This window comes from Pontibacter anaerobius (assembly GCF_026241195.1).
Taxonomy (GTDB): Bacteria; Bacteroidota; Bacteroidia; order Cytophagales; family Hymenobacteraceae; genus Pontibacter; species Pontibacter anaerobius.
This window is the reverse complement of sequence record NZ_JAPFQO010000001.1, coordinates 115,344-576,716: the sequence shown is the minus strand read 5'-3', so window position 1 is coordinate 576,716 and position 461,373 is coordinate 115,344. Positions and strand designations below refer to the sequence as shown.

Genomic DNA, 461,373 nt, shown 5'->3' with positions numbered 1-461,373 from the left:
TGGTTTACGGCGGCATCGTAAAGCCCCGCAAAGGCATCAACCTGCCAAACTCAAGAGTGTCAGCCCCATCTCTAACAGAGAAAGACGTAGAGGACCTGCACTTCGGCCTGGACAATGACGTGGAGTGGGTGGCACTCTCTTTTGTGCGCAAGGTGGAGGACATCCACGAGATCAAGCGCATTATAAGGGAGCGCGGCAAGGATACCCGTGTTATCGCAAAGATTGAGAAGCCAGAAGCCATCGAGAACATCGACGAGATCATAGAGGCAACAGACGCCATTATGGTAGCCCGCGGTGACCTGGGCGTGGAAGTGGGCATGGAAAGAGTGCCGATGATCCAAAAAATGCTGATCGACAAGTGTAACATGGCAGCCAAACCTGTGATTGTTGCCACGCAGATGATGGAAAGTATGATCGTAAACCCTCGCCCGACCCGCGCCGAGACAAACGACGTTGCCAACGCTGTGATTGACGGGGCGCACTGCCTGATGCTGAGCGCAGAGACCGCCGTGGGCGCCTACCCTATCGAGACTATCCAAAGCATGACCCTGACCATCCGTAAGGTGGAGGAGCACCCGGAGGTGTTCAACAAGGTGTACAGGCCCAACCCGAACTCAGAAACATTCCTGAGCGACAGCCTGGTGGCTAATGCCTGCAACCTGGCCCGCGACACAAACGCCAAAGCGATCATCGGCATGACCAAGTCTGGTTACACGGCGTTCCAGCTGGCTAAGTACCGCCCACAGGCGCATATCTTTATTTTCACAGAGAACCACCGCCTCCTGAACACTCTAAACCTGGTGTGGGGCGTACGCGGCTTCTACTATAATAAGTTTGAATCTACCGACAACACGATTGCAGACATCAAACAGACGCTGCTTAACCAAGGCTATCTGCAGAAGGGAGATGTGTTCATCAACACGGCCAGCATGCCAATAAACGAGCAGAAGCGCACCAACATGATCAAGTTAAGTATAGCTTAGGTTTATACTTAGTAAATATACTTCAGCGCCTGGGGCTTCGGCTTCAGGCGTTTTTTTTGTGCCTGATTTATACTTGCCCGGACAGGCTGCAAAGTGCGTGTTGCAGATTCTTTTCAGCCGTGGCTGTGTATACCTGCACGCACAGCCTGCCACTTACTTGCGAAGCCAACCAGTCAGCGCAGCAAGTATAAACTACGGCAGGCCCTCAGCGCTTATTCAGGCCACCTTTAATCCTGGCGCAGTTAGAGCAGGTACAAACACAAAAGCCCTGCACGGCGAGTGCAGGGCTTTTGTAACGTATGGTTCCGTCAAAAATTAAGCAGCGATGCTGTTAACAAACTTAGCCAGTTTCGACTTGTTGTTAGCTGCTTTGTTTTTGTGGATGATGTTTTTCTTAGCCAGACGGTCAAGCATAGAAGAAACTGTCTTGTACAGCTCCTGCGCCTCGGCCTTGTCAGTTGTGGTTCTCAGCTTCTTGATGAAAGTACGAGTAGTTTTCGCCTGGTATCTGTTACGAAGACGTTTAGCGTTGTTCGCTCTGATTCTCTTTAATGCCGACTTATGGTTAGCCATGTTATTCTATAATATTAATTCTTTCTGATGCTTTTCTGAATGAGTCTGCAAAGGTAAACCCTTTAGCATTAATTTCCAAAACACCTCACTCAAAAAAAATTCGGTGCTGGTATAAGTCACAAAGATAACAAATTCAGCGACTTTAAGCTATTTCTCCCCCTAAACATCAGAACTTGCCTTCACACCACCACTAAGCAACAGAGGCTGTACAGTCCTGCAGTAAAACAAAAGCCGCTGTAGCTTTCCCACAGCGGCTTTCATACTTTGATATCGGTATTAGCACTTAGTTGTTGTCTCCGTTCACGTCTACATCAACATCTATGTCCTCAATCTCACCGAGGCGCTCCTGCACTTTATTTTCGAATTCGTTCCACTCGGCTTTGGTTTCTTCCCACTCACGGCGGGTTTCCTCATCCCAGGTGGCAGCCTCTGTTTCCAATTCTGCCTCACGGCGGTTATACTCCGTGCGCATCTCCCGGAACTCATCCTCCGTTACCGCCTCGGCACGCGCTGTATTGGTGCTTACCCAGGCGTCGAAGTCTTCATAAGAGGATCTGGCCTCCATATTGGCCTCGTTCATTTCGGCCTGCGCCTCATTCACTTCCTCATTGGTTTCGGTCTGGGTTTCCTGGCTACAGGCAAACATAAACGCCCCTAAGGCGAACGCAACTCCTATCGTTTTAAACTTTGATGTAATTTCCATAGTTCTAATCTTATTAATAGTTTAGCCAGTTATACGGTTAAAAACTAAATATTGATATATAAGCCGCTACCCGTAGACAATTTTCACGGTTTTATCGTATATAAAAATATACAAAGTATAAGTTCTTCAGCAGCATGCCACTCTTACCATCCAAGCATCGGGCACCTTTTTACCTTTTCAACGGGCATTTACAAACCATAATTCCGGGCTTGTTCAGACAGGTGGAGGGCGTTCAGTACGAGCGTGAGCGCCTGATAACCCCAGACGATGATTTTATTGATGTGGATTGGTCCAGAGTGGGCTCAGATTCTTTGCTGGTGCTCTCTCACGGGCTGGAGGGCGACTCCGGCAGGCCATACATTACCGGCATGGTGAAAGCGTTTAACGCGAACGGCATAGACGCGCTGGCCTGGAACTACCGCAGCTGCAGCGGCGAGCCCAACAAGCTACTCCGCTCCTACCACCTTGGCGCCTCCGACGATCTGGACTTCGTAATACAGCATGCACTGGCCACCGGCAAGTATAAAAGTGTTTCCCTGGTGGGGTTTAGTGCTGGCGGCAATATCACCCTGAAGTACCTGGGCGAGACTCCGGAACAAGTGCCGGAGCAGGTAAAACGGGCCACCGTATTCTCGACGCCGGTAGACCTGAAAGGATCTGCACAAAAAATATCCAAAATATACACTCAGCGCTTTTTGAGAACCCTCGGCGAAAAGCTCGAACAGAAGCGCCAGATGTACCCCGACGAGCTGGACTTGAGCGACTATAGCCTGTTCTGGTCCTTCCCGGAGTTCGATGACCGCTACACCGCCCCGCTACATGGCTTCAAGGATGCGGAGGAATACTACGCCCGCGTCAGCTCCAGGCAGTTTCTACATAACATTCGCATCCCGACGCTGCTCGTGAACGCCAAGAACGACCCGTTTTTATCCATAGAATGCTACCCGCTGCAAGAGGCGCAGGCAAACCCATACTTTTTCCTGGAGATGCCCGAGGAGGGGGGCCACGTGGGCTTTGCAGAGGACTTCCGGAAAGACAGGTATTACTCTGAGGAGCGGGCCCTGCGGTTTATACTGGAGGGGGCGTAAAAATAAAAAGAGACGCTATGTATGCGTCTCTAATTTTAATATACTTTAAGGGCTCCTTACTTCTTCAGCGGCACGTAAACCACCTTTTTCGTCTCGAAGAACTCCTCATTAAAGTAATCTTTCAGGTCGTGGGTATGGGTAATAAGGCCTGATTCTGCAATCTCCTCCTGCAGGTCGCCGCCTTTCAGGTAGTACAAGCCCTCATTTTTGAGGCCGGTCTTCTTAAAGCTGTTCATTACCCACGGCCAGAAATTGGCAAGGCGGGTAACGGCGCGGCTTACCACGAAATCATACTTGTCGCGGACTTGCTCAGCGCGGGTGTGGCTGGCCGTAACGTTGTGCAGGTGCAGCTCGCGGGCAATCTCATTTACTACGTGTATCTTCTTGCCAATGGAGTCTACCAAATGAAACTTCACCTCCGGGAACATCACCGCCAACGGCAGGCCCGGCAAACCGCCCCCTGTGCCCACATCCATCACCGACGTATGCTCCGGGAACTGAACCACCTTGGCAATGCCCAGCGAGTGCAGGATATGGTGCACGCCAATCTGGTCCATGTCCTTGCGCGAGATCACGTTGATCTTCTGGTTCCACTCGCGGTACAGTTCGCCCATGAGCTCATACTTCTGCAACTGGTCTTCGGTAAGCTCCGGAAAGTAGCCGGAAAGCAGGGTACGGATGGCGGTAGAATGCGGCATATATTGCGTTAGAGAGTTAAAAGTTAAAGAGTTATACTTCTAGGCCACCACAAAGTATAAAACTGTGGCGGCTATGGCTACAATGAAAATTACGGCGAGGGCCATCAGCAGGTCGAAGAGCAGCACCAGGCCGGCGTTGCGGTAGCGCCCCTCATACTTTACCCGTAGCTCACGCTGCACCTTTTCGGGGCTGCGCAGGCGCCAGTGCAAGTATAGCCTGCCGGCTTTCTCCAGTATCCGGTCTCCTGACATTGCTTTCATCTGAAGTATAAAGTATACGGCTGCAAAAGTATAAAATAAGTATGGGATGTGGCGCAAAAGTATAAAGCCCCTGCTGCACTCAGGCAACAGGGGCTTTTAACGTAATCAACATATTAACCTTAATTTAATGCTTGTTAGATCAGGTGCTTCTTGTTCTTCACCATGTCATAGAGCAACTCGCGGGCGCGGTGCAGCTGTGCTTTTACCGTACCAAGCGGTGCGTTCAGCTCCGTGGCGATCTCCTCGTAGCTCAGCTCGTTAAAGTAGCGCAGCGTAACCAGGCGCTGGTACTTCTCGGGCAGCTTGGCCACCACGTACTGCATGATCTCGATCTTCTGGTTCTTGATGGCCTCCTCCTGCGGGTTCAGGTTCTTGTCCTTAAAGTCGATCGTGATCTCGTCGCCATTATCGATCTTAATGGCCGAGTCGATGCTCATGGTCTTGATCCTGTTCTTGCGGATGAAGTCGATACAGTTGTTCGTGGCAATACGGAAAAGCCAGGTACTGAAAGCGTACTCCGGGTTAAATTTGTGCAGGTTCTTAAAAGCTTTGGCAAAAGCCTCTATGGTCAGGTCCTCTGCATCGTCGGCGTTACGCACCATTTTCAGCACCACGTGGTACACAGGCTTTTTGTAGATGCTCATGAGTTCGGCGTACGCCTTCTCATCGTTCTCTTCTACCGCTGCCTGTATTAGCTTAAAATCGTGCTTTGCTTTCGCAGAGAATTGTTTGTTTACTTCCATCTGATTTTTTTATACAGTACCACAGATATCCCAAGGAACAGGTAGTTTACAAAGTAAACCAGATCCAGCACGGGCATCAGCAACAAGGATATCTTATCGTCGAGTCTACGGGCGGCTGCCAGATACACCGGGAAAACCGCGAGGTATCGAACGCCTACTAGCGCTCCTAATATAGCTAAATGGCTATTTACAACAAGAAGAATTAAGAAAAGTATGTAAAAAAGTATATTCGATCCTACAAACGCCCCTATCCTTCTTCTGTCTGCTGCTTTATAGCGCCCTCCAACCGACAAATGCCTTCTTTTCTGAACGACCCACTCCCGAAACGTCTTTTTGGGAATGCTGGTAGTCTGCGCCTCCTTGTCGATAACAATACTAACTTTACTATTGTTGGCGGCATCGCGGACAAAAAGATCATCGTCGCCGCCTGTTAACTTGATATGAGATGCAAACCCCTTGTTTTTAAAGAAACAAGACTTAGTGTAAGATAAGTTTCGGCCCACGCCCATATATGCGCGACCCGCGTTTGCTTGAGACAAATACTGGATTCCGGTCAGTAAGGTTTCAAAGCGGATAAGCTGATTCAAAAATCCTTTTAATTGTACATACGGAGAATAGCCAAGTACCACTTCTGCCCCGGTAGCGTAACCTGCCTGCATTTTCCTTATCCAGTTTTGGCTGCAGGGACGGCAGTCGGCGTCGGTAAAAAGCAGTTGCTCGTACCGGGCGGCGCGTATGCCCAGGGCCAGCGCATACTTCTTCGGGTTCAGGTAATCAGGCGTTTTCTTGATGGTCACCACCCGGAAATTCGGGTACTGGCGCTCCAACTCGTAGGTATAGAACTCCGTGTCGTCGTCGGAGCGGTCGTTTACCAGCAGCACCTCAAACTCGGGGTAGTCCTGGTCGAGCAGTTGCGGCAGCAGTTCAAACAGGTTATCCTGCTCGTTATGGGCCGCCACGATCACCGAGACTGGCCGTAGCGTGTCAGGCTCCGGGTCCTGGTGCTTGGTAAGGGGTAAAAACCTGAAAAAAGCAAAGTATAGCTGCACCAGCACGCAAAACGCCAGCACACCAAGAAGTATAAATGTTACCAAATTAAATTATTGATTGTTGGATTGTTTAATAGTTGTGCAGCAGTCCTGCACCCGGTTTCCTTTTCAAAATTAGGCAAACTACAGCCATTTATGAAGCAAGTACTGCGATTAAAGTATAACAATATTCCGCTTTTTATGGCAAAACCGGCCCGATGCGCTTGAGCACCCATAAACTGCACCACAAAGTATGATTTTTAGCCTTACGCGTGCAGATAACTATGGTTTGTGCAGGCGTAGTTCGTATCTTTGCCGGTTAATTAGTTTTTATCAGAACTTAAAGAAATAGAAGCCCTTGCGGGCGGGCCGGGTTTTGGTGTTGTTTTTGTAAGATGATGCGCCGGCAACCATACAACCATGCAGTTTAACCTAGTAGCGACAGACGCTCAATCCAAAGCACGCGCCGGTGTGGTGCACACCGACCACGGATCCATCGAAACACCTATTTTTATGCCCGTTGGCACGGCCGGCACGGTAAAAGCGGTACACCAGCGCGAGCTGAAAGAAGACGTAAAGGCTGAGATCATACTTGGCAACACCTACCACTTGTTCCTGCGCCCGGGCCTGGATGTACTGGAGCAGGCGGGTGGCCTGCACAAGTTCAACGGCTGGGACCGCCCCATACTGACCGACAGCGGTGGCTACCAGGTTTTCTCGCTTGCTGGCACACGCAAGATCAAGGAGGAGGGCGTAAAGTTTAAGTCGCACATCGACGGCTCTACGTTAGACTTTACGCCGGAGAACGTGATGGACACACAGCGCACCATCGGAGCCGACATCATCATGGCCTTCGACGAGTGCACCCCCTACCCTTGCGACCATACTTATGCCAAGCACTCCATGGAGCGCACGCACCGCTGGCTGCAGCGCTGCGTAGACAGGTTTGACGGCACCGAGCCAAAGTATGGCTACTCCCAGACGCTTTTCCCGATCGTGCAGGGCAGCACTTACAAAGACCTGCGCATACAGTCGGCGGAGACCATTGCCAGCTTCGGCCGCGAAGGCAACGCCATCGGGGGCCTTTCGGTGGGTGAGCCTGCCGAGATGATGTATGAGATGACGGAGGTGGTGTGCGATATACTGCCCAAAGACAAGCCGCGTTACCTGATGGGCGTGGGCACTCCGGCCAACATCCTGGAGAACATCGCCCTGGGTGTGGATATGTTTGACTGCGTGCTGCCGACACGCAACGCCCGCAACGGCATGTTGTTCACTACGCAGGGCATCATCAATATCAAGAATAAAAAATGGGCCGAGGACTTCAGCCCGATAGATGCGGAATTGGGCGGCTACGTGAGCTCATTTTACACCAAGGCATACCTGCGCCACCTCATCCACAGCGGTGAGTACCTGGCCGGACAGATTGCCAGTGTGCACAACCTCACGTTCTTCCTGTGGCTGGTAAAGCAGGCTCGCCAACACATACTTAACGGAACTTTCCGCGACTGGAAAGATGTGATGGTAAAGAAACTGATGACAAGATTGTAGTTAGAGCGTTGCGGAGTATGGGAGTTAATCTTTCATATTCTCTTCCCAAACTCCGCAACGCTCTAACTTTGTAACTCTCTAACTCTCAAACTCAAGTTGAAGCTCCTAGACAAGTACATACTAAAGAAGTTCCTCACCACCTACGTGTTCACGGTGCTGATCATGGTGGCCGTTATTCTGGTGATCGATTTCACGGAGAAAAACGACGACTTTATCAAGACCAACCCGAGCGTGAGCGAGATCCTGTTCGACTATTACCTCAACCTGATCCCGTTTTACGCCAACATGCTCAGCCCGATCACGGTGTTTATTGCCACGGTGTTCGTTACAGCCAAGCTAGCCTCACACACCGAGATTGTAGCCATCCTGAGCAGCGGTATCAGCTTCAGGCGCTTTCTGGTGCCTTACCTGATGGGGGCTACGCTGATTGGCGCCACTATCTTCGTGCTGATCGGTTGGGTGATTCCTAATGCGAACAAGGAGAGCGTGGCCTTCCAGGTGAAGTATATCAAGAGCCCCTTTACCTACGACAGCCGCAACATCCACATAAAGATCGGCCCGGAGACTTATGTGTACATGGAGAGTTACAACAACTCGGCCCACATCGGTTACAATTTTGCCATGGAAACCATAAACGACACTGACCTGAGCCAGAAACTCAGCGCCAGCAGCATTTCCTGGAATGCCGAGAAGGAGAAGTGGCACATTAACCAGTACACACTGCGCACTTTTGATGGCGAGAAGGAAACCATTTACAAGGGCTCCAACCTGGATACCACGCTCAACATGTGGCCCAAGGACTTTGAGAGCACCTACAAACTGGAGCAGACCCTGACGCTTACCCAGCTTAACAGGCACATAGACGAGAAAATAGCCCGCGGCGCCGACGATATTGAAACCTACCTGATCGAGAAGTATGAGCGCTTCAGCTACCCCTTCGCCATCATCATACTTACTGTGATCGGGGTGATTGTGAGCGCCCGCAAGGCACGTGGCGGCGTGGGATTCCAGATCGCGCTTGGTTTCCTGCTTGCCTTCATCTTTATTATTTTCGTGATCACGAGCAGAAGCTTGGCGCAGGTTGGCGATATTGCCCCGCAGATTGCCGCGTGGATCCCTACTATCGTATTTACAGGCATAGGTTTTTTATTGTACCGCTACATTCCGCGCTAAATGCCACGTTTTAAAGATTTTGCAGAGCTCCACTTTGTTATTTTCCTGTGGGGTTTCACGGCCATACTTGGCAAGCTAATCACGATACCTGCTGTGGAGTTGGTTTCGCTGCGAACGCTTATTACCGCCCTGGCACTTGGCGCCATCATCTACCGCCGTGGTGCCCCCTTATGGATGGGAAGTAAATTGGCCCTTAAGCTCATGGGGATCGGGGTGATAATTGCCGCGCACTGGATCTTATTCTTTGCGGCGGCACGCGTGGCGTCGGTATCTATCAGCCTGGTTGGCCTGGCCACCTGCAGCCTCTGGACGGCCTTCCTGGAGCCGCTCTTTAACAAGGGCAAGATCAAGCCCCACGAGATTTTCCTGGCCCTGCTCGTGATCATGGGGCTCTATATCATCTTTCAGCACGAAACCAGCTTTGATAGTGTGCTGGGCATCAGTATGGCCATCGGGGCGGCGCTGCTAGGCTCCATCTTTACCATCATCAATGCCAACCTGGTAAAGAAAGTACCCTCCACTACCATCACCATGTATGAGATGGCAGGCGCCTGCCTGGGCACCGTGCTGTTTTTCCCGCTTTATACTTCTTATTTTACGGAGAGCGGCAGCCTGAACTTCGGCCTCACTACCATGGATTGGGTGTACCTGCTCATCCTGGCGCTGGCCTGCACAGTGTATGCCTACACCGCCTCGGTGCGCCTGATGCAGCGCATTTCGGCCTATACAGTTAACCTCACCGTGAACCTGGAGCCGGTGTATGGCATCATCCTGGCCTGGTTTATCTTTAACGAGGGCGAGCAGATGTCGAGAGGGTTTTACATTGGCGCCGCGGTTATCCTACTCAGCGTGTTTATTTACCCTGTGCTGGAGATGTTTGAGAAGCGCCGACAAAAGAGACTACAACTGCCCTTGCCAGACGGCGTAGCGAGCAGGAAAGAGTAGGTTGTCCGGCGCATCGCCTTTAAACAGTCCGTACACCGCTGAGCCCGAGCCCGTCATGGAGGCATAGGTTGCACCAGCTTCGTACAGCTTTTCCTTTAGCTGCAGCAGTTCCGGATACTTCGGGAAAAGAGCTTCCTCAAAATCATTCTTCAGCACATCCTGCCATACTTCCACATCCTGCTTCAGCAGCATCTGCATATCGCAAGTAGGCTGTTTGGGCTTTATACTTCCGTAAGCCTCCGCCGTGGTGATATGGATGCCCGGGTACACCACCACACAAGTATAGCTGCTCAGGTCCAGGGTAACGGGGGTAAACACATCCCCACGCTCTGTAGCGATAACCGGTTCATTGCGCACAAAAAAGGCGCAGTCGGAACCCAGCTGCCGGGCGTAATTTTCAAGTGCATCGTCATACAGCTTCAGCTCAAACAGTTGGTTGAGGATGCGCAGGGTATAAGCCGCATCCGCAGAGCCCCCTCCCAGCCCGGCGCCCATTGGTATAACCTTGTGCAGGTGCATATGCACAGGCGGCAGGTTGTAATCTTGCTGCAACAGCTTGTAGGCTTTCAGGCACAGGTTCGTCTCCGCGTTACCCGGCACTGGCAGGCCCGTCATATCAAACGCCTCCCGCTCCGACGGCAGTATCTCCAAAGCATCGCACCAGCGCACTGGGTAAAAGCACGACTGCAGGTTATGGAAGCCATCAGCACGCTTTTCGGTAATGTAAAGGCCTAGGTTAATTTTGGCGTTCGGGAAATCGAGCATCTTCTGAAATGTAAGGTTTAGCGGTTGCAATCTATGAATTTACGCTGAAAAGGTGGCAGTGAGGCACGCCTTTCTAAAAATGTATAGGACAAAACTGTTATACTTTACAGGAAACTTGTATATTAAAGCACAGGAATACAGCACCTTTGCCGGACAGGGGCAGCCAAATAGGCGGCTGTGCCGTATGATAGCATCTGAATCCGAGGTTTCGTAGCCACTGAAGCCCCCACCTCTCACATAATAAAGTATGATTTACAGGCCAGGACGTATTTTCCTTTCGGTGCCGCACATGGGCGGGCATGAGAAAAACTATGCTTTAAAAGCGATAGAGGATAACTGGGTGACCACTGCCGGGCCTAACCTGCCTGGCTTTGAGCATGACATCTGCCAGCACACCAACGCCCGACACGCCGTGGCCCTCAGCTCCGGCACCGCTGCCCTGCACCTGGCCCTGCACCTGGTGGGCGTACGCCCCGGCGACGAGGTGCTCTGCTCTACCTTTACTTTTGTGGCATCGGCCAACCCTGTTTTATATTTAGGCGCACACCCCGTTTTTGTGGAGAGTGAGCCCGACACGTGGAACATGAGCCCCGAAGCCCTGCACGAAGCCATTGCCGACCGCCTGCGCCTGGGCAAGCGCCCCGCCGCCATCATGCTGGTGCACCTCTACGGCATGCCCGCCAAGATGAAGGAGATCATGAACATTGCGAACGAGTTTGGGATTCCGGTGGTGGAGGATGCGGCCGAAGCGCTTGGCTCCCGCTACAGCGGCCACCAAGTGGGCACCTTTGGGCGTGTAGGCGTTTTCTCTTTCAACGGTAACAAGATTATCACCACATCCGGGGGCGGGGCACTTATTTCGGAGGATGAGCAATTGGTGGAGCAGGCCCGATTCCTGTCCACGCAGGCTAAAGACCCGGCACCATACTATGAGCACTCGCAGATGGGCTACAATTACCGCATGAGCAACATCAGCGCGGGTATTGGCCGTGGCCAGATGGAGGTACTGGAGAAGCGTGTGAAGCAGCGCCGCGAGATTTTCCATTTCTACAGACAACAATTGGGGCATGTAGAGGGGCTGGAGTTTGTAGTGGAGCCCAAAGCCTGCTTCTCTAACAGGTGGCTTACTACCGTGCTGCTGCCCGAGCCGCACACGCCGGAGAGTATACGTCTGGCCCTGGAGGAGGAGAATATCGAAACGCGTGCCCTCTGGAAGCCCATGCACCTGCAGCCACTCTTCCAACATCACCCTTATGTGGGCAACAACCTTAGTGGAAAACTCTTCGGGCACGGCCTCTGCCTGCCCAGCAGCAGCAGCCTGACGGAGGAGGAACTTGATAAGGTAGTGAAGCACCTGAAGCGCTTGCTGGAGGTGGTGTAGCAGCATCCGGGTAAAAGCTCCCCTCCTTGGACAAGGAGGGGCAGGGGTGGTTGGAACATGCCTACATTAATACGTTAGCCTACACAGCCGCCAGCGCCGTCTCCAGTTCTGCAATCAGCTCTTCCGGCTCCTCTATGCCTACCGAGAAACGAATCACACCAATCGTAATACCCACTTTCTGCTGCTGTTCTGCAGTAAGGGCCCGATGCGATGTGCCCAGCGGGTAAGAGATGGAAGTATTAACTCCGGCCAGCGACGGAGCGAAAGGTATACTTGGAAGCGCCTGCATAAAACGGTTTACAGCTTCTGTGTCATCTTTTATTCTGAAGCTGAGCATGCCCCCGAACAAACCCTGCCCCTGCTCTTTTGCCAGTTCGTGTTGCGGATGCTCCTCCAGGCCCGGATACCACACTTTCTCCACCTTGGGGTGCTGCTGCAGGTGTTGGGCTATCTGCAAGGCGTTGCTGCTGTGCTGCTTCATGCGCAGGCGCAGTGTCTTCAGCCCACGGGAGGCCAGCCAGCCTTCAAAGGGGCTAAGGTTCAGGCCATACACCATCATTACGCGCTGCACCCGCTGCAGATCCTCCTGCTCTTTGCAGATCACCACGCCCGCCGTTACATCGCTGTGCCCGGAGAGGTACTTGGTCACACTATGGATCACCATATCGGCCCCCAGAGCAAGCGGCTTGGTAAGTATGGGCGTGGCAAAGGTATTGTCGATAACCAGTTTTATACTTTGGCGCTTTGTTTCCTGGGCAAGTCTGGCTATGTCAAACACCTGCAACAGAGGGTTGCTCATGGTTTCGGCCAGTAGCAGGCGTGTGGTTGGCTGCACGTAATTGTCCAACGTATACATCTCCGCCGAAGGCACAAACGTTACCTCTATCCCCACCCGCGTCAGTTCCTGCGCCAGCAAGGTAGACGAGCCGCCGTAAATCTCCTCAGCGCACAGCACATGGTCTCCGGCCTTACAACCAGCCAGCACCGCCGCTAGTATCGCCGACATGCCCGATGAGGTAACTACTGCCCCTACTCCACTTTCCAGTTTATTCACCTCCTGCGCCAGTTCATCGGTGTTGGGGTTGCCGTAGCGGGTGTACATGTAGCTTTGCCCCGGCTGCCCAAAGTATAGCTCCAGCTCGTTCAGGTCATCAAAAGTAAATACAGAAGTCTGGTAGATCGGGGTGGTTTTCGGGTGGATGTGCGGCATATGTGGTAAGTATAAGTATGGCTAAAAGTAAGGAGGAATTCTTATATTGTAATGATAATTTCTCCTACTTAGATATGAAGACAGCTGTAGTCCTAGGAATTGTTGCTTTAGCCTTGCCTATTGCATTCATACTTATCGGGTATTACTTAGACTATAGAAGCAATAAAACTGGCTTTCTGAAAGATGCTAAGAGTATCGCAGCCGGTTTACTTTTAATAATTGCAGTATACTTTTTCCTAAATTTTGCTGGAAAAGGCATAAGTTCAATATTTCCTATCAACAGCAATCATGGCAAAACCTATAATGATTTTCGTGCAGCAAAAGGAATTCCTGTTATAGAAAGCAGTTGGAAAGTATGGCCTTTTGCCGGCAATAAATATGAAGTTTGGTGGGCTGACTCTTTAAACACGGATGCCAACATCCATACTTTTAAAATCATAAAGTATAATCTATGGGGGCCGGTTTCAGAGATTGATTATTTTGAACTGGAGAATAAAGGCTCCAGGCTGGAAACAATCTATGACTACAGCCATGACACCCTTGTTTACACGAAAATCACTCCTAAAAGTGCCTCGTTAGTGCCGCTCACTGGAAGAACCTTACCTGATACTTTGTATGAAACTACGGCACCTATTTCTCCGGAAGATTTCAAGTACATACTTTCTGAAGTCGCTGTGAACTAACTCATTCTAAAACAACAAGGCCTCCTGCTCACAAAGAACAGGAGGCCTTGGTTTATACTTTATACTTGGCTATGGTTACTCGGTAACAGACTCGGCCAGTACAATAATCTTGTTGTTGAGCACTTCTACCACACCACCGTCCACGGTAAAGAACTCCTGTCCTTTGTTGGTAGTGATACGGATGCTTCCTTTGTCAAGGGTGCTGATGAGCGGGGCATGCAGGTCCAGTACCTCGAAAGAACCATTGGCTCCCGGAAACTGAGCGGCCTCTACCTCACCGGCATAAACCTTCTTGTCAGGTGTGATTATCTCTAAATACATGATCTTCAGTTAACAATTAACAGTTAACAGTTACCAAGAAATGTTACTTGATAACTGTTAACTGATAAATGAATTTATTTCGCTTCGGCCATCATCTTCTCACCTTTGGCAACAGCATCTTCAATGGTACCTACCAGGTTGAAGGCTGACTCCGGAAGGTGGTCATACTTACCGTCCATGATTTCGTTGAAGCCTTTGATGGTGTCTTTGATGTCAACAAGTACACCTTTCAGGCCTGTAAACTGCTCTGCCACGTGGAACGGCTGAGACAGGAAACGCTGCACACGGCGTGCTCTGTGTACAACCAGTTTATCCTCGTCAGAAAGTTCGTCCATACCAAGGATGGCGATGATATCCTGAAGTTCTTTGTAGCGCTGCAGGATCTCCTTCACGCGCTGAGCGGTGTTGTAGTGCTCGTCGCCCACAACGTCCGGCGTCAGGATACGGGAAGTAGAATCCAGAGGGTCTACCGCAGGGTAGATACCAAGTTCGGAGATCTTACGGGAAAGTACAGTAGTTGCGTCCAGGTGGGCAAATGTTGTTGCCGGAGCCGGGTCAGTTAAGTCGTCGGCAGGTACGTAAACGGCCTGTACCGATGTAATGGAACCACGCTTGGTAGACGTGATACGCTCCTGCATAGCACCCATTTCCGTTGCCAGCGTTGGCTGGTAACCTACCGCAGATGGCATACGACCAAGAAGGGCCGATACCTCAGAGCCCGCCTGTGTAAAGCGGAAGATGTTATCCACGAAGAACAGGATGTCACGACCAGCATCGCTAGAACCTGGCTCACCATCGCGGTAGTACTCCGCCATTGTAAGACCAGAAAGGGCCACACGTGCACGCGCCCCAGGAGGCTCGTTCATCTGACCGAACACGAAGGTCGCCTTAGACTCCTTCAGCTCATCCATGTCTACTTTAGAAAGATCCCAGCCGCCGTGCTCCAGCGACTCAAGGAACTCAGCACCGTAGCGCACGATGCCAGCCTCGATCATTTCGCGAAGAAGGTCGTTACCCTCACGCGTACGCTCACCTACACCGGCAAACACAGAAAGACCACCGTGTGCTTTCGCGATGTTGTTGATCAGTTCCTGGATCAATACAGTTTTACCTACACCGGCACCACCGAAAAGACCAATTTTACCACCTTTTGCATAAGGCTCGATCAGGTCGATTACTTTGATACCTGTATAAAGAACTTCAGAAGAAGTAGCAAGGTCCTCGAAACGAGGGGCAGCTCTGTGAATAGGCAGACCACCTGTGCTCACTGGCTGTGGAATACCGTCAATGGCTTCGCCGATCACGTTGAAAAGACGACCTTTAATGCCTTCGCCTGTCGGCATTTTGATTGGGCCACCCAAGTCAACTACTTCAGCGCCACGAGTAAGGCCTTCTGTAGAGTCCATCGCGATGGTACGTACACGGTCCTCGCCAAGGTGATTCTGAACTTCCAGCACTACTACCTGGCCATTGTCTTTCGTCACCTGAAGGGCATCCAGAATATTTGGTAGCTTAGAGTTTTCACCCGCAAAGCTAACGTCCACAACCGGACCGATAACCTGGGTAATTCTGCCAATATTTGCCATTTGACTTTTTATATTGATTAACTAGTATAACGGAGTTATTTCAGGGTGCAAAACTAATGGATAAATCTCTTATATCCATGCAAGGATATAAAAAGTTTTGCCCCGCTGACCCAGGTGTAAGCGATGTAGTTATACAATATAAGGTGTGTAAGCGTCAGGCAGGCTGTTATGGCAAGCAATTAAACATAGCCTGCTTTGTTTAAAGTTGCCTGAAATTTCATACTTGCCTCCGGGGCTTCAGACTAAAGCTAAGCTATATACACGCACAAACAGCATGTGGCTCTAGGCAGGCAAACCCGACTTGCATAAAAGGCACTTCTCCCCTGCCGCTAGCATAAGGAGGAAGCACGTAAAGGCAAAACCAGACTCAGCCTTTTATACTTATAGGTGTTTCAGAAGCTCTATCTGCTCGTCGTTTAGCAGAATGTAGCGATTGTTAAATGGGTTGGCGAAGAATTTCTCTGCAATGATGTACTCCCCCGTCTTCAGCTTATGAATGTTATAGCTAAACAGACTGTTAGACCGCTCGATCACTAACTCAGTGTTACTTAGGTCTAATTCACGTCCGCAGGTGGTGGTAATCATGTCAGGGTTAATGGTGGTCATAAGCTGGGGCATAGATAGAAAATTAAGCAGTTGCGGAATTCTTTACGCATAAAAACCCTACGGGTGACAGTTTGTACCTGGAAAAAAGCAGATATTTTAATAAGCCAGGTACGATGCAAACCACCTGCCTTTTAGTACAAAAAAAGCTAAAACTCCGTAAGGTTCAGCCTTAGTAAAAACAAAAAGCATTCGCTTATACTTGTGCGCTATAAGTATAAGCTTCTACGTTTGCGAATCCGTTACAGAAGCCGCACAAGCAGTGTGACAGCGACTACTGCCATAGAAACCGCCCGGAAATTTAGCCTTCTGCAAGAGCAATTAGTTGCATCACACGAATCTCAGGCGGCAGGCCAAACTTCACAGAACGGAGCAACTGCTCGGTAATGTGGACTTAAGGCCGGCACGAGACATGTGGCTAGTGAACCCGGACTGTTATGTGTCGATCTGGCCTGCTCCTCCCATTGCTGCAGTCTAGTATGTCAAAGAAACTGGGCACCGGCGTAGCAACGAGTAAAATTTCAGAAAAAAACGTGTACCTGTTTGGCGAGACGGGGTACCATGTAGTGGTTTCCGGAACTACGGAGCAGCAGGCGGCCTTTGGCAGGCACCGCAAAATAAGGCCGTGAATTTCACCAAATTAGATAAGACCACAACCCTCATATGGCACACAAACGGCGACCTTTTCGGCGGCATCAAGGGAGCCAAAAAGCACTAGGACACGGCCCTGAAGCAGATTTTAGACTAATATTTTTCGAAAAATTTTAGAGCAATTGTTTGCAGTTTAAAATCGTCTCTCTATCTTTGCATCACCAAACGACAAAGGAACGGAAGTTCTGAAGTTTAGTAGGAAGATTGTCCGATGGTGTAACTGGCAACACGTCTGATTTTGGTTCAGAAGAGTCCAGGTTCGAGCCCTGGTCGGACAACTTTAAAAAGAACAACACTCACTGGGTGTTGTTCTTTTTTTGCTTATACAGCAGGTGTAAGTATTTAAAAATCAGAAATATTTGGTGACTGCCATCAGGAATTTTGGTAGCTTTGCGGGCATAATCAACTAAACCCAAAACAACCGTTATTTAGTTTTAGCACCGTTATGCCACAAGTTAAAATCTTCTCTGGTTCAGAATCCCGTTACCTGGCTGAGAAAATAGCCGCCGCCTATGGCACTAAACTCGGCGATCTTACCATCTCCCGTTTCAGCGACGGCGAGATAGGCGTACACTATAACGAGTCAGTTCGTGGCGCAGAGGTGTTTATCGTACTATCTACGTTTCCGCCGGCTGACAACCTGATGGAGCTGATGCTGCTGGTGGACGCCGCCAAGCGCGCCTCGGCCCATAAAGTAATCGTGGTGATGCCATACTATGGCTACGCCCGCCAGGACCGTAAAGACAAGCCGCGCGTGGCCATAGGCTCTAAGGTAGTAGCCAATGCCATACAATCGGTAGGTGCGGACCGCCTGATGACCTGCGACCTGCATGCAGGCCAGATCCAGGGATTCTTTGACATCCCGGTGGACCACCTGGACGGCTCGGCCATTTTTGTGCCTTACCTGCGCAGCCTGAACCTGGGTGCCGATCTTATCTTCGCATCGCCAGACGTAGGAGGTGTGGTGAGAACAAGATCGTTTGCCAAGAACTTTGGCGCCGAAATGGTTGTTTGCGACAAACACCGCAAACGAGCCAACGAGATCGCCTCGATGCAGGTGATCGGTGATGTGGAAGGTATGGATGTGGTGCTGGTTGACGACATGGTAGACACTGCCGGTACGATCACCAAAGCCGCGGAGCTGCTGAAAGACAAAGGGGCGAAAACAGTTCGCGCCATCGCAACGCACCCGGTACTGTCTGGCCCGGCGTATGAGCGCATCGAGAAATCCGTGCTGGAGGAACTGGTCGTTTCGGACACTATTCCGCTCAAGCACCAGAGCCCAAAGATCAAGGTACTGTCTTTTGCAGACCTGTTCGCCCGGGCGATCAACAACGTGGTTACCCACGAGTCGATCAGCTCGCTGTTTATTTAATTAGGCTATACTTTTGTAGCAATATATTTTAACAAAACACTTTTATGAAAACGTTAGAGATTATAGGGTTTAAAAGAGCAAATCTCGGCAAGCAGCAGTCGAAAGAACTGCGTAATGAGTCTTATGTACCAGGCGTACTGTACGGCGGTGGAGAGCAAGTGCACTTCTACGCTCCAGTTATCCTGTTCCGTGACCTGATTTACACGCCGGAAGTACACGAGGTAGACCTGAACATCGAAGGCACGCACTACCGCGCTATCCTTCAGGATGCTCAGTACCACCCGGTAAACGAAATGCTGCTGCACGTTGACTTCCTGGAGCTGCAGGATGACAAGCCAGTAAAAATTGATGTGCCTGTTAAGTTTGTTGGCAACTCTCCTGGTGTAATGGCCGGTGGTAAACTGGTTACCAAGCTGCGCGCGATCAAGATCAAAGCGCTTCCTGCTAACCTGCCAGACTTCGTAGAGGTAAACATCTCTGAACTGGAACTTGGTAAGTCTATCAAGGTTTCCAGAATTAAGCCAGAGAACTACGAGATCCTGACAAACCCAAGCGCTCCAATCGCTACAGTAACTATTCCGCGTGCCCTTAAGAGTGCACAGGCTGAAGAAGCTCGTGGTGGTAAAAAGTAATTTTTTGAGCCACAGCTCAGAATATTCTCAAAAGTCCTGTCCTGCTCTGAGCGGGGCAGGATTTTTTGTTTGTCAATTAACTGGATGAAGGGCTTAATTGTTAAACTGTTATATTGTAGCAACACTGCCAAAACCTATCCATCCTTTTAACAATTTAGCAATTGGCCGATTTAACATTTCAAAGTATAAAAAAGTGGCTGGGCATCTCCTCTACCGAAGCCGCCGCTACCGAAGATACAAGTATGAAATACCTGATTGTGGGCCTTGGCAACATTGGCCCTGAATACGCTGAAACGCGACACAACATTGGTTTTATGGTGCTGGATTACCTGGCCAAAAAGTATGAGGGCAATTTTGATTCCGGTCGACACGCCTTTGTAACCGAGATAAAAACCAAAGGGCGCACCTTTGTGCTGGTGAAGCCAACCACTTACATGAACCTGAGCGGCAAGGCTGTTCAACATTGGCTAACTTCCTTAAAACTGCCTGCAGAGCAGATGCTGGTGATTACCGATGACTTGGCTTTGCCTTTCGGTAAGCTGCGCATCCGTGCCAAGGGCAGCGCCGGCGGGCACAATGGCCTGAAACATATTGAGCAAATACTGGGCAACAACAACTACCCCCGCCTGCGCTTTGGGGTGGGCGACAATTTCCATAAAGGCAAGCAGGTAGATTATGTGTTAAACAAGTTTAGCGACGACGAGCAGCCGGAGCTGCAAACACTCATCGAGAAAGCCGCTGACGCCGTGATCGCCTTCGGCACCATTGGCCTGGAGCGTACCATGAACCAGTTTAATACGAAGTAGCTTCTAAAATCGGCACCCATACATTTTTAAAAGCCCCTCTCAGTTTCTACTTGTGAGGGGCTTTTACTTTTCTGCAGGCGACAGCTGAAATTTCCTGCTAAAAGTATACTTTTGCCTTTACGCCAGCTGCTTACCACCTGCTATGAAAAAGATTCTCCTGCTCTACCGCAACGCCTTCGGGGGCCTCTCCCGCCCTGCCTGGATGATGTCTCTGGTAATGCTGATTAACCGCAGCGGCGCCATGGTAACACCGTTCCTGAGCGTGTACCTGACGGAGGTACTGAACTATACTTTGAAAGAGGCGGGCATCATCCTGAGCATGTATGGCCTTGGCTCCGTGTGCGGCTCTTTTCTGGGAGGTTGGCTAACGGATAAGGTTGGGCATTTTAAGGTGCAGTTCCTGAGTCTGACGGTGGGGGGCGGTTTATACTTTGTGCTGTTGAGCCTGCGCCAGTTTGAGGCACTGATGGCTGGCGTGTTTATACTTAGCCTTGTAAACGACACCCTACGCCCCGCCAACTCCTCCTCCATTGCATCCTATGCACGCCCTGAGAACGTAACGCGCGCTTTCTCGCTCAACCGAATGGCCATAAACCTGGGCTTTTCCATCGGCCCTGCGCTGGGCGGCTTGCTGGCGGCTGTTTCGTACCGTTGGCTGTTTATAGCGGATGGCTTTACCTGCATTATGGCTGGCTTGTTCTTCTTTTTTTACTTCCGCAACCAGCAGGGGCACCAGCCAAAACAGCAGACCGGCAGCAGCAGCGAACCGATTGCCAAAGTACGCTCCCCTTACCGCGACGGTTATTTCATACTTTTCGCCATACTTTGCTGCAGCTTTGCGGTCATATTCTTCCAGTTGTTCTCTACCATGCCGCTCTACTACAGGCAGGTTTATGCTTTGCCGGAGGGCAAGATAGGGCTCCTGCTCGGCCTAAATGGCCTCATCGTGTTTCTGCTGGAGATGATCGTGGTTTACCTGATCGGCGAGCGGGTGCGTAAGTCTTGGTTGATCGCGGGCGGTGTGCTGGTGCTGGGGCTATCCTACATACTCCTGAACCTGACGCAGCACCTGAGCATACTTTTTATGGCCATGTTGCTGCTAAGTATAGCCGAGATCTTCGCGATGCCTTTTATGGCCACCATTACGGTGGAACGCTCCGGACCTGCCAACCGCGGTGCCTACATGGGGCTTTACACCATATCCTATGCCGCCGCACATGTAGTGGCCCCATACCTGGGCACAACCCTGGCTGCCAAGTACGGTTTTGCTACGCTGTGGTGGGTTATGGGAGCTTTGTCCATCGTTACGGCTGCGGGTATATACTTAGTAGTGCAGCACATGGAGCGGGAGCGGGTAAGCAAAGTAACCTTGGCTGCAACCGGGCCAAAGGGGATGGCGATTGGATAACCCCTACACAGAAAGATCATACTAAACAAAAAACCTCACCAGCCTTAACGACAGGTGAGGTTTTATACTTTACGTAAGCGATACTTCTAGCTTACCGTACCACCATTTTTGATCGCTTTATTCGGCTGCACAAAGGCCAGCGAGCCATCCGCGTTCTCCGCCATCAGGATCATACCCTGGCTGGTGATGCCTTTAATATCGCGCGGTGCCAGGTTAACCAGTATGCTTACCTGCTGCCCGATGATCTCCTCCGGGTTAAAGAACTCCGCAATGCCGCTTACCACGGTGCGCTGGTCAATACCGGTATCAATCTTCAGCTTCAGGAGTTTTTTAGTTTTAGCCACTTTCTCGGCTTCTATAATGGTACCGATGCGGATATCCATTTTGGTGAAATCCTCAAAGGTAATGTTCTCCTTGGCCGGCTCCACTACCGCGTTTGCCGCTTCGTTGGCCTTTTTCGTGTCCAGCAGTTTCTGCACCTGTGCCTCCACAGCAGCGTCTTCCACTTTCTCAAACAGCAACTCCGGCTTCCCGATGACGTGGCCTGCAGGCAACAGGTCTGCCGCTCCGGCTTCAGCCCAGGTTGCCGACTCCATACTTAGCATGTTGCGCAGCTTAGCGGCTGAATCCGGCAGGAACGGCTCCATAAGTATGGCCAGGCTACCGGATATCTGCAGCGCAATGTTCATGATGGTCTTCACGCGCTCGGCGTCCGTCTTGATCAGCTTCCAAGGCTCCGTGTCGGCCAGGTACTTGTTGCCAAGGCGCGCCAGGTTCATCAGTTCCGCCAGCGCATCTCTGAAGCGGTAGCGCTCAATGTAGGTCGAGATCACCATCGGCATTCCCTGCAGGTCCTCCAGCACCGTCTTGTCATAATCGGTTAGCTCGCCACGGCTTGGCACGGCACCTTCGTAGTACTTCTGCGTAAGCACCACTGCCCGGTTGATGAAGTTACCAAGTATGGCCAGCAGTTCGTTGTTGTTGCGGGCCTGGTAATCTTTCCAGGTAAAGTCGTTGTCTTTTGTTTCTGGGGCATTGGCAGCCAGCACGTAGCGCAGCACATCACCTTTGCCTTTAAAGTCCTGCAGGTACTCGTGCAGCCACACGGCCCAGTTGCGGGAGGTAGAGATCTTGTCGCCCTCCAGGTTCAGGAACTCATTGGCCGGCACATTGTCCGGAAGTATGTAATCGCCATGGGCCTTCAGCATACTCGGGAAGATGATGCAATGGAACACGATGTTGTCCTTGCCGATAAAGTGCACCAGTTTGGAGTCCTTGTCTTTCCAGTACTTCTCCCAGTCATCCGTCAAGGCTTTGGTGGCTGATATGTACCCGATCGGCGCATCGAACCACACGTACAGCACCTTGCCTTCTGCACCTTCCACCGGCACCGGCACGCCCCAATCCAGGTCGCGGGTTACGGCGCGCGGCTGCAGGCCCTGGTCTATCCAGGATTTACACTGCCCGTACACGTTCGGTTTCCAGTCGCCTTTGTGGCCTTCCACGATCCACTCGCGCAGCCATGGTTCATACTCGTTCAGGGGCAGGTACCAGTGCTTTGTCTCGCGCATTACCGGCACAGCGCCGCTCAGGGTGCTTTTAGGGTTTATAAGGTCGGTGGCATTGAGCGAGGTTCCGCATGCCTCACACTGGTCGCCGTAGGCATTCTCGTTGCCACACTTCGGGCAGGTGCCCACAATGTAACGGTCGGCCAGGAACTGCTGTGCTTTCTCGTCGTAGTACTGCTGCGTGGTCTGCTCTATGAATTTGCCGTCTTCGTAAAGTTTCTTGAAGAATCCGGCAGCCGTCTCAGCGTGTATTTTGGAAGAGGTGCGGTCGTAGATATCAAAAGAGATGTTGAAGTCCGCGAAAGATTGCTTGATCAGTTCATGGTACTTGTCCACGGCCTGCTGCGGCGTTATACCTTCTTTTTTAGCGCGGATCGTGATGGGAACACCGTGTTCGTCGGAGCCGCAAATAAATTTTACGTCGCGGTTTTGCAGGCGCAGGTAACGCACATAAATATCAGCAGGCAGGTACACACCTGCCAGGTGGCCAATGTGCACCGGGCCATTGGCATACGGCAAGGCAGCCGTTACAGTATATCTTTTGGGGTTGTTCGTCATGTCGTCTGTTAAAAAAACAAATATACAAATACAGCGCGGAATGAACCGCTAAGTATGGCTAATCCCGTAAAAGGAAATACGGCGGCACACGCCTGTTTTACGTAAAGCGGTGCAGGCACTGCGCTACAGGTACTACCTGTAGCGGTTAACCAACAGAAGCAGAAATTATAATCATCCTTACTCATGAAGAACAAAGATAACTTTAGAACCACTAAAAAAGACGGTGATAACCTGGGTGAACGTGATAGCACAGAGAAGGTGACGAAAAAACCCGCACCCCGTAAGGCAGACCGCGAATCGGAGAACACCCCGCCGGAAAACGAAGTATACGTTGACCTGGAGCCGGATGAACTGCACCTAAGCGATGAGGAGAAGCCGGAGCAAGTAAAAGAGAAAAAAAAGAAAAAGTAAAGCGATGCCTTTACTCCCCTAACGGCCGCAGGTATACTTTACCCACGGCCGTTTTTTATTGCTGGTTCGTTTCCCGGATGGTTGGCGGCAATGGACGTACCACCGGCCGCAGTGGCCAGTAGATAAAGTGCCTGGACGAATCGATGGGCGCGTATGGCAGCGTGCGCGGGCGCAGTGCATTGGGTGTCATGGCGGGTTTGTTGCTGTCGAACTGCTCTATGTTGCGCTTCCGGTTTATCTCGCTGGCGTTGTTATCCATGCGCTGCCGCAGTGTTTGGGTGGGGTCGCTGCGGAGCGTTACCCGCTCGTTTACAGGTGCCGGCGGAAGCTCCTGCTGTCCCTCACTCAGGGAGGTACAGGCGCCCATCGGGAGCAGCGCTAAGGCTGTAAGGTATAGTTTATAGGTCTGCATGTTTTCGTAGCTCTGGTTTATACTTTGCCCGTTTGCACAGGCTCTCTTTTGTAAGTATACGGGGCAATGCGAAAACGGCGGCATGTACGAACCTGCCTGCTGTGCCTGCACAAGTATAAAGTATAAATTCCTGCCATCGGGCACAAACAAAAAAGAGACGCAACACATTGCGTCTCTTCAGCTTTTTATCAGGCTAACTTACCAGTCAGTGGTAAACCAAGGGCTACTTCTCACCCCACACATGCTCGTGGCCCACCTGGGTTAGCATCAGGCCATCGGGAGCAGGGTTTACGTAACCTTCTTTAGCCAGGTGGTGCTCTGCCTCCTTTTGCACATCTTTATAATGTGGGTATTTTTCCTGCAGGAATGGGTACAGTTGCTGGTAATGCAGCACGTTGCCTTCCCGCACCTCAAACTTCTTGAAGGCTTCTACAATGCACTGTGCGGCGTTCTCTATATTATCAGCTTCTGAATGTAGCTTTTCCATAGTTTCGTTTTGTTTGGTTTAGAGTTTAGAGTACGGCAGAGGGTAGCTGTTAGTTAATGGTGATGGCTGTTGGTTTATACTTTACAAGAGAGTCGCTCCCCGGTTCAGAAGTACAAGCAGCACCTACCTCGCTTATTCCGTTGAGAGGCCAATAACTAACAACTCGCAACTAAAATCACTTTACCTCTTTAAAGTTTAGCGCCGCAGAATTAAGGCAGTACCGCAGGCCCGTTGGCTCCGGCCCATCCGGGAAAACATGGCCGATGTGGGAGCCGCAGCGGGCGCATTCTACCTCGGTGCGCACCTCACCCGGATAGGACCTGTCCTCTACTTCTTTTATCCGTTTTTCGGAGATTGGTGCGTAGAAACTAGGCCAGCCAGTACGTGAGTCAAACTTGGTGCTGGAGCTGAACATGGGGTTGTCGCAAGCCGCGCAGTAGTAAATGCCCCTTTTCTTGTTCCGGTCATACTTGTTTTTGAAGGGAGGCTCTGTGCCCTCCTGCCGCAGCACGTAGTACTGCTCCGGCGTCAGCTGCTTTTTCCACTCTGCCTCAGTTTTAACCACGGTATCCTTCAGGGTTTCATCGTTCAGGGCTGCTATTACCGCCTGTTCCAAGGGCTCATCGCCTGCCGAGGCGGTGGTGGCGGTGTACTCGGCTGTTGTGTCTTCTTGTGCGCATGCTGTAAAACTCAGCAGCGCCATCATGCAAACTATCTGTAATACTCTCATACTTATACTTACGAGCTCAAAGCCTGGCCGGCTTTCTTAATTTAAAATACCTAACACCTTAGGAAACAAACTTTAACAATGTAATGTTTGCTCCATAACTGTACCAAATACAGCTGTAGAAATAAATTAATACAACCATAACCTGTTTATTTCGAGCTACCTAGTAAAAGTCTGAAGCCTTTTTAGTACTTTTGCGGCTCGAAAAACCAATTCAATGCAAAATATTCGAAATATTGCGATCATCGCACACGTAGACCACGGCAAGACAACGCTCGTGGACAAGATCATCCATGCTTCCAAGCTATTCGCAGAGCACCAGCAGTTTGACGACCTTATTCTGGACAACAACGACCTGGAGCGTGAGCGTGGCATCACGATCGTTTCTAAGAACGTGTCGGTTCGTTATAAAGACGTTAAGATCAACATTATCGACACCCCTGGTCACGCCGACTTTGGAGGTGAGGTAGAGCGCGTACTGAAAATGGCAGACGGTGTACTACTGCTCGTAGACGCCTTTGAAGGAGCCATGCCTCAGACACGTTTCGTACTGAGCAAAGCCATCCAGCTTGGCCTGAAGCCGATTGTGGTGGTAAACAAAGTTGACAAAGAAAACTGCCGCCCTGACGAGGTGCACGAGCAGGTGTTCGACCTGATGTTTAACCTGGAGGCGACAGAAGACCAGCTGGACTTCACCACGCTGTACGGTTCTTCTAAGCAGGGCTGGATGAGCACCGACTGGACACAGCCAACCGACAACATCACGCCTCTTCTGGATGCCATCATTGATGTGATTCCTGCTGCCCCTTACCGCGAGGGTACACCGCAGATGCAGATCACTTCCCTTGACTACTCTTCTTTCGTGGGCCGTATCGCGATTGGCCGTGTGCACCGCGGAACGTTGAAAGAGGGTATGCCGATCTCGCTTTGCAAAGCAGACGGTTCTATCAAGAAAGGTCGTATCAAGGAGCTCCAGATTTTTGAAGGCCTTGGCAGAAAAACGGTACAGGAAGTATCAGCCGGTGAGATCTGCGCTGTAACCGGTATCGAAGGCTTTGACATTGGCGATACGATTGCTGATGCTGAGAATCCGGAGCCATTGGCACGTATCTCTATCGACGAGCCTACCATGAACATGCTGTTCACGATCAACAACTCTCCTTTCTTCGGCAAAGAGGGCAAGTTCGTAACATCACGCCACCTGCGTGACCGCCTGATGAAGGAAACAGAGAAGAACCTGGCCCTGCGCGTACAGGAAACCGACCGTGAAGACTCTTTCTTAGTGTTCGGCCGCGGTATCCTGCACTTGTCTGTACTGATCGAAACCATGCGCCGCGAAGGCTATGAGCTTCAGGTTGGCCAGCCACAGGTAATCTATAAAGAAATTGACGGCCAGCGCCACGAGCCAATCGAGCACCTGGTAGTGGATGTTCCGGAGGAGACTGCCGGTAAAGTTATTGAGTTGGTATCAATGCGTAAAGGCGAACTCACCATTATGGAGCCGAAGGGAGACCTGCAGCACCTGGAGTTCAACATCCCGGCGCGCGGTTTGATCGGCCTGCGTAACAACGTGCTTACCGCTACGGCAGGTGAGGCCATCATGAACCACCGTTTCCAGAGCTACGAGCCGTACAAAGGCGCAATTCCTGGACGTAACAACGGTTCCATCATCTCTATGGAGACTGGCCCAGGCACTGCTTACTCTATCGATAAGCTGCAGGACAGAGGCGTGTTCTTCGTTGACCCGGGTGTAGATGTTTACATGGGCCAGGTAATTGGTGAGCACAGCCGCCAGAATGATATCACGGTAAACATCCAGAAAGGCAAAAAGCTCACAAACATGCGTGCTTCCGGTTCTGATGACAACGTGAAGATCGCCCCTGCCAAAAACTTCTCGCTGGAAGAAGCCATGGAATACATCCAGAAGGATGAGTACCTGGAGGTAACGCCAAAGAGCATCCGCATGCGTAAGATTTACCTCGACGAGAACGAGCGTAACCGTATGTCCAGAGCTGAAGCTAACGCGTAAGGCTTTATACTTACACGTATAAATTAAACATAGAAGCCCCGGTTGGTTAACTCCAGCCGGGGCTTTTGCTTTTCCTGCCTCATACTTTACCCCCTTTAAGCACTGCAATTTTCTTGCAGTAAACACCTTTACCTTTGCCATTTACCCTACTCCTCCTGCTATACACTAAGGTATGGCTCACCAGAAACAAATAAAATAATACAATTTTATAATTTAAAAAGCATATTTTATACTTTTATATTTCAAAGGTATAAAACTATGAAGAGAGAAGTTTCAATAATTGCCAGTGCCTTTCTGCTGGCTCTGTTTACATTGCCGGCCCAAGCGCAGTTTAACGTGGCCAATAAACTAAAGAACAAGATCAACCAGAAAGTAGACCAGAAAATCGACAAAACCATTGACGACACTCTGGACGGCAATACCAAGGTTGCTGGCGAAAAGGGCGCCACAGCAGAAGCCTCCGGCGACAGTAACAACGGCAGCAGTGCAACCGGCGCCAAAGAAGGTAGAATGAAAGCCTGGACCAAGTATGATTTTGTGCCGGGCGATAAGGTCATGTTCGCAGATAACCTGGCCGGCGAGGAAATAGGTGAGTTCCCGTCGCGCTGGGACCTGAACCAAGGCAATGCAGAGGTTGCTGTACTTGGAGAGGAGAAAGTGATTAACCTGGTGCAGACAGGCACAAGTATACACCCGCTGATGAAAGGCCAAAATTGGCTACCAGAAACTTTCACGATCGAAATGGACCTGTTCTTCGAGAGCGATAATGGTAACGTGGCTTACGATATATTCCTGGTGGATGACCTGGATACCTATAAGCGAGAAGTAAACGGCGACTACTGGGACCCCATTGATGTAAGAGCGAACCAAGTAAGATTCAAAACTTTCGGCTCGGCATCAGAAGAACTTGCTTCCACAGGTGTTAAAAACCAATGGCGACACCTGGCTATCTCGTTTAACAAACGGAGCATGAAAGTATACCTGGATGAGCACCGCCTGATCAACATCCCAAATGTGGACGGTAAGCCAACCGGACTGCGCATAGAGATAGACAAACGCATTGACGCCACCACGATGGTGAAAAACGTGATGATTGCCGAGGGCGGTAAAAAGCTGTACGACCAGGTAATGGCGGATGGCAAAATCGTGACCTACGGCATTAAGTTCGACGTGAACCAGGCCACCATCCGTCCGGAGTCGGTGGGCACGCTGGCAAGTATAGCCAAGCTGATGCAGGAGCAGCCAACACTTAAGTTTACGGTAGAGGGCCACACCGACAGCGACGGCGACGACAACTTGAACATGAAACTGAGCCAGCAGCGCGCCGAAGCCGTGAAAGCTTACCTCGTGGAGCAGGGCATCACCGAAGACCGACTGGCAGCCAAAGGCCTTGGCGAGTCTAAACCTATAGACAAGAACAGCACGCCAGAGGCGAAGTCTAACAACCGGCGGGTGGAGTTTGTAAAACTGTAATCACACCGGCAGATCCTGACCAGGGGCTGCCATCCTTTTGATCTATACTTAAAACAAAGTGCCTGCTACAGTCCTGTGGCAGGCACTTTGGCTTTCATACAGCTGCTTTTAAACATCTCCTGAATTTATTTAGAATTATTTTAAATAACACTTGCCCGGCTCGACTACAGGTTATAATTTTGCCTTATCTATAATCAGTCTAAATAAAGCACCTATATACATGCAAAAGTATCTACTCCTGGTTCTAACGCTTTTTGCTTGGTCCGTTGGGCAGGCGCAAAGCCAGAATGCAAGCATCAGCGGCAAAGTAACCTCCCAAGAAGGGCAGGCATTGGAACTTCTGACAGTGGCCCTGGAAGGAACAGTTCTGGGCACTAACACCAATGCAGCCGGAGAATTCACCCTCAGCAATATCAAACCCGGCAGCTATACTTTACGCGTGGGTGGCATGGGCTATAAATCGGTGCGCCAACCCATCACGCTAAACGCTGGAGATAATCTAAACCTGAACTTCGCCCTGCAGCCAAGTGCCAGCACGCTGGATGAGGTAGTAGTGTCGGCTAGCCGCACAGTGGAAACGCTGGATGAGACGCCGGCTTCGGTGCATGTGCTCGACTCCCGCACGCTGCAGATACAGTCTCAGATCAGCACCGACCTGGGTAACATCATGGCCAACACCGTTCCGGGACTGGCAATGAACAGCAACACCACCAGTAATGTGGGCCAGACCCTGCGCGGCCGCAACGCCCTGATCATGGTGGACGGCATCCCGCAGTCTACGCCCCTTCGCAACGGCAGCCGCGATGTCCGCACCATCGACCCAAGCGCCATTGAGCGCGTGGAGATTGTAAAAGGCGCCACTGCCGTGTATGGCAACGGTGCCGACGGCGGCCTGATCAACTACATCACCAAGCAGCCAAACACCAGCAAGCCTTTCAGCGCCGCTACTTCGTTAACGGGCACAGGCATGTTGTTTCACTCGGATGAGACTTTCGGGGGCCGCATTTCGCAACAGTTTAGCGGCAAGGTAGATGATTTCGACTATGTAGCCAGCGGCACCTACGAGAAGACAGGTGTGATGCGCGACGGCGAGGGAGAGGTGATCTCCCCAGTGTATGGCCTCGGCGACACGAAGATGTACAACGGCTTTGCCAAGGCAGGCTATAACTTCAGCTCCGACCATCGTGTGGAGGCCATGTACAATTACTTCGGCAGCCGCCAGAACTCCGACTATGTGCTGCAGGAGGGCGTTTATGGCGTAACGCCTTCTATCGGCGTGAAAGGCGAGGTAAAAGGCGAGCCGGAGGGAACCAAATATAACCACAACGCGCAGCTGCGCTACATCGGCAAAAAACTGTTCCTGAACACCAACCTGGAGCTGAGCACGTACTTTCAGAACTTTTACACGGTGTACGGCTACACGCCCTACTTTGAGAACGGAGGCCAGTCTACTATTAAGTCAGCCAAGAAAGGCGTGCGCCTTAATCTAAACACGCCTTTCAGAATCAGCCAGGGTGTAGAAGGCAGCGTGGTGTATGGCGCCGATTACCTGAATGACGTAACTTCGCAGCCGCTGGTAGATGGCCGCACCTGGGTTCCGGAAATGGACCTGAAAAACCTGGCCCCTTACGCCCAGTTGCAACTGAATATTCTGCAGGACCTGAACTTTAAGGCGGGCTACCGCTTCGACAACGTTTCCATCAACGTAGATGATTTTCAGCAGCTGGTGCTGGCAAGTGGTGCCGGCGGTGATTATGTGCAGGGCGGAGAGCTGAAGTTCAATGCCAACACGTTTAACGCCGGCCTGCGCTACTCTGGCCTGGAATATTTCAAACCGTTCGTGAGCTACTCGCAGGGCTTCTCGATGATAGACGTGGGCCGCTATGTGCGCAGCGCCAAAGAGGATTTCCTGTCGCAGATGGACCTGGAGCCAGTGATCGTGAACAACTATGAGGCTGGATTCCACAGCCAGATTGGTATCGCCTCCTTTAGCGGAGCTTACTTTGTGAGCACCTCCAGGCTGGGCGCCAACCTGATTGCTAACGACGCCGGGGTATACGAGATTGAGCGTGCACCGGAGCGCGTGGAGGGTTTTGAGGCACTAGTGGACCTGTTCATCTCTGATAAGATCACCCTTGGGGCTAATGCCTCCTACAGCGAAGGTAAGGCCGATATTGACAAGGACGGAGATTACAACGGCAGCGAGGACAAATACCTGACCAGCCTGCGCATCCCGCCATTTAAGTTTACCTCTTACCTGAACCTGAAGCCGGTGCAAAACCTGAACGTGAACCTGCAGTGGGTCTACTCAGGCGAGCGCGACAGGTTTGAGCCGAACGCGAAAGGTGCTTATAGCTCTGGTCAGGGTCCGGTGAAGGCTTTTGATGTATTTAATCTGGCTGCCTCTTACCAGGCCACCGAAAAACTGAGCCTGAACCTGGGCGTGGAAAACCTGCTGGACAAAGCTTACTACCTGCCACAGGCCTACTGGTATGGCCGCAACGATAACTTTACAAGGGCAAATGGTGCCAGATTCCAGTTTGGTGCCGCCTACAAGTGGTAATACTTTGAAGAAACGCGTTAAAAAAACCTTTTCCATTCACCATTGGTGCGGGCTGATAGCCGGGATGTTTATCCTGGTTATCAGCCTTTCTGGCGTTATACTTGTTTTTGATGATGACATCGACGAGGCAGCCTTCGCCAGCCATGCCCAACTTCAGACTCCGGCCAAAGCACTGCACGTAGATAAGTCTATTAATTGGGTGAGGGCCGAGAACCCGGGCTGGGACATTCGGGTACCGTCTTTGCCTGCCTCGCCGGACGAGGCGCTACATTACGAGCTACGGCAGGGGCAGCTGCGCAGGTGGCTGTTCGTGCACCCCGAAACCGGTGAAAAGCTGTCTACTGTGGGGCAGGCGCACAACCGTTTCTCGTACGTGGTGCTCAACATCCATTACAACCTGCTCTCGGGTACGCCGGGTAAAATCGTGGTGCTGTTGGTGGGGCTGGCGCTGCTGCTGCTCACCATCACCGGGTTTATACTTTACCGCAGGTCCTTGGTTAAGGTGCTCACCTTCCGGCAGAAGATAAGCTTTAAGAGCCGTAGAAGCATGTTCTCCAGCCTGCACCGCATCATAGGCGTATGGGCGCTAGCCTTTAACCTGCTGATGTGCGTTACGGGCCTTTCGCTGGCCATTACGGTCGTGAATGCTGCGCTTAAAGGTGGCCCGAAAGAAGTGGCTGTGCCGGAGATAACCACCTCCGTGGATGCCGCCATGGCTGCGGCAAAAGCCGCTTACCCAGACTTCGAGATCACTTATCTGCGCTTCCCGGTGAACGCGGAAGGAAAGATACAACTGATGGGCCGCTTGGCGTCAGACCCCTCCTACTACGGCAGGCTGTACAGCAAAATACAGGCAGACTATTCTACCGGTGCGTTGAGCGATCCATATTTTGTACGCGACCAGCCCTGGCTCGACCGTTTCCTTACTTCGCTGCACCCCATCCACTTCGGCGACTATGCCGGCCTGTTTGTGAAGCTGCTGTACGCCTTTTTCGGTTTGATGCCCGGTATACTTTCCGTCTCAGGCTTCGTAATCTGGTACTACCGCCAGCAGCCGCAGCAAGAACCAAAGCCGGTGCAAAGAAAAATGGCGAAGGTGGTGCGGTAGAAATTTCATTTAACGCACCATTTGTCTATTTCCTGCCGCAAGATTGTATCTTGTGGCTTTTATGAGGCCAGTTTTCAACTGGCGATCCTATACAAAGCGGCTCATGCCAGTTGAAAACTGGCCTCAAGCAAAGCTCCAAGTTGGAAACTTGAAGCAGGTAAAATAATATGTCCAGCTTCTAGCTCCCAACCAGGAGCGGCAACAAAAAGCGCCGGAGCTGCAGGTATAAACCTGCGGCTCCGGCGCTTTTATAATTCAACGTTATACTTCCTACAGCTTAAACTGCACCGAGAACTTCAGGCCGAACTTTCTGGCTCCCTCATCCAGGTGCGTCAGGCGATGGAAAGCATCTACACGGAGAATCTTAAAGATGTTCTCGATGCCATAACCCAGCTCCACATAAGGAGTATTCCCTAAGCCTTTAAATGATTCCTGCACATTACCGGCAGGTGTCAGCGCAGGCATCAGATCAAGGTTGCTTTGGCTGAGGCTGCCGTACAAGATGTTTGCCGAGCCCAGTACACGCCATTTCAGTTTTTTGATGAGCGGCAGGCGGTTCAACAGCAATCCCTCAAAGTACTGCTCGTAGTGCAGTGAGGCGTAGGTGTCGCTGGCGAACTCGAAGTAGTCCATCAGGTTATAGGTGGCGTCGTAGTAGAAAGGGGTCTCGTTGCCGGTGTGCACCTCCAGTAGCGGGTAGGGCACCGGCGAGAAGATCTTGCCGGCCTCCAACCTGTAGAGTGCATTGCCAAGGCGGCCCATCACGAACTCCTGCTCCAGCCCCAGGTCCACGCGCTGGTAATCCACTGTAGAGCCGAGGGCGTTGTTCAGGCCCAAGGTATACTTCAGGCTGAGTATAGGCCGACTGCCGCTGCCGAGGCTGATGCGCTCATTGTCGTTCTCCACATACACCTCATCTTTGGCATAGCGCGTCAGGAAGCTCACCTCTGTGGAGGTAAAGCTGCTGGCTGTTTCATCCGGGTTCTCAGGACCGTTCTTGTAATAGGCAAAATCATACTGCGGGTTAAAGTGCCGCTTGCGCATGCTGATGCGCTCGGTTACGCCGCGCAGCACATCGCGCTGTAGGTATAAGCTTGTTTCGCGCACCAGCACAGGCCGGCGCAGTTCCCCGAACCGTGAGAAGCCCAGGAAAAACGGGCTCGCCTCCAGCTTATCCGACATCAGGCCTACCTGCTCCAGATCCTCTGAATGCGTAAAGCCAAACTCACTCCAGCGCTTGCGGCTCAGGATGTAGCGCCCGCCCACGCTATACTTGTACTTGTCGTCTTCGGTGCCGTAGGCTGCATAGCCGCGCAGTTCCAATTTGTTGCTGAAATTGATGTTGGTTTTGCCGCCCAACTGAAAGCGGTGCCCCTCCACATCATTATAGGCAAAAGTATAAGGCCATGGTCCCCAGCTTACCTTTCCGAAGCTCTTATAGCCGGTACCCAGCACCGTGGCTATGTTCGTAAAACGCTTTATTTTCGGTGTTTCGCGGAGGGCGTTGATGGTGGCGTACACCTGCTGGTCGGCCAGGCTGAGGGTATCGTGGCGCCGCTCCTCCCAAAAAGTTTCCGCCTGCTTTCCGGCCCCTGCCAGTAGCTCCACCGGCTTATCAAAGAAATCGGTATCTTTTGGCTGGTTCACCACCACATTCCTGTAAGAAGTATACACCTTTGCCAGAATACCTGGGCGTTTTGGCGTAAGGCCCACGATCTTTATCTTCACCTCTATACCTGAGGGCATCCAGGCCTTCTCCCCCACCTGCTGCAGTTCCTGCTTCAGGGCGATACGCTCTACGAAGTTGATGTTGGCCGATTTGCTCACCGTCGCATCCAGCTTGCGTAGCGCGTAGCCATCCGCCGTGATCCACATGCGGCCGTTAAAGGCCAGGTCCTGCGGGCGTTTCTGCTTAAAGCTCAGCTCATAGCACCAGTCATCGCCAATAAAGGTGCTATCCTCCAACTCATAAGTATAATAGCCTTTCCAGCCGTCGGCAATAGGGCTGATGAAGTTTTTCTGCAGCACGCTCACCCAGTTCTGGTAAAAGTTATAATCCTGATAGTTGCTGCCGATCACCTGCGATACCAGCGTGCCGTCCTGCAGGCCGATACCTGTTACCTTGGTCGCTTTTATGGTTTCCTTGCTGCGCTTCGGGTCGCGGGTATAATGGTAGTCAGAGAGCGACTCCGAGATAAAGAACGGCAACAACTTTTTACCGTCTTCTCCGGCAAGGTACATTTGGGAATCTACCAATGAGGTAATGGCCTTGCCCACCACGCCTTTGCCTTTCTGCTGCCCCACGTTGTCCACATCGAACTGCATCTTGGTATAGGCCTCGTACTGGTAAGCCGTAAGCTTGCGCTTGTCGTTTGTGTTTTTATTGTCCATAACGCGCCGCATAATAGGCCAGGCAGGGTTCTCGCCGGGGCGAATCACAACCTCCTGCAGCTGCTGCGCATTGGTGCTTAGTTTAAAGTCCAGGGTCTGCACCGCTACCCCTTTCTGTACTGGCAGCGTCAGCGGTAGGTAGCCCACAAAGGCAGCCGTCAGGGAGTCGGGGGTGGTGGTCAGGCGAATGTTATACTTCCCTTCCACATCAGTGGAGGTTCCGATAGCTGTATTCTTAACATAGATGCCAACGAAAGGAAGGGCCTCGCCCGTTGCGGCATCCGTTACCTGCCCCGAAATACGGGTTTGCGCGTGGCTAGCCAGCGTGGCAAGTATAAACAGGGATAATACAATATATCTTTGCAAAGCTATATTTTTAGAAGCGTGCAAAGGTAGAAGGATTTCTCTTATTTATCACAATATTTGTTTAGACAACAGTCAATAAAAATGCGCCTCATACCTTTGGTTTCCTGCGCATAAGGGCACTGCTGTTTCTTTGACCATAGTTCCTGTAGCATTAGGCTATTCCTCTATAGTACAGCCAACCCTAATCTGCCCTTTACTTGCTCTCCCTTTCCCTTGCCTAATATTTAAGGGTGGTTCACCTGAAAACATTATACCTGAATTACGTTAAATATGCTTATTAACCGGATTCACATCTGTATGAAGCTATATTGCAGGCAGGTTATACTTGCCCTTCTTATCATTACTTCAGCTGGCTGTGCCAGAAAAAACTTCTACTCCGACACACCCGTGGTAGACGCTGAAGTATACCGGCAACTGAAAACTGCCCCCCAGTCCGTGGACAGCGTTACCATAAAAGCGGGTGCGCATTATAAGCGCGGTTTCCTGCACCGCTTGCTCTGGGGACGGCACCACCGGCCGATCTGGCTGGCGCCCGTAACCGTTCCGGTCTTTGAGATGGACACCACTTGGGGCGGTTTGGAGATAGAGAAGATCGGGGGTGGTTTCCAGACCACCAGCTTCACCCTGGTTGGCCCCGACGATTTCACCTATGCCCTCCGCTCCCTGGATAAGGAGCCCTCTGAAGTGCTGCCCAAAGTATGGCGCAAAACTTTTGTGGCCAACATTCTCCGCGACCAGATCTCAGCGGCAAACCCTTACGGTGCGCTTATACTTCCGCCTATGGCAGAAGCCGCAGGCATTCCGCACGCCACGCCGCGGCTGGTGTATGTGCGCCCTAATGATGCTGACTTCGGGGAATACGAGGAGGTGGCCAGCGACAAAGTATACATGCTGGAGGAAAAGTATAACGACAAGCGCACCGTGGAGGACATGCCCGGGAACGCCTCCGACATTATTGGAAGCCTGGATGTGCTGAACAAGCGGTATGAAGAAGATGACCATTTTATAGACCAACTGGCCTTTGCCCAGGCCCGCCTCTTCGACCTGCTGATAAACGACTGGGACCGCCATGAGGGGCAATGGGAGTGGGCAGAATACAAGCGCCATGGCAACCAGTATTATCGCCCCATCCCCAAAGACCGCGACAATGCTTTCTACCGTTTTCAGGATGGCCTCATCCCCTGGATCTTCAGCCGCAACTGGGCCATCCGTAAGTTTGAGTCTTTTGACGAGGACTTTAACGATGTGTATGCCCTTACCATTAACTCTGAGTTTATCGATAGCCGCGCCCTCTCACAGGTTACACGGCAGCAGTTCGACTCACTGGCTGTAGAGTTGCAGCAAAGTATAACAGATGAGGTAATTGAACGCGCAGTGCGGCAGTTTCCGGAGGAGGTGTACAAGTTGGAGGGCGAAACCACCAAACGCAAGCTTATCAGCCGCCGCAACCAATTGCGCAAGGCTGCCGAAGAGTTTTATAGTATACTGGCAGAGGAAGTACTTGTGGCCGGCACCGACGAAAAAGACAAGTTTGAGGTAAAACGCCTGAACGATGAGGAGACGGAGGTTACCGTGCGCCGCGAGTCAGATGATAAGATAACGTACCACCGCATTTTTAAACGCGACGAAACAAAGCTGATCACGCTGCACGGGCTAGCCGAGGAGGATGAGTTTGAAGTGAGCGGCGAAGTTAAGAAGGGCATCAGAATAAAGATAGTGGGAGGCCGTGGCGAGGATGAGATAAAAGACACCTCTAAAGTGAATGGCTGGGGAAAGAAAACCTGGGTATACGACACAACGCGCGGTACGGAACTGGAAGGCAGCTCAGAAACCAAAGACAAGCGCACCAGCGACGTGCGTGTTCATGCTTTCGACCGGGAAGGATTTTAGCCAAAGCCACTATACTATACTTTCACAACCCGTAATGGTTCTAGTACCCAAAAGCACCTACATGACACACCCTAGCACACTATATATTTTCCTGTTGATACTGGCAAGCAGCCTGGCATCCTGCAGTGAGCGCTTTACCCACAGCGTACACCAGGTTCGGCAGCCTGACCACATCCCATCCCAAGTACCCGATTATGCTGACAGCACCGTTACCCTGGCAGCCGGAGAGCACTATGGTCGCAGCCGCCTGCATACTTTTTTCTACGGAAAGCACTACCGCCCTGCCTGGACCACCCCGGTAGAGGTTCCGGTTCTGGACATCGGCACCGCCTATGGCGGGCTAAAACCACTACAGATGGGCGGCAGCCGCCAGACCATCAACATGCGCATGGAGGATAGTACCGGCACCGAGTATGTTATCCGCTCCCTGGACAAAGAGCCTGCCAGCGCCCTGCCACAAAAACTTCAGAAAAGTTACCTGGCCGACTTAATTCGCGATGCCACCTCAGCCACTAACCCTTATGCACCGCTGGCGCTGCCCCACATGGCCAAAGCCATCGGCATACATTACCTGGAGCCCGAACTGGTATACGTGCCCCACGACCCGCGCCTGGGTGAGTTTATGGATAAGATGGGGGGCACCGTCGCTCTGATGGAGCGCCGCCCTACGGATAATCAATCCGATTACAGCCCTATGGGTAATTCCGAGCAGGTGAAGAGCTCCCGCTCCGCCATTACAGAACGCCTCACCGACAACGACTCATACTTTGACGCCCGGCTGTTCCTGCGTTCTCGCCTGTTTGATATGCTGCTCGGCGACTGGAGCCGCCACGAAGATAACTGGCGCTGGGCCGAGACAGAGTATGACGAGAATGCGTACGTATACGAGGCCATCCCCCGCGACCGCGACAACATCTTTTACAAGATGGATGATGGCCCTGTGCCCTGGCTGCTGCAGCGCTTCGGGGTAAAACCGAACTTCCAGAGCTTTAAGAAAAGTATAAACGCCAGCCGACTGGAAAAACTGAACCGCAGTGGCCGCGACCTGGACGAGCTTATACTTGTGCAGTTGGAGTGGCAGGACTGGCAGGAAATTGCCGACAGCGTGCAGCATGCCCTGACGGATGAGGTGATTGAGCAAGCCTTCAGTGCCCTTCCCGATACTATCGCCGCCCTCACAGCTGAATCAATCATTAGCAAACTTAAATCCCGACGCGATGCCCTGCCGCAAATGGCCCGCAACTACTATACTACGCTGGCCAGACAGGTGCAGGTGGTAGGCTCCGATAAGCACGAGCATTTTGAGGTCGAAGTAATGCAGAACGGAAATGTGCTGGTGCAGGTGTACAAAACGCTGAAGGACGGTGAAATACAGAAGCTGATCTACGAGCGGGTCTTTCTCCCTTCCGAAACCCGCCTGCTGGAGCTTTACGGCCTAAGCGGCGACGATGAGTTTATCTTTAAAAGTGATAGTGCGCCAAAGCTGAAGATAAAGGTATGGGGCGGAGCCGGCGAGGACAAGTATGAAACCAACAGCCCTAAAATCGCACCCCGCCTCCACATCTACGACTCCAGGTACCGCAATACAGTGGAGGTACCCAACAAAACCAAAATCCACCTCAACAATGACCAAAGGGCTCAGACCTTTAATGCAGAAGGCTGGCTGTTGCGGTATTATCTGGACTAGATAAATTGGTGAGGTGCGCTCTGCTTACCCTTAAATCCCTCGCTTCAATATCATATTAGAAAGTACAAATCCCCGCCCCTTGAAGCTTACACTTCACAGGGCGGGGATTTGTACTTTCTTCTTGGGTTTAGGGCTATTACTGCTCTTTCACCACAATGGTAGCCGAAGCCTGCGCTGTGGGCAATACCAGCACTTCGGCCAGATTTACGTGGGCAGGGCGTGTCACGATAAAGGCTATCAGTTCGGCGATATCCTGGGCCTGCAACGGCTCATAACCTTGGTAAACAGTGGCAGCACGTTCCGTATCCCCCTTGAATCGCACTTCGGAAAACTCCGTTTCCACTAGGCCCGGATTCACCTCGGATACTTTAATGCCCTGTTGCACCAGATCCATGCGCATGGCCTTGGAGAGGGCATCTACAGCGTGCTTGGAGGCGCAGTAAACGTTTCCGTTAGGGTAGGCTTCTTTACCGGCTATGGAGCCGATGTTTACGATATGCCCTTTACCGCGCTCCAGCATCAACGGCAGAACGGCTTTGGTTACATACAGCAGGCCCTTCACGTTGATGTCAATCATGGCGTCCCAATCATCCACCGATCCATCTTGTATGGGTGCCAGGCCATGGGCGTTACCGGCGTTGTTCACCAGCACATCCACCTTACGCCAGGCATCAGGCAGCGCTGCCACTGCCTCCACTACCGCCACCTTGTCGCGCACGTCAAAAACCAGCGGGTATACGTTGTCTTCGCCTAATTTCTCTTGTAATTCCTGCAGGCGCTCCCGGCGGCGGCCAGTGGCTATAATGAGGTATCCTTTGTGGGCTAGCTCTAAGGCAGTGGCAAGGCCAATGCCAGAGGTGGCACCGGTAACAAAAGCAATCTTGGTCATCTTTATTCGAAGAACAGTATGAGTGAAACGTTGTGGTGGGTCAGCTTCTGGATATAGTCACTATAGGTACTACCTGCTACAGGCTTGTGCTGGTTTAGCAGGCCATGCGAGAAGCGCAACTCAGGGGCAAACTTAAAGTATGGGTAGAAAATATCAATGCCGATGCCATACTCCAGCGCCAGGTCAAAGATCTCTACCTCCAGCATATTTTCATTTTTCGCCCCATTATTGGCCTTGCCCAGGTCTATACTAGGCTTTATACCAGCCACCATATAAGGTCTGTAGTTAGAGCGGCGCTTGGATTTATACTTTAACAGCACTGGCATCTCAACCATTGTGTTGCTGATGGTCTCAAACATCACCTCAGCCGTCTCTACAGTAGGGAGGGCAACATTCTTGAACTCAATGGTGCGGCCATAAAAGCCAACACCGGGCACAAAGCGGGCATCCAGGTATTCGGCCAGACGCACGTTCAGCACCAGGCCTGTGTAAAAACCAAGATCGTTTTTAGCGTTTACCGCATCTTCACCGCCCGATGCTACGCGATCCGCATATACCTGGGAGTGCGTGATGTTATACTTGGTGAGCGGCAAGGCGAGGTAAAAACCGTAATGCACGGGTTTATCGTCATAGCCTTGCTTGTTCAGGCCTTTTACTTTTTGCTGTGCCTCTGCCGTGCCGCCAAGCAGCAGGAGAAGTATAAACAGGCTGCCAAGGGCTACTTTTTGCCTGTGTAGATGGAGCTTATGCCAAATGTGAGTGAATGCCATTTCGTGCTTCTGAATCCGACTTTATGGTATATGTTAAGGAAACTCTGCCCGTCCGGGAACGCCTGCACTGATTCCGGCAGGTACGTATAGGCAGCATTGTCCTTAGAAACGAGTTTACCTACCACTGGTAGTATATTCTTGAAATAAAATTGATAAAGCTGCTTCATCGGGAAGCTGCGCGGCTTGGAGAACTCCAGCACCACAGCCATGCCCCCTGGCTTCAGCACACGGTACATCTCTGACAGGCCTTTCTCCAGGTTCTCAAAGTTACGCACACCAAAGGCCACTGTAATCGCGTCAAACGTGTTGTCGGCAAAGGGCAGGTTCTCCGAGTCGCCGTACTGCAGCTCTATCTTGTTGGTGAGGCTGCGTTTGGCCAGCTTTTCCCGCCCTACAGCTAACATACCCTCCGAGATGTCAACCCCCGTAATTTTATCCGGGTTCAGGCGCAGCGTCTCAATGGCAAAGTCAGCGGTGCCGGTGGCAATATCCAGTACTTGTTTCGGTTTTTCGGGAGCCAGCAGGCTAACGGCCTTTTTTCTCCAGATGATGTCAATGCCAGCACTCAAAAAGTGGTTCAGGAAATCGTACTTGCCGGCAATGTTGTTAAACATTGTGGCCACCTGCGACTTCTTGTTCTCGTTCTGGTCTTTGTATGGTACTACCGCCATGGGTTGGGATAAAATGATTGTAACAGGGCAAAAATACTCTACCTAAAACTATAATCCGCAGATTATGTTCCAAAATATAAAAAAAGCAGGCCGGACATGTGCCCGGCCTGCTTCTGGAGTATAGTTCTTTTGGCGCTCAGGCCATACTTTCTGTTTTACTGAACTTCTTCGCCTTGCTGGATCTCGTCGCGCTGCAGCACTCTGAAGATCGTTCTGCGGTTCAGCTGCATGTTGTCAGCAGAAGTGTTTGGCACAGCTGGTCTGCTCTCGCCATAGCTTACAGTAACCATGCGCTTAGCAGAGATGCCTTTGCCCACCAGGTAATCGAAGGCGGCGTCCGCACGGTTCTGGCCCAGTGTCATGTTGTAAGAGTCGCTGGCGCGAGAGTCAGTGTGGCCTTCAATGCTGATGTTTAGGTTAGGGTTAGCCTTCATGATCTCAGCAATTCTGTCCAGCTCCTCCATAGACTCAGGGCGCAGGTCATACTTGTCTGTAGCGAAGTAGATGTTCTCCATCTTGAACTCTCCGGTAGCTGCATCCGGTGCACGGCGTGCAATGCGGGCAGCAGTAGAGTCTTCCAGCGTTACAAAGAAATCTTTTCTGATGGTGGTAGTGTCGTCCAGTACCACTGGCACTTCGAACTCCTGCGTCTCCAGCACTTCACCGTCAAGCGACAGCTGTACCTGGTAGTTACGTCCTGAAAGTACGTTTACGCTATAGGTAGCGGAATCTGGCTTGCTCACATCACGGTAAGAGATTGGGCGGTTATCCGCCTGTACACCATTAAAGGTAAGCTCAACGCCTGGCAGTGTCAGGGTGCTATCGCCCTGTACCAGTACACGGCCTTTTACATCTGCGTTCTTGATGTAGTTGATAGTGTAAATATCCTTCTCGCCGTAGCCACCAATGCGATAAGACGACAGGTAAGCATAGCTTCCGTCCGGAGCTAAACGGTAGTACGTGTCATCATCAGGCGTGTTGATCGGAGAGCCCAGGTTTTCCGGACGGCCCCAACGGCGCGCCACAGAGTCATACTTGGCAGCAAATATATCGTATCCGCCCATGCTGTTGTGGCCACGTGATGCGAAGTACAGCGTACCGTCAGCTGACAGGTATGGGCTGTCTTCGTCGAAACGGGAATTGATGGTTCTGCCAAGGCTCTTAGGGTTGCCCCAGGTGCCGTTGTTGTTACGCTGCACCATGTAGATGTCCAGGTCGCCGTTCTCAGAGTAGTGGCTGGTAGAGAAGAACATGGTTGTTCCGTCTTTCGTGATGTAAGCGTCTGACTCAAAGTCGCGGGTGTTTACCTTATCGCTGATGCTCTTAGGGGCGCCCCAGCTTCCATCAGCCTGGCGCTCAGAAAACATGATGTCGCCGTTGTTGGTTGATTGGTAGAGCAGCAGTTTCGTGTCGTTGTCGAATAACTGGATAGAGGCATCGTGGCCGGCGCTGTTCAGGGCACCCGGTACAATACGCGGCTTCTCCCAGGAGTCCTCCCCGGTACGGGTTGTCTCAAAAATATCCTCGTAGTACTCACCGTCCTCAGCGGCCTTCCCGCCTGTGGCTTCCTCAGAGCGGGAAGTGAACAGCAGGTAGTTGTAGTCAGAAGAGATAACCGGGCTATGCTCCGAGAAGGCAGTGTTCACATCGCCACCCAGGTTCTTCACGAACACGTCTTTCGGGTTGGCAACCTCACGCTTCGCGTTCTTGGCATACTGGATCAGCTGTGCCACTTCCTCCTTACGCTCAACGTTACGCTCTTTGATTGTTTTCTGATAGTTCTGGAAGTGATCAATAGCGCTATCGAAGCGGTAGTTGATATGGTCGGCACGTCCCAGCCAGTACTCCATTTCTCTGTCCAGGTTTGGCTTCAGCTCATAGGCACGGTACAGGTAATCCGCCGACTTCTCCTTATCGAAGGTCAGGTAGCTGATACCTGCGAAATACAGCGCTTTGGCGTTGTTCGGATCAGCCGTAAGCACCTGGTCATAATAAGGCAGGGCAGCACGGTAATTCTCTTTTTTAAAGAACTTGTTGGCAGTTCGCATTTGTTTCCTGGTGCTTTGCGCCGATGCAGAGGCTGCCAGAAGGCATACCAGGGCAAGCAGCAGAGAAACCCGCGAGAACGATTTGGCTAAATTATTCATGTGATAAAGGGTTTGTTATACTTTCCTAAATGTTTGTGGTGATTGTAAAAATTTCGGAAAACCATGCAGCCCACACGGACGGGCACAGCAGTTCCTGCATCTATACGAGATATATAAATTTTAGTATATGTAAAATTCACATCTCCCCCATAAAACTTTTGACCTGTGTACGTTAGGTCAGCCGAAAAGAGTAAGCGGGCTTTTCGGTGTGCCTGCCAGCAAAGGAGGCTTAGGTATAAAGTTACTCACACGAAATTGAATCGACAGCAAATATATACAATATATTATATTAACAAACGATATTTATCCACAAATCAGACAACTTTTAGCCTGACAGGTGCTATATAAGTATGAGTCAGGGAGGTGCAGCGGTGTTTAAAACTTTATAAAATGTTCTGCCTGTTTCTGCGTTACTCAAACGTACGGCCGCAGCATACGCCGGCGGTGGAGAATTAATTTGTTACCTTTGGGGTTTATACTTATGCCCTCTTCCAAAAAGAGAGGCGCCAACAGGTACTTTCCCGCTCCCTGTACACAGCGGAATTAATTTTACCACAACCACAAAAAGCTATAGCATGGTTATCAAGGAAGCCAAATTCTTAATGAGTAACACCAAGGTGGAGGCTTGCCCAGCCCCCGATAAGCCGGAGTATGCTTTTATAGGCCGCTCAAACGTTGGCAAGTCGTCGCTCATTAACATGCTTACCGAGCAGAAGAAGCTAGCCAAAACTTCGGCGCAGCCAGGCAAAACGCAGCTAATCAACCATTTTCTTATTAATAACGAGTGGTACCTGGTGGACCTTCCGGGCTACGGTTACGCCAAGGTGAGCAAAAGCTCCCGCGATGAGTGGCGCCGCATGATCAATTTCTACCTGCAGAAACGGGAGAACCTGACATGCGTGTTTGTGCTCATAGACAGCCGCCACGAGCCTATGGCACAGGACCTGGACTTTATAAACCACCTCGGAACTATGGGTGTGCCGTTTGTGATGGTGTTCACGAAGCTCGACAAGCAGTCGGCTACCAAGACAGACTCAACCATAGCCGCGTGGCAGCGTAAACTGCGTGAAACATGGGACGAGCTACCCCAGATGTTCCGCACATCCGCCGAAAAGCAGGTTGGCCGCGACGAGATCCTCAACTTTATAGAAGAGGTGAACGCGCAGATGCAAAACCAAAGCTGAGCAAAACGGACAATGGTTAACATTTAACTTGTGTGGCAGCTGTAACCGTGATGTAGAAAATTTTAAATGTTTACCCTTATGAGAACCAAAATTTCATTTTTGTTTATTTTATTTGCCTTTCTGGCAGTAACGGCAAACGCCCAGAGCGGCGGCAAAGCAACCGCGCAGGCATCGGCAGAAGACAATACCTGGGTGCCTGACAAGGCCATACCTGTGGCCGACTTCTACGAAGGTGGCCAGGAAGCCATGTATAAGGCTATTTATAAGGAGTTGCAGTACCCGATGCTGGCCAAACGCAACCGTGTGCAGGGCGACTGCATCATCAGCTTCACCGTGAACCCTGACGGGTCTACGACCAACTTTAAGGTGTTGCGCAATGCAGGTGCAGGCACCGGCGAGGAAGCCTTACGTGTGGCCAAGCTGCTTAAGTTTAAGGCGCCGGGCTTTGGCGTGGATGCCAGCATCCCGATCGTATTTAAATTATAAAACAAAACAGACATATTACCTATGCCTATTGATTTAAGACAAGTTGCAGCAGTTTCTGGCCAGAGCGGCCTTTACCGTGTAGTAAAGCCTACGCGCACCGGTGTGATTTTAGAGAGCCTGGAGGAGAACCCAAAGACGATGGTAGCGCAGGCGCGCCACCGCATGTCGCTGCTCGACGAGATTTCCATTTATACTACTGATGGGGAGGGCACCGTGCCGCTGGCAGAAGTATTTGACCGTGTAAACGAGAAGTACGGCGATAAACTGCCGCTTAGCGATAAGCCGGGTAACGAGGACTACAAAGAGTTTATGGCCAGCGTGCTGCCAAACTACGATGATGACCGTGTGTATGTGTCAGACATGAAAAAGCTGGCCACCTGGTACACCATCGTTAAAAAGTATGTTGGCTTTACAGCGCCAGCCAAGTCTGAATCAGAGGCAGAAGAAAAACCTAAGGCTGAAAAGAAGGCTCCTGCTGAGAAAAAAGCAGCTTCAGAAAAGAAAGCCCCGGCCGAGAAAAAGGCTACCAAGAAAAAAGAATAACAGAAAGGCCCTCTCACACAGAGGGCCTTTTTCGTATACAGCAATTCCATACTTTTGCAGAAGTATACCTGCAGGCAAGCTTCACCACAAACGGCCATCCCCTGCAGCAAACCGAGTCTGAGTTTTTAAGTTACCTTTGCCGCATGCCATACTCTCCTGCCATACTTACGGGTACCATCAATCACCTGCAGCGCATTTTTGAGGTAGACAACCTGCCTTCTTCCAACCTGGAGGCGCTGGAGTTTAAGATTGCACATATCGTACAGCAGCTCCTCCGCAACGATTTCAGCCGTCTGCTGCACATCCTCTACCGCATTGATGTGGACGAGCAAAAGGTGAAACAAGCCATGGTAGATGCTGACGAGGAGATTATTGCAACCCGCATTGCCCGCCTTATACTTAAGCGAGAGATACAGAAAGCCGAGATACGGCTGCGGTACAGCGGCCGCTAAAAGCTCCTGCAACAAAAAAGGCAGAAAGCTTTTACGCCTTCTGCCTTTGTGATGCTGTTGTTAGATTACTAATTCCAGATGTTTGGGTTGGGTTAGTTTACTTCTACTTCTGCCTTCAGGAACTCCTCTGCCTTGTCTACCATCTCCGGGGAGCCGATAAACAGCGGGCAGCGTTGGTGCAGCTCTGTTGGCACCAGTTCCATAATACGCTCAGAGCCGTTCGTAGCCTTTCCGCCTGCCTGCTCCACAATAAACGCCAGCGCATTGCACTCGTACATAAGGCGCAGCTTGCCTTTTGGCGCCTTGGAGGTGGATGGGTAAATGTAGATGCCACCCTTCAGCAGGTTACGGTGGAAATCTCCAACCAGCGAGCCAATGTAGCGGGCCGAGTACTCGTTATCCTTGCAATAGGTAACATACTGCTTCACGCCTTCAGGAAAGAAGTTGTAAGTACCCTCGTTAATAGAGTAGATCTTACCTGATTTTGGGGTGCAGATGTTAGGGTGCGAAAGGAAGAACTCGCCCAGTGTAGGGTCGTAGGTAAAGCCGTTTACGCCGTTGCCTGTGGTGTACACCAGCATGGTAGACGAGCCATAGATGATATAGCCCGCGCCTACCTGGTTTATACCTGGCTGCAGGCAGTCGTCCATGGTGCCATCGCAGCCTTGCTCAGAAGTGCGCCGGTAGATCGAGAAGATGGTACCGATAGACACGTTCACGTCGATGTTGGAAGAACCGTCCAGCGGGTCGATGGCAACGATGTACTTGCCCTTGGTGTTGCCCGTTTGGATCGCATCATCTTCCTCTTCCGAAATGATGGTGCATACTTCGCCGCCGTTGCGCAAGGCACGTATAAAGCGGATGTTTGCGATCACGTCCAGCTTCTGCTGGTCCTCGCCCTGCACGTTTTGCTGGCCATAGGCGCCGGTAACATCCAGCAGGCCTGCACGGTTAATTTCGCGGTTAACGATTTTAGCCGCCAGGGCAATGTCGCGAAGCAATTGAGACAGCTCCCCCGTTGCGTACGGGAAGTCCTCTTGCTTTCTCATGATAAACCTGTCCAGCGTTGTGCCTACAGGCAGTCCGAGTTTGTCATTCATAATGATGATTTTAACCTATAGCTTATAATTTACAAAAATATCATTTTTAGGCTATATTCCGAATAAGGCCTAAATTTACCGTATATGAGTACAGAAAGGATTAAAGTATACAAGTTTGGCGGCGCCTCCGTTAAAAGCGCCGGATCGTTTCGAAACCTGGCCCACATCATAAAAACGCAGGGCGGCGAGCGTCAGCTGCTGGTGGTGGTGTCAGCCATGGGTAAAACCACCAATGCCCTGGAGGCACTGCTTCATCTGGCTTACCAGCAGCAGGACTTTGCTGCCGAATTTGAACAACTGAAAGATTACCACCTGCAGGTGCTGCACGAGCTGTTTGCAGAACAGGAGCACCGTGCCTTTGAGCGGCTGGAGCAACTATTTGATTTACTGCATATTCAGCTGAGGGGAATCACCCCAAACGACAATTACGATAAGGTATACGATCAAACCGTCAGTTTTGGCGAACTTTTTTCGTCTGCCATACTGCATTATTTTCTGGAGGATCAGGATTTAGCTAATACCCTGATAGATAGCCGGAAGTATATACAAACCGACAGTAACTGGCGCGAGGGCAAAGTAGACTGGGCCTGGACCGAGCGCTTGATCCGCCGCGACGTGCCTGCTTTGCTGCAGCAGGGGCTGGTGGTGACACAGGGTTTCCTGGGGGGTACCAACATCGGCCTGACCACCACACTGGGCCGCGAGGGCTCCGACTTCAGCGCCGCCATTTTTGCCTACTGCCTCGGCGCCACGGGCATGTACATCTGGAAAGACGTAGAAGGGCTGCTCAACGCCGACCCGAAGCATTTTTCAGACACGGTGCGCTACCCGGAGATATCGTACCAGGAAACAATAGAGATGGCCTACTATGGGGCCTCGGTTATCCACCCCAAGACCATAAAACCACTGGCCACCAAGAAGATACCGCTTTATGTAAAGTCGTTCCTGAACCCAGAAGGCGAGGGCACCAGGATCTGCGACTGCCGCTTTGAGGTGATCGCGCCGGCTTATATCATAAAAGAAAACCAGTGCCTAGTTTCGTTTGGGGTGAAGGATTTCACGTTTATCTCGGAGAAGAACCTGGGCACCATCTTCAACGCGCTTTCGGAACTGCGGATAAAGATCAACCTGATGCAGAACTCGGCCATCTCCTTCTCCATCTGCACCGACTACAACCCAGAGCGCCTGCACCGCCTCATCCAGACGCTGCAAGACCAGTTTGTGATCCACTACAACACCGATCTGCGGCTCTACACCATCAAGAACTACGACACCGCAAGTATAAACCGCACGATGGAGGGCAAGGAGGTGTTGCTGGAGCAGCGAACACGTACCACTTTCCAGATCGTGAGCCGGTAGTTTATACTTTGGCTGCCTTTTTTATACTTGCCTGAAAAGCTAACTTTAAACATCATCAACAGAAACCTAACAATACTATGGAATTTATACTTGTAACACCCCTAGCGCAGCCGCACGTGGCACTTATCCAACTGAACAGACCGAAAGAGCTGAATGCCCTGAACCTGCAGCTAATGGGCGAGCTGCGCGATGCGCTGAAGGAGCTGGACGAGAACGACGATGTACGCGCCATCATCATCACGGGTAATGAGCGCGCCTTTGCCGCCGGTGCCGACATTAAGCAAATGGCTGGCAAAACCGCTATCGACATGCTTAACATCGACCAGTTCTCTACCTGGGACCAGATCCGCAAGACCAAAAAGCCAATCATTGCTGCTGTATCCGGCTTTGCCTTGGGTGGCGGCTGCGAGCTGGCCATGACCTGCGACATGATTGTAGCCTCAGAGACAGCGCAGTTTGGTCAGCCGGAGATTAAGATCGGGGTGATGCCGGGGGCCGGCGGTACGCAGCGCCTCACCAAAGCCATCGGAAAAGCCAAAGCCATGGAAATGGTGCTGACCGGTAAGTTTATGAGCGCCGATGAGGCCGAGAAGCATGGACTGGTAAACCGCGTGGTGCCGGTTGAGTTATACTTAGAGGAAGCCTTCAAACTAGCTATGAACGTAGCGCAGATGTCGCCGGTGGCGGCTAAGCTGGCCAAAGAGGCTGTAAACCGCTCTTTCGAAACCAACCTGGATGAAGGCTTATACTTTGAGCGCAAGAACTTCTACCTCTGCTTCGCCTCCGAAGACCAAACCGAGGGCATGAACGCTTTTGTGGAGAAGCGCAAGCCGGAGTTTAAGGGGAGGTAAGTAGTTAGAGGATTCGGAAGTTTAATACACCGGGTCCAACCACCCCTGCCCCTCCTTGTCTAAGGAGGGGAGCTTTTCTTACTATTTCGGCTGCCATCACACTTCATTAAGCCTTTCCTCACCGCAACTTTTTCTTTTTTGTCATCCTGAAAAGATCTTGATGGAATAGAATTGTAGCAAAAGCTAAAGAGCATTTTAAATGGGTGAAGTAGTTACAGAGCTCCCCTCCTTAGACAAGGAGGGGTAGGGGTGGTTGGATTACCTCCATTATAAAATCAACGGCAATTATAATTGCAAAGCGCCATCTTAAATAACTAATAGTCAAATAGATTCACCCTAAAAGTTCCCCTACTCGCTCACAACTTTTATCACTTCGCTTTTAACTTTCTAATCTTCCTCCTACATTTGCAGGAACTTTTCCTAGTTAAGAAACATTCTTATCTGGTATGCAACAAAACCTGACACGAGATGACCTGCGACAGCGCCTGACGGAGGGTGGCCTAAAAGCCACGCACCAGCGTATTGTCGTGTTCGAGTCGGTGATGGAGTTGCATGGGCACCACCCTACAGCCGAGGATGTGTACCAGCGCCTGAAACCGGCTAACCCAAGTATATCCTTGGGCACTGTGTACAAAACCCTGGACACCTTTGTAGAGACAGGTTTGATAAAGCGTGCACTCTCGGAAGGCGGCAAGCGCTACGATGCCAACACCCACACGCACAACCACATCTTCTGCAGCAAAACCAAAGAGATCGTGGATTTTGAGGATGCCGAGCTGGAGCAGCTTTTAAAGGAGTTTTTCAGCAAAAGAAAGCTTGATAACTTCGAGATAAAAGGCGTTTCGGTGCAGCTGACGGGAAGTAAGGTGGAGCCCGATAAACAAATAAGCATTACACGAGTTTCAAAATAGATTTTTCAAAAACCCTAAAAACAGAATAACACATGGCAGTATTAGTAGGTAAAAAAGCACCTTCTTTTAAAGCAACAGCCGTAGAGAACGGAGAATTTGTAGAAAACTTCTCATTAGAGCAGTATTTAGGTAAGAAGCACGTACTTTTCTACTTCTATCCAATGGACTTTACTTTTGTATGTCCGACTGAGATCATCGCCTTCCAGGACAGAATGGAAGAGTTTGAGCGCAAAGGTGTAGCCGTAGTAGGTTGCTCTACTGACACACACTTCTCTCACTTCGCATGGCTGAACACTCCGCGCGAGCAGGGTGGCATCGAGGGTGTAAACTACCCACTTGTAGCTGATGCAGCTAAGACAATCGCACAGAACTACGACGTGCTGGCTGGTCACTATGACTACAACGAAGAAGGCGAAGTTACTTTCGTAGGCGAACCGGTTGCATACCGCGGCCTGTTCCTGATCGACAAAGAAGGTGTGGTTCGTCACCAGGTTGTAAACGACCTTCCGCTTGGCCGCTCTATCGACGAGGCCCTACGTATGGTAGACGCGCTGCAGTATTTCGAGCAGAAAGGCGAAGTTTGCCCAGCCAACTGGTCTGAAGGCAAAGAGGCGATGCAGGCTACGAAAGAAGGTGTATCTAACTACCTTGCAAAGCACTAAGCTTTAAATCAGCTTTATAAAAACAAAAAGCCCCGGCAGAAGTCGGGGCTTTTTGTTTTTATACTTGTGCCGATGATTTGTTTACTTATTTCCTATTGCTGGCGCGGGTTTGTAACCCGTGTCCTTTTTATAGTATCGAGTTTGTAACGCGATTGGGCAGCAGGGCCATACTTTGTACTTATGTTTTACTTGCAGGCCGGTGCTTTACACTTGGGCTATTCTTTCTGCTGCTAATCCTCAGTCTTACGAGCGGCTCGTTTCATCGCATACTTTGGCTCCCTCCAGCCCGGGAGGGCTCGTCTTCCCGCATCGCGCTGGGAGCTTTCCCTGCCCTCGTGCCTCGGGCTGCCTTCGCTCCCACTCGGCACTAGAAAAACTCCAAAGGCGCTCTTTATACGAGGGCCCCTACCCCCACGGAAAGACTGGGATCAAGTTCGATAGCTACCGCTGACGGAGCATGATCCTAGTCCCCCTTTTGAAGGGGTAGGGGGATGAAATCGTTCCCCGAAAATCGTCTTCTCCTATTATTAGAAGCGGCACAGAAAGAGGTAAAGTCACCTTTGAAGCCGCGCAGATCCCAGACTTGATTCGGGAGGAGCAGGGGGATGATGCATCCCCGTTTACAATTTCTCTTATACCTTCTGCAAAAGTATAGTCAGGATGCGCGGTATACTTGTCCGGTCGTTTTCGTCGAAGTACTCGTTCAGGTCTGTTACTTTCAGGCGATGCTGTTTCGCTGTCTGCACGAATTCGGAAACATGATGGGTGTAGCACTCCACCTCCTGTCTCCCTTCTTCCGTATCGAAGCAGGCTTTGGTGCCGGCGTACTGTTTAAAAGGATGCAGCTCCCCAATGTAAACATGCCCACCCGACTTGAGTGCTTTGGCCGCCTCCTTAAAAATATGATCTAGGTCGGCGATGTGCTCCAGCACCAGGCTGAAGCACACCAGGTCGTAGGGCTGCTTTACAAATCTCCAGGCCTGCGTGGTATCGGCAAGTATAAACTCAGCCTTGTTAGAGCTTACCTTCTTCCTGGCCCGCTCCAGCATCTCCTCCGACAGGTCTACGGCGGTTACGTGCAGCGCCTTACGCACCAGCCACTCCGTATTTTTGCCCGTGCCGCAGCCGATCTCCAGACCAGCCTCGAAGTCTATATTTGCCAGCGTGCTGCGCAGGGCCACGGCCTCCAGGTCGCGGGTGCGGTTCTTGTTGGTGTCGTACTGCAGGGCCCAGCTGTTGTAGGCTTGTTTTGTATTCATAGTTCTTTTATCATCCAGATGGTGCAGGCGTAATGGCCGGAGTTGCCGAGCGCATGCGGCAAAGGCTCAAACCCTGCTTTCTCATACATAGATACGGCTCTGGCCAGTTCCGGGAACGACTCCAGGTACAACTGCTTATACCCAAGCTGTCGGGCCGCTTCTATGCTTTGCTGCATCAGTTGGTTTCCAACGCCTTTTCCTCTTGCCTCGGCAGTGAGGTAAAACTTCACCAGCTCGGCGCATCCCTCCGGCAAACCTTCGGTTGGGTATACGCCGCAGCCGCCTACTATCACGCTATCCTCTTCGGCAACAAAGTATGCGCTGGCCGGGTTTTGGAACAGCTGGTACAAAGCATCGGTGGTCGGGTCGGTATACACCGTGCCCGGCTTGTCGATCTTGAATTCCCGGAATACCTGGCGGATCAGCGTGGCCAGGGGCTGGTTATCTGTTGGTTGGATGGGGTGGATGGTGAGCGGCATGGGTTGTTTGGGGTAACGTATTAAAATTAGCAGAGGCTCCTTAAAGAGCAGGATGTAGTCCCCAGAAGAGGAAGAAATTAAATGGTGACTTAGCCTGTGTGGCCCAATTTGCAGCCTATGCTATTTTTTGTTGTAGGTAAGTGTTCTTTTTTCTAAAAGCCTTTTAAATTCCTCAAAATTCTGTCTGTCTTCAAAGGCTCTTTCAGGTATAATAAGTGCGTCTTGTTCGCCCAAATAAAGTAGGAAATACTCTTTTGCGCTCCCTATTTTTCTGAAGGAACTATATGGATATTCAGTCTTTGAGTTTTCTGTATTATAAATAACAGAATCCTCACTTAGCTCAATCTCTCTATCTCCAACAGTCCCGGGATTCTCTGTTACAAATCTTTGGATTGCTTTTTTTCTATTCTTTCTTTTCTTAAATCCAAGGAAGTACAAAATGGCACCTACGAAGAGAAAAATCACCCAATTCCCCCAATCTAAAATCTCCTCATATACAGGCCTTTTGAAGGTTGAAACCATGTATATCAGAAAAATTCCTAAGAGTATCCAAATTAAGTTTTTCTGAATGAAAGATGTGTTTTTATTGTAGTTATACTCATTAAAAGCTACAATATCCTCCTGTCCAAGTACGTATTGTATTTTCATTTTTATAATAATTAACCAACTGGTGGCTAAACGCATTAACTTATATTAACCCCACCAAATATAGCAGATAATGGTAACTCAGCAAGTAATCAAAGCCTCCCCTCCCACAAAGTATACCTCCCTTACCAACTATCCCTCCGCAAAGCACTATATTTGCAGCAGAACCAGACCTCACAGCGTCTTGAAGACCTGTGAGTGTCTCAACCAAGTGTAAATTTTGAAGCTACTCTACGATATCGGGCTGAAGGCTTACCGCACGGCCATTGCACTGGCTGCTCCTTTTAACCAGAAGGCGAAGCTGATGCGGCAGGGGCGTGAGCGGCAGTTCGAAAAGCTGCAGGAGGCCCTGCAACCGAACCAGGCGCCGCTGGTTTGGTTCCACTGCGCCTCGCTGGGCGAGTTTGAGCAGGGGCGGCCGGTGATGGAAGCATTCAGAGAAGCTTTCCCCAAGTATAAAATCCTGCTCACCTTCTTCTCCCCCTCCGGCTACGATGTGCGCAAAAACTATGCGGGGGCCGATTATATCTTCTACCTGCCGCTAGACAGTGCCAGCAACGCCAAACGTTTCCTGGACATCACTAAGCCAGAGTTGGCCGTGTTCGTGAAGTATGAATTCTGGCATTATTACCTGCAGGAGCTGCAGCGCAGAAGTATACCAGTGCTTTCGGTTTCGGCCATTTTCCGGCAGGAGCAGGTGTTTTTTAAGCCCTACGGCGATTTTTATCGCGACATCCTTCGCCGCTTCACGCACATCTATACCCAGAACAAAAGCTCGCTGGAGCTGCTGCAAGGTATAAACATCGGCAACGCCAGCATCGCCGGCGACACGCGTTTTGATCGGGTGCTGCAGACGGCGGCAAGTATAAAAACCATCCCGTTAGTAGAGTCTTTTACCGCTGGTAAAGAGGTGTTTATGGTGGGCAGCAGCTGGCCCGTCGACATCGAGGTGCTGCTGCCACTGATCCGAAAGTATAGCCCAAGTATAAAATTCATCATCGCGCCGCACGAGGTGAACGAGGCAAGTATAAACGCGGTAATGCAAAGTCTGGGCGAGGGGGCCGTGCGCTTCTCCAAAACCACAGAGGCGGATGCAGCAAAGTATAAAGTGCTCGTGATTGACAACATTGGCATGCTCTCCTCGCTCTACAGCTACGGCACCTACGCTTACATTGGCGGAGCCTTTGGCAAGGGGCTGCACAATACCCTGGAGGCCGCTGTGTTCGGGTTGCCGCTGTTCTTCGGGCCAACGTATGGCAAGTTTCAGGAGGCGAAGGACCTGGTGGCGCTGGGCTGCGCCTTCCCGGTGCAGAACGCGGAGGAGCTGCTGCAGGCTTTCGGGCGGGTACACACAACTCCGGGGCTGCGCCAAAGTATAACAAACAAGGAAAAAGAATACGTACAAGAGCAAGCTGGAGCCACGGCCAAAATCATGGCCGACGTGCAGCAGCTGCTGAAATAAACCGGATGAAAGGAGTAGTAGTAAAATCGACGGGATCGTGGTATTTGGTGCGCGACGCGGAAGGAAAGTTGCACCGGGCACGCCTGCGCGGCAAGTTCAAGATAAAGGGCCTGAAGGTAAGCAACCCGCTGGCCGTGGGCGACCGCGTGGAATTTGACATCGAAGACACGGAAGAAGAAACCGCCGTAATCCACAAGATAGAGGACCGCGAGAACTACATCATCCGCCAGAGCACCCACAAAAGCGCCCACTCCCACATCATCGCCGCCAACGTAGACCTGGCCCTGCTGATCGTGACGCTGGTATCGCCGCGTACCTCCTTCGGTTTCATGGATCGCTTCCTGGTAACAGCCGAGGCCTACGACATACCGGCCATGCTCATCTTCAACAAAACCGACCTGTATGATGAGGATGTGATGGAGTACCAGCGCCAGATCAGCCACATGTATGAAAAAATCGGTTACCCGAGCCTGGCTGTGTCAGCACATAAAAATGAAGGTATAGACGAGATAAAGGCGCTGCTGCACGACAAAACCACGCTCCTCTCCGGCCACTCGGGTGTGGGCAAATCCTCGCTCATCAACCTCATCGTACCCGACCTGGAACTGAAAACCTCTGAAATCTCCGACTTCTCCGACAAGGGCGTGCACACCACCACCTTCGCCGAGATGTTCGAGATCGACCCCGAGACTTTTGTCATCGATACGCCTGGTATTAAAGAGCTGGGTATTGTAGATATTCCGCCGGCAGAGTTGAGTCACTTTTTCCCGGAGATGCGCGAGCGCCTGAACCAGTGCCGCTTCAACAACTGCACCCACTTTAACGAGCCGGGCTGCGCCGTGATAGAAGCTGTGCGCCACAACGAGATTTCCCTGACCCGCTACGAAAGCTACCTGAGTATGCTGCACGGGCAGGACAATAGGAAATAGGTAGAAGGTTTGGGAGTTTGAGAGTTTAGGAGTTAGAAAGTTATACTTGTAGAGGCGCAATATTTTGCGCCTTTTACTTTTGCTACAGATCTATAGCGTAAGCGTCCGCTTGTGCCTGTAATGGTCTACCGGGTCCAACCACCCCTGCCCCTCCTTGGCTAAGGAGGGGAATTTCACCCCACCCCGGCCCTCCCCTAAAAACAGGAGAGGGAGTTCAGCAGACGATTACATCCCCCTGCCCCCTTCGAAGGGGGACTTGGTTGAAGCTCCGTTAGCGGTGGCTATCGAACTGATCCCAGTCTTTCCGTTGAGCGCCTTTGGAGTTTTTCCGGTGCCGAGCGACAGCGAGGCATTGCGACGCAGGAGCAAAGGAAAAGGTCCCAGCGCGATGCGGTTATCGAGGGCCCCTACCCCCCAGACAAGTCCTCCCGGGCTGAGGGAGCCAAAGTATGAAATGAAACAAGCCGCTTGTAAGACTGAGGGTCTGCAGTAGACAGAAAGGATAGCTTGCGTCCAACTAAGGAGAGCAGCGGCTAAAGTATAGCTGAAGTATAAATATGGCTCTTAGAGCCAGTTGAGTTACAAACTCAACATCATTATAAGACACAAGTATAAATACTTGCGCCAGAAGACCCCACTAACCAACCACAGCACCACTAACCAAACCCCACCCGCTCCGTTACAGGAATCTATACTTCTGAAACTCAAATAACTCATACTATGAAACTTGAAAACGCGAATATCCTGATAACGGGCGGCACTTTAGGAATCGGCCATTCCACAGCAAAACTACTGATTGAAAAAGGAGCCAACGTGGCTATTACGGGCCGCGATGAGAAGCGCACCCACAAAGCCGCCCGCGATATAGGGGCTATGCCCATCACCGCCGATGTAGCCAACCCGGATGATGTGAAGCGCACCTTCAAAACGTTTATGAACGAGTACGGCAAGCTGGATGCACTGATCAACAACGCGGGTATCGGGGTTTCGAAACCGGTTGAGGAACTCACGGTAGAGGACTTCCAGCGGATATACAGCGTGAATGTGTTTGGTGCGGCCATGATGGCGGGCCGGGCTGCGGAGATCTTCAAGAAACAGAACTTTGGCAACATCATCAACATCGGCTCCACGGCAGCGCTGAAGGGCTATGAAGGCGGCTCAGTGTACGCTTCCTCCAAGGCGGCGCTCCGCAGCATGACGCAGAGCTGGCAAACCGAGTTACGTAAGTATAACGTGCGCGTGATGCTGGTCAACCCAAGCGAGGTGACCACTGCCTTTGGTCAGCCGGACCGCCAGGAGCGCGAAGATCAGCCGAACAAGTTACGCAGCGAGGAAATTGCCTGGGCCATCAAGAGCGCCCTGCAGATGGATAACCGTGGTTTTATACCTGAGTTAAGTGTGTGGGCCACTAACCCCTTCTAGCCAGTTCTCCAACATACAAAAAGGCAGGCACTGTAACAGCGCCTGCCTTTTCTGTTATAGGTTGCGGATACTTATTTCTCCGTTACCAGCACCTTCTCTATAATATGGATTACACCGTTTTGGCTCGCAGCGTCGGCCTGTACTACCTTCGCGCCGTTTACCATTACATCGTTTCCTTTTTTGGTTACAGTCAGCTGTACGCCCCCCAGGGTTTTCAGCATGGCGCCATCTGTTAGCTCTGCAGCGGCCAGTTTTCCGGCTACCACGTGGTTATTCAGAATCTCCGTCAGGCGTTTTTTATTCTTGTCCTGCATCAGGTCTTCCAGCACACCTTCCGGCAAGGCTTCAAATGCCTCGTTCTGCGGCGCAAACAAAGTATAAGGGCCGGTGGCGTTCAGGGCATCTACCAATCCCGCCTGGCGCAGGGCACCAGACAGCACACTCAGGTCGTTGTTAGAGAACACGTTCTCCACTATCTTTTGGGTTGGCATCATCTCACTGCCTCCTATGCGGGAATCTGTCATGGTGGCATCTACACCCTCACCCCCCATTTCGCCTTCGCCGGCCTGTTTGCCAGGGGTGTTTGGGTTCGTCATTCCTGCAGCATCCTCTGCACCAGGGTTAGGTCTTGTTTCCTCCTGCATCTCGTTTGCAGCGTTCTCATCGCCGGTGCCGCAGCTTACCAATGCAGCGCTGCAGCAAATCGCCAGCGTGTATGCTATTTTTCTCATTGCTTTCATAGCCTTCATGTATACTTGTGCGTGTTTTAGATTTATCCATGGCGCCTGATCTCTAAAGTCAGGCTTGTTGCTCTCTTAAACTATAATTTGCGTACTTTTGTTATCTGTACCAATGTTTAAACTAAACCGAGACTATACATGAAAACCGCAGAAATCCATACTGGAAAAGGTGTAATGAAAGTTGAGTTTTATGAGAAAGACGCTCCTAAAACCGTAGATAATTTTGTAAAACTGGCTAAGGAAGGTTTTTACGACGGCCTTACTTTCCACCGCGTTATTCCGGATTTCGTGATTCAGGGCGGCTGCCCTAACTCACGCGAGGGCGCCAAGGGCGTGCCAGGCACAGGCGGACCGGGCTATAAGATCGACTGCGAGCTGACAGGCGAAAACCAGTACCACGACCGCGGCGTACTGAGCATGGCGCATGCCGGCCGCAACACCGGTGGCTCTCAGTTCTTCATCTGCCACAGCCGCAACAACACGGCTCACCTAGACCGCAACCATACCTGCTTCGGCAAAGTGGTAGAAGGCCAGGACGTGATCGACCAGATCAAAGCCAACGACCGCATCGAGAAGATCGTGGTGAACGAGGAATAGTCCTCGACACTACAGCTACATGTAAGAAGCCGGCCCCTGTTTTGTCAGGGTCCGGCTTTTTTGGGCACTTACCTGGCTGAAAAGTATAAACACCGCCATAAAGTATAGAACAGAACAAACTATAAATTGAAGTTTTTATACTTTAACCCAATAACCTGCATAAATATGCTTATTTTTACCTAACACCTGTTCGGCGCCTAAAAGGGGAATTTACCCTTTGCAGCGCTGGTTTTAAGGCGTTTCACTAGCTAAATGTCACAAATACCACATTGAAATAAGAGCGCAGGAAGGGTTTATACCTGCTTCTGCCTGCTAACTACGTATGAAGAAACTTGCTCTACACTGGCAAATCCTGATCGGTATGGCCCTTGGGGTAGCCTGGGGAATGATGGCCAGCTCCTTTGGCCTCAACAGCTTCACCACCGACTGGATCAGCCCTTTTGGTACCATCTTTATCAACCTGCTTAAACTTATTGCCGTGCCACTGGTACTGGTGTCGCTTATCACGGGTGTTTCCAGCCTAAGCGATATCAGCCGCCTGTCCCGTATCGGCTCCAAAACCATTGGCATATACCTGGTTACCACGGTATTGGCCGTAACACTGGGTCTGATACTTGTGAATGTGTTTGAGCCGGGCAAGGCCTTCTCTCCGGAGAAACGCGATGAGTTTAAAGAGCAGTTTGCCGGCGCCACCACCGAGAAATCCTCAAACGCGGAAACCGTAAAACAGCAGGGCCCGCTGCAGCCGCTCGTGGATATTGTGCCAAGCAACATTTTCAGGTCCATGACTGATAACGGCAGCATGCTGCAGGTGATTTTCTTCGCCCTGCTCTTCGGCATTGCCCTTATATTAATACCGCCCGACAAAGCACAGCCCGTCAACGATTTCTTTGAAGGGGTGAACATGGCCATCCTAAAGATCGTGGATATCATTATGATGACCGCCCCATACGGTGTATTTGCGCTGCTGGCCGGCCTGGTGGTGGATTTTGCCGGCAACGACCCGAGCGCCGCCATGGAGTTGCTGCTGGTGCTGGGCTACTACTGCATTGTGGTGGCGATTGGCCTGGCACTGATGATCTTTGTCGTGTATCCGGCACTGGTCCTGACGGTGGGCAAAACAAAGTATGGGCACTTCCTGAGAGGAATTTTCCCGGCGCAAATGCTGGCTTTCTCCACCTCCTCCAGCGCCGCCACGCTGCCTGTAACCATGGAGTGCTCCGAGAAGAACCTGGGCATTAACAAGGAGATCACCAGCTTTGTGTTGCCGCTGGGCGCTACTATAAACATGGATGGCACCAGCCTGTACCAGGCCGTGGCAGCCGTATTTATTGCGCAGGCCTACGGCATCGACCTGGATATTATGGCGCAGCTGGGCATTGTGATGACAGCCACGCTGGCCTCTATCGGGGCGGCGGCTGTACCTGGAGCCGGCACTGTGATGCTTGTGATCGTGCTGCAGCAGGCTGGTATTCCGGTAGAGGGTATCGCCCTTATACTTGCCCCAGACCGTATCCTGGACATGCTGCGTACCACGGTAAACGTAACCGGCGATACAACTGTGGCGATGATGGTGGCCCGAACCGAGGGCCAGCTGCACCCACCTACAGAGATAACAGTAAGATAGCATACAAACCTGCCCCGAGCATGAAGGCCCAATAGCGGCTTTCACGCTCCTCGGGCAGTTCCTCCTTTAGCACGTTCAGGATCACGCCGCCGCCCACAAAGGCCATTACCAGCACGACCAGGGTATGGGATAGCTCCACCACGTAGCCAACGCCCCAGCCCGCCACCAGGGCAGCCACCAACACCCAGCGGCCAAAGCGCCTGTAACTGTCCTTGTGGTGCTCCTGCAGCCCGAAATCGTTCACAACGAAGTGCAGGGCCATGGCCACCGAGAAAAGCAGCAGGTTTTGCACCGATCCTTCTTCCCGCTCAAAAAGGATGTACCCGATCAGCGCATTGTAAATACAGAAAGAACCGATGTGCAGCCAGAAAACCCCTTTCTGGTGACGCGGCTCTTTGCGCACCTCCCTCTTCTCCTTGTACTTCTCTTCTACCACCACCCGCTCCAGCCCATAAAAAACGGCCAGCCCGATCAGCGCCATCAGGTACACATGGTGATTTAAAAACTGCTCTGCCCAGTTCAGCTGCGATACATGCTCCTGGCCTTCGCTGAGCTCCGGGAAAAGGTGCAGAAACACATACGCCACCGATACCCCGCCCGCCGACGAGAGCCACACACTGCGCGGCACACCTGCCAGAAACCGCAGCCGCGTACCAAAGAAATGTATGAAAGCCAGCGCCAGTACCGGCCAAATAGATACATGATGCTCCATAGCCATAAGCTACTTTGTTTGGCAAGGTTAGGTTTTAAGCCACGGCTATACTTTGGTTAGCGAACAAGTATGTATATTTTACTATATTGTATGCTGTTCTCTTTGTCAATTAGGATGATCGTTCCGTTCACGCTAAAGTAAAGTAGGGGGCAGCTGCTTCCTATACAGAAACCAACCATAACAATGGAAAAACCAACGATACAACACACTTTACCTTCCGGCATCTGGGGCTTTTTTGCACTCAGCTTTATTTTCTCGTGGATCGTTTGGGGTGCTATGCTGGCGCTACCCCTGCCCGACGACCTGATGTTTCCGCTGCTTATACTTGGTGCCTTCGGGCCAACGGTGGCCGCTATTTACCTGGTGTACCGCTATGGTAACGCCGCCGCGAAAAAGGATTTCTGGAGCAGGGTGATCAGCGTTAAGCGCATCGGTTGGCTTTGGTACCCGGCTATCCTGCTGATCTTTCCGGCCATTTACCTGCTGGGCTACTTCATTTATACTTTCTTCGGAGGAGAGCAGCCGCCTGTAGCCAGTTTGTTCAGCGGCCTCGATTCAGCGTCGGCTATACTTATGTTTACGTTCGTGATGCTCGTGGCCGGTCCTGTATCGGAAGAGTTGGGTTGGCGCGGCTATGTGCTGGACCCGCTGCAGCAGAAGTATGGCAAGGATCTGGGCAGCTTTATACTTGGCATGTTCTGGATACTGTGGCACCTGCCGCTGTTCTTTATTGAGGGCACCTCGCAGCACGCCAAGGGCTTCGGGTTTCAGTTCTGGTCCTGGTCGTTTCAGCTGATCACGCTTTCCTTTATTTTCACGTGGGTGTACAACCATACCAACCGAAGTATACTTGGCGCTATACTTTTGCACCTGATGGCCAACCTGGCCTACCCCACTAACCTGGAGCCAACCGGCGAGCTGGTCTTTACTGCTGTGCGCGCACTCATCGTGCTGGTCATCGTACTGGCCTGGAGGCAGAAGGAAAGTGTGAAGGAGGAATTGGTGATGGTGTAGAGAAAAGCATTAGATCCGCATATAAGGCAGATAAACGGCATATTGACGTATACACATTAGTTGTGTGCAAGCTGGAATAACGAAGAACAAAAACATCCCCATAAAATAGTCTAAGCTGAACGACCAGTGAAAAGAAACCTTCTATTCTTAGCCATCTTCATAGCAATGATTTCCTGTAACAATCAAAACGGACCAACAATGGACACAGAAAATGTGAATCTAGTAAATCGGTACTTCGAGCACTTCAACAACCACGAGTGGGAGAAGATGGCAGAAATGTACACAGAAACGGCAGAGTTTAAAGACCCATCGCTCGGTCAAGGAATTGTGACACAGACACGTGAACAGACTGTCCAAAAGTATAGTGAGTTAAATGAAGTATTTCCTGACTTAAACGACGAAGTCATTCAGATATACCCTTCAGGAGAAAAGCACGTCATTGTGGAATTTGTATCGAGCGGAACAGCACCAGATGGGTCTGAATTTGTACTTCCAATCTGCACCATCTTCACAATCGAAAATGGTAAAATCATTCAAGACTTTACCTACTACGACAACTTTGAAGAATAAAAAAAGCCAGCACACAACACAGTTCATAGTTTAGGCGGCGGCTTTGCCTTGCCCACCCTATGCACAAGTAACGTTTTAACAATACACTATAAACACATGAGAACAATTTACTTAACAGCTTTAATGAGTTTTGTCCTGCTCTTCACTTCATGTAAAGACAACTCTGTAGAACCAGTTGATTTGACTGGCGATTGGCAGTCGGAGGAAATCTATGTAAATGGGAAACTACAAGAAAACAGTAACTCAACTTGGTTATCTCTGAGAAAAGACAATTCATTTTACAGAAACTACACGCTGGGAACATGGTCCCTTCAGGATGGCAAGCTTGAGATAATTTTTAGCGCGGATACGGGACTTCAGCCGTTGCAATACAAAGTGGTCAATTCTTCTGGTAACAACTTGACTTTGGAAACAACAGTAACTGAAAAGGAACACTTCTGGCTCTGGGGCAACTTAGATGGTGATCAAACCATAATTATTGAAAAGTATGTAAAAAGATAACCAGCGGCCAGAATAAGTACTGAACAAGCGTTGCGACAGCACTTGTTGCCACAACAAACTCACAAACCCCATGAACCTCACCGCCTTCAAAACCAGCCTCTCCGCTCCCGCGCCTCCCCCGGAGGCCAACGTGTACCTGCAGGCGCTGTGGCACGAGGCGAAGGGAGAATGGGAAAAGGCGCATGAGTTAACTCAGGACTTGCCGGACCAGAATGCCGCCTGGATACACGCTTACCTGCACCGCCAGGAGGGTGACACGTGGAACGCGGATTACTGGTACCGCAGGGCGGGCAGAAAAAGACCGGATACTACCTTGGAGCAGGAATGGGAAAGTATAGCCGCCGCGCTTCTGGAGGAAGTATAAACGATGCAGGCAGGAGCTGTTAACTCCTGCCTGCATCGTTTTATGTGGTTTTATACTTTAAAACTGATCGTCTTCGTCGTCTTCCTCCCCGAAACTTGGCATCGAGAACATACCGCTGAGCAGGTCTTTGAACTGCAGGCCGGTGCTGAGGCGGTTTTTGCTAAGCTGGCTGTGTTCGGCCAGGCCGTGCAGGGCAAACTCCATCATAAACAGCTTCTCGTCTCCTTTGGACTTGTCTTGCTGCTTTTCCACCAACTCAGAGAGGCCGGGTATACTTTGCAGCACCTTTTTATATTCGTCTGCGGAGGCGTCGTTCAGGATATCCACGGTGTTTCCATCGCCGAACCAGTCGGTGATCTTCTTGTAAGGATTCCCTTCTTTTGATTTCTTGGCCTTGTCCGGGTCGGGGAAGTAGTTCAGGAACTGCGTGCGGATGGCCTTGCCCATCAGCACCTGCGCCACATGGCCGGCCCCCTCCTGTTCGCCTTCATACACCAGCTCCACTTTACCTGTTACCGACGGAATCGTGTTCAGGAAATCAGACACGCGTATGTAGGTTTTGCTTTCGCCATTCAGCAGGGCACGGCGCTCGGCGGCGCTCATCAGGTTCTCGAATGCCGAGATTGTCAGTCGGGCCGACACGCCGCTTTTGGCATCCACATACTCACTCTCACGGGCCTCGAAAGCCACCTGCTCAATTAGGTCACCTATGAGGTCGTTCGTCTGCACCAACTCACTCTGCCCCGCTTTCACCCTGGCTTCCTGTTGCGTGATCTTCTTGCCGGTTTCAATGGTTTTCGGGTAGTGGGTGATGATCTGCGAGTCGATGCGGTCTTTGAGCGGCGTCACGATGGAGCCACGGTTGGTGTAGTCCTCGGGATTTGCGGTGAACACAAACTGGATATCCAGCGGCATGCGCACCTTAAACCCACGGATCTGGATATCGCCTTCCTGCAGAATGTTGAACAGCGCCACCTGGATGCGGGCCTGCAGATCGGGCAGCTCGTTGATCACAAAAATGCCCCGGTGCGAACGCGGAATCAACCCGAAGTGAATCACCCGCTCATCAGAATAAGGCAGTTTCATGGTGGCTGCCTTAATCGGGTCAGCGTCGCCAATCAGGTCGGCAACCGACACGTCGGGCGTGGCCAGTTTCTCGGTGTAGCGCTCGGAGCGGTGCAGCCAGGTTATAGGCGTATCGTCGCCGTGCTCGTGCACCATGTCCTTGGCGTAGCGGGAAAGCGGGTGCAGTGGGTCGTCGTTCAGCTCAGAACCCTGCACCACCGGAATGTACTCGTCCAGCAGGTCGATCATCTGGCGCGCGATGCGGGTCTTGGCCTGCCCACGCAAACCCAACAGGTTTATGTGGTGCATCGAAAGTATGGCCCGCTGCATGTCTGGAATCACGGTTTCCTCGTAGCCCCAAATGCCCGGGAAAACCTCCTCCTTCTGCTGCAACTTCTTAATCAGGTTACGGCGCAGCTCCTGCTTCACCGACTCCGGTTCGTAGCCGGCTGCCTTCAGCTGGCCCAGTGTTTTTATCTTCAGTAAGTTTTCGGCTGGTATGTCTCGGTAGTTCATTCTTTTATCGTTGAATGTCACTTGGATTGTAAAATGGATTAATTGTTAAATTGTTTGGTAGCCTTATATATGTAAACCCACCCCTGCCCCTCCAAGGAGGGGAATTTTCATGCAAGAGAATTCCCCTCCTTGGAGGGGCAGGGGTGGGTTTCGCGCGCTTTTACTTCGTAGCTGGTAAGACGCTCACAGGTCTCAAAGACGCTGTGAGGTCTGGATACATTAAAAACTTTTCTTCCGGTTGCGGCCGTAGTCTTTGAACACGAGGTGCCCCAAACCTTTCAAGGAGCTATAGTAGGCCTGCCCGTTGTTTACCTTCGTGAACTCATCTACGAATTGCTGCAGGTATGGGTCGGATGCGATCATGAACGTGGTAATCGGGATCCTGAGGCGGCGGCACTGGGCTGCCAGGTTAAGCGTCTTATTCACCACCTTCCTGTCCAGTCCGAAACTGTTTTTGTAGTAACGCAGCCCCTCTTTCAAGCAGGTAGGCTTCCCGTCGGTGATCATAAAGATCTGCTTGTTCGGGGTTTTTCGCTTGCGCAGCAGATCCATGGCCAATTCCAGTCCCGCCACGGTGTTGGTATGGTATGGGCCTACCTCTAAGTAGGGCAAGTCCTTCACCTCTATCTGCCAGGCATCGTTACCGAAAACCAGTATATCCAGCGTGTCTTTGGGATATTTTTGCTTGATGAGCTCGGCCAGGGCCATGGCTACTTTCTTTGCAGGGGTGATGCGGTCTTCGCCGTACAGGATCATGGAGTGGGAGATGTCTATCATCAGCACCGTGGAAGCCTGCGTTTTGTGCTCGGTTTCGGTTACCTCCAGGTCCTGCTCGGTCAGCCACAGATCGCCGATGCCGTGGTTGATCTGGGCGTTGCGCAGCGAGTCGGTCATGGAGATCTGCTCCAGCGCATCGCCAAACTGGTACTCGCGGCGGTCGGTACTGGCTTCTTCGCCGATGCCGGTGTGCGGTGTGGCGTGGCTGCCCTTGCCGCCTTTCTTCAATTTCCCAAAAATCTCCTCCAGCGCACTTCTTCTTATACCTTGCTCGCTTTTAGCTGTGAGTTGGAAAGCGCCCCGCTCCTGCGGGTTCTCATCCAGATAGCCTTTCTTTTTTAGGTCCTCAATAAAATCGCCGATACCGTACTCATCGCCGGTCAGGTTGTACTGCTTATCCAGCGAGCTGAGCCAGTTCAGCGCCTCCCCCACGTCGCCGGAGGTAATGGTCACCAACTGCATAAAGATCTTCAGCAGCGACTCAAAACCCGGCTTATCATCTTGCGGAGGTACGTAATCCGTAAATCTATATCCTAAAGCCATAATCTTCTTATTTATACTTCAACAACGCAGCGCCATCTAATGTTCTTGCATTAAGAGTTATACGGAGGAGGAGGGATTTATACTTGTAAAAGATGCTCACGCCCTAAGAACAGGAAGCACACTTCTTTAAGAGTACTTTTGGGAAAGAAAAGACGCAACATATTGCGTCTCTACATCTCTGCAGCTGCAAGTATAAAAAGACGTTTGCTCTTCGGGATTTGTAATCCCGAAGCACTTATTACTAGGATTTGCAACCCGACTATTAGCTAATTGCGCAGCTTGTAAAGTATAATGCCGGATTAGAAATCCTAATATAAGTATGCTTTCGGATTGCAAATCCGAAAGAGCAAAAGACTATAGGGATGTATAAACGGCAGCAGTGGCATCAAGGGCATATTCTTCAGGTGTAAACACCCCTACGGTCCCCTCAAGGGGACAATTTCACTAAGTTGAGGCCAGATCCAAAAGATATGGGACAAGATAAGGTGGATGCTAATGCCAAATCTTTTAACTCCCCTTCCTGTTTTTAGGAAGGGGCCGGGGGAAGGTAACAAAAAAGGGCAGGCTGCTATTGCAACCTGCCCTTCATTTATACATTATTCCCTGCTGCTTACGCGATCCAGCGGAATTTATACTCTAGCTCTGGTATCTTCATGCGATCTGCCACACGCTTCAAACGATTTGGCAGGGCCATCACATAGTCGCGGGCGCGCTCACCGGCTTCGTCCAGACCAGTCAGGGTTTCGATCTTCCATTCTTTGATCAGTCCTTCCAGAATATCGGTATAGTCTGCGGAAGTGTACACACCGATACGCTGCGCGGCATCTGTAAAGTGGCCGAAGGTTTTACCCAGGTCCACACCTAACTCACGCATGTAGTGGGCCGGCATTACGATCTTCTTACGCATCATGTCCTCGAAAGCCAGCATCATTTCGTTGGTGTCGGCTTCAAATATCTTACCCACAAAGGCCTTGTATGCTTTGGCGTGGCGGGCCTCATCGGCGGCAACGTGTCCGCAAAGCTTAGCCAGTTGGTTATCGCCCTGCTTTTTAGCGATTTGTGCTACACGGCGGTGCGATATATTAGTGGCAGTCTCCTGAAACGAAGTATAAACAAACGAGCGATACGGATCATCATCGGTCTGCAGATCGAAACCATCGGCGATCAGGTACTGCGTTGAGGCCTCCATCTCACGCATGTTGATACGGCCACTCAGGTACAGGTAACGGTTCAGGGCATCACCATGGCGGTTTTCCTCTGCGGTCCAGGCACGGTTCCACTTCATCCAGGGGCCCTGCGGATCCTTCGGTAAGCCTTCGATGGTCATCAGCCAGCTTTCGTACGTAGGCAGCGCCTCCTCCGTAATCGTGTCGCCTACCAGCACGGCCAGCAGGTCGTAGCTCAAGTCGCGGGCACGCTCACGCAGTTCCTTCACTTCATCAAAGAAATTGTCAACGGTAGCATCCGGTAATAGGTCTGCGGGTTGCCAGCTATCTTCTACTGTTTTAAGAAACTCGGAGATCTTTTCTCCCACAAAGTCTTCCATCCATTTTATAACTTCTGCACGGGAGGCGAGTGCTGATGTAATCATGTTGCTGTTGTTTAATTGAATGCCAAATATAGCCATTAAAATATTGATAGTACCCCTGATGTGTAACAAATTAGCTACAAAAACACCTTATTCAAATGATTTTAGGGGTTCTACTATCGTTAAACCTAAAAAAGCTGGTGTATTTTTTAGCTTACGGATAAAAAGAGAGTAGGTAAACAAAACAGTACTATTTACTGCCGGTACCGGAGCCAGTTATTAAGCGTCCGCAGGAAACCCAAGTTAATTTCATGCCTGTTTAACTCCCGGATAAATCGGTACAAAAAAGGTGTGCCTGTTGTCTGTTCCAGTAGCTCCAGCAACTGCTCCGCCTCCGTAAAATTACCGGTGAGGTAAGCTTGCCGCGCTTCATACTTCAGCCGCCTGGCCAGTGCGTTGCGTTCCTGCTCCGTGCGTACCATTTTGGCGGCCCTCTTGCATACTACAACAGTAGAGGCTAACAATTGGTTGCCTTTCGTATACCAGGTACTTGAAAGAGAGCGGCTGTGCAGCCTACGTTTGGTCGTTACCTCAGGTAAATAAGCGTATTTATACTTGCGTGCTGACCGTATCCAGAAATCGAAATCCTCATAGGCCAATCCCTCATCATAACCGTGCAACTCCTCAAACACCTCGCGGCGGATAAGCATGGTAGGCGGACAGATAAAATAACGCCCCAGCACTTCGGCAAAAACGTCGCCATCCGGTGCAGCTTTATACTTCTGGCTGTGCAAGTATAAATGTTCCGAATCGTCTGAGATATACTCGGCATCAGAATACACCACACCATAGTCTGGAGGGAGCTTTTCAAACTGCTGTACCTGCTGTGCCACCCGCTCGGGCAGCAGCACATCGTCGGTGGCGAAGTCAAGTATAAACCGGCCGTGGCTGGCGCGCCAGCCTATGTTAAAGGCTTTGGTGTTGCCCAGGTTTCTGCCCGTGCTGATGAATTTCAGCTGCGGGTGCCGCTGCACATACTCCCGGATGATGCCAACGCTGTTATCGGTGCTGCAGTCGTCTACAATGATAACCTCCAGGTTGGGGTATGTCTGCGCCAGCACCGAATCCAGCGCCGGTCGCAGGCAGCGCTCGTGGTTATAGCACAGGCAAATGATGGAGACGAGTGGTTGGGGCATGGGCGAAGATAAGGAATTATGCAGGCAAATGTTTTATACTGGTTCCTGCTACTGAAGCGGTTGTTTATCCTCGGTTTATACTTTTATGGCAGCGATTCTTCTTCAGTTTATACTTTTATTGCCAGTTTATACTTTCATCGCCGCTGCTTTCCGCTACCTGATACAAGCTATACTTACTAGCTTCCGCTGACCCTCAGTCTTACATACCTACAGTTTCATAGCTTACTTTGGCTCCCTCAGGCCCGGGAGGGCTCGTCCTGGGGGTAGGGGCCCTCAATAAGGGCATCGCGCTGTGTTCCCTTCCTTTGCTACCCTTCGGTCGCAATGCCCTTACGGGCACCGGATCTCACAAGGCACTCAACCCAAGGACTGGAATCAGTTCTCGATAGCCATTGCTACACCACTTGAACCGGACTCCCTCTCCTGTTCTTAGGAGAGGGTTGGGGAGAGGTGGCCATTCCCCTCCTCGGAGGGGAATGGGGTGGGTTAATCGTTCTAAACTCTTAACTTCCAGCAAGGGGGCAAGGGTGATTGGACCCGGCACTGCAGATCAGCAATCAAACCTTGCTGAAAAACGCCTTTACTTTCTCCACTACCCGCTGCTGCTCTGGCTCTGTTAATCCAGGATAAAGCGGCAGGCTGAGGCTGGTGCTGGCCAGTTCTTCTGCTACTGGGAAATCTCCGGCTTTGTAGCCCAGGAAAGTATAGGCTGGCTGCAGGTGTACCGGCACCGGGTAATGAATAGCCGTGCCTATCCCCTGCTCCTGCAGGTAAGCCTGCAGCTCGTTTCTATACTTTGTGCGAATATTGAAGATGTGGTAGACATGTTCGCAGTCAGGTGCTGTTTGCGGAAGTATAAGGTCACCGGTGTTTTGCAGCGCTTGCAGGTACACCTGCGCCAGACGCTGGCGTTCGGCGTTCATGGCATCCAGGAGCTGAAGCTTCACCCGAAGCACAGCTGCATGCAACTCATCTAACCGCGAGTTTATACCTACCTGCTCCGATGTGTACTTCTGAGATTCCCCATAATTCCTGTACTTTCTGGCAAAGGCTTTTACGTCAGCATCAGAAGTAACCACAGCCCCGGCATCACCTAAAGCACCCAGGTTTTTGGTGGGGTAAAAGCTGAAGGCTGCGGCATCGCCAAAGCTTCCGGCTTGCTGGCCCTTATACTTTGCCCCGTGTGCCTGGGCGGCATCCTCCAGTAATTTTATACTTTGTGATTGCGCCAACCCCTGCAACCCTTCCATCTGGCATACCTGCCCGTAGAGGTGCACGGCAAGTATGGCTTTGGTTTTTGGGTTGATGTGACGGGCAGCGGTTTCGGCGGTGAGGTTGTAGGTATGCTTATCCGGCTCGGCCAACACGGGCTTTGCCCCCACCTGCAGCACCGCGTTTACCGTGGCGATAAAGGTATGCACCGGCAGCACTACCTCATCCCCGGCTCCAACGCCCAACGCTTTTAGGGCTATAACCAAGGCATCGTAACCGTTACCTACACCTACCGCTGCGCCTGCCCCCAGGTAAGTGGCAAACTCCTGCTCAAAGGCCTGCACCTGTGGTCCCAGCACATATTGCTTGCCGGCCACTGCTTCTAGCAGCGCCTGCTGCACCTGCGCCTCCAGGCCTGCCGGAAAATCTCTGAACTGGAAGTATGGAAGTGGCTGCATAAAGTTAGAGAGTTTTGGCGTTAGAAAGTTAGAAATCTTACTTTAGGGACCGGCTTGCCATACTTCATTCAATCCGTAAATCCTGATTCAGGCAATCGTCAATTAACCATCAACAAGTATACTTTTACAGCTCTATGTGCGCGGCCAGCTGCAGGAACCGTTTGTAATCGCGAATATAGTCAGCCTCGCTAAAGTTGGTGGAGGTAAGGCAGAGGGCGGTGGCACCCTCCGAGAAGCGCAGCTCGGTCCAGCACATGGCCGGTATGTAGAGCCCCTGCTGCGGGTGCGTCAGGTCAAACTCCTGCTTCTCGCGGCCGGTATCGGTCATCACTTTTATACTTCCGTTCAGGGCAACCAGCACCTCCTCCGTAGCCAGATTGGCATGATGGCCGCGCTCAACCTCCGGCGGTGTGGCTTGGGTCCAGAACACCCGCTTTATATCAAAGGGGATATTCTCGGCAAACTGCGTGCTGGTGATGTAGCCAATTTCAGGGCTACCTGCGCGGTGCAACGGAATGAGGTATGGTGTGGCTGGCAAAAGTATAAACTTTAGTACGCTTACAAAGGTACGTGTTTTAGGAGAGACCGCTATAATTTTTACCCTTGGCTGCCTTTGGTTATCTTGCAGCTTTTGCGGCATTTAAACTTCGCCCATGCTATATTTACTTTTAAGCATTCTTTGCACAGCATCGCTCATCTTTATTTTTAAGCTGTACGAGCGCTATGGTGTCCATACCTTCCAGGCCATTGTGGTAAACTATGTGGTGTGCGTATTGGTGGGGCTCATGTTTCCGGGCGGCAACGACGTACTGCAGCCGGAGATCTTTACCCGCACCTGGGCTTACTTTGCCATGGCGCTGGGCATCATCTTTATCGTTAACTTTTACCTGATCGCCATCACGGCGCAGAAAGTGGGTGTAACGGTGGCCTCAGTGGCCGCCAAAATCTCGCTGGTGATCCCGGTGCTGTTCAGCCTGCTGGTGCTCAAGACCACCGTGAAGGACTATACCTGGCTTAACTATGCCGGTATGGCGGCGGCGCTGGTGGCTATCATACTTTCCTCCATCAGGCCACAGGCAAAAGAGGGCGGGGCTAAGGTATCAGTGGTGCTGGCGGTGGTGCTGCCGCTCATCATTTTCCTCAACAGCGGCATTGCCGATTCGCTCATCAACTATACCAACCAATACCACCTGCAGCCGCACGAGGCCAGCCAGTTTACCATGCTCACCTTTGCCACCTCTGCCGTGGTGGGCCTGCTGGCGTACGTTTACCAATCCATTCGTACCAAAGCCAGTTTCCGGCGCCGTAGCATTTTGGCCGGTGTTATACTTGGTATACCCAATTATTTGTCTATCTTTTTCCTGATTCTAGCCCTGGCATACTTCAATAACGATGGGGCCTTCTTCTACCCGATCAACAACATAGGTATTATACTGGCCGGGGCGGGCGGAGCGGTAATCTTATTTAAGGAGAAACTCACACCGCTGAACATACTGGGTCTGGTGCTGGCCGTGCTGGCGCTGGTGCTGGTGTCGTACCAGGAGATTATCGCCAACCTGTTTTAAGCCATGGAGGATACCTACAGAACCATCGCCGAGCCCGCCGAGGGCCTGTACAAGGAGAAAGGCAGCAAGTTTATAGCGCTGGCTTACCCGGTATACACCGAGGAGGAGGTGAAGGAGGTGCTGGCCGAGCTGCGCAAGAAGTATTACGATGCCCGCCACCACTGCTACGCCTACATGCTGGGTGCCGACCAAAGCCGCTACCGCGCCAACGACGACGGGGAGCCCAACCACTCCGCCGGTGATCCTATACTTGGCCAGATCCGCTCTGCCGAACTAAGCAATGTGCTGGTGGTGGTGGTGCGCTACTTCGGGGGTACCAAACTTGGTGTGAGCGGCCTGATAAACGCCTATAAAGTAGCCACCGCCGATGCGCTAGCGCAGGCAACCATTGTAGAAAAACATGAAACTGTACTGCTGCAGGCGCACTATGCCTACCCGCAGATGAACGATGTGATGAGCCTGGTGAAGGAGTACGACCTGCAGGTGCGGGACCAGCAGTTCGAACTGGACTGCCGCCTCACCTTGGAGGTGCGCCGCAAACTGCAGGAGGAGATCACTACTAAACTGGAGGACATGGAAGGCGTTGAAGTATCTGTTCTTTCAGAAGCAATTCTTTAACTTCCCAACCTCTTAACTCTCTAACGCCTAATCTCATCTTATGTCGAAACGCAACAAGCTTAACCGCCGCCGAAACAAAATTCTGGAGCGTAAGGCAGGAAACAAGCCGGGCTCGCTGGTCATCCCCCCCGAAGCCTTTGCTCCACGGTTTTTCCTGATGTCGTTTAACGAGGAGATGTTTGAGGAGCTGGAGCTGGCGAACTACCAAGAGCTGCTGCAGAAGGTAAAGGAACGGCCCGACGCGCGGCACTGGATCGACATCCGGGGCTATGCAGACCAAACCGTGCTGGAGATGGCAATGCAGGATTTCGGGCTGCACGCGCTGCAGATGGAGGACGTGATAAATGATTACCAGCGGCCTAAGGTAGAGGAGTTCGGCGGCAACCGCTTGTTTATCATCACGCGCATGCTGCGCTGGTCACCGGAGTTCAGGACCCTGGACGATGTGCAGCTATCGCTGTTTACCGGCCCCAACTACGTGCTTACCCTGCAAAGCGACTACGGCGATTGCCTGAACCCACTCCGGGAGCGCATCCGGGCAGGCAAAGGCGTTATCCGGCAGCGGCCCGCCATGTACATCGCCTACGCTATCCTCGACGTGGTACTGGATTATTACTTCCCCGTAATGGCTGACATCGGGATCTATATTGAAGAGCTAGAGCAACAGGTGCTGCGAGAGCCCAACAAGTCTACCCTTAGCCAGATTCTGGACCTGAAGAGCGAACTGGTGAAGCTGCGCCGCATTACCTGGCCTGCCCGCGACCTGATGAACGAATTGCTGCGCATGGATGAGACCACCATCCCCGAAAATCTCAAAGTATACTTCCGCGACGCCTACGACCACGCCGTGCAGCTGATAGACCTGGTAGACAGCCACCGCGACATGGCCTCGAGCCTGGTGGAGCTGTACATGTCCACGGTGAGCAACCGCATGAACGAGATCATGAAAGTGCTCACCATCATCTCCAGTATCTTTATTCCGCTCAGTTTTATAGTAGGCTTGTACGGGATGAATTTCGCGCACGAGGACCCGGAAACAGGCCAGGTTTTCCCGCACAGTATGCCCGAACTGTACCAGCCTCACTCCTACCCTATCTTACTGGGTCTCATGGCTATACTTATACTTTTGCAGCTATACTTCTTCTACAAGAAAGGGTGGTTCAGGAGTTTTTGATTTTTTCGCGTACCACGTAGCAAGCATCACGACTACTTTTGGACAGTTAGACAGGAGGCTCCTCCAAAAGAGCGGAATTACTGAAGGGCATCTTCCTCTTTGTCAAAATATCCTTTGTCGTGATACATGATACGTGCTACGAGATACGCCATTATATTACTCCCCCACACTAAACCTGAACTTCTTAAGCTGGTTGCCGGAGGTAAAGTATAAAGTATAATCGTTGGCGATTTCGTTGTAATAGATGGTAACGGGGTGGCTGTTCTCCAGCGACCGGTTGCCGATGAGCCTGCCCCCGGAGTCGTAGAGGTACGTTTTGCGCGGCCCTGTTTCGGTGATGGCGTACACAATGTTATCGCCGCCAAAGCGGAAGAACTGCACTATTTTAGGCGCTGAGGTTACATAGTTCTTCTCAAACACCTCTTTTAAATCCTGGTCCAGCACCGCCACCTTGCCCTGCTCCTGCCGCACAATAACATAGGATCGCCCGTTGCTGCTCTCCGGCACCAGGTCGAACAACGCGCGTTTGCTAGGCCGCATAAGCTGCTCGCTGCGCAGCACAGTACCCTGCAGGTTCATGGTAACCACGTTGCCATACCTGGTTACAGCTGTTACCTCTGTGCGCCGCAGGTTGGCACCAACCTTAGCCACCACTCCGGATGTAAGCGGCACTTTCAGGTTAATCGGGAAGCCAGGATACGTATCGCCGTTGCGGTTAAGGGCATAGATGTAGCCATTCTCCAGCGCCACCAGTATCACATCGCGGCCGCCTACGCGCAGGTGCTGCGGCTCGGCTGCCAGGCGGTAGTCCATGCGGCGTGGTTGCCAGCCCTGCACCCCCGCACCACGCAGGTTATACATGTACAGGTTACCCAGTTTGTCATCCACCAGCAAACGGTAGTTGCCGTCTTTCTCGTAATCAAATACCGCCAGGTGCTGCAGGTCCAGCGTATCGGGCAAGTTAAACGGAAAATTGTCCAGGGGCTGGCCCTGGTTGTTAATGGCATGAATGCGGTTAGAAGTGATAAACAGGTAGCGTAGTTTCTTATCCGGCCCATACTCTATCTGTTTGATATCGCTGCGCAGCGAGGTGCCCAGGCTATCTGTCCAGCCGCGCTTGCCCAGGGCCGATATGTTGAGCAGCACATTGGCGGAATCCTGCACCACCAGTTCGCGGCTCCGGTCCACAGCGTTCTGCACCGGGAAAGGCCGTGTGTCCAGTCGGTTGCCAAAAGTTATACTTTCCTCTTCCTCAAAACCATCCTGCCCGCTGCCCTTGCCCTGGTCTGGCCTGCGGATCACCAGGCTGGTGTAGTAGCGCCCCTCCACTATAGAAAACTGCAGGCTAACCTGTGCAAACCGCTTAATGAGGGTGGCGTTCTGCAGCAGGTTTTCCCGCTCCTCCTCCGAAGTATAGCGGTTAAGCACATACCAGGCATTTACCGTGTTCAGGTACAGGCTAAAGTTTGCCTCCTGCAGCGTCTCCTCCAAAAAAGCCTTCTGCGCCACCGATTTGCCCCACACGTTTTCTTCTGCAATGTCGTCGATGAGGTGGTGCAGCGTAGCCACTTCCTCGGAGGCCAGTAAATAATCATTTACCTGCACCACGTAGCTTTGCTCAAATCCCTTAAACACACGGCCCAGCAACTGCTCCGGAAGCTCGGGCACGTCCAGCAGGTGTATAGTATGGTTTCCATACTTCTCGGAGTAGGGCTTTTCCTTGCGGGCATCAGCGAGTTGCTTTGCCAGGCTGTTTAACAGCCGCTGCGTTTGGGCGGGGCTGGCCGTGTGGGCAAAGGCTATTTTCTCGGGGCTCTGGCTGATACTGTTCGACTCCAGGTACACCAGCGCAGCCTCCCTGCTGAAGCTTCTGGCAAGGCTATCCACCGTAGCTGCGAAGACTGATCTGTTCCCTTCCTGCGGTTGCCGTAAGCGGGCTATCTCCTGCAGGCCAAAGTGCAGCATCATGGCGGTGCGGTTAGGCAGGTATGCCTTTACACCCAATAGCTGTGGCTTTTGCGGCTGCATGTTGCTGTGCAGCGATTTGTTCAGCTTTTCGGGGCTTGAGAAGCCGTTCAGGAATAGTTTGTTTTGCTCTAGCTTCAGCTCCAGCATGCCGTTCTGGCAAAGCGTGGCAAGGTAGCGCACGTGCGGCATCACCTCCTCCTCTAAAAAAAGGCCCAGCAGCTCTGGTAGCACGCGGTAATTCACAAACACATTGGCGTATACTTCGGGCTGGTTCAGGTAATCTACGTTGCTGAACTGCGCCGCGACAGAAGTTGGCTTGCCCCTGGTGATGCGCCGCACAATTTCCTCTACCAGTACAGGCGAGGCACTCAGAATGATATTGTTGTGGTAAGTGAAGTAGGTAAAGCTGCTGCCGTTGCGGGTGTTAGTGATATCGGTGAGCAGGTGCCCTTGGTAACTGCGGGAGCTTTGCTCAAATATCTCGCTCTTGTTGATGTTCTCGGTGAGGGTGCGCAGAAAACGGTGTTCGCCTACGGAGTTAACGGGCACATAAAACACAAACGACACATCCAGCTTTGCCTCCACATGCAAAGAGGTAAGTATCCTCTTTTCGTTCAGGAAGCGGTCGAGGCGCTGGTTACCGGGGGCGACACTATCCAGGTAAGTCATGTTCTCCTGGAAACGGTTAGCCACGGGCAGTACCGAAAAGCTCTGCCACAGCTCGGTTTCACGCAGGTGCTCCATCAGTGCCTGATGGTTGCTGGTTTCCACCACCAGGGCCGCATTATCGGGTACCAGGGCCCACAGGTCTACCTTCTCCCGGGAGTCTTTCCAACGGTTAAAGCCGTAGTAGACAAGGGAGGCAAGTATAACAAACCCAAAAAAGAAAAACACAATGCGTTTTGGCATGTCAAGTGCTGTCTGGCTACAAAAATAGGGGAATTTTTGGAACTGTACTGAGAGGCCGGTTTTAAGTACACATGCGGCGCAGAACAGGCACAACTCCTTTTCCGGCTTGTCACGTATACATCATCCAACCTAGATAACAAATAAGAGCATGTTTAAAATACTTATACCCGTAGACTTCACAGATAGCTCCACCAACGCCTGCCGCTATGCCCTGCACATGGGGGCGGCCTTGCCGCAGGCAGAGATACTTTTGCTACACTGCTTCAGCGATTACCTGCTACAGCCCGAACTGGACGACCCGGTTGATGAGACTGGCCGCAACCCGTTAAGCCCCGGCTCGGAGATTATTACTGACCGTGTGCTGCACCGCAACCAAATGGATGAGCAGGAGAAGCTGGAGAGCTTGTACAAGGAAATGCAGGCAGAGGCCCGCATACACGGCCAGCACATCCACCTGAAGCACGCCTTCATCAACGGCCTGCCGGAGGAGATTATACCGGACGAGATCAGCCGCTTTAGGCCTAACCTGCTGCTGATGGGCACGAAGGGGGAAGATAACGTGTCCCGCTCGCTGTTTGGCACCATCACCACCAAAATGGTAGAAAATGCCAAGGTGCCGCTGCTAACCGTGCCGGAGCCTTACAAACAGCATAGCCTGAGCCATGTGCTCTACGCCACCGATTTCGACAAGACAGATGCGGAGGCGCTTACGGCGCTGATGCAGTTGCTGCAGCCCTTTAACTCCGAAATTCTCTGCGCCCACATCGGCACAGAAGACTCGGAGCGGGACGATAGCTACAAAATGGAGCAGCTACAGGCCCGGCTGTACACTTCAATACCCGACCACAAACTGCAGTTCGCCATACTTCCCAGCGATGATGACGTGGCCGATGCCCTTCAGGAATTTGTGAAGCGGGAGCAGGTAGGCCTTGTTGCAGTTAATAACCACCAGCGCTCCCTGTTCAGCAGCATCTTTAAGCCGAGCCTCAGCAAAAAGCTGGTGCTGGAGGCGCAGGTGCCCATGCTGATCTTCCACAGTTCTGAGAAAGCTTAGGCTATACTTTGGGCCGGCTGTTGCAGCTGTTCCACAAGAGCCTCGTAGTAACGCTCTATGGCGCCCTCACTGGTAGCCATAAACAGGAAAGGCTCAATCAGTTCCAGCTCCATCAGCACCAGTGCACCGTTTAGCTCCACGCCATCCACGCGGGCATACAGGCAGCCTTGGGCATACTTGTCCACGAGGTTATGGGCGTACTCCAGTAGCTGTGCCGGTGGCTCCGGTGTGTGCACGGTCCCTCCAAAGAAATGCTGCACCCTGAAGTCGCCGGCTTTGGCGGTTTTGAGCACTGTGTGGCTGTAGGTGCCGTTAAAAAACAGGAACGACCACTCGCCTTTGGTCTGGATCTCAGGGATGAAGGGCTGCGCCAGGAAGCTCTCCTGCTGCAGCAGCGTGTTTATACTTTCTGCCTGGGCCTCTGCTTGCTGTTGGGTAAGGGCAAAGGTGTTTTTAGCGCCACCACTCACGGCCGGCTTTACGATAATCTTCTCTGACTGCAGTTGCGCAAACACATCAGCAACGTTTAGCTGCGTGCCCTGATCCAACCACACCGACGGCACCACTTTCTCGCCCTTCTCCTGCAGCTCCACCAGGTAGCGCTTGTCCGCGTTCCAGCGCACAGTATGCAGCGGGTTCAGTACGCGCACCTGCAGCTCTTCCAGCTTACTCAGCCAGGCATAAAAAAGCTCTATCTTGTCAAAGTAATCCCACGGCGACTTCAGCAGCACCAGGTCATACTTGCTCCAGTCCACGGCTGGGTCATCCCAGATTTCAAGCGTAACCGGCAGCCCTTTTTGCGTTAAAAATTCGTGCAGACGGGCATTTTCCTCTTCAGAAACGCCTGTATATTTTCCTGCGTCTTTATAAGTGATCAGCGCTATTTGCTGTGTATTCATTTTTTATCATCTTTGCCGCCAAATTATACTTTATCCCGGGCCTAAACAAACCCACGGCAGCTGTTTTAGCTATAACTTTTGGGCGGTAGATTCTCGTATGCAAGTATAGTTTACCCGCACCTCATACTTATATACATCGTTCACTATGTTCGTCCGCCCTTACAGCATCTGCTATAAGTGCAGCCTGAAAGCCCGGCTGCTCCTGTTGCTGCTGCTTGTCCATACCATTGCCACCGCCTGCACCGACAAATCATCGGAAGAAGAGGCAGACGTGCCGTTTGAGCGCCGCGCCGCTACGGAGCCTGACACCACTGCCGTGCACAGCACCCGCCCCCCCGGCACCCTCGATCTCCTAGGCAACCCCTTCGTGGCCAACCGCCAGCAAAGCAATGACCTGACGACCTACTTCGACCGAATTGACGCCGATTTTACCGTGGATGCCGATGCCATCGAGAACCGCCACGCAGCGGAAGTTACCGATACCATCTACACCATCCGGTTCGGGAAATCATCCATGGAGTTTTATGCCCCCTCCCATTCCGGCGACCTGCACCTGCAGATGGCTGATATTCGCAGCGCAGACATAAAACTGCGCAATAACCTACGGGTGGGCATGACACAAGCCGAGTTGGTGAGCCGCCTCAAATCGCAGGGCAAAGACATCAAAATAACCCATACCCCAAGTGAGATCATCGCCTCTGCCAGAGAGGGTGCACCCGTTACCCTGCGCTTTTACATGCAGAAAGGCAAGGTAAGCAGAATCCTGTATGAGGGGTATGTGGATTAAGCCCGGTGGCTAGATTGTGGTACTTGCCCCACTCCCATACTTTCAGTTTTCCCATTCCTCAAATGCTTATCTTTGCCCCGAACCAAAGTATGGCAAACTATGCGAATTGTGATTCAGCGGGTGACACAGGCTGCTGTGGAGATTGAGGGTAGCACCAAAGGGCAAATCGGGCCGGGGCTGCTGCTGCTAGCCGGCTTCACCTCCGACGATACCGAGGAAGACCTGAAGTGGATGGCCGGCAAAGTAGCCGCGCTGCGCATCTTCTCAGACGATGAGGGCAAGATGAATTTAAGCGTAAAAGATGTGGACGGCGATGTACTGGTCATCAGCCAGTTTACGCTCTACGCCAACACCAAAAAAGGCAACCGCCCCTCCTACATCAACGCGGCCCCGCCTGCTGTGTCCATACCCTTGTATGAGCGCTTTGTGCAGCTGATGGAGGAGGCGATGGGCAAGCCTGTGCAGACGGGAGAGTTTGGGGCAGACATGAAAGTATCGCTGCTGAACGATGGTCCGGTTACGATTACCATCGATACAAAAAATAAAGAGTAGGCGCAGTAGCAGAGGTTTATCAAAAGATACGTATAATTATATTGAAGTATAGTTATACTTTTAGATAAATCTTTCAGCTGCCCAAATGAGACGCAAAACACACCTTTTATACCTAGGCATCGGGCTATGCTTCTGCTTCTTGCTGGGCGTGGCCTCCTCTGCACAAGCCCAAACCGACACTACTAGCACCCAGCAGCCTGCTCCGCAGCGGTGGCTGGTTGAGACAAAGGATGGCTCTGTATTTCAGGGGGTATTCTTGGGCCAGAATGAGGCAGGCATACGCCTGATGACAGAAAGTGCCGGCGAAGTAACCATACCGATGAGTAAGGTGAAAAGCTTCAGGATACTGGATGAGCGCAACTTTAAAGACGGGGAATACTGGTTTGAGAACCCCAACGCCACCCGCTACCTTTTCTCCCCATCAGCCTTTAGCCTGCGCAAAGGGGAAGCCTACTACCAGAATACATACCTCGTGCTTAACTCGTTTAACTACGGCATTACCGACAGGTTTACCATTGGTGCGGGTTTCGAGCTGATTTCCACTTTCTCCGGGGAGCCTATATTTTTCATCACGCCCAAGTATACTTTCCCGATAACTGAAAAAGTCCGTGCCGGAGCAGGCATTCTATACTTAAGGTCAACCGGCTTCGATGACTTTGGCGGATTGGGCATAGGGTATGGCATTGTAACCTATGGCAACACGGATAACAACGCCACGCTTGGGTTAGGCTTTGGTTATGTGGATGGTTCTTTTTCGGAAAGGCCCATTATTACGATCAGCGGCATGAAGCGTGTAAGTCGCAAAATTGGGCTGGTAACGGAAAACTGGCTGGTGCCTGACAATGAGTTGTATGGCATCTACTCCTATGGCTTACGATTTATGGGTGAGAAGATAACCGTAGACCTGGCTTTCCTGAACAACGCGGATATTGCAGAAAGCATTATTATCGGTATCCCTTATGTGGATTTTGTAGTTAAATTTGGCAAATAACCGACAACCCCATCATGACCATAGCCGAAGCACAAGCCATAGTAGACAAGTGGATACAGGAGAACGGAGTGCGTTATTTTAACGAGCTCACCAACATGGCCATACTTACCGAGGAGGTAGGCGAAGTGGCCCGCATCATCTCACGCCAATACGGGGAGCAGTCATTTAAGAAGAGCGACGAAGGCAAGCAGTTGGGCGATGAGCTGGCCGATGTGCTGTTCGTGCTGATCTGCCTGGCTAACCAAACCGGCGTAAACCTGACCGAGGCGCTACAGAAAAACCTAGAAAAGAAAACCAACCGCGACAGTAACCGCCATAAGCAGAACGAGAAACTGAAGTAAGTTAGAGTTTATACTTGGAGCGGATGCTTCTGCCGCAAGTTTTCAACTTGTGGCTATACTTGATGCAAGTTTGCAACTTGCTTTCTGCGGAGCAGAAAAATATGCTTTAAAGAGTTTAAACTGAAGACGCTCTATACTTATAATTTGATCTCTTCGAGCCCAGTTAACGTTATGCAAAGTCACAAGTTAAAAACCTGCAAAAGGAAGCTGTAAAGTATAAAACGGGAGCGGCTGGCATTTATATAGTGCCAGCCGCTCCCGTTTTATACTTCAGAAAAGTTAACTCTCTAACCCCTCAACTCTCTACCTCTTTCACTTTCAGATCCACCAGCCTGTCGTGGCGCCACACGGGCAGCACGTTGTAAACATCGTGGCGGAGACAGAACTCAATGTCTTTGTGAATCTCAAGGTGCTCCAGCCTGCGCACATGCGATGACTGCCGCAGAAATGTAACCAGATCAGCTTTGGCGGTTTGGTACAAGTATACAGCAGCCAGGGCGCTGTCGTTTTCAGAGGAGAATGAATCCTGCAGGCGCTCCACCAGAGCTCCGGCAAACAGCGTGTCCTCCAGGTTAAACTGTCCTTTCCAGCCGGCGCATACTACCAGCACATCCAGCCCCAGTTCTGCCAGGTGCTCGGCTACGGCTTGCAGGTTCAGGAAGGCACCAACCACCACTTCCTCAGCCGTCTCCGACATGCGGATAGCACGAGTGCCGTTGGTGGTGGTAATGGCGATGTCACGGCCCAGTACGTTACCGTCCATGTAACCGAACGGTGAGTTGCCCAGGTCGAAGCCCTCTGCTTTTATGCCGTTGCGCTCCGCCGCCGTCAGGCAACCCTGCGCAGCAAAACCCCGGCACTCCTCCAGCTCCATCACCGGGAAAATCTGTGCAGCCCCCTCGGCAAATGCCGTTACCATGGTAGAGGTAGCACGCAGAATATCCACTGCCACCACTGCCTTTCCCTTCAAATCATACAAATGCAACAGCTCCGGGCTGAAGCATACATCTATACTTGGCATAAAACTTTGTTATTTGTTATGGACTGATGGTTACCCCTAAAAAGCTTGACATCGAATAACCATCAGCCAACAACCAATGATTTACTTTTTAACGAAAGGCAGCTTTACCACTTGCGCTTTCATGTCTTTGTTACGGATGCGGATAGCGACCTCAGAGCCAACCTTGCTATAGTCTTTTGCCACATAGCCCATACCAATGCCTTTGCCCAGCGATGGTGACATGGTTCCGGACGTTACCTCTCCTATCTTCTCGCCCTCTGCGTTCACGATCTCGTAGTCCGAGCGCGGAATGGCTTTCTCCAGCATCTCGAAGGCAACCAGTTTGCGGCTCACGCCCTGCTCTTTCTGTGCCTTCAGGTTCCCGGAGTTGGTAAAGTCTTTATCGAACTTCGTGATCCAGCCAAGGCCAGCCTCCAGTGGAGAAGTTGTGTCGTCGATATCGTTGCCGTAGAGGCAGAAGCCCATTTCCAGGCGCAGCGTGTCGCGGGCACCCAAACCGATTGGCTTAATGCCATACTCCTTACCGGCCTCCATAATGGCATCAAACACTTTTTTGGCATCCTGGTTTTTCACGTAGATCTCGAAACCGCCCGCGCCGGTATAACCTGTAGCTGAAACGATCACATCCTGCGCACCGGCAAACGCACCTTTTTCAAAAGTATAGTATACCATGCTGGCCAGGTCAATCTGCGTTAGCGACTGCAGCGCCTCGGCAGCTTTCGGGCCCTGCACCGCGAAAAGCGAGACCTCATCAGAGATGTTCTCCATCTCCACTCCCTCGGTGTTATACTTGCTGATCCAGTTCCAGTCCTTCTCGATGTTGGAGGCATTTACCACCAGCATGTACTCCTCCTCAGCGAAGCGGTACACCAGCAGGTCGTCTATAATACCGCCATCCTCGTTTGGCAGGCAGGAATACTGTATCTTGCCGTCGGTCAGCTTAGCGGCGTCGTTGGAGGTAACGCGCTGGATCAGGTCCAGGGCCTTTGGGCCGCGCAGCATAAACTCGCCCATGTGCGACACGTCGAAAACACCAACGGCCTCGCGCACGGTCTTATGTTCCTCTATATCTGAAGTGTAGCGCACAGGCATGTTGTAGCCGGCAAAAGGCACCATCTTGGCGCCCAGCGCCTCGTGCACATCGTTGAGAGCGATCTTCTTAAGTTCCATGTCAGTTTTAACTGTTCTTAGATTTAAAGCAAAATTAAGTAAATTTCGGGCGCATCCTAAATTAATAGCCGGCAGCTGCCTCCGCTTTTTCCCGATTTTTCAGGTGCAGCTGCAACAAACACATTTTGCCTGCGTAAGAGCAAAAACCATAATAATAGCCAAAGGAAATATATGATTACCCCTATACTTTATTTTCGCACCGCTGCTGCGGCCCTGCGATATCACAACACATACCTGCTTTTACAAAACTCAGCAACCACTACGCCAAATAGGTAGCCTTACCAGCCGTTGCGCCTGCTTGGCCACGGTTTAAAGTATAGCCTCAGCCCTTATACATGAAACTTTCTGTAAAACTATTTGCCGGATTCTTACTGATCTCGGTGCTCTTTACTGCCGTGGCCATCGTTAACTTCCGCCTGTCGGAGGCCGTTATCGAGAACACGCAGTGGGTGTCCCGCTCTCAGGTTGTGGTGCGTAACTCAGCTTCCCTGCAGCGAAACATCATTGATATGGAAACTGGTTTGCGCGGGTTCCTGCTAAACGGTAACGAGAAATTCCTGAAACCATACTTCCAGGCACGCGACCAGATGCCTGCCCTGATGCAGGAAATGCGAAACTTTGTTACCTCTCCTAACCAGAAACGCAAACTCGATGACATTGCCAGGTACCAGCAGCGGCTGGAGAAGACCTTTGCCGAGCCACTCATACAGATGAAGCGCGGGCAGGACACCCTGATGACCGAAAGGCAGTTCGACGCCCAGCTGGAAACACTGGTGCTGGGCGAGCAGATCATGATGGACTCCATCCGGGGCGCCTTCAAAGACTTTAACGCTTACGAGTATAAAGTGCGGGGCGAACGCAGCGCGCGCCTGAACGAAAGTATAAGCAACACCCGCTACCTCTCCACCATCCTCACCATACTTTCAGTGGTTATCGGCCTTAGCTGGGCATATTACATCACCCGCCTCATTACAAACAGGATCATGAAGATGGTGACGCTGGCCGAGCAGATATCCAGGGGCGACTACAAAACGCAGATCGTGGATACGAGCAATGATGAGCTAAGCCGACTCTCGCACTCGCTTAACCGTATGTCGGCCACTATTGACGAGACCTTTACCGAGCTGGACCTGAAGAACAAGGAACTGGACCAGTTTGCCTACGTGGTATCGCATGACCTGAAAGCGCCGCTGCGCGGCATTGAGGTGGCCTCGCGCTGGGTAGAGGAAGACATGGGCACGCAGCTGCCCGCAAACGTGCAGGAGTACCTGGTTATGATGCGTGTGCGTGTACACCGCATGGAGAACCTGATTAACGGCATACTTGCCCTGGCACGCATTGGCCGCACCAGCCAGGTGGAGGAAGAGGTAGACGTGAACGAACTGCTGTCGGAGGTGGTAGACCTGCTCTCGCCGCCAAGTGGTTTTTATATTGATGTACAAGACAATTTACCCATCTTACACACCGTTCGTATACAGCTACAGCAGGTGTTCAGCAACCTGATCAGCAATGCCATTAAGTACCATGACAAAGACAAGGGCCATATAAGCATTCGCCACCATGAGACGGATGAATTCCATGTTTTCTCTGTAGCAGATGATGGCCCCGGTATTGACCCTGAGTACCATTCGCGCATTTTTGTCATTTTCCAGACCTTGCAGGAACGTGACGCCATGGAGAGTACGGGCGTTGGCCTTAGCATCGTGAAAAAGATTGTAGAGCTGCAGGGCGGCACCATCTGGGTGAACTCTGAACCGGGCCTAGGTTCAACTTTTACCTTTACTTGGCCTAAACAGTCAGGTAAAGACCAAAAATTTTTATAGCTTTGTTTAATTCGATCAGAAGCACCTAAGTATAATGAGCGAGCAAGAAGTAGTAAATATCCTACTGGTAGAGGATGATTATCTGGATACCATGAATGTAGAGCGGGAGCTTAAGAAGATCGGCATTACCCACCCGATTTTTGAAGCTCGCAACGGGAAGGAGGCTTTAAACATGCTTCGTGGTAGCGATGCACCTAAGATCACCCCCGCCCCGAGCGTTATACTTTTGGACATCAACATGCCCAAAATGAATGGCTTAGAGTTTTTAACGGAGCTGCGCCGCGACCCGGAGTTCAGCCATATACCGGTGTTCATCATGACCACCTCCAATGAGGAGTCTGACCGCATGGCTGCCCAGCGCCTCAACGTTTCCGGCTATATTGTTAAGCCCCTGTCCTTCGACAGCTTTGAGCGGAGTGACTCCTCCCTCGATAGTTTCAGCCTTTTCCTGGATCTTATCAAGCTAAAGTAAGGAGACAGACACCAATCATAACGTATAAAAGCCGCTGTACAACAAGTGTACAGCGGCTTTTATACGTTATGGCCAGATTTATCTGAATCTTATACTTTGCCTTATCCACACACGCTCCTGCACTATACTTATACTTTTAGAAAGCCTGAATAACGCAAGATATACTTTAAAGTAGGCTACAGCAGCTCCAGCTGCTTTGGCAGCAGCGCAAAAGATTGTCGGTGATACGGTGTAACTCCATACTTCGAAATACCGGCGCGATGCGCCTTAGTCGGGTAGCCAGCGTTCTGCTCCCACCCAAAGTATGGATGTTCCTCCGCCAGCCGGCACATTAATTCGTCGCGGTAGGTTTTGGCCAGCACCGAGGCCGCCGCTATCGACAGGAATCTTGCATCGCCCTTTACCATGCAACTGTAAGGCAGCTGCCCGTAAGGCTTAAACCGGTTACCATCCACCAGCAGATACTCTGGCTGCTGGCGCAGTGCCTCCAGTGCCCGGTGCATAGCCAGGTAAGTAGCATTAAGTATGTTGACCTTGTCGATCTCCTCCGGCGAGGCCTCCCCTATGGCCCAGGCCACAGCATCGCGGGTTATCTCACCGCGCAGTTGCTCACGTAACCTTTTTGTAAGTTTTTTGGAGTCGTTGAGGAGCGGATGCTGGTAGTCGTGCGGAAGTATAACGGCCGCAGCCACCACAGGCCCGGCCAGGCAACCGCGCCCTACTTCGTCTACGCCAGCCTCTAAAGTATAGCCGCTGTGGTTTGGTAATAGCATAAGTTAAGGTATAACCGCAAGTATAAAAAGAAAAGCCCGCCAGTCAAACGACGGCAGGCTTTTAAAATTTAGCTCAAATTAAAATTAGTATCCAGGGTTTTGCTGGGCAGCTAGCACTGGGTTAGCGTTAATCTCAGAGATTGGAAGTGGCCAGATAAAGCGGAAGTCATCGTAAGGGATGAACGGAATTGCAATTGCCGCATCTCTAACAGAGCCGCTGGCAGCAACAAAATCGTCACGCTTCAGGTTAGCAGATGCAACTTTGGCAGGTATACCGGCAGGGCCATACTTACCTTCTTTAGCCAGACGGTGGATATCTTTCCAACGCAGACCTTCTCCCAGGAACTCAATACGGCGCTCGTTCACAATCGCCTGAATTAAAGCATCTCCTGCAAGGTCAGCATACACCTCATCTGTGGATCTGCCACGTACAGCATTAAGAAGCTCAAGCGCTCTGGCGCTATCTCCGGCTCTTGCCTCAGCCTCTGCCACGTTCAGCAGTACTTCGGCATAGCGCATGATCGGAGACCAGTCTGACTGCGTCTGGGCATCTCTGTACTTGTAAGTATAGATTGCTCGGGCAGTACTTTTCGTAATATCGCGACGGGCATCATCTTCTGGCCAAAATTCCGCGTTCCAGATAATCGGGCTGATAGAAACAAGGCCACGACCACCTGCCACGTTATACATCTGACCAAGAGAGCCGTTCACGCTGGCGTTGTCATTTGCACTATTCTCAAAAGAGAAGACAGACTCTGAGTTCGCACCGTTGTTAGCAAATGGCTCATCAGGCGAAGCAGTTAGCTCGTAACCGCCTACTGCGCTTTCGAATGGACCAGAAGCAGGCACCAGTTTGTTTCCTTCTTCAATCACACCGGCCCAGTCACGCATGTGCAGCTTCACTCTTGTCTTCAAGGCGATGGCAGCACCCTTCGTAGCTCTTGATATTTGCTTAGAACGCGTCTCAGGCAGGTTAGCCTCAGCGTAGTTAAGGTCCTCCAACAGCTTGGCATAACCATCTCTTACAGAGTCTCTACCCTGCTGAGCAGCTTCTTCTACGCGAGCAGGTGTGTTAACTGGAAGTGTTCTGTAAGGCACGCCCAGGTGCGAGGCATCCGGCGTGTGGTTATAAGGGCGTGCGAAGTGCACCAGAAGCTCGTGATGAGACAGGGCACGCAGAAAACGGGCCTCGCCGATGTAAGCATTACCTACCTCAGCCGTGATCAGGCCATCCGCAACCGCCTTCTCAACGCCTTCAATCACGATGTTTGCCTTGTTAATTACAGCATACAGTGTTTCGAAGTGATACACGTTGTTAGCAGAAGCAGCATTGTACGTTGATCCGTAAGTAATGGCATAGAAAGCCTCCAGGTTCAGCATATCCTCACCACGGTTATCGCCCTGCTCCACGTGCGCGGCACCAAACGGATAGCCACGTACAGCACCACCGGCATAGAAACCGCTTTGAGCAGCATCGTATACACCAGCCACAGCAAGCTCTACACGCTCAGGCGTTGTAAAAGCACTTTCTTCGGTAAGGCGGTCATAAGGGGCAAGCTCTGTTACCTCTTTATCACAGGAAGTCAGCATCAGCGAAAAGCAAACCGCCGGGGCAAGAAGAGCTAACTTCAGTTTATTTTTTATGAATGATCTATTTTTCATTGTAGGAAAATTAAAAAATTAGAAACCAAGGTTTAAACCAACAGTGAACACACGCTGCTGAGGCTGTCCGTTCCAGTCAACACCCAGGTTGCCGTTGTTAAGGTTAGTATAAGTTTCAGGGTCAAGGCCAGAGTAATCAGTGAATACAAAGGCATTCTGCAGCTGTGCATAGATTCTCAGACGCTCAATGCTGGCACGCTCAGTAATAGACTTTGGAAGGGTATAACCAAGAGCCAGGTTACTTACTTTCAGGAAGTCGCCGCTCTCCACGAAACGAGAAGATGCTTCGCCGTTAGTGTTGATGAAGTTGCTGTAACCTGCACCGGCAGCCAGCTTAGGCGTTTGGCCATCACCTGGCTTCTCTGGGCTCTGCCATCTGTTCAGGATCTCAGTACCGTTGTTCTCGAAGGCCATTGTTAACAGGTCCTGACGCGTACGGTTCATGATCTTGTTGCCACCAGAGAAGCGCACAAAGATGTTCGCATCGAAGTTGCCATACTTAAAGTTGTTGTCGAAACCACCGAACCACTTAGGCAGTGTGGTGCCCAGGATAGCTTTGTCAGCAGCAGACAGTGATGAGCGCGCACCAAGTACAGTTGGGTTAGCAGGGTCATACACATAGTATACACCAGCAGAGCCTCCGTTACCAGAGATGTTACCTTGTACAAAGGTACCATCAGCCTTGCGATAGATCGGGTTACCGTTAACCTGGTTCACACCTTCGTACTGGTAGCCATAGATAGAGTTGATAGACTCACCCTCGCGGTGGATAGTGTAGTCGTACACAATGTCGTTGCCAGCCACCAGTTCCTTCACTTCGTTATTCTGAGTAGAGAAGTTGAAGTTAGAGTTCCAGGTAAAGTTAGACTTGTCGATCACATTGCCAGAGATAGCGAACTCGATACCATTGTTAACTACACGACCAATGTTTCTGATAATAGAGTTACCAGGTACACCCAGTGATGGAGGGGTTGGTGCTGCAAGAACGATGTCAGAGTTGTCTTTAACCCAGTAAGCAAGCTCCAGGTTCAGACGGCCATCAAACAGGCCCAAGTCCATACCTACGTCAGTGATTTTCTGAGCTTCCCATCTCAGGTCTGGGTTACCAGTGTTGCTGAAGGCAATACCGTTCATAGAGCCATACTGTGCAGCACTGAATGAGCCCAGGTAAGGATAGTTACCACCAGGGATATTGATGTTACCTACCTCAGCGTAGCTACCACGCAGCCTCAGGTCAGAGATGAAGCTAAGTGCAGAAGAGTTCTTGAAGAATTCTTCCTCAGAGATTCTATAGGCAGCGGAAACGCCAGGGAAGTAACCCCATTTGTTGTCAGGAGAAAGCTTGGAAAGACCGTCAGCACGCATAGACACACCGAAGTAGTACTTGCTCGCAAAGTTATAGTTAAAGCGAGCCAGATAAGAAGAAAGGCCATTCTCACCAATACCACCTGAAGCAAACTGGTTAGCAAATGCACCGCTCACCAGGTTCTCGTTGAAGAAACGGTCAGACAGGCCGGTGCCTTGTGCCTGGAAGAAGCTGCTTCTGTATTTGTTGTATTCCTGTACCAAAGTTCCGTCGAAGTTGTGCACATCGCCCAAAGTCTTGTTGTAGCTCAGAATGTTCTGCCAGTTCCAGGCTTTAACCGGTGAGTAAGCCTGAGAAACTACACCACCTGAACCCTGTCCGTCACCATGACGTGGGTCGTTGAACAGGAAGTCGTCCACCATTGACAGGTCAGCACCCAACAAAGTCTTAAAGCGCAGGTTGTCAACCAGTTTAAAATCTAAGTACACGTTTCCAAGACCACGGTAAGAAGTAGCCTTACGTACGTTGTTGTCTAGTACAAAACGGATGTTCGGAATACCGTTGGCAACTACAGCAGAGTTCGGTCCACGGCCAAGGGCTCTTGGCTCAGTAAAGTCAATGTTGTAGCCGGTTGGGTGCTCAGGGTTGTAAACCGGAACGTTAGGGTGCATACGGATAACACCAAAAATGTTACCAGACAGGTTGTTAGAGCCAGTAAGCGGGCCTTGGTTGATCTGGTTTGTTAAACCAGCCTGCAAGCCAAAGTCCAAGAACTTGGTTACTTTAGTAGTCAGGTTAGTACGTACAGAGTAACGCTCCAGGCTGTTAGCACGGCCGATACCCTCCTGATTTGAGTAGCCTAAAGAGAAGTAGTAGGTGTTCTTTTCAGAACCACCGCTGGCAGAGAAAGCATGGCTGTGCTGGAAAGCTGTACGGAATACTTCGTCGTTCCAGTCAGTGTCCCACTCGCCCATAGCGGCAGGAGAAGTCTGGCCAATGTTGCTGTATTTCTCATTTGTGATGTCAACGAACTGCTGTGCATTCAGCAGGTCATGCAGTTCGATAGCCTTGGCAGTACCAGCCCAACCATCGTAAGTAAATTTGGCTTGGCCAGACTTACCTTTCTTTGTAGTGATCAGGATTACACCGTTAGCAGCACGAGAACCGTAAACCGCCGTGGCAGCACCATCCTTCAGGATTTCGAAAGACTCGATGTCGTTCGGGTTGATGTCGGCCAATGCGTTGGCAGGCGTAAAGCCACCCACGTTTCCGGAAGCAGCAGCAGGCACACCGTCGATTACGATAAGTGGCTGTGTGCTAGAAGAGATGGAGTTAACACCACGGATGTTAATCTTTGGAGGAGCACCCAGGATACCTGAAGGCTGCGTGATCTGTACACCAGAAGCACGGCCAGCCAGCTGCTGATCGAAAGATGGAGTAGCTAGGTTAGCCAGATCCGATCCCTTTACAGAAGCAATAGAGCTGGTAACGTCTTTTTTCTGCTGCGTACCGTATCCTACCACCACTACCTCATCCAGAAGTTTCTGGTCAGTAGCCATAGAAGCATTAATGGTAGTAGCGTTACCAATTGCTTTTTCTAAAGTCTGGTAGCCAATAAAACGGAATACCAACGTGTTGCCGTCTGCCGGCACGTTAATGGAGTAAGTTCCGTCAGCACCAGTGGTTGTGCCCACTGTAGTACCCTTCACAATTACTGCAACCCCCGGCAGCCCTTGTGATGTGCCTTGGTCGGTAACCGTACCAGACACAGTTCTGTTCTGGGCATAGGCCTGCTGTAGCAGGGCCAGCACCATTACAAAACTCATCAGTAATAGTTTTCTCATTTGTTGTTTGAATTAAGGTGATTAGAATTGGTTGGTTTTAAAATTTAGCATTTACTTAAAATATGGACATAGCTACGCCATGCTCATATCACTATGAAATTTAAAATAGTAGTACCTGTATCAGGGCTGTTTTTGCAAAACAGCCTTGGGGCACTTTACCAGAAAAGGTTTAGAGTTTGGCGAAGTATGCAGCCTTTTGTAAAAAGCTATCAATACCTATGAAATGAATACTGCTTATGCTACCCCAGTTGCTGGCCTAAAACAACTGAATATAGGGATAGGCATCTATTCAGGCCCAATGATATGCAGTAAAAACTTTAAAAACAATAGACATAAAATATTCTTTATTCAATGTTAAAACACTATAAATAAGACTCTTCCGGATTTAACACCGATCCACAGCTCAAGTATTTCCGATTGCAAAGCCCTAAAAGTGCGTTTTTAGCTTATTAATAAGGTTTTTCTACAATCAATTTTATATCAGTGTTCTAACAACCATTTACATCAACCACCTTTCTTTAATAGTTTAAAGCTGGTGTATCAAAAATAAAGGCGCCCTGTCAGGACGCCTTTAAAAGGTATTTTCAAGTTTATACTTACGCCTGCATCAAAAATGCTTTAATGTACTCATCCAGATCCCCGTCGAGCACGTTTTGCACGTCGGTGCGCTCTACACCTGTGCGTACGTCTTTCACGAGTTTGTAGGGATGAAGCACGTAGTTCCGGATCTGTGAACCGAAGTCGATCCGCTTCTTGGTACTCTCGATGCGGTCCCGTTCTGCGTTACGCTTCTCCATCTCTATCTGGTATAGCCTGGACTTGAGCATGCGAATGGCGTGCTCCTTGTTCATAAGCTGCGAGCGCTCGATCTGGCACTCGATGACTATGCCGGTAGGCTTGTGCTTCAGGCGTACGGCTGTCTCTACTTTGTTCACGTTCTGCCCGCCGGCACCACCTGACCGGAAGGTATCCCAATCAATGTCGGCCATGTTCACCTCGATGTTGATGGTATCATCGACTACCGGATAGGCAAATACAGAGGCAAACGAAGTATGGCGACGACCGCCGGAATCGAAAGGTGAGATACGCACTAGGCGGTGCACCCCTATCTCAGACTTTAGGTAGCCGTAGGCAAAGTCCCCGGTAATCTCCAGCGTGGCCGATTTTATACCCGCCCCATCGCCTGCGTTGTAGTTTATCTGCTTCACGCCAAACCCATGCGACTCGGCCCACATGATGTACATTCGCATGAGCATCTCGGCCCAGTCCTGGCTTTCGGTACCGCCTGCGCCCGGGTTTATCTCCAGGATGGCGCTCAACTGGTCTTCCTCGCCGCTCAGCATGCGCTTGAACTCCAGCCCTTCGACGGCCTCGCCAGCTTTTTTATACTCTTGCTGAATGTCTTCCTCAGATACCTCACCCTCTTTGTAAAACTCAAACAGCACCTCAAAGTCTGACACCGCCTTCTCTACTTCATCGTAGTGGTCAGTCCATACTTTTACGGATTTAATTTCTTTCAGCACCTTCTCCGCCTCTTTGGGGTCATCCCAGAAGTTGGGCGCGGTGGTTTGTATCTCGGTCTCCTTTACCTGCTCTTTCTTGGCATCGTAGTCAAAGGTACCTCCTCAAGGCCTCTACTCTGGCCTTCAACTCTTTTACTTGCTCAGTTGTCATTAGCGTGTTGTGGTTATACTTTCTTTTAAACAAGAAAATGCTGAAGTATAAACCATTGCTATACTTCAGCATTTTGTACTTTATACGTTATATGTTACAGGCTGATTCTGTGAACCCAGTTGTAGAGGTCCGGTGCTTCTCCTGTTTTGATCTTATCCAGCTCGGTGGAGATACGGTTCGAAATCTCCCGGCCTTCCACTGCTGGCAGGTCCATGTCCAGTCCATCGTAATGGATGGTGGCGATCTGAGCAATGGTGGCCGCCGTGCCTGTTCCGAAGGCCTCCTGCAGCATGCCTGCCTTGTATGCTTCTACCAGTTCATCTACCGATACTTTGCGTTCCTCCACAGTATACCCAAGGCCTTGAGCCAACTGCAATACACTGTCTCTGGTGATGCCGGCAAGTATGGTGGTACTTACAGGCGGTGTTATGAGTTTGCCATCCAGCACAAACATCAGGTTCATGGTGCCAGATTCTTCGATATACTTATGTTCCCTGGCATCAGTCCAGATCAGCTGGTGATAGCCGCGCTCCTGCATCGCTTTTGCGGGCAGCAGTGCTGCGCCATAGTTTCCGGCTGCCTTGGCAAAACCGGCGCCGCCTTCGGCAGATCGTACATAATGTGGCTCAATAGCCACTTTCAGCGCTTGCCCATAATAAGCACCCACCGGGCAGGTGAAAACAGCGAAACGGTAGTTAGATGAAGGCCGCACGCCAATAAACTCATCGGTAGCGAACATGAACGGGCGGATGTACAGAGCGCAACCGGGGGTAGGTGGCACCCAGGCAGCATCCAGGCGCAGCAATTGCTCCAGCCCCTGCATAAAAATATCCTCCGTGATGGCTGGCATGCACATGCGCTCGGCAGACTTGTTCAGGCGCCTGAAGTTATCCAGTGGGCGGAACAGCAGAATGTCTCCGTTGGCATCTTTGTAGGCTTTCATACCCTCGAAAATGGACTGCCCGTAATGTATAGCCGAGGTTGCCGGGCTCAACGACATGTTGCCATAAGGCAGAATCTGCGGGATTTGCCAGGCGCTGTCTTTGTAATCTGCCACCAGCATGTGGTCTGCAAAGATCTTCCCGAACTCAATGTTGTTGTAGTCCAGCTCAGCAATGCGCGACTCTGCCACGCACTGTGCCGGTATGGTTAGCATATCTAAGGACATAGTTAAGTATGTTTTTAAAATTCCTTTAAGGTTGTATGGTATGGGTTGCTACATTCTAGGTTTCCAGGTTACTTCCTCTACCCCCAGCTCTTGTGTCATTACGCGGCACAAGGCAAAGAGGTAATCGGAGAGCCGGTTTAAGTACTTAATTACCAGATCATCCACCACCGACACCTCCTGCAGCCGGATAGCCAGGCGCTCTGCGCGGCGGCATACGCAGCGGGCCACGTGGCAGAAAGAAACGGACTGATGCCCGCCTGGCAGTATAAACGCACGCAGCGGCGGCACTTCAGAAGTATACTTATCAATCTCCTGCTCCAGCAGCGTGATGTCCTCTTCGTGCAGGTCCGGGGTGGCCATTTTTGAGTTCTTGTCCGGATCGGTGGCCAGCGTGGAACCGATTGTAAACAGCCGGTCCTGTACTTCTTTCAGGATATCGAGCCGGTTTTTATTCACTTCCTGGTCGCGCACCAGCCCGATATAGGAGTTAAGCTCGTCTACGGTGCCGTAAACTTCAATGCGTAAATCTGATTTGGATACTCTGGTGCCACCAATCAGTGCGGTGGTTCCTTTATCGCCTGTTTTGGTGTATATTTTCATTTAGTGCTGTGCTGCCTGCATTCCGGCAGCTGTGGTTATATCTGGGTTTAAGGTATCCGATTCCACCAGCCCGTCGCGGAGACGCACGATGCGGTGCGCATACTTGGCAATGTCCTCCTCGTGGGTTACCATTATGATGGTGTTACCCTTGGAGTGCAGGTTCTCAAACAACTCCATAATTTCATAAGAAGTCTTTGAGTCCAGGTTACCCGTAGGTTCGTCGGCAAGTATGATGCTGGGATCGTTGATGAGGGCGCGTGCAATGGCCACACGCTGCCGCTGCCCGCCTGACAGCTCGTTTGGCTTATGCTTGCCACGCGTACCCAGGCCTACGCTCTCCAGCGCCCGCTGCGCTTTCTCCTCCCGCTGGCTTTTGTTGTAGCCCGCATAGATCAGCGGCAGGGCCACGTTCTCCAACGAGGTCTGGCGCGGCAGCAGGTTAAAGGTCTGGAAAACGAAACCGATCTCTTTGTTACGCACCTCTGCCAGCTCGTTATCCGACATGTTGCTCACGTCCTGCCCGTTCAGGATGTAGGTGCCTCCGGTTGGCGTATCGAGGCAGCCAATGATGTTCATGAACGTGGATTTGCCTGAGCCGGACGGCCCCATAAAGGCCACGTACTCTCCTTTATTTATGTTGATTGACACTGACTTAAGGGCATTGATAGTCTCAGTACCCATGCGGTATACTTTAGAGATGTCGTGGGTTTCGATGATGGTGCTCATACGGCTTTTATCATAGTTGCCAGTTTTCGGCACGGGCCTCCACTTCCTGGCGCTTTTGTTCTAATTTCTCTATAAATGTAGCATATTCTGAGGGAGGAAGCAAATCCTGCAGCGTTTCGGAAGCCTGATTAGCATAAGAGTATAAACCCTGCTCCAGGCTTTCCAGCGCATAGGCTTTATACAACCTGGCGGAGAATGGATTATAGGTAATACCGCTCAGCAGAATATTGTAAGCTTTCTCATCGCCTGGTTTATACTTTCTGAAGAAATCAGCGGCAGCCAGCAGGGTCTCCTCATCGTAAGTCAGCATTTTAACGGCCTGCTCGTAACGGGCCGCAGCCTCCTCGGAACGTCCCCTTGCTTCGGCCACACGCGCCTTAAAGTAGAGGGCCATGCGTTTGTCGCGCTCCGTCAGGTAGAGGCGGTCCATCTTGTTCAGCAGCACGTCATACTTCTCGGTATAGAGCCACAGCTTCAGTTGTAGCAGGTTCAGGGCAGAGCGCAGCTCTCCTTCCGGGCGTTGTATGGCGCTGGCTTCCTGCATGGCGTCGTAGGCTGCTTTCCAGCGCTGCCTGCCCAGCAGGTACTCCACACGGGTTACCATGGCGTGGCGCTTCAGTTCTTTTTCCTGAATTGCGTTTACCAACGCGTTTACCTGTTCCTGTGTCAGGGTAGGTTGGAAGGCGAGCAGGTACTGTAGCTTTTGTTTGTCGGAGCCTTCTGCCAGCACCGTTTGCACATCCTGCCGTAGCAAGGTGGCCAGCTCCTGCGCCACAGATATGGCTGCCTCGTTTTCAGTATAAGCTACCTCTTCCAGGGCTGCCACAGCCGCCTCCGGCTGGTGGGCCATGGCCAGTGCATAACCGTGCGAGAGGTATGCCTGTGCATAGCCCCGGTCTTTTGCCTGTTTAAAGTAGGAGGCGGCAGCACGGTTATTCTTTTCCTCCAGCATCCAAAGCCCCAGTGTATTGTAGAAGTACCCACTCTGGTTTTCCATTTGCAGGGCCAGGTTCTCCACTAAACGCCTCCCCTCGCGTGGTAGGCCGTTATAGTGGTGCACCAGCCCTTTCAGATAGAGCAGATCACTAAAGAAGATCTGGTTACCTTGTGCATTCAGGTAGCTGTTGATGGATTTCAGGCGGGATGTATCGCCTTTGCTCAGGCTGCTGATCGTTTGGTTGTAGAACAGGGTAAAGTCCTCCACCTGCTCCAGGGAGTCCGGCATAAAGGCTTCTTTATCCTGTGGGTCCATACCTAGCAACTGGCGCAGCACAGCCTGGTTGCTGCGCAGGGTTTTATACTTGCCCCGCTGAGATTCCCTTAACTCAATTTTGGCAGGCTCCAGCATAGCCTGACGGGTATAGTATGCCAGACGGTTGCTGCGCACAACCTCGTTGTTGCGGTCAAACTCCTGCGCCAGGTTAAAGTAATACTCAGTACTATCCTGCACGCTGGTCTGGGTATAGAGCAGGGCCAGGTTGTTGTAAATCTCGGCGCTCTCCGGAAACTGCTCGGCCCCCTGCTGCAGCGCGTACTGTTTCTCAAAGAAGTACTGCTTCTCGTCGTAGAGGTTAGCCAGGCGCACATACAGTTTTGGGTTCGGCTTTCGGTCCAGCGCCTCTTTTATCCTCAAAATCTCCAGGTTGCGCTCATCCTCCAAACGGTACATGGCCGCCAGGCTGTAGTTGGCTTTCATGTTGCCGTTATCATACACGTGGCTTTCTTCATAAAAGCGCTTTGCCAGAATATCGTTGCCGGAAGCGCGGTACAGATCGCCGATGTAGCTGTAGTAGCCGGCCTGCGCCTGGAAATAAGAGCGGTAATGCGTCCGCATCACCAGTATCACGCAAAGCACCAGGCTCATGACAAAGAAAGAGAAAAGCGAGAAGGTCTTTGGCTCATACACCACCTTGTACACCGGCAGGCGCTGCTCCAGCAACCGCCCGAAATTGATCATCACGTACACCAGGAACCCGAAACCAAAGGCCAGGTGTGTGTACAGGATCAGGTTCTGGTAAAGCAGCGTGAGGGAGTCGTTGGCGGTGGCAAAGGCATAGCCCATGCTCAGGAAAGCCATGGTGGCAAATACCAAATACAGCACAGCACCCGTAGGCCGGAACGGGAAAAGCTTACCGTAGTAGGCCTGGCGCTGGCGCATGCCCCAGAAACCGGCTACCGTGGATAGTAACAGGATCAGGTAAGCGTTAAGAGGGAGGATTTCGGCGCTGATATAGCCCACATGGCGCAGGTACATCAGCAGCAGGCTGAGCAAGTATAAAATACTGATGAGCAGGAAATGCCACATGCTGAAGCGGCGCTCCGGTGTCTTGGCCTGCGTGTTTATCCAAAGCAGGGCATTTACGTTCTCGTAACTCACCCACAGCATAAACAGCACGGCTGCTGCCATCAGCCCCAGCGAGCTATAGCTGACCAGGTGCAGGGTTATCAGTTCCGGGGTAAAATCTGCCTCCGTATAAATTAGTAGGCCCAGTACCGCCACCACGCCCAGCATGGCCACCACCCGCAGGCCAAAGCCGGTATTCGGGGAAAAGGCCTGAAAAGCGTAGCTGCCGAGTGCAAACATCACGATACTGACCAGCAACATCGTTTGCCCCGCCCCTCCGAAAATATCCAGCAGGTCGAAATTGAAAGTGGCCAGGAACAGCATGAGCAGCAGCACGCCCCCAAAGTATGGCAGCTGCCGCATGGTGCTGATGGCGGCCGTGTAAAAGGCCATGCAAACAGCCAGTATAGCCAGCAGCAAGGATGCCGCCACCGTGTTTATGTGTGGCAAGGCCACATCATACTGCTCAAACAGCAGGTAGCCGTCGGCCGACAGGGTGAAGCGCTCCAGTAGCCCCTCCACCTCGTTTACCGGCACGGGCACCACCTGCAGGTCGGTTATCTTATCCCAGGCAAAGGTTGTGGCCTCGCCCGAGAAGTAATAGTATACCCCCAGCAGCAGCGCCAGCAGGCCCAGCAGCAGTAAAAAAAGATAGGGATACCTGGTGTGCGTATCCCATCCTTGCCAAAACTTAATCTTACTCATAGGTTACCCCTGCGATTTATTCCAGTACTTTTGGCACCCGGAAATAATCGGAGTCTTTTTTAGGTGCGTTCCGCAATGCCTGCTCATGAGAGATGGTGTTGCGTGCCTCATCCTCGCGCAGCACGTTCACCTCCTCCGACATATGAATAAGCGGGGCCACGTGCTCTGTGTCGAGCTGGCGCAGCTGGTCTACCCAGTTCAGGATCTTGTTCAGGTCCTGCAGTACCTCCTGCTCCTTCTCCTCGTTAAACTCCAGCCTTGCTAAGTGCGCTATCTTGCGGATAGTCTGAATATCTGTTGACATGTACTTTGGTATGTTTCGTAATTTCTGTTTGTATAATATTGAACACCTGCTCCTTTAGCCGTGGCAGATCTGCCAGTGTTAGCCCCTCCGTCTCGATCGGCTCATGGATCACGATCTTGAGCGGGTGCCAGCGCACTTTCAGTTTGCCGTCCAGGTCGGGTAGGAAGTGCTGGTTGTAGGGCATAGTTACCGGCACCACCGGCACCTGCTTCTCTATGGCCAGCTTAAACGGCCCATCCTTAAAGGCCATCAGCTGCTCTCCGGCGGTTTTGGGTATAGTACCCTCCGGAAAAATAGCCAGGCTACGCCCCTCGTCCAGCGTTTTAGCCGATTTTATATAGCTTTTGGCACTACTGATGGCGCTTTTACGGTCTACGGAGATGTAAAGCTTCTCGTATACTTTGCCCCACAGTGGCACCTTGCACAGGTCGGCCTTGCCCACAAAGTTAAGAAATCCGGGGATGGTATGCAGCATCACCGGAATGTCGAGGTAAGAGCTGTGGTTAGGGGTGAAAATATAGCGCTGCTTTGCGTCTAACTTCATGCGCCACTCCACCTGCAGCGGCGTCAGGAACATGCGCAGTGAGGTAGAAGACCAGAACCGGTTGATGCCATGCAACTGCCTGTACCACTGCACACGGCGCATCAGCACGGCCTGTAGCGGATACGTAAACACAAAAGGGAGCACAAACCAGGTTACGCACCAGGTAGTATAAATCCGCTGTGATATGTATTTAATGGCCTTCATGTACCCAAATGTAAGTATAATCCCTTAGTTTGCCATTGCCTTGGCTGCCAGTATAACGCAGAAATATCAAGCTTTTATACTTAATACTTTAGTTGAGCTTTATTGCTGTAAACCCACCCCTACCCCTCCAAGGAGGGGAATTTAAATTATATCTTTTTGTCATCCTGAAAGGATCTTGCGGGCCAGTAGCATTTGCTTAACCTCCCTTCTACCAAGATTCTTCACAGAATGACAGGAGAGCTGACACTCCATACCCTTAAAAGCTGCTGCCAGACCGGGCTTTATACTTTAACCTACAGCCTCCCCTGCTCCTGCAACAGAAAAGCGGCCTTCAGGATGCCGGCCACGCTGATGGCGTCAGTGATCTCGTTGTTCATGGCCATACGCACGGCCTCCTTGAAAGGCACCTTCTTAATGTGCAGCTGCTCTGTCTCTTCAAAAGCAGTTTCGCCGGCGGTTAGTTCCTCTGCCAGAAAAACAAATCCTTCTTCGTCGGTTACGGAATTGGAGGTGTGCAGGCGGCAGATATTGGTCCAACGGGCGGCAGTGAAGCCTGTCTCCTCCTGCAGCTCGCGCTTCGCTGACTCCAGGATGTCGTTTTCTATGAGGCCGCCGCCCATGGGTATTTCCCAGCTGTACTCATTAAGCGGGTAGCGGTACTGGCCGATCAGGTACGTATAGCCTTCGCTATCGATAGGGATGATACCGATGGCTTTGTTCTTCATGCTGACCACGCCGTAGATGCCTTCACCGCCGTTTGGGTTCAGCACCTGGTCTTCGCGCACTTTGATCCAGGGATTCTGGTAAATAGGCTTACTGGACAGGGTAGTCCAGGGGTTGTGTGTCTCGTCGATCATAGCTTGTACTTTTTGCTACTGCAAAGATAGGGGTTTGTTACTTGTGGAAGTACGGGTGGTGGGAGTTTTGCTTACACTGGAAATGCCATAGCCAACAGGTAAACGACCTTTTGTATGTATCGGTCGTTCGCCGTTCGTTTGGCCTGCTAGTCCACATTGGTTAACTATTTGCGCGGATAAGGAAATCCGCAGCAGCAAAGTCCCGAGCAGGTATGCCCGAAACGGCAAGTATTAACCCCGCCAGGCTAAACCGTTGCAGCCTTAAACCACTCTTGCAGCAACTGACTGTTAAGATCAGCCATACTTTTAAGCTTGACATGCCTCATATCTTTGCCGGTACCTTGTAACAGGTTGTGCGTATCGCTAAGCTTGTGATAATCAAAAAATCCTAGCGACACGTATGCTTTGGCAGACTTGAGATAGGCAAAGTCTTTTTGGGATCGGAATACAGGCCTGCCCCACTTAAATTCTTCCGTGGCATGGGGCACGGTTTCGTGTATCAGTTGGCGGATTGCCTGCATAATCTCTTTCTGCTCTCCGGCCTTTTCAATGTAATCGGTTACCTGTTGGTTCACTTATGTATGGTTTTGATATGAGAACAAAGTATGAAATCAGTATCTCCTGCCAATCATCTCTATTTCAACCTGCGCGCTTACAAACACTTCTGCAGGAAAAGATTGAGGGTTTTTGTTTGGGAGGTTAATTTAACGATTCTGCTTCAACTATCTAAGTTAAGCAAAGCAATCTTCCGGCATTTCATCCATACTAATGTTGGCCAGCATGTGGGTTAAAATGGGCTCGCACTTTTCGCGGCAGGATGGGTAGTAATGGCCGTGCTTCCAGTAGTCAGATTTAGGGGACAAGCCCCACCAGAATTCGGCCATCGCCAAGGGCTTCATGCTATGCCGAAACGCGTACTGCAAAAGCTTGGGTGCGGCGCATTCCCCGGCACCGGCAGGTGGGTTGCTGTTAGCGTTGCCTTGAAATATCTCGCGCAGGTTCATTTCTTCTCCTGCCTGGTTCAGAAAACTGTAGTGGTCAAAAAGTTTAGCCTGCAGCGCGACTGAATTTGATTTCCGCAATTTTTGGAGCGTGTCAATTTTCTCCAGGTTTTCATCCGACATCCGTTCATTCAGCGTTTTTATTTCCTGGTTAATGCGTGTCAGTTCCGCCATGCCCACATTCAGGAAGCTGCCTTCGGTCAGGGAGTCGAACACCGGGGGCACAAAACGGGCATGATGGTAGCCGCCAGCTAACTTCCCGGAAAAAGCCGCCAGAAAGCCGATCTCACATTCGGAAGTCTCAACTACCAGCACGCCAAACATTTTACCGATAACTGTCCCGGCCTGCCCCTCTTCCAGGCCAAAGTTGTGCTCCCACTCCTGCTGGTGCGTAAGATGCCGTTGGAGTTTCTCTACTGCCAATAGGCTCAGCGGGTGCGGTTTGTAACTGAAGGGGTAGGTAAACTTTTCGGGGAGCACATCACGCGCTATCGGTACATCAAAAGGAATGAAGCACTTATCCGGGACTGGTATTACTGCCAAAGTATAATGTGTTAATTGCTCTACCCAATGCCAATACAGGCCGTATTGGTTCAAATTAAGGGGACGCAAAAGTATAATTTATACTTACAGCAGATTCGGTTTGGGATAAATATTATGTTGATGGTCTCGGCTATGGCACGCTTCGCTGGTTAAAGGATGTCATTTCCTGCGAGACTTTCACCGCTATTTGGGCTCAGCAACCAGTGCTTCGCGAACTCAACGCTAGAATTAGCTTGGTTGTTTTGCTGTCACAAAGACAGAGATGGCGGGTTGCAGAAGTATGGGTGAGGTGTTATAGGAGTTTGTTAGTGCTGCTCTTTCGGACTTCCAAGTCCGAAAGCTTTCTGCCGGGGACTTCCTAGTCCCCATGGTTTAGCTACATACGCGGACTAGGAAGTCCGGAACAGCAATTTGGGAGTTTTAGAGGCTTGTCGGCTTGTTGGTGAAAACACCAACAAGGGCAGGAAATTAATATTAGAGTCACCAACTTATATTTACTACCTCACCAACTCCCCCACCGTCTCTATCCCCCTTTTCTTCGCCTTTGCCAGCAGCTTTAGTAAAAGTATAGCCGTGATAAAGGCGTCGCCGGGGGCGGTGTGGCGAGCTTCGGTGGGCAGGTTATACTTTGTGATGAGGGCATCCAGGCTATATTCTGAGCGTTTGTAGCTGTCGGGGGTGTGGTGCTGCCCGCGCTCCAGGCGGCGGGCAAGCTGGGCCGTGTCGATGCCGCTATTCAGCAGTTTGCCGTTGATGCCGCTGCGCCGGATCATGCCGTTGATCATACTTGTATCGTACCGCAGGTGATGCCCCACAAGTATACTGTCGCCGATGTAGGCCAGAAAAGCCTGCAGCGCCTCCTGCTCCGGCACGCCCTGCTCCAACTGCTTCCGCAGCAACCCGTGCACCTCGGCGCTTTTGTTTCCGGTCAGCACCTCCTGCCGCACCACGCACTCGAAACTCTCCTGCACCAGCACCTGCTGCCCCCGCACCTTCACGGCCCCTATGGAGAGCACTCTGTCTTCTTTGGTATCAAAACCGGTGGTCTCGGTGTCAAAAACAACAAATTCGGCCTCAGTTAAGGGAGTAGCGGCAGCGGGCTGACTGTTTATACTTTGGACATAGCTTTTCCAGAAGGCGGGATCCTCAGGCGCAGCCGCTGCTTTGGAGGGAAAGATCTTGCTTAGCCAGTCGCGCATTAGCCCAAGTAGTTAAGTTGGAAGCGCACCTGCAGCAGCTCCTGCACATCGCTGATGGGTTTAAAGGTGTTGCGCAGCGTCTGCCGCTCCAGTTTGTTGAGCTGCGCCGGGTTGATGTAGCGCCCGGAGTTCCTGTTGCGCAGGCCGCTAAGGGCGCGGTGCCGCATCATGATCTCGTAGGCCATGGCGGCCTCCTGGTACAGCTCGGCGTTCTGCGGCTCCAGCTCCGCCAGCTTCTCAAATCGCTTAAAGGTATTGTTCAGGCCAGCCACGCGGTTATCCAGCGTCAGCACGCGGGCGGCGTCTACCAGCGGGGTCATGGCGCGCAGCTTAATGTCGAACTGGTCTTTATGCTCCCCGCTCCGCTCCACTATAAAATTGCGGAAAAAGCTGAGCGGCGGCGGACTCTGTAGCGCATGCTTGGCCAGGTAAGGCAGAAAAACATGTTCCTGCTGTATGTGCTCGTAAATGTAATTCGTCAGCTGCGTCGCCAGGTTAAAATCGCCGTGCACAGGGCGGTAATCGAAAAAAATGCTGGCGTTTAGCAAGGCCTTCTCGGTGGGCTCGTGTATCCAACTATGAAAATAACTTTTCCAGTTGTGCAGCGGCTGGCACCACTTCGGGTTGCTGGCCATCATGTCGGCTGGGCAGCGTTCAAAACCGCATTTTACCAGCACCTCGTTTACCTGCGCCGCCAGCTTCACAAAGTATGCCTGCGCCTCTTTCTCATCGGCGGCGTGGGCATCGGCAAAAACCAGCGCGTTGTCCTGGTCGGTACGCAGCAGTTGCTCCTCTCGCCCTTCGCTGCCGATCGAGAGCCAGCAGTAGTGCAAGGGTGGCGGGCCAAGTATACTTTCGGCATGCTGCAGCGCCCGCACCACCAGCGCATCGTTTATTTCGGTGATGATGTTGGCGATAAAGGCGATGTTCACCTCCTGCTCCAGGTACTTTTGCAGCAGTTCCTCGGCACGGTCGCGGATGGCGGGCAGGTTGTCTATACTTTGCGTCTGCCGAATCTCCTGCACCAGTATGGCCGGGTTACTACCTTGCGCCAGCAGCAGGTGGTGCTCCGTCAGAACGCCCTGCACCGCTGAGTTTATACTTCCGTCTGCGGTAACGCACAGGTGTTTCACGTGGTGGCGCATCATCATCAGCAACGCCTCCGCCATGTGCGGATTGGGGTGTATGCTGATCACCGGCGCCGACATCACCTCCTCCACCGGGTCGTCTATACTTACATGCCCTGCCACCACGCGCTTGCGCAGGTCGGTGTCTGTAATAATGCCGGTGGGTTGCTCCTGTTCATCCACTACGAGTATAAAACTGGAGTCTTTGTCGCTCATGATCTGGGCTGCCAGCCGGATAGAAGTTGCGGCAGTGCAGGTTACTTTGTTGCGGTTGGTGTCCAGCGTCAGCACATCCTCCAAGTGCAGCGGCTGCGGTGAAGTATAGCCACTGAGGCCGCGACGGGCCTGGTTCGTTTCCTGCATACGCCCCTGCTGCACCGGCGCTCCAGCGGCAAAGCCAGCGGCAAAGTATAAAGCTACCTCGGGATTATGGTGCAGGATGGGCTCAAACAGCGTTATCGGGATGCCGTACACGAGCGTTTCTTCAGCGGCAGTGGCCGTAGAAGAATAGTCTTTTTTGGCGATCAGCGCCCGTGCTCCGAACACATCCCCCTCATCGCATACGTCCACCAGCCGCTGCGCACCCTCCGGCCCTTGCTCCAGGCGTACCGAACCCTGCCGCACCAGGTAGAACATGTCATGTGGCGTGTCGACTTGCTTAAAGAGCACCTGCTCCGGCTCCAGGTACAACACCCGCACCTGCCCCGCCAGCCGCTGCAGTTCTTCCGCAGCTATCAGGCTGAAGGGCGGGTACTGCTTCAGGAACTCCAGCACGCGCTCTTGTATGACGTTGGCAGGTTTCATAGGGATGGGATTTTTGCTTGTGGAAGTTAAGTGTTTTCTGGTTGTAGTGCAAGGAATGGGATAGGTTGGAAAAAGAGTTTCTTTTAGCTGCTGCTATACTTACAAAGGTGCTGTTAACACCTCTCTGATGCACTTTTCTGGCGCAGGTATTTATACTTGTGTCCTATAATGGTGTTGAGTTTGTAACGCAACTGTAGCCATACTTTGTACTTGGGCTGCACTTTGCACCTGCACATTTATACTTTAGTCCTGCTGTTCCGGACATCCCTGTCCGGAACCTTCCTGCCGCGGATTTCCAATTCCGCATACTTATACTTCCATAGCCACTGCTTTCTGCAACCTGAGCCTAGCTATACTTGCTAGCTGCTGCTGATCCTCAGTCTTACGAGCTCAAAGTTTCACCTCATGCTTTGGCTCCCTCCAGCCCGGGAGAGCTCGTCTTGGGGGTAGGGGCCCTCGATAAGGGCATCGCGCTGGGAGCTTTTCTTTGCTCGCTGTCGCTTTGCAATCCCTTCGGGACCGAAAAACTCCAAAGGCGCTCAACCCAAAGACTGGGATCAGTTCGATAGCCACTGCTATACCACTGGGACCGGACTCCCTCTCCTGTTTTGGGGGTAGGGGCCCTCGAGAAAAGGAGAGGGCTGGGGTGAGGTAAATTCCCCTCCTCGGAGGGGCTGGGGTGGGTTCATCGTTCCCCAACTCTTAACTTCCAGCAACGAGGAAGCTAATAGGCAGCAGAACCTGACGCCTCCGACCTCAGTGAAGTCGGAGACTTAACTCCATTTGCAGGACACGAGTCTGGAGACTCGCGCCAGAAATAAACTGCGTGTTGCACGAACAATCCTGTCCATCCCGGGGGAGGGGCCCTCTTAACATCCTGCAAATCCTGATGCAGAAAAAAAATCCCTGCAGCAGCGGCTACAGGGATTTAAACATTCAACTAAACTAAATTTATACTTTATAACGCTCCTGCCTTAATCTCTTCCACCACTTCCGGATCGAGCAGTGTAGAGGTATCGCCCAAGTTAGAGGTGTCGCCTTCGGCAACTTTGCGGAGGATGCGACGCATGATCTTACCGGAGCGGGTTTTTGGCAGGCCACTGACGATCTGGATCTTGTCCGGCTTCGCGATCTTACCGATCTTTTCTACCACCGTCTCAATGATCTCGGCACGCAGGTAATCTTCGCGCTCCGGCACCTCCCTGCAGATAACGAAAGCATATATTCCCTGGCCTTTCACATCGTGTGGGTAGCCCACCACTGCCGATTCCACCACATGCTCGTTGTGGTTGATGGCTTCTTCAATCTCGGCCGTACCAAAGCGGTGACCAGACACATTGATTACATCATCCACACGGCCAATGATGCGGTACAGCCCGTTCTCATCGCGTTTGGCGCCATCTCCTGTAAAGTATAAGCCTTTGTAGGTAGAGAAGTAGCTGAGGCGGGCACGCTCATGGTCGCCGTAAGTGGTGCGGATGATGCCTGGCCACGGGAATTTCATGCAAAGGTAACCTTCCACGCCATTCTCTGTGATCTCATTCCCTTCACTGTCTACCAGAATTGGCTGTATGCCTGGCAACGGAAGCGCTGCATGGCTTGGCTTCATTGGGGTTACACCGGCTATAGTTGATATCATAATACCGCCGGTTTCGGTTTGCCACCAGGTATCCACTACCGGGCAGCGTTCCTTGCCGACGTGGGTGTGGTACCAGTGCCAGGCTTCCTCATTTATCGGTTCGCCCACCGAGCCAAGCACCCGAAGCGAGTCTAAACTATAGGAAAGCACGTCATCAATATCGCCGGCCATGAGGGCGCGGATAGCGGTTGGAGCAGTATAGAAAATGGTAACACCAAATTTATCCACCACCTGCCAGAAGCGACCGTTGTCGGGGTAGGTTGGTACACCCTCGAACATCAGCGTCGTAGCGCCGCTCAGTAGCGGACCGTAAAGCAAATACGTATGGCCAGTTATCCAGCCGATGTCGGCGGTACACCAGTACACATCGCTTTCCTGGGTCTGGAAAACGTTCGTGAAACTGTACTGCGCATATACCATGTAGCCACCGCAGGTATGCACCACACCTTTCGGCTTGCCCGTAGAGCCCGACGTATAAAGTATGAACAGCATGTCCTCGGCGTCCATTTCCTCGGCAGGGCAGTCTTTGCTCACGGTCTTTACTTCGTCATGGAACCATACATCGCGGCCTTCCACCATGTTCACGGCCCAGCCAAGGCGCTCCACTACTATAACTTTTTCTACGGATGAGCAGTTTTCCAGCGCCTCATCCACCACGCGCTTTACCGGTATCTGCTTGGCACCGCGGTTCAGGCCATCCGACGTAAGCACCATGCTGCATTGTGCATCGTTAATGCGGTCGGCCATGGCTACGGCTGAAAAACCGGCAAACACCACCGAGTGGATTGCCCCGATGCGCGCGCAGGCCAGTACCGCAATTGCCAACTCCGGAATCATCGGCATGTAGATACAGATGCGGTCGCCCTTTTTAGCTCCGTTCTTTTTGAGTACGTTGGCAAACTGGCATACTTTCTCATGCAGTTCGCGGTAAGTGTAGCGCACAAATCTTTCCTTCGGATCGTTGGGCTCCCAGATCAGGGCCAGCTTGTTTCCGCGTGTTTTCAGGTGGCGGTCCAGGCAGTTTTCGGTGATGTTCAGCTTTCCGCCCTGGAACCACTTCACGTTCGGCTCGTCAAAATTCCACTCCAGTGTCTTGTCCCACTTCTTGCGCCAGGTAAAGGTGTCGGCAATGTCGTTCCAGAATCCTTCCGGGTCCTCCACACTGCGCTTGTAGGCATCCTGGTACTCTTCGTAGGTTTTAACTTGATAGTTCGTCATGGCAAGGTTTAGTTCTTGGTTAGATTGCGTTTTAAGGTTGATAAAAGCATTTCCGATGCGTCTCTTTTTCAGGAGATCGTAAATTTCGGTCAATATGGCCGGGTCGTCGATGGTGGATGGTACGGCGTAAGGCGTACCGTCGGCGATGTGGCGCAGGGTGCGGCGCAGGATTTTGCCAGAGCGTGTTTTGGGCAGCCGCTGCACCTGCAGGGCGGTTTTAAAGTAGGCCACCGCGCCAATCTTCTCGCGCAGCACGGCCACCAGCTCCTGCTCCAGCTGCTCCTCGCCAATCGTCTGCCCGTCCTTCAGCACCACCAACCCGATAGGCCGCTGGCCGCGCAGCTCGTCGGCAATGCCGATCACGGCACACTCAGCCACCGCCGCATGCGAGGCCACCATTTCCTCCATCTCGCCGGTAGAGAGCCTGTGCCCCGAAACGTTGATCACATCGTCGATACGGCCCATGATGTATACGTAGCCTTCCTCGTCTTTGTAGCCGCCGTCGCCGGTCATGTAATAGCCCGGGAAGCGCTCCAGGTATGATTTGCGGAAGCGCTCGTCGTCCTCCCAGAGCGTGGGCAGGCAACCCGGCGGCAGCGGCAGTTTAACGGCCACGATGCCCTCCTGCCCCGGAATGAGTTGCTGTCCCTCCTCGTTCAGGATGTGCACCTCGTAGCCGCAGACAGGCTTGCCGGCAGAGCCCGGCTTGGGCTGAAAAGGCTCCAGCCCCATCATGTTGGCCACCATCGGCCAGCCCGATTCCGTTTGCCACCAGTGGTCTACCACGGGTACCTGCAGCAGGTCTTTGGCCCAGTAGTAGGTAGCCGGGTCGCAGCGCTCTCCAGCTAAAAATAGGTATTTTAAGGATGGGGTGGCATATTTTTTCTTGAAAATCCCTTCCGGGTCCTCTTTTTTGATGGCCCGGAAAGCGGTTGGCGCCGTAAACAGCACCTTCACCTCGTGCTGCTGAATGATGCGCCAAAAGGTGCCTGCATCAGGTGTGCGCACCGGCTTGCCTTCGAAAAGTATGGAGGTGCAGCCATGGATCAGCGGTGCATAAACCAAGTATGAATGGCCCACGGCCCAGCCCACATCCGAGGCCGCCCAGAACACATCGCCGGGGTCCACGTCGTACACGGCCTTCATGCTATACTTCAGGGCCACGGCATGGCCGCCGTTGTCGCGCACGATGCCCTTCGGCTTACCGGTAGTACCGGAAGTATACAGTATGTACAGTGGGTCGGTGGCGTCTACGGGAACGCATTCGGCTGGCTCTGCCTGCTGCAGCAGCTCTATGTAGTCCAGGTCGCGGCCCGGCATCATATCGGCTTGTATCTGCGGCCGCTGGAAAATGATGGTATGCTCAGGTTGGTGGGTGCTGCTCTGCAGGGCCTTGTCCAGCAGGGGTTTGTATGGGATCACCTTATCGAACTCGATGCCGCAGGAGGCGGAGATCACCACCTTAGGCTTGGCATCATCCACGCGCACGCTGAGCTCATGCGGGGCAAAACCGCCGAACACCACCGAGTGGATGGCGCCAAGGCGCGCGCAGGCCAGCATCGCCACCACGGCCTCGGGTATCACCGGCATGTAGATCACCACGGTATCGCCTTTCCCCACTCCCAAACCCTGCAGCGCCCCTGCAAAACGGGCCACGAAATCACGCAGCTCGGCATACGTATACTTTTTCACCACGCCCGTCACCGGCGAGTCGTAGATGAGGGCGTCCTGGTCGGCGCGGCCGTTCTCCACGTGGTAGTCCAGGGCCAGGTAAGCGGTGTTCAGCTTGCCGCCTTTAAACCAGCGGTAAAAGCCGTTCTCGTCAGTGCTGAGCACCTGCTGCGGTTTCTCGTACCAGGCTATCTGCCCGGCCTGCTCCCCCCAGAACCCCTCCGGGTCGGCTATACTTCTGGCGTGCTCTTTGGCGTATGTTTTTTTGCTCCGTGTCTCCATAGTTCCAGTATTTTAGATTTCCGTCAACTTGCTGTCAGGTCTTTGATCTTCTCCATCAAAAAACGGGTGGAGAAAGGCTTCGGGATGTAGAGGTCAGCCCCCACGGCATACCCTTTCTTGATATCGGCGTCCTTGGTTTTCGCACTCAGGAAGATCACCTTGGCCCCGTTCATTTCTTTTTTCTCCCGGATGTGGCGGCATACCTCGTAGCCATCCACGTCAGGCATCATAATATCCAGCACCACTACTTCCGGCAGCTCTTTGTCCACACTGTCAATGGCCTCAGTACCATTACGTGCTATAAATACCTGAAAGCCATTCTTGCGCATCAGGAACTCCAGCGGCAGCAGGATACTCGGCTCATCGTCCACTACCAACACCTTCAGTTTTTCTTTATTCTTACTCATAGTTTTATACTTTAGCGGCAGAGGCGGTTACTTTTACCGGCAGCGTAAACGAGAATTTCGCTCCTTTGCCCGGCTCGCTCTCTACCCACAGCCGCCCCTGGTGCGACTCAATTATCTTTTTGCTGATGGCCAGCCCCAGCCCGCTGCCCTCCGGCTTGCGGATGTTCTGGTTGCGGGCCTGGTAAAACTTGTCAAAAATCTGCCGCTGGCTCTCCTCGTCTATGCCCTTGCCGTTGTCCACCACATTCACCTTCACGTCGCCGTCCAGGTAATAGACCGATACGATGATCCGGCCGTGCTCGGGGTTGCAGAACTTGATGGCGTTGGAGATCAGGTTTACCAGCACCTGCATCAGACGGTCGCGGTCGGCGTTTATACTTGGCAGGCTTTGCTGCACATCCACCACCAGCTCTATACTTTTCTCCTCCACCAGCTGCTCCAGCGCCTCCACGGCCTCGTTTACCACCTCCTGCAATTGCACCGGCTCCAGGCTCAGTTTCTGTCGCCCGCTCTCGAAGCGCTCCAAATCCAGCACCTGCGTGATCAGCCGCGTCAGCCGCTCCGACTCCTTCACGATGGTGTGCAGAAAATGCTCCTGGTCCTCGCGCCCCATGTCAGGGTTATCATACAAAATCTCCGATAAGGCCCGGATAGAGGTAAGCGGCGTGCGCAGCTCGTGCGTTACCGTGGAGAGGAACTCGTCTTTGAGCTCGTCGAGGTGCTTTAGCCTTTCGTTGGCGGTGCGCAGTTGCTCGGTGGCCTGGCGCAGCTCCAGCGATTTGCGCCGCAGCTCGTTGTTTATACTTATCAGCTGCTGCGACTCACGCAGGATGTTGAGCACTTCCTCTATACTTATCTCCTCCTCCTTCACCACCGAGGCCACCATGATGCGCGCCGACGAAGAGCCGATCACCCCGGACAGCAGCTTCTCGGCGTAGGTCACCAGTTTCGGGTCGGCCTTACCGGTGGCGTCCTCCGGAGCGGGGTACTTATTCCGGAAGGATTTCAAGGCTTTCTCGGTGCGCTGCTCGCCCAAAAAACTCACCAGCATCGATTTGATATCCGGCATGTAGGCCGTGCCCTTCCAGACGATGGACGACTCATACACGGTGGAGTAGCGGAAAATATCCACGAACACCTCGGCCTGGTTGCGCTCCTGCGAGGTTTGCCGGCTCAGCAAAGACACTCCAATGTATAAGCCGGAGTTCAGGAACATGCTCCAGAACATGGCATGCGAGATGTAGCCCATCCCCTGCAGCCCGAACAGCTCAAACGGCCTCAGCCACGCCATCCCGAAAGGCCCCTCGCTCATCACGCTGGTCGGCAGCATGCCCACGCCTACCATGGAGGGCACCACCAAAGTATAAAACCAAAGTATAGAGCCCACCAGGATACCTGCCAGCGCGCCTCCCTTAGATCCCTCCTTCCAGAAAATGCCGCCGATAATGGCCGGGGCAAACTGCGCCACCGCCGCAAACGACACCAGGCCCACCTCCACCAGAGAGTAGTACTCGGCCACTCCCTTGTAGTATAAATAGGCCAGCAACAGCACCAGCATGATGCAGAAGCGCCGGCTGTAGAGCAGAATGCGCGTCAGGCGGTCCTGATTGGCAGCTTTAAAGTATGGCGTGTTGATCATCAGCGGCATCACGAGGTTGTTGCTCATCATCACGCTCAGGGAGATGGTGGCCACAATCACCATGCTGGTGGCCGCAGAGTAGCCGCCCAGATACACCAGCAACGCCAGCAGGTTTTGCCCTTCGCTCAAAGGTATGGCCAACACGAACATATCGGCGTCGAAAGCGCCCCGGGGGAAAAGCAGGTTTCCGCCCAGGGCAATGGGCAGCACGAAGATATTGATGGCGAACAGGTACAGCGGGAACAGCCACATGGCCTTGTTCAGGTGCTGCTCGTTCACGTTCTCCACCACGGCCACCTGGAACTGGCGTGGCAAAAAAAGTATGGCCAGCATGGACAGGAACACCATCCAGAACCACTCACCGAAGCCTCCCTCTTGCTCAAAGGTCATCAGTTTCTCAAAGTTGGGCAGCTGCTGCGCCCGCAGCATCACATCATCAAAGCCGTTAAACACGAAGTATGTCACAAACACGCCGGCCATCATAAACACTACCAGCTTCAGCACCGACTCAAAGGCGATGGCCGTTACCATACCCTCGTGGCGCTCGGTGGCCTCCACGTGCCGCGTGCCATACACAATGGTGAACAGCCCCAGCCCCACCGCTATAAAGAATGAGGTATCCGGAAAGTTCTCCTGCTGTATGGCGGTGTCGGTAAGGAGGCTCAGGCTGCTGGCGATGGCTTTGAGCTGGATAGAAATGTACGGGATGATACCGACCACACACACCACCGTTACCAGGCTGCCCAGCGTTATACTTTTGCCGTAGCGCGAGGCGACAAAGTCGGCGATGGTGGTGATGCGCTGTACTTTGCAGATGCGGATGATCTTGCGCAGCACCACCCACCACAGCGGCGCCATCAGCGTAGGGCCGATGTAAATGGCCAGGTACTCCAGGCCCGAGGTGGCCGCCCGCCCCACGCTGCCGTAATAGGTCCAGGCGGTGCAGTACACGGCCATGGAGAGCGCATAGATGTAGGGATTGCTCACAAAGCTCCGCCCGGCCGCCGAACGGCGCTCCGCCCAGCTGGCCAGCCCGAACAGCAGCGCCAGGTACAGAAACGACACCCCAATCACAAGCCAGTAGTTCATACTTTGCTGCGTTTAGATTTCCGGAAAAGCTTGCGCTCCACAAACAGCCCGATCGCCGCAATGCTTACCAGCCACAACAGCATCAGGTAGAAGTATAAAACAGGTACACCCGCCACCACACCATCTCTGTTAAAGATGGCCAGCACCGGAAAATTCAGCAGCACCAGAAACAGGATACTGATGAAGAACAACCGCCTGCCTTTTACCTGATCGCGCATGTTGGGAGTTAGCGAGTTTGAAAGTTGGAGGGTTTAGGAGTTATAGAGTTAAACTAATTAGGATGGCTGACTCAGAAATCAGCCATCCTGTTAGTTTAAAAATTAACAAATAACCATTAATGATGCACCGCTGCGGTACCGGCCCCACGTGGAACACGGATATCCTCTACCAAGTCCTGGATATGGGCTGGCGGCGGAGGCGTCATTCTGGAGATGATGGAAGAAACCACGAAGTTCAGCACCATACCCAGTGTGCCTATACCTTCCGGCGATATACCGAACCACCAGTTCTCCGGCAGGTTAGCCTCCGGGTTGATGAACTTGAAGTAGGAGATGTAGGCAACGGTAAAGGCCAGGCCTACCACCATACCCCAAATGGCCCCCTGTTTGTTCATGCGGGTGGAGAAGATACCCATGATGATGACCGGGAAGAACGAAGCGGCTGCTAGTCCAAAGGCAAAGGCTACCACCTCAGCCACAAATCCCGGCGGGTAAATTCCAAAGTAACCCGCCACCACTACCGCCAGGGTAGCCGCGATACGTGCCGCTATCAGTTCGTTTTTCTCAGAGATATCCGGCATAAAGGAGTTCTTGAGCAGGTCGTGGGAGATGGCCGTGGAGATAACCAGCAGCAGGCCAGCCGCTGTGGAGAGGGCCGCCGCCAGACCACCAGCCGCCACCAGTGCGATTACCCAGTTCGGCAGGTTGGCGATTTCCGGGTTGGCCAGCACCATAATGTCCTTGTCGATGGTCAGCTCGTTTATGGCCGGGTCTTTCACATATTGAATGCGCCCGTCGCCGTTCTTATCCTCAATTCCGATCAGCTTGGTTTTCTGCCAGTTTTGTACCCACTGCGGCATCTCAGAAATTGGTCTGTTGCTGATGTTGTTGATCATGTTGTAGCGGCCAAAGGCACCGATGGCCGGAGCTGTAGTATAAAGTATGGCGATGAACACGAGCGCATAACCGGCCGACTTTCGCGCATCCTTCACCTTAGGCACCGTAAAGAAGCGCACAATTACGTGCGGCAAGCCAGCCGTACCCACCATCAGGGCCGCCGTGATGAAGAAAACATCAATTGTTGATTTTGTACCGTCGGTATACTCTGCAAAGCCCAGCTCGGTCAGCATACCATCCAGTTTCGCCAGCAGCGGGGTACCATCTGCCACATCGCCGCCCAAACCAAGCTGCGGAATCGGATTGCCTGTGAGCATGATGGAGATAAACACCGCCGGCACCATGTAGGCAAAGATCAGCACGCAGTACTGCGCCACCTGGGTATAGGTAATGCCTTTCATACCGCCCAGGACGGCATAAAACAGCACGATGATCATACCGATGATCACACCGGTCTCGATCTGCACTTCCAGGAAGCGGGAGAACACAATGCCCACGCCACGCATCTGACCGGCCACATAGGTAAAGGAGATAAAGATGGCACAGATAACGGCCACCAGGCGTGCGGTTCTGGAGTAGTAGCGGTCACCCACAAAATCCGGAACGGTAAACTTGCCGAACTTACGCAGGTAGGGTGCCAGCAGCAGGGCCAGCAGCACGTAGCCTCCCGTCCAGCCCATCAGGTACACCGAGCCGTCGTAACCCATAAACGAGATGAGGCCCGCCATGGAGATAAAGGAGGCCGCGCTCATCCAGTCGGCGGCGGTGGCCATGCCGTTGGCCAGCGGGCTCACGCCGCCCCCGGCCACATAGAACTCTTTTGTAGATCCGGCCCGCGACCAGATGGCGATGCCGATGTAGAGGGCAAACGTGATGCCCACGATCAGGTATGTCCAAGCTAAAATGCTCATATCATGTAGATTTTTAAGGTGAGGAACAGTTAATCTTCGTGCACGTCAAATTCCTTATCCAGCTTGTTCATCAAGATCACATACACAAAAATGATGATGACGAAGCAGTAGATAGAGCCCTGCTGGGCAAACCAGAAACCCAGTTTAAAGCCGCCAAGCGTGAACCGGTTGAGCTCATCCACGAGCAGGATCCCGAACAGGTAGGACACCGCGAACCAGAGGCCGAGCAGCGTAAGCAGGATGCGCACATTACGCTTCCAGTACTCCTGCATCTTTTGTCTGTTATTTTCCATTTCTTAAAAGAGGTTAGTTGTTTGGTTAGATGATGCTATAAGTATATCATGGCCTGCAGCGTGATCTCAGGTCTGTACTTCAGGCTGTTGATGTTGGTGAAATCGGGGCGGTTGCGATAGTTGAGCGTGATTTTGGCATGATGCCCCTCCAGAAACAGGTTGGCGCCCACATCCAGCACTTTCACCGGCACCTTGTCGCCGCCGCTGTCTTTCAGGCCGTCGAAGTTGCCATAGTTAAATGCCGCATAGGGCTGCAGCCGCGATTTCTCACCCAAAGTCTCCTTGGGCAGCAGGAAGCCCGCCTGGGCATACACCATATCGCCGGTACCTACCGTCGGGAAGGCATTGCCGCGCAGGCCACCACCCTCCGTGGCCGGGTTCAGAATGCCGATGTTGCGCACATTGTTTCGCCCGAAGTCGTAGTTGTAGTAAACTGCATAGGCCGTTAGCGCCGTGCCTTTCTCCTGGTTCAGCGGCAGGTCCATAAAAGCATCTACCCCAAACAGATCAATGTCCTCCTCTACCTCCCGGGTTCCTCCAAAGACTGCCTCCTCGCGCCACATGCCATCGCTGTTGTGCATAAAACCCGCACCCAGGTTAAACACCTTTTTAGTACCCAGATAGGTGCCCACAAAGTATGGCAGCAGGTTCGATTCCTGGTCCCAGAACTGGTAGTTAAAATAGCCCTGGTATACTTTGTTATTATTCTGCGGATTATAGTTGGCGGACGACCCTATGGCACCGCCAGTGTTTGTCAGGAAAGGCTCGTTCACGGCCATGCGGTAGTCCAGCTTGCCAAGCTTACCTTTGGCGTATATGCCGATCATGCGTGCAAACTGGTCAATGGCTTCAATGGTAGGCCAGTTGGAGATGGGCGCATCGTAAGCCAGAAAATTCAGGGTACTGGCGTTAGTCATGCGCGATATGCCGTTCCAGTAATGTAAACCGGCACCTACCGACAGGCTTTTGTCCAGAACTTTATACTCTGTCCAGGCGTCGTGCATGTAGAGCTGCGGCTTTTTACCGTCGGTGCTGGCGAGCCCCCCGCTTACGGCATTCTGGTTGTTGATGCCAAAATGCGTTAAGATCAGGAACCGGGGGCTTATCTGGGCATAGAGCAGCACACGGGAGCGGCGCAGGCCTACATCAAAGGTGTTGTCTACCAGTTCGCCGTTGCGGATGGAACCCGAGTTGTTGTCGTTGTAGCGCATCCACACCTGGTTCCATGCAATAAGCCGAAAATACTTTGAGCCGTCCTCGTTCAAGGGCACCTTTAGACCCGCACCATAAAGCTCGGAGCCCTGCGCCATGGCACTTCCTCCGGAGCAGCAAAGGCCGAGACCTGCTACTACACATAGTAATAACTTTTTCATTGATGTTCAGGAATTTTAAGGTTAGTAATAAGAGGACAGCTGTTCCCTGAATCTTTGGTCTATTTTATGGGATTGTTACCGAAAAGGTGTTAGCAGGTGTACTTTATTGGTAATTAGGTATAGTTAAAAGAATAGGGTGTAGTTTTGAAAACAGGCAGTACACTTGCTATGGCGTTTCTGCAGAACTAATCATATGCTTATTTCCATATTCAAGCCGTTCTTATACCCCTCTCTGGCGCAAGTCTTCAGACTTGTGTCCTACAATGATGTTGAGTTTGCAACTCAACTGGCTCGGAGAGCCATCCTTTATACTTTGGCTATACTTTTATACTTGCCTTTCCCGCTGTTCCGGACATCCTTGTCCGGAACCTTCCTGCCGCGGATTTCCAAATCCGAGTGAGCCATACATTATACTTTATCTATACTTTAGTGGCTGCTACTTCTCGCAACCTGAGCCAAGCTATCCTTACTAGCCACGGTTCATCCTCAGTCTTACAAACCTACAGTTGCATCTCCGGCCTTGGCTCCCTCCAGCCCGGGAAGGCTCGTCTTCCTGCATCGCGCTGTGTTCCCTCCTGCCTTCGCTGCGCTACGGCTGCCCTTAACGGGCACCGGATCTCACAAGGCGCTCAACGGAAAGACTGGAAACGGTTTTCGATAGCCACCGTACTCGTTACTGTCCCCTTGAAGAGACCATAGGGGTGTAATCGTCTGCTGGAAAACTCCCCTCCTTAGTCAAGGAGGGGCAGGGGTGGTTGGATAATCGGCTGCTTGATTCCCCTCCGAGGAGGGGTTAGAGGTGGGTTAATCGTTCCCTAGCCCTAAACTTCCAGTTAAAGGGAAGGGGCAAAAGACCATTTACGTGACCAAGCTTAATCCTTAAACCGCTTCCATTTGATCATCATATACTTGTCACCCAGTTCGGTAATCATCATGCCGGCACCTTTCAGGTTGCCACCATTTTTAAGGTAGTCCACCAGTTCGGCGTGGTTCAGGATCTTGTAGGTAGGATGGTACTCTGTCTGCTCCGGGGCTTTTATTTTATACTTGCGCACCCAGTTCATCACCGTCACGTGGCTGATGCCCAAAATGCGCTCTATTTCGCGGTAACTGATGCCTTCTATGTACAGCTGCAGTGCTTTGGTGACATAGTAGCTGTCGATGTTCTTGCCAATTTTGTTCACCGTGAAGTAATAGGAGCACTTTTTACAGCGGTAGCGCTGCCTGTCGTTTACGATGCCGCTCTTCACGACTTCCTGGCTGTCACAACGGGGGCAAACGGGGTGCTTCACAGAGCATATTTATTTAGTGAGTAAACACTTATATATACCAAGTTAGCATATATATATTAAATTAGCAACAAAAGTATAAAAATAAGGTTATTGCTATATTTTTGCCTGTCAACAACTTAAGGACATTACGCAAAACATACTTCAACTAAAACCTCTAACAGTACAACAGATTATATAAGAGGATAGCAAGACGCAGCCGAGGCTGTGCTCATGCACCGGGTTAGAGGAAGAACATTCCGTATCTAATTTAGAAATTCCTGCATTTGGTGTAAGGGATAGCTGCCTGTCATTCGCCTCATTAAAATTATTTCGCCGATGTGAAATGATAAGTGCACAGACAGATTTTGGGCGATCTTCAACTTCTTTTGCAAATCAGGGTCTTGCAAATTAAACAATGAGATTTCTTCTCTAATGCATTCAAGCTGGTTATAAAATTTTGATACCGTTTTATCTAACTTTTCCTGGCTGTCACACTGCTCCTCTTCACTCCATGACAGTTGCTCGTTTATTTCGACTTCTCCCCCAGTACCCTGTAGCTGAATAAGTTGATAATCCTGCCAGACAATCAGGTGATGTAAGATTTGCCAGATTTTTTTTGGAGATGTTGGCACGTTACACCCTGTTTCTTGTGGGGTTAGATTGTAAAATACTTTAAACGTATCAAAAGAACCTGAAAACAGCGCCTCGAATTGATTTTGCTTCATCATTGATATAACCGCCTAACCGTTAGGTTCCCTTTTTTACATATTACGCACCGAAACAACAACCTCATTGTAATTATTGGTGTGGTTCAGGAAATCAGCAATTTTAACGGCTACTTCTTCCGGCGATGCCAGCTCGTTATTTTCCTTATACTGCCGGAACTTCTCCACGGTGCTAAAGCGGCTGGCGTCACTCTCCCTAATCTGCTCCTGCATATGCGTATCCACCACGCCCGGCGAAAGCGCAAATACCTTTACGCCTGTGCCGCGCTTGTCCTGCTCCAACTGCACCGTCTGCGAGAGCATGTCGATGGCGGCTTTGGAGGCACAGTAGCTGGCCCAGCCGTCCACAGGGTACTTGCCCGCGCCGGAACTAATGTTTACCACCACCTTCTGCGCCTGCTGCTCCCGGTATACTTCCAGAAATGTGTTCATGAGCATGGCGGGCACGATCACGTTCACATCAAACACAAACTCGAAGCGTTCGTTGGGCATCCCCTCTCCCACATACCCAATATCGCCCACCACACCGGCATTGTTGATCAGAACCAGCCGCTCAGCATCTTTATAAGGTAGAAATACCTTCTGCAGGTTGTGCTCCACGGCGGGTATATCCGAGAAATCAAGTGGCTGGTGGCGGTAGTTCGGGTGCTTGATGCTGCAGGTACGCGACACGCCCACTACATGGTTGTTTTCGTCCTTCAGCAGTTCTTCGGCCAATGCCTTGCCTATGCCCTTGCTGGCTCCGGTGATGATATAGACATTCATAGGGTTCGTTTGTAGGTTAGAGGGTTAAAAAATTAGAACGATCAGAGTTTAAGATTACGGATAAGATGGCTGGCAAGGTTATTCTCCATATTCCGCCTTATGCAGTTTTTGATACAGCTTTTCAATTGTTCCTTCTCCAATTCTTCCTGACAGCAAACCATCCATCTTTAAGTTGTAGCAACAGAAGTGAGGATAACCAACATCACCTGCCAGTATCACTTCTATTTTATACTTCTCTTCAAGTTGTTTGTAAAAGGTATGAGGAAAACTTAGCATGTCTTCGTCAAAACCACCTGTAAAGTACATCCTGAGGATTCCTTTTTTGAAATCTTCTTCGCCTTTCGTTTCTGCTTGTTTACAACTGTTAACGCTGAGCCTAAAATAACTTGCCTTCTTCCAATCAGCAGGATAAGATGCCACCTATTTTCCAATAACTCAATACTGGCGCAAACAGCATTAGAATCGCCAAGGCTACCGCTGCTGGAGGCCTTTCATTTATACTTTTCATTTGGAGATCTTTTCCTTCTTCAAAGTATAAAATCCCAGCCAAAACAAAAAGCCAGTGCCCCTGCTTTGGCAGAAACACTGGCTTTTGTATTTGGCCTTCTTAATTAATCCTTAGTTCACTGCTTCTTTCTTGAACACAACCTGCTCCGCATGTTTTGCAACTGCCTGATGATACAGTTCACGCAGTTGTGGGTATTCCTCTGGGCTAAACAGTGTTTTATTGACATTTAACTTACTAATTATCATCAGCATGTTACCTATTTGCTGCACCATATAAGTATAGGTGGCGCTGTGGCTTGGCAAAGTCAGGCTTATATTCTGTGGCACTTCTTCCACTTTCCAGCCAGTGGGCACTTTAACGTTACACACAATTGTTTCCTTAATCGGAGCAGCAAAATCAACGGGATATATGCGCACGGGGTTCTGAAACGGATTTTTAGAAACCCCACTACCCATTATCGGATTCAGGTAAATCGTATTGGCGCTGCCAGCATTGTCTGCTGTAATTTTGTACGCGATAGCTAATGGTTTATCGAGGCTATCTATATTACTAATGATAGCTTCAGTTACTTTAGAGCTACCCGCGCCACTATAGGCAGCAGCATACTTATCGGCCCCCTCTTCTTTTATAGCTTGCCTTGTTGAGAGTGCACTATAGCCATCCAATAATTCTTCTCCGGTACCACTTACTTTACCGGAGTTATCAACTGTTAAGTTCTTTATATGATAGTTGCTATAAGAAGCTCCTGTGCTTAGCGAAATCCATTTAGACTCGGCACCTTCCACTAAATACCCCTCACCATTCAGGCAGCGGATTGGTAGCATGCCTGGTAACAACTGAGGTTCTGTAGCATCTAAAAGCAATTCTGCTTCATCAATTTTCACCTGCGCAACTACATAATCAAACTTTGTGAAGAGCGGTGTTTTTTTGTAAGGTTTGCCGTGACTGCGGGTACTTACCAACACAGGGTTGGCATCAAAACCAGCTTCCCTTAGCATTGCTATCAACAGCATATTTATATCTGCAACATCGCCCGATCGCTTTTTCAGAATCTCAGGGAGTGTCTTTTCAAGCCTCAGGCTATGGTAGCCATTCCACTTCATACTATCCTGCACAAAGCTGTAAATTCCTTCTACTTGCTGCAGTGGGTTTGTATCTTTAGCCTTGATCTTTTCTATCTGTTTTCCGAACCTGCCGGCCGGTTTCAAATGTTTACCAAAATCTTCATCCTCCGCTAAAATTTCGGCAAACTCGCTCCAGTCACCGGTTGGTATCTTCTGGTTACCTGAAGAATAGTTTATCTTGTAAAGCTCAAATTCTATCTTAGTTAGATAGTCGGATAAGGTAGTAAGGTAGCTTTCCAGGTGTAGTGCTGGCACATCCTTCGCTATCCAACGGTTGCCTTCTTTCCTGAAATTATACTTCAGGCCAAGGTCCTCAGGCGTATAAAGTGGATGGCTGCCCTGCTTCACCATTTTAAATGCATACTGTTCAGGCATTTTAACACGATACTCGCTCCACACAATTGGTATGGATGACTGGAAGCTCCATTCTTTCAAGTTATGGAGGTACCGCGAATCAATGGTGTAAGTATATTCTATTACAGAGCCTTCTCTCACATTAGGCATGGCGAACTTTTTAAGATGCACAAAAGCGCCATGGCGACCGTCATAGATCTCTTTGCCTCTTATTTTATCTTCTGTTATTTGCCCGTTAACAAGGTTAAAGGTAGATGCTTTAATTTCAGTTACCTGCTCTCCTCTGCCACCAGCCTTCACATAAGGTATATCAACGTTACCCCATTCATATCCTGCCTTCTTCAGAATTTTGATCCGAACGTGGCGTTTAAACACAAAAGCTGCATAATAATCGTGAACATACTCCAGGCTGCCATGGTCTGAAAGAATGACAGCTGCAGCGGAAGTATCTGGTGCGTAGGTGGACATGGCAAGGTCAGCCATATCAATTTGTCCAAATTTAGGGGCCTGCCCTCTTGAGGGGTGACTACCAGCAACGTAAAGTATAAGCGTTACTAATACGATTGTAAAATTTGTTTTCACGGATAAACTTTGATAGATATTAACACGCCTAAATATAAGGCTTTACCAACATATTTTATATTCCAAATAAAAAGCCAGTGTTTCTGCAGATGCAGAAACACTGGCTTTTAAAGTATAGCTAGAGTATAAACCTGCTCAAAAGCGAGTCTGGAGACTCGCAACACACGATGCAACACAGGTTAGATACCGGCGCCAGATGCAGCTTTTTAACTCTCCAACTCCTAAACTCCCAAACTCTCTAACTACAAAATATACTGGCTCAGATCGCGGTTTTTCACCATGCTCGACAGCTTTTCCTGCACCATCTCGCGGGTAACCAGGATGTGTGCGTTGGCTCCTATCTTGTCCGGCACGTCGAAAAGAATGTCGTTTAGCAGGCGGCTCATAACCGTGTGCAGGCGTCGTGCGCCGATGTTCTCTACTTCGGTATTCACTTCGTAGGCAATAGAAGCGATCTCGTCCAGAGATTCGTCATTGAACGACAGCTCCACCTCCTCTGCCGACAGCAGTGCCTCATACTGCTTGGTGAGGGCATTTTTCGGGAACTTCAGAATCTGGTAGAAATCGTCTTTGGTCAGGCTATCCAGCTCCACGCGGATCGGGAAGCGGCCCTGCAACTCCGGAATCAGATCGGATGGCTTGGCCACGTGGAAAGCACCGGCGGCAATGAACAGGATATGGTCGGTGTTGATGATGCCATACTTGGTGTTCACCGTGGAACCCTCCACAATTGGCAACAGGTCGCGCTGCACGCCTTCGCGGCTTACGTCCGGCCCGCTGCCTTTTTTGCTGGAGCTGGCTACTTTGTCAATCTCATCGATAAAGATCACGCCGGAGTTCTCCGCCTTGAAGATCGCCTCCTCCTTCACCTCATCCATATCGATCAGCTTAGAAGCCTCCTCCTCCAGTAAAATCTTACGCGCCTCAGCAATGCTTACCTTGCGCTTCTTGGTTTTCTTCGGCATCATGCCACTGATCATCTCCTGGATGTTCATCATGGAAGCCTCATCCATACCCGGACCCATCACGCCCATGCCCGGCATGGTGCTTTGCTGCACGCGTATCTCTATCTTGCGGTCTTCCAGCTCTCCGTTGCGGATCTTCTCACGGAACTTCTCGCGGGTGCGCTCGTTCAGCTCGTAATCGTTGTCCGGCACAACATTCGGGTCAGAAGTGGAGGAGTAACCAGGCGTGGCGCGGCCCTGAATCGGGGGGATAAGAGCGTCAAGTATGATATCCTCAACCACCTCGGCGGCTTTCTGCTTCACCTCCTCCTTTTTCTTCTGCTTTACCATGTTCACCGACTGCTCCACCAGGTCGCGGACCATGCTCTCCACGTCGCGGCCCACGTAGCCCACCTCGGTAAATTTAGAGGCCTCCACCTTCGTGAAAGGCGCATCGGCGATCTTGGCCAGGCGGCGGGCAATTTCTGTCTTACCCACACCTGTCGCCCCGATCATCAGGATATTGTTCGGCACAATATCACTTTGGATGCTTTTATCGGCATTCATGCGGCGCCAGCGGTTACGCAGCGCAATGGCCACGTTGCGTTTGGCGTCTTTCTGCCCGATGATGTATTTATCCAGCTCCGCTACAATCTGGGCTGGCGTTAACGATGCAATATTATCTAACATGTCTTCTTCTTGTATTAAAAAATCAAACCCGGCCTATAGCTAATACAAGCCATGAGGCTGTTTGGTTATTAACTGCTTTTCTTTTTGAGGAACGTGCCGGTGTTGGTGGCGATGGTGATGTAGTGCGTGGCGCCCGACGGATGGAAAAAGGCGCTGCCATAGTTCAGTTCAAAGCTCCGCACCCGCAGCATAGCCCCTACCGAGAAACCAGCCCCACCGGACTTACTCTCCAGCCGCAGTTCCTTGCGGCGCAGGTGGTTGTAACCGGCTCGCAGCTGAAAGTTCCTACTGAACACAAACTCGGCACCCGCCACAAAATGTCGGGCTATTTTATCGCTTAGCTTCTTCTCCTCCTTCACTTCGTTGCCATTCTCATCTAGCCTGCCCGGCGCGTTAGGGTCTAGGTACACGATATCGAACTGGTACAGGCGGTGTGCCGTGAGCGAGAGCCGCACCGGCATGTGCTCCGGCTTATAGCTTACGCCCAGCTGTGCATCCCAGGGCATCTGCTGCCGCTCCCCGCTGTCAAATGTTTTCACCTGGTAACCTACATTCTTAAACGCCAGCCCCACGGTAAAGTCTCTCTCCGGGTGCTTAAAAACAGCTCCGGCATCTGCCAACACACCCACAGCCTGGTCGCCGGCTATACTTGACACGGCTGCTTTTGCGGTTGCGCCAATGGTAAAGGCTTCTACTTCACGGGAATGGGTAAGCGCCAAGGTATAATCGTTCACGTTGAAAGTACCGACCTCCATACCTGTGGCATCGCGCTCTATAAAGTCCCCGTAATTCAGGTAATTTATACTTGCCGCCCAACGGCCATACTTCTCCGAGTTGAAGGCGTAAACCGCGTGGCTCTGCTTGATGTCGGCCAGGTAACCGACATAACTCAGGCTCACCTGCCCATCCATCTCCTGGTTCAGCAGCGCCGGGTTTGCGTTCACCATGTTCACGTCGTGGCCGCCTGCCGTAACGTTTATACCTCCCAAAGCAGCTTGCTTGGCACTTGCCGGCAGCTCCAGAAACGGAAATCCCCGCTGGCCGCCCACCTGTGCCTCTGCCGTGAATGCAAGGCCTAGCAGCACGCAAAGTATAAAGGCAACGGTTTTCAAGTTATTAATCCTGAGATAAGTATAAAGTTCAATGTCATCCGGTAAAAATCTTGATAGCGGTCGCAACAGCATTGTAAATTTTCAACCAAGATCCTTACCGGATGACAAAAGTATGCTAGCTATCTGCTTCTGCTTTCTCCTCCCGCACCGTCAGCTTCAGCGGGTTCTTCACCTTCTCCTTCAGCAGGGCGATCTTCACCACCTCATCCACACGATCTACATAATTTATGTGCAGGCCCTTGATGTACTGCTCCGGAATCTCGTTAATGTCCTTCCTGTTCTTCTGGCTAAGTATGATATCAATGATGCCGGCACGCTTGGCCGCCAGGATCTTCTCTTTGATGCCTCCCACCGGCAATACTTTACCCCGAAGTGTGATCTCTCCGGTCATCGCTAACCTGGCCTTCACCTTACGCTGCGTAAACACAGAGGCAATAGAGGTAAAAATGGCAATACCCGCCGACGGCCCGTCCTTCGGCACGGCACCCTCCGGGAAGTGGATGTGCAGGTCGTACTGATCGAACAGGCGGTAGTCTATGTTCAGGAGCTCGGCGTGCGCTTTTAAGTATGAAATGGCCGTCATGGCCGACTCCTTCATCACATCGCCCAGTTGGCCCGATAGCGTAAGCTTGCCTTTACCGCGGCTAAGTATACTTTCGATGAACAGGATATCGCCGCCCACCGAGGTCCAGGCAAGGCCCGTTACCACGCCAGCCGTGTCGATGTCCTGGTAAATCTCCTTGTCAAAGATCTCGGAACCCATGATCTTCACCACATCCTCCGGCTTGATGGATTTGGCAAACTCCTCCTCCATGGCCTTCTGCTTGGCTGTGTTGCGCACCAGCTGCCCGATCTTCCGCTCCAGGTTTCTAACGCCCGATTCGCGGGTATAGTCTTCGATCAGTTTCTGAATGGTGGCCTTGGGCACCTTCACATCCTCTGGCTCCAGGCCATGATCGGCTATCTGCTTGGGCACCAGGTGGCGCTTGGCAATCTCTGTTTTCTCCTCCAAGGTATAACCCGTCAGCTCGATGATCTCCATACGGTCGCGCAGGGCGGGCTGTATGGTTTCAAGAGAGTTGGCCGTGGCAATGAAGAGCACCTTTGAGAGGTCGTACTCCACATCCAGGTAGTTATCCATAAATGTATGGTTCTGCTCCGGGTCCAGCACCTCCAGCAGGGCAGAGGATGGGTCGCCACGGAAATCAGAGGCCAGTTTATCGATCTCGTCAAGTATAATTACCGGGTTGGAGGAACCTGTTTTCTTGATCTGGCTGATGATCTTGCCCGGCATAGCACCCACGTAGGTGCGGCGGTGGCCACGGATCTCGGCCTCGTCGCGCACGCCACCCAGCGACATGCGCACATAGTTGCGGCCCAATGCCTTGGCAATGGAGCGGCCTAGCGAGGTTTTACCCACACCCGGAGGTCCGTAGAGGCAAAGTATAGGTGCCTTCATGTCCTGCTTTAGCTTCAGCACGGCCAGGTACTCCAGAATGCGCTCCTTCACCTTCTCCAGGCCGTAGTGGTCTGCATCCAGTATCTTTTTGGTGCGCTTCAGGTTAAAGTTATCTTTGGTGTACTCGCTCCACGGCAGATCCAGCAGAAACTCCAGGTAGCTTACCGCCACCGGGTACTCGGCTGCCTGCGGGTTCAGGCGGGCCAGCTTATCAATCTCTTTTTTAAAGTGCAGCGCCACGGGCTCAGGCCACTTCTTTTTCTTGGCACGTTCCCGGAATCGCTCGATCTCCTGGTCCGGTCCCTCCTGGCCCAACTCATCCTGCAGCACCTTTATCTGCTGGCGCAGGAAATAATCGCGCTGCTGCTGGTCAATGTCGGTATGTACTTTGGAGTGAATCTCCTGCTTCAGTTCCAGCAGCTGTATCTCGCGCAGCATGAGTTCCAGCAGCTGTGTACCGCGCTCCTTGCCGTCGTTCACCTCCAGCAGCTCCTGCTTCTGAGCCACCTCCACGTTCAGGTTACTCGACAGGAAGTGCGTCAGAAAGCTTGGGCTGTCGATGTTGTCGAGCGCGACCTGGGCCTCCTGCGGTATCTCAGGGTTCAGTTTCAGCATTTTGGCCGCCGCATCTTTCAGCGACTGCACCAGTGCCTTCACCTCCTTGGATTTTTTGTCCATCGGCGTTTCCTCGCACAGGCTTACCCTGGCCGCCAGGTACGGGTCTTCCTGCGTTACCTCCTCTATCTTGAAGCGGCTCTGGCCCTGAATGATAATGGTCGTGTTACCATCCGGCAACACCAGCATCTTCAGTATTTTGGCAACGCTGCCCACATCGTACAGGTCTTCTGCCGAAGGATCATCGGAAATAGTATTCTTCTGCGCCACCACGCCAATGATTTTGCCGCCACTGTGTGCCTTGCGCACCAGTTTAACAGACTTTTTGCGGCTTACCGTAATCGGCAACACCACCCCCGGGAACAGTACCGTATTGCGCACTGCCAGTATCGGCAGTTCATCAGGCAGGTCTACCGGAGTCATCTCGTCTTCTATCTCAGCAGTTATCACGGGTATCAGTTCCATGTCGCCGTCATCCGACGCGCTACTGAGCAGCAGGTTTTGCAGAAAGTGCTTAAATGTTTGGTTCATATTTTAGATCAGTGCCAATTTGGCAGGAAAACACCGTTTCTCCCCCGGTTTCCCTGCGCTGCTTTATTGTTCAAGACTTGTGCCAAGGCTGTTCAGGCTGATGATTTGTCCGGTTTCTGAATATCTCCCGGACACCCACAAAAAAATAGCACTAACCGGCAGCACATTCACAATTATATAGCGCAAAATTAATATCTTTGAGCGTTGGGCAAAATTGCATCGCTGATGAATCGCTTGTTCCTGTTGGTATACTTCCTGCTCACGCTCCTGCTACCTGCCACGGTGCAGGCGCAGCAAATAAAACACGTTGACCCCAGCGATGTTTCCGAGGCTAACCTGCAGGTTGCAAAGTCTCAGCCAGACCCTGAACTACACCTTGATTTTCCCAATTTAAACAAAATCCCTTACTATCGCGACCGTAAGAAGCTATCTCTTATACATAGGTTGGAGAAACGTAAGCAATACAACAAAGTTCTTCCGCTGCTGGAGGAGTATGTGCACAATTTCGGGGTTGAAAATTTTTACAAAGACACCCAACTGCTTTGGCGCTTGGGCCAGCTGCACGAGCGCCAGGGCAACGTTGAAAAAGCAAAAGCGCTGTACCGCCTGGTACTGAAACACCACCGCTCCGACGTCCGAAACGTGATGTCTTACTACGACTCGCTGGAGCAGAATACCAAAGACTATTACGTGCCGCTGGACTATTATTATGAGCTGGTGGAGTACCGCAAGTCTATTGTATCGTTTAAGCCGCCACAGGGAGTTTACCTGAACATGGGCAATGCCATTAACTCCCCCTATGCCGACTACGGCCCTACCCTGAACGATGAGAACGAGGTGCTTATCTTCACCTCTAAGCGCAACGTAGGCGGCCTGCAGAACCGTTCTAACGAAGACTTATTTTATAGCAAGCAGAACAACGGCTTTTGGGAGGAGGCACAGTCTTTTGGGAAGCCGATAAACAGTATCTACAACGAGGGGTCTGGCTGCCTGAGCCGCGACGGAAAGACCTTATACTTTGCCCGTTGCGAGTCGCCGGACGGCTACGGCAACTGCGACATTTACATAGCCACACGCCAGGACGACGGCAGCTGGGGCCAGATCAAAAACCTGGGTGCCAACGTGAACAGCCCCGCCTGGGACTCGCAGCCAACCCTATCCAAGCAGGAGGACACGCTATACTTTGCATCAGACCGCTTGGGCGGCTTTGGCCTTTCAGACATTTACTTTACCTACAAAACCAAATCCGGCAACTGGGCGCCGGCACAAAACATGGGCCCGGTCATTAACACCCGCGAGAGCGAGGTGAGCCCTTTCCTGCACCCGAAATTCCAGGTTTTATACTTTAGCTCACGCGGTCAGCTCAATAATTTCGGCGATTTCGATATCTACAAAACATACCTGGTGCAGCGGCACTGGCAGGAGCCGCGCAACATTGGCCCACTGGTAAACGGCCGCGGCAGCGAGTATTACTTTACAATTGATGCAGGCTCCAAAAACCTATACTATGCCCGCTCCGAGGCCAACGACATCCAAAACCTGGATCTCTACTCGTTCCCGTTGCCGATGGAGGCGCACCCGCTGGCGGTAACCAAGGTGGAAGGTATACTCACCGATTCAGTTACCAACAAGCCGCTTTCTGCCGTTATTTCTGTTATTGATATGGACAACGGCATCGAGATATCCAGTAAGTATGTGCGGCCGGATGGCTCCTTTGAGTTTAACCTGATCGATAACACCCGCTACATGATCCTCATCCAGAGCCCTGATTTCTTCACCATAGAACGGGAACTGGAGTTAAGAGGCGACACCTCCCTGGATATCATGACATCGGTGATCGACTACAGTATACCGATGGTGTTTGAGAACATAGAGTTTGAGCCGATGCAGTCGGATATTACGCCGGACATGGAGCCGATACTCGACGAAGTGGCTTACTTCATGATCGATCACCCGACACACCGCCTCGAGATTGCAGGCCACACTGATAGCGCCGGGGACCCGGACTTCAACCTCACGCTTTCCCAGGACCGTGCTGATGCCATTAAGCGATACATTGAGCGCAAGGTGAACATCGGCACAGAGCGTATAGATGCCATTGGCTACGGAAGCAGCAAGCCTATCCGCGAGGAGGTGACCGAGGAAGACCGCCGCATCAACCGCCGCGTGGAGTTCATCATCATTAAGCCTAGAAATTAACAGCAGATTTCGGGCAACTGGCAACACCCTGCTTTAGCATTTACGTTAGTAGCAAGGGAACACAACCTTGATATGCCATTTACTGCCGCCCACCCTGCTATTATACTTCCACTACTGCGCCGCCGCTGGTTTTCAGCTACTGCCTTAGTCATAGGGAGTATGGCGCCAGATTTTGAGTACTTCTTCCGGCTCAGAACACAGAGTGAAGTTAGCCATACGCTGGCCGGCCTGCTTCTCTTTAACCTGCCGGTAACTTTGCTCCTGTGTTTGCTGTTTCATTCCACCGTGCGGGATCTGGCAGTGCAGTTCCTGCCGCCATACTTTAAAAAGCGTGCGCTGGCGCAAACTTACCCCGCAGACTGGCTCCAGTACCTCCGCGCGAACTGGCTTGTCGTCAGCTCTTCGGCTTTGTTGGGTGCTTTTTCGCACCTGTTCTGGGATAGCTTTACGCACCAGAGCCTTTATTTCGTATCGGTTCTGCCGGTGCTCAGCACTGTTGTGGAAATCCCTTTTATAGATTTCAAAATTGAACTACACCGACTACTTCAGCACCTAAGTACTGCCGTAGGGTTTGTAGCCATCTTAGGGTATGTACACCTTTTACCATCCACACCGCTGCTTAAGACGGAGAGAAAGCCTTGGTTTATCTTTTGGTTTGGTGTTGTTGCCGCAGGCTTCCTGTTCCTGCTGCTGAACATGCTGGTGCGCCCTCACCTTGTGCATGAACCCGGCGATCTGATTGCCACCCTGATCAGCGGCTGGATGATGGCTCTCCTCTTCTCGGGGCTGGCAGCCAAAGCCAGGGTTGCGACAGAAAAACAAAAAGGCTGAGTCCCTCCCAGGAATCCAGCCTCTATTTATACTTTATACTTGTAGTTTATACTATAGCGCTACCTTTTTCTGCGTTTCGCCGCGCTGCAGCAGCACACTTTCGGTTTTGCCTTTGTAGTTAATGTTCACGATGTTCATCTGGTCAGAGAAGAGTTCCGTGAGCACAGCATTTTTAACGTAAAGTTGCGGCAGGCTCTCCCGATCCACCGGCACCTCCAGGTACATCCACACCACATCGGCATCTTCCTCCGAGCCCAGAAACTTCTGCTTCAAAGGCTTCCCTTTCTCCACTTCCAGCGACAGGTTGGCTGCCAGGTAATCTGTCAGGTACTTCGTTACCTGCTCCGAAGTATGGCTGTATACTACTTTTGTCTTGTTACGCTGCGAGAGAGCATCCTCCAGGTCATCCATAAACACTTTTACAGCCACCTCCAGGTTTTGCGTGCGGGGGTTAAAGCGTACATCCGCAATGCTGGCGTGGTAATCGTGGGCGGCGGCAGGCTGTGCCATACACACGGTCAGCAGCAATAAGAGGAAAGGCAGGAATTTATACTTCATGAGGATTTCGTTTGTAAACAGGTAAACGGTAGCAAATGTAGTACCAGTTCCTGGGGCAGCTTATTTTTTGGCAGTCGGCAGATCAGAGAGCACACGCTTGGCCATGTTCGGCATGCTGTCGCTCACAATGCGCTGTACATCGTTGATGTTAGACTCATAGGGCACTTTTACCTTATTACCGGACACTAGCTCGCCCTTGCTGTCATAAATGCTGTAATGCACCGTAAAATCGCGTTGGTAGTTCTGAGCGGCACGATCCAGGCAGTTCTCGTAAATCGTCTTCACCTCAAACTGGTTGATGAAAACGTAGTAGTCGATGCCGTACTGGTTGTTGAAATAGCTGAAGAACTCGGGGTTCTTTACGGTTACGCCGAAGTGCTTGTCCGGGTCCTGCGCCACGGGTAGCACCGCTGGCTGGCCCTTTAGCCCCAATTTACCTTTCTGGTCTTTAACCCAGTTCAGCATTCCCCCTTTATCTTCCTTCACCTCCGGCTGATGGTTAAACCTCGACTGCTTGTTATCTGCGTAGCCATAGTTCAGCGACTTGTACAGGCGGCTCAACTCGCTCACACTGTCGCGGTACACGCCACCTAAAAGGTGAATGGTTTCGTAACCTTCCGGCGCCATCATGGCGTTCAGGCGGCCACGGAACACATGGCGCACATTCTGACGCGGAATTCTGGATTGGCGCGCAATCTCGTAATCAGCATCGGAGAAGTATAAATGTGGGTCGAAAGGCACCACCAGGATGCGGCTTTTGGTTTTGTAGGCGGCTGGCTTGGGCTCCGGTGCCGGAAAGGCCGAGGTACTCTCTACAGCTTTCTGGGTAGCGGCAGATTTTGCAGGGGCCGGTTTTGGCGTTGGCGTAGCAGCAGCTTTTGCTACCGGGGCTGGTTTGGGAGCCGGTTTAGCGGCAGGAGCGGCAGCCGTGGTAGCGGCTAACTTTTCCCTGGTGTTTGGGTTGGTAAGGTATAGCGTCTGGCCGATCTGAAGGGTGTTCCCATTCCAGGTCTGCAGAGAGTCCAGCGGAATGCTGAAACGGCGCGAAAGGCTGTAGTAGGTATCGCCCTGCTGCACCTGATACACGCTGTCGCTTTGAGCAGCGACAGCGTTCAGGTTTATATTTTCAGGCCAAGCAGCCGGTGCAGCTAAAACCTGGTTAAATGCAAATAATAAGAAAAGGATTAAGTTTGCTAAAAATACTCGAACGATGGATTCCATGAGGAAAATCTTTGTTAGAAGATTATCTTAAATACATCGTTAAAGATAGCAAATGCCATTAAGCCTAACAATAAAACCATACCCACTTTCTGAGCATTTTCCAAAAAGTTATCTGACGGCTTACGACCGCTGATCATCTCATAGGTAAGGAAAACCACGTGGCCACCATCCAGTGCCGGGATCGGCAGGAAGTTCATAAAGGCCAGCACCATCGAGAGCATACCCGTGATGCTCCAGAACTTGTACCAGTTAAACGTATCGCCAAAGATCTGGGCTATTCCGATCGGGCCGCTCAGTGACTTTGAGGCAGACACCTCGCCGCGGAAAATTTTGCCAAAGCCTTTCAGGTTAGCCGTGATCACGCCAAAGGCCTGGTCAGTACCCATCGGTATGGCCTCTCCCAGGCTATACTCGCGGGTGGCTGTCTGCAGCAGTGGCACCGCCTGGAAACCGATGGTTCCATCCTCTCCTACCTCTGCCTTTAGCTTCACCAGCTTCTCATCGCGCTCCACGGTCATGGTAACGGCTTTACCTTTGTTAGCTTGCATGGACTCCTGAAACTCATGGAAGAACTTCACGCTCTGCCCATTTATCATGGTAATATAATCATCCGGCTGCAGGCCTGCTTTGGCAGCGGCACTGCCTTTTACTACCTGCCCCACCTTAAACGGCAGACGCGGCTCTACAAAAAATGCTTCGTTCTTCTTGTCGGCCAGTTTGTCCATCAGGTCAACCGGCACCTTCAGGTCCACCAGTTGGCCGTTACGCTCCACAGTGTAGTAGGAGTTGCTGCCAAGCAACGCTTCCATCGAGCGGATATCCTCAAACTTCTCCAGCTCCTTGCCATTCACGGCCACTACTTTGTCGCCCGTCTGAAAGCCGATTTCTTTGCCTAGGTCATTGGCTACAATGCCATACTTAACCTCTTTGGCAGGTATGTACTCTTCGCCATAAGTATAAGTAAGCGCGATAAAGATGACGATACCTGTGATCACATTCACGATAATGCCGCCCATCATCACGATCAGGCGTTGCCAGGCTGGCTTGGCGCGGAACTCCCACGGCTTCGGCTCCTCTTTCAGGGCCTCTGTATCCATCGACTCATCTACCATACCGGATATTTTCACGAATCCACCTAGCGGGATCAAGCCCAGCATGTACTCTGTCTCGCCTATTTTCTTACCAAAAACCTTTGGCGGGAAGCCAATGGCATACTTCTCGACACGCATTCCAAACCACTTGGCCGTTAGCATGTGCCCCAGCTCGTGTAAACCAACTAAAATTGTGAGGCCCAGTATGAGCTGGCCCACCATGATCAATATATCCATCTAAAAAGAAAAAATTATCTGTTTTATAGCGCTGCCAGCTTAGGCAACAGGTAGTAATGTTTATTTGTTTAATAATGCTGCAGCCTGTTTGCGGGCTTCCTCATCTGTAGTAACATAGTCTTCGTAAGAAGGATTCGCAATATACGCAACTTTTGCCATACAGCTTTCGATGATGTCGGACATCTGCAGGAAACCAACCTCGTCACGCAGAAAAGCACTGACAGCCACCTCGTTGGCCGCGTTCAGGATGCAGGGCATGTTGCCGCCGCGCTCCATGGCATCAAAAGCCAGCTGCAGGTTTCGGAAAGTCTTCAGGTCCGGCTGCTCAAAAGTCAGTTGCGGGTAATCCAGGAAGCTAAAACGGGGGAAATCAGACTTTAACCGCTGCGGATAGCCCAGCGCGTACTGTATCGGCAGCTTCATGTCGGGCAGGCCAAGTTGCGCCTTAATGGAGCCATCCTCAAACTGCACCAGCGAGTGGATGATAGACTGCGGATGCACCACCACCTCTATCTGCTCGTTCTTCAGCCCGAAAAGCCATTTGGCCTCAATTACCTCCAGCCCTTTGTTCATCAAGGAAGCCGAGTCGATGGTGATTTTGGCGCCCATATCCCAGTTCGGGTGTTTCAGGGCCTGAGCCTTGGTTACTTCGGCCAGTTCTGCTGCGGTTCTTCCTCTAAACGGCCCACCGGAGGCTGTCAGTATGATTTTCTCGATCGGGTTATGAAATTCTCCGGCCAGGCACTGGAAAATGGCGCTGTGCTCAGAGTCTACAGGATAGATGTTCACACCCTTTTCTTTGGCAAGACTAGTGATGAGCTGCCCCGCCACCACCAGTGTCTCTTTGTTAGCCAGGGCAATCTGCTTGCCCGCTTTGATAGCGTGGATGGTTGGCAGCAGGCCGGCATAGCCTACCATGGCCGTGAGCACCATGTCCACGGTGCCCATCTCCACTACCGAGCAAAGCGACTTGCTGCCGGCATATACTTTAATATCCTCGTGCTGCAGCGCCTGCTGCACCTGTTCGTACAGGTCTTCCCGGGCAATTACGACTACATTTGGCTTAAACTCCAAGGCCTGCTGCACCAGCAGGTCGGCGTTGCTGTGGGCGGTGATCACCTCCAGCTCAAAGCTGTCCGGGTTTGCCCTAATCACATCCAGTGCCTGCACGCCGATGGAACCTGTGGAACCAAGTATGGCAATTCTTTTCATTTTATGTTTTTAGCTTGGGAGCAACTTTAGCAGATGCTCTCTTTATACTTTCCCCTCTTTTCTGGCGCAAGTCTTCAGACTTGTGTCTTTTTATGATGTTGAGTTTGTAACTCAACTGTAGCCATACTTTATACTTTGGCTATTCTCTTACACCTGTCAATTTCGCTGTTCCGGGCATCCCTGTCCGGAACCTTCCTGCCGCGGACTTCCTAGTCCGCGCAATCCGTACTTTATACTTCCCTAGCCGCTGCTTCCTGCAACTGGAAACAAGCTATCCTTACTAGCCGCCGTTCATCCTCAGTCTTACAAAGGCTATCGTTGCATCGCTTGCTTTGGATCCCTCCAGCCCGGGAGGGCTCGTCTTCCCGCATCGCGCTGGGACCTTTTCCTTTGCTCCTGCGTCGCAATGCCCTCACGGGCACCGGAAAAACTCCAAAGGCGCTCAACGGAAAGACTGGGAATCATTTCGATAGCCAAAGCTGACGCAGCTTCAGATCAATTCCCCTCCTCGGAGGGGCAGGGGTGGGTTTACATCTGCCGAAAAATCCCCTCCTCTGGACTAGCCAAAACATGAGTTTTGAGCTAGCGAGCGTAGCTCTAGGGGTGGGTTCATCGTCTACAGCTTCCCTCCTAAACTAAGTCGCAGATCCCGGACTTGTTTCGGTAAGGGGGCAGGGGTGGATGGACCCGGTACTGCAAATTTTCCACCTGTACTTTAAGAGCTTATGCCTCCTTACTCACCTCCAGCAACCCATCAGCCAGTTTTCTATCATTACTCAGCCTTGGCACCTTGTTCTGGCCGCCTAGCTTGCCCTGCGACTTCATGTATTTCTGGAAAGCGCCTTTCGGCAGCGAAGTCAGCTTCAGCTTCTGCAGGATGTTGCCCGCTATCAGGTCATCGTAGTACGAATTTAGCTGGCGCAGTTGCTTGTCCAGTTCCTCGGCGAAGGCGTCGGGGCTGTGCGGCTTCTGCGAGAACTCCACCAGCCACTCGTGGTACGACTGGCCCTGGTCCTGGCTCACAAATGGTGCCACGGTAAACTCGATCAGCTCCACCTCCTTAAATTTCTGCATGGCCAGCTTCATGGCCTTTTCCACTTCCTCGCCTATCACGTGCTCTCCGAAGGCTGAGATAAAGTGTTTGATGCGCCCACTCACGATCAGCTTATAAGGCTTTGTAGACACAAACTTTACCGTATCCCCGATGGAGTAGCTCCAGAGGCCGGCGTTGCTGCTGATTACGAGGGCATAGTTTACACCTGTTTCCACCTGGTCTATCGTCAGGCGTGTTGGGTTTTCGTTGAAATACTCCTCAGCAGGTATAAACTCGTAGAAGATGCCGGAGTTCAGGAGCAGCAGCAGCCCCGGGTCGGTTTGGCTGTTCTGGTAAGCAAAAAAGCCCTCCGAGGCGGGGAAAGTCTCCACAGAATCTACTTGCCTGCCGATGGATTCGAACAGCTTTTTACGGTATGGCTCAAAGTTCACGCCCCCGTACACAAAAAGGCCGAAGTTCGGGAAAATATCCTTTACCTGCTTGCCCGTCTGCCGGATCAGCTTATCAAAATACATCTGCACCCAGGGCGGGATACCCGAGATCAGTGTCATGTTCTGGTCGATAGTCTCCTCTATGATCTGGTCGAGCTTGGACTCCCAATCCTCAATGCAGTTGGTGCGGTAGCTGGGCAGCTGGTTGGTGCGCAGGTAACCTGGCACGTGGTGGTTGGCGATGCCGGATAAGCGGCCGGTTTTTATGCCTCCCACTTCCTCCAGTTCCGGGCTACCGGAAAGGAAGATCATCTTGCCATCCAGAAACGCGGACCTGCCGGTTTCATATACATAGGCCAATAGCGCATCGCGGGCCCCGTAAATGTGGTTAGAGATGGAGTCGGAGGAAATAGGGATATACTTCGTGCCGGAGGTGGTACCGGATGTTTTAGCCAAATACAGCGGCTTGCCGGGCCACAGCACATCTTGCCCACCCTCCTTTACCTGGTTAAAGTATGGCAAAAGCGCCTCATAATCGCGCACGGGCACGGCTTGTACATAATCGGCATGCGTTTTTATACTTCCAAAGCCGTGGTCTCGGCCAAACTTTGTCCCCTGCGCCTTGTTTATAATCTCCTTGAAAACAGCTTGCTGCGCCTCTGCCGGATTTTCTATCCAGCTTTGGTTCTTACGGTGCACATAGGCCGCAAATGGCTTACTCAACAACGCTCTAACACCCATACAATCAGCTTTAGTAGAAAGTAAAGATAACCAGATAATGCCGCAATGCCACACCTGCAGACAACATAAGCGCAAATCCTTCTAAATTAGGCGGGCATCAACCTAAACCTGCAAACGCAGTATTAGTTATACAGAAACTTATTTAACTATAAACATACACAGACTATGAGAAAACACAGAGCAGAAGCACGCTGGGACAAAGGCCTGAAAAACGGTGAAGGCGAAGTAAAATCAGCAACCGGAGCCTTCCTGGCAAAGTACACTTTCGCCTCCCGCTTCGGCGACAGCACGAGCGGCACCTCGCCGGAAGAACTGATAGGCGCCGCCCACTCCGGCTGCTTCTCCATGTTTCTGAGCGGGCTCCTGGAAAAAGAGAGCCTGACGCCGGAGTACATACACACCAAGGCCGTGGTAACCCTGGGCGAGCTGGACGGGGCGCCGACCATCACCAAAATAGAGCTAAATACCGAGGTGAAGGCCGAGGGGCTGGACGATGAGAAACTGCAGCAACTGGCGCAGGACGCCAAGAAAGGTTGCCCTGTGTCAAAGGCGCTGAACGCGGTGCCCGAAATAACACTACAGGCCACTCTTTTGTAATATTTTACTATATTGCAGGCAGCCGTTTCCGGCCACTCATGTTTCACAAAATTATATAGTAATGGCAGTATCTGGTAGTAGTGCCCGATCGACGTTGATTGTGCAGTTAAGCCCCACGCGTAATGCAAAACTCTCTTTTACAGTGCAACTTATACTTACACTGTTTTGGTTGGCCTGGGCCGCTATGCTGCTTTTCTCTGCAGACCGCACTTATGAGCAGAGCTACCTGTACTATGCTTTCTTTGGCCTGGCGGTAGTTTTCTTTTTTTATGTGATGCTGCAAAACACCTCTATTTTTGGAGTGCAGTCTTACATTGAGGTTACGCCGCAGTACATTGTGCAGAAATTTGGTGTGTTCCGTACCAAGCATATCATCCAGATCCCGGATATAGCTGCGGTGCATATTACGCCGCTGGCACTGCGGGTTACGCTGAAAGATGGCGAGCAAGTATACCTGGACCTGAAACAGGTGCGCAAGAAACGTGATCTGGACCGCATTAAGAACAAGATCCGCGATATGGCCGAGTTACACGAGTTTGAACTAACTGACAACGTAGGCAACAACGTGTAAGCTGCGCCAACAGCAGTTTTAAAGTATAAAAAGAGCGGCGGCCATACCTTTGCAAAGTATGGCCGCCGCTCTTTTTATACCTGGTTTATACTTCCAGGCTTAGCCCGCTTTGGATTTAAACTTCTTCTGAAGCTCCTGTATGCTGGCTTTGAATTTCTTGTCTGTGTCGATCAGGTCGGATACGGTTTGCACTGAGTGGATTACGGTGCTGTGGTCGCGGCCACCGAAATGGTAACCGATGGACTTGAGCGAGTGGCTGGTGAACTCTTTGGCAAAGTACATGGCCACCTGGCGCGCCGTCACGATCTCTTTCTTACGTGTTTTGGCTTTCAGGGAGTCCAGGCTTACCTGGAAGTACTCAGCCACGGTTTTCTGGATGAAGTCAAGGTTTACCTCTGTCTCCACATCCTCAATAATATGCTTCAGGGCCTGCTTGGCAAGCTCCAGGTCAATCTCTTTTCTGTTCAGCGACGACTGCGCGATCAGGGAAATCAGCACGCCTTCCAGCTCACGCACGTTCGTGTCCACGCTGTAAGCCAGGTACTCTACCACGTTATCCGGAATATCGATGCCATCGCTCTGCATCTTCTTGTGAATGATGGCCATACGCGTTTCGAAGTCCGGGCTCTGCAGGTCGGCGGTAAGGCCCCACTTGAAGCGGGACAGCAGGCGCTCCTCCAGGCCTTTCAGATCGCGTGGCGGGCAATCTGAAGTCATCACGATCTGCTTGCCCGACTGGTGCAGGTGGTTGAAGATGTGGAAGAACATTTCCTGCGTCTTCTCCTTCCCGCTCAGGAACTGCACGTCATCAATAATCAGAATGTCTACCAGAAGGTAGAAGTTGGCAAAATCCTGAATGTTGTTTGTCTTAACAGACTCGATGAACTGGTTAGCAAACTTCTCGGATGACACGTACAGCACAAACTTCTCGGGGTTGCTATTTTTGATGTGGTTGCCGATGGCCTGCACCAGGTGTGTTTTACCAAGCCCCACCCCGCCGTAAATCATCAGGGGGTTAAAAGAAGTGGTACCTGGTTTATTGGCCACGGCATAACCCGCAGATCGGGCCAGGCGGTTGCAGTCACCTTCAATGTAGTTCTCAAAGTTATAGGTTGGATTAAGCTGTGAGTTAAGGAAGTTACGGTCGATGGTTTTCGACTCGAACGGGCTCTTAATAAAGCTTTGCTCCGGTTTGTATGAGTTTACTACAGCGGCAGGTATCTTTTTAGTCGGAATATTTACCGTCTGCGGTTTATTGCCATCGTTGCCTCTATCTACTATAATAGAGTACTCTAGGCGGCCCTCGCTGCCAAGCTCTTGGTAAATGACCTTCTTCAGAAGCTGCACATAGTGTTCCTCCAGCCACTCATAAAAGAACTGGCTGGGCACTTGTATGGTAAGTACGCTGTCGCGCAGGGACACAGGTTTGATCGGCTCGAACCAAGTCTTAAAACTCTGTTCGCCAATGTTTTCCTTTATCACCTGGAGGCAGTTATGCCATACAGTTGAACAGTCTTTGATCATCCAATTTTCCAAAACTACATAAGATATGCTTGGTGTAACAAACGGCTCCTTTTATTGGCAGGGGGTTACAAATTTGCTCAATTATCTGTAAACAAAAAATTATTTTTTCACGAAGTTGTTACAGGTATGTTCACAGGCAGAACGGCCGTTCTCACGTCAGTTTTTTGCATTGTTTTTTTGCTGAAGCTAAAGTCCAGCCGCCCCAGGAAGATACCTGACCAGCCTACCTGATTCACAAGCGTTTCGTGGCCAGTGGCATGCCGGATAAGCTCCGGCTGATCGAGGAACGTGTGGGTGTGGCCGCCCAGGATAAGATCGATACCCTCCACCTGCCGGGCCAGTGTTACATCATCGATCTTACCGTCCTCATATTTGTAACCCAAGTGTGAAAGACACACTACCATGTTACACTTCTGGTTCTGGCGCAGCTCCTGCACCATTTCGCGGGCCGTGGCCACCGGATCGAGGTACAATGTTTCGCCGTAGTTGTTCTGGCTTACCAAGCCCGCCAGCTCAATGCCCAGCCCAAAAACACCAACTTTTATACCTTGCTTCTCAAACACCTTGTAAGGTGCAAACCGGTTCTGAAGTATGGTTTTGCTGAAGTCGTAGTTGGCGCTCAGGAACGGGAACTCAGCGTGCGGCAGCATCTTCTCCAGCCCCTTCAGGCCGTTGTCGAAGTCGTGGTTGCCGAGGGTGACGGCGTCATACTTCATCTGGCTCATGAGTTTATACTCCAGCTCACCGCCAAAGAAGTTAAAGTATGGCGTGCCCTGCCAGATGTCGCCGCAATCCAGCAGCAGCACGTTGGCCTCCTCTTTTCTAATCTGCTCTATCAGGCTGGCGCGGCGGGCCATGCCGCCCATGCCGCCATACTTGCGTCCGTCGTCCGGGAAAGGGTCGATGCGCGAGTGCTGGTCGTTGGTGTGCAGGATGGTGAGGTTTATACTTTGCGCGGCCTCGGCAGAGAACGGAACGCCCAGCAGGCTGATACCAGCCGCCCCTACTGCCGTAGTTTTCAGAAAGTCTCTTCTTCTCATTTTAAAGTATGGTTAAGGGAGGATGGTCACTCTTTTTGTAGTATCGGCTGTAACTGGTTTGCCAGCCTCGGTTAGCTGCCGTATGTGCTGCAGGATAGCATCGCGTAGCAGCAAGCCCACGTTTTCATACTTCACCGCATTCTTCAGCATACTCAGGTCATCGCCGCCGCCGGCCAGGTAATTGGAAGTAACCAACGTGTAAGTCTTGCCCGGGTCGAAAGGCTTGCCGCCGATGTTGATGGCTGTGGCCTTGCCGTTTTGCACGGTATAGGTGGCGTTGCCGATGGGGGCATTCTTACGCCCGGCGGCGTAGTCGAACAGCTGCTTTACCGTCTCTCCTTTCAGGGTAAGTACCACCAGCTCGTTCTCGAAAGGCATCAGCTCGAATACATTACCCGTTGTAATCTTGCCCTCCGGCAGCGGCACGCGCAGGCCGCCGTTTGTAGTCAGCGACAGGTCTATCGGCTTTTTGTAGAGTGGTGCGGCCTGCTCCAGTTGCAGATCCACCACAAAATTACCCAGCGGCGATTCGTAGTCTCCCTTGCTCAGGGCCACGGGCGCGGTACCCACCACTTCCGACATCTTCATGGTTACCTCTTCGCGATAAGGGGCTATCTGCGCCTCCATTTCCGGGTCTGGGGCGATGGACTGGTCTACCGGCACATCGGTTTCACTCAGGGAGGGTGAGGCTACCCATGGGCGCTGGCAGCCGGCTATACTTAACGAAAGCGCCAACACAGCCAGCACTTTAGAGAAATTACTTTTCATGGGCTTATATAGGGTTTGGCTCCAAAGTTACCAGCCTCTCCAACACCAACCAAGTTGTATAGGTTCTATGCGGCTTTACTTGCACCGCATAAATTATAATTATTTTCACAAATTAATTAAATATAAAAATCTACAGTATCGTTATACTTATGTATATTGTCCATTAGACCATTGCCTCGCATACTTATGAAAACAAAACTATACCTCAGCGTATTAGCGTTCCTGCTGCTGCCTGTGTTGGCGCGAGCCACCCACATTAATGGTGGTTTTATCAGCTATACTGTCGATCCGCAGAATCCCCGAAATTTCAACTTTACGCTAACATTAATAACCAACCATTTTTCTACAGCGGAGGACCCTGATATTACTGCTCAGATGGGTGACGGAAACTCAGTAATTGTACCTCGGGCCTCAGTTAAAAGGTATAACGATGTCTACGATTTGGAGCTGTTCCGTTGGACGTATACCTATGCCACCCCAGGCAATTACACTGTGGGATGGATCGGGCCGAACAGGGATCACAACATCCTCAACATGCAGTCACCTTCAGATATACTGAGTTATTACGCTTATACCACCGTAATCGCGAACCCGCTGAGCGCTAACCGCCATGGCATCCACCTGGCAGGCCTACCTATTCTGGAGGGAAGTGTGGGTGAGCCTTTAAAGCACAATTTAGCCGCATACGATGCCGACGGCGACAAACTTATCTACCAGCTTGTAACCCTTAAGATGCAAGACAGAGAAGGTAATATAAGAAATGTGCCAGGTTATGAGATACCCAATGGGCTGACTATTGATGAGTATGGGGAACTGAGGTGGGATGCTCCCGCAGCAGCTGGCAGGTACGCCATTGCCGTACAGATGATAGAATACCGCAACGGCCTGGTACAGGGGCTGGGAGTGGCAGACTTTATGGTCATCATAGCGCCTAAAGAAAAAGATATCGCGCCAAGCCTGGCCTTGCTGAATAAAGGCCGCCTCACGCAGAACGATGACGGCTCTGTGAACGTGAAGCCGGGTGAGCTTTTCAAACTGGAGTACTTCCTACGGAAACACCCTAACAGCGCTACGTCCGTTAAAGCCATGCTCCACAGCGAGATTGACACCCTGGAGCTAGTGCCTGTCAACGTGGCCGTCCGCGACTCTGCTGATGGAAAAGCTGTAACTGTGTCATTCACACCTGCCCCGGAAATGGTACGGGAACATCCGTATATAATAGCCTTATCCGCTTTATCTCAAGAAAAACACCCTCAGTCCGATTCCTATTACCCTAGCGCCGCCTGGGAATTCACCTATGTATATGTTGGCGAGCACCAGCCCACCTCCTCCGAAGGCGGCCTGAAAGAGCCAGGGTTCACACTTTACCCCAACCCTGTTGCCAATAAGTTTATCGTGGAGGCCCCCGACATGCCGGGAATGTTCGTGCACTTTTTCGATGCCAATGGCAAAAGGACAGCAGCTCTTAAACTAAAACCCGGGAAGAACCACTTTGCCAGGCCGGCCTCATTTTCCAGTGGTTTATACTTTTACACTATCTATAGTCGCTTTAAGCCGGTTGGCAGCGGGAAGCTGGTAGTGAAATAGATAAAAGGGGCACTTTTGGATGAAAAAGTTTGCGCTTAAAGTATATTTGTTATAACTTTTATTTTATTTTATCATTAACCCCAAAACTACTGCTATGATTAAAACAAGTATTAAGTTCTTCGCTCCTGCTTTGGTATACTGTATGCTTTCCGGTAATGCGGATGCACAGTCAGTACTTTCAGGCAAGGGTACTTCAATGCCCACTTACATCGGAGGACTTGCCACAAACGTAGGATCTGGTTTCGGCCAACACCGAACCGTAAGACCAGATGCCTTGGATGCTGTTGCCCCTACAACCATTGGCAATGTGTACCTGACGGATGATTGGACATCAGGCCAGCTCTTTATTACATTGAACCGCTTATTAGAAACTCAAAGCTTCAAATATGATATAGAGAACAACCAGTTTCTGATCAATTCCGAAAAAGTGGCTAACCCAACTCCAGACCAAATGCGGGTAATCAACAGCGCTGTGGTAGATGCTTTTAAGGTAAAAGATCCGCTTATGGGAGAAAGGCTCTTTGTAAATGCTGTGAATGCTGGCCTAACCATAGAAGGTAAACCAGCCATTGGTTTCGTAGAAGTGCTGGTGAGCGACGAAGATATGAGCCTTTTCAGAAAGATAGATACCGAAATTATTCGCGCCAGTTATAATGTGGCCTTGAACGCCGGCAGCAAAGTCGACCGAATTGTGAAGAAAGAGTCGTTTTACATTAAAAAGGCAAATCAGTTGACTCTGGTTGAGGTAACTAAGAAGAAGAAGGAAACGCTAGCCCATTTCGAGGATAAGCAGGAAGCCATGCGATCATTTCTCAAAGAGAATAAGACGAACTTCACCAAGGCGCCTGACCTGGTGCAATTGGTAAACTACTATAACTCGATAGTTCAGTAACAAGCAGCAGGGGCAGCCATAACGGCTGCCCCTGCTGCTTTTGCAAGTATACCTTCCCCCCCTCTCTACTTAAAGCCCTTTTCTCCCGTACAACCTACCATGCTTCGGAAATGGAAAGATTTTGTACAGCAACTGAAAGAGGACATTTACACCCTATACCTTGCCTCTAAGGACCCACGTATGCCTTTTGCCGCCAAGGTGATGGTGCTGATAACCGTGGCGTACGCCTTTAGTCCTATCGACCTTATTCCGGACTTTATCCCGCTGATAGGATACCTCGACGACCTGCTGCTATTACCACTTGGCATCTGGCTCTCCATCAAGCTGATCCCGCCTCCTCTGCTGCACTACCACCGCCAGAAAGCCAGAGAGCAGATGCACGAGCGGCAGCCGAATTATGTAATGGCAGGCGCTATTATTATAGTCTGGTTGCTGATCGGGTACTGGGTATATCAGGCGTATCAGGAACGGCTGGATTAAAGTATAGCGATTAAGAGATATAGCCTTGGAACAGCCTTACATCGTAAAGTATAAAAGTCTATCTTTACACGAAATTAGAACAAAAGCATGATAACTGACGAGCAGCAAAACCAACAGCGCCTGTTTGCCGAGTTCACCCCGGGCACAGCAGCTGATTGGGAGCAGAAAGCACGCAAAGACCTACGCGACACGCCTCTGGAAAGCCTGACCTGGCTCACCTACGAGGGCATTGACATAAAACCATACTATACAAAGGAAGACATAGCCGACCTGCCATTTACCAGCCAGAAACCCGGTGATTTCCCGTTTCTGCGGGGCGATAAAGCCGGAGATAACGGCTGGCAGAATGTGCAGCAGATAGAAGTGCACGGCAACGGCAGGCACGCCATCGATAAGGCCGCCGGTGCTTTGCAAAGAGGCGCGGACGGCATTTACTTTATAATACACCAGCCGGAGCTTTTTGATACGGCATACCTCGTCAGCAGGATTGACTTGGGCGAGCATACTGTCAGCTATGAGGTGAAGGAGCAGCCGGATTGCTTCCTGATCAGGCTGTACGATGAGTTGGAGGCACGGCAGGTATCGCATCGCAACCTGAAGGGCTTCATCAACTTCGATCCGCTGTCTGTAAAGAGCAAAATAAACCATGAGGAAAGTAGGGCGATCATTAAGTCGCTGGAGCTGACAAAAGACAGCCCGGAGCTCTACGGCGTTACCGTTAACGGCACCAGCTTCAGTGGCATCGGGGCATCTATCGCGCAAGAGATAGCCTATACTTTAAGCGCCGCCGTGGCCTATATCGATAAGCTGACAACGGCCGGTGAGCCCCTGGAGTCGGTGCTGCGCAACACGCAGTTCGTAATGGCCGCTGGCACCAACTACTTCTTCGAGATTGCCAAGCTGCGCGTCCTGCGCCTGCTGTGGTCCGCCGTGGTAGAGGCCTATAAGGCAGAGCCTGCGCTGGCCGCCAAGCTCCGCATCCATAGCGTTACCTCCAGCTGGTACCAAACCACCCTGGACCCGTACGTGAACATGCTGCGCACCACCACCGAGGCCATGTCCGCCGTAATTGCCGGCTGCGATTCCCTCACCGTTTCCCCTTTCGATAGCACGTTTAAAGAATCAGACGAGTTTTCGGAGCGTATCGCCCGTAACGTGTCCATCATATTGAAGGAAGAGGCTTACCTGGACAAAGCGATTGACCCGGCCGCCGGATCTTACTACCTGGAGTCGTTGACAAACGCTTTAGCACAGAAAGCCTGGGAACTGTTTAAGCAGGTGGAAAGTATGGGTGGCTTTGAGGATGCCTATCAACAGGGGTTTATACTTGGCTCTATCATGGAGGTAAGCCGCCGCAAGTTCCGCAATATTGCAACCGGCCGCGATGTGATGGTAGGCACTAATAAATACCCGAACCCGAAAGAGAAAATCAGTTTTAACCCGGAGGAGCTGATACAAAGTGCCGAGTTTGATACCACCCGCGCCGCTTACCCTACAGAGGTGATGCGTATGGCCACCGAACTGCACCTGCGAAAGCTGAACCGTCGTCCGAAAGCAATTATAGCCATGATCGGTCAGTCAGAGCAGCGGCAAGTAAACGCCTCTTTTGCACAGGAGTTCTTCAGCTGCGCCGGCTTCGAGACGGAAGTACAGCAGTACAGCACCGCCGCGGACGCCTCCGACAGGCTGTTTCATGCCGCTGCCGATGTGGTGGCCGTTTCTACCTCCGAGGCTGCCTACGCCCGCGAGTTCGACCCGAAGCTGCGCCACCACGACGGCAAGCCGCTCATTCTGTTGGCTGACGACCCGAAGCACCTGAAAGACGAGATGATTACACATGGCTATGATGAGTTCCTGTTCGAAGACTGCGATGTATCCAACATCATGCGCCTGGTGCACCAGAAGCTACACGGAACGAACAACTGAATTGTGAATAAGTGAACGATTGGATACTGCGTTACCTGTCTTCTCGACATGCCTTGCCAGCGTAGCTGTGAGAGATTTTTCGCTGTGCTCGAAATGACATAATATTTGTTTTATTCACTCATCCACTCAATCTCACATTCAGAATTAACCGATGAAATCACGATATATTATTCTCCTAACCATGGCTATCGCAACTGTACTCTCATCCTTCACCATGCCCAAAGGCGATGCCGTACAAGAAGTGAGGCAGGCGCTGGAGGGCCAGGTTTCTGCGTGGAACAGCGGAAACCTGGAAACAGCCATGGCATACTACTGGAACTCTCCTGAGATGCTCTGGATTAGCAAGAATGGTACCGAGAAGGGCTACCAGCAAGTGTACGAGATGTTTCTGCAGGATTTCCAGGACCGCAGCAAAATGGGTGTTTATACTTATGAGCCGCTCCACATCGAGCAGATTTCCAAAGAGGCCGTATACTTTGTTTTCCATTGGAAGATTGAGCTTGATGGCAAGCGCCTGATGGGCGGCGTATCGTCGCAGGTATGGAAGAAGCTTGAGGGCCGCTGGGTCGTTACTTCTGAGCACGCGAGCTAGATAAATGCTGAATTAGTGAATGAGTGGTTGAGTGAATTATTTTAAGTTAAACTTCACCAGCAACTCATTTTAATCTATAAGAATAATGATTTTGATGAGCGAATGAATTGATCGGATAACCTATTCACTCATTCACTCAATCACTCATTCAAAATTAAAAAGAATGAAACCTGACTTTTCTAAAATAGACATACAAAAGGTAGCCGGGGCAACGCATGGGCCGAAAGACCCGATGCAGTCAAAGCCCTGGAAAACCCCGGAGCAGATCGAGGTAAAAACATACTATACTGCCGAGGATGCCAGCCACTTTGAACACCTGGATTTTGCTGCCGGTTTACCGCCATACTTACGCGGACCGTACAGCACCATGTATGTGCAAAAGCCGTGGACTATCCGTCAGTATGCCGGTTTCTCTACTGCCGAGGAAAGCAATGCCTTTTATCGTCGTAACCTGGCCGGAGGACAAAAAGGACTTTCGGTAGCATTTGACCTGGCCACGCACCGCGGCTACGACTCCGACCATCCGCGTGTGGTGGGTGATGTGGGCAAAGCCGGTGTAGCCATCGATTCGGTGGAGGACATGAAAATCCTCTTCGACCAGATTCCGCTGGACCAGATGTCGGTTTCTATGACGATGAACGGGGCCGTACTTCCAATCATGGCGTTTTACATTGTGGCAGCCGAAGAGCAGGGCGTGAAGCCGGAGCAACTTTCAGGTACCATACAGAACGACATCCTAAAGGAGTTCATGGTGCGCAACACCTACATCTACCCACCGGAGCCAAGTATGAAAATCATCGCCGACATCTTTGAGTATACTTCTAAGAAGATGCCGCGCTTCAACTCCATCTCTATTTCAGGTTACCACATGCAGGAGGCCGGAGCTACCGCCGACATTGAGCTGGCCTATACTTTAGCAGATGGATTAGAGTATGTGCGGACCGGCTTAAAAGCTGGGATGGATATTGATGATTTCGCGCCGCGCCTGTCCTTCTTCTGGGCCATCGGCATGAACCACTTTATGGAGATTGCCAAGATGCGCGCGGCACGTATGTTGTGGGCCAAATTGATCAAACAGTTCAACCCGAAGAACCCGAAATCGCTGGCTTTAAGAACACATTGCCAGACGTCCGGCTGGAGCTTAACCGAGCAGGACCCGTTTAACAACGTGACCCGCACCTGCGTGGAGGCTTTAGCTGCTGCATTGGGTGGCACACAGAGCTTGCATACCAATGCACTTGATGAGGCCATTGCCCTACCAACAGACTTCTCGGCTCGTATTGCCCGCAACACACAGATCTACCTGCAGCAGGAAACGCACATTACCAATGTGGTAGACCCTTGGGGTGGATCATACTACGTAGAAGCACTTACGCACGAAATCGCACACAAAGCATGGGCGCTGATGCAGGAAGTAGAAGAACTCGGTGGCATGGCCAAAGCCATCGAGACTGGTCTACCAAAGATGCGCATCGAAGAGGCCGCTGCTCGCAAGCAGGCCCGCATAGATTCCGGCAAGGACATTATTGTTGGCATGAATAAGTATAAACCAGAGCAGGAACAGGAAATCGAGATCCTGGACATCGACAACACCGCTGTTCGTGAATCGCAGCTGCGCCGTCTGGCAAATATAAAAGAGAGCCGTGATGAGGGTGCAGTAGCCAATGCACTACAGGCACTAACGGATGCAGCAGAATCCGGAACAGGCAACTTACTGGACCTGGCGGTAGAAGCAGCACGCAGAAGAGCCACTTTAGGAGAGATTTCCGATGCTTTGGAGAAAGTATACGGCAGACATAAAGCAGTCATCAGAGCCATATCAGGAGTGTATTCCGCAGAACTAACCGACGACGAAAACTTCGAACGCGCCAAGGCTTTAGCCGATCAGTTTGAAGAACTGGAAGGCCGCAGGCCAAGAATTATGGTTGCTAAAATGGGCCAGGACGGCCACGACCGCGGCTCCAAAGTAATCGCCACCTCCTTCGCCGACCTCGGCTTCGACGTAGACATCGGACCATTGTTCCAGACACCAGCCGAGGTAGCCATGCAAGCCGCCGAAAACGATGTGCACGTGGTGGGCGTAAGCAGTTTGGCAGCCGGTCATAAAACGCTGGTACCGCAACTCATCGAGGAGCTCCGCAAACTAGGCCGTGAGGATATTATGGTAATTGTAGGTGGCGTTATCCCGGCACAGGACTACGACTTCCTTTTCAAAGCAGGCGCTGAAGGTGTATTTGGCCCGGGCACGATTATCTCGGTGGCCGCACAGAATATTTTGGAGAAGCTGATAAAGCGAGTGGAAGCGTAAGCTATTTCTAATAAAATTTATGCCGCAGTTGATCTAGTTCAGCTGCGGCTTTTTATTCTCTGGTGTCTTTACTCTATGGCGCCGGTATCCAACCGGTGACGCAAAGTGTGTAGCAAGTCTCCAGACTCGCTTTTATACTTGTACAAGTGAGTCTGGAGACTCAACCCCACCCTCGGCACCGGATAGATTCCGGCGCCAGGTTTTGTTTTTAGAATTTACTCTATCAAGATTACCTCCAACCTCCCCTTCTCCTCGGCATAATCCCTTGCACTGCTGTAATACCACTGCTCAGGTTCCTCTACGAAACCGGCTTTCACGGAATTCTGGTGTAGATACTCTAGCCGCTGCTCCAGCATTTGATTGGTGCTGAGCTCAATCTGGTGCCCTGCCAATTGCCAAAACTGATAATCGCCATGGCTGCTGCTTTTTGCTGCTGCACTTTTGAACATCCACAACAGCCAATACTTCCGACTCTCCTTTGGATTTGCTTTGATCGCTTCCACCAAGTGACGCGACGTATACTTTTTCAAATCTCTTAACACATCAGGCAGTCTGGGGGCGGAGCAGATCAGGTGCACGTGGTTGGTCATGATGCACCAGCCATAAAGGTTTAATCCCTTTTTTTGCTGACAGAAATGAATGCTCTCACAAACCAGTTCACAGTAATCGCGGCGTGTAAATGCATCCGCCCACTCAACCACAGTTAGAGTAATAAAGAAAATACTATCAGGATTTGAAAGTTTATACTTCGTACTCATCACTCAGAAGACGAAATGCTGCCCCTAAAGTTTTTAGACCATACATCTTCTCCAGCTTTCTTCTTATCTTCACTTAATAAACCAACACACACCCATGGCCTCAGCTTTCGCCCATGCCCTCGCGGCAATAGCCCTCGGCAAAACGTACCCCAACAAGTATACTTCCGCTAAATTCTGGATATTGGGCATTCTCTGCACCATCCTTCCCGATGCCGATGTGGTCATGTTCAAGTTTGGCGTGCCCTACGAGCACATGTTCGGGCACAGGGGATTCTCGCACTCACTGGTTTTTGCGTTGCTGTTGGGGATAGCTGTAACGGCTGTTTTCTACAGAGGCACAAAACTTACCAGCAAGCCAGGGCTTCTGCTTATACTTTTCTTCTCGCTTTGCACCGCTTCCCATATTCTGCTGGATGCCTTAACAAACGGTGGCTTGGGAGTAGCAGTGTTTGCGCCGTTTGACGATACACGCTACTTTCTGCCCTGGCGCCCGATACAGGTTTCGCCTATTGGAGTGAGAAACTTCTTCAGCCAGTGGGGCTGGCGGGTGATCAAAAGTGAGTTGGTGTGGGTGGGATTACCTGCCTTGTTGTATGTTGCCACCGCTATACTTCTCAAAAACAAAAACGAACAGGCATAGTTTACTATATCATGAAACTAAAGCACATCCTCATCGCCCTATCTATAGCCCTCATTGGCTGGTTCATTTACGACACCCTTTCTATTCCCAGTGTAGATGATCTGGAGGGTGATTTTAAGGAAGTGGCTATGTACCGCAACGAGAACAATACCGGCCCAGTCGTTAGAATTTACGCCGTTACGGTGGAGGACACGCTCTGGCAGCAGATGCAGGCTTACGGTGATTACATGCCGCACACCAAATATGGCAATACCAAAATATATTACTTCCTGAATAACAAGCCTTTTCCTACAGAAGTATACCCTGGAGAAAGCAACTTTGAAGCACGATTTCAAGAATTTGCTGTAGCCAGGTATGAAAAGGATGCGATGGGACAGGTTTCGTTTGTGCGTTACCCATACGAATAGTATACTTGTCGCCTTGCTCGCAAATTGCGTATGAGTATCTAATCACTCACAAAATAAAAGAGCAAGACATGAGGTATACTTTTAGCACACTAACTTTTTTTCTTCTGTTACTACTACCGTTTACCTTCGTTATACAGCCGCTGCGGGCACAGGAGTTGTACAGGCCGGAGCAGGACCTTGGCGAGCTGTTTGAGCAGGTACAGCTGCATCATGTATTCCCGGATTCTAAAACTTTTCCGGATGCAGTGCCACTTGCCCCTCCCAGGCAAATCTTAGAGGCTTATCAGCAACAGAAAAACCAGCAGGGCTTTAATTTAGAGGCTTTTGTGAAGGAGTATTTCCAGATGCCCCCGCAGCCAGCCTCCGGCTTCACCACCGACACCAGCTTGTCGGTAACACAGCACATTGAGCGCCTCTGGCCCATTCTTACCCGTGAGCCCGGCGCCGATGGTGGCTCCCTTATTCCGCTACCGAAGAAGTATATTGTGCCCGGTGGCCGTTTCCGCGAGATCTATTACTGGGATAGCTTCTTCACCATGCTCGGCCTGCAGGCCAGCGGCGAAACGGAGCTTATTCAAAGTATGGTCGATAACTTCACGCACCTAATCAACACCACCGGCCACATACCCAACGGAAACCGCACCTACTACCTGAGCCGCTCCCAGCCACCGTTCTACGCGCTTATGCTGCGGGTGCTGGCGCAGCAAAAAGGCCGTGAGGTACTTAAAACCTACGCCCCCGCCTTGCGCAAGGAGTATGACTTCTGGATGGATGGTGCCGAACAACTTTCAGCCGTTAATACTTCGCATCGCCGTGTGGTGCGCATGCCCGACGGCAGCATCCTGAACCGCTACTGGGACGACCAGCCAGAGCCGCGTCCCGAGTCTTACCGCGAGGATGTGGAACTGGCACAAGAATCAGGACGTAACCCGGAGGAAGTATACCGCAACATCCGGGCAGCCGCTGAGTCGGGTTGGGATTTCAGCAGCCGCTGGTTTGCCGATGCCCAAAACCTCGGCACTATTCATACCACCGAGATCATCCCTGTAGACCTGAACGCACTGCTCTACCACGTGGAGCTGACGCTGCAGGAGATGGCCGTGCTGAACGGGAACAAGGCCGAAGCCAGGGCATTTGAGCGACGCGCCAAAGCACGCCGCGACGCGCTGCTCAAGTATAACTGGAGCGATGAGGCCGATTTCTTCTATGACTACGATTTCGTGAAAGGCACCACCACCAACATCCCATCACTGGCTGCTGTGTTTCCGCTATACTTCTGCATGGCCAAAAAGAAACAGGCAGATGCCGTGGCGCAAAAACTGGAGGCGGATTTTCTGCAGCCAGGCGGTTTGGTTACCACCCTGCACCGCACCGGCCAGCAGTGGGACGCGCCGAACGGCTGGGCACCGCTGCAGTGGATGAGCATTCAGGCACTCCGCAACTATAAGCACAATGCCCTGGCCGACACCGTGGCGCAACGCTGGACGGAACTGAACGAAGTGGTGTTCCATAACACTGGCAAGCTGATGGAGAAGTATAACGTGGCAGACATAAGCCTGCAAGCCGGCGGCGGCGAGTACCCGAACCAAGATGGCTTCGGCTGGACCAATGGCGTGCTGCTCAAACTTTTCTCGCTTCACCCGCAACTGCTGGAAATGGAGCTACAGGAGTTCGAGTTGCAGAAGTAAGCCACAGGTAGAAGTTGATTTCATAGCATTAAAGGAAAAAAGAGGCGCCAAGTATCAGCGCTTCTTTTTTTATATGATTTAGTTCTGTAGCAGCCAATTCTAAAGTATAAATGCATAGCTGCCGGTCTAGCATGGACAGGTCGCTACTTGTCCCTGGGAATGTGTAAACCCACCCCTGCCCCTCCCGAGAAGGGAATTTTACCTCACCCCGGCCCTCTCCTAAGAACAGGAGAGGGAGTTCAACAGACGATTATCATCCCCCTCCCCCCTTCAAAGGGGGACTTGGCTGGTGCTCCTTCAGCGGTGGCTATCGAACTGATCCCAGTCTTTCCGTTGAGTGCCTTGTGAGATCCGGTGCCCGTGAGGGCATTGCGACGCAGGAGCAAAGGAAAAGCTCCCAGCGCGATGCCCGAAGACGAGCCCTCCCGGGCTTGAGGGAGCCAAGATGAGAGGTGAAACAAGCCGTTTGTAAGGCTGAGGATGAGCAGCCGCTAGCAAGGATAGCTTGTATCCAACCATAAATCAGTAGCTACTAAGTATAGTTAAAGTATAAACTGAAGATCAGCATCAGCTACCAGGTATAGCCAAAGTATAAAAGTAAATCAGCAAGTACACCAAACACTAAAAACCTCTCCCCTATACTTGGCACTACGTTTGCAAACAAATCGTTTACGTAACAAACATGAACCTATGATCAGACTAAGACACATAGCCGCCGCGGCCATACTTACCTTTAGCAGCTTTGCCGCACAGGCGCAGGGCGAGCGAAACAACTGGTACTTTGGCAAAGGTGCCGGCATCATTTTCTCAGGTGATTCCGCCACGGCCACCAATAGCAGACTGTTTACTGAGGAGGGCAGCGCCACGATCTCCGACGCTCAAGGTAACCTGCTGTTCTACACCAACGGCATAACCGTCTGGAACAAGGAGCACCGCGTAATGCCGAACGGTAATGGCCTGATGGGTGGTAAATCCTCTACGCAGTCGGCGCTTATACTTCCGAAGCCCGGCAGCACAAACATCTATTATATTTTCACAACGGATATACAGGCCCAGACAGACGGCCTCCGCTACAGCGTGGTAGACATGGCAAAGCAGGAGGGCAAAGGCGACATCATCGCTCGGAACAACTTCCTAATAGCTCCGGCCACTGAAAAGCTAACTGCCGTGCGCCACAGCAACAACCGCGACTGGTGGGTAATTGCGCACCGCTGGAACAGCAACGGTTACATGGCTTTCCTGGTAACTGAGGAGGGGGTAGAGACGAGGCCTGTTATGAGTATGGTGGGCACCGTGCATGGTGGCCCCAACCGCAAGGCGATCGGCTACCTGAATGCCTCACCTGATGGCACCAAACTAGCATCCGCCCTTTGGGATGCTGCCAGCAATTTCGAGATACTGGATTTTGACCGCCGCACCGGCAAGGTCTCCAACCCTATACTTCTGAAAGGATTTGAGGAGGCTTACGGTGTGGTGTTCTCACCGGATGGTAGCAAGCTTTACGGTACAGCCAACGGCGTGGGCGGCGGCAAGGCGCAAGTCGTGCAGTTCGACCTGAAGGCCGGTAGTCCGGAGGCCATCGCAAAGTCCGCTGTGGTAGTTGGCACTTCCCAAAGCCGCCGCGTCGGGGCGCTGCAACTCGCTCCGGATGGCAAGGTCTACGTTGCCCGACAGGACAATTACTACCTGGGCGTCATCCATAATCCGAACGCAAAAGGTGAAGCCGCCAGGTATGTGGATGATGGCTTCCACCTGGGCAAGCAAAAAAGCGATCTGGGCCTGCCAAACTTCGCGCAGGGTATCGGCAAGTAAATTATAAAATACAAGTATGAATTAAGGCCGGCCTCCTTTTTCAGAGGCTGGCCTTAATTTTTATACTTTCAGGGATGTTTAAACTTAAGATGGCGCGGCAACCTATAAATCTTATTTTTGTAAAAGAGTATGACTTGCTAACACCAAACCCCTACCCCCTTTGGCCAAACGATTTAGCCCCGAAAAGTATGTAGAAGGCATTTTAGCCGGCGACCGCGTAATGCTGAGTCGTGCCATCACGCTGGTAGAAAGTCGGCTAACCTCAGATCAGGAGCTGGCCCAGGAGGTGGTGAACCGAGTACTGCCCCATGCAGGCAACTCGGTGCGCATAGGTATAACCGGTGTGCCGGGCGTGGGCAAAAGCACTTTTATTGAAGCCTTCGGCAACTATCTGATTAAAGAGCAGGGCAAAAAGCTGGCTGTACTGGCCATAGACCCTACCAGCCAGCGCTCCGGCGGCAGCATCCTCGGCGACAAAACCCGCATGGATTCCCTCTCCATCAACCCGCAGGCTTTTATCCGCCCCTCGCCGGCAGGTAAGTCGTTGGGCGGTGTAAGCCGCAGCACCCGCGAGAGCATTATACTTTGCGAGGCCGCTGGCTTCGACGCTATTTTCGTGGAAACCGTGGGCGTGGGCCAGTCCGAGACGGCCGTGCATGCCATGGTGGACTTTTTCCTGTTACTGATGCTGGCCGGTGCCGGCGATGAGCTACAGGGCATCAAGCGGGGCATTATGGAAATGGCTGACGCCATTGTGATAACCAAAGCCGACGGCGAGAATATTGGCAAGGCCAAAGCTGCCCGTGCAGAGTACCAGAGTGCATTGCATTTGTACCCATTGGGAGCTTCTAACTGGTCACCTAAAGTCAGCACCTGCTCCGCCCTCCAACATTCCGGCCTCGACACCATCTGGCAAACCATAGCCGACTACCTGGAGCTCACCCAGGCCAATGGTTTCTTTAAGAAAAAGCGACACGACCAGAACCTGCAGTGGATGTACGAAGCCATCCGGCAGGGGCTGGAAGATAATTTTTACGCACATGAGCAGGTAAAGCAGCAAATGCCGGTAATTGCAGCAGAGGTGAAGGAAGGTAAGAAATCAGCCTTTGCGGCAGCGACGGAGTTGTTGAAATTAGTCTGAAGTAATTGCTTCTCCCCCTAGCTTTTAGAAGTACTTACTTCACTAGGCCCGAGCAAGAAATGAAGTACCTGGTCCAACCACCCCTAGCCCCTCAGAGCTGCGCTCGCTACCTTCGAACTCACGTTCTCGGTAGTCCAAGGAGGGGAGCCTGTAATTAGTGATGTTGAAGTGTAAGTTTCATGGTTGGGGATGAATGTCATCAGCAAAAGTGTTAACCCACCCCTAGCCCCTCCCAGGAGGGGAATTTCACCTCTCCCCAGCCCTCTCCTTTTCTCGAGGGCCCCTACCCCCAAAACAGGAGAGGGAGTCCGGTTCAAGTGGTATAGCGATGGTTATCGAAAACTGTTCCCAGTCCTTGGGTTGAGCGCCTTGTGAGATCCGGTGCCCGAAGGGCAGCGCCCTGGCGCAGGAGGGAACACAGCGCGATGCCCGAGGACGAGCCCTCCCGGGCTGGAGGGAGCTAAGTATAAAATGAAACAATAGGTTCGTAAGACTGAGGATCAGCAGCAACTAGCAAGTATAGCTTGTGTCAAGCTACAGAAAGCAACGGTGATGAAAGTATAAAGTATGGCTACAGTTGCGTTACAAACTCAACACCACAAAAGGACACCCCGAAACCTTTCGAGGCGCCAGAAGGGGGATAAAAGTATAAAGTCCTTCTAAAACAAAAACAGCCGATTCATCTCTGAACCGACTGCTCTTTATCAATAAGTAAATCTTTTACCTTGCCTCTTCCAAGCTAACCTTAGCCCATTTGCAGATGCCGCCGAGCGGGGGGTTAAACTTGTACACATTCACCTTCACCGACTGCACGAAGGGGAACCGCTCGTATACTTTGTCGATGATGCGGTGGCCAAGGTGCTCCAGCAAGCGGGCCGGAGTCTTCATCTCCTCCAGCACCAGCGCGTATAGCACCTCATAGTTAACCGTCTCGTCCAGGCTATCGGATTCGGCGGCGCGGCGAAGGTCGGTGTTAATGATCAGGTCTATACCGTACTTGTTGCCGATCTTCTGCTCCTCGTCGTAGTAACCGTGGAAGGCGAAGAACTCCATGCCCTCCAGCGTGATTTGCCCCATCTGCCGCTTAGCCTATCTCGTCGAAGAAAGAGCCTCCTGAAGCAGGCTTCACCGTAGCACCGTTCGTGGCATACGCATTGCGCGATGGCTCTGTCATCGGTGGCTGTATCTCTGGCTGGTCTGGCTGCACAGGCTGGATCTCCGGCACGGGCTGCTCAATATCCGGAGCAGGCACGCGACCCGGGTAGTCTGGCGATGGCTGCGGAATCTCGGGAGATGGCACGTTCGGCACCATAGGTTCTGGCGTGCTAGGCACTTCTGGTTGCGGCTGTGTAACATCCGGAGCCGGGTCACCGATAGAAGCGTTAGAGTTATTCTCAAATACCGCTACAGGAGCGTTGGATGCCGTTGATTCCGGCAACTGGTATGTGTTATTATCTGATGTCTTTTCCATGTCTTTCAAATTTTTGAGCAACTCCGAGCTGCTTACCTCGGTGTTGGCTGCTTTTGAAAGAATACTGTGTGTACCTGCTTTAGGTTTTGACTTGGCTTTTTCGGCATTCTCCAGGGTCTCGGTGGCTAGGTTGCGCAGGTCGCGTACCAGGTGGTCCATGTAGTTCTCCATCTGGCGGCACTCCTGGTCCAGCGACTTCACGTGCTGCTGCATCTCGGCAATTACGCGCTCCGACTGGCGCTGGGCCTCTTCCAGCATCTGGCGCGCCTCGTTGCGGGCTCGGTTCATCATTTCGTCTGCCTTCAGGTCCGACTCGCGGGCCTGCAGCTCAGCCGATTTCTTGGCTTGCTCCAGTATGCTGTTGCCGGTGTCTTCTGCGGTTTTGAGTGTTTTGTAGAGCGATGACTCCACCTCGCGCAGCTTCTGTGTTTCGCGGTGCGCAGCATCCAGCTTCATGCGCAGGTCCTTGTTCTCATCCTGCAGCTTTTCCCACTGCTGCGAGAGCGTCAGCAAAAACGCATTTACCTCATCCTTGTCTAATCCTCTAAATGCCTTTTCAAACGTTTTTTGCCTGATCTCTAACGGTGTAATCTTCATAACTCAAAAATTTATATCCCAAACCGAAATGGTGCGGTCATCGCTACACGAAACTAACTGATTCTGATGAGCCGACCAAAATAATTTATTTACCGAGGTACCGTGGCTGGCATGTCGCACTTTATCAATCACTTTCAGCAACTTAAAGGTCTGCGCATCCCACAGCTTTATGGATTTATCCATGCTACAGGTGGCAAAGTACTCGCCGCTCGGGCTATAAGCAATGTGGTTGATGGTGTACATGTGGGCGATCAGGTATCCCCGCTCGGTATAATTTTGCTCCACGTCCCATACCCGCAGGTGCGCATCGCGGCCACCGCTCAGCAGCAGCTTTCCGTCCGGCGAGTAGGCCACTGTAAACACGGAGTTGGTGTGCGAGGCCAGCTCCTGCTTCAGCGCCATACTTGCAGCATCAAACACCCGGATCTTATGGTCGCTGTAGCCCACGGCCAGCTCATTTGTATACTTGTTGTAGGCCAGGCTGCGGGCGCTCTTCTCGGCCTTCCGAATAATGGTCTGCAGCTCGAAGCTCTCGCCATCCAGGACGGCCACGGCCCCGTTGCCCAGAGCCACGTATACTTTGCCCGCCTCCGAAGTATAAAGTATCTCAAAAATAGGCACCTTGGGCAACGGCACCGACTTCAGTATCTTTTTACTTTCCAGGTCGATTACCTGCATACCCTCGTTGTTCTGTCCGATAAGCAGCAGGTGGCGCTCCGGCAGGTAGCACAGGGCATACACAGAGGAGCTTACCCGCGCCACCAAATCGCCGGTGTCGGGTGCCTGCATGTTCCAGGCCACCACCATGCCATCGCCGGCGGCAGAGAAAAAAAGATGCTCCTCCGCTGCCTGCTCCAACGTATACACACTGTCGCGGTGCCCAGTGAGGGTAGCCACTTTCTCAACTTGTACCTTGCTTGCCATGCTGCCTACTCTGGTGTTCCGTAATTTTAGCCTAAATTTACAACAAATACAGCTAATCAGCCGTGCCATACTTTAAAAACGCTGTAACCGCACATTATTGCTTATGCCGCTGCTATACATAAAACAACTGGACGAACACACTAAGCTGGGCCTTTGGGAGCTGACGGAGCCGATGGAAGAGCTGCGGGAGGCACTGCCTGGCTATGTTACCGTGGAGGATCGTTTGGAGAAGGTGCACCCCAAGCGGCAGCGGGAGTGGCTGGCCAGCCGAGTGCTGGTTTACAACATGTTACAGGAGTTTACCACGCGCCCCATACAGCTGCTGCGCAACCAGTACGGCAAGCCATACTTCCCCGACTCCCGCTTCCACGTATCCATCTCACACTCACCGCAGTTGGCCGCCGTTATACTTTCCGATAAGTATGAGGTTGGCATAGATATTGAACTAGTATCCCCGAAAGCGCTGCGCGTGCAGGACAAGTTTTTGACTGAAGGCGAGAAAACACATACCCTGGCCAACGAACAAAATACCTGCCTGTTCTGGAGCGCGAAGGAAACCTTGTACAAACTATACAGCCGTAAACAACTGATTTTTAAAGAGAACCTGGAGATAGCCCCCACCGAGGAGCCAAATGTGCTGCAAGGCCGTGTGAATACTGAAAATTTTTCTAAATTGTACCGTATTCACTTCAATGCTCTGCACAGTCATGTTTTAACTTACTGCATAGACAAGCAACCCGATCCTACAAACCAAACACAAAATATATGAAACAGTTATTCTCTTTACTTACGGCCTTACTGCTCTCGGTTGGTGCATTTGCACAGTCCGGGGGGTATAAGGTGGGCGATAAAGTGGCTGATTTCACGCTGCAGGGCACCAATAACCAAAACGTAACGCTCAGCGAGCTGGCCGATGCCAGGACTGTGGTACTGGTGTTTACCAATAACCAATGCCCATACGCCAAACTGTATGAGAGCCGCCTTGTAACACTGGCCAGCAACTATAGCGCGAAAGGCGTGCAGTTCATCTTTATCAACCCGGGCGCCGGCGACCCAGGTGAGACATTGGAAGACATGGCCAGCAGAAAGTATAGCCCTTACCTTGCCGATGAAGGGCAAAAGGTTAGCCGCCAGTTTGGCGCCACTAAAACTCCGGAGGTATTTGTGCTGCACAACGAAAGCGGTGGGTTTACCCTAAAGTATAAAGGTGCAATAGACGATAACCCGCAGATGGAAAGCGGCGTGAAAAACTTCTACCTCCGCAGCGTGATAGACGAGGTTCTGGCCAACCGCCCAGTTTCTGCCGGCGACAAGCGTGCCACCGGCTGTTTGATCAAGAAGTACTAATCTAGGTATAAACCGCTGACACTACACCATTATGCAATCTTTACTTATACTTTTCGGAATTTTTGCTACCGCTATAGGTGGCGCATGGGTACATTATTTGGTGCAAATTGCTAAAAGCAAGCAGTAATCCTTAAATTTATAAGTATAGCAAGTATAAAAAGAGAAGCCGCCCTGCAACAGGGCGGCTTCTCTTTTTATACTTTATCTTCATAAAGAATCAGATTGCTGAGCCTTCATCCGTAATAGCATCCAACAGTTTGGTTACCTCTGTGGCTTTCTCCGGGTCATCCATCTTCTCGAATGAGAAGGCCAGGTTGCGCAGCGCCCGCTTCACGATGTCGAGGTTGGCGCATGGCTCGTAGAAAATATCCACCGGGTTCAGATTCAGCTGCAGAATGTAGTTATCGATATCAGCTTTGCTCAGGATGAGACCTTTGTTGTACACGTTGATGTAAAACTGCAAATCGCCCAGCTTATAGGTAAGTATAAACAGGTTAGGCAGGTTCACGCCGTACACCGGCATTCCCAGGCGCTGCGCCAGCGTCATGTAAATAACGCAGAGCGTAAGGGGGTTGCCGCGTTTGCTCTCCAGCACCAGGTGCAGCATAGAGTTGGCCGGCGAATGAAAGTTCTTCGTGTTGGCCGAAAAGCGCTTCTCCCGGAACAGCACGTTGTTCAGCGACTTCACCTGGTCATAGGGGTGCATCTCATCCTTCATGTGCGTCCAGGCATCAAAGTATAGCTGGTCAATGGTCTTGTTGATGCTGGCAAAGTCCACGTCCGGATACAAGTATGAATTCACCAGGAACATCCCCTCCAGCAGGCTCTCGGCGCCACTGGCTTTCCACTCCTGCAGGCGTTTCATCAGTCCGTCGAACTGAAGGTTATGAATCAGGTCCTCAATCTTCTTCTGCAGATCTGTGTTCAGGGTCTCCTCCCACTCTTCCTCCAGAAACGGTATAATCCCCTCGCCCAAATAAGCAATCTGCTTCTCCACATACGACGCCACATCGTGGTCGCTGTCGTCCAGCAGCGAGATCAGCGCCTTAATTTCTCCCTTTGTCACAATATTCTCCGATAATTAGCTAATCAAAATCATAAACCGGAAAAGAGCGCGGGTTGGCCCCTCCGGAGGCTATATGGATAACACTCTTACTCCGGTTTATAATTCATTCATCATTATGCATTCTTAATTAGATATCACGTCTGGATCACGCCCACGTTGTATGGCTTCTCAATAGGGGCATGGTTGGCGGCCTCAATGCCCATAGAGATCACCTTACGCGTCTCCAGCGGGTCTATGATGCCGTCTACCCACAATCTGGCGGCGGCATAGTATGGCGACAGCTCCTCGTTATACTTGCTAGTGATGCGCTCCAGCAGCTCTTTCTCGGCCTCCGGCGTAATCTCCTCCCCTTTGGCTTTCATAGAGGATACCTGAATCTGCAGCAGCGTGTTGGCCGCAGCAGCACCGCTCATTACGGCCAGCTGCGCCGTTGGCCAGGAGTAGATCAGGCGCGGGTCGTAGGCCTTGCCGCACATGGCATAGTTGCCGGCGCCGTAGCTGTTGCCTACCAGAATCGTGAACTTCGGAACCACGGAGTTAGACATGGCGCTCACCATCTTAGCCCCATCCTTAATAATGCCGCCATGCTCTGATTTGCTGCCCACCATAAAGCCGGACACATCCTGCAGGAACACCAGCGGAATCTTTTTCTGGTTGCAGTTCATGATAAAGCGCGCGGCCTTGTCGGCAGAGTCGGAGTAGATAACACCGCCCATCTGCATCTCGCCTTTCTTGCTTTTCACAATCTTGCGCTGGTTGGCCACAATGCCCACAGCCCATCCGTCTACACGTGCAAGGCCGCAGATCAGTGTCTGTCCGTAAAGTTCTTTGTAAGGCTCAAACTCCGAGTTATCCACCAATCGCAGGATGATGTCCATCATATCGTACGGCTTCACGCGGTCAGAAGGCAGCAGGCCGTAGATCTCGCTCTGATGCAGCTTCGGCATGGCGGGCTCCACACGGCTGAAACCAGCCTTAGGCTTATCGCCCATCTTATCGAAGATGTTGCGGATATGGTCCAACGCCTCCTTGTCGTCTTTGCACTTATAGTCCGTTACACCCGATATCTCGGAGTGCGTAGTGGCACCACCCAGTGTTTCGTTATCTATGCTTTCGCCGATGGCGGATTTCACTAAGTATGAACCGGCCAGGAAAACGGAGCCCGTTCCCTCCACAATCATGGCCTCATCGCTCATGATCGGAAGGTAAGCACCACCGGCCACGCAGCTTCCCATAATCGCGGCAATCTGCACAATACCCATCGAGCTCATCACGGCGTTGTTGCGGAAGATGCGACCGAAGTGCTCCTTGTCCGGGAAAATCTCATCCTGCATCGGGAGGAATACACCGGCACTGTCCACCAGGTATACTATAGGCAACTTATTTTCGATAGAGATTTCCTGGGCACGCAGGTTCTTCTTGGCCGTGATCGGGAACCAGGCACCGGCTTTTACAGTGGCATCGTTGGCCACCACCACGCACTGTCGGCCTTTAATGTAGCCAATGCCTGTTACCACGCCGCCGCTCGGGCAACCGCCCACCTCTGTATACATGCCCTCGCCGGCAAAGGCGCCAACTTCCAGGAACTCGCTGCCTTCGTCCAGCAGGTATGCTATGCGCTCGCGGGCGGTCATTTTACCTTTTTGGTGCTCCTTCTCAATGCGCTTCTCGCCACCTCCGAGGTGTACTTTCTTCAGTTTACTATTTAGCTGGAAAATCAGCTGTTTTACGGCGTCTTCGTTTTTGTTGAATTCGATATCCATCCAGGGTTAGATTAGTTTTTAAGGGTAAGTATAAAATGCGAAAATCCGCCCATAAAAGCGGATTTTACAAATATACAATTTTCACGTGTAGCTTGCTTATTTAATGCCCGTAGAGTCATTTTGTGCTGGCTCAGCAGCTGCGCCCTGTACGCCATTACCTTTAGGCACAGGCACATAAACAGTGTCCGGCACGGTTCTAAACTCCTCCGGGTGCCTTTCCTGCAGCTCCTTCACCTCCTCCAGGGTAATCACACGGCCGGTTTCGTCTACTTTATACTTGTCTTTGCGGCCAAACACCGAGAAGCTTACATAGCGTTTTGGGTAGGCCTGTATGTCGCGGAGCAGCAGGTTCAGGGCCTGGGTGGAGCGGTTCATGTTCTCGTACAGCTCTTCGTCGTGCATCAGCTTCCCGATGGATCCCTCTGCAGAGTTCAGCTGGGCCGCCGCAGACTGCAGCTCCTTCACGGCTTCGTTGGCATTATGCACCAGCTGGTTTATCTCCACCTGCTTCAGCGTGTCGGTTATCTCGGCCATGTTCAGTGCCAGACGGTCTATGTGGCGCTGGGTCCTAATGAGGGAGTTGGTCAGCTGGTTAATATTGCTGGTGATCTGGTTGATGTTCTTCTGGTTAGAGCGCAGTATCTCGTTCACTGATGCTGTTGTGGCCTTAGTGTTGGCCAGTATATCCTGCAGGTTGCCCTTCGCTTCGCTGTCAAGTAATCTGTTCACACGCGCCAGGGTGGTGTCCACCTTATCAATGATCGGTACTGTTTTGGTGGAGATCATCTCCGTAATGCTGCTTTGGGTGAAAGGGATAAGGGTTTCACCGCCATCGAATGTTGTAGTGCTGTTGCCTAAGTATAACGTAATTGCTTTGCTACCCAACAGATCGGAGTTGCCAAGCGCAGCGATGGTGGAGTCGCCCACCTGCAGGTCTTTCAGCACCTCTATCTGCACCTCTACTTTGTTGTCCTTTTCGGTCATCAGACGCATCTTCTGCACACTGCCCACTTGTATGCCGTTCAGGAGCACGGGATTGGAAACCGCCAATCCGTCCACATTATCATATACCACAAAGTATCTGCGGGAGTCAGAAAAAACATCCGACCCTTTCAGGTACATGAATCCGAAGTACAGAATGACAAGCGCTACAATTCCTAGCAGCGCAACTTTAAGTTCCTTTGATATTTTCACGTAGGGTGTGCTTAGTTCATCGCCTCCAGCTCTTGCTTATACTCTTTGAAGGCGCGATATATACCTGATGCAATATACGATTGCCCGGTCTTATCGTTAAGAAATTTTTCTTCAGTGGGATTTGTCAGAAAGCCGCACTCGATCAGTACGCTTGGCATATAGGATTTCCAGAGCACAAGAAATCCTGCCTGTTTCACGCCACGGCTTTTACGGCCAGCCTTGGTCCTGAACTCCCGCTCCACTTTCTCGGCAAAGCGGAGACTGTTATCGATGTAAGCGCTCTGGTGCAGGGCAAACAGGATGTGGCTCTGCGGGGAGTTCGGGTCGAAACCGTTGTAGTTGGCCTCGTAGTCGTCCTCGTGCAGGATAACGGAGTTCTCCCGCTTGGCTACCTCCAGGTTTCCGTTAGAAGTATGAAGTCCCATCGTGTAGGTCTCGGTTCCGTATGCGGAGGCAGGGCCGGCGTTGAGGTGGATAGAAATAAAAAGGTCCGCATTGTTTTTATTCGCAATGCCGGCACGGTCTATCAGCTCTACAAAGTTATCATCGGTGCGGGTGTAAACAACTTTCACCCCGGGTACGTTCTTTTCAATCAGGCCTCCTACTTGTTTGGCAATATCAAGTGCGACAATGGCTTCATGCGAGAATTTACCGTTACACCCAACATCCTTGCCGCCATGGCCGGCATCAATTACAACAGTGCGCAACTTGTACTCTTTCTTGAATTCAAGGGTGTTAGAGGAGCACAGCAAAAAAACAAAAGCCAGAATAGAAACAGTAACAATATTTTTCACAACGCTCGTTAGTTAAAAGCTAAAACAATAACTTTGTACAAATTAAGTAAACTTTTAGGGAACTCTGAAGAAGTTGCGCCACTACATTTTCATTTTTTTACTGCTGCTGCAGTTTGCCATACTTTCCTCCCCGCCGACGGCCCATGCCCAGCGTGGACTTAGACCTGCTGCGGCAGTAACGCCGCAGGATACTCCCTCTGTAGCTTCGCAAGACACGGCCCTTGTTGCAGGACAGGACACTCTAAGCCTGGCCGCCCCACAAGGCGATATCGCGACCACGATCAAATACTCTGCCAGAGACTCCATGCAGTTTGAGGTTGACCGAAAAGTAGTGCACCTGTACGGCGACGCCAAGATAAACTACGGCGACATGAAGCTGGAGGCCGCCTACATCCAGATCAACTACGAGACCAACACCCTTACCGCCACCACCCTCCCCGACTCTACCGGAAAAGAGGCCGGCACGCCGGTATTCAGCCAGGGTGCCGAGACCTACGCAGCAAAGCGCATCGCCTACAACTATAAAACCAGGAGGGGCCGCATTTCTGAAGTAGTAACGCAGCAAGGGGAAGGATACATACACTCGGAGGTGGTAAAACGCAACGAAAACAACGAGTTCTTTGGTTTACACAACAAGTACACCACCTGTAACCTGGAGCACCCGCACTTCTACATTAACGCAGGCAAGATAAAAGCCATCCCGAACGACAAAGTAATGGCTGGCCCCTTTAACCTAGTGATAGGGGATATCCCGACGCCGCTCGGGTTTCTGTTCGGCCTCTTCCCCACGCCTAAAGCCAAGCGTGCCTCTGGTGTAATCGTGCCTAGCTACGGCGAGAATGCGCGCGGCTTTTTCCTGAACAACGGCGGCTACTACTTTGCCTGGAACGATTATGTTGGCACCAAACTAACCGGCGACATTTACTCCCTGGGCGGGTATAACGTGGAGGCAAGCACAGACTACGTGAAGCGCTATTCTTATCGTGGCAACTTCCGCTTTACTTACGATAACTTTAAAAATGACGAGGCGGATATCGAGCAATCCCGGACAACAGACAACACACTTAGCCAGCTACCATCGTCCAGGCGCACCTTCTGGATTTACTGGAACCACAGCCCTGTCACCAAACCGGGGCGCGGCTCCTTCAGCGCCAGCGTGAATGCCGGTAGTGCCCTGCACCAGCGTATAAACTACAACAGCTCGGCGCAGTACCTGTCGCCGACCTTCAACTCAAACATCTCTTACCAGAAAACCATACCCAACTCCCCTTTCAGTTACACGGTAAAGGCGAGCCAGGGACAGAGTACGCAAACCGGGACGATGAACTTCGTGCTGCCTGACCTTAACTTCAGCATGTCGCAGGTGTCGCTGTACGAACTGTTCTCCGAGCAGCCTGCTACAAACAAATGGTACGAGAAGTTTACCCTGACTTATAACGTGCGGGCCTCCAACACCATCTCCAACGTGCAGCCTGCCCGTACACGCTCTGATTTCCCGCTGCTGGAGACTGCCCCTGCCGACACCATAGACGTGAACTTTGACAACCTGCAACGCCTGTGGGAAAGCGGAAGAAAATCAGCTGTACACTCTTTCGGCATTGGCCTGGGTAACTACAAGATCCTCCGCTTCTTTAACTTTAGCCCAAGCGTAAGCTACAACGAGACCTGGCTGGACGAGAAGTATAACTTCACCTTTAACCCCGACTCTCAGCGCGTGGACATAGACACGACCAATTTCGGGCGGGTGTACCAGTACAGCGCCGGGGCTAACCTGAGCACCACCATTTACGGAACAGTTAACTTTAAAGAGGGCAAGAAAGTAGAGGCGATCCGCCACCTGGTAAGGCCAAGCATCAGCTACAACTACCGCCCGGACTTTGCCGATGAGCGTTTTGGTTTTTACCAAAACACGTTGGTTGGCACCGACCCAAGAACAAACGAGGCCATCTATCGCAATCTGGGCCGCTTCAGCACCGGCTTACCGGCAACAGGCCTTAGCTCCGCTCTTAACTTTAGCCTGGACAACAGCATTGAGATGAAGGTAAAAGCCAAGAGCGATACCGCAGAGGTGAAGTCTGAGAAGGTCAGCATCATCGATAACCTGCGTCTCTCCTCGGGCTATGATTTTGCCCGCGACTCCCTGAAACTGGCCCCGGTGAGGATGTCCCTTAACACCAAGCTATTCAAGTTCATCAACATGAACTTCAACTCCACGCTGGACCCATACCAGAAAGACGACAGCACAGGGCAATCTATAGATGAGTACTACTTTGACCTATCGAAGGGCAGGCTGGGCAGAATTACGAACGCTGGCCTGAACCTGACGGCCAGCCTGAACCCGGAGGCTTTCCGAACCGAGACGGCTGTGCCAGACAACCTGCCCTCGCTGGAGCGGCCACTTGACCCTCTTATGCCGCAGTATGTAGACTTTAACATTCCGTGGACGTTGAACCTGAACTATACCCTGAACTACAGCCGCGCCTTTGGCCTGACTGGCCGCACCAACCTTACCCAGACAGTAGGCATCGACGGCTCCCTGAATGTGACGGAGAAATGGAAGGTAACTTATAACGCAACATACGATATCTCGAACCAGAACATCTCTTACGCCAACGTGCAGATTTACCGTGACCTGCACTGCTGGGACATGAGCATCGGCTGGGTTCCCTTCGGCCTGCTACGCGGCTACAACCTGACCATAAATGCCCGCTCATCGCTGCTACAGGACCTGAAACTAACAAAACGCAGCAACACTGGTTACAATTACTAACCGTTAACAGCCACAGCAAAATGTGGCTGTTTTTGTTTCTAGATTTTATAGCTTTACATCTAAAACCACAGCGAGCCATGTCTGTACATAAAAACGATATAAAGAAAGTTACCACGCACCAGCTGCAAAATATGAAGGAGCGTGGCGAGAAAATCTCCATGCTTACCGCCTACGATTACTCCATGGCCACCATTCTGGATGCCGCCGGGGTAGACGTGCTGCTGGTAGGCGACTCGGCCTCTAACGTAATGGCGGGCCACGAGACGACACTCCCCATCACGCTCGACCAGATGATCTACCATGCATCATCGGTTATCAGGGGGGTGCAGCGTGCCTTTGTGGTGGTAGATCTGCCATTTGGTTCTTACCAGGGTAACTCTTCAGAAGCTTTGCGTTCCACCATCCGCATCATGAAGGAGTCTGGCGCGCATGGCGTGAAAATGGAGGGTGGTGCCGAGATCAAAGAATCCATTACGCGCATACTTAGTGCCGGTGTTCCGGTAATGGGGCACCTGGGTCTTACGCCGCAGTCTATCTATAAATTCGGCACCTACACCGTCCGTGCTAAGGAAGAGGCCGAGGCGCAGAAGTTGATAGAAGATGCACTGCTGCTGCAGGAGTTGGGCTGCTTTGCCGTCGTGCTGGAGAAAATACCTTCTGAGCTGGCCAAGCGTGTAGCCGAAACCCTACAGATCCCGATCATAGGCATTGGTGCCGGTCCGTACGTAGACGGGCAGGTGCTGGTGGTGCACGACATGCTGGGCATCAACAAAGAATTTAAGCCCCGCTTCCTGCGTCGCTACGCCGATCTGCACAGCATTATGACTGATGCCGTGCAGAATTATGTAAAAGACGTGAAGAACAAAGACTTCCCGAACGAGAAAGAAGCGTATTAGAGTTTAGAAGTTACAGAGTTAGAAAGTTATACTTTGACACATTTTGAAGTATAGCTTTCTGATTCTCTAACATGGTTTCCCCATCCGTAGTTATACTTTACCCTTTTCTCCCCTGATCCATTCCTATGGCCTTAGACGTTCTTTTTGAGGATAACCATGTGCTGGTGGTAAACAAGCCTGCCGGGTTGCTGGTGCATGGCGATGAGACAGGCGACATGACGCTGGCTGATTTGGCGAAAGAGTACATAAAAGAGAAGTATAACAAGCCCGGAAACGTTTTTGTCGGGGTGGTGCACCGCCTTGACAGGCCAGTGAGCGGCGTGGTGCTGCTGGCTAAAACATCCAAGGCCCTCTCACGCCTCAACGAACTTTTCCGTAGTAAGAAAACGGTGAAAACCTACTGGGCATTGGTACAGAACAGGCCAAAGCAGGAACAGGGCAACCTGGTGCACTGGCTTGTGAAAGACAGCTCCCGCAACGTGACCAAAGCCTATGCAAAGGAAAACGTTGCCGGCTCACGCTCCGAGCTCAACTATAAACTACTGAGCACACAACAGGGCAAGTACCTGCTGGAGGTGAATCCCATTACCGGCAGGCCGCACCAGATACGGGTGCAGCTAGCCTCCATGCACTGCCCTATACTTGGCGACCTGAAGTATGGCGCAGCCCAGCCGATGCCCGACAAAAGTATAGCCCTACACGCGCGCCAGTTGCAGTTTACCCACCCCACCCTCAAAACCCCTGTTGTGGTAAGCGCCCCTCCCCCAGCCACGCCGGTGTGGGCGCCTTTCAGGTAAGCCAACCTACTGCCTGAGGGAGCCTTTTTGATCCCTTTTGCGTTCATCTCTGTATGACTAAACATCAAACAAGTATAGCAGAAAGCATTGTAGCGGAACAAAACTCCCGGCCTGGCATTAACAAACTCTTAAAAATTGCATTTGTCCTTAGCGTAATTACCATTGTCTACAACCTGGCTGAGGGGCTGGTGTCGGTTTATTTCGGGATAGAAGACGACACGCTCTCCTTGCTGGGCTTCGGCCTGGACAGTTTTGTGGAGGTTATTTCGGGCATTGGCATTGCGCACATGGTATGGCGCATGCAGCGTAACCCCTTGCAGCAGCGGGATAGGTTCGAGAAGCAGGCCTTGAAGGTAACCGGCACCAGCTTTTACCTCCTGACAGCTAGCCTGGTGATCGGAAGCGTACTGAAAGCGATACAGGGGTCGCAGCCTGAGACAACAGTAGTAGGTATTATCGTTTCCCTTGTCTCTATACTTACCATGTTCTTCCTGATGCGCTACAAACTGGATGTGGGCAACAAGCTAAACTCTGCTCCCATTATTGCGGATGCACATTGCACCAGGGCCTGCTTACAACTGTCGGTCATACTTCTGGTAGCTAGTGGCCTGTACGAACTTTTCCGGATCGGCTATGTAGATTTGCTTGGTTCGCTGGGTATTGCCTACTTTGCTTATAAAGAGGGCAAAGAAGCCTGGGAGAAGGCAAGAAGTTCCGACCTTAACAGTTGCTGTAGCGGCAATTGAAGTTCCTGAAAGATAAGCAAAAGATGATATTTATCATTTTCTGAACTTTTACCCCGTTAATACTATTTTACTTTTAAATTCGTGTTGTAGCTTTGCGTATGGCAAGGCGCGTTCTACAACGCAATAATGCCGCACAACTAAGATCAAATCACTTAATACCCATACATTGATGGCAATTCTAATCTTTTTCGTGGTGCACTGGTACCTGTCGCTGTTCGTGCAGACCTTTTTCCTGCACCGCTACGCAGCGCATAAAATGTTTACCATGAACCCGTTCTGGGAAAAAGCATTTTACCTGCTCACCTACATCGCGCAGGGCTCCTCGTTCCTGTCGCCACGTGCTTATGCTATTCTGCACCGCATGCACCACGCGTTCTCCGACACAGAGCGCGACCCGCACTCGCCCCACTTCTCTAACAACGCCTTCACGATGATGTGGAAGACGAAGGAGATCTACAACAACGTGCTTAACTACCGTGTGGAGCCGGAGCGCCGCTTTGATGGTGACTACCCAGTATGGCCGGTTCTTGAGAAGATTGGGGACTCGAAGGTTTCCCGTGTTGGCTGGGGCGTAGCCTATGTGTTGTTCTACATCGCCTTCGCTACACAGTGGTGGATGTTCCTGCTGTTGCCTCTGCACTTCCTGATGGGTCCGGTACACGGTGCCATTGTAAACTGGAGCGGGCACAAGTATGGCTACCAGAACTTCGATAACAACGACAAGTCCAGAAACTCGCTTTTCTTCGACTTCCTCACAGGCGGTGAGCTGTTCCAGAACAACCACCACAAACTGCCTAACCGCGTGAACTTCGGCGTGAAGTGGTGGGAAGTGGACCCTACCTGGCCGGTTATCTGGACGCTGGACAAGCTGAGCATCATCAAGCTGAAGCCTGTGAAGGTGAAAGCTGAGAAAAGATCCAAAGCAGCCGCTTAAGCATCGACAAGTATAGAGAAAGCCCTTCCGAAACGGAGGGCTTTTTTACGTTTTATACTTTGCGCTAAGCCTCAGAGAATTAATAAATAACAAAGGGCTGTAGATAATCAGAAATTATTTCCCTAATTTTGCGGTTCTAAACAGGCGGACGGGTTCCGCCGACTGAAAAAACACATTATAAAATGGCAGTAAAAATCAGACTGGCCCGCAGAGGCCGCAAGAAAGCCGCTATCTACGATATCGTAGTAGCAGACGCTCGTGCACCACGTGATGGTAAATTTATCGAGAAACTGGGTACTTACAACCCAAACTCTAACCCCGCTTTTATCGACTTCAACGAAGATAAGGCATTCCAGTGGGTTATGAACGGTGCGCAGCCAACTGACACCGTAAAAGCAATGCTTTCTTACAGAGGTATCCTGTTCAAGAAGCACCTGCAGGTAGGTGTTGCGAAAGGCGCCATCACTCAGGAGACTGCTGATGCTCGTTTTAACGAGTGGAAAGAATCCAAAGAGGCGAAGATCGAAGAGAAACGTCAGAAACTGGGTTCTGAGAAAGAATCTAAGCGTGCGGCTGCTTTAGAGGCTGAGCGTAAAGTTAAAGAGGCTCGTGCAGAGGCTATCCGTCAGCGTGACGCTGAGAAAGCTGCTGCTAACGCTCCTGCTGAAGAGGCTACTGAGGCCCCTGCAGAAGGCGGCGAAGGCGAGTCTACTGAAGAGCAAGCATAATTCGGCGTGCCATGCAAGTTGATGAATGCTTCCTGTTAGGCTATATCGTCAAGACCCATGGCACGAAGGGGCAAGTAGTCGCGTTTTTTGACGTAGACTTTCCTGAAGATTATGAAGATCTGGAATCAGTTTTCCTTGAGCAAAAAGGAAGACTGATTCCTTTTTTTATAACGACCATGGAGCCTGTGCAGAAAGGCCGCTTTATCATAAAGTTCGAGGATATCAACACCATCGAACAAGCCGAAGCACTGCGCAACACCTCTCTTTACCTACCCCTAGACGAACTGCCGGAGTTGGAAGAAGGCCAGTTCTACTTCCACGATGTGATCGGCTACCAGGTGGTAGATGAGCAGCATGGTGCGCTGGGTACCGTAAAGGAGTTTTACGACCTGCCGCAGCAGCAACTTATGGTAATGGAGTACCTGGACCAGGAAATGCTGGTGCCGGTAATGGACGAGATCTTCCTGCGTGCCGACCACGAGGCAAAGCAACTGCACGTGAGCCTGCCGGAAGGCCTGCTGGAAGTATACACGCAGCCATCCAGTCCCGACGAAGCCGACGACTTTGACGAAGAAGACACCGAGGAGGAGAAATAGCAATGCGCTTTGACATTATCACGTGCCAGCCGGACCTGCTGGAGAGTCCCTTCAGCCACTCTATACTGAAAAGGGCGCAGCAAAAGGGCCTAGCCGAGATCCATATCCACGACCTGCGCCAGTACGCCGTGAACAAGCATGGCCAGATTGATGACTATGCGTTTGGTGGCGGTGCCGGTATGGTGATGATGATAGAGCCGATAGACAAGTGTATTTCGGAGTTGCAGGCCGACCGGAAGTATGATGCCATCATCTACATGACGCCGGACGGGCAAACGCTGAACCAGGGCATCGTAAACCAATTCTCGCTGCTGGAGAACGTGATCATACTTTGCGGCCACTACAAAGGCGTGGATGAGCGGGTGCGGCAGCATTACGTAACGCACGAGATCAGCATCGGGGACTATGTACTATCGGGTGGAGAACTGGGTGCAGCCGTGCTAACGGACGCTATTATCCGCATTCTACCAGGAGTGCTCAACGACGAAACCTCTGCGCTAACCGACTCTTTCCAGGATGGATTGCTGGCACCGCCGGTTTTTACCCGTCCTGCCGAGTACAAAGGCATGAAAGTACCGGACATCCTGATGTCTGGCGACACGCCCAAGATTGAGCAGTGGCGTTTTGAGCAAGCCGTGGAGCGCACCAAACAGCGCCGCCCCGACCTTCTGAACGAATAGCATAGTACGGATAAGGCCGGTTAAGTAAAAACAAATGGGCCATAGGTAAAATTTACCTGGGTGCCCGCCAAAATCTATATTTTTTTTCTGCAAATGTTCTTATGTAATAAATATTTACATATCTTTGCAGTCCGAATTTCGAGAAGATACTTTAAGAGAACATAGCCATCATGAGCGAACTAATTAAATTCATTGAGCAGGAATCTACTGACAAGCGCGCCTCTTTCCCAACTTTCCAGGCGGGTGATACTATAAACGTACACGTTAAGATCCGTGAGGGTAACAAAGAGCGTGTTCAGCAATTCCAGGGTGTTGTGATTCAGCGTAAGAACGTGAACACAAACGGTGAGACGTTCACTGTAAGAAAAGTATCTAACCAAATTGGCTTAGAGCGTATCTTCCCACTTCTTTCTCCTTCTATCGAGAAAATCGAGCTGGTAAGAAGAGGTAAAGTAAGAAGAGCAAGACTGTACTACCTGAGAGGACTTCAGGGCAAGGCTGCTCGTATCAAGGAAAGACGATAAGAATACCTGTTTTCATAAGTTTTCCATAGTTTTAGTAAAAAAGGAGCCGATAACCTCGGCTCCTTTTTTTATACCTATACTTGCACCTGATGGCTGCCTGTGCTTTAGTCTGCAGCCTCTGTTTCTTATCTTTGAAAGTACAAACCCAAGCACTTCCCGTTATGAAAACCCATACTTTATACTTGCTTCTGCTGCCGCTGCTTATACTGTTCTCCTGCCAGACAGACTATACCGCGCTACCTACCTACTCGGCGAACAAGCAGCTACAGGCTGTAATAGAGACACCCGCCGGCAATACGCTCCGGCTGGTGTATGACCAGGAAAAAAAGGAGTTTCTGCCGGACCTGAATGCAGGACATGAACGGCAGGTGAATTTTCTCCCCTACCCTGGCAACCTGGGCTTTATTCCCTCTACCGAGATAGATAAAGACGGCAAAGGCCTGGAGGTGCTGGTACTGGCCGAGCGAAAGGAGCCGGGCACGGAGATGGAGGTGATTCCGGTGGGCCTGATGCAGTTGGAGAACAGAGGCGAGTTACGCCATATTGTGGTAGCCGTGCCGGCGCGCCCCAGCGAGCGCCAACTGGACGCCACCAATTACGAAAGCTTCAGCAAGAACTACCCGGGCGCCAAGGCCATACTTCAGATCTGGTTCTCTAACTACAATGAGTCTGCTAACACCAGGTTTGTGGGCTGGCGCGATGAGAAATTCGCGGAGAAGGAGATACAGCGCTGGATGAAATTGTAACCGGCGGTCACGCAACACATTGCGTGGGGGCCTGATACATCCTAATACTGAAGTAAGAAAAGCTATACTTCTACTCCACGAACTACCGCTCATAAAAAAGAGACGCAAAAATTGCGTCTCTACAAGTATAAACCCAGCAAAATTTGCTCCTGAGTTAGCGATTTACCTGCAGCAGCTTGGCACGAACGGCATCTACGGATTGCTCCATCTCCTGCACGCGCTGGCGGCTAAGCTCCTGCTTCTGGCGGTTTAGCTGCACCTCCTGCTCCAACTGCTTCAGATCCTCGGCGTTTCGCACCAGTTCCTGTTCCAACTCCTTCCGGCGCTGCTTGTTCCGCTCTATACTTAGCTGCAGGCTATTGGCCTCCTTCACTACACGGTCCTGCTCCGCTTTGGTAGCCTGCAGCACATCCTCGGCAGCGTTAATCTGCCGGAACACGTCTTCGCGGTAGAGCTTTCGGGCAAAGCCCCGCATAAATTTCTCTGCAGCGGTATACTCTTTTGGTGTGGCAGACTTGCTCAGGTAATCGGTCCCGAAATCCAGGGTCCACCAAACATTGCTGCCCATGGCATCGCTGCTTACCAGCGAGAGCAGGCGCACAGGCACATCCGAAATTGTATCGATCTTAGCTTCCTCCACTGTTATAACGCCCTTGGTAACCCGCACGCGGCCCGCCTTCTGCCCCAGGTAATCCTTCCAGGAGCGCTCCACGGTTTTAGTGTCTAACTGCACCGACAGCTGCTGCCCGCGCCTTTTCACGCCCAGCACCTCCTGCTCCACTTCTTTTACCTGCACCGACTGCGCCTGGCAAACGCCGACCACCAACAATAAAATGGCAAGTATAAATCCTCTCATACGGCTCCTGATTTTTGTACTCCGATAGGTTTGTCTGATACACGAAGTTAAAGAATAGGCAGCAGAAAGAGCGAAGGCAAAACGAATTAATTTAGCCTGTTTTTGGTTTGGGATTAGGGCTAGCTGCACTAACTTTGCAAACTTATGGCACTCGCAGTCAGAGGTGATCGGGTATGGAGCCAAACTTTACCGCACATTAGCTGTTAAGAGCACTATGAAACTAACCGTTTGCCGAAAGGAGCACTTTAATGCCGCGCACAGATTGCACAACCCCGCCTGGACGGATGAGCAGAACAGCACGGTGTTTGGCCTGTGCAACAACCCCAATTACCATGGGCATAACTATGAGCTGATCGTGAAGCTGACGGGCACTGTAGACCCCGACACCGGGTATGTGTACGACATGAAAATACTGAGCGACCTGGTAAAGGAGGAGGTGGTGAACAAGTTTGACCACAAGAACCTGAACCTGGACACGGAGGAGTTTAGCGAACTGAACCCAACCGCCGAGAATATTGCGGTGGTAATCTGGAACAAACTCCGTGAGAAAATCAGCCCTGATTACGATTTAGCTGTAACACTGTATGAAACAGAAAGAAACTTTGTGGAATATAATGGATAACCACGACCTGGAGAACGAAGAGGCGATGGATGACCACGTGATGAGCTCTCTGGAGACACCGTTGCGTGCTGATGCATTTGACCTGTCAGACGACGAAAAGATTACGATCATCGAGGGGCACTTCCGCGAGATCATGCACACCCTGGGCCTGGACCTACAGGACGACAGCCTGAAGGGCACGCCGCACCGCGTGGCCAAAATGTATGTGAAGGAGATCTTCAGCGGTCTGCACCCGGACAACAAGCCGCATGCGCGCCGCTTCGAGAATAAGTATAAGTATAACAAGATGCTGGTGGAGCGCGATATTACCGTGTATTCCTCCTGCGAGCACCATTTTGTGCCTATCATAGGCAAGGCGCATGTGGCCTACATCCCGAACGAACACGTAATAGGCCTGTCTAAGCTGAACCGCATTGTACATTACTACGCCCGCCGTCCACAGGTGCAGGAGCGCATGACCATGCAGATAGCCGACGAGCTGAAACAGGCGCTGCAGACTGAAAACGTAGCCGTACTGATTGAGGCGGACCACCTGTGCGTGATGAGCCGCGGCGTGAACGATGTGAGCAGCAGCACCGTTACGGCAGAATATTCCGGCCTGTTTGAGCAGGAGCAGTACCGCACGGAATTCCTGGGCCATATTCGTACCAGCCGTTAAACTGTACCCTGCTTTACCCGGAAACCATACTTCTTACCTTCCTACGAAATATCAGAAAACTTAAATATACCTAAGTTTCGTATAGGTGAACTTACTGTGCAAACACATAAAAGCTTATGCCAGGAAAAATACTCATTACAGGAGGTTCCGGTTTAATAGGGATGCGTCTGTCAGAGATGCTGATAGACCAGGGGTACGAAGTAGCGCACCTCAGCCGCAACCCCGATAAGGTATCCACTTATAAGACCTTTAAGTGGGATGTAAAGGAAGGCTACATTGATGAGAACGCCATCATGTATGCCGATTACATCGTGAACCTGGCGGGTGCCAGCGTAGCTTCCGAAAAATGGACGGAAGAGCGCAAGAAGGAACTCCTGAATAGCCGCGTACAAAGTATAAACCTGCTGCACAAATGCCTCAGCGAAGCGGAGCACCACGTAAAAGGGTTTATTTCTGCCTCCGCCATAGGTATTTACGGCGACTCCGGCGACCAACTTGTGTCAGAGGAAAGCATGTATGCCGATGATTTTCTGGCGGAGATATGCAAGGCCTGGGAAGAAGCCGCATGGCAGATGCGCAACCTGAACCTGCGCACTGTACTCCTTAGGCTGGGCATTGTACTGAGCATAAAAGGCGGTGCCTTGCCGCAGATGGCCCGCCCTGTAAAGCTAATGGCTGGTGCCCCGCTGGGCTCCGGGAAGCAGTACATGTCCTGGATCCATATTGACGATGCCTGCCGCCTGTTTATCCGCGCCATAGAGGACACCCAGTTTGAAGGCGTTTACAATGCTGTGGCGCCGCACCCTGTTACCAACAAAGAGTTTACCCGGGAACTGGCCGAAGCCATGAAAAAGCCGCTGGTACTGCCTAAAGTGCCTGCCTTTGCCATTAACCTGATGATGGGCGAAATGAGTGAGGTGGTGCTTGCCAGCCAGCGCGTAAGTGCCAATAAGGTACTCCACACCGGCTTCACGTTTGAGTATAATTACCTGGAGGATGCGCTGGAATCTTTCTACGAAGAGCAGGAAGACTAAATAACTAAGTTGCGATTAATCAACCCCTCCGAGGAGGAGAGTCACCTACACTATTTGCGAAATTCCCCTTAAGGTAGATTCGTTTCATTCTTCACTTTTTGTCATCCTGAAAGGCCTTGGTAGCTTGTAGTATAGTATAGGGTAACCTCCCTTCAAAAAATAGAAGGCCCCGCTATACTTTAGCGGGGCCTTCTATTTTTATACTTGGGTATGTTGTGTTAGAGTATATCGCCAAAATTGAGCAGCTCTAGCACTGAGTCTATTTGGGTGGAGTCCGGCATTGGCTTTGGCAGCACGGTGGTGCAGTTATACTTTTTGCTGATCTTAACCGTAGGCTTAGGGAAACGCCCCATAGTGTACCCCAGTTCCTTGTCCTCATAAATCCGCTCCATGTATAAACCAAACACCGGCAGGGCTGTTTTGGAGCCTTCGCCCAACTGCGAGGTACGGAAGTGTATGCTGCGGTCCTCGCCGCCAACCCATACGCCCGTCACCAGGTCCTTGGTTACGCCCATAAACCAACCATCGGAGTGGTTAGAGGTGGTGCCTGTTTTGCCGCCTATCTCATTGCCTTTCCAGAGGTCATACTCCCACAGCGCCTGCGAGGTGCCGCCCGGCTCCTCCATACCTCCTTTTAGCATGTGCATCATCAGGAAAGCCGTCTCCTCGCTCAGCACCTTCTTCTGCTTCGGCGTGAACTGGTACAGCAGGTTACCGTTCTGGTCCTCGATGCGGGTAATGAACATGGGCTCGGTATGGAAACCTTGGTTCGGGAACGTGCTGTAAGCCCCCACCATCTCAAAGATAGAGACATCGCTCGGGCCAAGGCCAATGGATGGCACCGACTCCAGCGGGCTTTCTATTCCCAGTTTGTGAGCATACTTTACTACCGTTTCCCAGCCGATTTGCTCGGTAAGCTTGGCCGTAACGGAATTCACCGATTTGCCCATACCCCGCCGGAGCGTCATGGGGGCACCTGTGTATTCCCAATCCGCGTTGGTAGGCGACCAGCTCTTCTTCTTCCCTTTCTCTACATAGTTGATGGTAATGCGCTGGTCCACTATCTTATCGCAGGGCGAGTAGCCGTTGTCGATGGCAGCCACATACACGAAGGGTTTGAAGGTAGAACCCGGCTGGCGACGCGCCTGTTTCACGTGGTCATACTTAAAGTACTTAAAGTTGATGCCGCCCACCCATGCTTTGATATGGCCTGTAAAAGGGTCCATGGTCATCATGCCGCCATGCAGAAAGTGCTTATAGTAAGCCAGCGAGTCCAGCGGGCTCATGGTCACTGTTTTCTCCAGCGAGTCGTTCTCCCAGGTAAACACTTTCATCTTGCGCGGGCGGTTCAGTTCTTTGTTAATGGCAGCGGTGTCATCGCCATACTTCTTCTTGAGCCGGCGGTAATAGGCTGTGCGCTTGATGGTTTCTTCTATAAACCCAGGTATCTCTTTGTTATTCTCGTCCACCCACGGATTTTTGCCCTCCCAGTGATTATCGAAACGCCGCTGTAGCCTGCGCATGTGCTCCTCCATGGCCGCCTCAGCGTGCGCCTGCATCCTGGAGTCGATGGTGGTGTATACTTTCAGGCCGTCGCGGTAGAGGTCGTAGCCATTCTCCTTGCACCACTCCTGCAGGTAATCGGCCACGGCGCCCCTAAAGTAGGTGGCAGGGCCGTCGTAGTGGTTCTCCACACTATAATCCAACACAAGCGGGAGTTGACTCAGAGAGTCGGCCTCGGCCTCGGGCAGGTAGCCATACTTTACCATCTGGCCCAGCACTACATTGCGGCGGCGGGTGGCGTTCTCAGGGTTAAAGCGCGGACTGTAGTAGGTCGGGGCTTTGAGCAGGCCCACCAGCACGGCCGCCTGCTCTACCTTCAGGCTATCCGGGGAGGTGTTAAAGAAGGTTTGGGACGCTACTTTTATACCGAAGGAGTTCGATCCGAAATCCACCGTGTTCAGGTACATGGTCAGTATCTCCTCTTTGGTATAGCGCTGCTCCAGCTTAATGGCCGTAAGCCACTCTTTGGTTTTTGAGATAACAATATTGAGGCCTGGGATGTGGCCCAGCACACCTTTGGAGTCGTCGGTGCGGGTTTTGTAGAGGTTCTTGGCCAGCTGCTGTGTAATGGTGCTCGCACCTCTTGCCTCGCCTCTAAAGCTACCGTACACCGCCGACATGATGGCCTGGGGGTCTATGCCGGCGTGCTCGTAAAACCGGATGTCTTCGGTGGCAACCAGCGCCTGCACCAACTGCGGCGACAGCTTTTTGTAAGTTACCGGGCTGCGGTTCTCCCGGAAGTATTTCCCGATCAGCTGTCCGTCAGAAGTATAAAGCTCGGAGGCCTGGTCAGACCGCGGGTTCTCCAGCCTGTCCAAACTCGGCGAGGCTCCAAACAGGTACAGTATGTTGTGCTCCACACTCAGCAGGTACAGCACAACCACGGTAAGCCCCAGGAAGAACGTCTTCCAGGCAAAGCCTATCACCTTCTTGGCTATGGATGATGTTGTTTTAGGTTCTTGTACTTTCTCTTGCTCCTTCGGCATCTTTAGCAAACAGCGGCTGTTTTCTTTAAATTCCCTATCGCACTTCAAACAAAACGATCACAAAGATACTTTTTGTACACAACTTCCAAGAAGTACATCCTATATTACTTTGTAAATACTACCAAAACGACTATACTTTGACGTGTGCTGGCTATATTTGTTCCAGAAGACGCTCCTTAGAATTTCAAAAAAATGCAAGATACACTACAGCAGGCTTTTAACAGGATCATCGGGCTCCCGCTCAACAAAACCACCCGTAACGAAGCCGTACAGTATTTCCATTTTGGCCACACGCATTACACCACGCCGCAGGGCCTGGTGCTGGATGTGGGAGAAATTACCCTGGCCGTGAACTGCCCCTGGGAACTGCAGCTGGCCGACGGCGGCCTGATAAAGCAAAGCGAGATGTACATCCGTAAGCGTGAGGCGGGCCTCCCAACCCCGGTATGGGACTGGAAGAAGCCCGGCTCCAGCATGCTGGACCAGCGCCTAATGGAACTGGTGAACGATAACCCGAACCTGGTGGTGGAGCGCGCCGAGCAGCAGGATGATTTTGGCCTTCTGCTATACTTCAGTGACGGCTCCACGCTTTCCGTCTTGCCCGAGCCCGAAAAGCCGGTGGCGGAGTACTGGCAGTTCTTCAGCAACACCGGCGATGGCCTGCGGGTGGGTGCCAGTGAACAGGGCCTGTTTTAAGTACTAATACTTTGGCGCAAGTATAAACCGGCCGCGTTTATACTTGCACCCATACTTTTGCCCCTCCGGAAACCTTTAGCGCTGCTGCAGAGTACTTCAGCAAAAAGCAGCCCTTTGAACATCCGCCTCCAACTTTTCGAATTCGAAGACCAGCGCTGGTTCCCACATGTTATCCGGCAGGGTATGCTGGATTTCCTGCGCTTCATGATCACCCGGCTCAACGCCTATGAGGCTGCCACGCCACTGCTGCAGGAGCTGCTGGAGCGTACCGGCCAGCGGCACATCACCGATCTTTGCTCAGGTGCCGGAGGCGGCATTGCCGCCATTCAGCAGGAGTTGAGCCAGCGCACGGAAAGCCCCGTGACCATTACCCTCTCAGACCTTTACCCCAACATCGGCGCTTATGAGTACCTGCAGCATACTTCCGGAGGCAGCATTCGTTTTGTACCCACGCCCGTAGATGCCACCGCCGCGCCCGAAAGTGTAAAAGGCGTGCGCACCATCTTCTCCTCCTTCCACCATTTCCCGCCACACCTGGCCAAAGCCATACTTCAGGACGCCGCCGACAAGTGCGCTGCCATCGGTATTTTTGAAGGGGCGAAGAAAAGCTGGCTCGAGCTGCTGCTGCTCTGGCTGTTCTTCCCGGTTATCATACTTGTGGTGACGCCATTCGTCCGTCCTTTCAGGCTCAGCAGGCTCTTTTTTACGTACATTATACCGCTTATTCCACTGGGCATTCTCTGGGACGGCACAGTTTCGCTGCTGCGCATGTATACCCCCGAGCAACTAGAGCGGATGGCCTCAGAGATTCGTGCGCCAAATTATACCTGGCGCTCCGGCCGCACAGGTACCGGCCCTGGTAAAGATGTTATCTACCTGCTCGGGTATCCGGAGGAAGTAGAAAGTATAAAAGTAGAGAAGCCTGAGAGTCCTTAAAAATCTTTAACCCATAGCCATTGAACACAGCCAAGTACAGCACTGCCCTTACCCTGATGCGCATTCCGTTTTCGGTGTACCTGATGCCAATCTTCTGGTTTGCCCTGAGCACCTTGCCGCAGGTGAATGTATGGAGGGCGGTGGCGGTGTTCCTGGTGCTGCATATTTTGGTGTACCCGGCCAGCAACGGCTACAACTCCTACTACGACCGCGACGAGGGTAGCATTGGCGGGCTAAAGAATCCCCCAAAACCGAACCGGCAGCTCATGCACCTGGTACTGCTGTTTGATATATTGGCCATACTTTTTAGCTTGTTGCTTTCGCCTCTTTTTGCCGTTTTCGTAGCGCTGTACCTTCTTATCTCCAAGGCTTATAGTTACGAAGGCATCCGCCTTAAAAAATACCCTGTCCTGAGTACGTTTGTGGTAACTTTTTTCCAGGGGGCGTTTACGTATGTGATGGTGCAGGCAGGCGTTGGCCTGAAACTACAAGAGGTGCTGCAACAGCCAAATAGTTGGTTTGCCCTGGTAAGTACCCTGTTTCTCTGCGGCTCCTACCCCCTTACCCAAATTTACCAGCACGCTGAAGACAGCCGTCGCGGCGACCGCACCCTGAGCCTGATTTTAGGTGTAAAGGGTACTTACCTGTTTGCAGCAGTCAGTTTGCTGGCGGGCACGGCGTTGTTGCTTTGGTTATACTTTAGCACAGGGCAGGTGCGTAATATTTTCATCTTCCTGCTCTGCACGGCACCGGTTTTATACTTCTTTACCGGCTGGGTGGTGCGTGCGCAGAAAGATAGGCGCGAGGTGAATTTTGAGAACACCATGCAAATGAACAAAATCTCTTCGCTGTGCATCAGTGCTGCTTTTGTATTGATGATGGTGGCAAGGATATGGCCAAGTTAAACTTGCATCCGTAATAGCGTATAGCGACAAACTCTAAGCCCATGAAGTTTCTAGATGCTGTAGTGGCGGGTATAGCTGGCACCGCCGCCATGACTGCTTTTTTGTACTTGCTCTCCTTTGTTACACACCGCGTGATGAAAGTGGTTCGTATCCTCGGCACCATGCTTCTGAACCGCACCCACCCCGACGGAAACCTTTCGGAGCTTACCGGTACCAAGGTAGCAGGCACGCTTGCCCAGTACGCTGCAGGAGTCTTTTTCGCCGTTATCTACCTAGCTTTGTGGAATTCCGGGGTGGGGCTGGCAACTGCCTCGTGGGGACTGCTTTTTGGCCTGGCTCATGGTTTGGTTGCCATGATGATCTGGTATTTCTTTTTTATGCTACACCCCCGCCCGCCGCTCATCACCTTAAAAACATACCTCACCACCCTCATCTTTGCCCACATCGTCTACGGCTTTGTAACCACCTATACTTTTTACCTCCTGTTAAGGCCGGAGTATAGTTTTTGGTGGTAACCCGGAAAGAAGAACTGCTTCAGGATAAAGGAAAGGATTTGGCCACATCAGTAATATCTTTTGCTATCTAAAACACGGTTGTCACTCCCTAATTAGAAAGTAACTGCTCTGTCTCAATTGTAATCTTTGTAGCCAAGGAGAGGTTCTGAATCAGGATTTTCAGGATTAGTGGATAGACAGGATTTCCCAGCAGATGCTTGTCATCCCACTTGTTAGGAGTTAAGGAACGATTAACCCACCCCTAGAGCTACGCTCGCTAACTCAAAACTCTCGTTTTGGCTAGTCCAGAGGAGTGGAATTTTCAGCATGCGATTACATCCCCCTGCCCCCTTCGAAGGGGGACTTAGACCTCTTTTCATAGCAAAGGCAGCAGCTATCGAATCTGTTCCCAGTCTTTCCGTTGAGCGCCTTTGGAGTTTTTCGGTCCCGAAGGGATTGCAAAGCGATAGCGAGCAAAGAAAAGCTCCCAGCGCGATGCGGGAAGACGAGCCCTCCCGGGCTGGAGGGAGCCAAGGCGGGAGGTGCAACTTTAGTTATGCAAGACTGATGATGAACTGCTGAAAGAAAGGATAGCTTAGTTCATGTTTAAGGTAGCAGCGGCTAGGGAAGTATAAACTGAGAAGTATAAGTATGCGGATTAGGAAATCCGCAGCAGAGAGGTTCCGGACAGGGATGTCCGGAACAGCAGGACGTTTGCGCCAGGTAAGCAAGTATAAAAACAAAACAGCCTGCCAAACAAACGTCTGGCAGGCTGCAAGTATAAGTTAAGTTAACTCCTATTCTTATCCGTTCATCGAGATCAGGAACTCCTCGTTGCTCTTGGTGCCCTTCATACGCTCTTTCAGGAACTCCATGGCCTCGATCGAATTCATATCCGACATGAACTTGCGCAGGATCCAGATACGGTTCAGCTCGTCTCTGTCCATCAGCAGATCCTCGCGGCGGGTGCCGGAAGCCGGAACGTCGATAGCCGGGTACACGCGTCTGTTGGCCAGCTTGCGGTCCAGTTGCAGTTCCATGTTACCGGTACCTTTAAATTCTTCGAAGATTACCTCGTCCATCTTTGAGCCTGTATCGATCAGGGCAGTGGCGATGATGGTCAGGGAGCCGCCGTTCTCTACGTTACGGGCAGCACCGAAGAAGCGCTTCGGCTTGTGCAGTGCGTTTGCATCCACACCACCCGACAGGATCTTGCCAGACGAAGGAACTACGGTGTTGTAAGCACGGGCCAGACGAGTGATAGAGTCTAACAGAATAACCACATCGTGGCCGCACTCTACCATGCGCTTGGCTTTATCCAATACAATGCTGGACACCTTTACGTGGCGGTCGGCAGTCTCGTCGAACGTAGAGGCGATCACCTCCGCGTTTACGCTGCGGGCCATGTCCGTAACCTCTTCAGGGCGCTCGTCTATCAGCAGGATCATCAGGTATACTTCCGGATGGTTCTCTGTGATGGCGTTTGCTATCTCCTTCAGCAACACTGTTTTACCAGTTTTAGGCTGTGCCACGATCATACCACGCTGGCCTTTACCAATAGGGGCAAAAAGATCGAGAATACGGGTTGAAAGCTGGCTTGGGCGTGTGGTCAGTTTCAGGCGCTCTTCCGGGAAAAGCGGCGTCAGGTGCTGGAACGGGATACGGTCACGGATCTCCTCTGTGGTGCGTCCGTTTACGGTTTCCACCTTCAGCAGGGCAAAGTACTTCTCTCCTTCTTTCGGAGGTCTGATTTGCCCTTTTACAGTATCTCCGGTTTTAAGGCCGAAAAGCTTTATCTGCGATGGAGAAACATAGATATCATCCGGCGAGGCCAGGTAGTTGTAGTGCGTAGAACGGAGGAAGCCATAGCCATCCTGCATCAGTTCCAGCACTCCCTCGTTCAGGATAATACCGTCAAACTCTTTAAAGTTACTTGTATTGGCAGCGTTCTGCTGGCTGCTACGGCGCGTGTTATCACTACGATCGTTGCTGCGGCTCTCTCTGCTGTCGTTGCCACGGTTATCGCGGTTGTCGCGGTTGTCACTGCGATTATCATTTCCGCGGTTGTCGTTGCGGCTCTCTCTATCTCCTCTGTTATCGCTGCCGCGGCTCTCGCGGTTATCAGTACGGCTTTCCTCTCTGTTGTCGCGGCGAACACGCTCACGGCCAGCCTGTGCGCCGTGGTCTTTTGCCGGGGCCTCAGTTGCCACTGCCGTCTGAGTTCTTTCATCGGTACGGGCAGCTGCATGTGTGCGCTGGCGTTTTTCTCTAACCGGAGCTTCTGGGGTTCTCTCTTCTTCTACAGCAACTGCACTTTCAACTGTTGCAACACTACCAGACGATTCGCTTTGAGAGGTGCGATTGTATTCTTTTGATATTTTCTCGGAGGGGGTAACGGCTTGTTGATCGAGGATCTTGTAAATGAGGTCTTGTTTGCTGAGTTTCTTAAAGTTTTTAACACCCAAGTGCTCAGCAATTTCTTTGAGTTCTGAAAGAAGCCTATCTTTCAATTCTTCAATTTTGTACATAAATAATGGTATGGTAGTTAACTTAACTTGCCAGGTTTCGCGGTGAGCGAACAAAGCGAGAGATTTTCTTTTAAATCAGGAAAATAGAATAGGTTGCGAAAGAGTCAGACAGGCACGGGAAAAAGGGCCTTCTTCAATTGTACCGCAATGTTATTGCAATGCCTTTTAATTAACAAATATTAGCGGTGGTTTTAGATAAAAAGTTTCAAAATTTGTTTAAAAGATTTCGTAAAAGCCGCTAAATAGTTAAAAAGCTCTATTTTTGTGTTTATACATTATACTTTACTATGCTACAGCTAACAGTTTTAAGAGAGCAGACCGAGCAGGTAATTGCCGGGCTGAACAAGAAAAACTACAAAAACGCGGCCGATGAAGTTGCCGCTCTACTGGAGCTCGACCAGAAGCGTCGCCAGGTCCAGAACGAGCACGACTCGCTGCAGAGCCGCGCCAATGCCATCTCCAAGGAGATCGGCATGCTGATGAAGAACGGAGAGCGCGAGAAGGCCGAAGCCGCCAAAGCCGAAACCACCGAACTGAAGCAGCAGACCAAATCCTTAGCTGAGCAGCTCTCCTCCATAGAAGACGAAATCCAGAAAGCCCTCTACAAGCTGCCTAACCTGCCGCACGAGAGCGTACCGTTTGGCAAAAGCGCCGAAGACAACGAGGTGGTGCTGGAGCACGGTGAAATTCCGCAGCTGCACGAAGGCGCGCAACCACATTGGGAGCTTATCCAGAAATACGACATCATAGATTTTGAGCTGGGCAACAAGGTATCCGGAGCCGGTTTCCCGTTTTACAAGAAGCAGGGTGCCCGTTTGCAGCGCGCGCTCATTAACTTCTTTTTAGACGAGGCCATGAAGGCCGGATACATGGAGGTGCAGCCACCGATTGTGGTAAACGAGGCCTCTGGCTACGGCACGGGCCAGTTGCCCGATAAGGATGGACAGATGTATCATGCCACGGCAGATAACCTGTACCTGATCCCTACAGCGGAGGTTCCTATTACAAACATGTACCGCGATGAGATTGTTCCGGTGGAGCAATTGCCGATCAAAAATACTGGCCATACACCTTGCTTCCGCCGCGAGGCCGGCTCATGGGGTGCCGATGTGCGCGGCCTGAACCGCCTGCACCAGTTCGATAAAGTGGAGATTGTGCAGATTACGCTGCCGGAGAAATCTTACGAGGCGCTGGAGGAGATGAGCAGCTATATACAGGGGCTATTGCAGAAACTGGAGCTGCCTTACCGCGTGCTGCGCCTTTGCGGCGGCGATATGGGCTTTACCTCTGCCCTAACCTACGACATGGAAGTATACTCTGCTGCCCAGGGCCGCTGGCTGGAGGTTAGCTCTGCCTCTAACTTTGAGACCTACCAAGCCAACCGCCTGAAGCTACGCTACAAAACCGAGTCGGGCAAAACGCAACTGCTGCATACGTTGAATGGTAGCGCCCTGGCCCTGCCACGCATTGTAGCGGCTATACTTGAGAATAACCAAACCCCGGACGGCATCAACATGCCGAAAGTGCTGCACCCATACTTAGGGTTCGAGAAGATCTCTTAAAGATCCTTACCCAGAAACAGAAAAGCCGCTGATTAAGTCAGCGGCTTTTCTGTTTTCACCAATTTGCAAATTGCCTATTCTTCCCCTCCAAACTGCTCCAGGTAAGCCTGATACTGGTTCTTGAGTTTATACTTCTTAATTAGGATCTTGGGTTCGTCGAGGTTCTCGGCCTTTAGCTCTTTGGTTTGCAGCAGTTGCTCCAGCGCTTTACGCTCATCCTCAGCACCGTCTATACTTTCGTAGTCCTGCAGAAAGGCAGGCGTGAGCAGGAGCTTGTTCTTTTTGATAGCTACATACCCCACCGACATCAGCTTCTCCAGCCCCTGCTCTACATCGGCATGCGTCAGCACGGTTCCGTCCACGGCATCGGCCATGAGCAGAATTTCGTGCAGCGGCGCCCCACCTTCTTCGCCGGATGCTAAAAGCATCGCCTCCAATAGTTGCACATCCGTATCCTGCCAGGTTAAGTTATATTTGGCCATAGTTTTCAATTTTCACTATCTGATTTCAATATCCTCAAATGAGATATCGCGCATACATTTAAAATGGCCTTTCGGGCACTTGCTGTAGCCGATTTTGGAGCAGGGCCGGCAACTCAGGCCTTTTACCTCCAGTACTTTATACTTTGTCCGGAAGGGGTACATGCCAAACTCAGGAATGGTGTTGCCCCACACACTGATGATCTCTTTCTGGAAAGCCGCCGCAATATGCATCAGGCCCGTGTCGTGGCTCACCACCTGCTTTGCCTGTTTCACCAACGAGGCAGAGCCATTCAGGTTATACTTGCCGCAGGCGTTGTAGATGATGGTTGGTAACTTTATCCCGGAAAAATGAGCGGCTATCTCGTCGCCGGTGGTAGCATCCTCCTTGCCTCCCAAAAGTATAACCGGCTGCTGCAGGCGCTCGCAAAGTTCTATAATACGCTCAGTGGGCAGGCGCTTGGTGTAGTGCTGCGCCCCGATGGCAAAGGCCACATAACCGTTCTGAAAACCTGCGGGCAAAGTATGGACATCCACCTCATCCGGGGCAGGTATAAAGTAATCCAGGCCCTGGCCATCGTCTTTCACGCCCAAGGCTGCTGCGGCATCCATGTAGCGTTGCACAATGTGCACGTCGGGCAGACGGTTGCGCTTGAAGTTTACCATCAGCCATTTCTCGTAGTTAAGCTTGTTAAAGCTACGACTCGGCTTGCCCAGCCTTGCCTTAATCACGCGGGTGCGCAGGTTGTTGTGCAGGTCCACCACGTAGTCGAAGTTTTCCGCCTTCAGCTCCTGCACCAGGTCGCCCAGTTTCTCGCCCAGCACATGCACCTTGTTCACGTAGGGGTTGTTGGCAAGTATACTTTGGAAGGCTTTTTTGGTAACGTAGTGCACCTCCGCCCCCGGCACCTGCTGCTTTATACAGCGGATAACGGGCGTAGTCAGCACAATGTCGCCGATGGAGGAAAAACGAAGTATGAGAATCTTTGGCATTTAATACTTTAATCGAACGCTGCCGCAAGTTTTCAACTTGTGGCTATACTTGGGGTAAGCTTTCAGCTTACGGTGTTGTGGCTGTTAACAATTTTTCGCAAGCTGAAAGCTTGCCTCATATGTGCTCCAAGCTAAAAGCTTGAAGCAGCTGCTTTAATTTTATTCACGGTAATACACTTCCTCTTTGATGAAAGCATCAAAGCTTGGCAAATTACTGCCTATTGGCTCATGGTTATCCTGAAACCAAGTATGCAATTCCCTTACTTTCTCGTTCTCCGGCTCCTGCTTCATCATTTGCTGCACAATAAAGTAAGCATCATCTGCGATGCCGTTTTCATAACGCAGCTTTGCCAAAAGGAGCATGGCAGCAACATTGGTTGAGTCCTTCCTTAGACTCGCCCTTAAGCCCATATCATAGACATTATTGTGCGCATTATACTTGTTCTCTAAAAATACAGTAAGCGACATTATATCATGTGACGTTTTATAATCAAGAACAAACTCACCAACATCCCCCAAATATGGTTCATAGCCAGGCCCTCTATTCATAAACGCAGACACATCTATCTTAAACATCTCAGGATAAATAATCTCCGCTTCCTCATACTTATCATCAAGTATGTAGTTGACGAAAGCGATAGATGAATCCTGTCGGGTGGCAAGCGTTGCAGGAACAGCTTTATAATCTTTAAAAGAGAAATCCGGCTGTTGTTGCTGGGCACTGCTGCAGCTAAAGCAGCCGAACAACAATGCCATAAGGGCGAGTTTGATTTTCATTTTAACGGTTATAATTGGTTACCCACCCCTACCCCTCCCAAGAGGGGAATTATACTTACTAAAAAGTCACCCTTTGAAGGGGCGGGGAGATTACTATATTTTGCGAAACTTTATATGAGTGCGATGCTTACTTTATCTTCTCCTTCCGCTCTTTAAAGTACTTCTCCACTTCCTCCAGCGGCTTGGCGTTGAAGGTCATTTCCTTGGTTAGGCCGCCTTTTCTGCCAACCAGCACACCGTACTTCATGTCGTCGTAGCCGCTGGTGTGGTGGGCGTCGGGGTTTATACTTAGCATCACACCCTTCTCCAAAGCATACTGCACGTGGCGCCAATCTAAGTCTAAACGCCACGGGTTGGAGTTAATCTCGATGATGACATTATTTGCGGCGCAGGCGTCGATCACCATTTTATGGTTGATCGGGTAGCCCTCGCGGCGCAGCAGCAGTCGACCAGTCGGGTGGCCCAACATGGTGGTGTAAGGGTTTTCAATGGCCGTGATCAGGCGCGTGGTGGCCTTTTTCTCGTCCATGTTCAGGCTGCTGTGGATGCTGGCCACAATAAAGTCAAAGGTTTTCAGTATATCCGCATCATAATCCAGTGAGCCATCGCCCAGAATATCAGACTCAATGCCTTTAAAGATCCTGAACGGAGCCAGTTTTTTATTCAGCTCGTCGATCTCCTTTTGCTGGCGCAGTACATCGCCCTCGCGCAAACCACCAGCGTACGAGGCGGTTTTACTATGGTCGGAGATGCCCAAATACTCGTAGCCCATCTCTCGGCAGTGGGTAGCCATCTGCTCCAAGGTATGCGCGCCATCAGAGTAGGTACTGTGGTTGTGCAGAATGCCTTTCAGGTCGGACAGTTCTAGCAGCTTGGGCAGTTTGTTTTGCAGCGCCAGTTCCAGCTCGTTCGTGCCCTCGCGCAATTCCGGCTCAATATAAGCCATGCCTGCCGACTTGTAAATATCCGCCTCCGAAGTATAGCCTTGCTCGCGCACTACCGTCAACAGGTTCGTGCTGCTTGTAAAATACTGCGCCAGGTGCTCAGGGGCAGAAGAGTGCAGCAGCATTTCGTTGGCAAAGCGCTCCGTTGGCACCAGCCTCACCTCCACCGGCATGCCGCTTTCAGTAAGCGAGCCACGCCAGGCAAAAGGTCCGGAGGCTTTTTCGTCTTCCTGCAGTGCGGCCATACCTTGCAAAGCCTCATGGGCCTGCACCGGGACATCGGTGGCAAGTATAAACTGCAGTGTAGTGATGATTTCCATGCGACGGCGCATCTCCCCCACCAACTCCACCTGCGCATCCGGCACGGCAGATTTTATACTTTGCAGCAGCTCATCGGCCATCAGATCGGCCTCGGCAAACAATAATTTTCCACGGTTTTGCTGGGTAAAGAGCAGTGCTTGCTTAATGTTCTCCTGGGTCTTGGCCCCGAAGCCTTTCAGCTTGCTTACTTTATCCTGCTCGCAGGCCTCCAGCAGCTCCTCCACAGTTTCAGCGCCCAGCTCCTTCCAGAGGTTACGCACTTTCTTCGGGCCGATGCCTTTTATGCGCAGCATCTCCACCACACCGTTCGGGGTTACCTGCAGCATCTGGTCCAGCTCGTCGAAGGAGCCTTTCTCGTTCATCTCCACGATCTTGGCGGCAATGCCCTTGCCAACGCCCTGTATACTTTCCAGCTGCGCCTGCGTCATGGTTTCCAGCGGTTCCTCCACCAGTTCCAGCGCCCCCACCGCATTGGTGTACGAGCGTATCTTGAACGGATTTTCGTCGTGCAGCTCCATGAGCTCGGCCGCCAGCTTAAACTGTTTTATGATCTTCTTGTTTTCCAAAGCCTGAGTCTTGTCTGTGTGTTACAAAGATAGGAAAAGCGGCCAAACCTTTGGCTTGCCAGCCAACCTCTCCCGCCCTCCTTCTACTTTATTTCGTAATAATCCTTTATTACTGCCGTTATCATCCCAGGGCCACAATAGTTGTATGCTTATACTTACATATACCACCCTTATTCCCTATCTTAGCACTAAACCCGATTTATACTTATGAGATATATTTCCGTGCTTTGCCTGCTGTGCCTGCTTTTTATGGCGGCTACCTGCAAGAAAAACGACAAAGTGGCCGCGCAGCTGGCCGGTAAAATATGGCTGCACTCGTTTGAGGAAGACGAAGAAGGACTATGGGTATACCGCCCCAACACCTTTGATTTTCCGCCGTCGCGTGGGCGCACCGGATTTAGCCTGGAGCCCGGCGGTGTGTTTAAAAGATACGAGATAGCCCCTACCGACGGCCTGCAGGAAGAAACCGGAGAATGGGAGCAGTTGGAGAAAGACCTGGTGCAGATCAGGATGGCACAAGGCAGCCCTCCGCCCAATGAGTATAAGATCCAGATCGTGCAGCTGGGCAAGGAGCAGCTTAAAGTAAAGAGAATAGAATAATACCAAACGTTATCTGTACTTTATAAGTATATGAGTTACACCATGCTGAACTACGAAAAGCTATCGAAATCGACCCGGACCAGAACGGCCATGTTGCTGCTTCTGCTGTTTATGGTGCTCGCGGTAGCCGATCTGTTCATCAGCTTTTTCGGGGGTTTGGTGCTAGGGGTGCTGCTGGTGCAGTTCGAGATGGAGGCTCAGCGGTTTTTCAGGCACTCGGCAAGCTACAGCAAAAGAATTGCAGGACTCATAAAAGCTTACACAGACCTAAGTCCGGAGCGCAAGATTCAGCTGAAAGCAGGCTTACAGGTGCTTGTTTTTATACTTATACTTGCCCGCGTGCTGGATACTTTCTGGGGCGGCCTCATCAGCGGCATGCTGCTGGCCCTGCTCTCCGACGACCTTATCCATTACCAGCGCAGGAGGCAGAAAATCAAGAAGAACTAGTTTTACTCCTACTTCATACTTTTAGCCGGGCATGAGTACATTTGAGAACCTATCTGCAGCAATTAGAAGAAAAATCTGTGCCCTCCTATTCTTACTTGTTGTTTCACTGCACTTAGCTGGAGTTGCTTCCTCTCCAATCATGTTTTTACTTTACGGCTTGCTGGCTGGCACTGCCTTCGTTCAGCTAAAGCTACATATTGTAAAAAACGAAAGAGCTAACATCCAATCATCCTAAATCATACTTTATAATTCACCTTTACACATGCAACACTGGTTAGTAAAATCAGAACCTGAAACATATTCCTGGGCCGATCTGGTAAAAGACGGCCGCACTATGTGGGATGGCGTGCGCAACTATCAGGCCCGCAACAACATGCAGCAAATGCAGCCCGGCGACCTGGTGCTGTTCTACCACAGCGTCTCAGAGAAAGCAATCGTGGGCATCGCCAAGGTAGACAAAGCCGCCTACCCAGACCCCACCGCCAAAGATGACAAAGGCAAATGGGTGGTGGTAGACCTGGTGCCTTTCCGCGATTTTAAGGAGCCCGTAACACTGGAGCAGATTAAAAAGGATGAGCGCTTGCAGGACATCGCACTGCTGCGCCAGTCGCGGCTCTCTGTGATGCCGCTAAAACCCGAGGAGTTTGACGTATTGCTGGCGCTGGGCAACTAAACCATAAATAACAGGGCTAAAGCAACGAATAGCAGCTATTTGCAGTAAAATGCAGTAGCTGCTATTTTATACAATTCCGTCACCGGATAGCACTTACCCCCTGACACTATGCTATACATGCGCTACCTGCTTACCCTGCTGTTTTCGCTTGTACTGGTGCCGCTGCTGGCACAGGAGCCCCCTGCGCAGCCTATACGCCTGGAGCTGCCCTTTACCACGGAAGATGTGGAGGCAGAGGTAATCGCCCTGCCCGACAGTAGCCTGCTGGTGTACCACAAAACCAGCAATACCTGGGAAACCGAGGCCACGTTCCATTTCACCAAGTATAACAGCCGTCTGGAGGAAGTATGGACAGACACAGCCGCCCTGGCGCCCGACAGCGATTATATCCGCTACTACACAACCGGCCCCTATACTTACCTGTGTTTCAGTGGCGATAACCTACGCGATTATACTTTTGTGCGCCTGCACCATAAAACCGGCAAAACCTGGCATAAGCAATTTACCATAGAGCCCCTGGAGGCCATTTACGAGTACAAGGTACTGCAGGATAAATACTTCATTATTGGGCGCAACCGTAAAGACCGTAAGCCGCTGCTGCTGCACCTTAACCCGGATTCTGGGGAGGTTACGCCGCTACCTTCCGTTTATGGCGAGGAGTCTACTTTCTCGGACCTGCTGGCCGACCATGAGCAGAACCGCGTGGATGCCGTTATCACCGAATCCAACGGCCGCGTATCCAGGCTGCAGGTAAAGAGCTTCGATGCGAATGGCAAACTACTCAACAACTACTTTATACTTCAGCGGGAGAACGTGAACCTGCTGAACGCTGAAATCACCCCCGGCGATACTACCGAGAAGATGTTACTAGGCACGTACAGCACACGCGACTTACGCTTTGCCCAGGGCTTTTACGCCACCCCGCTGGCCTCGCGCGTAGTGGAAGGCAACTTTTACAGTGTGCTGCAACTCAAGAACTTCCTGAAGTACATGAAACCGAACCGCGAAGCACGCACCCGCCGCCGTGAGGAGAAACGCCTGCAGACCGGCCGCAACTCCGGCTTTAACTACCGCCTACTCCTCCACGACCTCATCGTTACCCCCACCGGGTACATTCTGGCAGCCGAGGCCTACTATCCGCAATACAGCAGCCCCCGCAGCAGCAACTTAGGCTTAACCCCGCAGGCTCTCACGCTTTACAGACTGGCAGATGAATACAAGCGCAGCCACGCCGTGGCCCTCGGCTTCGACAAAAACGGAATTCTCCTCTGGGACAATGCCTTTCCGCTGACCGGCGTTACCAGCAGCGAGCTGAGGCACACGGTGGAGGTGCAGCACCTGGCAGACGGGCGCGTGGTGATGGCTTACCCCGAAAACAGCAAGATCGTCTACCAATTGATGAACGATGACCTTTACAACGACGAGAAAACAGAGCTGGAGCTGATGCCTTACGAGGAAAACGAGAAAATCCAGAGCACCGAGTATCCCGGCATTATCCGGTGGTACGGCAACAGTATGGCCGCTTTCGGTTTCCAGCGTATCCGAAATAAAGAGAGCGGCACCCGGCAGGTGTTTTACATCAATAAGATCACGTTTTAGGGAGGCTGGTTATCCGGATCAGCATGTTCAGGATGATGGGTTGGGAAAAATGAGTACGTTTCCTACCTTCATACATTCTGAATTCACTCATCCAAAATCCTCCCCCCCCTAACTCTTTATCGCTCTAACTTTCTAACTCCCCCAATCCTTTCTATATTTGCGTTTAATTCTTCCGGCTATGCAGAAAAGACTCATCGTAAACCATCAACTGCTCGAAATCATGGTGATGCGCCTGTGCCACCAGCTCATCGAGAACCATGGCGACTTTTCTGACTCTGTGATCCTGGGCCTGCAGCCGCGCGGTAAGTATGTGGCGCAGCGTATTCAGCGCACCTTGCAAGGCATACTGGGTAAGCAAGTACCAACCGGCCTCCTCGACACCACCTTTCACCGCGACGATTTCCGACGCCGCGACACTCCGATTGCCGCCAATGCCACTAAAATCGATTTTCTGGTGGAAGGCAAAAAAGTGATCCTGGTGGATGACGTGCTGTACACGGGCCGCTCCGTGCGCGCCGCCCTGGATGCCATGATTGCCTATGGCCGCCCGGCAAGCGTGGAGTTGCTGGTGCTGATAGACCGCCTCTACACACGCCACCTGCCCATACAACCTACTTACGTGGGCCGGCAGGTAAACTCGCTGCTAAGCCAACGGGTGCTGGTAGAGTGGAAGGAACAGCAGGCCGAAGGAGATGCCATCTGGCTAATTACCAAAACCGACGAATAAACTTACTCATACATGCAAGAGCTCAGCGTCAGGCACCTGTTAGGTATCAAAGACATCACCCCCCAGGACATCCAGCTCATTTTTGAGACTGCCGATAATTTTAAGGATGTACTGAACAGGCCGATCAAGAAAGTGCCTTCGCTGCGAGACATCACCATCGCCAACGTTTTTTTCGAGAACTCCACGCGCACACGCCTCTCCTTTGAGCTGGCCGAAAAGCGCCTCTCTGCCGACGTGATCAACTTCAGCAGCAGCGGCAGTTCCGTAAAGAAAGGCGAAACCCTGCTGGACACGGTGAACAACATCCTGGCCATGAAAGTGGACATGATCGTGATGCGCCACTCCAGCCCCGGCGCCCCGCACTTCCTGAGCAAGTACATACCGGCCAATATCGTGAACGCCGGCGACGGCACCCACGAACACCCAACGCAGGCCCTGCTTGATTCTTTCTCTATCAGAGAGCGTTTAGGCGAGGTAGCCGGTAAAAAGGTAGTGATCATCGGGGATATCCTGCACTCGCGGGTAGCGCTTTCCAACATTTTTGCCCTACAGAAGCAGGGAGCCGAGGTGATGGTGTGCGGCCCGATCACGCTGCTGCCAAAGTATATCAAAGAGCTGGGCGTAAAGGTGGAGACAGATGTGCGCAAGGCCCTGGCCTGGTGCGATGTGGCCAACGTGCTGCGCATCCAGCTGGAGCGCCAGCAAATGAAGTATTTCCCGTCGCTGCGCGAGTACACGCTATACTATGGCATCGACAAGAAAATGCTGGATAGCCTGAACAAAGAGATCGTGCTGATGCACCCGGGCCCTATAAACCGTGGCGTGGAACTTAGCTCCGATGCCGCAGACTCGCATCACTCCATCATACTGAATCAAGTTGAAAATGGCGTAGCCATACGTATGGCGGTGCTGTACCTGCTTGCTCAGAGAGGTTAATCCTAAAGTATAAACCAGCATTAAAGTATAAACCCCGCTCTTGCTACAAGGGCGGCGCTTTATACTTCAATCTGAAAGTATAAAGCGCCGCAGTAAACAAAAAGTATAGCTGTGGCTAAAGTGTTGGCTTATACTTGAAGTATAAAAACAGAAAGCGCCGCCGGCATATGCCGGCGGCGCTTTCTGTTTTTATTTAACTCCCGTTATTCCATGTCTAACTGCATGTCCGGAGTATTCATCTCAAAGCCTACCCTTCTGTTCTGAGCACGCTCTTTCTCAGTTCTGCGACGTGACAGGCGCTCGTTCACTTTTACAAGTGGCTGCGTTTCGCCATAGCCTTTCGTCACGAGTCTGTCTGGGTTCTGCACACCTTGCTGGATCAGGTACTCCTTCACAGCCTCTGCTCTACGCTCAGACAGTGCCTGGTTGTACTCTTCAGAACCGATGTAGTCAGCGTGGCCTTTGATCAGCAGTACGTGGTCTGGGTATTTCTGCAGCGCCACGGTAATGCTATCCAACAGCTGCTTATAGCTATCCTGAACTCTGGCTCTGTCGAACTCGAAGCGTACTTTCTCTTCGATCAGTTTCATCGTAGCCTCATCCAGTTCTGGGCAACCCTTGGTTTCCATTGTACCTGCTGAGTTAGGGCAAGCATCCTCGTTATCCGGAACACCGTCACCGTCAGAGTCCACTGGACAGCCATCCGGGCCAACCTGCACACCGGCAGGCGTATCCGGGCAGTTGTCGCTGGCATCTGCTACGCCGTCGCTGTCAGAGTCTGGGCAACCGTTTGTAGCGGCAGTACCAGCCTCATCAGGGCACTGGTCGTCTTTGTCGGCAACACCGTCGCCGTCTCTGTCAGGGCAACCGTTCAGGTTAGCAACGCCAGCCTCGCCAGGGCACTCATCCTGGTAGTCAGCCACACCGTCTCCGTCTGTGTCAACAGGGCAACCGTTTTTGTCAACCTGCACACCGGTTGGGGTGTCTGGGCAGTCATCTCTTCTGTCCGGCACACCGTCAGCGTCTGTGTCTTTGGCTTTGCCCAGGTTAAAACCCAGACCAACGTTATGCATCAGAAAACGGTCGTTTTCACCTACATCGTAGCCATCAATCTTATCCTGGCCGATGATCATGTAGTTTGTCTCTACGAAAGCACTAACGGCATCGGAGAAACGGAAGCGGATACCACCGCCGCCTCTAAGGGCTGTGGTAAAAAACTTATCGTCTTCCTGCATGGTACCATCGCTGCGCATGGCATCGGTCTTGGCCCAGGCGCCGCCACCTCCAACCTGCAGGTAAGGGCCGATAAAGGCGTCTTCTTTTAAAATATTGCCGTACATTTTAAGGCGCAGGTTCAGCAGGACTGTACCCATCTGCGCATCGAAGTTGCCACCCGGGCCATCATCTTCCACGCTACCATAGGTCAGGTGCAAGCCGCCATCAAAAGAAGGGCTGATGTAGCGGTTTAGCCCGAGGCCACCACCCCACTCTATCTTGCTGAACTCGTCCTCACCGTCCAGGTCACCTTTGTATTGTAAGGCACTGCCGTATATCTGCAGGTTTGTTTTTTGATCAGAGCTTTGCGCAAAAACTTCGGGGCCTGCTATGAGCAGGAACACGAGTGCGAAAGCAAGTCTCTTAATTTTCGATAAATGTGTTTGCATGATTCTACAAAGTATATGTTGATATGACAATACGTGCATGTTTCAAAACGAGTTTATTCTGTGCCTAAAAAAATAACCCGTCGCAGGTAACCTGAACGGCTTCCCGACATGCTTCTTCATAAAAAGATAATGTTCGCCCATAGGCACTATCTGGTATAGGTTGAACATAAACGCCTGTGTGCCACCCTTTAAATTGCACACGTTTTAGCAACTACAGTTTGGGCGGTATACACTTATTACTTCAAACTGAAACAACCGTGCAAGGTTGTATACTTGAAAATATTTTGATGCAAGCGCCCGATTTTTAGAGTAAGCACAACAAAAAAGGCTGTCGGCAAAAACCGGCAGCCTTTTTTGTATCTAACCTTGCTAGGGTTATGCAACTTTATGTCGTTTTCTGCATCAGCCGCTCAATATCATCGGCTTCCAGCGGAATAGCCTGCATCAGGTCTTTCGGCCCATTATGGGTGATCAGGATATCATTTTCCAGGCGTATGCCAATGCCTTCCTCCCGGATGTAGATGCCGGGCTCGCAAGTGAACACCATACCTGCCTCAAACGGCCTGTACTTATTGCCTACATCATGCACATCCAGCCCAAGGTGGTGTGACGTGCCATGCATAAAGTACTTTTTGTACAGCGGTTTGTCAGAGTCCTGGTTGCGCACATCGTTCTCATTCAGCAGGCCTAGTTTAATCAGCTCGTTCTCCATAAGAGTGCCCACAAACTTATGGTACTGGCCCAGGGTATTGCCGGGCACCAGAATTTGTATAGCCGTTTTCATCACGGTCAGCACCGAGTCGTATACTTCGCGCTGGCGCTTGGTGAATTTACCGTTTACCGGCACGGTGCGGGTCATGTCGGCGGCATAGTTGGCGTACTCGGCCCCGAAGTCCATCAGCACCAGGTCGCCGTCTTTGCACTCGCGGCTATTGTCGGTGTAGTGCAGGATGCAGGCGTTGGCACCGGATGCAATAATAGGCTCGTAGGCCGGCCCCTTGGAGCGGTTTCGCAGAAACTCGTGGTACAGCTCCGCCTCAATTTCATACTCCATCACGCCCGGCTTGATAAAGCCCAGCAGCCTTCGGAAAGCCTTATCGGTGATGTCGCAGGCCTGCTGCAGCAGTTCCACCTCCCGCTCCGACTTAATGGCCCGAAGTTGGTGCATGATGGGGGCACTACGCTCATACTTGTGCAGCGGGAACTGCTCTTTTATCTTCTTGATAAAGCGGGCATCGCGGGTCTCCACCTCCACCACGGCGCGCAGGTGCTCGTTGGTGTTCAGGTACAGGCGCTCGGCCTCGAAGGCCAGCAGGTGCAGCACCTGCTCAAACTGGTGCGTCCAGTAAACAGTGTGGATGCCCGATACCTCTCGTGCCTGCTCTTTTGTGAGTTTGTAGCCCTCCCAGGTTAAAATATGATCGTTGGTTTCGCGCACAAACAATATCTCCTGCATGCGCTCATCTTTGCAGTCCGGGAAGAGCAAAAGTATACTTTCCTCCTGGTCCACCCCGGTTAGATAAAAGATGTCGCTGTTTTGCTTGAATGCCATGGTGCCGTCGGCGTTGGTGGGCATTACATCGTTGGAGTGGAAGATGGCGATGGACGCGGGTTTGAGCTGCTTACAGAAGCTGTGGCGGTGGTTTATGAAAAGTTCCTGCCCGATTGGCTCGTATTTCATATAGTCTTATTTTGTGTAGGCTGTATAGTTTATACTTCTAATATAGTATAAAACTGTAGGTGGGGCAAGTGTAGTGTATGGGGGCTAAAGTCTACATCAAAATAAAGTCGCAAAGACTAACACCGGCAGGAAAAGTAAAATCAAGCTAAGTGTGCTAAATCTATAGAGGTTAGCTGCTTCTCTATACTTTGATTTTAGGATAAGCCAGACTGATGAATTGAGTAGGATCAGCAAGGGGTAGTAAAAGATCACAAATAAAATAGCTTTATCATTTCCACTCCATGAGGATAAAATCATCCATCCTATCAAGAACAGGTTTACGCTTAAAGCAATTACAGCATGTAATCTACCTCTCATGTTTATTTCAGTTTCTTCTGGTCTACTCCTACCCAAATTCCTATACTTATACCCAACCCCACCAATGTTTGCCAACAGATGAAGAATAGACCAGGATCTTCTATGAACCCCGCTGAAGAATTTATACCAGGCAAGTATAGTTCAACAAACCGAGCAACAAATGGAGCTATGGCCCCTAAAACCGCTGTTATTGCCAGACCAGCCTTAAAACTCCTCATGTTAAAGAATAAACTATTGACCAAAAACATGAGCGCCCCCGACATTGCTGAACTAATAACCATTCCTGCCTGCGCCCCCTTTAACATTTGTGTAAGTCCGACTCCAGCTAATACCGAAACTAAAAACACAGGCAAGGTTAGCATCAGCCCTAATCCAATAGCTTTTAATTTATTTACCCTTACTTGATCGAGATTGGCCAGTACAATAACTAATGTAAATAAGAAGGGACTGATGAGTGGTACTTGATCTTGGTTATTTACTCGAAAAGCAATTGCTGTCAGTAAAAAGCAGGCTACTGTAGTTAAAAGTACTCTTTTTATATCGGCAGTTACTCCCACTCCCAAACCCTCTAACTCCCAACCTCTCTCACCCGCAACACCTCCAGCAGCTGCTCATTCCTGATTTCGCGGGCGCACTTAAAATGTCCTTCGGGGCATGCTTTGTAGCCGTGCAGGCCGCAGGGGCGGCAGTAGAGCGGCTCCTCGCGCTCCACCACCTCGGCAAAATCGGCCAGCGGGCCAAAGCCGAAGCGCGGTACCGTGGAGCAGTAGATGGCGCAGGTGGGGGCATTCAGGGCGGAGGCCAGGTGCATCGGGCCGGAGTCATTCACGTAGTTGAGCACCGCATCGCGCATCAGGGCCGCCGACTGCAGCAGGTTCAGCTGTCCGCACAGGTTCTCCACGCGCTGGTTTATACTTTGGATGATGATCTCGTCGCAGTGCTGCTTGTCGGCCGGTGAGCCCAGCAGGTATACTTTATACTTGGGGTCGAGGCTGTTGAGGAGCTGTACCCATTGCTCCTGCGGGTACTGCTTGGTAAACCACACCGAGGTTGGCGCCATGCAGATAAACGGCTCCGGCTTCAGGTGCTCTACCTTGGCAAAATCAACCTGGCTTGGGTATAATTTTGGTTTCGCAGGTATGGCGTTGGTTATACTTTGGATGAGCATGTTGTTGCGCTCCACCTCGTGCGTGCCGGATTTCACATCGTGCACGTAACGGCGGGTAAAGAGCCTTGAAAATGGATTCTTCTCAAAGCCTACAGTCTCTTTGGCACCTGAAAAAGCTGTGAGAAAGCCGGTGGCCCCGAAGCGCTGCACGTTCACCACCAGGTCATACTTCTCGGCGCGGATCTGCGAGAGCAGCCCCATCAGGCTTTTATACTTGTCTTCCTGCTTGTTCCAGATCAGTACCCGGCGCAGCAGCGGGTGGTCCTTCAGCAGTCCCTCGTTGCCTTTGCGCAGCAGGAAATCAAGCTGCGCCTCCGGGTAATAGGTATGCAGCTTCTCCACCAGCGCCGTCGCCAGAACCACATCGCCCAGAAAAGCCGTTTGTATGATCAGTATTTTCTTCATGCTACAGACAAAGCTACACCAAACCGGCCTTACTTAAAAATACAATACTCCGAAGCCGCTTCTAACTCATTAATCTGAATATTTCACTAAATCTATCGTCAGCTTCTTGTGAATGCAGCGGGCTTTGGTTAAGTTGGCAGACTTTGCAGTGCTGAATATCATTTTATGAATACACCCTTTACCGCTCCCCCTCTTTTTAAAAGTATAAAACAGCTTACTTTACTGCTGGCCCTGCCCCTGCTGCTGGCTGGTTGCGGCACCTCTGCCTACATGCCTAACGTACCCAACGTGCCCATGTTTACCCAGAAAGGGGAACTGAGTGCTGGTGGCCACGTTACGCCCAAAGGCAACATTACGTTTAACACCGCCTATGCCGTGTCGGATCACTTTGGCGTGCTGCTGAACGGTTCCATGCTGAGCACCGAGCGCCGCAAGCGCGATATGCGCCACAACCTGCTGGAGGCGGCCGGCGGGTACTTCACCACGTTCGGTCCTGAAGACAACCGCATACTGGAGATTTACGGCGGCTTTGGCGGCGGCAGCTCCGAGCGCACCGAGAAAGAGGAGGACAAGGAAACAGGCGAGATGAGCTATGAGCGCCACGAAGCCAATTTCAATAAGTATTTCTTACAGGTTAACTTCACCTCCAAACGCAAAAAATCGCTACGGCTGTTTAGCAAGGAGTTTCCGTTAAACTATGGCACCGCCCTCCGCGCCAGTTACCTCAACATGCACGATTACACGGTAAACAACGTGCCGGGCGAGGAAGAGGACAATATTTTCCTGGAGCCGATCTTTTACACCCGCCTTACCCTGAACCCGTCGGTACAGCTGCAGTACACCAGCGGCACCACCATCGGCCTGAAAAACCGGGACACCCTGACAGCGGCTTACTCTGTTTTTGCAGTGGGTTTTGTGATTAATGTGGGCGGAAGGGAGAAAAAGCAGTAAATCAGGACGCGTTTGCAACCATAGCCATGGCTGAGGGGTCAGTAAGGTAGACCCAATAATTGATACGCTCTGCCTTATGAAGAACCTATACTTGCCGCTGCTTTTCCTGATTTTCCTTACCCTGACCGGATGCGAAAAAGAAGATGGATGTTTCAATCCTGAAGGTGAACTATCCGGCACATGGGAGTTAAAAACAACTACAAACGGTTGGACCGGAACAATAGAGCATCCCGCGGGGAATGGCAATCTTATCAAGTTTACAGGCAACACCTATGAGCGCACCAGGGATGGCCAGAAAGAGGTGGGAAAGTATAAACTGGAAGAGGGCGTTTCGATGCTGACGAATTCTCCAGTCACATTCATCTTCTTTTACCAGGACGAAGCCGAGCTACACCAAAACGATTCTCTACGGTTGTATATTGAAACTGATGGCAACACTCTGACCATTGCTATGGATGCTTACGATGCCGGCGCGCTTATCTACCGCAGAATCTCCTCAGATACTGATAACAGGTAAACCTTTCACTTTTCTCTTGCTATAACGGCATATTCAGCGAGCAGCGGCGCAGTTACACTCGCTGTTCCGGACATCTTAATTCTACTAACTTATTGCTGGCGCGAGTTTGCAACTTGTGCCTTTTAATGGTGTCGAGTTTATAACTAGACTGGCTCGTAGAGCCACACGTAGTAGCTGCTTTTATACTTATGTCATACTTCTATAGCCGATGCTTCCTGTAATCGGAAATAAGATATCTTTACTAGTCTCTGCTGATCCGCAGTCTTAAATACCTATCGTTTCAACTCTAGCTTTGGCTCGCTCAAGCCCGCGAGGGCTCGTCCTTTGGCATCGCGCTGTCTATATTTCCTTTGCTGTCGCAATGCCTCGCTGTCGCTCGTCACCAGAAATCTAGAAGGCGCTCAACCCAAGGACTGGGATCAGGTTCGATAGCCTTAGCTGATGCAACTTCTACCAAGTCCCCCTTCGAAGGGGGTTGGGGGATGGCCCTGATCAGCCCAAGCAGCTAAGTTTATACTTATAAACCACCCTGGCATAGCTAATCCTCCCTGCCCTGTTTTTAGGGTAGGGATTTATACTTTGTCGCTGCAATACCCAGCCTTTCCTCCGGTAATTCCGGTACTTTTTCCGTACCTTTGCAGGCTAATTTTAGAATTGAATGCCTGATTATCATATCCATACTTTACCCAACGGAATAAGAGTTGTACACAAGCAGGTGCTGCACACCAAGATAGCCCATAGCGGCTTCATGATGGACATTGGCAGCCGCGATGAGCTGCCGCAGGAGCAGGGCCTGGCCCATTTCTGGGAGCACATGGCCTTTAAAGGCACCCAAAAACGCAAATCGTTCCACATCCTTAACCGCCTGGAGACTGTGGGCGGCGAACTCAATGCCTATACCACCAAGGAGAAAATCTGCTTCTACAGCTCCGTGCTGGACAAGCACTTCGAGAAATCCTTTGAACTGCTAACCGACATTACCTTCAACTCTATCTTTCCAGAAAGAGAAATTGAGAAAGAGCGCGGTGTGATCTTGGAGGAGATGGCCATGTACCTCGACACGCCGGAGGAAGCCATCGTGGATGAGTTTGATGCGGTGGTGTTTAACGGGCACGCACTGGGCAACAACATCCTGGGCACCAAAGAGAGCGTGTCTGGCTTTCAGAAGCAGGACTTCCTGGGTTTTATAGAGCGCAACCTGAGCACCGGTGCCCTGGTGTTCTGCTCAGTGAGCAACCTGCCTTTCGAGAAGGTGGTGAAGCTGGCCGAGAAGTACCTGAGCCACATCCCAAGTATAAAGAAGCACCGCGAGCGCGTGCCGTTTACAGGCTATACGCCAAAGGCCGTAACTCTTGAGAAACCGATCTCGCAGGCGCACTGCGTAATCGGTTGCCCGGCCTATGCCCTGGCCGATGACCGCCGCATCCCGTTCTTCATGCTGAACAACCTGCTGGGCGGCCCCGGCATGAACTCGCGCCTGAACCTGGCCGTGCGCGAGAAGCACGGGCTGGTGTATACCATCGACTCCAACTACGCCACCTATATCGATACGGGTCTGCTGAGCATCTACTTCGGCACGGAGAAAAAGCAGCTGAAGCGCACCACCTCGCTGGTGCTGAAGGAGTTGAAGAAGCTGCGCGAGAAGCAACTTGGCTCGCTGCAACTGCACACTGCCAAAGAACAGCTGATGGGCCAACTGGCCATGGCCGAGGAGAGCAACATCGGCCTGATGATGATCCTGGGCAAAAGTATCCTGGACCAGGGTAAGGTGGAGTCGCTGAACGAGATTTTCGACAAGATCAAAAGTATAGAAGCCTCAGACCTTCTGGAGATTGCCAACGATGTGCTGCGCGAGGAGAACCTGAGCTTCCTGAATTATGTACCGAGTTAATGGCTAAATTGCTGCATTGTTAAATTGTAGATCACTAAAAACCAGCAATGCAGCCATCCAACAATTAAAACTATGGAATTTATAGACGAAGACCTGCTGCGCTACTCTGAGGATCATACTTCGCAGGAGAGTGAGCTACTGCACAAGATAAACCGCCAAACGCACCTGAGCGTGATGAAGCCGCGCATGCTGTCGGGGCACCTGCAGGGGCGCTTACTGTCGCTTTACTCCAAGATGATACAGCCGAAGCAGATTCTGGAGATCGGCACCTACACCGGCTACTCTGCCCTGTGCATGGCCGAGGGCCTGCAGCCGGGCGGCACCCTGCACACGGTTGACATAAACGAGGAGCTGGAGGAGCGCGTGCGGGGCTACTTTGATGAGTCGGGCTACGGTGAGCAGATGAAGCTATACATTGGCAACGCGCTGGAGATCGTGCCGACTATAGAGGCCGCCTTCGATCTTGTATTTATAGATGCCGATAAGATCAACTACACCCGCTATTATGAGATGGTGATAGACAAAGTGCGCCCCGGCGGCTACATCATCGCCGATAACGTGCTCTGGAGCGGCAAAGTGCTGGAGAAATACCGCAAAAAGCTGGACGAGGACACCAGGGCCGTGATGGATTTTAACCGGCATGTGCACGAGGATGAGCGCGTGGAGAATATCCTGCTGCCCGTGCGCGACGGCCTGATGATCGCCAGAAAAAAATAATATTTTAAGGAGAGGCACTCAAAAGCTTCTCCTTTTTTCTTCTCCTCCCCCTAAACCCCTATACTTCTGCAGCTTAGCCTATCCACCTTATTTTTAGAGTCAAAATTTATACTTTTCGCACTCAAAAAAATAATGCAGGAAGTTGGTGTATCGTTTTAGAATACGAAGCTTTTTACGTTAATTTTGCATTAGCTATATTCTATTCTAAACGCATTAACATATAGTCATTTATCTATAGTTAACTCAACAGAAAGTAGAGCCTCCGTATCACAGTTAATCAAACTTAAGCGTCTCTCGTCATGAGAAAATCTTTGCCCACTTTCCTCGCTCTCCTGCTTTTGCCCTTGCTGGCGCTGGCACAGGGCGTAACCGTACCTAACAACATCTATTTTGCCGACATCCACCTGAAGCTTAACAACAGGGCGCAGGCCGAGATACAGAAAAAAGTAGACGCCTTGCAACGCAGCAAGTTATACTTTCAGATGAAGGTGGACCTGGCCGATGCCTACTTCCCGATAATAGAGCGCGTGTTTAAGGAGGAGGGTGTGCCGGACGACTACAAGTACCTGGCCCTACAGGAGAGTGGCCTGATCGGCGATGCCGTGTCTACCTCCAACGCAGTGGGCTACTGGCAGTTTAAGCGAGAGGCCGCCCTGGACTTTAACCTGCGCATGGACCGTATGGTGGACGAGCGCCGCCATATTGTGGAAGCCAGCCGCGGCGCAGCCAAATACTTTAAGCGCAGCAACGGCTTCTATAATAACTGGGTTAACTCACTGCTGTCGTACTACCTGGGCTACACCGGCGCAAAGGCCTATACCAAGCCGTCAGATAACGGTGCCCGTGAAATGGATATTACGGAAAGAACAAACGAGTATATCCTCACTTTTCTGGCGCATAAGGTGGCCTATGATGCCTTTGTGGGTAAAGCAAACCCGCCGGCGGTGTCGCTGCGCGAGCTACGTGCCAACCCGGGCCAGAGCCTCTCCGAGATTGCCGTAGCCACCAAAACAGATTACAGTGAGCTGGAGAAGTATAACAAGTGGCTACTGGGCAACTCCATCCCTTCTGACAAGGATTACTACGTGATGATACCGGTACGCAACGGCAGCGATGTGAACCTGGTGGCCTCAGCCAAAGAAGCTACCCCTGCTCTACCTCGCCAGAACAGCTCCAGTAAATCAGCAGCCATGGTGAAGCGCAACAACCTGAACGCGCTGGTGGCCCGTGAGAAAGACACCAAAGACAAGCTGGCACTGCAGGCGGGTATCTCCACCAGAAGGTTTCTGAAGTATAACGACATGCACAGCTTTGATAAGATTGTACCGGGCACTGCCTATTACATAGAGCCAAAGCGCACCACTGCCGATGCCGAGTTCCACGTGGTGCAGCCGGGAGAGACGATGCAAATGATTTCGCAGCACTATGGCATGCGCCTGAGCTACATGCTCTTCAAAAACCGCATGAAGCGCAACGAGGTGCCGGTGCCTGGCCGTGTGCTGTGGCTGCAGAAGCGCCGCCCTGCCCATACCCCTGTGGAAGTACGCGACCCGAACAAGCAGAACGTAGCCGCGGCTTCCAAGCAAAACTATGAGCCGGTGGCAAGTGCAGCCCCATCAGCCCCTGAAAAAGATAACTTCTTTACCCGCTTGCTTGATAAGCTGAAAGGCAACACACAACCTGAGAGAGAAGAACCCATAGTGGAAACGTCACCTGTTGCCGAGGAGGAGACGCTTGAGGAGACTCCTGCGGTAGAAGTCGCACCAGCAGCAGAAGCTCCGTCTACACAGGCACCGCCAAAAACAAACACGAATTTATACCCGGGCACCACTAAAAATGCTGCTACTAAGGCAAAGGAAGAAGTACAAGAGGAGGAAGAATTTGCAGAGGTAGAGCCGGAGTTAGAGCCGGCTCCGGACATGGAGGTTGACCCGTTTGTGACAGAAGAAGCTGAGCCAGTGGAAATACCGACAGCTACAACAGCACCGGTAAAAGCACCTGCCGCTGCTGCAAAGGAACCTGCCCCGGCACAGCAACCAAAGGCAAACGCCACCACCCATATCGTGAAGCAGGGCGAAACGCTTTGGGGCATTTCCAGAATGTACGCCGTAAGTATAAATGATTTGACAGCGTGGAATAACCTGAGCGATGCGCCACTGAAGCTGGGGCAAGAGTTGCTGATAGCCGAACCGCTGCAGCAGCCCACCGAGTTGCCGTTTACAGAGGACGCGGCCGAGACACCCGCCACCATGCTAAGCACCAGCAGCGCCTACCACACCGTAGACGCCGGCGAAACACTGTACCAGATATCCAAGAAGTATAACGTACCGGTAGACCAACTGCGCCAGTGGAATAGCCTGCAGGGCAGCGCCCTTAGCCTGGGCCAGGAGCTGCGCGTAAAAGCGCCTGCCGCACCTGCTGCAGCACAGCCAACCAGCCCGAAAGCTTCCGGCACTGTTTACCATACTGTTGCCGCAGGAGAAAGCATGTACCAGATTTCGCGCAAGTATGACGTTACCATTAAGGATATCATGGAATGGAACAACAAACCGGATTTCTCGGTAAGCGCTGGCGAGAGGCTGGAGATCAGGAAGAAGTAACGTTTTGGTTATTGGTTGTTAGAGGGATGGTAGAAAGGTAGCAGCAACCGACGACCTGAAAAACCTCTGCATCATAAAAGTATAAAGCCGGCCCTAAAGCCGGCTTTTCTTTTTTCCTCCTAACAACCAATAAACAACCTACTGCTCCTCCTGCGCCGAGGTCATGCTCGCAGCCGATTGCAGGCCAGTGGCAATCTCCGGCACTATGCCGAGGCGCTCATAAATTGGCTGTACCATGCGGCGGAGCTTTGGCCGGTTAATGGCAAAGGGCACAACACTGATGGCACACAAGAAGCCGCACCCGGCCAAAGTGTACTCTACCCCCACCTGCTCCGCCACCGAACCAGCCAACATACTTCCCAAAGGGGCCATGCCCATAAACGCCGTGGCGTACAGGCTCATCACGCGCCCCCGCTTGTCATCATCCACCAGCGTTTGCAGCAGCGTGTTGCAGGAGGCCATGGTCACGATCATGCCAAAACCGCTGAAGAGCATGAGTGCTAATGAGAGCAGGAAAACCTCGGAGAAGGAGAAGGCTATCAGTGCCAGCCCGAACAACGACATCGTGAAGATGATCACCTTGCCCAAGCCAACCACCGACTTCCTTTGTGCCAGGAACAGCGCCCCGCTCAGGGCACCAAAACCAGAGGCCCCCATCAGGTAACCCAGGGTATTGGCACCGCCCTGCAGAATATCCCGGGCAAACACGGGCAGCAGCACCGTAAACGGCATCCCGAATAAACTCAGCAGCGCCACGATCGTGATCAAGGCCCGAATGGGCGGAAAGCCGAAAGCGTACTGAAAACCAACTTTCAGCGAAGCCCATACTTTGCGTTCCTGCCGCACCCGCTCAAAAGGCTTCAGGCGCAGCATCAGCAGCGACCCGATTACGGCAATGTAACTGATGGCATTGATCAGGATGCAAATCCCCTCTCCTACCACCGCGATGAGCAAACCGGCAATGGTTGGCCCAACCAGGCGGGCCATATTGAAGAGCGAAGAGTTCAGGGCAATGGCGTTGCTCATATCCTCCCGCCGCTCGATCAGCTCTACCACAAAAGCCTGCCGGGTGGCAATATCGAAACCGTTAATCGTGCCCAGCACGGCACTCAGCGCCAACACATGCCAGATCTGGATGGTATCGGTTAGCACCAGCGCCGCCAGTGTGGAGGCCTGCAGCATCGAGAGCGCCTGCGTTACGATCAGTACTTTATGGCGGTTAAACTTATCGGCGAGCACCCCGGCAAAAGGCCCCAGCAAAAACGAGGGAATCTGGCTGGAAAACGTTACGGCACCCAGCAGGAAAACAGAGTCGGTGAGGCGGTACACCAGCCAGCTCAACGCGATCTGCTGCATCCAGGTGCCGATCAGCGAAATCCCCTGCCCCACAAAAAACAACCTGTAGTTGCGCGAGCTTAACGCCCGAAACATACCACCCAATTTCTCTACTGCTGCCATAGTTTTACTTCTGCTGCACCTGCTTCGGCACAAGCCTATACTTACGAGAAGTTCAAGTTTAAGAGTTATACTTTATTTACCCGAATTTTATGAATAAATCTGTGCCAGGGTCGGGATTAATCTTTCCACATATTTGTTACAGCAAAGGCCTCTTTGGGTTTGGGAGGTGGCCCAATTTTCCGTAATTTTAACATCCCGAAAATGACTTACAAGTATAGATTTTTTCAGATACAGAGGTCATTCTTAATTCTTCTTTCGTAATTCCTAATTCCCCGAAATGCCTGTTTTTTCGCATTTACACACCCATACACAGTACTCGCTGCTCGACGGCCAGGCCAGCATCAGCGCGCTCATGAAAAAGGCGCAGGCCGATGGCATGCCTGCCGTTGCCATGACTGACCACGGCAACATGTTCGCCGCTTTCAACTTCGTGAACGAGGCCAACAAGTATAACGTGAAGCCGATCGTGGGCTGCGAGTTTTACCTGGTAACTGACCGCCATCAGAAGACCTTCAGCAAAGAGGTGAAAGATGTGCGCCATCACCAGCTGCTTCTTGCCAAAGATCAGGAAGGTTATCAGAACCTGGCCAAGCTTTGCTCCATGTCCTACATCGAGGGTATGTACAGCAAATGGCCACGCATTGATAAAGAGCTGCTGGTGAAGTATAGCAAAGGCCTTATTGCCACCAGCTGCTGTATTGGCGCCGAGGTTCCGCAGGCCATACTTTGGAAAAGCGAGAAAGAAGCTGAAGAGATATTTAAGTGGTGGCTGGATGTGTTCGGTGAGGACTATTACATCGAGATTCAGCGCCACGGACTGATGAATATTGATGGCACCGGCAAAAGCCAGGAAGACATAAACCAAGTGCTGCTGAAGTGGGCCAAAAAGTATAATGTTAAGGTAATCTGCACCAACGACTCGCATTATGTAGATCAGGAAGACTGGAATGCACACGATATCCTGCTTTGCGTGAATACCGGCGAGGACCAGAGCACTCCGGTTGGTGACTTTACCACAAAATATTACCGTTTTCTATCGGATGACCAGAAGGTGATCTATGATACGGTCGAGAACGTACGCAACAAGTATGGCCACCAGTCTAGTGTGCGCCAGATGTTGAACCGCATTGACGAGGCCGGTCCGAAAACGCGCTTTGGTTTTCCGAACGATCAGTTCTATTTCAAGACACAGGCCGAAATGAACGAACTGTTCAAGGATGTGCCTGAAGCTGTGGACAATACCAACGAGATCGTAGACAAGATAACGCCTCCGAAACTGAAGCGCGATATCCTGCTGCCCAACTTCCCGATTCCGCCGGAGCATGCCGGCCCGGATGCGTACCTGCGCCACCTTACTTTTGAAGGAGCCAAGAAACGCTACACTGATATTACTCCTGAGGTAGAGGAGCGGTTAGACTATGAGCTGCGAATTGTGGAGACCATGGGTTTTGCCGGCTACTTCCTCATTGTGCAGGATTTCATTAACCGTGGCCGCGACATGGGCGTGTTTGTGGGGCCTGGTCGTGGTTCTGCGGCCGGTTCGGCGGTGGCCTACTGCATCGGTATCACCAACATCGACCCGATAAAGTATAACCTGCTGTTCGAGCGATTCCTGAACCCGGAGCGTGTGTCGATGCCCGATATTGATATTGACTTCGACGACGTGAACCGCCAGCGTGTGATCGATTACGTGGTGGACAAGTATGGCAAAACGCAGGTAGCCCAGATCATCACTTTCGGTACCATGGCCGCTAAGTCGTCGATAAAAGACGTGGCGCGCTCTACTTCTCTGCCTTTGGCTGAGGCGAACGAACTGGCCAAGATGGTGCCGGATACCCCTGGTACTACCCTGGCGAAGGCCTTTATGGAAAACCTGGACCTGGCTGCTATTCGTGAAGGTACAGATCATCGTGCCGCCGTGCTGAAGCTGGCGGAAAAGCTGGAAGGCTCTGTTCGTAACACCGGTATCCACGCCGCAGGTGTGATCATTGCCCCGGACGACATCACTAACTATATCCCGGTATCTACTTCCAAAGATGCTGACCTGCTGGTAACGCAGTTTGATGGTAAGGTGATTGAGAGTGCGGGCATGCTGAAGATGGACTTTTTGGGTCTGAAAACCCTCACCATCATCAAAGATGCTTTAGAGCTGATCAAGAAGAACCACGGTGTTGAGATTGATATTGACACTATTCCGATTGACGACGAGAAAACCTACCAGCTTTACCAGCGCGGCGACACCATTGGTACGTTCCAGTTCGAGTCGGAAGGTATGCGCATGTACCTCAAGGACCTGCAGCCTACCAACATTGAAGACCTGATCGCCATGAACGCCCTTTACCGTCCAGGCCCGATGCAGTTCATTCCGAACTTCATTAACCGTAAGCATGGCCGGGAAGAGGTAGAATACCCGCACGAACTCCTGGAGCCGATCCTGAATTACTCCTACGGTATCATGGTGTACCAGGAGCAGATCATGCAGACGGCCCAGATTCTGGCGGGTTACTCGCTGGGTGGTGCTGACTTGCTGCGCCGTGCCATGGGTAAGAAGGACATGAAGAAGATGGCCGAGGAGCGTGAGAAGTTCATTGCCGGAGCCGCTGAAATTCATAAGATCCCGGCTAAGAAGGCCTCTGAGGTATTCGACGTGATGGAGAAGTTTGCCCAGTACGGCTTTAACCGCTCCCACTCCGCCGCTTACTCGGTAGTAGCTTACCAGACAGGTTACCTGAAGGCGCACTACCCTGCTGAGTACATGGCTGCGGTGCTTACCAACAACATGAACGACATTAAAAAGGTGACGTTCTTTATTGAGGAAGCCCGCAAGCAAGGCGTTGCTGTACTTGGTCCGGATGTGAATGAATCGTTGCTGAAGTTCAACGTGAACGAGCAGGGGCAGATCCGTTTCGGTTTGGGTGCGATAAAAGGTACCGGTGAAGCTGCTGTAGAGGCCATCATTTCTGAGCGTGAGAAGAACGGCCTGTACCAGGACATCTTCGACTTTGCCAAGCGCATTAACCTGCGCGCCGTGAATAAAAAAACTTTCGAAAGTATGGCCCTGGCCGGTTGCTTCGACTCCTGGGAGTTATACCACCGTGCACAGCTTATCGAGGTGCCCGAAGGCGAAAGTATGCCTTTGCTGGAAAAAGCCGTGCGCTACGGCAACAGCTACCAGGCTGAGCAACAGGCTGCGCAGCAATCGTTGTTTGGTGGAGGTGCCGCCGTGGCAGCCCCATTGCCTAAAATACCGGAAGTACCCGTTTGGACGCAGGCCGAGATGCTTCGCCGTGAGAAAGAAGTAGTAGGTTTCTATATGTCAGGCCACCCGCTCGACCAGTTTAAGCTGGAAATTGACTCTTACTGCACCTGCGGACTTTCTAATATCGAAGAATATAAAAACCGCGATGTGAACGTGGCCGGAATCGTGACCGATGTGGTGATTCGCACGGCCAAGAACGGCAACCCATTTGCCCTGTTCACCATTGAGGATTACGACACCTCGATGCAGATGGCACTGTTCGGGGAGGATTACGTGAAGTTCTCGCCATACCTGAAGATGGGTTTATACTTGTTCATCCGGGGCAAAGTGCAGCTGCGTTACAAGTCCGAAGATCAATGGGAGCTGAAGCCGCAGAACATCCAGTTGCTGGGCGACGTGATGGACAAAATGGCACAGGGTGTGCAGCTCAACATCAACCTGCAGCTCTTCACGCCTAACTTGGCAGAGGCGCTGGAAAACTCCATTGTTTCCAGCCCGGGCCAAAAGCGCCTGGAGATAACCCTGCACGTGCCGGAGGAAAAGCTAGCCCTGCCAACCTACTCCCGCAAGTATAGAATCGATCCTAAGATGTTCCTGAATTCGATTAAGGATATGGGGCTTGGAGAGTATAAGCTGTTGTAATTTGAAGATCTGGAGATGAGGGGATTTGTAAATGAATCTGCTCGACTGTTAAAGTATAAACGAGGTATGCTGCAGTAGTGGCATACCTTGCTTGCTTTTGCTTTTTCTTTTCGCCCATCCGGACATCCTTGTCCGGATGCACTCTGCCGGGGACATCCGTGTCCCTGTATTGTAAATAACGCGGACGTGGACGTCCGCAGCAGAGGGGTTTCGGACATGGATGTCCGAAACAGCAACTGAAAAGGTTTATGCAAAGTATAAATCCAGCATGGGATTGAAAAACAGAATCATACCCGGCGGTTTATACTACCAGACAATGACTGTAGTGGATTGGGTAGATATCTTTACGCGTCCTGTTTACAAGCACATCATTGTAGAAGCTCTTAAGTATTGTCAGGAGATGAAAGGCCTGCGCCTTCATGCTTGGTGCCTGATGAGTAATCATCTGCACCTCATTGCTTCAACTGATGAGGACAAAAGTTTATCCGATATTCTAAGAGACTTCAAAGGCTATACAAGTCGTAAAATCGTGGCTACCATTCACGAGGAGCCTGAAAGCCGCCGGCAATGGCTATTGCACCGTTTTGAGTTCAACGCGAAGCTCAACCCCAAAGTACTTCATTACAAAGTATGGCAGGATGGCAACGAAGCCAAAGAGCTAACCTCCAACGCCTTCATCGATCAGAAACTTGAATATATTCACCAGAGTCCGGTGCGGGCTGAATGGGTGAACAAACCGGAACATTACCGCTGTAGCTCTGCCACAAATTATGCCGACGAGGGTGGGCTGGTGCAGGTCGAGCTGATGGACTAAGCACACCTCTTTACAAGCTACATTCCACTTCCTACACCCCCTCCCCTGCACATTTTCCCGCTTTTACTTGCTTCTGAAACTTTTATTTACAACATTTGTTTATACAAACATATAGGTATCCTACAGGATTTTAAGCCGTAAGTATAACAAATGCCGCAGTTGGGTGTTACTTATGCCTCTAGCACGACAGCTTGTCAGGCTACCGAAGTTTGGATCTGTATTTGCCAAACCTGTAATTGTTACTATATTTAACCATTGAATTAAACACAACAAAACGATAAAGTTATGGCTAACAAAGCGATAGAAATCACAGACGCAAATTTTGATGAGATCATCAATTCAGATAAACCAGTACTGGTTGACTTTTGGGCAGAGTGGTGCGGACCTTGCCGCATGGTAGGCCCGATTGTAGAAGAACTGGCTGGCGAGTACGAAGGCAAAGCCGTGATCGGTAAAGTAGACGTAGACGCTAACCCGCAGACTTCTGCTAAGTTCGGTATCCGCAGCATTCCTACGCTGTTGGTTTTCAAGAACGGCGAAGTGGTAGACAAGCAGGTAGGCGCTGTGCCTAAAAACGTGCTGTCTCAGAAACTGGACGCTCAGATGGCGTAGTCTGTGTAAGACATAAAGTATAAAAAAGGCTCTCCTTTACCGGGAGAGCCTTTTTGTTTGCCCAAGCACTGCTATTTCACCGACACCTCCAACCGCACCATCAGGTTCTGGTTAAATTCCTCTTCCTCAGCCCTGCTCTTTTTTGCCCCTTTTGCCTGGTCTATCTCTATCCAGACAGGCTCATCCGTCAGAAAGCGGTAGACATAGAACGGGCAGGTGTCGCACTCATTTGTCATGCCCACGTAGGGGCCGCTATCCTGCTTTGTAGCCTGCGGCCAACTTACAGCAGCAAAAACGCCCTCATCCGGAAGCGTAAGGTTATACTTTGAGATATCGATCCAGTGCCAATAAGTGTTGCTTTTCGGCCTGATCACCAGTGGCTCCGGCAACAGCGGCTCCCCTGGCATACCCGCAGAGTCTACAGCGTACAGGTACACCTGCAGCTTGTTTGGCTTTCTGAAAAGATCCGGAAAAGAGCGCTTATGGTAAATATAAACGCCTATTCTATCTATAAAACCGGAGTAGCCTTTAGACGGGATGTGGTATGCAGTTTGGTAATGAGGGTAGCGTTTGCTTCCGCCATGGCCATAGTCAGCTTTCTTCTGCGATGTGCCCAGCACCTCTTTGCGCAGGTCTGGCCTTACCACCACTTCCTTTAGCTTTACCTGGTCTTGGGCATAGCTGTTTAAGCTAAGCAGTAACAGTAACAGCCAGGTAATGCCAGGTTTCATAGGCTTACAGCAACTTTATGGTTCTACAAAGAAACAGGATTTTCTCTAAACCCACTATTATTATAAACACCTCAGAAGTAGTTACTGTTTACGCCTCGTCATCATTTTTAAGTATGATACTGATTTTTCCGCTACGCTCCAGGTAGGCATGCTGGATCCTGTCTACGCCTGCATGAGTCCCTGAGCTCCTAACCGCCTCTTTCAGGTCGTTTTCCGTCACACTGCTTTCCTCCATAGCTTTGCGCTGCATTTTGCCGTCTTTAACTAGCGCCTTGGGCCTGCCTTTGATGAACGCACCCAACCCGAAGTGGGTATGGAAGGCGAAAGATGCCAGTAGCTTGTGCAGCATCACCAACACAAAGGCAGCGGCTATAGTAGGCCAGAACGGCGAGTTGCCGGTAATCGTTCTACTCAGAATGGAGCCATAAATGATTCCAAGCACAATATCGAAGGCAGAGTTTTTACCGAAAATACGGTGGTTGCCGATACGTATAATGAGCAGGGCGGCAAAGAAAACCCCCACCGCCCTTGCAGACATTTGCCACCAGGTTAGTGTTTGATCATGAATACCAAAGACCAAGTCGAAATATTCTCCCATACCCAGAAAACGAAGCGCTTTGGCCGAGAGTTCTATTTAGGCTAGCTGGCGTCTTCGCAGTTGCAGAGGCTTTTATCCAAAGTATAGATCACATCGAAATCTTTCTCCACCTCCTGTATCTGGTGCTGCAGGCGCGCATTGTACTCCTGCACTTTGTCCAGGCGCTCCTCGGCCAGTTCCTTCTTGTTCATGGCATCCAGCATTTTTATGGACTTGCCCAGCTCGCTGTTTTTCTCATGCATGCGGCTGATGTATTTGTCCAGGCCGTCGCTGGTAGATGCCGAAGCCATCTGCAGGTTGCTCTCGATGCACAGCTGGCGCTTCAGGAACTTGAACACGGTTGCTTCCGCATTTTGATTCAATTCCTCTTTCTTTTTCAGGGCCTGCTTTAGCTTAAAGCTGTCGTAGCGTTTGTTATAGTCGGTTATGGCCTCGCGTACTTTCTCGCGGCAGGTTTTACACTTGCTTGCGCTCGCTTTCTCCAGCAGGGCATTACGCTGCGGCATGGTTTCATCGTTTGCCTCTGTGGAGCCCAGTTGCTGCACGTCTTTCTGAAACACCTCACCGTACTGGCGCTCCTCCAGCTTCTGCGTCAGGCGCACAATGGCCTCGCCCTCGACCGAGGCCGACAGGAACTCCTGCTTCGGCAGCTCTATGGCATACAGCCTGGCCAGTGCCGCCTCGCGCTTGTCCGGCGAGTTCCATGACTTTGGGTCGTTTTCCAGCTCACGCAGCGTGTTTACCAGCAACTTGCCATTCTTCAGGTTGTGGTCTGCCTCTAAGTATAAATCCGCATTGGTAAGTATAGACTCGTACTCTGACCGGAAGATGTTCTGGTATGTGCTGTTCTTGGCGAACTCTTTCTCGCGCGCATCAAAAATACCCCTCAGCCGCTTGTACTCCTGCACAATGCCAAACAGGTTCTTGGAGTTGATTTCCGCGCTGTTATTGCGGTAGTTCAGCCGATACGTGTTCAGGTTGTGCTTCATATCGGCAAAAGAGCGCAGGTACTCAATAAACAGCTTCTCCTGCCGGAACGTCTCGTCGTTTATCAGTTGCTGGTCGTAGGCTGCCTGTATCTTCAGTTTGCGCTTCTCGATCAGGTCCAGCGTTACTTCATCGCCGGTCAGCACATCCATCTTGTAAAGCGATTTGTAGTTGGCCACCACCATGTAAGGGTAATCCTTGTAACCTGTCATTTCCTCCAGTTGGCGGCGGTCCAGCTTGTTGGGGTTTTTCTGCAGGTAGTCGGTTAGCTTCACCGTCTTAATATCCACTTTCTTCACATCGTTCGGCACAAACACATAAATGCGCACCGAGTGCAGGCGTGTATCGAAGTCCTGGCCCTCGTACAGACGGATAGTGGAGCTAAACTTATACTCTTTGCGGCTGGCCCTGGAATTGAGCAGGTTGCCGAACTCTCCCACCAACGACAGCACCGCACCGGTCGGCGTAGTCAGCTTGGAGATTGCCATCAGTTGATTGGCCACCAGGTTAAACACCTGGTCGCTCTGGCCGTTGGTGATGGCTTTGGCGTTGATCACCGCATCGATGTTGTTATTGGTTGAGCCCAGCGGCATTTTATCGATGATCCGCACCACTTCCTGATGGTCACTCACCTGGGTCTTATAGTCGTTCTTGTCCTGGTCGATGGCAAAGTTGTAGAGCGGGTACACGATGTCGTCGTTGCCGAAAAGCTTCATGTTCTTCAGCTGCGCCGTGATCATCAGGTACTCCAGCACGTTGCCATACTTCTTCTTCGGCTTGCGCTTACCTGTCTCCAGCTCGTTTATGACACGGGTAAATTTATTGCCGTTGTAGAGATAAATATCGGTAGAGAGGTATTGCCATTCATCCGAAAACTGGAAATCATCGTTGTAACTATACCCGAGGCGGGTTTCGATGTTGCGTTGGGCCAAAACTGCCTGTTGGCAGACTAGTAAAATAACTAAAGCTGAAATTATTCTTCTCATAGATTACGTTGCTGTCTTGAGGCCGGGTCTGCTACGGCAGCACCAGCCCGGCTGCGACCACTAAACGTTAAAGATTGAACTTAAGTGCATTAAAGATGCTAATAATAACGCTATAATCATAAAATTAATATGAAATCAAAGATGAAGGCATGCGTGCTGTTAGGTTTTACCCTTTGCACCGGAATGGCCTCTATAGGGAATGCATCGGCACAATCAAGCTCGATAGCCACCTCAGAAATAAGTAACCCCAGGCTTAGCGAAAGCCAGAAAGTAGAGCGCCTGATACAGTTTGTATCCAAAATGGAAGGGGCCACTTTTATTCGCAATGGCAGCGAACATACCTGCCGCCAGGCCGCCGAGCACCTGGAGTCGAAGTGGGAGAAGCACCAGGATGACGTAAAAACGGCAAAAGGCTTTGTGGAGGAGCTCGCCTCCCGCTCCGGCCTGACAGGCGAACCGTATACCATCCGCTTTGCCGACGGAACTGTAAAGACCACGAACGAAGTGCTCCTATCAGAACTTAAACAACTGGAACAGTAGTAGTTAAAGAACGTAACACTCTTCTCGCTCGTATGGCAAAGTATAAATAAACCGATGCCTCTATGCTACAGCTACTCGAACAATCTAAAGACGACCTGGTTGCTTTCCGGATCTCAGGCAACGTTGACCGAAGCGACTACGATGTGATGCTGCCCCTGCTGCAGGAGCGCATCAGGCAACATGGCAAAATTCGGGTGTATGCAGAGGTTCAGGACGTGGAGGACTTCTCACTGCGCGCGCTGTGGGAGGACATCAAGTTTGACATAAAGCACGCCTTCGATTTCAGTAAAGTTGCCTTGGTGGGTGATGAGAAATGGGTTGACTGGCTGACGGTGATGGCAAAGCCTTTTACCAGCGCTGAGGTGAAATATTTTGACTTTACCCAACGGCCACTCGCCTGGGATTGGATTAATGCCTGATTCAGGGGAAAGTATAACACAGCAGGGCCGGCAAGTATACTTGCCGGCCCTGCTGTGTTATACTTTCCCCTGGTTTATAATTTGATTATACTTGGTAGCTACCGCTGAACTTAAGATCATACTTTTCTCGGCTGTCTGCCGTGGGTTACCTAATTCGCACACTAGTACTCACCGGTTTATACTTTCATTGCCTCTTTTTGGCTCCCTTCTGGCGCAATTCTTCAGACTTGTGTCTTTTTATGGTGTTGAGTTTGTAACTCGACTGGCTCGGAGAGCCATACCTGTTGCATTGCTATACTTTATACCTGTCCATTTATACTTTAGCCACTGCTTCCTTCAACTCGAAACAAGCTATCCTTTCTAGCTGCCGTTCATCCTCAGTCTTACGAACCTACAGTTGCACCTCCTGCCTTGACTCCCTCCAGCCCGGGAGGGCTCGTCTTCCCGCATCGCACTGTGTATTGAAGCTGCCATCGCTGCGCTGCAGGCTGCCCTCCGGGCACCGCATCAATACAAGGCGCTCAACGGAAAGACTGGGATCAGTTCGATAGCCTAAGCTGATGCAACATGAACCGGACTCCCGCTCCTGTTTTGGGGGTAGGGGCCCTCGAGAAAAGGAGAGGGCTGGGGAGAGGCATGATTCCCCTCCTTGGACTACCGAGAATGCGAGTTCGTAGATAGCGGGCGTAGCTCTGAGTTTGAGGGGCATGGATAGTTGGAACCAATACCGTAGAAGTCCCCATCACTGTTCATGGGGAGGTATTTATATTTCACCCAAACCTAAAAACCACTATCACCTTAAAAAATAAAGGCCAGCGAGACAAACTCACCGGCCTTTGCTGCTGTACTTTATACTTTGCTTAATCTTTGTAGATCGCTACCTCTGCCTTGCCATTTTTTATAAAACCGCGGTACATACCTGCTGAGTTGAAAGGCATGGCAATGTTTCCGTTCTTATCCAGGGCGATCACGCCGCCCTCGCCGCCGCGCTTCACCAGTTTCTTCATCACCACCTCATCAGCTGCCTTCTTCACGGAGTAGCCTTTATATTCCATCATGGCGGCAATATCGTGGGCTACTACGGAGCGTATAAAGTACTCACCGTGGCCTGTGGCAGACACCGCGCAGGTATTGTTATCGGCATAGGTTCCGGCACCGATGATGGGGGCATCGCCTACGCGGCCGTAGCGTTTGTTCGTCATGCCGCCCGTGGAGGTGCCAGCTGCCAGGTTACCATAGGCATCCAGCGCTACACACCCTACTGTACCGAATTTGTTTCCTTCTGTAAAGATGTTTTCGATGCTGCCTGTACCACCGTCGTGGTCTAGCTGCGTTTTTTCCTCGCCTTTTATTTTCTGCAACTGCTGAAAGCGCGTCTCGGTGTAGAAGTAGGATGGGTCGACCAGTTCCACGCCATTTAGTTTAGCGAACTGCTCTGCGCCATCTCCAATCATCATCACGTGCTCCGACTTCTCCATAACGGCACGGGCCGCCGTGATAGGGTTTTTGATAGTGGTCACGCTGGCCACAGAACCGGCCATTAAGGTTTTACCGTCCATTACGGCTGCATCCATCTCATTTTTCCCCTCGTTTGTAAACACGGCTCCCTTGCCGGCATTAAACAGCGGAGAGTTCTCCATCACATGGATCGTGGCTTCCACGGCATCCAGGCTGGTACCGCCTTTTTTTAGTACGTCGTAGCCTACCTGCAGCGCCTCGTTCAGCTTCTCGCGGTAAGCTTTCTCCTTCTCAGGCGTCATGTTTTGGCGTGTGATGGTACCGGCCCCTCCGTGTATTACCAGGGTAATGTTGCTATAGTCGGGCTTACCCTGTGCCAGGCTCACAAAACCGGCCAGCAGAAACAGGCACAGGAAGTATAAACTCTTTTTCATGGTTCAGTCTAAGGTAAAAATTTGGTTCATGTCTTGCTAAATATAGTGTATTTTGGTGTATCCGGCACAAAATTATCATCTTGCAGCCCTACACTATTCCCGTTTACACTGATGTTTGTTCTCCGGCTACGGCACTGGCAGACCTTTCTGCTGCTTTTTACACTTCCGTTTCTGCTGCAGCACGGCCTGCTCTGGCTACTGGATGCCCTGCAGGTGCGCCCTGGCCGGTTTGGCACGATGCTGCTGGATGCGCTTCCGGCAACAGTGTACGTACTGTGGCTGTGGCTGGTAGGCAGCTGGCTGTTCAGGCGGCTGCCGCAAAGTATAAAAATCACCCCGCTGTACTTTCACCTGGGTAACCTATACATTATACTTTATACTTTGGTGTTTGTGTACACACTGGCCCTGGCGCGGGACAACATGGCTACAGCCACCCTGCCCTTCGGAATGCTGGCCCTGCTGGTACCCATGCATCTTTTCGCCACATTCTGTTACCTGTATGCGGTATACTTTGTGGCTCGCTCGCTGGTGAGTGTGGAAAAGCAGCTCCTGGTGCAGACCGGGGAGTACCTGAAGACTTTTATCTTTTTTCTGCTGTTGCCACTGGGTATCTGGTTTCTGCAGCCCCGCCTCCGCAAACTTTATCTATCAGAATCATAGGTAGATATAAAAAGTTTTGTGAAATATATAGTTGCCATGCAATATTATAAAGAATATCACGTTTTAGAGCAGAAACAAAGGGTAAATTATTGGTTTTTATAGAGTTTTCTTAGCTTGCAGGCTAATCTTTTACCATATTTGCAAAGTATTCTCAAACATTATCCAAACAAACAATTAAACTACACCCATGAAATCCAATTTCTTCAAAGCATCTCTTGCCCTTGTGATGTGCTCTACCATGATGGCATCTTGTGTATCTTCTAAAAAGTATGAAGACCTGCAGGCAAGCAAAGAAGCGCAGGAGCGCGAGCTGGAAGCATCTAAAGCTAAAGTTGATGAGCTTTCTAACTCCCTGAAAGAGCGTGAGCAGAAACTTGCTGACATGGAGCGTGCCATGAACGAGCAGAACAAGATCCTCGACAACCTGAAGAACGAGGTGAACACTGCCCTGCAAGGCTTTAAAGAAGGCGACCTGAGCGTGGCTGTTAAAGATGGCAAAGTATACGTTTCTATGTCTGACAAGCTGTTGTTCCCTACTGGTAGCACAAAAGTGAACGCGGGTGGCAAAAAAGCTATCGATCAGTTGGTAACTGTACTGAAGAAAAACCAGGAAGTTGGTGTAATGGTAGAAGGCCACACAGATGACGTTTCTGTAATGAGCGGCATGAAGTACATGACTGACAACTGGGACCTGAGTGTGCTGCGTGCCACTGAGATCACTCGTCTGATGACTGAGAAAGGCCTTTCTCCTGACAGAGTAACTCCTGCCGGACGTTCTTTCTACATGCCTGTTGATGCTGGACGTACTGCTGAGGCGAAAGCTAAAAACCGTCGTACAGAGATCATCCTGACGCCAGACTTTACTGAGGTTTACAAAATCCTGGGCATCAAAGCTTAGTTTTTAGCCTCACACTGATATACAAAGCGCCGGTAACCTTTGTGGCTACCGGCGCTTTATTTTTACCCGTAAAGCAAGGGCGCAACGTATAAAATCGTGTTCCCCAACAATTAGCAACCAGTAACTAACTATCCTTTCGCTCTTTTTGCTTCGCTGATGGCTGCGAACAGCTCCCCGGCGTTTTGCGAGCCGATGAGTAGCGGATCACGGCTGTAGAAGTATAGCTTCACGCCCTCGTTGCCCGACATGTTGTAGGCCTTGCCCTTAAAGCCCCACCGAATACCCCAGCCACCGTAGTCGCTGATGGGGTTATACGTGACACGCTCATAGTCCCGGACCAGGTGCAGCGGTATTTTTACAGGCTTGATGTGGAACGGCCATAAACGCACCTGCACCAGCCCCGGCTGCACCTCGGTGGTAAGCGACATGCGGTAAAAGAAGTATGGCAGACCCAGCCCCATCAGCACGAAAAGTATACTTAGCTGTACATCCGGCACCGGCCTGTTGCCATATACTCCGCCCAGCAGCACCTGGTACACAAAGCCCACCCAAAAGATAGCCGCCACGCACAGCACCACCACCCACAGCCAGAATTGCCTGAACCGCTGCCGCTCCCGGTAAAGTATGGTTTGCTCGTCTGCCATGTGTGTTTTATACTTTCTGGGGCTATATTTTAAGTTGGTTTACCCACCCCTACGCCTCTCAAGGGCAGGGCCGTTTCATTCTCCTCTTATTGTCATCCTGAAAAGATCCTGGTAGCTGGTAGTTTAGGTTTAACTTCCGGGGGAGGACCCTCTTTCTCCACCAGGTTTCTTAACAGAATGGCAACTATTTTTTGTCTTCATTTATCAGAATGAAACGTCCCTGCTTTTAAGGGGGCTATAGGAGTGTTTCCACTGTTAGGCTAATGTGCCTTTTTAGCCGCCGCTCATCCGCTTTTATACTTTGATTATCCTTTCTGGCTGTTGCTGATCCTCAGCTTATATTTTTTCGGTTTGGCCCCTTCTGGCGCAAGTATTTATACTTATGTCTTTTTATGATGTTGAGTTTGTAACTCGGCTGTAGCCATACTTTATACTGTGGCTATACTTAATACTTGCCTTTCCCGCTGTTCCGGACATCCCTGTCCGGAACCTCTCTGCCGCGGATTTCCAAATCCGCGTGAGCCATACTTTATACTTCCATAGCCGTGCTTCCTGCAACTGGACACAAGCTAATCTTTCTAGCTGCTGCCGATCCTCAGTCTTACACACCTACCGTTTCACCTCCGGCCTTGGCTCCCTCCAGCCCGGGAGGGCTCGTCTTGGGGGTAGGGGCCCTCGAGAACCGCATCGCGCTGCTTTCGCTTCCTTTGCTCCTGACGTCGCAATGCCTCACTCCGTTCGGCACCGGAACCTCTCGAGACGCTCTTAATACGAGGACCCCTACCCCCACGGAAAGACTGGGATCAGTTTTCGATAGCCACTGCTGACGGAGCTTAAACCAAATCCTCCTTGGGGGCAGGGGGATGACAATCGTCTACTGAACTCCCTCTCTTGCTCTTGGGAGAGATAAAGTTAGGGAAATAATTACTGCATCAGAGAAGTATGAAATTATCTTTCCTACACTACGAACAAAAGTATACTCCCGCTGCACCCCCAAAGTATAAATCAACAAAAAACCGCCCGCTAAAACAGCGGGCGGTTTTTTGTGTATCAAGCGTTTTTGAATGTCTATCCAATAGCCTGCTCTAGGTCAGCGATCAGGTCTTCGGCGTCTTCCACACCCACACTCAGGCGGATCAGCGTGTCGCTCAGGCCGGCCTTCATACGGTCTTCACGCGGAATGCTGGCGTGCGTCATGGTGGCCGGATGGCCACACAGCGACTCCACCCCCCCCAAAGACTCGGCCAGGGCAAATAATTTCAGGTTCTCCAGCACACGCGTGGCATCGTCCACGTTGTCGCCTTTCAACTCAAACGACACCATCCCGCCGAAATCGCGCATTTGCTTCTGGGCCACCTCGTGGTTCGGGTGCTCGGTAAAGCCCGGCCAGTATACTTTGTTAACCTTCGGATGGTTCTTCAGGAACTCAGCCACCTGGCGGCCGTTCTGGCAGTGGCGCTCCATGCGCAGGTGCAGCGTTTTAAGGCCACGCAGCACCAGGAAGCAGTCTTGCGGGCCGGGCGTAGCACCGCAGGAGTTCTGGATAAAGGCCAGGCGCTCGTGCAGGTCATCATCCTTCACAATAATCGCCCCCATTACCACGTCCGAGTGGCCTCCCATATATTTTGTAAGCGAGTGCATCACCATATCGGCGCCCATATCGAGCGGGGTTTGCAGGTATGGCGTGGCAAACGTATTATCGGCCACCAGCAGCAGGTTGCGTTTTTTGCAAAGCTCTCCGTATGCTTTTATGTCGATGATGTTGAGCAGCGGGTTGGTTGGCGTTTCTACCCAGATCATTTTCGTATTCTCGTTCACCAGCTTCTCCACGTTGCCCACATCCTGCATGTTAGTGAAGTGGAACTTGATGCCGTAGTTCTGGAAGATCTTTGTGAAGATACGGTAGCTGCCGCCGTACAGGTCGTTGGTGGAGACCACCTCATCACCGGGCTTCAGCAGCTTCATGATGGCATCTACGGCCGCCATACCCGAGGAGAAGCAAAGGCCATGCTTGCCGTTCTCCAGGGCAGCCAGCGCGTTCTGCAGCTGCGTGCGGGTTGGGTTGTGCGTACGCGAGTATTCGTAGCCTTTGTGGTCGCCGGGAGAGCGCTGAACGTAGGTGGATGTCTGGTAAATCGGCGTCATGATGGCGCCTGTAGATGGGTCTGGCTCTACGCCAGCATGTATAGCTTTCGTTCCGAATTTCATAGTTTATACGTTATACTTATAAATAATTATTTTCCCGCTGGCAGGCACCGGAATACCAGAGCGAGCGGTTGCTGCAAGTTAGAAAATTACGCGCGAAGTATAAAGGCGCCCCAAAGCCGGGCTATTTATACTTTCAAAGCCGCAAAAATCTTTTGTCCTTTGTCTTTCGTCTACATTCAGACAAAACAAAGTATACTTACCACATGAAGTCACTCCCGCTGCTGCGCACCTTTATACGCGAAAATGCCTCTACGTTTGTTTCTATGTTGCTGCTAGTGGTGGTGCCGGTGGTGGTGAGTTCTACGGTGGCGGTGGTGTTGTATAATTACCAGGATTTGCTGCAGGGGCTGTCGGTGTGGGAGATGCTGCTATACTTTGCCGTGATTTCTGTAACGATGGCACTGGCCCTTACGCCAACGACCTTTGTGGCCTTGGTTAGCGGCTTTTACCTGGGCTGGAACGGCTTTGCAGGCATTGTGGTATCTTATGGCATTGCGGCGCTTATTGGCTACAGCATTGCCCAGGTCGTAGACCATGGTAAGATGATGAGCTTCCTGAACCGCTTCGACAAGGCACGTGCGCTGATGCAGGAGCTACGTGGTGAGAGTTGGAGCCTCATTATTCTTACACGCATATCGCCGGTGCTGCCCTTCGCCCTAATGAATTTCGTGCTCTCATTGCTGCAGATAGACAGGCGTAAGTTTTTCCTGGCAAGTATAGTGGGCATGCTGCCGCGCACCCTCTTTTTCTTCTGGGTGGGCACACAGGCCCGCGATGTGGTGCAGGCCCTGCAAAATCCCGACAGCGGCCGTGGAGGGCAGATCCTGATGGTGGCATTAATTGTGATTTCTATAGGGGGACTTTACTTCCTGTTCGACAGGGCTTTAAAGCGTGCACTGCGTAAAGCAGCCGCTAAAAGCGAATAATTTTTCGCCACAGCTCTTGCGTATAAAGAAAAAAGGCCTTTACTTTGCATCACAATAACGGAAAACGGTCTCGTAGCTCAACTGGATAGAGCATCTGACTACGAATCAGAAGGTTAGGGGTTCGACTCCCTTCGTGACCACCGAAAAGCCTCTCAGAGAAATCTGAGAGGCTTTTTTATTTGCACACAAGCAACTGTAATTCAAACGTCCTCTGATTTGCGAAAGTACTATCTGTTTAGCTACTTCAAATCAGCCTAAAAGCCCTCTCGTTTTCTGAGGCATCTTATCAAAAAATTAATATATTGGGTTTCTATCTATCCGCTTCTGTTGCAAAGAGCCCTTGTTAATGGTTCGCTGCTGGTTGCATTTCACCCTTACCAGAATCTATTAGTAAGCTCAAAGTAAACCCGGGCAATCTAGCAGCCAGCACGGGCATTTTGAAGACTAAACAGCACTTTTTGATCCTCGACGGATTAAGGGGGATAGCGGCTTTGGCTGTTGTGATTTTCCATTTTATGGAGTGGGTTTACCCACCAGACTCCGGCAAGAATTTCATCGGTCACGGGTTCTTAGCCGTGGACTTCTTTTTCTGCTTGTCCGGGTTTGTCATCGGTTATGCTTATGACGACCGACTTGGGAGAATGGGAATTATGGAGTTCTTTAAAGCAAGGCTGATAAGGCTGCACCCCTTGGTTATCCTGGGATCGGTAATGGGATTGCTGGCGCTTCTCTTTGATCCCTTCGCCGCCTATACCGGAGAGTATGGCACGGGCAGACTTATCCTGGTGTTTCTTAGCTCCGCCTTTCTCATTCCCTTTCCGGTGATGGAAGAACGTGCCTTCAACCTGTTTGGCCTCAATGCCCCTTCGTGGTCATTATTCTGGGAATACGTTGCCAATATTGTTTATGCCCTTATCCTGTACAGGCTCTCGCGCCGCTATCTGGTTGTGCTGACAGTGCTGGCAGGGGTTGCCCTGTGTTGTGTCAGTTATCGTGCCGGAAACCTGCTGGGGGGCTGGGCAGGAGAGAACTTCTGGGATGGCGGTGCTCGTATCGCCTACTCCTTCTCAGCCGGTCTTTTGATCTATCGCTCTAACTGGGTTATCAAGAACAGAATCGGGTTCATCGGCCTGGCTATCCTGCTGTCGCTGGCCTTTGTCATGCCCCATTTTGAGTGGAATTGGGTGGCAGAGGCAATGGTTGTCCTGTTCTATTTTCCGTTGCTTGTTGCTTTGGGAGCCGGCTCCAGCTTGTCACTGGGGCTGGAGAAGTTCTGCGTGTTCTCCGGAAAGATCTCGTACCCCCTATACATGACCCATTACGCCGCTATCTGGATGTTTGGCAACTATTTCACGAGCAGCAAGCCTGGAGCAAACGAGCTGTTCCTTATCGTATTAACAGGAACTGTTCTATTGGTCGGCATAGCGTATGTAGTGATGGTGGTGTATGATATCCCTGTCAGGAGGTACCTAAACCGCAAAAGACAACAACGGCAGGGTTAGGAACCGCTGTTATACTTTGCCGGCGCACAGGCTGTAAGTATAAGCCACGTCGTTTAACGTCTCCTGCCCCAAAGGCTACGCCACTACCATTGTTGGCGGTATGGTCACCGTGCCAGCCAACACCCGGAAGGTCATTCTCATCCTCCCCGACGGGGATCATGTTGTCGCGTAAAGACTACCGCAAGGGTCATCGCCGTATACATGCCAAATGGCCTGGGTGTCTCCTCCTACTGGAGAAGCGGCCGCACTAGCGTGGATGCGATAGAAGTCTGAACTGGTGGCTGCCTTAGCCTGTGCCAGATGAAATGGAAAATGTATCAGGGGCCTCTGTAGATAATTCCTAAAAGTAGTTAACTAAGATCTGGTAAGGTGATGGCGCGTGCTTGTTGGGCCTGTTACTTTTTTTAATTTCTTCCATCTGTTCACATACATTGCTATCTCCTTTTCACACCTATTCTTTGTCTGACTTACATCTCCAATTTCTGTCAATCCTAGGTGGGTTAAAGCACAAATATTCAAATAACACCAAATAAAAGTATAGCTTCATTCGCATTAATGTATATTTATTATTTTTTTTAGTTAAAATATAAAACTTAAGTTTAAAGTGAAAAGTAAAAGCAGAAAGTTAATTTATTTTACAACTCAAAAACGTTTAACAAATGAAAAACTTTAAGCTTTTTGGCCTGCTGGTAATTCCGGCTTTATTCGCAGTTGGCTGTTCTGAAGACCAGGACATGGTTGCACCCTCTGCTGATATGAGCGCCAGCAAAACGACACTTGCAACAGGCAACGGCGCTCCGAGCGGGGCGCACTACACCCTTAACATCATTGGCGTGCCAAAAGGAAAAACAGCAGCCATGGACGGCAACAGCGGTCACCGCATTTTTGTAAACCTGGAGGGTAACACAAAAATCAATCTTGCAAACGCAGACGACACAGACGGTAGCTTCCGCGTGCTGGATGCTAACGGTACCGACCAAAACGGTGCACTGTTCCAATTGCCGAGCGCAGACCTGGATAATGATGGCATCACGTCCTACTCCGTTTTCGCCCGTGCATTGGGTAAGCCGGGCGGCGGTGCGATGATGACCACCTGCGCTACTGACCCAACACTAGTGGATGACCCGACTACACCTGAGGACGAGACGCAGGTGTGTAGCCTGGAGTCAATGGTAACGCTGCGTGAGAAGGGCGGCTCTAAGTTCGACAACGTATCCAGAGAGCTACTCTACATCTATGCTGACCTTGACGGTGACGGCACTACGGAACGTGTGCCACTGTTCGACGACAGGCTTGAGGACTACTACTGGAGCTATGACAACAACGGCCTGAAGGTGCTGCAACTACGTTTCTATGATGTACCCACAGATGTAAACTAAGCCTTGCATACTTTATACATAAAAGAGCCGCTGCCTTTAATAGGCAGCGGCTCTTTACTTTAGTGGCACAACTACAGTATGCCTGTTACTTCTTTCTTTTGTTAGTATCCACCCAGCTTACGCAGTCATCTCCTCGTGTAGCTCAAAACGCCCTTTGAAGCGCAAGAGGTGCTCCAAAAGCTCATCTGGCAAATCAAATCTAAAATGATCCTGTTTCAGCTCCTCCCATGAATTAAACAGCTTCCAGGTCTCTGCTTTTTTATAAGCCTCTAGCTCTCTTCCGGATAAGGGCCGCACAAAGAAAGCCTCCAGCTCTACATCCTCCTCCCGCATAGGTACTTTTACCGTATCTGAGTTACTGTTGAGCACCTCGATAACTTCTGCGTAGCGGTCGTTGCTGGCAGGCAGGTAAAAATACCGCACATAAGTGCTACAGGCAATAGGGTGAGGGAGTGGCATCATAGTCGTAAACTTAAAAATTCCGCACTGAGAGCTTTCTGCCATACATCCGGTTCAGCCTTTCGCTTTACCTGTATAACCTGCTCCTCTCTAAGCTACGCCGCAGCGCGCTTCATAATCAAACTTTATAAACTCCGTACTATTTAAAGTATCTTCCCTATATAGCGGCTTTACTTGCATAGGGTTAAATTACTTATACTTAAATAAGGATATAGTAGTTGTGGCATATGACCAATTGACCGGAACAATACAATAAACTGTTTTATTCTTTTTATTACCCAGTGTTACCTCTTTTAAACAGGGTGCACACCTGCCAGATGTTTGCAACTTTTGTGGAACAGATTTGTTAACTTTGCAGCGTATTTAATATTTAACCCGATTAATTATGGCAATGTACCCTGAATATATGGTTGCCCCTATCCGTGAGGACCTTACCTCTGCTGGCTTTGAGCAACTGATGACCCCGGAGGAAGTGGAGCAGGCGATTAAGTCTGAAGGCACTGTACTGGTGGCGGTAAACTCTGTGTGTGGCTGTGCGGCCTCTAAGGCCCGCCCTGCTGTTAAAATGGCTGTGGCTGCCTCTGACAAGAAGCCCACTAAGCTGGTAACGGTTTTTGCAGGCATGGAGCAGGATGCCGTGGCTAAGGCGCGTGAGTTTATGCTTCCTTACCCTCCTTCTTCACCGTCTATCGCCCTGTTTAAGGATGGCGAACTGGTGCACATGATAGAGCGTTACCACATTGAGGGCAACGACCTAACCCGTGTAGTGGATAACCTTCAAGGCGCTTTCGAAGCTTACTGCTAAGCTTTAAATAAGTATAAAAAAGGGCGGGCCTACAGCAAATACTGTAGGCCCGCCCTTTTTTATACTTGTGGCTATACTTTATTTACACACTCATCTTGCCTAGGTCAAAGCCGATGTCGCGGCGGTAATAGCGGTCTTGCCAGGTAATGGCCTCTGCAGCCTTATTGGCTTTCTCCAGGGCCTCTTCCATGGTATCGCCCAGGGCGGTGATGGCAAACACGCGGCCACCGTTGTTCAGCAGCTTACCATTTACCATGTTGGTACCGGCATGGAACACCAGCACATCTTCCGGCACATTCTCAAGCCCGGTAATCTCCTTGCCTTTCTCATAGCCCTCCGGGTAACCGCCTGAGGCAAGTATAACCGTGGTAGCTGTGCGTGGGTCGATCTCAAGTTTATAGTCTTTTAAGGTATGGTCGTGCAGGGCCTTAAACATCGTAAACAGGTCCGACTTGATGCGGGGTAGTATGGCTTCTGTCTCCGGGTCGCCGAGGCGCACGTTGTACTCGATCACGTAAGGGTCGCCGTTCACATTCATCAAGCCTATAAACAGGAAACCGGAGTAATCCATCTGCTCTTCCTGCATGCCGCGCAGCGTTGGCTCTATCACGCGTTCCTTTACCTTCTGCATAAATGCCTCGTTGGCAAACGGAACCGGGGAAATAGCCCCCATACCGCCGGTGTTCAGGCCTGTGTCGCCCTCGCCTATGCGCTTGTAATCTTTAGCCTCCGGCAGCAGCACGTAGTCTTTGCCATCGGTAAGTATAAACACGGATACTTCTATCCCCTGCAGGTATTCCTCTATCACTATTTTGCTGCTGGCATTGCCAAAGCGCTTGTTGCGCAGCATCGCCTCCAGCGTATCAAACCCCTCTTCATAATCCTGTGCAATAATTACCCCCTTGCCGGCAGCCAGGCCATCAGCCTTTATCACCGTTGGGAAGCTCTGCTGCTTCAGGTACTCTACCGCCTCTTTAAACGTGGCCTCTGTAAACGTCTGGTAGCGCGCTGTCGGGATGTCATACTTCTGCAGAAAAGACTTACAGAAATCTTTGCTGCCCTCCAGCATGGCGCCTGCCTTTTTAGGGCCAATCACCAGGATGTGCTTCAGGTACTCAGACTGCTCAAAATAATCGTGAATGCCTTCTACAAGGGAGTTCTCCGGGCCAACCACTACCATCATAATATCGAAGTCGGCGGCAAATTTCCCCAACTCATCAAAATCATGTATGTCTACGGCGGCGGTGGTATGGAACTCTGCGGTGCCGGCATTGCCCGGCGCTACAAATACTTGGTCGCAGAACTCGCTTTGGCTCAGCTTCCAGGCAATGGCGTGCTCACGAGCGCCAGACCCTATCACAAGTACGTTCATATTCTTGGGTTAAAGATTAACGGGTTTAAAAATTACGGGCACTGCTGCGAAGTTAAAGATTTATACTGGCACGTGCAGTACTTACAACGCTTTATACTTCAGGATTTATACTTACAAACCGGAAAAGAAAAAGCGGCCGATGAAACCCGGCCGCTTTTATACTTTATACTTGCATCAACTTAGTTGGCGTACTCCGACAGGAACTTGATGCGCATCAGGCGCAGGTCCTCTTCGGTGTAATCGTCAGTGCCCAGCTCCTTCACAGCCACGGCAATGTTGTCGGTACTGGCGCTCATAAAGTAGTCATACACCTCGTCCTGCCGCTCATCGTCCAGTATGTTGTTGATGTAGTAGTTCAGGTTAAGCTTTGTGCCCGAGTAGCAGATGTGCTCAATCTCCTCAATCAGCTCCGGCATCGTCAGGTCCTTAGACGCAGCGATCTCCTCCAGGTCTACCTTTTTGTCTATCTGCTGGATGATGTAGATTTTGATCTTGGACTTATTCACGGTGCTTTTCACCACCACGTCAGAGGCCGTCACGATGTCGTTCTCCTCCACGTACTTGCTGATCATGTCCAGGAACGGCTTACCGAACTTCTGCACCTTGCCCATGCCCACGCCGGCAATGTGCGCCAGTTCGTCGCGGGTGGTCGGGTACACAGTGGCCATCTCCTTTATCGATGGATCCTGGAACAGCACGTACGGCGGCAGGCCTTTTTCTTTGGCCAGCTTCTTACGCAGGTTCTTCAGCATGTCAAATAGTACCTCGTCGTGGCCGGCTGATGCCTGCGCCTCCTCCTTCTCCTCGTCCTCCTTCACTTCCTGGTCGTAGTTATGGTCTTTGGTCAGCTGTATTGCGTGAGGCTTCTGAATAAAATCTTCGCCTTTCTGCGTCAGCTTAATCACACCGAAACTATCTATGTCCTTCTCCAGGTACTCCGACAGCAGGATCTGGCGCAGCACGGAGCTCCAGAACTGCGCGTCCTGCTCCTTGCCAGCGGCAAATACCTCCAGCTTATCGTGGTCGTAGCTGGCAACGTACTGGTTGCGCAGGCCGGTAAGCACATGGGTAATATGGTCTATGCTGAAACGCTGGCCTGTCTGCTGAACGGCCTTCAGGGCCAGCAGCACTTCTTCCTGCGCCTCAAAGCGCTCTTTCGGGTGCAGGCAGTTATCGCAGAAGCCGCAGTCTTTCTCGAAGGTCTCCCCAAAGTAGTGCAGCAGCTGTTTGCGGCGGCACACAGCCGAGTCGGCGTAGGCAGCCATCTCCTGCAGCAGCAGCTTGGAGTTGTCGCGCTCTGTTACGGGCTTGTCTTTATTAAACTTCTCCAGCTTAACAATATCGTCGTAGCTGTAGAACATAATGCAGTTACCCTCCATGCCATCGCGGCCGGCACGCCCAGTCTCCTGGTAATACCCTTCGATGGATTTCGGGGTATCATAGTGGATCACGAAGCGAACGTCCGGTTTATCAATGCCCATACCAAAGGCAATGGTGGCTACAATCACGTCCGCCTCCTCATTCAGGAAAGCATCCTGGTTGGCCATGCGCACACTCGGGTCCAGGCCGGCATGGTACGGCAGCGCCTTCACGTCGTTTACCTTCAGCAACTCGGCTATCTCCTCCACCTTCTTGCGGCTCAGGCAGTACACAATGCCGCTCTTGCCCTTGTGCTTCTTCACGTACTGGATAAGCTGCTTTTTGGTGTTATGCTTCGGGCGCACCTCATAGTACAGGTTGGTGCGGTTAAAAGAAGACTTGAAAACAGAGGCCTCGTCCATCTGCAGGTTGCGCTGGATGTCGAGCTGTACTTTTGGCGTTGCTGTGGCTGTCAGGGCTATGATCGGCAGGTCCCCGATCTGGTCGATGATGCCGCGGATACGGCGGTACTCCGGACGGAAGTCATGCCCCCACTCCGAGATACAGTGCGCCTCGTCTATGGCTACGAAGGAAATGTTAGAGGCGCGCAGAAACTCCACCGTCTCCTCCTTCGTAAGCGACTCCGGCGCCACGTACAGCAACTTCACCTCCCCGGCCAGTGTCTCTTTTTTAACTTTATTCGTTTCTGATTTAGAGAGCGTAGAGTTCAGGAAGTGCGCATTTACCCCGAAGGCGTTCAGCTGGTCTACCTGGTTCTTCATCAGGGCAATAAGCGGCGAAATAACGATCGCTGTGCCCGGTAACGAAAGAGCAGGAAGCTGGTAGCACAACGACTTGCCCGCGCCCGTAGGCATAATCACAAAGGTGTTCTTGCCGTTAATAATATTATTTATTATCAGCTCCTGATTTCCTCTGAATTGATTATACCCAAAAACTTCTTTTAATTTGTTCTTGAGATTTACCTCTTGTTGAATAGACATGTAATCTTGCAAAAATTTAATCTTGTTGCAACGCACTCCAAAAGAGTGCACTAACACAAATTTAACTTGAATCTCCCTAATAATATAGCTCTTACCGCAAAAAAAGTATTAGAAGCAGAAGCCGAGGCCATCGCCAGACTGGCAGATTTTATCGACGAACGTTTCGAGGAGTGCGTGAAAGCTATTTTGCAGATCAAGGGCCGGGTAGTTGTTACCGGCATTGGCAAGAGCGCCAACATCGCCCAAAAGATCGTGGCTACCCTTAATTCCACTGGTACTCCTGCCCTGTTTATGCACGCGGCAGACGCTATACACGGTGACCTGGGCATGATACAGCCGGAGGACTTTGTGATCTGCATCTCCAAAAGCGGTAACACCCCTGAGATTAAGGTACTTGTACCCTTACTAAAGCGCAAAGGTTCCAAGTTGGCAGCCCTGGTTGCCAGCACCGACTCTTACCTTGCCCAAAGCGCGGATTTTATACTTAACGCTTACGTAGAGCGTGAGGCCTGCCCGCACAACCTGGCCCCTACCACCAGCACCACGGCAGCACTCGCGCTCGGCGATGCCCTGGCCGTAAGCCTGCTGGAGGCGCGCGGTTTCAGCAGCTCCGACTTTGCTACTCTGCACCCTGGCGGCTCACTGGGCAAGCGCCTTTACCTGAAGGTAGAGGATATTTACACCCAAAACGAGTCGCCCAGCGTAAAGGAGAACGCAACACTCAGAGAGATTATTATCGAGATATCATCTAAGCGGCTGGGAGCCACGGCTGTAGTGAAAGAAGGCACGGAGGAGTTGGTTGGCATCATTACCGACGGGGACCTGCGCCGCATGCTCAACAAGTATGAAAAGGTGGAGGGCATCACCGCCATCGACATTATGACCCCTGCCCCGCTCACCATTGAGCCGGACAGCTATGCCGCTGAGGCCATGGCGATTATGCAGGAAAAAAGTATAACGCAACTCATTGTAACAAAATCAGGTAAATTCGAGGGCTTTATTCACCTCCACGATTTACTTAAAGAAGGACTTGTATAACATGGATAACAACACCTACGTGGTGATCATGGCCGGCGGCATCGGAAGCCGTTTCTGGCCTTTCAGCCGCACCAATTACCCCAAGCAGTTTCATGATGTGCTTGGCATTGGCGAGAGTATGCTACAAACCACCGCAAAGCGCTTTGCAGACATCTGCCCACCCGAGAATCTTTTTATAGTTACCAACAAGGATTACGAGGCACTGGTAAAGGAGCAGCTCCCCGAGCTATCTGATAACCAGATACTGCTGGAGCCGGTTGGCAGAAACACCGCCCCGTGCATTGCATACGCCTCTTACAAAATCGCGCAGCTGAACCCAAAGGCCAACCTGGTGGTAACGCCAGCCGACCACGTGGTGCTGAAGCAGGATGTGTTTACGGAGGTGGTGAAAGACGCCCTGGATGCTGCCAGTAAAGACGATGTGCTTATTACGCTGGGAATTACCCCAAGCCGCCCCGACACCGGATACGGCTATATTCAGTACATCGATGAGAAGAACTCCAAGATAAAAAAGGTAAAGACCTTTACCGAAAAACCTAACCTGGAACTGGCGCAGATGTTCCTGGACAGCGGCGATTTTGTGTGGAACTCCGGCATCTTTATCTGGAACGTGCAGAGCATCCTGAAGGCTTTTCACCAGCACCTGCCTGAGATTACGGAGGTTTTTGAGGAAGGCAACAGTACCTTTAACACGCCCCAGGAACAAAACTTTATCACGAGAGCTTACTCCCAGTGCCGCAATGTATCCATTGACTATGGCATTATGGAGAAGGTAGACAACGTGTACGTGCTGCTGGCCGACATCGGCTGGTCTGACCTGGGCACCTGGAACTCCCTCTACACCATCAACGACAAGGACGAGAACGGTAACGTGGTAGACGGCGACGTGATGCTGTACGACACGAAGGACTGCATCATTAAAACACCTAAGAACCGCCTGGTGGTGCTGCAAGGCCTCGACGACTTTATTGTGGCGGAGTACGATAACGTACTGATGATCTGCAGAAAAGAAGAAGAGCAGAAGGTGAAGGAGTTTGTGGCCGACGCCAAGTCTAAGAAAGGCTCAGATTACATTTAATCTGTACTTTGGCAAGTATAAGAAAGGCTATAAACTGGAGGTGATCCGGTTTATAGCCTTTTGTTTTACAGAAAGTATAAACCCATACTTATTGAAGTATGGGTTTATTATACTTTGTTATAATGGCTCCAGCTTGTTTAGGCTGGCGTAGCCACTGTCTTTCAGGCGCTGGCGCATGGCTTCGTAAAGTATGATACCTGTAGCCACTGACACGTTTAGCGAACCGATCTGGCCCATCAGCGGGATGCGCAACTTTACGTCGGCGCGCTTCAGGTACTCCGGCGAGATGCCGTCTTCCTCGCTACCCATTAGTATAGCTGTTGGACCCACCATGTCCACGGCAAAGTCGTTGAGCTGATGCTCGGTTTTCTCGGTACAGGCCACAATCTGAAAGCCGTAGTCCTTCAGGTAATCTATCGTGTCTTTCAGGTTAGGCTCACGGCACACGGGCACGAGGTTAAGCGCACCGGCTGATGTCTTCATGGCATCGGCATTGATCTGCGCACCGCCACGGCTTGGGATCACGATGGCATCCACGCCCATACACTCAGCGTTCCTGGCTATCGAGCCAAAGTTGCGCACATCGGTAATGCGGTCAAGTATAAGCAGCAGCGGATTCTTGCCCTGCTCAAAAAGTGCGGTTACAATTTCTGATAGCGGCTGGTAAGAAATTGGGGAGATCATGGCCACAGCGCCCTGGTGGTTCTTGCGCGTCAGCTTGTTGAGCTTCTCGACAGGTACTGTAACCACAGGCACCTCACGGCCTTTCGCCAGCTTCACGATCTCGTCGGTGGTAGGGTTGCGGGTACCGCGCAGCAGGAATATCTTCTCCAGCTCCTTTCCGGCCGTTAGCGCCTCCAGTATCGGGCGCGAGCCGAAAATCATCTCGCTTTTATCTTCTTTCGGTGTTCGGGGCCCACCGAAGCGGTTGCCTACAAATTTGTCTTTCCTGCTCTCCATTTTGCAACAGAACTGTACCAGCTTTCTTCGTACTCACGGCGCCGTACCAGTTCATAATAATTTTCGGTAAAGTTATTCTCTTTTTTGGTAAAAACGAACTTGATGTAGGGCGAGGTGTCAGACTCGCGGTAAATCCAGGTGATGTTAGGCCCTATCTGGCTCACGCTGCTTGGCCGCCCGTAGATGATGTAAATCATGCCTCTATCTGTTGCCCAACCGGCCTTGTGCGCCGTAAACAGCTTGTTTGCCATCTCCACACGCTTATAATAGGTACGGATAAGCTCCCGTGCCCTGCTCTCATTTCCGCCCACCTCCAGCCAGAACTCATCCACGGCGGCCTTCGGGTCTGCGGCTTTAAAAAGGGCATCCCGCTCTTCTGATGTAGTAAGGTATATGAGCGGCGGAACAAGCTCTTCTGCCCGGGTGATAAGGGGATACTTACCCGACAGCACCACCACGCCCCTCGCAAGGGCTGAGCCGGGATTAAATAAGTATAAACCCTCCTGCTCAAAGCTCAGGGTGTCGGAGGCTGAGAGGGTGTCTGTTTCTGCTACGGCAAGCGTTCGCGCCACCGCAGGTTTCTTCATGCTCATGGGGGGAGCAGCGGGCATAAAGTCCAACTCAAAACGGTCTACCGGTATGGCGCTGTCGGTGTTGGCATAGGTGCGCATCAGCAACCTGTCGGAAGTGGTAATGTAGTCCTGGAGCATCGGTTTGGCCGTGCCCTCCTTCACCAGCAGGTAATTTTTCTGCATCATTCCGCTGCTCAGCGGCACCTTAAACTCCACCCCCATCCGCTCTTGCCCCGACAGCACCTGCCATACCCGCAGGTGCAGTACGTTGGGCTCCTGCACCACATTTCCGGGTAACGACAGTTGCACATGCAGCTCGCCCTCGATGTCGGTTATCTTTCTGTTGGGCAGGTCTATGGAGTCCTGAAGTACAGCAGCATCCCGGCCTGACAGCCCATTCCTTACAGCGTACTCATACGATGAGGCTGCCTGCAGTATGTCCAGCACCTGGCGGACATCCTCAAACTTAAGCAGCAGGTGCAGACTGTCGTTGCTGGCGTAGTAGGCATGCTGCATCACTACCTCAGGCATTTCCCGCTTTACCTGCGCAGGGGCCGGTGTGCTATAGCTACGGTAGTCAGCCTGGCCGCCACAGCCGTACACCACGCAGAGCAGCAACAAATACAAGTACCTCATCTTAAAGCAAGTATAAGTATGATTGAGTGATAAAATAAAACCCGGACTGCCTTTGGGCAACCCGGGTTTTTGTACTGGTAAAAACAGTATTTTGTTTAGCGGCGCATGCGCTGCAGGTACTGTCTGAATTGTTGTTCCAACTGCGTTGCCCTGTCGTCGAGGCCCAACTGCTGGGCCGACCCAATCAACTGCTGCAGGATCACCATGTTCACCTGTATCTCCTGGTCGAACAGGGAGCCTTTGGCAAAATAATAGTCCAGTGCCTTCTGCGACCCCTGGGCCATCAGGTCCAGTAGTTCAGTAGCCTTGTCCATTTCGCCGAGAGCGGCATAAATAGAGATGAACTGCGGCGTGTAGTAATCGTATGGTACCGTCTCCAACGGCAGCACCTTAAAGCTGTGTTCCACTATCTCTTTGGCTCTGGCCTCGTCGCCGGCCTCCAGGTAAGCAGCTGCCAGTGTGGCAAACTTATCCCGGGCATTAGCCGAGAAGCGGTAGTAGTTATCGTCGTAGAAGATGTCCGGGTTATCGAAGTTTCGGAAGGAGAACTTCTTCATCATGTTCTCATACATGACCTCTTTATTCACGTTTCCGGCTTCGTCTTCAGCGGCTTTAACAGGCACCACACGGTAAGCAAGCCCCTCCAACTGGAAGAAGTCTGACAGGCCTATAAAGTCGGCGCTGTTTACGGTAGTGGAGAAGTATACGGGGCGCTCCCAATTGTTCGTGGCCAGCAGGTCGAGCATTACCAGGTGCTTTTTCTCCAGCAATGATTTGGTGATGGTCCACTGCATACGGTCCACAATCTCATCTTCACGGTCCTCTGCCACAAAGTCCATTTGCTTGATCTTCTCTTTATCGATGTTCAGGAAGAAGTTGTGCGTTGGCATGGTCAGTAACGTGGTGCCGGCCCCGTACTGCGCCTGCAGGGCCGGGTGGTTCTGCTTTATCAACCCGATATACTGCTTCAGGTCGATACCGGCAGCTACCTGAGGGCGCTCCATGTATGGCAGGAAATCATTGGTACCCTGGCGGTAGTTCTCCATTCCCAGCGACAGTGGCCACGGGTCAGACTCGTAAGACTGGTCCATCATCTGGTCAATGTACCAGTCGGTGTTCAGGTAACTGAGTACTGCCACGCGCACATCGGTACGGTAGCCTTCCACCTCCTGCGCATACCACAGCGGGAAGGTATCGTTGTCGCCGTTCGTGAAAAGTATGGCATTAGGGGCGCAGGAATCGAGCAGGTTCTTGGCCGAGTCTACAGAGTGGTAGCGGTCGGAGCGGTCGTGGTCGTCCCAGCCTTCCGCAGCCATGATGCCCGGAACCAGCAAACCGATAACGGTTGCCACAGCGGCGCGTGCGGTTGAGTTCTTGAGCGCCTTGCCCAGCAGGTCTGCCAGTCCCATCACGCCCAGGCCAATCCAGATACTGAAGGCATAGAACGAACCGGCAAAAGTATAATCACGCTCACGGGGCTCCACCGGCGGCTGGTTCAGGTACAAGGCAATGGCCATACCTGTAAAGAAGAAGAGCAGGCCGATAACAAAGGCATTCTGCTCATCTTTGCGCACCTGGTAAATTAAACCAAGTATACCTATCAGCAGGGGCAGCAGGTAAAACGTGTTGCGGGCCTCGCTCTCTAGCACGCGCTCCGGCGCATTCGGTTCATTCCCCCCGAACCACAGCACCCCGGCATTCTGCACATCGCTCTCGCGGCCCACGAAGTTCCACAGGAAGTAGCGCCAGTACATAAAGCCCAGCTGATAATTGAGCAGGAAGCTCATGTTCTGGCCGAAAGTCGGTGTCTGGCCCTCGCGCAGGTCTACCCACTTTTTATAAGCATCAACATGCGCCGGCTGATCGCTGTAAATGCGTGGCAGCAGCACTTTGTCTTTAGAATCGTATACCGGCTCAACCTTGTTCCCGGCAACAATGTACTTGTCCTCGCCTTTTACATAGCGTGGAGCACCTTCCTCCTGCCCAACGGGCTGGGCGTTGTACTGTGGGCCGAACAGCAACGGACGGTCGCCGTACTGTTCACGCTTCAGGTATGATACGAATGTCAGGATATCGTCCGGGTCGTTCTCGTCGATCGTTGGCTCGTAAGAAGAGCGGATCGGGATCATCATGTAAGAGGAATAGCCGATCAACACAAAAACCAGGCTGAGCAGGGCCGTGTTCAGCACACGGTTGCTATGCTGGATGGAGTAACGGATACCGAATACCAACGCCCCCACAAACAGCACCAGAAATACGATGATGCCCGAGCTGAACGGCAGGCCAAGCGAGTTCACGAAGAACACCTCAAAGCTGCCCGCCACGGACGGCAAGCCCGGGATAACTCCCCAAAGTATGGCCACCACAATTACGGCACTGATGGCAAAGGCGATCACGCCGCCCCAGAAATTCGGTTTATAAAGACGGAAATAGTAAAGAAAAGCCAGCGCCGGAATGGTTACCAGGTTCAGCAGGTGAGCGCCAATGGAAAGACCCACCAGGTAAGCGATAAGTATAAGCCACTTATCGGAGTGCGCCTGCCCAACCTTTGCCTCCCAGCGCAGCATGGCCCAGAAAACAATAGCCGTAAAGAACGATGACATGGCATAAACCTCTGCCTCTACCGCCGAGAACCAGGCTGAGTCGGAGAAAGTATAAGCCAGCGCGCCAACTGCACCGCTACCCATAATCAGCCATACATTGCCTTTGGTTGGCTCAGCACCCTCCTTTATCAACAGCTTGCGTGCAAGTATGGTGATGGTCCAGAAAAGGAAAAGCACGGTAAATGAGCTAGCCAAAGCCGAAAGCAGGTTCACCCACCAGGCCACCTGGGTTACATCGGAGGCAAACATCGAGAACAGCCTGCCCATCAAAAGGTAAAAAGGAGCCCCCGGCGGGTGTGGCACCAGCAGCTTATAAGAGCAGGCGATAAACTCACCGGCATCCCAATAACTGGCAGTTGGCTCAAGGGTTAGCACATAAACGGCTGTCGCGATCAGGAACACGACCCAGCCCACAAGGTTATTTATCTTCCGATAATCCGTCATAGCTTTAATTGATTCAGCCCCGAAAATAATAAATTAATGTAAAGTGGCTGGCTATTTTTAAATTTCACAATGAAAAAGCCGGCTTATTGGCCGGCTTTCTATACTTCAATCAATTCAGATCTTTACTTCTGAAGCACAAGTCTCTTTGTCTCGACAGTTTTGCCGTTTACCAGCAGACTGTAGAAGTACACGCCGGAAGGCAGGCTTGTCATATCCAGTTTTATCTCGGCTCTCTCGGCCGGAGCCACCTCCTGCACTGTCAGCACCTTGCCTATAGTGTTAGAGATTCTGATCTTATAGTTGTTGTTGCCAGGCAGGTTTAACGCCAGGCTGGTATATCCGCGCGACGGGTTAGGGTACGCGTTGATAGAAGGCAGCGAAGACTTAAGGTCGTTGCCTGGGGCAAAGGCAGCCAGCGTAATGTTGGCATACATGCTTTTTGTCTGCTTCTTCTCCACCACATGGAACACCTGGCTAACCGCCGATGCATATATCTTGGAGCAGGTGTGGTCCTCCTTGGTCACAAAGTCCGGGCGGGCGTTGTTAGCCGACAAAGGCAACTGCGCCACCTTGTCCGGCATCAGTTTCCAGAGCGTGTTTCCGCCTTTATAGGTTGGCCCTACCCCGGCAAAACTTACCAGGTGCGCACTTATAAGCGTGGTTACTAATATCAGTCTTGTAAAAATTCTCATACACTTCAGGAGTCTTGATGTTATAGTATGTTGCACTACACTTTCGACTTTTCAAACCAAAGATAGTCTAAAAAGCCATATCTGTAAATTAAATTTTTAAAATATTTGGCAATCAGGCCAATATCCCCCGACCCGCCTTCTTCTTCAGCATCTTCCTCAAAAAGCATTCCTCTTTTGACTCTACACGGCACTGGTTGCACACTTTCCGGCCCTGTTGCGCTATGCCGGCCAAACCAAGACAAATTAAAATTATGACTTTTCTAACAACACTCTCTTTAAATAATAAACAATTAATATATACCACTTTATATATAATACAATTGCAAACACTTTTTCACCTGCAAACACCACTTAATATAACATGCAATATCAAATCACTTACACCACAATAACCTCCTTTTACATTTAAAATTAATATTACATTCTAAAATTCATACAATAAAATAGTGCAACTACATTTATACACCTCCGTTAAACAAAATACAATACACAATTGCATTTTACATTACTATAAACTACGACTAACATGAAACGACATATACTCTTTATTGTCCTCATTATTTTCGCATCTACAACCTGGGCACAGGCCCAGCGGCCAGAACCAACCGGTGGCTGCGTACAAGAATCTGAAACAGAATGCTATACCTTTGAATACTTCGGGGCCATGCAACTGGAGGAAGACCTGATGCAGGTACAGTTCGGGCTGCAGGTAAACTGCGACGAACTGGCCTACATTGCCTTTGAGCTACCGGAAGGGTCTGAGGCAGCCGGGCCGGCCAGCATCTACCACGAAAATGCCACAGACTACATCGTACGAAACGGCGAAGCCAGCGAGCAGGGCCCAAACGAGGTAGAAACCGCCTTTAACGCCATCCAGTTTAACGCCAAGCAAAACTACTCCCTCTCAGGCGGCGCCATCGATACCTTCACCTTTAACCTGACAATGGCGGACTTTGAGGCACTCTCTACCATGCGTGTACGCGCCACGCTGCGCGAAATGGCTCAGGGAAACAGAGAGGTTATCACACAAAGTGAGCAAGTGGTGTTTGACCTGAACGCCTGCAGCCCGTTAACCGGCCCGGGCGCCTGTGTTGTGGAGCGCGACGCAGCCAACTTTGCCTTTGCGGGCGCTACTGACAACGGTGACGGAACCACGACCGTGAACCTGATGATACAAAACCTTGCCGAAGCCGATGTGAGCAGCGTGACGGTACAAACAGAGGCGACAACAGATGAAATTGGTGTGGCCGGCCTCACAAACGGCGATGTTTACTCGACACAGCGCTACCATTACAAAGTAGTTGTGAACCAGGACGAGGACCTGATCACGTTTGAGGCACAGAACACCAACGGCTATGCCAGCGGCGCCTCCGACATCTTCTCCATTGTGGTGCCTACCGATATGTATGAACTGGCGCCATACTTCCTGATGACCGTTACCGCCGGAGAATCTTTTGAGACCGCTGGTTTGAACACGATCAGTTGCGAGGATGAGCCCATCACCCCACTACCGGTAGAACTGATGTCTTTTGAAGGCAAGGCTACCCAGAGCGGCATCGCGTTGGAGTGGAGCACAGCATCGGAGGATAATAATGAGCGTTTTGAGGTAGAGCGCAGCCAGGACGGCAAGAGCTTTGCCAAAATTGCAGAAGTGGCGGGCGCAGGCAACTCCGCAACAACGTTAAACTATAGCTACACGGACAAAACAGCCGGCGCAGGCTTGCACTATTACCGCCTGAAGCAAGTGGACTTTGACGGCCAGTTTGAATACAGCAAGGTAGTAGCCGTTGAGAACAGGGCAGCCGCGGCCAACGCAAGTATGGAAGTATACCCTAACCCAGCCACAACCAACTATGTGCACGTAGCCCTGCAAAGCCAGAGCAGTGCCCAACTGAAGATAATGGACAGAAACGGGCGCACCGTTTACACACAGGACATTGCCCCAGGCGCCCAGGAGATACAACTTAGCATAGCTGACCTCAACATTCCGAAGGGTTTATACTATGTGCACATGCAGGATGCTACCGAGCGTCAGGTTCAAAAGCTGATAGTCCAGTAACCCAAGTATAAAAAACCATTGAAAAACCGGGAGAGCACCTTTCTTCCGGTTTTTCTTTTGTGGCTTGCTGGCGATTTTATACTTGTAAACCTCAATTTTTATGGTGACACCCCAACCAGCAGATATTGCTTTATCAGAAAATGCAAGGTTAGCAAAGCTGAAGCAGACCTTTAGCTTGCCTTGTACTTAGGGGTTATAATTTATACTTGCTGCGCTCAACTGCCGGGGCATAAAACCTCAGGAATCTAAAACTGAGCATGAACAGCAGCAGCGGTAAAACAAAGTACAGATAATGCGGCCTGAACCAGCTTAAATCACATGCGCAATCTCTTTAAAATCAAAATAACGCAGCTCATTCGCTATCTCCACCGCTAGCCGGCCAGCCTCATCAACGCCTAAAATCTGCCCCTGCACTTGCTGCTGCCCAACTTTAAACGGATGCACTTCCTGGTAACGGTACAGCCCCTGCAGGTACTCATACTTCAGGCGGGCGGTGTGGCCGTTGCGCAACTGCAGGTAGCGCTTCTCGAGTAATTCCAACAGGCGAAGCGTCACTTTCTGAAGATCAAAAGTGTGGCCGCATACGTTAGCCATGGAGGTAGCCGTTGGAGTTGCAAAGCGTAACTGGTTCACATTTAAACCAATCCCGACAATACTATGTTGTAAAGAGTGACTATTAATCGTGTTTTCTATCAGAATCCCGCCAAGTTTCTTATCTTCAAAGAATAAATCGTTGGGCCATTTTACCTGGGCCTGCTCTAAGCCTTGTTCGCGCAGCAGGTCGAGCACAGCCAGCGACACGGCCATGTTAAGGTAAAACTGCTGGCGCACGGCCAGAAACGAGGGCGACAAAATAACCGAAAGGGTGATATTCTGCCCGGGCTCCGCCTCCCAGGAGTTACCCCGTTGCCCACGCCCCTGCGTTTGCCGGTGCGTGATGACGGTGCAGCCCTCTGTGGCTTCATTTTTGATAAGAAGCTGTTGGGCCTCTGAGTTAGTAGAGGCACACGCTGCGATAAAAAGCAGCTGTTGGCCCATAAACAGCGTATTAGGCGACATATAATTACGCGAGAATTTAATACTTTTGTACATCAAATTTAAAGAGCGCAAATGAAAGAAACCAAGGTTGAGGCTACTTCCGACATATTGGCAGAGCTAGTAGTGAAGGGCATGCAGGAGAGAAAAGCTTCCGATATAGTTGTGATGAACCTTAAATCACTTAAAAACGCTGTATCAGATTACTTCGTAATAGCATCCGCAAGCTCCGACACACAACTAGACGCCATCGCCTCTTCTATAGAGGAGGAAGTGCACAAAGCAATTGGCCAGAACCCGTGGCAAACAGAAGGCCGCATCAACAAAGAGTGGGTGCTGCTGGACTATGTGGACGTAGTTGCACATGTTTTCCTGAAAGACAAGCGTGAATTCTATGCCTTGGAGGAGCTATGGGGCGACGCCAAGATACAGCACGTGGAATCTGTCTAACACCAGGGGGCCAGCACTAAACTTTTGGTGCCAGCCCCTTGTTTTCCATACAATCGACATTTAAACTATCAATGGCAGAAAAAAATAATAAAGGCAACAACAAGAAGAAAAAGCCGATCATCCCGAACACGCCACCGCGCCCTACCATGCAGCTGTGGATGCTGGCCATACTGATCCTGCTTATTTTCGGATTGACCTACCTGAACAAGAGCAACTCCTCTGTAGAAACTACCCAACAGGAGTTTGAGGAGATGCTGCTGAGCGGAGACGTTGACAGGCTCACCCTGGTTAACGGCAAAACCGTGGAGGTATACCTCGAGAAGGAGGCCCTCCAAAACGAAAAGTATAAAACTGAGCTGAACGACCGTGGCCTCATCACCGTGAGCGAGGGCCCGCATTACCATTTCCAGGTAATTTCGGCGGAGTCGTTTAAGGAAGACCTGGATAAACTGCAGGCTGAAGTGCCGCGTGAGCAGCAGGTACCGCTAAGCCCGGAGACCAGAACCGGCTTTGCCGACTTCTTCTTCCAGTGGGGCTTCCTGATCCTGCTGCTGTTTGGCTTCTGGTTCCTGATGCGCCGCGTAACGTCCGGCGGTACGGGTGGCCAGATCTTTAACATCGGTAAATCCAAAGCTGCCCTTTTCGATGCAGAGAACAAGGTTAAGATCACGTTTAAGGATGTGGCCGGCCTGGAGGAGGCAAAAGAAGAGGTGCAGGAGATTGTTGAGTTCCTGAAAAACCCATCTAAATTCACTGTACTCGGTGGCAAGATTCCAAAAGGCGCATTGCTCGTAGGCCCTCCGGGCACCGGTAAAACATTGCTAGCCAAAGCTGTAGCCGGCGAGGCCGACGTACCTTTCTTCTCCCTTTCAGGCTCCGACTTTGTGGAGATGTTTGTGGGTGTGGGTGCCGCCCGAGTGCGCGACCTGTTTAAGCAGGCTAAAGCCAAAGCCCCGTGTATCATCTTTATTGATGAGATTGATGCGATTGGCCGCCACCGTAGCCGTGGCTCCACGCCAGGCGGAAACGATGAGCGCGAGAACACCCTGAACTCCCTGTTGGTGGAGATGGACGGTTTTGCAACGGACTCAGGTGTAATCATACTTGCAGCCACTAACCGCCCCGATACCCTGGACTCTGCCCTGCTTCGCCCTGGCCGTTTTGACCGCCAGATCAGCATAGACAAGCCAGACATTAACGGACGTACCGAAATCTTTAAAGTGCACCTTGGCCCGCTTACCCTGGCGCCCGATGTGGATGCGAAGAAGCTGGCTGCCCAGACACCTGGCTTTGCCGGTGCCGAGATAGCCAACGTGTGTAACGAGGCTGCCCTGATTGCGGCCCGCCGTAATAAGAAAGCGGTAGACCAGCAGGACTTCAACGACGCGGTGGACCGTGTAATTGGTGGACTTGAGAAGAAGAACAAGATTATCTCTCCCGAGGAGAAAAAGATTGTGGCTTACCACGAGGCCGGTCACGCCATAGCAGGCTGGTTCCTGGAGCACGCCGATCCTTTGGTGAAGGTAAGTATAGTACCGCGTGGTGTAGCTGCATTAGGCTATGCGCAGTACCTCCCGAAAGAGCAGTTCCTGTATACTACCGAGCAGCTGATCGACGAGATGTGTATGGCCCTTGGTGGCCGTGCCGCCGAGGAACTGGTGTTTGGTAAGATCTCTACCGGTGCCCTGAGCGACCTGGAGCGTATCACCAAAATGGCCTACAGCATTGTGACGATGTATGGTATGAACGATAAGATAGGTAACGTATCGTTCTACGACTCAAAGCAGACGGACATGGCCTTTAACAAGCCATACTCTGAGGCTACAGCCGAGACCATAGATGAAGAGGTGCGTAAAATAATTGACGCTGCCTACCAGCGCACAAAAGAACTGCTTAGATCCAAAGGCCATGAGCTGGAAATCGTGGCGCAGGAGCTTCTGGAGAAAGAGATCCTGTTCCAGAATGACCTGGAGCGCTTGGTTGGCCCACGTCCGTTTGACGCCCTGACAACTTACCAGGCACACACAACCGGCACCGACCGCAGCGAAACTAAAAGCGAGGTGGAGCAGAAGCACCCGGTAGAGTTGGGCCAGACACAGCACCCTGAGCAGGAAGAAGGCAACGTACCCGGCACACCGCTGGATAACGGCAGCTCCCGCACAGAACAAGACAATGTAAATTCGAGAACAGCTTGATTATTACACAGGCATGTACGAAGCAAAATCAAAAGAAATAGTTTTAAGAAGAGTAAGAGAGGCGCTGGCTAAGTCGGCGCCTTTTCTGCCTCCTACCCCGGACTTCTCCTCACCGCTGCACTCCCCGGTACCAGTCGAGGATATGTCAATAGTGTTTGCGGAGAACTTCATCAAAAACGCAGGCGTGTTCGTGTATTGCGAGAACGAAGAAGACTTCTTCGACCAGCTTTACGTGTACAAGAAGGAGCAAAACCTGCAGCACTTGTGTGTGTGGGAGTCTAACCTCCAAAACGTCATCCACCAGGCAGGCATTGAGTTTGTCTCGGACGAGGAGAACTTTGTGCAAGGTGTAGAGGCAGCCCTGACTACTTGCGAGGCTTTGATTACCCGCACCGGAAGCATCTTGGTAAGTTCAGCCAACGCCGGTGGCCGCCGGCTGAGCATTTACCCGGAAAACCACCTGGTAGTGGCCAAAGCCAGCCAGCTGGTAGCTGATGTTAAAGATGGCCTCCAGCGTGTGCGCGACAAGTATAAAGAGAATTTCCCGTCGATGGTATCGATGGTGAGTGGCCCGAGCCGCACCGCCGATATCGAGAAAACACTGGTAATGGGTGCGCATGGCCCCAAACAGCTAGTTTTATTCCTGATTGATGACCTTCCGCATTAACGAGTTAGCGCCAGGCAAAAAAGTATACTTCGCTTCCGACTTTCATTTAGGCGTGCCCGATGCTGAAACCAGCCTGGAGCGCGAGAAAAAGATTGTGCGGTGGCTGGAGATGGTACAGAAAGATGCCGCTGCCATACTTTTGCTAGGCGATATCTTTGACTTCTGGTTTGAGTATAAGCATGCCATACCCAAAGGGTACGTGCGCCTGCAGGGCAAGCTGGCAGAGCTGACGGATTCGGGTTTACCTGTCCTTTTTTTCACGGGGAACCACGATATGTGGATGTTCGATTACTTCCCGAAAGAGCTGAACATCCCCATCATCCGGAAGCCTATTTCCACGAACATCGGCGATAAGACCTTCTACATTGGCCACGGCGATGGCCTCGGGCCCGGCGACCATACTTACAAGGTGCTGAAAAAGGTGTTCGACAATAAAATGTGCCAGTGGCTTTTTGCCCGCATCCACCCGAACACTGGCATCGGTATTGCTAACATGTGGTCCAGGAGGAGCCGTATCAGCAACGTGAAGAAGGACGAGGAGTTTTTTGGGGAACGGGAGTGGCTGGTGCAGTATAGCCAGGAGGTAGAGCAGCAGCAACACCACGATTACTATGTATTCGGCCACCGTCACCTGCCCCTGGAGATGCCTATCGGTGAGAAAGCCCAATATGTGAACCTCGGTGAATGGGTTAACTTTTATACTTATGGTGTGTATGACGGCGAGAAACTGGAACTGAAAACCTTTGAAGGCTAGGCAATCCATACTTATACTTTGGCTGGTGCTGCTGGCACCGCTTTTGGCGCAGGCGCAGGACACGCTGCAGGCGCCGGTGCTTACCTATAGCCATAGTATAGCCATCAGTTCCCCTAGCGCTATCTCTCAAGACCGCAACGGCTACATTTATTTGCTGGATGAGCGGCTAAACTTGCTGCGCCTGAACCCGCTTGGGCAACCAGTTGATACCTACTCCCCCCCTGCCCGCGGCCGCATTAGCAGCTTGCATGCCTGGAACCCCATGAAGATCGTGCTGTTTTACGAGGGCAGCCAGGAACTTGTGTTGCTGGACCGTTTTCTCCGCCCCATCAGCTCCACCGACTTGCTGGACCTGCAGTATGAGGGCACGGCCAAAGCAGCAGCCCCGGCCGCAGACCAAGGCTATTGGCTCTTCGACGAGACGAGCCTCACGCTCAGCAAGCTGAACCCGGCCATGCGGCAGATTACCGTGGAAACACCCCTGAACCTGCTGCTGAACCGCGAGGAGTTTGACGTGCGACAGCTGCGCGAGTACCAGAACCTGGTATACCTGCTCGACTTTAACAGCGGCATACTGGTGTTCGATAACCTGGGCAACTACAAAAAGAAACTGCCCTATACCGGGCTGCAGCACCTCGGCTTTCGCAACAATGCGTTATACTTTGTGAAAGACGGCAAGCTTTACTTCTACGACTTGTATACGCAGAAAGAGCGCGTGCTGGAGCTGCCTCAGCAGAAAAAATATGTGTCGGCACTAGTGGGCGGGAAGCACCTTTACCTTTTCACTACAGATGCAGTAGAAGTATACTTGCTGGCAGAGTAGAGCTACTCTGATCCGGAGAAAACCTTCAGTCCAACAACACCCGCTACAATCAGCAGAATACAAAGGATGCGGATCAGGTCGCGGGGCTCGTTCAGGAAAACAATGCCCAGTATGGCTGTGCCAGCGGCGCCTATCCCCGTCCAGATGGCATAGGCCGTTCCAAGCGGCAATGTTTTCATAGCCTGCGAGAGCAGCACGAAACTCAGGATCATCACGATAACGGTTATCACGCTCACGCCCAGCTTTGTAAATCCCTCGCTATACTTTAACCCAAAAGCCCAGCCAATTTCGCATATACCAGCCAGGATCAGGTAAAACCACGCCATATTCATACTTCAGTTGATTAATTTAAAGCAGCAAAGATACAGATTAAACCTGCCGGTGCACAGTATCCAGTAGCCCCCGATAGAAGTTCTAGCAGCCCGATTTATACTTTATGCTATCGGCATCAGCATCTCGTACTGTTTTAAAATCAGCCTAAAGTGGCGCCTTTGCATAAATGAGAGCATCGTTTGTGCAGTATCCTCAATGTTGATGAACATGATAGAAGGTGCCTCCACCAATTTTCCGGCCTCACGGAGCAAGGCCGTACCTATGCCCTGGCCTCGCCACTGCTCATCTACTGCCAGTTGTGCCACGGCTCCATTCTTACGGAAAAAGGAAATATAGCCCACTATCTCCTGGTGCTTATTCCGCGCTTCTAATGTCTGGCTTTGTCCTGCACTCCTCCTAATCGAGTCGATGTTGTTCTGCCAGGTTGGCTCCACATCCCATAGGCAGCGGTAGGTCTTCCAGTCGGGCTGCCCAGTCGGGGAAATAGTAATCTGCTCCGGCTCCTCTACCAGCAGCAGCAACTCCTGTTTAAGAGCCCTGAAGCAGTGAAGGGAGCGGGTAATGTGCAGGCCTATACTTTGATAAGCCCTGAGAGCGGGTGTGTTGTCCTGTATCACCTCCAGCAGGCACTGCTCTATGCCGCTCTCGCGCAGCTTTGGCACCAGAAACGCATACATCTTCTGTGTGAGGCCGTAGCCTCTGTACGTTGGCACAACTCCCGTACCTGCATTGTAGGCTGTGGGCCTGCGCTGCCACTCTCCTAAGCCGCTAAGTATAAACCCGACCATTTCCTCGCCCACAAATGCCCCCACACTAAAGCTGGGCTCAATCCCCTCCCGCTCAACTTTATCCTTTAGCTGCTCCTCGCTCAGTTGCACGGGTACCACGTAGTCGGCAAAGGCTTTAAGGAAAGTTTCGCGTAGCTGCGGCAGGTCTTTATGGGTAAGGAAGGAGAAGCGGAAGTCGGGCATGGTTAGGTGGTTTGGTTTAAGATTTCTGTACGGCAAATTTATACTTTTTACTACAGCATATCCGCACAGCCGCACATCTGCCCACCCCGCCTATAACTACTTAACTGATACACCGTTAAAACATCTATTCAGATAAATGGCCGGTATGTGTGCCGGCCTCGCACTAAAACAAAATTAAGAAGCTATGAAAGCATTAGTATTTCACAAAATCAATGATGTTAGCGTTGAAACCGTTGATGACCCTAAAATAGAGGACCCTCGCGACGCCATTATACGGGTTACCTCCACCGCCATTTGCGGCTCTGACCTGCACATACTGGACGGCTTTGTGCCACAGATGAAGGACATGGTGCTGGGTCACGAGTTTATGGGTATAGTTGAGGAAGTAGGCCCTGCCGTAAAGAACCTGAAGCGCGGCGACCGTGTGGTGGTTCCCTTCCCGATTGCCTGCGGCCAATGCTACTTCTGTACGCACAAGTGGCCCACCCAGTGCGAAAACTCAAACTCTAACTATGGCCCCGATGGCGGTTTTCTGACGGAGAAGGGAGCCGCCCTTTTTGGCTACACGGATCTGTACGGGGGCTACCAGGGAGGCCAGGCAGAGTATGTGCGGGTACCGTTTGCAGATTATGGACCACGCGTGGTTCCGGACAACCTAACCGATGAACAGGTACTTTTCCTGACCGATATTTTTCCGACTGGATGGGCCGCTGCCGACTGGGGTAACATTAGCGGCGGTGAGACAGTAGCGATCTTTGGGGCTGGCCCGGTAGGTATAATGGCGGCTAAATCGGCATGGTTAAGAGGCGCGGCCAGAGTCATCAACATTGATTTACAGCAGTACCGCCTGGACATGGTCAAAAAGTCAGCCAACTCAGAAACCATACTTTGGGAGAACGAGGACCAGGTAGTGCAGATGATCCGTGACATGTCAGAAGGGCGCGGTGCTGACGTTTGCATTGATGCCGTGGGCATGGAGGCAGACCGGAGTATACTTGAAAAGGCAAAAGCGGTCATCAACGTAGAAAAAGGTACGGCCAAGGTATTGGAAACATGCCTCAGAGCAACCCGTAGAGGCGGTATTGTGAGCGTGGTGGGCGTATACGGCTCCACCTTCGATAACTTCCCAATCTACAGGTGGTTCGATAAGGGCGTGACGCTGAAAGGAACCCAGGCCCCCGTGCAGGTCTACATTGATCACCTGCTACAGTTGGTGCAGGAAGGCAAAGTAGTGCTGGATGACATCATCACGCACACGTTGCCCCTCAGCCAGGCTGCCCACGGGTATGAGATCTTTAAAAAGAAGGAAGATAACTGCGTGAAAGTGGTGCTGAAGCCGTAGTTAAGATTAAAAACTCAAATTTATGCAGGAGCATGCCACAAGCATGCTCCTGTTGTTTTATATTTATACTTTAGGTTTCAAATCTAACCATAGCAAAGTATGCTGTTGTAAATCAATTCATTCCCTCAGCAACAAATGAAGTTAAAAATCGCCTATTGTGTTGGGCATTTTCCATATCAATCAGAAACATACCTACTTAATCAGCTAAAAGAATTGATTGATGAAGGACATGATGTAACCATATTCTCCTGGGGTAAATCAGACATAGCCCCCAAACATGCTCTGCTAAATGAGTATGACATGCTTTCTAAGACTATTGAGCGGCCGCATATACCCAGAAATATATTTAAAAGAAGCATTAAAGCGGTTTATCTTCTATTGGCTCATCTGCCTTATTCACTTCCACTACTTAAAACACTTAACTTTTTTAAATACGGGAAGTATGCAGCCAACCTGCAGTTCTTTTATGATGCTATACCCTTTATAGGAAAAAGCACTTTTGACATTGTGCATTGTCAGTTTGGCCCAAATGGTATCAAAGCCATAAACTACAGAGAAATTGGTTTGCTAAAAGGTAAACTGATTACCTCTTTCCACGGCTTTGATGTAAATGATAAAGACTTCCTCTCCTGGCCTACCCACTTCTCCAGAAAAGGCCTATACAAAGATCTCATTCCTATTTGCGAAGCTTTTACTGTAAGCTCTCAATTCACTAAAAGAACTGTAGAAGCATTGGGCATTCCCTCCAGCAAAATTGTAATTCTACCCGTAGGTTTAGATACTAGTAAATTTAGAAAACAGAGGTATACAGCTAACGCTAAGTCGGTCATTGTTACAGTTTCAAGGTTGATAGCAGCCAAAGGCCTGAAATACAGCATATCAGCCATCAAAATACTCCAGAGCAAATACCCTGACATCAAATATTATATAGTGGGTGAGGGCGTGCTGCGAAAGCAGCTTGAAAAGCAAATTAATACCTTGCAGCTACAAGATCATATTTTTTTGGTGGGTGCTGCCACACAGGAGCAGGTAATAGGTTTTTATGATAAGGCACAGGTGTTTGTTCTGTCGGGAATAGTTGCAGATGATGGGGAGGTTGAAACCCAGGGCTTAGTCGTGCAAGAGGCACAAAGTATGGAACTGCCGGTTGTCATAAGTAACGCTGGAGGGTTACCCGAGGGAATGGTAGAAGGCGTAACAGGTTTTGTAGTGCCCCAAAAAGATCCTCAGGCTATCGCTGACAAAGTAGATGTTTTGTTGAGTAATTCTGATCTCAGGGAAAAAATGGGCCATGCCGGTAGGCAATATGTAATCACGAACTTCGACAATAAAGTACAACACAAGAAGCTTATGCAGCTTTACAGGGAGGTTATCTCAAGCTAAGTTGGTGCAGATTATTTTTATACTTCAGGTACAACATACCAGACACCAAAAATATAATACCCGTTATTGCTGATTTTAGGCTTAATGAAAGGTCTGCACCAAAATATGCAAACCCGGTAAAGAGGACATGCACAAGCAGCCAGCGAAGAGGATAATACGGTATGGGATTATGATTTGAAAATTCCTTTAGCCACATGCCTCCGAACCCCATGTATAATAAGGCAGCAAATGTGGTGAATGCAGCTGCCTTATAGCCAAAAAACGGGACTAAGAGAACGGTCAGGGTAATATTGCCTGCAACCGCAACCGCAGAAATCCGCCAAAGCTTGTTTGTTTTTTCATAGTAGAGCAAAAAGTTATTTACAACAATGTAAAACGGCCTGAAATTATACCCCATCAGCAGAATGATAGCTATAGGGTAAGCTTTCTGTAACTGCTGATTGCGCAAAAGTATTTGGAAGACCTCCTTCATCCACAAACTAGCTGTGAAAGTGGCGATTAGAAAAACCACTCCCAAGGCAAAAGTCAGGTCTCTTGCGGTTAATTTAGATTTTTCATTTCTCTTAGAGAGCAACTGCAAGTAAAAAGGATTGGCCGCCTCTGAGATCGCAACAGACAATTGGTTGAAGTAGGACCCAAAGGTGGCAGCCAAGCTGTATAGGCCAATCTGTGGCACTGGCACATTCATTCTACTAAGCACAAGTCTGTCTGAAGTTACCAACATGCCTGAGGCAAAGTAGTGTGGCAGCACCGGTAACGACACAGCCAGGATTGTTTTTACCTGCTTCCATTTAAACTTAAAAATAGGCCAAAGCTGTAATGAGTAGTAGGCCGTATAAGCGCTGAAAATGAAAGCGAGTGACACAGCAAAGAAATTGCCGTAGAACCAACCCATATAGCCAAGCTTAAGGTAAGCGATGGTATAAATATTAACTCCCACTGCCACCATACCTACCAACACAGATCTTAAAGCGAACACCAGAGGCTTCTGTGCAAGCTGATAGTATAAATTAGATTGTACCTCTGCTGTTGTGAATAGCATCGTTGGTACGCTAAACAGCAAAGCAATCTGTAAACGGTGTTCATCAGCCTCCTGCGGTGTAGCAAAATACAAGACAATAAAGTATATCAGCCCGAACACTAACGTCCATATGGACATTAGCCCCCCCACTTGCCGCCACACCCATTTATACCGTGTCGGGTGCTTCACGAAGGCGTTTACCATCACCACACTCAGCCCCAGCGACTGCACCACACTCATCGCCGTAACGTAAGCGGTCACCACCCCGGCCACCCCGTAGTCGGTGGTAGTGAGGTAGGGCGTGATAACGGGCAGGGCCAGCACACCAGCCACGCGCGGTAGCTGCGCCGCCAGGCCATAGATTGCCGCATGAGACAGTAACTTCCGAAGCATTCCCTAAAATTATACTTTATTTCCCAGCACGTAGCAATGCGCCGCTTTTTTCGTAAATAGCCCAACTGCCCTGCAAACAGGGGCACCAAAGGCAGCCAACCAGTGTTGCCATACTTGTACTTTTAGGAGCCGCAAAAGCAAAAGCCTAAAAATTTAGTATATTTGTTAATTAACTGATTTCGGAAACAAGAATTAGCCTAGCTATATAAGGAGATAAAATTGTGGGATGTAGTTCATGTTCTAGTGGCGGATGCAGCACTGACACCAAACCAGGTGGCTGCAAAAGCAACGGCGGCTGCAGCACGGGAGGCTGCAATCGTTTAAACGTGTTCGACTGGCTCAGCGATATGGATATACCTACGTCGTTTGAGGAGTTCGACATTGTAGAAGTAAGATTTAAGGGAGGCCGCAAAGACTTCTTCCGAAATATAAACCGACTGGACCTGACAACCGGCGACGCCGTAGTAGTGGATGTGCCGAATGGCCATCACATTGGTTTCGTGTCGCTGAAAGGGGAACTCGTGCGCCTGCAGATGCTCAAAAAGAAAGTGGATAACAACGAGGAGATCCGCAGCATCTACCGCATCGCCAACGAGCGCGATATGGAGAAGTTTAACGAGGCCCGCGACCTGGAGGGTACCACCATGTACCGCAGCCGCGAGATCATACAGATGCTCCGGCTAAAGATGAAGCTGTCGGATGTGGAGTACCAGGCAGATAGAAGCAAAGCCACCTTCTACTACTCCGCCGACGACCGCGTGGACTTCCGCGACCTAATCAAGAAGCTGGCCGAGGAGTTTAAGGTGCGCGTGGAGATGCGCCAGATCAGCCTGCGCCACGAAGCTGGCCGCCTGGGTGGTATCGGCTCCTGCGGCCGGGAACTTTGCTGCTCCACCTGGCTCACTGATTTCAAGAGCGTGTCCACAACGGCGGCGCGTTACCAGAACCTCTCGCTGAACCCGAGCAAGCTCAGCGGCCAGTGCGGTCGCCTGAAGTGCTGCCTCAACTATGAGTTGGAAACCTATATGGATGCCCTCAAGGATATCCCGACGGTGAACCGGCCGTTGCAGACGCAGCAGGGCGATGCCATACTTCAGAAGACCGACATCTTTAAGCGCATGATGTGGTTCGGCTACAAAGGCGACAACAACTGGTACCCGGTGCCGGTAGAGCGTGTGCAGGAGATCCTGGAGCAGAATGCCCAAGGCATCGCTGTAGAAACCCTGCTGACAGAACCTGTAGAGGAGCCGAAGCAGAACGAGTTTGTGGCACAGGTAGAAGGTAGTCTGGAGCGCCTCGATGACAAGTTCAAGAGTAAAAAGAAGAAGAAAAAGAAGAAGAAAAAACCCGCTGGCGCAGAGCAACCGCAGCCTACTGAAAAAGCGGCGGAGGCACCTCAAGCTAAAAAAGAAAGGCCGGAACGGGCTGCACAGCCGCAAGGTGGCGGTGAGCAGGAGCAGCGGCCACGCCGCCAGCGCCCGCCTCGCAATAAGAACAGAGGGCGCGATGGCCAGACAGGAAACGAACCGCGCGAGAATCGCGAACCAAGGGAGCGCCGCGAAAAACGTGAGCCAGCAGGGCCAAGGCCTGCGGCCAGTGCTTCTGGCAACGCTCCTGAGGCAGGCGCGCAGCCACAGGCTGGCGGCGACCAGCGCCCGAAGAAGCGCTCACGCAAGCCGTTCAGAGGCAAGAAACCAGACCAGGGCAACAAACCACCACGCACCGATGCATAAACTTGTAAGGATGTGGGCCGTGGCACTCGTGCTGCTGCTCTCCGCCTGCGACCCGGCACGGGTATATGAGCAGAACATAGACATGCCGGAAGGCAACTGGCAGATTGACAATGCCCCTGTTTTTGAGTTCGAGATCAAGGATACCACACAGGTATACGATGTGTACTTTAACGTGCGCTACAACCTCAACTACGACTACTATAACCTGTACCTGCGTCATCAGTTGGTGGGACCAGATAGCGTACAGGTTTCTGCAAAGCTGCACGAAATGCTGCTGATGGACTCAAAAACAGGTAAGCCACTTGGCAACGGCTCCAGCGACACCTACGACCTGCAGGCCCTGGCTATCGACAATGTGAAGTTCAGCAAGCAAGGCACATATAGGTTAAAGCTTACTCAATATATGCGCCGCGACCCGCTGCCGCACATACTGGCCGTTGGTGTGCGCTTGGCCACTAACACAGCCGATAAAGAGTAACCCTGCACAGCCCCTGCACAGCAGGTATAAAAATCGCTAAGTATAAAATCGCCCCGGCAACCGGTATACGGTAAAGTCGGGGCGATTTTATTTATATACTCAGGTGCAACCTCATCCGGTTCAGCAGAAACACGTAAGAAGTAGCGTGGGCAACTAATGCCCCCCGATTATAGTATGCAGATACACCCAAAATAAAAGCACCCTTCGTACATGCAAACCGCTCTGATTATACTTGGTTCTACTTTTACCCTTTTCTCCTTTCTGCCACTCATTTCATCCCCATTGTGGTGGATCAGGATAATGGATTTCCCGCGCCTGCACGTAGCAGTTTTATTAGGCATTGTGTTAGCAGCCTATGTCGCCACCTATGGCGTAGATGGCACCGGCGATACTATTATGGTGCTGGTTTGGGGCATTGCCATACTCAACGAACTGCGCTACATCATCAACTTTACACCTTTTATGAAAGTAGAGGCGCTGCGCACGGAGCAGCCAAAGCCTAACAATGCTTTTACCCTGATGATCTCCAACGTGCGGATGGCAAACAAGAAGTATGACAAGTTCCTGGAAAGGGTGAAAGAGGCTAACCCGGAAATGATCATCATGAACGAGCCCGACCAGGAGTGGCACGACCACGTGTGCAAAGTGCTGGACGAGCACTACCCCTACTCCATAAAAAAGCCGCTGGATAACACCTATGGCATGCTATTCTGGAGCAAGAACAAGATACACGATAGTGAGATAAGGTACCTGGTGGAAGACGGCATACCATCCTTTTACATGGTGGTGGAGTTGCCAAGCGGAGATAAGTTCTGCCTGTTTACGGTGCACCCGCAGCCGCCCCGCCTGATGCTGAACACCGAGACACGCGAAGCCGAGCTTTTAATAGTGGCTAAACAGGCGAAGAAAGTACCATACCCTGCCGTGGTAGCCGGCGACCTGAACGACGTGGCCTGGTCCAAAACAACCAAGCTGTTTAAGGAGATTAGCGGCTTAATTGACCCGCGCGTGGGCCGGGGCTTTTACAATACCTACAACGCCCATATCCCGGTTTTCCGTTACCCCCTGGATCATGTCTTTTATGACCCAGCCTTCAGGTTGGTGAACCTGCGCCGCCTCGACAAGTTTGGCTCTGACCATTTCCCGATCCTGATCACGCTCAACTATGAACCGCAACGTGAGCTGGAGCAGGAACACCCGCGTGCCGACCTGGAAGACAAGCATGAAGCAAACGAGTTGATACAGGAAGGGCTGGAGAAGGGAGAAGAGCGCAACCACGAAAAGCAGAATGGCCACGCCCACCAGTAAACAAAAAACCCGCCCAGTTGCCTGAGCGGGTAAAAGACTTTTACAATACCTTTCGGCTATTGATAGCTTATAACTTAGATTCTCTCTACGTTGATAGCGTTCAAACCTTTTTTACCATCCTTAACCTCGAAAGAAACACGGTCGTTCTCGCGGATTTCGTGGATCAGACCTGACTGATGCACGAAGATGTCTTGATTAGTGTCATCCTCAACGATGAAACCGAAACCTTTTGATACGTTAAAGAATTTTACTTTACCTGTCTTCATTGTAATGATAATTAATAATTATGAGCAAAGGTAAGTATAACTTCCGGATTAGTAGCAAATATCCCTGCAAATAAATAACAAAAACATCATCAGGCACTTACCCCCTCTCCCTGCTCCGTCTCCTGCTTTACTGGCAATGCTGTATTTATACTTTGCACAGGTGTAAAACTACCTCTGCCGCATCTCAGCCAACACTACTTTAGCCTTTCCTGCCAACGTAGCCTTTGCATGTTACTGTGTAACTCTACAATAACCATGTTCCGTGTGGTTCGTATAGCTAAAACGTTCTGTTACACTTAAAAAGGCCTATTATCACGGAATCTTTTAGGGTAACGGCAACATAAATCCGAAGCCGAAATTATACTCCCACCGGCACCGGATTTTTCAAACAGGGAATAGCAAACTTAATAAACGTCAACTATAAACTAAGGAGATCAGAACTATGAAAGAGACTGAGAAAAATCAAAACACGGAGCAGAATTCTAATCTGTCGGGTGGCTCATCCAGCAGCCTTAATCCATCCTCGTTATCAACATCAGGTAGTACCAGCAGTAGTACATCAAATAAATCAAGTGGCAGTTCCAGTTCCTCACCGAAGAGCAGCACAACAGGCAGCAAGACCACTGGCTCCACTTCAAAGTCATCAACCACTAAGGCCAAGTCAGGCTCATCCTCTAAAAAAGAAGGCAAGTCAACCAGCGGCACCTCTGCTAAGTCTGGCAGCAGCTCCGATACCTCTTCCAGCTCTGACCGCAACCAAAACCTTTCTGAGTACGGCAACTACGGCTCTATGACGAGTGGCTCGCAGCAGAGCTTCCAGGGGTCCGGGCAAGGTAGCCAGAACCAAGGCTGGAGCAGCGATCAGAACCAGGACTGGAACAGAGGCAACCAAGGCTACGGCTCACAGCAGGGTAACTATGGTGGCCAGCAAAGCGGTTATGGTTATCAAAGCGACTATGGATCGCAGAGCAACTACGGCGGCCAAGGCTCGCAGGGTGGCTATGGTTCTTCGCAAGGTGGCTCCCAGTCTAACCAGTATGGTTCTCAGGGAGGCTTTAACTATGGCAACCAGGGCGGCATGGAAGGCAACAGAATGCGCTCTCAGGACCAATACTCCAGCGACATGTACGGCAGCCGCGGCGGCATGCAGGGCGGCTACCAGGACCGAGAAGGAGACATGCAGGGTGGCTATGGCGTTATGAACGACCAGGGTGGCATGGGCCGTTATAACCAGCAGAGTGGCCAGGGGGGCTACGGAAGCCAGAGCCGTTATGGTTCACAGGGCAACTATGGTTCTGCATCGCAGGAGTATGGTCAGCAGAGTGGCTACGGAAGCCAAGGCATGAGCGGCGGTGGCTATGGTTCATCGCAGGGTATGAGCGGCGGCTACGGCCAGGGCAGCAGACAAGGTGGATACCAGCAAAACTATGGCCAGGGAGACTATGGCCAGCGCATGGGCTACGGCTCTCAGAGTGGCTATGGCAGCGGCCAGCAAGGTTATGGCTCAGGCAGCTCAAGCTCAGGCAGATCCAGCATGCAGGGTGGCTACGGCGACAGAGACCGTTACGGTTCTATGGGCTATGGCTCCAGCAGAGGCATGAGTGAGTATGACAGAGAAGGCCGCGGCTCACAGCGAGGCTGGGATTCCCAGAGCTCTATGCAGGGCGGCTACGGTAGCCAAGGTGGCTATGGCTCCAGAGGAGGCTCTTATAACGATGAGTACCGTTCCGGCAGATATGGCTCACAAGGCAGCGACTATGGCCAGGACTACGGCAGAAGCTCAGGCTATGGCTCTTCCGGCAGATCATCGTCTGACAGAGGCGGATACGGCGACAGCAACTACAGCCGTGGCATGAGCGGTGGCTATGGTTATGGCTCAGGCAGCAGCAGCCAGGGAAGCGGCTATGGCTCCTCCGGCAGATCCAGCCAGGACGACTACTCCAGCCGTTACGGCCAGAGTGGCTATGGCTCCGGTGGATACGGACAGGGCGGATACGGCGGCGACCAGAGCCGTTACGGCTCTATGGACAGCAGCACATCCTATTACAGCGATAACCGTGGGTCCAGCTCACGTGAGAACTTCCGTGGCTACGGCGATTCAGACTCTGACAGAAACAGAGACAGGGGCGGATACCAGACCCGCCGCAGCGATCGTTACCGCGACTTAGAATAATCGATTCAGATTAGCTGATAAATAGAAAATCCCCTCCCGAATATTCGGGAGGGGATTTTTTTATGGATAAAATTTCCTAATGTGAAGAGCGGGATCCGTTACACAAAGCAATCTTTGTGATCCTCCAGAAATTGCCGCATAGTATGGGGCTTGCGCCCGGTGACACGTTCTACCGTATCGGTGGTTTCAGCGCCTTTGCCGGACCGGTACAAGCTGTATACTTCAATCATGGCATCAGCCATCCAGTCTGGTATGCCATGGTCGGTCATGCCTTTTTTGGCGGCGGCGTCCGGCACATCCATATAGTCCACCTGCTTGCCCGTTACCTCGCTCATCAGTTTGGCCACCTCGTAGTTGGATAGCGCCTCAGAACCTGTGATGTCATAAGACTTGCCTACGTGCTCATCGCTCATCAGTGCTTCTACCCCTACAGCGGCAATATCCCGGGCATCTACGTAGCTTACTTTCCCATCGCCGGTGGCTCCGTAAAACCGGCCTTCCTTTTTTATACTTTCAGCATTATAGTTAATGTAGTTCTGCATAAAAGAAGTTGGGCGCAGGAATGTGTAGCGGATACCGCTGTCCTCAACATATTTCTCAATTTCGCGGTGCCAGCGCCCCAACTGTAGCCCCGGCTCCACATCGGCACCTATCACCGATAATTTTACGATATGCTTTACGCCAGCTTTTTTGGCCTCATCCACGAGTGTTTTCGACATTTGTATCTGGTCGGCGGCAAAAGGCGTGATTAAAAAAACCTTATCGGCATGGGTAAAGGCCGCGTGCAGCGACTCAGGGTCCTCAAAATCCATCTCCACCACCTCCACACCCGGCAGGCGCTTCAGGTTCTCGCCTTTTATAATGGAGTGTACTCCGGCCCTGACCCTTATATCGCCTTCCAGCATCGAGAGCTGTTTTACCACCTCGCGCCCTACCGTGCCTGTGGCGCCTGTTACCAATATCGTTGTATGCATAGTTTTATCTTGTTGGGTTTATACTCCTACTACGGCGGTTTCCATGTTGTTGATTTTTATATGTTGCCCATTGGCTGCAAATCATACTTTATACTTTTAGTTTAACGCCTTAGCGTGAGCCGGAATACCTTCCCATTCTCGTTGGTGATGAGGAGTTGGTTATCGGAAGTATAAAGTATGGCCTCGGCCTGCCCGGTTCTGCCCGTCTTCAGGCAGTAGTGTTTTCCGTTCAGGTTGATGTTGCCGTCCTGCACCTCGAACAGGTACACCCTGCCGTAGCCAAGTATGGCAAACTGCTTTTGGTTAGGAGAGAGTGCGGCTGCTGTGGCCATAGCGCTGACAGGCAAGCTCTCCTGCAGCCGCGCCACATGCGTACCGGGCTTTGCGGGCAAAGTATAAAGCTTCAGCTGTTTGTCTTTGCCCCGGCTTTTCGTGAAGAGGTACAGCGAATCCTGGTAGTAGAAAAAGGCCTCCAGGTCGAAGTGCTGGTTGTTTTTTTCTGGAGGAAATGCTGCCTGATCCTCAAAGGAGAAGTATAAAGTACCCGCTAAAGTATGGCTTTGCTTACGGAGGATGTGGATCTGCAGGTCCTGGCGGCTGTTCGTGTTGTTCCCGAAGTCACCGATAAACAGCTGCTCCCCGCTCTCGGCCAGTTCTTCCCAATCGCGGTTTTGCAGTTGCAGCGGTAGTGTCTGCAGCAGCTCGCCCTGTTGGTTAAAGCGATACAACGCAGCCGCTGTGCCGCCGTCGCCGTGGGTCCAGAAGGTGCTGTCGGGGGCATGGGCGAGGCCGGAGTTTTCCTGTATTTGCTCATCCAACCGCGCTATCTTCTCCAGTTTATACTTGAAACCCGGCTTCTCGAAACCACCGTTGCGCCTGTCGGGGCCGCATCCGCAGAAAAGGGTCTGGAGGTAAACGTAGACGGTGAAAATCTTGTAGAGCAAGGGCTTGGAGGTTTGGGGTTTGGGAGTTAAAGGGTTTGTACGGAGTTGAAGGGGTGAAAGTATAAAAGTGAGCATCTTCTGGCCCTTGCATGAAGTGAGCATCCGTTTATGTCCATATACACAGCTTTATACTTGCCTTGTAATAGCCGGTTGGTTGCTTTTGCAAAAGCACAAGGCCCGCTTGCGCTAGTAAAGTGTAAACCTACCTCAGCTTAGGCTATGTATATTGATGGACTTTAATATTAAGTGAATATTTGCGTCCTTTGCCCCTTTGAAATAACTCCACTTTAATCTATGAGAACAATTTTACTCTGTATTTCTTTTCTGCTCTTTGCCTTAAGCGCCTTTGCACAAGAACCGCTACAGCGCAGGATCTCCCTTAAAAACTTCGGAAACGACAGCCTGCATATTCCCTTTAACGCAGCCTATTTCATGGTTGAAGACAGCTGCGCTCAGATTACAAGGCAGGTAAAGCTTAATACGAAGGAGCGATTTTTCTATGGCCTGTTTAAGGATGTACTAACCCAAAGCCCCGAAGTGGTGGTGGCAGAAGGCAACTACAACAGCGATGGCCTGAAAGATGGTGATTTTACTTCTACATATCTGGATGGAGTTCTCCAGGCTCGCGGCAGCTTTAAAGCAGGACAGCTGGACGGCGACTGGCAAATTTTCTATCCATCCGGTAAGCCAAAGCTGACTTTTAACGCCACGCAAGATGCCATCACCCTGAAAGACGCCTGGGATGAAAATGGCACAAAAGTAGTTGAAAACGGTACCGGAAAGTATGAAGTGCGCCTGAGCCTGGTAACCTGGAAAGGCAAACTCCTTAACGGAAAGCCAGATGGTACCTGGATAGCCACCTCTCCCCAAGACAGGTCGAACCGGGTACTATCCTCCGAGAGGTTTAAGAAGGGGGAATTTGTAAGTGGTACAAGCCCCATCGGCAAATACACGGATGAATCACGCATTATCTGGTTTAACCTGTCAGATCTCCCTTTTCTGAATGCCGAGAAGATGGCCATCGCCTCTGAGCTTTGCAATGCCTCGCCCAGAACATTTAGAAAAATAGTTGGGGTAAACTATAGAAACGGTGTAGAAGCTTACAAAGAGGAGATTAGAAGAGTTATCAGCGAGTATTTAAGTACTGTAGATTTAAAGCCATACGACGATGTGCTGCATATCGAGGGTGAAGTATCGGAAGATGGGAGGCTGATGAACCTGCGGCACAAAAACGCTTTTAACGATAGAATTGCCACTGGCCTGGAAAGGGTTTTAGGGCGATTGCCTCTGTTGCAGCCTGCGGTGGTGGATGGGAAACCCATCAAACAAGTATTTAGAATTACCTTTAAGTTTTACCAGGGCATGTACTCTTTCAATTATCAATTCCTGCCAATTCGCCTGGATAAGCAGAACATGTAAGGATAAAAAGACTGTTTCTGGTTTAAAAGCTTGCGCCGGAGACAGTCTTTTTAACTTTCTAACCTTCTAACTCTTTAACTTTCTAACCCCTTCCACCGTTTTCTCCGGTTTCTCCCAGAGCTGGCGGCTATACACGCGCTTGTAGGGCCAGTGGCGCTGTTTGAGCAATGTCGGTATATCGGCATGCGTGTGCCGCACCGATAGGGCGCTGTAGTATAGGTCATCATCAGTGAGCACCACCCCCTGGTAGGCGGCGTTTTTGATAAACGTGAGGTCTGCAAACGGCACTTCCTGTTTCAGGTAGGGTACTTGTTGCGCCAGCACCTCTTTTAGCAGCGGCACCTGTGCGGGCATACTTTCCTGCTTCGGCTCATACTCAAAATACCTGCGGCTCACCTGCTGCGCGTAGTGCAGGTAGTCTTTGAGCAGCTTCGGCCCGGCATGGAGGGTGTGTTCCACCTGCAGCTGCTCCGCCCGGATGCTGCTAACCACTACCACCTGCTGTTTGGCGCGCGTAACCGCCACGTTCAAGCGGTTCTCCCCTCCTGCTTGGTTCAGGCTGCCAAACTGCATGGCCATCCGGCCCTTCTCATCCGGAGCATATCCTATAGAAAGTATGATCACCTCCTTTTCATCCCCCTGGATGTTTTCAATGTTCTTCACCAGCACGGAGGCCGGTATGGTTATACTTTGCTGTTGCGCAGCTTCCTCCAACAGGTCCTGCACCAGCATTTGCTGGCTGTAGTTAAACGTGATGACGCCCAGCTCCTCCTGCCCCACCTGCAGGTACTGCAATACTAGCTCCACCACACGCTGCGCCTCGGCCAGGTTCTGGTTTGCCTGCCACAGCCCGTGTACTTTCACGAAGTTGATGGCCGGCTGGCGGGCGTTGGCATCCAGGAGTTCCGGTATCAGCTCCAGCTTGTTTTTATAGAAGTAGCGGTTCGAGAACTCGATCAGCTCGGGGTAGCGGCTGCGGTAGTGCTGCGTGAGCATGGTCTGCGGCAAGTATAAACCACACAGCTGCAGCAACGACTCCGCGGACAGCTCCTCTGTTTCCTCCTCCCCCTCGGCACCGGTCCAGCGGGCGCGGTAAATGTCGGAGGGCTTCAGCTGCTGTGCATCGCCGGCCACCACTACTTGTTTACCGCGCAACATGGCCGGAATGCCTGTTTCGGCATAACACTGCGAGGCCTCGTCAAAGATTACCAGGTCGAAGCAACGCTCCAGCGGAAGCACCGCCGACACGGTTTCGGGCGAGGCCAGCCAGCAAGGCACCAGGTCCAGCAGCTCGCCGGAGAACATAGAGAATAATTTGCGGAGCGGGTACAGGCTGCGCTTCTTGCTTACCTGGGCGTGCAGCCTGCGGTAGGTAACCGGGTTGCCGAGGCGGTTCAGCTCAATATCCTTGTAGGCCTGCTCCCTCAACCGCGACAGCACGATCTCTTGACTCAGCGCCTGCTTTTCCTGCAGCAGGCGCTGCAGCTCCGCCTCCACACGCTCCAGCTCGCCGTTGCTTGGCATGCGCAGCTCCGGGTGCTCCTCCTCCAATGCATGCAGCCAGGCCAGGTACAGGCTGTTCAGGAAGAGGACCTCTGCCTCCTCCGCCGTCTTTATACTTTGCCCCAGCAGCAGCTCGGCCACCTCTCGCTCAGGACCGGTAAAGTCGCTCAGCAGCTTATCGAACGCCACCAAGTGCTCAAATACATCCGGCAGTTCCTGCAGTAGCGCCTGTTTATACTTTTCGTCCTGTGCCAGCTGCGCAATTTGTGCCTCTGTGAGCCATTGTAGCCAAAACGCATACCTGGCCTCCGCCTCGTTTATACTTTGGGTGAGTTGCGACAGATGCTCCGGAAGCTGCACAATATCCAGCAGCTTCTCGTGCAGCACCTGCTCCCGGTGAAGCTCGCGCAACAGTTTGTGTGCCTGTATCGCCTCCTCTACCGTCTTCAGTTTTTGCAGTACCTCGCTGGGGTATTGGGCTATCTTCAGGTCTACTCTTGCAAGCTGGTTAACCTCCTGCATGTGCTCCACTGCCTGCCGCCGCAACTCCAAACGCCGCTGCAACTCACCCACGCCTGCCTCATCCAGCTCCAATTTATACTTAGCCAGCGCCTTCGCCAGGATCGATTTCTCGGGGGCGAACATCCAACTAATGCGCCCAAGCAACTGTTTCTGCTGCTGCTCATACTTTGCCACGGCGGCTTTAACAGATGCCAGGTCCTCGGTGGCGATGGCTGCATCCGGGGCCGGGCACACCAGGTAAAGCTCCTTAAGGCGCAGCACCTGCTTTTGCAGCTGATCAGGCCCTTCCTGCTGCAGCAAAGGCTGCAACGCCTGCGCTACTCCCTCCTGCCCCAGCAGCTCCTGCAACCGGTTTATTTTCTCTAAGGCTGATGTATACCTGGGCAATTCATCCAGCGTGAAAATATAGCCACTCAGATCACTGACGTTCTGCTGCATTTTCTGCAACTGCTCTGGCATGTTTTCGATCACCTCTGCGAGCTCCTGCCGCTCCCGGAAAGTATAGTCTTGCATACTTCGGCGCTCCTTCCACACAAAATCCTCCTTCTGCCAGGGGATAGCCTTTTGCAGGTACTGGCGCAAACGCGGCAGGTACTCGGCCACCGTGGCGGCCGTAAAGCTTTTGAAGTATGCGTTGAGCGGGATGTGCGGCTGCTGCAGGCTGCTGCGCAGGTATAATTCCTTGGCCGACCAGCCGCAGCGACTCATGTCGAACAGGGCGGCTCTGAAGTTTTGTAGTGTCTCCAGGCTTTTGTTGATGCCGCGGCTCACCTCCAGAAACGTACGGTCGGTGTAGATGCTGTTGAGCGCCAGGTTCTGCTTCTTATAATCGTCCAGCCGCTCTATCTGCTCGCGTAGTTGGGTGTAGATGGCTTTGCGGTCGGTGTTGATGTCGTGCACGAGGGCGGCAAAAGTACCCAAACCCTGCTGCGACAGCCGCTGGTGCACCACATCCAGCGCGGCCCTCTTCTGGCTTACCACCAGTACTTTTTTGCCCCTGGCCGTGAAATCGGAGACCAGGTTACAGATCAGCTGCGACTTGCCCGTGCCCGGCGGCCCCTGCACCACCAGCGACTGCCCCTGCTTCACGGCCTGCAAGGCTGCCTCCTGCGCCGCGTCCATGGCAAAAGCGGTGAAGGTGTGCTGTGCCTGCGTACTTTGGTTTATACTTTCATCGGGCGTGCCGAACAGCTGCTCCATCTCCTGTAGCTCCCCATGCTCCAGCAGCTCGTCGTAATCCGACAACAAGTAGGAGGCTGCCTGCGGGAAAATGCCCAGCACGGCCTCCTGCTCCAGGTGCAGCTGCCCCGGCTTCAGGTCGGCTTCGTAATCGGCTTTCTTATAGTCTGTAAAGCGTGTCAGCTTATCGGTGAAAAATTCGCGGCCAGCGTTTATACTTAGCTGATGCTCTTTGAGCAGTTCGTATACTTTGGTGCGGAACTCCAGCGGCTGCTGCGGCAGTGTGCCCAGGTCCAGCTCCAGCAGCTCTTCGGCCAGCGGCGTGCCCATGTAGTGTGCGTAGGCCAGCAGAAAGCTCTGGTTAAACTGCGGCGGCTGCGCCTCGTCGGGTTGCAGTTCCCATTCCTGCGCCGCGTTTACCTGCAGCTTCACCGGGAAGAACAGCAGCGGACTTCGCACGGCCGTTCCATCGGAGAACTTGCCGTGCACGAAGGGCCAGCCCATGTATAGCTCCTTGCTGCCGCGCTCCTCAAAAATCATCTCGGCCTTGCGCTTGATAAACCGCAAACGCCTGCTGACGTTGGCCACCGGCGCGTGGCGGCTATCGGCATAAGGGCTCAGGGAGATTTTCTTCTTCCCGCTCAGTAGTTTCTCCAGCACCTCGAAGGCAGGCTTGCCATTCACAAAATCCAGCGACTCCACATCCAGGTGCAGTTCCCGGTACAGGCGCAGCAATACCAGGGCCCTGTTGCCGGAGCCGAGGTTTAGTAGCCTACGTCGGTAATGTTTGAGGATGTCTTTCATGGTGTACTGCCCGGTAAACGAAAGAATTTGGCGGAAAGTCTACTCAACCAAAGCAAGTTAGCAGGATTTAAATTGAGATGGAAATAGACAACATATTGGAAGGCCTTATATTGCAACTGATTAGATTCACACTTATACTTGCTTCCGTTCTTTCAGTTTTTATACTCCTGCTACCATTCATGTTTCTAGAAGAGGTAATTGGGAATAGAATCATTACCGATGATTTCGGTCCGTTACAGCTACAGGCATACACTATCCAGCAAATTAAATCCGTTAAGCATTATAACAGTTGCCTGCCGGAAGAGGGCAGAACCACTCTATAAGATAATTTTCTCAGGAGGCAGAACATAGGGTTCCTCCGACAACTTCCCTGAAATGAGCGATGAAAAGTACGAAGCGATCATCTATTACATCATTTCCAAATCAGGTAGCAAAGTAAAGTACGAGGAGGAACATGCGGCTGCTAAAACTGTCCAACTGTTTTTTATTATATTTATTTTCCTTGTTATTGCCTACTCCTTCCGAAGTGTTGCGTAACAATTTTACACGCTATAGCTCTTTCAGAAGTATAGCCAAATTATACCTTTGTGCCCGAAATAATATTAGCATGAAAATATACTCCCGCTCGGCTCAATTGCTGCTCTCTTTGCTGATGCTTTGCCTCTTGCTGTCTGCTTGCAACAGGGATAAGCCTATTCCCCCTATTGAGCGCATGGACAAGTATACCACCACCAAGCAATACCCCGGCAAAGTTGGCGACGAGAGTCTAGAAGACTGGAAGAAACACCTGAAAGGCATTGAGGTAGCGAAGATAAAGTCCACGCTGGATGGCAAAACGGAGCCTGCGCTGTTCTATGAGTCTAAGTCGAGCCGCAAAAAGCCTTTGTTGGTGGTGCTGCACAGCTGGAGCAGCGGTTACCTGCAGGTTCCCTCTATCCCGTTTGCCCTTTGGGCCGAGAAGTATGACTGGGCCTTTATACAGCCGAATTACCGCGGCGTATTTGAGCAGCCGGAGGCCATGGCATCAGATGTCGCCATCCAGGATATTGTGGATGCCGTAGATTATGCCAAGCAGCACGCCGACATCGACACCTCGCGCATTTACCTGGTGGGGTCCTCTGGGGGCGCAATGACGGCACTGGTAACGGCCAGCCGCCACCCGGAGATTTGGGCAGGCGTAGCGGCCTGGGTGCCGGTTTTTGATATCCCGGAGTGGTTCGACTTTAACCTGTACTACCCACACCGCAAGTATAACAGCCAAATCGTGGCCGCTTTGGGAGGCGAGCCTTTGGAGGGTACCCCTGCCGAAAAAGAAGGCAAGCGCCGCAGCCCCAGCACACAGATACACCAGGCCAAAAAAGTACCCATCTTCCTGGCCCATGGCATCAACGATTTACTGGTCCCGCCCAGCCACTCCATCCGCGCCTTCAACATTCTGGCCAACCCAGCCGATACCATCTCGAAAGAGCAAATGGATTACATCGTGAAGGAGCAGGCTATCCCTGAAAGTATGCAGGGTGAGGCTACAGATAAATACTTTGGTAAAGGGGATCCGGAGGTAGTCTTCAGTCGTGAGTCCGATAACGTGAAGTTGGTGCTGTACGTGGGCGTGCACGACATGGCCTACAACTCTACCCTGCTTTGGCTGAATGATCAGCAGAAGAAACAGCCACAGTCGGTGAACCAGCCGCAGTAAACCTTTGCAGCGGCGATTGAAGCATATTTTTAATCTAACTGGCGCGAGTCTTCAGACTTGTGTCCTATGATGACGTTGAGCTTGTAATTCGACTGTCTTGGAAAGCTATACTCTATACTTAAACTGTGTTTTAACCACTGCTTTCTTAAACTTGAAAAAAGCTATCTTTTTTAGCTGTCTTTCATCCACAGCCTTACAAACCTAATGTTTCACTTCTAGCTTTGGCGCCCTCAAGGCCGGGAGGCCTCGTCTTCCCGCATCGCGCTGTGTTCCCTCCTGCCTCCGCTGCGCTACGGCTGCCCTTGACGGGCACCGAATCTCACAAGGCGCTCTTTGTCGAGGGCCCCTACCCCCACGAAAAGACTGGAATCAGGTTCAATAGCCATTGCTGACAGAGCTTCAGCTGAACTCCCCTCCTTGGATAAGGAGGGGTTAGGGGTGGTTGGATGTTGCAAAGACTCCCTCCCCTGTTTTTAGGGGAAGAACGGGGTGGTGTAAAGTTCCCCTTCGATGTCGCAGATTCCGAACTTGATCCGGGAATGGGTAGGGTGATGAAATCGGCTACAGCAACTCTATCCAGTTCAACGGGACTTCCAACCCTACAGCGCCAAGTATGGCCTGATCTTCTCGTACAGCTCTGGTGTCACCAGTTTTATCTGTCGCACATCCTCCAGCTGCTCATACTTGCCGTGCTGCTCCCGGTAGGCCACGATGGCCCGCGCCACGTTAGACGAGATGTAGGGGTGCGCTTTCAGTTCATCGGCGGTAGCCGTGTTTATGCTTAGCTGCTGTACCGAATTGCTTTTGGCCACAAATGTATACTTGTGAAGGCTGTCCACCACCTCCGGCTGCAGCCCATACACCTCCCGCAGCTGCTCTGTGCTATGGAATCCTCCCAAGCCATTTCTATACTTTATAATTCGGGCTGATAACTTGCTGCCGATTCCCCGGATCTGCTTGAGTTGGGTGGTGTCGGCGGTGTTGATGTTGAAAGGGGCAAGTATAAACTTCTCTCGTTTGCTGCTCGCCCAATCGGGGTTTGGTGAAGGGCGGGAGGCCATACTTTCAGAGCGTTTATACTTGGACGGGCGCTCCTCCGGCAAATCAATGTAAGGGTACAAACGCTGGAAGACAGAATCTGGTAAGCCATAAATTCGCCCCAGTTCTGCTTTGTAAGTAAGGTCGCCGACTTTGCTGCGGTAGTTGAGGATGCGTTGCGCCAGGTACTTGGGCAAACCAAAGGCCTGCCACTCCTCCGCGGTCAGGTGGTTCGGGTTAAAGGGCCGCAGCGCCACGGTGGATATTTTATACTTTGCGGAGCGCTCCGGCTGCCGCTCCTCCAGTTGCGCCGCCAGGCTGTCTAGCAGTTGGCTGTCCTGGGCAGAGACAAGCTCTGGCTCCGGTGACTCAACAAGCGTAAAAAGAAAAGGTGCTGCCGAAAGCAGCACCAGTAAGGTGAGTAGCACCAGAAACGCATTAACCTCTCGCTGCGAAAAGCCAAAGTTCCTGCGTATCCAGTGCCTTAATTTGTTCATGTATCAGATTTACGGTTTTACCTGTCGCTCAGGCTCATCGTCGTTGTCGAGGTATGAGTCCGGCTCCGGCTTCGGCGGCGTGTTCAGCACGCGCACGAAAAAGTATATCATCAGGCTGGTTACCAGTAGCATGGTACCGAGCATCACAACAAGTGCAGATGTATTCATAGTTTCTTAAATCCTTCCTTCTCTAACTCTTTTTTTATACGCAATGTAAACAAGGCCCGCAATGCTCAGGAACACCGCTACCAGCAGTATTCGCGAGGCATTCACGAAAAACAGGGTATCCTGCAGCTGCTCTATCACAGCTGGGTCTGTGGCCTCTGCCAGTTGGCGCTTCAGGCTGGTGTTTTTAATCTTGTTGATGATGGAGCTATCGTCCAGCACCCACTCTCCGGCAAACGCCTTGCCCCAATCGCCGCCTTTAGGCGTTACCAACGATCCGATGAACACCCACAGCAGCAGCAGCGGCGTCACGAACTTGATGATATACTTATAGATGTAAGGCACTTTTATATCGGCCCCGGAAGTGATCTCGCGCCAGCCCTTGCCCATGCCGAATACCCAGGCAAACAGGATGGTCTCGAACAAGGCGAACACTACCAGCGATACCGTACCGGCCCAGTAGTCATATTCATCAAACACACCATACTTAAAGAACAGCACGGTTGGCATACCCAGCAGCAGCACGATCAGGCCGAAAGACCAGGCAGCAGACTTACGTCTCCAGTTAAACTCGTCCTGCAGGAAGCCTATCCATGGCGTACCCATCGCCAGCGATGAAGTAATACCGGCAAAGAACAGCAAGCCGAACCACATAAAGCCAGCCACTGCGCCCAGCACATCGCCCCATTGGAAGAACAGGTATGGCAATGTTTTAAAGCCAAGACCCAGGCCACCCAGCTGCACAAGCTCTGTTACGCGCTCAATGCCCAAGTAACCGATGGAGATCGGAATCAGGATGGAGCTACCCAGCACTACTTCTACGAACTCGTTCATCCAGCCGGCCGACATCGCGTTGAGGGCAATATCGTCTTTAGAGCGAACGTAAGAGGCGTAGCAATGCACCGTGCCCATACCTACCGACAGGGTGAAGAAGATCTGACCGGCAGCGGCAAGCCACACAGTCGGCGACCACAGCTCATCGTAATTCGGGGTCCAGAGGAAGTTGAGGCCGGCAGCGCTGTCGCTCAGGGCACCATTCTCGCCTGCCTGAATCGTGAAGCCTTTGTAAGCCAGGAACGCACCGAACACAATCAGCATCGGCATACCGAACTTCGCCACACGCTCCACACCCTTAGCCAGACCCTGTGAAAGGATCCAGGTGTTAAGCAGCAAGCAGATAACAAAGAACACTATCGGCTCATAAGGAATACCAAAAGTAGACTTGCCCAGGCTCACGTACTCGTTAAAAAAGCCTGCCACGCCATCCTGATCAAGACCGGCAAAGGTGCCGCCGATGGAGTGGAATACATAAGAAAGCGTCCAGGACTCCAGGTAACAGTAGTAAGAGGCCACGGCGATGTTGGTCCAGATACCGAATACGCCAATGTACTTCCAGAGGCGGTTCTTGTGCATGGTATCTACGATGAAAGGTGTGGAGTGGTGCCCGAACTTGCCTCCGAAGCGGCCCATAGACCACTCGATCCAAAGCAAAGGGATACCCATCACCAAAAAGCATACTAAGTAAGGGATGATAAAGGCGCCGCCGCCATTCTGCACCGCCTGCACCGGGAAGCGCAGGAAGTTTCCGAGACCTACGGCGTTACCGGCCATCGCCAGGATAAGACCGACGCGTGAGCCCCAGGATTCTTTGTTAGCACTCATAAATAAGGTAGAAGTGTTTAGTTAGTTTAGTTGTTTAGGTGTTGTTAGTTTCTCGGTAATGGTGTTTTGCGGTAATTCGCTGAAATTTAAGGTTACAATATAGGTAATGGTTCGGAGAGCTGCATTAAAAAACAGATATTTTTAATGTTACGGCCACATATCTAGCTCAACCTTGCCGCCTGCTCTGCCACCATCCTGATTCCTTCTGCAAAAGTATGCGGACGGTAACCCAGTTCCTCTTCGGCCTTACGGATGATGAAACCGGTGCGGGCAGGGCGTTTAGCTGTTTGTGAGAAAGTATTGGCATCGGCCTTATCGATCAGGGATTTGTCCAGGGCGAAGTAGTCGGCTACCTGCATGGCCATGTCGTAGGGCGTCAGCATTTCGCTGCCTGAGATGTGGTAAATGCCTTCCGCATCGTGCTCGGCAGCCAGCCAGCAGCCCATGGCCAGGTCTTCGGCCAGTGTTGGCGTACGGAACTGGTCGGTAACCACTTTAATCACTTTTCCCGCCTGCAGGCTATCGCGCACCCACAGCACGATGTTGGTGCGTCCCTGGTCGTTTACCACGCCGTAAACCAGTACCGTCCGAAGTATGGCCCACTTGCATTTCGCCTTCTTCACGATCTCCTCTGCCATCAGCTTGGTTTCGCCATAGAAGTTTACCGGGCTTGCCTCTGCCGTTTCGTCATAAGGGCCGGCCTCGCCATCAAAAATGAAGTCTGTGCTGACGTGGATAAGGTGCACGTTATACTTCTCGCAGGCATTAACCAGGTACTGCACGGCATCGCGGTTCTGCAGCAGGGCCCCGTCTTTGTCGTTCTCGCACTGGTCCACGTTGGTCATGGCGGCGGTATGAATGATGTGGGTAGGGCGGAATTCGCTCACCACTAGATCCACCTGCTGCGGGTTGGTTACATCCATACTTCGGAACGGCAGCGTAGGGTAAAGCTCGGCCAGTTTGTTTTCGCCACGGCTGGTGGCAAGTAGTTCAAGATCCTGCTTCGGCAGCAGTAATTCGGCCAGCTTTTGGCCCAGTAGCCCGTTAGAGCCGGTAATCAGAATTCGTTTCATGGGTTGTTATTTCTCCAGTGCCTGAGTATTGTAGTTGTAATCGTACTTCTTGGCGATCTTTTTCTTCTTCACGTCCTCCACGCTCACCTTCATCTTGATGTCGGAAAGTGGGCGGTCGCGGCCGTTGGTTGGCTGCTCGGCAATCTTATCAATCACATCCAGGCCATCTACTACCTGCCCGAACACGGTGTATACCTGGTCCAGCATCGGGGTGCCGTCGTGGTTCTCCACGATGTAGAACTGGGAGCCGCTGCTTGCGCGCGATGGGTTAACACGGTCGTCCTGCCGGGCGGCTGCCAAAGCGCCGCGCACATGTTTGTGGGCTGGCGTAATCTCGGCCGGAACTGTGTAGCCGGGGCTGCCGGCACCGTCGTTGTGCGGGTTATCATCTTTGGTGTTAGGATCTCCGCCCTGTATCATAAAGCCATCAATCACGCGGTGGAAAGTGGTACCGTCGTAAAAGCCCTCTTTCGTCAGCTTCAGGAAGTTGGCTTTGTGCTGCGGCGTATCGTCAAACAGAATCAGTTTGATATCACCCTGCGGGGTGGAGATGGTGATGAGTTGGTCTTTGCCTTTCGGTTTCTGGGCCAGCACCGCCAGCGGCAGCACCAGTGCCAGCAGCAGAGCGCCAGCTATCTGTGTCCGTAATTTCATGCTTTTGTCTTGGTCAATTTCAGTTTAAAAAGTGCCTGGCTACAAGTAGCAGGATTCCAAAATTAAGCCTTTTTAGCACTTATTTATACTTTCTTGGCTTTTTCTGTCGCCATTTCCGGAGTATGCAAAGTATAACAAGGTACACCTGGAGCCGCCTTGGTCTTTACATTGAACAATATTGATTTTTTAATGAACTGACAGAGGCAATCTGGCCTAAAATTTTACATTGGCAGCAGAAAAAGTTAAATTTAAGGAAAGTGACTAATCAACTAACCTATATAGATGAAACGAATCTTACTATCTGCAGCGCTCAGTCTGGGGGCCTGCAGCACGCTTTTTGCCCAGTCTGAACCCCTCACTGTTGACGAGAAAATAGACGCTGCCATCGGTCCTGCGGCACAGTTTATTTCCGACATTATCTTTTACGAGCTTCAGGTAGCCGGCTACGGCATTCCGCTTATCCTAGTGTGGCTGCTGGCGGGTGCTGCGTTTTTCACCGTATACCTTGGCTTCATCAACATCAGAGGCTTTAAACATGCGCTGGATATTGTGCGCGGCAAGTATAACCAGGAGGGTGCCCCTGGCGAAGTGTCACACTTCCAGGCCCTGACAGCCGCCGTATCCGGTACCGTGGGCCTTGGCAACATTGCCGGGGTGGCCATTGCGATCTCTCTAGGGGGCCCTGGTGCCACGTTCTGGATGATCCTGGCGGGTTTGCTGGGCATGTCGTCTAAGTTCGTGTCGTGCACCCTGGGTGTGAAGTACAGAGACTACCACGAAGACGGCACGGTGTCCGGTGGCCCGATGCACTACCTGAAAAAGGGTTTGAAAGAGCGCGGCATGGCCGGTGCAGGCAAGTTTCTGGCAGCTTTCTTTGCCATTATGTGTATTGGCGGAGCCATAGGGGCCGGCAACATGTTCCAGATTAACCAGGCTACGCAGCAGTTTATCGCCGTGACTGGCGGCGAGGCCGGCTCCTGGTTCGGGGGCGGCAACGCCTGGATCTTTGGCCTGGTGATGGCTGTGCTGGTGGGCCTTGTTATACTTGGCGGCATGAAAAGCATTGCCCGTGTAACCGAGAAAGTGGTGCCGCTGATGTGTGCTGTCTACATTGTGGCAGCCATCATTGTGCTTATCTCCAACTTCACACAGATACCGGGTGCTTTTGTGGCTATTTTTGAAGGAGCCTTCTCTGCCTCGGCTGTAGCTGGCGGCTTGGTTGGCGTAATGATTCAGGGTTTGCGCCGCGGTATGTTCTCGAATGAGGCGGGTATCGGCTCTGCCTCCATTGCGCACTCTGCCGTGAAGACAAACGTACCGGTAACAGAGGGGTTCGTAGCTTCCCTGGAGCCGTTTATTGACACGGTGGTGGTTTGCACCATGACGGCGCTGGTAATTGTGGTAACAGGCGCCTACGAGATGGACGCTGCCGGTGACGGCATTGCGCTTACCTCCACGGCCTTTGCCACTGTTATCGACTGGTTCCCGATCATCCTGGCCGCTGCGGTAATCCTTTTCGCCTTCTCTACCATGATCACCTGGTCGTACTACGGCCTGAAGTCCTGGACCTACCTGTTTGGCCATAACAAGACAGCTGACATCAGCTTTAAACTGCTTTTCTGTGCCTTTGTAGTGCTGGGCGCCCCGATGCAACTGGGTAGCGTAGTGGCCTTCTCCGATGCCATGCTGTTTGCCATGAGCATTCCGAACATGGTCGGCTTATACTTGCTGTCTCCGATTGTGAAGCGCGAGATGCAGGACTTCCTGGCTTACGCCCGCTCTACCAGTAGCAAGACACTCAGCAAAGAGGCTGTGAAGGCAGAGGCTGCCAAAGTATAAAGTATACTTTAAAGTATAAAACAAGGGCCACTTGCACGAAGCAGGCGGCCCTTGTTGTTTTGTATGCCGCAAGTTTAGCGCAATGTAACTTATGGCTATACTTTATATGAGCTTATACTTTATTAGAATATATAGTATGGCTACAGCCGCTGTAAGACTTGCTTTTTCAAAGCAAAGCAGTTGAAAACTGCTGCCACACTTAGCCACAAGTTACGCTGCGCTAAACTTGCGACAGGTATAAGCTAGTTTGAAAGCAATTGAGTTACTCTTCCCTCTCCGCTCTTATGCTTTTCAGGATTTCGGCACCGCCCTGGTTCAGGATAATGTTAGCCAGTTCCTCACCGAGTTCCTCGGCGGTAAAGGTTGGCCCCTCCAGTGTCTCCTGCAACAGGGTCTGCCCATCCAGGCTCACGATGCCGCCGGTTATACTTACGCCTTCGTCCGTTAGCCTTGCCAGCGCGAAGGATGGGATGCTGCAGCCGCCCTCCATGGTGCGCAGGAACGCCCGCTCCGCCAGCAGACACACATGCGTCTGGGTATGATTCAGCGCCTGCTTCAGCCCTTTCTTCAGCTCCGGCTCCAGGTTTTTAGCGCACTCAATGGCCACGCTGCCCTGCCCTGCGGCTGGCACAAACTCATCCTCCGGAAACGTGTGCACGATCAGGTTATCGTAGCCCATGCGCACCACGCCGGCATAGGCCAGCATCAGCGCATCGAACTGCTTCTCCTCCAGCTTGCGCAGGCGCGTCTGCAGGTTGCCTCTCGATTCTGCGGTAGAGATGTTCGGGTAATACTTTTTTAGCAGTGCTCTGCGGCGGGTAGAGGAAGTCCCAATCACGGCGTTGCTCTCGCGCTCCAGCCTAAAATTCGGGTCAAATGAAAGAATTACATCGTTTACCTGCTCGCGCTCCATAAACGCCACCAGTTCCAGATCCGCCGGGATACTAGACTGCACATCCTTCGCGCTATGCACGGCAATTTCCACCTGGCCCTCGCGCAGCGCCACTTCCAGCTCCTCGGTAAACACGCCTTTCGAGCCGATCTTGTCTAGAGATTTATCCAGCACCTGGTCGCCTTTGGTGCTGATGATCACCAACTCCGTTTTAAAGCCGGCGGCCTGCAGTTTTTCGGCGGTGTGCTCAGCCTGCCACAGGGCCAGCTTGCTGCCGCGCGTACCAATGCGTATGGTTCTATCTTTGATGTTTTCTGCCATGTTATACTTTCTGTGAGGTCGCATTATAGTTTATACTTCTGCAACGCCTCAATTTATACTTTCCTCTGAATAAGGGTGATAACAGTTATAAACTTCAGGCCTCAATACCCACACCCTCTATTTACAATTTTGTCATCCTGAAAGGATCTTGGTGGCTAACAGCAACTGTTTAACCTCCCTTCCAACAAGTTTCTTAACAGAATGACAGGTAAATTTTATACTTCATCTGTGCCTGTAAACCCACCCCTGTCCCTCCCAGGAGGGGAATTGTTAGCCCCAAAAACTAATAACCAAACTTACCCTTTGCGCAGGTAGCCGGCAATCTGCAGGGAACTATCCACGAACACCATCTTCGGGTTGGCGTTGCGCTCGATATGGTAGTGCGCCTGGTTCAGCTCCTCGGCCAGCTCTCCGGCGTTGTTTCCTGTTATCACCTTCGAGAACTTCTGCACGAAGTCCAGCTCGGCGGGCGGCAGGAACGCGATCAGCGAGGCATCCACGCCGTAGAGCATCACCTTCCGGAAAAGGTTAAGCGCATACAGCAGGAAGTTCTTCTGGTTCTCGCGGCCCAGCTTCTGGAACTCCTCGCTCATCTCCACCAGGTTATTGAACTTATAGCTGTAGCAGTGGCGCATCCAAGCCGTAAAGAAGGTGAAATAGTCGCTGCTGATCTCGCTGGTGAGTTTGGCGGCCGCGTTCAGGTTGCCCTCGGCCAGCTGCGCCACCTGCGCGGCGCGGTCATTATCCAGGTTATACTTTTGCTGCACGTACTGCATCACCTCCTGCTCGGTAAAGTTGCGCACCTGCAGGATCTGCGTGCGCGAGGTAATGGTGGCCAGCAGCTTCTCCGCAGACTGCGCCACCAGCAAAAACAGCGTCTGCGCCGGTGGCTCCTCCAGTAGCTTCAGCAGGGCGTTGGCCGCAGAGGGGTGCATCAGCTCCGGCAGCCAGATCACCACAATCTTGTAATTGCCCTCAAACGCTTTCAGCGACACCAGCTTCACCAGCTGGCGGCTCTCGTCCTTAGAGATAATGCCTTGTTTATTCTCCGCCCCGATGTGCTGCATCCACTCGTTCAGGCCCTGGTAGGGGCTGGCAAGTATAAACTCGCGCCACTCGTTCATGAACTTGCAGCTCAGCGCATCCTTGCTCACCTGCTTGGTGGCTGTCACGGGCATCACGAAGTTGAAGTCCGGGTGTACCAGCTTGTTCATTTTCACGCAGCTGCCGCATGTTCCACATGAATCATCGGGCTGTTTATCCTCACAGTTGATGTAGGTAGCATAAGCCAGGGCCAGGGCCAGGTTCGCGCTTCCCTCCTGCCCCAGAAACAGCTGCGCATGCGCCACATGGTTCTGCTGCACCGATTTCAGCAACAATTGCTTCGCTTCCTGATGACCTATGATCTGTGAGAACTGCACTTTAAGAGTTAAGAATTATGAGTTGAGAGTTATGAGTTATCACAAAGATAAAACAAAGGGACAAAAGACAGCAATTGCAGCGCAACTCACTGGTCTTTTGTCCCTTTTTTATACTTTAGTAAAGGAATTAAGCCTTTTTATCCCAGACGCGGTATTGCTGGGTCTGCTCAAAGATATGGTTGAGCATGCCGCGGTCCTCCTGGCTCAGCTGCTGGTTGCGGCGGGCCATTACTTTCTCGGCCACCTCCACCACCTTGCGCATCTGGAACGTCTCGAAACCTGCCGCCCCGCCCCAACTGAACGAAGGGATGAAGTTACGCGGGAAGCCCGGGCCGAAGATGTTGGCACTCACGCCCACCACCGTGCCGGTGTTAAACATGGTGTTGATGCCGCACTTGCTGTGGTCGCCCATAATGAGACCGCAGAACTGCTGCCCTGTATTTTTAAAGCCGTTTTTGGTGTAGTTCCAGATCTTTACCTCGGCGTAGTTGTTCTTCAGGTTGGAGGTGTTGGTATCGGCCCCGATATTGATCCATTCGCCCAGCACCGAGTTGCCCAGGTAGCCCTCATGACCTTTATTGGAATAGCCGAAGATAACAGAAGCAGCCACCTCGCCGCCCACTTTGCAAAACGGGCCGATGCTCACGTCGCCGCGCATTTTGCCGCCCACGTTCACGTTACTCTCCTCGCCCAGCGCAAAAGGCCCCTTAATCACCGCCCCTTCGTGCACCTGCGAGTTTTTGCCCAGGTAAATCGGGCCGTTCTCGGCGTTAAGAATGGCCGCGCGGATCTTCACCCCTTCCTCTATAAAGATGTTCTCCTCGTTATACACCATGGTATACTTGTCGCTGATGGGCTGGCTCTGGCGGCCTGCGGTTACCAGGGTATAATCGCTGCGGATCTGTTCCCCGTTCTGCAGGAAGATATCCCACACATCGCGGATCACGGTACAGTCGGCGCTATACTCTTTCTGGTTAGAAGAAGTATAAGCTGCCAGCTCGTCCGGTGTTTCAAAGGTTGCGTTATCGCTGTGCAAGGCCAGCAGCAACCCATTTTGGTAAAGCGCCTCGCCAGGTTTAAGCTCCTGCACGGCTGCCGCCAGATCCGCATCCGGAATCACGGCGCCGTTGATGTACAGGCTTTGGGTGCCCTTGCCGGATTTATACTTTGGCGGCAGGTATGGCTGCGTGAGGTAAGCCACCGGCTTATCCAGGTGCTTTGCCCATTTCTCGGCAATCGTAAGTATACCTACACGCATGTCGGCCACGGGCCTGGTAAAGCTCAGCGGCAGCAGGTCCTGCCGGATGGCGGGTTCGTCGAAAAGTATGATTTCCATAGCACAAAACTAAAAAAGTCTCCCCAAAATGAATCAGGAAGACTTTTCGTTAGAAACGTTTTAACCGGAATAAACCGCTTATTTTTTCTTGTAACGCGTGTTGAATTTCTCCACACGTCCAGCAGTATCCACGAAGATGTTTTTACCAGTGTAGAACGGGTGAGAAGCAGAAGAAACTTCCACTTTGATTACCGGATACTCTTTACCATCTTCCCAAGTGATAGTCTCGTCAGAAGTCATAGTAGAACGAGTGATGAATTTGAAATCACTTGTCATATCCTGGAAAACCACCTGTCTGTACTCTGGGTGAATGCCTTTTTTCATTATCGTAAACGTTAAATAACCTTAATTTCTGAATCGGACTGCAAATTTAACAAGTTTTTTTGAAAGTAAAACGCTATGCACCAAATTATTTTAGTCTTTCGGCAAAAGCTGCGGCCAATGCGATTATCTTTTTAAATTTGCCTAAGCGGCCCTGTCTGCCGCGCCACCAAAGCCTGAGTTACAGCCCATGACACCACAACATAAACAGCAGAACCTGATACTGGACCGCACACAGATAGAGCAGAAGGTAAAGCGCATTGCCTATGAGATCTACGAGCGCAATTTTGAGGAGCAGGAGCTGGTGCTGGCCGGCATCTATCCAAGCGGCCATACGTTGGCCGAGCGCCTGGCAGAGCAGCTACAGCAAATATCGCCTATCAAAGTGTCTTTGCTGCAGGTAACACTTAACAAAGACATGCCCCTGCAAGAGCCAGTGCAGCTGCAGCCGGAAAACATAAGCCTGGCAGATAAAGTGGTGGTACTGGTGGATGACGTGCTAAACACCGGCAAAACGCTTGCCTATACGTTAAACGCTTTTCTGCCGCAGAACCCGAAGAAGGTGGAAGTGGCCACGCTCGTAGACCGCCACCACCCACTCTACCCTATCTCCTCAACCTATACCGGCTACTCGCTGGCCACCACGCTGCGCGAGCGCGTGCAGGTAGTGCTGCAGGAAGATGAGGTAGCGGCGTATCTGCTGTAGACCTATACCTTACATCTTGAGTGTATAAAGATCCTGTCCATCTATAAATCCTGAAAATCCTGATGAAAAAACTCTGCTTCGCAACCAATAACCGACATAAACTGGCCGAAGTGAGCCAGATGCTGGAAGGCAAGTATGAACTGCTGAGCCTGCAGGACATTGGCTGCAACGAGGAGCTGCCCGAGGAGCAGGACACGCTGGAAGGCAACTCGCGGCAGAAGGCAGAGTATGTATGGGACAACTATAGCGTGAGCTGCTTTGCCGACGACACCGGCCTGGAGGTGGAGGCGCTGAACGGGGAGCCGGGCGTGTACTCTGCCCGTTACGCTGGCCCGCAGCGCTCAGATGCCGATAACATCAACAAGCTACTGGAGAGCCTGCAGGGGCAGCAAAACCGCCGTGCACGCTTCCGCACAAGTATAACCCTGATCCTGGACGGGCAGCAGCACCAGTTCGAGGGCATCGTAACAGGAAGTATAGCCACCGAGTGGCAGGGCGACAAAGGCTTCGGCTACGACCCGGTATTTATACCCGACGGCCACGACCGCACCTTTGCCCAGATGAGCGCGGGGGAGAAGAACGCCATCAGCCACCGCGGTCGCGCCACAGAGGAGCTGGTGCGTTTCCTGAAAAGCTTGGAAGTATAAAAATAGCGTGCTGAATTAGCCAAATAGCGGCTAAAGTCTTAATTTTGTGGTCTGAAACTAAAGCTTCCTATGCAAAAGCCATTCATCGTCGGGATTACAGGAGGTAGTGCTTCAGGAAAAACCACTTTTTTGAACAAGCTGCTTACTTCGTTTGATCCTGAAAACGTTTGCCTGATCTCCCAGGATAACTACTACAAGCCGCGCGAGCACCAGACTGCCGACCTGAACGGGGTCATCAATTTTGACCTGCCTTCGTGCATCGACGACGAGGCCTACGCCCACGATATCCTGAAAGTGAGCAAAGGCGAAACCGTTTACCGCCAGGAGTATACTTTTAACAACCCCGATGTGGTGCCACGCCAGCTGGAGTTCCGGCCTGCGCCTATTGTAGTGGTAGAGGGTATTTTCGTGTTTTATTTCGAGGAGATCGCCAACCTGCTGGACCTGAAAGTATACATCGACGCCAAAGAGTACATCAAACTGCAGCGCCGCATCGTGCGCGACAAAGTTGAGCGCGGCTACGACCTGGACGATGTGCTGTACCGCTACACCAACCACGTGGCACCTACGTACGAGAAGTATATCAAACCATACAAGAACGACGCGGACATCATCATCCCGAACAACGCCAACTTTGAGCGCGGGCTGGAGGTGCTCACCACATACCTAAACGCTAAAATAAAAGCATGAGGAGCAAATTTGCGGTAATCGGCCTGGGTATTTTCGGCCACTCCATTGCCACCACCCTGGCAGAGCGCGGCGCCGAAGTTATAGCTATCGACAACGACGAGGACCATGTGGAGTCTATAAAAGACCAGGTGGCCTATGCCGTAGCCCTGGACGCCACTGACATCCGCGCCCTGGAGGCCCAGAGCATCGGGGACATGGACGCCGTGGTAGTAGCCATCGGTGAGGACTTTGAGGCCCTGCTCATCACCACCGCCAACCTGCAGGAGCTGAACGTGAAGCGCGTGATTACCCGCGCCTCCAACAAGCAGCAGCGCCGCATCCTGGAGAAAATGGGCGTGCAGGAGATTCTGTCGCCGGAGGGTGAGGTTGGTAAAACCGTGGCAGAGCGCCTGCTGCAGCCAAGTATCCGTACTTTCCTCCCGCTGCCAGACAACTACGAGATCGTGGAGATTAACGCACCGCGTAACATTGCCAACCGCAGCGTGGCCAAAATATCCCTCCGCGAGAAGTATAACCTCAACCTCATCACGATCAAGCGCTTTTTCGAGGAGATTCAGGACGGCAAGCCAACCCAGGTAGAGCACATCATCGGCGTACCAAAGGCCGATACCATTATTTACCCGTCAGATATCCTGCTGCTTATCGGTAAAAAGCAGGATGTGAAGCGATTTATTGATGTAAACCGTTAAAATTTTCTTTTTTAACAGAAAAGATTTCATATTTGCGGTTACACATGCCAAAAGCCAAGAACATATCCAGCCACGTAAGGCATCTGCTGATGTCTGTAACCCTGCTGTGGGCGCTCATGCTCAACGGCCAGGAGGTGGTGGCGTATACTTCGGCCAATGGCGCAGCACAGCAAACAAGCACTGAGCTAACCTCTGCACCAGATGCAGAAAACAAAACGCTTGTAAAGCAGAAAGTTTCGTTGGTGGGCACTACCTCGTTTGTGGCCCTTAACCTGCAGCAGGCCATGGAGCCACTGCCACAACAACCTGCTTTTGCTTTTCCGGCCAGTGCACTTTTGCCTGCCGCCTACACGGCTGTGCCGCCAGGCGCTGGTTTTGCTGCCCGTATCTTACCAACTACCCTTCAGCCCAACGCCCCGTAGGCTGTACCTCTCCTGTTATCACCCTTTTTCCGGCTTTTTCACCCGCTTCACTGCTATAAACGGCAGTTAACGGAACGCACGTAGTTGCATTACAGTTATTTTGTAAGGCACCCGGAGAGAAATACACACTTTGCACCCAACAATTAAATCAATTCATACTTTACTTAAACAATGCGGAACAAATCGTTAATTATCGTTCTGACGTTGATCGTATCGGCGCTATGCCTTTACTATCTGTCGTTCTCATTCGTTGCCAACAGTGTGCAGGATAAAGCGGAAGCTTATGCCACGGATGCACAAGGCAACGTAGACCTTGCAAAAAAACAAACCTACCTCGACTCCATGTGGAAAGAGCCCGTGTTTATGGGCATGACCTACCAGGAGGTGAAGGAAAACGAGCTTGGCCTCGGCCTAGACCTAAGAGGTGGTATGCACGTGGTACTGGAGGTATCGCCTGTAGAGATCATCAAGTCTATGTCTGGCAACAGTAAAGACCCTAACTTCCTGAAGGCACTGGAGCGTGCGCAGCAACTGCAGCGCAATAGCCAGGAGCGCTTCACAACGCTTTTTGCAGAAGCTTACCGCGAGGTGGAGCCGGATGGCCGCCTGAGCCGTATCTTCTCTAACACCGCCAACCGTGGCAAGATCAGCTTTGAGTCTACCAACGAGGAAGTGGTAGAGGTGATCCAGAAAGAAGTAGATGACGCCATCGAGCGTTCTTTCAACATCCTCCGTACCCGTATCGACCGTTTCGGTGTAACACAACCAAACATTCAGCGCCTGAAAGGTACTGGCCGTATCCAGATAGAGCTTCCGGGTGTTGACAACCCTGACCGTGTGCGTAAACTGTTGCAAGGCATGGCCAACCTGGAGTTCTGGGAAGTATGGTCGCCGCAGGAGTTTAACCCATACCTGATGCAGGTAGGGCAGCACCTTGATGAGCAGCAGCGCCTCGGCAAGCTGAACATCAATACATCCACACCTACTGCCAAAGCACCTGTTGCTGAAGATGCCACTGAAGACGTACTGGCACAGGCTGCCGGCACCGACTCAACCCTTGCAGACTCTGCGGCTGTTGCTGCAGCACAAACTCCGGATACTGCCGCATCGCTGGTAGATTCTATGACTAACAATGCACAGACAAGTGTACTGGCTAGCCTGTTAACACAAATGCCAGGTGGCCTGGGCGCTAACGTGCGCGATACAGCCCGCATCAACGAGCTGTTCAGCAGCGCTGAGGTTCGTTCTATCCTGCCTCCAAACATGAAGTTCCTTTGGAGCGTGAAGCCACTTGCAGGTGACCAGGGACAGGAGTTTGTGGAGCTTTATGCTATTAAGAAAGGCCGTGAGGGCAAAGCCCCTCTGAGCGGCGACGTGATCAACGATGCCCGCCAGGACTTTGACCAGGCTGGCCGTCCTGAGATCAGCATGACCATGAACCCGACCGGCGCCAGAAAGTGGGCCCGCCTGACAGGCGACAACATTGGCCGCCAGGTTGCTATCGTACTGGACAACTATGTATACTCTGCCCCAGTGGTGCAGGGCGAGATTACAGGCGGCAACTCTTCTATCTCCGGTAACTTCACCGTAGAAGAGGCGCAAGACCTTGCCAACATCCTGAAAGCCGGTAAAATGCCGGCTCCAACACGTATCGTGGAAGAAGCCATCGTAGGTCCGTCACTGGGTCAGGAGGCTATCAACCAAGGCTTACTGTCAACTATTGCTGGTCTGGTGATCGTGGTGATCTTCATGATCGCTTACTATGCGCGCGGTGGTTTCATTGCTGACCTTGCCCTGCTTTTCAACGTGTTCTTTATACTTGGTGTGCTGGCCCAGTTCGGTGCCGCGCTTACACTGCCTGGCATCGCCGGTATTGTACTGACACTGGGTATGGCCGTGGATGCGAACGTACTGATCTTTGAGCGTATGCGCGAGGAGGCCGCCAAAGGCCTGAGCATGCGTGAGGTGATCAACGCAGGTTACGACAAGGCGTTCAGCACCATTTTCGACGCAAACGTTACGACCTTCATCGTAGGCTTTATCCTGTACTTCTTCGGTTCCGGCCCGGTAAAAGGCTTCGCCATTACGCTGATGATCGGTATCGTAACGTCTTTCTTCACCTCCGTATTTATCTCAAGACTGTTGGTAGAAAGCACTTTCAAGAGAGCCGGTAAGCTTTCGTTCTCATCTTCACTTGCTGATAAAATGTTCCGCAACGTGAAGTTTGATGTAATGAAGTATAGAAAGCCTGCTTACGCATTCTCCCTGATCATACTTGTGTTCGGTTTTATAGCGATGGCTATCAAAGGGCCAAACCTAGGTGTTGACTTTACAGGAGGTCGCTCTTATGTAATCGAGTTTGACCAGGCTATACCTGCCTCTGAGGTACGGTCTAACCTGATGGACGATTTCCAGCAGGCCGGTACAGAAGTGAAGACTTTCGGGGCCTCTAACCGTTTGAAGGTTATTACAAGCTGGATGGCAGATGACGAAAGCACTGAAGCGGATGAGCAGGTAAGAACAGCACTGGGACAGGGACTGCAGCAGTACAGCAACCTGAACCCGGAGGTACTGAGCTCCTCTAAAGTAGGTGCTACCATGGCCGACGATATCCAGAACACCGCGCTTATTGCCATACTACTGGCGCTGGTTGGTATCTTCCTGTATGTGATGGTACGCTTCAGCAAGTGGCAGTTCTCACTGGGTGGAGTGGTAGCTTTGCTCCACGATGCCCTGATGATTATCGCGATCTTCTCTATCCTGAACCTGTTCGGTATTTCTTATGAAATGGACCAGGTGTTTATCGCGGCGGTACTGACTATCATCGGTTTCTCTATTAACGATACCGTGGTAATCTTTGACCGTGTGCGTGAGTACCTGAACGACAACCCGCGCTCAGGCATCAGAGAGGTGGTAAACCCAGCCCTGATCAGCACGTTTAGCCGTACCATTATCACTTCCCTGACGCTGTTCCTGGTGGTAGTGATCCTGTTCATCTTTGGTGGCGAGGTACTACGCAGCTTTTCACTGGCTATGATCATCGGTGTACTGGCAGGTACTTATTCCTCCCTGTTCATTGCTACACCAATTGTAGTGGATACCGTGAAAGAGAAAAACACGCAGCCAACAGCGCCACAGGTGCAGAAGGTTCGCTAAGTTTTAGCCAACACAACACAGAAAAGCCCGGGGCAAACGCTTCGGGCTTTTTTTATGCTTGAAGAGAAGACTTTATAGCAGCTGCCTCATAAGTTTAAGTTGCGTTGGCCTGGTCATTCAAGGTCATCCACTGCCCCTTCTAAGGTGGAAACCCACCCCCGCCCCTCCCGAGAGGGGAGTTTTCAGCAGCCGATTGTCATCCCCCTGCCCCCTTCGAAGGGGACTTAGTTCCAGCTCCGTCAGCCGAGGCTATCGAGCTGATCCCAGTCTTTCCGTTGAGCGCCTTGTGAGATCCGGTGCCCGTTTAGGGCATGCTGAGCGAGAGCAAGGCAAGGAGGGAACACAGCGCGATGCGGGAAGACGAGCCCTCCCGGGCTAGAGGGAGCCAAAGCCGGAGATGGAACAATAGATTGGTAAGACTGAGGGTGAACGGAGGCTAGTAAGTATAGCTAGGTTCAAACTGAAGGAAGCCAAGACTATGGAAGTATAAATCGGCAAGTATAAAAGTATAGCCAAAGTATGGCTCTGCGAGCCAGTTGAGTTACAAACTCAACATCATTGTAAGATACAAGTTAGAAGACTTGCGCCAGAGGAAACCAGTAGATGACAAACAAAAGAGCCAGCCCCTGAACGCGGCTGGCTCTTTTATACTTTATACTTCTGATAATTAGATAGTCACACCATCAGCAACTACTTCTTTAACCTCAGGCACCATGCGCTTCAGCAGGTTCTCAATACCGGCTTTAAGGGTAACGGTGGCAGATGGGCAACCGCTGCAAGAACCCTGCAGGTGCACTGTTACCACACCATCATTGTAAGACTTGAAGGTGATGTTACCACCGTCCTGCTCTACCGCCGGGCGCACGTAGTTCTCCAGCAGGTCGATCACTTTTTTGGAGATCTCGGCATCCTCGGCTGATGTCTCGCCGTTACCGGCATCGGCAGGCTGTGCCTTGGCAGCAGAGAAACCTTCGTTAAAGATCGGGCCGCCGGCCTCCACGTAGGACTTCAGGAAGGTACGCAGCTCCGGGATAATCTTTACCCACTCCAGGTCAGTGTTCTTGGTTACAGTAACAAAGTTGCTTGCTATAAATACACGTGAAACGTAGTCGAAGTTGAACAGTTCCTGCGCCAGCGGCGACTCCATGGCGCTCTCAAGGTTTGGATAGTCCACGCTCTGTCCGTCGGGCAGCATCTGCACGTTCATCACAAACTTCATCGACTCCGGGTTAGGGTTAGCCTCTGCGTATACAGAAACCATCTTTTCTTTATTTTCTGTCATGATATTTCGCTGTTTAAGGTTAAAACCTGTGGCTATTACTTAAAGTTTCCAAAATTAGGCATTATTTCCGACAAGTGCATGGGTAGCTGCTGCTGCTGCTGCATGTAGGTACATTAATCGGCACGCAAGCCCTCTCAATCCTTAGCTATTTAGCTCAGAAAATGTATCTTTGTGCTGCATCCAAAAATCTAACACGCACTTACCTAGATCATGCTAAACAACTTTATTCTACTGGCACAGGCCCAGCACGCCTTACCCATCTTCCTGATCATACCTTTTCTGATTCTGATAGGTATGATCGCTGCCGGTCCGATTTTATTCGGCCACTTTTGGGAGCATAACTACAAAACGGTAGCCGTTGTGCTTGGCTTAACTGTACTTGCTTACTACCTGTTCGCCCTCGGAGACTATCACATGCCCGCGCATACGCTGGCTGAGTACATAACCTTTGCGGCCCTGCTTAGCTCCCTATACATAGCTGCAGGCGGTATTTACCTGAACGTGAATGCCAACGCCACCCCGGCAATGAATGTGGCCCTGGTGGCGGTTGGAGCGGTTTTGGCCAGTATTATTGGTACAACCGGCGCCTCCCTCCTGCTGATCCGCCCGTTTATCAGGCTTAACGTGCACCGCATCAAGCCCTACCATATCATCTTCTTTATCTTTATTGTGAGTAACGCGGGTGGTTTGCTTACACCGCTTGGAGACCCTCCTCTGTTCATTGGTTTCATTAAGGGGGTTCCGTTCTTCTGGACACTGCAGCACCTGTTCACGCCTTGGGTTCTGTCTATAGTCCTGTTGTGCCTGATCTTCTTCCTGGTTGACCGCCGTAACAAGGAAACAGAGTATACCCCACGCCCAGAGGTTGTTGCCAAAAATGAAGAGAAGACCGAGTTCCACTTTATTGGCAAGCGTAACCTGTTTTGGCTGTCCATCATTATCGGCGCCGTGTTCTTAGACCCGAACGTGATCGAAGGATTGCCGCACATCTACTATGATGGCTCCAAAATCTCTTTCCTGCGCGAGATAATTCAGCTGTCTGCCGCTTTCATGTGCTACCGCTTTTCCAGCAAAACGGCACTGGCCGGAAACCATTTCAACTTCCACCCTATCCTGGAGGTGGTTTTCCTGTTCTTCGGTATCTTCTTTACCATGATGCCAGCGCTGCAGTTATCTGCACAGATCGCGTCATCTCCTTCTTTCGCGCAGTATATTACGCCAAGCTTTCTTTATTGGGTAACGGGTACGCTTTCCGGCTTCCTGGATAACGCTCCGACCTATGCCAACTTCCTGTCGCTGGCCATGGCTAAGTTTGACCTGGCCCAGAACAACGTAGCGGAGGTTCAGCAGTTTGCCACGGGCACCTCTGCTGCAGGCCTGGAAACCCTGGTACAGTTGGAGGCTATCTCGCTGGCTGCCGTGCTTTTCGGAGCCTTTACTTATATCGGTAACGGACCAAACTTTATGGTGAAGGCCATTGCGGAAAGCGCAGGTATAAAAATGCCGACGTTCTTTGCCTATGTGCTGCGTTACTCTATCCCGTTCCTGTTGCCAATCCTGGCCCTGATCTGGTACCTGGTAGTACACTTGAAGCTTTTCTAAAACAAAGTATACCTTTAAAAAAGCGGCCGCCTTTGCTATGCAGGGGCGGCCGCTTTGTTTGTGGGCAATTATGGTTATCTTCATCAGGTAAAACCGAGGCAAGCATGCAAAAGCTAAAGCTATACTTCCTGTACCATAAGAGCCTGATGAGCTTTAGTATTCCATTCTCTTTGTTGATTGGCGTGGTAAGTATGGCTTTCAGTGAAGAAATGGCAATAGGGTTTATCAACAGCTTTAGCCTGAGCCTGCTTACGGGTAGTTTTATACTCTCTTTATACTTTTACGAGCAGCGCTACCAGCACCAATACTACTTTTATCACAACCTGGGCATCAGCAAAGCAGGGCTTATACTTGGTTCCTACTTGTTTAACCTGGCGTTGGCCCTCCTGCTGTTCACGCTAAAAGTATACCTGTATGCTTGAGAACAGACTGGAGGCCGACAGCATCCTGTACAGTGTGGCAGGCAGGCAACTCCTGACGGATGTTTACCTGAGCTGCAAAACCGGTGAGATTGTAGGGCTACTAGGCAGAAACGGCTGCGGCAAAACCACTCTGCTCAAGATCATCTTCGGAACCATAGCCACTGCCAACAAGCACATCCGGGTAAACGGCCAGATGTACGAAACACCCTACCTGCACAGAAACCTGCTGGCCTACCTGCCACAGCACGACTTCCTACCTAAAACATCCGGCTAACGAGGCTTATGGATTTATACTTGCCTGATGCTGAAAAACAGGAGGCTCTGAAGCAGGATGAGCGGGTAGGGCAACACCTTACAAAGTGTGCTGATGAGCTTTCGAAGGGGGAGTTGCGCTACTTTGAACTACTGCTGCTGCTGCACCTGGACGTGAAGTTTCTCCTGCTGGATGAGCCTTTCTCTGGCATTGAGCCACTTTACGTGGAGCGTATCGAAGAACTCCTGCAAGTTCACCGTAGCACCAAGGGCTTCATCATAACCGACCACGACTACCATTCTGTTCTGCGGATTAGCAGCAGCCTTATACTTTTAGCAGATGGTTGCTGCAGACGCATCCGCCACATCGGGGAGTTGGCCCAATGGGGGTACATCCCGGCAAATGCTCTCGGTTAAACTCCAATTATCTTCATACTTTTTAACACAGCCATAGCAGCTTAGGCAATAAAAAAGTATAATCCCGTTATCATATAGAAGTATAAAGATGTTAGCATATTTGAGTGTTGCTGCATCTTCCTGATTACCGAGCACAACCACTTACCCTAAGCTATGAAAAGTAAACTCTCCCACCTGTTTGGATGCTTTTGTTTTATACTTACCCTGGCTCTCTTTCCCTTCTCGGAGGAGGCGGTGGCGCAGGAGCATGTGGTGCAGCTGTCCGGATTGGTGGTAACAGGCGACAGCGCAACGGGCATGGCCGGCGCGGCGGTGTTTGTGCCGCATACTAACCGGGGCACTTACACAAACCCCAAAGGCTTCTTCTCGCTGCCGGTGCTGCCCGGCGACAGTGTAGTGGTAAGCGCATTAGGGTATCAGAGGCAGTACCTTATCATCCCTGAAACATTTGTTGGCCACAGCTACTCCACCATGCTACAGCTTCTGGAGAGCCCCACCGAGCTGCCCACCGTGGATGTGATGCCCTGGGCCACGGAGCGCGACCTGCGTGAGGCTGTATCTAACCTGAACCTGCCCAAGGTGCAGAAGCCAGAGGTGGACCTTGGGCCATTGGAGGAAAAAGACCTAACGAAAATGCGGGCCATGGATGCGGAAACCAATGCAGCGTATGGCTTGCAGCAGACAATGCGCCAACAGCAACGCCGCTACATGGTGCCCAGCGATGTTAACCTGCTCGGTATTTCGATCGGGGGCAAAAAGAAAAAGGCCTCCCGTGCAAGTATAAAACGCGCGCGAGGCCTTGTTAAAGATCAGGAAAATAAGTCTAAAGACTGAGTTTATACTTTGTTTACCTTCTGGCGCAGCAGGAAATCGGCAATCACCAGCGCGGCCATGGCATCCACGATAGGCACGGCGCGGGGCAGCACGCAGGGGTCGTGGCGGCCTTTGCCCTGAAGGGTAATCTCCTCGCCGGCATCGTTTATAGTTGTTTGCGGCTGCAGGATGGTAGCCACTGGTTTAAAGGCCACGTTAAAGTAGATGTCCTGCCCGTTGCTGATGCCGCCCTGTATGCCGCCGGAGTTGTTGGTGCGGGTACGGATGTTGCCCTCTTCATCGGTATAAAACTGATCGTTGTGCTCGGAGCCGCGCATCTTCACGCCTTCAAAGCCGCTGCCGTACTCAAAGCCTTTCACCGCATTTATACTTAGCATGGCCTTGCCCAGCTCGGCGTGCAGCTTATCAAAAACAGGCTCTCCCAGGCCGGCAGGCACACCCTTTACCACACAGCTCACCACGCCGCCAATGGTATCTAGGCTGTCGCGTGCCTGCTCTACCAGGCCAATCATGCGGGCAGCCGTTTTGCCATCCGGGCAGCGTACTTTGTTCGAGTCTACCTGACTCAAGTCGAGTTTCTGGTAGGGCTTGCGCAGCTTTATACTTCCAACCTGCGACACGTATCCTTGCACCGTTATGCCGTAATGCTGCAGCAGCTTAGCAGCCAGCGCACCGGCGGCTACACGTGCCACAGTCTCGCGGGCAGAGCTGCGGCCTCCGCCACGGTAATCGCGGGTGCCATACTTGGCAGTGTAAGTATAATCGGCGTGGGAGGGGCGGAAAGCCTGGGCTATGTGGCTGTAGTCGTGGCTGTGCTGGTCTTTGTTGTTCACCACCATGGCAATGGGCGTGCCGGTTGTTTTGCCCTCAAATACACCCGAAAGTATGGTTACCTTGTCTTCCTCCTTGCGGGGCGTGGTAATGTCGGACTGGCCGGGGCGGCGGCGGTCCAAGGCGTGCTGTATCTCCTCCGACGTAATATCAAGCCCAGCCGGGCAACCGTCCACTATCACACCCACGGCCGCTCCGTGCGACTCGCCAAAGGTTGTTATCCGAAAAAGCTTTCCGTAAGAATTGCTCATAGTTATCGCTTTAAAAAGACAAACGCCGACAGGGCCAGCAGCACCAACAGAATGATGTTTGTGTAGCGCTTTACCTGGTTAAGCAGGTGCAGACTAACCAGCGTGTTGTCTTCGTTTTTAATGATGTTATAGAACGAGCCCAGATCGCGCGACATAACCAGTGCATCGCTGTCGGGTGCGCCGGTTACGTGTACCTGCAGCGTGGGGCGAAGCGTATCATACGTTGCCGTGGTGGGATTGAAGAAAACCCACTTTACCATCCGACCCACATCGTATACCCCTGCCTCGCGGGCAAGTACAGTATAAGAGAAGCTTTTGGAGCCCAGTACCGTGCCCGAACGCCTTGTAACGTCCTGCTGCACATCGGGCGGGTAAAAGTCCAGGCCTGGGGGCACCACCGGCGATGGTGGCATAATGGCTGCCAGGTTTCCTGTTCCCTCCACCTGAAACACGTAATTGAACGTCTTATTTACGGGCACCTCCTCCTGCGACAGCCGCTCCTGCAGGCGGTAATCACCCACGGGCACCATATCGCGCAGCGGGTGTGGCGGCAGCTCTTTTACCAGCACCTCGCGTGGCCTGGAGAAAAAGGTTTTGTAGCCTTCCTGCCGGTCATCGGTGAGCAGTGTGGGATTTTTGGCCACTTTATACTTTATCATCCGGAGCTGTAGCTGCGGGAATACCAAAGGTTTGGCCGTGATGGGGTACAACATGGCCTCGTACAGCTTAAAGCGAAGGTATGGCTCGCCCTGCACCGTCACGTTTTCGGGTGTTATCTCTGTAAAGTCGAAGCTCTCCTCCCACACATGCGACTGCTTCAGCTGTCTCAGAATATCATTTATCTGGTTGGCGAAATCGTAGAAATCCAGCAGGCGCTGGTCCTGCTCGGCCAGGTAAAAGTATAAGGCCACATTCACGCCCTCCCCCACAAAAACCTCGTCCTTATCGGTGTACAGCGTCAGGAAGGCGTTATCTTCCCTATCCACAAACTCTGCCTCTTGGTCCGGCTGCGCCTGTTCTTCCTCCGGCACAATCAAATCTGGGGGCAGGTTGGCATCCTGCGGCACATCGGTCTGCATTTCCGTCACATTTATCGCCATCCCCTCCGACTGCAGCGTTTGCCCGTTCACCTTCATCGTGAAAGGCTTTAAAGTATAAATGCCTTCGTTGAGGGCTGCATAGTTCTGGGTGATGGTGAGGATAGTGGTGGTGTTACCGCCGGTGATGATCGTTTTGGTGGAGGAGTATTTGTTACTTTTTTTGAAGCCCTCAATATCCGGGAAAGAAGTATACTCCTGCAGCTGCTGGTTCTGTAGCCGGACAGAGATGGTATAGTACTGGTTAAGCGGCAGCGGGCTCTTACCCAACTCAATAGCAATCTGCTGTGCCCGGACAGGCAGTAGAGTCGCTAAGCAAAGTATAAAGGTTATGGCTAAAGCTCGCATGGTTCAGGCCGCTCTATCACGGCTATTGTCCTGAGGTGATAAAGACAAATTTAATACTTTTTCGGTTGGAAGCACGTTGTTATTCTAAAGGATGGCAAGGCCGCAAAACCAGCCTGAGCTTACCGGAAAGGCATTTTTCTGACTTAGGCACTACACCATCTTACTTAACGCTACAGCTGGTAGCAAAAGTATACACCCTGGCCTTCTCTCTTACACCTAATGCCGGAGGAGGCCGAAGCAGCGTTATACTTTAACAATAATTTTCAAGCTTTTATTTATGTTAAATATAAATATAACGTGACAGCGGCACCAATTTTTTAACCTGTCGTAAGTATAACCATACTATGAAAATGGCTTACTATTTACCAAAAATGCTGGAATACGTTAAAACAATCTTAGTGAAGGTCAGCTTCGATAAGATGTTGTTTGAAAAGGAGCTGCGCAAGGCTTTTAAAGTACTCGTGAAGGAGGAAATTGAGCAACTAAAGCAATGGTGCTACGACCAGTTCTCAGGTATGTACCTGATCATCCTTAACCGTGTTTTCCTGAAGCACCAGGTCTAAAATTATTTCTCTTCCGGGTTGCCCTGCACAAAGCGGATGTTGCGCATCAGGCCGTTGTAGCCGGTGCGCTTCACAGCTGATTTTTTAAACAGCTGCGCGAAGACCTCGTGTGTCAACTCCCGCCAATCGCTGGTTTTTAAATCCTTCAGGTGCGGGTGCGGCGCAAAGGCAGGTTCGCTGTGCGGTTTGCTGAAGCGGTTCCACGGGCACACATCCTGGCAAATGTCGCAGCCGAACACCCAGTTCCCGAACTTCCCGTTCATCTCCTGCGGCAGCTGGTCCTTCAGCTCTATCGTGAAGTAGGAGATACACTTGCTGCCGTCCACAACGTACGGCTCCACAATGGCATTTGTCGGGCAGGCATCCAAGCACTTGGTGCAGGAGCCACAATAATCTTTTATCGGCCCATCATACGCTAATTCTAAATCGATGATCAGCTCGGCGATAAAGTAAAAGCTACCCACCTGTGGCGTGATGAGGTTGGAGTTCTTGCCTACCCAGCCCAAACCGCTTTTTTTCGCCCAGGCCTTATCCAGCACCGGGGCAGAGTCTACGAAGCAGCGGCCGCCCACCTCCCCTATCTCCTCATTGATGTAAGCCAGCAAGGTCTTGAGCTTGTCCTTGATCACGAAGTGGTAATCGGTGCCATAGGCGTACTTCGATATCTTGTAGGTATCCTCCTCCTCTTGCTGCTGGTCTTCTTTGGCGGGGTAATAATTGAGCAGCAGCGACACGACCGACTTGGCCCCATCCACCAGCAAACGCGGGTCCAGGCGCTTGTCGAAGTGGTTCTCCATGTAATGCATCTGCCCATGCATGTGCTGGTTCAGCCAGTTCTCCAGCCGCGGCGCCTCCTCCTCCAGAAAATCCGCCTTGGAGATGCCGCAGAACATGAAGCCCAGCTCCTGCGCCTTCTGCTTTATAAGGTATGTATACTTCTCTTTGCTCAATTTATACTTGGTGCCGCTGTTTATACTTTGCAGAACAAAAGTAAGGCAAAATAAATCCAACCGGTGATTAATGGGGATTTTAATGATTTGTATGATCGTGCAGTAGCTGCACAGGCTCCACTGCAGCTGTTTCGGACATCCCTGTCCACATCACAACCTACCGCGAGTTTTCAACTCGTGGATTCTCAAGACGGCAAGCTTTCAGCTTGCGTTGGCTGCCCAGTTTATACTTTCGCAAGCTGAAAGCTTGCCTCATTAAAAGCCACAAGATGCAATCCTGCGGCAGGAACAAAATGTGCCCAAACGGTAAGGGCTGTAGAGGGGTAAAAGAAAAAGGCAGACCTTTCGATCTGCCTTTTTAACTATATCACAAACAGCTTATTTATTCCGGCTGGTTAAATAAGCCGCCAGATGCAATCTCCTGCGGCGGAATCTTGCCCAGGTGGCGGTAAGCCATCTCGGTAGCCTCACGGCCGCGGGCGGTGCGCTTTATGTAGCCCTCCTGGATCAGGAATGGCTCATATACTTCCTCGATCGTTTCTGACTCCTCACCACAAGCCGTGGCGATGGTGGTAATTCCTACCGGGCCGCCTTTAAACTTGTCGATAATGGTGTTCAGGATTCTGTTGTCCATATCATCGAGGCCGTTGTGGTCTACGTCCAGGGCGTTCAGGGCGAATTTAGCTATGTCCACTGTAATAGTGCCGTCGCCTTTTACCTGTGCGAAGTCGCGGGTGCGGCGCAGCAGGTTGTTGGCGATACGCGGCGTGCCGCGGCTGCGGCGGGCAATCTCAAAGGCCGCATCCTCATGTATCGGCGCTCCAAGCAAAAAGGAAGAGCGCTTTACGATAGATCGCAGTAACTCGGCATCGTAGTACTCCAGGCGCGAGTTAATGCTGAAACGGGCACGCAACGGCGCCGTGAGTAAACCGGAGCGCGTGGTGGCCCCGATCAACGTAAACGGGTTCAGGCTGATTTGCACCGAGCGGGCATTCGGACCAGAGTCAAGCATAATGTCGATCTTGTAGTCTTCCATGGCCGAGTACAGGTACTCTTCCACAATCGGGTTCAGGCGGTGAATCTCGTCGATAAACAGCACATCGTTGGCCTCCAGGTTTGTCAGCAGGCCTGCGAGGTCGCTTGGCTTGTCTAGCACCGGGCCGGAAGTCATTTTTATACCTGCATCCAGCTCGGAGGCAATAATGTGCGAGAGTGTGGTCTTACCCAAGCCTGGAGGGCCGTGCAGCAGTACGTGGTCCAGGGCCTCGCCGCGGCGCTTGGCCGCCTGCACAAATATCTTCAGGTTCTCCACCACCTTGTCCTGACCGGTAAAGTCGCGGAAACTAAGCGGGCGGAGGGCCTTGTCTATGTCCTTTTCGGCCGGCGTCATGTAGTCGTTTTCGCCGGTGAGATAATCTTCTCTCATAAGTATAATCTTCTACAAAAATTGAGCTTTCGCTGCTCCTAAAGGTAACAGTTTCAGCGGTGCTTTCGCTCCATTTCGGCTTACGAATTTACGCAATTTTGCTAATTATTTTATAGTTTATACAGATAAATCTAATATAATTAGCAATAATCTGAATCAGGATTTGCAGGATTAGTGGATATACAGGATTTTTGTTCTAAGATGTAAACTTCCCCCTACTCATCGAAAGCTACAGTTAAGACACAAGTTCGTTCTGCCGCAAGTTTTCAACTTGTGGCTTTCTATGAGGCAAGCTTTCAGCTTGTGAAGGCCTGAACTGAGCGGTAATTTGGCTAACACTAGTTGAAAGCTCGCTGCCCTGGACAACCACGAGTTGAAAGCTCGCGGTAGGTTGAACGGTTTATTTTTGTGCCCTAACCGTAGCCCCTCCATAGAGGCAGGGCTGTTAAGTTCCCCACTTTCTGGCGCGAATCTCCAGATTCGTGACTAACAAATAAGGTTGAGTCTCTGACTCAACTGGGCCAGAGGCCCAAACTATACTTCGACACGAGCGAGGACGCTCGCGCCATAGTATAACTAAGCGTAGAACTTAACGGCCCTACTCCAAAGAGGGAAACTTGCTCTAAGATTATGCTACTCCTAAGTAACCTGAGATAATCAAACATTAAAACAAAATCCTGCTCATCCACTAATCGTGTAAATCCTGATCAAAAAAAGGCAGCCACTCACGCAGCTGCCTTTGCTATACTTTATCGCCACCCGATCAACGAGCAACCAATAACCAGATTATTTAAACGCCTGAATACCTGTAATATCCGCGCCCGTAATCAGCAGATGAATATCGTGTGTACCCTCGTAGGTGATAACCGACTCAAGGTTCATCATGTGGCGCATGATGGGGTACTCGCCGGTAATACCCATGCCGCCGTGGATCTGGCGCGCCTCGCGGGCAATGTGCAGGGCCATGTCTACGCTGTTGCGCTTCGCCATGGATATCTGCTGCGTTGTGGCTTTGCCTTCGTTCATCAGCGTGCCTAAGCGCCATACCATCAGCTGCGCCTTAGTAATTTCTGTCAGCATCTCGGCAAGCTTTTTCTGCGTCAGCTGGAAACCGCCGATCGGTTTATCGAACTGTATACGCTCCTTGCTATACTTCAGCGCCGACTCGTAGCAATCGATGGCGGCACCGATGGCACCCCACGAAATACCGTAGCGGGCAGAGTCGAGGCAACCCAGCGGACCGCGCAAACCATCCACGTTTGGCAACAGGTTCTCCTTCGGCACCTTTACGTTATCGAAAACCAGCTCGCCGGTGCAGCTGGCGCGCAGGCTCCACTTGTTGTGGATCTCTGGCGTAGTAAAGCCTTCCATGCCGCGCTCCACAATCAAGCCTTTAATGCGGCCTTCCTCATTCTTTGCCCATACAACAGCCACCTGACACTCCGGAGAGTTGGAGATCCACATTTTAGAGCCGTTGAGCAGGTAGTGGTCGCCCATGTCCTTGATGTTGGTTACCATACCGCCTGGGTTAGAGCCGAAGTCCGGCTCCGTGAGGCCGAAGCAGCCCAGCCACTCGCCGCTGGCCAGTTTTGGCAGGTATTTATTGCGCTGCTCCTCCGAGCCATACTTGTAAATCGGGTACATTACCAGAGAGCCTTGCACAGAGGCAGTAGAACGCATGCCGGAATCGCCGCGCTCAATCTCCTGCATGATGATGCCGTAGCTGATGTAGTCCAGGCCGCCGCCGCCATACTCTGTCGGAATGGTTGGGCCAAAGGCACCCACATCGCCAAACTTCTTTACAATCTCTGATGGGAAATGCGCGTCCTGCGCCCACTGCTCAATCTTAGGAGAGATCTCGCGCTTCACGAAGTCGCGCATGGTCTGGCGGATAAGCAAATGCTCTTCCGTGAGCAGGTCGTCGATATTGAAGTAATCAGGCGCACCTGAAGATTCGTAAGCCATAGTTTTGTTTTAAGGTTGATGAGAAGGGTAATACGCAAATATAAAATTTAAATCAGGATTGGATCAGGATTTTCAGGATTATTGGATGGACAGGATAGGCTAAACAAATAAAATCCTGTCCATCAACCCGATCCCCTTCATCTGTGGTCAAAAAAAGCCCCACCAAAATGGCGGGGCTCCTTCTTAAAAGTACGGAACGGAATTTATACTTTAAAACCTGAGGCCCACAGAGGCCAGGAAGTTACGGGTGGCTTGCGGGTAGTAGTAGTTGTAGTCGTAGCGGGTGTTGTCGCCCACGTACTGCTCGCTCCAGGTATAGCCGTTGGCCACGTACTTTTGGTTAAAGAGATTGTTTACCAGCAGCGCCAGCTCCAGCTCCTTCATAAACGATGGCTTTAAAGTATAGCGCAGGCGCAGGTCAGTTACCTGGTACGCGTCTATTTTGCGATCATCGGAGGCAGTGTTATCAAGGAACTGCTCGCTTACGGTTTTGTAAAGTATGGCGGCTCTGAAGCCCTTTAGCGGCTGCACCTCCAGCTTGTGCGCCGACACCACGGCCGGCGAGAAGGAAATGTCTGTTTCGCTATAGTTTGTCTCCACCACATCCTCTACATTATAATCGGCATCATACACGTAAAGGTACTCCGTGTAATTCTTGATCTTGTTGCGGCTGAAGGTAACGGTGCTGCTCAACTCCACCACATCGTTAAAATTGATCATTCCTGCCAGTTCTAACCCGGCGCGGTAACTGTCCTTTATGTTAGTGCGCAGCGGCGAGCCCACATCGTTCAGTTGGCCGGTAAGCACCAGTTGGTTGTCGTAATCCATGTAGTAGACGTTGGCATCCAGAGTATAGCGGGTATCCTGCCCAAGTATACTTTGGCTGCCGCCGCGCAGGCGGTACCCTGCCTCCAGGTTGTACAGCGTTTCCGCCTCCGGATCGGCAGCGCCTGCCTGTGTGTTCTGCGGCTTATCGGTAAAGTCAGAGCGGGTTGGCTCGCGGTTGCCCACGGCATACGAGGCGTAGGCAGTCTGCCCTTCTGAAATCTCGTAGGTAACACCTGCCTTCGGGTTTACAAAGCTGAAATCTACCTCCTGCGTCACATCACGGTTATCATCATCCACGCCATCTATACTATAGGCAATGGTGCGAAACTGTAGATCACCGAACACACCCAGGCGCTCCGTTAGCTGGTAGTTTACTTTGCCAAAGATGTTGAAGTCCGTCTTCAGGGCATTGTTGAAGTAGTAGCGCTGGCCCAGTTCGCTATCGGAGGCATAGCGGGCCCAGATCACCTCGCCGTAATGGTCGCCGTCATACTTGTTCCAGGCGCCGCCAAGCGTCGCGTTCAGCTTACCGGCCTCATCGGTATAGTTCAGGGCGTAGGTAGCACCGTAGAAATAGTTATCGAGCCACTTCTGGCGGATCAGGTCGGAGCGGCTGATGGTGGTGTCGCCCAGCACAACCGGTGCAATGCTATAGTTAGCCAGCTTCTGGTTATACTTGTACTGCTCGTAGTAGCCGCGGCCTCGGGTAAAATGGAAGGCACCGCCCAGGTTCAGGCGCGGCAGCAGGTCTTTGGAGTAATGCAGCTGGTAGTGGTCCTGCTGGTAGTTGTCGGTCTCGTTCTCGTAGGTGAGGGAGTTAAAAGTGCGGTCTGTCTCCAGCTTCTCCTCCGGCACGCCGTTCCAGGCCTGGTAGGTTTTTTCCTTGCCCGAGAAAGTCACGAACTTGAGCATACCTGTTTTGCCATGGTAGCCCGCCGCCAGGTAGTATGATTTCAGGTCGGAGAAGGCACGGTCGATGTAGCCATCCGAAGAGATTTTGGAAAGGCGGCCATCTACGGTAAACTTATCGTTGATAAGGCCGGAACCGAAAGAAACCGAGTGGCGCCAGGTGTTGTAAGAGCCATAGGCATTCACGGCCTCGGCGTAGGCTTCGCGGTTTACGCCAATGGTGCGGATATTCAGACTTGCCCCGAAGGCTCCGGCTCCGTTGGTAGAGGTGCCCACCCCGCGCTGCACCTGCACATCCTCTATGGAAGAGGCCAGATCGGGCATATTCACGAAGAAAGTGCCGTGGCTCTCCGAGTCGTTTATCGGGATGCCGTTTACCGTTACGTTGATGCGCGTGATATCGGAGCCCCGGATGCGGATGCCCGTGTAGCCCACGCCTGCGCCGGCATCGGAGTTCACCACCACTGATGGCGTCTGCTCCAGCAAGTAAGGCAGGTCCTGGCCAAAGTTGCGATCTTCTATCTCCTGCTTGGTAACGTTGGTAAAGGTGGTACCGGTTTTCTCGCTGGCCCGCGTGGCCGACACCACCACCTCGCCGGTTTGCAACGCCTGCGGCCTCAGCGCGATCTGCACCTGCTCGTCCTGCTGCAGGTCTACGCTTGCCTGCTGCTGCTCAAAGCCCAGGAAAGTCACTTTTAAAGTATAAATCCCGGCCTGAAGATCGGGGAAAGAAAATGTACCGCCGCTGCCTGTGGCGGTAGCGGTGTTGGAGCCCTGCAGCACTACGGTAGCACCTGCCAGGGCCTCTCCTGTGTCGGCATTGCGCACACGCCCGCTCAGGGTGTGCTGCGCCAACAGTTGCAATGGCAGTATGATGGCTGCCAGTGCCGTGAAAAAGCTTTTCATTGGTTATAGAAAAAGAAAATGGTGAAACATACGGCCATGCCAGGGGTCGGCAGCCCGCTAAAATTGTTTCCCGTACCTCTCCCTTCGCCGGCATTACCCGGATCAGGTTCTATGGGTATGATCTCAGCCCGTAATCTTTGGGCACCCCTGAGTACTGGCAAAGGTATATCGCTTTCTCTTCTAAACCAAAAACAGTGTTAATTTATACTTGGGCAAGCCATAACACAAGGTTTGCAGCTCCTGCTAAATTTTGGCTCTGACGGATAACCACTTACCCCAAAAGTACGTTGTAATGCAATAGAAGGCACTATAATTTTCACTCCTTGTTAGGAAACATTTTTTGCCGTGCAGAGAGATCAGCAGAAGTTGAAAAATAAAAGAGAACCGCGATGATGATCAGCATTTTATACACAGTAGCACTGTTAACCATACTGGCATACTATGCCTTTGCCCCACGCACCAGATTTAACCGCCCGCCATCTACCGACAACGACGACGATGGAGGCGAGCCATTAGGGGATGACCTGCCAGACCTGGACCTTCCGCCAGGCATTTCGCTGCCTGTAAATGATTTTGAACCGAAGTATGACTTCAGAAAAATTAAGGTTCCGAAGTTTCCGGAGCCCTCCTTGCACTGAGTACTACGATACCCGCTGCAAACAAAAAGCCCCGCCATACTTTAGAGTGTAGCGGGGCTTTTTGACGTTAGAGATTATCAACCAACGAGCAACGACACTTACAGTATCGTGATAGTATAGGTGCGGGCAAACGTCTGCTCCGGGGCCAGCTGGTTGATGCCTTCTTTCTCCGTGATGTCGCCGCTCTCGCCTACCCTGCCGGCTATGCCGCACCAGGGCTCTATGCACACGTAGCGCGGATGCTCCGGTTTGCCCCAAATGCCCAGGTACGGAAATCCATCAAACTCCACCTCTATGCGGCGCGCGTTCCTGGGGCTGCCCAATGTTACCTTCTCCGACCGCACATCCTTAAAAACCAGTGCATCTTTATAAAAATACTTGCGGTTCAGGGCTAGTTTACCTTCGTGCTCCATCACCGATTCTGTGTTGCCGTTCTGCAGGCCATCCTCGCTCAGCAGGTGGCGGTGCAGCGTCTCTTCTTTCTCAAACTCGATGAAGTAATCCTCATACTCCTCGTTAGGGTAAAAAGGCACGTTAAAACCAGGGTGGGCACCAACAGAAAAGTATAAATTCTGCTTACTGGTGTTGGCCACATGGTAGGTAACCGACAGCTTGTTCCATTCCAAGGTATAGGCTACCAGCAACCGGAACTCGAACGGGTACTGCTGCAGCGTCTCCTCATCCTCGGTCAGCTGGAAAACCAGCTTATCGTGGTGCTCCTCTACCAGCTCAAACTTCTTGCGGCGAGCAAAGCCATGGCGCTTCATGTCATACTTCTGCCCTTCAAAAGTATACTGCTGCCCCGGCAGCTCCCCCACTATTGGGAACAGGTTGGGCGCGTGGCTTGCCCATACCTGCGGGTCGGCCTGCCAGATAAACTCCAGGTTCTCATCTTTCTTAATGAAGTGGTGCAGCTCGGCACCCAGCGTATCGATGCCCACTTTGTAGTTATCGTTCTCGAGGAAGTATAGCATGTTCGGTTGTTTAAGGTTGATGTTTCTGCAGGAGCTCCTTTACGTGCCGCGTAGCCAGCTGCAGCCGCTCCTGCTGTTGCCCGCTTATCTCCACAAAAGGCACCTGCAGCGCCTCCAACTCCCGTTTGTACCAGTCGTAAAAGTACTGGCGCAGGTGCGGGTGCTCGCGCTGCGGATCAGGCTCCCACGGCAAATCAACGCCCATCAGCAGGCAAAGGTTATAGTCTTGTTGCTGTAGTTGCTCCAGTATCCAGGAAGGGGTGTGGCCGAAGGCGTGCTCGCTCCATATCTTGAGCACCAGCATGTCAGTATCCGCGAAAAGGATGGCGTTGGCCTGCTGCTGCAGCTCCCGCTCCAATGCCATTTGGCCGCGGGCTATATTTTCTATATCCGCTAAAGTATAAGGCCTGCCCAGGTTGCCCACGTAGCTGCGGGCGTACTCCGGCACCCACACGGTACCGTACTGCGCCGCCAGTTGCTCCGCCAGCGTAGACTTGCCCGTAGACTCCGGCCCGGTTATGGCGATCTTGATCATAAGGCAAAGGTCGGGAAAAATAATGAAGTGGAGAGTACATAAAAACAGCGGGAGGCAACCGTAATGGCTGCCTCCCGCTTTAAAACATCTTATATGCAGATGTTTTAATTATCAGAGAAACTGTAGTCGTAGAAGTTATAGACTTCCACCACCTTGGGTTTTATATCTCCACATTGTCTCAGAAAAACAAACTTAGGTCGCTCATCCGGAGACTCGTAACCCCACTTCATCCGATTCTCAAATTTCAGTTCATCGGGTAATTCCAGTTTACGTTGTTTCATGGTGCTGCAGCGTTAGTGGTTTAACAAACTACGCCCGTATAGGGGTCGCAGCAAAGGGTAATTAGTCCTTTTACGCTTTACTGCCGATAACAGAATTAAACAACTAAAAGATAAAGTATAACTATGCTACAACCTTTTGCTGTTGCTGCGCAATTTCCTTCTTCCAGTTACGATATCCCTGCACACACAGTGCCAGAAAAACAATATACAGGAAGCTGGTGAGGTACAACTCCTTATACGTATAAACGCCTACATAAACCACATCCACCACCAGCCACACGATCCAGTTTTCCAGCTGCTTTTTGGCCATCATCCAGTAGCCGATCAGACTCACGGCTGTGGTGGCCGAATCGGTGTAAGAGAGGTCGGCATCGGTGTAGTTATCCAGGAAATACCCCAGGCCCAGGGTAAAAAGTGCGCCCAGCACTAACAATACCGAAAGCTCTTTGGCCGTGGTACGCCCCACCTTGCGCTCTGTGTGGTGCTTGCCTCCATACAGCCACACATACCAGCCGTAGAGGCTGGTAATAACGTAAAATACGTTCAGGCCCATGTCGGCGTAGAGGCGGGCATCGTAAAACACCAGCACATACATGCCTACACTCACCAGGCTAGCCGGCCAGGTCCAGACGCTGGGCTTTGCTGCCAGCCACACCCCCAGGATGCCAAACACCACCCCCGTAAGCTCTACCAGGCTCATGGCCTTCAGGCCTTCCACTATACTTTGCCAAATTTCCATTGCCGCAATTTACACCGCAAAGCTACTCTTGTAAACAAAAGCTTGTTTAATTTTGAGGCTCGGTGCAACCTCCCGCTGTTTGTACCGCTAAAACTATACCCGATTTACCGAACAGGAACTATGGATGAGATTACCGCACAGGAACTGAAAGACAGGCTGGCCCACAGCAGCAACATACAACTGCTGGATGTGCGCGAGCCGGAGGAGTTTGAGATCTGCAACCTCGGAGGCGAACTGATACCGCTTGGCGAGCTTTCCAGGCAGTCGGCCCGCATCCGCCGCGATATACCGGTGGTGGTTATCTGCCACCACGGCTTCCGCAGCGCACAGGCCATTAACTACCTCACGCAGCGCCTCGGTTTCGATAACCTGCTAAACCTGAAAGGCGGCATCCATGCGTGGGCAACGCAGGTAGACCCAAGTATGGCCGTTTATTAATTTATATTTTCAGGCCATACGTTATACTTGATACTTGCCTGGATGCTGCCTTGCGCCACTTCTCTCAGTCCAGCTTACACTCAACCTGTTTTCACCACGGTTCTCAGTAAAAAGTCATTCTAAAACAGGTTGAGCCGCATGAGAGAAAATAGACTACCCCTCCCGCGAGCGGTCTAAAACCGACCCAAACTTACCATACTTCCTGATAGCTGTACTTTTGCTGCCTGGTGCCTGCAAAAAAATCCCATCCACATTTGCATAAATATCTCCTTAAGTTTCTGTAACTTTACGCGGCAAATAACAACCCCTAATTTATTTGCCATGCTCTCCGATCAGTCTAAGATTTTATTTGAGGCACTCACCTATGATGACGTGCTGCTGCTCCCGGCTTACTCCGAGGTGCTTCCTCACCAAACTGATACCTCCTCGCAATTAACGCGCAACATCCGCATCAACATCCCGCTTATTTCAGCCGCCATGGACACCGTTACCGAGGCTGAACTGGCCATTGCAATGGCGCAGGAAGGCGGTATCGGCATCATTCATAAAAACATGTCGATCAGGAAGCAGGCGGAGCAGGTGCGCAAAGTGAAGCGCTCTGAAAGCGGCATGATCCTGGACCCGATCACCCTGAACGAAAAAGCCACTCTAGGTGACGCCGTACAGATCATGACCGAGAACAAGATCGGCGGTATCCCGATCGTGAATGACGAGGGCAAGCTGACAGGCATCATCACCAACCGCGACCTGCGTTTCCAGCGTGACCTCACGCAGCCCGTATCGGCCATCATGACGAAGCAAAACCTGATTACGGCTAAAAAAGGTACTGACCTGGCCAAGGCCGAGGACATCCTGCAAGAGTATAAGATCGAGAAGCTGCCGGTAGTGGACGATAATGGAAAACTGGCCGGCCTGATCACCTATAAAGACATCCTGAAGAAAAAAGACCGCCCCTTTGCCTGCAAAGACGAGTATGGCCGCCTGCGCGTAGGTGCTGCCGTGGGAGTAACCCCGGATGTGCTGGACCGCGTGAAGGCACTGGTGGATGCCGGCGTGGACGTGATCAGCGTGGACACAGCCCATGGCCACTCCAGAGGTGTGCTGGAGGCGGTGAGACGCATTAAAACAGAGTTCCCAGATGTAGACCTGATTGCCGGCAACATAGCCACAGCCGACGGTGCCAGAGCCCTGGCCGATGCCGGCGCCGACGCCGTGAAGGTGGGTGTAGGCCCGGGCAGTATCTGTACCACCCGCGTAATTGCAGGTATAGGCATGCCACAGCTGTCCGCCGTAATGGAAGCCGTGAAAGGCCTGGAAGGCACCGGTGTCCCGGTAATTGCCGACGGTGGCATTAAGTTCTCAGGCGATATTGTGAAGGCGCTGGCTGGTGGGGCAAGTACCGCCATGATCGGCTCTCTACTGGCCGGAACCGAAGAGGCCCCGGGCGAGATGATCATTTACGAAGGCCGCAAGTATAAAACCTACCGCGGCATGGGCTCTGTAGAGGCGATGGAGGAAGGCTCGAAAGACCGCTACTTCCAGGGCAACGAGAAAGACGCCAAGAAATTGGTACCGGAGGGTATTGTAGGCCGCGTGGCTTATAAAGGGCTTGTAAACGAGGTAATCTACCAGCTGGTAGGTGGTATCAGGGCGGGTATGGGCTACTGCGGCACCGCCAGAATAGAAGACCTGCAGCGCGCCAAAATGGTAAAGATAACCGGTGCCGGCCTTCGCGAAAGCCATCCGCACGATGTGCAGATCATGCGCGAGGCTCCGAACTACAGCCGCTAACGTATAAAACACGCTCCAGACCTAACCTTAAGGTGAGCGTCTCAGTGAAAAGCAGCCCGCGGCACAGCCACTGGCTGCTTTTTTTATGCAGGTGGCGCAAAACCAAGCTAGTGTGGGTGCGCGGTTAAAACATTTAATTTTATTAATATTAACCTACGCCCCCTGATTTACGTTATGCAAGGTGATTTTCTTATACAGGATAAGACACCTTGGCCAAAAAGCAGATTTTTTTCTTACCTTTCATGTTAAAACAGGCCAGGGAGCATCGTAATTCAGGCGCGGCTAACACAAAAACGGATTTCCGTTTTATGCTATACAAAAACAACGCAAAAACCTTACTGGCTACCTCCGCTATCGTAAGCTGGCTCTTATTGCTGGTTTATGTGCTGCTTACTGCCGAAAGCACAGTAACAGGGGCCAGTGTGCCCTCTTTTGCGTTCCCTTTTCTAAACAACCTGCTCATTGTTGTCTTCATCGTATCGGTGTTCCTGTTTCAGCGGCTGCACACCGAGATGCTCAAGGGGATGGACTTTATTGGCTATCTCTGGAACCTGTTCTCGCGGGCAGGGGTGGCGGCTTACCTGAGCGTGGCGCTATACCTTGTTTACAGGGTGTACACGAACTACGCCGAAGAGGAGTCCTCGCTGTTGCTGCACCTGGTGTACCAGGTAAACTTCGGGCTGATGGTGCTCTTCCTGGGCAAGGCCTTTTACATCTGGCGCCAACTGCTGCTCTACCACAAGAACAAGTTTCTTCAGATTGCCTGGGATTGGTTTGAGTTACTGCTGGCCGCCACGCTGCTGCTCACCATCTTCAACTTTAACTATACCAGCTACGTTTTTCTGCCGCTGCTGGCCCTGATAGGCTTCTATATACTTTTCCTGTGCACCAACATGAAGTGGGTGGCCTACCTCACCTTTAACAATAAGAGCCGCTCTCTGGTACTGCTGGGGGCCATCCTCCTAAGCTGCTACATCTTTGTCCGCTTTTTCCGGGCCATGGCCAACAGCCCGGAACTGGTGGTCGATTACACGGATGTAGGTTTCCTGCTGCTGGCCATGCTGTTTGTGGGCACGTACACATTAGCTGCTTTCCTAGTGTCCCTGTTCAGCCTGCCTACCTCCAGCGTATTTGAGCAAAAGAGCGAGGACCTGCTCAACTTCCAGCGCCTGAGCCTCTCTATACAGCAAGGGCAAAGCGAGGCGCAAGTATACGACATGCTGGTAGAGAGCACGATCAAGGCCTCGGATGCCAGCGCAGCCTGGTTTGAGGTGGTCCGCAACAGTGAGCCACAGGTAACTCACCTGCTCAACATCAAAGAGCCCCAGATCAAAAGTATAAGGCACCTGCTTCAGGCGTACAACATCCATAATATGGATTACATCAACAACAACCTGGGCCGTAACCCTGGCTTCCGTGGCCTGGGGTTGGCCTGGAAATCGATGGCCATACTTCCGATCAAGTCCACAAAGCACTTGTCCGGCGTTTTATACTTGCTGAAGGATGTGGAGGGTGGGTTTGACCAGGAGACAGTGAACGTACTGCGTACCTTTACCAGCCAGACCACGCTCACCATCGAGAACCTGCGCCTGGTCAATGAGTCGCTACAAAACGAGCGCTACAAGGAGGAACTGAAGATCGCCACACAGGTACAGGAAAGCCTGATCCCAAAAACATTCCCGACCGATAGCTGGTTTGAGATCAGCACGCACTCGGTGGCGGCCAAGGAGGTGGGAGGCGATTTTTACGACTTCCTGCAGCTAAGCGAGTCGCGGATTGCCATTATTATAGGCGATGTGTCGGGCAAGGGTATTTCGGCGGCGTTCCATATGGCCCAGATGAAAGGTATTTTCCATGGGCTGATGCAACAGGACATGGCCCCGAGCGAGTTCATGAAACAGGCCAACAGCGCACTGAGCCGCTGCCTGGAGCGAACCTCTTTCATAACTTCTGCGCTATATATAATCGATTACCGTATGAAGGGCTTTATGTTCGCCCGGGCCGGGCATTGCCATACGTTATACTATAACTCCATGATGGATAACGTGTTCTACTTCCAGACAGACGGCCTGGGGCTGGGCATTATCCGGGACGACAAGAACTACGCCGGCCACATCCGGGAGATGTACTACGACTACAACCCTGGTGACGTGATGGTGATCTACACCGACGGTATTGTGGAGGCGCGCAGCCCTAAGAACGAAGAATACGGCGAAGACAGGCTGCTGTACATGCTGGAGCAAACCTATCACCTGGAAGCTGATGACATTAAGTACGCTATCATAAATGACCTGAACGATTTTACCGGGCCGGGCAACCTCTACGACGACCAAACGCTGCTGGTGATAAAGTTCAGGCCTACCCAACCTAACATATGATTAACCCGTAAAGTATGCCGATGAAAATTACACAAGAAATTAAAGACAACACCATCATCATGACCCTGGATGGTGAACTGGATGCAAGTTCCTCCGTTATATTGGACGAAGAGTTATCGGACCCGGAAATTATGAAATACAGCAAGATTCTGGTAGATTGCCAGAAGCTTAACTATATTTCCTCAGCGGGCCTTGGAGTATTTATCTCGCACCTGCAGCGATTCGAGGACGCACAGATCAAGCTTATCTTCTTCAACATGCAGGACAAGGTACGCAACGTGTTCGAGATACTCGGTCTAGACCTGCTCATGACCATCGTATCCGATTACGAGGAAGCAAGAACCATTGCAAATGAATAACTCCATTCGGGTAAATTGTACTAAAAAAAACCTGAAGCTGATACGGGACTTTGTGACGGAGTATCTGAAGGCACTCGCGCTTTCGGATATCCTCATGAACCAGATCGTATTGGCCGTGGATGAGATATGCGCCAACCTCATCATACACGCTAACCACGAGGACCCCACCAAATACCTCACCCTGAAAATACAGACCCTGAAGGACCAGGTAAAGTTTGAGATCGCGGACCAGGGGGCGGCCTTTGAGTCCAACAACTACAAAGAGCCCAACATACAGGAGCATATCCGGATGGGTAAAAAGGGCGGCGTGGGCATAGCGCTGGTTAACCGCATCATGGATAAAGTGGAGTTTCTTACGGAGGGTTCCCAGAACATCTGCCTGCTTTACAAGAAAATCAAATAAAGCCACTTACATACTTTAGCTGCCTGTTATTCCGTTATCCGGGAACAAATGCCCGTGCAATTGTTTTATGCTTATAGTTTTTGATTTATCTGTCAAAAAAATTAGCTAAAATTGCATACCCTGATCTTCCTGATCAGCGACAAACATAATCTTGATTTTGAATCAACCTATGCGCAGCAACCACCTACTGGTTGCGGTAGCAGCCCTGGCCATTGCCGGCTGCACCGCCTCCAAGAAGAACGACAGTAAAGAACCCTCAATCGCTACGCTCGGCTCCCAGCCTATTTCAACTTCCGAGTTCCGCTATGTGTACGAGAAGAACAACGGCGGCAACGAAGATGCCTACACCCGCGAGAGCGTTAGCGACTACCTGAACCTCTACACCAACTTTAAACTGAAGGTAATAGAGGCCGAGAAACGCGGCCTGGATACCACCATGGCATTTAAGCGGGAACTGGAGGGATACAAGGAGCAACTCGCCCAACCCTACCTCACGGAGAAGAGCGTGACCGACCAGCTGGTGAAGGAGGCCTATGAGCGGATGAAGCAGGAGGTGAACGCCTCGCACATACTCATCACGTTGGCCCCGGAAGCAGCGCCAGAAGATACATTGGCGGCCTACAACCGGGCGATGGAACTACGCCAGCGCGTGCAGAAAGGCGAGAATTTCGGTAAACTGGCACAGGAAAACTCACAAGACCCCTCCGCCGCCGACAACAAAGGCGAGCTCGGTTACTTTACGGCCCTGCAGATGGTATACCCGTTTGAGGACGCCGCCTATAAAACAGCCGTAGGAGACGTATCGATGCCGGTGCGCACCCGCTTCGGCTACCATCTGATAAAGGTAAATGACAAGCGTGAGGCGCGTGGCGAGGCTAAAGTAGCTCATATTATGGTACGCTCTACACCAGATGCCCCTGCCGCCGACTCGCTGGCAGCCAAGCAGCGTGCAGAGGCCATCTACCGCCGCCTGCAGAAAGGCGAGAACTGGGGAAAACTGGCCGCTGAGTTCTCAGAAGATGCCAACACCGCCAGCAACGGCGGTGAGTTACCATGGTTCGGCACAGGCCGCATGATCCCGTCTTTTGAGGAGGCCACCTTCGGGCTACAGAAGCCTGGGGAGATCTCCAAGCCTGTGTACACGCCGTACGGCTGGCACATAATTAAACTGATAGAGAAGCGCAGCCTGCCACCTTACGAGGAAATGGAGCAGCACCTGCGCAACAAGATAGCCAAAGACTCCCGGGCAGAACTGAACAAAACCGCTTTCCTGAAGCGCATCCGCCAGGAGAACAACTTTACGGAAAACGCCGATGCAAAGGCTGCCGCGCTGGCCAAGGCCACCGATGAGCTGCTACAGGCCAACTGGACCTACAACGAGGAAGACAAGCTGCTGAAGCAGACGCTGTTCTCTATCCAGGGCAAGAAATATACTGTGGGCGACTTTTATACTTATGTGCAGGAGCAGCAACGTCCGCGCACAACTGGCAGCGCCGCACACGCCATGAATCTGCTCTATGACAACTATGCGGAGCAGAGCCTGCTGGAGTACGAGCGCAACAACCTCGAAAACAAGTACACTGACTACAGAATGCTGGTACAGGAGTACCACGACGGCATCCTGCTGTTCCAGTTGATGGATGAGAAAGTATGGAGCAAAGCCATTGAGGACACTACCGGCCTGCGCACTTACTTCAACCAGAACCGCGAGAAGTATAAGTGGGGCGAGCGCGCCGATGCCATCGTGATTAGCGCAGCCGATAAGCAGCTGCTGCAGCAGGCCCAGAAGCAACTGGACAAGCGCCGCTACCCGGTATCGTTTGCCAAGCTAACCGATGCGCAGTTTGAGCAGAACAAAGCCGAACTGAGCGCTGCCGATAAGGCCAAACTTGAGGAGCTGGCAGAGATGCTGCAGCAGAATGAAACCCTGACGCTGGAAATTAACGGCCACACCGAGGCCCGCGAAAACACCAAAGTAGCCGAGGCCCGTGCCGAAGCCGTCAAAGTATACTTGCAGCAGCAAGGCGTGCCAACGGCGCAGCTAAGCACTAACAGCCTGGGCAAAAGCAAACAAGCCGGCCCCGACAACACCGAAACAGGTCGCCGCCGCAACCGCCGCGCCTCTTTCGCGCTTTATACTTCGGAGTTGGGCGCCCTGGCCGAAAGCCTGAACAAGGATAACCCGCTGGCCGTGCAGATTACGGAGAAGAAATTCCAGCGCGGCGAGAACAAAGCCCTGGATGCCGTGGAGTGGAAGGCAGGCACCTATACCGCACAGCAGAATGGCCGTGAGTACCTCATCATCATAAAAGATGTGCTGGAGCCGGCCTACAAGGAGCTGAACGAGGTGCGCGGGCCAGTTATATCAGACTACCAGACGTTCCTGGAAGAGCAGTGGGTACAGGAGTTGCGCAACAAGTACCCTGTTGAGGTGAAGGAAAACGAGGTAGAGAAGCTGGTGCGCAAGTAGCACGAAACCTTGCCGAATTTGCCCCGCTTTTCGGGTATTTCAGAATAAAGAAGTAACTTGTGCGTTAATTTCCAGCACAAGTATAAATTAAGATAGATCCCTTGAAAAAGATTCATCAACTTGCCCTGTCGGCCTTTGCGGCACTATGCCTCATCGTAACGTCTGCCCCGGCTAATGCTCAGGCACCTGTGCAATACCAGGTGGATGGTATTATCGCAAAGGTAGATAACCAGGTAATCCTTCGCTCCGACCTGGAGTTTGGCTACCTGCAGTACCTTGCCCAGTCTAAGCAGAAACCCAGCGAGGACCTGAAGTGCCAGATATTTACGTCCCTGCTACAGGACAAACTGCTGCTTGCCCGCGCCGAAATTGACTCCGTAGTGGTTGAGGATGGCATGGTGACCAGTGAGCTGAACGAGCGCATTAACTACCTGGCCAGCCAGGTGGGCGGCACCGAGCGTCTGGAGCAGTACTACAACAAAAGCCTGAAGCAGTTGAAGGACGAACTGCGTAAAACAGTGCGCCAGCAGCTGGTAATGGAGAAAATGCAGCGTGAGATCACGAGCAAAGTATCCGTTACCCCGAAGGAGATCAAAAAATACTTCAACAACATCCCGAAAGATAGCCTCCCATACTTCTCTACCGAAGTGGAAATTGGCCAGATTGTGAACTACGCAGAAATTGGCCGCGACCAAAAGCAGGAGGCGCGCCAGAAACTGGAGAAGCTGCGCGAGCGTATACTTGCCGGTGAGGATTTCGCCACGCTGGCCAGGCAGTACTCCCAGGACCCGGGCTCTGCCCAGGACGGTGGCGTACTCGGTTTCTTCAAGAAAAAGGAGCTGGTGCCAGAGTATGAGGCAGCTGCCTTACGCCTGGAGCCTGGAGGCATCTCGAACGTGGTCGAGTCGCAGTTCGGTTTCCACCTGATCCAGCTGATCGAACGCCGCGGACAGGAGTTCAACACGCGCCACATTCTAATAAAGCCGGCCACCGCTACGGTAGACATTGCCGCATCCGCAGCCGAACTGGACAGTGTGCGCAACCTGATCATGAGCGACAGCCTTACCTTTGCACAGGCCGCAAAAGAGTACTCGGACGATACCAACACCAAAGACAACGGCGGTATGATAACGAGCCGCGCCACGGGCTTCACTTATACCCCAATGGATCAGGTGGACCCAGCCATCTTCTTTGTCATAGACACCATGGAGGTGGGTGAGATTTCCAAGCCGGTAACCTTTACAACGCCTGATGGGAAAGAGGCCACACGCATCATCTACCTGAAATCGAAGTCTAAGCCGCACATGGCCAACCTGACTGACGATTACCAGAAAATAGCCAACGCGGCGCTGGCACAAAAACGCAGCAAAGCCGTAAATGAGTGGTTCAAGAAGAACATCAGCACGGTATACATAGAAGTAGACCCGGAGTACCAGGATTGCAGTGGGCTCCAGCAACTAACGCAATAAACCAAGTATGACGCAGTTCACCTCTGACAAAGAAGCAGCCGACGCCCTGCACAACTCCTACCGGGAGCTCACTTCAGAAATATCGAAAGTGATCGTGGGGCAGGACGAAGTAGTAAGACTGGTACTTACAGCTGTTTTTTGTCAGGGGCACTGCCTGCTGGTGGGGGTGCCGGGGCTCGCCAAAACGCTCCTCATCCAAACCATCGCCTCCACGCTCGACATGAGCTTTAACCGGGTGCAGTTCACGCCCGACCTGATGCCCTCTGATATTGTTGGTGCCGAAACCTTGGATAAGGACCGCAACTTCCGGTTCGTGACGGGACCTATCTTCGCCAACATTGTACTTGCCGACGAGATTAACCGCACACCGCCCAAAACGCAGGCCGCCTTACTGGAGGCCATGCAGGAGCACGCGGTTACCGTGGCCGGCCACAGGTATAGCCTGCCGGAGCCATTCTTTGTACTGGCCACCCAAAACCCGATTGAGCAGGAAGGCACCTACCCTTTGCCAGAGGCGCAGCTAGACCGCTTCATGTTCAACATCACACTGGGCTATCCGAGCTACGAGTCAGAGTTGCAGATTGTGAAGAACACCACAGGCGCCGCCGTGAACCAACTTCGCAGGATACTACATGCCGACGATATACTCGCCTTTCAGCAATTGGTGCGCCGCGTGCCGGTAACTGATAACGTGGTGGAGTATGCCGTAAAGTTGGTGCACCAGACTCGCCCTAACATGCCGATGGCTTCTAAGCAGGCCAACCAGTTTTTGGAGTGGGGAGCAGGCCCGAGAGCCTCGCAGCACCTGATAGTGGGTGCCAAGTGCAACGCCATCCTCAACGGCAAGTATAGCCCTGATATTGAGGACGTGCAGGAAGTGGCCCTGCCTATACTTCGCCACCGCATCGTGCGCAACTTCAAAGCCGAGGCCGAGGGCGTTACCGAAGAACAACTGATTCGGGAGCTGCTGTAGATTAATTCCTCAATAAGGAAATGGGTATATTCTCCCGCTTCTGTCATCTTATAAAGATCTTGGCTGCGGTGTATAGAAGCAGCCGTGACTCGCCAACAAGATCCTTCCAGGATGACATGGAAAACGTCCTTTCAATCGCTCATTCATCCATTCAAAATTCTAATAATTGCAATTCACTCAGATTGGTGTAATTTTGCGCCCATACTTTTTTATCAACATTACCTTAAAGACTTATGGAAGCGGCAGCTTTATTCCTTCGCTTTAAAGATAACCTGGCCCGCATCGTAAGCGCGCTGAACAGCAAACTGGAAGTACGCTCGATGCCTTACAACACGTCTATTCCGCTGGAGGTAGACCTGCTGGCAGACGTGGTGCGCCTGCACGGCCTGGATTTTAAATCGTCTACACCCGGTGCGGCCCGCCTATTTGACTTTCAGCAGTGGTATGCCCAGAACGAAACGCAGGTGAACGAGGTGATGCACCGCGTACTGGAGGACAAGAAAGCCTATATGAGAACCGCCACCGGCACCGTGCTGCAGAAAGAGATGCTGTACCGCCGCCTGGAGTTCTTTAAGGAGACCGCCCATACCCTGGAGGTGATGATGATCCAGCAGAACCTGCACAGCCCGAAGCACTTTAACTACCCGTACCTGAACGCGTAGCAAGTATAAAGTATAAAAGCAGAAAGCCACTCCTAAAGTATGGGAGTGGCTTTCTGCCTTTACAGGTTTTCTTGTTTTACTTTCTGATAGAAGTATGGCTCTCTTTGGAGTGTTTCAGCTTTAGCTGGCCATCGGGCTGCACTTTCATACTTTGGGCTGCCTGGTCGCCGGCAGGGCCTTTGGCGATGAGTGTACCGCCATCTACCGGGAAGATAGCCCCGGTTACATAAGAAGCCTCATCCGAAGCCAGGAACAGGTACACATTGGCAACCTCCTCTGGCGTACCCCTGCGGCCCATAAGCGTACCCTGCGTCACCATCTGCTCCATCTGCTTATCCATCGGCCCGGTGTCCTTGTGCGTCCAGCCGGTGTCTATGGGTCCGGGGGCCACTATGTTGCAGCGTACGCCCTTCTGCGCCTGTTCTGCTGCCAGGCCTTTGGCAAAAGCATGCATAAAGCCTTTTGTGCCGCCATACGGTGCGTTCTGCGCAATGCCCAGCGCCCCTGACTCCGAGCCGGCGCATACTATGTTACCCTTTGTTTTCTGCAGCTCCGGCAGCGCCGCCTTACTCATTGCAAAAGCCGTCCGGATGTTGTTCTTGAGCAGGTAATCAAACGCCTCTTCCGAGAAATCTGAAAGCAGGTTTACTTCCGGAAACGTTCCGGCATTGTTTATCAGGATATCGAGTTTGCCGTACTGCTTCACTGCCAGCTGCACACAACTTTCAGCATTGGCCAGCAAGGACAGGTCTGCGGTGAAAGGTATGGCTGTGCCTCCCTCCTCCTCTATCTCTTTGGCTACTTCCTCCACCGGGTCCTCCGGAAAACCTGCTACCACCACCATAGCCCCTTCTTTGGCGAACTTTTTACTGATGGCCTCGCCTATGCCCGCACCACCACCTGTCACGATGGCTACTTTTCCTTTTAGTCTGTTTCCCATTTGATTTAGATTAAGTTACTGATCATTTATTTATACTTTATAACGGCAGAAGTACAGCTACAGTTAGTGAAGGATAAACTTTCCCAAGTAACTGCACGTTTTGCATTTGTTAGCGTATGACAGAACAAAGGCACCACACTTTTATATTAATTTACATGAGCTATTTATACAACACAACCTCTGAGGCCTTTGATGAACAGTTAGAGACACGCCACCTGCACCTGCGCCCTTACCAGGAAGGAGACGAACGGGATTTTATGCGCCTGCTGCAGGAGAACATGGGCCACCTCAGCCCGGCCTTCTCTGGCCGCATGGCCCGCGTACGTGTTTTAGATGACGCCCGCATGCAGGTACAGCAGCTTCGCACCGATTGGGAGAACCGCCGCATCTTCGATTTTGGCGTTTGGCAGAAAGAAGATAACCACTACATCGGCGACATTGCCCTGAAGAACCTGGACCGCTCTATACCCAAGGCTGAGCTTGGTTTATACTTTACCGCCTGGCCCGCTACCAGGCAGCTGGCACAGGAGGCGCTGGAGGAGGTGATCCGGTTTGCATTTGGCCCGCTGGGGATGAACAAAGTATACTTGCGCTGCACCAACGCCAACGAAAGCTACGGCTCACTGGCCGAAAGCTCCGGGTTTGTGAAAGAGGGCGTACTGCGCTGCGACTACCGCGGCGCTGACTCTGACGAACTGCTGGACCTGAGCTACTACGGCATCACCCGCCAGGATTTTGAGCAAGCGCAGCAGCAGCAGGAAAAGGCCAGTTCCACAGCTTTAGCGTAGGACGACTTTGGTTTGCAGTTACGGGTAGCCTTTCTGCCGAAGGGGAAAGCTATAATTGCCACTGCTAAAGTATAAGCTTCATAGCTGCTGCCGTTACTCGGACAGGCGTAAACCCACCCCTACCCCTCCGAGGAGGGGAACTCTGTAATTTCTGTTGCCAAAGTATAAAATTGCATAGCTGCTGTCCATATCAGCAGACGATTACATCCCCCTGCCCCCTTCGAAGGGGGACTTGGTTCCAGTTGCGTATCAAAGGCGGTGGCTATCGAACTGTTCCCAGTCTTTCCGTTGAGCGCCTTTGGAGTTTTTCCGGTGCTGAGCGTGAGCGAGGCAGCCTGAGGCACGAGGGCAGGAAAAGGTCCCAGCGCGATGCGGGAAGACGAGCCCTCCCGGGCTGGAGGGAGCCAAAGCAAACTATGGAACTATAGGTATGTAAGACTGAGGGGCAGCAGCAGCTAGAAAGGATAGCTTGATTCATGTTAAAGAAAGCAGGGCTATGAAAGTATAGAGGCACTAACGGACTTCTGCGCCAGTAAGTATAAACAAGCATCTAACTTTGTCCTTCCATACTTACCTCTTCACCTTAGCCAAGAAAAAATCGGTGTTAAAGTTTAGGTAGAAGCCGCTGGAGAACTCTAGCTTAGGATTGTTAAAGTCCCAGAGCGGCTCGAGGCGAAGGGTCAGGCTCAGGTCATCTACCAACTCAATGTCTTTCATCAGCCGAAGTATAAGCAGCTCCCGCTCCTCCTCCAGGTAACCGGGGTTCTTAAACGTGGTGGAGGCTGACTGGTACAGTTTACCTCCCAACTCAGCGATATACCCATCCCCGCGCCAGTAGCTCAGCATCACGTCCTGGTATTTGGTATCGGCGCCTATATTAAAGTATAACCCGTGCCCCTGCTCATACGGCAGCTGCCGCTCATTGGAGAGATCCTTGAAGCCGACCAGGTAGTTTTTGGTGTAGAGCCGGTGCAACACCCGTCGGTTATACTTCTTCTCCAGCTCCAGGCCGATGGCGGCGTTGGCTACGGTGGTTAGCGGCAGGTCGGAGGCATCTATCTGCCCGCCCTTGTGCTGCGCCGTAAACTGCAGCGGCAACGTTAAGTATAAACTGTCACCCAGGTTTCCCTTGCCCTCCTGCGCGAGCAAAAGTATGGCCATAGCCGCGCCGCCGTTCACCTGCTCCTGATCGTCCTCACCGCGGTAGAGCATGTTCACCCAATCGGCCCAGGCATCCAGACGCAGGCGGTGCGTGTTCAGTTTATACTGCACGCCGTTCTCCAGCCGGTTAAGTATAAGCCGCTCGAAATCGTAGATCGGTTCTATGTAGCCGTGGTTCAGGTTACCCTCCAGCGTACCGAACAGCAGCTGCCACCGCTCCCGCTGCACCTTTATGGTAAAGGTGGGCGTAATATCTTCGTAGCCTGATGCCCCGAAATCTTTCCAGAGCAGCAGGCCGGACTCCACCCGCACGTTGCCGGTGGGCTGATAAGTAAGTTTGGGGTTAAGTTGGTAGCCGAATAAAGTATAGCCGTCGGCTATTTTGTTGAAGTACTCGTTGTTCTTGAGAAAGCCCAGCGCCTGCACCTCTATCCTAATATCATTAGCATTTAGCTCCTGCACCGGCTCTTGCTGCAGCAGGGCGCGGTTATTCAGCTGCGCCTTTGCAAATTGGCTTACTATCAGCAAAATCAACAGAAAAAAAACTTTCAGGAAGCGCATAAAAAAGAGCTAAGTATGGGACAAAAACAGGTGCAGCTGTGTTATAATCAGACGGCGCCAAACAGCTAAAAAAATTAGCAAAATACTTGCAAACTATTTTGCAGATTGGCTCCGAATTCGTAATTTCACCTTCAATATAAAGCTAATTAACAAAACACACATGAGCGTAAGCAACGAAAAACTGAAGGCCCTGCAGCTGACCATGGATAAGCTCGACAAAACGTACGGCAAAGGCACCGTAATGAAGTTGAGCGACAACAAGGTTGAGGACGTTCCGGCCATCTCCACTGGTTCGCTGGGTCTGGATATTGCGTTGGGCATCGGCGGTTTGCCACGTGGCCGCGTCGTAGAGATCTACGGTCCTGAATCTTCCGGTAAAACCACGCTTACTTTACACTGCATTGCAGAAGCGCAGAAAAAAGGCGGCCTGGCAGCATTTATTGATGCAGAGCACGCCTTCGACAGAGTATACGCCCAGAAATTAGGTATTGACACAGAAAACCTTCTGATATCCCAGCCGGATAACGGTGAGCAGGCACTTGAGATCGCCGACCACCTGATCCGCTCTGGCGCCATCGATATTATCGTAATTGACTCTGTGGCCGCCCTTGTGCCGAAAGGCGAACTGGAAGGCGACATGGGTGACAGCAAGATGGGTCTGCAGGCACGTTTGATGTCGCAGGCGCTTCGTAAACTGACCGGTACGATCAACAAAACCGGATGTACCTGTATCTTCATCAACCAGCTTCGTGAGAAGATCGGTGTAATGTTCGGCAACCCGGAGACAACCACTGGTGGTAACGCCCTTAAGTTCTACGCCTCTGTGCGTCTCGATATCCGCCGTGTGGGCCAGATCAAGGAGAGTGCCGACAACATTACCGGTAACCGCACCCGCGTGAAGGTAGTGAAGAACAAAGTAGCACCTCCGTTTAAAGTAGTAGAGTTCGACATTATGTATGGCGAAGGTATCTCTAAAGTTGGCGAGGTGCTGGACCTGGGCGTAGAGCTGGGCATTGTGAACAAATCCGGTTCGTGGTTCTCGTACAATGGCGACAAGCTGGGCCAGGGCCGCGACGGCGTGAAGCAGATCCTGCTGGACAACCCGGAACTGATGGAAGAGATAGAAGGCAAGATCAGAGCGATCGTGAAAGGCGAGCCGGAGAAAGTAGCCGCCGCCCTGGACGATGCCGCTGCATCAGCCGAATGAACTTTATTTCCGAATCTGAAGTAAAAAAAAGGTGCTACCATGGTAGCACCTTTTTTGTTAAAAATCAGTTGAATAGCTAAAGGAGATTCTATAACTTAAGCCTTGAGAAACAGTTGGTACAAAACTTGATTGATAACAGGAATTGACACTGACACCTAATGGAAGGCATAATGATGAAAAAGTTTTTCCCTGTACTCATACTTATTTCGCTTGTAGTTTTTGGCTTTGCCACAAAAGACAGAATGCGGCAGCTGCCCAACGACAGCTTTAGCACTGGCGAGGTGCTGAAGTATAAAGTGCACTATGGCCCTATTACAGCCGCAGAGGCCGTGATCGACGTATCGCCTGACATACACACTATAAATAACCGCGCCTGCTACAAAGCCACTGTTTACGGCAAAACCAATAGCTCTTTCGACCTTTTTATAAGAATCCGGGATACCTGGCAATCTTATATCGACACGGCCGCCATTTTGCCGCAACGCTCTTTCCGCAACATAGAGGAGGGCAACTACCGCAAGCGCGAAACCGTGGACTTTGACCACTATGCCAACAAGGCGCATGTAGAGAAAAAGAAGAAATCGAAGAAGGTGGAGAAGAAGACTTACAGAGTAACTGACAACGTTCAGGATATTGTGAGCGGCTTTTACTACCTGCGCACCCTGAACTTCGACAACATGCGCGTAGGCGATAAAACAACGGTGCAGGGCTTCTTTGATGAAGAGAACTTTAACATGGAAGTGGAGTACCGCGGCCGTGAGGTGGTAAGCACGAAGGCCGGCGATATCAGGGCCATTAAGCTGGTGCCACGCATGCCAAAAAACGAGATGTTTAAGGGCGAGAACTCCATTGTTGTATATCTCTCGGACGATAAGAACAAGATACCCGTGCTCATAGAGGCGGAGATGTTTGTGGGGTCCGTAAAAGTAAACCTCTACGAATACAGGAACCTGAAGAATAAACTCATGTTTGCAAAGAACTAACACCAGAGCCAGCCTAACAGCTGGCTCTTTTCATATACCCGCCGGTCTTGCGCATTTAAGAGTATGTTAACAAAATATTATGATTTGATTATACCATCCTGAATAGCTATAATGTATGGTATATTTACAGAGTAAAAAAAGGCTTGCTAGTCTGAAACAGCGCGTTGGTTAACGCTGAAGTTTATCCTTTTGCTAAATCTAAGTCCTTACACCGTGCAAACAGCATCGCAGTACAAAATACTTGTTGTAGATGACGATCCGGATATCGTAGAGTTACTACAGTACAACCTCGCCCGCGAAGGATATGAGGTGGACACCGCAGACAACGGGAAAAAAGCCATCGACATGGCGAAGCAAATAAAGCCGGACGTTATCCTGATGGACGTGATGATGCCGGTGATGGATGGCATAGCAGCCTGCCGCCAACTGCGCGAGCTAGAGGAGTTCCGGCACACGCATATCATCTTCCTGACTGCCCGTGCAGAGGAGTTCTCAGAGGTAGCCGCCTTTGAGGCCGGGGCCGACGACTTTATCACCAAACCCATAAAACCTCGTGCCCTGTTGAGCCGCCTGGCTGCCTTTGCCCGCCGCGACGCCCAGCACGAGGAGCAGGACAAGGTGATTGAAGCCGGGGAGTTGAAGATAGACCGAACCAGCTTTGCCGTTTACAAAGGCGACGAGAAGATAACTCTGCCTAAAAAGGAGTTTGAACTGCTGGCTTTTCTGGCCGCCACCCCGAACAAGGTGTTTACACGCGAGGAACTACTGAGCAACATCTGGGGAAATGATGTGTATGTAATTGCCCGAACTGTGGATGTGCACGTGCGCAAAGTGCGCGAGAAGATAGGCGAAGAAAACATTAAGACCATTAAAGGAGTGGGCTATAAGTTTAACACGGATTAAAATTCATGAATATAAACTCCCGTACGCTTGCCCTTTTAACCTCTCTGGCGGTAGCAATTGTGCTTACCGCCTTTCTTGCTTTAGCCAGCTACTTCTCCTCACAAGGGTTTATAGTAGCGCTGGTTATTGTGTTTGTCTGCTGCTTTGTGCTGGTACACCTCTCCTACGAGGCGCTGGTGTTCCGGGAAGTGAAGAACGTTTACTCCAGCCTGGAAAAGCTGAAGCGTCAGGACTTTAAGAAAGCAGAAAGTCGCTCTACCTTCGTGGCTGATCCGCTCAAAAAGATAAAGGACGAGATTTACATGATCGCGGAGGGTAAGCAGCAGGAGATAGACGAGCTGAAGCGCCTGCAGGTAATGCGCCGCGAGTTTCTGGCCGATGTGTCGCATGAGCTGAAGACCCCCATCTTTGCCGCACAGGGCTTTATTCATACTTTGCTGGATGGCGCCATGGATGACCCCAACGTGCGGGAAAGGTTCCTGGAGAAAGCCGCCAAAAGCCTGGATGGCCTGGATGCCCTGGTACAGGACCTGATCAGTATCTCGCAGTTTGAGAAGGGCGTGGTAAAGATGGCCAAGCGTAATTTTGATGTGGCGCAGCTGGTGCGCGAGGTGGCCGAACAACTGGAGCAGAAGGCTGCAGAACTGCAGATTACCGTGCACGTGGAAGCCGACGAGCCCGTGATGCTTTTCGCAGACCCAAACCGCATCCGCCAGGTGTTCATCAACCTGATAGATAATGCTATTAAGTATGGCCGGAAAGGCGGCAATATCTGGGTTATGTTTGATGAGGGCAAGCGCAAGTATACTATCACCGTAAAAGATGATGGCAAAGGTATAGCGCAGGAACACATCAATCGCATCTTCGAACGATTTTACCGCATAGATAAAAGCCGCGCCCGCGACACCACCAGCACCGGCCTGGGCCTCTCCATCTGCAAGCACATCATAGAGGCGCACAAATCTTTCATCGCCGTTAAAAGCGAAGTGGGGAAAGGCACTACCCTGCGCTTTAAGCTGCTGAAAGCGAAGTAACTTTTTAGTTAGTGGTTGCCAGGTATTAATTTTTGGTCCTTAGTTTATACTTGCTGTACCCGTGGCTATACTTACGGAGCGATATTTAGGACTTGCCTCAAACCCATACATCCATACTAACAACCAATAGCGCGTAACCAACAACTATTATCTGTATCTTTGCAGGATGCCCGGTCGCAACGTATGGCTGGGTCAGCATAAAGTATAAAACGCATGAAGTACCCGGTTTTTAAAGACCTGATCATATTTGAGAACGAGGATTACCTGGTGGTGAACAAGCCGCCATTTCTGGCCACGCTGGAAGACCGCACCCCGAACACCACCAACCTGCTTAAAATAGCAAAGCAGCACAACCCCGAACTGCAAGCCTGCCACCGTCTGGATAAAGACACCTCGGGCTGTTTGGTGTTTGCCAAGAACCCGGAGGCTTACCGCCACCTGTCGATGCAGTTTGAGCACCGCCAGGTTTATAAAGTATACCATGCCGTGGCGTGGGGCGTGCATAAGTTTGAAGATGAACTGGTAAACAGGGCCATCCTGCCAAACGCGAAAGGTGTGGCTCACCTGAACCCGAAAGGCAAACCCGCCGAAACATACTTCACCACACTGGAAACCTTTGCCCGCCATACTTTAGTGGAGTGTATGCCTGTAACCGGACGCCTGCACCAGATACGTGTGCACCTGGCTTACTTAAAAGCCCCAATTGTAGGCGATGAGCTGTACGGCGGGGAGAATGTATACCTGAGCAACCTGAAGCGCGGCTACAACTTGAAAAAGGACACAGAAGAACTGCCGCTGATTAAGCGTTTTGCGCTGCACTCGTTTAACATCGGTTTTACGCTGCTGAATGGGGAGCCTGTTAAAATTGAAGCCCCCTACCCAAAGGACTTTGCCGTGCTGGTAAAGCAGCTTAGGGCGCATTAGTTTTATTCACAAAGGATTTAGGGTGAAGGACAAAGGAGGCCATGCAGCTTCTTTTGTCCTTTCCATTTACACTTCCTACCACAAGTTTAGCGGAGCGTAACTGGTGGCTATGTATAGCAGAAGTTTGAAACTGCTTTGAAAATACAAGGGCTACTGTGGCAGACGCTATACTTTATACTTCAGTAATATCCGGCAAAGTATAAACAAGCAGAAAACATACTTTACGCTTCGCTAAACCTGCTACATGCATTCCTTTATCCATAGCAGGCTTAGTTAACCCGCAGCACGATCTTTCCGATATTCTTGTTCTGCTCCATGTAGCGGTGCGCCTCGGCCGCCTCCTCCCAAGAATAAACAGAGTCTACCACTGGCTTTAGCTTACCTTCCTTAAAGAGCGGCAGCGCAAAGCGGCTCATGTCCTCTGTCAGCTTTAGCTGGTAGTCTTTAGACCTGGAGCGTAGCGTGGAGCCTATAACCTGCAGGCGTTTGGTCAGTATTTTGCGCAGGTCTACCCCATCCACCTTCCCTCCGCCCAGGCTGGCAAGTATAACCAGGCGCCCGTCGGTGCGCAGGCATTCGAGGTTCTGGTTAAAGTATGGCCCGGCGATAAAATCCACGATCACGTCCACACCTTCGTTGTTGGTATAAGCCAGCACCTCATCCTCAAAAGGCACCTCCTTATAATTGATGGCTTTGTTGGCTCCGAGCTCTTTGCAGGCGTGCAGTTTCCACTCTGAGGCAGTTACCAGCACCTCAGCCTTCAGCGCCCGCGCCAGCTGAATGGCCGCCGTGCCCACGCCGCTCGCCCCGGCATGGATCAGTGCCCGCTCGCCGGCCTGCAGTTTACCCAGCCACACCAGTGCCTGCCACGCCGTAAGAAACACCTCCGGTATGGCGGCAGCCTCCTCCATGCTTAAATTCTCCGGCACCGGCATAGCCATAGCTTCCTCAATCACGGCATACGCGGCGTAGCCGCCACCGGGTAACAGCCCAAACACTTTGTCGCCTTTTTTGTAGCGGGTGCAGTTAATGCCTGCCTCCACCACCTCCCCGGCAATCTCCAACCCAAGTATAGGGCTGGCACCTTTGGGCGGTGGGTACTTGCCTTGGCGCTGCAGCGTATCGGCCCGGTTGAGGGCGGTGGCGTGCACTTTCACCAGCAATTCGGTTGGGGCTGGCAGGGGCTGCTCGTACTCGCCAAGTATAAGTTGCTCTGGTCCGCCCGGCTGTTTTACAAGTATGGCTTTCATATTTAAAGTATAGATGTTTAAGTGGTTATAGGTTAGACGCCGCTGAGCCCAAGAGGTTTCTGTCTGCACAGTCAATGGCCTCCGGCACGCCTAAACCCGCTTTTTAGATACAACAGGATAATATTTAAAAAATAATATTCAAAACCGTTTACTTTATTACGAAAGTTTCGTAATTATACGAAAACATCGTAATGTTATGGAGAAGCTAACACAACAAGAAGAGGAGGCTATGCAGGCCATATGGTCTTTGGAGGGAGGTTTTATAAAAGATATTCTGGAGATTCTGTCGGAGCCGAAGCCTCCCTACACTACGCTCGCCTCTACGGTGAAGAACCTGGAGAAGAAGGGCTACGTGCAGGGCGAGAAGCTGGGAAACTCTTACCGCTACCATCCGCTGATAAAGCAGGAAGACTACAAGAAGCGCTTTATGAAAGGCTTTGTGGGCGATTACTTCAAAAACTCCTACAAAGAACTGGTGGCCTTTTTTGCTAAGGAAAAACAGATAAGCGCCGAGGAGCTGAAAGAGATTATCAACATGATTGAAAACAAAAAATCAGAATGATATGCCTGAGATAACCTTGTACCTGCTAAAAGCAAACGCTGCCCTGGTGCTTTTTTACCTGGCTTACCACTTTGTGCTGCGGCGGCTCACGTTTTATACTTTAAACCGCCTGTTCCTGGTGTTCGGCCTGCTGTTTTCTTCGCTGTACCCGCTCCTGAACCTGTCTGAGCTGTTTAACCGCCACCAGGAGCTGGCACGGGTGACGTCCTACGCGGTCGCTCTTCCTACATGGGCCGTTTCAACCGCCACACCAGCCCAGGCAAGCCCCTTTGACTACTGGCAGCTCCCTGTTTACCTGTTTTGGGCGGGCACCGTGGTTATGGTTTGTAGATTGACGCTACAGTTTACCGCGCTTTACAACATCCATACGTCCTCGGCCCCTGCCAGGCACCAGGGCACTCCGTTCAGGGCAACCCAAAGTATAACCGAGGCTTTCTCGTTCTGGCAAAATATTTACCTGAACCCACGGCAGCACAAGCCGCAGGAATTGGAAGCCATACTTCGGCATGAACTGGCACATGTACGGGGCTGGCACACGCTGGATGTACTGTTGGCCGAGCTGAGCACTGTTTTCTGTTGGTTTAACCCAGGCGTGTGGCTCCTGAAAAAAGCGCTGAAAGAGAACCTTGAGTTTATTGCCGACCGACAAGTGGTAGATGCCGGCGCCGACAGAAAAGCCTACCAGTACCTCCTCCTGAAGATCACCGGCCCTTCAGAGCCGCAGATTGCTAACCAGTTCCATTTCCCATCACTTAAAACAAGAATTGTTATGATGAATAAAGACAAAACCTCACTGAGGCATGTTGTGCGCTACGCCGTGCTCATTCCCCTGATTGCCGCCCCTACTCTTTTGGCCACGGCTTACAACAAAGCCCCGAAAGCGCCAGCTGGCAACTTTAATCAGGAAGTAACCGGCCCCACAACCACTGTTTCCGATACGGTTGTATATTATATAGATGGCGTTAAGACTGCTGATGACGCCATCAAAAAGCTGGACCCTAACGAGATTCATAGCGTGAATGTACTCAAAGGAGAAAGTGCAAAAAAAATATCAGGCGAAGAGAAGACCAAAGGAGTGGTGGCTATCACAACCAAAAAGAACCAAAACGCGCCGGAGGTGATAGAGTTTAACAAGAAGATTTCGGAGCAGGCACTTCCTACTCCTTCCGCGCCAGAACAGAGCCTTGACGAACCTTATATCTTTATACTGGATGAGGTGGAGTATTACAAAGACATGTCTAACTGGCCTGCTGACTATAAAGACTTTCTGAAGCGGAACCCCTCAGTAGAAAAAGTAGGCTTTAAATTCAACAACAGAAAAGACTACAACCTAACCTCGTTTGTGGTCTTCCTCAAGAACGGCAAAACAGAGGAGTATGACTACAACGGAAGCCAACAAATACCGGCCGCAGAAGCCAAGTATGGCACGTTGCCTCAGCTACCTCCCCCACCACCGCCTGTAAGAAGCAAGCAATAAGTATAAAGTAAAGCCGCCTGGTAGTTTAGCTATCAGGCGGTTGCTTTTTAAACTGTACATTATAATGTGCTGAAAGGTGCCTATAAATATTTAAAGTACATTTCTGCAACACCGGTTCTTACCACCCCTTGTTCCCAACTCCACCCCTGTCCCCTACTTTCTCAAGGGCCCCTACCCCCAAGGAGGACTTAGTATAAGTTGCATCAGCTGTCACATCCAACCACCCCTGCCCCTCCTTGTCAAAGGAGGGGCGCCTGTAATGACTGATGTTGAAGGGTAAGTTTCATCGTTGGGGGTGGCTGGCATCAGCAAAAGTATTAACCCACCCCTAACCCCTCCCGTGAGGGGAATCATGCTTGTCCTATAGCAAAGGCAGCAGCTACCGAAAACTGATCCCAGTCTTTGGGTTGAGCGCCTTTGGAGTTTTTCCGGTGACGAGCGCGAGCGAAGGCATTGCGGCGCAGGAGCAAAGGAAAAGGTCCCAGCGCGATGCGGGAAGACGAGCCCTCCCGGACTGGAGGGAGCCAAAGCATGAGGTGAAACTTTAGGTTCGTAAGACTGAGGATCAGCAGCGGCTAGTAAGGATAGCTTGTTTCAAGCTACAGAAAGCAACGGCTATGGAAGTATAAAGTACGGATTGCGCGGACTAGGAAATCCTCGGCAGAGAGGTTCCGGACAGGGATGTCCGGAACAGCGGGTGGCTTAGCTCAAGTTATAGGAAGCAGCGGCTAAAATATATCCAAAGTTAAAAGTTTGGCTCTCCGAGCCAGTTGAGTTACAAACTCAACATCATTGTAGGACACAAGTCTGGAGACTTGCGCCAGGGAAGGGCTTGCGCCAGAAAAGGGGGGATAGCAGGAGCAAGCATAAAGTATAGCCGAGGAAAGTATGAACCAAGCATCTGCAGAAGCTACTAAGTATAGCAGGTAAAGTAGTGAACCCTACACAATCATAAACTCATTACTCCACTTTCCTACCCCACTATTTACCTGTCTTACAGCATATTTCTCATTATCTATTGCATACCAAATAATTAACTTATATCTTTGTGTCCATTTTCGAAAGACCGAAAGTTCATAATTAAATAAATAAATCGCTTACAACCACTAAAAATGGATCATTTAAGTTATAAGACCCTTACTGTCAACAAGAAGACAGCCAACAAAGGCTGGGTGATTGTTGATGCAGGGCAAGGAAGCTTGGGTCGTGTGGCATCTGAGGTTGCCAAGATCCTGAAAGGCAAGCACAAGCCTTCGTATACTCCTTTCGCTGACTGCGGCGACAACGTGATCATCATCAATGCTGATGACACACGTTTCACAGGCCGTAAGTGGGATCAGAAGTACTACCTGACGCACACGGGTTACCCAGGCGGTCAGAAGAAAACTTCCCCACGTGAGCTTAAGGCTAAATCATCTACACTGCTTGTAGAGCGCGCTGTTCGCGGCATGTTGCCGAAAAACAGCCTGGGTCGCGAGCTGTTTAGAAATCTTCATGTTTTTGCAGGAAGCGAGCATCCATTTGCAGCTCAGCAGCCTAAAGAATTAACCCTCAATATCTAATTTAATGGAAGTTATCAATACATCTGGTAGAAGAAAAACCTCGGTGGCTCGTATCTACATGACGGCCGGGCAAGGGAATATCACTATTAACGGTAGAGATATCAAGGATTACTTCCCTAGCGAAGTACTTCAAACTATTGTGAATCAGCCGTTTCAAACCTTAGAGTCTATTGGCAAGTACGATGTGAAAGCCAATCTTAGAGGTGGTGGTGTAAGCGGCCAGGCTGAAGCACTTAGACTTGCTATCTCCAAAGCACTGGTAGTTGAAAACGCCGAGAACAAGTCAGCTCTTAAGAAAGAGGGCTTCACAACACGTGACCCACGTATGGTGGAGCGTAAGAAGTTCGGTAAGCGCAAAGCTCGTCGTTCATTCCAGTTCAGCAAACGTTAATATTAAAGGTGTATCAACAACATGGCAAGTACTAACTATAAAGAATTACTTGAGGCAGGTGTTCACTTTGGCCACCTTACCCGCAAGTGGGATCCGAAAATGGCTCCATACATTTTCATGGAGAAAAACGGTATCCACATTATTGACCTGAACAAAACGCTGGTTGCACTTGATGAGGCTACGGCTGCTATCAAGAACATCGCAAAGTCTGGTCGTAAGATTTTATTCGTAGCTACTAAAAAGCAAGCGCAGGAAATCGTGGCAGAAGAGGCTCGTCGCCTGAAGATGCCTTACGTTACCGAGCGTTGGTTAGGTGGTATGCTTACAAACTTCGCTACTGTGCGTAAGTCTCTGAAGAAAATGTCTACCATCGATAAAATGATGAAAGACCCAGAGCAGTCTAAGGCACTGGCGAAGCGTGAGAAGCTGATGCTTTCTCGTGAGCGTGAGAAACTGGATCGTGTATTAGGTGGTATCAACGACCTGTCTCGCCTGCCAGCTGCTCTGTTCATTGTAGACGTGAAGCGTGAGCACATCGCGGTAAAAGAAGCTCAGAAACTGAACCTGCCAGTATTCGCGGTTTGCGATACGAACTCTAACCCAGAGCTGGTAGACTTCCCAATCCCTGCAAACGACGACGCTTCTAAGTCTGTAGCCCTGATCGTATCGATCGTAGGCAAGGCTATCGAAGAGGGCCTGTCTGAGCGTAAAGTGGACAAAGAAGAGACTGAGCGCAAGCGTTCTGAAGAAGAAGGAATTAAAGCGAAGCAGGAAGCTGACGAGCAATAATCCTTGATTCATATTGCACTATCAAACTGAACATTGGGCATATTCCGCTTCAATGTTCAGTTTGTTTTAGGGGATTTGGGAAGTGAGACAAAAGACTTAAGTCTCAGAAAATGACCTCCCCTGCCAAACAGAGTACAAAATTTATAATTCGTAATTCTTAATTATAAAAAGATGGCTATTACAGCACAAGACGTTAACAAACTCCGTCAGGAAACCGGAGCCGGTATGATGGACTGCAAGAAGGCGCTTACTGAAGCTAACGGCGACTTTGAGGCAGCTAAAGATATTCTGCGCAAGCAGGGCCAGAAAATCGCCAGCAAGCGTGCTGACAACGCTACCTCTGAGGGTATCGTGCTAACGCAGGTAAGCGAAGACGGCACTAACGGTAAAGTAATCGCCCTGGCTTGCGAAACTGAGCCTGTGTCTAAAGTAGAAGACTTCCAGAACCTGGCGAAAGCTGCCATGGATACTGCTGTTTCTACAAACGCTGCCACTAAAGAAGAGCTGCTTGCTGCTCCTCAGGCTGACGGTCGCTCACTGCAGGAACACATCACTGACCTGATGGGCAAAATCGGTGAGAAGATCGACGTTATCTCTTACGAGAACGTAACCGCTGAGAAAGTTGTAAACTACAACCACTCTAATGGCAAGCTGGGTGTATTGGTTGGCCTGACTAACACTGGCGGTGCTGACGTAGAAGAAGTTGGTAAAGACGTAGCGATGCAGATCGCTGCCATGAAGCCAATCGCGGTTGACAAAGACGGCGTTGACTCTGCTACTGTTGAGCGTGAGATCGAGGTTGGTAAAGAGCAGGCGCGTGCCGAAGGCAAGCCAGAGGCTATGCTGGAGAAAATTGCGATGGGTAAACTGAACAAGTTCTACAAAGACAACACCCTGTTGAACCAGGACTTCGTAAAAGACCCTTCTGTTTCTGTAGCCAAGCTGTTGGACAACACTAACAAAGGCATGACAGTAACTGAGTTCAAGCGTGTAGCTATCGGTTAATTTCAGCTGAAAATATAAAATAGAAAAGCCCGCCGTAAGGTGGGCTTTTTTGTTTTGTGGTAACGGATAAAGCTACTTAGCGCAAGTATCTGTTTTGCCAGGTGAGGGCTGAGCGATGTTATGTAGCGTTTTTATTCCATTCGGTTAACCTGGCAATTATAACATCCAGGACTTGAATTATGGATTTGAATATAATCTGCCGACCTGTTATTGAAAATATCTTGAATTGCTTCTTTCAGTTCTTTGCCTTCGGTGGTTCTGGCATCTATCATCATCCCATTGCTATCATATACTCTTAATGACAAAAGCCTATGTAATAGCATTTTCGGGATTTCGTTGATTTCTAAATTCGCATGTACAGCATTTTTTCTCACGAAAATGGGTCCGCTGGCTTGATAGGGAGAATCGGTGTCATGATGTTTAAAGGGTAATAAAATGACCTCTTCTCCTATTTCTGCATCCTCAAGACTTACTCTGCAAGGATAGCCCGGCTTTGCATCTACAATCATTTTAATCGCACCTATGGAAGATAGATCGCTCTTTCCCCAATTAAATAGGTGATTGAAATTGTTGCCGATGGCTGATATTCTAAAATTCACGTCCATAATCTCCTTTTTTATTCAAAGGTTAGATATTATAGACGATGCTTCAACCCGATTCTTGCGTTTTCCTAATGTGCCTGACTAATAGCTAAACTAAGCTTTCCTCTCACCCATTCCGCCTGATTGTACTAACAAAGGCATCCCGCATATCAACAAAGCGGTTCACTACGGCTTCGATGAAGTCCTCATCCAGCAGGGCTTTGGCTCCTTCGTCTCCCATAACTTCAGTTTCCTCAATTTTATAGATCTGCTCCAGGTTTGCTTTCTCCAGCTTCAGGATATACTTGCCGTTGTAGGAGTGCAGCGTGATCTTCACGTGCGGATTAGGTATGTCGGCTACTACTCTCATAGTTTTAGGTGCTTTTTAGTTAAATGTATGAATGTATAAAATAGGAACAAGTATTAACCTGCCCCTCCCAAGAGGCGGGGCAGTTAAGTTCTCTTTTTTGTCATCCTGTAAGGATCTTGGTGGTCTTTAGCATAGGCTTAATCTCCCTGCCACCAAGTTTCTTTACAGAATGACAGTAAATTTTCACCCCGTTTTCTCTAGAACTTAACGGCCCTACCTCCTAGGAGGGGAACTCGTAATATGATACTATGTCTAAAATTCCTTTGTCAAAAAATCAGGCTTCTTCTTCAATCTCTATACCCATCAGCTGCATGAGCTTGCTGGCGTTAAAGCTGCGACAAAGGCCGGGGGTAAGCTTATAATCGAAGTTGATCTCATTCCCAACGATGTCGCTGTTGAAGCTGTAGTTCTCTACGCTACCACGCAGTTCCTGTTCCATGGCACCAAGCTCTAAATCGTGGGTAGAGATAAGGCCGGAAGCATTGCGCTTGTGCAGCTGCCGTATCAGCGACATGGCCCCGAGGTGGCGGTCGCGAGAGTTGGTGCCTTTCAGGATCTCATCGAGGAGGTAGAAGACCGGCTGCCCTTGCTCCGTCAGCTCCAGCAGCATACGCAGGCGCTTTAGCTCGGCATAGAACGAGGAGGTATTCTCGGCCAGGTTATCAGCTGTGCGCATAGCGGTGTACACTTGTGCCGGCGCCACCGTTATACTTCTGGCACAGGCCGGAGCGCCCATCAGCGCGAGCACCATGTTTATACCTACTGTCCGAAGAAAAGTAGTTTTGCCCGACATGTTGGAGCCCGTGATGACAATCGTGTGCCCAATCCCTTTCATTCCGAAATCATTGGCTACAGGCTTAACCGAAAAGATAAGCGGATGCGCCAAAGCGGTGGCCTGGTACAGGAAAGGCACCTGGCTGAGCTGTGGCACGGCATAGTGCGGGTGTGCATGCTGAAAGGCTGCTATACTTGCCAACGCCTCAAACTCCGCCAACACTGCCAGGCTATGCTCCAGTTGCTGCAGGTGCTGCTCTTTCCAACTCTCCAGGCGGTACATCCACACAAAATCCCAGAGCAAAATATTGTTCAGAAAAAAGGCCATCAGCGTGCTGAGGCGCCAGGAGAAGAAATCGATGATGTTGGCAAGCCTGTTTATACTTACTGAGGATTTGGTGCCGGACTTTGTAAACTCCCGCTGCATACCCTGCAGCCTTGGCGTATCAAACTGGTGCTGCTCTATGTGCTGCAGTTGTTTAGTATAGCTGCGCATGGCCTCGTAAATGCCAATGCTCTTCTCATAGTACTCATCGCGCTCCACCCTGAACTTGTACGCCAAAAAGAACTGCACCAACAGCAAGCCAACCGCCACCCAACCGGTAAAGCCGTAGAACCACGCCGCAATGGCTGCCAGGGTAAGTATGGGAAGTATAAAAAGAAGCGGTTTTAGCCACCCGTGCTGCCTGAAAAAAGCCTTATCTCTAAACCAATCTATAAAGCCCTCCGCCGACTCTGCATCGTGCTTGTAGTGCATGGGCAATGCCAGCAGTTCCTGCAGCCACTCCAACCGTAGTGGCGAAGCCAGTTCTGCCACTGCCTCCTGTCGCTGCAGCACCTCCTCAGGAGCAGCGGCCCTGCGTAGCCAGGTTGCCAGTTTATACTTGCCAATGCTGGTAACGGAGCGGTTCAGTAGTTGAAAAAGCGAATTTTGCCCGAAAATATCGAGGTCAGAAGTATAGGGATGGTGATCGTCTATAAACTCCTGGCCGCCGTCAAACTTATTGAGCTTACCCTGCAGCCGCTCCACCTCCTGCTCGTTTATAAGCCGAAGCAGGCGCAGCTGCTGGTACCGGAAGTTCAGGCTGCTGTGCCAGCGCATCACCACCACAAACAGGGCATAAAAGACAAGTATGGTTAAGGCTCCGGCAGTATTGTTTCCGGTGTTAAAGAAATGGTAGGCCAGCCCTACGCCAGCCACAAACACCCCCACCCGCAGCCACGAAACGGCGCTGGAGGTAGAGGCGGCTTTTTTCTCCTGTTCGGCAAAGGCCGAGGCCCTGCCTAAGTATAAATTTTCTCTGCTTTCGCTCACAAATCTAGTATTTAACGCTACTTATACTTCTCAGTCGATCATAGCGATGCACTTCAGCTCGATGGCGATAGGTGTGGGGAGCTTATTAATCTCCACGGTGGTGCGGCACGGCTGATTATCTTTAAAGTACTCTGCATACAAACGGTTGTAGGTAGCGAAATCGTCTTTCATGTTGGTCAGGAATACGGTAACATCCACCAGGCTATCCCAGCTAGAGCCGGCGTCTTCCAGAATATACCGCACGTTCTGGAAAACAGAGCGGCACTGCGCCTCTATGTCATAGCTCAGGATGTTGCCCTGCTCATCGAGCTCCACGCCGGGTATCTTTTTGGTACCGCGCTCCCGTGGCCCCACCCCCGACAGGAAAAGGAGGTTGCCCACACGCCGTGCATGCGGGTACAGCCCCACCGGCTCCGGCGCCTTGCTTGAGTTTAGTAGTTCTTTGTTATTTGCCATAGCCAAATATACATAAATAAAGAGTGATTTTCTGGTACGCCCGAAAACAGGAAGAGCCGGCGGTTGCCAGCTCTTCCGTTCACCTTAAACAAACTATTTTAAATGCTTTATCTCTATTTTGTAAACTTCACATCGCCATACTTAGAGGTAATACTTACCACCCCCTTTGGCGATGCCCCGCCAAACCTGCCTTTGTATTCGGCTGAGGTATAGCTTTTTTCAAGCGATGTTATAGTAACCAACGACTTATCGACATTAAAGTTACCAAACTGTACATTCACGTCGAAGTTGAAGTTCGTGTTATCCGCGAAGTTGAGGTTTACAGGCGCAAAACCGCTGTCCACAGATATTTTGCGTATGTTTTTGCTGATGTTATCAATCTTAAAGGAGCCATACTGTACTTCCATCTCTACAATGTCCTCCAGGCTGCCCACGCTAAACTCGCTGAACTTTGAGGAGCCTTGAAGACCGCCAGCTTCCGCTACCTTCATTTCTCCAAATGCTACATTAATATTGCCTCCATTTATGTAGCCGCAGTTGCCCGAGCCGTAAGACAGTTTTACGATGTTCCCGGAATTAGCCAGGCGGTCGCATTTCAGGGCTCCGTAGCGCACATCTATGTCTGCCTTGCCTTTCATGGATGCCAGGTAAACATCCCCGAAACTGTTTTTAACAGCAATGGCGTTTTCAGTTGGCATGTAGATGGTGTAGTTGATCTCCAGGCTTCTTTTGTTGTGGCCATTAATACGCATCGGCTCTTTTTTGGTGCGGAAGGAGTAAGTGTTGCCTTCACGGCTTTCCACCACCTTAATGTTATCCAGCATTTCCTGCGCTTTTGCATCGGTGCTGGCGCGTGCAATAACATCCACCTTTACCCGTATCTCATTTTTATCCCAGGTGTTTACATGCACTTTGCCCCACTGGTTCTCAATATTCAATGCATCCTTGCTGCTTACCTTAAAGGTCTTGTCGATGGTTTTTCGTTTCTCGGCGTCGAACATGGCGGCCTCGGCTTCCATCTCCCCTGTCTGGTCAACAATCACCAGGTGCTCTATTTCTGACAGGTCTTTCAGTTCCACCAGGTTTTCCAGCGCGGCCATCTGCTTCAGGTTCCGGAGTTCGGCCAGGCTCTCCAGTTCCATTTCTTTCAGCACATGCAGTCCTGAGAGGTCAACGGTTACATCCGGACAGGGCGCAGTGTCTTTGGCCTGTGCCATGGCCAGCATCGGTGCCAGTGCCAACACCAGCATAAGGCGTAGAGAGTTATACATTTGAGGTATCATCGTTTTGTGGTTCTTGATTAGGTTCTTGTTTGTTTTGCTCCAAACTCTGGAGTACTTCTAACTGACGGTTCAGCACCTTGATCCGTATCTGCAGGTTCTGGATCAGGGCCCCTACTATTTCATCGGTATTAGGAGTCGTGTATAATTGCTTTTTGAGTTGTACATAGCTACTGTCGAGGCGGGCAAGCTCTTTGTCTATCACCTGCTGCTCGTCCAGGCCCAGCACCTTCAGGTCGTACTCACTGAGTTCGGATTTTTTAGCCTCGATCTGGCTTACGTAGTAGGCCTCCACCTCCGGTAGTTCGGGGGCAATGGCGTTTATACTTGTGGCAGCGGCCAAGGTGTTGGTTGTATCAGGAGCCTGCTGCTTCATCAGGAAAATGGTAAGGCCGCAGCCCAGCAGCAGCACGATGGCGGCCGCCACGCGCATAAAGAAGAAGTCTGCGCTGAAGCTGGCGCGCTCGCCAAAGTTTACTTTAATAACTCTGGCCTCTTTTTCGGGTGATTGCTTGGGCAAATCATGGCATATGTGCTGCCACAACTCCGGCCGGGGCTCGAACACATCGAACTCCTCGCGGTTATCTTGCACAAACTTTTCTAATCTATCTTTCATGGTATATCTGCGTCATAGTTCTGCAATCTTATACTTTAACTCAGGCCACAAACTGCGGCTCTCTCATTATCTCCAATAGTTTTTTGCGCGCCCTGCTGTACTGCGATTTTGAGGTAGACTCCGTAATGTTCAGCACCTCTCCGATTTCGGCATGGTCGTAGCCCTCCAGCAAGTATAAACTCAGCACCACACGGTAACCGTCGGGCAGCTTCTGGATGGCGCGCCGCACCTGCTCCACCTGCCACTCCGAGTCGTCCTCGGTTATCTCGTCCGGTACATCGGCCACAGTGCGCTCATCCATCGGCACCAGCTCCGAGCGGCGCTTGCGTACAGCGTTAATGGCCGCGTTGATCACGATTTTCTTCAGCCAGCTGCCGAAGCTTGCCTCGCCTTTATAGTTGTGCATATTCTTGAAGGCGCTCAAAAAAGCCTCCTGCAGCACGTCTTCGGCCTCGGTATAATCGTTGGTGATGCGCATACTCACGTTGAACATAGCCTTGGAGTAGAGCTTGTACAGCTCATACTGTGCCCTGTGGTCGCCGCCTTTGCAGCGTTCTACCACCTGGTGGTTCACATCCTGATAGCCAAGTTTTTCCAAAGTTTTATGCTTAACCGGTTATGCGCGATACTATACTATCTTTCCATCCTCCTCTCCCAATCTCTGCACTAAAGACACACCTTGGCAGGCGAGGTTGCATGAAGTTGTAAAATTTTTTCCAGAGTTTTTCGTTCTCGCACCTTATCCACACTATCCACAGGCATATGTGGATAAGGTTAAAAAGATATATACACCTCATTTACTTAAAGTTAAGGTATAAATTTCGGGATAACACAGGAATAAAATCCAGGTACAACCCTGCCACGGGAGCTGCTCAAGCATGTATGAATTCTGGTTTTCCACATATCCACATACAGCTTATACACAATTGTGGATATGTATGGTTTATACTATGGATGCAGAGAAAAGTATAGAGTATGAGCCTGCGTAAAAAGCGGCCGCGCGACGCAATTTTGAGAATGGATTGTAAAAAGAATGATACACATGGATAACAAATGCGTAGCGAACGGGTAATTCCCGCGTAGCATGACACAGCCATACTTTATGCACAGGTGTTAACAAAAAACGCCGGCCCTATGGTAGAGCCGGCGTTTTATACTTTGTCAGAATCAGGATTTACAGGATAAAAAAATAATTTTCAGGATAGACTTCAACTAACAATACCTATGCATCTTGTTCTCCTTTCTCATCCTATTAATCCTGATCTCTAGTCCATTATATCAAACTTGATGCCCTGGGCCAGTGGCAGCTCGCGGCTGTAGTTGATGGTGTTGGTCTGGCGGCGCATGTATACTCTCCAGGCATCGGAACCGGACTCGCGGCCACCGCCTGTTTCTTTCTCACCACCAAAGGCACCGCCTATCTCTGCACCGGAGGTACCGATGTTCACGTTGGCAATGCCGCAGTCAGAACCCCAGTGGCTCAGGAACGCTTCTGTCTCCAGCAAGTTGGTAGAGAAGATAGCCGAAGACAAGCCCTGGCGCACCCCGTTCTGAATCTCAATGGCATTCTCCACATCACCGCTATACTTGATCAGGTACAGAATCGGCGCAAAGGTCTCTTCCTGCACCATCTCGTAGTGATTCTCCGCCTCCACTATGGCTGGCTTCACATAGGTGCCGGTTTCATAGCCTTCGCCGCTCAGGATGTCGCCACCGGTCAGCAGAGTGCCGCCCTCCTGCTGCACCTTCTCCAGTGCGTTAGTAAAGGCATTCACGGCGTCCTTGTCAATCAGCGGTCCAACCAGCGTAGTACTATCCAGCGGATGGCCGATCGGCAGGTTCGGGTATACTTTCAGCAGGCGCTCTTTTACCTGCTCATAGATGTTCTCGTGGATGATAAGACGACGGGTAGAAGTACAGCGCTGGCCACAAGTACCCACTGCACCGAACACGATGGCGCGTAGGGCCATTTCCATATCGGCGCTCTCGGTAAGTATAATGGCGTTGTTGCCGCCCAGCTCCAGCAGGGATTTTCCTAAACGGGCTCCTACCGCCTCTCCTACTTTCTTGCCCATGCGGGTAGAGCCAGTGGCCGATACCAGCGGCACACGCTTGTCGTGGCTCATCAGGCTTCCGATCTCGGCCTCGCCAATAATCAGGTTGAAGATACCCTCCGGCAGCTCGTTCTCAGCCAATACCTCCCGGATGATATGCTGGCAGGCCACGCCGGTAAGCGGGGTTTTCTCAGATGGCTTCCAGATAATCACATCGCCGCAAACGGCTGCCAGCATGGCGTTCCAGCTCCAAACGGCTACCGGGAAGTTAAAGGCCGATATAACGCCTACAATGCCCAGCGGGTGGTACTGCTCATACATGCGGTGCTGCGGGCGCTCTGAGTGCATGGTGTAGCCATGCAGCTGGCGCGACAACCCAACCGCGAAGTCGCAGATGTCGATCATTTCCTGCACCTCACCCAGGCCCTCCTGGTAGATCTTACCCATCTCGTAGCTCACCAGCTTGCCCAGTGCTTCTTTGTGCTCGCGCAGTTTGTCTCCGATCTGGCGCACGATCTCGCCACGCTTTGGGGCCGGAGTTTTACGCCATACTTTAAAAGCCTCCTGCGCCGTGGCTACTACTTTATCGTAATCCTCGGCGTTGGCCATGTTTACGGAGGCAATGGTGTTACCATCGGCCGGCGAGTTGATGGTTCGGGTAGTGCGCCCTTCTTGCCCACCCCAGGCAAGGCCGGTGCTGTAGGCAGGGTTTATTTCTTTGATGCCCAGCTGGTGCAGTACATCTGTCAGTTCCTTGTTCAATGGCAATTCGTCTATGGTCTGCTTCATGGTTTTATCTCTTTTATAGTTTTAATAGGCTCTTACACAAAGCTAAAAAATAAAAAAGCTTCTGCAAGGCTGCAGAAGCTTTCTGTGGGTATTCGTTATGTTTTATTAACCTTTCCCAATAGGGTAGTAAGCCTTCAGGCCATCCGGGTAAACCCCCTCGATGTATACCACACCACCTTCAAAATTATTCAGGTGCTTCTCTACATCTGCCGGCTCGTTTACCTCATACTTATCGATGCGGGTAATGATGAAACCGTCCTTCATACCTGTGTCGCGGAACTTGCTGTCGCGTACGTTCTTTATTTTCGCACCGCCGTCGATGCCCAGTTTGCTCATCTCCTGCTTACTCACCGGCTCAAAGGTAGCCCCGTCAAAGGTGATGGCTTTGGCATTGCTGCGCTTCACAAGCTCTGTACTGTTATTCAAGTTCTTAAGAGTAACGTTAGCAGTCTTGTTCTTGCCTTCACGGATGTAAGATACTTTTACCTTATCACCAGGGCGGTAGCGGGCAATCTGCTCCAGCAATTGAGACGACTTGCCTACGTTCACATCATTCACGGCCGTGATCACGTCACCGGACTGCAGGCCTGCCTCTTTGGCGCCGCTGCCTTCCTGTACTGCAGCCACATACACGCCTTTAAGCGTCTTCAGGCCTTTCTCTTTTGCAAAAGCAGCATCAATTTCCTGTATCGAAGCTCCCAGTAGAGCACGCTGTACCTCGCCATACTTCAGCAGGTCATCCACCACTTTGCTTACAATAGCAGACGGAACAGCGAAGGAATAACCGGCAAACTGCCCCGTTTGGGAGGCGATGGCTGTGTTGATACCTACCAGATCACCGTTCAGGTTTACCAGGGCACCGCCCGAGTTACCCGGGTTTACAGCCGCATCCGTCTGGATAAACGACTCGATGCTCATGTCTTGCCTTGCGCTGGTACGCAGAATATTAATGTTACGCCCTTTGGCACTCACGATACCGGCTGTTACTGTAGAGGTCAGGTTCATGGGGTTACCCACGGCCAGCACCCACTCGCCTACCTGCAGGTCGTCGGAGTTGCCGTAGCGTATAGTTGGGAGGTTATCGGAGTTCACTTTCAGCAAGGCGATATCTGTGGTAGGGTCTGAGCCTACAAGTGTGGCTTCAAACTTACGCTTATCGTCCAGCACCACCTCGATCTTATCTGCCTTATCAATTACGTGATTGTTGGTAACGATGTACCCATTGGAGGCAATGATTACCCCGGAGCCGGAGCCTACCTGTGGGCCACGTGGCACGTTCTGCCCTAAACCATCACCAAAGAACTCCCTTAGGAACGGATCCATCGGGCTGCTGTACTGTTCCGAGGAGCGTACACTGTACTCTGTCATCACGTGCACCACGGCTGGCGTGGATACTTGTGCTGCTTTGATGAAATTCAGGCCTTCAGGCACAACGGTGTTGCTGCTGCGCATATCGCTGGTATAGCGCACCGTAGGGTACTGCTGCTCCTCTACCTGTACTGCATTATCCCCCTCCAGCACCTTATAACTACCCACAGCCACACCACCGCCTACAACGGCCGAAAGCGCAACGCCAAGTATAAACTGTTTCGTCTTCATATGTTACTTTTGATTTTACTATATATTATATCTCGAATAGACTATATCGCTTTTAATATAAACGCTCTTTCTTTATACGGTAGTATACTACAGCGCGATAGTTGTTTCGTTCACATCTGCTTATAAACAAAAAAGAGGCCAAACTTGTTGGCCTCTTTTGCTATGCGTTACCAGGTTAAGTTTACTTAGACTCACCATTCTCCTGGATCATTTTCTCTTTTTTCTTGTCAGGCTTGGTTTCCTTGCCTGCTCCCGATGAGATGTTAATCTGCCGTTTCATGGTTTTCTGCTCATCCTTCGGGATGTTCACGAGCAGGATACCATCGTTAAACTCTGCCGTAATCTTATCAGGGTTAACATTATCAGGCAGGTAGAAGGACCTGGTGAAGGAGCCGTACTGGGTTTCCAGCATGTGATAACGTCGGCCCTCCTCTTTCTTCTCCAGCTTTCGCTCACCGGTAATGGTTAGCTTACTCTCCTGAAAATCAATGGAGATGTCTTCCTTCTTCACGCCCGGCAAAGCGGCCTCAATCTCATACCCTCGCTCTGTTTCGCAGGCGTCTACGTGTGGTGTAAAGCCAGAAAAGCTTCTGGAGTTAACAGACTCGTTAAAGAATCTGTCTAACATAGAGCTGAAACTGTTTGGCATATTCTCCTGCATGCCGCTGTATCTAGTCAGTGCCATTTTGTACCTCCTTTTTTGTTTCTCTAAACTGATTTACACCCACTGTACAGTAAAAATTATACCAGTAGATTTATCCTGACAAATCATTAAATAATGTCATTTAAGAAATAAAAAAGCGGCTAACAAACTGACTAATCTGCAGTTAGGTTATACTTAGTAAGTAATACTGGCAGTATCAGGGGTACGGTTAAAAGTATATTTCAGCTCCAGGCCCACCACAGGCGTAATGCGGTTGCGTTTTGTGGTATAGCCATCCTCCTCCAGCTGCCCCTGCTCATTGTACACAGGCGGAACAAGCACATAGTAATAATCTGTCTGCCGCATAAAGTATGGATTAATGCGCAGCTTTTCCGTCAGCTCGTAGTTCAGGCTGAGGCGCAGGCGGGTGCGGTCTATGGTGCGCTCCTGGATGTTGCCATCGTATTCCTTGCCCAGGTTGGAGCGCAGCATGGCCTCGTAGTTTATACTTGGAGTGATGAATTTGCTGCCCAGCGGCAGGCGCTTGCCCAACTCCGCCGACAACCAGACGCGGCCAGCCGCATCCTGGCTTTCCTGGTCTACATACTCGAACAGCAGCTGCTTGTTAAAGTACAGGCCCTTTACCGCACCGTTGTGGCGCAGGAACAAAGTATAAAACATGGTCTTCGGGAAATCCTCGGCGGCATAGCGAAGTATGGCCCCGCCCCGCCAGTGCTCCGACAAGATATGCTCATAGCCCAGGCTTAGTTCTACCCGCTCAAAACTGCTCAGGATGCCCGATTCCTTTAAGTCGTTAAAGTCGCCATCGGTATTAATGCGGTAGCCGTTACGCAGAAACAGTAGTCCCTCCTCGCCCACGCCATAGTTAACCTGCAGCTCCGGCCATATGGTGGTGGGGGCAGTAACCTTGCTCTGCGCCTGCGCCAGCATCGGCAGGAGCAACAGCAGTATAAAGTATATTTTTTTCATACTACTTAATTTAAGTAGACTGCTTAGGAGATGCATCTGCTAAACAGTAGATCTTTAACTTTTAGCCCTCCAACTCCTGCAGCGCCACCCACGCCATCAGGCCTACCCCTGTTTCCAGGGCGGTTTCATCGATATCGAATGTTGGGGTGTGCACACCGGAGATAATACCGTGCGCCTCGTTGCGGGTGCCGAGGCGGTAGAAACACGCAGGCACCTGCTGGGTATAGTAGGCAAAGTCCTCCGCGCCCATCCACAAGTCCAGGTCCACTACGTTCTCGGCGCCCAGGTATGCCTCTGCGGCGGCACGGGCTATACCTGTTACTTCCGGATCGTTCTGCAGGAACGGGTATCCAAACTTGATGTCGATGTCGCAGCTGCCGCCCATACTTTCGCAGAGGCTTTCGGCCAGCTTCTTAATTTTCTGGTGTGCCTCCTTGCGCCATACTTCGTTCATGGTCCGGAAGGTGCCCTCTATTTTTACCTCGTTCGGGATAACGTTGGTAGCTCCTTTGGCCTCCACCTTGCCAAACGACAGCACCGTCGGCATCTTCGGGCTGGCGTGGCGGCTCACAATCTGCTGCAGCGCCACAATCAAGTGAGCAGAGATCAGCACAGGATCGATGTTCATCTCGGGCATTGCCGCGTGGCCACCTTTGCCTTTCACAGTGATGTAGATCTCGTCGGCACTGGCCATGTACATACCCGATCGGAACCCCACCTTACCGGCAGCCAGCATCGGGAACACATGCTGCCCAATCATACTTGCCGGGGCCGGGTTCTGCAGCACGCCTTCCTTGATCATGAGAGACGCGCCACCCGGAAACTTCTCTTCGCCCGGCTGAAACACCAGCTTTACCGTGCCCTCAAACTCTTCGCGCAGCTCCTGCAGTATGCGCGCCGTGCCCAATACCGAGGCTGTATGCACATCGTGGCCGCAGGCATGCATCACGCCTTCGTTCTTCGATTTATACGCCACCTCGTTGGCCTCCACAATCGGCAGGGCATCCATGTCGGCGCGCAGGGCTATGGTTTTTTTCTCCGGGTTCTTCCCTTTTATCAAGGCCACCAAACCTGTATTGGCCATAGGCTGGGCTTCAACACCATAGCTTTCCAGCACCTGTTTCACATAGGCTGCGGTATTGTACTCCTCAAATGAGAGCTCCGGGTTAGCGTGGATGTGGCGGCGCACCTGCACCGTGTCGGGCGCATAGGCTTTGGCGAGTTCTTTTATTTTATCGATGGATATCGGCATGGCACGAGGTAAATTTCTGGCGCGTGTTCGGTTGCGCTGTACTTAACGTTATTTCTGCTTCAGGTTATTAAACAAGGTAGCAATTTAAGCGATACGGCATCAAAAATAAAAAGCGTTGCAGCCTTACCGGTCACAACGCTCTTTAACGTAAAATGCCTTCTGCTTTTCTAGTTCTTCCTGATATTGATCTTATCCTTCACGATCTGGGCATTCGGGATGAGGTCTGTAATCTGGTTCAGCACCTGCTGCGCCTCCACACGGCTGAAAAAGTCGCCGACCATCAGGCGGAAGTTCGGCTGCTGGTACGTCAGGTAATCCTGCACATCTGGTACTCTGGAGATAATAGTTTTGCGCAGGTCCATTACGGTTTGGCGTTGTGAGCCGTTGTACGCCAGAATGCGATAGCCCTGGGCATACTTTATACTTTTGTTCACGCTGGCCACAGTGTCCATCAGCACGGCCACCTGCTCGTTGTTGTGCCTGGTGGGTTCGATACGCGCCATCGGCTCGGCTTCTGCCACTTCATACTTTGGCCGGTACTGGCTGAGGTCCTCCATCACTTTGTCGGTTTTGCCTGTACCTACTTTTGCCTCGCTGCCTACCCGGCCGCCACCTTTTGAGGGCGCGCATGAGGTACCTGCAACAAGAAACAAAACGAGCGAAAAACTAAGAATTCTATTCATGGGTAACAATTTGGATGCTGGCCGAACAGCCTAACCTGTCGGCTCCTGCTTTTATTAATGCTTCTGCCTCTGCCGCTGTTCTAACGCCTCCGGCAGCCTTGATCTTCATCCTGCTTGGCAGCACACGGCGCATCAGCTTGATGTGCTCTACGGTAGCGCCCTTGGCCGCAAAGCCTGTAGAAGTTTTCACGTAATCCACCCCGGCATTAACGCAGAGGTTACAAGCTTTTATGATCTCTTCCTCCGTCAGCAGGGCCGTTTCGATGATCACCTTCAGCGCCGCTTCTTTCAGATGGCAGAACTTAGCCAGGTCGCCCAGCTCGTTCTCCACCTCCTTGTACCTGCCCGACTTAAAGTAGGAGATGTTCATGACCACGTCTATCTCATCGGCGCCATCTTCTATAGCCTGGTGCGTTTCCAGAAACTTTACCTTCGGGTGCTGGTATCCCAGCGGGAAGCCAACCACCGTGGCTACTTTTACCTGGGCGCCTACGCCCAGCCGCTCTTTAGCCTGCTGCACGTAGCAAGGAGGCACACAAACAGCCGCAAAGCCATAGCTGCGGGCCTCATCGCAGAGCTGCAGTACCTGGTCGGTAGTGGCCTCAGGGCGCAGCAGCGTGTGGTCTATGTAAGAAGCGATATCTTCTCCTGCCATAACGTTAGCTAAAAGACAAAGGACATAAGACGAAAGCATTCTTTCTCCTACATCCTCTATCAAAAATTCACAAACATGGAGCAGCCACTAAGTATAAATTAGTGGCTGCCTTATTTATTACTCTTCTATTATTACACAGCGGTTGTGCTGAAGGTCGTCTTCTACGCTCTTATACTTCACGTCCTTCAGTACGCGGCCGTCGTTGTACTGCACGCTTACGCGCTCGTTACGGCCGGCAACCTTCTGGGAGTGGGCTGGCATGATTCGCTCCGGCTCCGCGCTTGGTGCCGTGGTGTGGCCTGCCTCATCCTCTAAAGAAGAATGCACTTCCTGCTTCTGCTCTTTTAGCACCGGCGGCTTAGGGGCCATCGGCGGCCTTACCGGCTGCTGCACCTGCTCAGGAGCCTGCACTGGTATAAACGCGTGGAACAGGAACTGTATTGTCTGCTCGTTCACCTTACCGATCATGCGCTTGAACAGCTCAAATGACTCGAACTTGTAGATCAACAGCGGGTCTTTCTGCTCGTACACGGCGTTCTGAACTGACTGCTTCAGATCGTCCATCTGGCGCAGGTGCTCTGTCCAGGCCTGGTCTATGGTGCCCAGCGTGATGATCTTCTCCATGGCGCGGATCAGCTCCAGACCTTTTGTTTCGAAAGCCTTGGTGAGGTTGGCTACGGCTGCCAACTGGCGCTTGCCATCCGTAAACGGCACGGCCACGTTCTCGATCATCGGCCCGCGGTTCTGGTGAATATCGGCGATGATTGGGTAAGCCTGCTCCCCGATCTGCTTGTTTCTGTTCAAATAGTGGTTCAGGGCCTCGTTGTACAGACGCTCTGCCAGTTGGTTTGCCTGCGTAGACTTAAACTCATCCTCTGTGATAGAAGACTCGATGCCGAACACACGCAGTACATGCAGCTGGAAGTTCTCGTAATCGCTGATGTTCTTGTAGCTTACGATCACGTCCTCGCTGATATCGTAGATCATGTTCCAGATATCCAGCTCCAGGCGCTCGCCATACAGGGCGTTTCTGCGGCGCTTGTACACCACTTCACGCTGTGCGTTCATTACGTCGTCATACTCCAGCAGGCGCTTACGCATACCGAAGTTGTTCTCCTCCACTTTCTTCTGCGCACGCTCTATAGAGTTCGTGATCATAGAGTGCTGAATCACCTCTCCTTCCTCAAGCCCCATGCGGTCCATCAGGCGGGCAATACGGTCAGATCCGAACAGGCGCATCAGGTTATCTTCCAAACTCACGAAGAACTGGGAAGAACCCGGGTCTCCCTGGCGGCCGGCACGACCACGCAGCTGGCGGTCAACGCGACGGGACTCGTGGCGTTCGGTACCAATGATGGCCAGACCACCCGCCCCCTTAGACTCCCGCGTAAGCTTAATGTCGGTACCACGACCGGCCATGTTCGTGGCGATGGTTACGGTGCCAGGCTTACCGGCTTCGGCTACCACCTCGGCCTCCTTCTGGTGCATTTTGGCGTTCAGAACCTGGTGCTTGATGTTACGCAGCTTCAGCATACGGCTCAAAAGCTCCGATATCTCTACCGAAGTAGTACCTACCAGCACCGGACGGCCAGCTTCTGTCAGCTGTACGATCTCATCGGCAACGGCATTATACTTCTCACGAACGGTTTTGTATACTTTGTCGTGCTCGTCTTTTCTGGCGATAGGGCGGTTTGTTGGGATCACCACCACGTCCAGCTTATAGATATCCCAGAACTCGCCTGCCTCTGTTTCGGCAGTACCCGTCATACCGGAAAGCTTGTGGTACATACGGAAGTAGTTCTGCAGCGTAACGGTGGCGTAGGTCTGCGTGGCATCCTCTACCTTTACGTTTTCCTTCGCCTCAATTGCCTGGTGCAAACCATCGGAGTAACGGCGGCCTTCCATCACACGGCCTGTTTGCTCATCCACGATCTTCACCTTATTATCCGGGGTTACGATATACTCCGTGTCCTTCTCGAACAAAGTATAAGCCTTCAGCAACTGGTTGATAGTATGGATGCGCTTTGATTTCTCCTGGAAGTCGGCGATCAGTTTCTCTTTAGCGTGGAGCTGCTCCTCATGCGAGATGGAATTATTATTCTCGATCTCAGCGATCTCCATACCGATATCTGGCATAATGAAGAAGTTCGGATCCTCGCCCTGGCCTGTAATCAGGTCAACACCTTTCTCAGTAAGCTCGATCTGGTTGTGCTTTTCGTCGATGGTGAAGTATAGCGGCTCGTCGGCCTCCGGCATCTGGCGGGAGTTATCCTGCAGGTAGAAGTTCTCCACTTTCTGCATGATCGCGCGGTTGCCTGTCTCACTCAGGAATTTGATCAATGGCTTGCTTTTTGGCAGACCACGGTAAGCACGGAACAAGGCCAGGCCACCCTCCTGCGTATTTCCTTCCTTGATCAGGCGCTTGGCCTCTGTCAGGAAGTTCTGCACTACTTTGCGCTGCGCATCCACCAGCATAGAGATGCGTGGCTTCAGCTGATAGAATTCATGTTCATCGCCACGCGGCACAGGGCCGGAAATGATCAGTGGCGTACGGGCATCGTCAATCAATACCGAGTCCACCTCATCGACCATGGCATAATGGTGCTTGCGCTGCACGAGGTCCTGTGGCTCGCGGGCCATGTTGTCGCGCAGGTAATCAAAGCCGAACTCGTTGTTGGTACCGTAGGTGATGTCTGCTTTATAGGCGTTGCGGCGGGCCTCAGAGTTTGGCTGGTGCTTGTCGATACAGTCGATTGTCAGGCCGTGGAACTCGAACAAAGGCGCCATCCACTCGGAGTCACGCTTGGCAAGGTAGTCGTTCACGGTTACCACGTGCACACCGCGCTTGGCAAGGGCGTTAAGGTAGGCAGGCAGCGTTGCTACCAGCGTTTTACCTTCACCTGTGGCCATCTCGGAGATCTTACCCTGGTGCAGCACGATACCACCGATCAGCTGTACATCGTAGTGCAGCATGTCCCAAACGATCTCGTTACCGGCAGCCAGCCATCTGTTTGCCCAGGTGGCTTTATCTTCCTCGATCTGCACGTTCGGCTTGCGGGCCGCGATCATGCGGTCATGATCGGTGGCGGTCACCACCAGCTGGCCATTCTCCTTCCAGCGGCGGGCAGTTTCCTTTACAACAGCAAAGCCGGTTGGCAGCACTTCCATCAGCACTACTTCCAGCTCCTTGTTTCGCTCTTTCTCCAGCTCATCAATCTCCGAGAAGATGTTCTCCTTCTGCACAATGTTCAGCTCCGGCTCGTCGGCAATGCGCTTGTGCAGTGCCGCAATCTTCTCATCAATAGACTTCAGGCGCTCATCAATGATGCCTTTAATCTCAAAGGTTTTCTGACGAAGCTGGTCATCAGTTAATGTGTTAAGCTTGGCGTACTCTTCGTTTACTTTAGATACGTAAGGCAATACCTCCTTTATATCTCTGTCGGACTTGGTACCGAATAGTTTCGCAACGGTTTTACCGAAAAAATCAAACATCTGTATATGTTGTTCTTAAATGAATTCTTCTGTTTGCAATATCGTCAAAAATAGCTGTTTTTCCGATATATCTAACGTTCTGTACTAAAACAATACCAGAACAAACGGTGCTCAGACCATCTGCCATAATTACCGATAAAGTATAGTGGTTTTTCTATTTAACGCTATAGGGCCTAATCAGCTATGCCATAATAGGTAACATGTGGCATAGTGGCAGAAGTTCGATTTTGGGGGAGGTTATACTTTTTGTTTGGCTTCCTGGTTGTAGTTGATAGTTGCTGCTGATCCTCCCGCTGTTCTAGGCATTCCTGTCCGAAACCTTTCTGCTGCAGATTTCCTAATCCGCAATACTTGTGTCTGTTAGTTTATACTTTCCCCTTCTGGCGCAAGTCTTCAGACATGTGTCCTATAATGGTGTTGCGTTTGTAACTCAACTGGCTAGAAAAGCCATATTTATACTTCAGCTATACTTCGTGGCTGCCGTTTCCTTCAACTTGATCCAAGCTATCCTTTCTAGCTATCGCTGATCCTCAGTCACACATACCTATAGTTTTATCTCTAGCCTTGGCTCCCTCCAGCCCGGGAGGGCTCGTCTTGGGGGTAGGGGCCCTCGTATAAAGAGCGCCCCTACCCCCACGGAAAGACTGGGATCAGTTTTCGGTAGCTGCTGCCTTTGCTATAGGACAAGCATGATTCCCCTCCTCGGAGGGGTTAGGGGTGGGTTTACAACTGCAGAAGCTCCCTCTCCTGTTTTTAGGAAAGGGCCGTGGTGGAGTAAAAATTCCCCGCCTTAGACAAGGAGGGACAGGAGTAGTTGGACCAGTTAATGCCCCCATACAGCCACTACAAAGGCCAGATCATTAAAACAACCGCTGAAACTCCACCACATCCTCCCAGCCATCCAGCGTTCTCAGCCACTCCTTCCGCACCCCTACCTTCTCAAAACCGGACTGGGTGAAGAGGTTTATACTTGGCAGGTTAGTGGCAGTAACGGAGCAGTATACCTGATGCAACTGCAGCTTGCTTTGGCAGTAGTCCAACAGCAACTGCAGCGCCTCCCGGGCATGGCCATTGCCGCGATGATCAGCAAGTATAACAATGCCTACCCCGGCCCGGCGGTGCAGCGGGTCAAAGTCGAACAAATCGATGGCTCCTACGGCTTCATCGTTGCTGTTGCAGATGACCAGGCGCAGCTGCTTTACAGTATAAATGTCTAGAGCGGCGTTTTCGAGATAGGCCTCCAGCACAAATTTAGAGTAAGGCGTAAGCGTGTTGCCCACATGCCACACAGCGGTATCGTTTTCGAGGGAGTACAGGAAGTCCAGATCTGTCGGCTCGAGGGCGCGGAGGTAGGTTTGGTCAGCTTTCAGGAACACGGGTTTATACTTTTATACTTGCATCAAGCTACAAAAAGAAAAGACTCCCGGCAATTTATACTTGCCGGAAGTCTCGCTTTATAGCTAGGTTACGGTTTAACACACTTGGGTTGTTATTCCGATCCGCTGGCGCGAATTGGCAACTTGTACCTTTGCCTGGCCTAACTGTATTGGGCTGTGTAGTTCGAACTAGCCTATAAACTATATCTTAAATGGTGATACTACCGGTAAACACCAGCCGGGCCGGGCCAATGAGGTAGATATACTTAAAGCTGCCATCACTGTTTCTCTCGAATGCAACCTGCAGCTCACCGCCCAATACTTTAACTTTCAACGGCGACTGCATGCCTTTTATACCTGCCACCAGCGCTGCAGCCGTCACGCCGGTTCCGCACGATAGGGTTTCGTCTTCCACGCCCCGCTCGTAGGTGCGCACAAAAATCTCGTTCTCGCCGAGGCGCTGCACAAAGTTCACGTTGGTGCCTACAGCCTTAAAACGGTCGTTATAGCGAATGGCGCGGCCTTCAGTGTATACATCCAGGTTCTCCACGTCATCTACAAAACGAATGTAATGCGGTGAGCCGGTATTCAGGTAATAATCCTCCCCTATCTTCTCCACGCCCTGCACATCGTTCATTTTCAGGTGAATCTCATCGCGCTCTATACTTGCCTGGTGCTCGCCGTCGGCGGCCAGAAAACAAGCCACATCCTCGATTACACCCAATTGCTTAGCGAACCGAACCGTGCAGCGCGCACCGTTCCCGCACATGGAGCCCAGGCGGCCATCGGCGTTGAAGTACACCATCTCGAAGTCATAGTCGGGATGATCCTGCAGCAGTATGAGACCATCCGCACCGATACCCATACGGCGGTCGCAGAGTTGCTTTACCAATGCCTCGTCATCTGCGGGGAAGGTAAGCTTCCGGTTGTCGATCATCACGAAGTCGTTGCCCGTGCCCTGATATTTATAAAAGCTGGTTGCCATATAACTGAAACAAATAGAATGGCGGCTTCGTGCCTTTTTAAGGTTAGGCGGATAATGCGTAATTTTACCGCTAACCGGCTACCGAGCCTGAAATAAACGACAAAGATATGTATTCCTTCCTTACAATAGAAAATTGGGCTGACTATGAGTTGGTTGATTCCGGAAATTTCGAGAAGCTGGAGCGTTTCGGCCAGTACTATGTAGCCCGCCCCGAGCCGCAGGCCATCTGGGACAAGCACCTGCCCGAGCAGGAGTGGCAGCGCATGGCCAATGCCGTGTTCACCCGCGACAAAGGCAGCCAGGAAAAAGGCCAGTGGAAGCTGAAGAAAGGAATGCCGGAGCAATGGTTCATCAACTACCAATATAACGACCTGAAGTTGCGTTTCCGCCTTGGTTTATCGTCTTTTAAGCATGTGGGCCTTTTCCCGGAGCAGGACAGTAACTGGAAATTTATCTACGACAATACCCGCAAGCTGAAAACACCGCAGCCGAAGGTGCTGAACATGTTTGCCTACACTGGTGCCGCCACCCTGGCCGCCAAAGCCGCCGGCGCCGATGTTACCCACCTCGACTCCATTAAGCAGGTGAACTTCTGGGCCCGCGACAACATGGAGGCCAGCAACCTGGACAACGTGCGCTGGATTGTGGAAGACGCCATGAAGTATGCCCGCCGTGAGGTGAAGCGTGGCAACAAGTATAACGGCATTATCCTGGACCCGCCAAGCTACGGCCGCGGCCCGAACAACGAGAAATGGCAGCTGGAGAACGAGCTGAACGAGATGATCAAGCTCTGCCGCGAGATGCTGGACGGTAGCGATTATTTCCTTGTGATCAACCTCTACTCGATGGGCTTCTCGGCGCTGGTGCTGGACAACCTGATGCGCGAAACGTTTGGCGAGCAGGTGCAGAACGAGGAACTAGGTGAGTTATACTTGCTGGATGGCGGCAAGCGCAAACTGCCGTTGGGTACTTTCTTCAGGTTTACATCGGTGGGGAGGTAGTGCAAACCATTTTATTATTGGAGTTGTCTTTAATTTTGCTGGTACTTTTATAAAGCAATATGAACAAATTTTTAATCGTGTTGGGAGCCATGTTTGCGCTAGGCTCCACAGTGTCTTTCGCTCAAAGCAACAATTTAAGTATAGGTATAGAGGGCGGTGTCAACCACAGCTCATTGCGTGGCAACGACCATGATAGCCAACTAGTACGGGATCCAGGAATAGGCTTTACGGCAGGAGTATCATTCACATATGGTATTACAGATGCTCTGTCATTACATTCCGGGCTTCTTTACGAACGAAAAAGTACGAGATTTAAGTTACACTATGTAGATCCAACAGGTACTACCCCCAGCACAACCAAAGCTCACTCAAACTTCGATTACCTAGTTTTACCTGTGCTAGCAAGAGTTACCTATGGCAATAAGGCTAAATTTTATATAAACGCAGGCCCCTACTTGGGTTATTTAATACAGCAAGTTGATAAAGCGAAGGCTGTTAGCTCAACAACTTTCTCGAATATAGAACACTATAATAGGCTTGACTTAGGCTTAACAGCGGGCTTAGGCGCCGGGATGCCAATAAATAACAATTCAATGCTGACACTTGAACTCCGGCAAAACCTTGGCCTATACAATATAAGCAAAGCTTCTGAATCCGTTAATAGTGATATGAAAACACGCTCAACCAATTTACTGTTGGGTATAGCCTATACTATTAAAAACCAATAGTCCATTAGCACATCCTCCAAAAGAACCTTTATTTATGACCAACCGCCTCGCACTAATCGACATGGGCACCAACACCTTCCACCTGCTGGTAACGGAGGTGGATGAACAGGGCCAACTAACGGAGCTTTACAAAACTAAAGTACCGGTGAGGCTCGGGCAAGGCGGTATCAGCAACGGAGCCATTACGGCAGAGGCCTCAGAGCGTGCCCTGAAAACGTTACGCGACTTCCGCAAAACCATAGATGAGTTTGGAGCGAAAACAGTACGTGCCATGGCAACCAGCATGGTGCGCAACGCCAGCAACGGCGATGCTTTCGTGAAGGAAATCTACAAGCAAACCGACATACAGGTAGAGGTGATAAACGGTGCCCGCGAGGCAGAACTGATCTACTACGGAGTGCGCTTTGCCGGTGTGCTGGACGAGCAGACAGCCCTGATTATGGACATCGGCGGCGGCAGCGTAGAGTTTATACTTTGCAACCAACACGAGATCTTCTGGAAGCAGAGCTTTGAGCTGGGAGCGCAGCGCCTCATGGATAAGTTTTTTACCGCTGATCCTATCCCAGCCGAAAGTATAACCGCCGAAAAAGTATACCTGGACGAGCGCCTGCAGCCCCTCACCGAAGCCGTGGCCAAGTATAAACCAACCATACTAGTCGGCTCCTCCGGCACCTTCGACACCCTCTGCGACATGGATGCTCTCCGCAAAGGCGATACTTCGCGCCAGCAAAGTGTACCACCGGCTTCAAGTATAAGCATCGAAGATTACTACAGCATCCACGAGGACCTGCTCCGCAAGAACCACGAGGAACGCCTGGCCATACCCGGCATGCTGGAAATGCGCGTGGACATGATCGTGCTGGCAAGTATAGCCGCGGATTTCGTGCTGCAGAAGTATAACCTGCAGGAGATCCGGGTATCGTCCTTCGCCCTGAAAGAAGGCGTGCTGTACGAGATGCTGCAGGGGCGACAGTAAGTATCCCTGCACCCCTGCCCCTCAGCGCTACGCTTGCTATCTGTCCCTACAACTATAAACTTCTTCTGGCGCGCGTCTCCGGACGCATGTCTTACCAATGGTGTGAAGTCTCCGACTTCACTGAGGCCGGAGGCATCAGGTTGAGTTCTGCTGCCGATTAGCCTCATCTTTGCTGGAAGTTCAGAGTGAGGGGACGATGAATCCACCCCAGCCCCTCCGAGGAGGGGGATTATCCAACCACTCCTACCCCTCCTTGTCCAAAGAGGGGAGTTTGACCTCTCCCCAGCCCTCTCCTAAGAACAGGAGAGGGAGCCCGGTTCAAGTGGTATAGCGATGGCTATCGAAAACTGTTCCCAGTCCTTGGGTGGGGGTAGGAGCCTCCCAGCCGTGAGGGAGCCACTGCCAAAGATGAAACGATAGGCTTGTAAGACCGAGGATCAGCAGCGGCTAATAAGTATAGCTTGCTTCCAGTTACAGAAAGCAGCGGCTGAAAGCCTGTTTACTACTTATCCTTTCCCCAGCCGCTTCCGCTCTTTCTCGTAAGCCTTCTTCAGTTTCTTCAGGTCGCGGTTATTCTGGCTATACTTTACGGAAAGCACCTTGGCATCCTGCAGCTGCCCCTGCTGCACATCCTTCAGCGCCAGTTGCTGCCCCAGTTGCTGCTGCACTTTCTTGGTCTTGCCTTTGCGGTAGCCTTTCTCCAGCAACAGCGTCAGGAGCTGGATGGAAACCTGCTCCTCCCCTTCGTTGGCGTAATACCCCACCACGGCGGCAGTGAATGGCTGCATCGTATGGTCTTTGGCGAAGTTGAAGAGCGAGATGTGGTCCAGCCCAAACTTATTCACCTGCTGCGCCAGGTAAAATGCCTTTGCCTCCTCGTACACCGCAATCGCTTCATTATAACTTTTTCTGCTGATCAGGTGGCTGGCCTCCTCCAGTTTACGCTGATAGGAAGCCGCTGCAGCAATAGAAGTCCTGCCGTCTTTAGCCGTGAAGGTCGCAATACCACACTCCGACTTCTCATCAGCCGCCCGTATAGCCGCCTCGTACGCCTGGTCGGCAGCGATATACTTCTTCTGGCTGATCAGCTCGCGGGCATTCTGGAAGTGCTTGTCGTAGACAGCCTGGGTGTTAATGCACTCCTGGGTAAAGATGCGCTCGCGCAGCAGTTTATACTTGCTCTGCACCTCAGCATCCTGCACCAGTGCGTAACGTTCCTGCATAGAGGTAGCGTCTGCCGCCGTTTGGCGGGCATGGCTCAGCCTGTTCTGCATCGCCTGCTCGTAGCCTTCAGTTAGCATTGCCAGCAGCACCGGCTTAGCCGCCCGCTGCGACAGCGGCCTCAGCTCCTGTATCGGCCTGAAAGTATAGTTTTGCTCCAATACCAGTGCTTCCTCAAACTGCCCCAGGGCCGCCCGGTGGTTCTGCTGTGCCAGCAAACGCTTGCCCTCATCTATAAAGCCCAGGTAGTACTGGAACTTCACCTGGTTCAGCAGGTCGCTGGCCTCAGTGGCCTGGTGCAGCACGTAGTCATAGTCTCGCTGGAAAGTTAAAGCCTGCTGCGTCACACGCTCCGCCTCCTGCAGGTCGTTGCGCGACAACAGGCGTTTGCCGTTATCCACCATACTTCGATACACGCCGGTGGCCGCCCTTGCCTCGCCATCGTTCAAAGCCTGCATGTTGCAACGCAAACCGCCTATGGTGCTGCACAAGTCACGGGCCTCAGCGTAAGCCTCCAACGCATTGCTATACTCTCCGCGGGTGGTAAAACGGTTTCCTTCAGTAATATGCGCGCTGTAAATATCATGCGCCAGCGCCAGGGCCATTTGCTCGGTCTGCGGGTCTACGCGCATGCGGGTGAGCACGTCGCGGGTGCGGTTGGTGGCCTCCCGGATGTAGCCATTGCGCAGGTCGATGCGCGCCAGCTGCACGTGGGCCGGGGCAAAGTTCGGGTTGGCCTCTACTGATTTGGCAAAGTATGTCTGTGCCACCGAGGCGTTGCCCCCCTTCAGCAGGCTCACCCCACGGTTATAGAAATGCTCATGGATGGTTGCCAACGTATAATTGATGGCCTTACGGCGCTCCTCCAACACCTGCTGCAGCTGCTCCATTTTATACTTCAGGCGTTGCGGGTCCTGCTGCTTCAGGTGGAGCTTTTCGGTGTAGTTCTCCTTTTTCAGAAACTCATACTGTTTCTCCAGTTCATGCAGCCTGCGGTCGTGCAGGGGCAGGCGATCAATGTCATCCGGAAGTATAAGCGCTACCTCTTTTAAAGCCTGCAACACTTTGGCGTCGGCGGCAAAGTATGCCCGCACCAGACCAAGCTGCTCTTGCAGTTGCTGCACATCCAAAGAAGTATACTCCACCTGCTCCTCCACCACCTGTAGCTTATAGCTTTGGTTGGCGGCAGTGTCTGGTATCTGCTCCTGCAGCAGCGCCACGCCATTTGGCTTCAGCGTCACTGTGCGGTCGTATACCTGCACTACCTTGTTCTGCCCGTTCAGCAGCTGCACCTTGGCTTTATACTTGTCTGGCAGCAGGGCATCGCTCAGGTCAAAGCCTTTGTAATCGGTGCTGCCGCTTACCTGCACTTTTCCCACCTGCACCTTTAGTTGCAGCTTATCGCCAGCATCAGTAACCTGCGCCTGCTGTTCAAAACGGAGCGTAAACTCTGGCTGGCGTGGCGGTCTGCTGCTGCGGGTGGTTACCTCATGCTCTTTAAGTATGTTGACGATGCTGTTGAGTTGCGCCTGGCTTGCTCTGGAACCGGTGCCATACTTGAGCAGGTACGCTTCAGCTGTTTTCTCCTCAAACAGCAACTTGTTTTGCGCCTCGGCGGCAAAAGCAGCGAGAACAGCGGCGAAAAGTAGTAATGCTTTTTTCATAGTGGCAGGGGCTAACTTTCTGTGGCCAAGGCAAAGCTTGTTCCAGTTTCGCCAAATCATCCCGAAAAGTATAGAAAAAATAAAATATTAAGGGTGAAGGCGCCATAAATTAAAGTATTAGCCGTTCGTATGGTGGTCGAACAAAGGATAAGCTAAGGCTTTGGTTTGATAATTTCTTAATTTGCCGCTCTTAACAGAAGACGCTTACATGTATCCATATCAACAACTTTTCGATTTCACCCAAAAGGTATTTTTGGGCATGGGCTGCCCACCCGAAGACGCGAAATTGGCTACCGAAGTACTGCTGTCGGCAGACCTGCGTGGTGTAGACTCTCATGGCGTGGCCCGCCTAAGCGGCTACGTAAGGCTCTGGGAGGCTGGCCGTATCAACCCCACCCCAAACATCCGTGTTGTGCACGAAACGCCAAGTACTGCCACCGTAGACGGCGATGCTGGCCTGGGGCTTGTGGTGGCGCCGCGTGCCATGGCTATTGCCAAAAAGAAAGCTGAGCAGGTAGGCACTGGTTGGGTATCGGTGAAGAACTCGAATCACTTTGGTATTGCCGGCTACCACGCCATGATGGCCCTGCAAAAGGATATGATCGGCATTGCCATGACCAACGCTTCGCCGCTGGTGGCCCCTACCTTCTCCACAGATCGCATGCTGGGCACTAACCCCATTGCCGTGGCAGTGCCTGCAAAAAACCAACCGGCGTTCGTAGCTGACTTAGCCACAGCCGCCGCCGCCAACGGTAAACTGGAGATTCTGCAGCGCAAGGAGAAGAAAGCGCCGCTCGGCTGGATACAGACCAAAGAAGGCCAGGAGTCAACCAATCCGAACGAGTTGAAGGACGGCGGGGCGCTGCTTCCGCTTGGCTCCGACCGCGACCACGGCAGCCATAAAGGTTACGCGCTTTCCGCGGTGGTGGATATTCTTTCGGCAGTACTCTCCGGGGCTAACTATGGCCCGTGGGTGCCTCCGTTTGTCGCTTTCCTGCCAGTTGCCGACAACCTGCCGGGCGAAGGTATAGGTCATTTTCTGGGAGCGATGCGCGTGGATGCTTTCCGCCCGGCTGATGAGTTTAAGGAACACATGGATAACTGGATCGGCACCTTCCGTAGCGCCCATGTGGTGAAAGGCGAGACTGCCGTACTTATACCCGGCGATCCGGAGCGCGTAACGGAAGAAATACGTATGATTCAGGGCATACCGCTACTGCCGCCTGTAGAGCGCGATCTGGAGGCACTGGGCCAGCGCTTCAACATTAAGCTATAACCCAAAGTATGGCGACAGGAAGTACGGCAGCAGCAAAGTTTTTCAAAAGTATAGGTTTGTCTTCTGGCAAGCGTAGCATTTTTATGTTGGTAGTAGCCTGGACTTTGAACCTGCTGTGGCTGGGGCTAAACTACTTCTGGCGCTTCGCTTCTGTGGAGGTGCTGCTGGCTATTCCGGTTCTGTTGTTACTCTATGCTCTGCTGGCCCTAATCAGTTACATCTACTGGGGCATACGCCAGGTGCAAGAACAGGAGGCCCCTTACGCCAACGTGATGGTGGGGGTTATTGTGGCGGTTACGCTGCTGTACTTTAATTTTAACCTGCTGCAGTTTGTGCTGCAGGCGATTGAACGATAATGATTCGCTATAAATAAAAAGCGCTGGCCATACTTTGGCCAGTGCTTTTTATTTATAATTGGTTCTGCTTTTGGTTTATACTTCCGCTATTCCGGACATCCTTGTCTGGAACCTCTCTGCCGCGGACTTCCTAATCTGCGTGAGCCATGCTTTATACTTCCATAGCTGCTGCTTCCTTCAACTTGAAACAAGCTATCCTTGTTAGCTTCTGCTCATCCTCAGCCTTACAAACCTATCGTTTCATTTTATACTTGGCTCGCTCCAGCCCGGGAGGGCTCGTCTTGGGGGTAGGGGCCCTCGATAAGGGCATCGCGCTGGGACCTTTTCCTTTGCTCCTGCGTCGCAATGCCTCGCTGCCGCTCGTCACCGGAAAAACTCCAAAGGCGCTCTTTATACGAGGGCCCCTACCCCCACGGAAAGACTGGGATCAGTTCGATAGCCACTGTGCTCTACCATGGAACAAGTATAATTCCCCTCCTCGGAGGGGCTAGGGGTGGGTTCATACTTTTGCTGATGACATCCATCCCCAACCACGAAATTTACACTTCAACATCAGTAACTACAGGCTCCCCTCCTTAGACTACCGAGAACGCGAGTTCGAAGGTAGCGAGCGCAGCTCTGAGGGGCAGGGGTGGTTGGATAATCCCCCTCCTAAGACTACCAAGCACGCGAGTTCGAAAGTAGCGAGCGTAGCGCTGAGGGGCAGAGATTGTTAAAAAAACTGTACAAGAGCAAACCAAATACTAATCATTAGCAAACAAAACCGGCAGCCCTTTACGAACTGCCGGTTTTGTTTCTGGTTACATTTATACTTCTACTCTATCTTTTTGCCAGCCATCGCTTGCTTAATCGAGATCTGCATCACGCGCTCGGCGAACGGGCTAGTCTGTTCCTCCAGCCTGTCCACAGCTGCGTATATGGCGTCTTTGTCGCCATTGGCGGCTAACACATCCTTCAGCTTCTGCATGTTCTCGCGTGTCAGGTTAATCTCTTCCTCGGTCAGATGCTGGCCATTCTTCTCTACAAAACGCTCTACCTGGTACAACATCTGCTCGGCAGCGGTGCGCGCCTCAATCTGCATGCGCGTGGCAACGTCCTCCTTGGCATGTGTGATAGAGTCCATCAGCATCTGCTCCACCTGCTGGTCAGTCAGGCCATACTGCGGCTTCACCTCTACTTCCTGGCGCACGCCGGAGCGCAACTCGATAGCCTCCACTTTCAAGATACCGTCGGCATTCAGTATAAAGTTCACGTCCACCTTCGGGAAGCCAGCCGGCATGGCAGGTATACCTTTCAGGTCGAACTCAGCCAGCTTGCGGTTTTCCTTCACCACATCGCGCTCGCCCTGGTAAACCGAAATCTTCATGTTCACCTGCCCGTCTACCGACGTAGTGTACTGGCGCCCGGCTTTGGTAGGGATTTTTGAGTTTCTCGGGATGATCGGGTCCATCAGGCCTCCCATGGTTTCTATGCCCAGCGTGAGCGGCGTAACGTCCAGCAGCAGGATATCCTTGCGGTTGCCAGCCAGAATGTCAGCCTGTATGGCCGCTCCCAGCGCCACCACCTCATCCGGGTTAAGCGAGTTGTTGGCCGGTTTGCCAAAGAATTCGGACACCGCCTCGAACACCATCGGCACGCGCGTAGAGCCTCCCACCATAATCACGGCATCAATCTGCTCCGGCTTCATCTTGGCGTCCGCCATCGCCTGCTTGCAACTCTCCATGGTGCGGGCCACGATCGGCGCAATCAGCGTTTCAAAAGTATGGCGCTCCAGATGGCAGTCCAGTTTGCCGTTGATGGTGCTGGTGTATACTTCCTGAGAGCTCAGTGTTTTCTTCGCCTCCTCCGCCTTCAGGCGCAACTCCTGCGACAGGTGCTTGTCCTGGTTCACGGTGTCGGCAATCAGCTCGTTATTCTGAATCCAGTGGTTGATGATCGCACGGTCAAAGTCATCGCCTCCTAAGTATGTATCGCCATTTGTGGAGAGTACCTCGAAAATGCCCTGGTGAATACTCAGGATGGAGATATCAAACGTACCGCCACCCAGGTCATACACCGCTACGGTTTTCTCCTCATTCGGGTCTATTCCGATACCATAGGCCAGTGCTGCAGCGGTTGGCTCGTTCACGATGCGCAGCACCTCCAGCCCTGCCAGCTTACCGGCATCGCGGGTGGCCTGTCGCTGGGAATCGTTAAAATAGGCCGGCACCGTGATCACGGCGCGGTTCACAGGCGTCTTCAGGGAATGCTCCGCCCGCTCGCGCAACTCCTTCAGTATCTCCGCCGACAGCTCGATCGGGGAATAGAACTTGTCCTTCACCCGTATTTTCACTAGCCCTTCCGAATCATCATCGATAATTTTGTAGCCGAAGTAATCCTTGTGCTCGCCCAGGTCTTTGTACGATTTGCCCAGCAGGCGCTTTACGGAGTAAATGGTGTTGGCCGGATCGGTAGTAAGGTATTCCTTCGCCTCGTTACCCACAATCGTCTCGCCCTGCTGCGTAAAATGCACCACCGACGGCACAATGGTTCCGCGGCCCTGGTCGTTTATCGCGATCGGCTTTTTATCTTCAGGATGGATGTAGGCCACCAAGCTGTTGGTCGTTCCTAAATCTATACCTACAATTACCTCTTCCTGTTGAAGAGCTCCGGTAGAAAGGTTTATTGCAACTTTTGCCATAGTATCTGTATTTACGTGAGCCCGCCACCAACTGGCGGCAGCGCTATACTACAAAGTTACAAATTATTTGGGGAGGGATTTGTTTTGAGGCGGGAGAGGTTAAATTGATGTATACTTGAAATATGTGGAGCTTTAACTACTTCATGTTCTCAGTTTGATCTTTACAGAAGCATGATACGGCACAAAGGGACGCTTGTGCCATGCTGAAGGGGCTGGTTATACTTTTGAGCAGCTTTTAACTATACTTCCTAGTCCTCCTTCGGCACAATAATAAAAACGTCCTCGTTCGGGCGCTTCATCAGGTATTTCTCACGGGCGAATTTCTCCAGCAGCTCCGGGTTGCCCATCAATTCTTTACGATCTTTCTCCACTTCTGCCATTTTCTCCAGATAGTGTTCCTTATCGCTTTCCAGCTCACTTAGCTGGCTGCGCATCTGGTACTGGGTCACAAAATCATTGGAGTCGAAAAACAGCATCCACACCAAAAACAGAAAGGAAGTAATAAAATAGAAGTTTCTGAATATTTTAGGGATGCGCTGTATCATAACTGTGGACTAAGGTGTGCCTACAAAAATAAGGCTGTGAGTCTTATAACCCACAGCCTTACAAAATATATTTTCAGCAAATAGTCTTTTAGAACTTCTTGCCCGGGAAGTAAGCCACTTCTCCAAGCTCCTCCTCTATACGGAGCAGTTGGTTATACTTGGCCATACGGTCTGAACGGGAAGCCGAACCTGTTTTGATCTGCCCTGTGTTGAGCGCCACAGCCAGGTCAGCGATGGTGTTGTCCTCTGTCTCGCCCGAACGGTGGCTCATCACACTCTTATAGCCGTGGCGCATACCCAGGTTAATCGCGTTGATGGTCTCTGTCAGCGTACCGATTTGGTTCACCTTGATCAAAATAGAGTTGGCCACGCCCTGGTCTATACCTTGCTGCAGGCGCTCCACGTTCGTCACGAACAGGTCGTCGCCTACCAGCTGGCACTTGCTGCCAACTTTATCGGTCAGCTCTATCCAGCCTTTCCAGTCATCCTCTGCCATACCGTCTTCAATGGAGATGATCGGGTACTTGTTCACCCACTCAGCCCAGTAGCTTACCATGTCAGAAGAAGACAGCTTATCGCCTGTAGACTTCTTGAAGTGGTACATACCTGTAGAAGCGTCGTAGAACTCTGAGCTGGCTGCGTCCATCGCGATCATGAAGTCGTCGCCTGGCTTGTAGCCAGCCGCTTCAATAGCCTGCAGCACCACTTCGATGGCCTCCACATTAGAAGCGATGTTCGGCGCAAAACCACCCTCATCCCCCACGTTCGTAGACAGGCCTTTCTTCTTCAACACATTCTTCAAGTGATGGAACACCTCAGAGCCCATACGCAGGGCCTCAGAGAAAGAAGGAGCTCCCACTGGCATGATCATGAACTCCTGGAAGTCGATCGCGTTGTCGGCGTGGCTACCTCCGTTCAGGATGTTCATCATTGGCACAGGCAGCGTATTGGCGTTTACACCACCCACGTAGCGATAAAGCGGCAGGTTCAGTTCCTGCGCAGCGGCACGTGCAATGGCCAGCGACACGCCTAGTATAGCATTGGCGCCCAGGTTGCCTTTATTCGGTGTACCATCCAACTCGATCATGATCTTGTCAAGCAGGTTCTGGTCGAATACCGGGAAGCCAACAAGTTCTTCCGCAATTTTCTCATTCACGTTTTTAACGGCCTGCAGCACACCTTTGCCCATGTACTTGCCTTTGTCGCCATCACGCAGTTCTACTGCCTCATGTATGCCTGTAGAGGCGCCCGAAGGTACGGCGGCACGGCCCATGATGCCTGTTTCAGTCATTACATCAACTTCAACTGTAGGATTTCCGCGCGAGTCGAAGATCTGTCTGGCTTTAATGTCAGTGATTAAGCTCATTCTTTCTGTTTTTACGATAGTTATACTTTGTTTTTACTCTTTTCAAGCAGGGCCACAAACTCATCAAACAAATAGGTAGAGTCGTGCGGTCCTGGCGATGATTCAGGGTGATACTGTACGGAGAAAGCCGGCTTGGTTCTCATGCGCATACCTTCTACAGTATTATCGTTCAGGTTGATATGTGTTATCTCCACTTCGGGATGATTCTTTAGCTGATCCATGTCCACCACGAAGCCGTGGTTTTGACTTGTAATCTCACTTCTGCCTGTCAGCAGGTTTTTCACCGGATGGTTCAGGCCTCTGTGCCCGTTGTGCATTTTATAAGTGGCAATGCCATTTGCCTGAGCTAAAATCTGATGCCCCATACAAATACCAAACATCGGTCGCTCTTTCTCCAGAATCTGCTTTACGCTGTTAACCGCATCCCGTGTAGCCGCTGGGTCGCCGGGGCCATTCGAGATAAAGTATCCGTCCGGGTTCCATTTCTCCATCTCTTCAAACGGAGTATTATACGGGTACACTTTTACCTCGCATCCGCGCTGCATAAAATTATTCAGGCTGTTTCGCTTCACACCCAGGTCAAGTACAGCTACTCTATACTTCACTTCGTCGGGCACCACATGGTAAATCTCTGGAGTACTTACCTGCGATGATAGCTCCAACCCAGACATAGAAGGTACCTCTGCCAGCCTCTTACGCAGTTCCTCCACATCAGTTATTTCAGAAGACACTATGGCGTTCATGGCACCTTTATCTCTGATATGGCGAACTAATGATCTTGTGTCTATCTCGCAGATTCCTACTATACCTGCATTCTCAAAATAATCCTGAAGCGATCCTTCAGCAGTCTTTCTTGAAAAATGGTGTGAAAAATCCTTGCAAACCAAGCCATTGATCTGCACTCTGTCTGACTCCACCTCTTCATGCTGCACACCGTAGTTACCCACATGCGATACCGTGTTCACTACAATCTGACCAAAATAAGATGGATCAGTAAAAATTTCCTGGTAACCCGTCATACCGGTGTTAAAGCAAAGTTCTCCGCCCGACGTACCTATTCGTCCTAAGCTTTTGCCCCTGTACACGGTTCCGTCTTCAAGTAATAAAATAGCCTCTGAGGAAGTATGTTTTTTCATTGGTAAAGATTTATTACAAACATAAAAAAAGGGACACGACTTACGCCATGTCCCTTCAAAATATTTACAAACAGAGCTTATTGAGCATCTTTTGTCTCTTCTTTTGTATCGTTAGATTCAGCAGCAGGAGTTTCTGTTGCCTCTGTGGCCTTAGCCTCAGTTGCAGTGTCCTCTGCCTTTTTCTTACCGCCACGACGACGCGTCTTCTTAGCACCTGCAGCTGCAGTACCAGTTGTAGTCAACATATCCTCGTTGTAGTCTACCAGCTCGATAACGCACATTTCAGCGTTGTCACCAAGTCTGTAACCAGTCTTCAGGATACGAGTGTAACCACCTGGTCTGTTAGCAATCTTAACAGATACTTCATCAAAAAGTTCCTTTACAGACTCTTTGTTCTGAAGATAAGCGAAAACCGTTCTTCTAGAGTGCGTAGTATCACTTTTTGCTTTTGTCAGCAGAGGCTCCACATACTTACGAAGTGCTTTAGCCTTGGCTACTGTAGTAGAAAGGCGCTTGTGCAGAATAAGGGATGATGCCATGTTAGACAGCATTGCCTTACGGTGTGAAGCAGTTCTTCCTAAGTGATTAAATTTTTTACCGTGTCTCATTATTTTGAATTGTGCACGTGCATACCGTCGATCAACCTAAGCGGGATCGGGAATTATGCCGTAGGATTAATTAATTATTCTTCCTCTAATTTGTACTTAGAAAGATCCATACCGAAAGTCAGACCTTTCTCCTGAACTAAGTTCTCCAATTCCGTCAAAGACTTCTTACCGAAGTTTCTGAACTTCATCATATCTGCGATATCAAGCTGAACAAGATCACCAAGAGTTTTGATGTCAGCAGCTTTTAAGCAGTTGTAAGCACGAACCGAAAGGTCCATATCCTGAAGAGGAGTCTTCAGAACCTTACGCATATGAAGCAGCTCTTCGTCCACAGCTTCTTCCTCTTCAGGCTTAGCTGTTTCGAAAGTCATTGTGTTGTCAGAGAACAGCATGAAGTGCTGAATAAGGATGTTAGCAGCACCCTTTAAAGCATCCTCAGGATGAATAGAGCCATCTGTCTGTATGTCAAGAACAAGTTTCTCGTAGTCGGTTTTTTGCTCCACACGGGTGTTCTCAACACTGAACTTCACATTCTTGATAGGTGTGTAGATGGCGTCAATAGAGATCTGACCAAATACCTGCTCAGCTGGCTTATTCTCTTCAGCAGGAACGTAACCACGTCCCTTCTGTATCGTCATCTCAAGTTCGAAGCTAACGCTTGGGTCCAAGTGGCAAATAACCAACTCTGGGTTCAGCACTTCGAAGCTTGAAGTGAAGTTATTGATATCACTAGCCTTGAAAGTATCCTTACCACTGAATGAAACAGTGATTCTTTCGTCTACAACATCGCTTATTTTCTTAAAGCGAACCATCTTCAGGTTAAGGATAATATCAGATACATCCTCCACCACTCCTTCAACAGACGAGAACTCATGCAGTACACCACCTATGCGAATGCTGGTAATGGCATATCCTTCCAAAGAAGAAAGAAGGATTCTTCGCAAAGCATTACCTATGGTTACCCCGTAACCTTTTTCAAGCGGCTTGAATTCAAATAAACCATGAAAGTCGTCGGCTTTTTCCATTACAACTTTCTCTGGCATTTGAAATGCTAATATTGACATACTTGCAGTGTTAAAGGTTATAAATTGATTAAGCTGCTTACTTAGAGTAAAGCTCGACGATTAGCTGCTCCTGAATTTTCTCAGGGATCTGGTCTCTCTGTGGAGTAGACACAAACTTACCAGCCATCTCGTTAGCATCCCACTCTAGCCAAACAAACTGACGCGCATTGCGAACAGTAAGGCTAGTAGTGATCGCCTCTAGAGATTTTGACTTCTCACGTACAGCTACAACATCACCAACTTTAAGAGAATATGAAGGGATGTTTACAATTTCACCATTAACCAAAACATGCTTGTGCAATACAAGCTGACGTGCAGCTCTTCTGGTAGGGGCAATACCTAAACGGTATACAGTATTGTCTAGTCTGGACTCAAGAAGGGCCAACAGGTTTTCACCTGTGATACCACCTTTTCTGTGAGCTTTGTCAAACAGGTTAGCGAACTGCTTCTCTAAAACACCGTATATATATTTAGCCTTCTGCTTCTCAGCAAGCTGAATAGCATATTCTGACTGCTTCTTACGGCGGCCACGGCCATGCTGCCCTGGAGGGTAGCTTTTCTTTTTCAGCGCCTTGCTAGGGCCGAAAATTTCTTCATTAAAACGTCTTGAGATTTTACTCTTAGGACCTGTATATCTTGCCATTTCTTAGTTCTCTTAATAGGAATTAAACTCTTCTGCGTTTTGGTGGGCGGCAACCGTTGTGCGGCAATGGAGTAACGTCTTTAATGATAGTTACTTCGATACCTGTGTTTTGCACAGTACGGATAGCAGACTCTCTGCCTGCGCCTGGACCTTTAACAAAAACTTCCGCTTTACGCATACCAAGGTCATAAGCAACCTTTGCGCAGTCAGCAGCGGCCATTTGTGCAGCATAAGGAGTGTTCTTCTTAGAACCCTTAAAGCCCATTTTACCTGCAGAAGCCCAAGAGATAACTTGTCCTGCGTTATTGGTTACTGATATAATAATGTTGTTGAAAGAAGCTTTGATGTGTACTTGGCCAGTAGGTTCAACAACTACAACACGCTTTTTAGCTTTATCTTTTCTTTTCTGAGCCATGATCTAGTGATTATTTAGATGCTTTCTTCTTGTTAGCAACTGTCTTACGCTTACCTTTTCTTGTGCGTGAGTTGTTCTTAGTACGCTGTCCACGCACAGGCAAACCTTTACGGTGTCTTAACCCACGGTAGCAACCAATATCAAGAAGACGCTTAATGTGCAGCTGAACTTCGGATCTTAAAACACCCTCCGTTTTGATGTCTGCTGCAATTACATTTCTAACCTCACCGGCTTCATCCTCAGTCCAGTCTTTTACCTTTTTGTCAAGATCCACCCCGGCTTTAGTTAAAATCTGCTTTGAAAGGCTGCGGCCGATACCAAAAATGTAGGTAAGGGCGATTTCTCCTCTCTTGTTGTCCGGAATATCTACTCCTGCTATTCTAGCCATAAAAATAAATTAACCTTGTCTTTGTTTATATCTTGGATTCTTTTTGTTGATTACGTAAAGCTTCCCCTTACGACGGATAACCTTACAATCAGCACTTCTCTTTTTTACTGATGCTTTAACTTTCATTGGATTTATTTATATCGGTAAACAATTCTGCCTTTGGTAAGATCATAGGGAGACATCTCTAACTTCACTCTGTCTCCTGGAAGAATTTTGATGTAATTCATGCGCATCTTACCAGAGATGTGAGCTACTACCTGATGACCATTCTCAAGCTCAACCCGAAACATGGCGTTTGATAAAGCCTCTACTATAGTCCCGTCTTGTTCTATGGACGACTGTTTTGCCATTTATGATTTATTAGCTTGTTCTATATAATCAAAAGTTGTTAATATCTCAGCTTTATCTTTACGAACTACAACTGTATGTTCAAAGTGAGCTGAGGGTTTATTATCCTTCGTACGAATCGTCCACCCATCATCCTCCTGCACTATATGTCTCGTCCCAAGGTTCACCATTGGCTCTACTGCGAGCACTAGGCCATTCTGTAATTTTACTCCCTGACCACGCTTGCCATAGTTCGGAACTTCAGGAGCCTCATGCAAATTGCGGCCAATACCATGGCCTACAAGCTCTCGGACTATGGTAAAGCCATTCGCTTCTGCAAACTCCTGAATAGTATGGCTAACATCTCCTAACCTGTTCCCTACTACCGCCTTTTCTAATCCTAAATAAAGTGACTGCTTCGTCACTTCAAGGAGTTTTTGAACTTCAGGCCCAACTTCTCCTACAGCGTGAGTATAGGCACAATCACTATGGAAGCCATTCTTATAAACACCTCCATCAACAGAAATTACATCTCCATCGTTCAAAGTATACTTCCCTGGCATACCATGCACTACGACAGAGTTAACTGATATACAAAGGCTGTAAGGGAAACCATTATAGTTCTTGAATGAAGGCTTGGCCCCATTATCAAGAATAAACTCTTCAGCTAATTTATCCAGTTGAAGAGTAGAAACACCAGGCTTGATAAGACGAGCAATTTCGCCATGTGCTTTGCTTAAGATCAAAGCACTTTGGCGAATTAACTCAATTTCTTCTTCTGTTTTGTATATAATCATTGATTAGGATACCATAGCAATATTCTCTGTTCTGCCTCTCAATTTACCTGACTTCATCATGCCATCGTAGTGGCGCATCAGCAGGTAACTTTCTACTTGTTGTAAAGTATCGAGAACAACACCTACCATAATGATTAGAGATGTACCACCAAAGAATTGAGAAAACTCTCGTGTTACTCCAAACAGCATGGCTATAGCAGGGAATATAGCTACAAGGGCTAGGTAAATAGCACCTGGTAAAGTTATTTTAGTTAAGATAGCATCGATGTATTCTGAAGTAGAGCGACCTGGTTTAACGCCAGGTATAAAACCTCCGCTACGCTTTAAATCGTCCGCAATCTGATTAGGGTTAACACTGATCGCTGTATAAAAATAAGTAAAGACCAGGATCAGTAAACCAAATACGACATTATACTGCCAAGATGTGAAGTCAGAAAAAGTAGCACCAATATAATTCGCTGTCTCACTTGAGTCTGCCCATATAGAAGCAATCATAGAAGGCAGGAACATTAAAGACTGAGCAAAGATGATTGGCATTACACCGGCAGCATTAACCTTTAAAGGTATAAACTGTCTTTGGCCGCTGTATAGAGAGCTTGTTCCAACTTGCTTTGCATACTGCACAGGGATTCTTCTTACGGCCTGTGTCAGCATAACAACAGACATTACAACAAAGAAGAGAACTATTAACTCAAACAGGAAAAGTAAAGCTCCATTTAATTGCTTAGACAGGAACTCAGCAACAATAGCACCAGGGAACCTGGAAACGATGCCGATCATAATCAGCATAGAAATACCGTTACCAATACCTTTATCTGTTATTTTCTCCCCAAGCCACATACAGAATATGGTGCCGGAAGTAAGCACAATCATAGAGGTAATAGTAAACAATGTTGTATTGATTGCTATTGCTTCTGAGTTGATTGTAGCTACAAAGCCTACAGCCTGTGCAAGCGTGATAATTATAGTCAGAACGCGAGTGATCTGGTTGATTTTCTTTCTACCAGATTCACCCTCTTTCTGCATTTTTTGGAAGTAAGGTACAGCTATGGTGAGTAGTTGAAGTACGATAGAAGCTGATATATATGGCATGATACCTAACGCAAAGATGGAAGCATTGCTAAATGCTCCACCCAAAAAGGTATCTAACAGGCCGAATATACCGGATGTGTTAGCTTGTAATTGATTAGGATCAACGCCAGGCAAAACAACAAAAGAACCAAGTCTAAAAATAGCTATAAAGAAAATAGTATTAAGAATTCTCACTCTTAAGTCTTCTATAGCAAAAATGTTCTTTAACGTTGTTATAAACTTCTTCATACCTCCTACTGATTAAAGAGCAACTGTTTTACCGCCTGCTTTTTCAATTGATGATGATGCAGTACCAGAGAAAGCATGAGCATGAATCTCAACAGCTTTATTAATTTCTCCTCTGCCCAAAACCTTAACTTTATCGTTCTTCTGGACAAGACCGTGCGCTTTGAAGAAATCAAAGTTCATAACGGTCTCGTTTGTAGACTCAGCAAGAGCCTGAATTACATCTAAGTTAATAGCTTTATACTCAACACGGTTAATGTTTTTGAAGCCAAACTTAGGAACACGTCTCTGAAGTGGCATTTGGCCACCTTCAAATCCGGCTTTCTGTGAATAACCAGAACGAGATTTAGCACCTTTATGTCCGCGTGTAGAAGTACCACCTCTACCTGAACCAGTACCTCTACCTATTCTCTTTCTAGTCTTTACAGAACCTTCTGCAGGTTTTAAAGAATGTAAGTACATGATTATTGTTCTTTTACTTCTACTAAATGCTGGACTTTCTTTATCATACCAGCTATCTGCGGAGTATTCTCAACAGTTACTGATTTGCTTATCTTGCCTAAACCTAGAGCTTGAATAGTGCGCTTTTGTGATTGAGGTTTATCGATAATGCTCTTAACTTGAGTGATAGTTACTTTAGCCATTTCAATTATCCGTTGAATACTTTCTGTAAATTAACACCGCGCTGTTGAGCTACTGCCAAAGGATCACGCATTTTAGAAAGAGCGTCAAAGGTAGCCTTTACCACGTTATGTGGGTTAGAAGAACCTTTTGACTTACAAAGTACGTCTTTGATACCGGCACTTTCCAGAACAGCACGCATTGCACCGCCCGCGATTACACCTGTACCTGGGGCAGCTGGCTTCACCAACACAAAACCTCCAGAATACTTCCCTTCAATTGCATGAGGAACGGTATTATGATATACAGGAACCTTTACTAGGTTCTTCTTTGCGTCATCAATACCTTTAGCAATTGCGTCTGTTACCTCATTGGCTTTACCAAGGCCGTAACCAACTACACCATTTCCATCACCAACTACCACGATGGCGGCGAAGCTAAATCTTCTACCACCTTTCACAACCTTGGCTACACGGTTAATGGCTACTACTCGCTCCTTAAGCTCGATTTCGCTTGCCTTTACGCTACGTATATTATTCTTCAACATATTATTTAGAATTTAAGGCCTGCCTCACGAGCGCCTTCTGCCAATGATTTTACTTTACCGTGATAAAGGTAACCGTTACGATCGAAAACTACTTCAGAGATTCCTTTTGCCAACGCTTGTTCAGCGATAGACGTTCCAACCTTACCTGCAGTTTCGATATTAGCTTTTGCATCATCAAGCTTCACTGAAGAGGCAGCCACTAGTGTCACACCAGTAGTGTCGTCAACTAACTGTGCATAAATAGCCTTGTTGCTACGGAACACAGTCAATCTTGGCCTTTCAGCGGTACCAGAAATTTTATTCCTGATACCTTTCTTAATTCTTAGTCTTCTGCTTATTTTATTAGTAGACATGATGACGATTATTTAGATGCTGTCTTACCAGCTTTTCTTCTGATAACTTCTCCTACGAAGCGGATACCCTTACCTTTATAAGGCTCAACCTTGCGCAGTGATCTGATCTTAGCAGCAACCTGGCCGATTAATTGTTTGTCGATGCTCTCCAGCGTTACGATTGGGTTTTTACCTTTCTCAGTAACAGCAGTCGCAAACACCTCATCAGGCATGCTCATGTAGATGTTGTGAGAGTAACCTAGCGACAGTTCAAGGGTCTTTCCTTGAACTGATGCTTTATAACCTACACCAACTAGTTCAAGTTGCTCCTTATAGCCTTCGCTCACACCTACTACCATGTTATTGATAAGTGATCTGTAAAGACCGTGCATAGCTTTATGGCGCTTCTGCTCAGTTGGACGCTCTACAACAACTGTGTTGTCGTCCTGCTTAACAATCATATCCTTATCAAGAGTAGTAGAAAGCTCGCCTTTAGGGCCTTTCACTGTTACTACATTGTTATCACCGATGGTAACTTGTGTATTGTTAGGCAGGGTGATTGGCAATTTTCCTATACGTGACATTGTCTATCCTCCTATTAATATACATAACATAACACCTCGCCACCTACATTAAGTGACTTAGCCTCTTTCTCTGTCATCACACCCTTAGATGTAGACAAAATGGCTACACCAAGTCCGTTCAATACTCTTGGCAGGTTCTCGCTACCAGCGTATTTGCGAAGCCCTGGCTTACTTACCCTCTCCAGTTTCACAATAGCAGACTGCTTAGTGTTAGGGTTATACTTCAGAGCTATCTTAATCGTGCCTTGTACGCCAGACTCATCAAACTTATAGCTTTGAATATAGCCTTTATCGTACAATACTTTTGTGATCTCTTGTTTAATCTTGCTAGATGGTATCTCAACTATTCTGTGGTTAGCTTTTATAGCATTACGCACTCTAGTTAAATAATCTGCTATTGGATCTGTGTTCATTATGAATGAATGTAATAATGAATGCTTTATCTAAGCGAGGGGCAAAGATAGTAATATCTTTTTAAGATTCTTAATGAGAATCCTAAAAAATTACCAGCTCGCTTTTGTAACACCAGGAATTTTACCCATAACCGCTAGCTCTCTGAAAACTACACGAGAAATACCGAACTTTCTCATGTATCCTCTTGGTCTACCAGAAAGTTTGCATCGGTTATGAAGTCTTACAGGAGATGCATTACGTGGCAGCTTGTCAAGTGCCTCGTAGTCACCTTTGGCCTTTAGTTCAGCTCTTTTTGCAGCATACTTCGCTACAAGTTTTTCTCTTTTAAGCTCTCTGGCTTTTACTGCTTCTCTTGCCATGGTTATTTCTTGATATTAGCGAATGGCATACCGAATGCTTTTAGCAGTTCGTAGCTCTCTTCGTCTGTGTTAGCGGTTGTAACAAATGTGATATCCATACCTGAGATAGCTTTAATTTTATCAATGCTGATTTCAGGGAAGATGATCTGCTCCTTAACTCCAAGTGTATAGTTACCACGGCCATCAAAGCCTTTGTCATTAACACCTCTGAAGTCACGTACACGTGGCAGGGCCACAGTAAGAAGGCGATCCAGGAATTCATACATTTTCTCACCTCGCAGTGTCACGCGAGCACCAATTGGCATACCTTCACGAAGCTTGAAGTTTGATACTGACTTCTTTGCAATCGTAGGCACAGCCTTTTGGCCAGTGATAGTTGAAAGCTCCTCCACACCGATATCGACCAATTTCTTATCGGCAACGGCAGCGCCGATACCTTTATTGATAGAGATCTTAGTGATCTTCGGCACCTGCATGACGTTCTTATACTGGAACTTCTCTTTCAAGGCAGGCACTACCTCGTTTTGATATTTCTCTTTTAATCTTGCAGTTGCCATCTTAGATTACCTCTCCTGTCTTTTTAGAATAACGCTCTGTTTTACCTTCGCTGTTTTTTCTTTTAGCAGTCTTAGTTGTTTCACCTGATTTAGGATCTACAAGCATAACATTGCTAGCGTGAATAGGAGCTTCTACTTTGTTGATGCCGCCCTGTGGATTCTGAGCACTAGGTTTCTGGTGCTTTGTTACCATGTTAAGGCCCTCAATAGTTACTCTCTGCTTTTCTGTGTTTACAGCGATAATGCGGCCAGTCTTGCCGCGCTCGTCACCGGCTATTACTTTAACTGTATCGCCAGTCTTTACATGAAGTTTTTTCTTATTCATTTTAATCTGAATTTGTAGTTATAGAACTTCAGGCGCTAACGAAACAATTTTCATGAATTGCTTTTCACGAAGTTCACGTGCAACTGGTCCGAAAATACGCGTACCACGTGGCTCGTTATTTGCGTTCAAAAGAACAGCGGCGTTATCGTCGAAACGAATATATGAGCCGTCTTTTCTTCTAACCTCTTTCTTAGTTCTTACAATAACTGCTTTAGAAACAGTACCTTTCTTAACGTTACCAGAAGAAAGGGCAGACTTCACAGTTACAACAATTCTGTCGCCAACGGAGGCATACTTCTTGCCAGTACCGCCTAACACACGGATGCAAAGAACTTCTTTAGCACCGCTGTTATCAGCTACACTTAGTCTTGATTCCTGCTGTATCATTTTATTTAGCCCTTTCTATGATTTCTACTAAACGCCATTTCTTGTTCTTGCTGAGCGGACGCGTCTCCTGAATGCGAACAACATCACCGATGTTGCAGTCGTTGTTTTCGTCGTGAGCCATGAACTTGTTAGACTTGCTAACAAACTTACCATACATAGGGTGCTTCATTCTGCTCTCCACAAGTACAGTAATTGATTTGTCCATCTTGTTGCTAACAACCTTTCCGCTTCTTTCTTTTCTTAGGTTTCTCTCCATGATCTTAATCAGTCTTAAGAGTTAGCTTCTATTTCACGACGACGAACTTCAGTACTCAATCTGGCGATCAGTCGCTTCGTCTCGCGGATTTTCATTGGGTTCTCCAGTGGAGATATAGCATGTGCAAAACGCATGGTCTGCAGGTTAGCTTTCTCAGTGTTGAGCTTCTCTTGCAGTTCTTCGGCAGATAAAGCTGTTATCTCTGAATTTTTCATTTTATTTCTCAACGTAATCTCTACGTACTACAAACTTTGTTTTTACTGGCAGTTTCTGAGCAGCAAGTCTCAAAGACTCTTTTGCTACTTCAAGAGGCACACCATCAGACTCAAACATGATTGTACCTGGTTTAACCACTGCTACCCAATATTCAGGAGAACCTTTACCCTTACCCATTCGAACCTCAGCAGGCTTCTTTGTAATAGGTTTGTCAGGGAAAATACGGATCCAAACTTGACCCTCACGTTTCATTGCTCTTGTCATGGCGATACGTGCTGCCTCAATCTGGCGAGATGTAATCCATGTTGATTCAAGAGACTTGATAGCGAAAGAACCAAACGCAATAGAGCTGCCTCTGTGAGCCAGACCCTTTACGCGGCCTTTCTGCATTTTTCTATATTTAGTCCTTCTAGGCTGTAACATTTTCTAAAACTTATAATGTTAACACTCGATTATTGACGACGCTTACGCTTTGGTGCACCTTCACCCTTTTTGTTGCGACGGTCACCACCACGTCTGTCGCCAGAGGCAGAACCAGGTCCTTTGCTCTCCAGGCCGGCGTTTGGAGTAAGATCTTTTTTACCATAAACCTCACCCTTGAAGATCCATACTTTGATACCTAGTTTGCCATACACTGTCTGTGCTTCGGAAAGAGCGTAATCGATATCTGCACGCAGGGTGTGAAGCGGAGTTCTACCTTCTTTGTAGTGCTCTGTTCTTGCCATCTCAGCACCACCCAAACGGCCTGATACCTGTACTTTAATACCTTCAGCACCTACACGTAGCGCAGAAGCAATTGCTTGCTTCATAGCACGGCGGAAAGAGATACGTGCCTGCAGCTGCTGAGCAATTGACTCACCAACCAGCTTGGCATCCAACTCAGGACGCTTAATCTCAAAGATATTGATTTGAATATCTTTGTTTGTAAGCTTCTTAAGCTCTTCTTTGATCTTATCTACTTCCTGGCCGCCTTTACCAATCACTACGCCTGGTCTAGCCGTATTTATAGTGATGGTAATGCGCTTAAGCGTTCTCTCAATTATAATTTTAGAAATACCGCCTTTAGGAATACGAGCAAGTATATACTTTCTAATTTTCTCGTCTTCGATCAGCTTCTCAGCGAAATCTTTGCCGCCATACCAGTTAGAATCCCAACCTTTGATAACACCTAGTCGAAAACCTATCGGATTAACTTTCTGTCCCATAATTCTTACTTGTTGGCTTTTTTAGATTTCTTAGACTGCTGCTGCTCAAGCTGCTCCTCTGTCATGCTGTCGATTACCAGCGTAACGTGGTTTGATCTCTTCCTGATTCTGTAACCACGGCCCTGCGGAGCAGGACGAAGACGCTTCAGCATTTTACCTTCATCAACAAAGATAGTCTTGATGTAAAGGTTTGCATCCTCTATGCGAGCATCCTCATTCTTCTGCTGCCAATTTGCTAATGCAGATAATACAAGCTTTTCAACTTTGGCTGCACCAGCATTGGCTTCAAATTTAAGAATACCAAGAGCCTTCGATACGCTTTTACCGCGTACTAAGTCTGCTACCATTCTCATCTTGCGAGGAGAGGTAGGGACATTTTTAAGTTTTGCTATTGCTTCCATTATTAACGCTTGCCTTTATCTTTCTTAGCAATATGACCTCTAAAGTTTCTCGTTGGAGCAAATTCACCCAATTTATGGCCTACCATGTTCTCCGTAACATAAACAGGGATGAACTTATTTCCATTGTGAACTGCAAAAGTATGACCCACGAAATCCGGAGAAATCATTGATCTGCGAGACCAAGTCTTGATAACAGACTTCTTACCTGCCTCATTCATTACAGTTACTTTCTTCTCGAGCCTAAAGTCAATATAAGGCCCTTTTTTTAATGATCTAGCCATTTACTTTTTCTTTCCTCTATTAACTATAAGCTTCTCAGAATATTTGTTCTTGTTTCTCGTCTTAAGACCTTTAGCATAAAGACCTTTACGAGAACGTGGGTGACCGCCTGAAGACTTACCTTCACCACCACCCATAGGGTGATCGACTGGGTTCATAGCAACACCACGTACGCGAGGACGTCTGCCTAACCATCTCTTACGGCCAGCTTTTCCAAGCTTCACATTCATGTGTTCGCCATTAGAAACTGTACCTACAGTAGCAGAGCAGTTAACAAGAACCATTCTCAACTCGCCTGAAGGAAGCTTTATTGTTGCATAACGTCCTTCACGAGCTACTAGCTGTGCGTAAGATCCTGCACTTCTTGCTAGTGTGGCACCAGCACCTGGCTGAAGCTCAATGTTGTGAATGATAGTACCTAGAGGAATATCAGAAAGAGGCAAGCAGTTGCCAACTTCTGGAGCTACACCAGGACCTGAGGTTACTACAGTACCAACCTGTAGGCCCGCAGGAGCGATGATGTATGTTTTCTCTCCATCAGCATAGTGAAGCAGCGCAATACGAGCTGTCCTGTTCGGATCATACTCAATTGTCTTCACTGTAGCAGGCACACCATACTTTGTGCGCTTGAAGTCAATTACTCTATACTTCTGCTTATGACCACCGCCCATATAGCGCATAGTCATTCTACCTGAATTGTTACGTCCACCAGATTTTGAAAGGGGTGCCAACAAAGATTTCTCAGGAGTAGTTGCTGTGATTTCATCAAAAGCAGGGGCTACTCTAAATCTTTGACCTGGTGTTATTGGTCTTAACTTTTTTAAAGCCATTTTAACTTAATTATATGCCGCTGTAAAAGTCTATTACTTCACCCTCTTTAAGGGTAACAATTGCCTTCTTAATCAGAGAGGTACGGCCAGTTACAGCTCCAGACTTAGTATACTTCGTCTTTTTCTTACCGATAGAGCGCATTGTTGATACTTTATCAACGGTTACGCCATACATCTTTTCAACTGCCTTCTTGATCTCTACTTTGTTGGCGTTTCTCTCCACCTCAAAAGCATATTTACCAACCTCGTTCAAGGCAGCGTACTTCTCAGTAATAATTGGTCTTTTCAGAACGTTCATTATTTCGCGCTAAAGAGGTTTTCTAATTCATTTACTGATTGCTCAACAAGAAGAAGTTTCTCAGTGTTCAGCAGGTCATAAGTGTTTACATCGCTTACAGTCGAAACTTTTACCTTAGGAAGGTTTCTTCCAGAAAGTACGATGTTTTTGTCTACAGCTGGAAGTACTACCAGAGTCTTGCCATTGAACTGCAGGTTGTTCAGGATACCTCTAAACTCTTTTGCCTTTGGAGCTTCCATTGTGAAAGACTCAACCAGAGCTACACGATTGTCACGTGCTAACAGAGAAAGAGCTGAAAGACGAGCTACACGCTTCAACTTTTTGTTAAGCTTAAAGCTATAGTTTCTTGGTTTAGGACCGAATACACGACCACCACCTACAAACACAGGAGACTTAATGCTACCTGCACGTGCTCCGCCTGTACCTTTCTGCTTCTTGATCTTTTTAGTAGAGCCAGCAACCTCGTTACGCTCTTTTGACTTGTGCGTACCTTGTCTTTGGTTAGCCAGGTACTGCTTCACATCAAGATACATGGCATGCTCGTTTGGCTCTAAACCAAAAATAGCATCAGAAAGAGTAACCTTTCTGCCTGTATCTTCACCTTTAATATTTAATACAGAGAGCTCCATTTTATTTCTCAATTAACACGTAAGAATTTCTGGCACCAGGAACAGAGCCACTAACTACAATTAGGTTTTTTTCTGTGATGATGCGCAGCACAGTCAGGTTTTGAACCTTTACTCTGTTGCCACCCATTCTACCAGCCATGCGCATTCCTTTGAATACTCTTGATGGCCAAGAACATGCACCGATTGAACCTGGGTGTCTTGCTCTGTTATGCTGGCCGTGCGTTTGACCACCAACACCGGCAAAGTTATGGCGCTTTACAACACCCTGAAAACCTTTACCTTTAGATGTACCTACTACATCCACGAATTCGCCTTCAACAAACAGGGTAGCATCAACTGTGTCGCCCAGGTTGTAAGAAACGCCTTCTACATCAAATTCTGCTACTTTCTTTTTAGGAGCAGTCTTAGCTTTTTGATAGTGACCAGCTTCCGCTTTTGTTACTCTTTTGAGTTTTTTGTCACCATAGCCAATCTGCACAGCAGCGTAGCCGTCATTCTCAACCGTCTTCACCTGAGTAACTACACACGGACCTGCTTGAATAAGCGTAACTGGTGTGTATTTACCATCTGCAGTGAAGAGGCTTGTCATTCCGATTTTTTTACCGATAATTCCAGGCATTCAACTTTTGTTTAGAGATGGATACAATAATTCATTGCCCCCTATTTCGCTAAGGGAGTGCAAAGTTAATAAATTTTTAAGCTTCTTTTCAAGCTTTCTCTAAAATATTTATTTTCAAGCAGGTATAAAAAAAGAGGAGAACGATTGTTCTCCTCTTTTGTAAAGCTTATGCGATGTTATCAAACTTTGATTTCTACATCTACACCGCTAGGCAATTCAAGCTTCATCAAGGCATCTACTGTTTTAGAGCTTGTAGAGTAAATATCTACTAATCTCTTGTAAGTGCAAAGCTGAAACTGCTCGCGAGATTTCTTGTTCACGTGTGGTGAACGAAGCACTGTAAACTTATCCTTCTCAGTTGGAAGTGGAATTGGACCGCTAACGATAGCGCCTGTAGCTTTTACCGCTTTTACAATCTTCTCTGATGATTTATCCACCAGGTTATGATCGTATGACTTAAGCTTTATTCTGATTTTCTGATTCATCTTATACTACTATTTTGCTGCTGTTCCCTTTATTTTGGCAATGATAGCATCTGCTAAGTTCTGCGGCACCTGCTCGTAGTGATCGAACGTAAGTGAAGCAGTAGCTCTACCAGAAGTAATGGTACGAAGGTCAGTTACGTAACCAAACAATTCTGAAAGTGGAACGTCAGCTTTAACTACAGTTGAAGTACCTTTAGTATCCATGCCCTTCATGATACCTCTTCTTCTGTTCAAGTCACCTGTTACCGGACCTGTGTACTCGTCTGGAGTAACAACGTCTACAGCCATGATCGGCTCAAGAAGTTTTGGAGCACATTGCTTACCTGCTTCTTTGAATCCTTGACGTGCAGCAAGTTCAAAAGAAAGAGAGTCAGAGTCTACATCGTGGAATGAACCGTGGAACAGACGCACTTTCATAGAATCTATCGGGAAGCCAGCCAGGATACCATTCTTCATAGCTTCTTCGAAACCTTTCTGTACTGCCGGGATGAATTCACGAGGAATAACACCACCTACGATAGCATTCACGAACTCCAGTCCTTGCTTACCATCTTCACGTGGCCCCATTTCAAATACGATGTCTGCAAACTTACCACGACCACCAGACTGCTTCTTGAATACCTCACGGTGCTCAACGCTCTTAGTGATAGTCTCTTTGTAAGCTACCTGTGGTGCACCTTGGTTCAGTTCAACTTTGAACTCGCGCTTCATACGATCAATGATGATCTCCAGGTGAAGCTCGCCCATACCACGAAGGATGGTCTGACCTGTCTCCTCATCAGTGTTTACCTGAAGTGTTGGATCCTCCTCGATAAGCTTGGCAATAGCCATACCCATCTTGTCAGAGTCAGCTTGTGACTTCGGCTCAATAGCATAGCCAATCACTGGCTCTGGGAACTCCATTGACTCTAGTACGATTTTCGCACTCTGGTCGCAAAGCGTGTCACCTGTTTTGATATCCTTAAAGCCTACAACTGCACCAATATCACCAGCACCTAATCTTTCAATCTGGTTCTGCTTGTTGGCGTGCATTTGGAAAATGCGAGAGATACGCTCTTTGTTACCTGAACGGGTGTTGAAGACATATGATCCAGACTCTAACACACCTGAGTACGCACGTACGAAGCAAAGGCGTCCTACGTAAGGGTCAGTTGCAATCTTAAATGCCAATCCTGAAAAAGGCTCATCGTAGCTTGGCTTACGAGTCACCTCAGCACCTGTATCTGGGTTGATTCCTTTGATGTTATCTCTATCTAGTGGAGAAGGAATCAATGCCATTACATAGTCAAGCATTGTCTGTACGCCTTTGTTCTTGAATGAAGAACCGCAAAGCATTGGAACAATTGCCATGTCAATGGTAGCGGCGCGTAGCGCAGCGATAATTTCTGCTTCTGAAATTGAATTCGGGTCTTCGAAGTATTTCTCCATCAAAGTCTCATCGTACTCGGCTACTGCCTCCAGAAGTTTTTCTCTATACTCTTCAGCTTCTTCAACCATGTCATCCGGAATCGGGACTTCAGTAAAGGTCATACCTTTATCATCTTCATTCCAGATAATTCCACGGTTATTTACCAGGTCAACTACACCTCTGAAGTTATCTTCAGAGCCGATCGGTAATTGAAGTGCAACTGCGTTGCTTCCTAGCATTTCCTTCACCTGCTTACAAACAGCTAGGAAATCAGCTCCTGAACGGTCCATTTTGTTAACGAAACCGATACGAGCTACTTTATAGTTGTCAGCAAGGCGCCAGTTTGTCTCTGACTGTGGCTCTACACCGTCTACGGCAGAAAACAGGAACACCAGACCATCCAATACACGTAAAGAACGGTTTACCTCTACGGTAAAGTCCACGTGACCAGGAGTATCAATGATGTTGATATGGTAGTTATCGCCTCTATAAGGCCAGCTAACTGTTGTAGCAGCAGAAGTAATGGTAATACCTCTTTCTTGCTCCTGCTCCATCCAGTCCATGGTAGCTGCACCATCGTGTACTTCACCAATTTTGTGGCTTACACCAGCATAGTAAAGTATACGTTCCGTGGTAGTTGTTTTACCAGCGTCAATGTGTGCTGCAATACCGATGTTTCTTGTATATTTTAAGTCGCGCGTATTCATAATTTAGAATCTAAAGTGAGAGAATGCTTTGTTCGCTTCTGCCATTCTGTGCGTGTCGTCTTTTTTCTTAACGGCAGCACCTTCACCTTTAGCAGCTGCGATAATTTCACCTGCTAACCTATCTTTCATTGTCTTCTCACCTCTCTTACGAGCGTATGATATCATCCATTTGATACCAAGAGATACTCTGCGGTCCGGACGAACCTCAGTCGGCACTTGGAAAGTAGCACCTCCTACCCTGCGGCTCTTTACCTCGACGCTAGGCATGATGTTGTTCAACGCCTTCTTCCAAGTTTCGAGACCGTTTTCTTTAGTTCTTTGCTCTACTAGTTCTACAGCATCATAGAAGATACCATAAGCAACACTTTTCTTTCCGTCTTCCATCAGGTAGTTAACGAAACGTGTCACCAATGTCTCTTTGTATTTTGGATCAGGAAGGAGAATTCTACTTTTAGGCTTTGCTTTTCTCATTGTATTAAAACTCTAGGGATTATTTCTTTTTTCCTTTACCTGCAGCAGCCGCTGGCTGTCCTGGCTTAGGTCTCTTAGCACCATACTTAGAGCGTGACTGAAGACGGCCGCTTACGCCAGCTGTGTCCAGTGCTCCACGTACGATGTGGTAACGTACACCTGGAAGGTCTTTCACTCTACCGCCTCTGATCAGCACAATAGAGTGCTCCTGAAGGTTGTGACCTTCACCTGGGATATAGGCGTTTACTTCTTTGCCGTTTGTAAGTCTTACTCTGGCTACTTTACGCATTGCAGAGTTAGGCTTCTTAGGCGTAGTAGTATATACTCTTGTACATACACCACGGCGCTGTGGGCATGAATCTAAGGCAGGAGACTTTGACTTGAACGTCAATTTTTCTCTGCCTTTTCTTACTAATTGCTGTATAGTAGGCATTTACTAGCTGTTAATTATAGATTTTTCCACTTTAAATTTTGGTCTGCAAAGGTATAAAAATCACTTTGCAAATTCAAAATTTTAATTCATTAATTCTCTGCGCCTTAGGCCTCTCCCACTGTTCCCCCGAAGTTCATCGGGAAAGAAGGAGCATCCTGTGACTGCTTTATTTCGCCGAAGCTGGCCTCAAATTTTTTAACATTATCAGCCAGAGCAGCCAAAAGTCTTTTGGCATGCTCTGGGGTGATAACTATTCTTGATTTGACTTTAGCTTTTGGCAGTCCTGGCATCAATCTTATGAAATCAATCACAAACTCACCACTTGAATGAGCGATCATGGCAAGGTTTGCATACTCGCCCTCGGCTACCTCTTCCGATAGTTCGATGTTGATCTGATTCTGTTTCTGCAGATTTTCCGCCATGGCTACTTATTTGTTTTGTAGTTCCTGCTGCTTTGTTTTAGCTGTAGTCTTTTTAGACTCAACAAGCGCATCGTACTCTTCCTGGCTTCCAACAATCAGGTTCTGATACTCGCGCAAGCCTGTACCTGCTGGTATTAGGTGACCTACAATTACGTTCTCCTTTAGGCCAAGTAGTTCGTCCGCCTTACCTTTGATTGCTGCTTCGCTCAGTACTTTTGTAGTTTCCTGGAATGATGCCGCAGAGATAAAGCTTTGAGTACCCAACGAGGCCTGTGTGATACCTTGCAGCGTTGGACGCGAAACTGCTGGCTGTGCATCGCGCACAGTTACTAGTTTCATGTCGCGGCGCTTCAGGCTAGAGTTCTCATCACGTAGGCGACGAGGTGTAACAATCATACCTGGCTTCAGGTTTGTAGAGTCTCCAGCATCCTCAACAACTTTCATGTCGATGATGTGGTCGTTCTCCTCCATGAAGTTTACCTTATCAACAGTTTGGTTTTCCAGGAAGCTAGTGTCGCCAGCGTCTACTACAACTACTTTCTGCATCATCTGACGTACTACCACCTCAATATGCTTGTCGTTGATCTTCACACCCTGCAGTCGGTATACTTCCTGAATCTCATTTACCAGGTACTCTTGTACTGCACCAGGTCCCTGGATATTCAGTATGTCTGTCGGTGTGATAGCACCATCAGATAGCGGCATACCCGCACGTATAAAGTCATTGTCCTGTACCAGGATGTGCTTAGAAAGTGGCACCATGTATTTCTTCTTCACTCCGTCTTTCGACTCAATGAAAATTTCACGGTTACCACGTTTCACACTACCATAGGTAACTACACCATCAATCTCAGACACAACGGCTGGGTTAGACGGGTTACGTGCTTCGAACAACTCTGTAACTCGTGGAAGACCACCTGTAATGTCTCGGGTTTTACCGATAGCGCGCGGGATCTTCACCAGGATCTGACCTGCTTTGATCTTTTCTCCGTTCTCCACCGTTAAGTGTGCTCCAACTGGAATGTTATAGCCTTTCGACTCTCCATTCTTCGGATTAACCACGATGGCAGGGTTCTGTGTCTTATCTTTTGTATCGATAATTACTTTCTCCCGGTAACCGGTCTGCTCATCAGACTCCTCACGGTATGTTACACCTTCAATGATCGATTCGTAAGTAATCTCACCGTCGAACTCTGAAAGTATAACCGCGTTGTATGGATCCCAATTACAAAGCACTGCGCCTTTCTCTACGACCTGACCTTCATTTACATGCAGGAATGAACCGTAAGGAACGTGGTTACTGATCAATAGCTTACCAGTATTTGGATCAACAACTTTTACCTCACCTGAACGACCCATTACTACTTTCACCGGCTCGCCTTCATTGTTTACTGTATCCAGTGAACGAACATCTTCGAACTCGATCTTACCTCCGAACTTCGCCATGATAGTTGCTTCTACGGCGATGTTTGAAGCTGTACCACCTACGTGGAATGTACGAAGTGTCAGCTGTGTACCTGGCTCACCGATAGACTGGGCAGCGATTACACCAACAGCCTCACCTTTCTGCACCATAAATCCTGTTGCCAGGTTACGGCCGTAGCACTTAGCACAAATACCACGCTTAGACTCGCAAGTTAATACTGAGCGGATTTCGACAGAATCAATCGCAGTGTTTTCGATAGCACGTGCAACATCTTCTGTAATCTCTACGCCTGATTCTACTATCAGGTCATTTGTGATCGGGTCGAATACATCATGTACAGCCACACGACCTAGTATACGCTCTGACAATGATTCAACAATATCCTCATTGTCTTTCAGTGCGCTAACTTCCAGGCCTCTTAGTGTACCGCAGTCTTCCTCGTTTACAATTACGTCCTGAGATACGTCTACCAGACGACGAGTCAGGTAACCAGCATCCGCAGTTTTAAGGGCCGTATCGGCTAGACCTTTACGAGCACCGTGTGTTGAGATGAAGTACTCGATTACATCCAGACCTTCCTTAAAGTTCGAAAGGATTGGGTTTTCAATAATCTCACCTACTGAACCCTGAAGTGACTTCTGAGGCTTAGCCATCAGACCACGCATACCACCCAGCTGACGAATCTGCTCTCTTGAACCACGGGCTCCAGAGTGCATCATCATGAAGATTGAGTTGAAGCCCTGATCCTCATTTTCAAGACGGCGCATCAGCGTTTCAGTAATCTGGTTGTTGATACGTGTCCAGATATCAATTACCTGGTTGTAACGTTCGTTATCAGTGATCAGACCCATAGAGTAGTTTTGCCATACAGCATCTACATCTTTCTTGGCCTGCTCTACCAGAATTTCCTTTTCTGCAGGGATATTAATATCACCCAGACCCATTGACAGACCACCTTTGTAGGCTGACTGGAATCCCAGGGTTTTAATATCGTCTAGGAACTGGGCAGTACGTGCCATACCCGTTTCCTTAAATACTCTGGAGATTACCTGCTGCAGTTTTTTCTTCGTCAGCAGTTCGTCCAGGTAACCTACCTCTTCAGGTACAAACTGATTAAAGATCACACGGCCGGCAACTGTTTCGATAAGCTTCGTCTCCAGTTCTCCGTTCTCGTTCTTAACCTTAGTTCTTACCTTAATGTAAGCATGTTTGGATATTCTTCCTTCGTTGATGGCGATAATCACTTCCTCCGCAGAGTAGAAGCTCATACCTTCACCAGCGATTTTCTCGGTTTCTGTGCTTCGCTTTCCTTTCGATACATAGTATAAACCAAGTACCATGTCCTGAGATGGCACCGTGATTGGGGCACCATTGGCAGGGTTCAGGATGTTGTGCGAGGCAAGCATCAGCATAGAGGCTTCCAGTACAGCTGCCGGTCCTAGTGGAACGTGCACCGCCATCTGGTCACCGTCAAAGTCGGCGTTGAATGCCGTACACACCAGTGGGTGCAGCTGGATCGCCTTACCTTCGATCAGTTTTGGCTGGAATGCCTGGATACCTAATCTGTGGAGCGTAGGGGCACGGTTAAGGAGCACTGGATGGCCTTTCAGCACGTTCTCCAAGATATCCCATACTACCGGGTCCTTACGGTCTACTATCTTCTTTGCTGACTTTACAGTTTTAACAATACCTCTTTCGATCAGCTTGCGGATGATGAACGGCTTGAAGAGCTCAGCTGCCATATTCTTAGGCAGACCGCACTCGTGCAGCTTCAGTTCAGGACCAACCACAATTACCGAACGCCCAGAGTAGTCAACACGCTTACCAAGCAAGTTCTGACGGAAACGTCCCTGCTTGCCTTTCAGCATGTCAGAAAGTGATTTTAACGCACGGTTACCCTCGGCACGAACAGCGTTCACTTTACGTGAGTTGTCGAACAGAGAGTCTACCGCTTCCTGCAGCATTCGCTTCTCGTTACGAAGGATTACTTCAGGAGCCTTAATCTCGATCAGACGCTTCAGACGGTTGTTACGGATGATAACACGTCTGTAAAGGTCGTTCAAGTCGGAAGTAGCGAAACGGCCACCATCCAACGGAACGAGCGGACGTAGCTCTGGCGGTATAACAGGCACCATGCGGATGATCATCCACTCTGGTCTGTTCTCAATGCGGGTAGTGGCGTCGCGGAATGCTTCTACAACACGCAGGCGCTTCAAGGCCTCAGCTTTACGCTGCTGCGATGTCTCGTGCGCGGCTGCATGGCGCAGCTCATAAGAAAGGTCATCTAGGTTGATGCGCTCCAGCAGCATTTGCAGGGCCTCAGCTCCCATCTTCGCTATGAACTTGTTCGGATCGTTATTATCCAAAACCTGGTTCTCACGCGGCAGTTTATCCACCATGTCCAGGTACTCATCCTCTGTCAGGAAGTCTAGCGTGTTCACGCCATCTTCCGCAAGTATACCTGGCTGGATAACTACATATCTTTCGTAGTAGATGATCTGGTCAAGCTTCTTAGTTGGCAGGCCTAACAGATAACCTATTTTGTTTGGAAGAGATTTGAAGTACCAGATGTGTGCCACAGGAACCACTAACTCAATGTGGCCCATACGCTCGCGGCGCACTTTTTTCTCAGTCACCTCTACGCCGCAACGGTCGCAGATGATGCCTTTGTATCTGATTCTTTTATACTTTCCGCAGTGGCATTCCCAGTCCTTTACGGGTCCGAATATTCTTTCGCAGAACAGACCACCCATCTCAGGCTTATAGGTTCTATAGTTTATGGTCTCAGGTTTTACTACCTCCCCGTTGGAACGCTCCAGAATTGACTCCGGTGAAGCCAAGCTGATCGTTACCTTTGAGAAGTCCTGAGTTAGCTTTTTGTTTTTCGCAAATGCCATATTATTAGAATAATGTCGATACAATGAATATGCCTTACAGCTTAACCAGTATAAGTATGCAAAGCGCTTTGGCCAATGCCGCAGCGCTTTGCTTTATACTTTCTACTCCAGTGTTATCTCCAGAGCCAAGCCTCTCAACTCGTGAATCAGTACATTGAATGATTCAGGGATGTTTGGCTTTGGCAGCACGTCGCCTTTTACAATGGCTTCGTAAGCTTTCGCTCTGCCTATCACGTCGTCTGACTTCACTGTAAGTATCTCTTGCAGCACGTTTGAAGCACCGAAGGCTTCCAGCGCCCACACCTCCATCTCACCGAAACGCTGGCCACCGAACTGGGCTTTACCACCCAATGGCTGCTGCGTGATGAGCGAGTATGGTCCGATAGAACGGGCGTGCATCTTATCATCAACCAAGTGACCCAGTTTCAGCATGTAGATCACACCTACCGTTACCGGCTGGTCGAATCTGTCGCCTGATAAACCATCATACAGGTATGTTCTACCAAAACGAGGCAATCCTGCTTCAGCAAGCTCAGCTGATACCTGCTCTTCAGTGGCACCGTCAAAGATTGGAGTCGCATACTTGCGGCCCATCTTCAGACCCGCCCATCCAAGTACAGTTTCGTAGATCTGTCCGATGTTCATTCGGGAAGGTACACCAAGCGGGTTCAGTACGATATCCATTGGCGTTCCGTCTTCCAGGAATGGCATATCTTCGTCGCGAACGATTCGCGCTACTATACCTTTGTTACCGTGACGACCGGCCATCTTATCACCCACCTTCAGCTTACGCTTCTTGGCGATGTATACTTTGGCTAGCTGAACAATACCTGCTGGCAACTCGTCTCCTACCTCCAGCGTGAAACGCTCACGCTTAAAGTGTGCAGATACGATATTGCGGCGCTTGTTATAGTTCTTCACAAGCTCTACCAGCATGTTGTTCACTTTGTCGTCAGCAGTCCAGTTCTCCAGGATCAGGTCTTTGAACATGTTCACCTCTTCCGGAACTGCATAATTGCTTTCGTCCTTGTATGGGTTCTTTTCAGGGAACAGTGCCTCAGTGATATTCTTACGAGAGAACTTAGCTCCTTTAGTCAGGATCTCATCTCCGAACTTGTGACGGATACCCTGAGAAGTTTTGCCTTCCAGCAGCTCCACCAGCTTATCCACCATCACGTTCTTGATGGCTTTCAGTTCTTTCGAATACTTCACCTTCAGTTCCTCAACCTCCTTCTTAGACTTAGCACGAAGGTTCTTGTCTTTCTTAGGACGAGAAAACAGCTTGGTTTCGATCACCACACCATTTAGTGATGGCGGCGCCTTAAGCGAGGCATCCTTCACGTCGCCTGCTTTGTCACCAAAGATGGCACGGAGCAGTTTCTCCTCCGGTGTTGGATCAGTCTCTCCTTTCGGCGTGATCTTACCGATCAGGATATCTCCTTCACGAACCTCAGCACCGATACGGATAATACCATTCTCATCCAGGTTACGAACAGCTTCCTCACTTACGTTTGGAATCTCAGACGTCAACTCTTCCTCTCCACGCTTCGTCTCACGAACCTCAAGTTCAAATTCCTCGATGTGGATAGAAGTAAAGATATCGTCACGAACAACTCTCTCAGATATTACAATAGCATCCTCGAAGTTGTAACCCTGCCATGGCATGAAAGCCACCTGCATGTTTCTACCAATGGCCAGTTCACCGTCGTTAGTTGCATAACCTTCGCACAGTGGCTCGCCTTTTGTAACGCGCTGCCCTTTCTTAACAAGAGGGGTCAGGTTGATACATGTATCCTGGTTTGTTCTTCTGAATTTAACCAGTTTATAGGTTACGTACTCAGCATCAAACGACACCAGTTTCTCCTCGTCAGACAGATCATACTTCACAACGATTTTATTAGCGTCTACGAAGTCGATCTCTCCGTCTCCCTCTGCGATCACAAGGGCTCTGGAGTCAATAGCGGCTCTTCTCTCCAGGCCTGTACCTACGATAGGTGCTTCTGGCTTCAGTAGAGGCACAGCCTGACGTTGCATGTTTGAACCCATCAGGGCACGGTTAGCATCGTCATGCTCCAGGAACGGAATCAGGGAAGCTGCAACCGATACAATCTGGTTCGGCGCAACGTCCATATAGGTATAAGTATTAGGCTCCTCTACCGGGAAGTCACCCTCGAAACGGCCTTTTACTCTTTCATTAACAAAGTTACCATCATCATCGATCAGCGCATTTGCCTGTGCAATGTGGTGCGTATCCTCTTCTTCCGCTGTCAGGTACTCTACCGATCCATCCACAACAACTTTACCTTCCACCACTTTTCTATATGGCGTTTCAATAAAGCCCATGTGGTTTACTCGTGCGTGCACACACAGAGAAGAAATCAGACCAATGTTCGGACCTTCCGGTGTCTCAATCGTACACAGACGACCGTAGTGCGTATAGTGAACGTCACGTACCTCAAAGCCTGCACGCTCTCTGGACAGACCGCCTGGTCCCAGTGCAGACACACGTCGCTTATGCGTCACTTCTGCCAGCGGGTTCGTCTGGTCCATGAACTGAGAAAGCTGGTTCGTACCGAAGAACGAGTTGATTACAGAAGACAGCGTACGTGCGTTGATCAGGTCAACCGGCTTGAAGTCTTCATTATCGCGTACGTTCATACGCTCTTTGATAGTACGGGCCATACGGGCCAAACCAACACCAAACTGCGCATACAGCTGCTCTCCTACCGTTCTTACACGGCGGTTGCTCAGGTGGTCAATATCATCCACAACAGCCTTTGAGTTGATCAAACCGATGAGGTACTTCACGATAAGGACGATGTCCTCGTTCGTCAGTACTTTCGCTTCCCAATTTGTGTCAAGCCCTAGCTTTTTGTTGATTCTATATCGGCCAACTTCGCCTAAGTCATATCGCTTATCTGAGAAGAACAGCTTCTGAATGATATCTCGGGCTGTTTCAACGTCTGGCGCCTCTGTGTTACGCAACTGGCGGTAAATCTGCTCTACTGCCTCCTGCTCTGAGTTAGAGTTGTCTTTTTGAAGCGTATTGTAGATGATAGCGTAATCAGCGATGTTCACATTCTCGCGGTGCAGGATAATAGACTGCACGCCTGAGTCAAGTATAACATCTATATCTTCTGGAGTAATTTCAGAGTCACGCTCTAAAATCACCTCGTTACGGTCAATAGATACTACCTCTCCTGTATCCTCATCCACGAAGTCTTCTGTCCACGTTCTTAAAACTCGTGCAGCAAGCCTGCGACCGATAGAATTCTTAAGCGTGCCCTTATCAGCAGGAACTTCCTCAGAAAGGCCGAACAGATCGAGTATGTCCTTATCTGTACCGTATCCTATTGCACGGAGAAGTGTTGTTACAGGAAACTTCTTCTTACGGTCGATGTATGCATACATGACGTTATTAACATCTGTTGCAAACTCAACCCAGGATCCCTTGAAAGGTATAATTCTGGCAGAATAAAGCTTTGTTCCATTTGTGTGCTTGCTTTGTGCAAAGAACACACCCGGAGAACGGTGCAACTGTGATACAATAACACGTTCAGCCCCGTTGATCACAAAGGAGCCTTTTTCTGTCATGTATGGTATGTTGCCTAAGAATACCTCCTGCTCAATTGTCTCAAAGTCCTCGTTATCCTCATCGTTACAGATAAGGCGAAGCTTTGCTTTAAGCGGAACAGAATAGGTAAGGCCCCTGTCGATGCTTTCATCTACAGAGTATTTTGGAGGATCTATATGATAATCGATAAACTCCAGTACGAAGTTTTCACGTGAATCTGAGATAGGAAAGTTCTCGGCAAATACCTTAAACAATCCTTCCTGCGCTCTATTTTCAGCTGGGGTCTCCAGCTGAAAGAAGTCCTGGAATGACTGTACCTGAACATCCAAAAAGTCAGGATAGTCAATCACCGACTTTATAGAGGCAAAATTGATTCTATCTGTCGTTTTATTCTTAGCCAAAGCCTTGGAATTTTACGTTTATAATCTCATTTAGTAGCACACAGAGTCCAAAACAGCTGTGGGCAAAAAAAAGATCCAATTAATTTGAATCTCTATACAAACAGGAAAAGACCTGACGAATTTGCCAGGTCTACCTGTTCTCAGTATGTTGATAAAGCGGGATTATTTTACCTCCACTTCAGCACCAGCTTCTTCCAAAGATTTCTTCAGTGAATCGGCCTCGTCTTTCGCTACACCTTCTTTCAATGTTTTAGGAGCACCGTCAACCAGCTCTTTTGCCTCTTTCAGGCCAAGTCCAGTCAGCTCTTTTACAAGCTTAACTACTGCTAGTTTCTGAGCACCAGCTGACTTAAGGATTACGTCAAAAGAAGTTTTCTCTTCTGCAGCAGCTCCTCCTTCAGCAGCACCACCACCAGCCATCATAACTGGAGCAGCAGCAGCAGGCTCAATGCCATACTCATCCTTAAGAATAGTAGCTAGCTCGTTAACCTCTTTAACAGTCAAGTTTACTAACTGCTCAGCGAATGCTTTCAAATCTGCCATTTTTATAGAAATTAAAAGTTACTTATTGATTACGTTTTTAAATTATTCTTTTTCTGATAAAGTTTTCAAGATACCCGCCAGCTTACCGCCGCTGCTCTGAAGTGCTGAAACAACATTCTTAGCAGGCGACTGAAGAAGACCGATGATATCGCCAATAAGCTCGTCCTTAGACTTGATCTCGGACAACATCTTAAGCTGCTCATCTCCAATGAAGATTCCACTGTCGATAAAAGCACCTTTCAGTTTTGGAAGCGTATTGCCTTTCTTTCTGAAGTCTTGAATCAGTTTCGCTGGTGCATTGCCTGACTCTTGCGAGAACAGGATACCGGAAGCGCCCTTTAAAACATCATCAAGCGCAGAAGTATCAGCTTCTAAAGTATCCAGCGCTTTCTTAATAAGTGTATTTTTGTACACTTTGTACTCGATCCCACGATCGAATGCCAATCTTCTGAACGCGTTGATGCCAGCTACACTCATAGTTGAGGCATCAGTTATATAGAAGTAGTTTGTATTTGCTAACTTCTCGCTCAGGTCTTTTACAATTATCTCTTTTTCTTCCCTGGTCATGTTCTTAGATAGTTGCGTTCTTGTCAACGATTACGGCCGGGCTCATTGTGCTAGACAATGTGATGCTCTTGATGTAAGTCCCTTTAGCTGAGGAAGGCTTCAGACGGTTAAGTGTCTGGATTACCTCGTTTGCATTGGCAGCAAGCTGCTCTGCAGAGAAAGAAACCTTACCAACGCTCGTGTGGATGATACCGAATTTGTCAACTTTGAAGTCGATTTTACCGGCTTTTACCTCTTTAACTGCTTTGGCCACATCTTGAGTAACTGTACCCGACTTTGGGTTTGGCATCAGGTTACGAGGACCTAAGATTCTACCCAAACGACCAACTTTAGCCATAACTGCAGGCATGGTGATAATCACGTCTACATCAGTCCATCCTTTTTCGATTTTCTGGATATAGTCATCAAGACCTACGAAGTCAGCACCAGCGTCTTTCGCTTCCTGCTCTTTGTCTGGAGTTACCAGCGCAAGCACCTTTACTTCTTTACCAGTTCCGTGAGGCAGTGTTACGATACCACGAACCATTTGGTCGGCCTTACGTGGATCTACGCCTAAACGTACATCAATATCAACAGAGGCATCAAATTTTGTGAAGGTAATGTCCTTTACAACTGAGGCGGCATCTGTCAGAGAATACTCTTTTGCTAGATCGGCTTTGGCTAAAGCCGCTTTTCTATTTTTTGAAATCTTTGCCATTTTCCTTCAACTTGTTATTCGTTCCACGGAGCTGTACCAGACACTGTGATACCCATGCTTCTTGCTGTACCTGCCACTTGTCTCATTGCGGACTCCAGTTTGAAAGCATTCAGGTCAGGCATCTTCGTCTCTGCTATCTCTTTAATCTGATCCCATGTTACTGAACCAACTTTGTTACGGTTAGGCTCTTTGGAACCGCTCTTTATCTTAGCGGCATCCATTAGCAACACTGGAGCAGGTGGAGTTTTAACAACGAAGTCAAAAGACTTGTCTGCATAAATAGTAATCAAAACTGGTAACACCTGGCCGGGCTTATCCTGGGTTCTAGCATTGAACTGCTTACAGAACTCCATGATGTTAAGACCTTTAGAACCAAGTGCAGGTCCAACCGGTGGCGATGGATTCGCGGCACCTCCCTTTATCTGAAGCTTCAGATAACCTTTTATTTCCTTTGCCATTCTATGTATTTACTACGATTCTTTTTCTACTTGCATGTAGTTCAGCTCAACCGGCGTGTTTCTTCCAAAGATCTTCACCATTACGTTAAGCTTCTTACGCTCTTCGAACACTTCTTCCACAGTACCTGAGAAACCACTGAATGGACCATCCATTACCTTTACAATTTCTCCTACCACAAATGGAGTATCCAATACTTCCGCCTGCTCTTCTGCCTCGTCTACAGTACCCAGTATCCTGTTTACCTCTGACTGACGCAAGGGCACTGGCTTCTTGCTTGGAGAGCCTTTTTCATCTGTACCCAAAAAGCCGATAACGCCTGGTGTACTAATGATGATATGCTCTGCTTCACCGTGAGAAAGGTCTGCATGAACCAGCACATACCCTGGAAAGAAGCTGCGCTCTCTGATTCTTTTTTTACCCCCACGCATCTCGTATACTTTCTCTGCCGGTATCAACACCTGCGGAACATACTCATCGAGATTGTGACGCATTATCTCATTCTCCAGGTAAGCCTTAGCTTTTTTCTCCTGGCCACTAACGGCGCGAACTACATACCACTTTAAATCAGCCATGTATCTCTAATTTAAAACTGGTTGTAAAACCAGGTAAGCACTGTATCGAACCCGAAGTCCATAGCACCCACCACTAAGGCGAATATTAAAGATCCTATCAACACCAACACAGAACTGTTTTGCAGATCTCCGTATGCTGGCCAGGAGACCTTGTTCTTCATCTCCTCAACTGTGTCGTTAATATAGGTTCTAATATTGCTCATCGCTTCGCTTACCAGATAGTGAAAAAAATTGCACGGGTGGAGAGACTCGAACTCCCAGCCAATGGTTTTGGAGACCACTACTCTACCAATTGAGCTACACCCGTAAAAAAATGCACGCCAATTTTAATTGGAGTGCAAATTTATTCATAAGTTTTATGAAAACAAACCCGATCCCGAAAAAACTTTCAAGATCGGGTTTGCAACATAATTATTAGTCAAGGATTTCAGTTACCTGACCGGCACCTACTGTTCTACCACCCTCACGGATCGCAAAACGCAAACCTTTCTCCATTGCCACAGCGTTGATCAGGTTTACCTCGATAGTGATGTTATCACCTGGCATAACCATTTCTACGCCTTCTGGCAGCATGATCTCACCAGTAACGTCTGTGGTTCTGAAATAGAACTGTGGACGGTACTTGTTGAAGAATGGTGTATGACGGCCACCTTCTTCTTTAGAAAGAACGTAAACCTCAGCTTTGAACTTAGTGTGAGGCTTAACTGAACCTGGCTTACAGATAACCATACCACGACGGATATCAGTTTTCTCTATACCACGAAGAAGCAGACCTACGTTGTCACCAGCTTCACCTCTGTCAAGGATCTTACGGAACATCTCAACACCAGTAACTACTGACTTCAGGTTCTCAGCACCCATACCAAGGATTTCTACAGCCTCGCCAGAGTTGATTACGCCACGCTCGATACGGCCAGTTGCTACTGTACCACGACCAGTGATAGAGAACACGTCCTCTACTGGCATCAGGAATGGAAGGTCAACAAGACGCTCTGGAAGTGGAATCCAGTTATCAACTGCATCCATTAACTCTTCGATAGTCTTAACCCACTTCTCGTCGCCATTCAGGCCACCAAGAGCAGAACCTTGGATTACCGGGATGTTATCGCCATCGAAGTCGTAGAAAGAAAGCAGCTCACGGATTTCCATCTCAACAAGCTCAAGAAGCTCTGGGTCATCCACCATGTCCACTTTGTTCATGAACACTACAAGCTGAGGAACACCTACCTGACGGGCAAGAAGGATGTGCTCACGAGTCTGTGGCATTGGGCCATCAGTAGCAGCAACCACCAGGATAGCGCCGTCCATCTGGGCAGCACCAGTAACCATGTTCTTCACATAGTCAGCGTGACCCGGGCAGTCAACGTGTGCGTAGTGACGGTTTTCAGTAGCGTACTCTACGTGAGATGTATTGATAGTAATACCTCTTTCTTTTTCTTCAGGAGCGTTGTCAATTGAAGAGAAGTCACGCAGTGCAGCAAGACCTTTATTAGCCAACACAGTTGTGATAGCAGCAGTCAAAGTAGTTTTGCCGTGGTCAACGTGACCAATAGTACCGATATTTACGTGCGGTTTGGAACGGTCAAATGTTTCTTTAGCCATTGTATGATATTAAATTAAGGTTAAAACGTTTAAGTTTATGTCGCGCTTTTAAATATACACGTAACGGACTGTGAGCCAACGATGGGAATTGAACCCACGACCCCTTCCTTACCAAGGAAGTACTCTACCCCTGAGCTACGTCGGCTTTTAAATCCATCAGAAAACTACAACCCTATTTACACTAAAAAGGAAGCTCATCTGCATGAATTTCCTTCTCCAGTCCTTATTAGCAAATATGTTTTCTGACTTAAATGAGCGGGAGACGAGGGTCGAACTCGCGGCCTATAGCTTGGAAGGCTATCGCTCTACCAACTGAGCTACTCCCGCTTATTATTTTTTTTAAGTTTATAGTGTAACAACAAACACATTAGCGTTCATTATTACACTATAAACTTAATCTGTGGGGAGAGCAGGATTCGAACCTGCGAAGTCGTAAGACAACGGAGTTACAGTCCGTCCCATTTGGCCGCTCTGGAATCTCCCCGAAGTTAATTCTACATCAAATCAGCAGAACTTTTCCTTAGCAGTTCACTGCTTTCGCCGTGTTCTTTGTTCTAAGGAGATGCAAAATTAAGCCCTTTTTGTTGCAAGTCAAATATTCACGCAAAAAAATGTCAAAAAATTTCTCGGAGCTTAATACACATACATTTCCAGCAGCCGCTCATCCTTCTCGTTTGCCTTTATCTGCTGCATCAGTTGCTGAACTTCCGGCTTTTCAGACATCACCATAAGTGCCTGATAGGCAGAACCCCGCACATAGTATAGGCTATGGTTCTGCGCCAGGTCAGCCAACATAGCGATTGCTTCCGGCGTGTTGGTCTGGCTATTCCCGGCCAGGTAGGCCCCGAAGCTTTGAAGCAGATAATAAAGTTCGCTACCGCCGGCTTTTTTCATTTTCGTCATAAACCAGTCGTATTTTTCAGGACCTGCCTGTACTGCATAGTATGTGGCAAGTGCCAGCACGATCTCCTCATTTTCTTCCTTATCGAACTGCGCTAGCTTCTGTTTTACATCTTGCGCGCCTGTACCGGCATAGGCTAGTATACCTGCCGCGGCCACCTGATAAGAACTATCCTGCATGGCTCTGTTAAATACCGCCTGGTACTTTTCCCCTCCCCAGCCAGCAAGTGCAAGTATGGCTTCTGCACGAACAGATCCTTTTTTATCATCCACAGCCATTTTTCTGATAGCCGGCTCCAGCAACGCTACCTGCCCCTCTTTTAGTCTACTCAGTATATTGATCGCTGTACTACGGACCATCCAGAAGTCATCCTGCAGCGCCTCTTTATAGATAGCCTGTACCTGCGGGCGCGTCGCCTGCTCCTGCAACTCTGCCAATGCCTTTAGCTTAGGCGCCAGTTGGTTAGCGTGCTGGAACTGAAACAGCAGCTCATCTTCTGTTTTCTCATGCTCTACCACTCCCAGCAGCTGCTGCTCGGCGTCGAAAAGCACTAACTGCGGCTGTGAGGCCACATCAAATGTAAAGGTTTGCTCGGCTTTATCTACCACAATCGGGTGGAGCTGCTTTTTGCCGCCTGACCACACGGCCACTTGCAGCGGAAGGCGGTAAACAGGTGCGTAGGTGGTATCTTGTACCTGACGCACGTACAGCTGCAACTGACCTTTGTTGTAGCTCTGTGATACAATAAGCTCCGGGTGCCCCGGCTTCATGAACCATTGGTCGAAGAACCACATCAGATCCTTGCCCGTTACGTCCTCAAAAGCCATGCGCAGTTCCGCCACCTCTACCTCTGTGTACTTGTTACGGGTTAAGTATAGGTTAAGCGAGGCCCACCAGGCATCGTCGCCGACGAGTTTGCGCAGCATGTGCAATACGCGGCCGCCCTTGGCATAAGAGTGGCTGTCAAACATGTCTTCGCGGTCTTTGTAGTAGTAGCGGATAAGGGGCTCGCGCTTCGTTTCTGCTTCGTCTAAATACTGGCCCAGCTCGTCAAGCTGCAGGTAAGCCGCTTCGTCAGCGCCATACTTGTGCTCTGCCCACAGGTACTCCGAATAGTTGGCAAAGGCCTCGTTGAGCGGCAGGTTAGCCCACGACTCGGTGGTGACCAGATCGCCGAACCATTGGTGAAACAGCTCATGGGCGATGATGCCGTCCCAGCTTTTGTCCAGCAGCTCGCGCTCGTTTAGCTGCAGGTCCTCCATAAAGGTAGAGGCCGAGGTATTCTCCATTGCCCCCGACACAAAATCCCGCACCACTACCTGCGCATACTTTGGCCATGGGTAATCTACTCCCAGCTTCTGAGAGAAGAACTCCATCATCTCAGGCGTGTTGCCGAATACCTTCTTAGCCGTTTTCTCATACTCCGGCTCCACGTAGTAGTTTACCTCTATGTCGCGCCACGAGTCTTCTACCACGGCGAACTCCCCTATCGCCAGCATGGCCAGGTAGGGAGCATGTGGCTTCTCCTGCTTCCAGTAATCTGTTTTGGTTCCGTCAGCGTTCTGCCGCGAGTACACAAAGGCACCGTTCGAGAGGGTGGTGTACTTTGGGTCGATCGTGATATAGGTATCCTGCGTCATGCGCTCGTTCGGGGCATCGATGGTCGGGAACCAGGCGGAGCTGGCTTCTGTTTCGCCCTGGGTCCAGATCTGCTGCGGCTTGTCCGGGTTCTCTCCCAGCGGGTTGATAAAGTATAAACCTTTGTCCTCGGTGATGGCGTCGGAGCCGCCAACGGCCAGCTCGTTCGGTTTGGCGGTGTAGCTTATCTCTATTTTATACTCTTCGTCGCGGGTATAGGTCTTGCCCAGATCGATAGTGAGTTTCTGTCCGTCATACTTGTACTTCAGCGCGGTGCCGTCATAACCCTTCATTAGGTACACACTGTGGATATCCATCCCTTTGGCATCCAGCACCAGCTGGTTCTGCGGGTAGAAGTATGGCTTGAGGGTTAGCTCGGCAAGGCCGTTCAGGTACTGCTGCTGCCAGTCGAAACTCACGCGCAGGGTGGTGTGCAGCAGGTCATGCTCCCGGGTGCGCGAGGGGTTGAACTTATACTTCTTGGGCGCCCACGCCGGCACTGCGCCTGTAGGTTTCGCGGCTTTTGTAGTGGCAGGTAGCGGGGCTTTTGCGTCTAAAACTGATTTGTTGGTGCTGCAACCGCCTGCAAAAGCCATGGCAGCGGCAAGGCCGACTATATTCAGAAACCTATGATTCATGCGCTGAAAGTTTTAATTTTGAGGTGAAGTTCTAAAATACTCTGAGAAAACACTAACTTTAAGGTCGAAACCACACGAAAAGAAGATGCTCCAGGTAAAAACCGGTAACGGCAAAACATGGCAGGTTGATATCCAAAAAGATACTATACTTCTCAACAACGCCCCCTTCGACTGGGACATCTCCCCTATCGGACCCAACACATTTCACATCATTAAAGGCACCCGCTCCTTTACCGCCGAGGTTGTTTCTGCTGATTACCAGGAGAAAGCCTTCACGTTTAAAATAAACGGCGCCACGCAAACCGTTAGCGTAAAAGACCGCTTCGACCTGCTGCTGGACAAGCTAGGCATGAGCAACGCCAACGCCCACAAGGTAAACGACGTAAAAGCGCCGATGCCCGGGCTTATACTTGAGGTGAAGGTGCAGCCGGGACAGGAGGTGAAAAAGGGCGACCCGATCATGATCCTGGAGGCCATGAAGATGGAGAACATCCTGAAGTCGCCGGGAGATGGCGTGGTGAAGGAAGTGAAAGTACAGGTAAAGCAGAACGTGGAAAAGAACCAGGTGCTGATCCTTTTTCAATAGCCTTGTGTTAGCGTAAGCGGCTGCCCCCGGTGGCCGCTTCCTGATGTAAAAGAATTCATAACCTATACAGATAGTTTACCGTGAAGTATAAACGAATTTTGCTGAAGCTGAGTGGCGAGGCACTGATGGGCGAACAGCAGTATGGAATAGACTCTAACAGACTGCTGCAGTACGCCGAAGAGATTAAAGAAGTAGCCGCCCTAGGTGTAGAGGTGGCCGTGGTGATTGGCGGAGGCAATATCTTCAGAGGTGTGCAGGCCGAGCAGGTTGGTTTGGACCGCGTGCAAGGCGACTACATGGGCATGCTGGCTACTGTTATTAACAGCATGGCTCTGCAGAGCGCCCTCGAGAAGCTGGGCGTGTACACACGTTTGCTGTCTGGCATTAACATACAGCAGGTGTGCGAGCCCTACATACGCCGCCGTGCGGTGCGCCACCTGGAGAAAGGCCGCGTAGTTATTTTCGGGGCCGGAACCGGTAACCCATACTTCACCACAGACTCTGCGGCATCGCTTAGAGCCATCGAGATCGAGGCGGATGTGGTACTGAAAGGCACCCGCGTGGACGGCATTTACTCTGCCGACCCCGAGAAGGACCCGAACGCCGTGTTCTACAGAAACATCTCGTTTAAGGATGTGTTTGAGAAGGGCCTGAACGTGATGGACATGACTGCCTTTACGCTTTGCAAGGAAAACGGCCTGCCGATCATTGTATTTGATATGAACACGCCGGGCAACCTGAAGCGACTGGTAGAGGGCGAGCAGGTGGGCACGCTGGTAAGTATGGACGACTTGGGCGACACGCTGAAGCAAACCGTAGACCAGATGCAGCCAGGCACTAAAACTGACAAAATATAATTTATTATTTTTGACCCGAAATTTTTCAGAACTCAATAAGTAAACGGATATGACGGAAGAAATTCAGTTTTACCTAAGCGAGGCAGAAGAGTCTATGCAGAAGGCGGTGCAGCACACCGGCAACGAACTGTCTAAAATCAGAGCTGGCAAGGCCTCCCCTGCCATGGTCGAGCACCTGCGTGTTGACTATTACGGCAACCCAACGCCGCTCTCCCAGGTGGCAAACATTGCCACCCCGGATGCGCGCACCCTGCTTATCAAGCCATGGGAGAAAAACATGCTGGGCGAGATCAACAAAGCTATCAAGAACAGCGACCTGGGCCTGAACCCACAGCAGGAGGCAGACGCCGTTCGCCTCAACATTCCGGCCCTCACCGAGGAGCGCCGCCGCGACCTGGTGAAGCAGGTGAAAAACGAGACCGAGAACGGCAAGATCAGCATCCGTAACATCCGCAAAGACGTGAACGACTCGCTGAAGAAACTGCAGAAAGAAGGCACAGCCGAAGACGCCGTACGCGACGCCGAGGGCAAGGTGCAGAAGCTGACAGACGCCTACATCGTGAAGATAGACGAGCTGCTGACCAAGAAAGAAGCCGAGATCATGACGATTTAATCGTATCTCGTAGCACGTATCAAGATACACGAAAACAGAAAAGCCCTTCGATGAAGATCGAAGGGCTTTTCTGTTTTGCTTTCTCCTATTACTTAATCGTGATATGTGTGTCGTGCTACGAGATATGGAAACAGCTACTGGTACAGCTTGTGCACCCGGATATACTCGATCACCTCATCGGGTAGCAGGTATTTTATACTTTTCTCCTCACGGATGCACTGCCGGATAAAGGTGGCGGAGATATCAAGTATCGGCGCTTTCACGAACGTGACGTTGGGCATATCCGGCAACTCGGTGGTAACGGAGCCGGTGCGCGGGTACACGTATACTTTGTGGTACTCCAGTATACTTTCGTAGTTCTTCCATTTCGGGAACAGCGGCAGGTTATCCTCCCCCATGATCAGCACAAACTCGTAGCTTGGGTACTTCTCCTGCAGGTACGTGAGCGTGTCGATGGTATAACTCGGCTTAGGCATGCTGAACTCGATGTTCGACACCCCCAGGTTCGGGTTATCCGCTATCGCGAGGCTTACCATGTGCAGCCGGTCGAACTCGTGCTGCAGCGAGTTGCTGGGCTTAAACGGGTTCTGCGGCGACACCACCAGCCACACTGTGTCCAGGTCGGTATTGGTGGCCATAAAGTTTGCAAGTATGAGGTGCCCGATATGGACGGGGTTAAAGGAGCCAAAAAGCAGCCCTACCTTCATACGATCGCAGGCTCTGACTTAAGAAAATCGTTTACTAGTTTCTCGGCCTCGGCGCAGGCTCTGTCCAGGTCGTCGTTCACGATCACCGTATCGAACTGATCCTCGAAGCCCATCTCGAACTTTGCTTTGAAAACACGGCTGCTGATGCTGGAGGCCGAATCGGTATTGCGGGCGGTCAGACGCTTGGCCAGCTCGTCAATGGACGGTGGCTTCACGAAAACGGCCAGTGCCCTCTCTTTGTAAAAATGCTTGATGCTAAGCCCCCCTTTTACGTCTACGTCCAGGATCACGTGCTTGCCGCTTTTCCAGATGCGCTCTATCTCAGACTTGAGCGTGCCGTAAAAAGCGCCCTCGTATACTTCTTCCCACTCCACAAACTCATCGTTTGCGATTTTCTTTTTAAAATCCTCAGGGGTGATAAAGTAGTAATCTTTGCCGTTTTCCTCGGTGCGGCCACGCTTATCGCGGGTGCAGGCCGAGATGGAGAAGTTCAGCTGCGGGTTTACGCTGAGCAGATGCTTTACAATAGTGGTTTTACCGGCACCGGACGGGGCCGAGAAGATAATAATCTTGCCTTGCATTAGGGGTTATAACGTTTCTTGAATCCTCGCTTTAATTGACTGCACCAGGCTTTTTGGTACAATCACGCGCTTCAGGTGGCCTGTCACCAGCCCTTTCAAGAGCTTTTGTTTCTGATGGTTTTCGAAGCAGCTGACGCACTCCTCAATGTGGTGGTTAAAGAATGTTTGCTCCTCAGAAGAGGCTTCACCGTCAATCATTAGGTCCAGCATGCCGGACACCTTCTCGCAATCTGCCTGCCTGGTCTCGTCAGGTGCCTTCGGATACGCTTCTGTAAATTTTGATTCCATCTTAGCTCAAACTCTTTAAATTTCTTCTCTAACTGTTATAGCCCATGCTTTTCGCATATTTTTCCAACTTCTCCTTCAAAGAGTTTCGGGCCCTGTGCAACCTCGATCGAACGGTACCTATCGGTATGTCCAGGATCTTGGCCATCTCCTCGTAAGTAAAGCCCTCCAGGTCGCAAAGTATAATGACGGTCCTAAAATCCACAGGAAGAGCATTCAGGGCGCTGGCTACCTCATCCCCGATCAGGTCCTGCACACTTTCGGTGCGCATGTCGGTGGTGGAGGCCACTCCGCTCTCACCCTCTACGTCGTCGGTGTTGTAATAGCCTTCAACTTCGCTGTAGTCTACCTTGGCCGGCTGCTTGCTCTTTTTCCGAAACTCGTTTATGAAGGAGTTCTTCAGGATTCGGAACAGCCATGCTTTTGCATTAGTTCCTTGCTCGAAATAGTCGAAAAAGCGGTAGGCCTTCAGGTAGGTCTCCTGCACCAGGTCGTTGGCGTCGTCTTCGTCTAAGGTGAGCCTGTAGGCAAAATTGTACAGAGGGTCGAGCACGGGCAGCAATTCCGCCTCGAACCGTGCGTCCTTTTCCTCCTTACTCAGTTGTTTACCTGTTTGATCGCTCATCTACTTTACTGGATTTTGTACTTTGGTGAAGTCCTCCATCGCGCGTTAAACGCAAATATAGGAATTTTAATTACATACCACGCTTAGGGCTTCAGGGTTGCAGTTGGAAGCCGCGGCCCCACAGTATTATTTCGCCGCGCTGCTGTTTAGCAGCCTGCCCTGTACAGCGTGGTAAGTGATTTTTACGGTTTATAAGAGGTACAGGGTGAAGATTTTGTTCAAATCGACCTATAAATCACATTTATGCAGCCTTTTATGGTACTTTTGCAGTCGTAAGCTCCTGTATAGGATGGAAGTTTAAGCGGAAAAACTCAGCAGATGCGTGTACTACACATAGCCTCAGAAAGGACCTGGCGAGGCGGCGAACAGCAAATAGCATACTTAATTGAGGAACTTCAGCAGCAGCAGGTAGAGAATTTTGTGGCCTGCCGCCGCGGCTCCGCCTTTGAGAGTTACTGCCAGCAGCAAGGTATACCGCACATCTCACTTTCCTTTGCCAAGCCTTTGCTGCCATTAGCCGCCAGCCAGCTAAAGCAGTATGTAAACGCCAATGGCATACAGCTGCTGCACCTGCACTCCAGCCTGGCTCATACATTAGGGGTGCTTACTCACATGATGGGCTCCCAGGCCGATCTTATACTTAGCCGCCGCGTGGAGTTCAGTATAGGTAAAAATCCGCTGTCGGCCTTTAAGTATAACTACGGCGGCATAAAACGCATTATCTGCGTGGCCGAGGCAGTGTGCAGGCAGATGGCGGCTAGTATAAAAGACGGTTCCCGCTGCGTAACCGTGCACAGCGGCATTGACATAGAGAAGGTCAGGCGCAGCATTAACCCGCAAGAGCAGTACCTACGGAATACCTATAATATTCCGCAGCACTTCAAACTAATCGGCAACGTGTCGGCGCTGGACAAGCATAAGGACTACTTCACGTTTCTGGACACGGTGAAGCTCCTGAAAGAGCAGAGCCTGCAGGCGAAATACTTTGCCATAGGCAGCGGGCCATTGGAGCAAGAGATAAAGGAATACGCCATACAACTGGGCCTGCAGGAGGATGTAATCTTTACGGGCTTCCTAAAAAATGCCAGGCAGGTGCTGGCAGAGCTGGACCTGTTCCTGTTTACTACGATTAAAGAAGGCTTGGGCTCCACCGTACTCGATGCATTTGCGTGCGGCACGCCTGTGGTAGCCACGAATACCGGCGGCATACCGGAGATGGTAGAAGATGGTATAACGGGTATGCTGGCCCCGGTAAAATCGCCGGAGAAGCTGGCGCAGAAGTGCCTGCAGGTGCTGCAAGACCCGGAACTACGCAAGCGATTGGTTGAAAACGCCTCCCGCAAGGTACTGGAGTTCTCTAAGCAGCAAACAGCGCTAAAGACATTGGCAGTTTATAAAGAGGTTTTGTCTACCTGATCTTTTCGCAGCATATGCAGCTTCATGTACTTGGTATACACCACAAAGGCCGAGGTTACAGCAATATAGAAACCCTCTTTCCCGTCCATAAAGCCACGTTTTAAGACATAGGACTTAAAGAAACGGAAAGGAGCCTTAAAGAGCAGCGCAGACCAAGTAGCTTTCTTTCCCTTTCTATACATAGCTCTGGACGAAGCATCCGTAAACTTATTTATCTGCCCCAGGTGCTGCGACACGCTATAGTAGGAGTAGTGCAGCAAATCGCCGTGCAGGTGCTGCAGCGTTGCTCCCTGGCTCAGGATGATCTTATCGTGGGGGTTCTCGCCGCCCCAAACAGCTTTGCTGCGGTCAAACAGGCGCACTTTGGTGTCGGGGTACCAGCCGGAGTGATGAATCCACTTGCCGCAGTAGTTGGTGAGGCGGTTCATACTATAGGCATCGGACTGCCAGTTGTTTTTAGCCGCCAATACCGCCTGCTCCAGCTCCGGTGTCAGCGCCTCGTCTGCGTCTAACGAAAGCACGTGCGGGTAAGCTGCCTGCGCGAGGGCGTAGTTCTTTTGCTCTATGTGCCCCCCGAAAGGATGCTCTATAAACCTGGCTCCATAGCTAAGGCAGATCTCTTTAGTACTGTCCGTAGAGAAGGAATCCACTACCACGATCTCATCCGCCACGTTCTTTACAGACTCCAGGCACCGGGCAATATTGCGCTCCTCGTTAAAGGTGATGACAACGGCAGAAAGTTTTACAGGCATAGCGGCAAGGGGCTTCAATGAAAGACGCAAATATCGAGATTTCTTTTCTGATGCAGGAAACAGACAGCACATTTATACTTTACAGCCCCATAAAATCCTGGTTTACTTCCCTTACCCGCCAAAAGTATACTGTTTACAGGGAAGTTCTTTCTTGTCGCCAATAAAATGTAACCCTTTGCCTTATACTTTTTAGCCTTGCCTGCGTAAGCAATTTATACTTTAACCACCTTCGTGTTGGATCTTGTAAAGAAATACCCGCCACTTAGGTTTATGTATGGAGAGTGACAATGTATTTTACGCGTGCTATTGTTTTCCTGTGCCTGTGCATAGCCACTGCTGCTGCTGCCTATGCACAGCAGTACAACATCCGCAGCTGGACGCTGGAGCAGGGTTTGCCGCAATCGCAGGTAATGGCCATACAACAGGACCCGAAAGGGTATCTTTGGTTAGCCACCCGGGCAGGGCTTAGCCGCTTTAACGGCATCGACTTTTATACTTACACCAAAGACAATGGCCTTAGCAGCCACAACATCTCCACCCTTTTTATAGACAGCCGCCACCGCCTCTGGATCGGCACCACCGATGCCGGACTGCAGCTTTTTGAAGGTTCCAGATTCGAGCGTTATGGCCCATCGCAGGGGCTGCAGGCGCAGTCCGTGATGGGAATCTCGGAAGATAGTTCCGGTAAGATCTGGCTGGCTACCAACAACGGTATCTTCTACCTCAGCTCAACCAGCGTGGTAAAGTATAAGGAGCTGCCGGAGATCAGCTATACCGCCATCGCCCACACACCCTCCGGAGACTTATGGGCGGGCAGCCAGGATAGCGGCGTGTACAACGTGTCAGGCACACATCTCACCCACTACAGCACAAGTAACAGCCCGCTGCCCCACAACCAAGTAACGGCCATCACCGCTGATAAGCAAGGTAAGGTATGGATAGGCACCGACCAGGGGCTGGCAAAGGTTAACAGCGGCTCCCTCAGCCTGGTACAGCTGCCCGGCCAGCTAAATAGCAGCCACATCACCAGCTTTACCCACGACCGCTACCAAAACCTGTGGATCGGACTGCAGCGAAACGGCCTGCTAAAGTATAACGGCAGCAAATTCACCTACCTGACCCGCCGCAGCGGCCTCCGCACCAGTCGCATCACGGCGCTGGCCTCTGACACCGAGGGGAATGTGTGGATAGGCACAAACGGCTATGGGGTACAACAATACCGGGCTCCGTGGTTTGTTCACTATTTCGATTTCGGAACAATTTCCGAGCCACGCGTAACAGCAGTAGCCCAGGATAGCGATAACACCATGTGGTTCGGTACTGATGAGGGGGAGCTGGCACGTATGCTGCCGCAGGGCCCGCAGTGGCATACCCCCACCCCATGGCCCCGCGGCGCCACCATCTATAGTTTTCTGCCTGTCGGGGAAGAGCTATGGGCAAGCACCAGCAACGGCATCTGGCGTTTAGGCAAGGGTTCCCCCAGGCGCTACGCAGCCGCAGAGGGACTGCCCGCCCCCGATGTTTACGAGGCCGCCACCGGCCCAGACGGCAAATTATACTTCGCCACTGCCGGCGGCGTGGTGACACTGCGGCAAGACTCGCTCAAGCTTATACCCGCTGCGGAGGGCAACATCAGGGCTAACACCATCTTCCGCGACAGCAAAGACAGGCTGTGGATAGGTGCCGACCAAGGGATATTTCTGGTAAAGCAGGACCAGCTGGAGCAGCCGCGGGAGCTAAAAGGCCTGAACCTGTCGGAAATCCGCTCCATTACCGAAGATAAAAACGGTAACTTATACTTTGCCGCCTTCAACACTGGCCTGCTGCTGCTCCAGAACCAGAGGGCTACGCTTTATACTTCCACTGAGGGCCTGCCAAACGAAGCGATCAAAAGCCTCTATGCCGATGACAGTGACAACCTGTGGATAGCCACCAACCGCGACTTGCTAAAAGTACAGCTGCCCCTGCTGCGCCAGCAGGGCAGGTTCAGCTACAGAACCTACACCAGCCCCAGCGGTTTCAGAGGGTTGGAGGTATGCGACAACGCCATGCTGCAGACAAAAGACGGCCATATGTGGTTTGGAACCACCAAGGGCCTGACCAGGTACCTGCCCCACCTGGATCGCCGCAATCCCGCGTACCCCAAAATGCTGCTTACCGATGTGCTGCTCTACTCCAACCCTACCAATTGGAACGCCCTGGGGTACAAACTGGACAGCCTAACAGGCCTGCCGGTGAACCTGCGCCTGCCACACACGCAGAACCACCTTTCGTTTAACTTCCACGGCATCTCGCTCTCACACCCGGAGCAGGTAATGTATAAGTATAGGCTGAAGGGCTATGATGACACATGGTCACAGGTGACGGAGCGCTCCTTTACAACCTACGCCAACCTCTCGCCGGGCACTTATACGTTTGAACTGCTGGCTCGCAACCTGGATGGCTACTGGACTCCTAAACCCCTTACCTATACTTTTTCTATTGTGCCTCCCATATGGCGGCGCGAGTGGTTTATAGGCGTGTTGCTACTGGTAGTGGCCAGCGCCGTGCTAAGCGTGGTGCGCCTGCGCGAGCGGAGCCTGGTAAAGATGAACTCTCTGCTGGAAATGAAGGTGGACCACCGCACCCGCCTGCTGGAGCGTCAGAACCGCGAGAAAGAGATCTTGCTGCAGGAAATCCATCACCGGGTAAAGAACAACCTCCAGATCGTGATCAGTATGCTGAACCTGCAGGCCCGCCACGTGCAGGACCCTGCGGCGCAGGAAGTGATGCAGGCGCTGCGTAGCCGGGTGCGCTCCATGTCGCTGCTGCACGAGCGCCTTTACCGGCACAACGACTTGGAGCAGATTAACCTGGAGGAGTATTTTCTGGAGATCTGCGAAAGCCTGTATGCCTCTTATGGTATAAGTATGGACAAAATTGAGCTGGAGTTAGACATACCGTACACCAAGGTAGACCTGGATACAGCTATAACCTTAGGACTCATCGTAAACGAATTGGTATCCAATACTTTAAAATACGCGTTCCCTAAAGGAGAGCATGGTATACTGCGGATTGATCTGGTGAAACACGATGAGGTGCAGTATACCCTTACCGTAAGCGATAATGGGCAGGGCCTTCCAGAAGATTTTTTCCTGAGGCAGCAAACCGATCAGTCATTTGGGCTAAAGTTAGTGCAGTCGCTAAGCAAAAAGCTCGACGGGAACATCAGTTTTTACAATAAATATGGCACAAAATCAATATTATATTTTGTTTTGCCATCATAATTATTTTTTTCACGTATGAACCTAATGCTATGACAAAACCTAAAATCCTTATATCGGAAGATGAGGTCATCATCGCGGAAGATCTTGCGGCAAGCCTGGAAGATTTAGGTTATGAGACGTGTGCCATAGATACTGGAGAAGACACGATCGATATGATCCGGGAGACGCAACCTGACCTTGTTCTGTTAGACATCAACCTGAAAGGTGATGCAGACGGAGTAGACATTGGTTTGCGGATCCGCCAGGAGTTCGGTATCCCATTCATCTACCTCACCGCCTACGCCGACCCTGCGACTATTGACCGGGCTAAGAAAACCGAGCCCGACGGTTTTCTTGTGAAACCCTTTGATGACAAGAGCCTGCGCTCGGCCATTGAAATAGCCCTGTACAAACACGACAGCAACCACAAAGACGGCAAGCCAACCAATGGCGCCAGTCTTCACCCCAAAGATAAGGAGGTGGCCACCGACTATATTTTTGTGAAGGTGAAGCACCGCATCATTAAAGTGCACTATAGCGACATACTGTGGGTAGAGGCCTATGACAACTACTCGTTTATAGTTACCGCCGATCAGAAGTACCTGGTAAGCTCTACTCTGAAAGACATGGAGCAGAAGCTGCCGTCGCAGAACTTTGTGCGCGTGCACCGCTCTTACATCGCCAATCTGGATAAAATTGAGGCGCTGGAGGAAAACTCTGTCGTGTTCTCGAAAGGAGAAATCCCGATCGGAAAATCTTATAAGAAAGCGCTGATGTCACGGTTTAACATTATCTAAAATTATACTGCATCACCCGCACCTCTTATCAGCTACTACTGAAAAAGAAAAAGGCCAGTGCTTTGCAGCACTGGCCTCTCTTTATACTTACAGCAGAGGTGTACTTAGTATCTGTAGTACTCTGGCTTAAACGGACCTTCTACTTCCACACCAATGTAAGCGGCCTGCTCAGGAGTAAGCTCGTCCAACTCCACGCCGATTTTACCCAGGTGCAGTCGGGCAACTTTCTCGTCCAGGTGCTTCGGCAAAGTATAAACTTTGTTCTCGTAAGCATCTGTGTTTGTCCAAAGCTCCAACTGGGCCAGGGTCTGGTTAGAGAAGGAGTTTGACATTACGAAGGATGGATGGCCGGTAGCGCAACCCAGGTTTACCAGGCGGCCTTCTGCCAGCACAATAATGTCTTTGCCGTCAATGTTGTAAAGATCCACCTGCGGCTTGATCACGTCTTTCGTGTTGCCATAGGCCTTGTTCAGCCACGCCATGTCGATCTCGTTGTCGAAATGGCCGATGTTACAAACGATGGCTTTATCTTTCATTGAGCGGAATTCGCGCTCACCGATAATGTCTTTGTTTCCGGTTGCCGTCACCACGATGTCGGCCTCTTTTACGGCGTCCGCCATTCTCTTCACGGCAAAGCCGTCCATGGCAGCCTGCAGGGCGCAGATCGGGTCGATCTCCGTAACGATCACGCGGGCACCAGCACCTCTAAGCGAAGCGGCAGAACCTTTTCCTACGTCACCATAACCAGCCACAACAGCCACTTTACCGGCCATCATCACATCCGTAGCACGGCGGATAGCGTCTACCAGAGACTCCTTGCAGCCATACTTGTTATCGAATTTAGATTTGGTTACCGAGTCATTTACGTTGATGGCAGGCATTGGCAGGGTGCCGTTCTTCATGCGCTCGTACAGACGGTGAACGCCAGTAGTTGTTTCCTCAGAAAGGCCTTTGATGCCGCCAGCCAGTTCCGGGTACTGGTCCAGCACCATGTTAGTCAGGTCGCCACCGTCGTCCAGGATCATGTTCAATGGCTTACGGTCTTCCCCGAAGAACAACGTCTGCTCAATGCACCAGTCAAACTCCTCGGCAGTCATACCTTTCCAGGCGTAAACCGAGATACCGGCAGCGGCAATGGCAGCGGCGGCATGGTCCTGCGTAGAGAAAATGTTGCACGAAGACCAGGTTACCTCAGCACCCAGCTCCACCAGCGTCTCGATCAGCACAGCCGTCTGGATCGTCATGTGCAGACAGCCAGCGATGCGGGCTCCTGCCAGTGGCTTACTTGGGCCGTACTCCTCACGGATGGCCATCAAACCAGGCATTTCGGCCTCAGCCAGTCTAATCTCTTTGCGGCCCCAGTCAGCCAGCGATATATCTTTTACCTTGTACTTCAGATATGTCTCTACCATTTTTGTCGTTTTTTCAATTAAAACACAAATTTACGCAATTTGTTGCAGTTCATCAATATTACCTGGCCTGCAGCGTGTAAGAGCCCGTAAGCGGCTAATAAAACAGCGCCTGCCAACGTGTGGCAGGCGCTGCAGCTATAGGTAGTAAAGGAGTTAGCTTAGTTATTCACAATCACTTCGGCGCCAAGCGTGTTCGTGTTATCTGCCGGCGGGCTCAGGAAGCCTTTGGCAAAGACGGTGTAGATCTTGCCTGGCTGCAGGTCCAGCGTGGCGGTTACAGCGGCCACGTCGGTGCCCACAGGCTGCGCTTCTACGGTATAGGTGCCGGCTGCCACGGGGGTAAAGGCAGTTGCTTCTGTAAACTCAACATCCGTAAACAAGTCAGGTCCACCCTGCACTACGATGTCCACATTTGGCGCATCCGGCGAAAGGTGCACAAAACGCACATGTGCCTGGCCACTGGCAGGAGCTGTCAGGTCATCCACCAGCACGATGGGTGTAATATTACTCAGCTCGTCGGCGGCAAACACGGTATAGTTCATGTCTTTCTCTAAAGTCACATCGGCATCTATCACAGGGCTGCCCAAACCGGCACCGGCAGCGGTTACTTTAAAGTTTCGCTCGCCTGCCTCTACTTCCAGGTAGCCTGTGTTTTCAGGGTAATTCAGTGCGGCATTATTTACTTTGGTGTCATCTACATAAAGGTCTACGCCCGGGGCGTCGGGGGAGGCATGCACAACCATCACATTTGCCTGATCCACCATCAGGTCCACATCGTCATCGTCGTCGTCGCAGCTTGCCAGAAACAGTGTCGGCAATACAGCCAGCAATGTCATTTTCATCCAGTACTTCATAGCTAATTAAAATTAAGGTTAAAAATCTGTTTGCTACCTGTGTAACTAGCTGTGCACTATTTTGTTTAATGTTTTTAAAAGTTTATTAAACAAAATGTTTTAAAAAAAGCCTCTCCCGATTTGAGTATCTTTGCCATAAGTACATATTTTAAGGCTTTATGCGCGATTTTACCCCCGAGGAGCAGGAATTTATACTTCGGCACCAGCAGCACGATGTGGCCCAGCTGATGTTGCAGGCCAGCCGTTACCCGCAGTTGCCGGTGCAGGAGCTGGTGCAGCAGGTAAAGGCACGACAAAAGGCGGCCCAAAAGCTACCTACCTGGGTTACGCACCCGCAGGCGGTGTTCCCGGTGGCCCTATCGGTGGAGCAGAGCTCGTCGGAGTTAACGGCGGCATACAAGGCCAGCCTGGTGAGCGGAAAACTGCTGGTGGACCTGACCGGGGGATTTGGGGTGGATAGCTTCTACTTTGCCCGCAGCTTTACGGAGGTGGTGCACGTGGAGCAGAACCGGGAGTTGCAGGAGGTGGCCAAGTATAACTTCGGGTTGCTGGGCGCCGCCAACATCCAAAGTATAAACTCCACTGCCGAGGACTTTCTGCATACGTTTGAGGGCAAGGCTGATGTGCTGTACCTAGACCCCGCCCGCCGCGGCCACCATGACCAGAAGCTGCACCTGCTGCAGGACTGCGAGCCGGATGTGCTTAACTTGCTGCCCCTGCTCTTCCAGAAGGCCGATGCCATACTTCTGAAGACCTCGCCGATGCTCGATATTGAGCAGGCGCTGCAGGAGTTGGCCCACGTGGAACATGTGTGGGTGGTGGCGCTGCAGAACGAGGTAAAGGAGGTTTTATACTTGCTGAGACCAGAGGCGCCCGCCCCTGCCGATGCGCCCCGCACAGCCGTGAACCTGCTGCCAAACAGTGAGCCGCAAATCCTCACCTTTACCCGCACCCAGGAAGAGGCCGCCGCCCCCTCCTACGCCGACCCGCAGGAATTTGTGTACGAGCCCAACGCCGCCATACTTAAAGCCGGGGCTTACCGCTACCTGGGCCAGCACCTGCAGCTGCACAAACTGCACCCCAACAGCCACCTTTATACCTCGGCACAGTTGCTGCCATACTTCCCGGGCCGCAATTTCCGATGCCTGGGCGTGAGCCGCTACAACAAAAAGGAGCTGCTGAGACAACTGCCGGAGAAAAAAGCAAACATCACAGTGCGCAACTTCCCGGAGTCAGTGGCTGACATCCGCCGGAAAACAGGTATAAAAGAGGGCGGCCATACCTACCTCTTCTTTACCACCGATATGCACCAGAAGCCCGTGGTGCTGATCTGCGAGAAAGCCTAACCCCTTACCAAACCTGTTTATAGACCGTACAAAGTATAAGCACTTACCTAAAAAGTGTTTATACTTTGCATCTTTTAACACCACAGGCAATGGCACAGGAGAAGGACGAGGACCAGCAACAGCAGCCAGTACGCAAGAAGCAGGATGTGAGCGAGAACTTCTGCACCACAAAGCCGGTAAAGGGCCGCACCTCCTCCCAAACCAGAGCCACCTCCCCCACTGCCGGCGGTAGTGGCAGCATCACCAACATCCGCACCGGGAAAGGCACCGAAGAGAGCAGCCAGAAAAAGAGCTGAGCCCGCAGCAACCCAACATGCGCCGCCAACCAACGTACACTAGGAGACGGCCTTTGAGCAAAGGCCTTATGTTTCACCTAAAAACCTATGAAACCGGATGAAAGGACAGAAAAACAACAGCTGGGAGTTCCACGGCTTTTCGAGCAACCCTGAGAAATCTTTCGAGGCAGGCAAAAAAGGAAGTAGACTGGCTGTAGAGGCCTCTCTGAGAAAAATCGAGAACAATCCTCAGAACCCAAGCGCCCAGGCTAAAACCGCTTCTAAAACAAGCAACCAGAACAAGCCTACGCAGGGCAAAGGCTGGCAAAACGCTGCCGCCAGCTCCAACAAAGCAGGCAAAAAAGACCAAAGCCCTTCTTCTGAAGAGTAGGCCGCCCAACTTAACCTATGAAAACCATGAAAGATCAAGATAAAAAGCGACAGCACGACCTGACCGACAAAAGCAAAAGCAGCGGCAAGGACATCAGCAACAGCCTGGAGCGCGACGTGACAGATACAAAGCTCTCTGGAAAGCAGACGCCCCAGGGCCGCACCGACAACGAGCAGGACCGTGAGAGCAATAAGCGTAAAAGCTAAACCGACACTATACTCCGATGTAACAGCCACAGCACCTAATGTTGTGGCTGTTTTGCGTTATGCATCTCTGCAAATCTTCTTACCTTGCCAATGGTTATTTTCTTCTGCTGATACTATGAAAAATATACTTCCGCTCCTGTTATTGTTGCTCTGCACGGTGGCTGCCACAGCACAGGCTCCAAGCCAGAAAACTGTCACGTTTATGCTGCACACGCCCGGCCTGCCCGACACAGCACAGGTTTACATTACCGGCAACGCCGCTGAACTTGGCAACTGGGACCCGGGCAAGGTTAAAATGGAGCGATCCGGTGCAGACACCTGGCAAAAGGAGATCTCGCTGCAAGACCTCATGCACCTGGAGTACAAGTATACCCTCGGCAGTTGGGAGCAGGAGGCTGCCGACAGCACCGGAAGCCCCCTCCGCAACTTTACCGTGAAGGTAGAGAGCAGCCTTCAGGTAAAGAACCAGGTAACGAACTGGCGCAGCGGCAACGAGCCCAAAGTTGTAAAGGGAGGCGTTACAGGCAAGCTGGCCTATCACGAGCAGGTAGGAAAAAGCGGCATCATACCGGCCCGCGACCTAGTTGTGTGGCTACCGCCAAACTATGAGCAGAACAAAAAAAAGCGCTACCCGGTGCTCTACCTGCACGATGGCCAGAACCTGTTTGACCCTAACACCAGCTCGTTTGGGGTGGATTGGCGCGTGGATGAAACCGCCGATAGCCTGATCCGTGCCGGAGCCATAGAGCCGATCATCATTGTGGGCATCAACAACACCGAAGCCCGTATGCAGGAGTATGTGCCCGGCGAGAAAGGCGCTGCTTACGTGGAGTATGTGGTGAACACGGTAAAACCTTTCATCGACAGCACCTACCGCACCAAACCCGGTGCAAAGTATACCGCCACCGGCGGCTCCTCGGCGGGCGGCACCATTGCCTTTGTGCTGGCCTGGGAGCACCCCAATATTTTCTCCAAAGCCATCTGCATGTCGCCGGCTTTTAAGATACAGCAGATAGACTACGTGGATGACGTACTGGCCTACCAAAGCAGGAAGAAGCCTGTATATTTTTACATCGATAACGGAGGCGTGGAACTGGAGGAGCAGCTGCAGCCGGGCATAGACGAGATGCTGCAAGCCCTGAAGCAAAAAGGCTACCGCGAAGGCAAAGATTTCACTTGGGTAAAGGATGAGAATGCCAAGCATTTTGAGTCGGCGTGGGGCAAACGGATGCCAGGGGCGCTGAAGCTGCTTTTCCCGGCCAAATAAGCCTTTCTGTTGCCGCTTAAATGTAGCATACCCTTAACATTACCGGCTTTTACGGTTGCTTTTTTATAATTAAATTGCTTCTTCCTTTAAAGTATAATAAAAGCTGTTCAGCGATAGAGGCAAAGGCAATGTTTGAGATCAAATACCTGTACGAGGTTCCGCAGCACTTCGACACCGTGGCCGACTGGATTTACCGGCAGTGGTGGCAGAAACCCGGCAGCACCGCCGACGTGGTGAAAACGCCCCTGCGCGAGCACATGCAGGCGCAGCCTTTGCCTGCCGCGTTTGTGGCGCTGGAAGGCGACAAGCCAGTGGGCTCTGTTTTGTTAATCGAGAGCGATGGTGTGGATGCGTTGCCTGACCTGAAGCCCTGGCTGGCCGCGCTCTACGTGCTGCCCGAGTACCGCGGGCAGGGCGTGGGAAAATTGCTGGTGCAAGCGCTGGAGCAGCATGCTCAACAGGCAGACTTTACAGATTTATATTTAGTGGCCACAGACAGGGTGAGCTTTTACTATGACCTGGGCTGGCGCGTGTATACCAAACTGGTAGGTAAAACCGGCATCACCATCATGCACAAAAGTATGGCTGCGGATCCTGTCACCACAGGCAACAGCAAGTAGCAAGTATAAACCTACTCGCTACAGATGCACAGTTTATCTGCCGTACCCCGTGTAGCTTTACCGAAAAATCACAGCCTACACTATGCTGCAAAAAATTATACGCACCGATAACGCTAAAACAACCATTCTGATCCGGCTCATTGTAGGCGTGGTCTTTTTATCAGAGGGGATACAGAAGTTTTTGTTCCCGGATACCCGTGGCGCGGGGCGGTTTGAGAAGATCGGCTTGCCCTCGCCGGAGTTCCTGGGCTACTTTGTCGGCTCTTTCGAGACTATTTGCGGTGCCCTGATTTTACTCGGGCTTCTCACACGTCTTCCGCACCGACTGGGCCATGTTGCTGGGCAGTATTTTCCTGCTGCTAAAAGGCGGCGGCTATTGGTCGGTAGATAAAAAGCTGTTGCATGAAGCCTAAGAACGGAGAGGTACAGGAGGTCGGTAAGCTTTTCCTGAAACTCGGCACCATCGCCTTCGGAGGTCCCGCCGCACACATCGCCATGATGGAAGACGAGGTGGTGAAGAAACGGCAGTGGATGACGCATGAGCATTTCCTGGACCTGGTGGGTGCCACCAACCTCATCCCCGGCCCCAACTCCACCGAAATGACCATGCATTGCGGCTATGAGCGTGGCGGCTGGAGAGGGCTTATACTTGCGGGAGCCGCCTTTATACTTCCGGCCGTGCTGATAACGATGGTATTTGCCTGGCTCTACAGCAAGTATGGGCAGCTGCCCGAGGTGGAGCCGTACATTTACGGCATCAAACCGGCGGTTATTGCCATCATACTTTCCGCCCTGATCAGCCTGGGCAAAAAAGCCCTGAAGAATGTAGAGCTGTGGGTTCTGGGCATTTTAACGGTACTGGCCGCCCTGCTTGGCGTAAACGAGATTGTGGCGCTTTTTGCCTGCGGTTTTGCCGGCTTGCTGCTATACTTTATAAGGAGCCACGCTAAAACAGCCAACGGTTTTTCTCCACTTATACTTTTACAGGCGCCTTTGCTCGCAGTACAAAGCGGTAACCTTAAGATCTGGCTGATCTTCCTGAAAGTGGGTGCCCTGCTCTATGGCAGCGGCTATGTGCTGTTTGCCTTCTTGGATGCGGAACTGGTAAGCAACGGCCTGCTGACGCGGCAGGAGCTGATAGACGCAGTGGCTGTGGGGCAGTTTACGCCAGGGCCGGTGCTCTCCACTGCTACCTTTATAGGTTGGCAACTAAACGGGTTCTGGGGAGCTTTGGCGGCTACTGTGGGCATTTTCCTGCCTTCGTTCGTGTTTGTGGCCATCCTCAACCCGCTCATCCCCAAGCTCCGTAAGTCCAAAGCCATGTCTGCCTTTCTGGATGCCGTGAACGTGGCTGCCGTAGCCGTTATACTTGCCGTCGCCATCGAGATGAGCCGCGACACCCTCACCGACTGGCGCACCGTCCTCATCGCCATCATCAGTTTTGCCGCTGTGTTTGTGTTTAAAAAGCTAAACAGTGCTTTCATCGTGATCGGCGGGGCAGTGCTGGGGTATTTGCTGATGTTGGTGTAAATCTCTTCCAACCCTCTCCTTTTATCGAGGCCCCCTGCCATAAAACAGGGGAGAGAGCTTCTGCAGTTGTAAACCCACCCCTACCCCTCCCGAGAGGGGAATTATACTTACTTCTTCGCCTGTCATCTCGACCGCCAGGGAGAGATCTGAATCAGGAATTTATAGGATTAATAGATGGACAGGATTTTCCTGCATATCACAGTCATCCCCCTGCCCCCTTCGAAGGGGGACTTTTGGCAGGAGATTACACCCCTATTAACCTTTGGTCGCAAGCTTCGAACTCTCGTTCTCACTTGTCCTCAAGGGGACAGTAGCAAGTACAGCGGCTATCGAAAACCGATCCCAGTCCTTGGGTTGAGCGCCTATGCGAGTTTTTCCGGTGCCGCAGGCAGCCCGAGGCACGAGGGCAGGAAAAGCTCCCAGCGCGATACCCGAGGACGAGCCCTCGCGGGCTTGAGCGCACCAAGGCTAGAGATGCAACGGGTAGGTTGTAAAGCCGTGGATGAAAGGTAGCTAGCAGGGATAGCTTGGTTCAAGCTCTGGGAAGCCAGGGCTAAGTATAAAGTATGACTCTTCGAGCCAGTCGAGTCAGAGACTCGACACCATAGAAGGACACCCCGAACGCTTTCGGGGCGCCACATCAAGCCAGATCAGAGTTAGGTAGGGATAAACTGCAGGAGGCAGGCTTAAAGCTTAAACCACAACACACTACCTCTTCTTACTCACCCACTTACTCCCTTTTACCCAAAAACGCCAGGGCAGCAGTGCATCCTCTCCGGCGTAATCTATACCGATGCGGGGGCCCATGGCTATACTTTCCTCCGACAGCACTATGCCTTTATCCTCTATCCACACAGTGTCACCGGTCAGGTCGGCGCCGTAGAGTTTTTTATCGATGCCCAGGGCGATGCTGAGCACACCTGGCCCGGCTGTGAGGTTCGGTTTTATACTTTGGAAGCCGCGGCGCAGCAGCATATCCTCCACCCCCACCTCCGGGGCAATGGCGCGAATCAGCACAGCATCAGCTTTATCCTGCTCGTTGGTGATGATGTTGAACAGGTGGTACATGCCGTACACCAGGTATACATAGGCCACGCCTCCCTGGCTGTACATGATCTCGGTGCGTGCAGTGCGGCGGTTCAGGTGTGCGTGGCAGGCCCTGTCGTTCTCGCCAGAGTATGCCTCCGTCTCTACGATCATGCCGCCGGTCAGCATGCCATCCACGCACGTATACAGATGCTTGCCCAGCAGCTCACGGGCCAGCTGCACCACATCGGGGCGGGTATAAAACTCCTTAGGTAGCTTCAAGATATGGTTATTCGTTGCTCGTAAATAGTTGTTGGGAATACGTACACCTATGTACATAGTTAACAGCAATGATAATTGTTAACTGATAAATGAAAAATGTTGCCTACCTTTGCCTTCAGATTGGTGGCTGTAGAACTATCATTTTATGGCCTTAAAAGGGAAGCAGGTGTGAGTCCTGCGCTGTTCCCGCAACTGTCATCTTCTAAAAAGGGTTAGCCAACACCTTAGCCACTGTGCCGCACGCTGCATGGGAAGGCGCGCTAACTGAAGAGAGCCAGGAGACCTGCCAGTCCGACACCAGATTTGTCGTATGCTTTCGGGTAAAAAGCTGCACGGCCACCGCTATACTTTATCGCGTTTGCTGTTCCTGCCTTTGCCCACGCTAGCATGCTTCGGGATGTAAGCAACATTTGTTTTGGCAAGATTCTCTTTTCTGAACGTATGGCTTTGCGCCTGCCTCAGCACTGTGGCCACCACAGCCGTATCGCAGCAGGACACCACACAGCACCAGTTGCTCACCGTGGAGGTATTCGGCAAACCCGCCGAAGTATACGCCGCCGGCAGCCGCGTGGTGCAGGTGGATAGCGCCTTCCTGAGCACCTACAGCTCCGGCTCGCTGGCCGAGGCGCTGCAGGCCCGCACACCTATCTATTTTAAAAGCTACGGCGCCAGCGGCAGCTCCACCGTCGCATTCCGGGGCACCAACGCCTCGCAAACCGCAGTGCTCTGGAACGGCCTCCACATCGTGCCCGCCACCTTAGGCCAGGCAGACTTTTCTACCTTACCCCTGAGCGGGCTTGGGGAGGTGGCGGTGCAACACGGCGCGGCAGCGGCAAACTATGGCAGCGGGGCGATCGGTGGGGCGGTTTTACTGAACTCTCCAAAGTATAGAACTCATGGTTTTGTCGGGGATATAAAGCTGGAGACAGGCAGCTTTGGCCGTTACTTTGGCAGCGGCAGCGCCGGCTACAGCAGCAAAAGTTTCAGCTACGGCCTCAGCGCCTACGGGCAACTGGCAGAAAACAATTTCAAGTATAAAGACTTAAGCCGATTTGGCACACCGGAAGTGCGGCAGCAACACGCGCAGGTACAGCAGCAGGGCTTTACACAGGACCTGAGCTGGCAGCTCTCGCCGAGAACAGGGCTGGCCCTGCACGGCTGGTATACTTCCTCGGACCGCGAGTTGCCACCCGCCATGGGCTCCTCAGATGCAGAGGCGCAGCAGAAAGACGAGAACCTGCGCCTGATGGTCGAGCTGCAGCACGAGAGCCAACTGGGCCAGACAAGTATAAAAGCTGCCTACTTTAACGATTACCTGCACTACACCGACCGCAGCACCGACTCTGAATCTGGGGTAGAGACCTACCAGCTGCAGGCGGAGCAAACTTATACTTACGGAGAGCGCTGGAGCCTGCGCGGCGGACTGAACCTGCAGCATTTTGAGGCGAAAAATGACGGATACAGCGGGCAGAAGGATGAGAACCGTGCCTCCCTTTTCGCACTCTTCCGCTTCGACCCGTTGCAGCCGCTACAGCTATCCCTGAACCTGCGGCAGGCGCTGGCCGAGGGCTATAACCCGCCGCTCACGCCGGCGCTGGGCTTTAACTGGAAATTCTTCAACTCGAACCAGCACCAGGTTTCCCTGAAGGGCAACGTTAGCGGCAGCTACCGCTTGCCCACCCTCAACGACCGCTTTTGGGCGGGGGCCGGCAACCCGAACCTGAAACCCGAGGAAGGCTGGAACTACGAACTCGGTCTACGCCACGTGCTGGTGCAGGGCAATGCTTTTCTGCTGGAAACCGAGGTTACCGGCTACTATATGCTCATAGACGACTGGATACAGTGGACCCCGAGCAGCACCGGCCTGTGGCGCCCCATGAACCTGCAGAAGGTGGAGAGCAAGGGCATAGAGCTCAGCTCCACCGCCAGCGCCACCGTAGGCGAGGTTACACTGAATAGCACGGTAGGCTATACCTATACTTCGTCGGAGCAGGTGGAGGTGTACGAGGGTAGCGGTGACTTGGGCAGACAACTCATGTACGTGCCGCACCACAAAGCCATACTTTCTGCAGAAGCTAAGTATAAAAACTGGAGCCTGCTGGGCAACTTAAACTACACCGGGCTGCGCTATACCTCCAACTCCGAAACAAGCCACCTCAAAGATTTTATACTCCTGAACCTGGCGCTGAGCCGCAAGCTGCAACTGGGGCAAAACACGCTGCTGCTTACGCTCCGCTCCGATAACGTAGCCAACACAGAGTACCAGACCATGGCTTACCGGCCCATGCCGCCGCGCAGCTATACATTCAGCCTACGCTTTATCATTCCTTAATCCATACTTAAATCCATGAAAAAAATTACCCGTTCCCGCAGTTTCCTGTACGCTGCCATACTTTGTTTTGCCTCCCTTGGCATGACGAGCTGCGACGATGACACTGTTGAGCCAGAAGTAGAGGCAGCAGTCCGCGGCGCTTACGATCAGAAAGGCGTTTTCATACTTAATGAGGGCAACTACGGCACCCCCAACGGCAGCATTTCCTTCCTCAGCGACAGCGCCGGCCATACCGCTATCTACAACATCTTCAGCAAGGCCAACGCCAGCAGGCCGCTGGGCGATGTAGTGACGGACCTGGACCTGGTGGGCGACCGCGCCTACATCACGGTGAACAACAGCAACAAAGTGGAGGTGGTAAACGCCTATACGTTCAAGGCCGAGGCTGTGCTGGAGAACCTGAAGCAGCCGCGCTACTTTACCGCCCTCAACGAAGACAAAGCCTATGTATCGGAGTGGATCCGGTATGGTGAGCCGGGGCAGGTATCGGTTATCGACCTGAAGACCATGAAAGTGAGCAAAACTATACCAGTGGGGCCTCAGCCGGAAGAATTACTGGTAGTCGGAGATAAACTGTATGTGGCCGTGAGCGGTGCTGATGTAATAGCCGTTATCAACACCGCCACCGACACCAGGTTGGCAGATATACAGGTAACGGACGGGCCTTTTGAGTTGGAGGCAGACCGCCACAACAACCTGTGGGTGCTTTCGGCGGGGGTGAAGTACACGGAGGCCAACACAGCTGCCGCTCTAAGTATGATCGAGACGGCCAACGGTACTGTTAGCCGCACGCTGCCGTTTTCTGACCCGGAGGCTTTTGCCGACAACCTTACCCTGAGCGGCAGCAAAGACAGGTTATACTTTACCTACAATGGCAATACCTACGCCCAAAGTATAACGGCCACGGCGCTTCCCACAACTGCTCTGATCAACAGAAGTTTCTACAGCCTTGGTGTGCACCCGGAAACCGGGCAGATCTACGGCGGTGACAGCAACAACTTTTCCGGTGATGGTACGGTGCAAGTTTATACTCCGGAAGGCTCCGAAGTAAGCAGCATTAAGGCAGGTATCGGCCCGAACGGGTTTGTGTTCAGGTAAGCTCGGTAACAGTAAAGCCAGAACACCTGCCTTGTACTCAGGGCAGGCTGTTCTGGCTTTTAAGGCTTCGGGAAATTTACTGGTCTACTTCATCCCGCTCCACACCTTCGCCTTCGCCTTCGCCATCATAGGCTCCGTCACCGATTACTTTGCCGGTGTTGTCTTCGTGGTTTTCATGATCGGCACTGTCGTAGTACTGCTCCATGGTGTCGCGTTCAGCTTCCACCTCATTTTCATCAGTATCGCCTACCATACTTCCCTCCTCGTGTATTTCGCCGCGGTCTACATTGGTTTCGCCGGGGTCTGTCCCTGTACTGCAGGCTGCCATGCCCCATGCGGCCACAGCAGTAGCTGCCAATGCAAAAAACGTCGCTCTTATCTTTCGTGCTATCATCGTATATAGAGTTTCCAATTAAACATCCTTGCTGAGCCATTTATACCTGGCCCAGCCCTAGTAAATGTACGGCACTGCTTAGTTTATAGTTAAAAAGCGCATCAGCTCACCATTACACCCGTACATCTGTTTAGTACCATACTTTATACTTGCCATGAAAAAGAAACCACTGAAGCACCCACCCACGGAAACCACCAAAGACGACTCCTCGGATGTTGAGAAAGTGCGGCAGGGCAAGCCGGCGCCACCTCCGGAGCCTAAACCCAACAAGCAGGAACAGCAGTCTGGCTCCAAGCAGGGGCGCGAGGCGGAAAAAGGGCATGCCTGATTTTTATATGTGCCCGCCGCTGCCCTATATTTGACCCTGAAAAAAAAGCATCCTATGCCTAAGCCTATCCTAAAGCCACAGCTGCGCCGCAAGCTGCTGCTCATCGCTGTTTTCTGCCTGCTGCTGGCCCTGATGCTGGAGCTGTACACTTTCGGCCTTCACGCAGACCTCCCAGGACGCTTGCTGCGCAGCTTCTTCGTGCTTTTTGTACTGTCCGCGCTCACCTTGCTGGCCATTGTGCCGGGTGTGAGCCGGGGTGTAGACAAGCTCCTGAAAAGGTAGTGCCCCGGTATCCTTTGGAAATAAAAAAAGCCTGCGCTAAAAACGCAGGCTTTCGCTTTATAGGGTGTAGTTGGTAAGGGGTCTTTTTATCAGCGGGCCACCGCAATGTGTTTGGTAGAGTCGCTCTTTAATAACAGCAGGGAGCCTTGCTCAAAAACCTGCATTAGGTTTGCCGGGTGAGTTCTGCCCACCAACTCGCCATGACCTTCCGCCGCATGCAGGGCATGCTGCAAACAACAGTTCGTGTACACCGAAAGTTTTGCCGATGTCATTTCTTTTTCCGGTTCCGCAGCAGCCAACATTCTTTTCAGGGCGGCTCTTTCCTGCCAGTCCAGGGCTAATGTGGCAAGCACCAGCAGCAGGGTGGTTAGCACCATCTGCAGGGTTTTCAGGGTGTTCATAGTAGAGGGCTTTTGCATGGCGGTCGATTAAGCTAAGTTCCTCAGCAACAATTATCTTTCAGTAAACAAATATAATCACGCAAATCAATAATACCAAATAATTACTATAAAATATATTTTAAGTATAAAAAGTAATTAACTCTTGATAATACAGCATACAGTTTGCCTCTGCCCCGGGTATGAACCTGTGCCAGGCCCCTGCTGTTGCATAAGCAGCGACCCTGAAAGTGTGCGCCATTATCCGTACTTTTGTGCGCTGGCCCTGCCGCAATCATTCATACTTAAAGCTGATTTATACTTTGGAGAAGAAGCCAACCATACTGCTCATTACCCCACCGCTCACGCAACTCAACACGCCTTATCCTGCCACAGCCTACCTCAAGGGCTTTTTAACAGGCCGCGGCTACAGCGTTACACAAGCCGACATGGGCATTGAGCTGGTGCTGCGCATGTTCTCACGCAAAGGGTTGCAGCGTATTTTTGAGGCGGTGGAGCAGGGCGATTACGAGCTTTCTGACAACAGCCTGCGCATCCTGCACCTGAAGCGCGACTACCTGAACACCATTGAGCCGGTTATCCGCTTTCTGCAGAACAAGGACCACACGCTGGCGCAGCAGATCAGCTACAGCCGTTTCCTGCCCGAGGCCTCCCGCTTCGACCAGGTAGAGGACATCGACTGGGCCTTCGGAAGTATGGGCATTACCGACAGGGCACGCTACCTGGCCACTTTATACTTAGAAGACCTGGGCGACCTGATTAAGGAAACCGTCTCGCCATACTTTGCCTTCAGCCGCTACGCCGATAAGCTGGCCATGTCGGCTACCTCTTTTGACCCACTGGAGGAGGCGCTGCAGGAGGAGCCAAGCCTCGTTGACCTTATGTTACTGGAGCTGCTGGAAGAGCGCCTGCAGGAGGTGCAGCCCGATGTGGTGGGCTTTTCTATTCCTTTCCCGGGCAATTTGTATGGAGGCCTGCGGATGGCGAAATACATCAAAGAGAAGTACCCAAGTATAAAAACAGCCATGGGTGGCGGCTACCCGAACACCGAACTGCGCAGCCTGCGCGAGCCGCGCCTGTTTAAGTACATTGATTTCGTGACGCTGGATGACGGCGAAGGCCCTTGGCTGAAACTGCTGGAGCACCTGCAGGGGCAGCGCGAGGCAGCACAACTGCAGCGCGCATTTATACTTGCTGATGGCGAGGTGAAGTACATGAACAGCTGCACCGACCCGGATATCCCGCATATGGAGGTTGGCACCCCAGACTATAGCGACCTGCCTTTGCCCGATTACCTCTCGGTGATTGACGTGATTAACCCGATGCACCGCCTCTGGAGCGACGGACGCTGGAACAAACTTACCATCGCCCACGGCTGCTACTGGAAACGCTGCTCCTTCTGCGACATCACCCTGGATTATATCAACCGCTATGATGTGGCACCGGCCACGCTGCTAGTAGACCGCATTGAGCAGATCATCGCCCAGACCGGCCAGACCGGCTTTCATTTTGTAGACGAAGCCGCCCCTCCTGCCCCACTCCGCGACATGGCCATCGAGCTTATCCGGCGTGGCGTGAAGATCAGTTGGTGGGGGAACATCCGGTTTGAGAAAACCTTTACACCGGACCTGTGCCGCCTACTGGCTGCCTCGGGTTGTATTGCCGTGTCAGGTGGTTTAGAGGTAGCTTCGGACCGACTGCTGCAGTTGATGGCCAAAGGTGTAAGTATAGCCCAGGTGGCCCGCGTTACCGATAGCTTTACACAGGCCGGTATTATGGTGCACGCCTACCTCATGTATGGCTTCCCGACGCAGACTGCCCAGGAAACGATAGACTCTCTAGAGGTGGTGCGCCAACTCTTTGAAACCGGCGTGATTCAATCCGGCTACTGGCACCGCTTCAGCATGACTGCACATAGCCCGGTGGGCAAGAACCCGGAGAAGTATGGCGTGGTGAAAGTTGGCCCGCCGGAGGGTGATTTTGCCAATAACGACCTTTGGCACGAGGACCCGAAAGGCACTGACCACAGTCTATTTGGCGAAGGGTTAGCCAAAGCACTTTACAACTACATGCACGGCATCGGGCTGGAGGAAAAACTATCGTTCTGGTTCGATTTTAAAGTACCCCGTACCACCGAGAGCCCAAACCTGATCGCTGAGGCTATCTCCGCCCCGCACCGCCCCGACAGCACTCGTCCTAATGCGCGCGTGCTCTGGCTAGGTAACACCCCGGCCATCGACTTCACCATGATGGCGCAGAAAGGCCAGACCATTGAGCGCTGCCTACTCACTTTCTTCGAGAAAGGCGAGGATTTCGAGGTGAAAACCACCGCCACCATAGGCCAGTGGCTGTTTGATATGCTGCAAAAAGTAACGCCCGATAACCCGGAGGCCGTTACGCTGAAGCAGCTGGAGGCAAGTTTCCCTGCGGAGGCGCACCTGAGTTTTGCTGAATTCCTAAGCTCGCCAAGCTGGTTTGATCTGAGGGAGAAGGGGCTGTTGTTGCTGTAGGGAACGGATTTGTGCAGCCAAAGCCCGAAGCGAAGCAAGGGTGGCGGCTGCACAGGGTTACCTATTCGTTGTTCTTTTATTAGTCCACGAAGGTTTCTTTTATCACACTTTTGCAAACGGCTACTTCTGAAGGGTTCAGGTTGCCTAACACTTTGACGATGCGTACCTTATCAATAGTCCGTATTTGGTCAATTACTACCCACCCGACTTGATTGTTGTGCTTCACTTTCACACGAGTAGGATAGCTACGGCTTTTGGTGGTCATCGGTGCGATAACTACTGTTCTTAGGTTATGATTAATCTCATCGGGGGATATCACTACACATGGCCTTGTTTTCTGTATTTCACTTCCTACAGTAGGGTCCAGATTCACCAAGACTATCTCATACTGACTTATTTCCATTCGTCAAAGCTTTCATCGCCAAACACATCATCTAATAAAAGCTGGTCATCACCATTCTCATGCATTTTCCTGAACGCCTTGTCCCAGCCTTTCCTTGGATGCTCAACTGGCTTTAAAATAATCTGACCCTTTTCCAGTATGAGCTCAACTTTATCCTTGATGTTATATCTATCCAGAATGGACTTAGTCAAACGTAGTCCCTTGGAATTTCCTATTTGAATGATTGATACTTCCATAGCACTTCTACTTAATGTAATTACAAAGTTATTACGTTAACGCTCAATTACAAGACAAAGTTCTATAGATTACTATGATAGGTAACGTGCTGGGCTATAAGGTGGCGTAGCTAACTTATAGTTTTTGTTATATGACGAAGTTCTAACTTATCCAACACCCATACTTACTAACCAGCTTCCAGTTATTTTCATCAACTTTTTCATAGATGAAAACGCAGGCATGGGCACAAAGGCTTCCGCAGTAGAAATACTTCCAGAACATTACTTTGCTCTTATCTATAGAAAATAAAGGGATGGTGAACTCGTGTACATTCCTGCCAGAGCTTTTCACCAAGTTTGCTCCTTCAAACTTTGTCTCCCAGACATTTTGCTTTTCTGCTTCATACTGCTGGCTAAGAAATGCTACATCTTCTTTCGTGAATACAGTATCCTTACTTAAGAATCTGTAAAACTTTATTTCAAATGATAAAGTGTCGCCCATTGGTCCGCTTATATGGACCATCGCTTTTTTCCAGCTTTCAGGTTTATAGTAGAGCTTCTTTTTACCCCACTTCCTGTCTTCAGAATATTTAGGAGTTGTTAGAATTTCCCATTGTACAAACTGCTCAATATCGGAGTCGGAAATTATTGAACTATAAGTTTGACCGTAGCTTAGGTATGAATACAGAATGAACAGTATAACTAGAGTTTTCTTCATACTTTATTTGACATACAACGAAATGGTCTAGCAGACGCTTTGGCTTGTCAGGCTTGCGAGGGTGTCTGCTAGGGTGTGTTGGGCGGGGTTGTTTTTCCCTTTTTCCCCCCGGCACTGCGTTGTAAAAACAAGGGAAAAGCAACCCGGATGGTTGGGTTATTTTCTCCTTTTAAACTCCTTCTCAAGTGGCGCTTTAGCCGGCGGCAATGCCGTTAATGGCGGGCTATTAGCGACGTTGCCAGAGGCGTCAGGCTCCGGGCTGGCCCACCATCAAAAGAAAAACCAATCCTATCATTGGCCTCTCTATTGCCGGGCAACCCTCTGTAAAAGAGCCACCTGCCGAAGTTACAGCTCTTGACTTTGTCATTCCCGAGCTATAACTTCGCCCGCTCAAAGTCTTGCCTGGACGCTCCCGTCCGAAAGCACGCGCTTTCTCCCGGCTTCGCCGAGGCAAGACTTCCAGTCAGAAACGCCATTTCTTCCTTTGGCTCTTTTTCTGATCGTTGCCCCGCTTTAGTGGCCTTTGATGCCGCCCAGCCCTAAAAAAGCCTGAAAGACACGCCACTTTAAAACCTGAAAATAATCCCAATCACGGCCAACGGCCGCGTGCTTAAGATGCCGTAGCGTTAGCGAGGTAACTTAAGCATTGTGTTGTACTTCGTAGTTTTAATCTATTCCTTCCGTCTTACTGCCCCAATGCTTGTCCAGCTCTCGACAGAACTCAAAGGACTTCGGCTTGAGCCTGGTTGTAAACCTGGACAGCGGTATTCTTCTGTCCCCGCTTCTGTTCGTGATGTTTTCCAAGAAAAAGAATTTGATGGCATAGTTTACCTCGTCATTCCCTTCTGTTATCATTTGTTCAGCAAAATTCACGAGCTTTTCAACCTCTTTATCTGTGCCTTTTGCTATTATATCAAGGGCAAAATGAGAGAATTCAGCCATGTCCATCCCAAAAGGGCTTTCCCCTTTCCAGAACTTTACATGTTCTTCATATTGGCTATGGAAAGCGGGAAAGAGTGTCAACATTGAAGTTAAACATGTTTTCTCATCTACCATGCTTTCTATTAATTTCTATGAAGTACAACTTCTGGATATACGTCACTATGACGTTTATCTGCCTTATATGCGGGGCTATGTAAACACAGCTCAACAGTCCAAGTAAAGCCACATCAAGATATAAATTATATATTAAACCTTTCCCCTTCTCCAACAAAATCTAACCAAAGTCACTTTTGCAGATAACCTAAGTCATATTTTGATAAGTGTTTGTGTGGCAATATTGTATCATCCACAACACACCAAACTAAAGTATATGAAAAAGGTATTATCATTGGCCGTAGCAGTAGCAACAGGTGCTATGCTGGCCGCCTGCAGCTCTCCGGAGCAACAAACCGACATTACAAGAGAAGTACAGCACGAAGAAGCTGCCGCCGGGCAATCTGCCGTGCAGGACGATGAGTCGCAGAAGAACGTGGTACAGGTAGCCGCTTCCTCCCCCGACCACACCACATTGGTAACAGCCGTAAAAACAGCCGAGCTAGTAGATGTGCTCAGCAATGCCGGCCCCTTTACCGTGTTTGCCCCAACCAACGAGGCATTTAATCAGCTGCCTGCCGGTACAGTAGAAGGATTACTGAAGCCTGAGAAACGCAGCGACCTCCGCAACATACTGCAGTACCACGTGTATGTAGGCGTGCTAAACGCAGATATTTTTGAAGATGGCCAGAGCCTGGGGCAGGTTAACGGCGGCCGCGTGACCATGGGCGTGAAAGATGGCAAGGTTACCGTGAATGGTGCCACCATCCTGGCTTCCATTCCAACCTCAAATGGCGTAATCCACGTGATCGACAAAGTACTGCTGCCCCAGTAAGTATAGGTATAGCGATAAAATAGAGAAGGCATCCGTAGGCATAAAGGTAGCTGCGGGTGCCTTTTCTATTTTATTTTAAAAAAATTTATCCCCCTTGCAACCACTTCCGCAGTTTAGGCATCTTGTATATGGAAGCCGGCACTAAAGCTGCCAGCTTTCAGACTACTACCACTATCTACTACTAAGTAAAACTATGATGAAAACCTGGCCCTGCTCCTGCTTCTTTCTGAGGCAGGGGCAGGAAAACCAGGACTCCCCAAGAACCTAACCCTTTTTCTACATAATGCGAAAAGCACCTACGGCCCAGGCTGCAGGTGCTTTTATACTTTGTACTTCTTCTTAAACTTTTTTAGTCGCGCTTCGCCTTCAGCAACTTTCTCAGGTCGGCCAGTTCATCTCTATACTTGGCAGCCTGCAAAAAGTCCAGGTCTTTGGCGGCGGCCTCCATCTGCTTCTCTGTTTTCTTGATCAGCTTCTCCAGTTCGTCGCGCTTCATGGTCTGGATGATCGGTTCGGCAGCGATAGACACCTCTTCCGGCCCCGTATACATCTTCACTTCCTTCTTCTTAGAGTCAGCAACGGAGGTCTGCCCGTGGATTTCGTCACTTGTTTTAAGAATGGTACGCGGGGTAATGCCGTGCTCTTCGTTGTACGCCATCTGCGTGGCGCGGCGGCGGTTAGTCTCATCAATAGCGCGCTGCATCGAGCCGGTCATGCGGTCGGCGTACATTATCACTTTGCCTTTCTCGTTTCGGGCGGCACGTCCCATCGTTTGTATCAGGGAGCGCTGGTCACGCAGGAAACCTTCCTTATCCGCATCCAAAATCGCCACCAGGCTCACCTCCGGTAAGTCAAGCCCCTCGCGCAGTAGGTTTACCCCGATCAGCACATCAATTATACCTAAACGCAACTCACGCAAAATCTCCACACGGTCCAGCGTTTTTACTTCGGAGTGCAGGTATTTTACTTTTATGTTGAGGCGCTCGAGGTACTTGGCCAACTCTTCCGACATGCGCTTGGTAAGCGTAGTCACCAGCACACGGGCCCCTTCTTTCACGCGTTCATCAATCTCGTCCAGCAGGTCGTCTACCTGGTTTGTACTTGGCCTTATCTCAATCTCAGGGTCCAGTAAGCCGGTTGGTCTAATGATCTGCTCCACTATAACACCTTCGGATTTCTGGATCTCATAATCGCCGGGCGTGGCGCTTACAAATACCACCTGGTGCATCAGGCTCTCGAACTCGTTAAAGGTAAGCGGGCGGTTATCCATGGCGGCCGGAAGCCGGAAACCATACTCTACCAGCGCCACCTTACGCGACCTATCGCCACCCCACATGGCGCGTACCTGCGGCACCGTCACGTGGCTCTCGTCAATCACCATCAGGAAATCATCCGGGAAATAATCTAACAAGCAGAACGGGCGTGCACCCGGCGCGCGACGGTCGAAGTAGCGGGAGTAGTTCTCAATGCCGGAGCAGTAGCCCAGCTCCCGGATCATCTCCAGATCGAACTCGGTGCGCTCTTTTATGCGCTTGGCCTCTGCCGGTCTGTCCTCCTTCAAAAAGTAATCGTGCTGCGCCACCATGTCGTACTGTATCTCCGAGATGGCCTGCTGCAAGGTGTCTTTGCCTGTCACGAAGAGGTTGGCCGGATACAAGGTTACGGCCTTCTCATCTGATAACTTTTTACCGGATTGCGGGTCGATGCGGTGTATCTGCTCCAGCTCATCGCCGAAGAAGTATAAACGGTAGGCAAAGTCAGCATAGGCCGGGTAGATATCCACGGTGTCGCCTTTCACCCGGAATGTTCCACGTGTGAACTCGGCCTCTGTACGGCTGTATAGTATCTGCACAAATGTATACAGCAGGTTGTTGCGGCTATAGCGCTGCCCCGGTGCCAGGTAGATCACGTTCTTGCCAAACTCCTCCGGGTTACCGATACCATAGATACACGATACCGATGCCACCACCACAATATCGCGGCGGCCTGAGAGTAGTGCCGAAGTTGTGTGCAGGCGTAGCTTCTCTATCTCCTCGTTTATGGCCAGGTCTTTTTCTATAAATACATCCGATGAAGCGATATAAGCCTCAGGTTGGTAGTAGTCGTAATAGGAGATGAAGTATTCTACGGCGTTATCGGGGAAGAACTGCTTGAACTCGCCGTACAACTGCGCGGCCAGGGTTTTGTTGTGGCAAAGCACCAGCGTAGGCTTACCAGTGTTTTTGATAACATTGGCCATGGTAAAGGTTTTACCGGTACCAGTGGCACCCAGCAAAACCTGCGATGGCTCTCCTTTATTTATACCTTCTGTGAGTTGTGCAATGGCCTTGGGCTGGTCGCCGGTGGGCTGAAACTCTGATGTCAGTTTAAAATCCATTCGTTTGTTTTACGGATCAGTAAAGATAAACTATAACAGTTAAAATGTGCCGTAAGTTTACCCTGTTGCCAACTTATACCCTCTGTACGGCGACAACTGCAAAAGGCTATGGGCAAAGAAAAAGCCTGCTGCAGAACAACAGGCTTAGTGCACTATATTACAGAAAATCATATTCAAGTATGGGATGTACAGGCTGCTGAAGTATAAGCAAATGTATACTTTGCTGCTTCCTGTTAAACCCCACAGGCGAAAGCCTTTATAGGCATAACCGGCATGGGCTGCATTTGGTTACGGGCAGGCATAAAAAAAGCAGCCCGCTTTCGCCCGGGCTGCTTTTAAGATTATAGTTTGTTAAGCTATTATTCGCTAACAATAGTTGGGTTTAGCTGCCACAGGTCGTCGTAGCGCTGGCTGCCCGTATTGCCGAGGCCAACATAACCAAACTCGCCAATGCCAAAGCCGATGGCTCCCTGTCTCAGCCCTCCCTTAAAATCGCCAAGCTTTGTCCAGGTATCTGTGGCAGGGTCAAACTTCCACACATCGTTCAGGGCCGCGCCATTTGTGCCACCTACCAGGTAAGCAGTGTTGTTGATGGAGAAGGTAGTGGCATACGTGCGCGGCACCGGGAAAGTCTCATTCGGGCGTTGCTCTTTTGTCAGAGCTTTCAATGTCTTCCACTGGGCTGTAGCCGGATCAAACTCCAGCAGGTCGGTCTGGTACACGTTGTTGTTCAGGCCGCCGCTAACATAGCCTTTCCCGTTCACGGTAAAAGCATAACCATTCAGGCGCTTGGCCCCCTGCAGGCCTATTTGCTCCGTCCAGGTGGCAGTGGCAGGATCATACTTCCAGAAGTCTTTCTGGTAATTGCCGTCAAAGCCTGCGCCTACGTAACCTGCGTTAGCAAACGACATGGCAATGGCCCCGTAGCGGGCAGAAGCAGGGAAGTCTTCGATCTGTGTCCAGGCATTCGTGGCCGGATCATACTCGTAAAAGTCCTTCAGGTAACTAGTGCCGTTATAACCGGTGCCGATGTAGCCTTTGCCATTGGCAGAGAAACCTACCGCAGCACTGCGTGCTTCTCCCGGGAAATCAGCTTTACGCACCCAGTTGTTCGTGGCAGGGTCAAACATCCAAAAGTCAGTCAGGCGGCTAGAGCCATCGTAGCCAGTGCCCACATAGGCTTTGCCGTCTATCACGAAGGATACGGCGCTGCTACGGGCCACCCCGGCAAAGTCAGACTGCTTTTGCCACTCTCCCAGCAGCACATCATCATCACTGTCGCTCTCGCAAGACGAGAGAGCACCTACCGATAGCAGCATGGCTATCAGCAAAAGGCGCATCTTTTTAAAAGAGATTTTCATAGTAGTAGATTATTGGATAGTAGTATAGTAGATTCGGAGCTTAATATTCTTGATGTCTTTGTTCTGAGCACCCACCACCAAACGGTTTACGGAGTTTTTGAACTCGGCAGAAGCCGGGGCAAGGTATAGCGGCATATTAGTACGGTGCTCGTTATTTAGCTTACTTATAAGGAACTCCGTGATAGAGAACTCATAGCGCCCGTCTGTGGCCGTATCGCTGCTCTTGATAAAGGATGAAGTAAGCGGAGCTGGGCTTCGAGGGTCGCCGTACTCCACAAGCAACGGCGTGTACTTCACGTTCATCTCGCTAGTCTCATACAAACTTGCAGAGGCCGGTACCGGGAAAGGATAAACCGTAGTAGCACCCCTGAACGGCTCCACCACCAGCGTGGCCTTGTTGATGAACTCCGGCTTCAGCTGCTCTTTCAGTTTCTCGAGATAAGGTATCTCCAGTTTTATCATCAGACCGGTTCCGCTCTGCGCCACACTGATATCATTGGTAGCGCTGGCAGGAAGCTCTTTGCTCTCTTTTATACCTTCCAGCGGAGAGCCAGTGTAGTCACCCTCAAGCTTGTTGAACTGCAGACTGGAGTTTACTACGCCGAAATCATAGTTCTTCACAGTTCTGTCGCCGCCTGATGCAGATGGCTCAGAGTAGTAAAGGCGTACCACAGCGCCACTTGTAGAAAAGCCCAGCACCACATTGCCTTGCGTAGCAACTATGCCTAAGCCTTTAAAGAACGACGTGAAGTTGCTGTTGTCCTTCAGCTTGTCGTCTCCTGCTTTTTTCAGCTCGAACCACTGCTGCCCTAACTCATTGCTCAGGCTAATCTCCAGTGTGTCTTTACTAACTGGCCTTGGCGCAAAAGTATGCGTGCCAATCGGGTCCGGTTTTACCGCTACCTTGCTGATATTGTAAATGCCTGAACCCTGGTAAAAGCTTGAAGAAGGCTCCTCCTGCGGTATGGTTGGCGGAAGGGTACGCGCAAAAAGTGTAGAGCTAAGCTCGTGCATGCTATACGTTACATTCTGTGCAGTATCGCCATAATAAAAACCTGTGGTAGGCAGCAACAGCTTCAGAGAATCGAAAGTAGCACCCTCCGCAGGTTCAGCCAGCGTTGCGCTGCCCGGCCCGATCTGAAAGTAGGTAGATGCCTTTAGTGTGCCGGTTTGTGGCGTAGTGTACTGCCCCACCAGCATGTTTCCTGTTCCGGACGTAGCAATGGAGTCTACCATCACCGTGGATACATTAATGGTAAGTGTATCGGTAAAAACACCGGACACATTATCTTCTACCAGCTCCAGGCCCAGTTCGTTCGGGTCCTCGCAAGAGGCCAGGGCCATTACAGCGCCTAAGCAGCAAAGCAGGTGGTAAATCTTTTTCCTAAAGGGGGATTTTGGTTTGTCAAATAACATATAATGACCGTGAAAAACAGGTTTTCCTCAAATTAAAGGTGCAGGCTTAAGTTCGTGTTGCCTTTCCTGATCTTGAAGAGAAACATTGTGTATAGAATCTTTACTAAATTATAGCCACAAAGCCACAATCTATTCAGGTTCAAATATAACACTATATTTTCTTCAACAGAAAGATATTACCTTCTGTAAACTGTAATACCCTTAGATTATTGCACCACTCCCTGTCAGGAATCTGGCGAAGGGTCAGCACGGCAGGAGTAACACGGCCGCAGGGGCTACAAGGTGTAAGCAAAAGGCCCGCCACGCAGGCCTTCTGAGTTCACTCACCTTAATAGTTAATCACATTACACTTAAATAGACATTTTTATGGTGCTGCCGCCGGTTCTCCGCAAACGGCCATTACTTTTACGGCTGGGTACATCATGTAATTGGCGGTGCAGCGGGGGCCATCGGAGCCGTTGAGTTGCAGGCGCAAACGAACCGTTGTCCCCACCTGCCTGTACTCATCCGGCAGGTTGTTTGTGGTCACGAAGCCGCCGTGCAGCTGCCCCACGTAGCTTCCTGTTTTGCCAGCCATCTCCTCCGAGTCATCCTCCAGCTTCAGTACATACCAGCCGGGCTGGCAGTCCTGGGCTACCACCTCTGCGGCTGTACAGGCCGGAACGGGTGCCGACTTGGAGCAACCCGCTGCCAGCAGCGCCAGGCAAAGGTATAGCAGGATGATGTAGACGAGGCTTTTCATAGGTTCAGTAGCGGTAAAACAACGGAGTAAAGGGTGATAACGACCTAGAGGCTTCTGGCCTGCAGGTGTCTTTCATAGCTCAGAATATGGCACCGGATTAAAGTATAGTGAAGAGCAGCAGCACCAACAGCAGATACCATCCGTATAAGTTTTCGCGAGCCGCGAAAGCGCATAGTTCCAACAGGTTCAGCAGTGGTTTCATAGGCAGGAGGCTTTTCTCTTCTACACCTTTATGACCCCGTGGCACACCTGTGCGTTGCACGCTCTTTAAAATAAAGTTGATTTATTTGCGCCCTGGGCCCAAATCATAGTTCAGGGCCAGGTTAATGCCCATGGTATATGGTTTGCCCTGCGGCGCCTGCGCCTTCTCTGGTGAGGAAAGCATGGTGTCGAAGTACGCCCTGTACTCTGGGCCGATTGCCACCGACACGTTGTTAGACAGGCGCTTGCCTACACCGGCTGTTACGTTGCCGGACCACTGCAGCTTGCGGAACGGAGAGTTATCGTCGCTGAGATCGTACTCTGTATTGCGCACCTCGGCAGAGGAGGCGATGATAGCTGTCTGCAGCAGGACGTTGGCAGCTACGCCGCCACCTGCAAACCAGAACCAGTCTTTTCCTATCTTCCCCTCGTACTGCACCCCTGCCGGCACTGTAAGGTGGCGGTAGCGGTAAAGCACATTAAACTCATCCGTCTGGGCTACGCTTAGCGAGTCGGAGGCATAGTTGTTACTAATCGAGGGCAGGAAAATAGTGGTTGCCCCCGGAGTCTCCGTCTTTTCGGTGCCTGGCTCTCGCCAGAACTGCTGTATCACGTAGCTCGATTTAGACCGGGCGGTGTTCTGTGTAAAACCAAGGCCGCTCAGTAACTTCCATTTCTTGCCAATCTTAAAGCCCGCCTTGGCCTCCACACCAAACGAGAAGCCGGGTTCTACCTCCTGCTCGTGCTCCTCGCGTGCATCATCCATCATTCTGGCGGATCGCTGCATGGCTGTAGGAGGCGCAAAAGAAGCAAAGCTGTTCATGGGGCCCATCATCTGGGTCGGTATCCCAATATTCTGCTCAAAGTAACTCGGCGCGTAAGCCATCCCCAACGACCACCTTCCGGCAGATGCTTTCTCCTTGCCTGTGTCTGTGGCACCGCCAGCGGCAGCAAGCGTTTTTTTCTCTGATTTATACATTTGCTGCACCGCTTCCTGCTCTGCCTTCAGTTGCTTCATGCGGTTCATTACTACTTCACTCAGCGTTCTGAAGTCGTCGGAAATTTCCGGTGATGCCTGGGGAAAAGCGGGTGCCCCGGCTGAGACAAATCCAGAAGCGGATGCTGGTCGCTCGGTAAAGGCGCCGTGCATACTTTTTAACCGGGAGAACATACTACTGGTTGCAAGGTCTTCTCTGCTTCCTTTTCGGCTTTGATAGGTTGGGATATACTTGCCGGCCGGCACACTATGCCAGGCGCTAGGGTCTGAGGTGGCGGTAACACTTGCCACCACCGGGGCCTCAATCTTAAAGCCTGCTGCTACACTTTGGGTTTCCTGTTCTGCCGCTCCCTCACTTCTGTTGTCTGCTATGGCCACCTGCTGGCGCACTGGCTCCTGACCTGCCGGCTCTAACGCCAGCGGCTGTACAGCCAGTTGCATGGCTGCGGCAATGGCTTCGTCCGTTGTTAAGCTCTCCTCCGAGGTGTCTGTTCCTGCCGGTACAGCTGAGGCGATTGTTCCGTTTGGCTGCTGCACCTGTGCCATAGGCGCCGGGGCAGAACCTCCAAAATAGTAAGCTGCAAAACCACCGGCTACCAACAGCAGCGTAATGCAGGCTGCTGCCAGCTGCCTGTAAAACAGCATGCCCCGCTTGTATTGCCCGTTTTCCTGCACCGTCAGGTTATGGTCTATGCGGGCCCAAAGGTCTGCGGACGGAGAAGCCTCAGCGTCCTGCATGCGGCGCTGGAATTCATTTTCCAGGCTTCCGCGCTTATTGTTAGTTGCTGATGACATGTTCCTTAAGTTTTTTTTCCTGGCGCAGCAGCATACTTTGCAGTATTGCCCTGGCGCGCGAATATTGTGATTTTGATGTCCCTTCTGATATGCCCAGCATCTCCCCGATCTCCTTGTGGTTGTATCCCTCTATGGCATAGAGGTTAAAAACCATGCGGTAGCGGGGTGCCAGACTTTGAATCATGCTCAGAAGTTCGTCCATAGTATAGCCGCTCAGGCTAACATCGTCGGCGCTAAGGTTAGCCACCTCCTCCGCCTCATGCGACACAGTGAGCAGTTGTTTGCTGCGCAGATGCTTCAGAGCGGTGTTAACCATAATGCGGCGTACCCAGAACTCCAGCGGGCAATCCCTTTTAAAGTTTTGGATATTGTTGAACACCTTGACAAAGGCATCCTGCATAATATCCTCGGCCTCAAAGGTAGTGGGAGCGTAACGTAAGCAAACCACCATCATCTTTTTTGAATACAGGTCATAGAGCAGGCGCTGCATGTCGCGTTTACCCGCGATGCACCCCTCAATGAGTCTGTCCTCGTCTGACTTTGGTTTTGTAAAAAGCTTCAAATGCGGCCTGCTTTACGTTTGTTTTCTTCTATGATTCCTGCAGGGCACTTAAGGTTGCAAGCAGGTAAAAATATTTTCTATAGGCGGGAAGCAAGCCCTTCAAAGCGAACAGCTTCCAAGGGTAAATATAGGGAAATACAATAGTTACAGCAGCAGCATCTGCTATGATTATTTTAAAGTATACTGCCTAAAGTACCAGGAAATGTATAGAAGCGGGGATTTATACTTTGCGGAGCGATCTATTCCTCCCTGCCAAGCGTAGGGGCGTTTCATTCTATAAATGAAGCCACAAATTTTTTGTCATTTTGCTAAGAAACTTGGTGGAAAAAGAGCGCCCCTACCCCCGGAGCTTAGGCCTATACTACCAGCTACCAAGATCCTTTCAGGATGACAAAAAGAGGAAAATGAAACGCTCTCTGTCAAGTGGGGTATGTTTTCAGGTGTAAGTATAGATGGGCAAGTATAAGATACCGAGCGTGTGCATCTTGAGCTGGAAGTATAGATTTCTTTGCCAAGATCCCGGAGCCGGGCAATCTGGCATGGCAAAAAAGGCAACCTAGAACATGCTACGGCCATACTATTTGCCCTCAGTAATTACCTTAAGTATAAGTACTATAAAAAAGTAAAGCCTCCCGGGCGGGAGGCTTTCTACTTTCGCAGCAAGCTTGTAGTGTTGTAAATCATCTTAAACCTCGCTCAACAGCTCTTTTATACTTTAACTCGGTATATTCAGGAACAAAAATTTATAACAAAGCATGGCCAGCAGTGTCAGCAGCAGCATCCAGGTGTAGCCAATTACTTTTACAGCCACCACGGATCGGCTCATCTCCTCATAAGCCTCCAGCCGTGCCTCCTGCAGCACATCCCGCGGCAGCAACTTGTAGGAGGCCGACAGTCCCATCGCCACCATTACCACATCATCCAGATAACCAAAAACCGGCATCAGGTCCGGCACCAGGTCCAGCGGGCTTACCGCATACGCGATGGAAACCGCCAGTAGCACCCTGACATACCACCTCGCGCGGGTATCTTTGTAAGCCAGGTATAAGGCATAAATAGTTGTATGGAGCGAATGCGCCTTTTGTTTTAGGGTGTATAAATGCGGCATGCAGTAGTGTTTAAGAGCTTATGCTACATTAAACGCTACTAACACAAGATAAAGTTGCACTGTGTCAGGCCTTTTTACGCGCTTCCCCGGTTTAATATTCAATATTCAATATTCATAATTCCAAATACTCCAGGCGGCTTCTGCCTGTAGGTGCAGCATGGGCAGGCCATTCAGTGTTTGTGCTCCCTTTGCGGCGCATTTCTGCAGAAACAGTGTTTGGGAAGGGTTATATACCAGATCGTAGCAGTAGTGCCGGGCAGTTATACTGCTGTACGGCAGCTCCGGCGCCTCCTGCACCTGTGGGTACATGCCCAGTGGGGTGGTATTGATGATGAGGTTATACTTTTGCACCATTTCCGGCGTCAGCTGACTGTAGCTTAGCTGCCCTTCCGCTACATTTCTGGATACGCGCAGGTACGGGATTTGCAGTGCATCCAGCGCAGCCCACACGGCCTTGGCCGCCCCACCGGTACCTAACACCAGCGCCTGCCCCCGCTCCAGCTCCGGGTAAAAGGTCTCTAATGATTGTTTAAAGCCAACAAAATCGGTATTGTAACCTTTGGTGCGCCCCTGGCTTATTCTGATGGTATTGACGGCCCCGATCCTGGCCGCAGCCTCATCCAATTCATCCAACAACGGCATCACCTGCTCTTTGTAGGGCACGGTCACGTTCAGGCCCACCAACTCCGGCTCCTGTAGCAGCAGCTTTGGAAGCTCCTGAACCTCCGGCAGCTCATACAGTTCATAAACGGCATCGGCTATACTTTCACGTGTAAACTTCTCTGCAAAGTATTTTTTGGAGAAGGAGTGCCCGAGTTTTTTACCGATGAGTCCGAATTTGCGCATGGGCTGTAAGTATGAAAACCGGATTTATACTTGTACCTGTTGTGTTACCGTGTCATCCGTGAAGCGGTCTACCAGGTACACCACCAGGAAACCGAAAATAGCCAGCAGCACGCCGTACATCAAGTATGATTCTTGCCCGGTAAGGGCTTCGTAGCTCGCCGGCAGCACGTTCTCCTGCACGAGTGGTTTTACCTCCCCATGGCGATCGGTATAGGTTTCGAGCGTTTGCTTCCAGGGCCATACTTTGTTGAGCGAGCCCACCATAAAGCCCGTCAGCAGGGCTACGGTTATGTTATGGTAATGCTTTAGCATGTAGTTGAGCACGTGCGAGAAGACCAGTATGCCGGTAACGCAACCCAGGCCGAAAAAAGCGATCACGTCCAGTTTCACCTCTTTCACGGCGTTAAGTATAAATTCATACTTGGCCAGCAGCACCAGCAGAAAGCTACCCGATATGCCCGGCAGGATCATGGCGCAGATGGCAATGGCGCCGGAAAGGAAGATGAACCAGTAGGCCTCCGGTGACTGCGTGGGCGTGGCCACTGTAATGTAGTAAGCAATGCCTGCGCCGGCAATCCCGGCAAGTATAACACCCCAGCTCCAGCGGGTGATTTTCTTGCTCACCACCAGGGCCGAGGCCACGATCAGGCCAAAGAAGAAAGACCAGAGCATCTCCGGGTAACTCTCCAGCAGGTAAAGTATAACCCGGGAGAGCGATACGATGGAGAACCCGATCCCGGCCAGCAGCACCACCAGGAAGTTACCGTTAATGTGCTTCCAGAAGCCTTGCAGGTTAAAGCGGAGCAGCAGCTTCAGGGCCTCACCGTTCACAGAGCGGATAGAGCCTAGCAGCTCCTCGTAAATGCCGGTGATAAAAGCGATGGTACCGCCCGAAACGCCCGGCACCACATCGGCGGCGCCCATGCCCGCGCCTTTGGAGAACAGCAACAGGTACTCTTTCAGAGATCTTCTTTCCATAAAAATGATACAGCTATACTTGGTGCAGCTTACTATGAAAACACAAATTGCCCGTGCGGCCACACCGACGGGCAATTTATACTTTTGCGTTTATACTTTATATCTTCAAGCCTGCTTTTTCCATGTTAAGGAAGTGGTCGAACGTATCGCCACGCAGGCCCAGGCGGATCGTCTCCAGCGGAATAACCTCACTTGGGGCTATGTTACCGAGGTTTACGTTGGCACCCAGCAGTTTTATAAACCATACTTGCTGCGCCTTTTGCGGAGCCTCCCACAGAATCTTCTCAAACGGAACCTGTGTCAGGATCTCCTCTACCAGACCGCTGCGTACCTCACCGGATGAGCGGAACAATCCAACATTACCTCCCTCACGGGCCTCTCCGATCACCTTCCAGGCACCGGCTTCCAACTCCGCTTTCATCAGCTTGATCCACATGTAAGGCGGGATGATCTTCTCGGCATCCTTAGAGCCAACTTCCGACAGCACCGTTACCTGGTCAGCCAGTTTGGCAATGTACTCACACTTTACGTCGTGGGGCATCTCCAACGAGCCGTCCGACACCTCGGCAAAAGTCATTTCATACTTATCCAGCACGCGGCGGTAATCCTCAAACTGATTACGGGCAATAAAGGCCTCAAATAAAGTGCCTCCGAAATAAGTCGGTATGCCAGCGGCCTTGTACACTTCCAGCTTCTTCTTCAGGTTAGGCGTAACGAAAGACGTGGCCCAGCCCAGTTTTACAATGTCAACATATTCTCCGGCTACCTCCAGGAAGTCTTCCACCTCCCGTATGCTCAGGCCTTTGTCCATGGCCATAGTAAAACCACGCTCACGTGGCTTTGCCTCGCGCTCCGGAATGCTCTTAAGGGTATAGTTCATCTGATTTTATTTGCGGTACTGATCAATTAATCGGGCTAATGCACGCTGCGACTCCAGCTCAGGGAAGAACTCAAACAGCAGCTTGTGCTTGTCGAAGTCCAAAATTAACGCATTTTCCAGATAATTATAAGCTTCGCGGTATTTTCCTGCAGAAAGCATGTAAGCACAGGCCCTGTAATACAGCTCTGCCTCTTTGGGTTGCAGCTCTATGGCATTCAGGATAATGTCTGTGGCTTCCTCAAAATTGCCCTGCTCGTAAAGTATAACAGACCAGTTCAGGTAGATATTTTTATCGTCCGGGCGAATCTCGGCAGCGCGCTCGTAGCTCTCCAGCGCCGACACCACATGCCCCACATGGTACTCTGCCCCTGCCAACGCCACCCAGTAGTCGGCGCTGTCGTCGTACAATTCCACGGCCTTCTTAAAGAAGTGCACCGCCTCGTACCACTTGCCCTGTGCATCCAATATTACGCCTATCCCGAACCAGGCTTCGTCCATTTCCGGGTCCAGGTCCACGGATTTCTGGTAGTAGCGCCGCGAGAGGTCCCATTGCTGCAGTTTCTCGTAGCACTCACCAATGTTGCAGTAAATCTCCGCGTTCGGCTGCCCATGCTCGATCATGGCGTTAAAGGCCTCAATGGCTTTGGTGTACTCGCCCACATACACCAGTGCATTGGCCATGTTATTATAGGCGGTAATAAAGTCGGGGCGGATAATGGTGGCGTAGTCGTATGCGGCAATGGCCTTGTCGTAAGCGCCCATTTTGTTGTAGACGTTCCCCAGATTAAACCAGGCCACATACGAGTAGGGGTCAGTATCCACGAACTTCTGGAAGAACGGCACATTCTCGCTCACCGAGTTCGTCACATCCAGGCAGTAGAGTATCTCCTGCATGGCCGCCTCGTTCTCGGGGTTCAGCTCCACGCACTTTTTATAGTACTTCACCGCCGACGACAGTTTGCCCCAGGTTTGGTAGGCCAGGGCTATGTTAAAGTAGATATCGTCGCGGTCATCGGCATAAGCCAGCGCCTTCTTAAAGTAGTCGATGGCATCGCGGAATTCGCCGCGCTGGGTATAGATGATACCGCGCGTCAGCTGCACATCGGCGTTCTCCGGCTCTACCTCCGCCACCTTGTTAATCAAAACCAGGGCCTCCTCAAAATTGCCGGACATAGCCAGCAGCTGTGCCTTGTCTATCTGCAGCTCCGAGGAAAACGGGTACTGCACCAGCGCAAAGTCGCAGGCGGCCAGGGCTTTTTTATACTCAAAGTTCGCGGTATAATGGTCTATGATATACTCAAAATCTGTGAGGTCAAAAAACGCCGTCTCGTTGCTTCCGAGCGTGCGCTCGAAACGCTGTATCAGTTCCAGCTCTTCGCTGTGTTCGTCAAAGTCTTCTTTCATCTCCAGTATCCAACAAGCTGCGTTCAAGCAGCTTCTTTCTTACTACATTTTAACACTGCAAATAGTTTATTTGGCCCCCTGCAGACTGCCATTGGCCATTTGCCCCTCCAGCTCCCGGCACACCCAACCCACTGATTCAGAAACAGGTCTGAACTCAAAACCTATCGTCTTCCGGATTTTTTCGTTGCTGAAGAAGTGCGTCTTTCTGGACACCCGGGCCGTGTCTTTCGTGATGAGCGGGCGGGCCTTTGTAAGCCTGGCGCGCAGGTGCTCCAGCCGCCACACCACCTCCGTCAGCAAAGCGGGCACCTTCATGGCCGGGGCCTTTTTGCCAAAGCAGCTTGCCGCCTCATTAAAAAATGCTTTATAGCTCATCCGCTCGGCATTCAGGATAAACCGTTCGCCGGTTATCTCTGAGAACGTCAGGCGCAGCATGGCTTCCACCACGTCGCGCACATCCACAAAATTGGCTTCGCCGGCCGTGTAAAAGGGGCGCTCGTTATAGACATACCGGAACAGCTGTGTGCTGCTGCGGCTCCAGTCGGCCGGGCCAAGTATAATAGAGGGGTTCACGATCACGGCATCCAGGCCCTCAGCCACGCCACGCCATACTTCCACCTCCCCGTAATACTTGGAGCCGGCGTAAGCCGACACCTCAGCCGCCGGGTCCCATTTGCTGTTCTCGGTAAGCACCTCTACATTTTTTGGGCGCCCAACCGCCGCAATGGAGCTCACGTGGCACAGTTTTATACTTCCGGCCTCCAGGCAGGCATCCACCAGGTTGGCCGTACCCTCAATATTTACCTGCTTCAGCAGCTCCTCATCCTGCGGGGCATACGATACCACCCCAGCGCAATGGAACACATACCTCACGCCCACCAGCGCATCGCGCAGCAAGGCGGGGTCCAGCACATCGCCCTCCAGCCACTGCACCTGGTCGGCACCCGCCACTGCAGGTATCTGCCCACGGAAAAGCGCCTTTACCTGGTGTCCCTGTCGCAAAAGCTCCGGAATCAGAAAACTGCCGATCAGGCCACTGCTGCCCGTTACAAATACCATGGTTGTAAAATTAAACTTATCTACTCTTCCTACACCTTATCTTAAGGCATAACCACACTCGTCACATTAGATGGTGTTGGGCTCAGGGCCGGAAAGACAATCTTACCCGTTTCTGGGTCATTATAAGTATCCGCTTTGACGGTGTTACCATGGACTACGATGTACACGCGGTCGCCACTGGCAAATCCCCTGTCCTTCAGGTCCTCTATGTCGAACAGTTCCTTAAAAGTACCGGATACAGAGTTCATCGTAGCCCAAGCCAGCATAAAGTTATCTTTCGACACGTTAGGGTCTTTGCTGAAGAACAGCTCCCTTTGCCTCGGCTGCTCCATGGAGGCCGCCGGCGTCAGCACGCCACTGACGGCAATATTGCTCCCTTCCACAGAGGCTGTCACCTCCGAAGGGATAGAGGTAGACACCCGTCCAATTCTAAACCCGCTCACAAACCGGTTGAGGGTGCTTCCATCTTCTATTCAGTAATTATACTCGATAGTGACATAGGTGCCATAGCCCGGCTTACTGAAGCGGGCTCTCCTCCTACCCAACGGCACGCCCTCTATCCTGAATTTCCCTCTGGCATCTGTATAGCCTTTCACCAGTGGATCGGTGCCAAGCACTGTCACCTCCACGCCGCTGTAATCCTCCTCCCTGAGGCCCGCTTCGTTATAGAGTTCTATTTGCCCGTCATAGGTTACAGTCGGCTCCGGTTCCTTCTCCTCCCCCTCCTTACAGGAGAAGAGCAGCATGGCGCATAGTAACGGAAATGACAGATGTGTAAATGTTTTAAGCATAAGAAGTTTGTTAACATTGTTTATAAAAGATATGGCATAGATCATGCAAGGAGGCATTGAGCTTTTAAGGCAATTAACTATGGCAATAGAAGTTCGTGGAAGTATAAAGTATGAATTGATGTGAAAACTACAGCTGCCTGTTGCGCAGCGGCAAGGCCAGGGCTTTTACGAGGTGCTTTGAGGCAAGCACCTTGTGCAGGGTGGCAATATGCTTCATGCCATGCGTGTCGGTGCCCAGAAAATCCACGAAGCCTTGCTCTATCAGCCGCTCGGCCACCTCTTTGGCTCCCGGCGAGTAATAGCCTGCCAGCGAATTCAGGTTTGGCTGAAACAGCACGCCATGCTCCCGCAGTGCCACCAGTTCCTCAAGCTTGCCATAAAAGTACGTATAACGCTCCGGGTGCGCCAGCACAGGCTGATACCCTTTGGAGCGCATCTTAAAAATAGTTTCGCGCAGGTTCAGGGGCTCGTTCAGGAACGATGTTTCAAAGAGCAGGTAGTTCTTGCCGAAGGTGAGCAGCTCCTCGTTATTGTCCAGCTTGTCCAGCAGGCCCTCGTCCAGGTAATACTCTGCCGCACAGTCCAGCTCCATCTCTATGCCCGCCTCCTTCACCGCCTGTCGCAGCAAAGCAAGCTTCTCCCGTATGATCTCAGGCGTGTTCTTGTAGAAGTCGCTCATGATGTGCGGCGTCATGATCAGTTTGCGGTAGCCCAGCTCCTTCATCCCCCGCACCAGTTCCAGCGACTGCTCCAGAGTATCGGCCCCATCGTCTATGCCGGGCAGTATGTGCGAGTGCATATCCACGCCAAGCTCGCTCAGCGAGACCTCCAGCGTGGGATCGCTCCCTCCAAACAGGTTCTTCAAAAACTGTATCATCTTACTGCGCAATTGATTCCTGTGGCCCTGCTGCAAAGGGCAGCACAGCAAACAAACTTCAAAATAACGGAAATAAAAGTCACTGTCAAAATAAAGGTGCCGCCCACAGTCTCCTCTCTTACATACGATTAAATGTATATAGCTGATTGGTGCTTTGCCCTTATTTATATAGCTTTGTAAACAACGGATAGTGCAATACCGTTACATAAGCTACAAATCACCTTAATTGAACCCAAACTATACATGGAATTAAAAACAACTGAAAACCAGCGCATGATTGCGGACATGGTCCGTGACTTTGGCGCAAAGCACATCAAACCCAAGATGCGGGAGTGGGACGAGTCACAGGAGTTTCCGGTGGAGGTCTTTAAAAAACTCGGCGAACTGGGCCTGATGGGTGTGCTTGTGCCTACGGAGTATGGCGGCTCAGGCTTCGGTTACCTGGAGTACGTTACGGCTATCGCGGAGCTTTCCAAAATCGATGGCTCCATCGGCCTGTCAATGGCGGCACACAACTCGCTTTGCACAGGGCATATCCTGGCCTTCGGTAACGAGGAGCAGAAAAAGAAGTACCTGCCCAAGCTGGCCACTGCTGAGTGGATCGGGGCATGGGGACTAACGGAGCCAAACACCGGTTCAGACGCGGGCAACATGCGCACGGTGGCTGTGCAAGACGGGGATTACTGGGTAATTAACGGCGCCAAGAACTTCATCACGCACGGTAAGTCTGGCAATGTGGCTGTCGTGATTGTGCGCACCGGTGAGGTAGGCGACTCGCATGGCATGACGGCTTTCGTGATCGAGAAAGGCACGGAGGGCTTCAGCGCCGGCCGCAAAGAGGACAAACTGGGTATGCGTGCCTCCGAGACAACAGAACTTATCTTCCAGGACTGCCGCGTACACAAAGACCAGATCCTGGGCGAGGTGGGCGAAGGCTTTATCCAGGCCATGAAAGTGCTGGACGGTGGCCGTATCTCCATCGCGGCGCTGTCGCTGGGCATTGCGCAGGGTGCGCTGGATGCCGCGCTGGCTTATTCGCAGGAGCGCCACCAGTTCAACAAGCCGATCTCCAGCTTCCAGGGCATTGCCTTTAAACTGGCCGACATGGCCACCGAGGTAGAGGCGGCATCGCTACTGACGTACCAGGCAGCCGACATGAAGAACCGTGGCCTGAACGTGAACAAGGAGTCGGCGATGGCCAAGTTGTATGCCTCCGAGGTGTCCGTGCGGGTGGCGAACGAGGCTGTGCAGATCTTCGGCGGCTACGGCTTCACGAAAGACTACCCGGCAGAGAAATATTACCGCGATGCCAAGCTTTGCACCATAGGTGAGGGAACAAGTGAGATACAAAAACTTGTTATATCACGAGCTATGTTAAAGTAAAAAGGCTGTGGGAGAGGCCTTATAGCCGCTTCTCCCCTGCTTTTTTGAAATAAAATATTGCTGGCTAATAAATAATTAGCCAAGAAGTTGATTTTTAAGTATAAGGTTGCTTAAATTTGCAACCCTAAATCCAAAGAGAAGCGAGGAATAATATGATCATTGTAAACGTAAAAGATAACGAGTCTGTAGACCGTGCTCTGAAGAGATTCAAGAAGAAATTTGAGAGAACTGGAGTTTTGAAAGAACTGCGCTCAAGAGCTTATTTTGAGAAGCCATCTATTGCTAAGAGAAAGCAAAAAGAGAGAGCGGTGTACAAGCAGCAGCTGTTTGCTGACCAAAACTACTAGTATATCTAACAAGATATTTTATTTTTCCATAAATTAGTGTACCTGATTCACCCAGTCAGGTACACTGATTTATGGATTTATTTTTTAAGTACCTACAGTACGAAAAGCGGTATAGCCCGCACACGCTTACCTCCTATCACACCGACCTGGGGCAGCTCTCTGAGTACCTGCAACAGGTTTACCAGATAACAGATGCCGCCGAGGCTGACCACACCATTATCCGCTCCTGGATACTGACCCTGGTGCAAAACAACATCAAGCCGCGCTCTATTAACAGGAAGATTGCCTGCCTGCGCTCTTACTATAAATTTTTGATGGCGCAGGAGCGCATACGAGTGAACCCGATGCTGCGCATTAAAGCACCCAAGGCCGGCAAAAAGCTTCCGGCCTTTGTACAGGAGGAGCCATTCAATAACCTGCTCGACAGCTTTACTTTTGAGGATACATTTGAGGGACAGCGCGACAGGCTGATCCTGGAATTCCTGTACGGCACCGGCATACGCCTGGCGGAGCTGATCAATATTGAGCCCACAGATATTGAGTTAAGGGCCAAAACAGTGCGTGTTCTAGGCAAAGGTAACAAAGAACGCATCGTGCCGCTCAACGATTCTCTGCTGTTGGCGCTGGATGCCTATAAAACTGAGAAAAAGCATTTTTTTGGCGATAACAATTCGGTAAAATTGCTCGTTACTAATAAGGCACGGCCTCTTTACCCGAAGTTTGTTTATCGTGTCGTAAAAAAATATATCAGTTTGATAACCACTTCTGAACACAACAGTCCACACGTGCTGCGACACTCCTTCGCTACCCACTTGCTGAACAAGGGGGCCGACCTGAATGCGATCAAAGATTTACTGGGGCATACCAGCCTGGCAGCTACCCAAGTATACACGCACAATTCCATCGAGCAACTCAAATCTATTTTTGAGAAAGCTCACCCAAAAGCATAATAAGTTTAACTTTTAAATGTAAAGCATATGAAGCTACAGATGCATTCCATCCACTTCGAGGCAGACCAGCAACTTGCTGATTTCGTTCAACAGAAAGTAGATAAACTCGAGACATTTTACGATCGCATTGTGGAAGGCGAAGTGTTTCTTAAACATAACAACAACGACGGTATAAACAACAAGACCGTGGAGATCAAGCTGTTTGTACCAGGCTCTACATTATTCTCACAAGAGGACGCCCCATCTTTTGAAGCCGCCGCAGACGCTGCCGTAGAGGCCATGCGCCGCCAGCTAAAGCGCTTTAAGGAGAAGCAACTGGCTCACTAACTAAACTTGTAAAAGTATAAAAACAGCGCGGCCTGCTATACTTTAGCAGGCCGCGCTGTTTTTATATACGTATAAACTAGCTTATACTTGTTGGCTACAGGCCAAACTCGGCTTTGATCTTATCTACGTAATCGAGCTTTTCCCATGTAAAGGTCTCAAACTCTTTCACTTCTTTTTTACCGTTTACCGATACCTCCACAGACTTCTTGCCAGGCGTTCTGCCCATGTGGCCATAAGCGGCTGTTTCAGAGAAAATAGGATTCTGAAGGCCAAAGCGCTGCACAATAGCGTAAGGGCGCATATCAAACAGCTTGTTCACCTTCTCTGCTATCTCTCCATCGCTCATCAGGTTGCCATTGGCGTCTTTCACCTTGGTAGAGCCGTAGGTGGTTACATACAGGCCAACAGGTTTTGCCACCCCTATGGCGTAAGCAACCTGCACCAGCACCTGACTGGCCACACCGGCCGCTACCAGGTTCTTGGCGATATGGCGCGTTGCGTAGGCCGCCGAACGGTCTACCTTAGAAGAGTCCTTGCCAGAGAAGGCGCCACCACCGTGCGCACCTTTTCCTCCATACGTATCCACAATAATCTTACGGCCTGTTAAGCCTGTATCGCCATGCGGACCACCTATAACGAACTTACCAGTAGGGTTAATGTGGTAAATGATATCAGAGTTGAACAGCTTCTGTGTACGCTCCGGCAACTGTTGCAGCACACGCGGGATCAGGATGTTGTTCACGTCATCCTTGATCTTTGCCACCATCTGGCGCTCCGCCTCGTCCTTGGCCTCAGGGCTATCGTTCTCAGCCACCACAAACTCATCGTGCTGTGTAGAGATTACGATGGTGTCGATCTTCTCGGGCACGTGGTTATCGCTGTAGCGTATTGTTACCTGCGACTTCGCATCTGGACGCAGGTAAGTCATCTCCTTACCCTCTTTACGGATGGCAGCAAGCTCCTGCAGCAGCAGGTGCGAGATGCTCAGCGCAAGCGGCATATAGTTGTCTGTCTCGTCGGTAGCGTAACCGAACATCATACCCTGGTCGCCAGCGCCCTGGTCTTCCGGGTTCGCTCGCTCAACGCCTTGGTTAATGTCAGCCGACTGCTCATGGATGGCAGAAATCACGCCGCAGGCATCCGCATCAAACATGTATTCTGATTTAGTATAGCCGATACGCTTGATCACGTCGCGGGCTACTTTTTGCACATCTACGTAAGCTTCCGTCTTCACTTCTCCGCTCAGCACCACCAAACCAGTGGTTACCAAGGTCTCACAGGCTACTTTAGATTGTGGGTCTTGCTTTAGGAATGCATCTAAAAGGGCATCCGAAATCTGATCAGCCACTTTATCCGGGTGTCCTTCTGACACAGACTCAGATGTAAATAAATAAGGCATTTTTTCTGTGGGTTTAGGTACAAAGTATAAACCGGCTGCCCCCCTTGGCAGCGGGTACAAAGCTAAGACAAATCTGCCACACTTGAAACTGAATATCAGGCCTGCACAATGCCTTCTAGCGTTTTAAGCACAAAAGGTTACGCCCCATCAAATACTTTGATTCAGACAGGGGGTAGTTGCAGAACAGCCGTGGCTGCACAACCTTTTAAATTTAGCCCCCGTTCATCTACAAAAAATTATACACTCGAAATTACCCTTTATGAAACATATATTTTCTGTATTCTGCCTTGTCACCTTTCTGACGGGCAGCGTATTCGCACAAAACGATTCTCCTTATAAGACTAGTCTTAAAGTTGATGCCCCAATCATTGCCGCCGGTATGGGCCTGAGCGCCTATGGCCTTTCCCTGATGCAGGATAAAAGCGGACTGAGCCGTGAGGAAATCACGGCTCTAAGGAAGGACGATGTAAATGGGTTCGACCGCTTCGGGGCGGGCTACCACTCCGACAACGCCAAGAAAATTAGCGACTATCCTTTTTATGGCTCTTTTGCCACTCCTTTTCTAATGTTGCTTAACAAGAACGTAGGTAGTAAGGCTGGCCAGGTAGTGGTGCTGTATGTGGAAACAATGGCGGTGACGGGAGCCCTTTTTACGATGACGAACGGCAACGTGGAACGCGCCCGCCCCATGGTTTATAGCGATGAGGTGGACATTTCGGACAAGAATGACGCGAATGCCCTTAACTCCTTTTACGCGGGCCACACCGCTGCCACCGCCAGCGCCACCTTCTTTGCCGCCAAAATATTTCATGACTTTAACCCAGACTCAGGTGCCCGGCCATACGTTTGGGCTGCCGCTGCTGCCGTTCCTGCCGCCGTGGGCTACATGCGCCTTAAGGCTGGTAAGCACTTCCTAAGCGATAACCTGTTGGGCTATACTTTGGGTGCCGCCGCCGGCATAGTGGTACCGCAGCTCCACAAGAAATCAAACAAGCGAAACATTAGCCTGATACCTGTTTCTGGCAAGTATTTTAACGGTGCCCTAATGACATATACTTTTTAAAAATGAAACGGCCACTGTGGCTCTTCTTAGTTTTACTGTGGCCATACTTTGCCTGGGGGCAAACTACGTCTCCCTATAAAGTAAACTGGCTCCGCGATGGCGGCGTTACAGTTGGGGCAATAGGCGCCACGGTGGCGGGCAACATTCTTATCGAGAAGAAAGATAGGGTAAACGCTGCTGATTTAGCGGCCCTGTCGAAGTATGACGTAAACAAGTTTGATCGCTTCGCGGCAGGGAACTACAGCAGCAGTGCCGAGACAGTCAGCGACTTCCCGTTCTACAGCTCCTTCCTGACTCCGCTCCTGTTATTGCTTGATAAGGATGTAAGGCAGAACGCCCCGGAAGTATACCTGCTCTATGGCCAGGCGCTTTCTATTGCGGGAGGGATGTACAGCATGACAGCCGGCGTTACTAAACGAAAGCGGCCGTACGTTTATGCCGTGGATGCTCCGCTGGAACTCAAAACCGACAAGCAGGCAACTAATTCTTTTTACGCTGGGCATACCGCCGCCACAGCCACCGCTACTTTCTTCCTGGCTAAAGTATACCATGACTTCAACCCTGACTCCCCTGCCCGTCCCTACATTTGGGCTGCCGCTGCTACCGTTCCTGCCGCCGTTGGGTACCTTCGCATCAGAGCAGGTAAGCACTTCCTCAGCGACAATATTATCGGCTATGGCATAGGTACAGCGATTGGTATACTTGTGCCCGAGTTGCACAGGGTTGACTCCCGTTTCTCATTGGTTCCAGAAAGTGATGGCTTGTATGATGGGATGGCGGTGGTGTATAGGTTTTAAAAACAAAAAGCCACCCGTTAGGATGGCTTTTTGTTTTTGGATATTCTAAAGATTATGGATTCTGCACCATTTTCGGATTAGCATCCATCTCTCCTTGCGGAATTTGGTGGATGAACAGATCAGAGTTAGCTGGTGTCACACCTACTTTAGCCGTGTGGTTACCTGTACGAACCAGCGGCTTCTGCAGACGCTTGATGTCAAACATTGCAAAACCTTCGCCATACAGTTCCTTTCTGCGCTCAACATAGATCTCCTCCAGGAGGGCTTCTCCGGTGTTCAGCGATGGCAACACTAAAGTAGCATCTGTGTAGCGGTTACGACGCAGCTCCAACAGCAACTCCTGAGCACCCAGGAAGTTACCTAACTGAGCTTTAGCCTCCGCCTCAATCAAAAGCATTTCTGCTGAACGCATCAGTACTATATGACCGCCTAAATCAACCAGGTCCTTAAACTTGGTGATGGTGTAGCGATCAGAGTTCCATACTTTTTCGCCTGCATTATTCGTAGTGAAGGCTTTTGTATCTTCCTGAAATTCACGACGGGCATCATTCTCATCAAACAGAGCTACAAAGTTGTCATTCGCACGAAGGTTGTTATACCCTCTACGGGTATAAACTCTACTTCCAGTGCTGCTGATTGTGTAACGGCCATCTATAAATGAGTAGAAAGACGCAAAGGAATTATTCTGATCAGCAGATTGAGGTAAGCCCCAAATCCACTCCCCATTGCTGTAGTTGTTGAAGCCAGCTTTGTAAGTGGTTGCGTTCATCAGAGGGTAACCCTGGCGTGCCTTAGCCGCAAACTCAGCCGCTTTTTCCCACTGCCCCATTTCAAGGTATACACGGGCCAGCAAGCCTTGTGCTACGTTTTTGTTGAGGCGGCTCTTGCTTGGGCGTGCAGTTGTCAGGCTCTGCTCTGCCTCTGTCAGGTCAGCCAGGATTTGGGCATACACCTGCTCAAGCGTTGCTCTCTCCTTACCCTCAGTCTGAGGCGTAGCCGGATCAAGCATCAAAGGCACAGCAGGTGCATTCTTATCCTTCAGGTAAGTGTGCTGGTAAACACGCGCCAGGTTAAAGTATGCAAAAGCTCTGATTGCCTTAGCCTCACCTTCGAATGCTCTCTTCTCAGCATCTGTGGCATCCGGCAGGTTCTTTGCGTTCGCTATAATATTATTGGCGTTGGTAATCAGGTTGTAAGAGTGGCCCCAGATAATACGGGTGCCACGGTAAGTAGCTAACTTGTTATCCAGCTCATACTGATAGATGAACCAGTTATTGTTCGCCATTACATCCTGCCCCATCACATCAAACGTCATCATCAGTGACGGAACACCGTAGCTATCATGGCTCACAGATCCCTGGTTTACCGGCGCCTGACGCATCAGGCGAACAATACCTGTCATGGCAGCTTCCATACCTTTCTTCGTGCTGTATGCCTGATCGTAAGACACAGCGTTAGAAGGCACTACCTCCAGGTAATCTTTTTCACATGCAGTTAAGCTTAGCGTTGCACCAAGCAGAGCTACAACAAACTTATTATTGTTAATTTTCATTTCTCTCTACTAATAAATAATACTTACAGAGTTGCACGCACACCTACAGAGAATGTCTTCTGAGCAGGGAATCGGCTGTTAGTCACACCGTCAATTGATTGTTCCGGGTCAAGGCCCTGCGTCTTAAACAGTGTCCAGAAGTTGTCGCCCTGAACAAAAATTCTGGCGTTCTTCAGTCCAACGCGATCCTGCAGGCTCTTTGGCAGTGTATAGCCAAGCGTTACATTGCGCAGGCGCAGGTAAGATGCATCAACCAGGAACCTTGATGACGTAGAGTTAGAGTTCAGTGTCTGCGATGTGCCTAATCTTGGCACGTCTGTCACGTCACCTGGCTTCTGCCATCTGTCCAGGATATCCTCGCTCCAGTTTGTGCCGGCTCTGTCGCCACCGTGCATCAAACCACTATAGTCTGTGTTCAGGATCTCACCACCAATACTGTAAGTGAAGAACACGCTCAAGTCGAAGTTCTTATACTGCAGGTTGTTGGTTACACCACCAGTTACATCTGGCAGCGCAGTTCCTACATAGTAGCGGGTAGCCTTGTTGTAGTCAGAAGTGGTAGTTTTCTCTACTACATTTCCATCAGCATCCTTTACATCTGTGTACCACAGGCTCAGACCAGTTTGTGGGTCTACGCCCGCAAAATCCTGGATGAAGAAATCATAGATGGAGTGACCTACTTTCAGCTGCTTGGTACCCTGCAGAATAGTCTCCTGAGGGAGCTTGGTCAGCTCGTTTTTGTTATGAGCAGCGTTTGCGTTGATGCTCCACTGGAAGTCATCCCCTTCAACAAGACGTGCATCCACATTTACTTCAACACCTCTGTTTCTCATAGTTCCCAGGTTGTCGAATACCGATATGAAACCTGTTGAAGGAGAAAGAGGCTTGTTGAAGAGCAGGTCTTCTGATGTTCTTTCGTAGTAATCTAATGATACATCCAGCTTGTTGAAGATAGTTGCATCAATACCTACGTTAAATGCAGCCTGCTTCTCCCATGAAAGAGCGATGTTTTCCAGTTTGTCAAGGATAATGCCTGGCGCAGACAAATCGCTATATCCAGTTTGGTATAAACCTCTGTATGCATAGAAGTCAGCGCCACCGCCTGCCGTAAGCAGACCTTCGTTACCGGAAGTACCGTAGCTGGCACGAATCTTAGCATCGGTTACCCATGCAAGATCGCTCATGAAATCCTCCTGAGAGATTCTGTATGAACCACCAACAGAGAAGAAGTTACCCCAACGGTTGTCTGTCTGGAAACGGGAAGAACCATCACGACGGAATGAACCAGACAGGTAGTACTTGTCCTGGAAGTTATACTTAACCTGGCCCAGGAAACTCATCAGTGAACGTCTGTCAGTCTGGCTGTTCAGCGCGTTGATTGTAGAAGCGTTGTCAAGTTCAGTTAAGCCAGGAAGAGCAAGGAAGTTTGTCTTCTGACCGTACATGTAGTCATACTTGTAGTTAAAAGCCTCGAAACCACCTAAGGCATCAATCTGATGCTGCCCGAATGATTTGCTGTAGCTCAGGATGTGGTTGATAGTGTACTCTACGAAAGAGCTTCTCCACTGGGTACCACGACCGCCTACACCAGCACCGTCACCAAAATTAGGGTTGTAGAACGTGAAGTCTTTTGTATTATCGCCAGTAAGTGCGAAGGTAGTTTTATACTTCAGGTCAAGCGGAAGCTCTATTTCACCAAAAGTGTTCAGGCTCCAGGTCAGTACATTACGCTTCAGCATGTCCAACTCCGTAGTACCCACTGGGTTGCCATTACCGCCATATGGTCGGCTTGTGTTAAAGTCAAACTCAGAAGGGTTCTCGATGAAAGTACCATCTGCGTTTCTTCTTCTGTAGATCGGGTAAACCGGAGCGATGTTTCTTCCCCAAGATACCACGTTACGGAAAGCTGTACCGCTGGATGTAGGTGAGTTCTGATCTGTGTTGGCGATCAGGGCATTTACACCGAACTTAATTTTATCTGTTACCTGAGAAGATACGCGAAGGCGTGAGGTATAGCGCTCAAAGCCTGAGGTGATGAAAGCACCTTCCTGGTTCAGGTAGTTACCTGAGAAGTAGTAGTTTGTTTTGTCGTTTCCGCCCTGGATACCAAAATCATACTCCTGACGAGTGGCATTTCTGAAAAGAGCATCTCTCCAGTCATCCTCCCAGGCAGGTGTAAGACCTTCTTTCAACTTACCATCAAGGCCGATCGGCTCTGCATCAGTATACGGGTTGTACTGCTGTCCGTTTGCAGCACCAGCTATACGACCAACTACGGTCTTAGTAGCATACTCCTCCGGCGAGGCAAACTTCCCTTGCCATTTACTGCCGTCTGCTACAGCATCGTTTCGCAGTGCCTCCCAAGTCAGCTCATAGTACTGATCTGTGTTAACAGCATTGTAGTCTTTTACTGCAAAATCAGAGATACCATAAGTAGCACCAAATGTTATGATTGGGGCTTTAGGAGCCTTGCCACCTTTGGTAGTGATTACAACTACACCGTTTGCAGCACGAGAACCGTAAAGAGCAGCTGCCGAAGCATCTTTCAGAACGGTCATAGACTCAATGTCGTTAGGGTTGATTGCGTTTAGGTCTCCGGAGTAAGGCGCACCATCAACTACGTAAAGAGGAGTAGACGACGATGCCACTGAACCGATACCACGGATTCGGATTTGCCCTGTAGCACCCGGCTGGCCACTTGTCTGCACCACCTGTACACCTGGCGTTAAACCACCCAGTGCTTTGGTCACATCATTTGCCTGAAGCTTCTCAATAGCTTCTGCTTTTACAGCTGAGGCTGAGCCAGTGAATGACTTCTGATCGGCTGTACCATAGGCGACAACAATCACTTCTGATAAAGCTTTGCTATCTTCTGCAAGCTTTACATTAATTGTGCTTCTGCCAGTTGAACTGATCTCCTGCGGCACATAGCCCAGGAAAGAGTACAGAATAACGGCGTTATCGGTTGGAACACCAACGGTATAGCTACCATCAGCTCCGGTGAATGTTCCTACGGTAGTCCCCTTTACTACCACATTCACTCCTGGCAATGGCTGTCCATTACCAGCATCAGTAACTGTTCCTGTGATGGTTCGGTTTTGCGCCCACGCCTGACTAACAAGCGTTAGGAACACAACCAAACCAAATAATAGAACTTTTCTCATAAAGATAGATTAGATTGATTGGTAAAATAGTTATTAGTTGTGGGCCAAATATAAGTTCCTATTGTAACACAACATCTACTTGGTAAAAAAAAATATACCCCATACAGCATTTAAAGCAATGTTTAGACTAGAAAACATATACTTTTTACACTTAATATATTCCACATTAATGAGTTACAAAAAGATAATGCCTATTTGTAAATTTGCGCCGACTGTGTTCCAACAGATATTAAATCTTAAACAAGACCCTAAGTGTGCAACCAAAACCTCTACGATGTTGCTCTTATGGCACCTCATTTCATGCTCACCAACTGGGAAGCGGCATTTATACAAATCAAATATTCAAATGCTGCTATACTATCTTTAATTGTGCCATTTTTAACAGGACAAAAAAAGGGGGTGTAGTGCTTTCGCACTACACCCCCTTTTTTTGTTAAAAGAGTAAGGCAGCTTATTTCTTCTCCTTTAGATTCTCCTCAAAGAGCTTGAAAATACGCTTATACTCATCGGTCCAGCTGGCTGGCTCGGTAAAACCGTGGTCCTCCACAGGATAAACCGCCAGCTCCCAGTTGTCTTTGCCTAACTCTATCAGGCGCTGCGTCAGGCGCACCACATCCTGGAAATGCACATTCGTATCAACCATACCATGGCAGATCAGCAGCGCCCCCTTCAGCCCCTCTGCATAATAGATAGGGGAGCTTTTGGCATAGGCTGTGCTGTCTGTGTATGGCGTGTTCAGGATGTTGGAAGTATAGCCGTGGTTGTAATGCGCCCAGTCGGTTACAGAGCGCAGGGCGGCACCCGCAGCAAACACATCCGGCTCTGTGAACATGGCCATCAGCGTAATGAAACCACCGTAAGAGCCCCCGTAAATACCGATGCGCTTCGGGTCAACGTTATACTTCTCCACCAGGTGCCTTGCCCCGTCCACATGGTCGCTCAGGTCCTTGCCGCCCATGAACTGGTAAATGCCCGTGCGCACGTCGCGGCCGTAGCCGGCGCTACCACGGTAGTCAATATCCAGCACGGTATACCCCTGGTCGGCCAGGAAATTATGGAACATGTACTCGCGGAAGTATGAGCTCCACCATTTGTGGGCGTTCTGCAGGTAACCGGCGCCATGCACGAAAACAACGGCCGGGCCATTCTGCTCCGGCTTTGCGGGGCGGTACAGGCGGGCATGCACATCAGCCCCATCCTCTGCTTTAAAGGTGATCACCTCCGGCTCCCGCCAGTCGTAAGACTTAAACTCTTCGGTCAGGGAGTTGGTTACCTGCTTTGGCTTGGCGTTTTTCTTGTTGTCCATCACGTACAGTTCCCACGGCTTGTTGCTGTAGGAGTAACGGATGGCCAGGTGCTTCTCGTCCGGCGACAGCTCCACCTCGTGGGCACCAGCCATACTTGTCAGCTGCACCATTTCGCCGCCGTTTACAGGCATACGGTAAAAATGCTTCTCACCAGGGTGTACTTTATTGGCCGTAAAGTAGAAGTGCTTTTTATCATCTGACATGCGCACATCCGACACCTCATACTTGCCGCTGGTAAGCGCTTTCTTCTTGCCGCTGTTCACGTTCACCGTGTACAGGTGCGAGTAGCCGCTTTCCTCCGAATGGAACCACACGCTTTTGTTATCGGGCATCCAGCCTATTTCGCCGGGGCCATAACCAATGCCCGGGCCGTTAATCCAAGCCTCGTCGCGCTGGCGGTCCAGCAGGGTCAGTTTTGCTGTTGCCGGGTCCAGCTTTAAGATCCAGCGGTCTTTGTTGTCGGCTGAGCGGGCAACCACCACGGCATGCTTGCCATTCTCTGACCAGTATGGACCGTAGATAGCTGTTGCACGCGCTTCAGGCTTTTTCGTTTTGCTGTCGGCTGCACTGGCAGAGGCACTGGCTTTTGCTTCCTGCTGCAGCAGGTAGGCCGGCTGATCATAAATGCCCTCCACATCGTTCATCTTTACAGCGTAGGCTGAGTCGCGCTGTGTGTCATACACAAAGAACTCATACGTGTTCTGCGCATCGCCCACCTTGGTTCTGGTCTTTATATCCTCCGTGTAGCCTGATTCGGTCACAAAGTTTGGCACGATGGCCACATTGGCATTTTTAGGGCGCGAGATAAGCTGGTAGGTGATAAAGCGCTCATTTGGCCCCAGAGTTACGCTATTCACCACTTTATCCTCCACATAAATTTCCTTCGGGCGGTCAGGGGCCTCCAGCTTCTGCTGCTTCTCGGCGGCTTCTTTGTCTTGCTTGCGCTCCCGCACGATCTGCAGCAGCGACAGTTGCTGCTCCTTCAGCCAGTCGCGCTGCGCGTTCTCGCCTTCCTCTGCCGGCTTGCGGCCTTTCCTGAAATCTGTCAGCTGCTCTGTCTGCCCTTTGCTGATGCTCCAGGCATAGAGGTTATTATCTTTCATGTACACCACCTTCTGCTCATCCTGGCTAAAGGCGGGGCTGGTCTCGCGCTCCACGGTGTTGGTTACCTGCTGCGCCTTGCCGCTTTTAATGTCGTACAGAAAAATGTCGCCATTCTTCTCATACACTTTCTTCGTTTCGGCACGGTTGTACTCGCCACGCTGGGCCGGCAGGCTGCGTCGGTCCTTTGCACTTACCTTTTGCAGGTTCTTCCCATCGGCATTTACACTGTACAGCGAGTCCTGGCGGTTACCGTCCGGGTTCCAGGAAAAGTAGACCTTCTTGCCGTCTTCAGACCAGAACACGTTGCCAGGAGGCGTGCCGATCCACTTCGGATCGCGCATGATCTTCTCCACGCTCAGGTCGGTTTTATCGTTCTGTGCCACCAGGGCATTACTGCCTAGCAGCAGGAAAGCCATAAGGGCTACGGCTTTTTGTTTCAGTTGCATAATTAGATAGTAGGTTTTAGGTAGATTAGTTGGGATAAGCTCTAAATTTAAAGCATAAACGTCTGTTAAACAAAACTGCCACCTCAGGAATGGTTCCTCAGAGGCGGCAGTTATACTTTAAGACTTCTTCTTTTTACCGAAATCCATACTTGGGTGCTGCTCGTCGTGTGGGGTTATACTTTGGTAGAACCTGGCAAAACTTAGCAGTTCAGCCTCCCCAAACAGTTTCCCCATAAATGTGATGGTGGTGGGCATACCGTTCTTCTGGAAACCGTTTGGCACCACCACGCAAGGATGGCCCGTCAGGTTAGTAACCACCAGATTATTGCTGGCAAAAGACGGGCTGATGTAGACGTCCACATCCTTTAGCGTCTCCTGCATCTGCTGTACCAGCAGCGTACGCACCCGCTGCGCCTGCAGATACTCTACCGCAGGTATAAATCGCCCTGCCCGGAAGATGTTCGGCCACGCATTCTTGTGCTGCGCCACCAACAGGCTGTCACGGCCACTGCGGGTTAACTCATCAAAGGCGGCGGCACCCTCCACGGATATCGTCAGTGTCAGCTCACGCGCTGGCAGGTCTGGCAAAGAGATCGGCACCAGCTCCACGCCTGCCTTTTGCAGCGCATCCAATGTGGCCTGGTCGTTTTCTTTAAAGCCATACTCCTTTGCGAAGTCATCTTTCAGATAACCAACCCGCAGCTTCTTCGGGTTTACACTTGAGTCATAGTTAAACGGCGCATCATACACCGATTGATCTTTCCCGTCTGGTCCGTAGATAGCATTAAATACGATAGCACAATCCTCTGCGGAACGAGCTATCGGCCCGATCTTATCCATAGACCAGCTTAAAGCCATGGCTCCGTGACGACTTACACGGCCAAAGG

General features: G+C 51.0%; 423 protein-coding genes, 6 tRNA genes, 1 pseudogene and 2 riboswitches (2 of these 432 running past the window's edge). Of the genes and pseudogenes, 187 read left to right on the top strand and 243 right to left on the bottom strand.

Annotated elements, in window-relative coordinates; translation table 11 throughout:
* Positions 1 to 983 carry the 3' portion of a pyruvate kinase gene (pyk, locus tag OO017_RS02690; protein WP_266050888.1) on the top strand. 445 nt of this gene lie to the left of the window's left edge, so 983 of the gene's 1,428 nt are visible here — the last part of the coding sequence; its start codon lies beyond the left edge, outside the window; the stop codon is at positions 981 to 983.
* A 315-nt stretch (positions 984 to 1,298) separates the two neighbouring features.
* On the opposite strand, the gene rpsT is transcribed toward pyk, so the two are convergent.
* Both rpsT and OO017_RS02680 read right to left on the bottom strand, forming a co-directional pair.
* Entirely contained in the window at positions 1,299 to 1,556 is a 258-nt protein-coding gene (gene rpsT / locus OO017_RS02685) for a 30S ribosomal protein S20 (RefSeq protein WP_266050887.1), read from the bottom strand.
* Positions 1,557 to 1,839: 283 nt separating this feature from the next.
* A complete protein-coding gene (locus OO017_RS02680; RefSeq protein WP_266050886.1) occupies positions 1,840 to 2,259 on the bottom strand; it encodes a hypothetical protein in 420 nt (139 codons plus the stop codon).
* Positions 2,260 to 2,393: 134 nt separating this feature from the next.
* Between OO017_RS02680 and OO017_RS02675 the strand changes: the two genes are divergently transcribed.
* Positions 2,394 to 3,347: a YheT family hydrolase gene (locus OO017_RS02675; RefSeq protein WP_266050885.1), complete on the top strand. Its 954-nt coding sequence runs from the start codon at positions 2,394 to 2,396 to the stop codon at positions 3,345 to 3,347.
* 56 nt (positions 3,348 to 3,403) lie between these two features.
* Here OO017_RS02675 and rsmG read toward each other — a convergent pair whose 3' ends face one another.
* The 4 genes from rsmG to OO017_RS02655 are packed head-to-tail and all read right to left on the bottom strand — an operon-like array spanning position 3,404 to position 6,143.
* Complete coding sequence (rsmG, locus tag OO017_RS02670) at positions 3,404 to 4,045, bottom strand: 16S rRNA (guanine(527)-N(7))-methyltransferase RsmG (RefSeq protein WP_266050884.1); 642 nt, start codon at positions 4,043 to 4,045, stop codon at positions 3,404 to 3,406.
* Positions 4,046 to 4,084: 39 nt separating this feature from the next.
* Entirely contained in the window at positions 4,085 to 4,393 is a 309-nt protein-coding gene (locus OO017_RS02665) for a hypothetical protein (RefSeq protein WP_266050883.1), read from the bottom strand.
* 47 nt (positions 4,394 to 4,440) lie between these two features.
* Entirely contained in the window at positions 4,441 to 5,049 is a 609-nt protein-coding gene (locus OO017_RS02660) for an RNA polymerase sigma factor (RefSeq protein ID WP_025609480.1), read from the bottom strand.
* Positions 5,040 to 6,143 (bottom strand): glycosyltransferase, encoded by a 1,104-nt coding sequence (locus tag OO017_RS02655; protein WP_266050882.1) that lies wholly within the window; start codon positions 6,141 to 6,143, stop codon positions 5,040 to 5,042. The genes OO017_RS02660 and OO017_RS02655 overlap by 10 nt, the downstream gene beginning before the upstream one ends.
* Before the next feature lie 354 nt (positions 6,144 to 6,497).
* Here OO017_RS02655 and tgt point away from each other — a divergent pair, with 354 nt between their 5' ends.
* The 3 genes from tgt to OO017_RS02640 all read left to right on the top strand — a co-directional run bounded on the left by tgt (position 6,498) and on the right by OO017_RS02640 (position 9,746).
* Positions 6,498 to 7,628: a tRNA guanosine(34) transglycosylase Tgt gene (gene tgt, locus OO017_RS02650; RefSeq protein ID WP_266050881.1), complete on the top strand. Its 1,131-nt coding sequence runs from the start codon at positions 6,498 to 6,500 to the stop codon at positions 7,626 to 7,628.
* Between the two features lie 96 nt (positions 7,629 to 7,724).
* Complete coding sequence (locus tag OO017_RS02645) at positions 7,725 to 8,801, top strand: LptF/LptG family permease (protein ID WP_266050880.1); 1,077 nt, start codon at positions 7,725 to 7,727, stop codon at positions 8,799 to 8,801.
* Positions 8,802 to 9,746, top strand: a complete 945-nt coding sequence (locus OO017_RS02640) for a DMT family transporter (RefSeq protein ID WP_266050879.1) — start codon at positions 8,802 to 8,804, stop codon at positions 9,744 to 9,746.
* On the opposite strand, the gene ispE is transcribed toward OO017_RS02640, so the two are convergent.
* Complete coding sequence (gene ispE, locus OO017_RS02635) at positions 9,702 to 10,511, bottom strand: 4-(cytidine 5'-diphospho)-2-C-methyl-D-erythritol kinase (RefSeq protein WP_266050878.1); 810 nt, start codon at positions 10,509 to 10,511, stop codon at positions 9,702 to 9,704. The genes OO017_RS02640 and ispE overlap by 45 nt on opposite strands.
* A 247-nt stretch (positions 10,512 to 10,758) precedes the next feature.
* On the opposite strand from ispE, the gene OO017_RS02630 reads away from it, so the two are divergent.
* Complete coding sequence (locus OO017_RS02630) at positions 10,759 to 11,892, top strand: aminotransferase class I/II-fold pyridoxal phosphate-dependent enzyme (protein WP_266050877.1); 1,134 nt, start codon at positions 10,759 to 10,761, stop codon at positions 11,890 to 11,892.
* 79 nt (positions 11,893 to 11,971) lie between these two features.
* On the opposite strand, the gene OO017_RS02625 is transcribed toward OO017_RS02630, so the two are convergent.
* A complete protein-coding gene (locus tag OO017_RS02625) occupies positions 11,972 to 13,102 on the bottom strand; it encodes a trans-sulfuration enzyme family protein (protein ID WP_266050876.1) in 1,131 nt (376 codons plus the stop codon).
* Positions 13,103 to 13,119: 17 nt separating this feature from the next.
* Between OO017_RS02625 and OO017_RS02620 the strand changes: the two genes are divergently transcribed.
* Positions 13,120 to 13,785 carry a hypothetical protein gene (locus OO017_RS02620; protein ID WP_266050875.1) on the top strand — a complete coding sequence of 222 codons (666 nt, stop codon included), beginning with the start codon at positions 13,120 to 13,122 and terminating at the stop codon, positions 13,783 to 13,785.
* 75 nt (positions 13,786 to 13,860) lie between these two features.
* Here the strand turns inward: OO017_RS02620 and atpC are convergent, their stop codons facing one another.
* The 3 genes from atpC to OO017_RS02605 form a co-directional block, all read right to left on the bottom strand.
* Positions 13,861 to 14,106 carry an ATP synthase F1 subunit epsilon gene (gene atpC / locus OO017_RS02615; protein ID WP_266050874.1) on the bottom strand — a complete coding sequence of 82 codons (246 nt, stop codon included), beginning with the start codon at positions 14,104 to 14,106 and terminating at the stop codon, positions 13,861 to 13,863.
* Positions 14,107 to 14,180: 74 nt separating this feature from the next.
* Positions 14,181 to 15,692, bottom strand: a complete 1,512-nt coding sequence (atpD, locus tag OO017_RS02610) for a F0F1 ATP synthase subunit beta (RefSeq protein ID WP_266050873.1) — start codon at positions 15,690 to 15,692, stop codon at positions 14,181 to 14,183.
* A 381-nt stretch (positions 15,693 to 16,073) separates the two neighbouring features.
* Entirely contained in the window at positions 16,074 to 16,298 is a 225-nt protein-coding gene (locus OO017_RS02605; RefSeq protein ID WP_266050872.1) for a hypothetical protein, read from the bottom strand.
* A 476-nt stretch (positions 16,299 to 16,774) separates the two neighbouring features.
* On the opposite strand from OO017_RS02605, the gene OO017_RS02600 reads away from it, so the two are divergent.
* The 6 genes from OO017_RS02600 (at position 16,775) to OO017_RS02575 (ending at position 21,167) form a co-directional block, all read left to right on the top strand.
* On the top strand, positions 16,775 to 16,924 hold the full coding sequence (locus OO017_RS02600; RefSeq protein WP_266050871.1) for a hypothetical protein: 150 nt from the start codon (positions 16,775 to 16,777) through the stop codon (positions 16,922 to 16,924).
* Positions 16,925 to 17,151: 227 nt separating this feature from the next.
* Positions 17,152 to 17,224: transfer RNA gene (locus tag OO017_RS02595), tRNA-Gln, on the top strand.
* A gap of 167 nt (positions 17,225 to 17,391) precedes the next feature.
* A complete protein-coding gene (locus OO017_RS02590; protein ID WP_266050870.1) occupies positions 17,392 to 18,321 on the top strand; it encodes a ribose-phosphate pyrophosphokinase in 930 nt (309 codons plus the stop codon).
* A gap of 44 nt (positions 18,322 to 18,365) precedes the next feature.
* Positions 18,366 to 18,953, top strand: a complete 588-nt coding sequence (locus OO017_RS02585) for a 50S ribosomal protein L25/general stress protein Ctc (protein WP_266050869.1) — start codon at positions 18,366 to 18,368, stop codon at positions 18,951 to 18,953.
* Positions 18,954 to 19,195: 242 nt separating this feature from the next.
* On the top strand, positions 19,196 to 19,759 hold the full coding sequence (gene pth / locus OO017_RS02580; protein ID WP_266051027.1) for an aminoacyl-tRNA hydrolase: 564 nt from the start codon (positions 19,196 to 19,198) through the stop codon (positions 19,757 to 19,759).
* Between the two features lie 142 nt (positions 19,760 to 19,901).
* Positions 19,902 to 21,167: an MFS transporter gene (locus OO017_RS02575; RefSeq protein WP_266050868.1), complete on the top strand. Its 1,266-nt coding sequence runs from the start codon at positions 19,902 to 19,904 to the stop codon at positions 21,165 to 21,167.
* 86 nt (positions 21,168 to 21,253) lie between these two features.
* On the opposite strand, the gene metG is transcribed toward OO017_RS02575, so the two are convergent.
* Positions 21,254 to 23,293 carry a methionine--tRNA ligase gene (gene metG, locus OO017_RS02570; RefSeq protein WP_266050867.1) on the bottom strand — a complete coding sequence of 680 codons (2,040 nt, stop codon included), beginning with the start codon at positions 23,291 to 23,293 and terminating at the stop codon, positions 21,254 to 21,256.
* 183 nt (positions 23,294 to 23,476) lie between these two features.
* Between metG and OO017_RS02565 the strand changes: the two genes are divergently transcribed.
* Positions 23,477 to 23,704 carry a hypothetical protein gene (locus tag OO017_RS02565; RefSeq protein WP_266050866.1) on the top strand — a complete coding sequence of 76 codons (228 nt, stop codon included), beginning with the start codon at positions 23,477 to 23,479 and terminating at the stop codon, positions 23,702 to 23,704.
* A gap of 55 nt (positions 23,705 to 23,759) precedes the next feature.
* Here the strand turns inward: OO017_RS02565 and OO017_RS02560 are convergent, their stop codons facing one another.
* From OO017_RS02560 to msrB, 3 genes are all read right to left on the bottom strand, one after another.
* The gene (locus OO017_RS02560; RefSeq protein WP_266050865.1) at positions 23,760 to 24,284 is read right to left on the bottom strand and encodes a hypothetical protein; all 525 of its coding nucleotides are present in this window, start codon (positions 24,282 to 24,284) and stop codon (positions 23,760 to 23,762) included.
* A gap of 55 nt (positions 24,285 to 24,339) precedes the next feature.
* Positions 24,340 to 24,603, bottom strand: a complete 264-nt coding sequence (locus tag OO017_RS02555; RefSeq protein WP_266050864.1) for a hypothetical protein — start codon at positions 24,601 to 24,603, stop codon at positions 24,340 to 24,342.
* 175 nt (positions 24,604 to 24,778) lie between these two features.
* Positions 24,779 to 25,333: a peptide-methionine (R)-S-oxide reductase MsrB gene (gene msrB / locus OO017_RS02550; RefSeq protein WP_266050863.1), complete on the bottom strand. Its 555-nt coding sequence runs from the start codon at positions 25,331 to 25,333 to the stop codon at positions 24,779 to 24,781.
* 214 nt (positions 25,334 to 25,547) lie between these two features.
* Between msrB and typA the strand changes: the two genes are divergently transcribed.
* The 4 genes from typA (at position 25,548) to OO017_RS02530 (ending at position 32,503) form a co-directional block, all read left to right on the top strand.
* Positions 25,548 to 27,359 (top strand): translational GTPase TypA, encoded by a 1,812-nt coding sequence (gene typA / locus OO017_RS02545; RefSeq protein WP_266050862.1) that lies wholly within the window; start codon positions 25,548 to 25,550, stop codon positions 27,357 to 27,359.
* Positions 27,360 to 27,617: 258 nt separating this feature from the next.
* Positions 27,618 to 28,832 carry an OmpA family protein gene (locus OO017_RS02540; RefSeq protein WP_266050861.1) on the top strand — a complete coding sequence of 405 codons (1,215 nt, stop codon included), beginning with the start codon at positions 27,618 to 27,620 and terminating at the stop codon, positions 28,830 to 28,832.
* A 220-nt stretch (positions 28,833 to 29,052) separates the two neighbouring features.
* Entirely contained in the window at positions 29,053 to 31,395 is a 2,343-nt protein-coding gene (locus tag OO017_RS02535; protein ID WP_266050860.1) for a TonB-dependent receptor, read from the top strand.
* A gap of 4 nt (positions 31,396 to 31,399) precedes the next feature.
* Positions 31,400 to 32,503 (top strand): PepSY-associated TM helix domain-containing protein, encoded by a 1,104-nt coding sequence (locus OO017_RS02530; RefSeq protein WP_266050859.1) that lies wholly within the window; start codon positions 31,400 to 31,402, stop codon positions 32,501 to 32,503.
* A 270-nt stretch (positions 32,504 to 32,773) separates the two neighbouring features.
* Here the strand turns inward: OO017_RS02530 and OO017_RS02525 are convergent, their stop codons facing one another.
* Positions 32,774 to 35,260, bottom strand: coding sequence for a DUF5686 and carboxypeptidase-like regulatory domain-containing protein (locus OO017_RS02525; protein ID WP_266050858.1), 2,487 nt, complete (start codon positions 35,258 to 35,260; stop codon positions 32,774 to 32,776).
* 297 nt (positions 35,261 to 35,557) lie between these two features.
* Here OO017_RS02525 and OO017_RS02520 point away from each other — a divergent pair, with 297 nt between their 5' ends.
* Both OO017_RS02520 and OO017_RS02515 read left to right on the top strand, forming a co-directional pair.
* Positions 35,558 to 37,150 carry a hypothetical protein gene (locus tag OO017_RS02520; RefSeq protein WP_266050857.1) on the top strand — a complete coding sequence of 531 codons (1,593 nt, stop codon included), beginning with the start codon at positions 35,558 to 35,560 and terminating at the stop codon, positions 37,148 to 37,150.
* Between the two features lie 61 nt (positions 37,151 to 37,211).
* Entirely contained in the window at positions 37,212 to 38,837 is a 1,626-nt protein-coding gene (locus OO017_RS02515) for a hypothetical protein (protein WP_266050856.1), read from the top strand.
* Positions 38,838 to 38,973: 136 nt separating this feature from the next.
* Here the strand turns inward: OO017_RS02515 and OO017_RS02510 are convergent, their stop codons facing one another.
* The 4 genes from OO017_RS02510 to OO017_RS02495 all read right to left on the bottom strand — a co-directional run bounded on the left by OO017_RS02510 (position 38,974) and on the right by OO017_RS02495 (position 43,314).
* Positions 38,974 to 39,726, bottom strand: a complete 753-nt coding sequence (locus OO017_RS02510) for an SDR family NAD(P)-dependent oxidoreductase (protein ID WP_266050855.1) — start codon at positions 39,724 to 39,726, stop codon at positions 38,974 to 38,976.
* Positions 39,727 to 39,728: 2 nt separating this feature from the next.
* Entirely contained in the window at positions 39,729 to 40,496 is a 768-nt protein-coding gene (porT, locus tag OO017_RS02505) for a type IX secretion/gliding motility protein PorT/SprT (RefSeq protein WP_266050854.1), read from the bottom strand.
* Positions 40,445 to 41,167 (bottom strand): bifunctional demethylmenaquinone methyltransferase/2-methoxy-6-polyprenyl-1,4-benzoquinol methylase UbiE, encoded by a 723-nt coding sequence (gene ubiE, locus OO017_RS02500; protein WP_266050853.1) that lies wholly within the window; start codon positions 41,165 to 41,167, stop codon positions 40,445 to 40,447. The genes porT and ubiE overlap by 52 nt, the downstream gene beginning before the upstream one ends.
* Before the next feature lie 155 nt (positions 41,168 to 41,322).
* A complete protein-coding gene (locus tag OO017_RS02495) occupies positions 41,323 to 43,314 on the bottom strand; it encodes an OmpA family protein (protein WP_266050852.1) in 1,992 nt (663 codons plus the stop codon).
* Between the two features lie 575 nt (positions 43,315 to 43,889).
* On the opposite strand from OO017_RS02495, the gene yihA reads away from it, so the two are divergent.
* The 4 genes from yihA to OO017_RS02475 all read left to right on the top strand — a co-directional run bounded on the left by yihA (position 43,890) and on the right by OO017_RS02475 (position 45,979).
* Entirely contained in the window at positions 43,890 to 44,498 is a 609-nt protein-coding gene (gene yihA, locus OO017_RS02490) for a ribosome biogenesis GTP-binding protein YihA/YsxC (RefSeq protein ID WP_266050851.1), read from the top strand.
* A gap of 78 nt (positions 44,499 to 44,576) precedes the next feature.
* Complete coding sequence (locus tag OO017_RS02485) at positions 44,577 to 44,984, top strand: energy transducer TonB (RefSeq protein ID WP_266050850.1); 408 nt, start codon at positions 44,577 to 44,579, stop codon at positions 44,982 to 44,984.
* Positions 44,985 to 45,005: 21 nt separating this feature from the next.
* The gene (locus tag OO017_RS02480; RefSeq protein WP_266050849.1) at positions 45,006 to 45,527 is read left to right on the top strand and encodes a DUF5606 family protein; all 522 of its coding nucleotides are present in this window, start codon (positions 45,006 to 45,008) and stop codon (positions 45,525 to 45,527) included.
* A gap of 143 nt (positions 45,528 to 45,670) precedes the next feature.
* A complete protein-coding gene (locus OO017_RS02475; RefSeq protein WP_266050848.1) occupies positions 45,671 to 45,979 on the top strand; it encodes a hypothetical protein in 309 nt (102 codons plus the stop codon).
* Between the two features lie 92 nt (positions 45,980 to 46,071).
* Here the strand turns inward: OO017_RS02475 and fbp are convergent, their stop codons facing one another.
* Positions 46,072 to 47,079, bottom strand: coding sequence for a class 1 fructose-bisphosphatase (gene fbp / locus OO017_RS02470; protein WP_266050847.1), 1,008 nt, complete (start codon positions 47,077 to 47,079; stop codon positions 46,072 to 46,074).
* A gap of 84 nt (positions 47,080 to 47,163) precedes the next feature.
* On the opposite strand from fbp, the gene OO017_RS02465 reads away from it, so the two are divergent.
* From OO017_RS02465 to OO017_RS02450, 4 genes are all read left to right on the top strand, one after another.
* The gene (locus OO017_RS02465; RefSeq protein WP_266050846.1) at positions 47,164 to 48,438 is read left to right on the top strand and encodes an aspartate kinase; all 1,275 of its coding nucleotides are present in this window, start codon (positions 47,164 to 47,166) and stop codon (positions 48,436 to 48,438) included.
* Positions 48,439 to 48,515: 77 nt separating this feature from the next.
* Complete coding sequence (locus OO017_RS02460) at positions 48,516 to 49,289, top strand: enoyl-CoA hydratase-related protein (protein WP_266050845.1); 774 nt, start codon at positions 48,516 to 48,518, stop codon at positions 49,287 to 49,289.
* A gap of 446 nt (positions 49,290 to 49,735) precedes the next feature.
* Entirely contained in the window at positions 49,736 to 50,200 is a 465-nt protein-coding gene (locus OO017_RS02455; RefSeq protein ID WP_266050844.1) for a Fur family transcriptional regulator, read from the top strand.
* 32 nt (positions 50,201 to 50,232) lie between these two features.
* Complete coding sequence (locus tag OO017_RS02450; RefSeq protein ID WP_266050843.1) at positions 50,233 to 50,862, top strand: peroxiredoxin; 630 nt, start codon at positions 50,233 to 50,235, stop codon at positions 50,860 to 50,862.
* Positions 50,863 to 51,494: 632 nt separating this feature from the next.
* Here OO017_RS02450 and OO017_RS02445 read toward each other — a convergent pair.
* The 3 genes from OO017_RS02445 to OO017_RS02435 form a co-directional block, all read right to left on the bottom strand.
* Complete coding sequence (locus tag OO017_RS02445) at positions 51,495 to 52,121, bottom strand: class I SAM-dependent methyltransferase (RefSeq protein WP_266050842.1); 627 nt, start codon at positions 52,119 to 52,121, stop codon at positions 51,495 to 51,497.
* A complete protein-coding gene (locus OO017_RS02440) occupies positions 52,118 to 52,600 on the bottom strand; it encodes a GNAT family N-acetyltransferase (RefSeq protein WP_266050841.1) in 483 nt (160 codons plus the stop codon). The genes OO017_RS02445 and OO017_RS02440 overlap by 4 nt, the downstream gene beginning before the upstream one ends.
* 120 nt (positions 52,601 to 52,720) lie before the next feature.
* Entirely contained in the window at positions 52,721 to 53,248 is a 528-nt protein-coding gene (locus tag OO017_RS02435; RefSeq protein ID WP_266050840.1) for a YcxB family protein, read from the bottom strand.
* 217 nt (positions 53,249 to 53,465) lie between these two features.
* On the opposite strand from OO017_RS02435, the gene OO017_RS02430 reads away from it, so the two are divergent.
* From OO017_RS02430 to OO017_RS02420, 3 genes are all read left to right on the top strand, one after another.
* A complete protein-coding gene (locus OO017_RS02430; protein WP_266050839.1) occupies positions 53,466 to 54,707 on the top strand; it encodes a 3-deoxy-D-manno-octulosonic acid transferase in 1,242 nt (413 codons plus the stop codon).
* Between the two features lie 5 nt (positions 54,708 to 54,712).
* Positions 54,713 to 55,636, top strand: coding sequence for a ribosome small subunit-dependent GTPase A (rsgA, locus tag OO017_RS02425; RefSeq protein WP_266050838.1), 924 nt, complete (start codon positions 54,713 to 54,715; stop codon positions 55,634 to 55,636).
* Positions 55,637 to 56,356: 720 nt separating this feature from the next.
* On the top strand, positions 56,357 to 57,058 hold the full coding sequence (locus tag OO017_RS02420; RefSeq protein WP_266050837.1) for an SDR family oxidoreductase: 702 nt from the start codon (positions 56,357 to 56,359) through the stop codon (positions 57,056 to 57,058).
* Between the two features lie 71 nt (positions 57,059 to 57,129).
* Here the strand turns inward: OO017_RS02420 and OO017_RS02415 are convergent, their stop codons facing one another.
* On the bottom strand, positions 57,130 to 57,789 hold the full coding sequence (locus tag OO017_RS02415; RefSeq protein ID WP_266050836.1) for a fasciclin domain-containing protein: 660 nt from the start codon (positions 57,787 to 57,789) through the stop codon (positions 57,130 to 57,132).
* A gap of 147 nt (positions 57,790 to 57,936) precedes the next feature.
* Between OO017_RS02415 and OO017_RS02410 the strand changes: the two genes are divergently transcribed.
* Positions 57,937 to 58,395 (top strand): peptidylprolyl isomerase, encoded by a 459-nt coding sequence (locus OO017_RS02410; protein ID WP_266050835.1) that lies wholly within the window; start codon positions 57,937 to 57,939, stop codon positions 58,393 to 58,395.
* 322 nt (positions 58,396 to 58,717) lie between these two features.
* Positions 58,718 to 60,022: a dicarboxylate/amino acid:cation symporter gene (locus OO017_RS02405; protein WP_266050834.1), complete on the top strand. Its 1,305-nt coding sequence runs from the start codon at positions 58,718 to 58,720 to the stop codon at positions 60,020 to 60,022.
* Here OO017_RS02405 and OO017_RS02400 read toward each other — a convergent pair.
* Complete coding sequence (locus OO017_RS02400) at positions 60,000 to 60,734, bottom strand: hypothetical protein (protein ID WP_266050833.1); 735 nt, start codon at positions 60,732 to 60,734, stop codon at positions 60,000 to 60,002. The genes OO017_RS02405 and OO017_RS02400 overlap by 23 nt on opposite strands.
* 183 nt (positions 60,735 to 60,917) lie before the next feature.
* On the opposite strand from OO017_RS02400, the gene OO017_RS02395 reads away from it, so the two are divergent.
* The 4 genes from OO017_RS02395 (at position 60,918) to OO017_RS02380 (ending at position 63,183) form a co-directional block, all read left to right on the top strand.
* Positions 60,918 to 61,748: a type II CAAX endopeptidase family protein gene (locus OO017_RS02395; RefSeq protein WP_266050832.1), complete on the top strand. Its 831-nt coding sequence runs from the start codon at positions 60,918 to 60,920 to the stop codon at positions 61,746 to 61,748.
* A 126-nt stretch (positions 61,749 to 61,874) separates the two neighbouring features.
* Complete coding sequence (locus OO017_RS02390; RefSeq protein WP_266050831.1) at positions 61,875 to 62,318, top strand: nuclear transport factor 2 family protein; 444 nt, start codon at positions 61,875 to 61,877, stop codon at positions 62,316 to 62,318.
* Positions 62,319 to 62,414: 96 nt separating this feature from the next.
* Positions 62,415 to 62,819 carry a hypothetical protein gene (locus OO017_RS02385; protein ID WP_266050830.1) on the top strand — a complete coding sequence of 135 codons (405 nt, stop codon included), beginning with the start codon at positions 62,415 to 62,417 and terminating at the stop codon, positions 62,817 to 62,819.
* Positions 62,820 to 62,889: 70 nt separating this feature from the next.
* Positions 62,890 to 63,183 carry a hypothetical protein gene (locus tag OO017_RS02380; protein WP_266050829.1) on the top strand — a complete coding sequence of 98 codons (294 nt, stop codon included), beginning with the start codon at positions 62,890 to 62,892 and terminating at the stop codon, positions 63,181 to 63,183.
* A gap of 57 nt (positions 63,184 to 63,240) precedes the next feature.
* Here OO017_RS02380 and OO017_RS02375 read toward each other — a convergent pair whose 3' ends face one another.
* From OO017_RS02375 to OO017_RS02350, 6 genes are all read right to left on the bottom strand, one after another.
* Positions 63,241 to 64,764, bottom strand: coding sequence for a sigma 54-interacting transcriptional regulator (locus OO017_RS02375; RefSeq protein ID WP_266050828.1), 1,524 nt, complete (start codon positions 64,762 to 64,764; stop codon positions 63,241 to 63,243).
* 219 nt (positions 64,765 to 64,983) lie between these two features.
* Positions 64,984 to 66,084 carry a vWA domain-containing protein gene (locus OO017_RS02370; RefSeq protein WP_266050827.1) on the bottom strand — a complete coding sequence of 367 codons (1,101 nt, stop codon included), beginning with the start codon at positions 66,082 to 66,084 and terminating at the stop codon, positions 64,984 to 64,986.
* 610 nt (positions 66,085 to 66,694) lie between these two features.
* Complete coding sequence (locus OO017_RS02365) at positions 66,695 to 67,675, bottom strand: acyl-ACP desaturase (RefSeq protein WP_266050826.1); 981 nt, start codon at positions 67,673 to 67,675, stop codon at positions 66,695 to 66,697.
* A 191-nt stretch (positions 67,676 to 67,866) separates the two neighbouring features.
* On the bottom strand, positions 67,867 to 68,808 hold the full coding sequence (locus OO017_RS02360; protein ID WP_266050825.1) for a glycosyltransferase: 942 nt from the start codon (positions 68,806 to 68,808) through the stop codon (positions 67,867 to 67,869).
* A gap of 557 nt (positions 68,809 to 69,365) precedes the next feature.
* Positions 69,366 to 70,478, bottom strand: coding sequence for a DegT/DnrJ/EryC1/StrS family aminotransferase (locus OO017_RS02355; protein ID WP_266050824.1), 1,113 nt, complete (start codon positions 70,476 to 70,478; stop codon positions 69,366 to 69,368).
* Between the two features lie 124 nt (positions 70,479 to 70,602).
* Positions 70,603 to 71,016, bottom strand: a complete 414-nt coding sequence (locus OO017_RS02350; RefSeq protein WP_266050823.1) for a sugar 3,4-ketoisomerase — start codon at positions 71,014 to 71,016, stop codon at positions 70,603 to 70,605.
* A gap of 115 nt (positions 71,017 to 71,131) precedes the next feature.
* Here OO017_RS02350 and OO017_RS02345 point away from each other — a divergent pair, with 115 nt between their 5' ends.
* From OO017_RS02345 to corA, 3 genes are read left to right on the top strand one after another with little or no spacing between them, the layout of a single operon-like run.
* Positions 71,132 to 72,043, top strand: a complete 912-nt coding sequence (locus tag OO017_RS02345; RefSeq protein WP_266050822.1) for a hypothetical protein — start codon at positions 71,132 to 71,134, stop codon at positions 72,041 to 72,043.
* A gap of 3 nt (positions 72,044 to 72,046) precedes the next feature.
* A complete protein-coding gene (locus OO017_RS02340) occupies positions 72,047 to 72,661 on the top strand; it encodes an IMPACT family protein (protein WP_266050821.1) in 615 nt (204 codons plus the stop codon).
* A 40-nt stretch (positions 72,662 to 72,701) separates the two neighbouring features.
* Positions 72,702 to 73,835 (top strand): magnesium/cobalt transporter CorA, encoded by a 1,134-nt coding sequence (corA, locus tag OO017_RS02335; protein WP_266050820.1) that lies wholly within the window; start codon positions 72,702 to 72,704, stop codon positions 73,833 to 73,835.
* 156 nt (positions 73,836 to 73,991) lie between these two features.
* On the opposite strand, the gene OO017_RS02330 is transcribed toward corA, so the two are convergent.
* Entirely contained in the window at positions 73,992 to 76,712 is a 2,721-nt protein-coding gene (locus OO017_RS02330; RefSeq protein WP_266050819.1) for a hypothetical protein, read from the bottom strand.
* A gap of 148 nt (positions 76,713 to 76,860) precedes the next feature.
* Between OO017_RS02330 and OO017_RS02325 the strand changes: the two genes are divergently transcribed.
* The gene (locus tag OO017_RS02325; protein WP_266050818.1) at positions 76,861 to 77,766 is read left to right on the top strand and encodes a universal stress protein; all 906 of its coding nucleotides are present in this window, start codon (positions 76,861 to 76,863) and stop codon (positions 77,764 to 77,766) included.
* Here OO017_RS02325 and OO017_RS02320 read toward each other — a convergent pair.
* Positions 77,763 to 78,665, bottom strand: a complete 903-nt coding sequence (locus OO017_RS02320; protein WP_266050817.1) for an ATP-grasp domain-containing protein — start codon at positions 78,663 to 78,665, stop codon at positions 77,763 to 77,765. The genes OO017_RS02325 and OO017_RS02320 overlap by 4 nt on opposite strands.
* 145 nt (positions 78,666 to 78,810) lie before the next feature.
* Here OO017_RS02320 and OO017_RS02315 point away from each other — a divergent pair, with 145 nt between their 5' ends.
* The 4 genes from OO017_RS02315 to OO017_RS02300 all read left to right on the top strand — a co-directional run bounded on the left by OO017_RS02315 (position 78,811) and on the right by OO017_RS02300 (position 81,336).
* The gene (locus tag OO017_RS02315; RefSeq protein ID WP_266050816.1) at positions 78,811 to 79,452 is read left to right on the top strand and encodes a hypothetical protein; all 642 of its coding nucleotides are present in this window, start codon (positions 78,811 to 78,813) and stop codon (positions 79,450 to 79,452) included.
* A gap of 99 nt (positions 79,453 to 79,551) precedes the next feature.
* Positions 79,552 to 80,004, top strand: coding sequence for a D-aminoacyl-tRNA deacylase (dtd, locus tag OO017_RS02310; protein WP_266050815.1), 453 nt, complete (start codon positions 79,552 to 79,554; stop codon positions 80,002 to 80,004).
* Positions 80,005 to 80,089: 85 nt separating this feature from the next.
* The gene (locus OO017_RS02305; protein WP_266050814.1) at positions 80,090 to 80,995 is read left to right on the top strand and encodes a hypothetical protein; all 906 of its coding nucleotides are present in this window, start codon (positions 80,090 to 80,092) and stop codon (positions 80,993 to 80,995) included.
* A gap of 14 nt (positions 80,996 to 81,009) precedes the next feature.
* Positions 81,010 to 81,336 (top strand): nucleotide pyrophosphohydrolase, encoded by a 327-nt coding sequence (locus tag OO017_RS02300; RefSeq protein WP_266050813.1) that lies wholly within the window; start codon positions 81,010 to 81,012, stop codon positions 81,334 to 81,336.
* Positions 81,337 to 81,631: 295 nt separating this feature from the next.
* Here OO017_RS02300 and OO017_RS02295 read toward each other — a convergent pair whose 3' ends face one another.
* Together OO017_RS02295 and gcvT are read right to left on the bottom strand one after the other, a co-directional pair.
* A complete protein-coding gene (locus tag OO017_RS02295; RefSeq protein ID WP_266050812.1) occupies positions 81,632 to 82,357 on the bottom strand; it encodes a 2-phosphosulfolactate phosphatase in 726 nt (241 codons plus the stop codon).
* An 81-nt stretch (positions 82,358 to 82,438) separates the two neighbouring features.
* Complete coding sequence (gcvT, locus tag OO017_RS02290) at positions 82,439 to 83,527, bottom strand: glycine cleavage system aminomethyltransferase GcvT (RefSeq protein ID WP_266050811.1); 1,089 nt, start codon at positions 83,525 to 83,527, stop codon at positions 82,439 to 82,441.
* A gap of 335 nt (positions 83,528 to 83,862) precedes the next feature.
* On the opposite strand from gcvT, the gene OO017_RS02285 reads away from it, so the two are divergent.
* Positions 83,863 to 85,350, top strand: a complete 1,488-nt coding sequence (locus tag OO017_RS02285; RefSeq protein ID WP_266050810.1) for a sensor histidine kinase — start codon at positions 83,863 to 83,865, stop codon at positions 85,348 to 85,350.
* Between the two features lie 34 nt (positions 85,351 to 85,384).
* The gene (locus tag OO017_RS02280; protein WP_266050809.1) at positions 85,385 to 85,822 is read left to right on the top strand and encodes a response regulator; all 438 of its coding nucleotides are present in this window, start codon (positions 85,385 to 85,387) and stop codon (positions 85,820 to 85,822) included.
* Between the two features lie 176 nt (positions 85,823 to 85,998).
* On the opposite strand, the gene rnhB is transcribed toward OO017_RS02280, so the two are convergent.
* The 31 genes and pseudogenes from rnhB to lon form a co-directional block, all read right to left on the bottom strand.
* Complete coding sequence (rnhB, locus tag OO017_RS02275) at positions 85,999 to 86,595, bottom strand: ribonuclease HII (protein WP_266050808.1); 597 nt, start codon at positions 86,593 to 86,595, stop codon at positions 85,999 to 86,001.
* 84 nt (positions 86,596 to 86,679) lie between these two features.
* Entirely contained in the window at positions 86,680 to 88,257 is a 1,578-nt protein-coding gene (locus OO017_RS02270; RefSeq protein ID WP_266050807.1) for a RagB/SusD family nutrient uptake outer membrane protein, read from the bottom strand.
* Positions 88,258 to 88,275: 18 nt separating this feature from the next.
* Positions 88,276 to 91,407, bottom strand: a complete 3,132-nt coding sequence (locus OO017_RS02265) for a SusC/RagA family TonB-linked outer membrane protein (protein WP_266050806.1) — start codon at positions 91,405 to 91,407, stop codon at positions 88,276 to 88,278.
* Between the two features lie 596 nt (positions 91,408 to 92,003).
* Positions 92,004 to 93,081, bottom strand: a protein-coding gene (prfB, locus tag OO017_RS02260; RefSeq protein ID WP_266051026.1) for a peptide chain release factor 2 whose coding sequence is annotated in 2 segments (ribosomal slippage) — positions 92,004 to 93,020 and positions 93,022 to 93,081 — 1,077 coding nt in all. Because the reading frame shifts where the segments join, the coding sequence is not laid out codon by codon here.
* A 94-nt stretch (positions 93,082 to 93,175) separates the two neighbouring features.
* Positions 93,176 to 94,249 carry a branched-chain amino acid aminotransferase gene (locus OO017_RS02255; RefSeq protein WP_266050805.1) on the bottom strand — a complete coding sequence of 358 codons (1,074 nt, stop codon included), beginning with the start codon at positions 94,247 to 94,249 and terminating at the stop codon, positions 93,176 to 93,178.
* A gap of 48 nt (positions 94,250 to 94,297) precedes the next feature.
* Positions 94,298 to 94,849: a cob(I)yrinic acid a,c-diamide adenosyltransferase gene (locus OO017_RS02250; protein ID WP_266050804.1), complete on the bottom strand. Its 552-nt coding sequence runs from the start codon at positions 94,847 to 94,849 to the stop codon at positions 94,298 to 94,300.
* A complete protein-coding gene (locus OO017_RS02245; RefSeq protein ID WP_304608401.1) occupies positions 94,850 to 95,575 on the bottom strand; it encodes an ABC transporter ATP-binding protein in 726 nt (241 codons plus the stop codon).
* 10 nt (positions 95,576 to 95,585) lie between these two features.
* Positions 95,586 to 98,624 carry a tetratricopeptide repeat protein gene (locus tag OO017_RS02240; protein ID WP_266050803.1) on the bottom strand — a complete coding sequence of 1,013 codons (3,039 nt, stop codon included), beginning with the start codon at positions 98,622 to 98,624 and terminating at the stop codon, positions 95,586 to 95,588.
* A 16-nt stretch (positions 98,625 to 98,640) separates the two neighbouring features.
* A complete protein-coding gene (gatC, locus tag OO017_RS02235) occupies positions 98,641 to 98,928 on the bottom strand; it encodes an Asp-tRNA(Asn)/Glu-tRNA(Gln) amidotransferase subunit GatC (RefSeq protein WP_266050802.1) in 288 nt (95 codons plus the stop codon).
* Positions 98,870 to 99,676, bottom strand: coding sequence for a lysophospholipid acyltransferase family protein (locus OO017_RS02230; RefSeq protein ID WP_266050801.1), 807 nt, complete (start codon positions 99,674 to 99,676; stop codon positions 98,870 to 98,872). The genes gatC and OO017_RS02230 overlap by 59 nt, the downstream gene beginning before the upstream one ends.
* A gap of 293 nt (positions 99,677 to 99,969) precedes the next feature.
* The gene (locus tag OO017_RS02225; protein WP_266050800.1) at positions 99,970 to 100,533 is read right to left on the bottom strand and encodes an NUDIX domain-containing protein; all 564 of its coding nucleotides are present in this window, start codon (positions 100,531 to 100,533) and stop codon (positions 99,970 to 99,972) included.
* A gap of 245 nt (positions 100,534 to 100,778) precedes the next feature.
* Positions 100,779 to 101,108: a DUF1801 domain-containing protein gene (locus OO017_RS02220; protein WP_266050799.1), complete on the bottom strand. Its 330-nt coding sequence runs from the start codon at positions 101,106 to 101,108 to the stop codon at positions 100,779 to 100,781.
* 156 nt (positions 101,109 to 101,264) lie between these two features.
* Positions 101,265 to 102,077 carry a pseudouridylate synthase gene (locus tag OO017_RS02215; protein ID WP_266050798.1) on the bottom strand — a complete coding sequence of 271 codons (813 nt, stop codon included), beginning with the start codon at positions 102,075 to 102,077 and terminating at the stop codon, positions 101,265 to 101,267.
* A gap of 497 nt (positions 102,078 to 102,574) precedes the next feature.
* Positions 102,575 to 103,276: a 3'-5' exonuclease gene (locus tag OO017_RS02210; RefSeq protein WP_266050797.1), complete on the bottom strand. Its 702-nt coding sequence runs from the start codon at positions 103,274 to 103,276 to the stop codon at positions 102,575 to 102,577.
* Entirely contained in the window at positions 103,276 to 105,207 is a 1,932-nt protein-coding gene (locus tag OO017_RS02205) for a DUF294 nucleotidyltransferase-like domain-containing protein (protein ID WP_266050796.1), read from the bottom strand. The genes OO017_RS02210 and OO017_RS02205 overlap by 1 nt, the downstream gene beginning before the upstream one ends.
* A 958-nt stretch (positions 105,208 to 106,165) precedes the next feature.
* The gene (acs, locus tag OO017_RS02200) at positions 106,166 to 108,064 is read right to left on the bottom strand and encodes an acetate--CoA ligase (RefSeq protein ID WP_266051024.1); all 1,899 of its coding nucleotides are present in this window, start codon (positions 108,062 to 108,064) and stop codon (positions 106,166 to 106,168) included.
* Positions 108,065 to 108,148: 84 nt separating this feature from the next.
* Positions 108,149 to 110,017: pseudogene (locus tag OO017_RS02195) on the bottom strand (propionyl-CoA synthetase); the annotation flags it as partial.
* A gap of 23 nt (positions 110,018 to 110,040) precedes the next feature.
* Positions 110,041 to 110,424, bottom strand: coding sequence for a response regulator transcription factor (locus OO017_RS02190; protein WP_266050795.1), 384 nt, complete (start codon positions 110,422 to 110,424; stop codon positions 110,041 to 110,043).
* 4 nt (positions 110,425 to 110,428) lie between these two features.
* The gene (locus OO017_RS02185; protein ID WP_266050794.1) at positions 110,429 to 113,152 is read right to left on the bottom strand and encodes a sensor histidine kinase; all 2,724 of its coding nucleotides are present in this window, start codon (positions 113,150 to 113,152) and stop codon (positions 110,429 to 110,431) included.
* On the bottom strand, positions 113,149 to 113,370 hold the full coding sequence (locus OO017_RS02180; RefSeq protein WP_266050793.1) for a hypothetical protein: 222 nt from the start codon (positions 113,368 to 113,370) through the stop codon (positions 113,149 to 113,151). The genes OO017_RS02185 and OO017_RS02180 overlap by 4 nt, the downstream gene beginning before the upstream one ends.
* Before the next feature lie 116 nt (positions 113,371 to 113,486).
* Positions 113,487 to 115,178, bottom strand: a complete 1,692-nt coding sequence (locus OO017_RS02175; protein ID WP_266050792.1) for a sodium:solute symporter family protein — start codon at positions 115,176 to 115,178, stop codon at positions 113,487 to 113,489.
* A 29-nt stretch (positions 115,179 to 115,207) separates the two neighbouring features.
* Complete coding sequence (locus tag OO017_RS02170; protein WP_266050791.1) at positions 115,208 to 115,471, bottom strand: DUF4212 domain-containing protein; 264 nt, start codon at positions 115,469 to 115,471, stop codon at positions 115,208 to 115,210.
* 35 nt (positions 115,472 to 115,506) lie between these two features.
* A complete protein-coding gene (locus OO017_RS02165; protein WP_266050790.1) occupies positions 115,507 to 116,844 on the bottom strand; it encodes a hypothetical protein in 1,338 nt (445 codons plus the stop codon).
* A gap of 872 nt (positions 116,845 to 117,716) precedes the next feature.
* Positions 117,717 to 118,136, bottom strand: coding sequence for an IS1/IS1595 family N-terminal zinc-binding domain-containing protein (locus tag OO017_RS19955; RefSeq protein WP_266050789.1), 420 nt, complete (start codon positions 118,134 to 118,136; stop codon positions 117,717 to 117,719).
* Positions 118,137 to 118,378: 242 nt separating this feature from the next.
* Positions 118,379 to 118,843, bottom strand: a complete 465-nt coding sequence (locus OO017_RS02155; RefSeq protein WP_266050788.1) for a hypothetical protein — start codon at positions 118,841 to 118,843, stop codon at positions 118,379 to 118,381.
* A gap of 33 nt (positions 118,844 to 118,876) precedes the next feature.
* Entirely contained in the window at positions 118,877 to 119,605 is a 729-nt protein-coding gene (locus tag OO017_RS02150) for an SDR family NAD(P)-dependent oxidoreductase (RefSeq protein WP_266050787.1), read from the bottom strand.
* Positions 119,606 to 119,683: 78 nt separating this feature from the next.
* Complete coding sequence (locus OO017_RS02145) at positions 119,684 to 120,025, bottom strand: hypothetical protein (protein WP_266050786.1); 342 nt, start codon at positions 120,023 to 120,025, stop codon at positions 119,684 to 119,686.
* Positions 120,026 to 120,223: 198 nt separating this feature from the next.
* Positions 120,224 to 122,173 (bottom strand): DUF3858 domain-containing protein, encoded by a 1,950-nt coding sequence (locus OO017_RS02140; RefSeq protein WP_266050785.1) that lies wholly within the window; start codon positions 122,171 to 122,173, stop codon positions 120,224 to 120,226.
* A 242-nt stretch (positions 122,174 to 122,415) separates the two neighbouring features.
* The gene (gene hslU / locus OO017_RS02135; RefSeq protein WP_266050784.1) at positions 122,416 to 123,807 is read right to left on the bottom strand and encodes an ATP-dependent protease ATPase subunit HslU; all 1,392 of its coding nucleotides are present in this window, start codon (positions 123,805 to 123,807) and stop codon (positions 122,416 to 122,418) included.
* Between the two features lie 68 nt (positions 123,808 to 123,875).
* Positions 123,876 to 124,919, bottom strand: coding sequence for a type IX secretion system protein PorQ (porQ, locus tag OO017_RS02130; RefSeq protein WP_266050783.1), 1,044 nt, complete (start codon positions 124,917 to 124,919; stop codon positions 123,876 to 123,878).
* A 115-nt stretch (positions 124,920 to 125,034) separates the two neighbouring features.
* On the bottom strand, positions 125,035 to 127,524 hold the full coding sequence (gene lon, locus OO017_RS02125) for an endopeptidase La (RefSeq protein WP_266050782.1): 2,490 nt from the start codon (positions 127,522 to 127,524) through the stop codon (positions 125,035 to 125,037).
* A 225-nt stretch (positions 127,525 to 127,749) separates the two neighbouring features.
* Between lon and OO017_RS02120 the strand changes: the two genes are divergently transcribed.
* Both OO017_RS02120 and OO017_RS02115 read left to right on the top strand, forming a co-directional pair.
* Positions 127,750 to 129,723 carry an OmpA family protein gene (locus tag OO017_RS02120; protein WP_266050781.1) on the top strand — a complete coding sequence of 658 codons (1,974 nt, stop codon included), beginning with the start codon at positions 127,750 to 127,752 and terminating at the stop codon, positions 129,721 to 129,723.
* Between the two features lie 72 nt (positions 129,724 to 129,795).
* A complete protein-coding gene (locus OO017_RS02115; protein ID WP_266050780.1) occupies positions 129,796 to 130,554 on the top strand; it encodes a DUF4184 family protein in 759 nt (252 codons plus the stop codon).
* A gap of 51 nt (positions 130,555 to 130,605) precedes the next feature.
* Here the strand turns inward: OO017_RS02115 and OO017_RS02110 are convergent, their stop codons facing one another.
* From OO017_RS02110 to OO017_RS02090, 5 genes are all read right to left on the bottom strand, one after another.
* Complete coding sequence (locus OO017_RS02110) at positions 130,606 to 131,112, bottom strand: DUF6702 family protein (protein ID WP_266050779.1); 507 nt, start codon at positions 131,110 to 131,112, stop codon at positions 130,606 to 130,608.
* 60 nt (positions 131,113 to 131,172) lie between these two features.
* Positions 131,173 to 132,198, bottom strand: a complete 1,026-nt coding sequence (locus tag OO017_RS02105; protein ID WP_266050778.1) for a LysM peptidoglycan-binding domain-containing protein — start codon at positions 132,196 to 132,198, stop codon at positions 131,173 to 131,175.
* A 149-nt stretch (positions 132,199 to 132,347) separates the two neighbouring features.
* Entirely contained in the window at positions 132,348 to 133,661 is a 1,314-nt protein-coding gene (gene rseP / locus OO017_RS02100; protein WP_266050777.1) for an RIP metalloprotease RseP, read from the bottom strand.
* Positions 133,662 to 133,721: 60 nt separating this feature from the next.
* Positions 133,722 to 134,873, bottom strand: coding sequence for a 1-deoxy-D-xylulose-5-phosphate reductoisomerase (locus OO017_RS02095; protein ID WP_266050776.1), 1,152 nt, complete (start codon positions 134,871 to 134,873; stop codon positions 133,722 to 133,724).
* Between the two features lie 723 nt (positions 134,874 to 135,596).
* Entirely contained in the window at positions 135,597 to 137,099 is a 1,503-nt protein-coding gene (locus OO017_RS02090; RefSeq protein WP_266050775.1) for a GH3 auxin-responsive promoter family protein, read from the bottom strand.
* Between the two features lie 165 nt (positions 137,100 to 137,264).
* Between OO017_RS02090 and OO017_RS02085 the strand changes: the two genes are divergently transcribed.
* Positions 137,265 to 137,696: an OsmC family peroxiredoxin gene (locus OO017_RS02085; protein ID WP_266050774.1), complete on the top strand. Its 432-nt coding sequence runs from the start codon at positions 137,265 to 137,267 to the stop codon at positions 137,694 to 137,696.
* 142 nt (positions 137,697 to 137,838) lie between these two features.
* On the top strand, positions 137,839 to 138,267 hold the full coding sequence (locus tag OO017_RS02080) for a hypothetical protein (RefSeq protein WP_266050773.1): 429 nt from the start codon (positions 137,839 to 137,841) through the stop codon (positions 138,265 to 138,267).
* 99 nt (positions 138,268 to 138,366) lie between these two features.
* On the opposite strand, the gene dnaA is transcribed toward OO017_RS02080, so the two are convergent.
* The 3 genes from dnaA to OO017_RS02065 form a co-directional block, all read right to left on the bottom strand.
* Complete coding sequence (dnaA, locus tag OO017_RS02075; protein WP_266050772.1) at positions 138,367 to 139,791, bottom strand: chromosomal replication initiator protein DnaA; 1,425 nt, start codon at positions 139,789 to 139,791, stop codon at positions 138,367 to 138,369.
* A gap of 107 nt (positions 139,792 to 139,898) precedes the next feature.
* Complete coding sequence (locus OO017_RS02070; RefSeq protein WP_266050771.1) at positions 139,899 to 140,831, bottom strand: bifunctional metallophosphatase/5'-nucleotidase; 933 nt, start codon at positions 140,829 to 140,831, stop codon at positions 139,899 to 139,901.
* Positions 140,832 to 140,843: 12 nt separating this feature from the next.
* The gene (locus OO017_RS02065; RefSeq protein ID WP_266050770.1) at positions 140,844 to 141,599 is read right to left on the bottom strand and encodes a 5'-nucleotidase C-terminal domain-containing protein; all 756 of its coding nucleotides are present in this window, start codon (positions 141,597 to 141,599) and stop codon (positions 140,844 to 140,846) included.
* A 186-nt stretch (positions 141,600 to 141,785) separates the two neighbouring features.
* On the opposite strand from OO017_RS02065, the gene OO017_RS02060 reads away from it, so the two are divergent.
* The 6 genes from OO017_RS02060 to scpA all read left to right on the top strand — a co-directional run bounded on the left by OO017_RS02060 (position 141,786) and on the right by scpA (position 149,384).
* Complete coding sequence (locus OO017_RS02060) at positions 141,786 to 143,186, top strand: T9SS type A sorting domain-containing protein (protein WP_266050769.1); 1,401 nt, start codon at positions 141,786 to 141,788, stop codon at positions 143,184 to 143,186.
* 94 nt (positions 143,187 to 143,280) lie between these two features.
* Positions 143,281 to 144,078, top strand: a complete 798-nt coding sequence (locus OO017_RS02055; protein ID WP_266050768.1) for a hypothetical protein — start codon at positions 143,281 to 143,283, stop codon at positions 144,076 to 144,078.
* 99 nt (positions 144,079 to 144,177) lie between these two features.
* Positions 144,178 to 144,558 carry a YkvA family protein gene (locus OO017_RS02050; RefSeq protein WP_266050767.1) on the top strand — a complete coding sequence of 127 codons (381 nt, stop codon included), beginning with the start codon at positions 144,178 to 144,180 and terminating at the stop codon, positions 144,556 to 144,558.
* A gap of 87 nt (positions 144,559 to 144,645) precedes the next feature.
* Complete coding sequence (locus OO017_RS02045; RefSeq protein WP_266050766.1) at positions 144,646 to 146,484, top strand: methylmalonyl-CoA mutase family protein; 1,839 nt, start codon at positions 144,646 to 144,648, stop codon at positions 146,482 to 146,484.
* A gap of 151 nt (positions 146,485 to 146,635) precedes the next feature.
* Complete coding sequence (locus tag OO017_RS02040; protein ID WP_266050765.1) at positions 146,636 to 147,076, top strand: YybH family protein; 441 nt, start codon at positions 146,636 to 146,638, stop codon at positions 147,074 to 147,076.
* 163 nt (positions 147,077 to 147,239) lie between these two features.
* Positions 147,240 to 149,384 carry a methylmalonyl-CoA mutase gene (scpA, locus tag OO017_RS02035; RefSeq protein ID WP_266050764.1) on the top strand — a complete coding sequence of 715 codons (2,145 nt, stop codon included), beginning with the start codon at positions 147,240 to 147,242 and terminating at the stop codon, positions 149,382 to 149,384.
* A 215-nt stretch (positions 149,385 to 149,599) separates the two neighbouring features.
* Here the strand turns inward: scpA and OO017_RS02030 are convergent, their stop codons facing one another.
* Positions 149,600 to 150,142 (bottom strand): REP-associated tyrosine transposase, encoded by a 543-nt coding sequence (locus OO017_RS02030; protein ID WP_266050763.1) that lies wholly within the window; start codon positions 150,140 to 150,142, stop codon positions 149,600 to 149,602.
* A gap of 94 nt (positions 150,143 to 150,236) precedes the next feature.
* Here OO017_RS02030 and OO017_RS02025 point away from each other — a divergent pair, with 94 nt between their 5' ends.
* The 5 genes from OO017_RS02025 (at position 150,237) to meaB (ending at position 155,830) form a co-directional block, all read left to right on the top strand.
* The gene (locus tag OO017_RS02025) at positions 150,237 to 150,782 is read left to right on the top strand and encodes a metal-dependent hydrolase (RefSeq protein ID WP_266050762.1); all 546 of its coding nucleotides are present in this window, start codon (positions 150,237 to 150,239) and stop codon (positions 150,780 to 150,782) included.
* A gap of 11 nt (positions 150,783 to 150,793) precedes the next feature.
* The gene (locus OO017_RS02020) at positions 150,794 to 151,189 is read left to right on the top strand and encodes a hypothetical protein (protein ID WP_266050761.1); all 396 of its coding nucleotides are present in this window, start codon (positions 150,794 to 150,796) and stop codon (positions 151,187 to 151,189) included.
* Between the two features lie 68 nt (positions 151,190 to 151,257).
* Positions 151,258 to 152,877, top strand: coding sequence for an alpha,alpha-trehalase TreF (gene treF, locus OO017_RS02015; protein ID WP_266050760.1), 1,620 nt, complete (start codon positions 151,258 to 151,260; stop codon positions 152,875 to 152,877).
* A gap of 690 nt (positions 152,878 to 153,567) precedes the next feature.
* A complete protein-coding gene (locus tag OO017_RS02010; protein ID WP_266050759.1) occupies positions 153,568 to 154,689 on the top strand; it encodes a WD40 repeat domain-containing protein in 1,122 nt (373 codons plus the stop codon).
* A gap of 160 nt (positions 154,690 to 154,849) precedes the next feature.
* Entirely contained in the window at positions 154,850 to 155,830 is a 981-nt protein-coding gene (gene meaB / locus OO017_RS02005; protein ID WP_266050758.1) for a methylmalonyl Co-A mutase-associated GTPase MeaB, read from the top strand.
* A gap of 720 nt (positions 155,831 to 156,550) precedes the next feature.
* On the opposite strand, the gene folB is transcribed toward meaB, so the two are convergent.
* Genes folB through OO017_RS01990 form a run of 3 tightly spaced genes read right to left on the bottom strand, consistent with a single transcriptional unit; the run spans position 156,551 to position 158,822 of the window.
* On the bottom strand, positions 156,551 to 156,907 hold the full coding sequence (folB, locus tag OO017_RS02000; RefSeq protein ID WP_266050757.1) for a dihydroneopterin aldolase: 357 nt from the start codon (positions 156,905 to 156,907) through the stop codon (positions 156,551 to 156,553).
* Between the two features lie 7 nt (positions 156,908 to 156,914).
* Entirely contained in the window at positions 156,915 to 157,898 is a 984-nt protein-coding gene (locus tag OO017_RS01995) for a DivIVA domain-containing protein (RefSeq protein WP_266050756.1), read from the bottom strand.
* Between the two features lie 3 nt (positions 157,899 to 157,901).
* Entirely contained in the window at positions 157,902 to 158,822 is a 921-nt protein-coding gene (locus OO017_RS01990) for a WD40 repeat domain-containing protein (protein WP_266050755.1), read from the bottom strand.
* A gap of 103 nt (positions 158,823 to 158,925) precedes the next feature.
* Between OO017_RS01990 and OO017_RS01985 the strand changes: the two genes are divergently transcribed.
* Both OO017_RS01985 and OO017_RS01980 read left to right on the top strand, forming a co-directional pair.
* Entirely contained in the window at positions 158,926 to 159,591 is a 666-nt protein-coding gene (locus OO017_RS01985; protein WP_266050754.1) for a 4'-phosphopantetheinyl transferase family protein, read from the top strand.
* Positions 159,588 to 160,169, top strand: coding sequence for a thioredoxin family protein (locus OO017_RS01980; protein WP_266050753.1), 582 nt, complete (start codon positions 159,588 to 159,590; stop codon positions 160,167 to 160,169). The genes OO017_RS01985 and OO017_RS01980 overlap by 4 nt, the downstream gene beginning before the upstream one ends.
* 217 nt (positions 160,170 to 160,386) lie before the next feature.
* Here OO017_RS01980 and OO017_RS01975 read toward each other — a convergent pair whose 3' ends face one another.
* From OO017_RS01975 to OO017_RS01960, 4 genes are all read right to left on the bottom strand, one after another.
* Positions 160,387 to 161,235: a transglutaminase-like domain-containing protein gene (locus tag OO017_RS01975; RefSeq protein ID WP_266050752.1), complete on the bottom strand. Its 849-nt coding sequence runs from the start codon at positions 161,233 to 161,235 to the stop codon at positions 160,387 to 160,389.
* Between the two features lie 134 nt (positions 161,236 to 161,369).
* On the bottom strand, positions 161,370 to 162,998 hold the full coding sequence (locus OO017_RS01970; protein ID WP_266050751.1) for an acyl-CoA carboxylase subunit beta: 1,629 nt from the start codon (positions 162,996 to 162,998) through the stop codon (positions 161,370 to 161,372).
* A gap of 96 nt (positions 162,999 to 163,094) precedes the next feature.
* Positions 163,095 to 164,192: an MlaD family protein gene (locus OO017_RS01965; RefSeq protein ID WP_266050750.1), complete on the bottom strand. Its 1,098-nt coding sequence runs from the start codon at positions 164,190 to 164,192 to the stop codon at positions 163,095 to 163,097.
* Positions 164,193 to 164,203: 11 nt separating this feature from the next.
* Entirely contained in the window at positions 164,204 to 164,986 is a 783-nt protein-coding gene (locus OO017_RS01960) for an N-acetylmuramoyl-L-alanine amidase family protein (protein WP_266050749.1), read from the bottom strand.
* 73 nt (positions 164,987 to 165,059) lie between these two features.
* Here OO017_RS01960 and OO017_RS01955 point away from each other — a divergent pair, with 73 nt between their 5' ends.
* The 10 genes from OO017_RS01955 (at position 165,060) to OO017_RS01910 (ending at position 174,403) form a co-directional block, all read left to right on the top strand.
* A complete protein-coding gene (locus tag OO017_RS01955) occupies positions 165,060 to 167,756 on the top strand; it encodes a putative LPS assembly protein LptD (RefSeq protein ID WP_266050748.1) in 2,697 nt (898 codons plus the stop codon).
* A gap of 77 nt (positions 167,757 to 167,833) precedes the next feature.
* Positions 167,834 to 168,652, top strand: coding sequence for a 3-methyl-2-oxobutanoate hydroxymethyltransferase (gene panB, locus OO017_RS01950; protein WP_266050747.1), 819 nt, complete (start codon positions 167,834 to 167,836; stop codon positions 168,650 to 168,652).
* 125 nt (positions 168,653 to 168,777) lie between these two features.
* Positions 168,778 to 169,449 carry an RluA family pseudouridine synthase gene (locus OO017_RS01945; protein WP_266050746.1) on the top strand — a complete coding sequence of 224 codons (672 nt, stop codon included), beginning with the start codon at positions 168,778 to 168,780 and terminating at the stop codon, positions 169,447 to 169,449.
* Positions 169,450 to 169,502: 53 nt separating this feature from the next.
* A complete protein-coding gene (locus OO017_RS01940; protein ID WP_266050745.1) occupies positions 169,503 to 170,195 on the top strand; it encodes a cation efflux transmembrane domain-containing protein in 693 nt (230 codons plus the stop codon).
* A gap of 169 nt (positions 170,196 to 170,364) precedes the next feature.
* A complete protein-coding gene (locus OO017_RS01935) occupies positions 170,365 to 171,129 on the top strand; it encodes an acyl-CoA desaturase (RefSeq protein ID WP_266050744.1) in 765 nt (254 codons plus the stop codon).
* Positions 171,130 to 171,311: 182 nt separating this feature from the next.
* Positions 171,312 to 171,857 carry a 30S ribosomal protein S16 gene (locus OO017_RS01930; RefSeq protein ID WP_266050743.1) on the top strand — a complete coding sequence of 182 codons (546 nt, stop codon included), beginning with the start codon at positions 171,312 to 171,314 and terminating at the stop codon, positions 171,855 to 171,857.
* A gap of 11 nt (positions 171,858 to 171,868) precedes the next feature.
* A complete protein-coding gene (gene rimM / locus OO017_RS01925; RefSeq protein ID WP_266050742.1) occupies positions 171,869 to 172,453 on the top strand; it encodes a ribosome maturation factor RimM in 585 nt (194 codons plus the stop codon).
* A gap of 2 nt (positions 172,454 to 172,455) precedes the next feature.
* On the top strand, positions 172,456 to 173,133 hold the full coding sequence (gene trmD / locus OO017_RS01920) for a tRNA (guanosine(37)-N1)-methyltransferase TrmD (protein WP_266050741.1): 678 nt from the start codon (positions 172,456 to 172,458) through the stop codon (positions 173,131 to 173,133).
* 170 nt (positions 173,134 to 173,303) lie between these two features.
* A complete protein-coding gene (gene rplS, locus OO017_RS01915) occupies positions 173,304 to 173,657 on the top strand; it encodes a 50S ribosomal protein L19 (RefSeq protein ID WP_266050740.1) in 354 nt (117 codons plus the stop codon).
* A gap of 161 nt (positions 173,658 to 173,818) precedes the next feature.
* The gene (locus tag OO017_RS01910; protein WP_266050739.1) at positions 173,819 to 174,403 is read left to right on the top strand and encodes an inorganic diphosphatase; all 585 of its coding nucleotides are present in this window, start codon (positions 173,819 to 173,821) and stop codon (positions 174,401 to 174,403) included.
* Between the two features lie 154 nt (positions 174,404 to 174,557).
* On the opposite strand, the gene OO017_RS01905 is transcribed toward OO017_RS01910, so the two are convergent.
* Positions 174,558 to 175,259, bottom strand: coding sequence for a DNA repair ATPase (locus tag OO017_RS01905; protein ID WP_266050738.1), 702 nt, complete (start codon positions 175,257 to 175,259; stop codon positions 174,558 to 174,560).
* 214 nt (positions 175,260 to 175,473) lie between these two features.
* Between OO017_RS01905 and OO017_RS01900 the strand changes: the two genes are divergently transcribed.
* From OO017_RS01900 to OO017_RS01890, 3 genes are all read left to right on the top strand, one after another.
* Positions 175,474 to 175,881: a 6-pyruvoyl trahydropterin synthase family protein gene (locus OO017_RS01900; protein WP_266050737.1), complete on the top strand. Its 408-nt coding sequence runs from the start codon at positions 175,474 to 175,476 to the stop codon at positions 175,879 to 175,881.
* Positions 175,844 to 176,539, top strand: coding sequence for a GTP cyclohydrolase I FolE (gene folE / locus OO017_RS01895; protein WP_266050736.1), 696 nt, complete (start codon positions 175,844 to 175,846; stop codon positions 176,537 to 176,539). Before OO017_RS01900 ends, folE begins: the two co-directional genes overlap by 38 nt.
* A gap of 116 nt (positions 176,540 to 176,655) precedes the next feature.
* Entirely contained in the window at positions 176,656 to 177,573 is a 918-nt protein-coding gene (locus tag OO017_RS01890; protein WP_266050735.1) for a TIGR01777 family oxidoreductase, read from the top strand.
* 218 nt (positions 177,574 to 177,791) lie between these two features.
* Here OO017_RS01890 and OO017_RS01885 read toward each other — a convergent pair whose 3' ends face one another.
* Positions 177,792 to 180,122, bottom strand: coding sequence for a penicillin-binding protein 1A (locus tag OO017_RS01885; RefSeq protein ID WP_266050734.1), 2,331 nt, complete (start codon positions 180,120 to 180,122; stop codon positions 177,792 to 177,794).
* A 192-nt stretch (positions 180,123 to 180,314) separates the two neighbouring features.
* Between OO017_RS01885 and OO017_RS01880 the strand changes: the two genes are divergently transcribed.
* The 4 genes from OO017_RS01880 to OO017_RS01865 all read left to right on the top strand — a co-directional run bounded on the left by OO017_RS01880 (position 180,315) and on the right by OO017_RS01865 (position 183,174).
* A complete protein-coding gene (locus OO017_RS01880; RefSeq protein ID WP_266050733.1) occupies positions 180,315 to 180,818 on the top strand; it encodes a hypothetical protein in 504 nt (167 codons plus the stop codon).
* 114 nt (positions 180,819 to 180,932) lie between these two features.
* A complete protein-coding gene (locus OO017_RS01875; protein WP_266050732.1) occupies positions 180,933 to 181,754 on the top strand; it encodes a class I SAM-dependent methyltransferase in 822 nt (273 codons plus the stop codon).
* A gap of 20 nt (positions 181,755 to 181,774) precedes the next feature.
* Positions 181,775 to 182,659, top strand: a complete 885-nt coding sequence (locus tag OO017_RS01870) for a UbiA family prenyltransferase (protein ID WP_266050731.1) — start codon at positions 181,775 to 181,777, stop codon at positions 182,657 to 182,659.
* 41 nt (positions 182,660 to 182,700) lie between these two features.
* On the top strand, positions 182,701 to 183,174 hold the full coding sequence (locus tag OO017_RS01865) for a hypothetical protein (RefSeq protein ID WP_266050730.1): 474 nt from the start codon (positions 182,701 to 182,703) through the stop codon (positions 183,172 to 183,174).
* A 782-nt stretch (positions 183,175 to 183,956) separates the two neighbouring features.
* Here OO017_RS01865 and rho read toward each other — a convergent pair.
* Positions 183,957 to 185,681 carry a transcription termination factor Rho gene (gene rho, locus OO017_RS01860; RefSeq protein ID WP_266050729.1) on the bottom strand — a complete coding sequence of 575 codons (1,725 nt, stop codon included), beginning with the start codon at positions 185,679 to 185,681 and terminating at the stop codon, positions 183,957 to 183,959.
* Between the two features lie 287 nt (positions 185,682 to 185,968).
* Here rho and serS point away from each other — a divergent pair, with 287 nt between their 5' ends.
* Positions 185,969 to 187,243 (top strand): serine--tRNA ligase, encoded by a 1,275-nt coding sequence (gene serS, locus OO017_RS01855; protein WP_266050728.1) that lies wholly within the window; start codon positions 185,969 to 185,971, stop codon positions 187,241 to 187,243.
* 74 nt (positions 187,244 to 187,317) lie between these two features.
* Here serS and OO017_RS01850 read toward each other — a convergent pair whose 3' ends face one another.
* The 4 genes from OO017_RS01850 to polX form a co-directional block, all read right to left on the bottom strand.
* Positions 187,318 to 187,725, bottom strand: a complete 408-nt coding sequence (locus OO017_RS01850) for a hypothetical protein (protein ID WP_266050727.1) — start codon at positions 187,723 to 187,725, stop codon at positions 187,318 to 187,320.
* Between the two features lie 15 nt (positions 187,726 to 187,740).
* Positions 187,741 to 188,715, bottom strand: a complete 975-nt coding sequence (locus OO017_RS01845) for a glycosyltransferase family 9 protein (protein ID WP_266050726.1) — start codon at positions 188,713 to 188,715, stop codon at positions 187,741 to 187,743.
* A gap of 159 nt (positions 188,716 to 188,874) precedes the next feature.
* Positions 188,875 to 189,492, bottom strand: coding sequence for a hypothetical protein (locus OO017_RS01840; protein WP_266050725.1), 618 nt, complete (start codon positions 189,490 to 189,492; stop codon positions 188,875 to 188,877).
* Positions 189,493 to 189,619: 127 nt separating this feature from the next.
* Positions 189,620 to 191,323, bottom strand: coding sequence for a DNA polymerase/3'-5' exonuclease PolX (gene polX, locus OO017_RS01835; RefSeq protein WP_266050724.1), 1,704 nt, complete (start codon positions 191,321 to 191,323; stop codon positions 189,620 to 189,622).
* A 207-nt stretch (positions 191,324 to 191,530) separates the two neighbouring features.
* On the opposite strand from polX, the gene OO017_RS01830 reads away from it, so the two are divergent.
* The 6 genes from OO017_RS01830 to OO017_RS01805 all read left to right on the top strand — a co-directional run bounded on the left by OO017_RS01830 (position 191,531) and on the right by OO017_RS01805 (position 196,305).
* Complete coding sequence (locus OO017_RS01830; RefSeq protein WP_266050723.1) at positions 191,531 to 191,923, top strand: hypothetical protein; 393 nt, start codon at positions 191,531 to 191,533, stop codon at positions 191,921 to 191,923.
* A 42-nt stretch (positions 191,924 to 191,965) separates the two neighbouring features.
* Positions 191,966 to 192,370: a hypothetical protein gene (locus OO017_RS01825; protein ID WP_266050722.1), complete on the top strand. Its 405-nt coding sequence runs from the start codon at positions 191,966 to 191,968 to the stop codon at positions 192,368 to 192,370.
* Between the two features lie 262 nt (positions 192,371 to 192,632).
* On the top strand, positions 192,633 to 193,043 hold the full coding sequence (locus tag OO017_RS01820) for an EVE domain-containing protein (RefSeq protein WP_266050721.1): 411 nt from the start codon (positions 192,633 to 192,635) through the stop codon (positions 193,041 to 193,043).
* A 108-nt stretch (positions 193,044 to 193,151) separates the two neighbouring features.
* Positions 193,152 to 194,642, top strand: a complete 1,491-nt coding sequence (locus OO017_RS01815) for a hypothetical protein (protein ID WP_266050720.1) — start codon at positions 193,152 to 193,154, stop codon at positions 194,640 to 194,642.
* 178 nt (positions 194,643 to 194,820) lie between these two features.
* Positions 194,821 to 195,369, top strand: a complete 549-nt coding sequence (pyrR, locus tag OO017_RS01810) for a bifunctional pyr operon transcriptional regulator/uracil phosphoribosyltransferase PyrR (protein WP_266050719.1) — start codon at positions 194,821 to 194,823, stop codon at positions 195,367 to 195,369.
* A 12-nt stretch (positions 195,370 to 195,381) separates the two neighbouring features.
* The gene (locus tag OO017_RS01805; protein WP_266050718.1) at positions 195,382 to 196,305 is read left to right on the top strand and encodes an aspartate carbamoyltransferase catalytic subunit; all 924 of its coding nucleotides are present in this window, start codon (positions 195,382 to 195,384) and stop codon (positions 196,303 to 196,305) included.
* Positions 196,306 to 196,508: 203 nt separating this feature from the next.
* Here the strand turns inward: OO017_RS01805 and OO017_RS19885 are convergent, their stop codons facing one another.
* The 4 genes from OO017_RS19885 to OO017_RS01775 form a co-directional block, all read right to left on the bottom strand.
* A complete protein-coding gene (locus OO017_RS19885; protein WP_304608397.1) occupies positions 196,509 to 197,969 on the bottom strand; it encodes an OmpA family protein in 1,461 nt (486 codons plus the stop codon).
* A 385-nt stretch (positions 197,970 to 198,354) separates the two neighbouring features.
* Entirely contained in the window at positions 198,355 to 199,650 is a 1,296-nt protein-coding gene (locus OO017_RS01785; RefSeq protein WP_266050717.1) for an aminopeptidase P N-terminal domain-containing protein, read from the bottom strand.
* A 359-nt stretch (positions 199,651 to 200,009) separates the two neighbouring features.
* Positions 200,010 to 200,564, bottom strand: coding sequence for a hypothetical protein (locus OO017_RS01780; protein ID WP_266050716.1), 555 nt, complete (start codon positions 200,562 to 200,564; stop codon positions 200,010 to 200,012).
* 11 nt (positions 200,565 to 200,575) lie between these two features.
* Positions 200,576 to 201,580, bottom strand: a complete 1,005-nt coding sequence (locus OO017_RS01775) for a glycosyltransferase family 9 protein (RefSeq protein ID WP_266050715.1) — start codon at positions 201,578 to 201,580, stop codon at positions 200,576 to 200,578.
* A gap of 165 nt (positions 201,581 to 201,745) precedes the next feature.
* Between OO017_RS01775 and OO017_RS01770 the strand changes: the two genes are divergently transcribed.
* From OO017_RS01770 to OO017_RS01750, 5 genes are all read left to right on the top strand, one after another.
* A complete protein-coding gene (locus tag OO017_RS01770) occupies positions 201,746 to 202,531 on the top strand; it encodes a hypothetical protein (protein WP_266050714.1) in 786 nt (261 codons plus the stop codon).
* Between the two features lie 76 nt (positions 202,532 to 202,607).
* The gene (locus OO017_RS01765) at positions 202,608 to 203,048 is read left to right on the top strand and encodes a hypothetical protein (protein WP_266050713.1); all 441 of its coding nucleotides are present in this window, start codon (positions 202,608 to 202,610) and stop codon (positions 203,046 to 203,048) included.
* Between the two features lie 658 nt (positions 203,049 to 203,706).
* Entirely contained in the window at positions 203,707 to 204,939 is a 1,233-nt protein-coding gene (locus OO017_RS01760; protein ID WP_266050712.1) for a M16 family metallopeptidase, read from the top strand.
* A 72-nt stretch (positions 204,940 to 205,011) separates the two neighbouring features.
* Positions 205,012 to 205,656 carry an O-methyltransferase gene (locus OO017_RS01755; RefSeq protein ID WP_266050711.1) on the top strand — a complete coding sequence of 215 codons (645 nt, stop codon included), beginning with the start codon at positions 205,012 to 205,014 and terminating at the stop codon, positions 205,654 to 205,656.
* 299 nt (positions 205,657 to 205,955) lie between these two features.
* Positions 205,956 to 208,256 (top strand): LysM peptidoglycan-binding domain-containing protein, encoded by a 2,301-nt coding sequence (locus OO017_RS01750; protein WP_266050710.1) that lies wholly within the window; start codon positions 205,956 to 205,958, stop codon positions 208,254 to 208,256.
* Between the two features lie 138 nt (positions 208,257 to 208,394).
* Here the strand turns inward: OO017_RS01750 and OO017_RS01745 are convergent, their stop codons facing one another.
* The gene (locus tag OO017_RS01745) at positions 208,395 to 209,714 is read right to left on the bottom strand and encodes an MFS transporter (protein ID WP_266050709.1); all 1,320 of its coding nucleotides are present in this window, start codon (positions 209,712 to 209,714) and stop codon (positions 208,395 to 208,397) included.
* A 277-nt stretch (positions 209,715 to 209,991) separates the two neighbouring features.
* Between OO017_RS01745 and dnaE the strand changes: the two genes are divergently transcribed.
* The 3 genes from dnaE to trxA all read left to right on the top strand — a co-directional run bounded on the left by dnaE (position 209,992) and on the right by trxA (position 215,041).
* On the top strand, positions 209,992 to 213,615 hold the full coding sequence (gene dnaE / locus OO017_RS01740) for a DNA polymerase III subunit alpha (protein WP_266050708.1): 3,624 nt from the start codon (positions 209,992 to 209,994) through the stop codon (positions 213,613 to 213,615).
* A 268-nt stretch (positions 213,616 to 213,883) separates the two neighbouring features.
* Positions 213,884 to 214,429, top strand: coding sequence for an REP-associated tyrosine transposase (locus OO017_RS01735; protein ID WP_266050707.1), 546 nt, complete (start codon positions 213,884 to 213,886; stop codon positions 214,427 to 214,429).
* A gap of 285 nt (positions 214,430 to 214,714) precedes the next feature.
* On the top strand, positions 214,715 to 215,041 hold the full coding sequence (trxA, locus tag OO017_RS01730; protein WP_114783039.1) for a thioredoxin: 327 nt from the start codon (positions 214,715 to 214,717) through the stop codon (positions 215,039 to 215,041).
* 71 nt (positions 215,042 to 215,112) lie between these two features.
* On the opposite strand, the gene OO017_RS01725 is transcribed toward trxA, so the two are convergent.
* The 3 genes from OO017_RS01725 to OO017_RS01715 form a co-directional block, all read right to left on the bottom strand.
* A complete protein-coding gene (locus OO017_RS01725; RefSeq protein WP_266050706.1) occupies positions 215,113 to 215,772 on the bottom strand; it encodes a hypothetical protein in 660 nt (219 codons plus the stop codon).
* Positions 215,773 to 215,860: 88 nt separating this feature from the next.
* A complete protein-coding gene (locus OO017_RS01720; RefSeq protein WP_266050705.1) occupies positions 215,861 to 216,310 on the bottom strand; it encodes a DUF421 domain-containing protein in 450 nt (149 codons plus the stop codon).
* Between the two features lie 101 nt (positions 216,311 to 216,411).
* The gene (locus OO017_RS01715) at positions 216,412 to 218,343 is read right to left on the bottom strand and encodes a hypothetical protein (protein ID WP_266050704.1); all 1,932 of its coding nucleotides are present in this window, start codon (positions 218,341 to 218,343) and stop codon (positions 216,412 to 216,414) included.
* 129 nt (positions 218,344 to 218,472) lie between these two features.
* Between OO017_RS01715 and OO017_RS01710 the strand changes: the two genes are divergently transcribed.
* Both OO017_RS01710 and OO017_RS01705 read left to right on the top strand, forming a co-directional pair.
* Entirely contained in the window at positions 218,473 to 218,883 is a 411-nt protein-coding gene (locus OO017_RS01710; RefSeq protein WP_266050703.1) for a DUF5329 family protein, read from the top strand.
* A gap of 62 nt (positions 218,884 to 218,945) precedes the next feature.
* Positions 218,946 to 219,302 carry a SpoIIAA family protein gene (locus OO017_RS01705; protein WP_266050702.1) on the top strand — a complete coding sequence of 119 codons (357 nt, stop codon included), beginning with the start codon at positions 218,946 to 218,948 and terminating at the stop codon, positions 219,300 to 219,302.
* Positions 219,303 to 220,162: 860 nt separating this feature from the next.
* Here the strand turns inward: OO017_RS01705 and OO017_RS01700 are convergent.
* Positions 220,163 to 221,194: an isoaspartyl peptidase/L-asparaginase family protein gene (locus OO017_RS01700; RefSeq protein ID WP_266050701.1), complete on the bottom strand. Its 1,032-nt coding sequence runs from the start codon at positions 221,192 to 221,194 to the stop codon at positions 220,163 to 220,165.
* Between the two features lie 111 nt (positions 221,195 to 221,305).
* On the opposite strand from OO017_RS01700, the gene OO017_RS01695 reads away from it, so the two are divergent.
* Positions 221,306 to 221,854, top strand: coding sequence for a hypothetical protein (locus OO017_RS01695; protein ID WP_266050700.1), 549 nt, complete (start codon positions 221,306 to 221,308; stop codon positions 221,852 to 221,854).
* Positions 221,855 to 222,041: 187 nt separating this feature from the next.
* Entirely contained in the window at positions 222,042 to 222,752 is a 711-nt protein-coding gene (locus OO017_RS01690; protein ID WP_266050699.1) for an OmpA/MotB family protein, read from the top strand.
* Positions 222,753 to 222,880: 128 nt separating this feature from the next.
* Here the strand turns inward: OO017_RS01690 and OO017_RS01685 are convergent, their stop codons facing one another.
* Together OO017_RS01685 and OO017_RS01680 are read right to left on the bottom strand one after the other, a co-directional pair.
* Positions 222,881 to 223,396, bottom strand: coding sequence for a DUF6141 family protein (locus tag OO017_RS01685; RefSeq protein WP_266050698.1), 516 nt, complete (start codon positions 223,394 to 223,396; stop codon positions 222,881 to 222,883).
* A 1,068-nt stretch (positions 223,397 to 224,464) separates the two neighbouring features.
* Positions 224,465 to 225,604, bottom strand: a complete 1,140-nt coding sequence (locus OO017_RS01680) for a cystathionine gamma-synthase (RefSeq protein WP_266050697.1) — start codon at positions 225,602 to 225,604, stop codon at positions 224,465 to 224,467.
* Positions 225,605 to 225,807: 203 nt separating this feature from the next.
* Between OO017_RS01680 and OO017_RS01675 the strand changes: the two genes are divergently transcribed.
* From OO017_RS01675 to OO017_RS01665, 3 genes are all read left to right on the top strand, one after another.
* Positions 225,808 to 226,530: a TVP38/TMEM64 family protein gene (locus tag OO017_RS01675; protein WP_266050696.1), complete on the top strand. Its 723-nt coding sequence runs from the start codon at positions 225,808 to 225,810 to the stop codon at positions 226,528 to 226,530.
* A gap of 66 nt (positions 226,531 to 226,596) precedes the next feature.
* A tRNA-Arg gene (locus tag OO017_RS01670) sits at positions 226,597 to 226,670 on the top strand.
* Between the two features lie 318 nt (positions 226,671 to 226,988).
* Positions 226,989 to 228,032: an acyltransferase family protein gene (locus OO017_RS01665; RefSeq protein WP_266050695.1), complete on the top strand. Its 1,044-nt coding sequence runs from the start codon at positions 226,989 to 226,991 to the stop codon at positions 228,030 to 228,032.
* On the opposite strand, the gene OO017_RS01660 is transcribed toward OO017_RS01665, so the two are convergent.
* Entirely contained in the window at positions 227,989 to 228,192 is a 204-nt protein-coding gene (locus OO017_RS01660) for a hypothetical protein (protein ID WP_266050694.1), read from the bottom strand. The two genes, OO017_RS01665 and OO017_RS01660, sit on opposite strands and share 44 nt — an antisense overlap.
* A gap of 499 nt (positions 228,193 to 228,691) precedes the next feature.
* Between OO017_RS01660 and OO017_RS01655 the strand changes: the two genes are divergently transcribed.
* Positions 228,692 to 229,411 carry a hypothetical protein gene (locus OO017_RS01655; RefSeq protein WP_266050693.1) on the top strand — a complete coding sequence of 240 codons (720 nt, stop codon included), beginning with the start codon at positions 228,692 to 228,694 and terminating at the stop codon, positions 229,409 to 229,411.
* A gap of 117 nt (positions 229,412 to 229,528) precedes the next feature.
* Here OO017_RS01655 and OO017_RS01650 read toward each other — a convergent pair whose 3' ends face one another.
* Positions 229,529 to 229,873, bottom strand: coding sequence for a hypothetical protein (locus tag OO017_RS01650; protein WP_266050692.1), 345 nt, complete (start codon positions 229,871 to 229,873; stop codon positions 229,529 to 229,531).
* 388 nt (positions 229,874 to 230,261) lie between these two features.
* On the opposite strand from OO017_RS01650, the gene OO017_RS01645 reads away from it, so the two are divergent.
* Positions 230,262 to 230,675: a BrxA/BrxB family bacilliredoxin gene (locus OO017_RS01645; protein ID WP_304608411.1), complete on the top strand. Its 414-nt coding sequence runs from the start codon at positions 230,262 to 230,264 to the stop codon at positions 230,673 to 230,675.
* Between the two features lie 82 nt (positions 230,676 to 230,757).
* Here the strand turns inward: OO017_RS01645 and purD are convergent, their stop codons facing one another.
* Together purD and recQ are read right to left on the bottom strand one after the other, a co-directional pair.
* Positions 230,758 to 232,047, bottom strand: coding sequence for a phosphoribosylamine--glycine ligase (gene purD / locus OO017_RS01640; protein ID WP_266050690.1), 1,290 nt, complete (start codon positions 232,045 to 232,047; stop codon positions 230,758 to 230,760).
* A 179-nt stretch (positions 232,048 to 232,226) separates the two neighbouring features.
* Complete coding sequence (gene recQ, locus OO017_RS01635; protein ID WP_266050689.1) at positions 232,227 to 234,407, bottom strand: DNA helicase RecQ; 2,181 nt, start codon at positions 234,405 to 234,407, stop codon at positions 232,227 to 232,229.
* A gap of 66 nt (positions 234,408 to 234,473) precedes the next feature.
* Here recQ and OO017_RS01630 point away from each other — a divergent pair, with 66 nt between their 5' ends.
* Positions 234,474 to 235,445, top strand: a complete 972-nt coding sequence (locus OO017_RS01630) for a KpsF/GutQ family sugar-phosphate isomerase (RefSeq protein ID WP_266050688.1) — start codon at positions 234,474 to 234,476, stop codon at positions 235,443 to 235,445.
* A gap of 1 nt (position 235,446) precedes the next feature.
* Complete coding sequence (locus OO017_RS01625) at positions 235,447 to 236,523, top strand: mannose-1-phosphate guanylyltransferase (protein WP_266050687.1); 1,077 nt, start codon at positions 235,447 to 235,449, stop codon at positions 236,521 to 236,523.
* 117 nt (positions 236,524 to 236,640) lie between these two features.
* On the opposite strand, the gene rlmB is transcribed toward OO017_RS01625, so the two are convergent.
* From rlmB to OO017_RS01605, 4 genes are all read right to left on the bottom strand, one after another.
* Entirely contained in the window at positions 236,641 to 237,483 is an 843-nt protein-coding gene (gene rlmB, locus OO017_RS01620; RefSeq protein ID WP_266050686.1) for a 23S rRNA (guanosine(2251)-2'-O)-methyltransferase RlmB, read from the bottom strand.
* A complete protein-coding gene (locus OO017_RS01615; RefSeq protein ID WP_266050685.1) occupies positions 237,456 to 238,691 on the bottom strand; it encodes a GWxTD domain-containing protein in 1,236 nt (411 codons plus the stop codon). Before OO017_RS01615 ends, rlmB begins: the two co-directional genes overlap by 28 nt.
* A gap of 95 nt (positions 238,692 to 238,786) precedes the next feature.
* A complete protein-coding gene (locus OO017_RS01610) occupies positions 238,787 to 241,738 on the bottom strand; it encodes a glycosyltransferase family 117 protein (protein WP_266050684.1) in 2,952 nt (983 codons plus the stop codon).
* A 122-nt stretch (positions 241,739 to 241,860) separates the two neighbouring features.
* Positions 241,861 to 242,430, bottom strand: a complete 570-nt coding sequence (locus OO017_RS01605) for a T9SS type A sorting domain-containing protein (RefSeq protein ID WP_266050683.1) — start codon at positions 242,428 to 242,430, stop codon at positions 241,861 to 241,863.
* Between the two features lie 526 nt (positions 242,431 to 242,956).
* Between OO017_RS01605 and OO017_RS01600 the strand changes: the two genes are divergently transcribed.
* Positions 242,957 to 244,489, top strand: a complete 1,533-nt coding sequence (locus OO017_RS01600) for a T9SS type A sorting domain-containing protein (protein ID WP_266050682.1) — start codon at positions 242,957 to 242,959, stop codon at positions 244,487 to 244,489.
* A gap of 309 nt (positions 244,490 to 244,798) precedes the next feature.
* Here the strand turns inward: OO017_RS01600 and OO017_RS01595 are convergent, their stop codons facing one another.
* Complete coding sequence (locus OO017_RS01595; protein ID WP_266050681.1) at positions 244,799 to 245,548, bottom strand: biotin--[acetyl-CoA-carboxylase] ligase; 750 nt, start codon at positions 245,546 to 245,548, stop codon at positions 244,799 to 244,801.
* Between the two features lie 51 nt (positions 245,549 to 245,599).
* On the opposite strand from OO017_RS01595, the gene rsfS reads away from it, so the two are divergent.
* The 5 genes from rsfS to OO017_RS01570 all read left to right on the top strand — a co-directional run bounded on the left by rsfS (position 245,600) and on the right by OO017_RS01570 (position 250,413).
* A complete protein-coding gene (gene rsfS / locus OO017_RS01590) occupies positions 245,600 to 245,974 on the top strand; it encodes a ribosome silencing factor (protein ID WP_266050680.1) in 375 nt (124 codons plus the stop codon).
* 71 nt (positions 245,975 to 246,045) lie between these two features.
* Positions 246,046 to 248,169, top strand: a complete 2,124-nt coding sequence (ftsH, locus tag OO017_RS01585) for an ATP-dependent zinc metalloprotease FtsH (RefSeq protein ID WP_266050679.1) — start codon at positions 246,046 to 246,048, stop codon at positions 248,167 to 248,169.
* A 13-nt stretch (positions 248,170 to 248,182) separates the two neighbouring features.
* The gene (locus OO017_RS01580; protein ID WP_266050678.1) at positions 248,183 to 248,836 is read left to right on the top strand and encodes a LutC/YkgG family protein; all 654 of its coding nucleotides are present in this window, start codon (positions 248,183 to 248,185) and stop codon (positions 248,834 to 248,836) included.
* On the top strand, positions 248,820 to 249,590 hold the full coding sequence (locus OO017_RS01575) for a UDP-2,3-diacylglucosamine diphosphatase (protein WP_266050676.1): 771 nt from the start codon (positions 248,820 to 248,822) through the stop codon (positions 249,588 to 249,590). Before OO017_RS01580 ends, OO017_RS01575 begins: the two co-directional genes overlap by 17 nt.
* A complete protein-coding gene (locus OO017_RS01570) occupies positions 249,580 to 250,413 on the top strand; it encodes a hypothetical protein (protein ID WP_266050675.1) in 834 nt (277 codons plus the stop codon). The genes OO017_RS01575 and OO017_RS01570 overlap by 11 nt, the downstream gene beginning before the upstream one ends.
* A gap of 2 nt (positions 250,414 to 250,415) precedes the next feature.
* On the opposite strand, the gene OO017_RS01565 is transcribed toward OO017_RS01570, so the two are convergent.
* Positions 250,416 to 250,745, bottom strand: coding sequence for a DMT family transporter (locus OO017_RS01565; RefSeq protein WP_304608396.1), 330 nt, complete (start codon positions 250,743 to 250,745; stop codon positions 250,416 to 250,418).
* A 102-nt stretch (positions 250,746 to 250,847) separates the two neighbouring features.
* The gene (locus OO017_RS01560) at positions 250,848 to 251,717 is read right to left on the bottom strand and encodes a GNAT family N-acetyltransferase (RefSeq protein WP_266050674.1); all 870 of its coding nucleotides are present in this window, start codon (positions 251,715 to 251,717) and stop codon (positions 250,848 to 250,850) included.
* 184 nt (positions 251,718 to 251,901) lie between these two features.
* Between OO017_RS01560 and OO017_RS01555 the strand changes: the two genes are divergently transcribed.
* Positions 251,902 to 253,059, top strand: coding sequence for a zinc-dependent alcohol dehydrogenase (locus tag OO017_RS01555; RefSeq protein ID WP_266050673.1), 1,158 nt, complete (start codon positions 251,902 to 251,904; stop codon positions 253,057 to 253,059).
* A gap of 135 nt (positions 253,060 to 253,194) precedes the next feature.
* Positions 253,195 to 254,442: a glycosyltransferase gene (locus tag OO017_RS01550; protein ID WP_266050672.1), complete on the top strand. Its 1,248-nt coding sequence runs from the start codon at positions 253,195 to 253,197 to the stop codon at positions 254,440 to 254,442.
* On the opposite strand, the gene OO017_RS01545 is transcribed toward OO017_RS01550, so the two are convergent.
* Positions 254,429 to 255,856, bottom strand: a complete 1,428-nt coding sequence (locus tag OO017_RS01545; protein ID WP_266050671.1) for a lipopolysaccharide biosynthesis protein — start codon at positions 255,854 to 255,856, stop codon at positions 254,429 to 254,431. The genes OO017_RS01550 and OO017_RS01545 overlap by 14 nt on opposite strands.
* Before the next feature lie 326 nt (positions 255,857 to 256,182).
* Between OO017_RS01545 and OO017_RS01540 the strand changes: the two genes are divergently transcribed.
* The 3 genes from OO017_RS01540 to OO017_RS01530 all read left to right on the top strand — a co-directional run bounded on the left by OO017_RS01540 (position 256,183) and on the right by OO017_RS01530 (position 259,375).
* Positions 256,183 to 257,589 (top strand): PSP1 domain-containing protein, encoded by a 1,407-nt coding sequence (locus OO017_RS01540; RefSeq protein ID WP_266050670.1) that lies wholly within the window; start codon positions 256,183 to 256,185, stop codon positions 257,587 to 257,589.
* The gene (locus OO017_RS01535) at positions 257,582 to 258,067 is read left to right on the top strand and encodes a gliding motility lipoprotein GldH (RefSeq protein ID WP_266050669.1); all 486 of its coding nucleotides are present in this window, start codon (positions 257,582 to 257,584) and stop codon (positions 258,065 to 258,067) included. The genes OO017_RS01540 and OO017_RS01535 overlap by 8 nt, the downstream gene beginning before the upstream one ends.
* 210 nt (positions 258,068 to 258,277) lie before the next feature.
* On the top strand, positions 258,278 to 259,375 hold the full coding sequence (locus OO017_RS01530; protein ID WP_266050668.1) for an endonuclease/exonuclease/phosphatase family protein: 1,098 nt from the start codon (positions 258,278 to 258,280) through the stop codon (positions 259,373 to 259,375).
* A gap of 74 nt (positions 259,376 to 259,449) precedes the next feature.
* Here the strand turns inward: OO017_RS01530 and OO017_RS01525 are convergent, their stop codons facing one another.
* Positions 259,450 to 259,641 (bottom strand): cold-shock protein, encoded by a 192-nt coding sequence (locus tag OO017_RS01525; protein ID WP_025609190.1) that lies wholly within the window; start codon positions 259,639 to 259,641, stop codon positions 259,450 to 259,452.
* A 442-nt stretch (positions 259,642 to 260,083) separates the two neighbouring features.
* Here OO017_RS01525 and OO017_RS01520 point away from each other — a divergent pair, with 442 nt between their 5' ends.
* Positions 260,084 to 261,814 carry a hypothetical protein gene (locus tag OO017_RS01520; RefSeq protein ID WP_266050667.1) on the top strand — a complete coding sequence of 577 codons (1,731 nt, stop codon included), beginning with the start codon at positions 260,084 to 260,086 and terminating at the stop codon, positions 261,812 to 261,814.
* A gap of 98 nt (positions 261,815 to 261,912) precedes the next feature.
* On the opposite strand, the gene OO017_RS01515 is transcribed toward OO017_RS01520, so the two are convergent.
* On the bottom strand, positions 261,913 to 262,788 hold the full coding sequence (locus tag OO017_RS01515) for an SDR family oxidoreductase (protein ID WP_266050666.1): 876 nt from the start codon (positions 262,786 to 262,788) through the stop codon (positions 261,913 to 261,915).
* Positions 262,789 to 262,889: 101 nt separating this feature from the next.
* Positions 262,890 to 263,732 carry a hypothetical protein gene (locus tag OO017_RS01510; protein ID WP_266050665.1) on the bottom strand — a complete coding sequence of 281 codons (843 nt, stop codon included), beginning with the start codon at positions 263,730 to 263,732 and terminating at the stop codon, positions 262,890 to 262,892.
* Between the two features lie 294 nt (positions 263,733 to 264,026).
* Between OO017_RS01510 and OO017_RS01505 the strand changes: the two genes are divergently transcribed.
* Positions 264,027 to 265,151 carry a toxin-antitoxin system YwqK family antitoxin gene (locus tag OO017_RS01505; RefSeq protein WP_266050664.1) on the top strand — a complete coding sequence of 375 codons (1,125 nt, stop codon included), beginning with the start codon at positions 264,027 to 264,029 and terminating at the stop codon, positions 265,149 to 265,151.
* A 66-nt stretch (positions 265,152 to 265,217) separates the two neighbouring features.
* On the opposite strand, the gene OO017_RS01500 is transcribed toward OO017_RS01505, so the two are convergent.
* The gene (locus OO017_RS01500; protein WP_266050663.1) at positions 265,218 to 269,159 is read right to left on the bottom strand and encodes an AAA domain-containing protein; all 3,942 of its coding nucleotides are present in this window, start codon (positions 269,157 to 269,159) and stop codon (positions 265,218 to 265,220) included.
* A gap of 607 nt (positions 269,160 to 269,766) precedes the next feature.
* On the opposite strand from OO017_RS01500, the gene OO017_RS01495 reads away from it, so the two are divergent.
* Positions 269,767 to 270,855 carry an alpha/beta hydrolase family protein gene (locus OO017_RS01495; protein WP_266050662.1) on the top strand — a complete coding sequence of 363 codons (1,089 nt, stop codon included), beginning with the start codon at positions 269,767 to 269,769 and terminating at the stop codon, positions 270,853 to 270,855.
* Positions 270,856 to 271,454: 599 nt separating this feature from the next.
* Here the strand turns inward: OO017_RS01495 and OO017_RS01490 are convergent.
* The 5 genes from OO017_RS01490 to OO017_RS01470 form a co-directional block, all read right to left on the bottom strand.
* Positions 271,455 to 272,390 (bottom strand): ComEA family DNA-binding protein, encoded by a 936-nt coding sequence (locus tag OO017_RS01490; protein ID WP_266050661.1) that lies wholly within the window; start codon positions 272,388 to 272,390, stop codon positions 271,455 to 271,457.
* A 9-nt stretch (positions 272,391 to 272,399) separates the two neighbouring features.
* Positions 272,400 to 272,558, bottom strand: a complete 159-nt coding sequence (locus OO017_RS01485; protein ID WP_266050660.1) for a hypothetical protein — start codon at positions 272,556 to 272,558, stop codon at positions 272,400 to 272,402.
* Between the two features lie 6 nt (positions 272,559 to 272,564).
* Positions 272,565 to 274,217, bottom strand: a complete 1,653-nt coding sequence (locus OO017_RS01480; RefSeq protein ID WP_266050659.1) for a sodium-dependent transporter — start codon at positions 274,215 to 274,217, stop codon at positions 272,565 to 272,567.
* A gap of 161 nt (positions 274,218 to 274,378) precedes the next feature.
* Positions 274,379 to 275,290: an SDR family oxidoreductase gene (locus tag OO017_RS01475; RefSeq protein ID WP_266050658.1), complete on the bottom strand. Its 912-nt coding sequence runs from the start codon at positions 275,288 to 275,290 to the stop codon at positions 274,379 to 274,381.
* A gap of 6 nt (positions 275,291 to 275,296) precedes the next feature.
* Complete coding sequence (locus tag OO017_RS01470; RefSeq protein WP_266050657.1) at positions 275,297 to 275,944, bottom strand: peptidylprolyl isomerase; 648 nt, start codon at positions 275,942 to 275,944, stop codon at positions 275,297 to 275,299.
* Positions 275,945 to 276,226: 282 nt separating this feature from the next.
* Between OO017_RS01470 and OO017_RS01465 the strand changes: the two genes are divergently transcribed.
* Positions 276,227 to 277,783, top strand: a complete 1,557-nt coding sequence (locus OO017_RS01465) for an alanine/glycine:cation symporter family protein (protein ID WP_266050656.1) — start codon at positions 276,227 to 276,229, stop codon at positions 277,781 to 277,783.
* 262 nt (positions 277,784 to 278,045) lie between these two features.
* Here OO017_RS01465 and hemC read toward each other — a convergent pair whose 3' ends face one another.
* The 4 genes from hemC to OO017_RS01445 form a co-directional block, all read right to left on the bottom strand.
* Positions 278,046 to 278,996 (bottom strand): hydroxymethylbilane synthase, encoded by a 951-nt coding sequence (hemC, locus tag OO017_RS01460; RefSeq protein WP_266050655.1) that lies wholly within the window; start codon positions 278,994 to 278,996, stop codon positions 278,046 to 278,048.
* A 296-nt stretch (positions 278,997 to 279,292) separates the two neighbouring features.
* On the bottom strand, positions 279,293 to 280,417 hold the full coding sequence (locus OO017_RS01455; RefSeq protein WP_266050654.1) for a DNA polymerase III subunit: 1,125 nt from the start codon (positions 280,415 to 280,417) through the stop codon (positions 279,293 to 279,295).
* 127 nt (positions 280,418 to 280,544) lie between these two features.
* Entirely contained in the window at positions 280,545 to 281,753 is a 1,209-nt protein-coding gene (locus tag OO017_RS01450; protein WP_266050653.1) for a GlmU family protein, read from the bottom strand.
* A 78-nt stretch (positions 281,754 to 281,831) separates the two neighbouring features.
* The gene (locus OO017_RS01445; protein ID WP_140620760.1) at positions 281,832 to 282,077 is read right to left on the bottom strand and encodes a type B 50S ribosomal protein L31; all 246 of its coding nucleotides are present in this window, start codon (positions 282,075 to 282,077) and stop codon (positions 281,832 to 281,834) included.
* Between the two features lie 187 nt (positions 282,078 to 282,264).
* Here OO017_RS01445 and OO017_RS01440 point away from each other — a divergent pair, with 187 nt between their 5' ends.
* From OO017_RS01440 to secDF, 6 genes are all read left to right on the top strand, one after another.
* Complete coding sequence (locus tag OO017_RS01440; protein WP_266050652.1) at positions 282,265 to 282,780, top strand: phosphoribosyltransferase family protein; 516 nt, start codon at positions 282,265 to 282,267, stop codon at positions 282,778 to 282,780.
* A gap of 62 nt (positions 282,781 to 282,842) precedes the next feature.
* Complete coding sequence (locus OO017_RS01435) at positions 282,843 to 283,427, top strand: non-canonical purine NTP diphosphatase (protein ID WP_266050651.1); 585 nt, start codon at positions 282,843 to 282,845, stop codon at positions 283,425 to 283,427.
* 69 nt (positions 283,428 to 283,496) lie between these two features.
* Positions 283,497 to 284,117, top strand: coding sequence for a uridine kinase family protein (locus OO017_RS01430; RefSeq protein WP_266050650.1), 621 nt, complete (start codon positions 283,497 to 283,499; stop codon positions 284,115 to 284,117).
* A complete protein-coding gene (locus OO017_RS01425; RefSeq protein ID WP_266050649.1) occupies positions 284,114 to 284,806 on the top strand; it encodes a potassium channel family protein in 693 nt (230 codons plus the stop codon). The genes OO017_RS01430 and OO017_RS01425 overlap by 4 nt, the downstream gene beginning before the upstream one ends.
* Before the next feature lie 44 nt (positions 284,807 to 284,850).
* Positions 284,851 to 285,228, top strand: a complete 378-nt coding sequence (locus tag OO017_RS01420; RefSeq protein WP_266050648.1) for an RNA methyltransferase — start codon at positions 284,851 to 284,853, stop codon at positions 285,226 to 285,228.
* 171 nt (positions 285,229 to 285,399) lie between these two features.
* Positions 285,400 to 288,384 (top strand): protein translocase subunit SecDF, encoded by a 2,985-nt coding sequence (secDF, locus tag OO017_RS01415; protein ID WP_266050647.1) that lies wholly within the window; start codon positions 285,400 to 285,402, stop codon positions 288,382 to 288,384.
* A 667-nt stretch (positions 288,385 to 289,051) separates the two neighbouring features.
* Here the strand turns inward: secDF and OO017_RS01410 are convergent.
* Positions 289,052 to 289,666 carry a NifU family protein gene (locus OO017_RS01410; protein WP_266050646.1) on the bottom strand — a complete coding sequence of 205 codons (615 nt, stop codon included), beginning with the start codon at positions 289,664 to 289,666 and terminating at the stop codon, positions 289,052 to 289,054.
* 210 nt (positions 289,667 to 289,876) lie between these two features.
* On the opposite strand from OO017_RS01410, the gene OO017_RS01405 reads away from it, so the two are divergent.
* From OO017_RS01405 to OO017_RS01385, 5 genes are all read left to right on the top strand, one after another.
* A complete protein-coding gene (locus OO017_RS01405; RefSeq protein WP_266050645.1) occupies positions 289,877 to 291,268 on the top strand; it encodes a sodium:proton antiporter in 1,392 nt (463 codons plus the stop codon).
* A gap of 104 nt (positions 291,269 to 291,372) precedes the next feature.
* A complete protein-coding gene (locus tag OO017_RS01400) occupies positions 291,373 to 291,690 on the top strand; it encodes a hypothetical protein (RefSeq protein WP_266050644.1) in 318 nt (105 codons plus the stop codon).
* On the top strand, positions 291,683 to 291,964 hold the full coding sequence (locus OO017_RS01395) for an ATP-binding cassette domain-containing protein (RefSeq protein ID WP_266050643.1): 282 nt from the start codon (positions 291,683 to 291,685) through the stop codon (positions 291,962 to 291,964). Before OO017_RS01400 ends, OO017_RS01395 begins: the two co-directional genes overlap by 8 nt.
* A gap of 8 nt (positions 291,965 to 291,972) precedes the next feature.
* Positions 291,973 to 292,359, top strand: a complete 387-nt coding sequence (locus tag OO017_RS01390) for an AAA family ATPase (RefSeq protein WP_266050642.1) — start codon at positions 291,973 to 291,975, stop codon at positions 292,357 to 292,359.
* 153 nt (positions 292,360 to 292,512) lie between these two features.
* Positions 292,513 to 293,193: a carboxypeptidase-like regulatory domain-containing protein gene (locus tag OO017_RS01385; protein WP_266050641.1), complete on the top strand. Its 681-nt coding sequence runs from the start codon at positions 292,513 to 292,515 to the stop codon at positions 293,191 to 293,193.
* Positions 293,194 to 293,195: 2 nt separating this feature from the next.
* On the opposite strand, the gene aroC is transcribed toward OO017_RS01385, so the two are convergent.
* Positions 293,196 to 294,275 carry a chorismate synthase gene (aroC, locus tag OO017_RS01380; protein WP_266050640.1) on the bottom strand — a complete coding sequence of 360 codons (1,080 nt, stop codon included), beginning with the start codon at positions 294,273 to 294,275 and terminating at the stop codon, positions 293,196 to 293,198.
* Positions 294,276 to 294,277: 2 nt separating this feature from the next.
* A complete protein-coding gene (locus tag OO017_RS01375; RefSeq protein ID WP_266050639.1) occupies positions 294,278 to 295,720 on the bottom strand; it encodes a BatD family protein in 1,443 nt (480 codons plus the stop codon).
* Positions 295,721 to 296,091: 371 nt separating this feature from the next.
* Here OO017_RS01375 and OO017_RS01370 point away from each other — a divergent pair, with 371 nt between their 5' ends.
* Positions 296,092 to 296,283, top strand: coding sequence for a hypothetical protein (locus OO017_RS01370; protein WP_266051021.1), 192 nt, complete (start codon positions 296,092 to 296,094; stop codon positions 296,281 to 296,283).
* A gap of 2 nt (positions 296,284 to 296,285) precedes the next feature.
* Here OO017_RS01370 and queG read toward each other — a convergent pair whose 3' ends face one another.
* The 4 genes from queG to OO017_RS01350 form a co-directional block, all read right to left on the bottom strand.
* On the bottom strand, positions 296,286 to 297,233 hold the full coding sequence (gene queG / locus OO017_RS01365; protein WP_266051020.1) for a tRNA epoxyqueuosine(34) reductase QueG: 948 nt from the start codon (positions 297,231 to 297,233) through the stop codon (positions 296,286 to 296,288).
* 382 nt (positions 297,234 to 297,615) lie between these two features.
* Entirely contained in the window at positions 297,616 to 298,659 is a 1,044-nt protein-coding gene (gene ruvB, locus OO017_RS01360) for a Holliday junction branch migration DNA helicase RuvB (RefSeq protein ID WP_266050638.1), read from the bottom strand.
* Positions 298,660 to 299,445: 786 nt separating this feature from the next.
* On the bottom strand, positions 299,446 to 300,624 hold the full coding sequence (locus tag OO017_RS01355) for an acyl-CoA dehydrogenase family protein (RefSeq protein WP_266050637.1): 1,179 nt from the start codon (positions 300,622 to 300,624) through the stop codon (positions 299,446 to 299,448).
* A 210-nt stretch (positions 300,625 to 300,834) separates the two neighbouring features.
* The gene (locus OO017_RS01350; RefSeq protein WP_266050636.1) at positions 300,835 to 303,267 is read right to left on the bottom strand and encodes a TonB-dependent receptor; all 2,433 of its coding nucleotides are present in this window, start codon (positions 303,265 to 303,267) and stop codon (positions 300,835 to 300,837) included.
* Positions 303,268 to 303,329: 62 nt separating this feature from the next.
* A riboswitch (TPP riboswitch) is annotated at positions 303,330 to 303,426 on the bottom strand.
* 233 nt (positions 303,427 to 303,659) lie between these two features.
* Here OO017_RS01350 and OO017_RS01345 point away from each other — a divergent pair.
* Positions 303,660 to 303,905, top strand: coding sequence for a hypothetical protein (locus tag OO017_RS01345; protein WP_266050635.1), 246 nt, complete (start codon positions 303,660 to 303,662; stop codon positions 303,903 to 303,905).
* Positions 303,906 to 304,003: 98 nt separating this feature from the next.
* Here OO017_RS01345 and OO017_RS01340 read toward each other — a convergent pair whose 3' ends face one another.
* From OO017_RS01340 to pnuC, 3 genes are all read right to left on the bottom strand, one after another.
* The gene (locus OO017_RS01340) at positions 304,004 to 304,879 is read right to left on the bottom strand and encodes an aldose 1-epimerase family protein (RefSeq protein WP_266050634.1); all 876 of its coding nucleotides are present in this window, start codon (positions 304,877 to 304,879) and stop codon (positions 304,004 to 304,006) included.
* Positions 304,880 to 304,889: 10 nt separating this feature from the next.
* Positions 304,890 to 305,414 carry an AAA family ATPase gene (locus tag OO017_RS01335; RefSeq protein ID WP_266050633.1) on the bottom strand — a complete coding sequence of 175 codons (525 nt, stop codon included), beginning with the start codon at positions 305,412 to 305,414 and terminating at the stop codon, positions 304,890 to 304,892.
* A 402-nt stretch (positions 305,415 to 305,816) separates the two neighbouring features.
* Positions 305,817 to 306,434, bottom strand: coding sequence for a nicotinamide riboside transporter PnuC (pnuC, locus tag OO017_RS01330; protein ID WP_266050632.1), 618 nt, complete (start codon positions 306,432 to 306,434; stop codon positions 305,817 to 305,819).
* A gap of 120 nt (positions 306,435 to 306,554) precedes the next feature.
* Between pnuC and OO017_RS01325 the strand changes: the two genes are divergently transcribed.
* From OO017_RS01325 to OO017_RS01285, 9 genes are all read left to right on the top strand, one after another.
* Positions 306,555 to 306,872, top strand: coding sequence for a rhodanese-like domain-containing protein (locus OO017_RS01325; RefSeq protein WP_266050631.1), 318 nt, complete (start codon positions 306,555 to 306,557; stop codon positions 306,870 to 306,872).
* A 321-nt stretch (positions 306,873 to 307,193) separates the two neighbouring features.
* The gene (gene guaB, locus OO017_RS01320) at positions 307,194 to 308,663 is read left to right on the top strand and encodes an IMP dehydrogenase (protein WP_266050630.1); all 1,470 of its coding nucleotides are present in this window, start codon (positions 307,194 to 307,196) and stop codon (positions 308,661 to 308,663) included.
* A gap of 308 nt (positions 308,664 to 308,971) precedes the next feature.
* A complete protein-coding gene (locus OO017_RS01315; protein ID WP_266050629.1) occupies positions 308,972 to 311,041 on the top strand; it encodes a GAF domain-containing SpoIIE family protein phosphatase in 2,070 nt (689 codons plus the stop codon).
* Positions 311,042 to 311,061: 20 nt separating this feature from the next.
* Entirely contained in the window at positions 311,062 to 311,400 is a 339-nt protein-coding gene (locus OO017_RS01310; RefSeq protein ID WP_266050628.1) for an STAS domain-containing protein, read from the top strand.
* The gene (locus tag OO017_RS01305; RefSeq protein ID WP_266050627.1) at positions 311,393 to 311,803 is read left to right on the top strand and encodes an ATP-binding protein; all 411 of its coding nucleotides are present in this window, start codon (positions 311,393 to 311,395) and stop codon (positions 311,801 to 311,803) included. Before OO017_RS01310 ends, OO017_RS01305 begins: the two co-directional genes overlap by 8 nt.
* Positions 311,804 to 311,972: 169 nt before the next feature.
* Positions 311,973 to 314,273: a peptidylprolyl isomerase gene (locus OO017_RS01300; protein WP_266050626.1), complete on the top strand. Its 2,301-nt coding sequence runs from the start codon at positions 311,973 to 311,975 to the stop codon at positions 314,271 to 314,273.
* Positions 314,274 to 314,374: 101 nt separating this feature from the next.
* A complete protein-coding gene (locus OO017_RS01295; RefSeq protein ID WP_266050625.1) occupies positions 314,375 to 315,742 on the top strand; it encodes a peptidylprolyl isomerase in 1,368 nt (455 codons plus the stop codon).
* Between the two features lie 7 nt (positions 315,743 to 315,749).
* A complete protein-coding gene (locus OO017_RS01290) occupies positions 315,750 to 316,715 on the top strand; it encodes an AAA family ATPase (RefSeq protein ID WP_266050624.1) in 966 nt (321 codons plus the stop codon).
* Positions 316,716 to 316,948: 233 nt separating this feature from the next.
* Positions 316,949 to 317,377: a hypothetical protein gene (locus OO017_RS01285; RefSeq protein ID WP_266050623.1), complete on the top strand. Its 429-nt coding sequence runs from the start codon at positions 316,949 to 316,951 to the stop codon at positions 317,375 to 317,377.
* Positions 317,378 to 317,453: 76 nt separating this feature from the next.
* Here OO017_RS01285 and OO017_RS01280 read toward each other — a convergent pair whose 3' ends face one another.
* Complete coding sequence (locus OO017_RS01280) at positions 317,454 to 318,317, bottom strand: SDR family NAD(P)-dependent oxidoreductase (protein WP_266050622.1); 864 nt, start codon at positions 318,315 to 318,317, stop codon at positions 317,454 to 317,456.
* 155 nt (positions 318,318 to 318,472) lie between these two features.
* On the opposite strand from OO017_RS01280, the gene OO017_RS01275 reads away from it, so the two are divergent.
* The gene (locus tag OO017_RS01275) at positions 318,473 to 319,105 is read left to right on the top strand and encodes a GNAT family N-acetyltransferase (protein ID WP_266050621.1); all 633 of its coding nucleotides are present in this window, start codon (positions 318,473 to 318,475) and stop codon (positions 319,103 to 319,105) included.
* A gap of 570 nt (positions 319,106 to 319,675) precedes the next feature.
* On the opposite strand, the gene OO017_RS01270 is transcribed toward OO017_RS01275, so the two are convergent.
* Positions 319,676 to 320,827 carry a lipid A deacylase gene (locus tag OO017_RS01270; RefSeq protein ID WP_266050620.1) on the bottom strand — a complete coding sequence of 384 codons (1,152 nt, stop codon included), beginning with the start codon at positions 320,825 to 320,827 and terminating at the stop codon, positions 319,676 to 319,678.
* 160 nt (positions 320,828 to 320,987) lie between these two features.
* On the opposite strand from OO017_RS01270, the gene recA reads away from it, so the two are divergent.
* The 5 genes from recA to OO017_RS01245 all read left to right on the top strand — a co-directional run bounded on the left by recA (position 320,988) and on the right by OO017_RS01245 (position 325,878).
* Positions 320,988 to 322,034 (top strand): recombinase RecA, encoded by a 1,047-nt coding sequence (recA, locus tag OO017_RS01265; RefSeq protein WP_266050619.1) that lies wholly within the window; start codon positions 320,988 to 320,990, stop codon positions 322,032 to 322,034.
* A 173-nt stretch (positions 322,035 to 322,207) separates the two neighbouring features.
* Entirely contained in the window at positions 322,208 to 323,017 is an 810-nt protein-coding gene (locus tag OO017_RS01260) for a DUF3108 domain-containing protein (protein ID WP_266050618.1), read from the top strand.
* 213 nt (positions 323,018 to 323,230) lie between these two features.
* A complete protein-coding gene (locus tag OO017_RS01255; RefSeq protein WP_266050617.1) occupies positions 323,231 to 323,920 on the top strand; it encodes a response regulator transcription factor in 690 nt (229 codons plus the stop codon).
* A 5-nt stretch (positions 323,921 to 323,925) separates the two neighbouring features.
* A complete protein-coding gene (locus OO017_RS01250) occupies positions 323,926 to 324,954 on the top strand; it encodes a sensor histidine kinase (protein ID WP_266050616.1) in 1,029 nt (342 codons plus the stop codon).
* Positions 324,955 to 325,167: 213 nt separating this feature from the next.
* A complete protein-coding gene (locus OO017_RS01245) occupies positions 325,168 to 325,878 on the top strand; it encodes an RluA family pseudouridine synthase (protein WP_266050615.1) in 711 nt (236 codons plus the stop codon).
* A gap of 269 nt (positions 325,879 to 326,147) precedes the next feature.
* On the opposite strand, the gene OO017_RS01240 is transcribed toward OO017_RS01245, so the two are convergent.
* Positions 326,148 to 327,128 (bottom strand): NAD(P)H-quinone oxidoreductase, encoded by a 981-nt coding sequence (locus tag OO017_RS01240; protein WP_266050614.1) that lies wholly within the window; start codon positions 327,126 to 327,128, stop codon positions 326,148 to 326,150.
* A gap of 196 nt (positions 327,129 to 327,324) precedes the next feature.
* Here OO017_RS01240 and OO017_RS01235 point away from each other — a divergent pair, with 196 nt between their 5' ends.
* The 6 genes from OO017_RS01235 (at position 327,325) to tsf (ending at position 332,914) form a co-directional block, all read left to right on the top strand.
* A complete protein-coding gene (locus OO017_RS01235) occupies positions 327,325 to 327,690 on the top strand; it encodes a BlaI/MecI/CopY family transcriptional regulator (protein WP_266050613.1) in 366 nt (121 codons plus the stop codon).
* Position 327,691: 1 nt separating this feature from the next.
* Positions 327,692 to 329,167 carry a M56 family metallopeptidase gene (locus OO017_RS01230; RefSeq protein WP_266050612.1) on the top strand — a complete coding sequence of 492 codons (1,476 nt, stop codon included), beginning with the start codon at positions 327,692 to 327,694 and terminating at the stop codon, positions 329,165 to 329,167.
* 1,112 nt (positions 329,168 to 330,279) lie between these two features.
* Complete coding sequence (rplM, locus tag OO017_RS01225; protein ID WP_266050611.1) at positions 330,280 to 330,729, top strand: 50S ribosomal protein L13; 450 nt, start codon at positions 330,280 to 330,282, stop codon at positions 330,727 to 330,729.
* Positions 330,730 to 330,733: 4 nt separating this feature from the next.
* On the top strand, positions 330,734 to 331,120 hold the full coding sequence (gene rpsI / locus OO017_RS01220) for a 30S ribosomal protein S9 (protein ID WP_266050610.1): 387 nt from the start codon (positions 330,734 to 330,736) through the stop codon (positions 331,118 to 331,120).
* 21 nt (positions 331,121 to 331,141) lie between these two features.
* A complete protein-coding gene (gene rpsB, locus OO017_RS01215; RefSeq protein ID WP_119432764.1) occupies positions 331,142 to 331,909 on the top strand; it encodes a 30S ribosomal protein S2 in 768 nt (255 codons plus the stop codon).
* 171 nt (positions 331,910 to 332,080) lie between these two features.
* The gene (tsf, locus tag OO017_RS01210) at positions 332,081 to 332,914 is read left to right on the top strand and encodes a translation elongation factor Ts (RefSeq protein ID WP_266050609.1); all 834 of its coding nucleotides are present in this window, start codon (positions 332,081 to 332,083) and stop codon (positions 332,912 to 332,914) included.
* A gap of 131 nt (positions 332,915 to 333,045) precedes the next feature.
* On the opposite strand, the gene OO017_RS01205 is transcribed toward tsf, so the two are convergent.
* From OO017_RS01205 to dapF, 17 genes are all read right to left on the bottom strand, one after another.
* Positions 333,046 to 333,519, bottom strand: a complete 474-nt coding sequence (locus tag OO017_RS01205; protein ID WP_266050608.1) for a DUF1203 domain-containing protein — start codon at positions 333,517 to 333,519, stop codon at positions 333,046 to 333,048.
* 103 nt (positions 333,520 to 333,622) lie between these two features.
* On the bottom strand, positions 333,623 to 333,865 hold the full coding sequence (locus tag OO017_RS01200) for a hypothetical protein (RefSeq protein ID WP_266050607.1): 243 nt from the start codon (positions 333,863 to 333,865) through the stop codon (positions 333,623 to 333,625).
* A 274-nt stretch (positions 333,866 to 334,139) separates the two neighbouring features.
* The gene (locus OO017_RS19950; RefSeq protein WP_266050606.1) at positions 334,140 to 335,954 is read right to left on the bottom strand and encodes a MutS-related protein; all 1,815 of its coding nucleotides are present in this window, start codon (positions 335,952 to 335,954) and stop codon (positions 334,140 to 334,142) included.
* Positions 335,955 to 335,984: 30 nt separating this feature from the next.
* Positions 335,985 to 336,410 (bottom strand): RidA family protein, encoded by a 426-nt coding sequence (locus OO017_RS01190; RefSeq protein ID WP_266050605.1) that lies wholly within the window; start codon positions 336,408 to 336,410, stop codon positions 335,985 to 335,987.
* Between the two features lie 113 nt (positions 336,411 to 336,523).
* A complete protein-coding gene (locus OO017_RS01185) occupies positions 336,524 to 337,681 on the bottom strand; it encodes a DUF4097 family beta strand repeat-containing protein (protein WP_266050604.1) in 1,158 nt (385 codons plus the stop codon).
* Entirely contained in the window at positions 337,674 to 338,306 is a 633-nt protein-coding gene (locus tag OO017_RS01180; RefSeq protein WP_266050603.1) for a hypothetical protein, read from the bottom strand. The genes OO017_RS01185 and OO017_RS01180 overlap by 8 nt, the downstream gene beginning before the upstream one ends.
* 40 nt (positions 338,307 to 338,346) lie before the next feature.
* Positions 338,347 to 338,904, bottom strand: coding sequence for an RNA polymerase sigma factor (locus OO017_RS01175; RefSeq protein ID WP_266050602.1), 558 nt, complete (start codon positions 338,902 to 338,904; stop codon positions 338,347 to 338,349).
* A 667-nt stretch (positions 338,905 to 339,571) separates the two neighbouring features.
* Positions 339,572 to 341,149, bottom strand: a complete 1,578-nt coding sequence (gene amaB, locus OO017_RS01170; RefSeq protein WP_266050601.1) for an L-piperidine-6-carboxylate dehydrogenase — start codon at positions 341,147 to 341,149, stop codon at positions 339,572 to 339,574.
* A gap of 105 nt (positions 341,150 to 341,254) precedes the next feature.
* Complete coding sequence (locus OO017_RS01165; protein ID WP_266050600.1) at positions 341,255 to 342,748, bottom strand: Do family serine endopeptidase; 1,494 nt, start codon at positions 342,746 to 342,748, stop codon at positions 341,255 to 341,257.
* 181 nt (positions 342,749 to 342,929) lie between these two features.
* Positions 342,930 to 343,433, bottom strand: a complete 504-nt coding sequence (locus OO017_RS01160; RefSeq protein WP_266050599.1) for an Hsp20/alpha crystallin family protein — start codon at positions 343,431 to 343,433, stop codon at positions 342,930 to 342,932.
* A 153-nt stretch (positions 343,434 to 343,586) separates the two neighbouring features.
* Positions 343,587 to 344,381 carry a DUF2490 domain-containing protein gene (locus tag OO017_RS01155; RefSeq protein ID WP_266050598.1) on the bottom strand — a complete coding sequence of 265 codons (795 nt, stop codon included), beginning with the start codon at positions 344,379 to 344,381 and terminating at the stop codon, positions 343,587 to 343,589.
* 61 nt (positions 344,382 to 344,442) lie between these two features.
* A complete protein-coding gene (locus OO017_RS01150) occupies positions 344,443 to 345,633 on the bottom strand; it encodes a M20 metallopeptidase family protein (RefSeq protein ID WP_266050597.1) in 1,191 nt (396 codons plus the stop codon).
* A 167-nt stretch (positions 345,634 to 345,800) separates the two neighbouring features.
* Positions 345,801 to 346,316: a sporulation protein gene (locus OO017_RS01145; RefSeq protein WP_266050596.1), complete on the bottom strand. Its 516-nt coding sequence runs from the start codon at positions 346,314 to 346,316 to the stop codon at positions 345,801 to 345,803.
* On the bottom strand, positions 346,309 to 346,971 hold the full coding sequence (deoC, locus tag OO017_RS01140; protein ID WP_266050595.1) for a deoxyribose-phosphate aldolase: 663 nt from the start codon (positions 346,969 to 346,971) through the stop codon (positions 346,309 to 346,311). The genes OO017_RS01145 and deoC overlap by 8 nt, the downstream gene beginning before the upstream one ends.
* Before the next feature lie 117 nt (positions 346,972 to 347,088).
* Entirely contained in the window at positions 347,089 to 350,463 is a 3,375-nt protein-coding gene (gene secA, locus OO017_RS01135; RefSeq protein WP_266050594.1) for a preprotein translocase subunit SecA, read from the bottom strand.
* Between the two features lie 860 nt (positions 350,464 to 351,323).
* Entirely contained in the window at positions 351,324 to 351,839 is a 516-nt protein-coding gene (locus OO017_RS01130) for a GNAT family N-acetyltransferase (protein WP_266050593.1), read from the bottom strand.
* Positions 351,840 to 352,047: 208 nt separating this feature from the next.
* Positions 352,048 to 352,824 carry a diaminopimelate epimerase gene (gene dapF, locus OO017_RS01125; protein ID WP_266050592.1) on the bottom strand — a complete coding sequence of 259 codons (777 nt, stop codon included), beginning with the start codon at positions 352,822 to 352,824 and terminating at the stop codon, positions 352,048 to 352,050.
* Positions 352,825 to 352,931: 107 nt separating this feature from the next.
* Between dapF and OO017_RS01120 the strand changes: the two genes are divergently transcribed.
* From OO017_RS01120 to OO017_RS01110, 3 genes are read left to right on the top strand one after another with little or no spacing between them, the layout of a single operon-like run.
* Positions 352,932 to 353,825, top strand: a complete 894-nt coding sequence (locus OO017_RS01120; protein ID WP_266050591.1) for a class I SAM-dependent methyltransferase — start codon at positions 352,932 to 352,934, stop codon at positions 353,823 to 353,825.
* A 59-nt stretch (positions 353,826 to 353,884) separates the two neighbouring features.
* The gene (locus tag OO017_RS01115) at positions 353,885 to 354,553 is read left to right on the top strand and encodes a porin family protein (RefSeq protein WP_266050590.1); all 669 of its coding nucleotides are present in this window, start codon (positions 353,885 to 353,887) and stop codon (positions 354,551 to 354,553) included.
* Between the two features lie 34 nt (positions 354,554 to 354,587).
* On the top strand, positions 354,588 to 355,529 hold the full coding sequence (locus tag OO017_RS01110) for a Ppx/GppA phosphatase family protein (RefSeq protein ID WP_266050589.1): 942 nt from the start codon (positions 354,588 to 354,590) through the stop codon (positions 355,527 to 355,529).
* Positions 355,530 to 356,035: 506 nt separating this feature from the next.
* On the opposite strand, the gene OO017_RS01105 is transcribed toward OO017_RS01110, so the two are convergent.
* Positions 356,036 to 358,414 carry a tetratricopeptide repeat protein gene (locus tag OO017_RS01105; protein ID WP_266050588.1) on the bottom strand — a complete coding sequence of 793 codons (2,379 nt, stop codon included), beginning with the start codon at positions 358,412 to 358,414 and terminating at the stop codon, positions 356,036 to 356,038.
* A 208-nt stretch (positions 358,415 to 358,622) separates the two neighbouring features.
* On the opposite strand from OO017_RS01105, the gene OO017_RS01100 reads away from it, so the two are divergent.
* On the top strand, positions 358,623 to 359,690 hold the full coding sequence (locus OO017_RS01100) for an Ldh family oxidoreductase (protein WP_266050587.1): 1,068 nt from the start codon (positions 358,623 to 358,625) through the stop codon (positions 359,688 to 359,690).
* 8 nt (positions 359,691 to 359,698) lie between these two features.
* The gene (locus OO017_RS01095; RefSeq protein WP_266050586.1) at positions 359,699 to 360,046 is read left to right on the top strand and encodes a hypothetical protein; all 348 of its coding nucleotides are present in this window, start codon (positions 359,699 to 359,701) and stop codon (positions 360,044 to 360,046) included.
* A gap of 814 nt (positions 360,047 to 360,860) precedes the next feature.
* Here the strand turns inward: OO017_RS01095 and hscA are convergent.
* The 52 genes from hscA to OO017_RS00835 form a co-directional block, all read right to left on the bottom strand.
* Positions 360,861 to 362,726 (bottom strand): Fe-S protein assembly chaperone HscA, encoded by a 1,866-nt coding sequence (hscA, locus tag OO017_RS01090; protein WP_266050585.1) that lies wholly within the window; start codon positions 362,724 to 362,726, stop codon positions 360,861 to 360,863.
* 248 nt (positions 362,727 to 362,974) lie between these two features.
* Positions 362,975 to 363,271, bottom strand: a complete 297-nt coding sequence (locus OO017_RS01085) for an FtsB family cell division protein (protein WP_266050584.1) — start codon at positions 363,269 to 363,271, stop codon at positions 362,975 to 362,977.
* 88 nt (positions 363,272 to 363,359) lie between these two features.
* Positions 363,360 to 364,637 carry a phosphopyruvate hydratase gene (eno, locus tag OO017_RS01080; protein ID WP_266050583.1) on the bottom strand — a complete coding sequence of 426 codons (1,278 nt, stop codon included), beginning with the start codon at positions 364,635 to 364,637 and terminating at the stop codon, positions 363,360 to 363,362.
* A 20-nt stretch (positions 364,638 to 364,657) separates the two neighbouring features.
* A complete protein-coding gene (gene carA / locus OO017_RS01075) occupies positions 364,658 to 365,773 on the bottom strand; it encodes a glutamine-hydrolyzing carbamoyl-phosphate synthase small subunit (RefSeq protein ID WP_266050582.1) in 1,116 nt (371 codons plus the stop codon).
* Between the two features lie 77 nt (positions 365,774 to 365,850).
* Positions 365,851 to 366,381 carry a 50S ribosomal protein L17 gene (gene rplQ, locus OO017_RS01070; protein ID WP_266050581.1) on the bottom strand — a complete coding sequence of 177 codons (531 nt, stop codon included), beginning with the start codon at positions 366,379 to 366,381 and terminating at the stop codon, positions 365,851 to 365,853.
* Positions 366,382 to 366,455: 74 nt separating this feature from the next.
* Positions 366,456 to 367,445, bottom strand: a complete 990-nt coding sequence (locus OO017_RS01065; RefSeq protein WP_266050580.1) for a DNA-directed RNA polymerase subunit alpha — start codon at positions 367,443 to 367,445, stop codon at positions 366,456 to 366,458.
* Between the two features lie 37 nt (positions 367,446 to 367,482).
* Positions 367,483 to 368,088, bottom strand: a complete 606-nt coding sequence (gene rpsD / locus OO017_RS01060) for a 30S ribosomal protein S4 (RefSeq protein ID WP_266050579.1) — start codon at positions 368,086 to 368,088, stop codon at positions 367,483 to 367,485.
* A gap of 22 nt (positions 368,089 to 368,110) precedes the next feature.
* A complete protein-coding gene (gene rpsK / locus OO017_RS01055; protein WP_108212760.1) occupies positions 368,111 to 368,503 on the bottom strand; it encodes a 30S ribosomal protein S11 in 393 nt (130 codons plus the stop codon).
* A 10-nt stretch (positions 368,504 to 368,513) separates the two neighbouring features.
* A complete protein-coding gene (rpsM, locus tag OO017_RS01050) occupies positions 368,514 to 368,891 on the bottom strand; it encodes a 30S ribosomal protein S13 (RefSeq protein ID WP_266050578.1) in 378 nt (125 codons plus the stop codon).
* Positions 368,892 to 368,900: 9 nt separating this feature from the next.
* A complete protein-coding gene (gene ykgO, locus OO017_RS01045) occupies positions 368,901 to 369,017 on the bottom strand; it encodes a type B 50S ribosomal protein L36 (RefSeq protein WP_034256541.1) in 117 nt (38 codons plus the stop codon).
* Between the two features lie 5 nt (positions 369,018 to 369,022).
* A complete protein-coding gene (gene infA, locus OO017_RS01040) occupies positions 369,023 to 369,241 on the bottom strand; it encodes a translation initiation factor IF-1 (RefSeq protein WP_025609076.1) in 219 nt (72 codons plus the stop codon).
* Positions 369,242 to 370,015: a type I methionyl aminopeptidase gene (gene map, locus OO017_RS01035; protein ID WP_266050577.1), complete on the bottom strand. Its 774-nt coding sequence runs from the start codon at positions 370,013 to 370,015 to the stop codon at positions 369,242 to 369,244. It lies immediately after the preceding gene.
* A gap of 3 nt (positions 370,016 to 370,018) precedes the next feature.
* Complete coding sequence (gene secY / locus OO017_RS01030; protein WP_266050576.1) at positions 370,019 to 371,335, bottom strand: preprotein translocase subunit SecY; 1,317 nt, start codon at positions 371,333 to 371,335, stop codon at positions 370,019 to 370,021.
* Positions 371,336 to 371,347: 12 nt separating this feature from the next.
* Entirely contained in the window at positions 371,348 to 371,794 is a 447-nt protein-coding gene (rplO, locus tag OO017_RS01025) for a 50S ribosomal protein L15 (RefSeq protein ID WP_266050575.1), read from the bottom strand.
* 2 nt (positions 371,795 to 371,796) lie between these two features.
* Positions 371,797 to 371,976 carry a 50S ribosomal protein L30 gene (gene rpmD / locus OO017_RS01020; protein WP_266050574.1) on the bottom strand — a complete coding sequence of 60 codons (180 nt, stop codon included), beginning with the start codon at positions 371,974 to 371,976 and terminating at the stop codon, positions 371,797 to 371,799.
* Positions 371,977 to 371,981: 5 nt separating this feature from the next.
* Positions 371,982 to 372,500, bottom strand: coding sequence for a 30S ribosomal protein S5 (gene rpsE, locus OO017_RS01015; protein ID WP_046310186.1), 519 nt, complete (start codon positions 372,498 to 372,500; stop codon positions 371,982 to 371,984).
* Positions 372,501 to 372,505: 5 nt separating this feature from the next.
* On the bottom strand, positions 372,506 to 372,853 hold the full coding sequence (gene rplR, locus OO017_RS01010) for a 50S ribosomal protein L18 (RefSeq protein ID WP_266050573.1): 348 nt from the start codon (positions 372,851 to 372,853) through the stop codon (positions 372,506 to 372,508).
* An 8-nt stretch (positions 372,854 to 372,861) separates the two neighbouring features.
* On the bottom strand, positions 372,862 to 373,416 hold the full coding sequence (gene rplF / locus OO017_RS01005; RefSeq protein ID WP_266050572.1) for a 50S ribosomal protein L6: 555 nt from the start codon (positions 373,414 to 373,416) through the stop codon (positions 372,862 to 372,864).
* A gap of 14 nt (positions 373,417 to 373,430) precedes the next feature.
* Positions 373,431 to 373,829, bottom strand: a complete 399-nt coding sequence (gene rpsH / locus OO017_RS01000; protein WP_266050571.1) for a 30S ribosomal protein S8 — start codon at positions 373,827 to 373,829, stop codon at positions 373,431 to 373,433.
* 90 nt (positions 373,830 to 373,919) lie between these two features.
* Positions 373,920 to 374,189 carry a 30S ribosomal protein S14 gene (gene rpsN, locus OO017_RS00995; protein WP_266050570.1) on the bottom strand — a complete coding sequence of 90 codons (270 nt, stop codon included), beginning with the start codon at positions 374,187 to 374,189 and terminating at the stop codon, positions 373,920 to 373,922.
* 2 nt (positions 374,190 to 374,191) lie between these two features.
* Positions 374,192 to 374,746: a 50S ribosomal protein L5 gene (rplE, locus tag OO017_RS00990; protein WP_266050569.1), complete on the bottom strand. Its 555-nt coding sequence runs from the start codon at positions 374,744 to 374,746 to the stop codon at positions 374,192 to 374,194.
* A gap of 1 nt (position 374,747) precedes the next feature.
* Positions 374,748 to 375,071, bottom strand: coding sequence for a 50S ribosomal protein L24 (rplX, locus tag OO017_RS00985; protein WP_266050568.1), 324 nt, complete (start codon positions 375,069 to 375,071; stop codon positions 374,748 to 374,750).
* An 18-nt stretch (positions 375,072 to 375,089) separates the two neighbouring features.
* Positions 375,090 to 375,458: a 50S ribosomal protein L14 gene (rplN, locus tag OO017_RS00980; protein WP_025609061.1), complete on the bottom strand. Its 369-nt coding sequence runs from the start codon at positions 375,456 to 375,458 to the stop codon at positions 375,090 to 375,092.
* Position 375,459: 1 nt separating this feature from the next.
* Positions 375,460 to 375,714: a 30S ribosomal protein S17 gene (rpsQ, locus tag OO017_RS00975; RefSeq protein WP_299755737.1), complete on the bottom strand. Its 255-nt coding sequence runs from the start codon at positions 375,712 to 375,714 to the stop codon at positions 375,460 to 375,462.
* Positions 375,715 to 375,728: 14 nt separating this feature from the next.
* Positions 375,729 to 375,929, bottom strand: a complete 201-nt coding sequence (gene rpmC / locus OO017_RS00970) for a 50S ribosomal protein L29 (RefSeq protein WP_266050567.1) — start codon at positions 375,927 to 375,929, stop codon at positions 375,729 to 375,731.
* A gap of 1 nt (position 375,930) precedes the next feature.
* Entirely contained in the window at positions 375,931 to 376,353 is a 423-nt protein-coding gene (rplP, locus tag OO017_RS00965; RefSeq protein WP_266050566.1) for a 50S ribosomal protein L16, read from the bottom strand.
* Between the two features lie 29 nt (positions 376,354 to 376,382).
* Positions 376,383 to 377,135: a 30S ribosomal protein S3 gene (gene rpsC, locus OO017_RS00960; RefSeq protein ID WP_266050565.1), complete on the bottom strand. Its 753-nt coding sequence runs from the start codon at positions 377,133 to 377,135 to the stop codon at positions 376,383 to 376,385.
* A 5-nt stretch (positions 377,136 to 377,140) separates the two neighbouring features.
* On the bottom strand, positions 377,141 to 377,536 hold the full coding sequence (gene rplV / locus OO017_RS00955) for a 50S ribosomal protein L22 (protein WP_266050564.1): 396 nt from the start codon (positions 377,534 to 377,536) through the stop codon (positions 377,141 to 377,143).
* 2 nt (positions 377,537 to 377,538) lie between these two features.
* The gene (gene rpsS, locus OO017_RS00950) at positions 377,539 to 377,817 is read right to left on the bottom strand and encodes a 30S ribosomal protein S19 (RefSeq protein ID WP_025609055.1); all 279 of its coding nucleotides are present in this window, start codon (positions 377,815 to 377,817) and stop codon (positions 377,539 to 377,541) included.
* A complete protein-coding gene (gene rplB / locus OO017_RS00945) occupies positions 377,818 to 378,645 on the bottom strand; it encodes a 50S ribosomal protein L2 (protein WP_266050563.1) in 828 nt (275 codons plus the stop codon).
* Positions 378,646 to 378,655: 10 nt separating this feature from the next.
* A complete protein-coding gene (rplW, locus tag OO017_RS00940; protein WP_140620848.1) occupies positions 378,656 to 378,943 on the bottom strand; it encodes a 50S ribosomal protein L23 in 288 nt (95 codons plus the stop codon).
* Positions 378,943 to 379,572, bottom strand: coding sequence for a 50S ribosomal protein L4 (gene rplD / locus OO017_RS00935; protein WP_266050562.1), 630 nt, complete (start codon positions 379,570 to 379,572; stop codon positions 378,943 to 378,945). Before rplD ends, rplW begins: the two co-directional genes overlap by 1 nt.
* A 1-nt stretch (position 379,573) precedes the next feature.
* Positions 379,574 to 380,191: a 50S ribosomal protein L3 gene (gene rplC / locus OO017_RS00930; protein WP_266050561.1), complete on the bottom strand. Its 618-nt coding sequence runs from the start codon at positions 380,189 to 380,191 to the stop codon at positions 379,574 to 379,576.
* A gap of 179 nt (positions 380,192 to 380,370) precedes the next feature.
* Entirely contained in the window at positions 380,371 to 380,676 is a 306-nt protein-coding gene (rpsJ, locus tag OO017_RS00925) for a 30S ribosomal protein S10 (protein ID WP_007654312.1), read from the bottom strand.
* A 9-nt stretch (positions 380,677 to 380,685) separates the two neighbouring features.
* Positions 380,686 to 382,791 carry an elongation factor G gene (gene fusA / locus OO017_RS00920; protein WP_266050560.1) on the bottom strand — a complete coding sequence of 702 codons (2,106 nt, stop codon included), beginning with the start codon at positions 382,789 to 382,791 and terminating at the stop codon, positions 380,686 to 380,688.
* Between the two features lie 3 nt (positions 382,792 to 382,794).
* Positions 382,795 to 383,262 carry a 30S ribosomal protein S7 gene (rpsG, locus tag OO017_RS00915; RefSeq protein ID WP_046310169.1) on the bottom strand — a complete coding sequence of 156 codons (468 nt, stop codon included), beginning with the start codon at positions 383,260 to 383,262 and terminating at the stop codon, positions 382,795 to 382,797.
* Positions 383,263 to 383,281: 19 nt separating this feature from the next.
* Positions 383,282 to 383,695, bottom strand: coding sequence for a 30S ribosomal protein S12 (gene rpsL / locus OO017_RS00910; RefSeq protein WP_068838128.1), 414 nt, complete (start codon positions 383,693 to 383,695; stop codon positions 383,282 to 383,284).
* A gap of 104 nt (positions 383,696 to 383,799) precedes the next feature.
* Positions 383,800 to 384,117 (bottom strand): DUF3467 domain-containing protein, encoded by a 318-nt coding sequence (locus OO017_RS00905; RefSeq protein ID WP_266050559.1) that lies wholly within the window; start codon positions 384,115 to 384,117, stop codon positions 383,800 to 383,802.
* Between the two features lie 6 nt (positions 384,118 to 384,123).
* Positions 384,124 to 388,440 carry a DNA-directed RNA polymerase subunit beta' gene (gene rpoC, locus OO017_RS00900; protein WP_266050558.1) on the bottom strand — a complete coding sequence of 1,439 codons (4,317 nt, stop codon included), beginning with the start codon at positions 388,438 to 388,440 and terminating at the stop codon, positions 384,124 to 384,126.
* 102 nt (positions 388,441 to 388,542) lie between these two features.
* A complete protein-coding gene (gene rpoB, locus OO017_RS00895) occupies positions 388,543 to 392,415 on the bottom strand; it encodes a DNA-directed RNA polymerase subunit beta (protein ID WP_266050557.1) in 3,873 nt (1,290 codons plus the stop codon).
* A gap of 162 nt (positions 392,416 to 392,577) precedes the next feature.
* Positions 392,578 to 392,958, bottom strand: coding sequence for a 50S ribosomal protein L7/L12 (rplL, locus tag OO017_RS00890; RefSeq protein ID WP_266050556.1), 381 nt, complete (start codon positions 392,956 to 392,958; stop codon positions 392,578 to 392,580).
* Positions 392,959 to 393,000: 42 nt separating this feature from the next.
* Complete coding sequence (gene rplJ / locus OO017_RS00885) at positions 393,001 to 393,525, bottom strand: 50S ribosomal protein L10 (protein WP_266050555.1); 525 nt, start codon at positions 393,523 to 393,525, stop codon at positions 393,001 to 393,003.
* Positions 393,526 to 393,529: 4 nt separating this feature from the next.
* Entirely contained in the window at positions 393,530 to 394,222 is a 693-nt protein-coding gene (gene rplA / locus OO017_RS00880; RefSeq protein ID WP_266050554.1) for a 50S ribosomal protein L1, read from the bottom strand.
* 14 nt (positions 394,223 to 394,236) lie between these two features.
* Complete coding sequence (gene rplK, locus OO017_RS00875) at positions 394,237 to 394,680, bottom strand: 50S ribosomal protein L11 (RefSeq protein ID WP_266050553.1); 444 nt, start codon at positions 394,678 to 394,680, stop codon at positions 394,237 to 394,239.
* 12 nt (positions 394,681 to 394,692) lie between these two features.
* The gene (gene nusG / locus OO017_RS00870; RefSeq protein WP_266050552.1) at positions 394,693 to 395,253 is read right to left on the bottom strand and encodes a transcription termination/antitermination protein NusG; all 561 of its coding nucleotides are present in this window, start codon (positions 395,251 to 395,253) and stop codon (positions 394,693 to 394,695) included.
* A gap of 11 nt (positions 395,254 to 395,264) precedes the next feature.
* Positions 395,265 to 395,456 carry a preprotein translocase subunit SecE gene (gene secE / locus OO017_RS00865; protein WP_266050551.1) on the bottom strand — a complete coding sequence of 64 codons (192 nt, stop codon included), beginning with the start codon at positions 395,454 to 395,456 and terminating at the stop codon, positions 395,265 to 395,267.
* A 31-nt stretch (positions 395,457 to 395,487) separates the two neighbouring features.
* Positions 395,488 to 395,560: transfer RNA gene (locus OO017_RS00860), tRNA-Trp, on the bottom strand.
* A 107-nt stretch (positions 395,561 to 395,667) separates the two neighbouring features.
* Positions 395,668 to 396,855 (bottom strand): elongation factor Tu, encoded by a 1,188-nt coding sequence (gene tuf, locus OO017_RS00855; protein ID WP_266050550.1) that lies wholly within the window; start codon positions 396,853 to 396,855, stop codon positions 395,668 to 395,670.
* Between the two features lie 73 nt (positions 396,856 to 396,928).
* Positions 396,929 to 397,000, bottom strand: a tRNA-Thr gene (locus tag OO017_RS00850).
* A gap of 109 nt (positions 397,001 to 397,109) precedes the next feature.
* Positions 397,110 to 397,182 (bottom strand) — tRNA-Gly (locus OO017_RS00845).
* Between the two features lie 74 nt (positions 397,183 to 397,256).
* A tRNA-Tyr gene (locus OO017_RS00840) sits at positions 397,257 to 397,339 on the bottom strand.
* 149 nt (positions 397,340 to 397,488) lie between these two features.
* The gene (locus tag OO017_RS00835; protein ID WP_266050549.1) at positions 397,489 to 400,032 is read right to left on the bottom strand and encodes a M1 family aminopeptidase; all 2,544 of its coding nucleotides are present in this window, start codon (positions 400,030 to 400,032) and stop codon (positions 397,489 to 397,491) included.
* A gap of 85 nt (positions 400,033 to 400,117) precedes the next feature.
* Here OO017_RS00835 and OO017_RS00830 point away from each other — a divergent pair, with 85 nt between their 5' ends.
* The 3 genes from OO017_RS00830 to frr all read left to right on the top strand — a co-directional run bounded on the left by OO017_RS00830 (position 400,118) and on the right by frr (position 402,088).
* Positions 400,118 to 400,618 (top strand): biotin/lipoyl-containing protein, encoded by a 501-nt coding sequence (locus tag OO017_RS00830; protein ID WP_266050548.1) that lies wholly within the window; start codon positions 400,118 to 400,120, stop codon positions 400,616 to 400,618.
* 80 nt (positions 400,619 to 400,698) lie between these two features.
* Positions 400,699 to 401,475: a UMP kinase gene (pyrH, locus tag OO017_RS00825; protein WP_266050547.1), complete on the top strand. Its 777-nt coding sequence runs from the start codon at positions 400,699 to 400,701 to the stop codon at positions 401,473 to 401,475.
* Between the two features lie 49 nt (positions 401,476 to 401,524).
* Positions 401,525 to 402,088, top strand: coding sequence for a ribosome recycling factor (gene frr, locus OO017_RS00820; protein WP_266050546.1), 564 nt, complete (start codon positions 401,525 to 401,527; stop codon positions 402,086 to 402,088).
* A 134-nt stretch (positions 402,089 to 402,222) separates the two neighbouring features.
* On the opposite strand, the gene nadD is transcribed toward frr, so the two are convergent.
* The 4 genes from nadD to OO017_RS00800 are packed head-to-tail and all read right to left on the bottom strand — an operon-like array spanning position 402,223 to position 404,286.
* Positions 402,223 to 402,795, bottom strand: coding sequence for a nicotinate (nicotinamide) nucleotide adenylyltransferase (gene nadD / locus OO017_RS00815; protein ID WP_266050545.1), 573 nt, complete (start codon positions 402,793 to 402,795; stop codon positions 402,223 to 402,225).
* Positions 402,792 to 403,376 carry a guanylate kinase gene (gene gmk, locus OO017_RS00810; protein WP_266050544.1) on the bottom strand — a complete coding sequence of 195 codons (585 nt, stop codon included), beginning with the start codon at positions 403,374 to 403,376 and terminating at the stop codon, positions 402,792 to 402,794. The genes nadD and gmk overlap by 4 nt, the downstream gene beginning before the upstream one ends.
* Before the next feature lie 6 nt (positions 403,377 to 403,382).
* Positions 403,383 to 403,664 carry a zf-HC2 domain-containing protein gene (locus OO017_RS00805; RefSeq protein ID WP_266050543.1) on the bottom strand — a complete coding sequence of 94 codons (282 nt, stop codon included), beginning with the start codon at positions 403,662 to 403,664 and terminating at the stop codon, positions 403,383 to 403,385.
* A gap of 28 nt (positions 403,665 to 403,692) precedes the next feature.
* On the bottom strand, positions 403,693 to 404,286 hold the full coding sequence (locus OO017_RS00800; protein WP_266050542.1) for a sigma-70 family RNA polymerase sigma factor: 594 nt from the start codon (positions 404,284 to 404,286) through the stop codon (positions 403,693 to 403,695).
* Between the two features lie 318 nt (positions 404,287 to 404,604).
* Here OO017_RS00800 and OO017_RS00795 point away from each other — a divergent pair, with 318 nt between their 5' ends.
* Positions 404,605 to 405,702, top strand: coding sequence for a glycosyltransferase family 4 protein (locus OO017_RS00795; protein WP_266050541.1), 1,098 nt, complete (start codon positions 404,605 to 404,607; stop codon positions 405,700 to 405,702).
* Here OO017_RS00795 and OO017_RS00790 read toward each other — a convergent pair.
* Positions 405,678 to 406,454 (bottom strand): glycosyltransferase family 2 protein, encoded by a 777-nt coding sequence (locus OO017_RS00790; RefSeq protein ID WP_266050540.1) that lies wholly within the window; start codon positions 406,452 to 406,454, stop codon positions 405,678 to 405,680. The genes OO017_RS00795 and OO017_RS00790 overlap by 25 nt on opposite strands.
* A gap of 287 nt (positions 406,455 to 406,741) precedes the next feature.
* On the opposite strand from OO017_RS00790, the gene OO017_RS00785 reads away from it, so the two are divergent.
* Together OO017_RS00785 and OO017_RS00780 are read left to right on the top strand one after the other, a co-directional pair.
* Positions 406,742 to 409,720: a ligand-binding sensor domain-containing protein gene (locus OO017_RS00785; RefSeq protein ID WP_266050539.1), complete on the top strand. Its 2,979-nt coding sequence runs from the start codon at positions 406,742 to 406,744 to the stop codon at positions 409,718 to 409,720.
* Positions 409,721 to 409,749: 29 nt separating this feature from the next.
* The gene (locus OO017_RS00780) at positions 409,750 to 410,496 is read left to right on the top strand and encodes a LytR/AlgR family response regulator transcription factor (RefSeq protein ID WP_266050538.1); all 747 of its coding nucleotides are present in this window, start codon (positions 409,750 to 409,752) and stop codon (positions 410,494 to 410,496) included.
* Positions 410,497 to 410,600: 104 nt separating this feature from the next.
* On the opposite strand, the gene ahcY is transcribed toward OO017_RS00780, so the two are convergent.
* The gene (gene ahcY / locus OO017_RS00775) at positions 410,601 to 411,908 is read right to left on the bottom strand and encodes an adenosylhomocysteinase (protein WP_266050537.1); all 1,308 of its coding nucleotides are present in this window, start codon (positions 411,906 to 411,908) and stop codon (positions 410,601 to 410,603) included.
* Positions 411,909 to 412,066: 158 nt separating this feature from the next.
* Positions 412,067 to 412,762, bottom strand: coding sequence for a DUF4397 domain-containing protein (locus OO017_RS00770; RefSeq protein WP_266050536.1), 696 nt, complete (start codon positions 412,760 to 412,762; stop codon positions 412,067 to 412,069).
* 158 nt (positions 412,763 to 412,920) lie between these two features.
* Between OO017_RS00770 and OO017_RS00765 the strand changes: the two genes are divergently transcribed.
* From OO017_RS00765 to chrA, 8 genes are all read left to right on the top strand, one after another.
* Positions 412,921 to 414,108, top strand: a complete 1,188-nt coding sequence (locus OO017_RS00765; RefSeq protein ID WP_266050535.1) for a THUMP-like domain-containing protein — start codon at positions 412,921 to 412,923, stop codon at positions 414,106 to 414,108.
* Between the two features lie 65 nt (positions 414,109 to 414,173).
* Positions 414,174 to 414,404, top strand: coding sequence for a hypothetical protein (locus OO017_RS00760; protein ID WP_266050534.1), 231 nt, complete (start codon positions 414,174 to 414,176; stop codon positions 414,402 to 414,404).
* Between the two features lie 97 nt (positions 414,405 to 414,501).
* Positions 414,502 to 414,774 (top strand): hypothetical protein, encoded by a 273-nt coding sequence (locus tag OO017_RS00755; protein ID WP_266050533.1) that lies wholly within the window; start codon positions 414,502 to 414,504, stop codon positions 414,772 to 414,774.
* Positions 414,775 to 414,800: 26 nt separating this feature from the next.
* Positions 414,801 to 414,980: a hypothetical protein gene (locus OO017_RS00750; RefSeq protein WP_266050532.1), complete on the top strand. Its 180-nt coding sequence runs from the start codon at positions 414,801 to 414,803 to the stop codon at positions 414,978 to 414,980.
* 115 nt (positions 414,981 to 415,095) lie between these two features.
* Complete coding sequence (locus tag OO017_RS00745; protein WP_266050531.1) at positions 415,096 to 416,247, top strand: alpha/beta hydrolase-fold protein; 1,152 nt, start codon at positions 415,096 to 415,098, stop codon at positions 416,245 to 416,247.
* 128 nt (positions 416,248 to 416,375) lie between these two features.
* Complete coding sequence (locus OO017_RS00740) at positions 416,376 to 416,867, top strand: GNAT family N-acetyltransferase (RefSeq protein ID WP_266050530.1); 492 nt, start codon at positions 416,376 to 416,378, stop codon at positions 416,865 to 416,867.
* A gap of 82 nt (positions 416,868 to 416,949) precedes the next feature.
* Positions 416,950 to 417,258, top strand: a complete 309-nt coding sequence (locus OO017_RS00735) for a DoxX family protein (RefSeq protein WP_266050529.1) — start codon at positions 416,950 to 416,952, stop codon at positions 417,256 to 417,258.
* Between the two features lie 11 nt (positions 417,259 to 417,269).
* Positions 417,270 to 418,397 (top strand): chromate efflux transporter, encoded by a 1,128-nt coding sequence (gene chrA / locus OO017_RS00730; RefSeq protein ID WP_266050528.1) that lies wholly within the window; start codon positions 417,270 to 417,272, stop codon positions 418,395 to 418,397.
* Between the two features lie 708 nt (positions 418,398 to 419,105).
* On the opposite strand, the gene OO017_RS00725 is transcribed toward chrA, so the two are convergent.
* Positions 419,106 to 419,705, bottom strand: a complete 600-nt coding sequence (locus OO017_RS00725; protein ID WP_266050527.1) for a DNA-3-methyladenine glycosylase — start codon at positions 419,703 to 419,705, stop codon at positions 419,106 to 419,108.
* A 104-nt stretch (positions 419,706 to 419,809) separates the two neighbouring features.
* Positions 419,810 to 420,010, top strand: a riboswitch (cobalamin riboswitch).
* Between the two features lie 110 nt (positions 420,011 to 420,120).
* On the opposite strand from OO017_RS00725, the gene OO017_RS00720 reads away from it, so the two are divergent.
* Together OO017_RS00720 and OO017_RS00715 are read left to right on the top strand one after the other, a co-directional pair.
* Entirely contained in the window at positions 420,121 to 422,037 is a 1,917-nt protein-coding gene (locus OO017_RS00720; protein WP_266050526.1) for a TonB-dependent receptor plug domain-containing protein, read from the top strand.
* A 15-nt stretch (positions 422,038 to 422,052) separates the two neighbouring features.
* Positions 422,053 to 423,135, top strand: a complete 1,083-nt coding sequence (locus OO017_RS00715; protein ID WP_266050525.1) for a DUF5074 domain-containing protein — start codon at positions 422,053 to 422,055, stop codon at positions 423,133 to 423,135.
* A gap of 76 nt (positions 423,136 to 423,211) precedes the next feature.
* On the opposite strand, the gene OO017_RS00710 is transcribed toward OO017_RS00715, so the two are convergent.
* The gene (locus OO017_RS00710) at positions 423,212 to 423,529 is read right to left on the bottom strand and encodes a hypothetical protein (RefSeq protein WP_266050524.1); all 318 of its coding nucleotides are present in this window, start codon (positions 423,527 to 423,529) and stop codon (positions 423,212 to 423,214) included.
* A 154-nt stretch (positions 423,530 to 423,683) separates the two neighbouring features.
* Between OO017_RS00710 and OO017_RS00705 the strand changes: the two genes are divergently transcribed.
* Complete coding sequence (locus OO017_RS00705; RefSeq protein WP_266050523.1) at positions 423,684 to 423,857, top strand: hypothetical protein; 174 nt, start codon at positions 423,684 to 423,686, stop codon at positions 423,855 to 423,857.
* 54 nt (positions 423,858 to 423,911) lie between these two features.
* Positions 423,912 to 424,139, top strand: coding sequence for a DUF2798 domain-containing protein (locus tag OO017_RS00700; RefSeq protein ID WP_266050522.1), 228 nt, complete (start codon positions 423,912 to 423,914; stop codon positions 424,137 to 424,139).
* Positions 424,140 to 424,228: 89 nt separating this feature from the next.
* Here OO017_RS00700 and OO017_RS00695 read toward each other — a convergent pair whose 3' ends face one another.
* Positions 424,229 to 424,540: a hypothetical protein gene (locus OO017_RS00695; protein WP_266050521.1), complete on the bottom strand. Its 312-nt coding sequence runs from the start codon at positions 424,538 to 424,540 to the stop codon at positions 424,229 to 424,231.
* Between the two features lie 299 nt (positions 424,541 to 424,839).
* On the opposite strand from OO017_RS00695, the gene OO017_RS00690 reads away from it, so the two are divergent.
* A complete protein-coding gene (locus OO017_RS00690; protein ID WP_266050520.1) occupies positions 424,840 to 427,047 on the top strand; it encodes a B12-binding domain-containing radical SAM protein in 2,208 nt (735 codons plus the stop codon).
* Positions 427,048 to 427,126: 79 nt separating this feature from the next.
* Here OO017_RS00690 and OO017_RS00685 read toward each other — a convergent pair whose 3' ends face one another.
* The 4 genes from OO017_RS00685 to OO017_RS00670 form a co-directional block, all read right to left on the bottom strand.
* Positions 427,127 to 427,450, bottom strand: a complete 324-nt coding sequence (locus OO017_RS00685) for a type II toxin-antitoxin system PemK/MazF family toxin (protein WP_266050519.1) — start codon at positions 427,448 to 427,450, stop codon at positions 427,127 to 427,129.
* Positions 427,441 to 427,686, bottom strand: coding sequence for an AbrB/MazE/SpoVT family DNA-binding domain-containing protein (locus OO017_RS00680; RefSeq protein ID WP_089320658.1), 246 nt, complete (start codon positions 427,684 to 427,686; stop codon positions 427,441 to 427,443). The genes OO017_RS00685 and OO017_RS00680 overlap by 10 nt, the downstream gene beginning before the upstream one ends.
* 142 nt (positions 427,687 to 427,828) lie before the next feature.
* Positions 427,829 to 428,383, bottom strand: a complete 555-nt coding sequence (locus OO017_RS00675) for a hypothetical protein (protein ID WP_266050518.1) — start codon at positions 428,381 to 428,383, stop codon at positions 427,829 to 427,831.
* Between the two features lie 666 nt (positions 428,384 to 429,049).
* Entirely contained in the window at positions 429,050 to 429,439 is a 390-nt protein-coding gene (locus tag OO017_RS00670) for a DUF7674 family protein (RefSeq protein ID WP_266050517.1), read from the bottom strand.
* Between the two features lie 256 nt (positions 429,440 to 429,695).
* Here OO017_RS00670 and OO017_RS00665 point away from each other — a divergent pair, with 256 nt between their 5' ends.
* Positions 429,696 to 430,253 carry a fasciclin domain-containing protein gene (locus OO017_RS00665; protein ID WP_266050516.1) on the top strand — a complete coding sequence of 186 codons (558 nt, stop codon included), beginning with the start codon at positions 429,696 to 429,698 and terminating at the stop codon, positions 430,251 to 430,253.
* Between the two features lie 349 nt (positions 430,254 to 430,602).
* Here OO017_RS00665 and uvrB read toward each other — a convergent pair whose 3' ends face one another.
* The 15 genes from uvrB to OO017_RS00590 form a co-directional block, all read right to left on the bottom strand.
* Complete coding sequence (uvrB, locus tag OO017_RS00660; RefSeq protein ID WP_266050515.1) at positions 430,603 to 432,630, bottom strand: excinuclease ABC subunit UvrB; 2,028 nt, start codon at positions 432,628 to 432,630, stop codon at positions 430,603 to 430,605.
* A 359-nt stretch (positions 432,631 to 432,989) separates the two neighbouring features.
* On the bottom strand, positions 432,990 to 433,991 hold the full coding sequence (locus OO017_RS00655; protein ID WP_266050514.1) for a Kelch repeat-containing protein: 1,002 nt from the start codon (positions 433,989 to 433,991) through the stop codon (positions 432,990 to 432,992).
* 9 nt (positions 433,992 to 434,000) lie between these two features.
* Complete coding sequence (locus tag OO017_RS00650; RefSeq protein ID WP_266050513.1) at positions 434,001 to 435,335, bottom strand: DUF4270 family protein; 1,335 nt, start codon at positions 435,333 to 435,335, stop codon at positions 434,001 to 434,003.
* A gap of 436 nt (positions 435,336 to 435,771) precedes the next feature.
* Complete coding sequence (locus tag OO017_RS00645) at positions 435,772 to 436,149, bottom strand: hypothetical protein (RefSeq protein WP_266050512.1); 378 nt, start codon at positions 436,147 to 436,149, stop codon at positions 435,772 to 435,774.
* A gap of 283 nt (positions 436,150 to 436,432) precedes the next feature.
* Positions 436,433 to 438,142, bottom strand: coding sequence for a hypothetical protein (locus tag OO017_RS00640; protein WP_266050511.1), 1,710 nt, complete (start codon positions 438,140 to 438,142; stop codon positions 436,433 to 436,435).
* Positions 438,126 to 438,704, bottom strand: coding sequence for an RNA polymerase sigma factor (locus tag OO017_RS00635; RefSeq protein WP_266050510.1), 579 nt, complete (start codon positions 438,702 to 438,704; stop codon positions 438,126 to 438,128). Before OO017_RS00635 ends, OO017_RS00640 begins: the two co-directional genes overlap by 17 nt.
* 715 nt (positions 438,705 to 439,419) lie before the next feature.
* The gene (locus OO017_RS00630; RefSeq protein WP_266050509.1) at positions 439,420 to 439,812 is read right to left on the bottom strand and encodes a YkvA family protein; all 393 of its coding nucleotides are present in this window, start codon (positions 439,810 to 439,812) and stop codon (positions 439,420 to 439,422) included.
* Positions 439,813 to 439,917: 105 nt separating this feature from the next.
* Complete coding sequence (locus OO017_RS00625; protein ID WP_266050508.1) at positions 439,918 to 440,658, bottom strand: shikimate dehydrogenase family protein; 741 nt, start codon at positions 440,656 to 440,658, stop codon at positions 439,918 to 439,920.
* Between the two features lie 24 nt (positions 440,659 to 440,682).
* A complete protein-coding gene (locus OO017_RS00620) occupies positions 440,683 to 441,636 on the bottom strand; it encodes a polyprenyl-phosphate transporter (RefSeq protein ID WP_266050507.1) in 954 nt (317 codons plus the stop codon).
* A 97-nt stretch (positions 441,637 to 441,733) separates the two neighbouring features.
* On the bottom strand, positions 441,734 to 442,516 hold the full coding sequence (locus tag OO017_RS00615; protein ID WP_266050506.1) for a phosphosulfolactate synthase: 783 nt from the start codon (positions 442,514 to 442,516) through the stop codon (positions 441,734 to 441,736).
* Between the two features lie 6 nt (positions 442,517 to 442,522).
* Positions 442,523 to 443,920, bottom strand: a complete 1,398-nt coding sequence (locus OO017_RS00610; RefSeq protein ID WP_266050505.1) for a tetratricopeptide repeat protein — start codon at positions 443,918 to 443,920, stop codon at positions 442,523 to 442,525.
* Positions 443,921 to 443,986: 66 nt separating this feature from the next.
* Positions 443,987 to 444,979 (bottom strand): NAD-dependent epimerase/dehydratase family protein, encoded by a 993-nt coding sequence (locus OO017_RS00605; protein ID WP_266050504.1) that lies wholly within the window; start codon positions 444,977 to 444,979, stop codon positions 443,987 to 443,989.
* A 41-nt stretch (positions 444,980 to 445,020) separates the two neighbouring features.
* Positions 445,021 to 445,422, bottom strand: a complete 402-nt coding sequence (locus tag OO017_RS00600) for a hypothetical protein (RefSeq protein WP_266050503.1) — start codon at positions 445,420 to 445,422, stop codon at positions 445,021 to 445,023.
* Positions 445,423 to 445,452: 30 nt separating this feature from the next.
* Entirely contained in the window at positions 445,453 to 445,770 is a 318-nt protein-coding gene (locus OO017_RS00595; RefSeq protein ID WP_266050502.1) for a carboxypeptidase-like regulatory domain-containing protein, read from the bottom strand.
* Between the two features lie 127 nt (positions 445,771 to 445,897).
* Positions 445,898 to 446,647 carry a tyrosine-protein phosphatase gene (locus OO017_RS00590; RefSeq protein WP_266050501.1) on the bottom strand — a complete coding sequence of 250 codons (750 nt, stop codon included), beginning with the start codon at positions 446,645 to 446,647 and terminating at the stop codon, positions 445,898 to 445,900.
* Between the two features lie 243 nt (positions 446,648 to 446,890).
* Between OO017_RS00590 and OO017_RS00585 the strand changes: the two genes are divergently transcribed.
* From OO017_RS00585 to hpf, 4 genes are all read left to right on the top strand, one after another.
* Positions 446,891 to 448,030, top strand: coding sequence for an acyl-CoA dehydrogenase (locus OO017_RS00585; protein WP_266050500.1), 1,140 nt, complete (start codon positions 446,891 to 446,893; stop codon positions 448,028 to 448,030).
* A 152-nt stretch (positions 448,031 to 448,182) separates the two neighbouring features.
* Positions 448,183 to 448,377 carry a 30S ribosomal protein S21 gene (gene rpsU, locus OO017_RS00580; protein ID WP_266050499.1) on the top strand — a complete coding sequence of 65 codons (195 nt, stop codon included), beginning with the start codon at positions 448,183 to 448,185 and terminating at the stop codon, positions 448,375 to 448,377.
* A gap of 71 nt (positions 448,378 to 448,448) precedes the next feature.
* A complete protein-coding gene (locus tag OO017_RS00575; protein ID WP_266050498.1) occupies positions 448,449 to 449,327 on the top strand; it encodes a tyrosine-type recombinase/integrase in 879 nt (292 codons plus the stop codon).
* Positions 449,328 to 449,354: 27 nt separating this feature from the next.
* The gene (gene hpf, locus OO017_RS00570; protein ID WP_266050497.1) at positions 449,355 to 449,654 is read left to right on the top strand and encodes a ribosome hibernation-promoting factor, HPF/YfiA family; all 300 of its coding nucleotides are present in this window, start codon (positions 449,355 to 449,357) and stop codon (positions 449,652 to 449,654) included.
* A gap of 94 nt (positions 449,655 to 449,748) precedes the next feature.
* Here hpf and metK read toward each other — a convergent pair whose 3' ends face one another.
* The gene (gene metK / locus OO017_RS00565; protein WP_266050496.1) at positions 449,749 to 451,053 is read right to left on the bottom strand and encodes a methionine adenosyltransferase; all 1,305 of its coding nucleotides are present in this window, start codon (positions 451,051 to 451,053) and stop codon (positions 449,749 to 449,751) included.
* Between the two features lie 259 nt (positions 451,054 to 451,312).
* Here metK and OO017_RS00560 point away from each other — a divergent pair, with 259 nt between their 5' ends.
* Positions 451,313 to 452,116 carry a phosphatase PAP2 family protein gene (locus tag OO017_RS00560; RefSeq protein WP_266050495.1) on the top strand — a complete coding sequence of 268 codons (804 nt, stop codon included), beginning with the start codon at positions 451,313 to 451,315 and terminating at the stop codon, positions 452,114 to 452,116.
* Between the two features lie 2 nt (positions 452,117 to 452,118).
* Complete coding sequence (locus OO017_RS00555; RefSeq protein ID WP_266050494.1) at positions 452,119 to 452,913, top strand: phosphatase PAP2 family protein; 795 nt, start codon at positions 452,119 to 452,121, stop codon at positions 452,911 to 452,913.
* Positions 452,914 to 452,965: 52 nt separating this feature from the next.
* Here the strand turns inward: OO017_RS00555 and OO017_RS00550 are convergent, their stop codons facing one another.
* The 4 genes from OO017_RS00550 to OO017_RS00535 form a co-directional block, all read right to left on the bottom strand.
* Positions 452,966 to 454,465 carry a RagB/SusD family nutrient uptake outer membrane protein gene (locus OO017_RS00550; RefSeq protein ID WP_266050493.1) on the bottom strand — a complete coding sequence of 500 codons (1,500 nt, stop codon included), beginning with the start codon at positions 454,463 to 454,465 and terminating at the stop codon, positions 452,966 to 452,968.
* 23 nt (positions 454,466 to 454,488) lie between these two features.
* On the bottom strand, positions 454,489 to 457,629 hold the full coding sequence (locus tag OO017_RS00545) for a SusC/RagA family TonB-linked outer membrane protein (protein WP_266050492.1): 3,141 nt from the start codon (positions 457,627 to 457,629) through the stop codon (positions 454,489 to 454,491).
* Positions 457,630 to 458,080: 451 nt separating this feature from the next.
* A complete protein-coding gene (locus OO017_RS00540) occupies positions 458,081 to 460,486 on the bottom strand; it encodes a prolyl oligopeptidase family serine peptidase (RefSeq protein ID WP_266050491.1) in 2,406 nt (801 codons plus the stop codon).
* A gap of 117 nt (positions 460,487 to 460,603) precedes the next feature.
* On the bottom strand, positions 460,604 to 461,373 hold the 3' portion of the coding sequence (locus tag OO017_RS00535) for an amidase (protein ID WP_266050490.1). 904 nt of this gene lie beyond the right edge of the window; only the last 770 of its 1,674 coding nucleotides appear in the window; its start codon lies beyond the right edge, outside the window — the gene reads right to left on this strand; the stop codon is at positions 460,604 to 460,606.

What these genes read in the sequence shown, in the direction of transcription:
- OO017_RS01675 (WP_266050696.1), top strand. Translation starts at nt 225,808, where the DNA reads ATGAAGTCACTCCCGCTGCTGCGCACCTTTATACGCGAAAATGCCTCT.
- OO017_RS02410 (WP_266050835.1), top strand. Translation starts at nt 57,937, where the DNA reads ATGAAAACCGCAGAAATCCATACTGGAAAAGGTGTAATGAAAGTTGAG.
- OO017_RS00710 (WP_266050524.1), bottom strand. Translation starts at nt 423,529, where the DNA reads ATGATAGCACGAAAGATAAGAGCGACGTTTTTTGCATTGGCAGCTACT.
- hscA (WP_266050585.1), bottom strand. Translation starts at nt 362,726, where the DNA reads ATGGCAAAAGTTGCAATAAACCTTTCTACCGGAGCTCTTCAACAGGAA.
- OO017_RS01085 (WP_266050584.1), bottom strand. Translation starts at nt 363,271, where the DNA reads ATGATACAGCGCATCCCTAAAATATTCAGAAACTTCTATTTTATTACT.
- OO017_RS00790 (WP_266050540.1), bottom strand. Translation starts at nt 406,454, where the DNA reads ATGCCTGTAAAACTTTCTGCCGTTGTCATCACCTTTAACGAGGAGCGC.
- OO017_RS02330 (WP_266050819.1), bottom strand. Translation starts at nt 76,712, where the DNA reads ATGCCAAAACGCATTGTGTTTTTCTTTTTTGGGTTTGTTATACTTGCC.
- OO017_RS02485 (WP_266050850.1), top strand. Translation starts at nt 44,577, where the DNA reads ATGAGAACCAAAATTTCATTTTTGTTTATTTTATTTGCCTTTCTGGCA.
- pth (WP_266051027.1), top strand. Translation starts at nt 19,196, where the DNA reads ATGAAATACCTGATTGTGGGCCTTGGCAACATTGGCCCTGAATACGCT.
- OO017_RS02375 (WP_266050828.1), bottom strand. Translation starts at nt 64,764, where the DNA reads ATGAACTACCGAGACATACCAGCCGAAAACTTACTGAAGATAAAAACA.
- OO017_RS02225 (WP_266050800.1), bottom strand. Translation starts at nt 100,533, where the DNA reads ATGATCGACGAGACACACAACCCCTGGACTACCCTGTCCAGTAAGCCT.
- rpsD (WP_266050579.1), bottom strand. Translation starts at nt 368,088, where the DNA reads ATGGCAAGATATACAGGTCCTAAGAGTAAAATCTCAAGACGTTTTAAT.
- OO017_RS01715 (WP_266050704.1), bottom strand. Translation starts at nt 218,343, where the DNA reads ATGAGAAGAATAATTTCAGCTTTAGTTATTTTACTAGTCTGCCAACAG.
- rpsT (WP_266050887.1), bottom strand. Translation starts at nt 1,556, where the DNA reads ATGGCTAACCATAAGTCGGCATTAAAGAGAATCAGAGCGAACAACGCT.
- OO017_RS01160 (WP_266050599.1), bottom strand. Translation starts at nt 343,433, where the DNA reads ATGGCACTGACTAGATACAGCGGCATGCAGGAGAATATGCCAAACAGT.
- OO017_RS01755 (WP_266050711.1), top strand. Translation starts at nt 205,012, where the DNA reads ATGGAATTTATAGACGAAGACCTGCTGCGCTACTCTGAGGATCATACT.
- OO017_RS01905 (WP_266050738.1), bottom strand. Translation starts at nt 175,259, where the DNA reads ATGAGAGGATTTATACTTGCCATTTTATTGTTGGTGGTCGGCGTTTGC.
- OO017_RS01420 (WP_266050648.1), top strand. Translation starts at nt 284,851, where the DNA reads ATGCCAAAAGCCAAGAACATATCCAGCCACGTAAGGCATCTGCTGATG.
- OO017_RS02675 (WP_266050885.1), top strand. Translation starts at nt 2,394, where the DNA reads ATGCCACTCTTACCATCCAAGCATCGGGCACCTTTTTACCTTTTCAAC.
- OO017_RS01165 (WP_266050600.1), bottom strand. Translation starts at nt 342,748, where the DNA reads ATGAAGACGAAACAGTTTATACTTGGCGTTGCGCTTTCGGCCGTTGTA.
- OO017_RS02090 (WP_266050775.1), bottom strand. Translation starts at nt 137,099, where the DNA reads ATGGGTGTTAGAGCGTTGTTGAGTAAGCCATTTGCGGCCTATGTGCAC.
- ahcY (WP_266050537.1), bottom strand. Translation starts at nt 411,908, where the DNA reads ATGGTAGAGACATATCTGAAGTACAAGGTAAAAGATATATCGCTGGCT.
- ubiE (WP_266050853.1), bottom strand. Translation starts at nt 41,167, where the DNA reads ATGGCGGTAGTACCATACAAAGACCAGAACGAGAACAAGAAGTCGCAG.
- rlmB (WP_266050686.1), bottom strand. Translation starts at nt 237,483, where the DNA reads ATGGAGAGCAGGAAAGACAAATTTGTAGGCAACCGCTTCGGTGGGCCC.
- frr (WP_266050546.1), top strand. Translation starts at nt 401,525, where the DNA reads ATGACGGAAGAAATTCAGTTTTACCTAAGCGAGGCAGAAGAGTCTATG.
- rpmD (WP_266050574.1), bottom strand. Translation starts at nt 371,976, where the DNA reads ATGGCTAAAGTAACTATCACTCAAGTTAAGAGCATTATCGATAAACCT.
- rplO (WP_266050575.1), bottom strand. Translation starts at nt 371,794, where the DNA reads ATGTACTTACATTCTTTAAAACCTGCAGAAGGTTCTGTAAAGACTAGA.
- OO017_RS01845 (WP_266050726.1), bottom strand. Translation starts at nt 188,715, where the DNA reads ATGCCAAAGATTCTCATACTTCGTTTTTCCTCCATCGGCGACATTGTG.
- OO017_RS01245 (WP_266050615.1), top strand. Translation starts at nt 325,168, where the DNA reads ATGAAGTACCCGGTTTTTAAAGACCTGATCATATTTGAGAACGAGGAT.
- ispE (WP_266050878.1), bottom strand. Translation starts at nt 10,511, where the DNA reads ATGCTCGATTTCCCGAACGCCAAAATTAACCTAGGCCTTTACATTACC.
- trmD (WP_266050741.1), top strand. Translation starts at nt 172,456, where the DNA reads ATGCGCTTTGACATTATCACGTGCCAGCCGGACCTGCTGGAGAGTCCC.
- OO017_RS01545 (WP_266050671.1), bottom strand. Translation starts at nt 255,856, where the DNA reads ATGCTTCGGAAGTTACTGTCTCATGCGGCAATCTATGGCCTGGCGGCG.
- OO017_RS01340 (WP_266050634.1), bottom strand. Translation starts at nt 304,879, where the DNA reads ATGCTATACTTCCTCGAGAACGATAACTACAAAGTGGGCATCGATACG.
- OO017_RS02495 (WP_266050852.1), bottom strand. Translation starts at nt 43,314, where the DNA reads ATGAATAATTTAGCCAAATCGTTCTCGCGGGTTTCTCTGCTGCTTGCC.
- OO017_RS01410 (WP_266050646.1), bottom strand. Translation starts at nt 289,666, where the DNA reads ATGACAGAAAATAAAGAAAAGATGGTTTCTGTATACGCAGAGGCTAAC.
- OO017_RS01765 (WP_266050713.1), top strand. Translation starts at nt 202,608, where the DNA reads ATGAAGAACCTATACTTGCCGCTGCTTTTCCTGATTTTCCTTACCCTG.
- rplL (WP_266050556.1), bottom strand. Translation starts at nt 392,958, where the DNA reads ATGGCAGATTTGAAAGCATTCGCTGAGCAGTTAGTAAACTTGACTGTT.
- OO017_RS02085 (WP_266050774.1), top strand. Translation starts at nt 137,265, where the DNA reads ATGAGAAAACACAGAGCAGAAGCACGCTGGGACAAAGGCCTGAAAAAC.
- OO017_RS01565 (WP_304608396.1), bottom strand. Translation starts at nt 250,745, where the DNA reads ATGAATATGGCGTGGTTTTACCTGATCCTGGCTGGTATATGCGAAATT.
- OO017_RS02445 (WP_266050842.1), bottom strand. Translation starts at nt 52,121, where the DNA reads ATGAATACAAAACAAGCCTACAACAGCTGGGCCCTGCAGTACGACACC.
- OO017_RS01880 (WP_266050733.1), top strand. Translation starts at nt 180,315, where the DNA reads ATGCAAGATACACTACAGCAGGCTTTTAACAGGATCATCGGGCTCCCG.
- OO017_RS00830 (WP_266050548.1), top strand. Translation starts at nt 400,118, where the DNA reads ATGCTCCAGGTAAAAACCGGTAACGGCAAAACATGGCAGGTTGATATC.
- rpsL (WP_068838128.1), bottom strand. Translation starts at nt 383,695, where the DNA reads ATGCCTACTATACAGCAATTAGTAAGAAAAGGCAGAGAAAAATTGACG.
- OO017_RS02345 (WP_266050822.1), top strand. Translation starts at nt 71,132, where the DNA reads ATGCTATATTTACTTTTAAGCATTCTTTGCACAGCATCGCTCATCTTT.
- OO017_RS02180 (WP_266050793.1), bottom strand. Translation starts at nt 113,370, where the DNA reads ATGCGCGATCAGGTAAAAGGCAGGCGGTTGTTCTTCATCAGTATCCTG.
- guaB (WP_266050630.1), top strand. Translation starts at nt 307,194, where the DNA reads ATGCTCTCCGATCAGTCTAAGATTTTATTTGAGGCACTCACCTATGAT.
- rpsI (WP_266050610.1), top strand. Translation starts at nt 330,734, where the DNA reads ATGGAAGTTATCAATACATCTGGTAGAAGAAAAACCTCGGTGGCTCGT.
- OO017_RS01625 (WP_266050687.1), top strand. Translation starts at nt 235,447, where the DNA reads ATGGATAACAACACCTACGTGGTGATCATGGCCGGCGGCATCGGAAGC.
- OO017_RS00640 (WP_266050511.1), bottom strand. Translation starts at nt 438,142, where the DNA reads ATGTCATCAGCAACTAACAATAAGCGCGGAAGCCTGGAAAATGAATTC.
- hslU (WP_266050784.1), bottom strand. Translation starts at nt 123,807, where the DNA reads ATGTTAGATAATATTGCATCGTTAACGCCAGCCCAGATTGTAGCGGAG.
- folE (WP_266050736.1), top strand. Translation starts at nt 175,844, where the DNA reads ATGAAACAGAAAGAAACTTTGTGGAATATAATGGATAACCACGACCTG.
- OO017_RS01465 (WP_266050656.1), top strand. Translation starts at nt 276,227, where the DNA reads ATGAAACGAATCTTACTATCTGCAGCGCTCAGTCTGGGGGCCTGCAGC.
- OO017_RS02165 (WP_266050790.1), bottom strand. Translation starts at nt 116,844, where the DNA reads ATGAAAAAGTTATTACTATGTGTAGTAGCAGGTCTCGGCCTTTGCTGC.
- OO017_RS02095 (WP_266050776.1), bottom strand. Translation starts at nt 134,873, where the DNA reads ATGAAAAGAATTGCCATACTTGGTTCCACAGGTTCCATCGGCGTGCAG.
- OO017_RS01890 (WP_266050735.1), top strand. Translation starts at nt 176,656, where the DNA reads ATGCCAGGAAAAATACTCATTACAGGAGGTTCCGGTTTAATAGGGATG.
- OO017_RS01805 (WP_266050718.1), top strand. Translation starts at nt 195,382, where the DNA reads ATGCAAGAGCTCAGCGTCAGGCACCTGTTAGGTATCAAAGACATCACC.
- OO017_RS00780 (WP_266050538.1), top strand. Translation starts at nt 409,750, where the DNA reads ATGACAAAACCTAAAATCCTTATATCGGAAGATGAGGTCATCATCGCG.
- OO017_RS02050 (WP_266050767.1), top strand. Translation starts at nt 144,178, where the DNA reads ATGCTTCGGAAATGGAAAGATTTTGTACAGCAACTGAAAGAGGACATT.
- rpsE (WP_046310186.1), bottom strand. Translation starts at nt 372,500, where the DNA reads ATGTTGAAGAATAATATACGTAGCGTAAAGGCAAGCGAAATCGAGCTT.
- rho (WP_266050729.1), bottom strand. Translation starts at nt 185,681, where the DNA reads ATGTACAAAATTGAAGAATTGAAAGATAGGCTTCTTTCAGAACTCAAA.
- OO017_RS02540 (WP_266050861.1), top strand. Translation starts at nt 27,618, where the DNA reads ATGAAGAGAGAAGTTTCAATAATTGCCAGTGCCTTTCTGCTGGCTCTG.
- OO017_RS01305 (WP_266050627.1), top strand. Translation starts at nt 311,393, where the DNA reads ATGAATAACTCCATTCGGGTAAATTGTACTAAAAAAAACCTGAAGCTG.
- OO017_RS02245 (WP_304608401.1), bottom strand. Translation starts at nt 95,575, where the DNA reads ATGAGCACCATCATCGAAACCCACGACATCTCTAAAGTATACCGCATG.
- scpA (WP_266050764.1), top strand. Translation starts at nt 147,240, where the DNA reads ATGAAACCTGACTTTTCTAAAATAGACATACAAAAGGTAGCCGGGGCA.
- rplE (WP_266050569.1), bottom strand. Translation starts at nt 374,746, where the DNA reads ATGGCAACTGCAAGATTAAAAGAGAAATATCAAAACGAGGTAGTGCCT.
- rplK (WP_266050553.1), bottom strand. Translation starts at nt 394,680, where the DNA reads ATGGCAAAGGAAATAAAAGGTTATCTGAAGCTTCAGATAAAGGGAGGT.
- atpC (WP_266050874.1), bottom strand. Translation starts at nt 14,106, where the DNA reads ATGTATTTAGAGATAATCACACCTGACAAGAAGGTTTATGCCGGTGAG.
- OO017_RS01605 (WP_266050683.1), bottom strand. Translation starts at nt 242,430, where the DNA reads ATGAGAATTTTTACAAGACTGATATTAGTAACCACGCTTATAAGTGCG.
- OO017_RS01535 (WP_266050669.1), top strand. Translation starts at nt 257,582, where the DNA reads ATGCATAAACTTGTAAGGATGTGGGCCGTGGCACTCGTGCTGCTGCTC.
- tsf (WP_266050609.1), top strand. Translation starts at nt 332,081, where the DNA reads ATGGCTATTACAGCACAAGACGTTAACAAACTCCGTCAGGAAACCGGA.
- OO017_RS01760 (WP_266050712.1), top strand. Translation starts at nt 203,707, where the DNA reads ATGCCTGATTATCATATCCATACTTTACCCAACGGAATAAGAGTTGTA.
- recA (WP_266050619.1), top strand. Translation starts at nt 320,988, where the DNA reads ATGAGCGTAAGCAACGAAAAACTGAAGGCCCTGCAGCTGACCATGGAT.
- rpsN (WP_266050570.1), bottom strand. Translation starts at nt 374,189, where the DNA reads ATGGCAAGAGAAGCAGTAAAAGCCAGAGAGCTTAAAAGAGAAAAACTT.
- OO017_RS01110 (WP_266050589.1), top strand. Translation starts at nt 354,588, where the DNA reads ATGACCAACCGCCTCGCACTAATCGACATGGGCACCAACACCTTCCAC.
- OO017_RS01685 (WP_266050698.1), bottom strand. Translation starts at nt 223,396, where the DNA reads ATGGCAGACGAGCAAACCATACTTTACCGGGAGCGGCAGCGGTTCAGG.
- OO017_RS02155 (WP_266050788.1), bottom strand. Translation starts at nt 118,843, where the DNA reads ATGATGAAGCAAAATCAATTCGAGGCGCTGTTTTCAGGTTCTTTTGAT.
- OO017_RS02265 (WP_266050806.1), bottom strand. Translation starts at nt 91,407, where the DNA reads ATGAGAAAACTATTACTGATGAGTTTTGTAATGGTGCTGGCCCTGCTA.
- OO017_RS01145 (WP_266050596.1), bottom strand. Translation starts at nt 346,316, where the DNA reads ATGAATAGAATTCTTAGTTTTTCGCTCGTTTTGTTTCTTGTTGCAGGT.
- OO017_RS01555 (WP_266050673.1), top strand. Translation starts at nt 251,902, where the DNA reads ATGAAAGCATTAGTATTTCACAAAATCAATGATGTTAGCGTTGAAACC.
- rplD (WP_266050562.1), bottom strand. Translation starts at nt 379,572, where the DNA reads ATGGAGCTCTCTGTATTAAATATTAAAGGTGAAGATACAGGCAGAAAG.
- OO017_RS01505 (WP_266050664.1), top strand. Translation starts at nt 264,027, where the DNA reads ATGAGAACAATTTTACTCTGTATTTCTTTTCTGCTCTTTGCCTTAAGC.
- secY (WP_266050576.1), bottom strand. Translation starts at nt 371,335, where the DNA reads ATGAAGAAGTTTATAACAACGTTAAAGAACATTTTTGCTATAGAAGAC.
- OO017_RS01095 (WP_266050586.1), top strand. Translation starts at nt 359,699, where the DNA reads ATGGCGACAGGAAGTACGGCAGCAGCAAAGTTTTTCAAAAGTATAGGT.
- OO017_RS01825 (WP_266050722.1), top strand. Translation starts at nt 191,966, where the DNA reads ATGCTGAACTACGAAAAGCTATCGAAATCGACCCGGACCAGAACGGCC.
- OO017_RS02325 (WP_266050818.1), top strand. Translation starts at nt 76,861, where the DNA reads ATGTTTAAAATACTTATACCCGTAGACTTCACAGATAGCTCCACCAAC.
- OO017_RS02025 (WP_266050762.1), top strand. Translation starts at nt 150,237, where the DNA reads ATGGCCTCAGCTTTCGCCCATGCCCTCGCGGCAATAGCCCTCGGCAAA.
- OO017_RS02365 (WP_266050826.1), bottom strand. Translation starts at nt 67,675, where the DNA reads ATGATTACATCAGCACTCGCCTCCCGTGCAGAAGTTATAAAATGGATG.
- OO017_RS01885 (WP_266050734.1), bottom strand. Translation starts at nt 180,122, where the DNA reads ATGCCGAAGGAGCAAGAGAAAGTACAAGAACCTAAAACAACATCATCC.
- rplN (WP_025609061.1), bottom strand. Translation starts at nt 375,458, where the DNA reads ATGATACAGCAGGAATCAAGACTAAGTGTAGCTGATAACAGCGGTGCT.
- OO017_RS01120 (WP_266050591.1), top strand. Translation starts at nt 352,932, where the DNA reads ATGTATTCCTTCCTTACAATAGAAAATTGGGCTGACTATGAGTTGGTT.
- OO017_RS00695 (WP_266050521.1), bottom strand. Translation starts at nt 424,540, where the DNA reads ATGAACACCCTGAAAACCCTGCAGATGGTGCTAACCACCCTGCTGCTG.
- OO017_RS02185 (WP_266050794.1), bottom strand. Translation starts at nt 113,152, where the DNA reads ATGAACTACTGGCTTGTGATTGGGGTGTCGTTTCTGTACCTGGCGCTG.
- dtd (WP_266050815.1), top strand. Translation starts at nt 79,552, where the DNA reads ATGCGAATTGTGATTCAGCGGGTGACACAGGCTGCTGTGGAGATTGAG.
- nusG (WP_266050552.1), bottom strand. Translation starts at nt 395,253, where the DNA reads ATGGCTGATTTAAAGTGGTATGTAGTTCGCGCCGTTAGTGGCCAGGAG.
- OO017_RS02045 (WP_266050766.1), top strand. Translation starts at nt 144,646, where the DNA reads ATGATAACTGACGAGCAGCAAAACCAACAGCGCCTGTTTGCCGAGTTC.
- OO017_RS01935 (WP_266050744.1), top strand. Translation starts at nt 170,365, where the DNA reads ATGGCAATTCTAATCTTTTTCGTGGTGCACTGGTACCTGTCGCTGTTC.
- OO017_RS00630 (WP_266050509.1), bottom strand. Translation starts at nt 439,812, where the DNA reads ATGCCGCATTTATACACCCTAAAACAAAAGGCGCATTCGCTCCATACA.
- OO017_RS02625 (WP_266050876.1), bottom strand. Translation starts at nt 13,102, where the DNA reads ATGCCGCACATCCACCCGAAAACCACCCCGATCTACCAGACTTCTGTA.
- hemC (WP_266050655.1), bottom strand. Translation starts at nt 278,996, where the DNA reads ATGGCAGAAAACATCAAAGATAGAACCATACGCATTGGTACGCGCGGC.
- OO017_RS00605 (WP_266050504.1), bottom strand. Translation starts at nt 444,979, where the DNA reads ATGGTATTTGTAACGGGCAGCAGTGGCCTGATCGGCAGTTTTCTGATT.
- OO017_RS02295 (WP_266050812.1), bottom strand. Translation starts at nt 82,357, where the DNA reads ATGCCAAGTATAGATGTATGCTTCAGCCCGGAGCTGTTGCATTTGTAT.
- rpsJ (WP_007654312.1), bottom strand. Translation starts at nt 380,676, where the DNA reads ATGAATCAGAAAATCAGAATAAAGCTTAAGTCATACGATCATAACCTG.
- OO017_RS01560 (WP_266050674.1), bottom strand. Translation starts at nt 251,717, where the DNA reads ATGCCCGACTTCCGCTTCTCCTTCCTTACCCATAAAGACCTGCCGCAG.
- rpsH (WP_266050571.1), bottom strand. Translation starts at nt 373,829, where the DNA reads ATGAACACAGATCCAATAGCAGATTATTTAACTAGAGTGCGTAATGCT.
- acs (WP_266051024.1), bottom strand. Translation starts at nt 108,064, where the DNA reads ATGACGAACTATCAAGTTAAAACCTACGAAGAGTACCAGGATGCCTAC.
- OO017_RS00545 (WP_266050492.1), bottom strand. Translation starts at nt 457,629, where the DNA reads ATGAGAAAAGTTCTATTATTTGGTTTGGTTGTGTTCCTAACGCTTGTT.
- OO017_RS00785 (WP_266050539.1), top strand. Translation starts at nt 406,742, where the DNA reads ATGTATTTTACGCGTGCTATTGTTTTCCTGTGCCTGTGCATAGCCACT.
- OO017_RS01325 (WP_266050631.1), top strand. Translation starts at nt 306,555, where the DNA reads ATGGATGAGATTACCGCACAGGAACTGAAAGACAGGCTGGCCCACAGC.
- rpsQ (WP_299755737.1), bottom strand. Translation starts at nt 375,714, where the DNA reads ATGGAGAGAAACCTAAGAAAAGAAAGAAGCGGAAAGGTTGTTAGCAAC.
- OO017_RS00615 (WP_266050506.1), bottom strand. Translation starts at nt 442,516, where the DNA reads ATGAACTATACCCTTAAGAGCATTCCGGAGCGCGAGGCAAAGCCACGT.
- OO017_RS01300 (WP_266050626.1), top strand. Translation starts at nt 311,973, where the DNA reads ATGCGCAGCAACCACCTACTGGTTGCGGTAGCAGCCCTGGCCATTGCC.
- OO017_RS19885 (WP_304608397.1), bottom strand. Translation starts at nt 197,969, where the DNA reads ATGCAAACACATTTATCGAAAATTAAGAGACTTGCTTTCGCACTCGTG.
- nadD (WP_266050545.1), bottom strand. Translation starts at nt 402,795, where the DNA reads ATGAAGGTAGGGCTGCTTTTTGGCTCCTTTAACCCCGTCCATATCGGG.
- typA (WP_266050862.1), top strand. Translation starts at nt 25,548, where the DNA reads ATGCAAAATATTCGAAATATTGCGATCATCGCACACGTAGACCACGGC.
- OO017_RS01575 (WP_266050676.1), top strand. Translation starts at nt 248,820, where the DNA reads ATGACCTTCCGCATTAACGAGTTAGCGCCAGGCAAAAAAGTATACTTC.
- OO017_RS01200 (WP_266050607.1), bottom strand. Translation starts at nt 333,865, where the DNA reads ATGAGAGTAGTAGCCGACATACCTAATCCGCACGTGAAGATCACGCTG.
- OO017_RS01250 (WP_266050616.1), top strand. Translation starts at nt 323,926, where the DNA reads ATGAATATAAACTCCCGTACGCTTGCCCTTTTAACCTCTCTGGCGGTA.
- panB (WP_266050747.1), top strand. Translation starts at nt 167,834, where the DNA reads ATGTCTGTACATAAAAACGATATAAAGAAAGTTACCACGCACCAGCTG.
- OO017_RS01280 (WP_266050622.1), bottom strand. Translation starts at nt 318,317, where the DNA reads ATGGGAAACAGACTAAAAGGAAAAGTAGCCATCGTGACAGGTGGTGGT.
- OO017_RS01655 (WP_266050693.1), top strand. Translation starts at nt 228,692, where the DNA reads ATGAAAAACTTTAAGCTTTTTGGCCTGCTGGTAATTCCGGCTTTATTC.
- OO017_RS01580 (WP_266050678.1), top strand. Translation starts at nt 248,183, where the DNA reads ATGTACGAAGCAAAATCAAAAGAAATAGTTTTAAGAAGAGTAAGAGAG.
- purD (WP_266050690.1), bottom strand. Translation starts at nt 232,047, where the DNA reads ATGAACGTACTTGTGATAGGGTCTGGCGCTCGTGAGCACGCCATTGCC.
- OO017_RS01180 (WP_266050603.1), bottom strand. Translation starts at nt 338,306, where the DNA reads ATGAAAGATAGATTAGAAAAGTTTGTGCAAGATAACCGCGAGGAGTTC.
- OO017_RS01615 (WP_266050685.1), bottom strand. Translation starts at nt 238,691, where the DNA reads ATGAGGTACTTGTATTTGTTGCTGCTCTGCGTGGTGTACGGCTGTGGC.
- OO017_RS01065 (WP_266050580.1), bottom strand. Translation starts at nt 367,445, where the DNA reads ATGTCAATATTAGCATTTCAAATGCCAGAGAAAGTTGTAATGGAAAAA.
- OO017_RS02510 (WP_266050855.1), bottom strand. Translation starts at nt 39,726, where the DNA reads ATGACCAAGATTGCTTTTGTTACCGGTGCCACCTCTGGCATTGGCCTT.
- OO017_RS01425 (WP_266050649.1), top strand. Translation starts at nt 284,114, where the DNA reads ATGAGGAGCAAATTTGCGGTAATCGGCCTGGGTATTTTCGGCCACTCC.
- OO017_RS00705 (WP_266050523.1), top strand. Translation starts at nt 423,684, where the DNA reads ATGAAAAAGAAACCACTGAAGCACCCACCCACGGAAACCACCAAAGAC.
- OO017_RS00590 (WP_266050501.1), bottom strand. Translation starts at nt 446,647, where the DNA reads ATGATACAGTTTTTGAAGAACCTGTTTGGAGGGAGCGATCCCACGCTG.
- OO017_RS00665 (WP_266050516.1), top strand. Translation starts at nt 429,696, where the DNA reads ATGAAAAAGGTATTATCATTGGCCGTAGCAGTAGCAACAGGTGCTATG.
- OO017_RS00755 (WP_266050533.1), top strand. Translation starts at nt 414,502, where the DNA reads ATGAAAGGACAGAAAAACAACAGCTGGGAGTTCCACGGCTTTTCGAGC.
- OO017_RS01500 (WP_266050663.1), bottom strand. Translation starts at nt 269,159, where the DNA reads ATGAAAGACATCCTCAAACATTACCGACGTAGGCTACTAAACCTCGGC.
- lon (WP_266050782.1), bottom strand. Translation starts at nt 127,524, where the DNA reads ATGAACCAAACATTTAAGCACTTTCTGCAAAACCTGCTGCTCAGTAGC.
- OO017_RS02435 (WP_266050840.1), bottom strand. Translation starts at nt 53,248, where the DNA reads ATGAAAATACAATACGTACTTGGACAGGAGGATATTGTAGCTTTTAAT.
- OO017_RS02380 (WP_266050829.1), top strand. Translation starts at nt 62,890, where the DNA reads ATGAACCTCACCGCCTTCAAAACCAGCCTCTCCGCTCCCGCGCCTCCC.
- rsmG (WP_266050884.1), bottom strand. Translation starts at nt 4,045, where the DNA reads ATGCCGCATTCTACCGCCATCCGTACCCTGCTTTCCGGCTACTTTCCG.
- OO017_RS01435 (WP_266050651.1), top strand. Translation starts at nt 282,843, where the DNA reads ATGAAAAAACTCTGCTTCGCAACCAATAACCGACATAAACTGGCCGAA.
- OO017_RS01840 (WP_266050725.1), bottom strand. Translation starts at nt 189,492, where the DNA reads ATGAAAATCAAACTCGCCCTTATGGCATTGTTGTTCGGCTGCTTTAGC.
- OO017_RS01900 (WP_266050737.1), top strand. Translation starts at nt 175,474, where the DNA reads ATGAAACTAACCGTTTGCCGAAAGGAGCACTTTAATGCCGCGCACAGA.
- OO017_RS01475 (WP_266050658.1), bottom strand. Translation starts at nt 275,290, where the DNA reads ATGAAACGAATTCTGATTACCGGCTCTAACGGGCTACTGGGCCAAAAG.
- chrA (WP_266050528.1), top strand. Translation starts at nt 417,270, where the DNA reads ATGAAGCCTAAGAACGGAGAGGTACAGGAGGTCGGTAAGCTTTTCCTG.
- rpsB (WP_119432764.1), top strand. Translation starts at nt 331,142, where the DNA reads ATGGCAAGTACTAACTATAAAGAATTACTTGAGGCAGGTGTTCACTTT.
- OO017_RS02020 (WP_266050761.1), top strand. Translation starts at nt 150,794, where the DNA reads ATGAAACTAAAGCACATCCTCATCGCCCTATCTATAGCCCTCATTGGC.
- OO017_RS01190 (WP_266050605.1), bottom strand. Translation starts at nt 336,410, where the DNA reads ATGGCAAATAACAAAGAACTACTAAACTCAAGCAAGGCGCCGGAGCCG.
- OO017_RS01985 (WP_266050754.1), top strand. Translation starts at nt 158,926, where the DNA reads ATGCCGCTGCTATACATAAAACAACTGGACGAACACACTAAGCTGGGC.
- OO017_RS00675 (WP_266050518.1), bottom strand. Translation starts at nt 428,383, where the DNA reads ATGAAGAAAACTCTAGTTATACTGTTCATTCTGTATTCATACCTAAGC.
- OO017_RS00750 (WP_266050532.1), top strand. Translation starts at nt 414,801, where the DNA reads ATGAAAGATCAAGATAAAAAGCGACAGCACGACCTGACCGACAAAAGC.
- map (WP_266050577.1), bottom strand. Translation starts at nt 370,015, where the DNA reads ATGATTATATACAAAACAGAAGAAGAAATTGAGTTAATTCGCCAAAGT.
- OO017_RS01515 (WP_266050666.1), bottom strand. Translation starts at nt 262,788, where the DNA reads ATGCATACAACGATATTGGTAACAGGCGCCACAGGCACGGTAGGGCGC.
- OO017_RS01485 (WP_266050660.1), bottom strand. Translation starts at nt 272,558, where the DNA reads ATGAATACATCTGCACTTGTTGTGATGCTCGGTACCATGCTACTGGTA.
- OO017_RS02150 (WP_266050787.1), bottom strand. Translation starts at nt 119,605, where the DNA reads ATGAATGTCTATATCATCACCGGAGCCAGCAAGGGCATAGGCAAGGCA.
- OO017_RS01520 (WP_266050667.1), top strand. Translation starts at nt 260,084, where the DNA reads ATGAAAGAGACTGAGAAAAATCAAAACACGGAGCAGAATTCTAATCTG.
- OO017_RS02230 (WP_266050801.1), bottom strand. Translation starts at nt 99,676, where the DNA reads ATGAAGGCCATTAAATACATATCACAGCGGATTTATACTACCTGGTGC.
- OO017_RS01980 (WP_266050753.1), top strand. Translation starts at nt 159,588, where the DNA reads ATGAAACAGTTATTCTCTTTACTTACGGCCTTACTGCTCTCGGTTGGT.
- rplP (WP_266050566.1), bottom strand. Translation starts at nt 376,353, where the DNA reads ATGTTACAGCCTAGAAGGACTAAATATAGAAAAATGCAGAAAGGCCGC.
- OO017_RS01240 (WP_266050614.1), bottom strand. Translation starts at nt 327,128, where the DNA reads ATGAAAGCCATACTTGTAAAACAGCCGGGCGGACCAGAGCAACTTATA.
- OO017_RS02055 (WP_266050768.1), top strand. Translation starts at nt 143,281, where the DNA reads ATGATTAAAACAAGTATTAAGTTCTTCGCTCCTGCTTTGGTATACTGT.
- OO017_RS02450 (WP_266050843.1), top strand. Translation starts at nt 50,233, where the DNA reads ATGGCAGTATTAGTAGGTAAAAAAGCACCTTCTTTTAAAGCAACAGCC.
- OO017_RS01150 (WP_266050597.1), bottom strand. Translation starts at nt 345,633, where the DNA reads ATGCCGATATCCATCGATAAAATAAAAGAACTCGCCAAAGCCTATGCG.
- OO017_RS00585 (WP_266050500.1), top strand. Translation starts at nt 446,891, where the DNA reads ATGGAATTAAAAACAACTGAAAACCAGCGCATGATTGCGGACATGGTC.
- OO017_RS00685 (WP_266050519.1), bottom strand. Translation starts at nt 427,450, where the DNA reads ATGGAAATAAGTCAGTATGAGATAGTCTTGGTGAATCTGGACCCTACT.
- OO017_RS02575 (WP_266050868.1), top strand. Translation starts at nt 19,902, where the DNA reads ATGAAAAAGATTCTCCTGCTCTACCGCAACGCCTTCGGGGGCCTCTCC.
- OO017_RS01945 (WP_266050746.1), top strand. Translation starts at nt 168,778, where the DNA reads ATGGCCTTAGACGTTCTTTTTGAGGATAACCATGTGCTGGTGGTAAAC.
- OO017_RS01155 (WP_266050598.1), bottom strand. Translation starts at nt 344,381, where the DNA reads ATGAAAAAAATATACTTTATACTGCTGTTGCTCCTGCCGATGCTGGCG.
- ykgO (WP_034256541.1), bottom strand. Translation starts at nt 369,017, where the DNA reads ATGAAAGTTAAAGCATCAGTAAAAAAGAGAAGTGCTGATTGTAAGGTT.
- rplR (WP_266050573.1), bottom strand. Translation starts at nt 372,853, where the DNA reads ATGTCTACTAATAAAATAAGCAGAAGACTAAGAATTAAGAAAGGTATC.
- OO017_RS02585 (WP_266050869.1), top strand. Translation starts at nt 18,366, where the DNA reads ATGAAAACGTTAGAGATTATAGGGTTTAAAAGAGCAAATCTCGGCAAG.
- OO017_RS02590 (WP_266050870.1), top strand. Translation starts at nt 17,392, where the DNA reads ATGCCACAAGTTAAAATCTTCTCTGGTTCAGAATCCCGTTACCTGGCT.
- OO017_RS02480 (WP_266050849.1), top strand. Translation starts at nt 45,006, where the DNA reads ATGCCTATTGATTTAAGACAAGTTGCAGCAGTTTCTGGCCAGAGCGGC.
- OO017_RS01610 (WP_266050684.1), bottom strand. Translation starts at nt 241,738, where the DNA reads ATGACGGATTATCGGAAGATAAATAACCTTGTGGGCTGGGTCGTGTTC.
- OO017_RS00575 (WP_266050498.1), top strand. Translation starts at nt 448,449, where the DNA reads ATGGATTTATTTTTTAAGTACCTACAGTACGAAAAGCGGTATAGCCCG.
- OO017_RS02460 (WP_266050845.1), top strand. Translation starts at nt 48,516, where the DNA reads ATGGAATTTATACTTGTAACACCCCTAGCGCAGCCGCACGTGGCACTT.
- OO017_RS02320 (WP_266050817.1), bottom strand. Translation starts at nt 78,665, where the DNA reads ATGAATACACAGCAAATAGCGCTGATCACTTATAAAGACGCAGGAAAA.
- OO017_RS01645 (WP_304608411.1), top strand. Translation starts at nt 230,262, where the DNA reads ATGTACCCTGAATATATGGTTGCCCCTATCCGTGAGGACCTTACCTCT.
- OO017_RS01650 (WP_266050692.1), bottom strand. Translation starts at nt 229,873, where the DNA reads ATGATGCCACTCCCTCACCCTATTGCCTGTAGCACTTATGTGCGGTAT.
- fusA (WP_266050560.1), bottom strand. Translation starts at nt 382,791, where the DNA reads ATGAATACGCGCGACTTAAAATATACAAGAAACATCGGTATTGCAGCA.
- OO017_RS01375 (WP_266050639.1), bottom strand. Translation starts at nt 295,720, where the DNA reads ATGCGAGCTTTAGCCATAACCTTTATACTTTGCTTAGCGACTCTACTG.
- dnaA (WP_266050772.1), bottom strand. Translation starts at nt 139,791, where the DNA reads ATGATCAAAGACTGTTCAACTGTATGGCATAACTGCCTCCAGGTGATA.
- porT (WP_266050854.1), bottom strand. Translation starts at nt 40,496, where the DNA reads ATGGCATTCACTCACATTTGGCATAAGCTCCATCTACACAGGCAAAAA.
- OO017_RS01815 (WP_266050720.1), top strand. Translation starts at nt 193,152, where the DNA reads ATGCTATACATGCGCTACCTGCTTACCCTGCTGTTTTCGCTTGTACTG.
- OO017_RS02535 (WP_266050860.1), top strand. Translation starts at nt 29,053, where the DNA reads ATGCAAAAGTATCTACTCCTGGTTCTAACGCTTTTTGCTTGGTCCGTT.
- OO017_RS01850 (WP_266050727.1), bottom strand. Translation starts at nt 187,725, where the DNA reads ATGGCCAAATATAACTTAACCTGGCAGGATACGGATGTGCAACTATTG.
- ruvB (WP_266050638.1), bottom strand. Translation starts at nt 298,659, where the DNA reads ATGAGAGAAGATTATCTCACCGGCGAAAACGACTACATGACGCCGGCC.
- rplJ (WP_266050555.1), bottom strand. Translation starts at nt 393,525, where the DNA reads ATGACCAGGGAAGAAAAAGAGATAATTGTAAAAGACCTGAGCGAGAAG.
- tgt (WP_266050881.1), top strand. Translation starts at nt 6,498, where the DNA reads ATGCAGTTTAACCTAGTAGCGACAGACGCTCAATCCAAAGCACGCGCC.
- OO017_RS02255 (WP_266050805.1), bottom strand. Translation starts at nt 94,249, where the DNA reads ATGTCCTTAGATATGCTAACCATACCGGCACAGTGCGTGGCAGAGTCG.
- OO017_RS00765 (WP_266050535.1), top strand. Translation starts at nt 412,921, where the DNA reads ATGCGCGATTTTACCCCCGAGGAGCAGGAATTTATACTTCGGCACCAG.
- OO017_RS01230 (WP_266050612.1), top strand. Translation starts at nt 327,692, where the DNA reads ATGCCTGAGATAACCTTGTACCTGCTAAAAGCAAACGCTGCCCTGGTG.
- OO017_RS01335 (WP_266050633.1), bottom strand. Translation starts at nt 305,414, where the DNA reads ATGATCAAGATCGCCATAACCGGGCCGGAGTCTACGGGCAAGTCTACG.
- rpsC (WP_266050565.1), bottom strand. Translation starts at nt 377,135, where the DNA reads ATGGGACAGAAAGTTAATCCGATAGGTTTTCGACTAGGTGTTATCAAA.
- OO017_RS02270 (WP_266050807.1), bottom strand. Translation starts at nt 88,257, where the DNA reads ATGAAAAATAGATCATTCATAAAAAATAAACTGAAGTTAGCTCTTCTT.
- OO017_RS02240 (WP_266050803.1), bottom strand. Translation starts at nt 98,624, where the DNA reads ATGAGTAAGATTAAGTTTTGGCAAGGATGGGATACGCACACCAGGTAT.
- OO017_RS02405 (WP_266050834.1), top strand. Translation starts at nt 58,718, where the DNA reads ATGAAGAAACTTGCTCTACACTGGCAAATCCTGATCGGTATGGCCCTT.
- OO017_RS02440 (WP_266050841.1), bottom strand. Translation starts at nt 52,600, where the DNA reads ATGCCGCTCACCATCCACCCCATCCAACCAACAGATAACCAGCCCCTG.
- aroC (WP_266050640.1), bottom strand. Translation starts at nt 294,275, where the DNA reads ATGAGCAATTCTTACGGAAAGCTTTTTCGGATAACAACCTTTGGCGAG.
- rpsK (WP_108212760.1), bottom strand. Translation starts at nt 368,503, where the DNA reads ATGGCTCAGAAAAGAAAAGATAAAGCTAAAAAGCGTGTTGTAGTTGTT.
- OO017_RS00700 (WP_266050522.1), top strand. Translation starts at nt 423,912, where the DNA reads ATGCCTAAGCCTATCCTAAAGCCACAGCTGCGCCGCAAGCTGCTGCTC.
- infA (WP_025609076.1), bottom strand. Translation starts at nt 369,241, where the DNA reads ATGGCAAAACAGTCGTCCATAGAACAAGACGGGACTATAGTAGAGGCT.
- OO017_RS01390 (WP_266050642.1), top strand. Translation starts at nt 291,973, where the DNA reads ATGGATTTATACTTGCCTGATGCTGAAAAACAGGAGGCTCTGAAGCAG.
- OO017_RS00650 (WP_266050513.1), bottom strand. Translation starts at nt 435,335, where the DNA reads ATGGCCCTGGCCTCTTGCGAGGACCCGAACGAACTGGGCCTGGAGCTG.
- OO017_RS00745 (WP_266050531.1), top strand. Translation starts at nt 415,096, where the DNA reads ATGAAAAATATACTTCCGCTCCTGTTATTGTTGCTCTGCACGGTGGCT.
- OO017_RS01395 (WP_266050643.1), top strand. Translation starts at nt 291,683, where the DNA reads ATGCTTGAGAACAGACTGGAGGCCGACAGCATCCTGTACAGTGTGGCA.
- OO017_RS01970 (WP_266050751.1), bottom strand. Translation starts at nt 162,998, where the DNA reads ATGGATATCGAATTCAACAAAAACGAAGACGCCGTAAAACAGCTGATT.
- OO017_RS02250 (WP_266050804.1), bottom strand. Translation starts at nt 94,849, where the DNA reads ATGAAAATATACACCAAAACAGGCGATAAAGGAACCACCGCACTGATT.
- rsgA (WP_266050838.1), top strand. Translation starts at nt 54,713, where the DNA reads ATGAAAGGAGTAGTAGTAAAATCGACGGGATCGTGGTATTTGGTGCGC.
- OO017_RS01525 (WP_025609190.1), bottom strand. Translation starts at nt 259,641, where the DNA reads ATGAAGACAGGTAAAGTAAAATTCTTTAACGTATCAAAAGGTTTCGGT.
- OO017_RS01595 (WP_266050681.1), bottom strand. Translation starts at nt 245,548, where the DNA reads ATGTCGCCTAATACGCTGTTTATGGGCCAACAGCTGCTTTTTATCGCA.
- gatC (WP_266050802.1), bottom strand. Translation starts at nt 98,928, where the DNA reads ATGTCAACAGATATTCAGACTATCCGCAAGATAGCGCACTTAGCAAGG.
- OO017_RS02415 (WP_266050836.1), bottom strand. Translation starts at nt 57,789, where the DNA reads ATGAGAAAAATAGCATACACGCTGGCGATTTGCTGCAGCGCTGCATTG.
- rplC (WP_266050561.1), bottom strand. Translation starts at nt 380,191, where the DNA reads ATGCCTGGAATTATCGGTAAAAAAATCGGAATGACAAGCCTCTTCACT.
- OO017_RS01310 (WP_266050628.1), top strand. Translation starts at nt 311,062, where the DNA reads ATGAAAATTACACAAGAAATTAAAGACAACACCATCATCATGACCCTG.
- metK (WP_266050496.1), bottom strand. Translation starts at nt 451,053, where the DNA reads ATGCCTTATTTATTTACATCTGAGTCTGTGTCAGAAGGACACCCGGAT.
- OO017_RS02305 (WP_266050814.1), top strand. Translation starts at nt 80,090, where the DNA reads ATGAGACGCAAAACACACCTTTTATACCTAGGCATCGGGCTATGCTTC.
- OO017_RS01680 (WP_266050697.1), bottom strand. Translation starts at nt 225,604, where the DNA reads ATGAAATTCGGAACGAAAGCTATACATGCTGGCGTAGAGCCAGACCCA.
- OO017_RS02010 (WP_266050759.1), top strand. Translation starts at nt 153,568, where the DNA reads ATGATCAGACTAAGACACATAGCCGCCGCGGCCATACTTACCTTTAGC.
- OO017_RS01725 (WP_266050706.1), bottom strand. Translation starts at nt 215,772, where the DNA reads ATGAAACCTGGCATTACCTGGCTGTTACTGTTACTGCTTAGCTTAAAC.
- OO017_RS01270 (WP_266050620.1), bottom strand. Translation starts at nt 320,827, where the DNA reads ATGCGCTTCCTGAAAGTTTTTTTTCTGTTGATTTTGCTGATAGTAAGC.
- OO017_RS01205 (WP_266050608.1), bottom strand. Translation starts at nt 333,519, where the DNA reads ATGGACGTGAATTTTAGAATATCAGCCATCGGCAACAATTTCAATCAC.
- OO017_RS01430 (WP_266050650.1), top strand. Translation starts at nt 283,497, where the DNA reads ATGCAAAAGCCATTCATCGTCGGGATTACAGGAGGTAGTGCTTCAGGA.
- OO017_RS00610 (WP_266050505.1), bottom strand. Translation starts at nt 443,920, where the DNA reads ATGAAAGAAGACTTTGACGAACACAGCGAAGAGCTGGAACTGATACAG.
- OO017_RS02280 (WP_266050809.1), top strand. Translation starts at nt 85,385, where the DNA reads ATGAGCGAGCAAGAAGTAGTAAATATCCTACTGGTAGAGGATGATTAT.
- fbp (WP_266050847.1), bottom strand. Translation starts at nt 47,079, where the DNA reads ATGAATGACAAACTCGGACTGCCTGTAGGCACAACGCTGGACAGGTTT.
- OO017_RS00800 (WP_266050542.1), bottom strand. Translation starts at nt 404,286, where the DNA reads ATGAGCGATCAAACAGGTAAACAACTGAGTAAGGAGGAAAAGGACGCA.
- OO017_RS01660 (WP_266050694.1), bottom strand. Translation starts at nt 228,192, where the DNA reads ATGATCCCCGTCGGGGAGGATGAGAATGACCTTCCGGGTGTTGGCTGG.
- OO017_RS01695 (WP_266050700.1), top strand. Translation starts at nt 221,306, where the DNA reads ATGTTTGTTCTCCGGCTACGGCACTGGCAGACCTTTCTGCTGCTTTTT.
- serS (WP_266050728.1), top strand. Translation starts at nt 185,969, where the DNA reads ATGCTACAGCTAACAGTTTTAAGAGAGCAGACCGAGCAGGTAATTGCC.
- OO017_RS01235 (WP_266050613.1), top strand. Translation starts at nt 327,325, where the DNA reads ATGGAGAAGCTAACACAACAAGAAGAGGAGGCTATGCAGGCCATATGG.
- OO017_RS02040 (WP_266050765.1), top strand. Translation starts at nt 146,636, where the DNA reads ATGAAATCACGATATATTATTCTCCTAACCATGGCTATCGCAACTGTA.
- OO017_RS02210 (WP_266050797.1), bottom strand. Translation starts at nt 103,276, where the DNA reads ATGCGCGACTGGCTAAGCAAGATCTTTCCCTCCAAAGCAGCGGCTGCG.
- OO017_RS01115 (WP_266050590.1), top strand. Translation starts at nt 353,885, where the DNA reads ATGAACAAATTTTTAATCGTGTTGGGAGCCATGTTTGCGCTAGGCTCC.
- OO017_RS00905 (WP_266050559.1), bottom strand. Translation starts at nt 384,117, where the DNA reads ATGGCGGAAAATCTGCAGAAACAGAATCAGATCAACATCGAACTATCG.
- OO017_RS02565 (WP_266050866.1), top strand. Translation starts at nt 23,477, where the DNA reads ATGAAGAACAAAGATAACTTTAGAACCACTAAAAAAGACGGTGATAAC.
- rpoC (WP_266050558.1), bottom strand. Translation starts at nt 388,440, where the DNA reads ATGGCATTTGCGAAAAACAAAAAGCTAACTCAGGACTTCTCAAAGGTA.
- OO017_RS01550 (WP_266050672.1), top strand. Translation starts at nt 253,195, where the DNA reads ATGAAGTTAAAAATCGCCTATTGTGTTGGGCATTTTCCATATCAATCA.
- OO017_RS01750 (WP_266050710.1), top strand. Translation starts at nt 205,956, where the DNA reads ATGAGAAAATCTTTGCCCACTTTCCTCGCTCTCCTGCTTTTGCCCTTG.
- OO017_RS01105 (WP_266050588.1), bottom strand. Translation starts at nt 358,414, where the DNA reads ATGAAAAAAGCATTACTACTTTTCGCCGCTGTTCTCGCTGCTTTTGCC.
- rplF (WP_266050572.1), bottom strand. Translation starts at nt 373,416, where the DNA reads ATGTCACGTATAGGAAAATTGCCAATCACCCTGCCTAACAATACACAA.
- corA (WP_266050820.1), top strand. Translation starts at nt 72,702, where the DNA reads ATGTCGAAACGCAACAAGCTTAACCGCCGCCGAAACAAAATTCTGGAG.
- gmk (WP_266050544.1), bottom strand. Translation starts at nt 403,376, where the DNA reads ATGCAAGGCAAGATTATTATCTTCTCGGCCCCGTCCGGTGCCGGTAAA.
- OO017_RS01820 (WP_266050721.1), top strand. Translation starts at nt 192,633, where the DNA reads ATGCAACACTGGTTAGTAAAATCAGAACCTGAAACATATTCCTGGGCC.
- OO017_RS01710 (WP_266050703.1), top strand. Translation starts at nt 218,473, where the DNA reads ATGAAATCAAAGATGAAGGCATGCGTGCTGTTAGGTTTTACCCTTTGC.
- OO017_RS02520 (WP_266050857.1), top strand. Translation starts at nt 35,558, where the DNA reads ATGAAGCTATATTGCAGGCAGGTTATACTTGCCCTTCTTATCATTACT.
- OO017_RS01345 (WP_266050635.1), top strand. Translation starts at nt 303,660, where the DNA reads ATGATCAGCATTTTATACACAGTAGCACTGTTAACCATACTGGCATAC.
- rpmC (WP_266050567.1), bottom strand. Translation starts at nt 375,929, where the DNA reads ATGAAAAATTCAGAGATAACAGCTTTATCTGCCGAAGAACTGCAAGAG.
- OO017_RS01275 (WP_266050621.1), top strand. Translation starts at nt 318,473, where the DNA reads ATGAGCTATTTATACAACACAACCTCTGAGGCCTTTGATGAACAGTTA.
- atpD (WP_266050873.1), bottom strand. Translation starts at nt 15,692, where the DNA reads ATGGCAAATATTGGCAGAATTACCCAGGTTATCGGTCCGGTTGTGGAC.
- rseP (WP_266050777.1), bottom strand. Translation starts at nt 133,661, where the DNA reads ATGGATATATTGATCATGGTGGGCCAGCTCATACTGGGCCTCACAATT.
- OO017_RS02630 (WP_266050877.1), top strand. Translation starts at nt 10,759, where the DNA reads ATGATTTACAGGCCAGGACGTATTTTCCTTTCGGTGCCGCACATGGGC.
- treF (WP_266050760.1), top strand. Translation starts at nt 151,258, where the DNA reads ATGAGGTATACTTTTAGCACACTAACTTTTTTTCTTCTGTTACTACTA.
- rpsG (WP_046310169.1), bottom strand. Translation starts at nt 383,262, where the DNA reads ATGAGAAAAGCAAAGCCTAAAAGTAGAATTCTCCTTCCTGATCCAAAA.
- rnhB (WP_266050808.1), bottom strand. Translation starts at nt 86,595, where the DNA reads ATGCTATTACCAAACCACAGCGGCTATACTTTAGAGGCTGGCGTAGAC.
- OO017_RS00560 (WP_266050495.1), top strand. Translation starts at nt 451,313, where the DNA reads ATGAAACATATATTTTCTGTATTCTGCCTTGTCACCTTTCTGACGGGC.
- OO017_RS01480 (WP_266050659.1), bottom strand. Translation starts at nt 274,217, where the DNA reads ATGAGTGCTAACAAAGAATCCTGGGGCTCACGCGTCGGTCTTATCCTG.
- OO017_RS01445 (WP_140620760.1), bottom strand. Translation starts at nt 282,077, where the DNA reads ATGAAAAAAGGCATTCACCCAGAGTACAGACAGGTGGTTTTCCAGGAT.
- OO017_RS00595 (WP_266050502.1), bottom strand. Translation starts at nt 445,770, where the DNA reads ATGCTTAAAACATTTACACATCTGTCATTTCCGTTACTATGCGCCATG.
- OO017_RS02385 (WP_266050830.1), top strand. Translation starts at nt 62,415, where the DNA reads ATGAGAACAATTTACTTAACAGCTTTAATGAGTTTTGTCCTGCTCTTC.
- OO017_RS00735 (WP_266050529.1), top strand. Translation starts at nt 416,950, where the DNA reads ATGCTGCAAAAAATTATACGCACCGATAACGCTAAAACAACCATTCTG.
- OO017_RS01355 (WP_266050637.1), bottom strand. Translation starts at nt 300,624, where the DNA reads ATGGCTTACGAATCTTCAGGTGCGCCTGATTACTTCAATATCGACGAC.
- OO017_RS02560 (WP_266050865.1), bottom strand. Translation starts at nt 24,284, where the DNA reads ATGTGTTGCGTCTCTTTTTTGTTTGTGCCCGATGGCAGGAATTTATAC.
- rsfS (WP_266050680.1), top strand. Translation starts at nt 245,600, where the DNA reads ATGAAAGAAACCAAGGTTGAGGCTACTTCCGACATATTGGCAGAGCTA.
- OO017_RS01940 (WP_266050745.1), top strand. Translation starts at nt 169,503, where the DNA reads ATGACTAAACATCAAACAAGTATAGCAGAAAGCATTGTAGCGGAACAA.
- pnuC (WP_266050632.1), bottom strand. Translation starts at nt 306,434, where the DNA reads ATGGAAATTTGGCAAAGTATAGTGGAAGGCCTGAAGGCCATGAGCCTG.
- OO017_RS01700 (WP_266050701.1), bottom strand. Translation starts at nt 221,194, where the DNA reads ATGAAAAAGAGTTTATACTTCCTGTGCCTGTTTCTGCTGGCCGGTTTT.
- OO017_RS01910 (WP_266050739.1), top strand. Translation starts at nt 173,819, where the DNA reads ATGAAAACCCATACTTTATACTTGCTTCTGCTGCCGCTGCTTATACTG.
- OO017_RS02515 (WP_266050856.1), top strand. Translation starts at nt 37,212, where the DNA reads ATGACACACCCTAGCACACTATATATTTTCCTGTTGATACTGGCAAGC.
- rplM (WP_266050611.1), top strand. Translation starts at nt 330,280, where the DNA reads ATGGATCATTTAAGTTATAAGACCCTTACTGTCAACAAGAAGACAGCC.
- rpsM (WP_266050578.1), bottom strand. Translation starts at nt 368,891, where the DNA reads ATGGCTAGAATAGCAGGAGTAGATATTCCGGACAACAAGAGAGGAGAA.
- OO017_RS01260 (WP_266050618.1), top strand. Translation starts at nt 322,208, where the DNA reads ATGAAAAAGTTTTTCCCTGTACTCATACTTATTTCGCTTGTAGTTTTT.
- rpsU (WP_266050499.1), top strand. Translation starts at nt 448,183, where the DNA reads ATGATCATTGTAAACGTAAAAGATAACGAGTCTGTAGACCGTGCTCTG.
- OO017_RS02475 (WP_266050848.1), top strand. Translation starts at nt 45,671, where the DNA reads ATGCCATACTCTCCTGCCATACTTACGGGTACCATCAATCACCTGCAG.
- OO017_RS02115 (WP_266050780.1), top strand. Translation starts at nt 129,796, where the DNA reads ATGCCATTTACTGCCGCCCACCCTGCTATTATACTTCCACTACTGCGC.
- OO017_RS02030 (WP_266050763.1), bottom strand. Translation starts at nt 150,142, where the DNA reads ATGAGTACGAAGTATAAACTTTCAAATCCTGATAGTATTTTCTTTATT.
- OO017_RS00715 (WP_266050525.1), top strand. Translation starts at nt 422,053, where the DNA reads ATGAAAAAAATTACCCGTTCCCGCAGTTTCCTGTACGCTGCCATACTT.
- OO017_RS02620 (WP_266050875.1), top strand. Translation starts at nt 13,120, where the DNA reads ATGGCTAAAAGTAAGGAGGAATTCTTATATTGTAATGATAATTTCTCC.
- secDF (WP_266050647.1), top strand. Translation starts at nt 285,400, where the DNA reads ATGCGGAACAAATCGTTAATTATCGTTCTGACGTTGATCGTATCGGCG.
- OO017_RS02455 (WP_266050844.1), top strand. Translation starts at nt 49,736, where the DNA reads ATGCAACAAAACCTGACACGAGATGACCTGCGACAGCGCCTGACGGAG.
- OO017_RS02465 (WP_266050846.1), top strand. Translation starts at nt 47,164, where the DNA reads ATGAGTACAGAAAGGATTAAAGTATACAAGTTTGGCGGCGCCTCCGTT.
- OO017_RS01995 (WP_266050756.1), bottom strand. Translation starts at nt 157,898, where the DNA reads ATGAAGATTACACCGTTAGAGATCAGGCAAAAAACGTTTGAAAAGGCA.
- OO017_RS01400 (WP_266050644.1), top strand. Translation starts at nt 291,373, where the DNA reads ATGCAAAAGCTAAAGCTATACTTCCTGTACCATAAGAGCCTGATGAGC.
- OO017_RS01705 (WP_266050702.1), top strand. Translation starts at nt 218,946, where the DNA reads ATGCTACAGCTACTCGAACAATCTAAAGACGACCTGGTTGCTTTCCGG.
- rplW (WP_140620848.1), bottom strand. Translation starts at nt 378,943, where the DNA reads ATGAACGTTCTGAAAAGACCAATTATTACTGAGAAGTACGCTGCCTTG.
- OO017_RS00680 (WP_089320658.1), bottom strand. Translation starts at nt 427,686, where the DNA reads ATGGAAGTATCAATCATTCAAATAGGAAATTCCAAGGGACTACGTTTG.
- OO017_RS00770 (WP_266050536.1), bottom strand. Translation starts at nt 412,762, where the DNA reads ATGAAGTACTGGATGAAAATGACATTGCTGGCTGTATTGCCGACACTG.
- OO017_RS01495 (WP_266050662.1), top strand. Translation starts at nt 269,767, where the DNA reads ATGAAAATATACTCCCGCTCGGCTCAATTGCTGCTCTCTTTGCTGATG.
- OO017_RS00805 (WP_266050543.1), bottom strand. Translation starts at nt 403,664, where the DNA reads ATGGAATCAAAATTTACAGAAGCGTATCCGAAGGCACCTGACGAGACC.
- OO017_RS00670 (WP_266050517.1), bottom strand. Translation starts at nt 429,439, where the DNA reads ATGGTAGATGAGAAAACATGTTTAACTTCAATGTTGACACTCTTTCCC.
- OO017_RS02120 (WP_266050781.1), top strand. Translation starts at nt 127,750, where the DNA reads ATGAATCGCTTGTTCCTGTTGGTATACTTCCTGCTCACGCTCCTGCTA.
- OO017_RS02315 (WP_266050816.1), top strand. Translation starts at nt 78,811, where the DNA reads ATGTTCGTCCGCCCTTACAGCATCTGCTATAAGTGCAGCCTGAAAGCC.
- OO017_RS01385 (WP_266050641.1), top strand. Translation starts at nt 292,513, where the DNA reads ATGAAAAGTAAACTCTCCCACCTGTTTGGATGCTTTTGTTTTATACTT.
- OO017_RS01440 (WP_266050652.1), top strand. Translation starts at nt 282,265, where the DNA reads ATGACACCACAACATAAACAGCAGAACCTGATACTGGACCGCACACAG.
- secE (WP_266050551.1), bottom strand. Translation starts at nt 395,456, where the DNA reads ATGAGCAATATTAGAACCTATATTAACGACACAGTTGAGGAGATGAAG.
- OO017_RS00655 (WP_266050514.1), bottom strand. Translation starts at nt 433,991, where the DNA reads ATGAAAATCTCTTTTAAAAAGATGCGCCTTTTGCTGATAGCCATGCTG.
- OO017_RS01775 (WP_266050715.1), bottom strand. Translation starts at nt 201,580, where the DNA reads ATGAAGAAAATACTGATCATACAAACGGCTTTTCTGGGCGATGTGGTT.
- OO017_RS01785 (WP_266050717.1), bottom strand. Translation starts at nt 199,650, where the DNA reads ATGAAATACGAGCCAATCGGGCAGGAACTTTTCATAAACCACCGCCAC.
- OO017_RS01185 (WP_266050604.1), bottom strand. Translation starts at nt 337,681, where the DNA reads ATGTATAACTCTCTACGCCTTATGCTGGTGTTGGCACTGGCACCGATG.
- OO017_RS01690 (WP_266050699.1), top strand. Translation starts at nt 222,042, where the DNA reads ATGAAATCCAATTTCTTCAAAGCATCTCTTGCCCTTGTGATGTGCTCT.
- hpf (WP_266050497.1), top strand. Translation starts at nt 449,355, where the DNA reads ATGAAGCTACAGATGCATTCCATCCACTTCGAGGCAGACCAGCAACTT.
- pyrR (WP_266050719.1), top strand. Translation starts at nt 194,821, where the DNA reads ATGCAGAAAAGACTCATCGTAAACCATCAACTGCTCGAAATCATGGTG.
- metG (WP_266050867.1), bottom strand. Translation starts at nt 23,293, where the DNA reads ATGACGAACAACCCCAAAAGATATACTGTAACGGCTGCCTTGCCGTAT.
- OO017_RS02070 (WP_266050771.1), bottom strand. Translation starts at nt 140,831, where the DNA reads ATGAGAAGAAGAGACTTTCTGAAAACTACGGCAGTAGGGGCGGCTGGT.
- OO017_RS02395 (WP_266050832.1), top strand. Translation starts at nt 60,918, where the DNA reads ATGGAAAAACCAACGATACAACACACTTTACCTTCCGGCATCTGGGGC.
- OO017_RS02175 (WP_266050792.1), bottom strand. Translation starts at nt 115,178, where the DNA reads ATGAGCATTTTAGCTTGGACATACCTGATCGTGGGCATCACGTTTGCC.
- uvrB (WP_266050515.1), bottom strand. Translation starts at nt 432,630, where the DNA reads ATGGATTTTAAACTGACATCAGAGTTTCAGCCCACCGGCGACCAGCCC.
- OO017_RS02360 (WP_266050825.1), bottom strand. Translation starts at nt 68,808, where the DNA reads ATGCCCCAACCACTCGTCTCCATCATTTGCCTGTGCTATAACCACGAG.
- rplV (WP_266050564.1), bottom strand. Translation starts at nt 377,536, where the DNA reads ATGGAAGCAATAGCAAAACTTAAAAATGTCCCTACCTCTCCTCGCAAG.
- OO017_RS02060 (WP_266050769.1), top strand. Translation starts at nt 141,786, where the DNA reads ATGAAAACAAAACTATACCTCAGCGTATTAGCGTTCCTGCTGCTGCCT.
- msrB (WP_266050863.1), bottom strand. Translation starts at nt 25,333, where the DNA reads ATGAGAGTATTACAGATAGTTTGCATGATGGCGCTGCTGAGTTTTACA.
- OO017_RS01830 (WP_266050723.1), top strand. Translation starts at nt 191,531, where the DNA reads ATGAGATATATTTCCGTGCTTTGCCTGCTGTGCCTGCTTTTTATGGCG.
- tuf (WP_266050550.1), bottom strand. Translation starts at nt 396,855, where the DNA reads ATGGCTAAAGAAACATTTGACCGTTCCAAACCGCACGTAAATATCGGT.
- OO017_RS01930 (WP_266050743.1), top strand. Translation starts at nt 171,312, where the DNA reads ATGGCAGTAAAAATCAGACTGGCCCGCAGAGGCCGCAAGAAAGCCGCT.
- OO017_RS00795 (WP_266050541.1), top strand. Translation starts at nt 404,605, where the DNA reads ATGCGTGTACTACACATAGCCTCAGAAAGGACCTGGCGAGGCGGCGAA.
- OO017_RS02190 (WP_266050795.1), bottom strand. Translation starts at nt 110,424, where the DNA reads ATGAGTAAGAATAAAGAAAAACTGAAGGTGTTGGTAGTGGACGATGAG.
- OO017_RS02680 (WP_266050886.1), bottom strand. Translation starts at nt 2,259, where the DNA reads ATGGAAATTACATCAAAGTTTAAAACGATAGGAGTTGCGTTCGCCTTA.
- OO017_RS02285 (WP_266050810.1), top strand. Translation starts at nt 83,863, where the DNA reads ATGAAACTTTCTGTAAAACTATTTGCCGGATTCTTACTGATCTCGGTG.
- rpsS (WP_025609055.1), bottom strand. Translation starts at nt 377,817, where the DNA reads ATGGCTAGATCATTAAAAAAAGGGCCTTATATTGACTTTAGGCTCGAG.
- OO017_RS01770 (WP_266050714.1), top strand. Translation starts at nt 201,746, where the DNA reads ATGAATACACCCTTTACCGCTCCCCCTCTTTTTAAAAGTATAAAACAG.
- dnaE (WP_266050708.1), top strand. Translation starts at nt 209,992, where the DNA reads ATGCCTGTTTTTTCGCATTTACACACCCATACACAGTACTCGCTGCTC.
- OO017_RS02605 (WP_266050872.1), bottom strand. Translation starts at nt 16,298, where the DNA reads ATGACCACCATTAACCCTGACATGATTACCACCACCTGCGGACGTGAA.
- OO017_RS01405 (WP_266050645.1), top strand. Translation starts at nt 289,877, where the DNA reads ATGCTAAACAACTTTATTCTACTGGCACAGGCCCAGCACGCCTTACCC.
- OO017_RS02400 (WP_266050833.1), bottom strand. Translation starts at nt 60,734, where the DNA reads ATGGAGCATCATGTATCTATTTGGCCGGTACTGGCGCTGGCTTTCATA.
- OO017_RS00555 (WP_266050494.1), top strand. Translation starts at nt 452,119, where the DNA reads ATGAAACGGCCACTGTGGCTCTTCTTAGTTTTACTGTGGCCATACTTT.
- ftsH (WP_266050679.1), top strand. Translation starts at nt 246,046, where the DNA reads ATGGCAGAAAAAAATAATAAAGGCAACAACAAGAAGAAAAAGCCGATC.
- OO017_RS02110 (WP_266050779.1), bottom strand. Translation starts at nt 131,112, where the DNA reads ATGAAGTATAAATTCCTGCCTTTCCTCTTATTGCTGCTGACCGTGTGT.
- OO017_RS00645 (WP_266050512.1), bottom strand. Translation starts at nt 436,149, where the DNA reads ATGAAAAGCCTCGTCTACATCATCCTGCTATACCTTTGCCTGGCGCTG.
- OO017_RS02340 (WP_266050821.1), top strand. Translation starts at nt 72,047, where the DNA reads ATGGAGGATACCTACAGAACCATCGCCGAGCCCGCCGAGGGCCTGTAC.
- OO017_RS02555 (WP_266050864.1), bottom strand. Translation starts at nt 24,603, where the DNA reads ATGGAAAAGCTACATTCAGAAGCTGATAATATAGAGAACGCCGCACAG.
- OO017_RS00550 (WP_266050493.1), bottom strand. Translation starts at nt 454,465, where the DNA reads ATGAAAATTAACAATAATAAGTTTGTTGTAGCTCTGCTTGGTGCAACG.
- OO017_RS02600 (WP_266050871.1), top strand. Translation starts at nt 16,775, where the DNA reads ATGTCAAAGAAACTGGGCACCGGCGTAGCAACGAGTAAAATTTCAGAA.
- OO017_RS01990 (WP_266050755.1), bottom strand. Translation starts at nt 158,822, where the DNA reads ATGGCAAGCAAGGTACAAGTTGAGAAAGTGGCTACCCTCACTGGGCAC.
- secA (WP_266050594.1), bottom strand. Translation starts at nt 350,463, where the DNA reads ATGTTTGATTTTTTCGGTAAAACCGTTGCGAAACTATTCGGTACCAAG.
- OO017_RS01865 (WP_266050730.1), top strand. Translation starts at nt 182,701, where the DNA reads ATGAAGTTTCTAGATGCTGTAGTGGCGGGTATAGCTGGCACCGCCGCC.
- OO017_RS00625 (WP_266050508.1), bottom strand. Translation starts at nt 440,658, where the DNA reads ATGCGCAAATTCGGACTCATCGGTAAAAAACTCGGGCACTCCTTCTCC.
- OO017_RS01745 (WP_266050709.1), bottom strand. Translation starts at nt 209,714, where the DNA reads ATGGCAGCAGTAGAGAAATTGGGTGGTATGTTTCGGGCGTTAAGCTCG.
- OO017_RS01285 (WP_266050623.1), top strand. Translation starts at nt 316,949, where the DNA reads ATGGAAGCGGCAGCTTTATTCCTTCGCTTTAAAGATAACCTGGCCCGC.
- OO017_RS01720 (WP_266050705.1), bottom strand. Translation starts at nt 216,310, where the DNA reads ATGTCTGCAAGGGCGGTGGGGGTTTTCTTTGCCGCCCTGCTCATTATA.
- carA (WP_266050582.1), bottom strand. Translation starts at nt 365,773, where the DNA reads ATGAAAAAACATACTTCCTCAGAGGCTATTTTATTACTTGAAGACGGA.
- OO017_RS01315 (WP_266050629.1), top strand. Translation starts at nt 308,972, where the DNA reads ATGCTATACAAAAACAACGCAAAAACCTTACTGGCTACCTCCGCTATC.
- OO017_RS01735 (WP_266050707.1), top strand. Translation starts at nt 213,884, where the DNA reads ATGGGATTGAAAAACAGAATCATACCCGGCGGTTTATACTACCAGACA.
- rplA (WP_266050554.1), bottom strand. Translation starts at nt 394,222, where the DNA reads ATGGCAAAGATTTCAAAAAATAGAAAAGCGGCTTTAGCCAAAGCCGAT.
- OO017_RS00540 (WP_266050491.1), bottom strand. Translation starts at nt 460,486, where the DNA reads ATGCAACTGAAACAAAAAGCCGTAGCCCTTATGGCTTTCCTGCTGCTA.
- OO017_RS02205 (WP_266050796.1), bottom strand. Translation starts at nt 105,207, where the DNA reads ATGAAACCTGCCAACGTCATACAAGAGCGCGTGCTGGAGTTCCTGAAG.
- OO017_RS01100 (WP_266050587.1), top strand. Translation starts at nt 358,623, where the DNA reads ATGTATCCATATCAACAACTTTTCGATTTCACCCAAAAGGTATTTTTG.
- OO017_RS00835 (WP_266050549.1), bottom strand. Translation starts at nt 400,032, where the DNA reads ATGAATCATAGGTTTCTGAATATAGTCGGCCTTGCCGCTGCCATGGCT.
- OO017_RS02660 (WP_025609480.1), bottom strand. Translation starts at nt 5,049, where the DNA reads ATGGAAGTAAACAAACAATTCTCTGCGAAAGCAAAGCACGATTTTAAG.
- deoC (WP_266050595.1), bottom strand. Translation starts at nt 346,971, where the DNA reads ATGGCAGGAGAAGATATCGCTTCTTACATAGACCACACGCTGCTGCGC.
- OO017_RS00620 (WP_266050507.1), bottom strand. Translation starts at nt 441,636, where the DNA reads ATGGAAAGAAGATCTCTGAAAGAGTACCTGTTGCTGTTCTCCAAAGGC.
- rplX (WP_266050568.1), bottom strand. Translation starts at nt 375,071, where the DNA reads ATGAATAAGAAAAAACTTCATGTAAAGACTGGCGATACAGTTAAAGTA.
- OO017_RS01530 (WP_266050668.1), top strand. Translation starts at nt 258,278, where the DNA reads ATGCAAACCGCTCTGATTATACTTGGTTCTACTTTTACCCTTTTCTCC.
- rplB (WP_266050563.1), bottom strand. Translation starts at nt 378,645, where the DNA reads ATGGCTTTAAAAAAGTTAAGACCAATAACACCAGGTCAAAGATTTAGA.
- OO017_RS02355 (WP_266050824.1), bottom strand. Translation starts at nt 70,478, where the DNA reads ATGCAGCCACTTCCATACTTCCAGTTCAGAGATTTTCCGGCAGGCCTG.
- amaB (WP_266050601.1), bottom strand. Translation starts at nt 341,149, where the DNA reads ATGAAGCAGACCATAGACGAATTGCCATTGAACAAGGAACTGACAGAT.
- yihA (WP_266050851.1), top strand. Translation starts at nt 43,890, where the DNA reads ATGGTTATCAAGGAAGCCAAATTCTTAATGAGTAACACCAAGGTGGAG.
- OO017_RS01370 (WP_266051021.1), top strand. Translation starts at nt 296,092, where the DNA reads ATGCTGGAATACGTTAAAACAATCTTAGTGAAGGTCAGCTTCGATAAG.
- OO017_RS02065 (WP_266050770.1), bottom strand. Translation starts at nt 141,599, where the DNA reads ATGAAAAGTAATTTCTCTAAAGTGCTGGCTGTGTTGGCGCTTTCGTTA.
- OO017_RS01290 (WP_266050624.1), top strand. Translation starts at nt 315,750, where the DNA reads ATGACGCAGTTCACCTCTGACAAAGAAGCAGCCGACGCCCTGCACAAC.
- dapF (WP_266050592.1), bottom strand. Translation starts at nt 352,824, where the DNA reads ATGGCAACCAGCTTTTATAAATATCAGGGCACGGGCAACGACTTCGTG.
- OO017_RS02170 (WP_266050791.1), bottom strand. Translation starts at nt 115,471, where the DNA reads ATGGAAAATAACAGACAAAAGATGCAGGAGTACTGGAAGCGTAATGTG.
- trxA (WP_114783039.1), top strand. Translation starts at nt 214,715, where the DNA reads ATGGCTAACAAAGCGATAGAAATCACAGACGCAAATTTTGATGAGATC.
- OO017_RS02640 (WP_266050879.1), top strand. Translation starts at nt 8,802, where the DNA reads ATGCCACGTTTTAAAGATTTTGCAGAGCTCCACTTTGTTATTTTCCTG.
- OO017_RS00740 (WP_266050530.1), top strand. Translation starts at nt 416,376, where the DNA reads ATGTTTGAGATCAAATACCTGTACGAGGTTCCGCAGCACTTCGACACC.
- recQ (WP_266050689.1), bottom strand. Translation starts at nt 234,407, where the DNA reads ATGTCTATTCAACAAGAGGTAAATCTCAAGAACAAATTAAAAGAAGTT.
- OO017_RS01490 (WP_266050661.1), bottom strand. Translation starts at nt 272,390, where the DNA reads ATGAACAAATTAAGGCACTGGATACGCAGGAACTTTGGCTTTTCGCAG.
- OO017_RS02420 (WP_266050837.1), top strand. Translation starts at nt 56,357, where the DNA reads ATGAAACTTGAAAACGCGAATATCCTGATAACGGGCGGCACTTTAGGA.
- OO017_RS02300 (WP_266050813.1), top strand. Translation starts at nt 81,010, where the DNA reads ATGACCATAGCCGAAGCACAAGCCATAGTAGACAAGTGGATACAGGAG.
- gcvT (WP_266050811.1), bottom strand. Translation starts at nt 83,527, where the DNA reads ATGGAACTTAAGAAGATCGCTCTCAACGATGTGCACGAGGCGCTGGGC.
- OO017_RS01350 (WP_266050636.1), bottom strand. Translation starts at nt 303,267, where the DNA reads ATGAAAAGCTTTTTCACGGCACTGGCAGCCATCATACTGCCATTGCAA.
- OO017_RS01450 (WP_266050653.1), bottom strand. Translation starts at nt 281,753, where the DNA reads ATGGAAATCATACTTTTCGACGAACCCGCCATCCGGCAGGACCTGCTG.
- folB (WP_266050757.1), bottom strand. Translation starts at nt 156,907, where the DNA reads ATGGGGCAAATCACGCTGGAGGGCATGGAGTTCTTCGCCTTCCACGGT.
- OO017_RS01600 (WP_266050682.1), top strand. Translation starts at nt 242,957, where the DNA reads ATGAAACGACATATACTCTTTATTGTCCTCATTATTTTCGCATCTACA.
- eno (WP_266050583.1), bottom strand. Translation starts at nt 364,637, where the DNA reads ATGAGCTTAATCACTGACATTAAAGCCAGACAGATCTTCGACTCGCGC.
- OO017_RS02370 (WP_266050827.1), bottom strand. Translation starts at nt 66,084, where the DNA reads ATGGCTTTAGGATATAGATTTACGGATTACGTACCTCCGCAAGATGAT.
- rplQ (WP_266050581.1), bottom strand. Translation starts at nt 366,381, where the DNA reads ATGAGACACGGTAAAAAATTTAATCACTTAGGAAGAACTGCTTCACAC.
- OO017_RS01470 (WP_266050657.1), bottom strand. Translation starts at nt 275,944, where the DNA reads ATGAAATTACGGACACAGATAGCTGGCGCTCTGCTGCTGGCACTGGTG.
- rplS (WP_266050740.1), top strand. Translation starts at nt 173,304, where the DNA reads ATGAGCGAACTAATTAAATTCATTGAGCAGGAATCTACTGACAAGCGC.
- rimM (WP_266050742.1), top strand. Translation starts at nt 171,869, where the DNA reads ATGCAAGTTGATGAATGCTTCCTGTTAGGCTATATCGTCAAGACCCAT.